General features: G+C 72.2%; 421 protein-coding genes, 1 pseudogene and 1 riboswitch (1 of these 423 only partly in view). Of the genes and pseudogenes, 206 read left to right on the top strand and 216 right to left on the bottom strand.

Annotated features, from left to right (window positions below; all coding sequences use genetic code 11):
• Positions 1 to 310 carry the start of a helix-turn-helix domain-containing protein gene (locus Asera_RS11990; protein ID WP_030445872.1) on the bottom strand. 668 nt of this gene lie to the left of the window's left edge, so the window shows 310 of its 978 coding nt (coding positions 1–310); the start codon lies at positions 308 to 310; its stop codon lies off the left edge, out of view.
• 199 nt (positions 311 to 509) lie between these two features.
• Between Asera_RS11990 and Asera_RS11995 the strand changes: the two genes are divergently transcribed.
• Positions 510 to 4757: a carboxypeptidase regulatory-like domain-containing protein gene (locus Asera_RS11995; RefSeq protein ID WP_051802131.1), complete on the top strand. Its 4248-nt coding sequence runs from the start codon at positions 510 to 512 to the stop codon at positions 4755 to 4757.
• A gap of 326 nt (positions 4758 to 5083) precedes the next feature.
• On the top strand, positions 5084 to 6322 hold the full coding sequence (locus tag Asera_RS12000; RefSeq protein WP_084131284.1) for a CopD family protein: 1239 nt from the start codon (positions 5084 to 5086) through the stop codon (positions 6320 to 6322).
• Here the strand turns inward: Asera_RS12000 and Asera_RS12005 are convergent.
• Both Asera_RS12005 and Asera_RS12010 read right to left on the bottom strand, forming a co-directional pair.
• Entirely contained in the window at positions 6285 to 6716 is a 432-nt protein-coding gene (locus Asera_RS12005) for a VOC family protein (RefSeq protein WP_030445869.1), read from the bottom strand. The genes Asera_RS12000 and Asera_RS12005 overlap by 38 nt on opposite strands.
• Before the next feature lie 48 nt (positions 6717 to 6764).
• The gene (locus Asera_RS12010) at positions 6765 to 7199 is read right to left on the bottom strand and encodes a helix-turn-helix domain-containing protein (protein WP_030445868.1); all 435 of its coding nucleotides are present in this window, start codon (positions 7197 to 7199) and stop codon (positions 6765 to 6767) included.
• 687 nt (positions 7200 to 7886) lie between these two features.
• On the opposite strand from Asera_RS12010, the gene Asera_RS12015 reads away from it, so the two are divergent.
• Together Asera_RS12015 and Asera_RS12020 are read left to right on the top strand one after the other, a co-directional pair.
• Positions 7887 to 9659: an ABC-F family ATP-binding cassette domain-containing protein gene (locus Asera_RS12015; RefSeq protein ID WP_212804569.1), complete on the top strand. Its 1773-nt coding sequence runs from the start codon at positions 7887 to 7889 to the stop codon at positions 9657 to 9659.
• 313 nt (positions 9660 to 9972) lie between these two features.
• The gene (locus Asera_RS12020) at positions 9973 to 11184 is read left to right on the top strand and encodes a cation:proton antiporter domain-containing protein (protein ID WP_030445866.1); all 1212 of its coding nucleotides are present in this window, start codon (positions 9973 to 9975) and stop codon (positions 11182 to 11184) included.
• Between the two features lie 36 nt (positions 11185 to 11220).
• Here the strand turns inward: Asera_RS12020 and Asera_RS12025 are convergent, their stop codons facing one another.
• The 3 genes from Asera_RS12025 to Asera_RS12035 form a co-directional block, all read right to left on the bottom strand.
• Positions 11221 to 11850 (bottom strand): mycothiol-dependent nitroreductase Rv2466c family protein, encoded by a 630-nt coding sequence (locus Asera_RS12025; RefSeq protein ID WP_030445865.1) that lies wholly within the window; start codon positions 11848 to 11850, stop codon positions 11221 to 11223.
• Positions 11851 to 12015: 165 nt separating this feature from the next.
• Complete coding sequence (locus Asera_RS12030) at positions 12016 to 13074, bottom strand: P1 family peptidase (RefSeq protein ID WP_030445864.1); 1059 nt, start codon at positions 13072 to 13074, stop codon at positions 12016 to 12018.
• A gap of 181 nt (positions 13075 to 13255) precedes the next feature.
• Positions 13256 to 14548, bottom strand: a complete 1293-nt coding sequence (locus tag Asera_RS12035) for an alpha/beta hydrolase family protein (protein WP_051802129.1) — start codon at positions 14546 to 14548, stop codon at positions 13256 to 13258.
• A gap of 130 nt (positions 14549 to 14678) precedes the next feature.
• On the opposite strand from Asera_RS12035, the gene Asera_RS12040 reads away from it, so the two are divergent.
• The 8 genes from Asera_RS12040 (at position 14679) to Asera_RS12075 (ending at position 21875) form a co-directional block, all read left to right on the top strand.
• The gene (locus tag Asera_RS12040) at positions 14679 to 15872 is read left to right on the top strand and encodes a sensor histidine kinase (protein WP_169745828.1); all 1194 of its coding nucleotides are present in this window, start codon (positions 14679 to 14681) and stop codon (positions 15870 to 15872) included.
• Positions 15869 to 16516: a response regulator gene (locus Asera_RS12045; protein WP_030445861.1), complete on the top strand. Its 648-nt coding sequence runs from the start codon at positions 15869 to 15871 to the stop codon at positions 16514 to 16516. Before Asera_RS12040 ends, Asera_RS12045 begins: the two co-directional genes overlap by 4 nt.
• 36 nt (positions 16517 to 16552) lie before the next feature.
• Positions 16553 to 17476 (top strand): alpha/beta fold hydrolase, encoded by a 924-nt coding sequence (locus Asera_RS12050; protein WP_051802127.1) that lies wholly within the window; start codon positions 16553 to 16555, stop codon positions 17474 to 17476.
• A gap of 93 nt (positions 17477 to 17569) precedes the next feature.
• Positions 17570 to 18472, top strand: coding sequence for a DUF3152 domain-containing protein (locus tag Asera_RS12055; protein WP_244843845.1), 903 nt, complete (start codon positions 17570 to 17572; stop codon positions 18470 to 18472).
• A 67-nt stretch (positions 18473 to 18539) separates the two neighbouring features.
• On the top strand, positions 18540 to 19766 hold the full coding sequence (gene moeZ, locus Asera_RS12060; protein ID WP_211255542.1) for an adenylyltransferase/sulfurtransferase MoeZ: 1227 nt from the start codon (positions 18540 to 18542) through the stop codon (positions 19764 to 19766).
• A gap of 283 nt (positions 19767 to 20049) precedes the next feature.
• Positions 20050 to 20799: a methyltransferase domain-containing protein gene (locus tag Asera_RS12065; protein ID WP_084131280.1), complete on the top strand. Its 750-nt coding sequence runs from the start codon at positions 20050 to 20052 to the stop codon at positions 20797 to 20799.
• Between the two features lie 150 nt (positions 20800 to 20949).
• The gene (locus Asera_RS12070; protein ID WP_030445856.1) at positions 20950 to 21537 is read left to right on the top strand and encodes a hypothetical protein; all 588 of its coding nucleotides are present in this window, start codon (positions 20950 to 20952) and stop codon (positions 21535 to 21537) included.
• 29 nt (positions 21538 to 21566) lie between these two features.
• Positions 21567 to 21875: an MGMT family protein gene (locus tag Asera_RS12075; RefSeq protein ID WP_030445855.1), complete on the top strand. Its 309-nt coding sequence runs from the start codon at positions 21567 to 21569 to the stop codon at positions 21873 to 21875.
• 89 nt (positions 21876 to 21964) lie between these two features.
• Here the strand turns inward: Asera_RS12075 and Asera_RS12080 are convergent, their stop codons facing one another.
• Genes Asera_RS12080 through Asera_RS12090 form a run of 3 tightly spaced genes read right to left on the bottom strand, consistent with a single transcriptional unit; the run spans position 21965 to position 25272 of the window.
• Positions 21965 to 23380 (bottom strand): ABC transporter substrate-binding protein, encoded by a 1416-nt coding sequence (locus Asera_RS12080; RefSeq protein ID WP_030445854.1) that lies wholly within the window; start codon positions 23378 to 23380, stop codon positions 21965 to 21967.
• A gap of 30 nt (positions 23381 to 23410) precedes the next feature.
• On the bottom strand, positions 23411 to 24298 hold the full coding sequence (locus Asera_RS12085; protein ID WP_051802125.1) for a carbohydrate ABC transporter permease: 888 nt from the start codon (positions 24296 to 24298) through the stop codon (positions 23411 to 23413).
• Complete coding sequence (locus tag Asera_RS12090) at positions 24298 to 25272, bottom strand: carbohydrate ABC transporter permease (protein WP_211255541.1); 975 nt, start codon at positions 25270 to 25272, stop codon at positions 24298 to 24300. The genes Asera_RS12085 and Asera_RS12090 overlap by 1 nt, the downstream gene beginning before the upstream one ends.
• A 309-nt stretch (positions 25273 to 25581) precedes the next feature.
• On the opposite strand from Asera_RS12090, the gene Asera_RS12095 reads away from it, so the two are divergent.
• Together Asera_RS12095 and Asera_RS12100 are read left to right on the top strand one after the other, a co-directional pair.
• Positions 25582 to 26532, top strand: a complete 951-nt coding sequence (locus Asera_RS12095; RefSeq protein WP_030445851.1) for a daunorubicin resistance protein DrrA family ABC transporter ATP-binding protein — start codon at positions 25582 to 25584, stop codon at positions 26530 to 26532.
• A gap of 73 nt (positions 26533 to 26605) precedes the next feature.
• The gene (locus tag Asera_RS12100; protein ID WP_030445850.1) at positions 26606 to 27370 is read left to right on the top strand and encodes an ABC transporter permease; all 765 of its coding nucleotides are present in this window, start codon (positions 26606 to 26608) and stop codon (positions 27368 to 27370) included.
• Positions 27371 to 27454: 84 nt separating this feature from the next.
• Here the strand turns inward: Asera_RS12100 and Asera_RS12105 are convergent, their stop codons facing one another.
• The 3 genes from Asera_RS12105 to Asera_RS33925 form a co-directional block, all read right to left on the bottom strand.
• Positions 27455 to 27709 (bottom strand): Rossmann-fold NAD(P)-binding domain-containing protein, encoded by a 255-nt coding sequence (locus tag Asera_RS12105; protein WP_157034772.1) that lies wholly within the window; start codon positions 27707 to 27709, stop codon positions 27455 to 27457.
• Positions 27710 to 27874: 165 nt separating this feature from the next.
• Positions 27875 to 28567, bottom strand: coding sequence for an SDR family NAD(P)-dependent oxidoreductase (locus tag Asera_RS12110; RefSeq protein WP_280529762.1), 693 nt, complete (start codon positions 28565 to 28567; stop codon positions 27875 to 27877).
• Positions 28465 to 28752, bottom strand: a complete 288-nt coding sequence (locus Asera_RS33925; RefSeq protein WP_211255539.1) for an SDR family NAD(P)-dependent oxidoreductase — start codon at positions 28750 to 28752, stop codon at positions 28465 to 28467. Before Asera_RS33925 ends, Asera_RS12110 begins: the two co-directional genes overlap by 103 nt.
• A gap of 71 nt (positions 28753 to 28823) precedes the next feature.
• Between Asera_RS33925 and Asera_RS12120 the strand changes: the two genes are divergently transcribed.
• Together Asera_RS12120 and Asera_RS12125 are read left to right on the top strand one after the other, a co-directional pair.
• Complete coding sequence (locus tag Asera_RS12120; protein ID WP_030445848.1) at positions 28824 to 29360, top strand: PadR family transcriptional regulator; 537 nt, start codon at positions 28824 to 28826, stop codon at positions 29358 to 29360.
• A 200-nt stretch (positions 29361 to 29560) separates the two neighbouring features.
• A complete protein-coding gene (locus Asera_RS12125; protein WP_030445847.1) occupies positions 29561 to 30658 on the top strand; it encodes a DUF4037 domain-containing protein in 1098 nt (365 codons plus the stop codon).
• 90 nt (positions 30659 to 30748) lie between these two features.
• Here Asera_RS12125 and Asera_RS12130 read toward each other — a convergent pair whose 3' ends face one another.
• From Asera_RS12130 to Asera_RS12145, 4 genes are read right to left on the bottom strand one after another with little or no spacing between them, the layout of a single operon-like run.
• Complete coding sequence (locus Asera_RS12130; RefSeq protein ID WP_030445846.1) at positions 30749 to 30973, bottom strand: hypothetical protein; 225 nt, start codon at positions 30971 to 30973, stop codon at positions 30749 to 30751.
• Positions 30970 to 31197: a hypothetical protein gene (locus Asera_RS12135; RefSeq protein ID WP_030445845.1), complete on the bottom strand. Its 228-nt coding sequence runs from the start codon at positions 31195 to 31197 to the stop codon at positions 30970 to 30972. Before Asera_RS12135 ends, Asera_RS12130 begins: the two co-directional genes overlap by 4 nt.
• Positions 31185 to 31364 carry a hypothetical protein gene (locus Asera_RS12140; RefSeq protein ID WP_030445844.1) on the bottom strand — a complete coding sequence of 60 codons (180 nt, stop codon included), beginning with the start codon at positions 31362 to 31364 and terminating at the stop codon, positions 31185 to 31187. The genes Asera_RS12135 and Asera_RS12140 overlap by 13 nt, the downstream gene beginning before the upstream one ends.
• Positions 31355 to 31588 (bottom strand): hypothetical protein, encoded by a 234-nt coding sequence (locus tag Asera_RS12145; protein ID WP_157034771.1) that lies wholly within the window; start codon positions 31586 to 31588, stop codon positions 31355 to 31357. Before Asera_RS12145 ends, Asera_RS12140 begins: the two co-directional genes overlap by 10 nt.
• Positions 31589 to 31854: 266 nt before the next feature.
• On the opposite strand from Asera_RS12145, the gene Asera_RS12150 reads away from it, so the two are divergent.
• Complete coding sequence (locus Asera_RS12150) at positions 31855 to 32862, top strand: helix-turn-helix domain-containing protein (protein WP_169745827.1); 1008 nt, start codon at positions 31855 to 31857, stop codon at positions 32860 to 32862.
• A 27-nt stretch (positions 32863 to 32889) separates the two neighbouring features.
• A complete protein-coding gene (locus tag Asera_RS12155; RefSeq protein ID WP_084131276.1) occupies positions 32890 to 33084 on the top strand; it encodes a DUF397 domain-containing protein in 195 nt (64 codons plus the stop codon).
• A gap of 66 nt (positions 33085 to 33150) precedes the next feature.
• Here Asera_RS12155 and Asera_RS12160 read toward each other — a convergent pair whose 3' ends face one another.
• The gene (locus Asera_RS12160) at positions 33151 to 33381 is read right to left on the bottom strand and encodes a hypothetical protein (RefSeq protein WP_030445841.1); all 231 of its coding nucleotides are present in this window, start codon (positions 33379 to 33381) and stop codon (positions 33151 to 33153) included.
• 121 nt (positions 33382 to 33502) lie between these two features.
• Here Asera_RS12160 and Asera_RS12165 point away from each other — a divergent pair, with 121 nt between their 5' ends.
• Positions 33503 to 33835, top strand: a complete 333-nt coding sequence (locus Asera_RS12165) for a YnfA family protein (RefSeq protein WP_030445840.1) — start codon at positions 33503 to 33505, stop codon at positions 33833 to 33835.
• A 73-nt stretch (positions 33836 to 33908) separates the two neighbouring features.
• Here Asera_RS12165 and Asera_RS12170 read toward each other — a convergent pair whose 3' ends face one another.
• Entirely contained in the window at positions 33909 to 34691 is a 783-nt protein-coding gene (locus Asera_RS12170) for a class I SAM-dependent methyltransferase (protein ID WP_051802123.1), read from the bottom strand.
• A 354-nt stretch (positions 34692 to 35045) separates the two neighbouring features.
• On the opposite strand from Asera_RS12170, the gene Asera_RS12175 reads away from it, so the two are divergent.
• Positions 35046 to 37061, top strand: a complete 2016-nt coding sequence (locus tag Asera_RS12175) for an NPCBM/NEW2 domain-containing protein (RefSeq protein ID WP_030445838.1) — start codon at positions 35046 to 35048, stop codon at positions 37059 to 37061.
• Positions 37062 to 37128: 67 nt separating this feature from the next.
• Here Asera_RS12175 and galE read toward each other — a convergent pair whose 3' ends face one another.
• On the bottom strand, positions 37129 to 38106 hold the full coding sequence (galE, locus tag Asera_RS12180; protein ID WP_030445837.1) for a UDP-glucose 4-epimerase GalE: 978 nt from the start codon (positions 38104 to 38106) through the stop codon (positions 37129 to 37131).
• 29 nt (positions 38107 to 38135) lie between these two features.
• Complete coding sequence (locus Asera_RS12185; RefSeq protein ID WP_030445836.1) at positions 38136 to 38741, bottom strand: Maf family protein; 606 nt, start codon at positions 38739 to 38741, stop codon at positions 38136 to 38138.
• Between the two features lie 170 nt (positions 38742 to 38911).
• Between Asera_RS12185 and Asera_RS12190 the strand changes: the two genes are divergently transcribed.
• Complete coding sequence (locus Asera_RS12190; protein WP_169745826.1) at positions 38912 to 40108, top strand: DUF2254 family protein; 1197 nt, start codon at positions 38912 to 38914, stop codon at positions 40106 to 40108.
• Positions 40109 to 40313: 205 nt separating this feature from the next.
• Complete coding sequence (locus tag Asera_RS12195; RefSeq protein WP_030445834.1) at positions 40314 to 40994, top strand: hypothetical protein; 681 nt, start codon at positions 40314 to 40316, stop codon at positions 40992 to 40994.
• Positions 40995 to 41116: 122 nt separating this feature from the next.
• On the opposite strand, the gene Asera_RS12200 is transcribed toward Asera_RS12195, so the two are convergent.
• From Asera_RS12200 to Asera_RS12210, 3 genes are all read right to left on the bottom strand, one after another.
• The gene (locus Asera_RS12200) at positions 41117 to 43459 is read right to left on the bottom strand and encodes an arylsulfatase (RefSeq protein ID WP_030445833.1); all 2343 of its coding nucleotides are present in this window, start codon (positions 43457 to 43459) and stop codon (positions 41117 to 41119) included.
• Positions 43460 to 43697: 238 nt separating this feature from the next.
• Entirely contained in the window at positions 43698 to 44372 is a 675-nt protein-coding gene (locus Asera_RS12205; protein ID WP_030445832.1) for a hypothetical protein, read from the bottom strand.
• 12 nt (positions 44373 to 44384) lie between these two features.
• A complete protein-coding gene (locus Asera_RS12210; protein ID WP_051802121.1) occupies positions 44385 to 45659 on the bottom strand; it encodes a hypothetical protein in 1275 nt (424 codons plus the stop codon).
• Positions 45660 to 45948: 289 nt separating this feature from the next.
• Between Asera_RS12210 and Asera_RS12215 the strand changes: the two genes are divergently transcribed.
• The 3 genes from Asera_RS12215 to Asera_RS12225 are packed head-to-tail and all read left to right on the top strand — an operon-like array spanning position 45949 to position 47276.
• Positions 45949 to 46467, top strand: coding sequence for a DUF7144 family membrane protein (locus Asera_RS12215; protein ID WP_157034770.1), 519 nt, complete (start codon positions 45949 to 45951; stop codon positions 46465 to 46467).
• 44 nt (positions 46468 to 46511) lie between these two features.
• Positions 46512 to 46937 carry a DUF6325 family protein gene (locus Asera_RS12220; RefSeq protein ID WP_030445829.1) on the top strand — a complete coding sequence of 142 codons (426 nt, stop codon included), beginning with the start codon at positions 46512 to 46514 and terminating at the stop codon, positions 46935 to 46937.
• A 12-nt stretch (positions 46938 to 46949) separates the two neighbouring features.
• Positions 46950 to 47276 carry an SHOCT domain-containing protein gene (locus Asera_RS12225; RefSeq protein ID WP_030445828.1) on the top strand — a complete coding sequence of 109 codons (327 nt, stop codon included), beginning with the start codon at positions 46950 to 46952 and terminating at the stop codon, positions 47274 to 47276.
• Positions 47277 to 47289: 13 nt separating this feature from the next.
• Here the strand turns inward: Asera_RS12225 and Asera_RS12230 are convergent, their stop codons facing one another.
• The 3 genes from Asera_RS12230 to Asera_RS12240 all read right to left on the bottom strand — a co-directional run bounded on the left by Asera_RS12230 (position 47290) and on the right by Asera_RS12240 (position 50233).
• Entirely contained in the window at positions 47290 to 48258 is a 969-nt protein-coding gene (locus Asera_RS12230) for a magnesium transporter CorA family protein (RefSeq protein ID WP_030445827.1), read from the bottom strand.
• Positions 48259 to 48369: 111 nt separating this feature from the next.
• Entirely contained in the window at positions 48370 to 48561 is a 192-nt protein-coding gene (locus tag Asera_RS12235) for an acyl-CoA carboxylase subunit epsilon (protein ID WP_030445826.1), read from the bottom strand.
• Between the two features lie 43 nt (positions 48562 to 48604).
• Positions 48605 to 50233: an acyl-CoA carboxylase subunit beta gene (locus Asera_RS12240; RefSeq protein WP_425305942.1), complete on the bottom strand. Its 1629-nt coding sequence runs from the start codon at positions 50231 to 50233 to the stop codon at positions 48605 to 48607.
• A gap of 222 nt (positions 50234 to 50455) precedes the next feature.
• Between Asera_RS12240 and rph the strand changes: the two genes are divergently transcribed.
• The 9 genes from rph (at position 50456) to Asera_RS12285 (ending at position 59001) form a co-directional block, all read left to right on the top strand.
• The gene (gene rph, locus Asera_RS12245) at positions 50456 to 53158 is read left to right on the top strand and encodes a rifamycin-inactivating phosphotransferase (RefSeq protein WP_244843846.1); all 2703 of its coding nucleotides are present in this window, start codon (positions 50456 to 50458) and stop codon (positions 53156 to 53158) included.
• A gap of 256 nt (positions 53159 to 53414) precedes the next feature.
• Entirely contained in the window at positions 53415 to 54911 is a 1497-nt protein-coding gene (locus tag Asera_RS12250) for a hypothetical protein (protein WP_030445823.1), read from the top strand.
• Between the two features lie 50 nt (positions 54912 to 54961).
• Entirely contained in the window at positions 54962 to 55846 is an 885-nt protein-coding gene (locus Asera_RS12255) for a biotin--[acetyl-CoA-carboxylase] ligase (RefSeq protein WP_030445822.1), read from the top strand.
• 289 nt (positions 55847 to 56135) lie between these two features.
• Entirely contained in the window at positions 56136 to 56327 is a 192-nt protein-coding gene (locus tag Asera_RS12260; RefSeq protein ID WP_030445821.1) for a hypothetical protein, read from the top strand.
• A gap of 40 nt (positions 56328 to 56367) precedes the next feature.
• Entirely contained in the window at positions 56368 to 56871 is a 504-nt protein-coding gene (locus Asera_RS12265; protein ID WP_030445820.1) for an Asp23/Gls24 family envelope stress response protein, read from the top strand.
• 1 nt (position 56872) lies between these two features.
• The gene (locus tag Asera_RS12270; RefSeq protein WP_030445819.1) at positions 56873 to 57205 is read left to right on the top strand and encodes a hypothetical protein; all 333 of its coding nucleotides are present in this window, start codon (positions 56873 to 56875) and stop codon (positions 57203 to 57205) included.
• Complete coding sequence (locus Asera_RS12275; protein ID WP_051802119.1) at positions 57205 to 57744, top strand: DUF6286 domain-containing protein; 540 nt, start codon at positions 57205 to 57207, stop codon at positions 57742 to 57744. The genes Asera_RS12270 and Asera_RS12275 overlap by 1 nt, the downstream gene beginning before the upstream one ends.
• Positions 57744 to 58430: a hypothetical protein gene (locus Asera_RS12280; protein ID WP_030445817.1), complete on the top strand. Its 687-nt coding sequence runs from the start codon at positions 57744 to 57746 to the stop codon at positions 58428 to 58430. Before Asera_RS12275 ends, Asera_RS12280 begins: the two co-directional genes overlap by 1 nt.
• A 61-nt stretch (positions 58431 to 58491) precedes the next feature.
• A complete protein-coding gene (locus tag Asera_RS12285) occupies positions 58492 to 59001 on the top strand; it encodes a PH domain-containing protein (protein ID WP_051802118.1) in 510 nt (169 codons plus the stop codon).
• Between the two features lie 98 nt (positions 59002 to 59099).
• Here the strand turns inward: Asera_RS12285 and Asera_RS12290 are convergent, their stop codons facing one another.
• The 4 genes from Asera_RS12290 to Asera_RS33050 form a co-directional block, all read right to left on the bottom strand.
• Positions 59100 to 59891: an inositol monophosphatase family protein gene (locus tag Asera_RS12290; protein WP_030445815.1), complete on the bottom strand. Its 792-nt coding sequence runs from the start codon at positions 59889 to 59891 to the stop codon at positions 59100 to 59102.
• A gap of 172 nt (positions 59892 to 60063) precedes the next feature.
• Positions 60064 to 60552, bottom strand: a complete 489-nt coding sequence (locus Asera_RS12295) for a MaoC/PaaZ C-terminal domain-containing protein (RefSeq protein ID WP_157034769.1) — start codon at positions 60550 to 60552, stop codon at positions 60064 to 60066.
• A gap of 40 nt (positions 60553 to 60592) precedes the next feature.
• Positions 60593 to 61159 (bottom strand): GtrA family protein, encoded by a 567-nt coding sequence (locus Asera_RS12300; RefSeq protein ID WP_084131270.1) that lies wholly within the window; start codon positions 61157 to 61159, stop codon positions 60593 to 60595.
• Between the two features lie 158 nt (positions 61160 to 61317).
• Positions 61318 to 64002, bottom strand: a complete 2685-nt coding sequence (locus Asera_RS33050) for a sigma-70 family RNA polymerase sigma factor (protein ID WP_051802117.1) — start codon at positions 64000 to 64002, stop codon at positions 61318 to 61320.
• 275 nt (positions 64003 to 64277) lie between these two features.
• Between Asera_RS33050 and Asera_RS12310 the strand changes: the two genes are divergently transcribed.
• From Asera_RS12310 to purE, 3 genes are all read left to right on the top strand, one after another.
• The gene (locus Asera_RS12310; RefSeq protein WP_157034768.1) at positions 64278 to 65123 is read left to right on the top strand and encodes a recombinase family protein; all 846 of its coding nucleotides are present in this window, start codon (positions 64278 to 64280) and stop codon (positions 65121 to 65123) included.
• Positions 65124 to 65367: 244 nt separating this feature from the next.
• Complete coding sequence (locus Asera_RS12315; protein WP_030445810.1) at positions 65368 to 66543, top strand: 5-(carboxyamino)imidazole ribonucleotide synthase; 1176 nt, start codon at positions 65368 to 65370, stop codon at positions 66541 to 66543.
• A 141-nt stretch (positions 66544 to 66684) separates the two neighbouring features.
• The gene (gene purE, locus Asera_RS12320; RefSeq protein WP_051802144.1) at positions 66685 to 67158 is read left to right on the top strand and encodes a 5-(carboxyamino)imidazole ribonucleotide mutase; all 474 of its coding nucleotides are present in this window, start codon (positions 66685 to 66687) and stop codon (positions 67156 to 67158) included.
• A gap of 41 nt (positions 67159 to 67199) precedes the next feature.
• Here purE and Asera_RS12325 read toward each other — a convergent pair whose 3' ends face one another.
• The 3 genes from Asera_RS12325 to Asera_RS12335 all read right to left on the bottom strand — a co-directional run bounded on the left by Asera_RS12325 (position 67200) and on the right by Asera_RS12335 (position 69923).
• Complete coding sequence (locus tag Asera_RS12325) at positions 67200 to 67985, bottom strand: hypothetical protein (RefSeq protein ID WP_051802115.1); 786 nt, start codon at positions 67983 to 67985, stop codon at positions 67200 to 67202.
• Positions 67986 to 68085: 100 nt separating this feature from the next.
• The gene (locus Asera_RS12330) at positions 68086 to 68454 is read right to left on the bottom strand and encodes a CoA-binding protein (protein WP_244843847.1); all 369 of its coding nucleotides are present in this window, start codon (positions 68452 to 68454) and stop codon (positions 68086 to 68088) included.
• 35 nt (positions 68455 to 68489) lie between these two features.
• Entirely contained in the window at positions 68490 to 69923 is a 1434-nt protein-coding gene (locus tag Asera_RS12335) for a UDP-glucose dehydrogenase family protein (protein WP_030445806.1), read from the bottom strand.
• Between the two features lie 225 nt (positions 69924 to 70148).
• Here Asera_RS12335 and Asera_RS12340 point away from each other — a divergent pair, with 225 nt between their 5' ends.
• The gene (locus tag Asera_RS12340) at positions 70149 to 71318 is read left to right on the top strand and encodes an acyl-CoA dehydrogenase (RefSeq protein WP_030445805.1); all 1170 of its coding nucleotides are present in this window, start codon (positions 70149 to 70151) and stop codon (positions 71316 to 71318) included.
• A 98-nt stretch (positions 71319 to 71416) separates the two neighbouring features.
• Here the strand turns inward: Asera_RS12340 and Asera_RS12345 are convergent, their stop codons facing one another.
• From Asera_RS12345 to Asera_RS12355, 3 genes are all read right to left on the bottom strand, one after another.
• The gene (locus Asera_RS12345; protein WP_030445804.1) at positions 71417 to 71797 is read right to left on the bottom strand and encodes a hypothetical protein; all 381 of its coding nucleotides are present in this window, start codon (positions 71795 to 71797) and stop codon (positions 71417 to 71419) included.
• Positions 71798 to 71852: 55 nt separating this feature from the next.
• Positions 71853 to 72479 carry an MFS transporter gene (locus tag Asera_RS12350; RefSeq protein WP_051802114.1) on the bottom strand — a complete coding sequence of 209 codons (627 nt, stop codon included), beginning with the start codon at positions 72477 to 72479 and terminating at the stop codon, positions 71853 to 71855.
• A gap of 245 nt (positions 72480 to 72724) precedes the next feature.
• On the bottom strand, positions 72725 to 74977 hold the full coding sequence (locus tag Asera_RS12355) for a bifunctional glycosyltransferase/CDP-glycerol:glycerophosphate glycerophosphotransferase (RefSeq protein WP_084131264.1): 2253 nt from the start codon (positions 74975 to 74977) through the stop codon (positions 72725 to 72727).
• 440 nt (positions 74978 to 75417) lie between these two features.
• Here Asera_RS12355 and Asera_RS12360 point away from each other — a divergent pair, with 440 nt between their 5' ends.
• The 3 genes from Asera_RS12360 to Asera_RS12370 all read left to right on the top strand — a co-directional run bounded on the left by Asera_RS12360 (position 75418) and on the right by Asera_RS12370 (position 77554).
• Positions 75418 to 75954 carry a hypothetical protein gene (locus Asera_RS12360; protein WP_051802113.1) on the top strand — a complete coding sequence of 179 codons (537 nt, stop codon included), beginning with the start codon at positions 75418 to 75420 and terminating at the stop codon, positions 75952 to 75954.
• Between the two features lie 146 nt (positions 75955 to 76100).
• Positions 76101 to 76928 (top strand): alpha/beta fold hydrolase, encoded by an 828-nt coding sequence (locus tag Asera_RS12365; RefSeq protein WP_030445800.1) that lies wholly within the window; start codon positions 76101 to 76103, stop codon positions 76926 to 76928.
• A 200-nt stretch (positions 76929 to 77128) separates the two neighbouring features.
• Positions 77129 to 77554 carry a hypothetical protein gene (locus Asera_RS12370; RefSeq protein ID WP_157034767.1) on the top strand — a complete coding sequence of 142 codons (426 nt, stop codon included), beginning with the start codon at positions 77129 to 77131 and terminating at the stop codon, positions 77552 to 77554.
• A 76-nt stretch (positions 77555 to 77630) separates the two neighbouring features.
• On the opposite strand, the gene Asera_RS12375 is transcribed toward Asera_RS12370, so the two are convergent.
• Positions 77631 to 78269 (bottom strand): hypothetical protein, encoded by a 639-nt coding sequence (locus Asera_RS12375; RefSeq protein WP_030445798.1) that lies wholly within the window; start codon positions 78267 to 78269, stop codon positions 77631 to 77633.
• Positions 78270 to 78453: 184 nt separating this feature from the next.
• On the opposite strand from Asera_RS12375, the gene Asera_RS12380 reads away from it, so the two are divergent.
• Positions 78454 to 78957, top strand: a complete 504-nt coding sequence (locus tag Asera_RS12380) for an acyl-CoA thioesterase (protein WP_030445797.1) — start codon at positions 78454 to 78456, stop codon at positions 78955 to 78957.
• 53 nt (positions 78958 to 79010) lie between these two features.
• Positions 79011 to 79115, top strand: a complete 105-nt coding sequence (locus Asera_RS33930; RefSeq protein ID WP_212804570.1) for a GntR family transcriptional regulator — start codon at positions 79011 to 79013, stop codon at positions 79113 to 79115.
• 196 nt (positions 79116 to 79311) lie between these two features.
• Here the strand turns inward: Asera_RS33930 and Asera_RS12390 are convergent, their stop codons facing one another.
• Positions 79312 to 79542, bottom strand: a complete 231-nt coding sequence (locus tag Asera_RS12390; RefSeq protein ID WP_030445796.1) for a GntR family transcriptional regulator — start codon at positions 79540 to 79542, stop codon at positions 79312 to 79314.
• 156 nt (positions 79543 to 79698) lie between these two features.
• Between Asera_RS12390 and Asera_RS12395 the strand changes: the two genes are divergently transcribed.
• A complete protein-coding gene (locus tag Asera_RS12395; RefSeq protein ID WP_157034766.1) occupies positions 79699 to 79947 on the top strand; it encodes a hypothetical protein in 249 nt (82 codons plus the stop codon).
• A gap of 267 nt (positions 79948 to 80214) precedes the next feature.
• Positions 80215 to 82218 carry an acetoacetate--CoA ligase gene (locus tag Asera_RS12400; protein WP_051802111.1) on the top strand — a complete coding sequence of 668 codons (2004 nt, stop codon included), beginning with the start codon at positions 80215 to 80217 and terminating at the stop codon, positions 82216 to 82218.
• A gap of 57 nt (positions 82219 to 82275) precedes the next feature.
• Here the strand turns inward: Asera_RS12400 and Asera_RS12405 are convergent, their stop codons facing one another.
• The 3 genes from Asera_RS12405 to Asera_RS12415 all read right to left on the bottom strand — a co-directional run bounded on the left by Asera_RS12405 (position 82276) and on the right by Asera_RS12415 (position 84629).
• Positions 82276 to 82734 carry a DUF1877 family protein gene (locus tag Asera_RS12405; protein ID WP_157034765.1) on the bottom strand — a complete coding sequence of 153 codons (459 nt, stop codon included), beginning with the start codon at positions 82732 to 82734 and terminating at the stop codon, positions 82276 to 82278.
• 80 nt (positions 82735 to 82814) lie between these two features.
• Complete coding sequence (locus Asera_RS12410) at positions 82815 to 83642, bottom strand: alpha/beta fold hydrolase (protein WP_030445793.1); 828 nt, start codon at positions 83640 to 83642, stop codon at positions 82815 to 82817.
• 360 nt (positions 83643 to 84002) lie between these two features.
• Positions 84003 to 84629, bottom strand: a complete 627-nt coding sequence (locus Asera_RS12415) for a TetR/AcrR family transcriptional regulator (RefSeq protein WP_212804571.1) — start codon at positions 84627 to 84629, stop codon at positions 84003 to 84005.
• Between the two features lie 75 nt (positions 84630 to 84704).
• On the opposite strand from Asera_RS12415, the gene Asera_RS12420 reads away from it, so the two are divergent.
• Entirely contained in the window at positions 84705 to 85331 is a 627-nt protein-coding gene (locus Asera_RS12420; RefSeq protein WP_030445791.1) for an NAD(P)-dependent oxidoreductase, read from the top strand.
• Positions 85332 to 85383: 52 nt separating this feature from the next.
• Here the strand turns inward: Asera_RS12420 and Asera_RS12425 are convergent, their stop codons facing one another.
• A complete protein-coding gene (locus tag Asera_RS12425) occupies positions 85384 to 86124 on the bottom strand; it encodes a TIGR03089 family protein (RefSeq protein ID WP_244843849.1) in 741 nt (246 codons plus the stop codon).
• Positions 86125 to 86397: 273 nt separating this feature from the next.
• On the opposite strand from Asera_RS12425, the gene Asera_RS12430 reads away from it, so the two are divergent.
• The gene (locus tag Asera_RS12430) at positions 86398 to 87546 is read left to right on the top strand and encodes a glycosyltransferase family 4 protein (RefSeq protein WP_030445789.1); all 1149 of its coding nucleotides are present in this window, start codon (positions 86398 to 86400) and stop codon (positions 87544 to 87546) included.
• A 79-nt stretch (positions 87547 to 87625) separates the two neighbouring features.
• Positions 87626 to 88735, top strand: a complete 1110-nt coding sequence (locus Asera_RS12435) for a mannose-1-phosphate guanylyltransferase (RefSeq protein WP_030445788.1) — start codon at positions 87626 to 87628, stop codon at positions 88733 to 88735.
• Between the two features lie 181 nt (positions 88736 to 88916).
• Here the strand turns inward: Asera_RS12435 and Asera_RS12440 are convergent, their stop codons facing one another.
• Positions 88917 to 90386, bottom strand: a complete 1470-nt coding sequence (locus Asera_RS12440; protein WP_030445787.1) for an FAD-dependent oxidoreductase — start codon at positions 90384 to 90386, stop codon at positions 88917 to 88919.
• 69 nt (positions 90387 to 90455) lie between these two features.
• Here Asera_RS12440 and Asera_RS12445 point away from each other — a divergent pair, with 69 nt between their 5' ends.
• Positions 90456 to 91121, top strand: coding sequence for a TetR/AcrR family transcriptional regulator C-terminal domain-containing protein (locus tag Asera_RS12445; RefSeq protein WP_244843850.1), 666 nt, complete (start codon positions 90456 to 90458; stop codon positions 91119 to 91121).
• A gap of 98 nt (positions 91122 to 91219) precedes the next feature.
• On the opposite strand, the gene Asera_RS12450 is transcribed toward Asera_RS12445, so the two are convergent.
• The 3 genes from Asera_RS12450 to cofD form a co-directional block, all read right to left on the bottom strand.
• Entirely contained in the window at positions 91220 to 91750 is a 531-nt protein-coding gene (locus Asera_RS12450; RefSeq protein WP_030445785.1) for an NUDIX hydrolase, read from the bottom strand.
• Positions 91747 to 93003: a coenzyme F420-0:L-glutamate ligase gene (locus tag Asera_RS12455; RefSeq protein ID WP_035296310.1), complete on the bottom strand. Its 1257-nt coding sequence runs from the start codon at positions 93001 to 93003 to the stop codon at positions 91747 to 91749. The genes Asera_RS12450 and Asera_RS12455 overlap by 4 nt, the downstream gene beginning before the upstream one ends.
• Positions 93004 to 93151: 148 nt before the next feature.
• A complete protein-coding gene (cofD, locus tag Asera_RS12460) occupies positions 93152 to 94111 on the bottom strand; it encodes a 2-phospho-L-lactate transferase (protein ID WP_030445783.1) in 960 nt (319 codons plus the stop codon).
• A gap of 223 nt (positions 94112 to 94334) precedes the next feature.
• On the opposite strand from cofD, the gene Asera_RS12465 reads away from it, so the two are divergent.
• Together Asera_RS12465 and Asera_RS12470 are read left to right on the top strand one after the other, a co-directional pair.
• Complete coding sequence (locus Asera_RS12465; RefSeq protein WP_030445782.1) at positions 94335 to 95507, top strand: hypothetical protein; 1173 nt, start codon at positions 94335 to 94337, stop codon at positions 95505 to 95507.
• Between the two features lie 411 nt (positions 95508 to 95918).
• Positions 95919 to 96176 carry a WhiB family transcriptional regulator gene (locus Asera_RS12470; RefSeq protein WP_030445781.1) on the top strand — a complete coding sequence of 86 codons (258 nt, stop codon included), beginning with the start codon at positions 95919 to 95921 and terminating at the stop codon, positions 96174 to 96176.
• Between the two features lie 103 nt (positions 96177 to 96279).
• Here Asera_RS12470 and Asera_RS12475 read toward each other — a convergent pair whose 3' ends face one another.
• On the bottom strand, positions 96280 to 96654 hold the full coding sequence (locus Asera_RS12475) for a metallopeptidase family protein (protein WP_225918244.1): 375 nt from the start codon (positions 96652 to 96654) through the stop codon (positions 96280 to 96282).
• A gap of 225 nt (positions 96655 to 96879) precedes the next feature.
• Between Asera_RS12475 and Asera_RS12480 the strand changes: the two genes are divergently transcribed.
• The 7 genes from Asera_RS12480 to manA all read left to right on the top strand — a co-directional run bounded on the left by Asera_RS12480 (position 96880) and on the right by manA (position 103509).
• A complete protein-coding gene (locus Asera_RS12480; RefSeq protein ID WP_030445779.1) occupies positions 96880 to 97236 on the top strand; it encodes a DUF3499 domain-containing protein in 357 nt (118 codons plus the stop codon).
• 112 nt (positions 97237 to 97348) lie between these two features.
• On the top strand, positions 97349 to 98110 hold the full coding sequence (locus Asera_RS12485; protein WP_051802107.1) for a GNAT family N-acetyltransferase: 762 nt from the start codon (positions 97349 to 97351) through the stop codon (positions 98108 to 98110).
• 114 nt (positions 98111 to 98224) lie between these two features.
• Positions 98225 to 99586: a phosphomannomutase/phosphoglucomutase gene (locus tag Asera_RS12490; RefSeq protein ID WP_030445777.1), complete on the top strand. Its 1362-nt coding sequence runs from the start codon at positions 98225 to 98227 to the stop codon at positions 99584 to 99586.
• Between the two features lie 198 nt (positions 99587 to 99784).
• Entirely contained in the window at positions 99785 to 99991 is a 207-nt protein-coding gene (locus Asera_RS12495) for a Trm112 family protein (RefSeq protein ID WP_030445776.1), read from the top strand.
• Between the two features lie 67 nt (positions 99992 to 100058).
• Positions 100059 to 101267 carry an SIS domain-containing protein gene (locus Asera_RS12500; protein WP_030445775.1) on the top strand — a complete coding sequence of 403 codons (1209 nt, stop codon included), beginning with the start codon at positions 100059 to 100061 and terminating at the stop codon, positions 101265 to 101267.
• 25 nt (positions 101268 to 101292) lie between these two features.
• A complete protein-coding gene (locus tag Asera_RS12505) occupies positions 101293 to 102234 on the top strand; it encodes a cation diffusion facilitator family transporter (protein WP_035296184.1) in 942 nt (313 codons plus the stop codon).
• Positions 102235 to 102342: 108 nt separating this feature from the next.
• The gene (manA, locus tag Asera_RS12510; RefSeq protein ID WP_030445773.1) at positions 102343 to 103509 is read left to right on the top strand and encodes a mannose-6-phosphate isomerase, class I; all 1167 of its coding nucleotides are present in this window, start codon (positions 102343 to 102345) and stop codon (positions 103507 to 103509) included.
• A 16-nt stretch (positions 103510 to 103525) separates the two neighbouring features.
• Here manA and Asera_RS12515 read toward each other — a convergent pair whose 3' ends face one another.
• From Asera_RS12515 to Asera_RS12525, 3 genes are all read right to left on the bottom strand, one after another.
• Entirely contained in the window at positions 103526 to 104107 is a 582-nt protein-coding gene (locus Asera_RS12515) for a dihydrofolate reductase family protein (RefSeq protein ID WP_030445772.1), read from the bottom strand.
• A gap of 64 nt (positions 104108 to 104171) precedes the next feature.
• Complete coding sequence (locus Asera_RS12520) at positions 104172 to 104975, bottom strand: methyltransferase (RefSeq protein WP_035296181.1); 804 nt, start codon at positions 104973 to 104975, stop codon at positions 104172 to 104174.
• A gap of 122 nt (positions 104976 to 105097) precedes the next feature.
• A complete protein-coding gene (locus Asera_RS12525) occupies positions 105098 to 105676 on the bottom strand; it encodes a TetR/AcrR family transcriptional regulator (protein WP_030445770.1) in 579 nt (192 codons plus the stop codon).
• Positions 105677 to 105902: 226 nt separating this feature from the next.
• Here Asera_RS12525 and Asera_RS12530 point away from each other — a divergent pair, with 226 nt between their 5' ends.
• Complete coding sequence (locus Asera_RS12530) at positions 105903 to 107126, top strand: cytochrome P450 (RefSeq protein ID WP_030445769.1); 1224 nt, start codon at positions 105903 to 105905, stop codon at positions 107124 to 107126.
• A gap of 36 nt (positions 107127 to 107162) precedes the next feature.
• Here the strand turns inward: Asera_RS12530 and Asera_RS12535 are convergent, their stop codons facing one another.
• On the bottom strand, positions 107163 to 107564 hold the full coding sequence (locus tag Asera_RS12535) for a nuclear transport factor 2 family protein (RefSeq protein WP_030445768.1): 402 nt from the start codon (positions 107562 to 107564) through the stop codon (positions 107163 to 107165).
• A gap of 146 nt (positions 107565 to 107710) precedes the next feature.
• Between Asera_RS12535 and Asera_RS12540 the strand changes: the two genes are divergently transcribed.
• On the top strand, positions 107711 to 108256 hold the full coding sequence (locus tag Asera_RS12540; protein WP_244843851.1) for a TetR/AcrR family transcriptional regulator: 546 nt from the start codon (positions 107711 to 107713) through the stop codon (positions 108254 to 108256).
• A 174-nt stretch (positions 108257 to 108430) separates the two neighbouring features.
• Here the strand turns inward: Asera_RS12540 and Asera_RS12545 are convergent, their stop codons facing one another.
• From Asera_RS12545 to Asera_RS33585, 4 genes are all read right to left on the bottom strand, one after another.
• On the bottom strand, positions 108431 to 109351 hold the full coding sequence (locus Asera_RS12545; protein ID WP_051802106.1) for an MBL fold metallo-hydrolase: 921 nt from the start codon (positions 109349 to 109351) through the stop codon (positions 108431 to 108433).
• Positions 109352 to 109438: 87 nt separating this feature from the next.
• The gene (locus tag Asera_RS12550; RefSeq protein ID WP_030445765.1) at positions 109439 to 110224 is read right to left on the bottom strand and encodes an ABC transporter permease; all 786 of its coding nucleotides are present in this window, start codon (positions 110222 to 110224) and stop codon (positions 109439 to 109441) included.
• 112 nt (positions 110225 to 110336) lie between these two features.
• On the bottom strand, positions 110337 to 111314 hold the full coding sequence (locus Asera_RS12555) for an ABC transporter ATP-binding protein (RefSeq protein WP_169745825.1): 978 nt from the start codon (positions 111312 to 111314) through the stop codon (positions 110337 to 110339).
• Positions 111315 to 111600: 286 nt separating this feature from the next.
• Positions 111601 to 112485, bottom strand: coding sequence for an RDD family protein (locus Asera_RS33585; RefSeq protein ID WP_051802105.1), 885 nt, complete (start codon positions 112483 to 112485; stop codon positions 111601 to 111603).
• Positions 112486 to 112624: 139 nt separating this feature from the next.
• On the opposite strand from Asera_RS33585, the gene Asera_RS12565 reads away from it, so the two are divergent.
• Entirely contained in the window at positions 112625 to 113620 is a 996-nt protein-coding gene (locus Asera_RS12565; RefSeq protein WP_030445762.1) for a stage II sporulation protein M, read from the top strand.
• Positions 113621 to 113646: 26 nt separating this feature from the next.
• Here Asera_RS12565 and Asera_RS12570 read toward each other — a convergent pair whose 3' ends face one another.
• Positions 113647 to 113952, bottom strand: a complete 306-nt coding sequence (locus Asera_RS12570) for a putative quinol monooxygenase (RefSeq protein WP_030445761.1) — start codon at positions 113950 to 113952, stop codon at positions 113647 to 113649.
• A gap of 79 nt (positions 113953 to 114031) precedes the next feature.
• On the opposite strand from Asera_RS12570, the gene Asera_RS12575 reads away from it, so the two are divergent.
• On the top strand, positions 114032 to 114640 hold the full coding sequence (locus Asera_RS12575) for a TetR/AcrR family transcriptional regulator (protein WP_030445760.1): 609 nt from the start codon (positions 114032 to 114034) through the stop codon (positions 114638 to 114640).
• 50 nt (positions 114641 to 114690) lie between these two features.
• On the opposite strand, the gene Asera_RS12580 is transcribed toward Asera_RS12575, so the two are convergent.
• The 3 genes from Asera_RS12580 to Asera_RS12590 are packed head-to-tail and all read right to left on the bottom strand — an operon-like array spanning position 114691 to position 117691.
• Positions 114691 to 115335 carry a response regulator gene (locus Asera_RS12580; RefSeq protein ID WP_030445759.1) on the bottom strand — a complete coding sequence of 215 codons (645 nt, stop codon included), beginning with the start codon at positions 115333 to 115335 and terminating at the stop codon, positions 114691 to 114693.
• Positions 115326 to 116480 carry a sensor histidine kinase gene (locus Asera_RS12585; RefSeq protein WP_030445758.1) on the bottom strand — a complete coding sequence of 385 codons (1155 nt, stop codon included), beginning with the start codon at positions 116478 to 116480 and terminating at the stop codon, positions 115326 to 115328. The genes Asera_RS12580 and Asera_RS12585 overlap by 10 nt, the downstream gene beginning before the upstream one ends.
• 8 nt (positions 116481 to 116488) lie before the next feature.
• Positions 116489 to 117691, bottom strand: coding sequence for a DedA family protein (locus Asera_RS12590; RefSeq protein ID WP_244843852.1), 1203 nt, complete (start codon positions 117689 to 117691; stop codon positions 116489 to 116491).
• A 278-nt stretch (positions 117692 to 117969) separates the two neighbouring features.
• Between Asera_RS12590 and Asera_RS33590 the strand changes: the two genes are divergently transcribed.
• Positions 117970 to 118722: a DUF2306 domain-containing protein gene (locus Asera_RS33590; RefSeq protein WP_051802104.1), complete on the top strand. Its 753-nt coding sequence runs from the start codon at positions 117970 to 117972 to the stop codon at positions 118720 to 118722.
• 81 nt (positions 118723 to 118803) lie between these two features.
• Here Asera_RS33590 and Asera_RS12600 read toward each other — a convergent pair whose 3' ends face one another.
• Entirely contained in the window at positions 118804 to 119427 is a 624-nt protein-coding gene (locus tag Asera_RS12600) for a VOC family protein (RefSeq protein ID WP_030445755.1), read from the bottom strand.
• 135 nt (positions 119428 to 119562) lie between these two features.
• On the opposite strand from Asera_RS12600, the gene Asera_RS12605 reads away from it, so the two are divergent.
• Entirely contained in the window at positions 119563 to 122400 is a 2838-nt protein-coding gene (locus tag Asera_RS12605; protein ID WP_244843853.1) for an ATP-binding protein, read from the top strand.
• A gap of 85 nt (positions 122401 to 122485) precedes the next feature.
• On the opposite strand, the gene Asera_RS12610 is transcribed toward Asera_RS12605, so the two are convergent.
• From Asera_RS12610 to Asera_RS12620, 3 genes are all read right to left on the bottom strand, one after another.
• Positions 122486 to 122965 (bottom strand): hypothetical protein, encoded by a 480-nt coding sequence (locus Asera_RS12610; RefSeq protein ID WP_051802103.1) that lies wholly within the window; start codon positions 122963 to 122965, stop codon positions 122486 to 122488.
• 9 nt (positions 122966 to 122974) lie between these two features.
• Positions 122975 to 123463: a peroxiredoxin family protein gene (locus Asera_RS12615; protein WP_051802102.1), complete on the bottom strand. Its 489-nt coding sequence runs from the start codon at positions 123461 to 123463 to the stop codon at positions 122975 to 122977.
• Between the two features lie 245 nt (positions 123464 to 123708).
• Entirely contained in the window at positions 123709 to 124272 is a 564-nt protein-coding gene (locus Asera_RS12620; protein ID WP_030445751.1) for an RNA polymerase sigma factor, read from the bottom strand.
• 164 nt (positions 124273 to 124436) lie between these two features.
• Here Asera_RS12620 and Asera_RS12625 point away from each other — a divergent pair, with 164 nt between their 5' ends.
• The gene (locus Asera_RS12625) at positions 124437 to 125333 is read left to right on the top strand and encodes a sigma-70 family RNA polymerase sigma factor (protein WP_030445750.1); all 897 of its coding nucleotides are present in this window, start codon (positions 124437 to 124439) and stop codon (positions 125331 to 125333) included.
• Positions 125334 to 125402: 69 nt separating this feature from the next.
• Here Asera_RS12625 and Asera_RS12630 read toward each other — a convergent pair whose 3' ends face one another.
• Positions 125403 to 126425, bottom strand: coding sequence for a hypothetical protein (locus tag Asera_RS12630; RefSeq protein WP_244843854.1), 1023 nt, complete (start codon positions 126423 to 126425; stop codon positions 125403 to 125405).
• A gap of 235 nt (positions 126426 to 126660) precedes the next feature.
• On the opposite strand from Asera_RS12630, the gene Asera_RS12635 reads away from it, so the two are divergent.
• Positions 126661 to 127131: a carboxymuconolactone decarboxylase family protein gene (locus tag Asera_RS12635; RefSeq protein ID WP_030445748.1), complete on the top strand. Its 471-nt coding sequence runs from the start codon at positions 126661 to 126663 to the stop codon at positions 127129 to 127131.
• Here the strand turns inward: Asera_RS12635 and Asera_RS12640 are convergent.
• On the bottom strand, positions 127107 to 128549 hold the full coding sequence (locus Asera_RS12640) for an MFS transporter (RefSeq protein ID WP_212804572.1): 1443 nt from the start codon (positions 128547 to 128549) through the stop codon (positions 127107 to 127109). The genes Asera_RS12635 and Asera_RS12640 overlap by 25 nt on opposite strands.
• Positions 128550 to 128611: 62 nt before the next feature.
• Positions 128612 to 128995 carry a YybH family protein gene (locus Asera_RS12645; protein WP_035296178.1) on the bottom strand — a complete coding sequence of 128 codons (384 nt, stop codon included), beginning with the start codon at positions 128993 to 128995 and terminating at the stop codon, positions 128612 to 128614.
• Between Asera_RS12645 and Asera_RS12650 the strand changes: the two genes are divergently transcribed.
• Together Asera_RS12650 and Asera_RS12655 are read left to right on the top strand one after the other, a co-directional pair.
• Positions 128994 to 129419: a VOC family protein gene (locus Asera_RS12650; RefSeq protein ID WP_030445745.1), complete on the top strand. Its 426-nt coding sequence runs from the start codon at positions 128994 to 128996 to the stop codon at positions 129417 to 129419. The two genes, Asera_RS12645 and Asera_RS12650, sit on opposite strands and share 2 nt — an antisense overlap.
• A 73-nt stretch (positions 129420 to 129492) precedes the next feature.
• Complete coding sequence (locus Asera_RS12655; protein WP_035296176.1) at positions 129493 to 130365, top strand: alpha/beta fold hydrolase; 873 nt, start codon at positions 129493 to 129495, stop codon at positions 130363 to 130365.
• Between the two features lie 165 nt (positions 130366 to 130530).
• On the opposite strand, the gene Asera_RS12660 is transcribed toward Asera_RS12655, so the two are convergent.
• Positions 130531 to 132831, bottom strand: a complete 2301-nt coding sequence (locus Asera_RS12660; RefSeq protein WP_051802141.1) for a HelD family protein — start codon at positions 132829 to 132831, stop codon at positions 130531 to 130533.
• A 578-nt stretch (positions 132832 to 133409) separates the two neighbouring features.
• Here Asera_RS12660 and Asera_RS12665 point away from each other — a divergent pair.
• Positions 133410 to 133985: a riboflavin biosynthesis intermediates N-glycosidase gene (locus tag Asera_RS12665; protein ID WP_030445742.1), complete on the top strand. Its 576-nt coding sequence runs from the start codon at positions 133410 to 133412 to the stop codon at positions 133983 to 133985.
• Between the two features lie 2 nt (positions 133986 to 133987).
• Here Asera_RS12665 and Asera_RS12670 read toward each other — a convergent pair whose 3' ends face one another.
• Positions 133988 to 134662: a DNA alkylation repair protein gene (locus Asera_RS12670; RefSeq protein WP_030445741.1), complete on the bottom strand. Its 675-nt coding sequence runs from the start codon at positions 134660 to 134662 to the stop codon at positions 133988 to 133990.
• A gap of 118 nt (positions 134663 to 134780) precedes the next feature.
• On the bottom strand, positions 134781 to 135128 hold the full coding sequence (locus Asera_RS12675) for an RNHCP domain-containing protein (protein WP_030445740.1): 348 nt from the start codon (positions 135126 to 135128) through the stop codon (positions 134781 to 134783).
• A 259-nt stretch (positions 135129 to 135387) separates the two neighbouring features.
• Between Asera_RS12675 and Asera_RS12680 the strand changes: the two genes are divergently transcribed.
• The 3 genes from Asera_RS12680 to Asera_RS12690 are packed head-to-tail and all read left to right on the top strand — an operon-like array spanning position 135388 to position 138085.
• Positions 135388 to 136245: a CPBP family intramembrane glutamic endopeptidase gene (locus Asera_RS12680; RefSeq protein ID WP_244843855.1), complete on the top strand. Its 858-nt coding sequence runs from the start codon at positions 135388 to 135390 to the stop codon at positions 136243 to 136245.
• Positions 136242 to 137429, top strand: a complete 1188-nt coding sequence (locus tag Asera_RS12685) for a sensor histidine kinase (protein ID WP_030445738.1) — start codon at positions 136242 to 136244, stop codon at positions 137427 to 137429. Before Asera_RS12680 ends, Asera_RS12685 begins: the two co-directional genes overlap by 4 nt.
• A complete protein-coding gene (locus Asera_RS12690; protein ID WP_030445737.1) occupies positions 137426 to 138085 on the top strand; it encodes a response regulator in 660 nt (219 codons plus the stop codon). Before Asera_RS12685 ends, Asera_RS12690 begins: the two co-directional genes overlap by 4 nt.
• Before the next feature lie 26 nt (positions 138086 to 138111).
• Here Asera_RS12690 and Asera_RS12695 read toward each other — a convergent pair whose 3' ends face one another.
• The 11 genes from Asera_RS12695 to Asera_RS12745 form a co-directional block, all read right to left on the bottom strand.
• The gene (locus Asera_RS12695) at positions 138112 to 139395 is read right to left on the bottom strand and encodes an RNA polymerase sigma factor (protein WP_030445736.1); all 1284 of its coding nucleotides are present in this window, start codon (positions 139393 to 139395) and stop codon (positions 138112 to 138114) included.
• Between the two features lie 11 nt (positions 139396 to 139406).
• Complete coding sequence (locus Asera_RS12700; RefSeq protein ID WP_030445735.1) at positions 139407 to 139826, bottom strand: YciI family protein; 420 nt, start codon at positions 139824 to 139826, stop codon at positions 139407 to 139409.
• A gap of 426 nt (positions 139827 to 140252) precedes the next feature.
• A complete protein-coding gene (locus tag Asera_RS12705; protein WP_030445733.1) occupies positions 140253 to 141581 on the bottom strand; it encodes a lipopolysaccharide biosynthesis protein in 1329 nt (442 codons plus the stop codon).
• A 6-nt stretch (positions 141582 to 141587) separates the two neighbouring features.
• Complete coding sequence (locus Asera_RS12710) at positions 141588 to 142553, bottom strand: DUF1616 domain-containing protein (protein WP_030445732.1); 966 nt, start codon at positions 142551 to 142553, stop codon at positions 141588 to 141590.
• Positions 142550 to 144409 (bottom strand): hypothetical protein, encoded by a 1860-nt coding sequence (locus Asera_RS12715; protein WP_030445731.1) that lies wholly within the window; start codon positions 144407 to 144409, stop codon positions 142550 to 142552. The genes Asera_RS12710 and Asera_RS12715 overlap by 4 nt, the downstream gene beginning before the upstream one ends.
• A complete protein-coding gene (locus Asera_RS12720; protein WP_030445730.1) occupies positions 144406 to 145830 on the bottom strand; it encodes a glycosyltransferase family 2 protein in 1425 nt (474 codons plus the stop codon). Before Asera_RS12720 ends, Asera_RS12715 begins: the two co-directional genes overlap by 4 nt.
• Positions 145827 to 146783: a glycosyltransferase family 2 protein gene (locus Asera_RS12725; RefSeq protein ID WP_035296173.1), complete on the bottom strand. Its 957-nt coding sequence runs from the start codon at positions 146781 to 146783 to the stop codon at positions 145827 to 145829. The genes Asera_RS12720 and Asera_RS12725 overlap by 4 nt, the downstream gene beginning before the upstream one ends.
• Position 146784: 1 nt before the next feature.
• Complete coding sequence (locus Asera_RS12730) at positions 146785 to 147591, bottom strand: glycosyltransferase family 2 protein (RefSeq protein WP_244843856.1); 807 nt, start codon at positions 147589 to 147591, stop codon at positions 146785 to 146787.
• Positions 147592 to 147954: 363 nt separating this feature from the next.
• On the bottom strand, positions 147955 to 149184 hold the full coding sequence (locus Asera_RS12735; RefSeq protein ID WP_030445727.1) for a hypothetical protein: 1230 nt from the start codon (positions 149182 to 149184) through the stop codon (positions 147955 to 147957).
• Positions 149181 to 150176, bottom strand: a complete 996-nt coding sequence (locus Asera_RS12740) for a glycoside hydrolase family 26 protein (protein WP_051802099.1) — start codon at positions 150174 to 150176, stop codon at positions 149181 to 149183. The genes Asera_RS12735 and Asera_RS12740 overlap by 4 nt, the downstream gene beginning before the upstream one ends.
• Positions 150173 to 150982: a polysaccharide deacetylase family protein gene (locus Asera_RS12745; protein WP_169745824.1), complete on the bottom strand. Its 810-nt coding sequence runs from the start codon at positions 150980 to 150982 to the stop codon at positions 150173 to 150175. The genes Asera_RS12740 and Asera_RS12745 overlap by 4 nt, the downstream gene beginning before the upstream one ends.
• Positions 150983 to 151338: 356 nt before the next feature.
• Here Asera_RS12745 and Asera_RS12750 point away from each other — a divergent pair, with 356 nt between their 5' ends.
• From Asera_RS12750 to Asera_RS12770, 5 genes are all read left to right on the top strand, one after another.
• A complete protein-coding gene (locus Asera_RS12750) occupies positions 151339 to 152454 on the top strand; it encodes a HesA/MoeB/ThiF family protein (protein WP_030445724.1) in 1116 nt (371 codons plus the stop codon).
• A 189-nt stretch (positions 152455 to 152643) separates the two neighbouring features.
• Positions 152644 to 153894 (top strand): hypothetical protein, encoded by a 1251-nt coding sequence (locus tag Asera_RS12755; RefSeq protein WP_051802097.1) that lies wholly within the window; start codon positions 152644 to 152646, stop codon positions 153892 to 153894.
• Positions 153891 to 154451: a thioredoxin-like domain-containing protein gene (locus tag Asera_RS12760; protein ID WP_051802096.1), complete on the top strand. Its 561-nt coding sequence runs from the start codon at positions 153891 to 153893 to the stop codon at positions 154449 to 154451. Before Asera_RS12755 ends, Asera_RS12760 begins: the two co-directional genes overlap by 4 nt.
• Positions 154452 to 154581: 130 nt before the next feature.
• Positions 154582 to 155646, top strand: coding sequence for a questin oxidase family protein (locus Asera_RS12765; protein WP_030445720.1), 1065 nt, complete (start codon positions 154582 to 154584; stop codon positions 155644 to 155646).
• A 176-nt stretch (positions 155647 to 155822) separates the two neighbouring features.
• Positions 155823 to 157772 (top strand): aconitate hydratase, encoded by a 1950-nt coding sequence (locus Asera_RS12770; protein ID WP_030445719.1) that lies wholly within the window; start codon positions 155823 to 155825, stop codon positions 157770 to 157772.
• Between the two features lie 76 nt (positions 157773 to 157848).
• Here Asera_RS12770 and Asera_RS12775 read toward each other — a convergent pair whose 3' ends face one another.
• Genes Asera_RS12775 through Asera_RS12785 form a run of 3 tightly spaced genes read right to left on the bottom strand, consistent with a single transcriptional unit; the run spans position 157849 to position 159664 of the window.
• Complete coding sequence (locus Asera_RS12775) at positions 157849 to 158574, bottom strand: alpha/beta fold hydrolase (protein ID WP_035296169.1); 726 nt, start codon at positions 158572 to 158574, stop codon at positions 157849 to 157851.
• Positions 158575 to 158603: 29 nt separating this feature from the next.
• A complete protein-coding gene (locus tag Asera_RS12780; protein WP_030445717.1) occupies positions 158604 to 159350 on the bottom strand; it encodes an SDR family oxidoreductase in 747 nt (248 codons plus the stop codon).
• A gap of 53 nt (positions 159351 to 159403) precedes the next feature.
• The gene (locus Asera_RS12785; RefSeq protein ID WP_030445716.1) at positions 159404 to 159664 is read right to left on the bottom strand and encodes a hypothetical protein; all 261 of its coding nucleotides are present in this window, start codon (positions 159662 to 159664) and stop codon (positions 159404 to 159406) included.
• Between the two features lie 293 nt (positions 159665 to 159957).
• Between Asera_RS12785 and Asera_RS12790 the strand changes: the two genes are divergently transcribed.
• The 5 genes from Asera_RS12790 to Asera_RS12810 all read left to right on the top strand — a co-directional run bounded on the left by Asera_RS12790 (position 159958) and on the right by Asera_RS12810 (position 170942).
• Positions 159958 to 161688 carry an L-aspartate oxidase gene (locus tag Asera_RS12790; protein WP_030445715.1) on the top strand — a complete coding sequence of 577 codons (1731 nt, stop codon included), beginning with the start codon at positions 159958 to 159960 and terminating at the stop codon, positions 161686 to 161688.
• A gap of 215 nt (positions 161689 to 161903) precedes the next feature.
• Positions 161904 to 164411, top strand: a complete 2508-nt coding sequence (locus Asera_RS12795; protein ID WP_030445714.1) for a helix-turn-helix transcriptional regulator — start codon at positions 161904 to 161906, stop codon at positions 164409 to 164411.
• Positions 164408 to 166978, top strand: a complete 2571-nt coding sequence (locus tag Asera_RS12800) for a LuxR C-terminal-related transcriptional regulator (RefSeq protein WP_157034763.1) — start codon at positions 164408 to 164410, stop codon at positions 166976 to 166978. The genes Asera_RS12795 and Asera_RS12800 overlap by 4 nt, the downstream gene beginning before the upstream one ends.
• A gap of 58 nt (positions 166979 to 167036) precedes the next feature.
• Positions 167037 to 169955 (top strand): helix-turn-helix transcriptional regulator, encoded by a 2919-nt coding sequence (locus Asera_RS12805; protein ID WP_084131249.1) that lies wholly within the window; start codon positions 167037 to 167039, stop codon positions 169953 to 169955.
• A 333-nt stretch (positions 169956 to 170288) separates the two neighbouring features.
• The gene (locus Asera_RS12810; protein WP_051802095.1) at positions 170289 to 170942 is read left to right on the top strand and encodes a sigma factor-like helix-turn-helix DNA-binding protein; all 654 of its coding nucleotides are present in this window, start codon (positions 170289 to 170291) and stop codon (positions 170940 to 170942) included.
• A gap of 142 nt (positions 170943 to 171084) precedes the next feature.
• On the opposite strand, the gene Asera_RS12815 is transcribed toward Asera_RS12810, so the two are convergent.
• Positions 171085 to 171453, bottom strand: coding sequence for a VOC family protein (locus tag Asera_RS12815; protein ID WP_030445710.1), 369 nt, complete (start codon positions 171451 to 171453; stop codon positions 171085 to 171087).
• A 61-nt stretch (positions 171454 to 171514) separates the two neighbouring features.
• On the opposite strand from Asera_RS12815, the gene Asera_RS12820 reads away from it, so the two are divergent.
• The 4 genes from Asera_RS12820 (at position 171515) to Asera_RS12835 (ending at position 175203) form a co-directional block, all read left to right on the top strand.
• Positions 171515 to 171964, top strand: coding sequence for a MarR family winged helix-turn-helix transcriptional regulator (locus tag Asera_RS12820; RefSeq protein ID WP_030445709.1), 450 nt, complete (start codon positions 171515 to 171517; stop codon positions 171962 to 171964).
• 164 nt (positions 171965 to 172128) lie between these two features.
• The gene (locus tag Asera_RS12825) at positions 172129 to 172890 is read left to right on the top strand and encodes an ArsR/SmtB family transcription factor (RefSeq protein WP_084131246.1); all 762 of its coding nucleotides are present in this window, start codon (positions 172129 to 172131) and stop codon (positions 172888 to 172890) included.
• Between the two features lie 91 nt (positions 172891 to 172981).
• Positions 172982 to 174232, top strand: a complete 1251-nt coding sequence (locus tag Asera_RS12830; RefSeq protein ID WP_030445707.1) for an MFS transporter — start codon at positions 172982 to 172984, stop codon at positions 174230 to 174232.
• Between the two features lie 50 nt (positions 174233 to 174282).
• The gene (locus tag Asera_RS12835) at positions 174283 to 175203 is read left to right on the top strand and encodes an alpha/beta fold hydrolase (protein WP_051802094.1); all 921 of its coding nucleotides are present in this window, start codon (positions 174283 to 174285) and stop codon (positions 175201 to 175203) included.
• Between the two features lie 21 nt (positions 175204 to 175224).
• Here Asera_RS12835 and Asera_RS12840 read toward each other — a convergent pair whose 3' ends face one another.
• Positions 175225 to 175980 (bottom strand): TetR/AcrR family transcriptional regulator, encoded by a 756-nt coding sequence (locus Asera_RS12840; RefSeq protein ID WP_030445705.1) that lies wholly within the window; start codon positions 175978 to 175980, stop codon positions 175225 to 175227.
• Positions 175981 to 176049: 69 nt separating this feature from the next.
• Here Asera_RS12840 and Asera_RS12845 point away from each other — a divergent pair, with 69 nt between their 5' ends.
• The 3 genes from Asera_RS12845 (at position 176050) to Asera_RS12855 (ending at position 179999) form a co-directional block, all read left to right on the top strand.
• Positions 176050 to 177216 carry a serine hydrolase domain-containing protein gene (locus tag Asera_RS12845; protein ID WP_051802093.1) on the top strand — a complete coding sequence of 389 codons (1167 nt, stop codon included), beginning with the start codon at positions 176050 to 176052 and terminating at the stop codon, positions 177214 to 177216.
• 128 nt (positions 177217 to 177344) lie between these two features.
• Positions 177345 to 178682: an aspartate aminotransferase family protein gene (locus tag Asera_RS12850; RefSeq protein ID WP_030445703.1), complete on the top strand. Its 1338-nt coding sequence runs from the start codon at positions 177345 to 177347 to the stop codon at positions 178680 to 178682.
• A gap of 126 nt (positions 178683 to 178808) precedes the next feature.
• Positions 178809 to 179999 carry a hypothetical protein gene (locus tag Asera_RS12855; RefSeq protein ID WP_035296165.1) on the top strand — a complete coding sequence of 397 codons (1191 nt, stop codon included), beginning with the start codon at positions 178809 to 178811 and terminating at the stop codon, positions 179997 to 179999.
• Between the two features lie 175 nt (positions 180000 to 180174).
• Here Asera_RS12855 and Asera_RS12860 read toward each other — a convergent pair whose 3' ends face one another.
• The gene (locus Asera_RS12860; RefSeq protein ID WP_169745823.1) at positions 180175 to 181377 is read right to left on the bottom strand and encodes an ATP-grasp domain-containing protein; all 1203 of its coding nucleotides are present in this window, start codon (positions 181375 to 181377) and stop codon (positions 180175 to 180177) included.
• A 473-nt stretch (positions 181378 to 181850) separates the two neighbouring features.
• Positions 181851 to 182411, bottom strand: a complete 561-nt coding sequence (locus Asera_RS12865) for a TetR/AcrR family transcriptional regulator (RefSeq protein WP_030445700.1) — start codon at positions 182409 to 182411, stop codon at positions 181851 to 181853.
• Between the two features lie 80 nt (positions 182412 to 182491).
• Between Asera_RS12865 and Asera_RS12870 the strand changes: the two genes are divergently transcribed.
• Positions 182492 to 183460, top strand: a complete 969-nt coding sequence (locus Asera_RS12870; RefSeq protein ID WP_030445699.1) for an NADP-dependent oxidoreductase — start codon at positions 182492 to 182494, stop codon at positions 183458 to 183460.
• 62 nt (positions 183461 to 183522) lie between these two features.
• On the opposite strand, the gene Asera_RS12875 is transcribed toward Asera_RS12870, so the two are convergent.
• The 3 genes from Asera_RS12875 to Asera_RS12885 form a co-directional block, all read right to left on the bottom strand.
• The gene (locus tag Asera_RS12875) at positions 183523 to 189051 is read right to left on the bottom strand and encodes a non-ribosomal peptide synthetase/MFS transporter (protein WP_030445698.1); all 5529 of its coding nucleotides are present in this window, start codon (positions 189049 to 189051) and stop codon (positions 183523 to 183525) included.
• A 73-nt stretch (positions 189052 to 189124) separates the two neighbouring features.
• A complete protein-coding gene (locus tag Asera_RS12880; protein ID WP_051802091.1) occupies positions 189125 to 195481 on the bottom strand; it encodes a non-ribosomal peptide synthetase in 6357 nt (2118 codons plus the stop codon).
• Positions 195468 to 195674 (bottom strand): MbtH family protein, encoded by a 207-nt coding sequence (locus tag Asera_RS12885; protein WP_030445696.1) that lies wholly within the window; start codon positions 195672 to 195674, stop codon positions 195468 to 195470. The genes Asera_RS12880 and Asera_RS12885 overlap by 14 nt, the downstream gene beginning before the upstream one ends.
• Positions 195675 to 196004: 330 nt before the next feature.
• Between Asera_RS12885 and panD the strand changes: the two genes are divergently transcribed.
• The 7 genes from panD to Asera_RS12920 all read left to right on the top strand — a co-directional run bounded on the left by panD (position 196005) and on the right by Asera_RS12920 (position 213876).
• A complete protein-coding gene (gene panD, locus Asera_RS12890; protein ID WP_051802090.1) occupies positions 196005 to 196364 on the top strand; it encodes an aspartate 1-decarboxylase in 360 nt (119 codons plus the stop codon).
• A 61-nt stretch (positions 196365 to 196425) separates the two neighbouring features.
• On the top strand, positions 196426 to 197775 hold the full coding sequence (locus Asera_RS12895; RefSeq protein ID WP_030445694.1) for a DUF6002 family protein: 1350 nt from the start codon (positions 196426 to 196428) through the stop codon (positions 197773 to 197775).
• On the top strand, positions 197772 to 200603 hold the full coding sequence (locus Asera_RS12900) for a non-ribosomal peptide synthetase (protein WP_051802089.1): 2832 nt from the start codon (positions 197772 to 197774) through the stop codon (positions 200601 to 200603). Before Asera_RS12895 ends, Asera_RS12900 begins: the two co-directional genes overlap by 4 nt.
• Positions 200604 to 200663: 60 nt before the next feature.
• Positions 200664 to 202103 carry a beta-ketoacyl [acyl carrier protein] synthase domain-containing protein gene (locus tag Asera_RS12905; protein ID WP_051802088.1) on the top strand — a complete coding sequence of 480 codons (1440 nt, stop codon included), beginning with the start codon at positions 200664 to 200666 and terminating at the stop codon, positions 202101 to 202103.
• On the top strand, positions 202093 to 207429 hold the full coding sequence (locus Asera_RS12910) for a type I polyketide synthase (protein ID WP_030445691.1): 5337 nt from the start codon (positions 202093 to 202095) through the stop codon (positions 207427 to 207429). The genes Asera_RS12905 and Asera_RS12910 overlap by 11 nt, the downstream gene beginning before the upstream one ends.
• Positions 207426 to 210527: a thioesterase domain-containing protein gene (locus Asera_RS12915; RefSeq protein WP_084131237.1), complete on the top strand. Its 3102-nt coding sequence runs from the start codon at positions 207426 to 207428 to the stop codon at positions 210525 to 210527. Before Asera_RS12910 ends, Asera_RS12915 begins: the two co-directional genes overlap by 4 nt.
• Positions 210520 to 213876 (top strand): non-ribosomal peptide synthetase, encoded by a 3357-nt coding sequence (locus Asera_RS12920; RefSeq protein WP_035296162.1) that lies wholly within the window; start codon positions 210520 to 210522, stop codon positions 213874 to 213876. Before Asera_RS12915 ends, Asera_RS12920 begins: the two co-directional genes overlap by 8 nt.
• Positions 213877 to 213970: 94 nt before the next feature.
• Here the strand turns inward: Asera_RS12920 and Asera_RS12925 are convergent, their stop codons facing one another.
• The 3 genes from Asera_RS12925 to Asera_RS12935 all read right to left on the bottom strand — a co-directional run bounded on the left by Asera_RS12925 (position 213971) and on the right by Asera_RS12935 (position 216667).
• Positions 213971 to 215086, bottom strand: a complete 1116-nt coding sequence (locus Asera_RS12925) for a hypothetical protein (RefSeq protein ID WP_051802087.1) — start codon at positions 215084 to 215086, stop codon at positions 213971 to 213973.
• Positions 215087 to 215166: 80 nt separating this feature from the next.
• Positions 215167 to 215943: a class I SAM-dependent methyltransferase gene (locus Asera_RS12930; RefSeq protein ID WP_030445687.1), complete on the bottom strand. Its 777-nt coding sequence runs from the start codon at positions 215941 to 215943 to the stop codon at positions 215167 to 215169.
• 214 nt (positions 215944 to 216157) lie between these two features.
• The gene (locus Asera_RS12935) at positions 216158 to 216667 is read right to left on the bottom strand and encodes a MerR family transcriptional regulator (RefSeq protein ID WP_084131234.1); all 510 of its coding nucleotides are present in this window, start codon (positions 216665 to 216667) and stop codon (positions 216158 to 216160) included.
• A gap of 24 nt (positions 216668 to 216691) precedes the next feature.
• On the opposite strand from Asera_RS12935, the gene Asera_RS12940 reads away from it, so the two are divergent.
• Together Asera_RS12940 and Asera_RS12945 are read left to right on the top strand one after the other, a co-directional pair.
• Entirely contained in the window at positions 216692 to 218122 is a 1431-nt protein-coding gene (locus tag Asera_RS12940; protein WP_084131231.1) for an MFS transporter, read from the top strand.
• A gap of 247 nt (positions 218123 to 218369) precedes the next feature.
• Positions 218370 to 219599 (top strand): acyl-CoA thioesterase/bile acid-CoA:amino acid N-acyltransferase family protein, encoded by a 1230-nt coding sequence (locus Asera_RS12945; RefSeq protein WP_157034762.1) that lies wholly within the window; start codon positions 218370 to 218372, stop codon positions 219597 to 219599.
• A gap of 92 nt (positions 219600 to 219691) precedes the next feature.
• On the opposite strand, the gene Asera_RS12950 is transcribed toward Asera_RS12945, so the two are convergent.
• Positions 219692 to 220990 (bottom strand): MFS transporter, encoded by a 1299-nt coding sequence (locus tag Asera_RS12950; RefSeq protein ID WP_051802085.1) that lies wholly within the window; start codon positions 220988 to 220990, stop codon positions 219692 to 219694.
• Positions 220991 to 221225: 235 nt separating this feature from the next.
• On the opposite strand from Asera_RS12950, the gene Asera_RS12955 reads away from it, so the two are divergent.
• From Asera_RS12955 to Asera_RS12975, 5 genes are all read left to right on the top strand, one after another.
• Positions 221226 to 221930 (top strand): hypothetical protein, encoded by a 705-nt coding sequence (locus tag Asera_RS12955; protein WP_035296158.1) that lies wholly within the window; start codon positions 221226 to 221228, stop codon positions 221928 to 221930.
• A 37-nt stretch (positions 221931 to 221967) separates the two neighbouring features.
• Entirely contained in the window at positions 221968 to 223866 is a 1899-nt protein-coding gene (locus Asera_RS12960) for an MOSC domain-containing protein (RefSeq protein WP_244843858.1), read from the top strand.
• Between the two features lie 138 nt (positions 223867 to 224004).
• Positions 224005 to 225126, top strand: coding sequence for a lactonase family protein (locus Asera_RS12965; RefSeq protein WP_030445680.1), 1122 nt, complete (start codon positions 224005 to 224007; stop codon positions 225124 to 225126).
• Between the two features lie 154 nt (positions 225127 to 225280).
• Positions 225281 to 226054: an SDR family NAD(P)-dependent oxidoreductase gene (locus Asera_RS12970; protein WP_030445679.1), complete on the top strand. Its 774-nt coding sequence runs from the start codon at positions 225281 to 225283 to the stop codon at positions 226052 to 226054.
• A 47-nt stretch (positions 226055 to 226101) separates the two neighbouring features.
• Entirely contained in the window at positions 226102 to 226233 is a 132-nt protein-coding gene (locus Asera_RS12975; protein WP_425305943.1) for a 50S ribosomal protein L36, read from the top strand.
• A 108-nt stretch (positions 226234 to 226341) separates the two neighbouring features.
• On the opposite strand, the gene Asera_RS12980 is transcribed toward Asera_RS12975, so the two are convergent.
• Positions 226342 to 226569 (bottom strand): hypothetical protein, encoded by a 228-nt coding sequence (locus Asera_RS12980; protein WP_035296155.1) that lies wholly within the window; start codon positions 226567 to 226569, stop codon positions 226342 to 226344.
• The gene (locus Asera_RS12985; protein WP_030445677.1) at positions 226566 to 227174 is read right to left on the bottom strand and encodes an RNA polymerase sigma factor; all 609 of its coding nucleotides are present in this window, start codon (positions 227172 to 227174) and stop codon (positions 226566 to 226568) included. The genes Asera_RS12980 and Asera_RS12985 overlap by 4 nt, the downstream gene beginning before the upstream one ends.
• A 330-nt stretch (positions 227175 to 227504) precedes the next feature.
• On the opposite strand from Asera_RS12985, the gene Asera_RS12990 reads away from it, so the two are divergent.
• From Asera_RS12990 to Asera_RS13005, 4 genes are all read left to right on the top strand, one after another.
• The gene (locus Asera_RS12990; protein WP_030445676.1) at positions 227505 to 227981 is read left to right on the top strand and encodes a peroxiredoxin family protein; all 477 of its coding nucleotides are present in this window, start codon (positions 227505 to 227507) and stop codon (positions 227979 to 227981) included.
• A gap of 74 nt (positions 227982 to 228055) precedes the next feature.
• On the top strand, positions 228056 to 230833 hold the full coding sequence (locus Asera_RS12995; RefSeq protein ID WP_084131225.1) for a helix-turn-helix transcriptional regulator: 2778 nt from the start codon (positions 228056 to 228058) through the stop codon (positions 230831 to 230833).
• Positions 230834 to 230969: 136 nt separating this feature from the next.
• Positions 230970 to 231851 (top strand): alpha/beta fold hydrolase, encoded by an 882-nt coding sequence (locus tag Asera_RS13000; protein ID WP_030445674.1) that lies wholly within the window; start codon positions 230970 to 230972, stop codon positions 231849 to 231851.
• Between the two features lie 47 nt (positions 231852 to 231898).
• Complete coding sequence (locus Asera_RS13005) at positions 231899 to 232186, top strand: ScoMcrA-related endonuclease (RefSeq protein WP_030445673.1); 288 nt, start codon at positions 231899 to 231901, stop codon at positions 232184 to 232186.
• Between the two features lie 78 nt (positions 232187 to 232264).
• Here the strand turns inward: Asera_RS13005 and Asera_RS13010 are convergent, their stop codons facing one another.
• The 8 genes from Asera_RS13010 to Asera_RS13045 all read right to left on the bottom strand — a co-directional run bounded on the left by Asera_RS13010 (position 232265) and on the right by Asera_RS13045 (position 237414).
• Positions 232265 to 232684 (bottom strand): DUF5709 domain-containing protein, encoded by a 420-nt coding sequence (locus tag Asera_RS13010; RefSeq protein WP_030445672.1) that lies wholly within the window; start codon positions 232682 to 232684, stop codon positions 232265 to 232267.
• Positions 232685 to 232723: 39 nt separating this feature from the next.
• Positions 232724 to 234196 carry a dihydrolipoyl dehydrogenase family protein gene (locus Asera_RS13015; RefSeq protein ID WP_051802084.1) on the bottom strand — a complete coding sequence of 491 codons (1473 nt, stop codon included), beginning with the start codon at positions 234194 to 234196 and terminating at the stop codon, positions 232724 to 232726.
• A gap of 397 nt (positions 234197 to 234593) precedes the next feature.
• Positions 234594 to 234851 carry a DUF6510 family protein gene (locus Asera_RS13020; protein WP_030445670.1) on the bottom strand — a complete coding sequence of 86 codons (258 nt, stop codon included), beginning with the start codon at positions 234849 to 234851 and terminating at the stop codon, positions 234594 to 234596.
• Positions 234848 to 235594, bottom strand: coding sequence for a ferredoxin reductase (locus Asera_RS13025; protein ID WP_030445669.1), 747 nt, complete (start codon positions 235592 to 235594; stop codon positions 234848 to 234850). The genes Asera_RS13020 and Asera_RS13025 overlap by 4 nt, the downstream gene beginning before the upstream one ends.
• Positions 235564 to 236163, bottom strand: a complete 600-nt coding sequence (locus tag Asera_RS13030) for a sulfite oxidase-like oxidoreductase (RefSeq protein WP_030445668.1) — start codon at positions 236161 to 236163, stop codon at positions 235564 to 235566. Before Asera_RS13030 ends, Asera_RS13025 begins: the two co-directional genes overlap by 31 nt.
• 107 nt (positions 236164 to 236270) lie before the next feature.
• Positions 236271 to 236627: a VOC family protein gene (locus Asera_RS13035; protein WP_030445667.1), complete on the bottom strand. Its 357-nt coding sequence runs from the start codon at positions 236625 to 236627 to the stop codon at positions 236271 to 236273.
• 2 nt (positions 236628 to 236629) lie between these two features.
• Positions 236630 to 237082, bottom strand: coding sequence for an SRPBCC family protein (locus Asera_RS13040; protein ID WP_030445666.1), 453 nt, complete (start codon positions 237080 to 237082; stop codon positions 236630 to 236632).
• 5 nt (positions 237083 to 237087) lie between these two features.
• Positions 237088 to 237414 (bottom strand): ArsR/SmtB family transcription factor, encoded by a 327-nt coding sequence (locus Asera_RS13045; RefSeq protein WP_030445665.1) that lies wholly within the window; start codon positions 237412 to 237414, stop codon positions 237088 to 237090.
• A gap of 98 nt (positions 237415 to 237512) precedes the next feature.
• Between Asera_RS13045 and Asera_RS13050 the strand changes: the two genes are divergently transcribed.
• Both Asera_RS13050 and Asera_RS13055 read left to right on the top strand, forming a co-directional pair.
• Positions 237513 to 238133, top strand: a complete 621-nt coding sequence (locus Asera_RS13050) for a GNAT family N-acetyltransferase (RefSeq protein WP_084131303.1) — start codon at positions 237513 to 237515, stop codon at positions 238131 to 238133.
• Positions 238134 to 238253: 120 nt separating this feature from the next.
• On the top strand, positions 238254 to 239510 hold the full coding sequence (locus tag Asera_RS13055) for a lactate racemase domain-containing protein (RefSeq protein WP_030445663.1): 1257 nt from the start codon (positions 238254 to 238256) through the stop codon (positions 239508 to 239510).
• Positions 239511 to 239650: 140 nt separating this feature from the next.
• Here Asera_RS13055 and Asera_RS13060 read toward each other — a convergent pair whose 3' ends face one another.
• On the bottom strand, positions 239651 to 240820 hold the full coding sequence (locus Asera_RS13060) for a glycoside hydrolase family 76 protein (protein WP_051802083.1): 1170 nt from the start codon (positions 240818 to 240820) through the stop codon (positions 239651 to 239653).
• Between the two features lie 229 nt (positions 240821 to 241049).
• Between Asera_RS13060 and Asera_RS13065 the strand changes: the two genes are divergently transcribed.
• The 7 genes from Asera_RS13065 (at position 241050) to Asera_RS13095 (ending at position 246194) form a co-directional block, all read left to right on the top strand.
• Complete coding sequence (locus tag Asera_RS13065; protein ID WP_030445661.1) at positions 241050 to 242054, top strand: hypothetical protein; 1005 nt, start codon at positions 241050 to 241052, stop codon at positions 242052 to 242054.
• Between the two features lie 265 nt (positions 242055 to 242319).
• On the top strand, positions 242320 to 242610 hold the full coding sequence (locus Asera_RS13070; protein WP_157034760.1) for a hypothetical protein: 291 nt from the start codon (positions 242320 to 242322) through the stop codon (positions 242608 to 242610).
• Positions 242611 to 242705: 95 nt separating this feature from the next.
• Positions 242706 to 243311 carry a winged helix-turn-helix domain-containing protein gene (locus Asera_RS13075; protein ID WP_030445659.1) on the top strand — a complete coding sequence of 202 codons (606 nt, stop codon included), beginning with the start codon at positions 242706 to 242708 and terminating at the stop codon, positions 243309 to 243311.
• On the top strand, positions 243301 to 244005 hold the full coding sequence (locus tag Asera_RS13080; RefSeq protein WP_030445658.1) for an SRPBCC family protein: 705 nt from the start codon (positions 243301 to 243303) through the stop codon (positions 244003 to 244005). The genes Asera_RS13075 and Asera_RS13080 overlap by 11 nt, the downstream gene beginning before the upstream one ends.
• Before the next feature lie 239 nt (positions 244006 to 244244).
• On the top strand, positions 244245 to 244541 hold the full coding sequence (locus Asera_RS13085) for a hypothetical protein (protein ID WP_212804573.1): 297 nt from the start codon (positions 244245 to 244247) through the stop codon (positions 244539 to 244541).
• A gap of 164 nt (positions 244542 to 244705) precedes the next feature.
• Positions 244706 to 245143 (top strand): universal stress protein, encoded by a 438-nt coding sequence (locus Asera_RS13090; RefSeq protein WP_244844175.1) that lies wholly within the window; start codon positions 244706 to 244708, stop codon positions 245141 to 245143.
• 70 nt (positions 245144 to 245213) lie between these two features.
• Positions 245214 to 246194, top strand: a complete 981-nt coding sequence (locus tag Asera_RS13095) for a quinone oxidoreductase family protein (RefSeq protein WP_030445655.1) — start codon at positions 245214 to 245216, stop codon at positions 246192 to 246194.
• Positions 246195 to 246449: 255 nt separating this feature from the next.
• Here Asera_RS13095 and Asera_RS13100 read toward each other — a convergent pair whose 3' ends face one another.
• From Asera_RS13100 to Asera_RS13120, 5 genes are all read right to left on the bottom strand, one after another.
• Positions 246450 to 247133: an alkylmercury lyase family protein gene (locus tag Asera_RS13100; RefSeq protein WP_030445654.1), complete on the bottom strand. Its 684-nt coding sequence runs from the start codon at positions 247131 to 247133 to the stop codon at positions 246450 to 246452.
• Positions 247134 to 247260: 127 nt separating this feature from the next.
• The gene (locus Asera_RS13105; protein WP_244843859.1) at positions 247261 to 248709 is read right to left on the bottom strand and encodes an amino acid permease; all 1449 of its coding nucleotides are present in this window, start codon (positions 248707 to 248709) and stop codon (positions 247261 to 247263) included.
• A 185-nt stretch (positions 248710 to 248894) separates the two neighbouring features.
• Positions 248895 to 249560: an HAD family hydrolase gene (locus Asera_RS13110; RefSeq protein ID WP_030445652.1), complete on the bottom strand. Its 666-nt coding sequence runs from the start codon at positions 249558 to 249560 to the stop codon at positions 248895 to 248897.
• Between the two features lie 99 nt (positions 249561 to 249659).
• On the bottom strand, positions 249660 to 250109 hold the full coding sequence (locus Asera_RS13115) for a GreA/GreB family elongation factor (protein WP_030445651.1): 450 nt from the start codon (positions 250107 to 250109) through the stop codon (positions 249660 to 249662).
• A gap of 235 nt (positions 250110 to 250344) precedes the next feature.
• The gene (locus tag Asera_RS13120) at positions 250345 to 251220 is read right to left on the bottom strand and encodes an NmrA/HSCARG family protein (protein WP_030445650.1); all 876 of its coding nucleotides are present in this window, start codon (positions 251218 to 251220) and stop codon (positions 250345 to 250347) included.
• 115 nt (positions 251221 to 251335) lie between these two features.
• Between Asera_RS13120 and Asera_RS13125 the strand changes: the two genes are divergently transcribed.
• Positions 251336 to 251917 (top strand): TetR/AcrR family transcriptional regulator, encoded by a 582-nt coding sequence (locus Asera_RS13125; protein WP_030445649.1) that lies wholly within the window; start codon positions 251336 to 251338, stop codon positions 251915 to 251917.
• Between the two features lie 40 nt (positions 251918 to 251957).
• On the opposite strand, the gene Asera_RS13130 is transcribed toward Asera_RS13125, so the two are convergent.
• The 6 genes from Asera_RS13130 to Asera_RS13155 all read right to left on the bottom strand — a co-directional run bounded on the left by Asera_RS13130 (position 251958) and on the right by Asera_RS13155 (position 257479).
• The gene (locus Asera_RS13130) at positions 251958 to 253847 is read right to left on the bottom strand and encodes a PQQ-binding-like beta-propeller repeat protein (protein ID WP_030445648.1); all 1890 of its coding nucleotides are present in this window, start codon (positions 253845 to 253847) and stop codon (positions 251958 to 251960) included.
• Between the two features lie 420 nt (positions 253848 to 254267).
• On the bottom strand, positions 254268 to 254744 hold the full coding sequence (locus tag Asera_RS13135; protein WP_051802081.1) for a YkvA family protein: 477 nt from the start codon (positions 254742 to 254744) through the stop codon (positions 254268 to 254270).
• Positions 254734 to 255342, bottom strand: a complete 609-nt coding sequence (locus Asera_RS13140; RefSeq protein ID WP_211255537.1) for a cation efflux transmembrane domain-containing protein — start codon at positions 255340 to 255342, stop codon at positions 254734 to 254736. Before Asera_RS13140 ends, Asera_RS13135 begins: the two co-directional genes overlap by 11 nt.
• A gap of 14 nt (positions 255343 to 255356) precedes the next feature.
• A complete protein-coding gene (locus Asera_RS13145; protein WP_051802079.1) occupies positions 255357 to 255938 on the bottom strand; it encodes a Chromate resistance protein ChrB in 582 nt (193 codons plus the stop codon).
• Between the two features lie 58 nt (positions 255939 to 255996).
• Positions 255997 to 256824: an SDR family NAD(P)-dependent oxidoreductase gene (locus Asera_RS13150; protein WP_030445644.1), complete on the bottom strand. Its 828-nt coding sequence runs from the start codon at positions 256822 to 256824 to the stop codon at positions 255997 to 255999.
• A 292-nt stretch (positions 256825 to 257116) separates the two neighbouring features.
• The gene (locus Asera_RS13155) at positions 257117 to 257479 is read right to left on the bottom strand and encodes a DUF4190 domain-containing protein (protein WP_084131216.1); all 363 of its coding nucleotides are present in this window, start codon (positions 257477 to 257479) and stop codon (positions 257117 to 257119) included.
• Between the two features lie 315 nt (positions 257480 to 257794).
• On the opposite strand from Asera_RS13155, the gene Asera_RS13160 reads away from it, so the two are divergent.
• The gene (locus Asera_RS13160; RefSeq protein WP_030445642.1) at positions 257795 to 260926 is read left to right on the top strand and encodes a discoidin domain-containing protein; all 3132 of its coding nucleotides are present in this window, start codon (positions 257795 to 257797) and stop codon (positions 260924 to 260926) included.
• A gap of 18 nt (positions 260927 to 260944) precedes the next feature.
• Here the strand turns inward: Asera_RS13160 and Asera_RS13165 are convergent, their stop codons facing one another.
• Entirely contained in the window at positions 260945 to 261529 is a 585-nt protein-coding gene (locus Asera_RS13165) for a membrane protein (protein ID WP_030445641.1), read from the bottom strand.
• A 137-nt stretch (positions 261530 to 261666) separates the two neighbouring features.
• Here Asera_RS13165 and Asera_RS13170 point away from each other — a divergent pair, with 137 nt between their 5' ends.
• The 4 genes from Asera_RS13170 (at position 261667) to Asera_RS13185 (ending at position 263406) form a co-directional block, all read left to right on the top strand.
• A complete protein-coding gene (locus Asera_RS13170; RefSeq protein ID WP_030445640.1) occupies positions 261667 to 262245 on the top strand; it encodes a TetR/AcrR family transcriptional regulator in 579 nt (192 codons plus the stop codon).
• A gap of 23 nt (positions 262246 to 262268) precedes the next feature.
• Complete coding sequence (locus Asera_RS13175; protein ID WP_030445639.1) at positions 262269 to 262577, top strand: L-rhamnose mutarotase; 309 nt, start codon at positions 262269 to 262271, stop codon at positions 262575 to 262577.
• Positions 262578 to 262634: 57 nt separating this feature from the next.
• The gene (locus Asera_RS13180; protein WP_030445638.1) at positions 262635 to 262964 is read left to right on the top strand and encodes a nucleoside triphosphate pyrophosphohydrolase family protein; all 330 of its coding nucleotides are present in this window, start codon (positions 262635 to 262637) and stop codon (positions 262962 to 262964) included.
• An 88-nt stretch (positions 262965 to 263052) separates the two neighbouring features.
• Positions 263053 to 263406: a VOC family protein gene (locus tag Asera_RS13185; protein ID WP_030445637.1), complete on the top strand. Its 354-nt coding sequence runs from the start codon at positions 263053 to 263055 to the stop codon at positions 263404 to 263406.
• Between the two features lie 246 nt (positions 263407 to 263652).
• On the opposite strand, the gene Asera_RS13190 is transcribed toward Asera_RS13185, so the two are convergent.
• Genes Asera_RS13190 through Asera_RS13205 form a run of 4 tightly spaced genes read right to left on the bottom strand, consistent with a single transcriptional unit; the run spans position 263653 to position 270594 of the window.
• Complete coding sequence (locus Asera_RS13190; protein ID WP_157034756.1) at positions 263653 to 264984, bottom strand: Wadjet anti-phage system protein JetD domain-containing protein; 1332 nt, start codon at positions 264982 to 264984, stop codon at positions 263653 to 263655.
• Positions 264971 to 268333 carry an ATP-binding protein gene (locus Asera_RS13195; protein WP_084131210.1) on the bottom strand — a complete coding sequence of 1121 codons (3363 nt, stop codon included), beginning with the start codon at positions 268331 to 268333 and terminating at the stop codon, positions 264971 to 264973. Before Asera_RS13195 ends, Asera_RS13190 begins: the two co-directional genes overlap by 14 nt.
• Positions 268326 to 269060 carry a DUF4194 domain-containing protein gene (locus Asera_RS13200; RefSeq protein ID WP_051802076.1) on the bottom strand — a complete coding sequence of 245 codons (735 nt, stop codon included), beginning with the start codon at positions 269058 to 269060 and terminating at the stop codon, positions 268326 to 268328. Before Asera_RS13200 ends, Asera_RS13195 begins: the two co-directional genes overlap by 8 nt.
• On the bottom strand, positions 269053 to 270594 hold the full coding sequence (locus tag Asera_RS13205) for a DUF3375 family protein (protein ID WP_051802075.1): 1542 nt from the start codon (positions 270592 to 270594) through the stop codon (positions 269053 to 269055). The genes Asera_RS13200 and Asera_RS13205 overlap by 8 nt, the downstream gene beginning before the upstream one ends.
• A 299-nt stretch (positions 270595 to 270893) precedes the next feature.
• On the opposite strand from Asera_RS13205, the pseudogene Asera_RS13210 reads away from it, so the two are divergent.
• The 3 genes and pseudogenes from Asera_RS13210 to Asera_RS13215 all read left to right on the top strand — a co-directional run.
• A pseudogene (locus tag Asera_RS13210) lies at positions 270894 to 271205 on the top strand (Hsp20/alpha crystallin family protein); the annotation flags it as partial.
• Positions 271206 to 271326: 121 nt separating this feature from the next.
• Positions 271327 to 271458, top strand: a complete 132-nt coding sequence (locus tag Asera_RS33595; RefSeq protein ID WP_280529727.1) for a hypothetical protein — start codon at positions 271327 to 271329, stop codon at positions 271456 to 271458.
• Positions 271459 to 271491: 33 nt separating this feature from the next.
• Positions 271492 to 271758, top strand: a complete 267-nt coding sequence (locus Asera_RS13215; RefSeq protein WP_030445631.1) for a hypothetical protein — start codon at positions 271492 to 271494, stop codon at positions 271756 to 271758.
• A 23-nt stretch (positions 271759 to 271781) separates the two neighbouring features.
• On the opposite strand, the gene Asera_RS13220 is transcribed toward Asera_RS13215, so the two are convergent.
• Positions 271782 to 272483 (bottom strand): NADPH-dependent F420 reductase, encoded by a 702-nt coding sequence (locus tag Asera_RS13220; RefSeq protein ID WP_051802073.1) that lies wholly within the window; start codon positions 272481 to 272483, stop codon positions 271782 to 271784.
• A gap of 14 nt (positions 272484 to 272497) precedes the next feature.
• On the bottom strand, positions 272498 to 273757 hold the full coding sequence (locus tag Asera_RS13225; protein ID WP_051802072.1) for a styrene monooxygenase/indole monooxygenase family protein: 1260 nt from the start codon (positions 273755 to 273757) through the stop codon (positions 272498 to 272500).
• Positions 273758 to 274292: 535 nt separating this feature from the next.
• Between Asera_RS13225 and Asera_RS13230 the strand changes: the two genes are divergently transcribed.
• The 3 genes from Asera_RS13230 to Asera_RS13240 all read left to right on the top strand — a co-directional run bounded on the left by Asera_RS13230 (position 274293) and on the right by Asera_RS13240 (position 278570).
• Positions 274293 to 276737, top strand: a complete 2445-nt coding sequence (locus tag Asera_RS13230) for an ATP-binding protein (protein ID WP_030445628.1) — start codon at positions 274293 to 274295, stop codon at positions 276735 to 276737.
• A gap of 131 nt (positions 276738 to 276868) precedes the next feature.
• Positions 276869 to 277462 carry a TetR/AcrR family transcriptional regulator gene (locus tag Asera_RS13235; RefSeq protein ID WP_030445627.1) on the top strand — a complete coding sequence of 198 codons (594 nt, stop codon included), beginning with the start codon at positions 276869 to 276871 and terminating at the stop codon, positions 277460 to 277462.
• 217 nt (positions 277463 to 277679) lie between these two features.
• Positions 277680 to 278570 (top strand): SDR family oxidoreductase, encoded by an 891-nt coding sequence (locus Asera_RS13240; RefSeq protein ID WP_051802071.1) that lies wholly within the window; start codon positions 277680 to 277682, stop codon positions 278568 to 278570.
• Positions 278571 to 278600: 30 nt separating this feature from the next.
• Here Asera_RS13240 and Asera_RS13245 read toward each other — a convergent pair whose 3' ends face one another.
• The 8 genes from Asera_RS13245 to Asera_RS13280 form a co-directional block, all read right to left on the bottom strand.
• Positions 278601 to 279326, bottom strand: coding sequence for a hypothetical protein (locus tag Asera_RS13245; protein ID WP_157034753.1), 726 nt, complete (start codon positions 279324 to 279326; stop codon positions 278601 to 278603).
• A gap of 627 nt (positions 279327 to 279953) precedes the next feature.
• Positions 279954 to 280634, bottom strand: a complete 681-nt coding sequence (locus Asera_RS13250; RefSeq protein WP_211255536.1) for an SRPBCC family protein — start codon at positions 280632 to 280634, stop codon at positions 279954 to 279956.
• Complete coding sequence (locus tag Asera_RS13255) at positions 280631 to 281482, bottom strand: FAD binding domain-containing protein (RefSeq protein ID WP_030445623.1); 852 nt, start codon at positions 281480 to 281482, stop codon at positions 280631 to 280633. The genes Asera_RS13250 and Asera_RS13255 overlap by 4 nt, the downstream gene beginning before the upstream one ends.
• Positions 281479 to 283842, bottom strand: coding sequence for a xanthine dehydrogenase family protein molybdopterin-binding subunit (locus Asera_RS13260; RefSeq protein WP_030445622.1), 2364 nt, complete (start codon positions 283840 to 283842; stop codon positions 281479 to 281481). The genes Asera_RS13255 and Asera_RS13260 overlap by 4 nt, the downstream gene beginning before the upstream one ends.
• Complete coding sequence (locus Asera_RS13265; protein ID WP_030445621.1) at positions 283839 to 284312, bottom strand: (2Fe-2S)-binding protein; 474 nt, start codon at positions 284310 to 284312, stop codon at positions 283839 to 283841. Before Asera_RS13265 ends, Asera_RS13260 begins: the two co-directional genes overlap by 4 nt.
• Before the next feature lie 780 nt (positions 284313 to 285092).
• The gene (locus tag Asera_RS13270) at positions 285093 to 286307 is read right to left on the bottom strand and encodes an XdhC family protein (protein WP_030445620.1); all 1215 of its coding nucleotides are present in this window, start codon (positions 286305 to 286307) and stop codon (positions 285093 to 285095) included.
• Positions 286300 to 287409: a vWA domain-containing protein gene (locus Asera_RS13275; protein WP_030445619.1), complete on the bottom strand. Its 1110-nt coding sequence runs from the start codon at positions 287407 to 287409 to the stop codon at positions 286300 to 286302. The genes Asera_RS13270 and Asera_RS13275 overlap by 8 nt, the downstream gene beginning before the upstream one ends.
• A complete protein-coding gene (locus Asera_RS13280) occupies positions 287406 to 288299 on the bottom strand; it encodes an AAA family ATPase (RefSeq protein ID WP_030445618.1) in 894 nt (297 codons plus the stop codon). The genes Asera_RS13275 and Asera_RS13280 overlap by 4 nt, the downstream gene beginning before the upstream one ends.
• 213 nt (positions 288300 to 288512) lie before the next feature.
• Between Asera_RS13280 and Asera_RS13285 the strand changes: the two genes are divergently transcribed.
• Complete coding sequence (locus Asera_RS13285; RefSeq protein ID WP_051802070.1) at positions 288513 to 289118, top strand: hypothetical protein; 606 nt, start codon at positions 288513 to 288515, stop codon at positions 289116 to 289118.
• 12 nt (positions 289119 to 289130) lie between these two features.
• On the opposite strand, the gene Asera_RS13290 is transcribed toward Asera_RS13285, so the two are convergent.
• Entirely contained in the window at positions 289131 to 290615 is a 1485-nt protein-coding gene (locus Asera_RS13290; RefSeq protein ID WP_157034751.1) for a helix-turn-helix domain-containing protein, read from the bottom strand.
• A gap of 104 nt (positions 290616 to 290719) precedes the next feature.
• On the bottom strand, positions 290720 to 291472 hold the full coding sequence (locus Asera_RS13295; protein ID WP_030445615.1) for a sugar isomerase domain-containing protein: 753 nt from the start codon (positions 291470 to 291472) through the stop codon (positions 290720 to 290722).
• Between the two features lie 174 nt (positions 291473 to 291646).
• Between Asera_RS13295 and Asera_RS13300 the strand changes: the two genes are divergently transcribed.
• A complete protein-coding gene (locus Asera_RS13300) occupies positions 291647 to 292678 on the top strand; it encodes an N-acetylglucosamine kinase (RefSeq protein WP_244843861.1) in 1032 nt (343 codons plus the stop codon).
• A gap of 22 nt (positions 292679 to 292700) precedes the next feature.
• Here Asera_RS13300 and Asera_RS13305 read toward each other — a convergent pair whose 3' ends face one another.
• Genes Asera_RS13305 through Asera_RS13330 form a run of 6 tightly spaced genes read right to left on the bottom strand, consistent with a single transcriptional unit; the run spans position 292701 to position 298747 of the window.
• The gene (locus tag Asera_RS13305; RefSeq protein ID WP_030445613.1) at positions 292701 to 293768 is read right to left on the bottom strand and encodes an alpha/beta fold hydrolase; all 1068 of its coding nucleotides are present in this window, start codon (positions 293766 to 293768) and stop codon (positions 292701 to 292703) included.
• Positions 293769 to 293772: 4 nt separating this feature from the next.
• The gene (locus Asera_RS13310; RefSeq protein ID WP_212804574.1) at positions 293773 to 295026 is read right to left on the bottom strand and encodes an esterase/lipase family protein; all 1254 of its coding nucleotides are present in this window, start codon (positions 295024 to 295026) and stop codon (positions 293773 to 293775) included.
• A 46-nt stretch (positions 295027 to 295072) separates the two neighbouring features.
• On the bottom strand, positions 295073 to 295900 hold the full coding sequence (locus tag Asera_RS13315; protein ID WP_051802068.1) for an alpha/beta fold hydrolase: 828 nt from the start codon (positions 295898 to 295900) through the stop codon (positions 295073 to 295075).
• A complete protein-coding gene (locus Asera_RS13320) occupies positions 295897 to 296685 on the bottom strand; it encodes a 3-hydroxybutyrate dehydrogenase (protein WP_084131201.1) in 789 nt (262 codons plus the stop codon). The genes Asera_RS13315 and Asera_RS13320 overlap by 4 nt, the downstream gene beginning before the upstream one ends.
• An 8-nt stretch (positions 296686 to 296693) precedes the next feature.
• A complete protein-coding gene (locus tag Asera_RS13325; protein WP_051802067.1) occupies positions 296694 to 297320 on the bottom strand; it encodes a TetR/AcrR family transcriptional regulator in 627 nt (208 codons plus the stop codon).
• A complete protein-coding gene (locus Asera_RS13330) occupies positions 297317 to 298747 on the bottom strand; it encodes a class I adenylate-forming enzyme family protein (RefSeq protein ID WP_051802066.1) in 1431 nt (476 codons plus the stop codon). The genes Asera_RS13325 and Asera_RS13330 overlap by 4 nt, the downstream gene beginning before the upstream one ends.
• A gap of 144 nt (positions 298748 to 298891) precedes the next feature.
• Between Asera_RS13330 and Asera_RS13335 the strand changes: the two genes are divergently transcribed.
• From Asera_RS13335 to Asera_RS13350, 4 genes are all read left to right on the top strand, one after another.
• On the top strand, positions 298892 to 299377 hold the full coding sequence (locus Asera_RS13335) for a DUF2975 domain-containing protein (RefSeq protein WP_030445607.1): 486 nt from the start codon (positions 298892 to 298894) through the stop codon (positions 299375 to 299377).
• Complete coding sequence (locus Asera_RS13340) at positions 299377 to 299631, top strand: helix-turn-helix domain-containing protein (protein ID WP_030445606.1); 255 nt, start codon at positions 299377 to 299379, stop codon at positions 299629 to 299631. Before Asera_RS13335 ends, Asera_RS13340 begins: the two co-directional genes overlap by 1 nt.
• Positions 299632 to 299734: 103 nt before the next feature.
• Positions 299735 to 300361, top strand: coding sequence for a TetR/AcrR family transcriptional regulator (locus tag Asera_RS13345; RefSeq protein WP_030445605.1), 627 nt, complete (start codon positions 299735 to 299737; stop codon positions 300359 to 300361).
• 218 nt (positions 300362 to 300579) lie between these two features.
• Positions 300580 to 301497, top strand: a complete 918-nt coding sequence (locus Asera_RS13350) for an NADP-dependent oxidoreductase (RefSeq protein WP_030445604.1) — start codon at positions 300580 to 300582, stop codon at positions 301495 to 301497.
• A 24-nt stretch (positions 301498 to 301521) separates the two neighbouring features.
• On the opposite strand, the gene Asera_RS13355 is transcribed toward Asera_RS13350, so the two are convergent.
• A complete protein-coding gene (locus Asera_RS13355) occupies positions 301522 to 302808 on the bottom strand; it encodes an ArsB/NhaD family transporter (protein WP_030445603.1) in 1287 nt (428 codons plus the stop codon).
• Positions 302805 to 303278, bottom strand: coding sequence for a CBS domain-containing protein (locus tag Asera_RS13360; RefSeq protein WP_030445602.1), 474 nt, complete (start codon positions 303276 to 303278; stop codon positions 302805 to 302807). The genes Asera_RS13355 and Asera_RS13360 overlap by 4 nt, the downstream gene beginning before the upstream one ends.
• A 638-nt stretch (positions 303279 to 303916) precedes the next feature.
• Between Asera_RS13360 and Asera_RS13365 the strand changes: the two genes are divergently transcribed.
• The 4 genes from Asera_RS13365 (at position 303917) to Asera_RS13380 (ending at position 308523) form a co-directional block, all read left to right on the top strand.
• Positions 303917 to 304186 (top strand): metal-sensitive transcriptional regulator, encoded by a 270-nt coding sequence (locus Asera_RS13365; RefSeq protein ID WP_030445601.1) that lies wholly within the window; start codon positions 303917 to 303919, stop codon positions 304184 to 304186.
• Between the two features lie 104 nt (positions 304187 to 304290).
• On the top strand, positions 304291 to 305718 hold the full coding sequence (locus Asera_RS13370; RefSeq protein ID WP_051802065.1) for an MBL fold metallo-hydrolase: 1428 nt from the start codon (positions 304291 to 304293) through the stop codon (positions 305716 to 305718).
• A 484-nt stretch (positions 305719 to 306202) separates the two neighbouring features.
• Positions 306203 to 307672 (top strand): NF041680 family putative transposase, encoded by a 1470-nt coding sequence (locus Asera_RS13375; RefSeq protein WP_030450043.1) that lies wholly within the window; start codon positions 306203 to 306205, stop codon positions 307670 to 307672.
• A gap of 23 nt (positions 307673 to 307695) precedes the next feature.
• Positions 307696 to 308523, top strand: coding sequence for a TIGR02452 family protein (locus Asera_RS13380; RefSeq protein ID WP_030449533.1), 828 nt, complete (start codon positions 307696 to 307698; stop codon positions 308521 to 308523).
• A gap of 47 nt (positions 308524 to 308570) precedes the next feature.
• Here Asera_RS13380 and Asera_RS13385 read toward each other — a convergent pair whose 3' ends face one another.
• Positions 308571 to 309356: a helix-turn-helix domain-containing protein gene (locus Asera_RS13385; RefSeq protein ID WP_030449534.1), complete on the bottom strand. Its 786-nt coding sequence runs from the start codon at positions 309354 to 309356 to the stop codon at positions 308571 to 308573.
• 147 nt (positions 309357 to 309503) lie between these two features.
• Between Asera_RS13385 and Asera_RS13390 the strand changes: the two genes are divergently transcribed.
• Both Asera_RS13390 and Asera_RS13395 read left to right on the top strand, forming a co-directional pair.
• A complete protein-coding gene (locus Asera_RS13390) occupies positions 309504 to 310478 on the top strand; it encodes a daunorubicin resistance protein DrrA family ABC transporter ATP-binding protein (protein ID WP_030449535.1) in 975 nt (324 codons plus the stop codon).
• Complete coding sequence (locus tag Asera_RS13395; RefSeq protein ID WP_030449536.1) at positions 310475 to 311305, top strand: ABC transporter permease; 831 nt, start codon at positions 310475 to 310477, stop codon at positions 311303 to 311305. The genes Asera_RS13390 and Asera_RS13395 overlap by 4 nt, the downstream gene beginning before the upstream one ends.
• A 170-nt stretch (positions 311306 to 311475) precedes the next feature.
• On the opposite strand, the gene Asera_RS13400 is transcribed toward Asera_RS13395, so the two are convergent.
• Complete coding sequence (locus Asera_RS13400) at positions 311476 to 312042, bottom strand: DUF5994 family protein (protein ID WP_157035176.1); 567 nt, start codon at positions 312040 to 312042, stop codon at positions 311476 to 311478.
• Positions 312043 to 312343: 301 nt separating this feature from the next.
• Here Asera_RS13400 and Asera_RS13405 point away from each other — a divergent pair, with 301 nt between their 5' ends.
• Positions 312344 to 313276, top strand: coding sequence for an RNA polymerase subunit sigma-70 (locus Asera_RS13405; protein ID WP_030449538.1), 933 nt, complete (start codon positions 312344 to 312346; stop codon positions 313274 to 313276).
• A gap of 74 nt (positions 313277 to 313350) precedes the next feature.
• Positions 313351 to 313911 carry a dihydrofolate reductase family protein gene (locus Asera_RS13410; RefSeq protein ID WP_030449539.1) on the top strand — a complete coding sequence of 187 codons (561 nt, stop codon included), beginning with the start codon at positions 313351 to 313353 and terminating at the stop codon, positions 313909 to 313911.
• Positions 313912 to 313952: 41 nt separating this feature from the next.
• Here Asera_RS13410 and Asera_RS13415 read toward each other — a convergent pair whose 3' ends face one another.
• Together Asera_RS13415 and Asera_RS13420 are read right to left on the bottom strand one after the other, a co-directional pair.
• Positions 313953 to 314792 carry an MOSC domain-containing protein gene (locus tag Asera_RS13415; RefSeq protein ID WP_035298653.1) on the bottom strand — a complete coding sequence of 280 codons (840 nt, stop codon included), beginning with the start codon at positions 314790 to 314792 and terminating at the stop codon, positions 313953 to 313955.
• A gap of 193 nt (positions 314793 to 314985) precedes the next feature.
• Entirely contained in the window at positions 314986 to 315366 is a 381-nt protein-coding gene (locus tag Asera_RS13420; protein WP_030449541.1) for a MerR family transcriptional regulator, read from the bottom strand.
• A 59-nt stretch (positions 315367 to 315425) separates the two neighbouring features.
• On the opposite strand from Asera_RS13420, the gene Asera_RS13425 reads away from it, so the two are divergent.
• Positions 315426 to 316307: an NADP-dependent oxidoreductase gene (locus tag Asera_RS13425; RefSeq protein WP_030449542.1), complete on the top strand. Its 882-nt coding sequence runs from the start codon at positions 315426 to 315428 to the stop codon at positions 316305 to 316307.
• Positions 316308 to 316319: 12 nt separating this feature from the next.
• The gene (locus tag Asera_RS13430) at positions 316320 to 316706 is read left to right on the top strand and encodes a PPOX class F420-dependent oxidoreductase (protein ID WP_051803015.1); all 387 of its coding nucleotides are present in this window, start codon (positions 316320 to 316322) and stop codon (positions 316704 to 316706) included.
• 155 nt (positions 316707 to 316861) lie between these two features.
• Here Asera_RS13430 and Asera_RS13435 read toward each other — a convergent pair whose 3' ends face one another.
• The 6 genes from Asera_RS13435 to Asera_RS13460 all read right to left on the bottom strand — a co-directional run bounded on the left by Asera_RS13435 (position 316862) and on the right by Asera_RS13460 (position 323195).
• Positions 316862 to 317638 (bottom strand): ABC transporter permease subunit, encoded by a 777-nt coding sequence (locus tag Asera_RS13435; RefSeq protein WP_030449544.1) that lies wholly within the window; start codon positions 317636 to 317638, stop codon positions 316862 to 316864.
• On the bottom strand, positions 317635 to 319146 hold the full coding sequence (locus Asera_RS13440) for a DUF1349 domain-containing protein (protein WP_030449545.1): 1512 nt from the start codon (positions 319144 to 319146) through the stop codon (positions 317635 to 317637). The genes Asera_RS13435 and Asera_RS13440 overlap by 4 nt, the downstream gene beginning before the upstream one ends.
• Entirely contained in the window at positions 319143 to 320069 is a 927-nt protein-coding gene (locus Asera_RS13445; RefSeq protein WP_030449546.1) for an ATP-binding cassette domain-containing protein, read from the bottom strand. Before Asera_RS13445 ends, Asera_RS13440 begins: the two co-directional genes overlap by 4 nt.
• Before the next feature lie 216 nt (positions 320070 to 320285).
• Positions 320286 to 320942: a response regulator transcription factor gene (locus Asera_RS13450; protein WP_030449547.1), complete on the bottom strand. Its 657-nt coding sequence runs from the start codon at positions 320940 to 320942 to the stop codon at positions 320286 to 320288.
• Positions 320921 to 322021 carry a hypothetical protein gene (locus Asera_RS13455; protein ID WP_157035177.1) on the bottom strand — a complete coding sequence of 367 codons (1101 nt, stop codon included), beginning with the start codon at positions 322019 to 322021 and terminating at the stop codon, positions 320921 to 320923. The genes Asera_RS13450 and Asera_RS13455 overlap by 22 nt, the downstream gene beginning before the upstream one ends.
• Positions 322014 to 323195 carry a sensor histidine kinase gene (locus Asera_RS13460; RefSeq protein ID WP_211255788.1) on the bottom strand — a complete coding sequence of 394 codons (1182 nt, stop codon included), beginning with the start codon at positions 323193 to 323195 and terminating at the stop codon, positions 322014 to 322016. Before Asera_RS13460 ends, Asera_RS13455 begins: the two co-directional genes overlap by 8 nt.
• Positions 323196 to 323372: 177 nt before the next feature.
• Between Asera_RS13460 and Asera_RS13465 the strand changes: the two genes are divergently transcribed.
• Positions 323373 to 324716, top strand: coding sequence for an FG-GAP-like repeat-containing protein (locus Asera_RS13465; protein WP_211255789.1), 1344 nt, complete (start codon positions 323373 to 323375; stop codon positions 324714 to 324716).
• A gap of 82 nt (positions 324717 to 324798) precedes the next feature.
• On the top strand, positions 324799 to 326082 hold the full coding sequence (locus tag Asera_RS13470; protein ID WP_211255790.1) for an FG-GAP repeat domain-containing protein: 1284 nt from the start codon (positions 324799 to 324801) through the stop codon (positions 326080 to 326082).
• A gap of 265 nt (positions 326083 to 326347) precedes the next feature.
• Here Asera_RS13470 and Asera_RS13475 read toward each other — a convergent pair whose 3' ends face one another.
• From Asera_RS13475 to Asera_RS13485, 3 genes are all read right to left on the bottom strand, one after another.
• Positions 326348 to 326962 (bottom strand): NAD(P)-dependent oxidoreductase, encoded by a 615-nt coding sequence (locus tag Asera_RS13475; protein WP_051803017.1) that lies wholly within the window; start codon positions 326960 to 326962, stop codon positions 326348 to 326350.
• Complete coding sequence (locus Asera_RS13480; protein WP_030449552.1) at positions 326959 to 327405, bottom strand: SgcJ/EcaC family oxidoreductase; 447 nt, start codon at positions 327403 to 327405, stop codon at positions 326959 to 326961. The genes Asera_RS13475 and Asera_RS13480 overlap by 4 nt, the downstream gene beginning before the upstream one ends.
• 97 nt (positions 327406 to 327502) lie before the next feature.
• Positions 327503 to 327982, bottom strand: a complete 480-nt coding sequence (locus Asera_RS13485) for a MarR family winged helix-turn-helix transcriptional regulator (protein WP_244843862.1) — start codon at positions 327980 to 327982, stop codon at positions 327503 to 327505.
• Between the two features lie 252 nt (positions 327983 to 328234).
• Between Asera_RS13485 and Asera_RS13490 the strand changes: the two genes are divergently transcribed.
• On the top strand, positions 328235 to 328417 hold the full coding sequence (locus tag Asera_RS13490; protein WP_030449554.1) for a tautomerase family protein: 183 nt from the start codon (positions 328235 to 328237) through the stop codon (positions 328415 to 328417).
• A gap of 218 nt (positions 328418 to 328635) precedes the next feature.
• On the opposite strand, the gene Asera_RS13495 is transcribed toward Asera_RS13490, so the two are convergent.
• Positions 328636 to 330144, bottom strand: a complete 1509-nt coding sequence (locus tag Asera_RS13495) for a DUF4246 domain-containing protein (protein WP_030449555.1) — start codon at positions 330142 to 330144, stop codon at positions 328636 to 328638.
• A 222-nt stretch (positions 330145 to 330366) separates the two neighbouring features.
• On the opposite strand from Asera_RS13495, the gene Asera_RS13500 reads away from it, so the two are divergent.
• The 3 genes from Asera_RS13500 to Asera_RS13510 all read left to right on the top strand — a co-directional run bounded on the left by Asera_RS13500 (position 330367) and on the right by Asera_RS13510 (position 332809).
• Complete coding sequence (locus Asera_RS13500; RefSeq protein ID WP_030449556.1) at positions 330367 to 330951, top strand: dihydrofolate reductase family protein; 585 nt, start codon at positions 330367 to 330369, stop codon at positions 330949 to 330951.
• Complete coding sequence (locus Asera_RS13505; RefSeq protein ID WP_030449557.1) at positions 330948 to 331355, top strand: VOC family protein; 408 nt, start codon at positions 330948 to 330950, stop codon at positions 331353 to 331355. The genes Asera_RS13500 and Asera_RS13505 overlap by 4 nt, the downstream gene beginning before the upstream one ends.
• Positions 331356 to 331519: 164 nt before the next feature.
• On the top strand, positions 331520 to 332809 hold the full coding sequence (locus Asera_RS13510; protein WP_051803018.1) for a phospholipase D-like domain-containing protein: 1290 nt from the start codon (positions 331520 to 331522) through the stop codon (positions 332807 to 332809).
• 125 nt (positions 332810 to 332934) lie between these two features.
• Here Asera_RS13510 and Asera_RS13515 read toward each other — a convergent pair whose 3' ends face one another.
• The 4 genes from Asera_RS13515 to Asera_RS13530 all read right to left on the bottom strand — a co-directional run bounded on the left by Asera_RS13515 (position 332935) and on the right by Asera_RS13530 (position 338983).
• Positions 332935 to 333948 (bottom strand): C-terminal binding protein, encoded by a 1014-nt coding sequence (locus tag Asera_RS13515; RefSeq protein ID WP_030449559.1) that lies wholly within the window; start codon positions 333946 to 333948, stop codon positions 332935 to 332937.
• Between the two features lie 32 nt (positions 333949 to 333980).
• Positions 333981 to 335720 carry a dihydroxy-acid dehydratase gene (gene ilvD / locus Asera_RS13520; RefSeq protein ID WP_030449560.1) on the bottom strand — a complete coding sequence of 580 codons (1740 nt, stop codon included), beginning with the start codon at positions 335718 to 335720 and terminating at the stop codon, positions 333981 to 333983.
• Positions 335721 to 335792: 72 nt separating this feature from the next.
• The gene (locus Asera_RS13525; protein WP_030449561.1) at positions 335793 to 337151 is read right to left on the bottom strand and encodes a glucose-6-phosphate dehydrogenase; all 1359 of its coding nucleotides are present in this window, start codon (positions 337149 to 337151) and stop codon (positions 335793 to 335795) included.
• Positions 337148 to 338983, bottom strand: a complete 1836-nt coding sequence (locus Asera_RS13530) for a glycoside hydrolase family 15 protein (protein ID WP_030449562.1) — start codon at positions 338981 to 338983, stop codon at positions 337148 to 337150. Before Asera_RS13530 ends, Asera_RS13525 begins: the two co-directional genes overlap by 4 nt.
• A 494-nt stretch (positions 338984 to 339477) precedes the next feature.
• On the opposite strand from Asera_RS13530, the gene Asera_RS13535 reads away from it, so the two are divergent.
• The gene (locus tag Asera_RS13535) at positions 339478 to 340338 is read left to right on the top strand and encodes a universal stress protein (protein WP_030449563.1); all 861 of its coding nucleotides are present in this window, start codon (positions 339478 to 339480) and stop codon (positions 340336 to 340338) included.
• Positions 340339 to 340364: 26 nt separating this feature from the next.
• Here Asera_RS13535 and Asera_RS13540 read toward each other — a convergent pair whose 3' ends face one another.
• On the bottom strand, positions 340365 to 341402 hold the full coding sequence (locus tag Asera_RS13540; RefSeq protein ID WP_030449564.1) for a LacI family DNA-binding transcriptional regulator: 1038 nt from the start codon (positions 341400 to 341402) through the stop codon (positions 340365 to 340367).
• A 187-nt stretch (positions 341403 to 341589) separates the two neighbouring features.
• Here Asera_RS13540 and Asera_RS13545 point away from each other — a divergent pair, with 187 nt between their 5' ends.
• Positions 341590 to 343563 (top strand): outer membrane protein assembly factor BamB family protein, encoded by a 1974-nt coding sequence (locus Asera_RS13545; protein ID WP_084132793.1) that lies wholly within the window; start codon positions 341590 to 341592, stop codon positions 343561 to 343563.
• 206 nt (positions 343564 to 343769) lie between these two features.
• On the opposite strand, the gene Asera_RS13550 is transcribed toward Asera_RS13545, so the two are convergent.
• Complete coding sequence (locus Asera_RS13550) at positions 343770 to 343994, bottom strand: winged helix-turn-helix transcriptional regulator (protein ID WP_342344445.1); 225 nt, start codon at positions 343992 to 343994, stop codon at positions 343770 to 343772.
• 11 nt (positions 343995 to 344005) lie between these two features.
• On the opposite strand from Asera_RS13550, the gene Asera_RS13555 reads away from it, so the two are divergent.
• Positions 344006 to 344467, top strand: a complete 462-nt coding sequence (locus Asera_RS13555) for a zinc-binding dehydrogenase (protein WP_051803021.1) — start codon at positions 344006 to 344008, stop codon at positions 344465 to 344467.
• A 128-nt stretch (positions 344468 to 344595) separates the two neighbouring features.
• On the opposite strand, the gene Asera_RS13560 is transcribed toward Asera_RS13555, so the two are convergent.
• On the bottom strand, positions 344596 to 345015 hold the full coding sequence (locus tag Asera_RS13560; protein WP_030449568.1) for a DUF2000 domain-containing protein: 420 nt from the start codon (positions 345013 to 345015) through the stop codon (positions 344596 to 344598).
• Between the two features lie 120 nt (positions 345016 to 345135).
• On the opposite strand from Asera_RS13560, the gene Asera_RS13565 reads away from it, so the two are divergent.
• Positions 345136 to 345621 (top strand): Lrp/AsnC family transcriptional regulator, encoded by a 486-nt coding sequence (locus Asera_RS13565; protein WP_244843863.1) that lies wholly within the window; start codon positions 345136 to 345138, stop codon positions 345619 to 345621.
• 83 nt (positions 345622 to 345704) lie between these two features.
• On the opposite strand, the gene Asera_RS13570 is transcribed toward Asera_RS13565, so the two are convergent.
• Entirely contained in the window at positions 345705 to 345878 is a 174-nt protein-coding gene (locus tag Asera_RS13570) for a CsbD family protein (RefSeq protein WP_035298658.1), read from the bottom strand.
• A gap of 309 nt (positions 345879 to 346187) precedes the next feature.
• On the opposite strand from Asera_RS13570, the gene Asera_RS13575 reads away from it, so the two are divergent.
• Entirely contained in the window at positions 346188 to 347261 is a 1074-nt protein-coding gene (locus Asera_RS13575) for a hypothetical protein (RefSeq protein WP_030449570.1), read from the top strand.
• Between the two features lie 10 nt (positions 347262 to 347271).
• Here Asera_RS13575 and Asera_RS13580 read toward each other — a convergent pair whose 3' ends face one another.
• Genes Asera_RS13580 through Asera_RS13590 form a run of 3 tightly spaced genes read right to left on the bottom strand, consistent with a single transcriptional unit; the run spans position 347272 to position 349705 of the window.
• The gene (locus Asera_RS13580; RefSeq protein ID WP_212804575.1) at positions 347272 to 348309 is read right to left on the bottom strand and encodes an ABC-2 transporter permease; all 1038 of its coding nucleotides are present in this window, start codon (positions 348307 to 348309) and stop codon (positions 347272 to 347274) included.
• Entirely contained in the window at positions 348306 to 349220 is a 915-nt protein-coding gene (locus Asera_RS13585; protein ID WP_030449572.1) for an ABC transporter ATP-binding protein, read from the bottom strand. Before Asera_RS13585 ends, Asera_RS13580 begins: the two co-directional genes overlap by 4 nt.
• The gene (locus tag Asera_RS13590; RefSeq protein ID WP_051803022.1) at positions 349217 to 349705 is read right to left on the bottom strand and encodes a GntR family transcriptional regulator; all 489 of its coding nucleotides are present in this window, start codon (positions 349703 to 349705) and stop codon (positions 349217 to 349219) included. Before Asera_RS13590 ends, Asera_RS13585 begins: the two co-directional genes overlap by 4 nt.
• Positions 349706 to 349964: 259 nt before the next feature.
• Between Asera_RS13590 and Asera_RS13595 the strand changes: the two genes are divergently transcribed.
• The 4 genes from Asera_RS13595 to Asera_RS13610 all read left to right on the top strand — a co-directional run bounded on the left by Asera_RS13595 (position 349965) and on the right by Asera_RS13610 (position 354124).
• Entirely contained in the window at positions 349965 to 351353 is a 1389-nt protein-coding gene (locus tag Asera_RS13595) for a glycosyltransferase family 39 protein (protein WP_051803023.1), read from the top strand.
• 602 nt (positions 351354 to 351955) lie between these two features.
• The gene (locus tag Asera_RS13600; protein ID WP_211255791.1) at positions 351956 to 353197 is read left to right on the top strand and encodes an HNH endonuclease family protein; all 1242 of its coding nucleotides are present in this window, start codon (positions 351956 to 351958) and stop codon (positions 353195 to 353197) included.
• Between the two features lie 146 nt (positions 353198 to 353343).
• Positions 353344 to 353511 carry a hypothetical protein gene (locus Asera_RS13605; RefSeq protein ID WP_157035179.1) on the top strand — a complete coding sequence of 56 codons (168 nt, stop codon included), beginning with the start codon at positions 353344 to 353346 and terminating at the stop codon, positions 353509 to 353511.
• Positions 353495 to 354124 carry a TetR/AcrR family transcriptional regulator gene (locus Asera_RS13610; protein WP_030449576.1) on the top strand — a complete coding sequence of 210 codons (630 nt, stop codon included), beginning with the start codon at positions 353495 to 353497 and terminating at the stop codon, positions 354122 to 354124. Before Asera_RS13605 ends, Asera_RS13610 begins: the two co-directional genes overlap by 17 nt.
• Before the next feature lie 39 nt (positions 354125 to 354163).
• Here the strand turns inward: Asera_RS13610 and Asera_RS13615 are convergent, their stop codons facing one another.
• The 7 genes from Asera_RS13615 to Asera_RS13645 all read right to left on the bottom strand — a co-directional run bounded on the left by Asera_RS13615 (position 354164) and on the right by Asera_RS13645 (position 359434).
• On the bottom strand, positions 354164 to 354802 hold the full coding sequence (locus tag Asera_RS13615) for a sigma-70 family RNA polymerase sigma factor (RefSeq protein ID WP_157035180.1): 639 nt from the start codon (positions 354800 to 354802) through the stop codon (positions 354164 to 354166).
• Positions 354803 to 355080: 278 nt separating this feature from the next.
• Entirely contained in the window at positions 355081 to 355359 is a 279-nt protein-coding gene (locus tag Asera_RS13620) for a hypothetical protein (RefSeq protein WP_035298660.1), read from the bottom strand.
• Between the two features lie 549 nt (positions 355360 to 355908).
• Positions 355909 to 356280 (bottom strand): GNAT family N-acetyltransferase, encoded by a 372-nt coding sequence (locus Asera_RS13625; protein ID WP_051803025.1) that lies wholly within the window; start codon positions 356278 to 356280, stop codon positions 355909 to 355911.
• 484 nt (positions 356281 to 356764) lie between these two features.
• Positions 356765 to 357049, bottom strand: coding sequence for a DUF6510 family protein (locus Asera_RS13630; RefSeq protein WP_030449579.1), 285 nt, complete (start codon positions 357047 to 357049; stop codon positions 356765 to 356767).
• Positions 357046 to 357792, bottom strand: a complete 747-nt coding sequence (locus Asera_RS13635) for a ferredoxin reductase (RefSeq protein WP_030449580.1) — start codon at positions 357790 to 357792, stop codon at positions 357046 to 357048. Before Asera_RS13635 ends, Asera_RS13630 begins: the two co-directional genes overlap by 4 nt.
• Complete coding sequence (locus Asera_RS13640) at positions 357762 to 358367, bottom strand: sulfite oxidase-like oxidoreductase (RefSeq protein ID WP_030449581.1); 606 nt, start codon at positions 358365 to 358367, stop codon at positions 357762 to 357764. The genes Asera_RS13635 and Asera_RS13640 overlap by 31 nt, the downstream gene beginning before the upstream one ends.
• A gap of 320 nt (positions 358368 to 358687) precedes the next feature.
• Entirely contained in the window at positions 358688 to 359434 is a 747-nt protein-coding gene (locus Asera_RS13645) for a TetR/AcrR family transcriptional regulator (protein WP_084132808.1), read from the bottom strand.
• Between the two features lie 154 nt (positions 359435 to 359588).
• Between Asera_RS13645 and Asera_RS13650 the strand changes: the two genes are divergently transcribed.
• From Asera_RS13650 to Asera_RS13715, 14 genes are all read left to right on the top strand, one after another.
• A complete protein-coding gene (locus Asera_RS13650) occupies positions 359589 to 361094 on the top strand; it encodes an amidase (protein WP_212804579.1) in 1506 nt (501 codons plus the stop codon).
• A gap of 433 nt (positions 361095 to 361527) precedes the next feature.
• The gene (locus Asera_RS13655; protein ID WP_157035181.1) at positions 361528 to 362187 is read left to right on the top strand and encodes a TetR/AcrR family transcriptional regulator; all 660 of its coding nucleotides are present in this window, start codon (positions 361528 to 361530) and stop codon (positions 362185 to 362187) included.
• A gap of 250 nt (positions 362188 to 362437) precedes the next feature.
• A complete protein-coding gene (locus Asera_RS13660) occupies positions 362438 to 363211 on the top strand; it encodes an SDR family NAD(P)-dependent oxidoreductase (RefSeq protein WP_030449585.1) in 774 nt (257 codons plus the stop codon).
• 102 nt (positions 363212 to 363313) lie between these two features.
• Entirely contained in the window at positions 363314 to 363646 is a 333-nt protein-coding gene (trxA, locus tag Asera_RS13665) for a thioredoxin (protein WP_030449586.1), read from the top strand.
• Between the two features lie 51 nt (positions 363647 to 363697).
• A complete protein-coding gene (locus Asera_RS13670) occupies positions 363698 to 364171 on the top strand; it encodes a DUF5709 domain-containing protein (protein ID WP_030449587.1) in 474 nt (157 codons plus the stop codon).
• On the top strand, positions 364168 to 364620 hold the full coding sequence (gene msrB, locus Asera_RS13675; protein WP_030449588.1) for a peptide-methionine (R)-S-oxide reductase MsrB: 453 nt from the start codon (positions 364168 to 364170) through the stop codon (positions 364618 to 364620). The genes Asera_RS13670 and msrB overlap by 4 nt, the downstream gene beginning before the upstream one ends.
• Position 364621: 1 nt before the next feature.
• Positions 364622 to 365161, top strand: coding sequence for a peptide-methionine (S)-S-oxide reductase MsrA (msrA, locus tag Asera_RS13680; RefSeq protein ID WP_030449589.1), 540 nt, complete (start codon positions 364622 to 364624; stop codon positions 365159 to 365161).
• Positions 365162 to 365252: 91 nt separating this feature from the next.
• Positions 365253 to 366974: an aa3-type cytochrome oxidase subunit I gene (gene ctaD, locus Asera_RS13685; protein ID WP_425305944.1), complete on the top strand. Its 1722-nt coding sequence runs from the start codon at positions 365253 to 365255 to the stop codon at positions 366972 to 366974.
• Positions 366975 to 367034: 60 nt separating this feature from the next.
• Positions 367035 to 367634, top strand: a complete 600-nt coding sequence (locus Asera_RS13690) for a sulfite oxidase-like oxidoreductase (protein WP_030449590.1) — start codon at positions 367035 to 367037, stop codon at positions 367632 to 367634.
• 359 nt (positions 367635 to 367993) lie between these two features.
• Complete coding sequence (locus Asera_RS33070; protein WP_244843865.1) at positions 367994 to 368479, top strand: hypothetical protein; 486 nt, start codon at positions 367994 to 367996, stop codon at positions 368477 to 368479.
• Between the two features lie 191 nt (positions 368480 to 368670).
• Positions 368671 to 369252: a Dps family protein gene (locus tag Asera_RS13700; protein ID WP_030449592.1), complete on the top strand. Its 582-nt coding sequence runs from the start codon at positions 368671 to 368673 to the stop codon at positions 369250 to 369252.
• 68 nt (positions 369253 to 369320) lie between these two features.
• A complete protein-coding gene (locus tag Asera_RS13705; RefSeq protein ID WP_030449593.1) occupies positions 369321 to 371213 on the top strand; it encodes a Na+/H+ antiporter NhaA in 1893 nt (630 codons plus the stop codon).
• Positions 371214 to 371274: 61 nt separating this feature from the next.
• Positions 371275 to 371691, top strand: coding sequence for a four-helix bundle copper-binding protein (locus tag Asera_RS13710; protein WP_030449594.1), 417 nt, complete (start codon positions 371275 to 371277; stop codon positions 371689 to 371691).
• Between the two features lie 275 nt (positions 371692 to 371966).
• Positions 371967 to 375104, top strand: coding sequence for a carboxypeptidase regulatory-like domain-containing protein (locus Asera_RS13715; protein ID WP_211255793.1), 3138 nt, complete (start codon positions 371967 to 371969; stop codon positions 375102 to 375104).
• A 5-nt stretch (positions 375105 to 375109) separates the two neighbouring features.
• On the opposite strand, the gene Asera_RS13720 is transcribed toward Asera_RS13715, so the two are convergent.
• Positions 375110 to 376129 (bottom strand): helix-turn-helix transcriptional regulator, encoded by a 1020-nt coding sequence (locus Asera_RS13720; RefSeq protein WP_030449596.1) that lies wholly within the window; start codon positions 376127 to 376129, stop codon positions 375110 to 375112.
• Positions 376130 to 376561: 432 nt separating this feature from the next.
• Here Asera_RS13720 and Asera_RS13725 point away from each other — a divergent pair, with 432 nt between their 5' ends.
• The 3 genes from Asera_RS13725 to Asera_RS13735 all read left to right on the top strand — a co-directional run bounded on the left by Asera_RS13725 (position 376562) and on the right by Asera_RS13735 (position 379079).
• A complete protein-coding gene (locus tag Asera_RS13725) occupies positions 376562 to 376966 on the top strand; it encodes a YybH family protein (protein ID WP_030449597.1) in 405 nt (134 codons plus the stop codon).
• Positions 376967 to 377229: 263 nt separating this feature from the next.
• The gene (locus Asera_RS13730) at positions 377230 to 377700 is read left to right on the top strand and encodes an MOSC domain-containing protein (protein WP_030449598.1); all 471 of its coding nucleotides are present in this window, start codon (positions 377230 to 377232) and stop codon (positions 377698 to 377700) included.
• Positions 377701 to 377879: 179 nt separating this feature from the next.
• Entirely contained in the window at positions 377880 to 379079 is a 1200-nt protein-coding gene (locus tag Asera_RS13735) for a cysteine desulfurase-like protein (protein WP_030449599.1), read from the top strand.
• 204 nt (positions 379080 to 379283) lie between these two features.
• On the opposite strand, the gene Asera_RS13740 is transcribed toward Asera_RS13735, so the two are convergent.
• Positions 379284 to 380147, bottom strand: coding sequence for a LysR family transcriptional regulator (locus Asera_RS13740; protein ID WP_030449600.1), 864 nt, complete (start codon positions 380145 to 380147; stop codon positions 379284 to 379286).
• A 107-nt stretch (positions 380148 to 380254) separates the two neighbouring features.
• Between Asera_RS13740 and Asera_RS13745 the strand changes: the two genes are divergently transcribed.
• On the top strand, positions 380255 to 381259 hold the full coding sequence (locus Asera_RS13745; RefSeq protein WP_030449601.1) for a substrate-binding domain-containing protein: 1005 nt from the start codon (positions 380255 to 380257) through the stop codon (positions 381257 to 381259).
• A 33-nt stretch (positions 381260 to 381292) separates the two neighbouring features.
• On the opposite strand, the gene Asera_RS13750 is transcribed toward Asera_RS13745, so the two are convergent.
• Positions 381293 to 381853, bottom strand: a complete 561-nt coding sequence (locus Asera_RS13750; protein ID WP_211255795.1) for a TetR/AcrR family transcriptional regulator — start codon at positions 381851 to 381853, stop codon at positions 381293 to 381295.
• A gap of 62 nt (positions 381854 to 381915) precedes the next feature.
• Positions 381916 to 383340 (bottom strand): pyridoxal phosphate-dependent decarboxylase family protein, encoded by a 1425-nt coding sequence (locus tag Asera_RS13755; RefSeq protein ID WP_244843867.1) that lies wholly within the window; start codon positions 383338 to 383340, stop codon positions 381916 to 381918.
• 459 nt (positions 383341 to 383799) lie between these two features.
• Here Asera_RS13755 and Asera_RS13760 point away from each other — a divergent pair, with 459 nt between their 5' ends.
• Positions 383800 to 385371 (top strand): FAD-dependent oxidoreductase, encoded by a 1572-nt coding sequence (locus tag Asera_RS13760; protein ID WP_051803029.1) that lies wholly within the window; start codon positions 383800 to 383802, stop codon positions 385369 to 385371.
• On the opposite strand, the gene Asera_RS13765 is transcribed toward Asera_RS13760, so the two are convergent.
• Positions 385343 to 385525 carry a DUF2867 domain-containing protein gene (locus Asera_RS13765; protein WP_030449605.1) on the bottom strand — a complete coding sequence of 61 codons (183 nt, stop codon included), beginning with the start codon at positions 385523 to 385525 and terminating at the stop codon, positions 385343 to 385345. The genes Asera_RS13760 and Asera_RS13765 overlap by 29 nt on opposite strands.
• A 16-nt stretch (positions 385526 to 385541) precedes the next feature.
• The gene (locus tag Asera_RS13770; RefSeq protein WP_051803030.1) at positions 385542 to 386648 is read right to left on the bottom strand and encodes a polyprenyl synthetase family protein; all 1107 of its coding nucleotides are present in this window, start codon (positions 386646 to 386648) and stop codon (positions 385542 to 385544) included.
• Between the two features lie 139 nt (positions 386649 to 386787).
• Here Asera_RS13770 and crtI point away from each other — a divergent pair, with 139 nt between their 5' ends.
• Positions 386788 to 388278, top strand: coding sequence for a phytoene desaturase family protein (gene crtI, locus Asera_RS13775; RefSeq protein WP_035298667.1), 1491 nt, complete (start codon positions 386788 to 386790; stop codon positions 388276 to 388278).
• On the opposite strand, the gene Asera_RS13780 is transcribed toward crtI, so the two are convergent.
• From Asera_RS13780 to Asera_RS13810, 7 genes are read right to left on the bottom strand one after another with little or no spacing between them, the layout of a single operon-like run.
• The gene (locus Asera_RS13780; protein WP_051803031.1) at positions 388259 to 389419 is read right to left on the bottom strand and encodes a cytochrome P450; all 1161 of its coding nucleotides are present in this window, start codon (positions 389417 to 389419) and stop codon (positions 388259 to 388261) included. The genes crtI and Asera_RS13780 overlap by 20 nt on opposite strands.
• A 44-nt stretch (positions 389420 to 389463) precedes the next feature.
• Positions 389464 to 390540: a glycosyltransferase family 2 protein gene (locus Asera_RS13785; protein ID WP_030449609.1), complete on the bottom strand. Its 1077-nt coding sequence runs from the start codon at positions 390538 to 390540 to the stop codon at positions 389464 to 389466.
• Positions 390534 to 391184, bottom strand: a complete 651-nt coding sequence (locus tag Asera_RS13790; protein WP_030449610.1) for a lysophospholipid acyltransferase family protein — start codon at positions 391182 to 391184, stop codon at positions 390534 to 390536. Before Asera_RS13790 ends, Asera_RS13785 begins: the two co-directional genes overlap by 7 nt.
• Complete coding sequence (locus tag Asera_RS13795) at positions 391181 to 391540, bottom strand: lycopene cyclase domain-containing protein (RefSeq protein ID WP_051803032.1); 360 nt, start codon at positions 391538 to 391540, stop codon at positions 391181 to 391183. Before Asera_RS13795 ends, Asera_RS13790 begins: the two co-directional genes overlap by 4 nt.
• Positions 391530 to 391850: a lycopene cyclase domain-containing protein gene (locus Asera_RS13800; RefSeq protein ID WP_030449612.1), complete on the bottom strand. Its 321-nt coding sequence runs from the start codon at positions 391848 to 391850 to the stop codon at positions 391530 to 391532. Before Asera_RS13800 ends, Asera_RS13795 begins: the two co-directional genes overlap by 11 nt.
• Before the next feature lie 40 nt (positions 391851 to 391890).
• The gene (locus tag Asera_RS13805) at positions 391891 to 392463 is read right to left on the bottom strand and encodes a deoxyribodipyrimidine photo-lyase (protein WP_030449613.1); all 573 of its coding nucleotides are present in this window, start codon (positions 392461 to 392463) and stop codon (positions 391891 to 391893) included.
• On the bottom strand, positions 392460 to 393356 hold the full coding sequence (locus tag Asera_RS13810; protein WP_035298669.1) for a phytoene/squalene synthase family protein: 897 nt from the start codon (positions 393354 to 393356) through the stop codon (positions 392460 to 392462). The genes Asera_RS13805 and Asera_RS13810 overlap by 4 nt, the downstream gene beginning before the upstream one ends.
• 169 nt (positions 393357 to 393525) lie before the next feature.
• Here Asera_RS13810 and Asera_RS13815 point away from each other — a divergent pair, with 169 nt between their 5' ends.
• Complete coding sequence (locus Asera_RS13815; protein ID WP_035298672.1) at positions 393526 to 394407, top strand: MerR family transcriptional regulator; 882 nt, start codon at positions 393526 to 393528, stop codon at positions 394405 to 394407.
• 244 nt (positions 394408 to 394651) lie between these two features.
• Here Asera_RS13815 and Asera_RS13820 read toward each other — a convergent pair whose 3' ends face one another.
• From Asera_RS13820 to Asera_RS13830, 3 genes are read right to left on the bottom strand one after another with little or no spacing between them, the layout of a single operon-like run.
• Entirely contained in the window at positions 394652 to 395491 is an 840-nt protein-coding gene (locus tag Asera_RS13820; RefSeq protein ID WP_030449616.1) for a patatin-like phospholipase family protein, read from the bottom strand.
• An 11-nt stretch (positions 395492 to 395502) separates the two neighbouring features.
• Positions 395503 to 396072, bottom strand: coding sequence for an NADPH-dependent FMN reductase (locus tag Asera_RS13825; protein ID WP_030449617.1), 570 nt, complete (start codon positions 396070 to 396072; stop codon positions 395503 to 395505).
• Positions 396069 to 397460, bottom strand: coding sequence for an MFS transporter (locus tag Asera_RS13830; protein WP_030449618.1), 1392 nt, complete (start codon positions 397458 to 397460; stop codon positions 396069 to 396071). Before Asera_RS13830 ends, Asera_RS13825 begins: the two co-directional genes overlap by 4 nt.
• 50 nt (positions 397461 to 397510) lie before the next feature.
• On the opposite strand from Asera_RS13830, the gene Asera_RS13835 reads away from it, so the two are divergent.
• Positions 397511 to 397927: a MerR family transcriptional regulator gene (locus Asera_RS13835; protein WP_035298674.1), complete on the top strand. Its 417-nt coding sequence runs from the start codon at positions 397511 to 397513 to the stop codon at positions 397925 to 397927.
• A gap of 516 nt (positions 397928 to 398443) precedes the next feature.
• Here Asera_RS13835 and Asera_RS13840 read toward each other — a convergent pair.
• From Asera_RS13840 to Asera_RS13850, 3 genes are all read right to left on the bottom strand, one after another.
• A complete protein-coding gene (locus tag Asera_RS13840; protein WP_211255796.1) occupies positions 398444 to 399151 on the bottom strand; it encodes an alpha/beta fold hydrolase in 708 nt (235 codons plus the stop codon).
• 198 nt (positions 399152 to 399349) lie between these two features.
• Positions 399350 to 400315 carry a zinc-binding dehydrogenase gene (locus tag Asera_RS13845; protein ID WP_030449620.1) on the bottom strand — a complete coding sequence of 322 codons (966 nt, stop codon included), beginning with the start codon at positions 400313 to 400315 and terminating at the stop codon, positions 399350 to 399352.
• Entirely contained in the window at positions 400312 to 401745 is a 1434-nt protein-coding gene (locus tag Asera_RS13850; RefSeq protein WP_084132814.1) for a DHA2 family efflux MFS transporter permease subunit, read from the bottom strand. Before Asera_RS13850 ends, Asera_RS13845 begins: the two co-directional genes overlap by 4 nt.
• 52 nt (positions 401746 to 401797) lie before the next feature.
• Between Asera_RS13850 and Asera_RS13855 the strand changes: the two genes are divergently transcribed.
• Positions 401798 to 402292, top strand: coding sequence for a MarR family winged helix-turn-helix transcriptional regulator (locus Asera_RS13855; RefSeq protein WP_211255797.1), 495 nt, complete (start codon positions 401798 to 401800; stop codon positions 402290 to 402292).
• Positions 402293 to 402678: 386 nt separating this feature from the next.
• On the opposite strand, the gene Asera_RS13860 is transcribed toward Asera_RS13855, so the two are convergent.
• Both Asera_RS13860 and Asera_RS13865 read right to left on the bottom strand, forming a co-directional pair.
• Positions 402679 to 403728, bottom strand: coding sequence for a ribonucleotide-diphosphate reductase subunit beta (locus tag Asera_RS13860; RefSeq protein ID WP_030449623.1), 1050 nt, complete (start codon positions 403726 to 403728; stop codon positions 402679 to 402681).
• The gene (locus Asera_RS13865; RefSeq protein WP_030449624.1) at positions 403725 to 406115 is read right to left on the bottom strand and encodes a ribonucleoside-diphosphate reductase subunit alpha; all 2391 of its coding nucleotides are present in this window, start codon (positions 406113 to 406115) and stop codon (positions 403725 to 403727) included. The genes Asera_RS13860 and Asera_RS13865 overlap by 4 nt, the downstream gene beginning before the upstream one ends.
• A gap of 129 nt (positions 406116 to 406244) precedes the next feature.
• Positions 406245 to 406451: riboswitch (cobalamin riboswitch) on the bottom strand.
• A 500-nt stretch (positions 406452 to 406951) separates the two neighbouring features.
• Between Asera_RS13865 and Asera_RS13870 the strand changes: the two genes are divergently transcribed.
• From Asera_RS13870 to Asera_RS13900, 8 genes are all read left to right on the top strand, one after another.
• Positions 406952 to 407935, top strand: a complete 984-nt coding sequence (locus Asera_RS13870) for a carbamate kinase (protein WP_051803033.1) — start codon at positions 406952 to 406954, stop codon at positions 407933 to 407935.
• A 72-nt stretch (positions 407936 to 408007) separates the two neighbouring features.
• On the top strand, positions 408008 to 410752 hold the full coding sequence (locus Asera_RS33075) for a cation-translocating P-type ATPase (RefSeq protein WP_035298676.1): 2745 nt from the start codon (positions 408008 to 408010) through the stop codon (positions 410750 to 410752).
• An 8-nt stretch (positions 410753 to 410760) separates the two neighbouring features.
• Positions 410761 to 413139 carry a glycoside hydrolase family 65 protein gene (locus Asera_RS13875; protein WP_035298679.1) on the top strand — a complete coding sequence of 793 codons (2379 nt, stop codon included), beginning with the start codon at positions 410761 to 410763 and terminating at the stop codon, positions 413137 to 413139.
• Positions 413140 to 413291: 152 nt separating this feature from the next.
• Entirely contained in the window at positions 413292 to 413594 is a 303-nt protein-coding gene (locus tag Asera_RS13880) for a hypothetical protein (protein WP_030449628.1), read from the top strand.
• Positions 413595 to 413747: 153 nt separating this feature from the next.
• Complete coding sequence (locus Asera_RS13885; RefSeq protein ID WP_030449629.1) at positions 413748 to 414776, top strand: alcohol dehydrogenase catalytic domain-containing protein; 1029 nt, start codon at positions 413748 to 413750, stop codon at positions 414774 to 414776.
• A gap of 35 nt (positions 414777 to 414811) precedes the next feature.
• Positions 414812 to 415171, top strand: coding sequence for an STAS domain-containing protein (locus Asera_RS13890; RefSeq protein WP_030449630.1), 360 nt, complete (start codon positions 414812 to 414814; stop codon positions 415169 to 415171).
• 162 nt (positions 415172 to 415333) lie between these two features.
• Complete coding sequence (locus Asera_RS13895; RefSeq protein ID WP_084132826.1) at positions 415334 to 415894, top strand: hypothetical protein; 561 nt, start codon at positions 415334 to 415336, stop codon at positions 415892 to 415894.
• A gap of 114 nt (positions 415895 to 416008) precedes the next feature.
• Positions 416009 to 418663 (top strand): bifunctional acetate--CoA ligase family protein/GNAT family N-acetyltransferase, encoded by a 2655-nt coding sequence (locus Asera_RS13900; RefSeq protein WP_030449632.1) that lies wholly within the window; start codon positions 416009 to 416011, stop codon positions 418661 to 418663.
• A 108-nt stretch (positions 418664 to 418771) separates the two neighbouring features.
• On the opposite strand, the gene Asera_RS13905 is transcribed toward Asera_RS13900, so the two are convergent.
• Both Asera_RS13905 and Asera_RS13910 read right to left on the bottom strand, forming a co-directional pair.
• Entirely contained in the window at positions 418772 to 419776 is a 1005-nt protein-coding gene (locus Asera_RS13905; protein ID WP_157035185.1) for an Acg family FMN-binding oxidoreductase, read from the bottom strand.
• An 84-nt stretch (positions 419777 to 419860) separates the two neighbouring features.
• Complete coding sequence (locus Asera_RS13910; RefSeq protein WP_030449634.1) at positions 419861 to 420127, bottom strand: DUF1876 domain-containing protein; 267 nt, start codon at positions 420125 to 420127, stop codon at positions 419861 to 419863.
• Between the two features lie 333 nt (positions 420128 to 420460).
• Here Asera_RS13910 and Asera_RS13915 point away from each other — a divergent pair, with 333 nt between their 5' ends.
• Positions 420461 to 420718 (top strand): DUF1918 domain-containing protein, encoded by a 258-nt coding sequence (locus Asera_RS13915; protein WP_157035186.1) that lies wholly within the window; start codon positions 420461 to 420463, stop codon positions 420716 to 420718.
• Positions 420719 to 420822: 104 nt separating this feature from the next.
• On the opposite strand, the gene Asera_RS13920 is transcribed toward Asera_RS13915, so the two are convergent.
• Positions 420823 to 422631 carry an MBL fold metallo-hydrolase gene (locus Asera_RS13920; RefSeq protein WP_244843871.1) on the bottom strand — a complete coding sequence of 603 codons (1809 nt, stop codon included), beginning with the start codon at positions 422629 to 422631 and terminating at the stop codon, positions 420823 to 420825.
• A 57-nt stretch (positions 422632 to 422688) separates the two neighbouring features.
• Between Asera_RS13920 and Asera_RS13925 the strand changes: the two genes are divergently transcribed.
• Entirely contained in the window at positions 422689 to 422841 is a 153-nt protein-coding gene (locus tag Asera_RS13925; protein ID WP_211255799.1) for a hypothetical protein, read from the top strand.
• 42 nt (positions 422842 to 422883) lie between these two features.
• Here the strand turns inward: Asera_RS13925 and Asera_RS13930 are convergent, their stop codons facing one another.
• The 9 genes from Asera_RS13930 to Asera_RS13970 all read right to left on the bottom strand — a co-directional run bounded on the left by Asera_RS13930 (position 422884) and on the right by Asera_RS13970 (position 429986).
• Positions 422884 to 423093, bottom strand: coding sequence for a ferredoxin (locus Asera_RS13930; RefSeq protein WP_030449637.1), 210 nt, complete (start codon positions 423091 to 423093; stop codon positions 422884 to 422886).
• A complete protein-coding gene (locus tag Asera_RS13935; RefSeq protein ID WP_051803036.1) occupies positions 423084 to 424337 on the bottom strand; it encodes an NADH-ubiquinone oxidoreductase-F iron-sulfur binding region domain-containing protein in 1254 nt (417 codons plus the stop codon). The genes Asera_RS13930 and Asera_RS13935 overlap by 10 nt, the downstream gene beginning before the upstream one ends.
• 12 nt (positions 424338 to 424349) lie before the next feature.
• A complete protein-coding gene (locus Asera_RS13940; RefSeq protein ID WP_030449639.1) occupies positions 424350 to 424883 on the bottom strand; it encodes a ferric reductase-like transmembrane domain-containing protein in 534 nt (177 codons plus the stop codon).
• Positions 424880 to 425776 carry an FAD:protein FMN transferase gene (locus Asera_RS13945; protein WP_030449640.1) on the bottom strand — a complete coding sequence of 299 codons (897 nt, stop codon included), beginning with the start codon at positions 425774 to 425776 and terminating at the stop codon, positions 424880 to 424882. The genes Asera_RS13940 and Asera_RS13945 overlap by 4 nt, the downstream gene beginning before the upstream one ends.
• Positions 425773 to 426075 (bottom strand): hypothetical protein, encoded by a 303-nt coding sequence (locus tag Asera_RS13950; RefSeq protein ID WP_157035187.1) that lies wholly within the window; start codon positions 426073 to 426075, stop codon positions 425773 to 425775. Before Asera_RS13950 ends, Asera_RS13945 begins: the two co-directional genes overlap by 4 nt.
• A gap of 187 nt (positions 426076 to 426262) precedes the next feature.
• Positions 426263 to 427672 (bottom strand): HAMP domain-containing sensor histidine kinase, encoded by a 1410-nt coding sequence (locus Asera_RS13955; protein ID WP_030449641.1) that lies wholly within the window; start codon positions 427670 to 427672, stop codon positions 426263 to 426265.
• Between the two features lie 44 nt (positions 427673 to 427716).
• Positions 427717 to 428394 carry a response regulator transcription factor gene (locus tag Asera_RS13960; RefSeq protein ID WP_030449642.1) on the bottom strand — a complete coding sequence of 226 codons (678 nt, stop codon included), beginning with the start codon at positions 428392 to 428394 and terminating at the stop codon, positions 427717 to 427719.
• Positions 428395 to 428403: 9 nt separating this feature from the next.
• Positions 428404 to 428922: a DUF2231 domain-containing protein gene (locus Asera_RS13965; RefSeq protein ID WP_030449643.1), complete on the bottom strand. Its 519-nt coding sequence runs from the start codon at positions 428920 to 428922 to the stop codon at positions 428404 to 428406.
• 461 nt (positions 428923 to 429383) lie between these two features.
• Positions 429384 to 429986, bottom strand: a complete 603-nt coding sequence (locus Asera_RS13970) for a TetR/AcrR family transcriptional regulator (RefSeq protein ID WP_030449645.1) — start codon at positions 429984 to 429986, stop codon at positions 429384 to 429386.
• Positions 429987 to 430157: 171 nt separating this feature from the next.
• Between Asera_RS13970 and Asera_RS13975 the strand changes: the two genes are divergently transcribed.
• Entirely contained in the window at positions 430158 to 432068 is a 1911-nt protein-coding gene (locus tag Asera_RS13975) for an MMPL family transporter (RefSeq protein WP_169745923.1), read from the top strand.
• Between the two features lie 2 nt (positions 432069 to 432070).
• On the top strand, positions 432071 to 432274 hold the full coding sequence (locus Asera_RS33935) for an MMPL family transporter (protein ID WP_157035190.1): 204 nt from the start codon (positions 432071 to 432073) through the stop codon (positions 432272 to 432274).
• Positions 432275 to 432373: 99 nt separating this feature from the next.
• Here Asera_RS33935 and Asera_RS13985 read toward each other — a convergent pair whose 3' ends face one another.
• Positions 432374 to 433249, bottom strand: coding sequence for a helix-turn-helix transcriptional regulator (locus Asera_RS13985; protein WP_030449646.1), 876 nt, complete (start codon positions 433247 to 433249; stop codon positions 432374 to 432376).
• Positions 433250 to 433334: 85 nt separating this feature from the next.
• On the opposite strand from Asera_RS13985, the gene Asera_RS13990 reads away from it, so the two are divergent.
• The 7 genes from Asera_RS13990 (at position 433335) to Asera_RS14020 (ending at position 441249) form a co-directional block, all read left to right on the top strand.
• Positions 433335 to 433715: a putative quinol monooxygenase gene (locus Asera_RS13990; protein WP_211255800.1), complete on the top strand. Its 381-nt coding sequence runs from the start codon at positions 433335 to 433337 to the stop codon at positions 433713 to 433715.
• 683 nt (positions 433716 to 434398) lie between these two features.
• The gene (locus Asera_RS13995; RefSeq protein ID WP_030449647.1) at positions 434399 to 435238 is read left to right on the top strand and encodes a hypothetical protein; all 840 of its coding nucleotides are present in this window, start codon (positions 434399 to 434401) and stop codon (positions 435236 to 435238) included.
• A gap of 35 nt (positions 435239 to 435273) precedes the next feature.
• Positions 435274 to 435750, top strand: coding sequence for an RDD family protein (locus tag Asera_RS14000; RefSeq protein WP_169745924.1), 477 nt, complete (start codon positions 435274 to 435276; stop codon positions 435748 to 435750).
• A gap of 30 nt (positions 435751 to 435780) precedes the next feature.
• Complete coding sequence (locus Asera_RS14005; protein WP_030449649.1) at positions 435781 to 437385, top strand: MFS transporter; 1605 nt, start codon at positions 435781 to 435783, stop codon at positions 437383 to 437385.
• A 574-nt stretch (positions 437386 to 437959) separates the two neighbouring features.
• Positions 437960 to 438964, top strand: a complete 1005-nt coding sequence (locus tag Asera_RS14010; RefSeq protein WP_030449650.1) for a S1 family peptidase — start codon at positions 437960 to 437962, stop codon at positions 438962 to 438964.
• A 770-nt stretch (positions 438965 to 439734) separates the two neighbouring features.
• Positions 439735 to 439893 carry a hypothetical protein gene (locus tag Asera_RS14015; RefSeq protein ID WP_157035191.1) on the top strand — a complete coding sequence of 53 codons (159 nt, stop codon included), beginning with the start codon at positions 439735 to 439737 and terminating at the stop codon, positions 439891 to 439893.
• 42 nt (positions 439894 to 439935) lie between these two features.
• Positions 439936 to 441249 carry a hypothetical protein gene (locus Asera_RS14020; protein ID WP_157035192.1) on the top strand — a complete coding sequence of 438 codons (1314 nt, stop codon included), beginning with the start codon at positions 439936 to 439938 and terminating at the stop codon, positions 441247 to 441249.
• A 27-nt stretch (positions 441250 to 441276) separates the two neighbouring features.
• On the opposite strand, the gene Asera_RS14025 is transcribed toward Asera_RS14020, so the two are convergent.
• The gene (locus tag Asera_RS14025) at positions 441277 to 441720 is read right to left on the bottom strand and encodes a hypothetical protein (protein ID WP_030449652.1); all 444 of its coding nucleotides are present in this window, start codon (positions 441718 to 441720) and stop codon (positions 441277 to 441279) included.
• 480 nt (positions 441721 to 442200) lie between these two features.
• Here Asera_RS14025 and Asera_RS14030 point away from each other — a divergent pair, with 480 nt between their 5' ends.
• Positions 442201 to 443061 (top strand): DUF5753 domain-containing protein, encoded by an 861-nt coding sequence (locus tag Asera_RS14030; protein ID WP_030449653.1) that lies wholly within the window; start codon positions 442201 to 442203, stop codon positions 443059 to 443061.
• 11 nt (positions 443062 to 443072) lie between these two features.
• A complete protein-coding gene (locus tag Asera_RS14035; protein ID WP_030449654.1) occupies positions 443073 to 443258 on the top strand; it encodes a DUF397 domain-containing protein in 186 nt (61 codons plus the stop codon).
• 416 nt (positions 443259 to 443674) lie between these two features.
• Here Asera_RS14035 and Asera_RS14045 read toward each other — a convergent pair whose 3' ends face one another.
• The 5 genes from Asera_RS14045 to Asera_RS14065 form a co-directional block, all read right to left on the bottom strand.
• Entirely contained in the window at positions 443675 to 444922 is a 1248-nt protein-coding gene (locus Asera_RS14045; protein WP_030449655.1) for a PIN-like domain-containing protein, read from the bottom strand.
• A 1162-nt stretch (positions 444923 to 446084) separates the two neighbouring features.
• Positions 446085 to 447596 (bottom strand): site-specific DNA-methyltransferase, encoded by a 1512-nt coding sequence (locus Asera_RS14050; RefSeq protein WP_212804583.1) that lies wholly within the window; start codon positions 447594 to 447596, stop codon positions 446085 to 446087.
• Positions 447597 to 447618: 22 nt separating this feature from the next.
• Positions 447619 to 447789 (bottom strand): hypothetical protein, encoded by a 171-nt coding sequence (locus Asera_RS14055; protein WP_211255802.1) that lies wholly within the window; start codon positions 447787 to 447789, stop codon positions 447619 to 447621.
• A gap of 30 nt (positions 447790 to 447819) precedes the next feature.
• Entirely contained in the window at positions 447820 to 448590 is a 771-nt protein-coding gene (locus Asera_RS14060) for an IS5/IS1182 family transposase (RefSeq protein ID WP_030450047.1), read from the bottom strand.
• A 92-nt stretch (positions 448591 to 448682) separates the two neighbouring features.
• Positions 448683 to 451595, bottom strand: a complete 2913-nt coding sequence (locus Asera_RS14065) for a BPTD_3080 family restriction endonuclease (RefSeq protein WP_084132444.1) — start codon at positions 451593 to 451595, stop codon at positions 448683 to 448685.
• Between the two features lie 362 nt (positions 451596 to 451957).
• On the opposite strand from Asera_RS14065, the gene Asera_RS14070 reads away from it, so the two are divergent.
• Entirely contained in the window at positions 451958 to 453763 is a 1806-nt protein-coding gene (locus Asera_RS14070; protein ID WP_244843873.1) for a DUF2075 domain-containing protein, read from the top strand.
• 13 nt (positions 453764 to 453776) lie between these two features.
• Here Asera_RS14070 and Asera_RS14075 read toward each other — a convergent pair whose 3' ends face one another.
• Both Asera_RS14075 and Asera_RS14080 read right to left on the bottom strand, forming a co-directional pair.
• Positions 453777 to 455039 (bottom strand): 7-cyano-7-deazaguanine synthase, encoded by a 1263-nt coding sequence (locus Asera_RS14075; protein ID WP_157035078.1) that lies wholly within the window; start codon positions 455037 to 455039, stop codon positions 453777 to 453779.
• Positions 455036 to 455833, bottom strand: coding sequence for a hypothetical protein (locus Asera_RS14080; RefSeq protein ID WP_157035077.1), 798 nt, complete (start codon positions 455831 to 455833; stop codon positions 455036 to 455038). The genes Asera_RS14075 and Asera_RS14080 overlap by 4 nt, the downstream gene beginning before the upstream one ends.
• Before the next feature lie 318 nt (positions 455834 to 456151).
• Here Asera_RS14080 and Asera_RS14085 point away from each other — a divergent pair, with 318 nt between their 5' ends.
• Positions 456152 to 456670 (top strand): GNAT family N-acetyltransferase, encoded by a 519-nt coding sequence (locus tag Asera_RS14085; protein WP_030448583.1) that lies wholly within the window; start codon positions 456152 to 456154, stop codon positions 456668 to 456670.
• Positions 456671 to 456886: 216 nt separating this feature from the next.
• Here Asera_RS14085 and Asera_RS14090 read toward each other — a convergent pair whose 3' ends face one another.
• Positions 456887 to 458017, bottom strand: coding sequence for a M23 family metallopeptidase (locus tag Asera_RS14090; protein WP_051802759.1), 1131 nt, complete (start codon positions 458015 to 458017; stop codon positions 456887 to 456889).
• Between the last annotated feature and the right edge of the window lie 332 nt (positions 458018 to 458349).

Below are 458349 nucleotides of genomic sequence, written 5' to 3' on the forward strand. Positions count from 1 at the left end.
CGGATCCCCGCTCGGTCCGGAACCGGTCGTCGAGCGTACCGAGATGGTCCTGCAGGCGATGCAGTTCGTCCTCGCGCTTGGCGATCAACACCGAGCCGGCGAGCGACGGCTCCGCCGCGGAGAACCGCGCCGGCCGGCCGGGTAGCCGGGTGACCAGACCGCGCCGGCTCAACCGGGCCAGCGAACGGGCGGTCTGCGCGGCCGAGAACCCGGCCCGCTCCGCCAGCTCGACGACCGTGGACTGGCCGCGCGGGATGAGCGCCTCGTAGATCCTCGCCTCGGTGTTCGGAATGCCTACCGCTTCCCACACGTCGCCTCCCTGGCATGTTTGTGTCAATGTCCAGTAATTGACCCTGTCAGGTGCTTGTCCCTGTTGACACAACTATGACAGCGTCCGTCGCTGACCGGCATTGACGTGCAGGTAGTGCCTGAGGAGTCGATCGATGCGAAGAACACCCCGGTTACGCGGACCCGCCGGTTGGCTGGTCGCGCCCCTCGCCGTACTGACGATGTTGCTCACGCCCGTGATCGCCGAGGCTGCCCCGGCCCCGGTGCACACCGACCCCCCGCCGACCACCGCCACCGCGCACGGCGCGAACGGCGGCCCGCTCGGCGCGGGCACCAACTACCGCACCGCCGGCTGCAACTCGCTGACCGCCGCGGAGCTCGACAGCGCCGAGCCGTACGCCCGATGCTTCGCGCTGGGCCGCGCGGACGCCGACGGGAAGCTCGTCGTGCAGCCGAACGTTCCGCCGACGACGGCGCTGACACCGACCGACCTGCAGCAGGCGTACAACCTGCCGGACGGTGGCGCCGGCATGACCGTGGCGATCGTCGACGCGTACGGCTACGCGACGGCGGAGTCGGACCTTGCGACGTTCCGGGAGTACTACGGGCTGCCCGCGTGCACCACCGCGAACGGCTGCTTCCGCAAGGTCGACCAGCGCGGCGGGAGCGACTTCCCGGCCGAGGACACCGGCTGGTCGATCGAGACCGCGCTGGATCTCGACGCGGTGTCCAGCGTCTGCCCGAAGTGCAACCTGCTGCTGGTGGAGGGCGACACCCCGAACCTCGGTGACCTGGGCGAGGCCGTCGACACGGCCGTGCAGCTCGGCGCCCAGGCGGTGTCGAACTCGTACGGGATCGCGCCGGAGGTGCCGCAGGAGACGCAGTACGACGCCTACTACGACCACCCGGGCGTCGCGATCACCGCGTCCACCGGCGACACCGGCAACCTCGCCGGCTGGCCGGCGACCAGCAGCCACGTCACCGCCGTCGGCGGTACGAAGCTGGTCAAGGACACCGGGAACGCGCGCGGCTGGGCCGAATCGGCCTGGACCGACGGCGGCTCGGGCTGCTCGCCGTACGAGCCGCGGCCGGACTTCCAGCAGGGCATCGAGACGAACTGCCCGGACAACCGGGCGGTCGCCGACATCGCCGCGGACGCCGACCCGTCGACCGGCATCGCCGTCTACAACACGCATCTGAGCGGCTGGGCGCAGTACGGCGGCACCTCGCTGTCCGCGCCGCTGGTCGCCGGGATGTACGCGCTGGCCGGCGCCGCCACACCGAACACCTACCCGGCGAGCTACCCGTACCGGGACGCGCACGCCGCGCAGGACCTCAACGACGTGACCGCCGGGGTCAACGGCGGCTGTGGCAACGTGCTGTGCCAGGCCGGTACCGGCTGGGACGGGCCGACCGGGCTCGGCACGCCGAACGGCGTGGCCGCGCTGACCCAGGGCGAGCACGGCACGATCAGCGGCACCGTCACCGACGACGCCGGTACCGCGCTGGCCGGCGCCACCGTGGCGGCCGCCGCGGCGGACGGCACCGTCTACCACGCCACCAGCGACCAGGCGGGACACTACGACCTCGCCGTCGCCACCGGCAGCTACCACGCCACGGCCAGCAAGTACGGCTACGGCGACCAGACGAGCGACGGGGTGACGGTGGCCGCCGACGCGACGGTGACCGCCGACTTCACGTTGACCAAGAAGCCGACCGACACCGTGTCGGGCACGGTCACCGACGGCTCCGGGCACGGCTGGCCGCTGTACGCGAAGATCACCATCGACGGTTACCCGAACGGCGCCGTCTACACCAACCCCTACACCGGGCGGTACTCGGTCGAGCTGCCGCACGGGGCCAGCTACCGGATGCACGTCAGTTCCGCGGAGCTGCCCGACTACGTCGCGCAGGATCGCACCGTGGACCTGACCGGCGGTACGACCGGCACCGCGTCGCCGAAGAGCACCAGCGCTCTGACCGCGGGCAGCGGCCAGGACGTCACGCTGCCGGTCGACACCGCGCAGTGCACGGCGGTCGGGTACGACTGGGCCACCGCCGGCAGCAGCACCGGGTTCACCGGCTGGGCCGCGGACACCCCGCAGGACGGCTGGACCGTCACCGACGCCGCCGGTACCGGGCAGACGTGGCGGTTCGACAACCCCGGCGGCTGGGCCCCGCCCGCCGGCGACGCCTCGTTCGCCGACATCGACTCGAACTGGTTCGGGGAGGGCGGCAGCCAGGACAGTTCGCTGGTCTCACCGGCCATCGACCTGTCCGGGGCGGCCAACCCGGAGATCGGTTTCGACACCGTCTACATCGCGTTCCCCGACCAGACCGGCACCGTCGACCTGAGTACCGACGACGGCGCCACCTGGTCGACGGTGCAGACGATGTCCGGTGGCATGGGCAACCGGATCGACATCCCGATCCCGCAGGCCGCCGGCAAGTCGAAGGTGCGCGTGCGGTTCCACTTCACCGGGAGCTGGAGCCGCCGGTGGGAGCTGGACAACGTGCTGATCGGCACCCGTGACTGCGCGCCGACGCCCGGCGGCCTGGTCGCCGGCGTCGTGCGGGACGCCAACACCGGCGATCCGCTCGTCGGCGCCACGGTGACCAGCGACGCGGACCCGACCGAGTTCGGGGTCACCGCCGCGACGCCGGACGACCCGGCACTACCGGACGGGTACTACTGGCTGTTCAGCTCGCACACCGGGGACACCGGCTTCACGGTGACCAACGCCCGGTACGCGACGCGGCACGCCTCGGCCGCCCCGGTCGGCAACGCGGTGGTACACCGCAACTTCACGCTCGGCGCCGGCCATCTCACGGTGGACAAGGCGAGCGTGTCGGCCACCGAGGTGCTCGGTGCGACGGCGACCCGGAAGGTGACGTTCGGCAACGACGGGACGGCGCCGCTGCACGTCCGGCTGGCCGAGGAGGACGGCGGGTTCACCGCGATGGGTGCGCCGCACCAGGACACCACGCCGGGCGCGGTGACCCGGACCGTCAAGACCCACGCCAGCCTTGCCGCGCAGCCGGCGGCGAAGGCCCCGAAGTCGGCGACCGTGGACGGGCACCAGGTCACGTTGCGCCAGGGCGCGGCGGCGGCGGACGGCTGGCAGCAGGTGGCCGACTACCCGACCGCGGTGATGGACGACGCCGTCGCCTCCCACGACGGCAAGGTGTACGTGGTCGGCGGTACCACCGGCTCGTACAGCCTGGACTCGGCGAACGTCTACGACCCGACCACGCAGTCGTGGACCGCGCTGGCGGACCTGCCGGAGGCGCTCAACGGTCCGGTCGCCGCGTTCGTCGGCGACACGCTGTACGTGGCGGGGGGCTGGACCGGTGGCTCGAAGGCCAGCACGCACGCCTACGCGTACGACCCGGGCAGCGACACGTGGACCAGGCTGGCCGACATGCCCAGCGGTGCCGCGATGTCCGGGGTGGCGGTGCTCGGTGGCCGGATGTACGTGATCGGCGGCTGCACGACCAGCTCGTGCGCGCCGTCGTCGACCTCGGTGGTCAGCTACGACCCGAGCAGCAACGCGTGGACCGCGGCGCCGGACTACCCGACCCCGGTGGCGTACGGGTCGTGCGGCGCGGCGTCCGCCGAGGTGGTGTGCGCCGGCGGCATCGACGCGTCGGCCGGTACCGCGACGGCCCGGACCTACAGCTACTCGCCGGGTGCGAGCGGCTGGACCCGGCGGGCGGATCTGCCGGGCACGGTGTGGGGTGCCGCGGCCGCGGCAGCGAACGGCGGCGTGCAGGTCGTCGGCGGCATCGTCGACGACAAGGGGGTCAGCAACCAGGCGCTGGAGTACGACCCGCAGCAGGACCGGTGGGTCGACCTGCCGAGCGCGAACAACCCCCAGTACCGCGGCGGCGGTGCGTGCGGCCTCTACCAGGTCGGCGGGTCGGCCGGTTCGTTCGGCAGTACCGCGTTCGTGCAGCAACTGCCCGGCTACGGCAGCTGCAACGGCGACGCGGATCTGGCCTGGTTGGGCGAGGGCAGCGTCTCGTTCGAGGTGCCGGCCGGCGGGTCGGTGACCGTACCGGTGAGCCTGGACTCCTCGGCGGTTGCGCAGCCCGGTGACTACCTCGGGCTGGTCGACGTCGCCACGGACACCCCGTACGCGTCGTCGCCGGTGTCGGTCACGATGCACGTGACGCCGCCGAAGAAGTGGGGCAAGATCGCCGGCACGGTGACCGACGAGAACGGTGCGCCGCTCGCCGGCGCCACCGTCCAGGTGTGCACGATGTACGACCGGGGCACCGGTACCTGCGGGCCGCAGTCGTTCACGCTGGCCACCGACGGTGACGGGCACTACCAGCTGTGGCTGAACAAGGGGTTCGACCCGCTGGAGCTGATCGCCGCGATGGCGGGCCGGCAGCCGAAGATGAAGGTGGCCCGGGTCGGTGCCGGGTCCACCACGACCGCCGACTTCGTGCTACCGAAGATCTGACGGTCGCGTCCACGGCGCGGCAGGGACACCCGGTGCGGTGTCCCTGCCGCGCCGAACGCTGTCTCCACCCGGCCGCGGGTCGGCGCGTCGTCGCACCGGCCGCGGCGCTCACGCTGCCGGCCGCGGCGCCCACGCTGCCGGCCGCGGCGCCCACGCTGCCGGCTGTGTCTCGCCGTCTGCCGGGGCCGAATCTCGCTGACACGGCTCGCGGTGCCGATTCGTTCACCCGGGAGCGCGAACTGTGCGGATCGTTTCAGGACGTTGCGCTTCTAGCTAAGGCATGGCTAACCTAACCGTCGCTGTCGATCGCTATCCGATGGAGTGCCATGCCGACCCTCCTTGCCGCCGTGCCCGCGGCGCCGCCCCTGCCGTCGCCGACCGCGGCGACGGCCATCGCGTGGGCAGCCTGGCTCACCCTGATGGGCTTCCCCGGACTCGTCGCATTCGCCCTGGTGACGGCCGACCCGGCAGCGCGACGGGTGGACGAGGGCACCCGCCACGCGGTCACCACCCGGTTGTCCCGCTGCGCCGTGCTGCTGGCGGTACTGGCCGTCCCGGCCGTCCTCGCCGACCTCGCGCAGGACGCCACGACCGGGTCCCGCTACTCGGCCGCCTGGCACTCGCTGTACGACGGCACCGGCGCCGGCCTGTTGGCCGGGCTGGAGATCACCCTCGTGCTGCTGGGCGCGGTGCTGGTCGCCCCGCTCGCCGTCCGCGCCGCTCCACACCGGTGGCGGCGCGGGCTGCTGGTTGCCGGGCTGGTGGCCGGTGCGGCCGCCCTGGCCACCACGAAGCTGCCGGCCGAGGCAACCGACGACCTGGCGCGAACCTGCTGGAAGACTGCGGTCTGGTTGGTCCACCTGTGGTTCGGCGCGAGCTGGCTCGGCGGGCTGGCCGGGTTGCTGGTACTCGCGGTGCCGGGCGTCATCGCGCCCGGAGACCGCGGCGCCTTCTGGTCCGCGGCGATCCGGCGGTTCTCGGCCGTGGCGATGACCGGCGTCGGCGCGATCGCGCTGTCCGGCCTGTTCCTGTACTGGTCCCACGTCGACGGGCCCAGCCAGCTGCTCAGCACGCTGTACGGCCGAACCCTCGGCGTCAAGATCGTCCTGTTCGGCGCACTGCTGCTGCTGGGCATCGCCAACCAGTTCTGGCTGCATCCGCGGATCGAGGCGGCGCGCGCCGCCGGCGACACGAGGCCGCTGCGGACGCTGCTGCTGCGCCGGTTCCCGGCCGTGGTGGCGGTCGAGTTGGTGTTGATCCTGGCGATCCTGCTCGTCGCTCCGATGTTGCACGGGTCGGCACGGGAGCAGGCCGTCCAGTCGGCCGCCGGCAGCACGACGGTGCACCTGCCCGACAAGCAGGCCGGCCCACTCACCTGGGTACTCGGCTCCGCGGAGACGCTCGCCGTGCTCGCCGTACTGATCGCCGGCTACCGGGTGTCCGGCCGCATCGCCCGCCGGCGCGCCGAGGCGGCCCGCCGCACCGCCCGGCCGGCCGCCGGCCGCGGTGCGCGGGACCGGCCCGTGGTCAGTGGCGGGACTCGTCGTAGTCGAGGATCTGGGTGAGCCGGACGTTGTTGCCGGACGGATCCCGGAACGACGTGTCGATCCCGTACGGCTGCGGGGTGGGCGGGTCGTTGAACGACACGCCGCGCGCCGACAGCTCGTCGTAGGTCGCCTGGCAGTCGTCGGTGGTCAGGAACAGCGTCCCACCGGCACCCTTGGCGACCAGGTCGGCCAGCCGGGCGCTGTCCGCCTCGTCGAGCATCGGCGGTCCCGGTACCGGCATCAGCACGAGCGACACGTCGTCCTGGCCCACCGGCCCGACGGTCAACCAGCGGAACTGCCAGTCCGGCATGGTGACGTCCGACCGCACCTCCCAGCCGAGCTTCTTGGTGTAGAACTCCAGCGCCTCGTCCTGGTCGCGGACCCAGAACTGCACCGAACCGATGGCGATCATCGCGTCCCCCTCGTCGTGGACGGCATCCAGCCGTCGATGGCACCGAGCCTAGGGAGCGGTGGGGTGGTCGTCCTCTCGAAACGTGCGGTTCCGCGGCCGGCCGTACGCCTGGGCCACGCAGCGCGGGATGTGCACGTACCGCAGCGGGCTGGGGAAGCTGGCCCGGTAGCCGAGCGGGGAGCGGCCGTACATTCGGCGAAAACTGGTACTGAACGAGCCGACGCTGCCGGCGCCGACCGCGAAGCAGATGTCGGCCACCGACCGGTCCGTGGTGCGCAGCAGCGCGGCGGCCCGCTCCAGCCGCCGGGTCAGCAGGTACCGGTGCGGCGGCTCGCCGAACGCCCGGGTGAACGCGCGGCTGAAGTGCGCCGGGGACAGGTGTGCCGCGGCGGCCAGGTCGGCCACCGTCAGCGGCTCGAAGTAGCGCGCGTCGGCAAGATCCTTCGCCGCCAGCAGCCGGCGCGTCCCGTGCGGATCACCCACTCCGCCAGTATGACGTCACGTTCGGCGGCGATGATTCGTCCGGGCGGGGGTGGGGTGCGATGAGCGAGGAGACGCGGATCCGGGCCACCTCGACCGGCCGAACGGACGAACCGCGGGCCGGGATCGATAGGTTACGGTGAGCATCTGCATTAATCCGGTGAGCGACCACGGCGCGGGTGTCGGCGTCGCCGCGGGAGGGTGCGGCAGCGCCGGCCGGCGGTCCACCCGCGGCCGGCAGCCACTCCGGTGCCCCGGCGCCGGCGGTACGAGGTGGCGCCTGGAGCCTCGCGGCTGACGCGCAGCGGCGCGGGCGGCGCGAGGCAGGCGGACGGCCCCGGCGTTGCGCCGGGGCCGTTTCCACGTTCGGCCGGCTCGGATCTCGGTGCCGGACGGCCGGCGCGCGGTGAGCTCGGATCTCGGTGGCCGGCGGCGGGGCGCGGTGAGCTCGGATCTCGGTGGCGGGTGGCCGGGACGCTGTTACAGTTGACCGCTGTGTGCCGCGGGCGATCGGAGCCCGGGCCCGACGAGGAGCGCAGACATGGCGGGTGACGACGACATCTCCGGGTGAGCCCCGGGCGTGATCGACCGACGGCAGGTGTGCGCCGCCGCGGTGATCGCGAGTCGTCCACCTTCCCGCCGCACCCGGCACCGCGGTGACCGGATGCCTTGCACCCCAAGGATCTGCGCATGTCCGACGCCTCCGTCGTCTGCACCCAGCTGCACTTCTCCTGGCCCGACGGCACCGTCGTGTTCGACGAGCTGTCCGCCTCGCTCGGCGCCGGCCGTACCGGCCTGGTCGCGCCGAACGGTGCCGGCAAGAGCACCCTGCTGCGGCTGATCGCCGGCGAGCTCAGCCCGTCCGCGGGGACCGTGACCGTCTCCGGCGTACTCGGCTACCTGCCACAGAACCTGCCGCTGCGCTCCGATGCGACGGTCGCGGAGGTACTGGGCGTCGCGCCGGTGCTCGCCGCGCTGGCCGCGGTGGAGTCCGGCGACGCCAGCGAGGAACACTTCACCACGATCGGCAACGACTGGGACGTCGAGGAACGTACCGCCGTCGAGCTGAACCGGCTGGGTCTGGGCGACGTGGCGCTGGACCGGCCGCTGGCCAGCCTGTCCGGCGGGCAGGTCGTGTCGCTCGGCCTGGTCGCGCAGTTGCTGAAGCGCCCGGACGTGCTGCTGCTCGACGAACCGACCAACAACCTGGATACCGGCGCGCGGCACCGGCTGTACGACGTACTGGCGGGGTGGAAGGGCTGCCTGCTCGTGGTCAGCCACGATCGCGCGCTGCTGGACCGGATGGACCGGATCGCGGAGCTGTCCGCCGGCGAGTTCCGTTCGTACGGCGGGAACTTCACCGACTACGAGCAGGCGGTCGCGGCCGAGCAGGAGGCCGCGCAGCGGGCCGTGCGCAGCGCCGCGCAGGAGGTCAAGCGGGAGAAGCGGGAGCTGCAGCAGGCCCGGGAACGGGCCGCCCGCCGGGCCGGGAACGCCAGCCGGCACCGCAAGGACGCCGGGCTGGCCCGGATCGTCGCCGGTGGCCTGCAGCGGCACGCGCAGGAGTCGGCCGGCAAAGCGAACGAGACGCACGCGGCCCGCTTGGGCGAGGCGAAGGCGAAGCTGGACGAGGCGGGCCGCGCGGTGCGCGACGACACCCGGATCGCGCTGGACCTGCCGGACACCGCGGTACCGGCCGGCCGCACCGTGTTCACCGGCGAGCGGCTGCAGCTGCGCCGCGGTGGCCGGAACCTGTTCGCCGCGCCGGGCCTGGACCTGACCGTACGGGGTCCCGAACGGATCGCGCTGACCGGCGCCAACGGTACCGGCAAGACCACGCTGCTGCGGCTGATCGGCGGCGAGCTGACACCGTCGTACGCCGGCGCGAGCCCGGGTCCGTCGGACGCCGGCGCGAGCCCGGGTCCGTCGGACGCCGGCGCGAGCCCGGGTCCGTCGGACGCCGGCGCGAGCCCGGGTCCGTCGGACGCCGGCGCGAGCCCGGAATCCGGCGAACCCGGCGCGCCGCCGGTGGTACGGCGGGCGGACGGGCGGGTGGCGTACCTGTCGCAGCGGCTCGACCTGCTCGACGAGGACGCGTCGGTACTGGACAACCTGGCCCGGTTCGCGCCCGAGCTGGCGCCGGAGAAGCGGATGAACCTGTTGGCGCGCTTCCTGTTCCGGGGCGCTCGGGCGCAGCTGCCGGTCGGTGCGTTGTCCGGCGGTGAGCGGTTGCGCGCGACGCTGGCCTGCGTGCTGTACGCGGAGCCGGCGCCGCACCTGCTGCTGCTCGACGAACCGACCAACAACCTGGATCTGGTCAGCGTGGCCCAGCTGGTCAGCGCGCTGAACGCCTACCGGGGTGCGTTCGTCGTGGTCAGCCACGACGAACGGTTCCTGGCCGAGATCGGCGTGACCCGTCGCCTGCACCTCGCGGCCGGCCACCTCACCGACCGCCCGCGTTGATCAAGGGATCGGTACCCGAACGCCCAGGACGGTCGGTCGCGATCCCTTGATCGCCGCCGGCCTCCCTTGATCGACGCGCGATGCCCTTGATCGACGCGCGATGCCCTTGATCGACGCGCGATGTCCTTGATCGACGCGGGAAGCCGCCGAGGTCGAGGGTGATGCGGGCGCCGCGGCCGTGATGGGTTTCGCACAATCGGGCAAGTCAGGCTTTTGCCGCCTTTAGACTGGCCTGCGACGCCGGGGCCGGTCGATCCTCGTGCCGACGGCGACACGCCCGCGCTGCCGAGTCGTGGTCGAGGAGGGCGAAGGCGTGGCGCTGCTGATCGTGGCCGGCCTCGCGGTGCTGGTGCTGTGGGCGCTGTCCGAGCGCGGGGTGGAACGGTGTCGGCTGACCGGGCCGATCGTCATGGCCGCGGCCGGTGTCGTGGTCGGGCTGCTGGTCGCCACCGATTTCAACAAGCATCTCAACACCGGGCAGGCGGAGAAGCTGGTCGAGCTGATCCTGGCGCTGCTGCTGTTCGTGGATGCCACCGAGGTGCGCGGCGGGCCGTTCGGCGGTGAGGCCCGGGTCGTCTCCCGGTTGCTGTTCGTGGCGATGCCGCTGTCGCTGCTCGCGGCGGTGGTGACCGGCGCGTTGCTGCTGCCGGGGGTCTCCGGGCCGGTACTGGTGGTACTGGCCTGCATCGTGATCCCGACCGACTTCGCACCGGCGTCGCCGATCCTGCGCAATGCCGGGATACCGGCCCGGATCCGGCACATCGTCAACGTGGAGAGCGGGTACAACGACGGGATCGTCTCGCCGATCTTCGTGTTCGCGCTGTCGCTGGCCGGCGAGCGGGCCCACCTGCATGCGTTCGATGCGTTGCTCGACGGGCTGTGGGCGTTCCTGTTCGCGGCCGCCGCCGGGATCGTCGTCGGCGGCGCGGCCGGGATCGTGTTGCGCGCCACCCGACGGGTCGGGTTCGCCTCGGCCCGGTCGGGCCGGCTGGTGATCGTGCTGATCCCGCTCCTGACCTACGTCGTCGCCACCGGGTTGCAGGCGAACGGATTCGTCGCGGCGTTCATCGCCGGCATCGTCTACCGGGTGGTCCGCGGCGGTTCCCGGCACGCCGACCTGGATCCGGCCGAGACCGCGTTCGCCGACGACGTGGGTCAGCTGGTCTCGATGGCGATGTGGTTCGGGTTCGGTGCGGTGGCGGTGCTCGTGTTCGGCAACGGGTTGAAACCGGCGCTGATCCTGTACGGGGTGATCGCGGTCGTCGTGCTGCGACTGGTCCCGGTGCTGGTCTCCCTGTTCCGCAGTTCGCTGGCGTGGCGGGAACGGCTCGTGGTCGGGCTGCTCGGCCCGCGCGGTACCGCGTCGATCGTGTTCGGCTTCCTCGCGTTCAACGAGCTGCCGGCCGGACCGGATCTGCCCCCGCTGTACGCGATGACCGTCGTGGTGCTGCTCAGCATCGCGCTGTACGGCGTGGCCGCGCCGCCGCTCGCGGTGCGCATCATGCGCGCCCGCGGCGGCGGCTGACAGGGCGGCGCCGGGCGGAAGCCGCCCGGCGGCCGATCAGGCGGGCACGATCTCGTTCTCGAACGGGCGCCGGTCGCGGGACCGCTTCAGCTCGAAGAACCCGTCGGTACCCGCGCACAGCAGCACGCCGTCCCACAGCCGGCCGGCGGCCTCGCCCCGCGGTACCGGCGTGACGACCGGGCCGAAGAACGCCACCAGCCCGTCCGGCCCCGGTACGTGGATGGCCGGGGTACCGAGGTCCTCGCCGACCGGTCCCAGCCCGGCCCGGTTCGACTCGACCAGGCCGGCGTCCAGGCCGCTGTCGTCGGCCGCGTCGGCCAGCTCGACCGGCAGCCCAGCCTCGCTCAGCGCGGCGACGTACAGTTCGCGGCCGAGCGGCTCGCGCTTGCGGTGGATGTGCGCACCGAGCGCGGTGTACAGGCCGCGCAGCGACTCGGCGCCGTGCGCGCGTTCGGCGGCGAGGCAGATCCGGGCCGGGCCCCAGCCGGCGTCCAGCCACTCCCGGTACCACGGTTCGACCTCGCGGTCGGCGTTGAGGGCGGACAGGCTGAGGGTGTGGAACAGCACCCGGATGTCCCGGACCTGCTCGACCTCCAGCAGCCAGCGCGACCCGTTCCACGCCCACGGACATTTCGGGTCGAACCACATCTCGACGGTGGTACTCATCGACTGATCTCCTTGCCTGCCAACGTTCGTCGTCTCGACGGTACGGTCGCGGATTGGTTCGGTGACAGGTCCGATCCGCCACTAGTCGAGCGGACCAATCCTCGATGAGGGCGGCACGACGGTCAGCGTCTGGCGCTGGCGGCGGACGGCGGGGCTGGTCCGGGATCAGTGGCGGAGCAGCGGCAGGACGCGGTCGACCGGGAGCGCCTCGATCAGGTGGCCGCGCGCACCGGCGGTAGGCACCCCGGCGAACAGCGAGTCGACCACCGCCTCGGCGGTGGCCTCGGCGACCGCGGTGAACAGCGCGTCGAACACCGGCCCGTCCTCGGCGAGGACGGTCGTCGTTCGGGTCGGCCCGGCCGGCGCGTGCGGCACCCGGTTCGCGGTCGCGAACGCCACCGCGTACTCGCCGCTGCCGTGCTGCATCACGCTGCCGCCGCGGGCCAGCCCGACCGCGGCCCGGCGGGCCAGCCGGCCCAGCTGCCGGGCGTCGGCCGGCGCGTCGGTGGCCAGAACGACGACGCAGGAGCCGGCGCCGCGGGTCCACTCCGGTGCCCGCCGGGCCGGCTCCGGCCGTACCGTGTCGCCGACCGATACGCCGGCGATGGTCAGCTCCGCCGGCCGGCCGTGGTTGGTGAGCACCAGCGCGCCGATCGTGAACCCGGCGGCCAGCCGGGACGCCGTGCCGATGCCGCCCTTCCAACCGAAGCAGACCATCCCGGTACCGGCGCCGACCGGCCCCGCGGTGACCGGGCCGGGCGCCGCCGCGGCGAGCGCGCGGGCCACGTGCTCCGGCCGTACCGACAGGGCGCGGATGTCGTTGAGCCAGCCGTCGTTGCACTCCAGCACCAGCGGGTTGACGGTGCCGGTGCTCACCCCGATCTCGTCGTGTCCGGCCAGCGCGTGCCGTACCAGGGCCTCGTGCGCGGCGCCGACCGCGAGCGTGTTGGTCAGCACGATCGGCGTCTCCAGCACGCCCAGCTCGGCGATCTGGCTCAGCCCGGCCGCCTTGCCGAAGCCGTTGAACACCGCGACGGCGGCCGGGAACTTGTCCCGGAACGCCGAGCCGGGGCCGGGCACCACCGCGGTCACCCCGGTCCGCACCGCGTCGCCGGAGTGCAGCGTCTCGTGGCCCACCAGTACCCCGGGCACGTCGGTGATCGCGTTGTGCGTACCGGTCGGCAGCCCGCCCAGCGCCACCCCGGCCTCCCGCGCCCGGCCCATCCCGTACCCCCGCTCGATGGCGACCGTCGCGGCTCGGCGCCGCGACCGAGCGGAAGTCTAGGGCGTCGTCCCGGCTCTGCCCGGACGAGCCGGTGCCCGTCCCGGCTCTGCCCGGACGAGCCGGTGCCCGTCCCGGCTCCGCCCGGACGAGCCGGTGCCCGTCCGGGCTGGCACCGGTGGATCAGTGGAAGACGATCTCCGGGTCGGCCGGGTCGGGCCGGTCCAGGATCGGTTCGTCGCGGCCACGCAGGTGACGGTCGACGAACGCGGTGACGTACCGGCGGGTCAGCTGCACCGAGCGGGCCCCGCTGACCGCACCGAGCGGCGGCTCGCCGAGCTGGTCGTTGAGCAGCGCCAGGTCGGTGAACGTGAAGTGCTCCGAGCCGCTGATCGTCAGCCACCGGTGCCAGCCGGTCAGGCTTTCGGCCAGCGCGTCCCACTTCGCGTCGTCGCCGGGCAGGTGGTGCGCCGACGACCCGAACAGCAGGAACGGCCGGTCCAGGCCACCCTCGGGTGCCGGTACGTGCGGGGTGCCGTCCAGGTTGATCCCGGCGTCGATGCGGCGGTCGGCGGCCATCGCGACCGAGGCGGTCGCGCCGCCGACCGAGTGGCCGACCGTCGCGATCCGGGACGCGTCGATCCGCGTCGACCAGCGCCACGCCGGGTGCCGGCCGGTCAGCTCGTCCAGTACGAACCGCACGTCGGCGACCCGGCTGCCGACCACGTCGGCACCCGCGGCGCCGCAGGAGCGGCAGGTGTCCAGCTCACCGCCCGGGTAGGTGGTGGCGACCGACTCGTACCGGTGGTCGACGGCGGCCACCAGGTAACCGTGGCTGGCGAGATCCTCGGCGACCGCGGTCAGCGTCGCCGCCGGCTGGGTGTACCCGGGCGACAGCACGACGAGCGGCCGCCGGCCGGGAAGCGGCGGGGCGTCCGCGATGGAGTGCGTGCGTACGGTGCTCAGCGCGTCCGGAGCCACGTCGTCGAGGTGGTCCTCGGCGAGCAGCGCCGCCGACTCGGCCGGGGACAGGTAGGGCGCGGTACTGCCGTGCCGGTGCGCGGTCGGGTACCGCATCGTCACGACCAGCCGCCGCGGCCCGGCCGACGGTACCCACGGATCGGTGCGGTCGGTGTCCACCAGGTCGAGCCGGTCGACCCCGACCGGGTACCGGCCGCTCGGCGCCGGCAGCGCGAGCTGGCTGCCGCCGGTGTCCCGGTGCGCCGGTGCCGCCGCGGTGGCGGTCGGCGCCAGCGCCGCGGCCGGCGCGGCGAGTAGCGCGGCGACCGCCAGCGCGCCGACCGTCCGCCGGGCACCCCGGCGGCGGGCCCGCCCGGTACCGGGGGATCGATCGGCGGCCCGGATGTGTTCGGTTTCGGCGGAGCTGATGGGCTCGGGATCGGGCGATCGGGTGGTCGTGGCGCGGTGGAACGGGCCAGGCCGGTCGGGTCGCGGTCGATGTCGTGGTGTGTTCATGCCGGGATCGTCGATCGGCGGGCCGCCCGGTGTCGTCGGCCGGATGGCGGCGGTGGTGCCACTTTCGTCGTGGCCGGCGGTCGTCGATCGGCTGACGCCGGGTCGTGGCCGGCGTCCGTACGCTGGGGCGATGCAGTACGTGGCGGGGCGGGCGACGGGCGGGGCGATCTTCGAGGCGGCCAGCGGGGCGCTGGTCCGGTGGTCGCCGGTGCTGGTGGGGCTCGGCGTGTTCGCGTTCTCCACCGCCGGGCTCGACCTCGGGCCGATCCCGGCGGACGCCAAGCACGGCTGGCTGCTGGCCGGTTGCGCGATGTGCGGCGCGGTGGCCGGCCTGGCCCGGTGGTGGCTGTGGCCGCTGTTCGTCCTGGCGCCGATCGCGCTGGTCGGTGTCCTGCTGTGGCCGCCGGTGGTGGTCGCCGCGTTCTACGCCGGGTACCGGCTGCGCGGCCGGCGACTGGTGGCGTTCGGTGCCGCTGCGGTGGCCGTCGAGGCGGCCTCGGCGCTGGTCAACCAGCTGATCGGCGGCTACCGGGCGGTGTGGGGGAGCGTGTCGAACACGCTGCTGGAGGTGATCGTGTTCGTGGCGCTGCCGATGGTGCTCGGACTGTGGCTCGTGGCCCGTCGCGGCCTGCTCGACGAGCTGCGCGACCGCGCCGACCGGGCCGAGCGCGAGCAGGCGGCGCGCGCCGAGGCGGCCCGGTCCACCGAGCGGGCGAGGATCGCCCGGGAGATGCACGACGTGGTGGCGCACCGGGTGTCGCTGATGGTGCTGCACGCGGGCGCGATCGAGGTGACCGCGACCGACGGCGAGGTGACCGCCGAAGCGGCGCTGATCCGTACCACCGGGCGGGCGGCGCTGACCGACCTGCGTGCGGTGCTCGGCGTGCTGCGTACCCGTACCGGCGAGTCCGGTACATCGCCGCAGCCCGGGCTGGCCGAGCTGCCGGCCCTGGTCGAGCAGTCCCGCTCCGCCGGGGTGCCGGTGACGCTGCACGTCGAGGCGGCCTCGGCGGGGGCGCCGGGCACCGTGCAGCGCACCGCGTACCGGGTGGTGCAGGAGGCGCTGACCAACGTGCACAAGCACGCCGGCCGGGTGCCGACCGCGGTACGGGTGGCGGTGGCTGCCGGCGCCCTGACCGTCGAGGTCCGCAACGAACCGCCGGGGGAACCGGTCGAACCGGCGGTGTCCGGCCGGCTCGGGCTGGCCGGCCTGCGCGAGCGGGTGGCCCTGCTCGGCGGCGAGTGTCGCGCCGGCGCCGACCCGGATGGCGGCTTCACCGTTTCCGCGGTCCTGCCGGTACCGGCCGGGACGGCGGCGGCATGATCCGGGTGCTGATCGTCGACGACGAGGCGCTGGTGCGTTCCGGGCTGCGGCTGATCCTGTCCGCGGCCGAGGATGTCCTGGTGGTGGCCGAGGCGGCGGACGGCGCGGCGGCGGTGGCCGCGGTCCACCGGCACCGACCGGACGTGGTGCTGATGGACGTCCGGATGCCCGGCACCGACGGGCTGACCGCGGCCGAGCAGCTGCATGCCCTGCCGCACCCGCCGTACGTGGTCATGCTGACCACCTTCGACGAGGACGAGTACGTGCACCGGGCGCTGCGCGCCGGTGCGGTCGGCTTCCTGCTCAAGGACACCCCGCCGACCGAGCTGGCCGGCGCGGTCCGCACCGTCGCGGCGGGCAACGCGATGCTCGCGCCCACCGTCACCCGGCGGCTGCTGGACGCCTTCGACGACCGGTACGCGGGGCGGGCCGCGGCGGCGGGCGCCCGGCTCGACGTGCTCACCGACCGCGAGCGCGAGGTCGCCGACGAGGTGGCAGAGGGGCGGTCGAACGCCGAGATCGCGCGTCGCCTGGGCACCACCGAGGCGACGGTCAAGACGCACGTCAGCCGGATCCTGGCCAAGCTCGGCCTGGACAACCGCGTGCAGGCCGCGATCCTGGTCCGCGACGCCACCCACCGCTGACCCCGCCGCCGGGTGGCGCGGGGATAGGTTGGGGCGGTGCGGGAGGCGGCGATGGTGGCGGCGGAGCTGGTGCCGGACCGGCGGGTGGCCGCGTGGCCGGTGCGCAAGCTGTGGGTGCGCGGGCTGGCCAGCCGGATGCGGGTGATCGGCGAGTCCGGCGACACCCCGATCGCGTACGTGCACGGGCTCGGCGGTTCGGCGCTCGACTGGACCATGCTGGGCGGCCTGCTCGCGCCGCGCCGCGGGTACGCGCTGGATCTGCCCGGGTTCGGCGGCAGCGCGCCGCTGCGCCGGTGCACGCTGCCGGCGCTGGCTGGGCACGTGGCGGCCTGGCTCGCCGGGCTCGACGGCCCGGTGCACCTGGTCGGCAACTCGCTCGGCGGTGCGGTCACGGTGCGGGTCGCCGCCGCGTACCCGGAGCTGGTCCGCAGCCTGACCCTGATCTCGCCCGCGATGCCGTTCCACCGGCCGTGGCAGTCGCAGCTCGGTCCGCTGGTGCCGGCTGCCTGGCTGCCCGGTGCGGCGCAGGCGCTGGCGGTCTCGATGCGCCGGCTCGGCCCGGCCGGCCTGACCCGGCAGTCGTTGGACAACTGCATGGCGCAGCCCGACACGGTCACCGCCGAGCTGCTGGACGCGTTCGTCGCCGAGGCCGGCGAGTGGTTGACCACGCCCTGGCACGCCGACGTGTACCTGCGCACGTTTCGCTCGCTGCTCGTCGACTTCCTGCGCGGCGGTACGGACACGCTCTGGTCGGCCGCCGCCCGCATCACCGCGCCGACGCTGGTGGTGTGGGGCCGCGGCGACCGGTTGGTGCCGGTGCGGCTGGCCGAGCGGCTGGCCGCAACCATCCCCGACGCCCGCCTGCACACCCTCGACGGTGTCGGCCACGTCGCGCAGCTGGAGAGTCCGCGTACGGTGGCGCGTGCCCTGCTCGCCCTCGTCACGACCCCGCCGGGCTGATCGAGCCCCCCAATCCCGTCGATACGGTGAGAAACGTCGCTGCTTCGTGTCGTGGCGCGATCGCACAGGTGGTTCGTGGCACCCTGAGCTGCAATGTCAGCCCCGACGCGGCCACGCCCACGCAGCGGGACGGCAGCCCGGGTCGACGCCCGGCTGCTCGCCCGGCAGCGCATGCTGCGCCGGCGTCGCCGAACGTTCCTGCTGGTGGTGCTGCTGGTCGCGGTGGTCCTGGTGGCCGTCGACCTGGTGCAGGGCGGCACGAAGGATCCGCAGCACAGCGCCGCCGCGGTGGCGAAGTCGCCGACGACGCTGGCCAGCGAGGCCCCGGTACGCCAGCACAGCGCGTCGCCGACGCCGAGCGCGTCGGCGCGTGCCGAGACGGTGCGGTACCCGAAGGACGGGTCGGGGAAGTTCGTCACCGCCCCCGGCACCAGCAAGGTGTATGGGCACGCCGGCACGTTGCTGCGCTTCCAGGTGCAGGTGGAATCCGACATCAAGGGCATCGACGTGTCGGGGTTCGCCGACCGGGTGGTGTCGATCCTGGGTGCGAAGCAGGGGTGGACCGCCGGCGGCGACTGGCGGTTCCAGCGGGTGGGACCCGGTACCTCGACCGACTTCGTGCTGCACCTGGTCACGCCCGGTACCCGGGACGCGATGTGCCACGACGATCCGGACGGCTACACCTCGTGCCGGTACCAGAACGACGTGATGATCAACGTGTCCCGCTGGGTGCACGGCGTGCCCTACTACAAGAGTCTGAGCGACTACCGGGACTACGCGATCAGCCACGAGGTGGGGCACCGGCTGGGCCACGGCCACCAGCTGTGCCCGGGCAAGGGCAGGAAGGCCCCGACGATGCAGCAGCAGACGCTCGGCCTGCACGGCTGCGTACCGAACCCGTGGCCGTATCCGAACGGCAAGCTCTACCAGGGCCCGGAGGGCGACTACTCGCAGTCGGACATCCCGAAGGACCCGGCCAGCTACTACACGGACTGATCCGCCCCGACCGGCCACTGGGACGGGTGGCGGAGGTCATGGGCGACCACCGTGCCGGCGAGCAACAATGTTCGATGAACGTCAACCCGTACCCGAGCCACGGAGGAGACCCGTGTCGCTCCCACCGCTCGTCGAGCCCGCCGCGGAGTTGTCCGTGGACGAGGTCCGGCGCTACTCCCGGCATCTGATCATCCCGGACGTCGCCATGGACGGCCAGAAGCGGCTGAAGAACGCGAAGGTGCTGTGTGTCGGCGCGGGCGGGCTCGGCTCTCCGGCTCTGCTCTACCTGGCGGCGGCCGGCGTCGGCACCCTCGGCGTGATCGACTTCGACACCGTCGACGAGTCGAACCTGCAGCGCCAGATCATCCACGGCGTGTCCGACATCGGCAAGTCGAAGGCGCAGTCGGCGAAGGAGTCGATCGCCGAGATCAACCCGCTGGTCGAAGTCGTGGTGCACGACGAGCAGCTGACCATCGACAACGTGATGGACATCTTCGCCGGCTACGACCTGATCGTGGACGGCACCGACAACTTCGCCACCCGGTACATGGTGAACGACGCCGCGGTGCTGCTCGGCAAGCCGTACGTGTGGGGTTCGATCTACCGGTTCGACGGCCAGGCCAGCGTGTTCTGGGCCGAGCACGGCCCCTGCTACCGCTGCCTGTACCCGGTGCCGCCGCCGCCCGGGATGGTGCCGTCCTGCGCCGAGGGCGGCGTGCTCGGGGTGCTGTGCGCCTCGATCGGTTCGGTCCAGGTCAACGAGGCGATCAAGCTGATCACCGGCATCGGTGACCCGCTGGTCGGCCGGCTGATGGTGTACGACGCGCTGGAGATGTCGTACCGCGACATCAAGGTGCGCAAGGACCCGAACTGCCCGCTGTGCGGCGAGCACCCGACCCAGACGGCGCTGCTGGAGGACTACGAGGACTTCTGCGGCGCGGTGTCCACCGAGGCGGCCGAGGCGGTGCAGGGTTCGACGATCACCGCCACCGAGCTGAAGGAGTGGCAGGACGCCGGCAAGGACTTCCTGCTGGTCGACGTGCGGGAGCCGGCCGAGTTCGAGATCATCCGGATTCCCGGTTCGGTGCTGATCCCGAAGGGCGACATCCTGTCCGGCGAGGCGCTCGCGACGCTGCCGCAGGACAAGCAGATCGTGCTGCACTGCAAGTCGGGGGCGCGCTCGGCCGAGGCGCTCGCCGCGCTGAAGGCGGCCGGCTTCCGGGACGCGGTGCACGTGCAGGGCGGGGTGCTCGCCTGGCAGGCCCAGGTGGACCCGAGCCTGCCGACGTACTGACCGGTTGGCGCATCGCGCGGGGCCCGGATCCGGCTGGATCCGGGCCCCGCGTCGTTCGATGCGGTCATCCCCATCCGATGACGCTGCGCGGGTTGGTCGCGGTCAAAGTCCTGTTCGTCCGGTATGTAATCGCTGTGCGGTTGATTGATGCCGAGTGAGACGCGGTTAAAGTCCAACCAACCGACGATTAACACCGATCCTCGAACCCTGGCGCCGGCCGCGCCGCACACTAGCTTTCGGGGAGGGCGTCACCTGGCGCCGGGGGATCGCTAGGAGCGTTGCGGTGCATGCGTCGCAGTACAACCACATGGCCCAGTCGATGGCGAAGTACCTGCCGAAGGACCGGCATCTGGACGTGCTGGAGCTCGGCTCGGGTACGTCGCCGAAGCAGATCGTGACGCACCGGTCGCTGCTGGAGGGGATCGACTACAGCTATCTCGGGGTGGACGTGCGGCCCGCGCCGAACGTGGACCGGGTGATGCGGCAGCCGTACTCGATCCCGGCCAGGTCGCGGTCGGCGGACGTGGTGGTGTCCGGCTCGGTGTTCGAGCACGTGCCGTTCTTCTGGGCCTCGATCCTGGAGATCGCCCGGGTACTGCGGCCCGGCGGGTTGCTGTTCTTCACGGTGCCCTCGCGCGGCCACAAGCACAGCCCGATCGACTGCTGGCGGATGTACCCGGACGGGATCCGGGCGCTCGCGGCGGCGTCCCGGCTCACCCTGCTCGACGTGCACACCCACTTCCCGCCGCGGACCAGAGAGAACAACCGGCACGACTACGCCCGGATCGACGCCGTGGGCGACTACTGGGGCGACACCGTCGCGGTGTTCCGCAAACCGGTCCGGTACGCGCCGTCGATGCGGCTGGTGCGGCCGGTGGTGCGCTGGTGGGCGAACCGCTCGGCTCGGCCCGGCCCACTTGGCGAGACGCCGGAGCGGCCGGCGTCGCGGTGCCGGATCTTCGCCGGCGGCGAGCAGCCGTGGGAGCAGGCGCTGGCGACGTCCCGGTCGCGGGAACACGTCTCGACGTCGTGACCGCGGGCCGGTCCGATGACGCCCGCGGGCCGCGCCGAGCCACGCCGCTCGGTGGGGGCGCGGGGCGGGCCGCGGGCGGCCCGCGCGGGATCCGGAGGATTCCGTCGGTGGACCTCACACCCGCTTGACACCCGCCGGCATGATCATGTCGTGCCGCCGAACCTGCCGACCGCCTGCCGGGCGTTGACCGCTGCCGACCAGCCCGGATTCGCCACCGCACTGTCCACTGTGTACGAACAGATCGCCGCCGCGACGCCCGCCGACCGGCAGGCCGCGATGGTCCACCTCAGCGGCCGGCTGGAGCTGCTCGACCCCGCCCCGGCGAGCTGGGCGGCCACCGTCGTCGCCCTGCTCACCGAGTACGGTGCCGATCCCGCGGCGGCCGTGCCACCGGTGCTGGGGTGCCTGAAGACCGTCGCCGAGGGCGCCGGCTACTTCGCCGACGCCTGGTACGAGGTGAGCGACGAGCCGCTGCCCGACCCGGCCGGCGTGCCCGACCGGCGGATCCGGCGGCTGCTGGAGCGTGGCCTGGGCGACGCGACCGAGGTGGTGCTGGAGGCCTGGGCGAGCCTGCCGCGCTGGGCCGCCGCCGCGCTCGCGGTGCTGCGCGTGGTGGTGCCGCCGGACGGCCCGGACACCGCGCAGCTGGTGCGCGCGGTGACCGGCGCCGAGCCGTACTGTGCGGATCTCGCCCCGGTTCGCCGGCTGCTCACCGAACCCGCCACCGTCCCGATCTGACCGGCCGCCGCGGGCAGTACCGTCTGGGCATGGAACTGCCGGATCACGCGGACGCGGTGTTGAGCGTCGTCGAGTCGATCCCGCCGGGCCGCGTCATGTCGTACGGGGCGATCGCCGACGTGGTGCGCGCGCAGGGCGGCGTGGCGTCGGCGCGCTCGGTCGGCACGGTGATGGCCCGCTACGGCGGCATGGTGTGCTGGTACCGGGTGGTCAACTCGGTGGGGCGCACGCCGCTGGGGCACGAGCTGCGGGCCCGGGCGCTGCTGGCCGCCGAGGGGGTGCCGTTTCGCGGTGACCGGGTCGACATGCGCGCTGCCGCCTGGTACCCGGAGGACTGACTGTCCACTATGGACAACAAGGTTCGGACCGGCAACGCGACGGCGGCCCGCCGGAACGGATCCGGCGGGCCGCGGTGTCGGTGCGGTGCCTACTTCTTGACCGCGCGGTTGTAGTCGGTGATCGGCTTGGCCAGCGAGTCGGCCGAGGCCTTCATGTTGGCGGCGGCGGTACTCGGGTCGCCGGAGGTGATGGTCTTCTCCAGCCCCTCCTCGGCCGCCTGCCGGGCCTGCGGCATGACGCCGAGCGCGCAGCCGGAGGTGGCGAGGGACGGCTTGGCCGAGTGCAGCTGCTGCACCGCGACGCTGAACTGGGGGTACTGCTTCACCCACGCCTTGTCGGTCGGCTCGTCGAGCGCCTTGCTGTTGACCGGGAAGTAGCCGGTGCCGGTGTGCCACATCGCCTGGATCGCCGGCGACGAGGCGAACTTGACGAACTCCCACGAGGCGCGCTTCTGCGCGTCGGTGTGGCCGATGCCGTCGATCCACAGGCTCGCGCCGCCGATGATGGTGCCGCCGTCGGGCGCGCCGCTGCCGGTCAGCCGTGGGAACGGCGCGGCGGCGACGCTGAACTTGCCCTTGGCGCTGTTGATGAAGTCACGCAGCTCGCCGGTGGACTCCAGCTCCATCGCGACGGTACCGGACTTGAACGCCTGCTGCGCCGCGTCGGTCGTGCGGCCGGTGTTCGAGGCGTACCCCTTCTTGACCATGTTGGTCCACCACTGGGCGAGCTTGACCCCGTCCGGGCCGGCGAAGTTCACCTTGGTGGCGAGGCCCTTGCGGCCGTTGGAGTCGTTGCAGTACTGGTCGCCGTTGGTGGCCATCAGCTGCTCGAGGTACCAGCCGTAGATGGCCGCGTTGAAGCCGACGATGTTCTTCTTCTTGTTCGTCAGCTTCTTCGCGTCCGCCTCGATCTCGTCGAGGTTCTTCGGCGGCTTGTTCGGGTCCAGCCCGGCCTTGGCGAACAGGTCCTTGTTGATGTACAGCAGCGGCATCGAGGAGTTGAACGGCATCGACCACTGCTTGCCGTCGAACTGGTAGTAGCTCGCGATGTTCGGCTCGATCGCGGACGCGTCCCACTTGTCCTTGGCGATGAACTTGTACATCGGCACCGTCTGCTTCGAGTCGATCATGAAGCGCGACCCGATGTCGTACACCTGGATCAGTTCCGGCGTGTTCTTCTGCTGCACCGCCGTCTTGTACTTGGCGATCGCGTCGTCGTACTCGCCGACGAACACCGGCTTGACCACGATCTTGCCCTTGTGCGCGGCGTTGAACTTGGTCACGATCTGCTTCAGCGCGGCGACGTTGGCGCCCTTCATGCTGTGCCAGAACTCCACCGTCACCGGCGACTTGACGTTCTTGAGCGCGTCGGCACCGGGCGCGTCGGTGGAGTTGCTACCGGAGTCGCTGCTGCCGCAGGCGGCCATCGTGGCGGTCAGCGCCAGTGCGGCGGCGCCGACCAGGGCGCGGGCCGCAAGCCCGCGCCGGATCTTGCCTGATCTCATGTGTCGTTACCTCCACGGGGGTTTGGTTGGTCAGCGGACGGCGCCGGCGGTGAGGCCGCGGACGATGTAGCGCTGGCCGAAGATGACGATGAGCAGGGTCGGGATGACCGACAGGGCGGCACCGGCCACGACCAGACCGAGGTCGCCGACCTCGGCGTTGCGCAGCTGGGTGATGCCGATCTGCAGGGTCTGCTGGGAGGCGCTGCGGGTCACCAGCAGCGGCCAGAAGTACTGGTTCCAGGCGGTGAGGAAGATGTACACGCCGGCGGCGGCGATCGAGGGCCGGGCCAGCGGTACCAGGATGCGCCACAGGAACCGCAGGTGGCCGCAGCCGTCCACGGTCGCGGCGTCCCGCAGCTCGCTCGGGAACTGCAGGAACGCCTGGCGCAGCAGGAAGGTGCCGAACATGTTGGCGAGGAACGGCAACACCAGCCCGACCACCACGCCGAAGCTGGAGGTCAGCAGGTGCCAGTCGCCGATGTGCAGGTAGTTCGGGATGATGATCGACTCGGCCGGCACCATCAGGGTGGCCATGAACGCGCCGAACACGTAGCGGCGGCCCCACATCGGCATCAGCGCGAACGCGTACGCGGCGAAGATGCTGGTGATCAGCTGCGCGATCGTGATGATCCCGGCCTGTACCACCGAGTTGAGGTACTGCCGGCCCAGCGGGATCGAGTCGAACACGCCGGTGACGTTGGACCAGTGGAACCCGCTGGGGAAGATCCGCGGCGGGGACGAGGCCAGGTCGCCGCCGGGCATCACGCTGCCGACGAACGCATAGTAGATCGGGAAGATCACCGGGATCAGCGCGAGGATCAGCACCGCGTACACGACGATCTTGCCGGCGCTGATCCGGCGTCGCGGCGTGCGAGCGTCCACAGCCTTGTCCACAGTGGAGGAAGTCGGCTCGGCCATCAGTAGTGCACCTTCCGCTGCAACACCCCGAACTGGATGCCGGTACAGGCCAGCACGATCACCAGCAGCACCATGGCCTGCGCGCTGGCGGTACCGAAGTCGCTGGAGCCGAACGCGAACGCCTTCTTGTAGATGGAGTAGACCAGCGTGGTGGTCGAACCGTCCGGGCCGCCCTTGGTGAGGATGTGGATCTGGCCGAAGCTCTGCAGCGACTGGATCGTGGTGACCACGACGAGGAAGAACAGCTGCGGTGACAGCAGTGGCAGGATGATCCGCCGGACGAGCTTGAGCCCGCTCGCGCCGTCCAGCCGCGCGGCCTCCATCACCTCGGCCGGGATCGAGCCGACCCCGGCGGAGAGCACCAGCACGTTGTAGCCGAGGTTCATCCACACGGTGGTGAGCGCCAGCGCGATCATCGCCACGTGCGGGTCGGTGGTCCAGCCGACCTTGCCGATGCCGAGGAAGCCGAGGATCCCGTTCGCCAGGCCGATCTGGTAGTTGTAGATGACCGAGAAGATCACCGACGCGGTGGCGACGCTGAACGCGAACGGCAGGGCGAACGCGGTCCGCAGTACCCGCACGCCGCGGATCTGCGCCTCCAGCAGCAGCACCACGACCAGCGCGCCGAGTACCCCGGGGATGACCGTCAGCAGGACGAACTCGAGCGTGTTGAGCAGCACCTTGCCGAACTCGGCGGAGGTGAACATGGCCCGGTAGTTGTCCAGCCCGACGAACACCGATGCGCCGCCGAACAGGTCGCTGCCGTGCAGTGACAGGTAGACCGAGTCGCCCAGCGGCCACACCACGAACAGCGCGAACACGATGGTCGACGGCACCAGGAACAGGTACGCCAGGGCGTGGTCGCGGCTGTGCCGGGGCCGGGTAGGGGTCCGGGTCGGTTGATCGGCGCGGGAGGCGTCGGGGGCGGTTCCGCGGTCGGCCGCTTCGGCGGGACCACGGGTCTGTGCGGTCACTCCAGATTCCTCCCGTGCAACGCGGGTGACGGTGCGTGGGCGGTAGGAGCCGTGCCGCACCGTTGCGGATTGATCCAGCGCTCGGATTCTGCCACGCCCGACATGTCGCCGCTGTACGCCTCAGGTTGACCTGTCGGCAGTACCTGCATGAACACCCGGTTGCGCGGAGCCGTTCCGGGTGTGATGTCGGATCTGTGCCCGCCCTGTCAGGGGTTGACGCCAAATTGACTTGACTGACGTCATGAATGCAGTCAATATGGCGTCGTACGGCCGACGCCGGCCGCCGACCACTGGGGGAAACCAGACATGATCATCGAAACCACCGGGCTGCGAAAGAGCTTCCGGTCCCGCAAGGGCACCGTCGAGGCGGTTCGCGGCGTCGACCTGACCGTGGCCGAGGGACAGGTGTTCGGCTTCCTCGGCCCGAACGGTGCCGGCAAGACGACCACCCTGCGGATGCTCGCCACGCTGCTCGCGCCGGACGGTGGCAGCGCCGTCGTCGCCGGCGCCGACCTGCGTCGGGAACCGGGCGAGGTGCGCCGGCGGATCGGCTACGTCGGCCAGAACGGCGGCACCTGGCGCGAGGCCACCGCGCGCGAGGAGCTCGTCCTGCAGGCCCGGCTGTACGGGGTGAGCAAGGCCGACGCGATCCGCCGCGCGGCGCGCTCGATCGAGGCGTTCCAGCTCGATGCGTTCGCCGACCGCAAGACGGTCACCTACTCCGGCGGGCAGAAGCGGCGGGTCGACATCGCGCTCGGCCTGGTGCACGACCCGCGGCTGGTGTTCCTCGACGAGCCGACCACCGGCCTCGACCCGGCCAGCCGCAGCCACGTCTGGGACGAGGTACGCCGGCTGCGCGGCGAGGGCATGACCGTGTTCCTGACCACGCACTACCTCGACGAGGCGGATGCGCTCTGCGACCAGATCGCCATCATGGACGGCGGGCTGATCGTCGCCGAGGGCACCGCCGACGAACTCAAGCAGCAGGTCGAGGGCGACGTCATCACGCTCGGCTTCGGCCCGGACGGTGCCGAGGCCGTCGTCGCCGCCGAAAAGCTGCTCGCGGACGAGCCGTACGCGCGCCGCGCCGAACGCGCCGACACCGAACTGCGCCTGTACGTGGCCGGCGGCGCCACCGCGATGCCCCAGCTGATGCGGGTACTCGACGGCGCCGACATCACCGTCGAGTCGGTCGAGCTGCACCGCCCCAGCCTCGACGACGTCTTCCTGGCCAAGACCGGCCGCTCGCTGCGCGACTGACCCGGGCCGCACCCCGACCGTACGACGCGGTCGCTCCGCGCGACCGAACCCTTTGCCTGCAAGGAGAAACGTGATGCCCTCGCTGGTCCGGGACACCTGGCTGGTGTTCCAACGATCGATGCTGCTGACGCTGCGCAACCCCACCTGGGTCGCCGTCGGCCTGGCCCAGCCGCTGTACTACCTGCTGCTGTTCGCGCCGCTGTTGAAGAACGTGCGCGCGCCCGGGATGGCCGGCGGCGACGCCGCCTTTGCCTTCTTCATCCCCGGCCTGCTCACCCAGCTGGCCCTGTTCGGCACGCTGTTCGTCGGGTTCGGGCTGATCGGTGAGCTGCGCGACGGCGTGATCGAGCGGATGCGGGTCACCCCGGTCAGCCGGTTCGCGCTGCTGCTCGGCCGCGCCCTGCGCGACGTGGTCACCCTGGTGGTACAGGCGATCGTGCTGGTCGTGATCTCGATCCCGTTCGGCCTGTCCGTCCACTTCGGACCACTGCTGCTGGTGCTGTGCCTGATGGTGCTGCTCGCGCTGCTCGGCGCCTCGGTCTCCTACGCGGTTGCACTGATCCTCAAGAGCGAGGACGCGCTGGCCCCGCTGGCCAACGGCGTCGCGATGCCGATCCTGCTGCTGTCCGGCGTGTTCCTGCCGATGGCCGCCGCACCCGGCTGGCTGCAGGGCATCTCGCACGCCAACCCGCTGCGCTACGCGGTGGACGCCGCCCGCGACCTGTTCGCCGGCCACATCACCACCAACGCGGTGTACGAGGCGGCCATCATCCTGCTCGCCCTCACCGTCGCATCGGTGATCTGGGCCGCCCGCCGTTTCGCCCGGACCGTCTCCTGACCCCGCGGTACCGCCACCGTCCGGTCGGCACGAGGGGGCCGACCGGGCGGTGTGGTGCGCTCACGCCCGGCCGCGAGGTGCCGATCACCGACCGTACCGGTCGAACGGGCCGCGCAATGTCTCGGTGACGTACCAGAGACGGTCGGCGAGGCTGCGATCGTACGAGGCGGGTGAGGACCGGGCCGGAGTGAACCGGTTGTAGTAGGCGCCCCGTTCGAGGTGCTCGGCGGTGGCGAGCGAGGCGACGGGTTCGGCCCCCCGGCGGGCCGAGATGGACAGGGCGTGCATCGCGGCGACCTGGATGCGCGGCCAGCGGCGCCCGAGGTCGGTACGGACCATGCCTGGATGCACGGCGACGACCGACAGTTCGGGGTGCCGACGGTGCCGCTCGGCCGACGAGGAGGAGCCGGTGGCCGTCGGCGGCGAGTTGCTTCGCCGCGGCGTGGCCAAGGCCCGAGGTGGCCCCGATGATCGCGATGGTGCGGGCTGGTGTGGTCATCGCGCTCAGCCCAGACCGAAGGCGGTGGTGATGAGCCGCTCGCGCAGGCCGGCTGGCAGGTGCGCCAGTACGCCGAAGAGCGCGACTCCCGATCCCGCCGTGTAACGGCGCTTCGGTCGGGGTGCCGTGACCACCCTGGCGATGGTCTTCGCGACCGCGTCGACGGGGCCGAGCTTCTGCTTCGCGCCTGCCTTGGCGAGGGCGGCCAGCTGGTCGCGATAGAGGGCGACGCGGGCCGGATCGGCAGCGCCGAGCGCCGTTTCGGTGGTGGCGTCGGCCCGCCGGAAGATCGTGGTGTCCGTGCCACCCGGTTCGATCACGACCACCGGGATTCCCCAGGCGGCCAGCTCGGTCCGGAGCGAGTCCGACAGCGAGGCCAGCGCCGCCTTGCTGGCACCGATCGGCGCCATGAACGGGATCGGGACCCGGGCGGTGGGCGCGCTGATGTTGATGATGCGCCCGCCGCCGGCCCGCACCAGCGGTAGGAAGGACTGGATGACGTGGACCGGTCCCAAGGTGTTGATGGTGAACTGCCGGTCCAGGTCCGCCGGTGGCGTCAGCTCCAGCGGCCCCTGCACGATCACCCCCGCGTTGTTCACGATGGCCTGCAACCCGCTGCTGCCCACCGCCTGGGCCACCGTCTTGGCGGCGTTCTCGGTACTGGTCGGGTCGGTGACGTCGATCGAGACGGGCTCGATGCCGGGGTACCGGTCAGGGTGCTCGGCCGCTCGTGGACACCCGCGAAGACCCGGTGGCCGGCTGCGGCCAACCGTTCGGCGGTTGCTGCGCCGATGCCCGTCGCTGCACCGGTGATGAATACGTTCCTTTTAGCCTGTTTCACAACAACTCCAAGTTGTTCATCGAGACATGTTACGATCAACATGTGACTTCAGCCTGGCGCCTCGACCCTGAATTGTCAACAGGAACATGTCGCTGTGAACATTTGGAGGTGTCATGTCGCTGAGGCACGCGCTCATCGGGCTGCTCGCCGAGGGGCCGGCGAGCGGCTGGGACCTCACCCGCCGGTTCGAGGAGCTGCTCGGTACGGTCTGGCCGGCCGGCCACCCGCAGATCTACGGCGAGCTGCGCAAGCTCCAGGACGACGGCTTCATCGAGATCGACTCCGAGGGCCCGCGCCGGCGCAAGACCTACCGCGCGACGCCCGCCGGCGTCGAGGAGGCCCGTCGCTGGCTGATCTCCGTCGAGGTCGATCACACGCTCCGGCTGGAGCCCGTGCTGCGCTCGGTGTTCTTCTGGTTGCTGACCCCGCAGGAGCTGGCCGTCCACCTGGAGAACGAGGCGGCCTACTACCAGGCGCTCGCCCAGCGGTACCGCGACCTCGCCGCCGCCAAGGACCGGGGCGAGTACGGCGACAGTCCGCAGACCAACTCCATCCGCATCGCCGCCGAGGCCGGTATCCGGTTGCACGAAGCACTGGCCGACTGGGCGACCTGGGCCGAGGAGCACCAACCCAGGCAATCCGAAACCTGAGCTCCCGGTCGCCGGGTGGCTGTGGAATGACGAATCGTGCTGATGAGTACGTGTTGGATCTCCGAGGGCAGCCACGATCTGGGTTTGTCGGGCGTCCTGGGGTTTGTCGGGCGTCGCAGTGTCGGCGCAAAGCGCCAACGCCTCTCCGGGCGCGCCGAAACCGGTCGACCCGGGCGATGGGGGTCGGGGAGGGTTGGGGGATGGCGGAGTTCGTGGCGGGGTTGGAGTTGGCTCGGGGGTTCTACCGGGAGGCGGTGCGGCCGATCCTGGACGAGGCGCTGCCGGGGGTGCGGCACAGTGCGGCGCGGCTGGGCGGCGGGTCGGAGGTGCTGGGGTTCGACACGGCGCGGTCGGCGGATCACGAGTGGGGGCCGCGGGTACAGCTGTTCGTGAGCGAACGGGATGTCGCCGAGCACGCGGAGCGGCTGGACGCGGTGTTCGCGACGCGGCTGCCGAAGACGTTCCGCGGCTACCCGACGCACTTCGCGGCAGCCGGGGAGAACGGCATCGGGACGATGCAGGTGACCGACGGGCCGGTACGGCACCGGGTCGAGGTCGCCGATCCGCACGGCTGGTTCGTCGGGCAGCTCGGGTTCGACCCGGCCGAGGGGGTGACCACGGCGGACTGGCTGGCGGCGCCGACGCAGCGGCTCGCGGAGGCGACCGCCGGCGCGGTGTTCCACGACGGGCTCGGGTTGCTCGGACCGGCCCGGGCGCGGCTCGACTGGTACCCGCACGACGTGTGGCTGCACGTACTCGCCTGCCAGTGGCAGCGGATCTCCCAGGAGGAGGCGTTCGTCGGCCGGTGCGGGGAGGTCGGCGACGAGCTGGGGTCGGCGGTCGTCGCGGCCCGGCTGGTGCGCGAACTGATGCGGCTGTGGCTGTTGATGGCGCGACGCTACCCGCCGTACAGCAAGTGGTTGGGTAGCGCGTTCGCCGCCACGCCGCAAGCCGACGGGCTCGCCGCGCAGCTGACGGCGACTCTGGCCGCGACCGACTGGCACACCCGCGAGCGGCACCTCGGTGATGCGTACGAAACCGTTGCGGCGCAGCACAACCGGCTCGGCGTCACCGCCCCGGTCGATCCCGCCACCCGGCCATACCACAACCGCCCGTTCCGGGTGCTGCACGCGGATCGGTTCGTCGCGGCGCTGTCCGACCGGATCACCGATCCGCAGGTACGGGCGCTGCCGCTGGTCGGTGCCGTCGACCAGTTCGTCGACAGCACCGACCTGCTCGGCCGCCCCGCCCTGACCCGCGCCGTCACCCGCGCCGCTGCTGCCGAGCCGACGGACTGACCGACGCTGCGGGCGGATCACCGGCCACACCAAGCCGAGCGACCCGGCCCAGGGCTCGCCGCCGGGGCAACCGGATTCCACAAAGGACAGTCAGCAGCGGCGGCGGACGATGATGCGGTCGAGCCAGACCATGACCCGGCCGGCGTTGCCGTCGCGCCAGGTGCCGACCAGGTAGACCCAACCCGGCGACTCGCACCGCTCGGTCCAGCGCACCGTCAGCACGTCGGTGCCGACTGCGAGCGGCGCGACGGCCGGGCTGATCGGTACCTGGTCGCCGGGCAGCGGCAGCACTCCCGTGGCGTACACGGCGCTCATCCGTTGCCCCACACCGGATCCGGCAGCTCGCGCAGCCGCGCGACGGGGACCAGGAAGCTGCGTTCGACGACCGCGTACCCGTCGAGCAGGTAGCCGTCGAGCCACACGTACCCGTCGATGCCCGGCTCGCGCACGGCGAGCACCCGGTACGGCAGGTCCGGCAGCCACGCCGGCAGGCCGAGCAGGTCGCCGACCCGTGGCCGCCGCTCCATCAGCGCCGCCACGCGGCCACCCGCGCACCGTCGAGCCGTTCGACCAGCCCCGGCGGTACCCAGGTGACGCCGCCGTGGATGTCGATGATCTCGACCAGCCGCTCGTGATGCAGGTACGCCTCGGCCACGGTGACGATGCGGCCGCCGATGAGCGCCAGGTCGCCGGGGATCACGACCATGGGGCACCACCCCGCCCGGAGGCGTGGACCGGCACCCGCTCGCGACGGTGTGCGGCCAGCTGCTGCGCCTGGTGGTACGGGTCGCGCACCGGCGTGGCGGTCCGGCGTGCCTGGTCGATCCGCTCGTCGCGCCGATCGAGCAGGTACGCGAGGACGACGGTGATCGCCACCACGGTGGCGACGAACGCGGTGCCGAGCACGGCCGCGTACGTGATGGCGTTCATCGCCACCACCCGTCCGGATCGACCGGCCGCGCCGCAACCTCGTCGCGCCACGCGTCGATGCGTGACCAGAGCTGTTTCAGCGCATGGACTGTACTTTGTAGTAGCTGCATCGGAATGCCTCCAGCTGACGATGCGGCGGGGGCGCGATGCGGAGCTTGCCGGCCATGCATCGCGCCCTTCCTCGTGACCCACCGGGTACGGCGGTGGGCCGCCTTCTGTCGAGACCAGCACGGGCGTTCCCCGGTGCATCTCACGTTCCGTGCTCGATGGGACACCCCGCGGTCTCCGACAAGAGCATCCTGAACCTATCCCCCGAAATCCGCAAGAGGCGGATATTGATCGGCGAGTCGCGCGAGGCGGTTGCTGATCGGCCGGTTGGGGACGAGACTGCCCACATGGTGCAAAGGAAGAACCCGACCGCGAAGCGTCGAGTGGTTGCTGCGGCGCTCAAGGAGTTCCGAGAGCGGCTCGGCCTGAAGCCCGCCGAAGTAGCAAAGCGTGTCAACCACGACGCCTCGTGGCTGGCCAGGATCGAACGCGCCGAGATCCGCGCGCACCCCGACGCGGTCACGCGGCTGTTGGACCTCTACCAGGTCACGGGCGCGCAGGCGGATGCGGTACTGGACCTTGCTGCGAGCGCCGGTTCTCGCGGTTGGTGGCACGTCTACACGCGAGCAATGCCGGAGTGGTTCGGCAAGTTCATTGGCTTGGAGGGCGCCGCATCGATCATCCGCAACTTCGAGAACGGCGTGATGCCGGGCCTCCTTCAAACCGAGGACTATGCCCGGGCCGTGATGCAGGCGGTTCCGTTGCCCGGTCAGCCTACGGATATAGACCGGTTCGTGAAGCTACGCATGGAACGGCAAGAGTTGCTGACGGCGGAGCAGCCTCCGCAACTGCGCTTCATCCTCGACGAATCCGTGGTGCGCCGGCCGATCGGCGGTCCCGACGTGCTGCGGAACCAGCTGGAACGCATCCTTGACCTGACTGCGGAGCACTTGCACATCAAGGTGATGATCTTGCCCTTCGACGCTGGGGCTCACGCAGGCGTCGATGGCCCGTTCATCCTCCTGGACTTCCCCGCGGCGCCGGCCGGGCTGCCTGACACCTCGGACCCGCGCGTCGTCTACATCGACAACTTGGTGAGCGCACTGTATTTGGAGGAGTCCGATCAAGTCATGCGATACAGCGCGGCATGGGACAGTCTGTGCAACCAGGCGCTCTCCACCAATGACTCGCGGGAGCTGATGCGTAAGCTCGCGGAGGACCTGTAGATCCGCGAGGCAGAAAGGAGGCGCGGGATGTCTCTGCCAGACCTGGCCCGCGCCCACTGGCGCAAGAGTAGCCGATCTGGAAGCAACGGAGCCTGCGTTGAGGTCGCCGGCAACCTGCCCATGATTGTCGCTATCCGAGACAGCAAGGACCCGTGCGGTCCAGTGCTCGTCGTCGGCACGGCAGCCTTCCGGGCATTTGCGGAGTCCGTGAAGTCGCTCTGAGACAGCGAAGCGGCCCTGGTCGTCAGGGCCGCTTCGCTTGCGGCGCAAGGAGAAGCCGTTCGCCGGTCAGCGAGTGGTGGGTGGGTCGCCGGCGGGTGGCCGGGGGATCTCCTGCTGGGCCTCGGCCTCGATGACGAAGCGGAACTCGCGGGCGTTGGGGTGCCAGATCTCCTCGGCGGGACCCATCAGCGCGCCGCCGACGCCGCGCCGCCTCGCCCACCCGGCGAGCCGCATCAGCAGCCAGGCGGCGCCGCCGGCGACCACGGCCAGTACCGCGAATCCGATCAGGTCCACCATCCGTCGAGCCTAACCGGTGGCCCGATCGGAGGCGCCCGGTAGCTTCCGAGCACGCATCAGCGTCCGGGCGGGTAGCGCCCGGGGAGCCGGCCGCTCCGCGGGCTGGCGATACGGTCCAGCCATGACCGTCGCGCGCTCGTTGTTGCTGTTCGTGCTGGCGGCGCTCGCCGAGATCGGCGGCGCCTGGCTGGTGTGGCAGGGCTGGCGGGAACACCGTGGCGTGCTGTGGATCGCCGGCGGGATCATCGCGCTCGGCTGCTACGGGTTCGTCGCCACGTTCCAGCCCGACCCGCATTTCGGCCGCATCCTCGCCGCGTACGGCGGGATCTTCGTCGCGGGCTCGCTCGCCTGGGGCATGGTGGTCGACCGGTTCCGGCCGGACCGGTGGGACCTGATCGGCGCCGGCATCTGCCTCGTCGGCGTCGCGGTCATCATGTACATGCCCCGCCGCTGAGCCGCGCGCCTCCCCGGAGACGCCGGTGCCCGGCCACCGTGGCGGCCGGGCACCGGATGATCGTGGCGGTGGATCACGCCGGGTAGATCTTGCGGGCCAGCCAGCGGCGACCGCGCTTGATGTTGTCGCCGAGCTTGCCCGAGTCGGGAAGCCGCGTGTACTCGACCATCTTCTGCCCGTTCGGGTGGCCCCAGTCGCCGATGTAGCGGAACTTCCAGGCACCGAAGCCGGCCACCCACTGCAGGTCGGAACGGAAGTACCAGAAGACGTTCTGCTCGCTCAGCAGCGGCCGCCCGCCCTTGCGGATCGCGGTGATCTTGTCGAGCCGGGTACCCGGCGGCTGCTCGAAGAACGTCACGTAGAACTTGCCGCCGGGGCGCATCACCCGGGAGACGCGGTTGAGGCACAGCCGCATGTGGTTGAGCGACACGTGGGTGAACACCGACTGGGCGATCGCATAGTCGAACTTGACGCCGAAGTTCGCGTCGAAGCGGTCGTTGGCCCGCAGGTTCTCGGTGGGCAGTTTGGCGCGCTGCTCGTCGGTGAGCTCGACCTCGTACCCGGTCTCGATCAGCGACAGGTTGGCGTCGATGCCGTAGTAGTGGCCGCGCTCCAGCAGATCGACGAAGTGCCGGCCGGCGCGGAACGCGCCGCAGCCCACGTCGAGGAACTTGTGCTGCGGGCGCAGGCCGTGGTCGGTGAGGAACTCGACCTGGTGCTGGCCGTGCCCGTCCCAGTGGCCACCGATGAACTTGCGGTGCACGCCCTGGGCGATCTGCTCCTCGGTGAACTTCCGTCCCGAGTAGTCGGGTGTGATGGCACGGTCGGTTTCGACGCGATGTTCGATCACGGTCATCGTTGGGGTCGGCCCTCCCTGTGGACGGTCCGTCCGGACGCTCGCGCCTTAAGACCGACGTAAGCCTTCGGAGCGGGCCGTGACAACTTGTAGATCTTCTGCCAGATATTCGGTCCACCCTAGGTAACGACGATCTGATGCGCCAGTGATCGCGCGAGTCCGAGTCGGGTGGGCAGGCACAACACGTCCGAGGTCAGCTCCCGGTTGCCGGCCGTTTCGCTCTTGTGCCGTGCGGTTGTGTGTGTTTAAGTGCACATACCCAACGTCGCCGCGGCGATAACCACACATACCCCCACACGCTTGATCGTCGTCAGCGGCAGCGGATCCCAGCACCGGTACGCGAAAGGACGGCTCATGCGAAGACTCCTCGCGTTGGCAGCGGTCGCCGCGCTCGCCATCGGCGGTGCCGCCGTCACCGGCACCGTTTCCCATCCGACCGAGGCGAAAGCCCTGGACAACGGCCTCGCGCTCACCCCACCGATGGGCTTCAACGACTGGAACTCGTTCGGCTGCAACGTCGACGAGCAATTGATCAAACAGACCGCCGACTTCTTCGTCACCAGCGGCCTCAAGGACGCCGGTTACGAGTACGTCAACATCGACGACTGCTGGTCGGAGCGGCAGCGCAGCGCCGATGGCCACATCGTGCCCGACCCGGTGAAGTTCCCCGACGGGATCAAGGGCACCGCCGACTACGTCCACTCCAAGGGGCTCAAGCTCGGCATCTACTCCAGCGCCGGCGACAGGACCTGCGCCGGCTACCCGGCGAGCTTCGGCCACGAGACCACCGACGCCAACGACTTCGCCGCCTGGGGCGTCGACTACCTCAAGTACGACAACTGCGGCAGCCGGGACACCCCGGAGACCGAGGCCGGCTACATCGACCGGTACTCCCGGATGCGCGACGCGCTCGCCGCCACCGGCCGGCCGATGGTCTACTCGCTGTGCGAGTGGGGCAACTTCGACCCGGCCAACTGGGCCGGCGACGTCGGCAACCTGTGGCGCACCACCGGCGACATCAGCGACAACTGGAACAGCCTGAAGAGCATCATCCGCAAGAACATGGACCTGTACGCGGCGGCCAAGCCCGGCGCGTGGAACGACCCGGACATGCTCGAAGTCGGCAACGGCGGGATGACCGACACCGAGTACCGCACCCACTTCGGCCTCTGGTCGATGATGGCCGCGCCGCTGCTGATCGGCAGCGACCTGCGCGAGGCGACCCCGGCGACGATGGACATCCTCGGCAACAAGGAGGTCATCGCGCTCGACCAGGACTCGCTGGGCAAGCAGGCCAAGCCGATCGCCGACGGCAACGGGCACGTGGTGTTCGCCAAGCCGCTGGCCAACGGTGACGTCGCGGTCGCGCTCTACAACGAGTCCGACAGCGCGGCGACCATCTCCACCAGCGCCAGCGCGGCCGGGCTGCCCTTCGCTGCCGCGTACAAGCTGCGCGACGTCTGGCAGCACAGCAACACCGAGAGCGCCGGCACCATCAGCGCCTCGGTGCCCGCGCACGGCACGGCCATCTACCGGGTCTCGGTCGACCACGACTGGGCCTCGTACCCGCCGAACACGTCCGCCGGTGTCGACGCCGGGGCCGTCTACCCCGGTGCCCCGGCCGCGATCGTGACCCCCGGCAAGGCCGCCGCGGTGACCACATCGGTCGCCAACAACGGCCGCGTCGCGGTCACCTCGGTACGGGCCAGCCTGACCGGTCCGGACGGCTGGCAGGTCAAGGCCACCTCGGGTACCTCCGCGGACGCGCTGCCCGGCGGCCGGTCGCTCGACACCACCTGGCAGGTCACGCCGCCAGCCGACGTCGAACCCGGCACGTACGCGCTGAAGCTGCACGGCAGCTACTGGTGGAACGAGCACAAGTACAGCGCGGACGGGACGACCTCGGTCATGATCGGCGTCGCGCCCGCCGCCGGGACGCACTACCTCAGCGACCTGGACTGGCTGTCCGCGAGTAACGACTGGGGTCCGGTCGAACGCGACTCCAGCAACGGCGAGACCGCCGCCGGTGACGGGCACACCATCACCATCAACGGCGCCACCTACGCCAAGGGGCTCGGCACCAACGCGCCCGCGACCATCACGTACTTCCTCGGCGGTACCTGCACGGCGTTGAACACCGACGTCGGCATCGACGACGAGAAGGACGGCAGCGTCGCGAACGCGTCGTTCGAGATCTGGGTGGACGGCACCAAGGTCGCCGACTCGGGTCCGATGACCGCCGCCGACGCGGCAAGGACGCTGACCGCCGACCTGACCGGTGCGCACGTCGTACAGCTGGTCGCGAACAACCAGGGCGACTCCAACTCCGACCACACCGACTGGGCCGGCGCCGCCATCACCTGCTCCTGACCTTCTCCTCGACCGGAACACCCGAGCGCCGGCGGGCTCCCACACCCGCCGGCGCTCGGCCGTCCGCTCAGCGCGACCGGTCCTGCCCGAACGCCCACGCGTCGCCGATGATGTCCCGCAACGCGGGCCGCTGCGGCTGCCAGCCGAGCTCCGCGATCGCCTTCGCCGACGAGGCGACCTGGGCGACGATGTCACCGGGCCGGCGGGCGGACCGGACCACCGGCACCGGGTGCCCGGTCACGTCCCGTACCGCCTGGATCACCTCGAGGTTGGAGTAGCCGGCGCCGTTGCCGAGGTTGTAGATGCGGTGTTCTCCCGGCTGCAGCGCCGCCAACGCGAGCAGGTGCGCGCTGGCCAGGTCGGCCACGTGGATGTAGTCGCGCACGCAGGTCCCGTCGGGCGTGTCGTAGTCGTCGCCGTACAGCGCGAGGGTGTCCCGCTCGCCGGCGGCGACCTGTAGGACGATCGGGATCAGGTGCGACTCCGGGTCGTGCTGCTCGCCGCACGACCTGCCGTCCGGCCGCAGCAACGCACCCGCAGCGTTGAAGTAGCGCAGCGAGGTGGCGGCCAGCCCCCAGGCGGCGCAGTAGCCCGGCAGCATCAGATCGACCGCCGCCTTCGTCGCCGCATAGGGGTTCAGCGGAGCGAGCCCGGCGGTCTCGGTGATCGGATGCTGGTCGGTGTTGCCGTGCACGGTGCCGGTCGAGGAGAAGATCAGCCGGCCGACCCCGTGCCGGTGCATTGCGTCCAGCAGGCGCAGGGTGCCGCCGACGTTGTTCTCCCAGTACCGGTCGGGCTGGGTCACGCTCTCCGCGACCTCGATGAACCCGGCGAAGTGCAGCACCGCGTCGAAGTCGCCGGCACCGAGCACGTCGTCGGCGGCATCCTGCACCCGCCCCTTGACGAAGGTGGTGCCGTCCGGCACCGCAGACTCGTGCCCGGAGGACAGGTCGTCCAGCACGGTGACCTCGTGCCCCGCCTCCACCAGCAGCGTCGTCACGGTCGACCCGATGTAGCCGGCCCCGCCGGTCACCAGCAGCTTCATCCGAACCCCTCGGTCTGTCGTCGCGGACCTCACCGTCGCCACAGGTCGGTGATCGGGATGTCGAGGTCGGCCAGCAGGCTACGCAGCAGCGGCAGGGAGACGCCGACCACGGTGCCGGGATCACCGTCCACACCGGACACGAACGGCCCGCCGCGGCCGTCGATGGTGAACGCGCCGGCCACCTGCAGCGGCTCCCCGGTCGCCACGTACGCCTCGATCTCGGCGTCGGTGACCTCGGCGAACCGTACCGTCGTGGACGCGACCGCGCCGACGGCGGCGTCGTTGCGGGTGTCGACGAGCCAGTGGCCGGTGTGCAGCACGCCGCTGCGGCCGCGCATCCGCCGCCAGCGCGCGATCGCGTCGCCCGGGCCGCTCGGCTTGCCCCACGTCTGGTGCTCGAACTCCAGTACCGAGTCGCAGCCGAGCACCACCGCGCCGGCGGCGGCGTCGCGGCCGGCGACCGCCTCGCACTTGTGCCGGGCCAGGACGCCGGCGAGCGCGGCGGTGTCGGCCGCCCGTACCGCCGACTCGTCCACGCCGCTGACGATCACCTCGGGGTCGAGCCCGGCCGCGCGCAGCGACGCCAGCCGAGCCGGACTCTGCGACGCGAGCACGAACCGCACCTGATCAGCCATGCCGCCTGTCTACCCGATCGGGCGGTGGCAGGCCTGGCCGGGGGTGCACGGATTTCGCGGTTCCGCCCGGTCGATAGGGGAATGCGCCCTAGGATCGGGCGCGAGGTCCCGACCGTCGTTTCGGCCGGAATTTCCACATCGGACACGACGGAACCGCGGAGGCCGACGTCGTGGGATCGTCAGCACCACGGCGGCGGCTCGCGCCGGTACCGCAGGGTCGCGCTCCGTGGGTGCTGCGCCGGCGCCGCCGACGGCTGCGGGCCAGCGCGGTCGGGCTGCCCTACGCGGCGGCCGGGATCGTGCTGGGCGTGCTGCTGCCCACCATCCACGGTGGACCGATGGTGGATGCCGACAAGGTGTCCGGCCTGCTGCAGGCCATGGCCGCCGGTCTGGTCGCGCTGACCGGCCTGGTCTTCTCGCTGCTGTCCACCGTGGTCCGGGCGGTCAGCACCAGCCTGTCGCCGCGGCTGATGCTGTTCCGCGACCATCCGCTGGTCTGGCACGCGCTGGGCCTGTTCGTCGGCGTGCTGCTGTTCGCGGTGACGGCCTCGCTGCAGGTCAGCCACGACCGCCGGATGTCGGTGGTGGTACCGGTCGCGGCCGTCGTGCTCGTCCTCGGCTGCATGGCCGTCGGCGGGCGGTTGCAGCTGCGGGCGCTGTCCGAGGTCCAGTTCGAGGCGGTGCTGCAACGGGTCACCGGGCAGGGTCTGCGGGTGCTCGCCCGGCTGTACCCACACGAGTACCACGCGGCACCCGAGCCGGTGTCTCTGTCGCCGGTGTCGCGCACGGTGGTCTGGCCGAACCGGTACGCGCTGCTGCAACAGGTCGACCTGCCGACGCTGACCGCGATCGCCGTCGAGCACGACTGCACCATCTCGCTCGGCTACCTGCCGGGGATGACGATCCCGTTTCGCGGCACCGCGTTGCGGGTGCACGGCGACGACCCCGGCGTACCGGACGCGGCGCTGCTGGCGGCCCTGGACGTGGGCGTGGACCGCACCTTCGACCAGGATCCGCTGCTCGCCTTCCGGCTGCTCAACGACATCGCGCTGCGGGCGCTGTCGACCGCGATCAACGACCCGTACACGGCGGTACGGGCCGTCGACGGGCTCGCCGACCTGCTGCGCGCGGTCGCCGACCGGGACCTCGACATCGGCACCGTCCGCGCCGACGACGGCCGCCCGCTGGTGGTCGCGCCGCTGCCGGACTGGCCGCGGTTCGTCGCCGCCGCCACCGAGGTCCTGCCGTACCTGGGTGCCGCGCCGATGGTGCGCGACCGGGTACTGCGGATGCTCGACGACACCGCCGCGGCCGCGCCGCCCGACCGCCGCGTCGCGTTGACGACCGCGGCCGGCCCGCTGCGATGAGCCGGCGCGGTCCGCCGCGGGCAGCGCCGGCCCACCCCGGCCGGCGCCCGATGGGGCGCGTCCGCGTCACGTTTCGCGGCCCCACTCGGTGGTTCGTTGGGGGAGCACCAGGTCCGGACGGATCGACGCCGGTCGTTACGTCGGGACAGCCAAGGTGGCCGTGCGGTCGCCGGCCACCATCGACAGGAGCACATGGGGGGATTCGATGAGAGCACGTACGGCGTCGCGCTGGGCGACGGTGGTGTTGGCGGCATCGCTGATCGGTGCCGGACTCGGTGCGCCCGGCGCGGCGCTCGCCGCACCGGGCGACAACGGCGACGTGAAGATCCACAACTCCGGTACCCCGGTCGAGGACCCGAGTGACGAGCCGAAGGTGTGCGTGTTCTACCTGGACGCATTCGGCTTCGACGGGTTGCAGGAGGTCAGCTGGCACATCAACCAGCAGCCGCCGACCGGAACCGCACAGGTCAAGGCAGGCACGATCACGCTCGATGCGAACGGTAACGGCCATACGGCGGACATGACCCTGCCGAACGGGCACTACAAGCTGTTCTGGACCTGGGAGGGCCAGCACGGCGCCGCCAAGCACAAGGTGTTCTGGGTCGAGTGTGCCAGCCCGTCGCCGTCGGTCAGCCCGTCGGATTCGGTGAGCCCGTCAACGCCGGTCAGCCCGTCGAATTCGGTGAGCCCGTCGACGCCGGTGAGCCCGTCCGGTTCGGCGAGCCCGACGTCGGCCGCGCCGGTGTCGCCGCAACCCAGTGGTTCCGGCTCGGCCGGCCCGACGCTGCCGGTCACCGGTACGCCGCTGGGCGTGCTGGCCGCGATCGCCGGGGCCCTGGTGGCCGGTGGTATCGCCCTGCGGATCCGGATGCGGCGCCACCGCTGAGCGCCACCCGCTCGCTTCCCCCGCGGTGACGTCGCGGGGGAAGCTGGGCCGCGGCGCCCAACCGGCTGCAGACGGTCTCGGCCTCGACGGAACCCGTCGAGGCCGAGAACCGTGCCGCCGGGCTACTCGCGGCGGGCGATCGCGACCGCTTCCTTCTCCAGATCGACGTAGGGCTCCCCGGACACGTCGACAACGGCCTGGTGGATGGTGCCGCCGACGAACTCGTACGGCGAGACGCCCGGGTAGTCATCGGTGACCGGCTCGGCCGGGTCGCTGCCGACGTTGAGCCCCTCGCCGACCAGCGAGAAGTTGCCGGGCTGGGTGGTGATCCGGCCCTCGCCGACCTTGCGGTCGTTGACGTAGAGCGTGAGCGTGCCGGTGGCCGGCATCGCCTCGCCCTCGCGTTCGAACACCGCCGCGAGCACCACCTCGCCGGTGGGTAGGTCGGTGTCGGACTCGACGACCTGCAGGTTGCTGCCGACGAAGTTGTACGCGTACTTCAGCCGGCGGTCCTTGACGTAGAGGCTGTGCCCGCCGAACCGGGCACCGTGCGAGAACAACACCCCGTTGGCGTCCGGCGAGTCGACGTCGACCGACACGGCGATCTGGTAGCTGCGGTTGCGGATGTTCACCGCCGCCGACTCGGGTACCTCGGCCGCGTCCGGGTAGTACACGTACCGGGGCCGGGGCGGGGACATCTGCGGCCGGGTCGGGTCGGCGAGAACCTCGACGGCGGTGCGGTCGTCCAGCGGCAGGCCGTGGTACTTGCCGGCCTCGTGGAACCAGATGTTGATCATCTCGCGCAGCTTCGTCGGATGCTCGGCCGCCAGATCGTGCATCTCGGTGGGGTCCTCGTCGGTGTGGTACAGCTCCCAGCGGTCGTGTTCGAAGTTGCGCCAGCCCGACAGCGTCGGGTGCACCGAGACCGCCTTCCACCCGCGGTGCCAGATCGCCCGGGAGCCGAGCATCGAGAAGAACGCCGTCTGCTTGGGCGTCGGCGCGTCGGCGTCCTCGAACGTCGAGCGCAGGCTGACGCCCTCCAGCGGGACCTGCTGGAACCCCTTGACCTGTTCGGGCAGGTCGACGCCGAGGCAGTCGTAGACCGTCGAGACGATGTCGGTGGCATGGCAGTACTGGTTGCGCAGCTCGCCGCGCGCCTTGATGCCGCGCGGCCAGGAGATGATCAGCGGATCGGCCACGCCGCCCTCGAAGTTGTAGCGCTTCCACAGCTTGAACGGCGTGTTGAACGCCCACGCCCAGCCCGACGGGTAGTGGTTGTACGTCGCCGGCGAACCGATCTGGTCGAGGTAGCGCAGGTTCTCGGCCATGTCGTCCGGGATCGAGTTGAAGAACTTGTTCTCGTTCACCGATCCGTTCGGGCCACCCTCGCCGCTGGCGCCGTTGTCGGACACGAACACCACGAGCGTGTTGTCCAACTCGCCGGAGGACTCCAGGAAGTCCAGCAGCCGGCCGATCTCGTGGTCGGTGTGCGACAGGAAACCCGCGTACACCTCGGCCATCCGGCAGAACAGCCGCTGCTCGTCGGCCGACAGGGAGTCCCACGGCCGCACCACGTCCAGCTCCGGCCACTTCGTTCCGTCGACGCTGGTCTCCTCGACGTACGGGTTGATCGGCGTCAGTTCGGCGTCGGCCGGCAGCACGCCGAGCTCCTTCTGCCGCTCCAACACCAGTTCCCGGTACCGCTCGTACCCCATGTCGAACTTGCCCGCGTACTTCTCGATCCATTCGGCCGGTGCGTGGTGCGGAGCGTGCGTGGCGCCGGGACAGAAGTACATGAAGAACGGCTTCTCCGGCGCTATCACCTTGGCGTCCTTGACGAACTCGATCGCCTTGTCGGTGAGGTCGGTCGTGAGGTGGTAGCCCTCCGCCGGCGTCGACGGCTGCGGCACCGGGTGGTTGTCGTACACCAGGTCCGGGTACCACTGGTTGGTCTCGCCGCCGAGGAAGCCGTAGTAGCGCTCGAAACCGCGACCGATCGGCCAGTTCCGCTTCGAGGACGCCAGGTTCATCTCGTCCGACGAGCACAGATGCCACTTGCCGAGCATGTACGTGTTCCAGCCCATCTCGCCGAGCACCTCGGCGACCGTGGCGCATTCGAACGGTATGTGCCCGTTGCCGTTGGGGAAGCCGCTCGTGGCCTCGGCGATGCAGGCCATGCCGTTCGTCGTGTGATTGCGCCCGGTCAGCAGGCTGGACCGGGTCGGTGAGCACAACGCGGTCGTGTGCCAGTTGGTGTAGGTCAGCCCGGAGCGGGCCAACCGGTTGATGTTGGGCGTGTCGATGAGGCCGCCCCACGGCTGCGCTGCCGAGAACCCCACGTCGTCGAGGACGATGTAGAGGACGTTCGGCGCGCCCTTCGGGGCGACCGGTTGGCGGTACGGCTCCCAGTCCGGCTCGGAATCCCGGATGTCGACGTTGATCACACCACTGAACTGCTTGGTCATTCGCCCTCCCCGGGACGAGACTCCGCCGGAACGCGGCTTCGTCGCAGGACTGCTCCGCGCAGATCTCCCGGCGGGCACAGGCGTTGGCGCACAACCGAAGGCCGTCCGTCGCAGTCGTGCCACGTATCCGTCGACTTTAGTGGAGCGAGCGTTCGCGCCGGAGCGGAACTCCGAACCAGCCACCGGTCTCGGCCCGACGCCGACCAGAAGGTCCACTGTGGAGCGCCGGTGCTTCCGGTCAGATCTGGACGGGGAACAGCGCGAGCGTGATGATGCAGCCGACCAGGGCGATCCCGGCCAACGTGGTGAAGAACAGCTGGACGCGCCTCCCGCTGGCCTTGGTGGCCATGCCGGAGAAGAACAGGACGGTGGCGAAGACGACAGCCGTGAGCACGTAGTTGTCCGATCGCTGGTTCGCGGTGCGCGCCCGGGTGGCCAGTTTCTCCGCCCGCTCGACCAGCTGCTGCGAGCGCTGGTCGGCGGCCAGGCGGTACTGCGGCAGGTCGAACGGAGTCGCCGGGGCGTCCGGGTTCACCAGCGGATGCGTGTCGAGCCAGGCCCGCACGGCCGGCTTGAACTCCGGCCGGAAGCGTTCGAACAGGAAGCCGGAGACCGCGTTGGCGTTCGGCGTGTAGCTGCCGTGCGGCCGGACCGACGGATCGGCGACGATCTCCGCGTTCAGCGCGTTGAGCCACGCGGTGAACGACACGACGTCGATGGTGCGTTGCTGGCTGGCGAGCGTCTGCGCCCGGCTCGCCTCGGCCCGGTCCGCGCCGGCCGAGGCGTACGAGTTGGCCTGCACGCCGCTCCACTTGGCGCTCTCGAACCCGGCCCACGCGGTACCGACCGCGGCCAGCGCCATGAACAGCGCCACGACCAGATCGAACCGGGAGTGTCGGGCGTCGTCCGGCATCCGGTCGCCGCCTCACACCGCGTCGGGGGTCGGCACCGGGGCCGGCGCGGCCGGTGCGGTGGCGCGGGCGAGGATCTCCACCACCAGTATCAGCGCAAGCAGGCCGAGGCCGAAGCCGATCGCGCTGTTCACCCCGGCGCCGGTGAACACGAAACCGAGCAGTGCCAGCACGAGGGCGGCGATGTCGATGGCCACGTGGTACCGGCGCAGCACCCGCGGCACCGGTCCGAGTGGCAGGCCGGTACCGGCCAGCGCGGCACCGGTGGCGTCCAGGCCGCGGCCGGTGGCGCGCCGCAGCACGACCGCGGGCCGGGCCGGCCCGGCGAGCCAGCAGACGATCGCGAGCAGCGCGCCGAGCACCGCGATCACCCGGTACGCCTGGTGGGGGCGGCCGAGCACCTGATCGAGGATGTGCTCGACCGCGGTGGGCGAATGCACCTGCGGCGGCAGGTTGTTCAGGTAGTACGCGCGCAGCACCGCCATGGCGGCCAGCAGCAGCAGCGCGCCGACCGCGAGGAACACGCCGACCACGAGCAGCCCGCGGCGGTGCGCCGGGGCCACCGCGACGGCGATCGCGAGCAGTACCAGGCAGACCCACGGCAGCCAGGTCGCCACCGTGTTCAGCAGCGTCACGTAGGTGCGCAGCTTCGGCAGCTGCGCCGAGGAGAACAGCACGAACTCGACGTTCACCGCCGGGATCTTGCTGGCCAGCCCGAACCCCCGCGCCTCCAGCCGTTTCTTGACCGTGGCGATCAGCGCACCCAGGTCGACCGACACGGTGGTGCCCTCGCTCTTGATCGCGGTGGAGCCGTGGCCGGTCAGTACCGCGTCGAGGTTCTTGTGCGCGGCCCGGATGGCCGCGTCCCAGGCCTGGGCGAACGCGTCGCTGTGCACGATCGCGGTGATCTGCCGGGAGACGAACGACTCGGCACCGCTGACGGCCGGGCCGACCAGCGAGTTGACCGCGGGCGGCGCGCCCTGCTCGCGCAACCAGGCCGATGCCTCACGGGCGAGGCGGTCCAGGTCGACCCGCTCGGTCACCTCGGTGGTCAACCGGCGCGCGATCGCGTCCTGCACCGCGGGATCGCGGGCCAGCGGCGACATGGTGGCGACGAACCGGTCGGTGTCGAGCACCTGGTTGCGGGCGAACACCGCGAGCACCGAGACCATCGCGAGCAGCGTGGCGACGGTCATCAGCGCGACCGCGCCGACCCACCGCCCGGCCCGGGTACCGCGGCCCATCGTCCGCGCCGTACCGGTGGTCGCGTGCGGTTGCGCTCCGGCCATGTCCGCCACCCTCCCGACGCCGGGCGGCGACCGGACCCCACAGCCGCCCGAGCAGACTTGAGCGTACGGTTCCGACTTGGTTGCCCAACGTGGTTTCGGGCAATTTGCCACGTGCGGTCGACGCCGCGCCCGCCGCCGGACACGTCCGGCCCCGCGGCGTGAACCAGCGGCCGGAAGGGAACCGACCGAGCCTCGCCGGCGGCCCCTATCGGCTGGCCGCCGGCCGGATATCACCCCTGGCCACGGGTGCAGGACGTACCGTCAGGGCAATCTCGCGGGAGGGGGAATCATGGCTCGCCAGACTGGATTCGCGGCGCTGACCGGTGCGATGTTCGCCGCGACGATGCTGATCATGGTTGGCGTCTTCGAGATCATCGCCGGTATCACCGCGATCTTCCGAAACCAGTTCTTCGTCACGGTCCGTAACTACACGTTCAACCTCGACACGACCGCGTGGGGCTGGATACACCTCGCTCTCGGCGCGCTGCTGGTGATCACCGGCGTGGCGCTGATGTCCGGCCGTACCTGGGCGGCGGTGACCGGACTGGTGCTCGCGGCGCTGTCCGCGATCAACAACTTCTTCTTCCTGCCGTACTACCCGCTCTGGGCGATCGTCGTGATCGCGGTGGACGTGTTCGTCATCTGGTCGCTCGCCACCATGCTCGGCGCGACCTCGGCCGCCCGGGACGGCGAAATGCCACCGGCCGCGACCGGCCGGACGCAGTCGGGTCGCTCCGACGTCAAGACGCCCCGGCCGGCCGGAGCCGAGCAATCGACCCGGCAGGAACCCCCGGTCACCCGCGGCTGACCCCGGCGCCGCACACGCTGCAGCCGGGGGGAAGGAGACCAGCGATGGGCCGTGGCCCGATGGAGTTCGTGGTCGTCGAGTTTCCGACCACCACGATCGATCAACAGCTCGCCAGAGAACTGCGCGAGGTCGTCGCCTCGGGACTGGTCCGGGTCGTCGACGCCATGGTGATCCGCCGCGACGAGGCCGGCACCGTGACGGTGCAGGAGTTCGCCGACCTGGGGCCCGAGACGACCCGGCCGTACGCGGACGTCGTCGGCACCATCGAGGGGCTGATCGCGGACGAGGACGCCGCCGACATCGCCACCCGGGTGCAGCCCGGTACCAGCGCGCTGGTCGTGCTGCTGGAACACCTGTGGCTGTCCGGTCTCGCCGGCGCAATGGCCGCGGCCGGTGGCCGGGTCGTGTTCACCGAACGGATCCCCGCCCCGGTGGTGGACCAGGTCCTCGCCGAGCGCGCCGCGAGCTGAGAAGGGGTCGAGATGTTCATGCGTCCAGGACTGCGCCGCGGGCCCGGCCTGCTCGGTGCGGTCGCCCGTACCGCCGTCGTCGCCGGCACCGCCACCGCGGTGTCACGTGGGGTCAACCGGTCGCTGGACAACCGGGCACAGGATCGTGCCGAGGCCGCGGCCTACGAGCAGGCCGCGGCCCAGCAGCAACAGCCGGCCGCGCAGCCGGCGCAGCAACAGCCGCCGGCGCAGCAGGGTGATCTGATGGCCCAGTTGCAACGGCTCGCCGACCTGAGACAGCAGGGCCTGCTCGACGACCAGGAGTTCGCCGCCGCCAAGGCGAAACTCCTCGCGTCCTGAGCGGCGAGCCGGGTCACAGCCAGTCCTTGTGCTTGAAGGTGGCGTAGAGGGCGACGAAGCTGCCGACGAGGATCGCGCAGCACAGCACGAAACCCCACTCGCGGTCGATGCCCGGGTAGGGCACGTTGATGCCGAAGAAGCCGGTCACCACGGCGGGGACGGCGATCAGCGCGGCCCAGCCGCTGACCCTCTTGCTGATCACCGTCATCCGGCTGTCGTGCAGGGACATGGTGGTCTGAGCGATCGAGGCGGTCAGCTCGCGCAGGCTGTCGGTCCAGTCCGACATCCGCCGCACCCGTTGGTGCACGCTGTGCAGGTACGGCTCCATCGCCACGTCGAAGAGCGGCCGGGCCTCGCCGCCCAGCCCGTCCAGCGCCTCGTCGAACGGGAAGATCGCCCGGCGCAGCGACGCCAGGCAGCGCCGCAGTGCCAGCGACTGCCGCTGTACCTCGTCGGACGTGCTGCGCTCGAAGATCTGGTCGGCCAGATCGTCCAGCGCCTCGTCCAGCGCCCGGACCGCGTCCTCGGTGGTGCGCGACATGACCTCCAGCAGCCCGTACAGCAGGAAGCCCGCGCCGTGGCCCGCGAGTGCCGGCTCCTGGTCCCACTCGTCGCGAAGCTGCGCGGCGGTCAGGATGCCGGGCCGGCGCACGGTGACCACGGCGTTCGGGGTGAGGAAGACCGACACGACCTCGATGCCCAGCCGGCCCAGCTCCGGATCGAACCGGGCCGCCCGGGCGGACAGGAAGTCGTGCGATCCATACCGGGCGAAGGTGTGCGCCGGATGCGCCGACAGCGCGTCGCGGACCGCGACGGAGTGCAGGTCGAGCTGCGCGGCGAGAGCCCGCAGCGCCGGTTCGTCGTCCGGCGTCAGGTCGATCCACACGGTGGTACGCCGGCGGCCGATCAGTCGCGCCGCCTCGTCCACCGGCAGATCGTCGTGCAACACGCGACCGTCGCGGTACACCCGGGTGTGCGTCATGCCGCCAGCGTACGAACCGCCCGCCCGGGGCGCGGCGCTGCGCCGGCGACCAGCCCGCGCCGGCGCCTCGGTACGGGCGAACGCGCGCGATCGCGGGTTCGGGTCGGCGGCTCAGCGCGGGCGGGCGCTCGTGGGCCAGGCGAGCGGGCCGCGCCGGGTCATCCCGAGCCGGGCGGCCGGGTCGCGCCACAGCGGCGGGGGCGCCGGCGCCGCGGCGGGGGCGCCGGCGCGTACCGACGCGATGGCGGTGACGAGCGCGGCGAGTTCCTCGGCGGTCGGCTCACCGCGGACCACCCGCAGCATCGGTTCCTCCACGATGGACACTCCAGATCCGTTGGCGGGCAAGCTACAGCGGGATGTTGCCGTGCTTGCGGGGCGGGTTGGTCGCCCGCTTGCCGCGCAGCATCGCGAGGCCGCGGGAGATCGCCACCCGGGTCCGGGACGGCTGGATCACCGCGTCCACGTAGCCGCGCTCGGCCGCCTCGTACGGGTTGCACAGGGTGTCCTCGTACTCGGTGATCAGCTCGGCGCGTTTGGCGTCCGGGTCGTCGGCCGCCGCCAGCGTGCGCCGGTGCAGGATGTTCACCGCGCCCTGCGCGCCCATCACCGCGATCTGCGCGGTCGGCCAGGCGAAGTTGAGGTCGGCGCCCAGGTGCTTGGACCCCATCACGTCGTACGCCCCGCCGTACGCCTTGCGCGTGATCACGGTGATCAGCGGCACCGTGGCCTCCGCGTACGCGTAGATCAGCTTGGCGCCGCGCCGGATGATGCCGTTCCACTCCTGGTCGGTACCGGGCAGGAAGCCGGGCACGTCGACGAACGTCAGGATCGGCACGTTGAACGCGTCGCAGGTGCGTACGAACCGGGCCGCCTTCTCCGAGGCGCCGATGTCCAGGCAGCCGGCGAACTGCATCGGCTGGTTCGCGACCACGCCGACCGGGTGCCCATCGACCCGGCCGAAGCCGCACACGATGTTCTGCGCGTACAGCTCCTGCACCTCGCAGAACTCGCCGTCGTCGAGCACATGCTCGATCACCGTGTGCATGTCGTACGGCTGGTTGTCGGAGTCCGGGATCAGCGTGTCCAGCTCGGCGTCGGCCTCGGTGGGCTCGTCGACGACGTCGGAATACGCCCGCGTTCCGACCGCCTCCGTGGAGGAGATCGCGTCGACCGGCGGCTCGTCCAGGTTGTTGCCCGGCAGGTACGACAGCAGCTGCTTGACGTAGTCGATCGCGTCCTGCTCGTCCGACGCCAGGTAGTGCGCGTTGCCCGACCTCGTGTTGTGCGTGCGCGCCCCGCCCAGCTCCTCGAACCCGATGTCCTCGCCGGTCACCGTCTTGATCACGTCCGGGCCGGTGATGAACATGTGCGAGGTCGCCTCCACCATCACGGTGAAGTCGGTGATCGCGGGGGAGTAGACGGCGCCGCCCGCGGCGGGTCCCAGGATCAGCGAGATCTGCGGTACCACCCCGGACGCCTGCACGTTGCGCCGGAAGATCTCCGCGAACAGGCCGAGCGCGACCACGCCCTCCTGGATCCGGGCGCCGCCGCCGTCGTTGATGCCGACGACCGGACACCCGGTCTTCATCGCCAGGTCCATCACCTTGCAGATCTTCTCGCCGTACACCTCGCCGAGGGAGCCGCCGAACACGGTGAAGTCCTGGCTGAACACCGCGACCGGGCGGCCGTCGACCGTACCGTAGCCGGTGACGACACCGTCCCCGTACGGCCGGTTCGCGGCGATGCCGAAGTTGACCGAACGGTGCCGCGCCAGCTCGTCCAGTTCGGTGAACGAGCCCGGGTCCAGCAGCATGTCGATCCGCTCCCGGGCGGTCTTCTTGCCCTTCGCGTGCTGCTTCTCCACCGCTCGCGCCGAACCCGCGTGCACCGCCTCCTCGGTACGGCGGGCCAGGTCGGCGAGCTTGCCCGCCGTGGTGTGGATGTCCGGCCCCGGTTCGTTCACGTCTGCACTCACATCTGCGAGCCTAAGCGGGGGACCGGAAGGGCAGTAGAGGGGCCGCTCACAGCAGCGGGGTGAATTGCCCGGGGAAAAAAGGTGGAGCGTCCGAATCCGGTGCGCCCCTCGTCCCACTCTCATTTTATACACGATCGAAGCCGCTCATGAGGAGGCGATTTCTCCGTCATAATCGGCCGCCACGTGCTGCAACACACTGAGGAGCGGGCGGAATTGGCTTACGTGTCGAGCCTTCACGACATCGACCGGACGCACCTGACGGTCGCCGGCGGCAAGGGTGCCAACCTGGGGGAACTGACCCGGATCGACGGGGTACGCGTACCGGACGGATTCTGCGTGACGACCGACGCCTTCGACCGGGTGCTGTCGGCGGACCCGTCGGTCGAGGCCCGCATCAAGCGGTTGGTCGGGCTGGAACCGGACGACCGGGACGGCGTTCGCGCGCTCAGCGCGGAGATCCGGCAAGCGGTGGAACGACTCGGCGTCCCGGCCGAGCTGGCGGGCGCGATCGACGCGCAGCTCGACCGGCTCGGCGCGCGGGGGAGCTATGCCGTACGGTCCAGCGCGACCGCGGAGGACCTGCCGACCGCGTCGTTCGCCGGCCAGCAGGACAGCTACCTCAACGTGCCCGGCCCGGACGTGTGCCGGCACGTCGCCCGGTGCTGGGCGTCGCTGTTCACCGAGCGGGCGGTGACCTACCGGCTACGAAACGGCTTCGGGCACCGTGCGGTACGGATGGCGGTCGTCGTGCAGCGGATGGTCGTCCCGGCGGCGGCCGGGGTGCTGTTCACGGCCGACCCGGTCACCGGCAACCGGAAGGTGACCGCCATCGAGGCCGTCCTCGGGCTCGGTGAGGAGCTGGTGTCCGGTCAGGCGAACGCGGACTCCTACACGGTCCGCGACGGTTCGGTGCTCGACCGGACCGTGGCGGTGAAGCGGCACGCGCTGCACGCCGCCGCGGCCGGCGGCACCGAGCAGCGGCCGGTCGAGCCGAGCCGGCAGCGCAAGCCGGTGCTGACCGACGAGCAGATCCTGCGCCTGGCGGAACTGGGGCGCCGGATCGAAGCGCACTTCGGGCGGCCGCAGGACATCGAATGGTGCCTGACCGACGATCCCGACTCGGCCGGGGGTGACTTCCGGATCGTGCAGAGCCGGCCCATCACCACCCTGTACCCCGTGCCCGCGGTGGCCGACGACGGTGAGTACCACGTCTTCCTGTCCGTCGGCCACCAGCAGATGATGACCGACGCCTGGAAGCCGCTGGGCATCTCGATGTGGCAGCTGACGGCGGCCGGGCCGATGCACGAGGCCGGCGGCCGGCTGTTCGTCGACGCCACGAAGCTGCTCGCGGCGCCGCCCGGTGGCTGGCTGGCGATGGTGAGCCGGAACGACCCGCTGACCGGCGCCGCGCTGCGGACGATCCTGGACCGCGGCGACCTCGCCGCACCGCTCCCCGCCGGGCCGCCGAGCCAGGGCGCGAAGCCCGGCGCCGCACCGCAACCGGCCGTCGAGCCGGGTACCACGGCGCGGCGGGAGGACGGGGCACAGCCCGGGGCCGCGGCCGCGCGGGGCACGGCGGCGCCGGTACCGGCCGGGCCGGAGCCGCTGCCCACCGACCCGGCGATCGTGGCTGAGCTCGTCGCCCGCAGCGAAGAGTCGATCGAGGCGTTGCAGCGCGACATCGGCGCCCAGCGCGGGGCGGCGCTGTTCGACTTCATCCGGGCGGACCTGACGAACGGGCTGAAGCAGACGCTGTTCGGCCCGCGCAGCCATCAGGTGATCATGGCCGGGATGGACGCCGCCTGGTGGCTCAACGACCACCTGGCCGAATGGCTCGGCGTCACGAACGCGGCGGACACGCTCAGCCAGTCGGCACCCCACAACGTGACCGCCGAGATGGGGCTGGCGCTGCTCAACGTCGCCGACGCGGTCCGCGGCCACCCGGAGGTGGTGGCGTTCCTGGAAGAGGTCGAGAACGACGACTTCGTGGCGGAACTGGTGAACCTGCCCGGCGGCCGCGAGGCGCGCAACGAGATCCGCCGTTTCCTCAACTGGTACGGGATGCGCTGCCCCGGCGAAATCGACATCACCCGGCCGCGCTGGATCGAACGGCCCAGCATGCTGCTGGCCGCGATCCTCGGCAACGTCAAGCGTTTCCAGTGGGGCGCCGGCGAGCAACGGTTCGAGCAGGGGGAGCGGGAGGCCAGGGAGTTCGAGCGGGACGTACTGGCGCGGCTGCGCGCGCTGCCGGACGGCGCCGAGAAGGCCGCCGAGACCAAACGGATGATCGACCGGGTGCGCACCTTCGCCGGTTACCGGGAGTACCCCAAGTACGCGATGGTCAGCCGGTACCTGCTGTACAAGCAGGCCATGATGCGCGAGGCCCAGTACCTGGTCGAGGCCGACGTACTGGACGAGGCCACCGACGTCCACTTCCTCACCGTGGCCGAGTTCCAGGACGCCGTCCGCATCCGGTGGGTCGATCCCGAACTGATCCGGCAACGCAAGGCGGACTTCGTCGCGTACCAGGCGCTCACGCCGCCGCGCGTGCTCACCTCCGACGGCGAGGCCGTCACCGGGACCTACCAGCGCGACGACCTGCCGGCCGGCGCGCTCGCCGGGATCGCGGTCTCCACCGGCACCGTCGAGGGGCGGGCCCGGGTGGTGCTCGACATGGCGCAGGCCGACCTCGACCCCGGCGACATCCTCGTCACCACGTTCACCGACCCCAGCTGGGTTCCGGTGTTCGTCGGGAGCGGCGGCCTGGTGACCGAGGTCGGTGGCCTGATGACGCACGGCGCCGTGATCGCCCGCGAGTACGGCCTGCCGGCGGTCGTCGGGGTGCAGAACGCGACCCGCCTGATCCGCGACGGCCAGCGAATCCGGGTCCACGGCACCGACGGCTACGTCGAACTGCTCGACTGACACCGGCGATCCGGGCATGCGTCGGCGGCGACTCGCCCGGCGCGGGCCCGATCGGTGGCGAATCCCGCGCAGGTCGAGTGGCGGCGCGGCTCGCGTGCCGGTCGGGTGCCGGCACGGGTCGCGCGCAGGTCAGTGAGTGCCGGCGGGGGCGGCGCGCGGATCGAGCGGCGGGCGGCGCGGATCGAGCGGCGGATGGCGGCCGGGCGGCTCGAACCAGCTGGGTACGCTGGCCTGATTCGGACCGGAAGGTGGCGAGGTGGCCGGTAAGACGGGTGGCGCACGGCGGCGGTTCGGCTGGGTGATGCTCATCGGCCTGTCCGGAATCGCCGCGGCGTTGCTCGTGATTCACCTGCGGTGGCCGGCCCGGGTCGATGCGATCACGCTGGTGCTGCTGGTTCTCGTCGCGCTGCCCGGGCTCGGCCTGGTGCTCGACTCGGCCGAGCTGCCCGGCGGCGTGAAGGTCCAGTTCCGCCGGCTGGAGCAACGCGTCGAACGCAACGAGCTCACCGCCGAGGCCGCGATCGGTGCCGCCACCGCCCATGCGACCCGGTCGGTCCGCCACCACGCGCCGGGAGCGCCCGCCCCGTTCGCGCCGGTCGCGGTCGACGGGCTCGGCGGCGCGGTCGCGGCCGACGGCACCGCCGGGCTCGCCGGCACCGTCGGACTCGCCGGGGCCGGCGGAGCCGCCGGGGTGCCCGGTCACGCCTTCTGCGTCGGCTGCGGTCGCCGGTTGACCGGCCGGTTCTGCGGCGACTGCGGTACCGACAGCCGCCCGTCGGCGCTCCCGAACGAGTCCGGCGTCCCCGCGGCGTCCGAAGCGACACCGATCGCCGAGCGCCCACGCACCCGGCCGGACATCGGCGACCCGACGACGACCTGGCCATCGCACGGGCCGTGGGGTGCGGCGACCCCGGAACCGCCGTTGCCGTGGGGCTCCGAGACGATCGGGTCGGCGCCCACCAGCGGACCGGCGGCCGACGCCGGCACCGGGGGCCCCCGCCAATCCAGCTGGTACCCGGACCTCGCCGCTGCCGCCGGCGACCAGACGTCGGCCGACGGGAACGACGCCGTCGAAGCCGACGAGGAGGTCGACGACCGTACCGAACTCGTCGAGTCCGGCGAGGGCGAGCCCGGTACCGACGGTGCCGTCCCGGTGTCGCCGTCTCCCGATCCGGTCGACCAGCCGAGACGTCGGGTGCCGCCGGGGCCAGTGACCCCAGGGCCGGCCGCGTCCGGACCGGCGATGCCACGGCCAACGGTGTCCGGGCCGGCCGTGGCGGGGTCGTGGCCGGCGTCGCCGGTCGCCGCCCTCGTCGCCGAGTACGACCGGATCCGCCGTGACCGGCCGAGCGGGCCGCGCCGTACGTCGATGCTGACCGAGCTGTGCGGCCGGCTGATCGTCGAAACCGCAGCCGACCCGTCCTTCGACCCGGCGGCCGCGATGGGGTCGGCGGATCCGGGCTGGCGGCTCGCCGGCTACGCCGCGGTGTACGGCAGGCCGGACGCCGAGCTGCTCGGCCCGGTGATCGCCGCGCTGACGGCCGAGTCGGTGGCATTCAACCGGTACTGGGCGGTTCGGGCGGCCGGCAAGGTGCTCGACCGGTGGGAGCCGTTCTCGCCCGTCCCGCCGCACCTGCTGGGACGGCTGACCGACCTGCGGCGCCGGCTGGACCTCGACAGCGACGAGTGGTTCGAGCTCGACGCGATCCTGGCCGGGCTGCAGCACCCGGCGGTACCGCCGTACGGCAGCTGAGACGGGCGGCTGGCGGGAGCGAGCCGTACGGCGGGTCGTAGCCTGGGCGGATGAGTTCGCCGTACTCGGATCTGGGCCGGCCGCCGCTGTCGGCGGCGTCGCTGGCGCGGGCGCTGGTGCGCCCCGGCGAGCTGTGGACCGAGGTACGGGTGGTCTCCAGCACCGGCTCGACCAACACCGATGTGGCCGCCGCCGCGGCCGACGGTGCCGCCGAGGGGCTGGTCCTGCTCGCCGAGCAGCAGGTCGCCGGGAAGGGCCGGCTGGGGCGTACCTGGATCTCGCCGCCGCGGGCCGGGCTGCACGTCAGCGTGCTGCTGCGGCCCGGCCGTACCGATCCGGACGGCCACCGCCCGGTGCCCCCGGCCCGGTACGGGTGGCTCACCCTGCTCGCCGCGGTCGCGCTGCGCGACGCGGTGCACCGGCTGGCCGAGGTGTCCGCCGCGGTGAAGTGGCCGAACGACCTGCTCGTCGGGCCGGCCGGGGAGCCGGCGACGGGCAAGTGCGCCGGCATCCTGGCCGAGATGGTGCCCGACCCCGACGGCGCCGGCCCCGCGGTGGTGCTCGGCATCGGGCTGAACGTGACGCTGCGCGCGGACGAGCTGCCCCGCGCCGACGCGACGTCGCTCGCCCTCGCCGGCGGTACCTGTGCCGACCGGGATCCGCTGCTGCGGGCGCTGCTGCGCGGCCTGGCCGACTGGTACGGGCGGTACCGGGGGGCCGGCGGTGATCCGGTCGGCAGCGGCCTCGCCGCCGCGTACCGGCGGGTCAGCGGCACGCTCGGCAGCGAGGTACGGGTCGAGCTGCCGGACGGCGGCACGCTGGTCGGCCGGGCCATCGACGTCGACGACGACGGCCGGCTGGTCGTCACCCCGGCGGACGGTCGCCCGGTCCCGCTCGCCGCCGGCGACGTCACCCACGTCCGCCCCGCCTGCTGAGCACCCGCCCCCGGCGAGCTGTCGCCCGCCACGCTGTCGTCCCCGGTGAGCTGTCGCCGGACGGGCTTTCGCCCGGCCCCGGAAGCCTGCGACCGACTCCGAAGGTGTCCGCCGCGTCGCCAGCGCGCGGCGGCCGGCTCCGGGATGCCGCCCCACCCGGACGTGTTGCTGCCCCGCCTGGGGCGCCGCCAATTGCCGCATTCGGCCGCGCTGCCAGTGGTCATGGCTCAGGCTGGAAGCAACCTGTCGTGGCGCGGCCCCGGCAGGGTCGCGGGGGCGAGGAGGAGTGATGTCCCACCGGCAATACGCCTTCCTGGTCGGGTTGTTGATCGCCTGGCTGTGGGCGAGTGTCGGCTTCCTCGTCGCGGTCGGCGGGGTTGCTGCCGGGCTTGTCGGCTACGTGATCGTGCGGGTGCTGGAGGGCGACGTCAGCCTGGGTGACCTGACCGACCGGTTCGGCTCGTCGAAACGACCGCGCTGACGGCAGGCGGGGTCCGGCAGATACGAGGAAGGGGACCGTGATGACGAGCAGTTCGTCTGCCGCGGTGGAGCGGGACGGTACCGAAGGTGCCGGTTCGGGTGGTGCACGCCCTACCGGGCCAGGTGGGCCGCGCAGCCACGCCGCGCTGACAACCGAGCACGGCCAGACCCGCATCGCGGACGCGGTGGTGGGCAAGATCGCCGGCCTGGCCGCGCGGGAGATCCCCGGCGTCTACTCGATGGGCACCGGGTTCGCCCGCCGGATGGGGCAGCTGCGCTCGCTGGTACCGGGCAGTACCGAGACCGACGCCGCGGCGCAGGGCGTGTCCGTGGAGGTCGGCGAGCGGGAGACCGCGGTCGACCTGGACGTGGTCACCTGGTACGGGCAGAGCATCGTCGAGGTGACCGAGGCGGTGCGCAGCAACGTGATCGAACGGGTCGAGGGGATGACCGGGCTGCGGGTGGTCGAGGTGAACATCAACGTCGACGACATCTACGTCGAGGGCCAGGACGACAACGAGCCCAGCCAGTCGCGGGTGCAGTGAGGTGCGCGGTTCGGACCGGGCCGGGCTGGCCCGCGCCGTCGCCGCCGCGGCCGGATCGACGCCGGGGGTGGCCCGGTTGGTCGCCGGCGGGCTGATCCCGGCGGTCACGCACGTGCCCGGTGGGACCGTGACCGGGGTCCGCCTGGGCACCACCGCGGTGTCGGTGCACGTCGCGATCGACCGGTTCCCGCTGGAGCCGGTGATCACCGGAGTGGTGCAGGCGGTCGGCGCGGTACTGTCCGGCGCCCACGACGAGCGTCGGGTCGAGGTCGTCGTCGAGGACGTGGAGGACAGCGCGCTGCGCTCCGGCCCGTTCGCCACCGGGGCGTCGTGATGCGGCTGGTCAACCGGCTGCTGGCGGTGGTGCTGGGCCTGGCCCTGCTGGCCGGCGGCCTGCTGCTCGCCGCCGAGGCGGTACTGGCCGCGGCCGGCCGCCGGCCGTGGCTGGTCCGGTTCGACACCTGGCTGGGCCCGCTGCAACGCGCCACCCTGGGCGACCCGATCGTGCGGAGCATCGCTCTGGCCGTCGCCGCGCTCGGCCTGCTGCTGTTGATCCTGCAGGTACGGCCGTGGGCGCCGCGGCTGCTCGCGATCCGGCGCCGCACCGGGGTGGAACCGGTGCACTGGTCGGTGTACCGACGGTCGGTGGAACGCGAGCTGTGCGCCGCGGTCGACACCGTCGCCGGGGTCACCGAGACCACCGCACGGTTGCGCGGCAAGCGATCCCGGTGGCGGCTGACGGTCAGCCCGCGCGGCCGCGCCGACTCGCGGACGCAGGTACGCGAGGTGGTGGCCGGCCAGCTGGACCGGATCGCCGCACCGCTGCCGGTCAAGCTGCGGGTGTCGATGCGCCGGCCCCGGCGGGTGGCCTGATGGACCGCGGCAACCGGATCCTGTTCACGATCGTCGGCGCGGTCCTGCTGATCGCCGGGCTCGCCGTCGGGTTCGCCGGGTTCGGGTTGATCCCGCCTGTCGACTCGTCGACCCGGCTGCTGCCGGACTCGGTACGGGGCCGCTGGCACGACTGGGGCGTCGGGGCGTGGATCGTCGCGGCGGCGGTCGGCGTGCTGCTCGCCGTGCTGGGCGTGCTGCTGGTCCGCGGGCAGTTCCGTTCCGGGCGGGGCCGACCGATGCCCGACCTGCTGCTCACCGACCCGGCGCTGACACCGCCGAGCCGCGGCGTCCGTCCGGCCAATCCCGTGGCTGCTCCTGCCGAGGATGACGGTGCCGGCGCGGGCGCCGTGGCGGCCGGGGGCGACGACGAACGGGGCACCGGGCCGGGGCGTACCCGGGTACGCACGGCTGCGCTGGTGCACGGGTTCGAGCGGGACCTGGCCCGCCATCCGAAGGTACGAAGGGTCAACGTGCTGCTCGCCGGCGACGCCGGCGCTCCCCGCGTGTACGCCCGGTTGGAGCTGCGCTCCGGTGTCGACGTGTCGCACGTGCAGGCGTACCTGTCCGAGAGCCTGGCCCGGTTCACCGCAACGACCGGACTGGCGCCGACCGACGTCGACGTCGTCGTGCAGCTCACCGACCGCGACCAGCTCCGCGTGCACTGACGGGGTCACGCCGGCGGGGCGGTACTGGCGCGAGTCGACTAGATTGCCGGGGAATCGGTCGATGTTGCAGGAGGTCGTCGTGGGTTTCCCGGAGAGCTTGCTCGTCACCGAGGAGCAGGTGGTGCTGAGCCTGCACCCGCACTGGAAGCGGCTGGTCGGCGCCGTCCTGTTCACGCTGCTGGTGGTGGCCGCGGCGATCGCCGGCCTGGTCTACACGCCGTGGCGGATCGTGCAGTACGTCATCCTCGGCGTCGCGGTGGTGCTGCTGATCGTCTACCCGCTGCGGCGGCTCATCGGCTGGGCCACCACGCACTACGTGTTCACCACGCACCGGATCCTGCTGCGTTCCGGGGTGATCTCCCGGTCCGGCCGGGACATCCCGCTGGACCGGATCAACGACGTGTCGTTCCAGCACAACATCTTCGAGCGGATGCTCGGCTGCGGCACCCTGGTGATCGAGTCGGCCGGTGAGCACGGGCAGATCGTGCTGAAGGACGTCCCGCACGTCGAGCGCACCCACGGCACGCTCTACCAGCTGGTCGAGCAGGACGACGGCCGTCCGGACGCCTGACCCCGGTACCGGTCCCCGGCGTTGATCATGAGGTGGTGGGCGCGAGCAAGCGCTTGCCGTCGATACCGCACCTTGATCAACTTTGCGCGGGACCCTGATCAGCGGGACTGGCGGGCGATCAGGTCGATCAGGGCCGCATGCGTGTCGGCGTCCGTGGCGGCGACCAGACCGCCGATCCCGCTGCCGAGCGGTGCCCCGTCCAGCCCGGTGACCACGCAGCCGGCCGCCCGGCAGACCGCCACCCCGGCGGCGCCGTGCACACCCAGCGCCAGCGGCCCGTCCGTGACGTACGCGGCGCGCCGCCCGGCGGCCACCCAGGTCAGCGGCAGGCTGGTGGACAGCACCCGCGGGCGGAACCGGTCGGTGAAGCCCGGATCGGCGAGCAGCCGGACGGCGCGAAATCGTTCCCCGTTCGGGAACGGCGGGTCCAGGTTGACGTCCACCAGTCCCGACGCGCCGGACGGGACGAGCGGCTCGTCGCCGCCGGCCCGGCGCACTGCGGCCCGGCTGCCGTCGGTCCAGAACACCTCGTCGGCGAACGGGTCGGCCACCGCCGCGACGGTCCGGCCCGCCGCCTGCAACGCGACGTTCACCGCGACGAGCATCGTCCGGGCGGCGTAGTTGAGCGTGCCGCACAACGGATCCACCAGCCAGCGGCGGTCGGCGTCGGCCGGGCCGCTCTCGCCGTACTCCTCACCGAGCACCGCGTCCGCCGGCCGGGCGGATCGCAGTACGGCGAGGATCGCCCGTTCGGCCTCGAGGTCGGCAACCGTCGCGAAGTCACCGCCGCCCTTGTCCTGCCGGGCCAGCGACGTCCCGTACCGCTCGCGGACCACGGCCGCGCCAGCCCGAACCGCCGCCACCGCCAGCTCCGCGTCCCCGATCGCCATCCGCTCACCCTATGCGCGCCGTCGCCCGAGTCGATCAAGGACCTCGCGCCGTCGAGGGGCTTCCGCGCCGTCGATCAAGGACTCGGGCCGTCGATCAAAGCGGACTCGTGCGCGCTGCCCGCGCCGGTGCAGGACTCGTTGCCCACCTGCCGCGTCGATCCCGGACCCGGGGTCAGGTCGGGCGGCGGGCGAACCAGCCGCGGAAGCGCAGCTGCAGCACGGGCACGTCGCCGTCGGCACCGCGGCGGGACAGGGAGCCGGCGAGCTGGACGGTACCCAGGCCGGGGCGGGTCGCCGACGGCGCGCGGTCCAGCACGTGCAGCTCACCGGTGAGCGTGTCGCCGGCGCGTACCGGTGCCTTCCAGCGCAGCTCCTCCAACCCTGGCGAGGCCGCGGCCGCGGCGCGGGACAGTACCCGGTCGACGTAGCCGCGCATGAACAACGAGGCGGTGAACCAGCCGCTCGCGATCAGCCCGCCGTACTCGCTGTCGGCGGCGAGCTTCTCGTCCACGTGGTACCACTGCGGGTCGAAGCGCTGCGCGAACGCCAGCATCTCGGCGCCGTCGACGACGGTCTCGCCGAGGTCGAAGCTGCGGCCCGGAACGAGGTCCTCGTAGAACCACTGCGGCACCTCGCCGGTGCCGGAACGCGGTGCGGCCACTGCTACTCCGAACGGTTGCGACTCGGGCGACGGGCGATCGCTACTCGGGCCGGTCGCCGTGGTCTCCGTCGGCGGGCTCGGGCAGGCCGGTCGTCGGATCGACGACCGGATCCTCCGCGGGCAGGAACACCCACCTGCGGTAGGCGAAGAACCGGAACAGCGTACCGAGCGCCGTACCGACGATCGAACCGGAGATGTTGTTCGCCAGCGTGGTCTGGAACACCGCCGGCCACTGCCCGCCGAGGATGTAGTAGCTGAATCCCAGGCACAGCAGGGAGATCAGCAGCCCGACCGCGTTCATCACGAAGTAGAGGAAGTACTCCCGGGCCAGGTTGGTGTGCGGCCGGTTGCGCCACGTCCAGTACCGGTTGCCGACGAACGCGAGGGTGGCCGCCACGGTCACCGAGATCGTCTTGGAAGTCAGCGGGCCGAGCCCGAGCAGCGACTCGCACACGTTGTAGATGCCGATGTCGACGAAGAAGTTGACCCCGCCGACGATGCCGAACTTGGCGACCTCGTGGATCAGCTGGCGGAAGCGGGCATACAGGCCGCGCAGCCCGCCGGCGCCGGGGGCTGCGGCCGCGCCCTCCGCTCGCGACTCCGCCACGCGGCCGAGAGTACCGACCGGCCCCGGCCGCCCCGCCGCGAGCACGCAAATCGGGCCCGGCCGCCGCGGGGCCGTTCACCCGGCTGGCCGACCGACCAGGAGATATCGCCCTCGATGCCGGGATCGCAGCCGTCGGCGACCACCGCATCCGGCGCCGGTCAGCCGGCGGGGCCGGCGATGGCGAGGGCGCCCACGGAGTACTTGTCCTGGCCGCCGGTGCTGAAGGTCAGCTGGCCGTCGGCGGACACCGACGCGGAGCGGGCGGTGACGTCGGTACCGAGCAGGTTCCAGTTCGGGTCCGCGGCCGACTCCGGTGCGCTGGCGGAGGCGCTGTGGCCGACGTCCGCGACGGTGGTGGAGCCGAACCGCAGGGTGTCGTCGCCGAGCCGGCCGTCCTCGCGCCGGTCGCCGTCCCACAGCGTCGCGCCGAGCCGGGCGGTACCGGCGGTGCCGACGCCGAGCCGCGCGACCAGCGGCGACCCGATCTGCTGGGCGCCGTCGAACACCGCGACGTTGCGGCTCGGCCCGCTCGGCAGGGTGACCACCACCTGCAGGCTCCAGCCGTCGAACACCCCGCCCGTTGCGGTCCCGGTGTACACGTCGTCGGTGGCGAACGCCCAGGTGCCGCCGCCACCGTTGGCGAGCAGCGAGGTGACGTTCGCGCTGTACTGCCGGCCGCCGGGGAGGGCGGTCTGGGCGCCGGTGACGCCGTGCGTGCCGCCGGACGGGTCGATCAGCCGCACGCCGGCCGGCAGCGAGCCCGTGCTGCCGCGGCCGGCCCAGGTCAGCTGCGCGTACGCGACGCGCGCGCCGGCCGGCAGGCTCACCCGGGCGCGGCTGCGGGCGCCGGAACTCGCCGCGTGCGCGCCGCCGTCGCCGTGGTACGGGACGACCGTGCACTGGTCGTTGACCGCGCACGGCTTGCGCTGCCCGAGCGGCAGCGGGATGGGCAGCAGCCCGCCGCTGGTCCCGCGGATCAGCGTGTTGCCGGCGGACACCAGCTGTGCCCGCCCGGTGGCGGCGTACGCGGTGCGCATCTGTTGCGGCGCGACCACCACCGGGAAGCTCTCCGACACCGCCTGCCCGGGTACCGCGACCCGCACCCGGACCGGCTGGAAGCCGGCCACCGAGCCGACGTCGACGTGCGGCCTGAGCGTGCTGCTGGCGCCGGTCGGCAGCAGCGCGTGGGTGCAGGTGATGGTGGCCTGGTGGCCGGTGCAGGTCCAGCCGCTGCCGGCCGCGCCGGAGCTGCCGGCGGTCATCGGGTTCGGCAGCGTGATCGTCACGGTCAGCCGGCCCGCCGCGGACGGGCTGGGCGAGGCGGACGGTGCCGGCGAGGCGCTCGCCGACGGGCTACCGCCCGGGCTGCCGTCGTACCCGCCGGCCGGCAGCTGCGCGGGCGCCACCGGGCCGAGGGCCGGCGCCTCGCTCGGTACCGGCGGGCCGGGTGCCGGATGCGGCGTGGACGGGTCGGTCGGCCGCAGGGCCGGGGCGGCGGGCGGCGGGGCCGTCGGGTCGGCGAACGGGATGAGTCCCTCGCCGTCGCCGCCACCCCCGCCGCCGGCCGGGTTGCTGATGGTGATGGGCAGCGCCGAGTCGGTGTCGCCCACCGACAGCGTGCCGGTGCTCAGCTTCGGCGGCGTCACCCGGTACGGCGGCTGGGCCGGCGCCGGCTGGCGTTTTTTCGGCGGCGCCGGAGCGTGCCCGCCGGTCGGTCCCGCGGTCGGATGCTGCGCCGGCGGCGTGGCGGCCGGGGGCGGCTGGTGTCCGGGCGGCTGCCCGCCGGGCGGGGCACCGGGCGGGGCGGCCGGCTGCGAACCGGCGGCGCGCGGCTGGTGCCGTGGCGGCGGCGCGGACGACGAGGTGAGCAGCAGCCCGACCACCAGGGCGACCGCGACCGCGGCGCCGCCGCCGATCGCGGCGTTGCGCGGGCCGATCTTCGTCCACAGGCCCTTGAACCACAGCAGCACCGCGTGCCAGGTGTGCTGGAACCACACCACCACGCCGGTACCGGCGACCGCGGCGGCCTTGGTGGCGCCGCCCAGCCCGAGGTAGGCCGACCAGGTCGTGCCGGCGATGACCGGTGCGATCAGCTCGCGCAGGCCGGAGTTGATCTCGCCGAGTTCGGTGTAGAGCAGGGTGCACTTGGCGCAGTCGGCGAGGTGCTCGTCGACCTTGTGCCGCTCCCGCCGGGACAGCCCGTCCCGTACCCGGGTGCCGAGCCGTTCGGCCGCCCACCGGCACGCCGCGTCGGTCTCCCCGGCGATGTGCTCCTGCAGGTACATCTGCTTGAGCCGTTCCCGCGCCCGGTAGGCCAGCGCGGAGACCCCGTTGGCGGTCAGCCCGAGCAGCGGCGCCACCTCGGCCGGGCTCTCGCCCTCGATCTCGGTGTGCCACAGCACGGTCTGCCAGCGCTCCGGCAGCCGGCGGAACGCCCGCGCGGCGAGGCTGCGTTCCAGCCCCTCGCTCGCGGTGTCGATGAACGGGACGCCCGTCTCGTACTGCCCGATGTCGTCGGTGACGGTCAACCGCCGGTCCCGGCGCACCTGGTCGTAGAACAGGTTGCGCAGGCTGGTCAGCAGGTAGGCGCGGAACGCCTCGGTCGGGCCGTGTCCGGCCCGCAGCGTCGAGAGCACCTTCGCGAACGCCTCGGCGACCAGGTCGTCGACCGCCGCGGAGTCGCGGACCAGCGTACGGGCGAGGCGCTTCGCGGCGTCGACGTGGCGCAGGTAGAGCAGCCCGAACGCCACCGCGTCGCCGTCTCTGGTCGCCGCGATCAGTTCGGCGTCGCTGCGTTCGACCGAGGCCGCCGCGGTCGACCCCGGATCGGGTGAGGTTGTCATGACCGGCCGTTCTCTGGGGGGGGAGCGGTGCGTTGACCGACAAAACACGCTTACCGGTTCAACGGCCCAGCGCGATCTTGGTGACGGAGCGATCGCGTACCGTCTGCGCCCTTCTGTGACGGCCGTCCCAAAATTGCTGTCGCATTCGCGTCATGAACCGGGCCCGGCGGCGTCACTTCACCGGGGCCGCGCGCGCTGCGGCGGGGGGCTGTCGTCCGGACGGTTGCCAGCAGCGCTTCGCGCGGCCACAGGTGCCGGCCGACGAGGGAGGCGGTGTGGCAGGCAGCCACCGCAGGTTGACCAGCGTGCCCGGGGTGCCGGGCAGTTGGAGTTTCGGACGCAACCTGGAACAGATCCGCCAGACCTGGCGGCGCGAGTCGATCGCGTCCGGCTGGAGCCGGCCGCACGACTGGTGGGTACCGGAGGTCGACGTGCTGGCCGCGGCGCTGAGCCGGGCCAGCACCACGTTCGCGCCGGGCCTGGGGCGCCCTCCGCTCGACGCGGCCGGACGGATCGGCGCGGCGGTACCGGCGTGCGCCGGGCTCGGGCAGGCCCGCGCCGAGGCGGGTGTCGGCCTCGCCGAGGCGCTCGACGACCTGGCCGCGCTGTACCGCACGCTGCCGGTCGGCGCGCCACCGCTGCCGGCGGTACGGGCGTTCGTGGAGTCCTGGGCGGACGTCTGGTTGCGGGTGGTGGCCGACGCCGGCTGCGTCGACCCGCTCACCGAGCTGGCCAGCCGCGGCTACCTGCGGGCCCGGCTCACCGAGCTGTACCGCGCCGCCGAGCAGACCGCCGAGCGGGTACCTGACCGGTACCGGCTGGTGGTCGTGACGCTGGAGGCGGCGGACCAGCCGGAGGGGCGGCCCGGTTGGCGCCTGCTGCTGCGCCGGGTGGCGGTCGCCGAGGCGCTGCGGGAGGCGTTCCCGGGCGGCGAGACGCTCGCCGCCGTCGCGCCGGACCGGGCGGTCGCGATCGTCGACCGGCGGCTGCCCGACCCGGTGAACCGGCTGCGCGAGGTGCTGGCCGGCCGGCCCGGCGTCGCCCCGGCCCGGGTGACCACGGCCGCGCTGCCCGAGCGGGTGGTGGGCCTCGCCGAGTTGCTCGCCGAACTCGGCGAATGACGTTGCCCGCCCAACCCACCCGGAACCGATCCGATCTGGGCAAACGCCGGATGCTCGGGGTGATCGGTCCCAGCGCCGGTGCCGACGTTCGTCGGACCCGGGCGCAGGGCATCGCCCCCCTTGCGGACTGGCGGCAGTCCCCGGCGCGAGCCGTTCCGTACCTCGGGGCGGAGCCGGGGACATACCCGGCAGCGGGCGGAGCCGCCGAGCGGTCGGTACGGCGCGGCCCATAGGCTGGGGCGCGATGGACACGCGCACCAACCTCCCCGTGGTCGGCATGGTCGGGGCCGGGCAGCTCGCCCGGATGACCCACCAGGCCGCGATCCCCCTCGGCCAGTCCCTGCGGATCCTCGCGGCCAACGCCGACGACGGCGCCGCGCTCGTCGCCAGCGACGTCCTGATCGGGTCGCACACCGATTTGGCCGCGCTGCGCGAGCTGGCCGCCGGCGCCGACGTGGTCACGTTCGATCACGAGCACGTGCCGGCCGAGCACATCCGCACCCTGCTCGCCGAGGGGCACAAGGTGTTTCCCGGCCCGGATGCGCTGATCTGCGCGCAGGACAAGCAGGTGATGCGGGAGCGGCTGGGCAAGCTCGGCGCGCCGTGCCCGCGCTGGGCACCGGTCGACACCCCGGCCGATCTCGACGCGTTCGCCGCCGGCAGCTGGCCGGTGGTGCTCAAGGCCGCGCGCGGCGGGTACGACGGCAAGGGCGTCTGGCTGGTCGGCTCGGCCGACGAGGGGCAGCGGCTGGTCACCGAGCTGCGGACCGCCGGTACCCCGCTGATCGTCGAGGAGCGGGTCGCGCTGCGCCGGGAACTGGCCGCGGTGGTGGCCCGCTCACCGTTCGGGCAGGTCGCCGCGTACCCGGTGGTCGAGACGGTGCAGGTGGACGGGATCTGCGTGGAGGTGATCGCGCCAGCGCCGGGGCTGCCCGAGCAGCGCGCGATCGAGGCGCAGCAACTGGCCATCCGGATCGCGAACGAGCTCGACGTGGTCGGCGTGCTCGCGGTCGAGCTGTTCGAGACCGGTGCCGGGGCGGACGAGGCGGGCGGCGGGCTGGTGGTCAACGAGCTCGCGATGCGACCGCACAACTCGGCGCACTGGACCATCGAGGGCGCCCGTACCTCGCAGTTCGAGCAGCACCTGCGGGCGGTGCTGGACTACCCGCTCGGCGCCACCGGGCTGACCGCGCCGTGGGTGGTGATGGCCAACGTGCTCGGCGGCGAGCCGGGCGGGATGGGCATCGACGAGCGGCTGCACCACCTGATGGCGGAGCTGCCCGACGCGAAGGTCCACCTGTACGGCAAGCAGGTACGGCCGGGCCGCAAGATCGGCCACGTCACGGTGCTCGGTGACGACCTGGCGACGGTGCGCGACCGGGCTGCGCGCGCCGCGACCTGGCTGCGCGACGGCAGCTGAGACGATCGGCGGCCCGTCCGCCGATCCCCGATGGGCCGCGCCGGGCCGGCGGTACGGCCGAGACTCCGGCGGCGAGCGTTCGCCGGACCGACGACAGGCGAGGTACTCGTGGCGGAGCAGGCACCGACGGTCGGCGTGATCATGGGCAGCGACTCGGACTGGCCGACGATGCAGGCGGCCGGCGACGCGCTGGCCGAGTTCGACGTCGACTTCGAGGTACGGGTGGTCTCGGCGCACCGCACCCCGGCGCTGATGCTCGACTACGCCCGGCAGGCCGCCGACCGCGGCCTGCGGGTGATCATCGCCGGCGCCGGCGGCGCCGCGCACCTGCCGGGCATGGTCGCCTCGGCGACGTCGCTGCCGGTGATCGGGGTACCGGTGCCGCTCAAGCACCTGGACGGGCTGGACTCGCTGCTGTCGATCGTGCAGATGCCGGCCGGCATCCCGGTCGCGACCGTCTCGGTCGGCGGTGCCCGCAACGCCGGCCTGCTCGCCGTGCGCATGCTGGCGGCGTCCGACGCCGCGCTGCGGGACCGGATCGTGGCGTTCCAGCGTGACCTGGAGCGGATGGTCGCCGACAAGGACGCCATGCTGCAGGAGCGCCTGCGCCCCTGACCGGCGCGGATCACCAGGTGCGGGACGGGGCACGATCCGGGTCAGCCGGTGCGGGAGGGCAGCGCGGCCCGGAACGGCCGGGGGCGCCGCGGTGCCGGCCAGAGTTCGGCGAGGTCGGTCGGCCAGCTCGCGGTCCCGCGCTGGTCGCGCAGGGCCAGCGCGGTCGCGTACAGCTGGACGTCGCGCAGGTCGAGCCCGTGGCCGGCCGCGCGCAGCCGCTCCAGCACCGGTGCGACCTCCTCGGCCCACCAGCCGGCGGCCAGCGCCTCCCGGTCGGCCGGCGCGCAGCCGGCGAGGGTGCGCTCCAGCGCCCAGGACTGCGCGGAGTCGGCCAGCCGCAGCCACTCTGCCGGGCTGTCCAGCCACAGCTGGGTCCGGACCGGCTGCGGCAGCGGGACCCGGCGCAGGAACTCCAGCTCGGCCCGCTTGCTGGCCAGATCGGCCGCGCGCAGGCAGGCCATCCCGTACGCGATGGTGCAGATCCGGCGAATCCGCGCGGCGATCACCAGCCGGCCGAGCTCACGGGCCACCGAGACGCGGTGGTGCCCGTCGGCGACGAAGTACAGCTCGCCGAGCTGGATCAGCTCGACCGGCGGCGGCTCCAGGCCGGTCGACATGGCATCGGCCAGGCTCCGCCAGCGCTGCTGCAGGTGGGCGCTGACCAGCCGGAACTCCTCGTCGAAGTCGCCCGCGCGGTCCACCGTGCCGACCACCTGGGTCAGCGGTACGTCGCCGACGCGGTCGTCCATCACGCCGTCGGCGCCCAGCGCGTCCAGCGCGTCGTCCAGCCGCATCAGCCCGGCCCGGGCCCGCCCAAACACCCGCATGCAACCACCAACTCGGTCACACTGGTGTCCATTCCGGCAGGCCGGGCCGGAGCGGGAAACAGTGACGACCCTCACGAGTGCCCAGCGGCAGCCGCGAACGTCAGCCGCGGGACCATTCGATGGCGGGGCAGGTGTCCATGACGACGGACAGGCCGGCCGCGGCCGCGCGGTCGGCGGCCGCCTCGTCGATCACACCGAGCTGCAGCCAGACCGCCCGGGCGCCGGCGGCGATCGCCTCGTCCACGTGCGCGCCGGCCACCTCGGAACGGCGGAAGATGTCGACCACGTCGATCGGCTCGTCGATCTCGGCGAGCGAGGCGACGCCGGGGCAGCCGAGCACCGACTCGCCGCGCGGGTTCACGGCGATGACGTGCTTGCCGCGGTCGAGCAGCACCTGCGCGATCCGGTACGCGGTGCGGGCCGGGTTGTCGGTGAGCCCGACCACCGCCCAGGTGTTCAGCTCGAGCACCCGGGCGATGGTGGCGCGGTCCTGGTACGGCGAGGTCACAGGATCGGCCGGCCCATTCCGCGGTAGTCCCAGCCGGCCGCGATCCACGACACGTGGTCGAGGCAGTTCATCCCGTCGATGATCCGGCGCGCGCTGGCGAGCTCGCCGATCGCGTTCGGGTCGGCCCGGCGGAACTCGTCCCAGGCGGTGACCACGCAGGTCAGGTCGGCGCCGGTGACGGCCTCGGCGAGCGAGGCGACGTACTCGACGTCGGGCAGCTCGCGGCGGGCGTTCTTGGTCGCCTCGGGGTCGTAGATGACGATGTCCGCGTTGGCCTTGGCCAGCGCCTTGGCCACCGCGAGGCCGGGCGAGTTGCGCACGTCGTCGGTGTTGGGCTTGAAGGCCGCGCCGAGCACCGCGATCCGGACGCCGGCCAGGTCGGGGCCGGCCGGGCCGAGCGGCCGGTCGAGCAGGTCCGCGGCGAGCGCCAGGACGCGGTTGCGGCGGCGCTGGTTGACCAGGTCGACCTCGTGCAGGAACCGCAGCGCCTCGCCGGCGCCGATCTCCTGCGCGCGGGCCTGGAAGGCGCGGATGTCCTTGGGCAGGCAGCCGCCGCCGAAGCCGATCCCGGCGCGGAGGAACTTGTTGCCGATCCGGGAGTCGTACCCGATCGACTTGGCCAGCAGGGTCACGTCGGCGCCGGCCGCCTCGCACACCTCGGCCATCGCGTTGATGAACGAGATCTTGGTGGCGAGGAACGCGTTCGCGGCGACCTTGACCAGCTCGGCGGTGGCGTAGTCGGTGACCACGACCGGTACCTCGCGGTCCTCGGTGGCGGCCAGCTCGAACAGCGCCTTGTGCGACGCGTACAGCATCTGGCGGGCCCAGTCGGACTTGACACCGAACACGACCCGGTTGGGGCGCAGCACGTCCTCGCAGGCGAACCCCTCGCGCAAAAACTCGGGGCTCCAGGCGATCTGCACGTCGACCCCGTCCGGGGCGTGCTTGCAGGCCAGCTCCTCCACCCAGTTCGCGGTACCGACCGGGACGGTCGACTTCCCGACGATCAGGGTGCGGCGGGTCAGGTGCGGCGCGAGCGTGGTGACCACCGACTCCACGTACGACAGGTCGGCGGCCTCGCCGTCGGCCCGCTGCGGCGTGTCGACGCAGATGAAGTGCACGTCACCGAACTCGGCCGCCTCCGCGTACGAGGTGGTGAACTTGAGCCGGCCGCTCTCCAGGTTGTGTTTGAGCAGCTCGTCGAGGCCGGGCTCGTGGATCGGGTTCTCCCCGGCGGACAGCTTGGCGATCTTCGCCTCGTCGATGTCCACGCCGAGCACCTCGTAGCCCAGCTCGGCGAAGCACGCCGCGTAGGTCGAGCCGAGGTAGCCGCAGCCCAGGAACGTCAACCGCGGTCGCGGCGCGCCGGACGGCGGGGTGCTCGTGGCTTGCGGCTGCACGGGTGACGTGCTGGGGTACTGGACGGTCACGTTGTCTCCGCTCCGCGAGGGCGCTCCGACGCCGGGTCATCGTGGCAGATCGTTGCTGATTTTCGGATATATCCTGGCCGTTTCGGCCCGCTTCGCGCTGCCTCGGCGAGGATAGCGCTCCGGGCTCGGAGCTGGCCGACGGCAGATGCTACTCGTCGGTATCCTCACAGGGGTCAATGTGGATGCGGTGGCCTGCGATCGCCTTGGGCCAGTCGGGAGCGAGTCATGAGCCTGAACAATCCGGATTTCGCGGTGTACGAGCTGCCCGAGGAGCACCAGACGATCCGCGAGGCGGTGCGTGCCGTCTGTGACGGCAAGGTCGCTCCGCACGCCGCCGAGGTCGACGAGAAGTCCGTCTTTCCGCAAGAAGCGTACGACGCGCTGCGGGCCAGCGACTTCCACGCACCGCACATTCCCACCGAATACGGAGGGGCCGGCGCTGACGCGCTCGCGACCGCGATCGTGATCGAGGAGGTGGCCCGCGCCTGCGCGTCCTCCTCGCTGATCCCGGCGGTGAACAAACTCGGCACCATGCCGCTGCTGCTGGCCGGCTCGGACGAGCTCAAGCAGAAGTACCTGCCGCCGGTGGCGCGCGGTGACGCGATGTTCTCGTACTGCCTGTCCGAGCCGGAGGCGGGCTCGGACGCGGCGTCGATGAAGACCCGCGCGGTGCGCGACGGCGACTTCTGGGTGCTCAACGGCGCCAAGCGGTGGATCACCAACGCCGGCGTCTCGGAGTACTACACGGTCTTCGCGGTCACCGACCCGGAGAAGCGGTCGAAGGGCATCTCCGCGTTCGTGGTGGAGAAGGGCGACGAGGGCGTCAGCTTCGGTGCGCCGGAGCACAAGCTGGGCATCAAGGGCTCACCGACCCGCGAGGTGTACTTCGACAACGTCCGCATTCCGGCCGACCGGATCATCGGCGTCGAGGGCGAGGGGTTCAAGACCGCCATGCGCACCCTCGACCACACCCGGGTCACGATCGCCGCGCAGGCGCTCGGCATCGCCCAGGGCGCGCTCGACTACGCCGCCGGCTACGTCAAGGAGCGCAAGCAGTTCGGCAAGCCGATCGCGGAGTTCCAGGGCGTCCAGTTCATGCTCGCCGACATGGCGATGAAGCTGGAGGCGGCGCGGCAGATCACCTACGCCGCGGCCGGCAAGTCCGAGCGCGGCGACGCCGACCTGACGTTCTTCGGCGCGGCCGCCAAGTGCTATGCCTCGGACGCCGCGATGGAGATCACCACCGACGCGGTGCAGCTGCTCGGCGGGTACGGCTACACCAAGGACTACCCGCTGGAGCGGATGATGCGCGACGCCAAGATCACCCAGATCTACGAGGGCACCAACCAGGTGCAGCGCGTCGTGATGGCCCGCCAGGTTCTCGCTCGCTCGTAGCCAGACGCGCCTGACCTGCGACGACGGCGGCGGTACCCGATCGGGTACCGCCGCCGTCGTCATGGAGAGGCGCGACCATCTCGGAGCACCGTGCGCCGTCAGCCCTCGGAGCACCACCTCGACCAGAGGAAACCGCCGCCGTACGGGGTTGACTCCGGCTCGTAGCGGAGACAGAAGAGTCCCAGGTGCACCAGGACCAGGCAGATCGCGAGAAGCAGCATCGACACCCGGCCACGCCGGCCGAGGGCGGCGAGCCCGCCCGAGACGGCCGCCAGCACGAGTCCCGCCGCGAACACCGTGACGATCAGCATCGTCGGCCGGTCCGTGACGCAGGTGAAGGAGCGATGCTCGATGACGAACGACTCGGCCTGGTACTGGGCGGCGGCGCGCTGCACCCACACGACCATCGCGACCAGGCTGCCCGCGTCGAGCAGCGCCAGCGGCAGGAGGCGGCGCCACCGGTCCCGGAGCGCGGTCATGACTCGGCTCCCTCCCGGGCATGAACCCGCATCGCCGGCCTGTCCTGCACGACCCTCAGCGGCGGGGCACCGCCGGCCGCTGGGGCGGGCGCCGGGCCAGCCCGACCACGGCGACTACGGCCACCGCCAGTCCGACGATCAGCCCCAGGACCAGCGCGAACAGGAACCCGGTGCGGAAGCCCAGCTGCGTGGTGAACAGCCCGCCCAGCACGACACCGAGCACCGCCGCGAGCACGGCGCCGGCACCGGCGACGACGGCGAGCGCCGTGCGCATGGCCGGCGCGACCCCGACAACCAGCGCGGCGGCGGTACCGACGAGCGCACCGGCAGCGATGCCGGCGAGCACCCGGGACACCGTCAACACGGTGGCGTTCGGGGCGAACGCGGCGACGGCGAGGCCGATCACCAGCAGCGCGGCGGCCGGCACCGCGACAGCGTTCGGTGCCCGCCGGCCGAGCAGGTACCCGAGCGGGAGCAGCAGGACGGCCGCGACCAGGTACGGCAGGACGATCCGGGTCATCCCCTGCGCGCTGACCAGGTGCAGGTCCCGGCTGATGGCCCGCAGCGTGGTTCCGGTCGCCAGCGTGCCGGCGAACACCGCCAGCCACGCCGCCGGTACGACCCCGGCGAGCGCCCACACCGGCCGCGCCGGACCCTGCCCGCCAACGGCCGTCCCGGCCATGCCCGGAGCCGTCGTGACGCCTGTCGGGACGGGGGCGCCCGGTGCGGGCGGGGTGCCCGGATCGCCGGCCGTGCCGGGTGCGGGGGGATTCACGGCACGAGAGTACAAGGCCGGCACAGCCCGGACAAGGCGTCCGGACAAGGCGCCCGGACCGGTCCGGTACGGCCTGTCGCCGTTCACCGGCGGTCAGCTGTCGGAGCCCGGCCCGGGCCGCCTGTCCCCTGCCGGCGGCCCGGGCGGCTCCGTCAGTCGACGGCGGGCGCCGGTACGAGCGGGCGCGGTAGGACGCCCGACAACGGGGCGGCCGGGCCGAACGGGTCGGGGTCCTCGCCGTGGAAGACCTTGCGGACCACCCGCTCGGTCGCGTGCCCGTCGTCGTACGGGCAGAACACGGCGCGGAAGCGGCGCCGGGCGGCGTCCAGCTCGGGCGAGGCGTACGCACCGGTCCGCAGCGCGGTGAGCAGCTCCTCGCTGGTCCGGGCGACCAGGCCGGGCGCTTCGGCCATCAGGTCGAAGTACGCGCCGCGCAGCGTCCGGTAGAGCTCCCAGTCCGGCGCGAAGACGACCACCGGCCGGTCCAGGACGAGGAAGTCGAACATCGCCGACGAGTAGTCGGTGAGCAGCACGTCGGCGATCGGGTACAGGTCCTGGATGTCGCCACGGTCGGAGACGTCGATGACCCGCCCGTCGGCGTCGGTCCCGTCGCCGCCGCGATCGAGGTGGTGGCCGCGGACCAGCAGCCGGGAGTTCGGGCCGAGCGCGTCGGCCAGCTCCCGGTGATCGATCAGCGGATCACCCGGCTTGCGGTACTCCCGGAAAGTCGGCGCGTAGAGCACCACCTTCTCGTCGGCGCCGATGCCGAGCTCGGCGCGCAACCGGGCCGCGGAGTCGGCCGGGGCGGTGGTCAGGACGTCGTTGCGCGGGGAGCCGTACTCCAGCGTGGTGACGCTGATCGGGTAGGCGTGTTCCCAGACGACGCTGCAGTACGGGCTGGACGAGATGGCGTAGTCCCAACGGTCGCACTTGCGCAGCAGCTCGGCGAAGTTGTTCTGCGCCGCCAGGATCGGCGAGTTCTGCGTGTCGATGCCCATCGCCTTCAGCGGAGTGCCGTGGTGGGTCTGGATGTGCACGCTGCCGGGCCGTTTCGGTGTCGACACCGGGAAGTTGACGTTGTTGAACAGGTACCTGGCCCGCGCCAGCACCCGGTAGTAGGCAGCGCTCCCGTTCACCGCGTACTCGACGCCGGGTGGCATGGTCGCGACCGCCTCCGGCTTGACCAGCCAGATCCCGCGGACGTTCGGGGCCAGCTCGCGTGCCTTCTCGTAGATGGCCCGGTTGTGGCAGCCGTAGCCCGCGCCCCAGTAGATCTCGTACACGGCGAGGTTCTCGTCGACCGGAAGCTTGCACTGCACCCGGTAGTAGCGGTACAGCAGCGACCGCTTCAGGCGGTACTTGAGTCGCCCGCCGCGCCGGCGCAGCCCGCGTACCTTGCCGCGGGCCATCCGGAGCGCCCGGAGCGCGAGGCGAGGTCCGCTGAACCTGGCCCAGGATCCCTGCTTGAGCAGCCGGTACCGCACCGGGTGACCCAGCTCCGGCGGCGGCGTCCAGCCGGCCGGCTCGTGCGCCCGGCACAGCCGGGCCGCGCCGGCGAAGAACCGCCGGCGCAGCGAGTTGGCCGGATGGTCGGAGCCCAGCCGCGGGCTCCCGCCGAGCAGGACCAGCAGGTGGTCGACCATCCGGCCGTAAACCACCGGCAGGATCGGTGTCGCACGGTCGCCGAGGGCAGCCAGCCGCTCGAAGGTCAGCTGGTACTGGTCGAGCATGACCAGGTGCTTCTCGCCGTTGGTGCGCAGGATCGAGCCGTGCCGGCGCTGCCGGTAGTAGACAACGACCTGGTCGAGGATCGTGATCCGGTCGGCGGCGCACAGCAGCGGGTAGGTGAACGGCAGGTCCTCGTAGTACCCGGGCGGGAACTCGAGGTTCCACCGCAGCAGGTTCTCCCGGCGCACGATCTTCGTCCAGGCGCAGGGGAACACCTGCAGCAGTTGCGGGAACTCGTCGATCCGGAAGACCTCGGGCGCACCCTGCAGCTGCGCGGCGGCGGAGTTGCGCACGATGCGGTTGTCCCAGTACGCCCGCGCGTAGTCGACGACCAGGACGTCGGGCGCGGTGGCCGCGAGGCGCTCGGCGATCGCGGTCAGTGACTCCGGCGCGATCCAGTCGTCGGAATCGACGAACCAGACGTACTCGCCGGTGGCGAGCTTCAGCCCGGCGTTGCGGGCCGGTCCGAGCCCACCGTTGACCGGCAGGTGCACCGCGGTGACCCGCGGGTCGGCCGCCTCGTACTCATCGATGATCGCGCCGGAGTGGTCCGGGGAGCGATCGTCGACGGCGATCACCTCGATGTCGCGGAACTGTTGGTTCAGCAGCGAGTCCAGGCAGTCACGCAGGTATCCCTGGACCTTGTACACGGGCACGACGATGCTCAGGAGGGGCAAGACATTCACCTTGGGCGTCAGGGACGGTGGGCAGGGGAGAGAGGTGCCACCTACACGCGGTGCCGTGCGCGCCGGTGGCGCCTGTCGCTCGGCCATGATCTATGTCGCACACCGCAACCGATCGGCACACGTGGGAGCGTTGCTGCGCGGTGACGCACCGCAACGGCGCCGCGTGAATCTCTCTTCATCGAAGAAGACGCTCGGGATGCTCGATTCGTTGGGCGGGTGGGAATTGCCACGTCGCGCAACCGGCGGGCGGCCTGGGGCGTCAGCGCCGTCCGCGCCGCGGCTACCGAGGCGGGCGTTGCCGAGGCCGGCGGCGAACGCCACACCGGTCCCGGCGACGACGGCGACCGGGGTGTCGTCGCTCCGTGGTACGGGGGTCGAATGGCTCCGCGGTACGACGCTTGCGACGTCCGTCGACACCTAACGTCCTGGGCATGACGACGTACCCGCCCGCCCCGATCCGTGTCCTGCACTCGGTACCGGCCGCCGCCGGTCGCGGTGCGCTGCTGTTGCCCCGCGGGCTGGTGGCGCTGGCCGCCACCCTCGCCGGACGGCCCGCCACGGCCGCCGGGGTGCTGCGGCCCGGTGCCGTCGAGACCGCGAGAACCGGTGTGGGGCACCGGATCTGGGCGAGCCTGGTCGCGGTGGTGCTCGGTGTGCTCGCGCTGATCCCGGTCGGCGCCGAGGTGCTCTGCGTGGCGCGCGGGCTGTGCTACGGGCTGGTCGATCGCGGCCCGTACGACCACTCCTGGGGCGGGCCGACGCTCGCCGGCGCCTGGGCCGCGCACTTCGCGATCAGCCTGCCGTTCGTGGCGGTCGGCCTGCTCGTCCTCGCCGGGCTCGACGGCCTGCACCGCGGGTTCACCGCCCCGCTGGCCGGCCGGCGTACCCCGGCCTGGGCGCCGCCGGTGGCGCTGGTGGCCTGCGCGGCCGGCGCGGTGCTGTTCACCGCCTGGCTCCGGCAGATCTGACCGGGAGCACCGCAGAGCTGGCCGACGCCCACCGCAGATCCGACCGGGAGCACCGCAGAGCTGGCCGGGCCGCCCACCGCAGATCTGACGGGGCGCATCGCGCGGCAGGTCGACGCCGGGCCGGACGCACTGGCAGGATCCACCGCATGGCTACCTTCCTCGCGGCCGACGGGACGCGGCTCGCCTACCGGATGCTCGGCGACGGTGCCCCGATCGTGTGCGTGCCCGGCGGACCGACCGACTCGGTGTACCTGGGCGACCTCGGCGGCCTCTCCGGGTACCGCCGGGTCATCGTGCCGGACCTGCGCGGCACCGGCGGTTCCGCGATCCCGGCCGACCCCGCCTCGTACCGGTGTGACCGGCTGGTGGACGACCTCGAGGCGCTGCGGGTGCACCTCGGGCTCGACCGCATCGACCTGCTCGGCCACTCCGCCGGCGGCAACATCGCGGTGCAGTACCTGGCCCGGTACCCGGCGCGGGTGCGGCGGCTGGCGCTGGCGTGCCCGAGCCCGCGGGCGGTCGGCATCGACATCACCCCGGCGATGCGGCTCGAACTGGCCCGGCAGCGCGAGGCCGAGCCCTGGTTCCCGGCCGCGTACGCCGCGCTGCGCACCGCGGCCGGGGGCGGCCCCGCGGACCGGGACGCGATCGCGCCGTTCTTCTGGGGCCGCTGGGACGAGGCGGCGCGCCACCATCCGGGCAACCGGCCGCACACCAACCCGGATCTGGTCGAGGGATACCTGGCCGACGGCGCGTTCGACCCGCCGGCCACCCGGGCCGCGCTCGCCGCGTTCGGCGGGCCGGTGCTGGTGCTCGCCGGCGAGCTCGACATGAACAGCCCGCCGGCCCCGATGGCCGAGTACGCCGCGCTGTTCCCGCACGGCACGCTCGCGGTGCAGCCGGGTGCCGGACACTACCCGTGGGTCGACGACGCGACCCGCTTCCTGGCCGTCCTGAACGGTTTCCTGGACTGAGTGGCCTACCGGAACCCGTTGCGTCGCAACGGGTCCGGTGCCGTGCGCGGGCCGACGGTCGTGGTGGTGCGGGTGCCGACCCCCGGCCCGCGCTGGCCCCGCTGTGACCGGTAGCGGTGCCGGCGATCGGTGTTGCGACGCGGGGCGCGCCCGCGTGACGCTCCGGACCGTTGCGGGCGGCCGGGTCCTACCCTGCGGTCATGGATGAGGGAGTCCCGGTACTGGTTCACGCGACGGACCCGTACCGCAGATTGGCCCGTCGGCCGTTGAATTTCTGGCTGTCGGTCGACAGCGGAACGCCGACGGCGCTACCGCTGGGCGGCCCGAGCCGGCTCACGCTGCCGCCCGGACGGCACGAGCTGCGGTTCGCGTACCCGGTCCCCCAGGACGACCAGGACGGCTGCCGGATCCTGGTCGACACGACGGCCGGGTCGCCGGTCTCGGTGTACTACGCGGCCCCGCTCTCCCGCTCCCAGCCGGGGGTGGTCGGCTACCAACCCGACCCGCGGGCGCAGCGCACCGGCAGGGCATTACGGGTGGCCAACCGTGGAGTGCTCATCCTGATGGGGGCGCTGGTGCTGCTGGGCATCGTGGCGGTCCTCGCGTTCCTGCTCCAGCTGGGGTAGTCGTCGGTTCCCCGGGTGGGGGCCGGACAGCGGCCACCGTCGGCCGTGCCGGGCACGGCCGACGGTGGGCGAGCGCTCAGCGCGGCTCCGGTGGACGGCCGATGGACGGGCCGCCCGGCTCCTCGGTACCGGGCTGCACCCGGGTCGGCTGCTCCTCGGCGGCCGGGCGGGTCGTCCCCGCGTCGGTGGTCAGCGAGCCCGGACGGCTGCCGGACAGCGGGAACTGCCGGCCGGTCGCCTCCCCGGTGCCCATTCCGGTCCGACCCGGCGCCACCTGCTCGGTGTGCCCGCCGGCACCGGTGCGGGACGGCCAGCGCTGCCAGCGCCGCACGCTGGCGATCGCGACCAGCATCGCCAGCCCGAGTACCGCGAACAGCCCGCTGCGCGCCGGCCTGGTCCAGATGTCGGTCTGGCCGAGCACGCTGTGCGGCAGCCAGTTGAGGAACCCGGGCCACTGCACGTACAGCGCCTGCAGCACCAGGTAGCCGATGCCGGCGATCAGCGGACCGCTCGGCGAGATCCGGGTCGAGGCGATCAACCCGATCAGCAGGCCGCCGATCGCGAGGAACAGCAGCGGCCACGAGTACGTACCCCAGTTGTGGCTGGAGATGCCGGAAACCGCCGTGGCGCCGAGTTTGGCCTGGGCCCAACCCAGCACGCCCCACGCGACGATCGCGACCACGATCCCGGCGATGAGACTGGTGAGGTGTCGCATGTCTGCCTCCCTCGACAGCGAGCCGAGGCGTCACGACTTGGGGACCGCAACGCGCCAGGCCGTCCACCGAGTCGCTACCTCCCGGGCCGATCAACGCGGCCCGCCGGGTCAGGCGGTGTGGCGGCCGTCCGGCGCCAGGCGGGACGAGAAAACCGGCCCCACGCTCGACCGTACCGTGTCGGGCATGAACCTGCTCGCTGGCAAACCCACGTCGTACTCCCGGGTAACACTCAGTCGGATCATGACCGCCGCCGACGTCAACCTGTACGGAACCGTGCACGGTGGCGTGATCATGAAGTTCGTGGACGACGCGGCCGGCGCCGCCGCGGCCCGGCACTCCGGCGGCAACGCCGTCACCGCGGCCATCGACGAGATCGTCTTCGCGGCACCCGTTCGGGTGGGTGACCTGGTACACGCGCACGCCGCCGTGAACTGGACCGGCAGCTCGTCGCTGGAGGTCGGCGTGCGGGTGGTCGCCGAGCGCTGGGACACCGCCGGTACCGAACCGGTCGAGGTGGCCACCGCCTACCTGGTGTTCGTCGGTATCGACGCGGACGGCAAACCGCGCTCGATCCCGCCGGTACTGCCGGAGACCCCGGACGACGAGCGCCGGCAGCGCGAGGCGGAGATCCGACGAAAGCACCGCCTCGCCCGCCGCGACGCCATAGCCCAGTCCCGCACCGCCTGACCGGGTCGGTCGCTCAGCCGAGTGCGTGAGCATGTGGGTCATAGCCTCGGGGCGTGGTCGACTTCTCTCGACTGACGGCTCGCAGAGCCGTCCAACTGCTCGCCTCGGAGGGGTTGATCACGGTCGTGCAAGGCCGGGGAATTTTTGTGACGGGGTAGCGCACGTCCGCGCGGTTCGCGGCGAACGCACTAGGGTCTGTTTCGGGGCCCCCGGCCGAGCGAGGCGAGTCCCGTTTGTCTGCTCGCAAGGCGGAGGGCAGTTCGTGTGCCGGGCTTGCACACGGGCTGTCCGACAACGCCGCGAGCGGGCAAACGGGGCCGCCGCAGCCGGCACGCGGGACTTGCGAAACAGACCCTAGCCGCGGACGTAGCTGCCGCGGCCGGTGACGGTGTAGACGAGTTCGCGTTCCTGCAGGTCGCGGATCACCCTGCGCGCGGTCATGATGGCGATGCCGTACTCCTGCCGCATGGCGGTCTGCGATGGGATGGCGTCGTCCTTGTGGAACTCCCCGGCCTTGATCCGCCGGGCGATGTCGTCCGCCACCTGCTTCCATACCGGGACCGGCCCACCGTGTCGGATCTCCATACCGCTGAGCATGGCGACGCACACCCGACCTCGTAGATGTATATCAATCTGTAGCGCGATGTAGATCGGTATAGACTTCACGGCTAAGATCGGTTTGGTCCGTTGTGTGCTCGGTCCGCGGCGAAGGCCGTGACCTTGCCCGAAAGTGGGGTCCACATGTCGAAAGCCTCTGAGCCTGTCATCCGGTACCGCACGCCGCGCGCCGGCGACCAGGTCTTCCTCTGCCCGGCAGCGGGAGTGCACGGCCGGGGCAGTTTCTGGGCCATGGTCGTCAGCACGGCGCCGGCCCTCGTCCCGCAAGCGCTGTACGTACGGGTCGTGCCGGTCGACGAGATCGACGGCGCGGCGCGCGTGCAGACGTTCTACGTGCGACTCGCCGGGTTGCTGACCCGGGTCATGTCGTGACCGTCCCGCTCGCCGCCGGTTGGGTCCTGTCGTTGTTCCTCGCCTTCGCCTTCGCCATCGGCCTCGTCGTCGGCCACGGCCAGCGGTGACGGAGGGTTCCTTGGCGGGGTCACCGCAGCCTCGGCGACGAGGTCTCCGACCAACAGCGGCTCTCGGCCCCGCCGGCCGCCGGAGCCATCGCGACCTGGTCAGGAGCCGGGGGTGACGGGGGAGGCGTGGGTGGGCAAGATGGGGGCCGGTCACGACGGGGTGATGCGAGGAGGCGGTATGGGCGGGATCGACCAGGACGCGACCGGCGAGGCGGGCGAGACCGGCACGGTGCTGTGGTCACCGCCGGCGGATGTCGCCGACCGTACCCGCGTCGGTGACTACCTGCGCTGGCTGCGCGAGCACCGCGGGCGCGACTTCGCCGGCTACGCCGAGCTGTACGACTGGTCGGTCACCGATCTGCCCGGCTTCTGGTCCTCGGTCTGGGAGTACTTCGACCTCACGCCCGGCGTGCCGGCCGGCCCGGCGCTGGCCGAGGACCGGATGCCCGGGGCCCGCTGGTTCCCGGAGGCCCGGCTGAACTACGCGCAGCGGGTGCTCGCGATGCCCGGGATGGCCGACGATGATCTCGCGGTGATCGGACGCTCGCAGAGCCGCGGCTCGGTCGAGCTGACCGTCGCGCAGCTGCGCGACCAGGTGGCCCGCGCCCGGGCCGGCCTGCTGCGGCTCGGTGTCGGCAAGGGCGACCGGGTCGCGGCGTACCTGCCGAACGTGCCGGAGACGGTGGTGCTGATGCTGGCCGCCGCGAGCCTGGGCGCGGTGTTCTCCAGCTGCGCGCCGGAGTTCGGTACCCGCAGCGTCTGCGACCGGTGGCAGCAGATCGAGCCGAGCGTGCTGGTCGCGGTCGACGGCTACCGGTACGGCAGCAAGGCGATCGACCGTACCGCCGAGGTCGCGGCGATCCGGGCGGCACTGCCCAGCGTCCGGCACACCGTCGTCCTGTCCTGTCTGGACGGTGTCGCGCCGGTGCCGGAAGCGCTGTCCTGGCAGGAGTTCACCGCCGAGGCCGGGCCACTGGAGTTCGAGCAGGTCGGCTTCGACCACCCGCTCTACGTGCTCTACTCGTCCGGTACCACCGGGCTGCCGAAGCCGATCGTGCACGGCCACGGCGGCATCCTGCTCGAACACGTCAAGTCGCACGCCCTGCACGCCGATCTGGGTCCCGGCGACCGCTTCTTCTGGTTCTCCACCACCGGCTGGATGATGTGGAACTACCTGGTGAGCGCGCCGGCGGTGGGCGCCGCGATCGTGCTGTACGACGGGAATCCCGGGCACCCGGACCTCGGCGCGCTGTGGCGGCTCGCGGCCGAGACCGGGGTGACGTTCTTCGGTACCTCCGCGCCGTTCCTGCTGTCCTGCCGCAAGGCGGAGCTGGTGCCGAAGGAGCTGGCCGACCTGGGCCGGATCCGCGGTGTCGGCTCCACCGGCGCCCCGCTGCCGCCGGAGGGCTTCCGCTGGGTGTACGACAAGGTCGGCGCCGACGTGCTGCTGTCCTCGTTCTCCGGCGGGACCGACGTGTGCACCGGCTTCGTCGGCGGCTCGCCGCTGCTGCCGGTGTACGAGGGAGAGATCTCCGGGCGCTGCCTCGGCTGCGCGGTGGAGTCGTTCGACGCCAACGGAACCCCGCAGCGCGACCGGCTCGGCGAGCTGGTCATCACCCGGCCGATGCCGTCGATGCCGGTCGGGTTCTGGGGCGACACCGACGGCTCCCGCTACCGCGACGCGTACTTCTCGGTGTTCCCCGGTGTCTGGCGGCACGGCGACTGGATCACCATCACCTCGCGCGGCACCTGCCTGATCACCGGGCGCTCCGACGCCACCCTCAACCGCGGCGGGGTACGGCTGGGTACCGCCGAGTTCTACTCGGTCGTCGAGGGGCTGCCGCAGGTCGCGGACTCGGTGGTGGTGCACCTGGAGGACGACGAGGGCGGCGCCGGCGAGCTGCTGCTGTTCGTCGTGCCGGCCGAGGGGGTCGAGCTGGACGACGAGCTGCGCCGCACCATCAACACCGCGCTGCGGTCCAACCTGTCGCCCCGGCACGTACCGGACGCGATCTACCAGGTGCCGGCCGTGCCGCACACGCTGTCGGCGAAGAAGCTGGAGGTGCCGGTCAAGCGGATCCTGACCGGGACGCCGGCCGACTCGGCCGCCGCGAAGGGCGCGCTGGCCAACCCGGAGTCGCTGTCGGCGTTCGAGCAGCTCGCCCGGGAGCGGCAGAGCTGACGCGCCGGCCCGGCACGGATCCGGCGGCCGGTGTCGGCCGGCCGTCGGATCGTGCGGTCAGAACGAGAAGAACATCAGGGCTGGGGCGCGGGCGGCGGACACGGTGGCGAAGAACCCCGTGAGTGCCTGGTAACCCCAGCGCAGCTGTTCGAGGTCGTCGGCTGCCCACAGGTGGCGGCCCGGGTCGATCTCCCGCCTGCTCAGCTCGGCCGGGTCGTAGTGCGCGGCCAGCTGCTCCCAGGTGGTGTCGCGCAACGTCTTCGCCACGTGCTCGACCTCGTCGGGCTCCCAGGCGAACAGCGTGCCGTCGTCGTCGACCGGTTCGCCGCCGGCGCCGAGGATGTCGATGCCGACGCCGGCGCGGCCGAACAGGAACTCCAGTCCCGGCCAGCTTCTGTCCACGTCGGCATCGGGAACGTCGTCGCCCCAGTCCTGCTCCCAGGCCCATTCCGGGTCGTCGCGGGCGGTTGCCAGCTGCTCGGGTGTCACCTGGGTGAACCAGATCGTCACGCTCATCGCGGGATGTCCTCCGGTGGCCGCCGTCGTCGTCCGGCGATGGTGCCACACCGGTACGACGGTGCCACCCACCGTTGCGGTCAGCTCTTGAGGAAGTCGAGCAGGTCGGTGTTGAACTGCTCGCGGGTGCCGGCGACGCTGGCCAACCCGTGCGCGGCGCCCGGGTACACCTTGAGGGTGGCGTTCGGGATGATCGTCGCCGCCTGCTGCGACGCCGGGACGATCGGGACGATCTGATCGTCGTCGCCGTGCACCAGCAGCGTCGGTACGTCGATCCGGCGCAGGTCGGGGGTGAAGTCGGTCTCGGAGAACTGGGCCACGCAGTCGATCGCGCCCTTGATCGTCTGCTGCATCGCCATCCGCCAGAAGTCGTCCCGGTTGCCCTGGGTGACCTTGTTCCCGGGCCGGTTCGCGCCGAAGAACGGCTCGCTGAGGTCCCGCCAGAACTGTGCCCGCCCGTTGCGGAGGCCGTCCCGGATGCCGTCGAAGACCTCCATCGGCGTACCGTCCGGGTTGCCGTCGGTCTTGAGCATCAGCGGCGGTACCGCACCGACCGTGACCATCTTGGCGATCCGGGCGGTGCCGTGCCGCCCGACGTACCGGGCAATCTCGCCGCCGCCCATCGAGTGCGCGACGAGTACCACGTCGTGCAGGTCGAGCTTCTCGATCAGCGCGGCGAGGTCGTCGGCGAACGTGTCGTAGTCGTACCCGTGCCACACCTTCGACGAGCGGCCGTGTCCGCGCCGGTCGTGCGCGATGCCGCGGTACCCGTTCTCCGCCACGCACAGCATCTGGTCTTCCCAGGCGTCCGCGTTGAGCGGCCAGCCGTGGCTGAACACGACGGGTTGCCCGCTGCCCCAGTCCTTGTAGTAGATCTCCGTCCCGTCCGCGACGGTCACGTAGCCCATGACGCCTCCCGTTGATCTTCTGTGCGGAAGGACCGTCCGCGACGCCGTTTCGTGAGTTCCGCGGTGGGTCCTGTGCCGAGGCTCGCAGCATCGGTGCGGCGGGCCGCCCGGAACGGGGAAATCAGCGCCCGGATTGGCCGAGAATCGGACCCGGCATCGGACGGTCGGACGAGCGGCGGGCGGGTCTACGCGGTGTCGCCCGTACCGGCAACGCGCGGACGAACCCGGCGCAGCCGGGCGGCGGTTGCGATGCGGACGGACCCGGCGCAGACGGGCGACTGCCGCAAGGCGCGGACGGAGCCGGCGCAGCCGGGCGGCGGCTGGCGACGCGCGGACGAACCCGGCGAAGCCGGGCGGCGGCTAGGAAGACACGTCGGGGGCCAGGCCGGCGAGCAGGGTGTCGACCAGGGCGGCGGCCCGGTGCTCGGCCTGCGCGGGGTCGAGCTCGCGCTGCGCGAACGTGTCCAGGAACGCGTGCTGCAGGCAGCCGCCGATCAGCAGCCGGGCGGCCGCGGCGCAGTCGGCGTCGGCCCGGATCCGGCCGGCGCGCTGCTCGGCGCGCAGGTACCCGGTGAGGCCGTCGACCGGTTTGTGCGGGCCGGCGCCGCGGCGGTCCAGCTCGGCCCGGTGTGCGGCGAGCAGGGCCGGTTCGGAGAACAGCGACGCGCCGATCGGGTAGCTGTCGTGGTAGAAGGCCTGCATACGGGCGGCGATGGCGACGAGGTTGTCGCGCAACGAGCCGTCCGGTTCGGCGGTGAGCACCCCGCCGAGCCGGGGCAGGCGTTCCTTCAGCACCGCGAGGAACAGGTCGGTCTTGTCGTCGAAGTGCTTGTACAGGGTGGCCTCGGAGTAGCCGGCCGCGCGGGCGATCTGCTTGGTGGTGGCCCGGGCGAGCCCGTCGCGGTGCATCACCTGGGCCGCCGCGTCGAGGATCCGGTCCCGGGTACCGCCACGTGCCGGGGTGCCGCGGTCGGGGATGCTCGGCACGATGCCTCCTTGACGGGTTAGTGGTTGCTCACCATACTAGGTGGGTGAGCACTTACTAACCTGAAGGGCGCGCTAATGCTGATCACCGTCTTCGGCGCAACCGGCCGCATCGGTACCCACGTCGTACGGCAGGCGCTCGAGGCGGGGCACAAGGTCGTCGCCGTGGTCCGGGACCCGGCCCGGCTCGACGTGGCCGCCACCCCGGCGCTGCGGGTGCACACCGCCGAGGTGCTCGAACCGGACCGCATCACCCCGGCGGTGGACGGCTGCGACGCGGTCGTGTCCGCGCTCGGTCCGCGCGGCCGCGGGCCGACCACCGTGTGCTCCGCCGGCACCCGGGCCGAGCTGGCGGCGATGGCCGCCACCGGGGTGCGCCGGCTGGTCGTGGTCAGCGCCAACGGTGCCTACATCGACGACGGGGACAACCTGCTCAACCGGCTCGTGGTCAAGCCGCTGCTCGGCCGGCTGCTGCGGGACGGGTTCACCGACACCCGGCGCTCCGACGACCAGGTACGGGCGAGCGACACGGACTGGACGATCATGCGCCCGCCGCGGCTCACCGACGGGCCACACCGGCCCTACCGCACCGCCCTGGACCGCAACATCGGCATCACCATCGCCCGTACCGATGTGGCCGCCGCGATCCTCGCCGCGCTCGCCGACGACGCGACGATCGGCCACACCCTCGGCGTCGGCTACTGAGCCGCCCAGCCGTGCCGGCCCACACTGCACGGCCATCGTCCACTGTGGACGATCAGGTACGGGTGGTGACCCGTTCGGTGGCGGCGATCGCGTCCAGCCGCTCCGCATCGGCGTTGCGGACCAGGACCACCGAGGCGCCGAGCATCAGCGGCGCGAACAGCCAGGCCACCGGGTCCGGCTCGGCGTCGACCGGTACCAGCAGCCGGCCGCCGGGCAGCAGGCCGGACTCGCCGGCATGCCGCCGGGCCCGGTCCGCGAGCGCGGTCTGGTGCACCGGTTCCGGTTCGTACCAGGCGATCCCGCTCGGATCCGCCGGCGCCGAGGAGTACCGGTCACCGAACGCGCGCACCGCCACCACGTAGTCCTGCGCGCCGTCCGGTACCTCGCGCAACGGCATCGCCATCGGCGCCAGCCCGAGCAGGTACGTCTCGGCCGGGCGTGCGGCACGCGCTTGCTCGGCCCGGTCCACGGTGGCGAACGCGACGTCGACCGGGGTCGGCCCGGTGGCCGCCGCCCCGAACCGGACCGGTACCCCGGCGGTCAGGCAGCCCAGCAGCACCGCGGCGGTCTGCCAGTGCGCCGGCAGCAGCACCGCGGCGCTGTCGTCGGGGCCCAGCGCGGCGCCGTCGACCAGCAGGTTCGCCGTCTTCGCGACCCAGTTGTCCAGCGTCGCCGCGGACAGCTCGGTACGCTCGCCGAGCCGCTCGTCGTAGTACGTGATCAGCGGCGCGTTCTGGTTCGCGCGCAGCGCCGCGGCCAGCGCCGCGGGCACGGTGGACGGATCGCTCGACACGGCCACACCATAGCGTCGGCGAGGTGCCGGCCGGAGGCCGGGCGCGTCGTGCTGCGCCGCCGATGGCCCGCCGAACTGCGGTGCTGCCGCGGTCAGGTGAACGGGCGGTACCGGGGCGGGCCGTCGCCGTGGCGCCCGTCGTTCGCGACGCTTCCGGCGTAGGCTGGCATGCTGGCACCCGGCGCGGCGCGGCCCACCGCGCGGCGGATGCCGGGGAACACGAGATGGCGACTTCGCGTCAGCGAAGCGCGCAGCTGCTGGGGAGTGGTCGGGATGGCCGGAGGCGAACTGCCCCGGGTGCTGTTCGACGCGACGAGCGTGCCGGCCGACCGAGGTGGCGTCGGGCGATACGTGGACGGGCTGTTGCACGCGCTGTCCCGGGTCCAGCACGGCCTGACCGTCGTCTGCCAGCGCACCGACGCCGAGCGGTACTCGCGGCTGCTGCCGCACGCCGACGTCGTGGTCGGCCCGGCCGCGGTGTCGCACCGGCCGGCCCGGCTGGCCTGGGAGCAGACCGGCCTGCCGCTGCTGGCCCAGCAGCACGCCGCGCACGTGATCCACTCGCCGTTCTACACCTGCCCGCTGCGGGCCGCCTGCCCGGTGACGGTGACGGTGCACGACGCGACGTTCTTCACCGAGCCGGACCACTACGAGAAGGCGCGCGGCACGTTCTTCCGGTCCGCCATCAAGACCTCGCTGCGCCGCGCGGCGCGGGTGATCGTGCCGAGCAAGGCGACCCGGGACGAGCTGATCCGGCTGCTGGATGCCGACCCGGCCCGGCTGGACGTCGCCTACCACGGCGTCGACCCGGATGCGTTCCACCCGCCGTCGGCCGACGAGCAGGCCCGGGTGGCGGCGCGGCTCGGCCTGGCCGACACGCCGTACATGGCGTTCCTCGGTGCCAAGGAGCCGCGCAAGAACGTGCCCGAGCTGATCCGCGGCTGGGTGCGCGCGGTGTCGGCCCGGGAGCACCCGCCGGCGCTGGTGCTGGCCGGCGGCAACGGGCACGACGAGGAGATCGACAAGGCGGTCGCCGAGGTGCCGCCGCACCTGCGGCTGCTGCGGCCGGGCTACCTGCGCTACGCCGACCTGCCCGGCTACCTGGGCGGTGCGCTGGTCGCCGCCTACCCCAGCCACGGCGAGGGGTTCGGGCTGCCGGTGCTGGAGGCGATGGCCTGCGGCGCGGCGGTGCTGACCACGCCGCGGTTGTCGCTGCCGGAGGTGGGCGGCGACGCGGTGGCCTACACCGGTGAGTCGGCCGAGGAGATCGGGCACGATCTGGCCGCGCTGCTCGACGACGACGCGCGCCGGGCCGACCTGGGCCGCCGCGGGTACGAGCGGTCCCGGGAGTTCACCTGGGAGCAGAGCGCCGAGGTGCACCTCGCCGCCTGGACCAGGGCCGCCGCCCTGGTGACCGCCTGACTCCGGCGCCGCCGGCCCGACCCGATCACTCCCTGGTGCCGTCCAGGTAGCTTTCAGTTCGGCCGGTTAGTCTGCCGAGATGACCGACGAGGGCGGCTTCTACGCGGTGATACCGGCGGGCGGTAGCGGCACCCGGCTGTGGCCGCTGTCGCGCGCCGGCCGACCCAAGTTCCTGCACCACCTGACCGGCTCGGACCGCACGCTGCTGCAGGCGACGATCGACCGGCTGGTGCCGTTCGCCCCCGCCGAACGCACGTTCGTGGTGACCGGGGTGGCGCACGCGGCCGGGGTGGCGCGGCAGCTGCCGGCGCTGCCGGCGGACAACATCCTGGTCGAGCCGTCGCCGCGCGACTCCTGCGCCGCGATCGGGCTGGCCGCGATGGTCATCGCGCGCCGCGACCCGGACGCGATCATGGGCTCGTTCGCCGCCGACCACCTGGTCCGCTTCACCGAACGGTTCCATTCCTCGGTACGGGAGGCGATCGACACCGCTCGGTCCGGCTACCTGACCACGATCGGCATCACCCCGACCGAGCCCGAGACCGGGTACGGCTACCTGCGCTGCACCGAGACGCTCGACGGCGGGCCGGCGCGGCTGGTCGGCGAGTTCAAGGAGAAGCCTTCGCACGAGGTGGCCGTCGAGTACGTCGAGTCCGGGAAGTACCTCTGGAACGCCGGCATGTTCGTCTGGTCGGTGCGCGCGTTCCTGGCCGAGCTGGCCCGCCAGCAGCCGGATCTGCACGACGGGCTGAGCCGGGTGGTCGCCAGCTGGGACTCGCCGCAGCGGGAGGAGGTGATCGGCGAGATCTGGCCGACGCTGCCGAAGATCTCCGTCGACTACGCGGTGATGGAGGGCGCGGCGCGCGCCGGTCGGGTCGCGACCGTGCCGGGCAGCTTCGGCTGGACCGACGTCGGCGACTTCCACACCCTCGGCGTGGTGCTGCCGATGGACGACGACGGCAACGTCGTGGTCCGGGGCGAGGAGCGCGGCGGTGAGGTACTCGCCATCGACGCGCACGACACGGTGGTGGTGCCGCGGTCCGGCCGGCTCGTCGCCGCCCTCGGCGTGCACGACCTGGTGGTGGTCGACACCAACGACGCGGTGCTGGTCTGCCCGCGCAACCGCGCCCAGGACGTCAAGAAGCTCGTCGACCGCCTCAAGGAACGCGGCGAGCGCGAACTGATCTGAGGGGTGTGCTCGCCCGCGGCGGAGGCTTGAGGACACATCGCCGAGGCGTTCGAGAACCCCGCGTGCCGGCTTCCAGCGCCGACCCGGCTCCGAAACAGGCTAGGGGATCTTCCAGACCTCGCGCGTGTCGCGGCGTGCCAACGGTCCTCGGCCCGACGGCGGACCGAGGACGCGATCTCGCTCAGACCCGGGCCGCGAGCGGGCGGACCCACCTCGACAGAGCGTCCGCCAGGCCGGCGGTGTCCCCGTCGGTGCCGCTCGCCCAGGCGACGTGGCCGTCCGGGCGGACCAGGGCCGCGGCCGGCGCCGGTACCGCGCCGAGCACCGGCAGCTGCCAGGTCGCCGCGGTGCCGTGAGCGGGAACGTGGTCGACCGCGTCGGCCCAGTCTGTCGGTACCGCAACGGGTGTGGCGCCGAGGTCCAGCAGCACCGGCCGGCCCGAGTGCAGCAGCTGGTAGGCGCGGCGGCCGCCGGGCAGGTCGACGTCGGGCAGCCGGCGGCCGACCAGCGGATGCCCGTCGCCCAGCGGGTAGGCCACGTCCAGCGCGGTGATCATCGCGGCCAGCTGCTCGTTGGCCGCGGGCTGCGCGATCAACCCGGCCACGGTGGCCCGCAGCGCCTCGGTCTGGGCGTCGTACCGGCCGAGCGCCACCTGCGCGCGGGTGTTGTCCAGCACCCGGGCACCGATCGGGTGCCGCTCGTCGTGGTACGTGTCGAGCAGCGCCTCGGTGGCGTCGCCGCGCAGGACCGCGGCGAGCTTCCAGCCCAGGTTGACCGCGTCCTGCACGCCGGTGTTGAGGCCCTGCCCGCCCGCCGGGTAGTGGATGTGCGCGGCGTCGCCGGCGAGTAGTACCCGGCCCAGCCGGTACCGGTCGGCCTGCCGGGCGGCGTCGCCGTACCGGGACAGCCAGCGCGGCGAGTGCAGCCCGAAGTCGGTACCGGCGATCTCGGTCAGGGTGGTGCGCAGCTGGTCGAGCGTGACCGGCCCGTCCTGCGCGAGCACGCCGGTCTGGGTGGTCATCACCCGGTACCAGCCGGCCTCGAAGCCGAGCACGCTGTAGTCGCCGCGGTCGGTGCGGTGCTGGAAGACGTTCCCGGCGGGCGGGTCGGCCAGCTCGACGTCGCCGAGCAGCGAGGTCAGCGTGGCGTCGGTACCGGCGTAGCCGATGCCGGCGAGGCGTCGCACCGCGCTGCGGCCGCCGTCGCAGCCGACCAGGTACCGGCCGGTGACGGTGCCGCCGTCGGCGAGCGTGACGGTGACGCCGTCGTGGTCCTGGTGCAGCCCGGTCACCTCCGCGTTGCGCCGGATCGTCACGCCGAGGCTCGCGGCGTGCTCGGCGAGCAGCCGCTCGACGTGTGACTGCAGCAGGGCCAGCAGGTGCGGGTAGCGGGTGGGCAGGTTCTCGAGGCGCAGCCACAGCCCGGAGAAGTGGGCCACCTGCAGCGGCCGACCCTCGGCGAGGAACGGTTCGACCATGCCGCGCTGGTCGAGCACCTCGAGCGTGCGGGCGTGCAGGCCACCGGCCCGGGACTCGGTGGTGGTGGCTCCCGCGCGCTGTTCCAGGATCAGCACGTCGGCGCCGGCGAGGGCGAGTTCGCAGCCGAGCATCAGGCCGGTCGGGCCGGCTCCGGCGATCACCACATCGGCCATGGCAGCTCTCCTTAACGTCGTTAAATTTAACGCTGTTAAGGATGGCTCGAACGCTGTTAAGCTGTCAACGTGTCGAAGGTGCGAACCGGATCACGTCTCCACCGCGAAGCGATCGCCGCCGCCGGGCTGCGGCTGCTCGACGACACCGGGCTGGACGGGCTGACCATGCGTGCCGTCGCCGCGGCGCTCGACGTGCAGGCCCCCGCGCTCTACTGGCACATCCGCAACAAGCAGGAACTGCTCGACGCGATGGCCGAGCGCATCTTCGTCGCCGTCGCCGACGGGGTGCACGCGCCCGCCGCCGGCGACGACTGGATGCGGTGGTCCGCCGACGTGGTCCGGCGCCTACGCCGCGAGCTGCTCCGACACCGCGACGGCGCCCGCGTGCTCGCCGGTACCGACGTGTCCCACCCGGCGGTGCACGGGGTGATCGAGCTGACCCTGCGCACCCTGACCGACGCGGGCTTCGGCGCCCGGCAGGCGGCCCGGGCTTTCCCGACGCTGCTGCACTACACGATCGGCTTCACCATCGAGGAGCAGGCCCGCGCCGGCGAGGCGTACCCGGAGAACCCGTACGAGCCGGAGCGCATGGCACAGACCATCGACCCGGCCCGGTTCCCGCTCACCGCCGCCACCATCGGCGACATGTTCGACCCCGACACCGACGCCGCCTTCGACGAGGGTCTCCAGCTCATCCTCACCGGCATGGCCGCCCTGCTCCCGGCCGACTCCTAGCCGGCGAGGTACGCGGCGACCAGCTGCCGCCAGACGTCGGGATGGGTGTACCAGAAGTCGTGCGGCACCAATGGCACCCGGTGCAACGACGCGCCGGGTCAGCGGAAGGCGGCGAGGGCGGGGGCGATCAGGTGCTCGGTGGCGGAGGCGAGCGGGGTCGGCAGCTCGTCCGGGCGGAACCAGCCGAGCGCGTCGGACTCGGCACTGACCCGCTCGCGCGCGTCCGGCGGCGCGAGCACCGCGTACCGCACGTCGTGGTGGAACGAGTCGCGGCCGGCGCAGCGCACCGGATGGATGTCCAGGTCGATCGGCTCCGGATGCAGCCGCAGCCCGTCGATGCCGGACTCCTCGGTCGCCTCCCGCAGCGCCGCGGCGGCGATCGACGGGTCGCCCGCCTCGACGTGCCCGCCCAGCTGTACCCAGCGGTGGAACCTGCCGTGCAGGCACAGCAGCACCCGGCTCAGGTCGGCCGAGACGACGAGCGCGCTCGCCGTGACGTGCCCCGGGTCGTACCCGCGGGTCAGCGCCACCGGCCCGGCGTCCAGCAGCGCCAGGCTGCGGTCCCGCGGCTCGCCGGCGCGCCAGCCCGACAGCACCCGCACCGCATCGTCGTACAGCTCGGCCATCATCGCTCCAGGTAGGCGTCACTGGGGTCGTCGTCGGCCGGTACGACCGGGTGTGCCGGGAAGCCGGCGGCGATGGCGCCAAGGAACTGCCAGCTCGCTGGTACGTCGAGTGCGGCACCCAGCGCCACCGGATCCGGCGGGTCGATCAGGCCGGGCGTGACCATCACGTGTACCAGGCCCTCGGCGGCCAGCGCGTCGGCGGCGCAGGCGATCCCGTCCATCTGCCGCAGGACCGCGGCGATCATCTCCGGGTCCTCGTCGTCCAGGTCGAACGCGTCCATCGATTCGGTGCGGAACACCACCAGCAGCACCGGCGCGCGCGACACCAGGTCGGTGTCGATCTCGCCCGGCAGCAGCTCGGTCAGTGCTCGGCGCGCGGCCGGTGAGCTGACCCGCACGTACCGCCAGAGGTCCGGTTCGCTGGCCTGGCCCCGCATGACGACGACGGCACGGCGTACCGCGGGGTCCGGGACGGGCTCGTCGGACAGCTCGTCGCCGGCGAGCCGGGCGGCGAGCACGTCGCGCCGGCCGGCGGCCCGGGCCTCCGCGGTGCCCAGCGAGAACATGTCCTCGGCGGACGGTCGTACCAGGGCGGCGGCGCCGGGGCCGTCGTCGGCGGCGACCGGGCCCAGGCCGCGTACCACCGCGACCGGCACGCCGGAGGTCTTGCCCTTGACCAGGTCGGCGGCGGCGGCGAGCTCGTCGATCACCGCCGCCGCGGTCACCGACAGGTCGTTGCCGTACGGGTCGGTCTGCCCCCGGTGGTCGCGCAGCGGCGCGAGCCCGGCGGCGCCGATCGCCACGTCGGTCTGGCCGTTGCGCCAGGTGCGGCCCATCGTGTCGGTGACCACGACCGCGACCCGGATGCCGAGCCGGGCGCCCAGTTCGGCCCGCAACGCGCGGGCGGACGCGTCCGGGTCGACCGGCAGCAGCACCAGCTGCGAGGTGTCCACATTGGATGCATCGACGCCCGCGGCGGCGAGCACCAGCCCGTGCCGGGTCTGCACGATCCGGGTCCGGCCGCGGGTGGCGACCACGCGCACCGTCTCGGCCGTCACCGCCTCCTGCCGGGCGGCCTCCCGGCCTTCGGGGTCCGCCGGCGCCGGCACCAGCCGGCCCTCCGCCTTGCTGACGATCTTGCTGGTGACCACCAGGATGTCGTCGTCCCGCAGGCCCGCACCGAGCTTCGCGATCATCGCGCCCAGGTCGTCGCCGGGGGTGACCTCCCCGATCCCGGCCAGCGGCAGAACCTCGATCCGCGTCGCCGCCCCGGCCCGCTCCGTTCCACCCGAGTTCGCCGCGCCGGTCGGCTCCGTTCCACCCGGGGTCGCCGCGCCGGTCGGCTCCGTTCCACCCGGGGTCGCCGGGCCGGGCCGCGGGCTCGGGCCGGCCGGTGCGGCCGGCTCAGCCACGGGCCAGACCGATCGCGTCGGTGACGATGGCGGCGGTCTCCGCCTCGTCGGTCATCAGCAGCGGGCGGGCCAGCACCCGTACCCCCGGTACCGTCGTCGCGGCGTCGACCGGGTCGACCAGCCAGCCGGACAGCAGCCCGCCGTCGCCGGCCGCGCCGAACATCCGGCCCACCCCGGCGGCGCTGACCTCGACCCCGATCGCGGTCAGGCACTTGTCGGCCATGCCGCGCACCGGCGCGCCGCCGATGATCGGCGCGATCCCGGCGACCGGCGCGGTGCCGGCGACCAGGGCGTCGCGCAGCCCCGGTACCGCCAGGATCGGGCCGATGCTGACCACCGGATTGCTCGGCGCGAGCAGCACCACGTCGGCGGCGGCGAGCGCGTCGAGTACCCCGGCGGCCGGCTTGGCCTGGTCGGCGTCGACGAACACGAACCGCTGCGCCGGCGGCTCGGCGTGGTAGCGCACCCACCACTCCTGGAAGTGCAGTGCGCGCGGTGCGGCCTCGCCGTCGACGGTGGCGACCACGTGGGTCTCCATCCGGTCGTCGGTGGCCGGCAACAGCCGGATGCCGGGCTGCCAGCGGGCGCACAGTGCCTCGGTGACCGCCGACAGCGGGTAGCCGGCGGCGAGCATCCGGGTGCGAACCAGGTGGGTGGCGAGGTCCCGGTCGCCGAGCCCGAACCAGGTCGGCTCGGCACCGTAGGCGGCGAGCTCGTCCCGGACCGCCCAGGTCTCGCCGGCCCGGCCCCAGCCGCGTTCCGGGTCCGCGCCACCGCCCAGCGCGTACATCACGCTGTCCAGGTCGGGGCAGATCCGGACGCCGTGCAGGGTGACGTCGTCGCCGGTGTTGACGATCGCGGTGACCTCGTGGCCGCCGGCCGCGGCGAAGGCACGCACCCCCGCCAGGAACCGGGCGCCACCGATGCCACCCGCGAGTACCACGATGCGCATGCCGACAATCCTCCCGCACGCCCCGGGCGCGGCGCCGAGCCGGTCCGGACCGGCGCAGAAGTGCGCTCCGCGCACATTCCGGTACCGTGCGTGTACTACCAGCGTGGCTCCGCGCTCGCCATGCTGGGTACCGCGTGATACCACGGGGGGCGCGCCGCGGTTAGTCTCGTCGGGACATGGATGCCCACGAAACCACTGCGCTGTGCTACCCGAAGGGGGAGCTGTGACAACCCAGACGGCGGCCGACGAGAAGGACCCGACGGCCAGTCAGTACACGAAACCCATCCGGCTCATCGCCGCGTTCATTCTGCTTGGCGCCACTGCGCTGGTGCTGCTGGCGAACATCATCGAGCTGATCCCGACCGACCAGACGTCGTTCACGGTGCGGGCTGGCAGCGGAGTGACCGGCTTCCTCGGCTGGGCGACGGTGCTGCCGCCGGTGGTGGCGGTGCTGCTGGTCAGCCACTGGCGGCCGATGCTCGCGCAGACGAAGATCGTCGCCCTGATCGCCATGATCGAGTACGGCGTGATGCTGCTGCTCGGCCTGATCGGCACGATCGCCGGTGCGTACCACAACTTCACCAACACCGGGGCCTACGCGGGCATCGGTGACGCGGCCGGTGTGCTGCTGGCGAGCCTCGCGCTGCTCGCCCTCGGTGGTGCCGGCGGGCTGGTGACGTTCCTGGTGTTCCGCGGCCTGGCGGCGCCGAAGCCGGCGGCGCTCGGGCAGTACGGGCAGGCCGGCTACGGCCAGCAGGGCTACCCGCAGCAGGGCTACGGCCAGCAGCAGTACGCCCAGCAGCAGTACGCGCAGCAGCAGGCCCAGGCCGCGCAGTACGGCCAGGCGCAGCAGCAGGCCGCCGACCCGGCGGCGCAGCAGGCGGCCCAGCAGCAGGCCGCCCAGCAGGCGGCCCAGCAGCAGGCGGCGCAGCAGGGTGCCGCCCAGCAGTACGGCCAGCAGGCGTACGGGCAGCAGGCCCAGGCGACCGGCTACGGCCAGCAGGCCGGCTACGGCCAGCAGGCCGGCTACGGCCAGCAGCAGGGCTACGGCCAGCAGCAGTACGGTGCGGCGGCGCCGACCTCGGGTGCGGCCGCGCCGACCTCCGGTGCCGCGGCCCCGACCTCCGGCGCCGGCCAGGCCCAGCAGGCGCAGCACGCCCAGCAGGGCGGGTACGGCTGGCCGAACCAGGCCGGCGGGTCGTCGTCCTGGCCGGCCGGTCAGCAGGGTCAGCAGCCGCCGGCCGCGCAGGGCGCGGCGACCGCCGCGTGGCCGACCACGCCGGCGGCGGGCAACTGGCAGCAGCAGGCCGAGCAGGCCGAGCCGGAGAACCCGGACGAGGGGCAGCGCACCCAGCTGATCACGCCGGAAATGCGGCAGCGCCAGCAGAACCAGTGACGCCCCGGCGGGACGGCTCGATGCCGCCCCGCCGAACCCTCGTGGCCCGGCCGGGATCGGCCGGGCCACGGTCGTTGCCGGGCCGGCGTGGTGTTTGTCGCCGGCCCGCGAAGTCGGTGAATCTCGTCCGGAAACGGCCGCGACTGGGTAGCCTGGTTGCCACTCGTACCCCAGTTCCTGCCGCTCCGCACGAAACGCACGCCGAACGGGCCTATTTATCAGGTTCGGCTTGACGACGCACGCATTACACGCGTGTAATTTTGGTGACGGACATTGGTTGGCCCGGTGCCGTGGTGGGACGCGGCACCGTGTCCAGCGGCAAAGTCCGCGCGCAACAACTGAACGGGGCCTTCCGCGTGGGGGGTGAGCATCGGTGTTCGTGGCCGATGCGCGGAGCTAGGAGGCACGTAGATGGACGGCCGGGAGACGGTGGCCGACCTGATGGAGGACGCACCGGAGTGGCAGGAGCGGGCCTTGTGCGCGCAGACCGATCCGGAGGCGTTCTTCCCGGAAAAGGGGGGGTCGACCCGGGAAGCGAAGCGCATCTGCTCGCGCTGTGAGGTGCAGGCGGAGTGCTTGGAATACGCATTGGGCAAGGACGAGCGGTTCGGCATCTGGGGCGGATTGTCGGAGCGCGAACGGCGAAAGTTGAAGCGCCGGGCCGGCTGAGGCCGACGCCGGCGAGATGCAGAAGGCCCGGTGATGGCGGGGGCGCCACACCGGGCCTTGCCGTATCCGAAACGGTTCGCCCACACTGCAATTCCCGCGCCGATCAGTCCGGGTCGACGTCCTCGGGGTCGAGCCCGAGCAGGTTCGCCACCTGTTCGACGATCACGTCCTTGACCAGATCGGCCAGATCCTCCCGGTCCACCGCGCGCAGCTCCAGGGGCCGGCGGTACAGCACGATGCGGGGCGGGACGCTGCCGGACCCGCCGGCCCGGCCGGGCAGCAACCGGGCGATCGGGACCTCGCCGTCCTCCAGCACGTCGGCGTCGTAGACGTTCAGCGCCGGCGGTACGTCCTCGACGGCGAACTCCACGCCGCTGAGCTCCTGGGTGAACCGGTGGTCGAGCAGCTCGACGGCGTCTCGGACCATCTCGTCGAACAGCTGCGCGCGGGTGCGCGACAGCGGCAGCGAGGCCGGCACCAGCCGTCCGCGCAGGCCACGGCCGCGCCGGTCCCGGTGCGGACCGGCCGGCCGGCTGGTTTGACGTGGTCGCGTGCTCACGCAGCCAGCGTAGTGCGCCGCCCGCGCCCGGCGGCACACCGGCACGACCGGGAAGGGGTGGCCGGCGCGGGTGGGCATTGTCGCTCGGCGTGTCGAGGCCCAACCGGACGAACGACGCAGCGGCGGGCGTTACCGTGATCGGTCGTGAGGTCTCCACGGCGTTGCACCAGAACCGGCTGCCCGAACCCGGCTGTCGCGACGCTGACCTACGTCTACGCGGACTCCACCGCGGTCGTCGGCCCGCTCGCGGCCTTCGCCGAACCCCACTCGTACGACCTGTGCGAGCAGCACGCGTTGCGCCTGACCGCACCGCGCGGCTGGGACCTGGTCCGACACGAGGGCGAGTTCGAGGCGCCGGCGCCCACCACGGACGATCTGGTCGCGCTGGCCGAGGCGGTGCGCGAGGCGGGCCGGCCGGTGCGGCGGGAGGAGCCGGAGCGGGACGACGAGCGCGAGGTGGGCCGGCGGGGCCATCTGCGGGTGATCCCGCCACCGGCCTGAGCGCGCCGTCCCGGCGATGACACCCGCGGCCGGATGGCGATGACACCCGCGGCCGGAATTCCCCGGGCGACAGGCCTGCCCGACTGGGCCGGATTCGTGCCACGCTTGATCGATGAGCGAGCGCCAGCGAGCGAACCCGGAGCAGCGTGCGTCGAGCAGTCAGCGTGCTCCGCTGACGGTCACCGAGGTGCGACGCACCGGTCCGCTCGTCGACGCGGTGTACACGGACATCCTGCAGCCGTCGTTCCCGCCCGCGGAGCTGGTGTCGCTGGCCGCGCTGCGGGACGCGATCACGGCCCGGCGGGCCACCCTGACCGTCGCGCTGGACGCCACCGGTGAACCGTGGGGTGCCGCGGTCGGCGAGTGGTACGAGTCGGCCCGGGTGATGCTGCTCGGCTACCTCGCGGCGCGGCCGGGCAGCCGCGGCCACGGGGTCGGCGGCCGGCTGCTGGAGCAGGCGATCCGGACCTGGTCGGAGCGGTACCGACCGTGCGTGGTGCTCGCCGAGGTGGAGCGGCCGGACCGGCACCGGGCCTCGCTGGCGCACGGCGATCCCACCGGCCGGCTGCGCTTCTACCAGCGGTACGGGGCGAGCGCGCTGGACCTGCCCTACTTCCAGCCGGCGCTGCGGGCCGACGAGGACCGGGAGTACGGGATGCTGCTGATCGCGCTGCACGTCGAGCAGCAGTACCGCCGGGAGGAGCGGGCGATCGACGCAGAGCCGGTGCGCCGGTTCTGGTTGGACCACCTGGGCGCCACCGAGGGCGCCCCGGCCGACTCCGCGGCCCGGCGGATGGCGGCCGCGCTCGCCGCCGAACAGGTGGCGGTGCGCCCGCTCGACCAGTACCGGAACATCGCGGTCGCCGCCGGCTGACCGGCTCGCCACCCCCGCATTCGGGGGTCCTGGTCGCACACCACGTCGTGGCCGGTCCGCCCGGGTCGGTACCCTTCGGGGCATCCGACTCCGGAGGACGGACGGGAGCGTGCGGTGGACCTGACCGAGATCGTCAAGGCGTACGACGTGCGCGGCGTGGTGCCCGACCAGCTCGACGAGCGGGTCGCGCGGGCGGTGGGTGCCGCGTTCGTCCGGGTGACCGGGGCGGACCGGATCGTCGTCGCGCACGACATGCGCAACTCGTCGCCGCTGCTGGTGGCCGCGTTCGCGGAGGGCGCGACCGGCCAGGGCGCCGACGTGGTGAACGCCGGGCTCGGCCCGACCGACATGCTCTACTACGCCTCCGGGTCGCTCGACCTGCCCGGCGCGATGTTCACCGCGAGCCACAACCCGGCCCGGTACAACGGCATCAAGATGTGCCGGGCGGGTGCCCGGCCGATCGGCCAGGAGACCGGCCTGGCCGACATCCGCGACCTGGCGCAGCAGTTCCTGGACGAGGCGCCGGCGCCCGCCGCCACCACCGGGACGGTGACCGAGCGCGACCTGCTGACCGACTACGGGAAGCACCTGCGGTCGCTGGTCGACCTGTCCGGGATCCGCCGGCTGAAGGTCGTGGTGGACGCCGGGAACGGGATGGGCGGCTACAGCGTGCCGACGGTGCTCGGCGACGAGAAGCTGCCGGCGCTGCCGCTGGAGATCGTCCCGATGTACTTCGAGCTGGACGGCTCGTTCCCGAACCACGAGGCGAACCCGTTGGAGCCGGCGAACATCGTCGACCTGCAGGAAAAGGTCGGCGCGGTCAATGCCGACATCGGTCTGGCGTTCGACGGCGACGCGGACCGGTGCTTCGTGGTCGACGAGCGCGGCGAGCCGGTGCCGCCGTCGGCGATCACCGCGCTGGTGGCGACCCGGGAGCTGGCGAAGGTGCCGGGCGCGACGATCATCCACAACCTGATCGTGTCGCACGCGGTACCGGAGATCGTGCGCGAGCACGGCGGCGAACCGGTGCGCACCCGGGTCGGGCACTCGTTCATCAAGGCGGAGATGGCGAAGACCGGCGCGGTGTTCGGCGGCGAGCACTCGGCGCACTACTACTTCAAGGACTTCTGGTTCGCCGACACCGGGATGCTGGCCGCGATGCACGTGCTGGCCGCGCTCGGCGGGCAGGACCGGCCGCTGTCGCAGCTGGTGGCCGAGTTCAGCCGGTACGTGGCGTCCGGCGAGGTGAACTCGACCGTCGACGACCAGGCCGGCCGGGTGGCCGCGGTGAAGGCGCGGTTCGCCGACGCCCAGCTGGACGAGCTGGACGGGCTGACCGTGCAGTTCGACGACGGGTCCTGGTTCAACCTGCGCGCCTCGAACACCGAGCCGTTGCTGCGGCTCAACGTGGAGGCCCGGGACGAGCAGCGGATGGCGCAGCTGCGCGACGAGGTGCTGGCCGTCGTCCGCGGCTGACCTGCGAGAGTCGGCGCCACCGGCGACACGATCAGCCGGCGCCACCGGCGACACGATCAGCCGGCGCCGCCGGCGAGACGAGCCGGCTCGGCCGGCGAGGCGACTTGCCGGCCCGGCCGGCGACGAGGATCTGCCGGCGGCGGCCGGCGAGGACCATGCGCCGGCCGTGGCCGGTGCGAACAACGGGAGGTGAGCGTCATGTCCGAGACCACCCCGGCGGTGCTGGACGATGACCTGCTGTCGATCCTGGCGTGCCCGGACGAGCATCACGCGCCGCTGACCTACGACGCCGCGGCGCAGACGCTGACCTGCACCGAGTGCCACCGGGTCTTCGACGTGGTGGACGGCATTCCGGTGCTGCTGCTGGACGAGGCGCACGGCGGCCCGGCCGAGTCCGAGTCGTGACCGCGCAGCCTGGTCGCACCCCGCGCCGGCGGCCGTCCGCCGCGGCGCGCACGGCGGAGGTGGCGGCATGACCGAGCCCGGTACCGAAGGCGTCAGCGGGCACCGCGACATCGACGAGGCGCTGCTGGACGACCCGGCCCGCATCGACGCCGCGGACCCCGGCTTCATGCTGCGGGCCATCGCGTCCGGCGGGCCGCAGATCCGGGAGGCGATGTCGCTCGCGGCCGAGGCCGACCTGGCGTCGCTGGCCGACGAGGGCCGGCCGCGATCGCTGGTGGTGGCCGGTGCCGGCACCGCGGCGCGGACCGGTGACGTGCTGGCCGCGGTGGCCGGGCCGCGCTGCCCGGTACCGGTGGTCGCGCACCGCAGCGCCGGCGTGCCCGGCTGGGTCGGCGCCGCCGACACCGTACTGGCGGTGTCCGCGTCCGGCCGCAGCCCGGAGGCGCTGGCGGCGGCCGAGGCGGCGGCGCGGCGCGGGGCCCGGCTGGTGGCGATCGGTGCGCCCGGCTCCGAGCTGGCCGCGCTGGCCGAGCGGGCCCGGGCGCCGTTCATCCCGGTACCGCGGCGGGCGCCGGCGCGCGCCAGCCTGTGGGCGCTGACCGTACCGGTGCTGCTGGCCGGGCGGGCGCTGGGGTTGCTGCGGATGGCGGAGGCGGACCTGGCCGAGGCGGCGACCCGGCTGGACGACGACGCCGAGCGCTGCAAGGTCGGCAACGACGCGTTCACCAACCCGGCGAAGGCGCTCGCACTGGACCTGGCCAACTCGCTGCCGGTGGTGTGGGGCTCCACCCCGCTCGCGGCGGTGGCCGCCGGCCGGTTCGCCGAGATGCTGGCCGCGAACGCGCGGTACCCGTCGGTGGCGGACTCGCTGCTGGAGGCCGGTCGCGGCAGCGTCGGGCTGCTGGACGGGGTGTTCGGCGCGCTGGCCGAGTCGCAGCGCGACATCTTCGCCGACGAGCCGGAGGAGGGTGGCACCCGGCTTCGGCTGGTGATCCTGCGCGACGACGGTTTCGAGTCGGGTACCCCGGCGGAGGACAACGACGGGGACGAGCCGCCGGCGGTGGAGAGCCGCCGCGCGGAGGCGGTGCAGTCGATGGCGGAGCGGCGCGGGGTGCGCTGCACGGTGCTGCGGGCCGACGGCGCGTCACCGCTGGAGCGGCTGGCGTCGCTGACCGCGGTGCCCGACTTCGCCTCGGTCTACCTGGCGCTGGCGCACGGGTTCGACCCGATGGCGGTACCGGCGGTGTCGGAGATGAAGGACTTCGTCACGCCATGATTCGTCACCCGATGAGAGGCAGATCGTGAGCTCGTCCGGCGGTACCAAGGCGGTGTTGGCGGCGCTGGGCGCCAACCTGGGCATCGCGGTGGTGAAGTTCCTCGCGTTCCTGCTGACCCAGTCGTCGTCGATGCTGGCCGAGTCGATCCACTCGGTGGCGGACTCGGGCAACCAGGTGTTGCTGCTGATCGGCGGTAAGCGGGCGCGGCGCAACCCGGACCCGGAGCACCCGTTCGGCTACGGCCGGGAGCGCTACATCTACGGGTTCATCGTGGCGATCGTGCTGTTCGCGGTCGGTGGCCTGTTCGCGCTGTACGAGGGCTACCACAAGGTGATCCATCCGGAGGCGATCCACTCCTGGCAGTGGGTGCCGATCGTGGTGCTGGTGGTCAGCATCGCGCTGGAGGGCAACTCCTTCCGTACCGCGCTCAAGGAGTCGGCGACCGAGCGGCGCAAGGTCGGCTTCCTCGGCTACATCCGGCGGGCGAAGAACCCGGAGCTGCCGGTGGTGCTGCTGGAGGACTCGGCGGCGCTGCTGGGCCTGGTCTTCGCGCTGTTCGGGGTCGGGCTGACGCTGCTGACCGGCAACGGCGTGTTCGACGGCATCGGTACCCTCGCGATCGGCGCACTGCTGGTGTGTGTCGCCGCGACGCTGGCGGTGGAGACCAAGAGCCTGCTGCTGGGCGAGTCGGCGACCGTGGCGAACGTGCGGGCGATCGAGACGGCGGTGCTGGACGGGCCGGAGGCCGAGCGCATCATCCACATGCGCACGATGCACCTCGGCCCGGAGGAGTTGCTGGTCGCGGTCAAGGTGGCGGTGCACCACGACGACACGGCGCAGGAGGTGGCCCGCGGCATCGACGCGATCGAGGCGCGGATCCGCGCCGCGGTGCCGATCGCGCACGTCATCTACATCGAGCCGGACCTGTACCGGGCGGCTGCCGCGAAGCAGCAGAAACAGTCCTGACGCCGGCGGCGTCGATACAGGTTCTGACGCCGGCGGCGTCGATACAGGTTCTGACGCCGGCGGCGAGGCGGGCGCGATGCCAACGGTGTCGGTGGAGGGGGAGCGGACATGCGTGCACTGACCGGGCGGATCCAGCCGTACGCGTGGGGGTCGCGGGTCGCGATCGCGGCGATCCAGGGCCGGCCGGTGCCGTCCGAGACGCCGGAGGCGGAGCTCTGGCTCGGTGCGCACCCGGCTGCACCGTCCACAGTAGACGGTGGAGGGACGCTGGCCGACCTGATCGCCGCCGATCCGGCCGCGACGCTCGGGCCGGCACAGCGCTTCGGCCGGCTGCCGTTCCTGCTCAAGCTGCTCGCCGCGGACCAGCCGCTGTCGCTGCAGGTGCACCCGGACGCGGCCCAGGCGCGCGCCGGCTTCGACGCCGAGAACGCCGCCGGCGTACCGCTCTCCGCGCCGGAGCGCAACTACTCCGATCCGTACCACAAGCCGGAGATGATCGTCGCGCTGACCGACTTCGACGCGCTGTGCGGGTTCGCGCCGCCGCAGCGGTCGGCGGACCTGCTCGCCGGGCTGGCCGTACCGGAGCTGGACCCGGTGGTGGCGGCGCTGCGGTCGGAGCGGGCGGCGGACGGGATCCGGGCCGCGGTCGCCGCGTTGCTCGCGGTGCCGGTGCGCACCGTCGAGACGGCGGTCCGTGCCGCCGCCGCGGGCGGCGACCGGGCGCCCGGGTACCGGCTGATGGTGGAGCTGGCGCGCCGGCACCCGGGTGATCCCGGCGTGCTGGTCGCGGTGCTGCTCAACCAGGTGCGGCTGCGGCCGGGGCAGGCGCTGTACGCGCCGGCCGGCTGCCTGCACGCCTACCTCGACGGGGTCGGCGTCGAGCTGATGGCGGCCAGCGACAACGTGTTGCGCGGCGGGCTGACCCCCAAGCACGTCGACGTGCCCGAACTGCAGCGGCTGCTGCGGTACGAACCGGCGCCGCCACCGATCGCCGACCCGGTGCCGGTCGCCGGCGGGCTGGAGAGCTACCCGCAACTGCTGCCCGGGGTGGCGGAGTTCGCGCTGTCGGTGGCGCGGGTCGGCGGCCCGCACCGCCGGGTCGAACTCGCCGCGACCGGGCCGCGGGTGCTGTTCTGCGTGCACGGCCGGGTGATCGCCAACGACGGGGCGGGCGAGCTGTCGCTCGGGCCGGGCGAGGCGGCGTTCGTGCCGGCCGACCGCCGCGCCGTCCGGCTCTCCGGGTACGGCGAACTGTTCCAGGCGACCACCGCCTGACCCGCACGCGGCACCGCTACGCGGCCGTCAACGGCCCGGCCAGCTGGTACCTGGTCAGCACGACACCGGAGGGCGTCGTCTGCGTCTCCGCCAGCTCGAGCGACCGGGCCGGCGTGCCCTCGGCGACGAAGCGCTTCCCGGTACCCAGCACGACCGGGTAGACGATCAGCACGACCTCGTCCGCCAGTCCCTGTTCGAGCAGCGTCGAGGTGAGCGTGGAGCTGCCGCAGAGCACGAGGTCCGGGCCGTCGTCCGCCTTGACCCGGCGAACCCCCTCGGCCACGTCCGGCCCCAACGGCTCGGCCGGGCCCCAGTGCAAGGTCTCCGGGCGGTGCGTCGCGACGAACTTGGTCGCCGCGTTGAGCCGGTCCGCCATCGGATTGGCCGGCACCGTGGGCCAGAACCGTGCCCACAGGTCGTAGGTGCGCCGGCCGAGGAGCAGGTCGAAGCGCTCGCCGTGCATGGCGAGCACGGCGTCCCGGCCCTCGGGTGTCCGGAACGGCACGTTCCAGTTGGGGTAGGGGAAATCGTCGCCGTCGACGGAGTGCTGGACCACCCCGTCCAGCGAGACGTGTTCGATGATCTTGAGCCTTCGCATGCGAGCTCCTCCGGTTCCGGCGTTCGTGTTCGTCCGGCTGGTAGACGCCGGGCCGGAGCGGAACTCATCGATCGCGGTCGCCGGCCGGAGCGGGGGCCGATCCGGCGCGGGCGAGCAGGTGGAAGACGCGGCTGAGCCCCCGGTACGGGTCCCGCCGGCTCGCCGCGAGCTCCACCTCGGCGATGTCGGGCAGCTCGGCGTCGTCGGCGACGAGCGTGAGCCAGTCGCTGAACAGCCAGAGCCCGTACCAGGCGAGCGGGGCGGCGCCGTGGCTGGCGAACAGCGCGGACAAGCCGGCCACGGTGTCGGCGCGGGTGTCGAGCCCCAGCACGCCGCGCTCGCCGCCGGCGTCGAACGCGGCCAACGCATCGCGCCACCGGTGTGCCAGCGCCGGGCGCACCGCCAGGGTGGCGGCGTTGAGGCCGAGCACCGACACGATGCCCTCCGGCGCGACGCAGCCGCACAGCGCCGCGATCATCGGCGCCGGGTCGGGCAGGTACATCAGGACGCCGTGGCAGAGCACCGCGTCGTACCGGTGCGCCCCGGCGAGGTCGACCGCGTCCTCTCCGCGGCCCGCCAGCAGCCGGACCCGGTCTCGTACCGCCGTGGGTTCGGCGTCGAGCCGTCGCTGTGCAGCGGCCAGCATCGCCGCGGACGAGTCGAGCAGGGTGATCCGGTATCCCAGGCGCGCCAAGGGAAACGACTGGTGGCCGGCGCCGCCGCCGACGTCGAGGATGGTGGCCGGCGGCGGCGGCAGGTGGGCCAGCAGGTGCCGGTGCAGCACGTAGGTGCGCACCTTGCCCTTCACCGTCGCGTACGCGCCCTCGACGAAGGGATCCGCCAGGCTTGCCCACACGTCGTCGACCATCCCGCCATCCTCCCGTACCGGCGGCGCGGGGTGTCCGCGAAGCCGGCGCGACACCGGCTCGCGCCGGCGGGGCGGAGGGGTGTCCGCGAAGCCGGCCCGACCCGGAGCCTTGCGGAGGCCAATCAGGCCTCGGGCGTGGCGGCGAGGCCGGCGAGCGTGGCGCGGACCAGCCGGCGCACCGCGGCCGGGCCTCGGCCGCGGGCGGCCTCCAGTGCGTGCAGGCAGAAGCCGGCGAGCTCGTCGGCGTGCGTGTCGTCGGGCAGGTCGCCGGCCGCGGCGGCGTCGGTGATCAGCTCGCGGACGAACTCGTGCAGGCGGCGGTGCGCGTCGGCGACATGGGCCCCACGGTGCAGCAACGCGGCGGCCGGATCGGACGCCGCGTGCCCGGCGCGGCTCGCCTTCGCGTACGCGGTCAGGACGGCCTCGAGGCGCGGGCCGGCGCCTTCGGTGCGGTCGCGCACCCGGACCAGCTCGGCCAGGTGGGCGTCGATGCGCCGTTCGTGCCAGGTGAGGAGGATCGACTCGACGTCCGGGAAGTACTTGTACAGCGTGGCGCGGCCGATGCCGGTGTCCTTGGCGATCTGCGACATCGTGACGCCGCTGAGGCCGTGCTCGGCGATCAGCGCGGCGGTGGCCGCGATCGTCGCCTCGCGCACCGCGTCGCGATGTGCCTCGATCGTCTGGCTCCAGATCTTCGGCATGCCGGTAGCATACACGATGGACAGATTAAAGACAGACTGACTTGACAAGGACACAATGTATTGAAAAACTGAGGGTGGTCAGGGCGGCGCGACGCCGCCGAACGCCGATCCGTCCCGAGGTGCAGCCGTGTCCCAGTCCGAACCACAGACCTCCGCCGGCTCGATCGCGGCCCCGACCGGCGTACGGGAACCGTCGAGCGATGCCGGCGCGACACTTGTCGAGCGGCTGCTCGCGCCCGCCGGCCGGGTCGACCCCTACCCGCTCTACGCCGAGGCGCACCGGCTCGGCCCGGTGACCCGGATCGCCGACACGCTGTACCTGGTCAGCGGGTACCAGGCGGTCGACCAGCTGCTGCGGGACCCGGGCTTCGGCCTGCACCCCGCCGCGACCGGGCCGGGCGCCGACGGGCCGCTCGACCTGCTGAGCCGGTCGATCCTGCGTGCGAACCCGCCGGACCATCCGCGGATGCGGTCGTTGATCGGGAAGGTGTTCACCCGGCGCCGGGTGGCCGCGCTCGCCCCGCGGGTCGAACAGGCGGTCGACGAGCTGCTCGACGAGCTCGCCGCCGAGCGCGGGCCGGTCGACTTCATGGACCGGTTCGCGTTCCGGCTGCCGGTCACGGTGATCTGCGCGCTGCTCGGCGTGCAGACGCGTGACCACGCGCTGCTACGGTCGCTGGCCGCCGACCTGACCGAGGTGCTCGAACTGACCGGGCCGACCACGCCGGCGGCCGAAGCGGCCGCCACGGCCCTGGCCGAACGCTTCGCCGGGCTGATCGCCGCCCGGCGCGCCGAACCGCGGGACGACCTGGTCAGCGCGCTGGTCGCGGTGCGGGACGCCGACGACGGCAGGCTGTCGGACGCCGAGCTGCTCGGCAACCTGATCCTGCTGCTGGTCGCCGGCTTCGAGACGACCACGAGCCTGCTCGGCAGCGGCCTCGCACTGCTGCTCGACCGCCCGGATCTGCTCGCCACCCTGCACGCCGCCACGTCGGTCGTCGCGACCGCGCCCCCGGCCGGCGCCGCCACCGAGGCTGGCGCCGGTGACGCGGCGGTCGCCGGCTTCGTCGAGGAGGTGCTGCGGTACGAGTCGCCCGTGCAGGTGCTGACCCGCACCGCGCTGGTCGACGGGCGATCCGTGGCCGACCTGCCGGTACCGCGGGGTGCCGACCTGATCGCCGTGGTCGGCGCGGCCAACCGGGACCCGGCCCGTTACCGTGACCCGGACCTCTTCGACCCCACGCGGACCGGCGTGCGGCCGCTCAGCTTCGGTGCGGGGGCGCACATCTGCCTGGGCAACAGCCTCGCCCGGCTCGAGGCGACCGTGGCGTTCGCCCGGCTGGTACGCCGGTTTCCCGCGATGCTCGCCGCCGGCGACCCGGTGCGCCGGGACCGGCTGGTGCTGCGCGGCCTGCAGTCCCTGCCGGTCCGCCTCGGCGCGGCGGGCTGACCGTCCGGACGGCGGCGCGACGCCGCCGGCGGAGCCTCAGGGCTGCAGCGGGACGCGGCGGGCGCGCACCGTACGGTGGCTGATCCGCCAGCCGTCCGGGGTGTGCACCACGGTGTCCTCGTAGGTGGCGCTGCCGCAGCTGCGGTCGGTGTGGATCGCGATCGCCTTCGACCACGCGCGCACCCGGCCGTCGTCGAGCTCGGTGAGCACGGTGTTGGTCACGTGGTGGGCGAGCGGGTTGCCCTCGCCGAGCGCGTACCCGGCCTCGATGACGGCGGTGACGCCGTGCAGCACGCCGCCGCCGACGTTGCTGACGTCGTACGCGATGTCGGCGGTGAACAGTTCGCGCAGCCGGTCGAGCTGCCCGCTGTCCGCGAACAGTCCGTGCAGGTTGATCAGGTCGGTGATGGCGACCCGGTCGTCGGTGGTCAGGCTCATCGGTGTTCCTCCTGTGTCGGGACGCCGAGCAGGCACGACGCACCACGCGCATGGTTCGCGCGCTCGCGGATGGCTACACTCCCGGCATCCGGGGAATTCCCCGTTTCAACGTACTGGGGAGCTCCCCACTTGTCCAGGAGGTGCCGGTGGCCGCACGCAGGGTCGACGCCGCCCGCAACGCCGAGCGGCTGCTCGCCGCGGCCCGGGAGCTGTTCGACGAGGCCGGGCCGGACGTACCGCTGGACGAGGTGGCGCGGCGCGCCGGCGTCGGCAACGCCACCCTCTACCGCAACTTCCCGACCCGCGGCGACCTGCTCGTCGCGGTGTACACCGACGAGGTGGCCGAGCTGTGCGCCCGCGGCGATGCCGCGACGGCCGCGAACCCGGCGGACGCGCTGTTCGACTGGCTGGGCGAGTTCGTCGCGCACGTCGCCACCAAGCGCGCGCTGGCGCACGCGGCGACCAGCGGCGAGCACCGCACCGAACGGTTCGAGCAGTGGCATGCGGCGATGCACCGGACCGCGGCCGGGCTGGTCGACCGGGCCCGCCGGGCCGGCGTGGTGCGTCCCGACCTCGACCCGGCGGATCTGCTGGCGCTGGCCAGCGGGATCGCGCTGGCCAGCGGGACCGCCGACTCGGCCGGTCGGCTGCTCGCCCTGATCCGGCACGGCATCGAGGTACCGCCGGAGTGACCAGCGCGGCGCGCTGCCGGGCCGTTCGCGGCGGTCGCGATGTCGTCGGCCCGTCAGCGTGGTGACAGCCGCCGTCACGGTGTCGTCGGGCCGGTCAGTGCGGCGACAGCCGCAGTCTCGGTGTCATCGGCCGGTCAGCGTGGCGACGCCGCCGGCCGCGGTGTCGTCGGTCGATCAGCGCGGCGACAGCCGGCGCAGCGGGCAGCGGGCCGTGGCCGGCAGCGCGACCGGCCGGTGCGCGGTCGGGGTCAGATCCGCGCCGACGTCCAGCGGATCGCGCAGGTGCGCCGGAGCGAGCGGGACGCCGTGCTCGGCCGCGTACCGCAGCAGCCGGCGCCGGCTGTCGACCGCGGCGCCGGGCCCCGTCTCGTACCGGTAGGGCAGCTCCGGCCAGCGCGCCTGGGCGGGATGCACCAGCACGTCGCCGGCCAGTACGGCCCCGTCGGTGAGCACGCTCTGGTGGCCGGGCGTGTGCCCGGGCGTCGGCAGCAGCCGGTACCCGCCGGGCATCGTCGTCTCCCCGTCGACCACCCGCAGCTGGCCGGCCGCCAGCACGGGTGCCACCAGCCGGGCGTACGTGCCGGTCCCGGCGACGTGGTCGAGCTCGGCGCGCTGCACCACGTACTCGGCGCGCGCGAACAGCGGCCCGCCGGCAGCCCCGCTCCCGCCGGTACCGGCATCCCGGTGGTCGCCGACGTCCCCACCGGTGCGGGCGGGGGTGGCGGTCTGGACCGGGGGTGCGGCGGGGGCGATGTTCCAGCCGGCGTGGTCGAGGTGGACGTGGGTGAGGACCACGGTGTCGATCTCGGCCGGGGTCACGCCGGCCTCGGCCAGCAGCGCCGGCAGCCGCCCGGCGGTACCCAGCCAGTCCGCACCCGGTGCGCCGGCCGGCCCGACGCCGGTGTCGACCAGCGTGGCCCGGCCCTCGTCGGTGAGCAGGAAGCAGTGCACGTGCAGTACCCAGCCGGCCGCGGCGGCGTTGCCCGGTGCGCTGCCGGCGGCCCAGTCCCGGTGCCGCCCCGCCCATCCCGGCAGCGCCTCCTCGACCGGCTCGGGAAACATCGCCACCGCGTCGCACAGCATCGTCACGTCCACGGTCCGTTCCTACCGCAGGCGCGGGCGAGCCGGCATCCGCCGGGCGGTTTCCGCCGGACCCGGCGTGCCGCCGGACCCGCGGGCAGGTCAGGTGAGGCGGGTGGTGCGGGTGGCGACCGCGGCCGGCAGTACCGCCCAGAACGCCAGCACCAGGTACGGGCCGGGGCCCGGTGCGGTGCCGGCGGCGAGCGCGTCGGTCAGGCCGTTCGCGAGCGCACCCGAGGGCAGCAGGCCGACCACGTCGGCCAGCCCGGCCGGCAGCGACGAGGCCGGCACCGCGATGCCGCCGGCGAGCAGCAGGATGAACCACACCGCATTGGCCACGGCCAGCACGATCTCGGCCCGTACCGACCCGCCGAGCAGCACGCCGAGCGCGCCGAACGCGAGGGCACCCAGTACCAGCAGGGCGACCGACTCACCGATCCCGGCCAGGTGCGGCGACCAGCCCAGCAGCGCGGCCACCGCGCCGAGCACGATCAGCTGTACGACGATGACCAGCACGCCGGAGAGCACCCGGCCGGCGACGAGCAGCCAGCGCGGCAGGGCGGTCGCGGCGAGCCGCTTGAGCACCCCGTACCGCCGGTCGAAGCCGAGCGAGATCGCCTGGCTGGTGAACCCGGTGGACATGATCGCGAGCGCGATGACCCGCGGGGTGACCCAGTCGACCCGGGGCGTACCGACGTCGATGATGGGCAGTTCGGTCAGTCCGACCAGCAGCGCCAGCGGGATGATCAGGGTCAGCAGCAGCTGCTCGCCGTTGCGCAGCGCGAGCTTGGTCTCGGTCGCGGTCTGTGCCAGCAGCATCCGGCCGAGCCGGCCGCGTCCCGGCGCCGGCGTGAACGTCCCCGCCGCGAACCTTGCCTGCTCGCTCACCGCCGCACCTCCCGCAGCCGGACCGGGGCGGACCGGTGCGGTCGGAACTCCTGCGTACCAACGGATTTCGCGCCCTCCGGTGCCGGAACGCCGGCGCGGCGCCGGTGCTCGTTCATCGCAGCTCCCGGCCGGTGAGGTCGAGGAAGACGTCCTCCAGGCTGCGGCGCGCGACGCGCAGCTCCTGCGCCAGCACGTCGTGCTCGGCGCACCAGGCGGTCACCGCGGATACCTCCGCGGGGCCGATCGGACCGACCAGCTCGTACCGGCCGGGGCTGGGTTCGGTACCGGTGCAGCCGGCGGGTAGCCGGTCGATCAGCTCGGCGATCGGCAGGCCGGCGGTGGCGCGGAAGGTGAGCCGCTGTCGGCCGTCGCGCTCGCTGGTCAGCTCGGCCGGGGTACCGGCGGCGACCGGACTGCCGTGGTCGATGATCACCACCTGGTCGGCGAGCGTCTCCGCCTCGTCCATCAGGTGCGTGGTCAGCAGCACCCCGACGCCGTCGGTGCGCAGCGCGTCGACCAGCTCCCAGACCAGCCGGCGGGCCTGCGGGTCGAGCCCGGCGGTCGGTTCGTCCAGGAACACCAGCTCGGGTCGGCCGACCACGGCGCAGGCCAGCGACAGCCGCTGCTGTTGCCCGCCGGACAGCCGCTTGTACGGGGTGTGCAGCGCGTCGCGCAGCCCGAGCACGTCGAGTAACCAGTCGGGGTCGAGCGGGTGTGCGGCGCAGGCGGCGACGAGCCGCAACATTTCACCGGCCCGTACCCCGGGGTAGGCGCCGCCGCCCTGCGGCATGACGCCGATGCGGGGGCGCAGCGCGGCGCCGTCCCGGTTCGGGTCGAGGCCGAGCACCCGGACCAGGCCGCTGTCGGGGCGCTGGAAGCCCTCGCAGATCTCCACGGTGGTGGTCTTGCCGGCGCCGTTGGGGCCGAGCAGGGCGAGCACCGTACCGCCGGGCATGGTCAGGTCGAGCCCATCGACCGCGACGGTGGTACCGAACCGTTTGACCAGGTTGGACACGGCGAGGGCCGGGCTGTCGGTGGAGTCCGTCCCGGCGTGGACAGTCGCGCCGTGCGGCGTCGCATCCTCGCTCACCGTCGCAGCGTATGCCGGTGCGTACCGGTGGGCGGCGTGGGGGAGTGCCGGCTGCCGGCCGGGTCACTCGCGGCGCCGGTACGGCACGCTCCGGCGACCGGCGCCGGCCGCCGTGGCGTCCGGCTGGCCAGGGTCTGCAATCCGTGCCGCGAGCCGCAACAATTGATGGAAGATCGGCGAACCGCTTGACACCATGATGATTCTCAGTAACGCTACGACTACGGAACGTAAATCGGTGGTTCGGGTGCGGCACGAACCACGGTGAAGGCGCGGGGCGGACGAGGTTTCACGGTACGGGGGGCACTGTGAAGCCACGACCGCCCCGCGCGCCGCTTCCCGCCGCGGCCGGCTCGGCCGCCGGACCCGGCGCCGGCTCGGCCAGGATCCGGGCCGCGATGCCCCGGCGCACCGCCTGCCGGTGCAGCGACCGGCGATGCCGCTCCGCCACCACGGCGGCAAGGTACGCCCAGCCCGGGGTGCCGGGTGGCACCGGCGGCGTCGTCTGCGCCGCCACCTTCGAGGCCAGGGCCAACCCGAGCCTGGTCCGCGCCGGCTCGCCGATCCGCCGGTTGCGGGCGAGATAGTGCCGCACCGTGTTGGCCAGCTGATCGTCCAGCCCGGTCAGGTCCAACCGCCGCGCCCAACCGGTCAGCTGGGGCGGCATCGCCGGCACCCACCCCCACGACTGGGGGCTGCGCTCGTGCACCACCAGCGTGCCGGCGGCCAGATCACCCAACCGCCGGCCGGAACGCTCGCCGACCATCACCCCCAGGCACAGCAACCAGCTCAGCGGCGGTACCAGCAGGCCCGGCCACTCCACCGCGAGCCCCACCAGCGCCCGGGTCAACGCGTGCCGGAACCCGATCGGGCCGCCGTCGATGCGCACCACCCGCAGCCCGAGCGCGAACTTGCCGATCGACCGGCCTCCGGTGAGCGTCTCCACCAGTACCGGCGGGGCCAGGAAGACCAGCACCGTGGCGACGACCACCACGCCGTGCGCGAACGCGCTCGAGCGCGACAGCATCAGCGGCACCGCCACCGTCGCCACCAGCAGGGCGAACGGCACCTGCAGCGACAGGTCGAGCACGAACGCGAGCGTCCGGGACCCGAGCCGGGCCGGTCGCAGCTCGACCGCGACGGCCTCGCCGTCCACCACCGTCCCGTCGCCCATCCGCACATCCTGCGGTATCGCGTCCAGTCCGGACAACCACGCGGCCCGTGGCGTGACCGGCCCGGGCGCCGGTGATCGCGGGGCCGGTGCCGCCGGTCGGCGGGATTCCGGCGTGGCGGCGCGACCGTATGCTGCCGGGGTGGATCTGGACGCCTTCGTCACCGAGCACCGGGACGAGTGGCGCCGGCTGGAGGCGCTGTCCGGCCGGCACCGCCCGGACGCCGGCGAGGCGGACGAGCTGATCGCGCTCTACCAGCGCACCGCCACCCACCTGTCGATGGTGCGCAGCCAGGCGCCCGACCCGGCGCTGGTGGCGCACCTGTCCCGGCTGGTGCTGCGCGCCCGGGCCAGCATCACCGGCGGCCGCTCGTTCCGCCCGAGCGACCTGCTGCGGTTCGTCACCGTCACCTTTCCCGCCGCGGTGTATCGCACCTGGCGCTGGTGGTGCACCGTCGCGGTGTCGTTCCTGGCCGTGTCCGCCGCGCTGACCGCGTGGTTCGTCGCGCATCCGGAGGCGCTGCGGGCGCTGATCGGGGACGGCGGCGCGCGCAGCCTCGCCGACCACGAGTTCGCCGACTACTACCGGGCCGCGCCAGCCCAGGACTTCGCTTTCGAGGTGTGGACCAACAACGCGCTGGTCGCCGGGCTCTGCCTGGCCGGCGGCATCCTGCTGCTCCCGGTCCTGCTGGTACTGGCGCAGAACGCGCTGGTGGTGGCCGTAGACGCCGGCGCGATGCTGGGGCAGGGGCGCGCCGACGTGTTCTTCGGGCTGCTCGCCCCGCACGGGCTGCTGGAGCTGACCGCGGTGTTCGTCGCCGCCGGTACCGGGCTGCGCATCGGCTGGTCCTGGGTGGCGCCCGGGCCGTACCTGACCCGGGCCCAGTCGCTCGCCGGCGCCGCCCGGTCCGGCGTCGTGGTGGCGCTCGGGCTGGTCGGGGTGCTCGCGGTCAGCGGCGCGATCGAGGCGTTCGTGACCCCGTCGCCGCTGCCGACCGCGGTCCGGGTCGGCATCGGCGTGCTCGCGCTGGCCGCGTTCCTGACCTACGTGGTGCACTTCGGCCGCCGCGCCGCCGCCGTCGGCGAAACCGGTGACCTCGCCCCCGATCTCCGCGAGGCCACCGCCCCCGCCTGCTGACAGCGGGTGGGGCGGAGGGACGTCGCTTACTCGTCGGGGAGCTTGGCGGCGAGCACGTCGACGCGATCGACGTAGGGCGCCCCGGCGAACAGTCCTGCGGCCGCAGCGGCGTTCAGCGCCTCGCCGTTGGCGTCCCAGTGCGCCTCGCGGTCGGCCTCGTTGGCGAAGGCGTCGAAGATGGCGAAGGTCGTCGGCCCCAGCCGCAGCGCGAACCAGGCGACCGCCAGGCCCTCCTTCCGCACGTGCTCCACTGCCGATTCCAGCATGGCCTCGACGTCGGGCACCTTGTCCGGCTTGGCCTCGACGCGGACGAGCAATCCGGTGTTGACCATTCGCGCGCTCCTACTTCTGTAATGATCATTCAAGAAGTAACCTAGCAGACATTGCTAGCGATCGCTATAGAATGGGCACATGAAGACGGGCCGACCGCGGTCGTTCGATCGCACCGAGGCGCTCGAGGGTGCCATGGCCGTGTTCTGGGAGCACGGCTACGACGCGACGTCGATCGCCCTCCTCACTCAGGCGCTCGGCATCGGCGCGCCCAGCGTGTACGCGGCCTTCGGCGACAAGCGGTCCTTGTTCCTTGCGGCGCTCGACCGGTACCTCCGCACCTACGGCTCCTTCACCGAACGCGCGTTGGCTGAGGAACCGAAGGCCCGAGACGCCGTCGAACGCCTGCTGCGCGAGGCGGCGGTCGCGTACACCAGGCCCGAACATCCGCGCGGTTGCCTGCTGATCACCGCCGCGACCAACTGCTCCCCACAATCCGCTGACATCGCCGCCCACCTGCGTGACCTCCGCGCCGCGGGCCGCCGCGTGCTCCACGACAAGATCGCCACCGCGACGCGAACGGGCGACATCCCCGCCCGCACCGACCCCCGGGCCCTCGCGGCCTTCTACACCGCCGTACTCCAGGGCATGTCCGCGCAGGCTCGCGACGGCGCCACGAGAACCGACCTGGAACAGATCGCCGAGACAGCCCTCCGCGCCTGGCCAGCAGTGCCTTCCCGACTCCACTGATCCGCAGCCGCAGCCGGCCGACGCTTGCCCGCGCCGGCAGCGTCCGTCGGTCAGGTGTCGAGGTAGTGGAGGATGGCGAGGATGCGGCGGCTGTGGGTGGAGCGCTCGGGCAGGTCGAGCTTGGTAAAGATCGCGTTGACGTGCTTCTCCACCGCACTGCGGGAGACGAACAGCTGGGCGCCGATCGACGCGTTGGTGTGGCCCTGCGCCATCAGGTCCAGCACGCTGCGTTCCCGCTCGGTCAGGCGGGACAGCGGATCGGTGTGGCTGGTGGCGGCGAGCAGCTGGCGGACCACCTCGGGGTCGAAGGCGGTACCGCCGGCGCCGACCCGTACCAGCGCGTCGAGGAACTCGCCGACGTCGACCACCCGGTCCTTGAGCAGGTAGCCGACGCCGGCCGGGTCGCCGGTGAGCAGCCGCGTCGCGTACCGCTTCTCGACGTACTGGGAGAGCACCAGCACCGCGACCTCCGGCCACCGCTGCCGGATGGTCAGCGCGGCGCGCAACCCCTCGTCGGTGTGCGTCGGCGGCATCCGTACGTCCAGCACGGCCACCTGCGGCCGGTCCTCGGCGACCGCGGCGAGCAGCGCGTCCGCGTCGCCGACCGCGGCGACGACCTGGTGGCCCTCCTCGGCCAGCAGCCGGACCAGCCCCTCGCGCAGCAGCGCCGAGTCCTCCGCCAGCGCTATCCGCACGACGGCTCCGCGGCGCAGGCCGGGATCTCGGCGGTGACCAGGGTGGGACCGCCGGGTGGGCTGAACACCGAAAGCCGCCCGTCGACCGCGGCGAGCCGGCGGGCCAGTCCGGACAGGCCGGGCCCGGCCGGGTCGGCGCCGCCGCAGCCGTCGTCGTGCACCTCGATCCGGATCACGCCGGCCGCCTCGGTCAGCCGTACGGTCGCGGCGCGCGCGGTGGCGTGCTTGGCCGCGTTGGTGATCGCCTCGCACACCACGAAGTAGCAGGCCGCCTCGACGCCGGCCGGCGGGCGGGCCCGCAGCCGGTGGTCCAGCCGTACCGGCAGGCCGGCTCGTTCGGCGACCGACTCCAGCGCCGCGGGCAGGCCGGCGGAGTCCAGCGCCGACGGGTACACGCGCCAGGCCACCTCGCGCAGCTCCACCAGCGCCCGGCGGGACTCCTCGTGCGCGGCGCGCAGCAGGTCGGTGGAGCGCTGCGGGTCGGTGGCGCGGCGGGCCCGGCCGAGCAGCATGCCGAGCGCCACCAGGCGCTGCTGCACGCCGTCGTGCAGGTCGCGCTCGATCCGGCGGCGTTCGCCGTCGACCGCGGCGACCACCGCGGCCCGGCTGACCGACAGCTCGTCGATGCGGTGCTCCAGGGCGGCGCGGCCGGGCCGGACGGCCCAGTTCGCCCAGCGCAGGTCCAGCGCGGCGACGGCGATCATCCCCTGCACCGCGAGGAACGCGAGAACCAGCCCGGCCGCCGCGAGGTAGCCCACGATCGGCCAGGACGGGGTGATGCCGTCCAGCGGCCGCCCGGTCAGCCAGCCCGCCACCAGCCGCACGCCGGCGACCAGGCCGGCGCCGAACAGGGTCAGCACGGCGCCGCCGAGCAGCCCGAGTCCCAGCCGTACCAGCAGGTACCCGACGCCGCGGGCGACGTGCGGCGGGTCCGGCCGGGTGGCGGGCCAGCGGGTGGCGCGGGACAGCTCGGCGGCGGTCAGCCGGCGCAGCGCCGCGCCGACCACCCGGCGTGGCGCCGGCCGGCCCAGGGTGACCAGCACGGCCAGCCCGGCCGCGGCCAGCACCAGCGCGTCGAACGGTACGGTCAGCGCGCCCACCAGCAGCGCGGCGACGGCGCGGGCCGGACGGGGCAGGTACCGCACGGCGGCGCCTAGGCTCGGCCGTCGGGCTCGGTGGACCGGGACGAGCCGTACACGGTGCCGCGGAACCGCTTCACCAGCGTCGGCTCCCCGTCTGTCACCGGCCGCCCGTCCGCGGTTCGATCGGACCCCGGGTACGGGTGGGTCTCCGGCGCCGGGCCGGCCGCGTGGCGTGGCGCGGCGGGGTCGGCGGACGCGTGCTGCGGTCCGGAGGCGGCGCCGGCCGGCGGGAATCCCGCCGGCGAGTGCTCGCCGGAGTAGCTGGACCCGGCGTACGCACCGCCGGACCGGTACCCGCCGCTCTGCTCGGGCCGCTGGTAGCCGCCGCTGTCGTCCGGGTGGTTGCCGTCACGGCCGTCCGGGCCGTACCCGGTGCGCCCGGCCGGCGGTTGCCCGGCGCGGCCGTACGGGTCGGGGTGGCCGTACGGCTCGCGGTGGTCGGCAAGGTCGCGGTGGTCGGCGGGGGCGCCGGTGGGCAGGCCGTAACCGGCCGGGCCGGGGTCGTCGTCGACCGCCAGCGCGGCGAAGCCGGGATGGTCGTCGGCCTCGTCGGGGCCGGCGGCGGCGCGCCGCCGGCGCAGCAGCCGGGAGACCACGAAGTACGCGATGGCCAGCACGATCAGCACGATGATCGCCTTGGAGAAGTAGCTGCCGTACTTCTCGACCTTCTCCCAGTTGGCCCCGAGCGAGTATCCAGCGAGCACGAACACGGTGTTCCAGATCGCCGATCCGGCCGCGGACAGCAGCGTGAACTTCAGCAACGGCATGCGTTCCAGCCCGGCCGGCAGCGAGATCAGGCTGCGGAACACCGGGACGAACCGGCCGAAGAACACCGCCTTGGTGCCGTGCTTGCGGAAGAACGCCTCGGTGCGCTCGATCTCGTGCACCTGCACCAGCGGGATCTTCGCCGCCCAGCGCAGCACCCGCTCGCGGCCGAACGCCGCGCCGATGTAGTACATCGCGATCGAGCCGACGATCGAGCCGATGGTGGTCCAGACCAGCGCCGCGTACAGGTTGATGCTGCCGCGGCTCGCGGCGAACCCGGCCAGCGGCAGGATCACCTCGCTCGGCAGCACCGGGATGATGCTGTCCAGCGCGTTCGCCAGGCCCGCACCGGGGCTGCCGGCCACGTCCATGATCTTGGTGGCCCAGTCGGCGACCGTACCGGCGAGGCCGCCGCCGGCACTGCCGTCCGCCAGCAGGATCAGGCTCACGCGCGCATCCCCCTCGTCGCATCGCCGAGTCGGCGTCGGTTCATGCGGACCAACGCTACGGGGCCGAACTGTGCTTCCGCCATGTGGACGCGCTCCCCGTCCACCTGTGGACAACCGCAGTACGCACCGTTCACCGTGCCCTTGCCGTGCTCGGACACGGGGGCTGACCCGACCCCGGACGGGGTGAAGGCGTCAGGTCGGGTTGGGGAGGTGACGCCAGGGTGTTGCGCCGCGATCCGGACGAAAGTGGTAGCGAGCCCAGCGAGGAGGAGACCCCGATGAGTCAGACCCAGGTGCGTCCCGCGCCGACCCCGGCCCGGCGCCGGTCGCGCGGCTGGTGGCTGGTGCCGTTCGCGGCGGTGTGGCTGCTGATCCTGTCGTACATGCTGTCGGCGTACCTGCCGCCCGAGATGCGCACCAGCCGGGTACCGGTCGTCGGCCACCCGGTGCACTACTGGCTGCTGGTGGCGCACATCGGTACCGCCACGATCGCCACGCTGACCGGGTTCGGCCAGTTCTGGCCGTGGCTGCGGCGCACCCATCCGCGGGTGCACCGCTACGTCGGCCGGGCGTACTTCTTCGCCGGGGTGTTCCCGTCGATCGTGCTGGCGGTGCCGGTGGCGCTGCTGAGCTCGTTCGGCTTCGCCAACGTCGCCGGGCTGCTCGCGCTGGACGCGGCCTGGGCGGTCACCGCCGTCGCCGGACTGCGGGCCGCCGTGCAGGGCCGGTACCCGGATCATCGCCGGTGGATGATCCGCAACTTCGCGGTGACGCTCGCCTCGCTGGCGTCCCGCCCGTGGCAGCTGCTGATGTCGGTACTGGTGTTCGGGTTCGCCGACAGCCCGATCTACCACGGCGACACGCTGACGATGATCCACGATGTGGCGAGCTCCAGCGTGTGGCTCGCCCTGGCCGGCAACCTCGTGGTGGTCGAGATCTACCTGGCCCGCCGGTACCCGCACCGGGTGGCCCGGGCCGTGCCGCGGGTGCGCCGGGAGAAGGCGCCGGTGCTGGAGTCGGTGTCGCGCTGAGGTACCACCGGACGGTCGGACGGCGTCGAGGGGTCGCCGCCCGGCCGCCGCGGCCTGCGGGCCGGCGCCGCGGCCCGGCGGTCAGTGCTCGTGGGCCGGGACCAGCGCCGGGGCCCAGGCGAAGGCGTCCGGGTCGGCGAAGGTACCGGCGTCGGCGCCGATGGTGAGCCGGTGCGAGCCGGTGCCGCCGGCGTCGACCCCGAGGTCCTTGGCCGCCGCGCGCCGGGTGTACAGGGCCAGCTTGATCGGCGCGGTGCCGAACTCGACGTACTTGCTGCCGAAGCTCTTGGTCAGCGGCAGGCCACGGCCGAGGTAGTACTTCTTGGTCGCGCCGACGTCGGAGGCGCCGAGCAGCAGCACGATGTCGTCCACCCGGCGGCTGGCCGGGCCGGTGTCCTTCTTGGCCGAGGTGGCGATCTTCCAGATCACGCCGTACGGGTCGCGCAGCACGCCGGCGTAGCCCCAGAAGCCCTTCGCGGCGGGCTTGAGGGCGGTCGCGCCGCCGGCGAGCGCGGTACCCATCAGGCTGTCCACGGTGCTCGGCTGGGCCACCACCAGCGACACCGCGAAGCCGCGGAAGCCGGTCGTGGGTGGTTGCCCCCCGCGTACCCGGATCCGGTCGCCGACGCCGAACGCGGCGGCGTAGTAGGCGTCGGCCGCCGCGGTGTCGGCGACGTCGAAGGTGAGGTGGTGGATCGCGGTCATGACAGCTCTTCTCTGTACGGATCGGGCCGGTCCGGGAGGCGAACCGGGAGTGGTTTCAGCCTCTCGCCGTGGCGGTCGACGCACATCCGTGCTGACCACGGATCCGGCCCGGAGCGGTACGGGAGAATGGCCGGCGTGAGTGCGCCGGTGGAGGTCTCGGCTCGGGAAGCCGAGGTGTTGCAGCTGGTCGGGCGCCATCTCAGCAACGCCGAGATCGGGGCACAGCTGTTCATTTCGGTCCGTACCGTCGAGAGTCACGTTTCCTCGCTGCTGCGCAAGCTGGGCGCCCCGGACAGGCGGGCGCTGGCCCGGCGCGCGGCCGAACCGGCGCGGCCGGCACTGCCTGCGCCGGCGACCTCGTTCGTCGGCCGGGCAACCGAACGGGCCGAGCTCGCCGCGGCACTCGCGGCGCACCGGCTGGTCACCGCGCTCGGCGCCGGCGGCGTCGGCAAGACCCGGCTGGCCCTGGCGGTCGCGGCGGACGTGGCCGGCTCGTACCGGGACGGGGTGTGGTTCGTCGACCTGGCGCCGACCAGCGATCCCCGCATGGTCGCCGCCGCGGTGGCGGGTGCGCTCGGGCTCGGCGAGCAGCCGGGCCGCGGCATGGCCGAGTCGGTGTCGGCCGCACTGGCCGACCGGCAGGCGCTGCTGGTCCTGGACAACTGCGAGCAGGTACGCGACGGGGTGGCCGACTTCGCCGATCGGCTGCTCGCGGCATGCCCGCAGGTCACGGCGCTGGCCACCAGCCGGGCCCGGCTGCTGGTGCCGTTCGAGTACACCTACCCGGTGCCGCCGCTGTCGCTGTCCGGCGACGGTACGTCAGAGGCGGTGGCGCTGTTCGTCGACCGCGCGGCGGCGGGCGGCGCCCGGCCGGAGCCGGCGGTACGGGACGCGGTCGCGGCGATCTGCCGCCGGCTGGACGGGATGGCGCTGGCGATCGAGCTGGCCGCGGCGCGCTGGCCGGCGCTGGGGCCGGACGGCCTGGCCGCCGCGCTGGCCGACCCGCTGCGGACGCTGGCCGGTGGCTCCCGCGCGCACGACCGGCACCGTTCGGTGCGCGCCGCGCTGGACTGGAGCCACGCCCTGCTGGACCCCGATGCGCAGGCGTTGCTGCGCCGGACCTCGGTGTTCGCGGCACCGTTCACCGTCGCCGCGGCGGCCGAGGTGGCCGCGGTCGACGCCGGTAGCGCGGCCGACGCGTTGGCCCGGCTCACCGAGCAGAGCCTGCTGGTGGTGTCCGCAGCGCCGGCCGGCACCCGGTACCGGGCGCTGGAGACGATCCGGCAGTACGGGGCCGAGCGGCTCGCGGCGGCCGGCGAGGAGGCCGACACCCGGGTCCGGCAGCTGCGCTGGTGCCTGGCGGCCGCGGCCGAGCTGGCCGCGGGCGGCGACGACTGGCGGGCCCGGTTCGACGCGGTCGCCGACGACCTGCGTGCGGCGCTGGGCTGGGCGGCCGACCGCTGCGCACCGTCGCCGGACATCGCCCCGCCCGGGACACTCGGTGACACCGCGCCGACGGGCCCGCGCCTGGCGGCGCTGCGGGAGGACGCGTGCCTGCTGGCGAGCCGGCTGGCGGAGCTGGCGTTCACCCGGAACCTGACCGGTGAGTCGCAGGCCCGGTACGAGCAGGCCGCCGGGCTCGCGGCCGACCCGGCACGGGCGGCGCCGATGCTGCGGCGGGCCGCGGCCGTGGCCGGCTGCCGCACCCGCGGCGACGACGCGTACCGCCTGCACCGGGCGGCGGCCGAGGCGGCCCGCGCGGCCGGCGACCTCGCCGGCGTCGCGACCGACCTGGCCACCGCCGCAACCTGCGCGTACCGGTTCTCCACCAAGTTCGAGCGACTGCCGGCCCCGGCCGAGGTACTGGCGCTGCTGGCCGAGGCGCGGCAGCTGGCCGGCGCCGACCCGGCGGCGCGCGCGGCGGTGGCGCTGGCCGAGGCCGGGGTGCTCGCGGACGCCTTCGGGGCGGCGCAGGGCCCGCCGGACAACGCGGTACCCGACACGATCGCCGCGGCCGAGCGGGCGGTGACGCTGGCCCGCCGTACCGGGGACCCGATCGCCGAGTCTGCGGCGCTGGACGCGCTGACGGGGGCGCAGAGCTGGGCCGGCGACACGTTCGGTACCGCCGCCACCGCGCGGCGCCGCATCACGCTGCTGCGGTCGCTGCCGGTGACGCCGGCCAGCGCGCACGAGCTGGTCGACGCGCTGGGCATGGCGGTGGAGACCAGCCTGGGCGTCGGTGACCTTCCCGGCGCGTACCGCTGGGGGCGGCAGCTGGCCGACCATCCGTTGCTGGCCGAGGTCGGCCACCGGGCGACCGCCTGGCTGCTGGTCGCCGACGCGCTGGCCGGCAACGTGGCCGGGATCGGTACCCGCAGCGACCGGTTCCGCGAGGGCTGGCGGCGCGCCGGCAGCCCGGCGACCGCGGTGTTCACCCCGGCGGCGACCGGGGTGGCGGCGATCCACGCGCTGCGCGGCGACGAGGCGGCGCGGCGCGAGTGGGAGGCGATCCGGGACCGGCTCGGTACGCCGCCGGAGCACGCCTACGGCTACGGCGCGGTGTTCGACGCGCTGCGGTTGCTGCACGAGGGCGAGGTGGCGGCCGCGGTCGACCGGACCGCGCCGGAGCCGGACGAGGTGTGGAAGTGGGTCACCTGGATCTGGCTGCACTGGTACGTGGCGCTCCGGGCCGAGGCCGCCGTACTCGCCGGCGATCCCGCCGCGCGCGACCGGGTCGCCGCGGCCCGGACGATCGTGGCCGGCAATCCGGTGGCTACCGCGCTGGTCGAGCGGGCCGCGGCGCTGCTCGACGGCGACCGGGACCGGCTGCTCGCCACCGCTGCGGCGTTCGACGTCGCCGAGTGCGGCTACCAGGTGGCCCGTACGTTCGTGCTGGCCGGCGGCGAGCACGCCGAGCGGGGCGCCCGCATGGTCGCCGAGCTCGGCCTCGCCCCGATGACCCCGCCGCCCTGAGCGCTCGCCCGGGCGCGTCGGTTCGGGACCGCGGCCGCGATGCGCTTCGCCCGTCGCTGGCACCGCGTCGTTTCGGCCGCGCGGGTCAGTCCATCGTCTCGGTGCGGGCGATCTCGGCCAGCGCGGCGCGGAGGTAGCCGGCGAGCGGGTGCGGCGCGCCGGCGGCCAGCCGGGCGATCAGCAGCGGGCCGTGCCCGGCCACCTCGGCCGCGGCCAGCGGCAACGGTTCTCCGTCGGCCTCGTGCACGCCCAGCGCGCCGGCGATCAGCGTCATCGCCACGGTCGGGTCGAACTCCGGGTACCAGCGGGCCGCGCCCGCGCAGTCGGTGAGCACGGCGCGCAGGTCGTCGCCGGTCAACCCGTCCGGGTAGCGCTCCTCCAGCAGCAGCCGCACCGTCTCGCCGGCCACGATGCCGACCTGCTCGGCGTGGTGACCGGCGAGCCGGGCGGTCGCCACCTGGTACCCGTCGGCGTCGGTGTCGCGGGCCGCGGTCACCGCGGCGACGGTCGCCTCGGCGATGCCGCGGGCCGGCTGGGGCAGGTCGTACCACTCGGAGCTGTGCACCCCGCCGTTCTAGCAGACCGCGCCGTCCGTCGCCCCGGTGGCGTCGCCGGTGCGCAGCGCGTCGACCGCGGCGAGGATGCCGGCCCGGTCGTACCCGCCGGTCGGCACCGTGGCGGCGCGCACGTACCGCACCGTGCCGGCCGCGTCCAGCAGTACCGTGCCGGACTGCTGCATGGTGCCGAAGATCCGTCGGCCCAGGCCGACCCGCTGGTGCGGGCGGTCGCCGCGGCCCACCAGCACGGGGAAACCGACGTCGCGCCGGTCCCGCCAGGCCGCTGCCGTGGCGCGGTCCTCGGGTACCACCAGCAGGATGCGAACGCCGGCCAGCTGCGCCGCGTGGGTGGCCAGGTCCCGGACGTGCCGGTTGCACACCGGGCAGGTACTGGACCGCAGGAAGTACAGCAGGACGGGGCGACCGCGATGGTCCGACAGGCGCACGGGGTGACCGGTGGTGTCCTCGAACGTCAGGTCCGGAGCCGGCGATCCGATGGCGAGCATGACGAGTTTCCTTCCTTCGATGGGTGTCCGCCGCGAAACGCGCGGCGGGCCTGGTGCGACGGGTTCCGCCGCGAAACGCGGGCGGCGGGCCCGGTGCGACGGGTTCCGCCGCGAAACGCGGGCGGCGGGCCCGGTGCGACGGGTTCCGCCGCGAAACGCGGTCGCCGCGGAGCACGGGAGGCGGAGCGCGGGACGACGAGGTCCGCGGCGAGACGCGGGCCTGGTACGGCGACGGACCGGTGCGGTCAGCCGCGCCCGGCGCCGAGGCCGGTGTCGCGCAGGTCCCGGCGCAACGCCGCACGCGCCCGGTGCAGCTGGGACTTCATCGCCGCGGTGCTCAGCCCGAGCGACTCGGCGACCGCGCCTCCCGGGTGGCCCAGCACGTCGCGCAGGATCAGTACCCGGCGTTGGGTGTCCGGCAGCGCCCGGATCGCCGCGGCGACCCGCTGGGCGTCGAGCCGGTCCAGCGCCTCCTCCTCGGCCGATCCGGCGGGCGCAGCGGGCCGGTCGGCGGCCTCGGCCGGGATCTCGCGGCGCCACGACCGGGCCCGGCGCAGGCACTCGTTCCGGACGATCCGGAACATCCACGACGTCAGGGCCGCGGTGGCGCGCAGGGTGCCGATCTTGCGGTACAGCACGATCAGTGCTTCCTGCGCCGCGTCCTCGGCGTCCTGGCTGGTGGCGCACAGGTGCGCGGCGAAGCGCCGGACGTGCGGGTGGGCGCCGTGCACCACCGCGGTGAGCGAGTCGAGGTCACCCGCCTGCGCGGCCTCGATCAGCTGCCTTGATGCCCATCCCGGTCCGGCCAACGCCGCCTCCCGTGCACCGTGCGGGCCACCCGGCGGCCCGCGTTCGATCCGTCCGGGACAAGAGCGTCCGGCGGCGGGAAAGGATTCGCGTTCGGCGAATCCGTTACCTTGGCCGGCCGGTACCCGTCATGGTCATGACGGAACGTGTGCAGGAAGGTAGCACCATGACGGGAACGGGGCCGGAGACGCTCGCGGCGGCGTTCGAGCGGCAGCGCGAGCGGCTGGTCGCGGTGGCGTACCGGATGCTCGGGTCGCGGGCCGACGCGGAGGACGCGGTGCAGGAGGCGTGGCTGCGGCTCAACCGGCAGGACGCCGACCGGATCGACAACCTGGCCGGCTGGCTGACCACCGTGGTCGGCCGGATCTGCATCGACCTGCTGCGCGCCCGCACCGCGCACCCCGAGGTGTCGTACGAGCAGCGGCTGTCCGAGTTCGTGGTGACCGAGGACGACGACGAGCAGCCACCGGACGAGGCGGTACTGGCCGAGTCGGTCGGGTTGGCGCTGCTGGTGGTGCTGGACACGCTCGGCCCGGCCGAGCGGCTGGCGTTCGTGCTGCACGACATGTTCGCGATGCCGTTCGACGACATCGGCCGGATCCTCGACCGGTCCGCGGACGCGGCGAAGATGCTGGCCAGCCGGGCCCGCCGCAAGGTGCAGGGCACGCCGCGACCGGCCGATGACCGGCAGCGGCAGCGGGAGGTGGTGGACGCGTTCCTGGCGGCCTCCCGGTCCGGCGACTTCGAGGGGCTGCTGCGGGTACTCGACCCGGACGTGCGGTGGACCGTGCACACCGCCCGCGGTGCGGTGGTGCGGCACGGTGCGGTCGAGGTCGCCGAGCGCGCCCGGCTCGGTGCCACGACCGCGCTGGACGCCCGCCGTGCGCTGGTCAACGGCGAGCCCGGGATCGTGGTGCACAGCCGGGACGGCCGGGTGGTCGGCGTGATGGCCTGCACGGTCGCCGGCGGGAGGATCGTCGAGATCCTCTCCGTCAGCGACCCGGTGCAGCTTGCCGCGGTCGAGCTTCCCGGCCGCCGGGGCCCCGGCCGGCACGACGGGTGACGATCGGCGGGCGCCGCCCGCGGGATCGTCCCGGCCGTGCCGGCCGGTGGCCGGAGGCGGATCGGACGATCAGGGGGCGGTGAACCCGTTGAAGTAGTGCACGCCGTCATGGGCGGTGTCGCTCGACGAGTTCTTGCGATTCGTGCTGAACCAGAGGTGGCTGCCGGCACCGATTCCGACGCTCTCGATCTCGAACAGGGTCGGGTACGCGCTGGAGGTGATCCGGAAGGACAGATCGTCGGCCGAGTAGATGGTGCCGGAGGCGGTGGAGATGTTCCGGTACACCAGCACGATGCTGACGTTCTCGTAGGTCATCGGAAAGTACACGGTGTTGCTGTCGTAGCCGAACCCCTGGTTGACGTACGAGCTGATGTTGTCGATGGTCTTGCCGTTCACCTTCGCGTGCACGACGTCCAGGCTGAACGCGGAGCTGAGCGCGATGGTCCCGCTGGTCGCGCTGCGCGGCAGGGTGCCGCGGTAGAAGGTCCGGCCGCTCTTGAACAGGAAGTTGATGGTGCTCGCGGTCTTGCTGGTGATCTTCACGCCGGACATGGACTTGTTCGCACCGTCGTACTGGAGGGTGTAGCTGCCGACCTTGTAGAAGGTGGTGCTGACGTACTTGAGCTTCACCACGCTGGTGCTGCCGGCCTTCATCGTCACGACGAACATGTAGTAGTTGCCGTCGGTCGAGCTGAGCACGACGTCGTTGGCGTGACCGAGATAGGTCGCGTAGGTGGTGCCGTTGTCTCCGTTCTTCATCAGGGTGGTCGTGCCGTCGCTCATCCTGGTGCGGTAGATGACGGCCTTGTTCTCGTCGCCGTTGATCTTCACCGAGTAGGTGTAGCTGGACCCGACGGCGAACCCTTCGGCCGCGTAGCAGCTGTTCGCGTTCCCGAGCGTCGCCATGGTCGTGTAGGTGTTGAAGTAGCCCGTGCTGGCCGCGGGGCGCACCACCGAGGCGGTGCGGGCGGTCGTCGTGCCGGGGCCGGCCTTGGTGCCCTCGGCCGAGGCGTGCTGGGTGCTGGCGGCGCCGATGGCGACGAGCGCCACGGCTGCCATGACTGTGCCGGCGGTACGTCTGAGCATTCTCATCCGTGAATCCTCCGATCTATCAGCTTTGATAGTGACAATACCGTTTTTCGATGCGAAGAACGACCCTTCACCACCACGGATGGTCGTTCCGGAGCTTCGGGTCGATTTCGCCGCCGGCTGATCTCGGCCGCCGACGGCCGGCGTACCGGCGCCGGCGCCTGGCGGACCGGGAGCGTTACATCTCGGGGCGCTGCTTCGTCGGGTAGGTGAAGCACATCGACACGAGGAGATCACCATGCAGGCTCGGCTCGACATGATGGCCACCGAACTCGGCCCGAAGCTCGTCAAGCACCTGGTCGCGTCGCACCGCGCCATCGCCGCTTCCGGCGTACCGGAGGCGACGCTGAACCTGGTCGACATCCGGGCCAGCCAGCTCAACGGCTGCGCACCCTGCCTGGACATGCACACCAAGGAGGCGATTGCGGCGGGCGAGACCTCCGTACGGCTCAACCTGGTCGCCTGCTGGCGCGAGGCGAGCGTGTTCACCGAGCCGGAGCGGGCCGCGCTGGAGCTTGCCGAGCAGGGCACCCGGCTGGCCGACAGCACCGGCGTCGACGAGGACGTGTGGCGCAACGCGGCCAAGCACTACGACGACGAGCAGCTGACGGGGCTGGTCGCGCAGATCGCGCTGATCAACACGTTCAACCGGCTCAACGTCATCACCCGCCAGGTCGGCGGCAGCTACCAGGCCGGCCAGCTCGGCTGAACCGTACCTGGGGGCCGCGGCAGTGCCGTCCCCCAGGTACGCCCGTCATCGCCCCCGGCGCCAACCCGGGCGGGCGATGCGGCCGGCCGGGCCACCGCGGTCAGCAGTAGCGTCAGCGCGGTCGCGGCGGCGCCGATGCCCACGCAGGTCACGAAGCCGCCGGTGAGGTCGGTCCCGGCACCGAGCAACGGACCGAACGTCGCGACGCCGATCGCGGCGCCCACCTGCCGGGACGTGTTGAAGGCCGCGGACGCCGCGCCGTGCAGGTCGGGCGCCACCGCGGCGATCGACTGCGAGGTCATCGTGGGCACCAGCAGCCCGGCGAAGAACCCGGCAGGGACCAGCGCGACCGCGAGCGACCAGAGCCCGCCGGCGGTACTCGCCCAGGCCACCGCCAGCAGCGTCGCGGTCAGCGCGACCTGACCGAGGACGAGGACGCCGCGGCGGCCCAGGCGCTGCGCGAGCGGCGCGGCGCACAGGCTGCCGATCGAGATGAGGCCGGTGAGCGGCAGGAACAGCAGCCCGGCCCGCAGCGGGTCGAGCCCGCGGCCCTGCTGCAGCAGCAGGGTCAGCGCGAACAGCAGCCCGTAGAAGGTGAAGTTGAACAGGGCGCCCTGCCCGGCGCTGCTGGCGAAGCCGCGATCGGCGTACACACCGGGCGGCAGCAGCGGCGCGCGGACGGTCCGCTCGGCGCGGACGAAGCCGACCAGCCCGGCCAGTGCCAGTACCACCGCGGCGACGACCGCCGGGTTCGACCAGCCCCGGGTCGGCGCCTCGATGAACGCGAACACCAGCCCGCCGATCAGTACGATGGCCGCGAGCATTCCGGCGGTGTCGAAGCGCCGCCGGCCCCGCGGTACGGCGGGCATCGTGCGCAGGCTCCAGAGCACGGCCGGGACGGCGATGACCACGTTGACCGCGAACACCGCGCGCCAGCCGGCCGCCGCGACCAGGAGGCCGCCGAGCAGCGGTCCGGCCGCCATACCGACGCCACCGGCGGCGGTCCAGGCGCCGACGAGCCGGTGCCGGGTCCGCTCGTCCGGGGCGGACGCCGTCGCCAGCACCAGCGCGCTGGGCAGCAGCAGCGCGGCGCCGGCGCCCTGGGCCAGCCGGGCCACGTCCAGCGCGGACATCGAGCCGGCGGCGGCGCAGATCGCGGAGGCCGCGCCGAAGACCAGCAGCCCGGCGACGAACGTGCGCTTGGCCCCGAGTACGTCGGTGACCGCGCCGGCGGCGAGCATCGTCGCGGCGAACGACAGCGTGTACGCGTTGACCGCCCATTCCAGTTCGCTGCGGGAGGCGTGCAGGTGCGCGGCGAGTTGTGGCAGGGCGACGGTCACGATCGTCCCGTCCACGAAGACCATGAACGCCGCGACCAGCGCGAGCAGCACGACACCGCGTCGATGTTCGAATTTCATGGAACTAATCTAGGGCAAGGTTCGATAAAACTCGAACCAAATGCGGCGCGGCGCGCTCGGGCTCAGGCGGGGTGGGCGATGCGGGGATGGTCGATGGCCCAGAGCCAGCTGCCATCGGGTTGGCGCCGGGCGACCTCGGCGGTCACCGAACCGTCGGCCAGTACGGTCGAGGTCAGCGCGAGGTCGTCGCGCAGCAGCGTGGGCGCCGGGCGGCCCGGCTCGAACCGGGGCCGGTCGGCGAGCAGGTCGGCGTAGACGCGGCGAATCGCGTCCCGGCCCACGGTCGTCGCGCCGGCCGGGAAGGCCAGTACCGCGTCCGGTTCGTACAGGGCGGCCAGGCCGTCCGCGTCGCCGGCGTTGGCGCGCTGCAGAAACAGCCGGCCCAGCTCGTCCGGCGTGGTTGCCCCCGGCACGGCGGTCACCTCCTGCTGCGATGATCGGGTCATGTCAGCATCGCACCGGCCCGGGTTCCACCTGGCCATCCCGGTCGACGACCTCGCCGCGGCCCGCCGCTTCTACGGCGAGGTGCTCGGCCCGCAGGGCCGCGACAGCGACCACTGGATCGACTGGGACCTGCACGGCCACCAGCTCGTCACTCACCTGGTACCGGGCGCGACCGGTCCGGCCGGGCGCAGCGAGGTGGACGAGCACCGGGTGCCGGTGCCGCACTTCGGACTGATCCTGCCGGCCGACGAGTTCCACCGGTTGGCGCAGCGGCTGCGGGACGCCCAGGTCGAGTTCGTCATCGAGCCGTACCTGCGGTTTCCCGGTCAGCCGGGGGAGCAGTGGACGATGTTCCTGCACGACCCGGCCGGCAACGCGCTGGAGTTCAAGTCGTTCGCCGACGAGTCGCAGATCTTTGCCCGCTGACAGGTGGCGCACAGCCGTCCGTTCGTGACCTGGGAGAGACCGGGGCCACCTCGGCGGCTGCAAGAATCATCGGATGACCGAATCTTGGCGGCTGCCCGACGGCCGGATTCTCGACGTGGACGTCAGCGGCCCGGCCGGCGGTACCCCGCTGGTCTTCCACCACGGCACCCCTGGCTCGGTGCTGCCGATCCGGGCACTCGCCCGCGCCGTGCACGACCGGGGACTGCGGCTCGTCACGTACTCCCGCGCCGGATACGGCGGGTCGACCCGGCGGCCCGGGCGCACCGTCGCCGATGTCGCCGGTGACGTCGAGGCCATCCTGGACCACCTGGGCGCCGAACGGTGCGTGACGGCCGGCTGGTCCGGCGGCGGTCCGCACGCGCTCGCCACCGGCGCGCTGCTGCCCGGCCGCGTTGCCGGGGTGCTGAGCATCGCGTCGGTCGCGCCGTACGACGCGGAGGGGCTGGACTTCGACGCCGGGGCCGGCGAGCAGAACATCGAGGAGAACGCGGCCGCACTGCGCGGCGAGGCAGTGCTGCGGCCGTACCTGGAGCGCGAGGCCGCCGGGCTCGCCGACGCCGACGTGGCCGGGCTGATCGCCGGGATGTCCACGCTGCTGCCGGCGGTGGACCGCGCCGTGCTCACCGACGAGTACGGCGAGGACATGACCGCCGGATTCCACGAGGCGCTGCGCACCGGCATCGACGGCTGGCTGGACGACGACCTGGCGTTCGTCACCCCGTGGGGCTTCGCGCTGGACTCGATCTCGGTACCGGTGTCGGTGTGGCAGGGCAGCGAGGATCTGATGGTGCCGTACGCGCACGGCGAGTGGCTCGCGGCGCACGTCCCAGGCGTCCGCGCGCATCTCGTGTCCGGCGAGGGGCACCTGTCGATCGGCCTGGGCGCCACCGACGCGATGCTCGACGAGCTGACCGCCATGCTCTGAGGTTCGGCGACAACGGAACCTCGACGCCGGGTCGGTCGCGCGCCGGCCGGTCCACCCCCCGGCGGTCGCGCCCGGGCGGGCCGACCGTCGGCCGGACCGCCCGGGCGCGCCGGGGTGGGCCGCAGGGCTACCGGCAGCGGCGTACCTCCGCGGCAACGGTCGCGGTCAGGACTCCAGGCCGGGCGGCAACTGTCCACTGTGGATGACGCCGAGCCGGTTGGTGGTACGGGTCAGCGCCACGTACAGGTCGGAGTAGCCGCGGCGGGACTCGGCGACGATCTCGTCCGGCGCCACCACCAGCACGGTGTCGAACTCCAACCCCTTCGCCTGGCGGGCGGTCAGCACCGCGACGCCGCGCTCCAGGTCGGCGTCGTCGCCGCTGGCCGCGTCGGGGGCCACCGCGCGCACCGCGGCGGCGACCGCGCCGGCCCGCCCCGCCGGGACGATCACGCCGACCCGGCCGTCGCCCACCGCGGCGACCTCGGTGCGCACCGTGTCCGCCACCTCGGTGGCGATCAGATCGCCGGGTACGCAACGGAACCACGGCTCGTCGCCGGTGTCTCGTACCGCCCGCGGCGGGGTCAGCGTGGGGTCGATGTGGGCCAGCAGCCGAGCCGCCACCGCGAGGATCTCCGCCGGGGTGCGGTAGCTGGTGGCCAGCTCCGCGGTCCGCAGCCGACCGTCCACATAGGGCGCGAACGTGTCCGCCCAGGTGCGGGTGCCCGACTCGTCGGCGGTCTGCGCGACATCACCGACCACGGTCAGCGACCGGGTCGGGCAGCGGCGCATCAGCGCGCGCCAGGCCATCGGCGACAGCTCCTGCGCCTCGTCCACGATCACGTGCCCGAACGTCCACTGCCGGTCGACCGCCGCCCGCTCGGCCGCGGTACGCCGGTCGGCCTCGACCTGCCGCTCGGCGAGCTGCTCGGCGGTCAACGCGTCGGTGACCTCCAGCACCTCGGTCTCCTCGTCCTCGAACTCCTGCGACATCGAGCCCGCGGCGACCTCCAGCACGCCCTCCGCGTACTCGATCCGGCGGCGCCGGGCGCGTTCCTCCCGCTCGCGCCGGGCCCGGTCGTCGACGCCGAGTAGCTCGGCCGCCTCGTCCAGCAGCGGTACGTCGGCGACCGTCCACGGCGCGCCGGGGTCGCGGCGCAGCAGCGCGCGTCGCTCCTCGGGCAGGGCGGGCGCGGCGGCGGCCAGCCGGTCGTCGGAGGCGTACAGGTCGGTGAGCAGTTGCTGCGGCGTCAGCGTCGGCCACAGCTCGTCCAGCGCCGCGGCGAGCCGGGAGTCGGTCGCCAGCTCCCGGCGGATCTCGGCCACGTCGCTCTCGTTGAGCAGCAGCGCCCCCTCGCCGGGGGCGTCGTTGCCGCCGAGCGCCTGGTCGGCGTACGGATCGTCGCCGAGCCGCTCGGCGACCTGCCAGCCGAGCGCGTCGACGATCTCGGCGACGAACACCTCGCGGGCCAGGTTGTGCGGCCGGGTGGTTCGCCGGGCCCGCTCTCGGGCCGCCGCAACGGTTTCCGGCTCCAGTACCACGGTGTCGTGCTGGAAGCCGAAACCCTGGTGGCTGTCGTCGATGCGCACCTCGACCGGCTCGTCCGGTACCCGCTGGCGGTCGGCGACCGCGGTGCGCAGCACCTCGACCATCGAGGTGGCGCCCTTGACCAGCCCGGCCTCCGGTGTCTCCTCCACGGCGGTGGCGATGCCCGGGTACAGCTCGCCGACGGTGCGGGCCAGCACGCCGGTCTCGGCCAGCGCCGGCAGCACGTGCTCGATGTAGCGCAGGAACGTCCGATGTGGACCGACCAGCAGCACGCCCTGCCGGGTCAGCTGCTCGCGGTAGGTGTAGAGCAGGTACGCCGCGCGGTGCAACGCCACTGCGGTCTTGCCGGTACCGGGTCCGCCCTGGACGACGAGCATCCCGGCCAGCGGCGCCCGGATCACCCGGTCCTGCTCGGCCTGGATGGTGTCGACGATGTCGCGCATCCGCCCGGTACGGCTGCGCGACAGCGCGGCGAGCAGCGTCGCCTCGCCGGTCAGCCCCTCGTGCCCGGCGTGCGCGGCGTCGTCGAGGTCGAGCACCTCGTCGGTGACGTCGACGATCCGCCGGCCGCGGGTGTCCAGGTGCCGGCGGCGCCGCACGCCCTCCGGCGCCGCGGCGGTGGCGAGGTAGAACGGCCGGGCGGCCGGCGCGCGCCAGTCGACCAGCAGCGGCTCGTACCCGTTGGCCTCGTCGAAGATGCCGATCCGGCCGACGTAGCGGGGCGGCTCGTCGGCCGTGAAGTCGAGCCGGCCGAAGCACAGCCCCTGCTCGACCGCGCCCAGCATGGCCACCTGGTCGTTGGCGTCGCGGACCACGCTCTCCCGCTCGGCCCGCTCCGACGGCGTGTTCCCGGTCTGCCGCAGCGCCCCGGACAGCCGCCCCTGCGCCTCTCCGCGCAGCTCGTCGAGCCGTCCGTACAGCCGGTCGAGGTGGTCCTGCTCGACCGCGACGACCGTCGCGTCGCCGCCATCGCCCCCCGCCGGGCCCGCGCCGCCATCGACCCCCGCCGGGCCCGTGCCGCCGTCGACGCCCGCCAAGCCCGCGCCGCGGTCGGGGCCCGTGCCCGCGCCGCCGTCCGCGCCCGTGCCCGCGCCGCGGCCGGCGGCTGTGCTCGCGCTACCGTCGGGGGCGGTCACCGCCGCATCCCGGGTGGTGCCCGGTGCCGGTTGCTCTGCCACCGTCGATCGGTCCCTGTCTGCCACGCGCCTGCCACCTTCGCCCCGGGGATCCACTGGCCGGGTCGACGCCGCGGCCGCCACCAGGGCAGCATGCACCGTGAACCCGAGCCGAGGGCCTAAGCTAACGCGTGCAGGCGCGGCCCGCCCATCATCTGCCGACTGCCTCACGATTCCGCCGGACAACCCCGGAACCGGCCGTTCGCCCTGTTAGAATGGCTCGTGACGGCGCGCCCGGTCCTCCGACCGGCCGCCGTTTTTCCGTGCAAACCTCCCGTGCCGCGCCCGTCGTCCGCACGGGGCGGTCCTGGCAGGATGGGGCGGTGCGGAGCGATGGCGCGGGCGCGGTGCGCAGCGTGGCGGAGCTGGTGGCGGCCCTCGATGCCGGGGCGGCGCCGAAGTGGCTGCTGTTCTGGGGGCACCGGCCGGAACGCTCGGGTGAGATCGGCAAGGGCTGCCTGAGCCAGTGGTGGCCGTGTCTGTTCACTGTGGACGGTGTCGGGTACGCCTCGGCCGAGCACTGGATGATGGCCGGCAAGGCGCGGCTGTTCGGCGACGACGAGGCGCTGGCACGGATCCTGGCGGCGCGGACGCCGGCCGAGGCGAAGAAGCTCGGCCGGTCGGTCCGGGACTTCGACCGGCAGGTGTGGGAGTCGCGCCGGTACGGGCTGGTGGTGGACGGGAACGTCGCCAAGTTCGGTCAGGATCCGCGGCTGCGCGAGTTCCTGCTCGGCACCGGGTCGCGGGTGCTGGTCGAAGCCAGCCCGTACGACCGGATCTGGGGGGCCGGGGTCGCGGTCACCGACGAGCGGGCCACCGATCCGGGTCGCTGGCCCGGCGCCAACCTGCTCGGATTCGCCTTGATGCAGGCCCGCGAGCTGCTGGGGACGTACCGCTGAGCTCAGCTGGTCGTGGCTTGGCGGCGGACCTTCTCGGTGATCCAGGTCGGTGCGTACGGGGAGGTGCAGCCGCGCGGGGTCGGGTAGTCCCGGAACACCCCGAGCCGCTCGCCGATGGCGAGGGCGCGGGCCCGGTGGTCGGGGTGTTCGATCCCGATCTGGGCCAGGCAGTGGTTCATCGCCCACTGCAGCCGGTCCGGCGCTTCCGCCAGCTGGCCTGCGATCGTGTCGAGCAGCGCCGCCAGGTCCAACCCGTCGGGGTTGCGCGCGACCCGGGTGGTCGTCAGCGCCCAGCCGGCGCTCGCCACCACCGGGTCGGGGTCGGCCAACCACTGCTGTCGCAGCGCTTCGGCGTGAGGGCTCTTGGCCACCACGGTACCGACCAGCCAGTCGTGCACCTTCGGCGTGCTGGCCGCGCGCAGCATCGCGTCCAGCTCGTCGCGCTGGTACTGCTTGGGTCGGCTGATCTGGATCGCCAGCAGCCGCGCCGAGCTGTCCCCGGTGGCCCACAGCTCGCGGGCCAGCTCGGGCCGGGTCTTGAGCCGCTTCGCGATCGCGCGCAGCGCGGTGAGGTTCACCCCGTGGTCGTCGCCGTGCCGCTGGTTCACCGCGCGGATCTTCGGATCCTCCAGCGCGGCCAGCTCGGCCAGCACCTCCGTCACCGTCGTGTCGGCCACCGCCGCCTCCCTCTCCGCCGGTCGGCATCCAGCCTACGGTGCCGCACGCGGCCGGTTCCGGGCGAACGACCGGTGGTCGGGTGGGGTCCGCGCCGGACGCGCGCGGACCCCGCCCGCGTCAGCCGTCGTCCTGGAGGCGTTGGACCGGGAACGGAGGCATGGTCAGCGGGAGCGCCGCGAGCCGCAGCAACAGCAGCGGGTTGTCGTCGCCGGCGGTACGGTTCAGGCGCAGCCGGCCGCAGCTGAGGCAGCGGTGGACGAGCACCCAACTTCCCTTGCCGCGCACCGTGACCGCGATCGGTTCCATCCCGGCCGAACACGTTGCCTTGCGGTCGCCGGGGGTGTTGCGGTCCAGGTGCCGGGACCACAGGCAGCGGGGACAGTGGTTACGGTGTGTGGTTCCGGGCGCGTCGAGCGAGACGGCCGCGCCACACTGGGTGCACTGGAACGAACGTGCGAATGCCAAGTCGTGAGACCTTTCTCAGCGAGCGTGCAGGGTGGATGGGCATTCGACTCGCCTCCTTCCGGTCTCGACGATGGGCCGCGATCAGCAGACCAACCGTGGGCGGCGCGGTCAAGTCAATAACGGCCGATGCCGGCCGCGCGGTGTCCCCCGTGCGAGCTACGGGGAAGTGTCCGCTCGATGGTGACGATTCCGATCGGTCCGGTCCGTAGCGTTCCGGGCGGTTGCGGCGCAGTGGCCGCACGTCCGGTGAGGAGTCGTCGTGAAAGTGTTCTTCAGGACCGTCCTGCAGCTGGTCGCCATGGCGGTGGTGGCCGCCGCCGGCGGCCAGGCGCTCACCGCGGTGCAGAAGAACCCGTGGCTGGAGCTCGCGGTCGGGGTCGGTACCGCGGTCGCCGCACTGTTCGTCTACAAGGGACTGGTGCGGCTGACCGAGCATCGCCGGGTGGTGGAGGCAGGCGCCAGGGGACTCGTCCCGGGCCTGCTGCTCGGCCTCGGCATCGGCCTCCTGCTGTTCGGCTGCGTTGTCGTGAACATCTGGTTCCTGGGCTACTACCAGGTGCACGGTGTGACGGCGAACGTCGGGATGGTCGGCCTGGTCGGCTACATGGCGGGGGCGGCCGTGACCGAGGAGCTGATGTTTCGTGGTGTTCTGCTGCGGGTCCTGGAACGGGGGACGGGTACCTGGCTCGCGATGCTGATCTCCGGCCTGCTGTTCGGCGCGTACCACCTGGCCAACCCGGACGCGAGCCTGTGGGGGGCGGCCGCGATCGTGGTCGAGGCGGGCGGCATGCTGGCCGCCGCGTACATCGCGACCCGCAAGCTGTGGGTACCGATCGGGCTGCACTTCGGGTGGAACTACGCCGCCGCCGCCATCTTCAGTACCGAGGTCTCCGGCAACGGCGGCAACCAGGGACTGCTGGACGCGACGATGCACGGTCCGGCGCTGGCCACCGGCGGCGATTTCGGCCCCGAGGGCAGCCTGTACTCGATCGTGTTCTGCGTGTTGGCGGCGGTCGTGTTCCTCGTCGTCGCGTGGCGCCGCGGGCGCCTCGTGCCGCGGAAGGCGCGGGCCGCCCGGCTGGCGAGTCTGGACGCCGTTCCTACACTTTCGCAGTGATCGTTCTGCCGCGAATCCCCGGACCGTGGCGACGCATCGGCGCCGCGGTCTGGTACGTGCCGCTCGCGCTCGCGCTGCTCGTCACCTCGCTGGTACCCGGGTTCCACCACTACGGCACCCAGCTCGGCGGCGTGCCGACGCGCCCCTTCGACGCCTGGGCGCTGCTCGCGGTCGCGTTGCAGTGCCTGCCGTTGATCAGCCGGCGCCGGTGGCCGGTGGTGAGCCTGGCGCTGGTGTGCGCGGGGTTCGCGCTCGACCAGCTCCGGGGGTACCACACGGTCGCCGGCACCGCGCTGCCGTTCGCGCTGATCGGGGTCGGTGCGGCGCTGGACCGCTTCCGGCGTACGACGGTGCTGGTCTGCTCGGCGGCCTTCGTGGTGCTCGCGGCGGCGCTGGACCGGGTCGGTGCCGGCGAGACCGTGACCGAGTTCGTGGCGTTCTACCTGGCGTTGGCGCTGTGCTGGGGGATCGGCGCCTGGTGGCGGGCGAGCCGGCTGGCCGAGACCGAGCGGCGCGACCGCATCGCCGCGGCCACCCGGGCCGCGGAGCGCACCCGGATCGCCCGCGAGCTGCACGACGTGGTGACCCACCACGTGACGGCGATGGTCGTCCAGGCGGAAGCCGCGCGATACCTGACCGCGGTGCCGGAACGGCTGGACGAGACGCTCGGCGCGGTCACCGACACCGGCCGGCGCGCGATCACCGACCTGCGGCACCTGCTCGACCTGCTCGAGCCGGAGCACGACGCCGAGGCGCGCACGCCGACTCTCGGCCGGCTGCGTACGCTGGTCGAGCAGACGCGCCAGGCGGGTCAGCCGGTGGAGTTCGACGAGGCGGGTGCGCCGGCCGAGTCGACCGGCAGCGCCGATCTCGTCGCGTACCGGGTGGTGCAGGAGGCGCTGACCAACGCCCTGAAGTACGCGCACGGCAGCCGCACCGCGGTGCGGGTGCACTACGGCGAACGGGAGATCAGCGTGCAGGTCGCCACGCACGGACCAGGTGCCGACCGAACACCGACCGGCCGGCCTTCCGGTGCGCCAGCGGCGTTTCCGGCCGGCGGCGGGCGGGGTCTGGCCGGCCTGCGCGCGCGGGTCGACGTGCTGGGCGGGGAGTTCAGCGCCGGCCCGCAGCCGGGCGGCGGTTTCCTGGTAGGGGCCCGGATCCCGGCCGGGAAGGCGTCGTGACCGCCCCGATCCGGGTGCTGGTCTGCGACGACCAGGTGCTCATCCGCACCGGCCTGGCCACGATCATCGACGCGCAGCCGGACCTGGCCATGGTGGGTGAGTGTGGCGACGGCCGGGCGGTGGTCGATCTCGCCGGCCGGCTGCACCCCGACGTGGTGGTGATGGACGTGCGGATGCCGGTGCTCGACGGCATCGCGGCGACCCGGCTGCTCGCCGGTGCCGGCGTCGAAGCACCGGTGAAGGTGCTGGTGGTGACGACGTTCAACCTGGACGAGTACGTCTACCAGGCGTTGCGGGCCGGGGCGAGCGGGTTCCTGCTCAAGGACGCGCCGCCGGCCCAGCTGCTGCACGGCATCCGTACCGTCGCAAGCGGCGCGGCGCTGCTGGACCCCGAGGTCACCCGCCAGCTCGTCGGCCGGTACGCGGCGCGGATCCGGCCGATGGACGGCGCCGCACCGGATCGCCCGCTGACCCCCCGCGAGCTGGAGGTGCTGCGCCTGATCGCGGACGGGCTGTCCAACTCCGAGATCGCGGCGACGCTACGGATCAGCCAGGAGACGGTCAAGACGTTCGTCTCCCGCATCCTCACCAAGCTCGGCCTGCGCGACCGGGTCCAGGCGGTCGTCTACGCCTACCGCCACGGCCTGGCCACCTGAGCGTCAGAACAACGGCCGGCTGCGGCTCAGTCGAGGGCGCGGAGCTTGCGGGACAGTACGGTGCGGTCCCGGTCGTTGTCGCTGCGTTGCAGCGCGACCCGCAGTGCGGCCCGGGCCTCGTCGGTGCGACCCAGGCGGGTGAGCAGTTCGCCGCGGACGCTGGGCAGCAGGTGCGAGGTGGCAAGGCCGGGATCGGCGGCCAGACCGTCCACAATGGACAGCGCAGCGGCCGGGCCGTCGGCCATGCACACCGCGACCGCACGATTGAGTTCGACCACCGGCGAGGGCGCCAGCCGGCCGAGCGCCTCGTACAGCAGCACGATGCGCGGCCAGTCGGTGGCCCGGACCGACTCGGCGACCGCGTGGCACTCGGCGATCGCCGCCTGCAGCCCGTACGCACCGAGGCCGCGACCACGTCCGGCGCGGGCCAGTGCGGCGCGGCCGCGGCGGATCGCGGCGCGATCCCAGCGGCGCCGGTCCTGCTGCTCCAGCAGCACCGGCTCACCGTCCGGTCCGGTCCGGGCCGGGAACCGCGCCGCGGTCAGTTCCAGCAATGCGAGCAGGCCGGACACCTCCGGTTCGGCCGGCATCAGCCGGGCCAGGATCCGGGCCAGCCGCAGCGCCTCCCCGGCCAGGTCGAACCGGATCGCCGCGCTGCCCGAGCTGGCCGAGGACCCCTCGGTGAAGATCAGGTACACGACGTTGAGCACCGAGCCGAGCCGCTGCGCTCGTTCGGCCGGCGGCGGGACCGCGAACGGTACCCGGGCCGCGCCGAGCGTCCTCTTCGCCCGGGTGATGCGAGCCTGCACGGTGGCGGTGGGTACCAGGCAGGCCCTGGCGATCTCGTCGCTGGTCAGCCCGCCGAGTACGCGCAGGGTCAGCGCCACCCGGGCCTCCCGCGACAGCACCGGGTGACAGGAGACGAACATCAGCGCCAGCGTGTCGTCGTCGATCCGGTCCGGGTCCCACAGGACGTCGTCGGCGTCCCGGGCCGGGTCGGCCGGTACCGGGCCGGACGCGGCGCCGCCCTCGCCCAGGTCGCGGGCGATGGCGGCGTACCTGTCGTCCTGGGTCGCGCGGCGGCGGTACGTGTCGATCGCCCGCCGCCGCCCGACCGTCAGCAGCCAACCCGCCGGGTGGCGCGGCACACCGTCGCGCGGCCAGGACACCAGCGCCTCGGCCAGGGCCTCCTGCGCCAGGTCCTCGGCCAGCGCGAAGTCACCGGTGTAGCGGGCGAGTGCGCCGACGATGCGGGCCGACTCGATTCGCCACACCGCGGCCACCGCCTCCCGACCCGCCGGTTCGGTCATCGGAGCAGCTTTCAGAGCTGGCCGGTGGACTCGCGCCAGGCGCGTTCCCGCTTGATCCACTCGTTGTCCTGCGGGAACTCGTCGATGGTCGGTACCCGGCGGATCTCGGTCTTGAAACCGGGCCCGGTGATCGGCATCCGCTTCGCCCACTCGACCGCCTCCTGGATGGACGCGACGTTGAGCAGGTAGAACCCGCCGAACAACTCCTTGGTCTCCCCGTACGGCCCGTCGGTGACCAGCGGCGGCTCGCTCGAGTGGTCGACCACCACGCCCTCGGCCGCGTCGGCCAGCCCCTCCGCGGCCAGCAGCACCCCGGCCCGGATCAGCTCGTCGTTGAACCGACCGACCGTCTCCAGCATCTCGGCGAAGTCGGCCTCGCGCATCTGCGCGTACGCCGTGTCGTCCGCCCGCATGATGAGCATGTACTTCATGGTGGTTCCTCCGTGTCGTCCGGGCCGCCGTCCGGCCCGTTCATCCGTAGGTCGAACGGCGCCGGGTCCGGATCGACACGTCGCCGGACTTTCTTCAGAAACCTTTCCGTGCCGCGCCCGCCGCCAGAAGCCGCAGGTCAGAAGGGTGTCAGCGAGCTGGTCGGCTCGGTTTGGCGGGGCGGCGCCACCAGCGGACCGGGCGGTAGCGGGGGCACACCTCGGCGCCGCAGACGGCACAGTCGCTGCCGCGCCGGTAGTGCCGGTGCGCGCTGCGCGGATGTCCGCACACGCACGGCCGCTCGCCGCCGGCCGAGCGATCTACGCCGTTCACCGGACGGTCGGCGCCGGTCACCGAGTCGTCGGCCGCTGCGCGGTCGGCGCCGGTCACCGGTCGCTCCGTTCCGGCCGCTGCGCGGTCCGCGCCGGTCACCGGTCGCTCCGTTCCGGCCGCCCGCCGGCGCGGGCGGTTGCCGCCCACAGCACGATCGGCGCGGTGACCAGAGCCTCCAGCGCGAACACGCCGACCAGCCACAGCACCATCGTGGTCAGGCCACCGTGGGCCCCGCCGTACGCGGCGGCGGCGATCTCCAGGCAGCCGGCGAGCACCGCGCCGGCGGTGGCGAGCCGCACCTTGTCGAGCACCCGTACCACGCCGACGACGAGCTGGCGGAACACCGCGAACACGTAGGCGAGGGCGAGGATGCGCAGCGCGCCGGTGGCGACGTCGGCGTACTCGGTGCCGAACAGCGACATGATCGGCCGGGCGGCGACCGCCACCAGCGCGGTGGCCGGCAGGCCGACGCCGAGCGCGACCGCGAGCGCGGTGCGCAGCTTGGCGCGCAGCACCGCACGCTGCCCGGTCGCCACCGCGAACAGGGCGGTCGCGAGGTTGCCGGGCAGCATCACCGCGACGGTGTAGACCATCCAGGCAGTGTAGAAGGCACCGGTCACCCGCACCCCCAACACCGCCGTCACCACCAGCGGCAACGTGACGTGCGGCAGGTACAGGGAAAGGTTGAGCAGGTTGTAGTCGAAGGCGCGGGAGGTGCGGCCGCGCAGCATCGACAGAGCCGGGCGCAGCGACCCGAGCCGGCCGCGGCGGTGCAGCAACGGGGCGAGCAGCAGCAGCGACAGCAGCAGCCCGGCGAGCCAGCTGGCCAGGATCGGGGCACCGGTCGCGGTGACGGGCAGCAGCGCGGCGGCGCCGAGCAGCACCAGTTTGACCACCGCGAAGTACAGGTTGCGCAACATCTGAAACGGCCCGGCGGCGAGGCCGACCAGCCCGTCGTCGACCACCAGCGCCATCGCGGTCAGCACGATGCCGGCCGCGACCAGGACGACCATCGTCGGTCCGGGTAGCGCCGTGCGCAGGCCGGGGATGGCGAACCAGGCGAGGCCGAGGTAGACCAGCGCGCCGACGGTGGCGATGGCGCCGGCGGTGAGGGTGGCGGCGGACAGCAGCGGCCAGCGGTCGCCGGGCAGCCGGGGCAGCTCGCCGATCAGCATCGTGCCGAGCCCGAACATGCCGAGCGTGCCGACCAGCGTCATCGCCGACACGGCCGCCGATGCGGTACCGACCGCCTCCGGGCTGAACAGCCGGGCCGCGACGAACCAGTACAGGAAGCCGGTGGCGGAGGTGATCAGGGTGGACGCGGTCAGCGAGCCGGAGCTGGTGAGCAGGTCGCCGTCCCGGCGGGCCAGGCGGGCCAGCCGCGCCCTGGGGCGGGGCAGGGTCGGGGCTGCGCGGTGGGCCATGGTCGGTCACCCCCCGGCCAGGAACACCGACCGGTCCGGGGTGCCCCGGTCGCCGGTGTAGAGCTGTGCGGTGACCCGTCCGACCGCCGGTACGGTCAGCCGCCAGGTGCGCGACTGCCCGGGCGCGAGCCGCACGCTGCGGTGCGTGTCGTACCCGTCCGCGCCGGTCACCCGGACCGTGTAGGCGGTGGCGGCGGATTCGTTGCAGGACACGGTGATGCGTACCGACCGGTCGAGCGCGACGGCGGAGCCGACGGGCGTGATCGACAGCGCCGTGTAGTGCTGCACCGAGCCGGCCCCGGCCGCCCGCAGCGCCACGGCGCCGGCGCCACCGAGCAGCGCGACCGTCAGTACCGCCGGGAGCACGACGCGCAGCGCCCGCCGCACCGCCGCCCGCGGCTCGTCGTTGCGACGCTGCCACGCCGGATCGCTGCGGGGCGCCGGCCCGCGGGCCTGGCCGCGTCGCACCGCGCGCCGGCCGGTCCGGTCCGCCTCCGCGCCGTCCGGGTCGGGCCGGGGTGACCGCGTGCCGGCCGGGTCGCGGCGGGCTGCTCGTGCTGCGGCGGGATCGCCGAGCACGACGTGCAGGCCGCAGAGGGCGAGCGTGACGACCGTCGCGAGTACCGCCCACACCGGCGCGGTCAGCCGAGCGCCCGCGGCGTAGCAGCCGATTCCGCCAAGGACCGGTACCGCGATGCTCAGCAACGGCACCAGCGCGATCCGCTCCATCGTGGACAGTCGAGGGCGGAGCGGGCCGACGGCGGCGAGGCCGGGCAGGACGAGCACCAGCGCGAGCCCGGCCGGGACCCGCAGCACCGGTACCGGCAGCAGCACGGCGCCGGCGGCGAGTAGCGCAGCGCCCGCCACCCCGATCGGCCACCGCGACCGGCCCGGGTTCGCCCCGCGCAGCGTGCCGAGCACGCCGCGCCGGCGGGCCGCTGGGCTGCGCGCACCGTGGCGCCGGGCGGTCATCGCTGGTCCACCGTGTAGATGCGGACCGCGCCGTCGTCGTACCGGCGGTCGCTGCCCGGCAGCCGGTCGAACTTGGCGACCGCGGTGCGTGGCAGCGGCCGGTCCCGCTGCCCGGCCCGCGGATCGGTCGGGAACAGGCTGCCGGTCGGCGGGGTCTCGGTGCCGAGCCGGCGGTCGACCCACAGCAGCGACACCGCCTGCTGCCGCAGCAGCGCCTCGGTGTCCGGCGTCCAGCGGGGCGTCGTGTACACCCGGTCGATGTAGCCGACCGGATCGAGCCGCCCGTACGCGGCGGCCAGGGTGCAGCCGGTCAGGTCGCAGCCGATTCGGGTACCGGGCGGGTACTGCCGGCCGAGCCACTGTGCCGCGGCGATCGACCGCGCGTCCAGCCCGCTCTCGTAGCCGTCGAGGCGAAACCCGCCGGGCAGCCGCTCGAACCCGGGCGGCCAGCCACCCAGGCGCGCACCGACCAGCAGCAACAGCATCAATGCGGTACCGGCGGCGACCCGCAACCGGTGGCGCGCCGGTGACAGCTCGCCGCGGAGGTCGCTGCTGCCTCGGCCGGCGGCGCCGGCGAGGACCCCGGCGGCCAGCAGCGACAGCGGCAGGTAGGTGAACGTGGTGGCGCGGCCGGCGATCTCCGGTCCCTGCGCGCCGACGAACCGGATCGCGGCGACGGCGAAGAACGCGCCGCCACCCGCCAGCAGCGCCCACCGCCACGGGTCGCGGCACCGGGCCCGTACCGTCGCGCGCAGCGCCACCACCAGCACGGCGAGCAGCGCCAGCAGCCCGGCCGCCTGCACGGCGGCGGCCACCGGGTCGGTGCCGGCCGAACCGCCCGACCGGCCGGACAGCAGGCCGCTCGCCGCGTCGCCGAGCTGCCGCAGCTGCGGGCCGAAGTAGTCGAACACCGACCGCGCCGGCCCGAGCGTCCAGGCAGCCACCAGTGCGGCTCCGGCCGCCGCCAGCAGCAGCGTCTCGTAACGCCGGGACGGGGCGCCGGACCGTGCGGGGGCCCGCCGGCGGCCCAGCAGCGCCTCCAGGGTGCCGAGCAGGGCGAGGATCGCCACCGCCAGGTACCCGGTGACGTGGTGGGTGACCGTCATCGTGGCCAGCGCGACCAGCCCGATCGCCGCGTACGGCAGGGTGTTCGGCGAGCGCAGCCGCCAGCGCCGGCTGGCCCACAGCACCAGCGGCAGGAACGGCAGCGCGATCGTCTGGTACAGGTACATCGAGTCGAAGAACAGGTAGTGCAGGCCGGTCGCGTACAACACGCAGGCGAGCGCCGCGGTGCGGGGCCCGGCGCCGGTACGGCGGGCCAGCGCGAACAGCGCCGCGACGAACGCCAGGTGGCAGGCGCCGGCGACCAGCAGGCCGGCCACGGTGACCGGCAGCCCGGTGAGCCCGGCGACCGCGGCACCGACCTCGGCGATGCCCGGGTAGTGCGCGGCGATCGGCAGCGCCTCGTTCGGCCGGTACAGCGCTCCGGCGTGCAGCAGGTCGGTGGTGCCGGCCCAGTGCTGCAGCTCGTCGGGGAACCGGAACCGGTTTGGGCTGTACATCCACTTCAGCAGGTACTGCATCGTCGCTAGCCCGAGCACCAGGGTGCCGGCCTCGGCGGTACGGATCGTGCGGGCGGCGAGCAGCCGCACGGCGACCGGGGTGAACACCAGCAGCTGCCCGCACCAGTACGCGACGCTGCCGTTGGCACCGGCCCAGCCCTGCGCGTACGAGACCGCGACGAGTGCCACGCCGACCGCGCAGGCGGTCAGCGTCACCGGCGCGCCGCCGAGGGCGGGCGCGCGCGGTACGGCGGGCGCCACCGCGTCGCGGTGCCGGTCGGCGGTCAGCGTCATGTCGCCCCGTCCACCACGTGCGCGGCGCCCGGGGAGCCACCGGTTGCGTCCCGCTGCGCCGGCTCCGGACGCTCCGGGGCCGGCGGCGTGGAGGAGTGGCGGGCGGCGCGACGGCCGCGCAGGTACCAGAGCGGGCCGCGGAGCATGCCGTGCCGGTTGGCGGTGAGCAGGTCGCGGGGGAAGTCCGGGCCGATGCTGGCCATCCGCGGGCTGCCGGCCGCGAACAGGTCGTGCAGCGCCCGCGGCGCCAGCCGGGCCAGGCTGAGCAGGCTCGCCGGGCGCCGGCACACCAGCGCCGTGTACGCGGCGGTCAGGCCCGAGCCGTAGCCGACCAGCTGGCTGCGCAGCCCGGCGAGGTCGTCCCGGTGCCGGTGCCGGACCAGCGCGCCGGGATGGTAGACGACGGTACCGCCGGCGGCGAGCAGCGTCATGAACGCCAGCGTGTCCTCGCCGCCCAGTGCCGGCGCGCCGCCGCCGAGCGCGGGGTCGAACCGGCCGATGCGGGCCACGGCGCCGGGGCGCAGCGTCATGTTGACCCCGCTGCCGACCGGCGGTAGCGGGTAGAGCGGGTGCTGCCGATCGCGGCCGCCCGGGCCGAACACCCACTCGCGGAAGCCGCGGCCCTTGCTCAGGCCGCCGTACTGCTCGAACCACAGCTGTGCGGGGCTGTCGAGCACCAGCGGTACGACGGGGCCGGTGACGGCGTCCGCGGTCGGATGGTCGGCGAACGCGCGGGCGATCTCGGCGAGCCAGTACGGGTCGGGTTGCGCGTCGTCGTCGACGAACGCAACCGTGCTGCCGCGGGTGGCGGCCAGCGCCACGTTGCGGGCGTTCGACGCGCCGGCGCGCGGGGCGACCAGGTAGTCGATCTCGACCGGGTGGCGGGCGCGCGCGGCCTCGACGCAGCGGCGGGTGGCATCGGTGCGTGGTGCGTTGTCGACCACCAGCACCCGGAACCGGGAGTAGCGTTGCGCGGCAACGGCGTCCAGGCACTGGGCCAGCAGCTCGGCGCGGTCCCGGGTGCAGATCGCCACCGTCAGTTCCGGTGCCGCACGCAGCACCTCGGCCCGCCGGCGCAGGTACTCCGGTGTGTCCATGGTGGACGCTGCGGGCGCACCGTCCGGCGCGGCCGGCTGGTCCGCGGCCGAATGGCCGCCGTGGCGGGCCCGCGGGGTGGCCGCGGCGACGGCGTCGGCGATGCGGCCGGGGCCCAGGGCGGCGGTCAGCGCGGCCGCCAGCCGCGCCGGCGCGAGCCCCTCGTCGGGGATCGCGACCGGTACCAGCGCCAGCGGCTCGGTGTGGCGTCGCAGCAGCAGGAAGGCCCGGTCGGCGCGCCGACCGGTCGCATCGCGGGACGGCACGGCGGGCAGCGGGTCGGACAGCTCCACATCCCGTACCACGGCGGGGATCCGCGCCGTCATCGTCGCCCCCCACGGGCTGCGGACGCCCGGCGGCCGCCGGTCAGCTCGACCAGCGCGCCGCAGCCGGCGGCGCCGACACCGGCGAGCATCGCGGCGGCCGGCAGCAGGGCGGCGGCGTTGCCGCGCAGCGGTGCGGTCGCGCCGCGCAGTATCGCCCGCGGTACGGTGCCGAGCAGGTATCCGCGCTCGCTGGAGAGGCTGGCGGGGCCGCGGTTGAGCCGGGCCAGCGCGATCTTCCCGCGGCCTTCCTGGTAGCAGCGGCCGAGGAAGTAGCGCAGCAGCGTCTTGTCCGCGTCGACCGGGTGGCGCACCCGCGCATCCGGTGCGTACCACCAGATCCCGCCGGTGGCGCGGCTGAGTCGCAGGCACAGGTCGGTGTCCTCGGGCCGGGACAGGTTGCCGACCTTGCCGAAGTCGACCCGGAATCCGCCGACGGCGCGGAACGCCTCGGTGCGCACCGCCATGCTCGCCGACCAGACGTTGCGTACCGGGCCGGCGGTGGTCGGCAGCCCGGCATAGGCGCCACCCCACGCCCACAGGAACTCGTCCGGTACCCACCGGGGGCGAGGCCCGGCCCAGACAGGGGTGATGGCGCCCCCGACGCCGCACACCGAAGGGTCGGCGAACGGCGCGGTCAGCGCGGCGAGCCAGCCGGGCTCGGCGGCCGCATCGCCGTCCAGCAGCGCGATCAGCGGCGTGTCGAGCAGCCGGGCACCGCTGTTGCGGTTGCCGGAGACGCCACGCCGGGGGTAGCGGTTGGCGATCACGGTGACGTGCGGGTAGGCATTCTCCAGCCGGGCTCGCAGCGGCTCGTTGTGGTCGACGGCCACGATCAGGCGGGCGGGCGCGGGTCGCTGGGCCAGCACCGATTCGATCGATCGGCGCAGCAGCGGCCACTGCCGGTCGTGGTGGCAGGGCACCACGACGCCGACCTCGGGGTCCACCGTGGACATCTCAGCGCTCGCTCGCGTCACGCTCGCCGGCCGGCGCCTGTGAGGCGAACCTGGCCGCCACCGCGACGGCCACCGCCGCCCGGCGCCGGTGCCGCGGCGACCGGGCCGCCCGTCGGGCCCGCCGGTACTCGGTGGCGATCGTGTTGAGAATGCGCCGTCCGTCGGCGAACACGTGCAGGTTGCTCTCCCCGTGCAGCCGGCGCGCCTCGAGGCTGGACACCTCCTGGATGGACAGTCCGGTGCAGGCGGCGCGGATGTTGAGCAGCGTCTCGATCTCGAAGCCGTCGCCCCAGAGCCGTTTCCCGTCGGCGGTGGTGAGCTGCGGGTCGGGCAGCTCCAGCCGCGGGATCACGTCCCGCCAGAACGCGTTGTAGCCGTAGCACAGGTCGGTGAACCGGGTACCGAACAGGCGGTTGACGATGCCGTTGAGGATCGCGTTGCCCAGCCGGCGAACCGGGGTGATGTCCTCGCTGCCGCCACCCGAGCAGAACCGGGAGCCCTTGGCGTAGTCGGCACCGTCGCGCAGCGCGCCCACGAACGCCGGGATCTCCATCGGGTCGGTCGAGCCGTCCGCGTCGATCATCACCACCACGTCGCCGGAACACTCGGCGAACCCGCACGCCAGCGCGTTTCCCTTGCCGGTACGGGTCTGCCGGACGACCCGGATGTCCGGCCGCAGCGTCCGTGCCACCTCGACGGTGTCGTCGACCGAGCCGCCGTCGACCAGTACCACCTCGGCCAGGCCGGGAGGAAGTCGGGCGAAGACGTACGGCAGGTTCTTCGACTCGTTGAGCGTGGGGATCACCACGCTGACTCGCGGCGCGCCGGACGGTAAAGGACGTCTGCGGCCATTGATGGCAGTAGGCAAAACCATGGTTCCCCCGTGTCGGCGCCGCGCGGCTCCCGATGCACTGCCGCGACGGGTATCGACGTAGCGCAGCCGTTCCGACACCCAGAAGTTATCCCCAGCCTGACCTGCGAGAATCCACCAAATGGCTACCGTTGATCGGCATCTCGCCAGCCGCCGGCACCGACCGGTGGCCGACGGTGGCCCCGACGGAGTGCGGCCGGGACCGCCCGGTTGCCGGTACCCGTCGGTAGTTTGGCGGGCGATGGCTGTGTCGACGGTGGCCGCCCGGCGGCCCGAAGGGGAGTGTGCCCGAGCTGCCGGTCACCGCGACAGCAGATCGACCGCCCGGTCGCAGACCAGTTCCAGCGCCCGCCGCACCTCGGCGCCGGCGAAGCTGGTGGCGTGGAACGAGACGTCCAGGTGCAGCACGCCGGACAGCTCGGCCACCGACACCGTGACGGCGTCCGGCCCGCCCGGCGTCAGAACGGTCTCGTTGCGCCGCTGTGCCGGCGGCGCCGCCCACGGCAGGGGCTCCAACGGTTCGGTCCGGCCGAAGTGCGTGAGGGTGATGGCCGGAGCGCCCGCCCAGCGGTCGGCGGCCCGCGCGGAGTGCGGCGCGAGCATGACGTGCGCCGTACGGGCGGCCATCATCGACAGGGTGCGGCCGGCCGCAAGCTCCGCGCGTACCGCGGTGTCGATGGCGACCGGGGAGTCGAGCGGATCGGGCCGCAGGTACTGGCCGAACGCGAAGTTGCCGCTGACCTCGGTCGTCGCGGGCAGGTAGCGGCGGGCGTCGACCAGGATCGTCACGCCGGGTCCGCGCGGCGGTAACCCGGCGGCGGCGAACGCCCGCAGGATCGCGGCGAACAGCGCCGACGCGGTGCTCACCGCCGGGGCCGCGGCCGAGCGCCAGTCCCGCAGCGCCGGCAGCAGTCGCGCGGACCGTACCGAGACGTGGCTCGGTTCGGGCCGCCAGCCGGCCGGGAGCTGCCGCTCCGGCACCGGCGGCCGCACCAGCCGCAGCGCCGCGGGTACCGAGCGGGGATGGCGGCCGAAGTGACCGAGCAGCGCCCGTGCCAGCGGGGCGCCCAGCGGCGGGGTCGCCGGGTCGGGGTCGCAGCCGGTCGCGCTCGACGCGAGCGCACCGAGCAGGGTGTTGAAGCCGCGCCCGTCGGCGAGGCAGTGGTTGACCGCGGCGGCCAGGTAGTCGCCGCAGACCGCGAGCCGCAGCGGTGCCTCGTCGACATCGGCGGCCCGTACCGCGGCGAGCGCCTGCCCGGCCGGATCGCCGGCCGGTGTCGGGGTCGAAACGAGCGCGGCCACCTGCGCGGGGACCCCGACCCCGGTACGCGGCACCCAGCGCCGGCCGTCGACCAGCCGACACAGCGGCGGCCAGCGCGGGTCGTCGGCCTGCCGGCGGATCAGCGCGGTGCGCAGGTCGGCCGCGCACAGCCCGTGCAGCGGGCCGATCAGCCGCACCATCCGTACCGAGGTCCAGGCCCGGTCGCGGTAGGCCACCCGGCGGCCGACGCCGGCCTGATGCGCGCTCATCCCTGGAACCTCGGATCGGCACCCATCGCCTTGACGGCGGCGAGCAGCTGCGGGGTGGCGTCGATGCGCCAGCTCAGCGCCGTGCTCTGGGAGGTGTCGGTGTCGAACCAGATCACCGCCCGGGTGCGGGGATGTCGGGCCACCCACCGGCGCAGCTGCCCGACCCAGTGCGCGGCGAACTTCCCGTCCGCGCGCACGCCGGTCTCGGCGAGCATGAACGGCTTGTCCGTGCCGAGGTTGTACACCCGGTCGAACAGCTGGGCCGGCGACTTGGTGCCGTAGCTGTAGCCCGACACCGCGATCCAGTCCACGTACCGGTCGCCGGGGTAGTAGCGCCGCACGTCGTTCCAGCGGGCGTCCGGGTTGGAGTTGCGGTTCGGCCCCCACACCCACTGCACGTTCGTCGCGCCCTGCTTCGCGAAGATCGCGTGCAGGTGCCGCCAGGCGGCGACGAACCCGGCCGGGTTCTTGCCGTTGGCCGCGCCGCCCCAGACGAACCAGTCGCCGTTCATCTCCCACCCCCAGCGCAGCAGCACAGGCTTGCCGTACCGCTTGAGCCGGTCGGCCTGCTCGGCGATCCAGGTGTCCTGCGACCCGTCCAGGATCTGCCGGTAGTAGGTGCCGCGCCACGACGCCATCAGCAGCTGGCCGGGGTCCGGCGCGGGCGAGCCGACCAGCAGCGAGTCCTTCCAGGCGAAGAACTCCTGGTCGATCCGGTACGAGCGGCCCAGCTGCCGGCGCCGCAACGCCTCCGCCTGCTCGTGCGTGTGCCCGGACAGATCCAGGTACGCGCCGAACATGACCCGCTGCGGCGCCGGCCGGCTGGGGGTCGCCGACGGCGACGGTCGCGCCGACACCGACGACCGGCCGGCCGGGCTCGGTGGGTCGGCGCCGCCGCCACCGGACCCACCGGTACCGCAACCGGACAGCACGACCACGGTCGTCAGCAGTGCGGCGAGCATCGCGCGGCACCGCCGGGTACGGCCGGTCATGTCAGTACCCGGCCGGAGATCCGGAAGACCTGGCGCCGGACCAGCCGCCAGGCCGGCTGGCCCAGCGCCCGCAGCCGGGCCGCCCAGGCCGGGCCGCCGGTCTCCACCAGCTCGACCACCTGCTCCCCGGTCTGCTCCGGCGTGGGCAGCAGCCGGGACACGGCGAAGCGGTCCGCGCCGATGGTGTGCAGCGCGCGCCCGACGATGCAGGCGTTGTCGTAGCCGTGCCGCGCGACCGCGGCGCGCACCGCGGCGTCCTGGTACCCGTGCGGGTAGCAGAACGACCGGATGCGCCGCCCGTACCGTTCGGTCAACCGCTCGCGGGCGATCCGTAGCTCCTCGTCGACCTGGCCGCGCGGCAGGACGTCCAGCGGGCGGTGGGTGAGGCCGTGGCAGCCGATCTCGACGCCGGCCGCGGCCACCTCGTCCAGCTCCGGCCAGTCCAGCAGCCGGCCGAACAGCCCGGCCCGGTCGCCCAGCCAGTCGGCCTCGTCGCCGAGCTGTCCGACCACCGGGTACAGCGTCGCGCCGGCGCCGACGGCCAGCAGGATCGGCAGCGCGTCGAGGAAGTCCGCGTACCCGTCGTCGAAGGTCACCGCGACCACCGGGTCGGTGAACCCGCCGGACACCAGGTCGAGCGCGTCGCTGAGCCCGACCAGCCGGTACCCGGCCGAGGCCAGCGCGGCGAGGTGTTCACGCAGCCGCCGCTGCGGCACGGCCAGCTCGGCGAGCGGCCCCGCCGGGACCGTCGACACCGAGTGGTACATCAGCACCGGCAGTGTGGCCGGGCCAGGCGGGTCTGCCACGATGCCTCTTCTCGTCGTGGTGCCGGGCGCGAACCCGACCCGAGTATCGGCACCGGCCGGGCCCGCAGACATCCACCACTCAGCCGGTACCCTCCGCCGCTCGGGCGCGCCGGGCCGCCCGAACCGCCCCGCCGCGGCGCCGACCGGCTCGCGCCGGGGCACTCCGCAGTACCGTTTCCGGCCGCGCAGCTCCCACCGCGGTGGACGGGCGGGAATGTGCGCGAACTGTGGAGTGCCGAGGCGTCAGCTGATACGGTCATGCGCGACGAAAGTTCGTGACGGGTCAGGGAGCGCTCAATCGACGTTCCAGCCGATGTTTCGGCCGCGTTGTGAGCGCGCGATCACCTGGAGGTGGTATGCGGCCCCGACTCAAGTCCGTCGCCTGGGAACGCGACGGTGCCCGGCTGCGGTTGGTGCACGACGTACGCGACCGGTTGCTCGTCGAGGACCCCGACGGTGCGGTCGAGCGGCTGCTGGAGCTGCTCCGGGCCGGCGGCCGAACCGTCGCCGAGCTGGCGGAGCAGTTGGCGATGCCGGTGGACGACGTCGTCGCGGCCGTCGCGGCGCTCGACGAGTACCGGTTGCTGGAGGATGGCGAGCGGCTCGGCGGGTTCGGCGCGGCCGACAGCGAGCGCTACTTCAGCAACCTGGGCTTCTTCGAGACGTTCGCGTCGCTGTCGTGCAGCCGGGAGGACTTCCAGCGCCGGCTGCGCGCCGCACACGTTCTCGTGCTGGGCACCGGCGGGCTCAACTCCAACACGGTGCCGCACCTGTGCGGGCTGGGCGTCGGACGGCTGACCCTGCTGGACCGCGACACCGTCGACGCCCGCAACTTCGCCCGTCAGTACCTGTACCGGTGGGGCCAGCGCGGCGACCGCAAGGTGGCGCGGGCCGGCGAGTGGGTGCGCGAGTTCGACCCGGCGATCGAGGTGGACACGATCGACGCGGCCGTGGACTCGGCGGCGGCGCTGGCCGCGCTGCTCGACGAGTACGCGCCGGACGTGGTGATGTCCGGGATCGACAGCCCGGCCGACGTGGACGACTGGGTGAACGCGGAGTGCGTGCGTGCCGGTGTGCCCTACGTGCGGGGCGGCATGTGGGTCAGCCAGGGCGTCGTGTGGTCGGTGGATCCCGGCCGCAGCGCCTGCCGCCGGTGCGGCGTGCACGAGCCCGACGACGGTGACGCGGCCGGCGAGGCGGCCGCCATCCGGTTGCACGCCACGAAGCCGCGCGTCAACCGCGGCATCGGACCGGTGGCCGGGCTGCTCGGTTCGCTGGCCGCGTTCGAGGTGTTGCGCTACCTCACCGGCTTCGAACCACCCGCGTACGCCGGCAGCCCCATCTCGGTGGACTTCGCGGCCGGTTGCCGGACCGATCAGGTCGAGTGGGCGCGCGATCCCGCGTGCCCGGTGTGCGGATCGATCGACGCGTCCGTTGCGACGGCCGGCGACGCCGGCCTGGGCCGGCCGTGAGCCGTCCCTCGGTGGCCGCCGGCCCGGCGCCACCGAGCGGAGCCGTCGGAAGGAGGTGAACGCCATGAAGATCGAGATCAAGAAGATCGAGAACACCCGCCTGACCGGTTGTCAGATCGCGGGCAAGCTGTGCGACTCCTGAGGTGACCACGGTTCGGCCGGCCGGTACGACATGTCTGGAGGTGTCTCGTGACCACCGTTGGTGCCGATCTGGCTGCGGCGACGGCGCCGCTGGTGGTGGCGCGCGACGGCGCGGAGTGCGTACTGGGCCGGCCGGATCTGGGGCTGTTCGTCACGGTGCCGGAGCCGGGCGCGGTGTTCGTGGAGGCGCTCCAGTCGGGTGCCTCGCTGGCCGAGGCGACCGACGCCGCGACCGCGGCCGCCGGCGAACCGGTCGACGGTGCGGACTTCGTGGCAACGCTGACCGCCGCCGGTCTGCTCGACCCGGTCGCGACGCAGCCGGACGCGGATCCGGACGGGGAGGCTTCGCCGATCCGGGGTCGGCGGCAGCGGCCGATCCGGTGGATCGAAGGGGTCGACCCGGCGGTCGCCCGCCGGTTCTTCGGCCGGCCGGCCTGGATCGGGTACGGGTCGGCGGCGGCGATCGCGGTCGTGCTGCTGGTGGCGCGGCCGGAGTTGCGGCCCAGCTTCGAGAGCGTGTGGTTCCTGTCCGATCCGCTGCTGTCGCTGCTGGCGTTGCTGCCGTTGAGCCTGCTGTTCAATGCGCTGCACGAGATGTGGCACTGGCTGGCCGGCCGGGCTCTCGGCATCCCGGCGATCTTCCGGTTCAGCTACCGCGGCGTGTACGTGGTGTTCGAGACCGATCTGAGCCAGATCGTCACCGTACCGCGGCGCCGCAGGTACGGCCCGTTCCTGGCCGGGATGGCGGTCGACAGCACCGTGCTGGCGGTCGTGTTGCTCGTCCGGTTGGCATACCTGCGGCAGCTCGTCGAGCTGCCGCCGCTGCTCGACCGGGTGCTGGCCGCCCTGGTGCTCAACCAGGTCATCTCGCTCGTGTGGCAGTTCGGCGCGGTGTTCCTCCGGTCCGACATGTACGCCGTGCTGGCGAACGCCTTGCGCTGCACCAACCTGTACCGGGTGACCTGGCTGACCACCAAGAACCGGCTCTGGCGGTTGTCCGACGACGACCGGGCCGAGCTCGCCGCGGCGAGCTCGCGGGACCGGACCGTGGCGCGCTGGTTCGGCGTGGTGTACCTGGTCGGGATCGGCGCCATGTGCTGGCTGTTCCTCACGTTCAACCTGCCGATCGTGCTGTCCATGCTGGTGTACGTCGGTGGCAACCTCGTCGTGCCGTCGGCGCATTCGGTGCCGTTCTGGGAGTCCGCCGCCGTCTCCCTCTACTTCCTCGTCGTGTACGGCACTCCGGGGCTGCTGGCACTGCGCGAACGGCGACTGCGCAGGAAGGGTCTGCTGCTGTGAGCCGCTTTCTCTGGCGGGCCGCCGCCGTCGGGGCGATCGTCGCCGCGGTCGTCGCGCTGCTGGTCGGCCCGTACCGGGCACAGCTGGTGGCCACGGCCGCCGGTTCCCGCGCCCCGAGTCGCGCGGCACCGTGCCTGCCCGGTACGGGGGTGGCCATCATGGACAGCCCGCACATCTCGGTGGCGAGGGCGGCGTCCGTTCGGTACAACTCCGATCCGCCGACCTCCGGTCCGCACTTCCCGTTCGTGGCCGCGGTCGGCATCTACACCGCACCGTTGCCCGACGGGTTGACCGTGCACGCCCTCGAGCACGGCCACGTCGTCATCCACTACCCGCCCGCCACGGCGCCGGCGACCGTACGGCTGCTGCGCGACGTGCAGCGGCGCTTCCCCGCCGACACCCTGCTGGTGCCCCGCCCCGGCCTGCGCTCCATCACGCTGACCGCCTGGGGCCGCATCGACCGGCTCCCGCGCTACGACGAGGCGCGCATCGTCCGGTTCGTCACCGCCCTGCGCGGGCGCTACGACCATCACTGGACGCGCCCCGACGGCTGCTGAGCCGCGACGCCACGCCCCCTGGCCGGTCCGCCGGCCCAGCCGGATTGGTCCGGTTGGTTTTGCCCGTGATGGCCCTGTGCGAGCCGCCGTGGGTGGACGAGCCTGGGCAGCGAGGCGGAGGGAGCTGGCGGTGAACAGCGGAGCGCTGGACGACGCGTACGAGCGGCTGCATCGGATGGGCCCGGAGTACGAGGGGGACAGGGACCACAACAACGGGCTGACCAACCACGGCCCGATGGCGGCCGAGGTGCTGGCCCGGCGCGGGTACGGCGACCGGATCGGGCGCTGGGTCGACGGGTACCTGCCCCGGTTGGTGGAGCTGCCCGACACCCGGCAGCCGATCGCCGAGGCGAACTGGACCGCCGCGCTCGGCGACGGCAGCCGCGTCGCCGACTGGGTCGACCACTTCCGGCGGGAGCTGGCCGACCGGCCATGGCGAGAGGTACTGGTCGAGTGGTGGCCGCGGCTGCTGCCGGGGATCGTTGCCGGCTCCACCCACGGGCTGATCCGGGTCGGTCACGCGGTGCGGGCGTTGCAGGACGGCGCGACCGGCCCGGCCGGTCTGGACGAGTTCGGCCACGGGCTGGCGTTCTGGGCGGCGCGGTCCCGGCCGGTCCCGGCGGCACACCGGCCGGCCGGGCACCTCGAACCCGACCAGGCGCTCGCCGGCATCCCGCACCTGGCCGACCAGAGCGGGCTGATCGTGCAGCGGCTCGGCCGGCTCGCCGAACTGCCCGGGTGGCCGGCCGCGCAGGCGGCGCTGCGTGCCCCGGCGGCACCCGCGGAGGTACCGGAGCTGCTGGAGCGGCTCGTCGACGCCGCGGTGCTGCGCTACCTCGAGCGCGGCCACGGCAGCCCGGTGCTGCTGGTGCACACCGCCACCGCGCCGAACGCGGTACTGCACACGCTGCCGCTGCTGCCCGACGAGCTGTGGGCGCCGAGCCTCGCCGCCGTGTGGTCCGCGTCGGCCGCGATCGTCTCCGCGTACGAACCGGCCCAGCCGCTGGCGCGCGCCGAGCTGCCGGCGGCACCGCGCGGCGACGACCCGGCCACCGCGATCGTCGAGCGGGCCACCGACCACGGGGACGAGCACGTCATGAAGTTCACCGACACGGCGGTGGAGGCGTACGAGCGCACCGGTGACCCGGACACGCTCGCCGCCGCCCGGCACATCGTCGAGCTGACCTGCCGCTGAATCGGTCGCCGGTTCGTCCCGGTTCCGGGTTTCGGCCCGCCCGGGCCGGGTAGCCGGTACCGGGAGCGGGCATTCCGTGCCGGAGCCGGAGCCGGGGCCGGGGGGCCGGGTGTCCGGCCGGTACCGGCCGGACGGCCGTGCCGAGCGCCGAGCCGGGTACGGCGGTGGGAGGCGGCATGAGCGGGACCGTGGCGGAGAAGTTGATCGCCGACCATCTGGTCGACGGCGAGGCGACACCGGGCACCGAGATCGGCATCCGGGTCGACCAGACGCTGACCCAGGACGCCACCGGCACCCTGGTGATGCAGGAGCTGGCGGCGCTGGGCCTGGACCGGGCCCGCACCGAGCGCAGCGTCCAGTACGTGGACCACAACCTGCTGCAGGCCGACGAGCGCAACGCCGAGGACCACGAGTTCCTGCGCACCGCGGCGCAGCGGTTCGGCCTGTGGTACTCCCGGCCCGGCAACGGTGTCTCGCACCCGACGCACATGCAGCGCTTCGGGGTACCCGGCAAGACACTCGCCGGCTCGGACTCGCACACCTGCGCGGCCGGCTCGCTCGGCATGCTCGCCATCGGTGTCGGCGGACTGGACGTGGCGCGAGCGATCGCCGGTGAACCGCTGTACCTGCGGATGCCGCGGATCTGGGGTGTCGAGCTGACCGGCGAGCTGCCGCCGTGGGTGTCGGCCAAGGACGTGATCCTGGAACTGCTGCGACGGCACGGCGTCGCCGGCGGCGTGCACCGGATCATCGAGTACCACGGGCCGGGGCTGGCCGGGCTGACCGCGATGGACCGGCACGTGCTGGCGAACATGGGCGCCGAACTGGGCGCCACCACCACGGTGTTCCCGGCCGACGACGCGGTCCGGGCGTTCCTGCGCGCCGAGGACCGGGCGGACGACTTCACCCCGATCGCCGCCGACCCCGATGCCCGGTACGACATCGACGAGCGCATCGATCTGTCCACTGTGGAGCCGCTGGTGGCGCGACCGTCCTCGCCCGGCGACGTGGTACCGGTGCGGGAGGTCGCCGGTACCCCGGTGGGGCAGGTGGTGCTGGGCTCGTCGGCGAACCCGGGCCTGCGTGACTACGCGGTGGCCGGCGCGATCGTGGCCGGGCGGCGCATCGCCGACACCGTCTCGTTCGACGTCAACCCGACCTCGCGGGAGATCCTGGTCGACCTGACCCGGATGGGGGTGGTCGCCCGGCTGATCCAGGCCGGCGCGCGGTTGCACCAGACCGGCTGCCTCGGCTGCATCGGGATGGGCCAGGCGCCGGCGGCCGGAACCAACTCGCTGCGTACCTTCCCGCGCAACTTCCCGGGGCGCTCCGGCACCCCCGACGACCGGGTCTGGCTCTGCTCACCGGAAACCGCCGCCGCGTCGGCGCTGACCGGTACCATCACCGACCCGCGCGAGCTGGCCGACCGGCTCGGGCTGGCGTACCCGGAGCTGACCCCGCCGGAGCACGCCAGCGTCGACACCGGGATGGTGGTGGCGCCGCCGCCCCGGGCGGAGGCGCTGGCGATCGAGCCGGTGCGCGGGCCGAACATCTCCGAGCTGCCCGAGCTGGATCCGTTGCCGGACACCATCGAGGCGCCGGTACTGCTGGTACTCGGCGACGACGTGTCCACCGACGAGGTGTCGCCGGCCGGCGCCGCGGCCCTGCCGTACCGGTCGAACATCCCGAAGCTGGCCGACTTCACCTTCACCCGGCTCGACCCGGACTACCCGCGCCGCGCCCGCGAGACCGGTACGCACGTCGTGGTGGCCGGTGCGAACTACGGGCAGGGATCGTCCCGCGAGCACGCCGCGATCACCCCGCGGTACCTGGGCATGCGGGTGGTCCTGGCCGGATCGTACGCGCGGATTCACGCGCAGAACCTGGCCAACTTCGGGGTGCTGGCGCTGGAGTTCGCCGAGCCGGGCGACGCCGCCGGGATCCGGGTCGGTACCACCCTGCGGCTGACCGGGTTGCGTGCCGCGCTGAGTGCCGGCGACACGCTGACGGTGCACGACCTCGACGCCGGCCGCGACATCCCGGTCCGGCACCGGCTGTCCCCGCGGCAGGTCCGGATGGTTCTCGCGGGCGGGCTGATTCCGTTGCTGCGCAACGAATCTGGGTAATCCCCCTCACCAGGAGGGGGAGAACGGCCGCCGCCTCTACGCTTCCCCGCGGGCGGCGACCGTTGCCCGGGGGATGTCAGCCGCCGTTCGACACCGCGGCGAGTGCCTCGACGATCGTCTCGGTCACCGCGCTCGCGGCCCCGACGCTGATGGCGTGCGAGGCGCCGGCGACCTCGCGGGTGCCCTTCGACCCGGCGCGTTCGGCGAAGAACCGCAGGAGCGCCGGCGGGATGTTCCGGTCCTGGTCGCCGAAGACGAACCAGGACGGCACCTGGCGCCACGCGGGCGTCTCGGTGGGCAGCGGTTCGGTCAGCGCGGCCTGGGTGACCGGCCGCTGGGTCACCGCCATCAGCTCCGCCTCGTCCGCCGAGGCGTCGGCCACGAACTGGTGGTGGAACTTCTCCGGCTGGATCCGGAACTCGGTGCCACCGCCCGGTACCGGAGAGGGTACGAGCGCGTCGCCGAGCGTGCTGCCCGGGAACTTCATGGACAGGTCGAGGGCGTTCTCGCCGTGATCCGGGGTGAACGCGGAGGCGTAGACGAGCCCGGTCACCTGCTCGTTGTTGGAGCCTGCCTCGGTGATCACCATGCCGCCGTACGAGTGGGCGACGAGCAGGACGGGGCGGCCCAGCCCGGTGACGACGTCTCGTACGTAGGCCGCGTCGTCGGTGACGGTGCGCAGCGGGTTGGCCGCCGCGACGACGTCCACCGACCGTGCGTGCAACTGGGCGATGACCGGGTTCCAGCTCGCCGACTCGGCGAACGCGCCGTGCACCAACACGACGGTGGGTTGGTCTGACATGACGTTCTCCTTGCTGGTACGGAGTTTCCTTACTTCTGTTGTGCGGCCCACTGGGTGTAGGTGATGCCACCCAGCTCGGCGTCGCTGCCCGGAACCAGGGTCCGATCGGTGACCTGCACGCCGAAGTACGGTGCCTTCTCGTCGGCGACGACCGGGCGCGGATCGCCCTTGTCGGCCAGCGCGGTACGCACCATCTCGTCCAGCCGGAACTGCTCCGGCCCGGCGATCTCGCGCACCGCGTTCAGCGGCGCACCCATCGCGACGCGGGCCACGCCCGCGGCGACGTCGTCGGCGGCCATCGGCTGGAACCGCACCGGAGGCAGGTGGATCTCCCCGTCGACGGTACTGAAGTCCGAGATGGAGCGCACGAACTCGAAGAACTGGGTGGCGTGCACGATCGAGTACGGCTGGCCGGACCCGGCGATCATGTCCTCCTGCGCCTGCTTCGCGCGGAAGTAGCCGGAGTCCTGCAACTGGTCGGTGCCCACCACCGACAGCGCGACGTAGTGCTTGACGTTCGCCTTCTGCGACTGCTCCAGCAGGTTCGTGGTGGCGGTCCGGAAGAACTCCATCGCCGGGTCGTCGTCGAACGACGGCGAGTTCGACACGTCCACGACGACGTCGGCTCCGTCCAGCGCCTCGGCGAGACCCTCGCCGGTCAGGGTGTTGACTCCGGTCTTCGGCGCGGCGGCGATCGCCTCGTGGCCGTGCTCGCGCAGCTTGTCGACCACCTTCGAGCCGATCAGCCCGGTACCACCGATCACAACGACCTTCACGATGTTTCCTCTTCTCCGTGGTTGCCCCGTCGCCGTCGAGCGACGGCTCCTCGTCAGGGGAGACAGTGCGGCGGCACGCTTTGTGACACCGCTCGGGCACCGGCCGTCGCCACGTTGCCGTCGACGGCCTGCACCGCACCGAGCAGGTTGCGCAGCCCGATCTCCTCGCGCTGTGCCTCGAACTGCTCGTACATCGATTGCGCGGTCGGCGCGGTCGGCATCCACCGCTGGCTGTACCGGGTCGAGGCCAGCTCGGCCCGGATCGTGCGTTCGAGCTCGTGCCGGGCGACGTCGCGGTTGGTCGATCCGGTCATGATTCCCCCATTACGGTCGAGATTCCGGCCCAGCGGGCCACCGTGGACGGAACGCCGTTCGGTGGCGTCCGGGGCGGCCGTACCCCAAGGACCGGGCCGGTGGGGGTGGCGTGACACCGCGGACCGGACCCGGCGGCGGTGTCACATCGGCGCGGGCTGCGCTGTCTTGCACAGGAAGGGGTCGGCGATCCAGCGGCGCCCGCGCCGAGCCGCCGACCTCGTCCGAACCGGGTGCAAGGAGAACAGATGTACGGCAGCGAGATCTGGACGGCACGCTCCGCGGGGCGGACACGATGAGGCCCGCCGAGCAGCGCCTCGCCACCTCGGTACTGGTGATCGGTACCGGCGGGTCCGGGTTGCGCGCGGCGATCCAGCTGGCCGAGCGCGGCACCGATGTCCTGCTGGTAGGCAAACGTCCCAGTTCCGACGCGCACACCACGCTCGCCGCCGGCGGCATCAACGCCGCCCTCGGCACGATGGATCCGGCCGACTCATGGCAGCAGCATGCCGCGGACACGCTGAAGGAGGGCTACTTTCTCGGAGATCCGTACACGGTCCGGATCGTCACCGAGAATGCCCCCGCCGGCATCGCGGATCTGGAGCGCTGGGGCATGCCGTTCGCCCGCGAGGAGGACGGGCGGATCTCGCAGCGGTTCTTCGGTGCGCACACCTACCGGCGGACCGCGTTCGCCGGCGACTACACCGGCCTGGAGATCCAGCGGACCCTCGTCGGCCGGGTCCGCGAGCTGAAGGTGCCGATCATCGACACCCTGTACGTCACGCGCCTGCTGACCCGCGACGGCGTCGTGTTCGGCGCCTACGGCTTCGACACCACCGACGGCACCCGGTACCTGATCCATGCCGACGCGGTGATCCTCGCCGCCGGCGGGCACACCCGGATCTGGCGGCGCACCTCGTCCCGGCGCGACGAGAACACCGGCGACTCGTTCCGGCTGGCGCGTACCGCCGGGGCCCGCATCCGCGACCCCGAGCTGGTCCAGTTCCACCCGTCCGGGCTGATCGAGCCGGAGAACGCGGCCGGCACGCTCGTGTCGGAGGCGGCCCGGGGCGAGGGTGGCGTGCTGCGCAACGGGCTGGGCGAGCGGTTCATGCAGCGCTACGACCCGGACCGGCTGGAGCTGTCCACCCGGGACCGGGTCGCGCTGGCCGAGTACACCGAGATCAAGGCCGGCCGCGGCACCGCGCACGGCGGAGTCTGGCTGGACGTGTCGCACCTGCCCCGGCAGACGATCCTGCGCCGGCTGCCCCGCGTCTACCAGACGCTGCTGGAGTTGCAGATGCTCGACATCACCACCACGCCGATCGAGATCGCGCCGACCGCGCACTACTCGATGGGTGGGGTGTGGGTGCGTCCCGAGGACCACGGCACCGGCGTCCCCGGCCTGTACGCGATCGGCGAGGCGGCCAGCGGCCTGCATGGCGCCAACCGGCTCGGCGGCAACTCGCTGATCGAGCTGCTGGTGTACGGGCGGATCGTCGGCGACGCGGCGGCCGCGTACTCGGCGGGCCTGGACGCGCAGCCGCGTTCGGCCGCCGCCGTCGCCGCGGCCCGCGACGAGGTGGACCAGCTGCTGGCGGCGGACGGGCCGGAAACGGTACGGGCGCTGCAGCGGGCGGTGCGCGACACGATGACCGAACACGCCGGAGTTGTCCGGGACGAGGCCGGGCTCAAGGCCGGACTCGAACGGCTCGACGACATCGAGGCGGCCGAGGCACAGGTCGGCGTGCATCCCGACCTGGCCGGCTTCCAGGATCTGGCCCACGCCTTCGACCTGCGCGCGTCGTTGATCGCGGCGCGGGCGACGGTGGAGGCGGCGATCGAACGGCGGGAGACCCGCGGTTGTCACAACCGGTCGGACTTTCCGGAATTGGACGAGTCGCTGCGGGTCAACCTGGTGTGGGACGGGCCCGGGCGGATCGTGCGCGAACCCATCGCCGAGGTGCCGGGCGAGATCGCGGCGTTCGTCCGGGAGGTTTCCAGCACCGGCAAGCTGGTCGAGTAGCGGTTCGCGCCATCTGTGAGCTCCCTCACGGTTCGCCATCGTCCGCCGGTGGAGCGGGGCGTCCCCCGCCCCGTGAAGGGCTCGCGCGGCGGAGAATGGTCCGTCCAGCGGACCGATCGGAGCGCCGGCCACGGGCATGATGGGAGCGTTCGGATCCGGAGCTGAGAGGTGGCGCGCCGCGGGGTCGATGCACGGCGCGCCGGGGGGACGGCACGATGGCGCCGCCGCGGGGCGACTCCGTCACGGAGCTGCTCGGCCAGCTGGCGGCCGGCCGTGGCGCGGTGGTGGCCTTGCCGCGCGACACCGACCTGTGCGCGCTTCCGCACGCCGGCGCCGTCCCGCTCGAGATCGGCGACGAGCCGCGGCTGCGGTCCTTCGCGCTGGGTCCGCTGATCGGCGCGCTGCACGCCGCCGGCCTCGCCCCGGACGTACCGCTCATCGCGGCCGAGGGGGCGCCGCCGCGCGTCGTCCACGAGGTACTGCGCACCGTCCGCCGGCACCTCGCCGCCTTGCCGGCGTTGCTACTGGTACGCGATCGAGCCGCGCTGGATCCGGTGTCCCGGCGGTGGCTGGCCGAGGCGACCCGGGCCGGCGACGACATCCCGGTCGGCTGGGTCGTCGCCGATGCCGGTACCGGCGCGGCGGCGCCGGACGCCGACCCCGCCAGCCCCGGCGCGGCGGCGCCGGACGCCGACCCCGCCAGCCCCGGCACGGCGGCGCCGGACGCCGACCCCGCCAGCACCGAAGCCGCCCCGCTCGATGAGGGGGAGCGGGTGGTCGGGTGGCTGCTCGCGATGTCGGACGCGGCGCTGACGGTGCCGGAACTGGTCGAGCTGAGCGGCACCACCACCGACTCCTGCCGCCGGACGCTACGGTCACTGCGGCGCCGCGGCCTCGTCGTCGAGTTCGACGGCCACCACCTGTGCTGCGATCCGGCCGCCCGAACCCGGGTGTGCGCCGAGCTGCCGCAGGCGCTGTGGCAGGCGCTGGAGCGCAGCGTGCTGGCGGTCACCCGGCGCCGGGTCGGCGCGGCCGTGCTGGCCGAACGGGTACTCGCGGTGTCCCGGCCGGAGGATCCGTTCGCCGTCGAGATCCTGACCGAGGCGATGGATGCGCTCGCGGACGCGGATCCGGAGGCGGCCGCCGACTACGGCACCGCCGCGGTCCGCGCGTTGACCGAGCCGGACGAGCGGCTCACCGCGATCGCGTGGCGGTTGCTGCCGCTGCTGTGGCAGACCGCGCGGGTCGACGAGGCCCGCCGGCTGGCCCGACGGGTGTTCACCGAGCGCGGCCAGGCCGAGACCGAAGCGCAGGTACTGCTGTGGTTGGCCCGGTTCGAGAGCGCCCCGCAGCGGGCGATGGAGCTGGCCACCTCGGCGCTCGCGATCCCGGCCGTACCGGCGTCGATCCGGGCCGGACTGCACAGCGTGCAGCTGCGCTGCCTGGTCACGCTCGGCCGCTTCGGCGAGGTGGACGGGTTGCTGCCGGAGGCGCTGGCGGATGCGACCGCCGGCGCCGACCAGCCGGCGCTGTCCCGGCTGCAGACCTGCGACGCGATCCGGCACTTCAACCGCGGCGACTACCGGCGGGCGCTCGATCTGGCCGAACTCTCCGAACAGACGTGGCGGGAATCGGGCGCACCCATCGCGGAGCGGATGCCCGAAATGACCTGGACGCCGCACCTGACCAGCGTGCTCGGCGACCCTGCCGCCGGCCTGCGGCGGATCGAGGAGCTGCTGGCCGAGCTGGCCCCCGTCAGCCGGCCCATCGCCAACCGGTACCTGTACGGCGAGCGGGCCTTCGTGCTGCTGATCCTGGGCCGGTTGGCCGAGGCGAAGCAGACGGCGGTGCTCGCCACCGACCTGGCGCAGCGGCTGTGGGGTGCCCGCGACGGCATCGACGACCGCCTGCAGGCGGTCGCCTTCTCGGTGCGGCTCAAGGTGGCGCTGCACCAGGGCGACCCGGCCGATCTCGCCGAGTTCGGCGAGATCCTGGACCGGTCGGTGGTCGAGCCGGGTACCGAGGCGGCGCAGCGACGGGCCTGGTGGAGTTTCCTGCTCGACGACGCACAGGGCCGGACGACGCCGGAGCGACGGCGGGTGGACCCGGCGAGCCTGCCGCCGCTGACGTGCCTGGACCCCGCCGACGAGGTACTGCTCGGCCGGGCGCTGCTGCGGCACGGGTGGCGCGACGAGGCGGCCGGGCTGGTCGACCGGGCCCAGGCGCGGGTTGCGGTCAGCGGGGCGCACCCGCTCGCGGTGACGGTGGCCGCGCACCTGCGCGGCCTGCAGCGCGCGGACCCCGCCGAGCTGGGACGCGCCCGGGACGGCTGGCACGCGCTCGGCCGACCGCTGTCGGAGGCGGCAGCGTTGTCGGACACCGGCGCGATCCGCATCGACTCGGGTGACCTGTCCGGCCTGCCGCTGATGCAGCAGGCACACTCGACGGTGACCGAGCTGGGTGCCGACCGGGACGCCTGGCGGATCCGCTGGTTCCTGCACGTACGCGGGCACAGCGTGGTGCCCGAGCCGCCGGGGGCGCCGGCCCTGACGCCGTCCGAGCGGCGGGTGGTGGATCGCGCGGCGCGCGGCGGCGCGGTACGGGTGATCGCGGCGGATCTGAAGCTGTCCCCGCACACCGTCACCACCCATCTCCGGCACGTCTACCTCAAGCTGGGCATCCGGTCGCGCACCGAGCTGGAGGAATGGGTGCGGGCCCGATGACGGCCGGACCGCGCCGCGCCGCCCTGCTGTGCTCCGGCCGGGAGACCGCGCTGGCGGAGCTGGAGCGCGCGTTGCGCCGGTTGCGCCGCGGTCGGGGTGGACGGCTGACGCTGGTCGGGCCGCCCGGCTCCGGTCGCACCGAGCTGCTGGCCGTCGCCGGCGAGCTGGCTGCGGCCGCCGGCATCCTGAGCGTCGACGTGCACGAGGGGCGGCCGCTGTCGCTGTACCGGTTGGGCGGGCGCGAGCGGCCGGACCGGCAGCGCAGCGCGGTGCTGCTGTGCGTCGACGACGTGGAGCGATGCGACGGTGGTACCCGCCGGGTCGCCGAGTTCGCGGCGCCGTCGCTTCGGGACACCGCGGTGTTGTGGCTGGTCACCACGGTGCCGGCGGGCCACGTACGGTCCACCGGGCAGTACGCGGAGGTGGGCGAGCTGTCCCGCGCGGACGCCGACGAGCTCGCGCTGCGCTCGTCCGGTCGTACCGTGATCGACGCCGCGCTGCGCGCCGCGCTCGACGCGGCCCCGCGGTACCCGCTGCACGTGGTGCAGACCGCCCGCCGCGCGGTGCCCTGGCCGGCGGGGCTGGTGGCCGGGCTGGCCGGTGCCGACCGCCGGATGCTCGCTGCCGCCGCGGCCCTGGGGCCACGGTTCTCCCCGGACGATCTGGCCGAGGTGGTGGACCGGCCCGTGGGTACGTTGCTGGTGTCGCTGCTCGCGTCGATCGAGGCGGGCCTGCTGCGCGCCGACGGCGACGAGCTGGCCTTCAGCCACCGGTTGGTGCAGGACCTGGTCGCCGGTGCGGTACCGGAGGGCGAGCTCGCCGTGCGCGCGGTGCGGTTGCTGGCCCGGCAGGGCGCGGCGGACAAGCTGGTCGCAGCGCTGCGCGGGCAGCGACCGCCGGAGCTGGACCCGGCCACGCTGCGCGAGGTGGCCGAGGTGTCGGCCCGGCGTGATCCGTCGACGGCGGCGGTGCTGTCCCGGCTCGAACACCGGGCGCTGGCCGATCGGCACCCGGCCGACGTGCCGGCCACCCAGGAGGCCGCCGCCCGCATCGCCACCTACGCGGTCCAGTCCGGCGACCCGGTGGTCGGGCGCGCCGTGTCGGAACGGCTGGACACCGAGCGGTCGGCCACGCTGGGGTTTGCGGTGGCGGAGGTGCTGTTGCCGTCGCATCCCGCGGGTGCGCTGCGTGTCGCGCAGCGTGCCGCGGACGCCGCCGGAGCCGACGTCGACGAGCTGCACCGGGTTCGGCTCGCCGCGGTCCGGCTCGCCGGCCGGGCGTATGCCGACGACTGCGAGCCGGCCGAGCTCGCGGCGACGGAACGGCGCGCGGCGCGGCTCGGTGACCCTCGGTCGCTGGCGCTGATCGGCCTGGCGCGCACCCTGGACACCAGCGCCGGCGGCGACCTCGTCGAGGCGCTGCGGCACGCGTCGATGGCCGGCGAGGCGGCCGACCGCGGGCACGGACCGCAGTGGTGGATCGCCGGGATCTTCCGGGCGAAGCTGCTGACCGATCTCGGCCGGCTCGGCGAGGCCGAGCAGTTGCTGGACGCGTTGGCCGACCGGGCCGAGCGGACCAGCCAGATCGGCGCCCTGCCGAACCTGCTGATGGGCCGGGCGACCTGCGATGTCGAGGCGGGCCGGCTCGCCGCGGCCGAGGTCGGGCTGATCGCCGCGCGGCAGCTCGCGCACGCGATCGGCCGACCCAGCCTGGTCGAGACGAACGTGGTGAACATGCTGGTGCGGGTCGCCTACCTGCGGGGCGACACGACGCGGCTGACCGAGTACCGCGAGGTGCTGGAACGCCAGCTCGCGGTCGACCCGGCCCGCAGCACCAGCGCCGCCATCGGCCTGCTGTTCGCGGTCGAGGTGACCTCGGCGGTCGAGATCGCCGAATGGGCCCGGTTGTCCGAACGGCTGGACGGCCCCCGCCGGTACGCGATCGCGCGCGGGGTCACCGACGACCTGATGCGGCTGCGGATCCTGCTGCGGCACGGGCTGCGGGCGCACGCCGTCCGGCTGACGGGGCTGATCGACCGGCTCGCGTCGATCACCGACGCGCCGCTGCCGAACGCCGCCGCCGGGCACGCGGACGGTGTGGTCCACCGGCGAGTGGCCGCGCTGCGCGCCGCGCGGGAGGCGTACCAGGAACTCGGCCGGCCGATGCTCGCCGCCCAGGCGTTGGAGGATCTGGCGGACGTGTCGGGCGATCCGCAGGAACAGGCCGATGCGCTGCGGGACGCCCGGGCGGTGTGGTACGAGTGCGGCGCGCACCGCGAGACCGCCCGAGTGGACAAGCTGCTGCGTGCCTCGGGCCTGCGGGCGGCGGCGACGGCGGCACCGGAGCTCGGGCTGGGGTTGACGGTCAGCGAGGAACGCGTGGTCCGCGAGGTCGTCGCCGGACGCAGCAACCGGGCGGTGGCGGAGGCACTGTTCCTGTCGCCACACACCGTCGCGGTCCATCTGCGCCGGATCTACGGCAAAACCGGCGTACGGAACCGGCGCGAGCTGACGGAGTTGATCCGGCGCCGGGCCGGGGCCCGGTCCGGTCCGGCCGATCGGGAATGAGTACTACCGTTCGCGCCGAGGTGATGTGCACCGGCGGCTGACCTCCTAGCGTTGCGGCATGGACACGATCCTCCCCGGTCCGCTCCGATCGGTGCTCGGCGGCGACGACGCGCCGCGTGCCGTGGGCCGGGACAACCCGGCCGGTGCCGGGTCGGCGGCCGGGGGCGGCCCGACCCGGCCCGGTCCGAGCGGCACGGGGGACCGGCCGGTTTACGACGCCGGGAACGCGTCGTCTGGCGCGGTGTTGCACGGTCGGCGGGACGAGTGTGCGGTGCTGGACGCGGTGGTGGCCGATGTCCGGGACGGTCGCAGCCGGGTGCTGGTGCTGACCGGCGAGGCGGGGATCGGCAAGACGTCGTTGCTGGAGCATCTCGCGGGTCGGGCCACCGGGTGCCGGCTGGCGCGCGCGACGGGCGTCGAGTCGGAGATGGAGTTCGCCTTCGCCGGTCTGCACCAGTTGTGCGCGCCGTTCCTCGGCCGCCTGGACCGGCTGCCGGCGCCGCAGCGGGAGGCGCTGAGTACCGCGTTCGGCCTGCTCGACGGGGCGGTACCGGACCGTTTCCTGGTCAGTCTGGCGGTGTTGAACCTGCTGTCCGACGCTGCCGAGGATCAGCCGTTGATCTGCCTGGTCGACGACGCGCAGTGGTTGGATCAGGCGTCGTTGCGGGCGCTGACGTTCGTGGCCCGCCGGCTGCTGGCGGAGCCGATCGCGGTGGTGTTCGCGACCCGCACGGTCGCCGCCGATCCGGTACTGCCGCTGCTGCCGTCGCTGCTGGTGACGGGGTTGGCCGAGCACGACGCCCGGGCGATGCTGCTCGGTGTGCTGCACGGGCCGCTGGAAGCGGCGGTGCTCGACGAGATCCTGGCCGAGGCGCGCGGCAACCCGCTGGCGCTGGTGGAGTTGCCCCGCGGGCGTACCGGCGCCGAGCTGGCGTTCGGGTTCGGTCGGCCCGGCAGCATGCCGGTCGCGGGCCGGGTGGAGCAGGGGTTCCTGCACCAGCTGGAGCCGCTGCCGGCGGCCACCCGGCGGCTGCTGCTGGTCGCGGCGGTGGAGCCGGTGGGTGATGTCACGTTGCTGTGGCGAGCGGCCGAGTTGCTGGATGTCGGGCCACCCGCGGCGACACCGGCGGAGTCGGCCGGATTGATCGAGATCGGTGCCCGGGTCAGGTTCCGCCACCCGCTGCTGCGCTCCGCGGTCTGCCGGGCCGCGGACATCCGGGACCTGCGTCGGGTGCACGACGCGCTGGCCCGGGCCGGTACCGATCCGGACCGGACGGCGTGGCACCGGGCGCAGGCCTGCGCGGTGCCCGACGAGGAGGTGGCCGCCGAGCTGGCCCGATCGGCCGAACGGGCCCGGGCGCGCGGCGGGCTCGCCGCGGCGGGCGCGTTCCTGCAGCGGGCCGCCGAGCTGACCCCGTCCGCGCAGCTGCGGGCCGAGCGGCTGCTGGCCGCGGCGGCGGCCAAGCTGGAGGGCGGCCAGTTCGAGTCGGTGACCGACCTGCTTGCCGCGTGTGCGGCGGAGCCGGGCGACGAGCTGCGCAGCGCCCGGATCGACCTGCTGCGGGCGCGATTCGCGTTCGCCTTCCGCCGGACGAGCCGCGCCGTACCGCTGCTGCGTTCCGCCGCGGATCGGATGGTGCCGCTGGACGCCGAGATGGCCTGCAACACCTACCTCGACGCGTTCAACGCCGCGATCTTCTCCGGCCGGCTCAGCGGCGGAGCCAACGTGGCGGACGTGGCGGACGCGGTGCGGAAGGCGCCGCGCGACCTGACCCGGCAGCCCGACCTGCTGCTGGAGAGCATGGCGACACTGTTCACCGACGGGTACTCGGCGGCCGTGCCGCTGGTGCGGCGCGCGCTGGCCGGATTCCGTACCGCCGGCGGGGACGGGGCGGGGGAGTCGCGCTGGCTGTTCCTGGCCGCCAGCCTCGCGGCGGACACCTGGGACGACGAGAGCTGGGACGTGGTGTCCGAGCGCCAGGTACGGATCGCCCGCGACGGCGGCGCGCTGACCGAACTGCCGCTGGCGATCAACTCGCGCATCGTGCTGTTGCTGTTCGCCGGCGAACTGGCCACCGCGGAGCACCTGGTGGCGGAGGCGCAGGCGGTGGGGGAAGCGATCGGTGCGGACATCGCGCCGTACGGCGCGTTCGCGCTGGCGGCGTGGCGGGGCCGCGCGGACGAACTGCGTGGCCTGGCCGACGCGGCGATCGACGGGATGCTCTTCCGGGGCGAGGGTATCGGGGTCGGCCAGGCGAGGTGGGCGAGCGCGTTGCTGTTCAACGGGCTCGGCCGGTACGACGAGGCGGTGGTCGCGGCGCGCGAGGCCAGCGAGCACCTGTACGAGCTCGGCGTGTCGAAGTGGGGGTTGGTGGAGTTGGTCGAGGCGGCCGTGCGATCCGGTGAGACCGACCTCGCCCGGCAGGCGCTGACGACGCTGGAGCAGGTCTGCCAGGCGTCCGGCACGCGGTGGGCGCGGGGACTGGCGGCGCGCTCGCGCGCGATGTTGAGCGACGGGTCGGTCGCCGACGAGCTCTACCGGGAGGCGATCGGGCATCTGCGGCGTACCCGGCTGCCGTTGGAGCTGGCTCGGGCGCGCCTGTTGTACGGGGAGTGGCTGCGCCGGGAGGGCCGCCGGGTCGATGCGCGGGAGCAGTTGCGGGCGGCGTACGAGCGGTTCGCGTCGGCCGGTGCGCAGGGGTTCGCGGAGCGGGCTCGGCGTGAGTTGCTGGTGACCGGTGAGTCGGCCCGGCGGCGGGGTTCGGATGGTTCCGAGGAGTTGACGGCGCAGGAGTTGCAGATCGCCCGGCTTGCCGCGGAGCGGCGGACGAACCCGGAGATCGGGGCGTACCTGTACATCAGTCCTCGTACCGTGGAATGGCATCTGGGGAAGATCTTCACCAAGCTGGGTATCGGCTCACGCCGGGAGCTGGCGTCCGCGCTGCCGGACCTCGGTACCGACTCGGCCTCCGCCTGAACGTCCCCGCCGGCCCTCGCGACCCGGGGGCTGCTCGAGCCGGCCCGCTTCCGGCCGCGCCTGCCCTCGTGGCCCGGTGACCGCACGGATCCTGCCCCGGTTCGCCCGAGTTGGTTCGGTGGCGCGTCTCTGTCGGATCATCCGTTCGGGCCATCGAGCCTGACCGTTCGGTCCTCCCGGGTTCGGTGACACCCGACCCGGTGACCCCCGGGCCCCGGGGGCGCCCGGGACTTCGACGGGCGCGACCGGGATGGGCTGCGGCGGATGCTTTCGGTACCGCCGGGGTCGCAGGGGGGTCGACCCCGGCGGTACCGCACCGAGGGGGTGAGTTCGATGTTGGTGGCCGATCCGGATCTCGTGGGGCACAACGGTTCGCCGCATCCGGCCGGTGGCGTCGTCGACGCGGACTTCGAGCGCGTCCGGTACCGGCTGTTCGGCATCGCGTACCAGGTGCTCGGCCGCGCGGCGGAGGCCGAGGACATCGTCCAGGACACCTGGGTGAAGTGGCACGGCGCCGATCAGGCCCAGGTACGCGATCGGGTGGCGTTCCTGGTCACGATCACGACCCGGCTGTCGCTGAACGCGGCCACCTCGGCCCGGGCGCGGCGGGAGTTCTGCGTCGGTGCGGCCCTGCCCGAGCCGGTTGCGGTCTACGGGGACCCGGTGCTGGTGGCCGAGCGGGGCGCCGCGCTGGACGCGGCGGTACGGCTGCTGCTGGAACGGCTGTCCCCGGCTGAACGCGCCGCGTACGTGCTGCGGGAGGCGTTCGGCTACCGGTTCCGGGAGATCGCCGCGGCGCTGTCCATCACCGAGGCGAACGCCCGGCAGGTGGCGAACCGGGCGCGGCGGCACCTGATCGCCGGCCGGCGCCGGCCGGTTCGTCCGGCCGAGCACGCCGGGCTGCTGGCGGCCTTCACCGCCGCGGCCCGTACCGGGGAGATGGCTGGACTGCTCGCGGTGCTCGCCCCGGTGTCCGCCGCGGCGTGACCCGGTGGTGCGCGCGGTGCTCGCCGCGGCGTGACCCGGTGGCGCGCGGCCCTCGCCCCGGTGTGACACGGCACGGTGCGCGGTGCTCGCCCCGGCCGCCGCGGCCTGATCCGGCACGGCGCGCGGTGGCGTGGGATCGGTCTCAGGCGCGGTCGTGCAGGGTGACGTGGTAGCCGTCGGGGTCGGCGAAGGTGAACGTCCGGCCGAACGGACCGTCGAGGGGTGCGGAAACGATCGGGTGCCCGTCGGCCACCAGCGCGTCGTGGATGGCCTGGACGTCGGTGGCGTGCAGCCAGATCGCGGCACCGATGCCGGGCCGCGCGGCGGAGTCGAGATCGGTGCCGGGGACGACGTCGCGGAGCGCGAACGCGATCGGCTTCGTGTCGAAGACGACGGCGTGCGCGGGCCCGGCGGGGGAGCGGACGAGGCCGAGGTAGCGCTCGTAGAACGCCTGCGAGGCGTGCAGGTCGCGCGCCTGGAGCGAGATGAAATCGGGGCCGGTGGCGGGCATGGCATGCTCCTCGTCTTGTGTCAGTCTTTTGACATGGGAAAGCCTATGTCAGAATGCTGACATGAGTCAAGACGGTGCCGGCATCGACCTGAACAGCTCGCTGGGCTACCTGCTGAAGGAGGCGTCGAGCGCGCTGCGGGTGGCCATGGAGGAGGTGCTGCGGCCGCTCGGCATGAGCGTGACCCACTACTCCTGCCTCGAACTGCTGGCGCAACGGCCCGGCCTGTCCAACTCCGAGCTCGCGCGGGGCGCGTTCGTGACCCGGCAGTCGATGAACGTGCTGCTGCAGGCGCTGGAACGAGACGGCTACGTGACCAGGCCCGCGACGCCACCGGTCGGGAAGGCCCTGCCCGCCCGGCTCACCCCGCGGGGTCGCCGAAGCCTGGAGAAGGCCAGCGCGGCGGTCCGGTCGGTCGAGGTCAGGATGCTTGCCGGGCTGACCGAGACCGAACGCTCGGACGCGCTCCGGATCCTGCGAAGCATGGTCCGGTCGCTGCGCGCCGGCGGGTAGCTCGGTTCCCGGTACGCGCCTCGTCGCATCGGGACCGGGGGTCGGGCTGGAGCGGGCTGCGATCGGCCGCGAGATCGGCGGTCCTGGTACGCCGCTGGGCACAAACCGGTTGACAGCGCGGCTTTGAGAGAACATTATCGATACAGTTCTCTCAAAGGAGCGACATGGCGAACCGGCTCGGCGATGTCGAACTCGACGCGCGCGGGATGCGGGCACTGGCGCACCCGGTGCGCCTGGCCATCCTGCGCACCCTGCGCGAGCGCGGCCCGTCCACCGCGACCCGGCTGGCGCCGTCGGTCGGTGCCAGCCCCTCGGTGACCAGCTGGCACCTGCGGCACCTGGCCGAACACGGCCTGGTCGAGGACGCGCCGCACGGCGGCGGCGGCCGCAGCCGGTGGTGGCGGGCGGTCGGCCGCGGCTTCCGGTTCCAGGCCGACCCCGCCGACCCGGAGGCGGCGAGCCGGCTGTTCGACGCGCTGGAGGCCGCCGAGGGAGACCTCGTCGGGCAGTGGCGCGAGCAGGTACGCCACCGTCTGGACGCCGACTGGATGTCGGCCGCCACCCGGCGCAACACCGGCCTGCTGGCCACCGCCGAGGAGCTGCGCGCGCTCGACGACGCGATCGAACAGCTGCTGCTGCCGCTGGCCCGGCGCGACCCCGCGGAGGCTCCGCCCGACGCGCGCAAGACCCGGCTGCTGCTGTACCTGCTGCCCTCGGCCGCCGCCGCAGACGCGGGTGCCGACGCGGGTGCCAGCGCACCCGCCGACGCGGCCACCGCCGAGGACAACGCGGATGCCGCCGACGCCGACGCAACTGCCGCCGACGCAACTGCCGCTGACAACGACGCAACTGCCGCCGACGCCGACGCCGACGCCGACGCCGACGCGGGTGCCGACCCAGCCGCCGACGCCGGCGGCGCGCGGTGACCGCGCCCGGCCAGGCCGGGGCCCGCGGCCCGGCCCGCGGCGCCGGGAGCGGCGGCGCCCGGTGCGGCGCGGACGGGCGCGGGGGAGCGGCGTGAGTACCGCCGGGGTCGACGCGGGGCCGATCCGCCGCAACGGGCGATTCCTGCGCTACTGGACCGGGCACGCCACGTCGATGTTCGGCGACCAGATCTCGGCACTGGCGATGCCGTACCTGGCGGCGACGACGCTGCACGCCGGCTCCGCGCAGCTCGGCGTGCTGACCGCGGTGCTGTGGGCGCCGCAGCTGCTGTCGCTGCTGGTGGGCACCGGGGTGGACCGGCTGCGCCGGGTGCGCCGCCCGCTGATCGTGGCGAACGTGGCGCAGTGCCTGACCATCGCCGCGGTCCCGGTCGCCGCGGCGTTCGGACTGCTGTCGATGCCGCTGCTGTACGGGGTGGGCCTGGCGCTGGGTGCCGGCACGGTCCTGTACGGCACCTCGTACCAGCGGTTCTTCGTCCGGGTGGTCCCGCGCGCCCAGTACGTCGGCGCCAACTCGCTGCTGTCCACCACGAGCTCGGCCGCGAACATCGCCGGGCCGGCGCTCGGCGGTGCGCTGATCAAGCTGCTGACCGCGCCGCTGGCGATGCTCGCCGACGCGGTGACGTTCCTGGTCTCGGCGGTCGCGATCCGTACCGTGCCGGTCGAGGATGCCGGCGCCGGTGCCGCGGACCCCGAGCCGTACCTGCGGCGGCTTCGCGCCGGCGTGCGCTACCTGCGGCACCACCCGTACCTGCGGGCCAGCCTCGGCTGCTCGACCACGATGAACTTCGCCGCGTTCGTGGTGCTGTCGCTGCTGGTGCTGTACGCGACGCGTGGGCTGCACCTGGGCGCCGGCCGGATCGGTGGCGCGCTCGCCGTCGGCGCGGTCGGCGGCCTGCTCGGTGCGATGGTCTCGGGCCGGATCGCGGTGCTGCTGGGCACCGGTCGCACCATCGCGCTGGGCGCGGTGCTCTACTGCCTGCCGTTCGCCGCCCTGGCCCTGGCCCGCCCCGGCCTGCCCGGTCTGCTGGTACTGGCCGGCGTCGAGGCGGTGTCGAGCTTCGGCGTGATGCTGTTCGACGTCAACAACAACGCGGTGCGCACCACCGTCACCCGCGACGACATGCGAGCCCGGGTCGCCGGCGCGTACTCGACCGTCAACTACGGCATCCGGCCGATCGGTGCGCTGGTCGGCGGTGCCGCCGCGGCGCGGCTCGGCCTGGTACCGGTGCTGGTCGCCGCCGGAGCGCTCGGCGCACTGTCGGTGCTGTGGCTGCTCGCCAGCCCGTTCGTGCGGCTGCGCTCGCTGGCCGACCTGGAGTGATCGCCGGCCGCGGGGTCCCGGATCGGCCGGCGATCGGGTAGACCAGTGGCATGGTCGTTCCCGCCGAGGTCGTCGCACCGGTCCGGATCGAGGTACGCGAGGGGCACCGGCTCGCCGTGCGGCGCCGCGGCGAGGGCGGGGTACCGCTGCTGCTGGTGCACGGGTTCCCCTGCACCAGCCGGATCTGGTCACACAACCTGCTTCCGCTGGCGGCCGCCGGGTTCGACGTGGTGGCGCCGGATCTGCGCGGCTACGGCGACTCGGACTTCGCGCCGGACGGCTGGTACGACTTCGCCGCGTTCGACGCCGACCTCACGGCCCTGTTCGACCGGCTCGGCTGGCAGACCGCGGTGGTCGCCGGGCACGACCTGGGCGCGATGATCGCCATCGACCTCGCCAACCGGTACCCCGAGCGGGTCGACCGGCTGGTCATCCTGGACGACTCGATGCCGGACCTGCCGGAGGCGTACGCCGCGGCCGGGATCCCGCCGAGCCCGCCGAAGCCGGCCGTGTTCGACTACCAGCGCCGGCAGGGACACCATGCGGACGAGCTCGTCGCCGAGCTGAACACGCCGGAGCGTCGCCGGCGCTACGTCGGGGAGTTCTACGGGCATCGGCTGTGGTGCCCGCCGGACGCGTTCGACGGGGCGGACCTGGCGTTCCTGAGCGAGCCGTACGGGGACGCGGCCCGGCTGCGCGCGTCGTTCGCCGACTACGAGGTGATGGCGGGCACCCGGCCGGTGTCCGCGCCGGAGCTGATCGACCGGCCGGTACGGCAGCGGGCCCTGGTGCTGATCGGCGCGGACCAGGTGACCCGGGGCGAGCATGCCGAACAGCGGTGCGCGATCGCGTTCCCCGAGGCGGTCGGGCCGTTCTGGGTCAACGGGGCCGGGCACTTCCTGCCGTGGGAGCGCCCCGAGCTGGTCAACCGGTCCATCCGCTCGTTCTGCGGCGACCTGCTGCGCCACTGAACCGCGCCCCGGCGGCCGGCGTCACCGCTCCGTGGCGGCGAAGAAGCCGCGGACCATGGCGACCAGGGCGTCGACGTCGGCGGGCGACATCGGTTCGCCGGTCATGCCGAGCCGGTGCAGCAGGGTGCCGACCACGGTGTCGATGAGGAACAGGACGCGGTGTTCGGGCTCGCCGAGCGCCTCCTGCAGCGCCTGCCGGTACGGGTCCTGGAAGCGGGTGGCCAGGATCTCGCGCAGGGCGGGGTCGCTGACCGCGTCGCTGAACACGCCGGCGAACGCATCGCCGACGCCCGCCGCGCCGATCTTGCCGGCGATCCAGCGGATACCGGACTCGATCAGTCTGCCCCGCTCGGCTTCACCGGGCGGCGTGCCTGGGCCGGCGGCGCCGGGCGGTGTGCCTGGGCCGGCGGTGTCGGGCGGTGTGTCTGGGCCGGCGGCGCCGGGCGGTGTGCCTGGGTCGGCGGTGTCGAGCGGTGCACCTGGGCTGGCGTCGAGCGGCGTACCCGAGTCGGCGGCCCTCGACCGGGCGCCCGAGCCTGTGGTGTTCAGGGGCATCGGGCCGAACGCGTCGAGCAGGCAGTCGACGATCAGCGCGCCCTTGGTCGGCCAGCGGCGGTAGACGGTGGTCTTCGCGATGCCGGCGGCGGCGGCGATGCGCTCGACGGTGGCGCGGGCGTAGCCGACCTCGTGCACGGTGCGCAGCGTCGCGGCGTACACGGACTGGTGGACGCCGGCGCGGGGCCGGCCGGGTGATCGACGGGCTGTGGTCGGCGTCATGGGTGCACAGTACCTCGAATTGCGCTACCTTGGGTATCGAAACAAAAGGTAGCGAAATTAGGGGGAGACATGATCGAGCCGCGGAGCGGTCCCGGTGCGGGCGCAGCGTCCACGGGCGTCGCGCTGCAGGCCGCTCTGGACGACGTGCACCGCGCCGGCATGCCCGGCGTGTTCGCCGAGGTACGCGACGGCGACCAGGTGTGGCGCGGCGCCACCGGGGTCGCCGACCTCGACACCGGCCGCCCGGCCGGCCCCGAGCTGCGCCACCGGGTCGGCAGCATCACCAAGACCTTCACCGCCGCGGCGGTGCTCCAGCAGGTCGAGCAGGGGCAGATCGGCCTGGACACCCCGATCGGCCACTACCTGCCGCGGCTGGTCCCCGGCTCCCGCGGCGAGGCGATCACGGTGCGGATGCTGCTCGGCCACACCAGCGGCCTGCGCGACTACCTGCCCTCGGCGTACCCGTCGCTGCGGGGCTTCCCGACGATCGGCGAGACGACCCCGGCCAGCCTGGACGAGCACCGGTTCACCCGGTTCGACCCGGTCGAGCTGATCGGGATGGGTGTCGCGGCGCCGCCGGTGGGTGCCCCGGACGGCGCGCCCGGCGTGTACTCCAACACCAACTACCTGCTGCTGTGCCAGCTGCTCGGGCACGTCACCGGCAGCAGCGCCGAGCGGTACATCACCGAGCAGGTCATCGAGCGTGCCGGGCTGCGCGACACCGTACTGCCGACCGGGAGCGAGATCGACGGGCCGCACTCGAGGCTCTACGAGTCCTGGTTCGGCATGATCGACCCGCCCCGCGACTACAGCGTGTTCGACATGTCCTGGGTCGGGCCGGCCGCGTCGCTGATCTCCACGATGGCCGACCTGAACCGGTTCTTCGGGCTGCTGCTCGCCGGCGAGATCGTCGCTCCGTCCTCGCTGGCGCAGATGCAGCGCACCGGCCCGGTGATCTCCTTCGAGGGCACGACGATCCAGTACGGGCTGGGCCTGCACCGCGTCGAGCTGCCCGGCCACGGCACGTTCTGGGGTCACGACGGTTCGGTCTGGGGCGGCGGCGCGATCTCGCTGCACCGCGCCGACGGCGGCCGGCAGCTGTCGATCGGGATCAACCTGATGCGCCCCAACGGGCTCGACGAGCACGGCCGCCCCCGGCACCATCCGCTCGACGACGCGCTGCCCGCCCTGTACCACCTGGCGATGGCCGGTGTCCCGGCCCCGACGGCGGCCTGATCCGCCGGCCGAGATGCCTTGCGGGTCCGGCGATTGCCCCGTTTCGGGCCGGCCCGGACGCACGGGGCTGCCCCGCGGTGGCCAACGCCGCTACCGTGTGGGCACCGTCGGGCATTCGGGGAGGGCGCATGGTGGACCGGACCAGCCGCGAGATCGATCGCCGACACGTGTTCTACCCGTGGGCCGCGCAGGCGCGCATCGAGCCGGTCGTGGTGACCGGCGGTGCCGGCGCCCGGTTCACCGACGACACCGGCACCAGCTACCTGGACTTCGCCTCGCAGCTGGTGCACGCCAACCTCGGGCTGCAGCATCCGCGGCTGGTGGCCGCGGTGCACCGGCAGGCCGACCGGCTGTGCACGGTGTCGCCCAACCACGCCACCGACGTCAAGGCCGAGGCGGCGCGGCTGATCGCCGCGCACGCGCCGGGCGATCTGGACACCGTCTTCTTCACCACCGGCGGCGCCGAGGCGGTGGAGAACGCGATCCGGCTGGCCCGGCTGCACAGCGGGCGGCACAAGATCCTCGCCGCGTACCGCTCGTACCACGGGGCGACGGCCGGCGCGGTCACCGCCACCGGCGAGCCGCGGCGCTGGGCCAGCGAGCCCGGCATCCCCGGCGTGGTGCACTTCTTCGGCCCGTACCTCTACCGCTCGGCGTTCCACGCCGCTACCGAGGCGCAGGAGCGGGACCGGGCGCTGGAGCACCTGGAGCAGGTGATCTGCTTCGAGGGGCCCGACCAGGTGGCCGCCATCCTGCTGGAGCCGGTGGTCGGCACCAACGGCGTGCTGGTCCCGCCGGACGGCTACCTGGCCGGCGTCCGGGAACTGTGCGACCGGTACGGGATCCTGCTGATCGCCGACGAGGTGATGGTCGGGTTCGGCCGGGTCGGCGAGTGGTTCGCGGTCGACGCCTGGAACGTCGTGCCCGACCTGCTGACCTTCGCCAAGGGCGTCAACTCCGGGTACGTACCGCTCGGCGGGGTGCTGCTGTCACCGGCGATCGCGGGCAGCTTCGCCGACCACGCGTACCCGGGCGGCCTGACGTACTCCGGGCATCCGCTGGCGTGTGCGGTGGCCGCCGAGTCGGTCCGGGTCTTCGAGGACGACGACATCCCCGCCAGGGCCCGGCAGCTGGGCGAGACCGTCGTGGCGCCGGCGCTGGCGAAGATCGCCGCGGCCCACCCGTCGGTCGGCGAGGTGCGCGGGCGCGGGCTGTTCTGGGCGATCGAGCTGGTCACCGACCGGGACAGCCGGCGGATGCTGGTGCCGTACAACGCGTCCGGCCCGGCCGCGGAGCCGATGGTGCGGGTGCTCGCGGCCTGCAAGCGGCGCGGGGTGTGGCCGTTCACCCACTTCAACCGGGTGCAGCTGGCGCCGCCGCTGATCATCGACGAGTCCGACCTGGCCGAGGGGCTGGCCGCGGTCGACGAGGCGCTGGCGGTGGCCGACGAGTATGTGACCGGGTGACTCCGCCGCGCCCGAGGGGAAGCGACCCGCTCGCTCGCGGCGAGAGAAGGCCGGATGACCGACCCTCGGTCCGGCGGGAGAAGGCCCGATGACCGACGACGTGCCTGCCGCTGAGGAGGAGACCGGGTGACTGACACGTTGCTGGTTCTCGGTACCGGTTCGCTGGCGGGTCAGGTGTGCGGTTCGATCGCCGTGCTCGCACCGGAACCGCTGCGGCTGGTGCTGGTCGGCCGCGACCCGGGCCGGGCCGCCCGGCTCGGCTACCTGACCGCCACCCGCGCGCGGCTCGCCGGTCGTCCGGTGACCGTGCAGGTCGAGGTCGCCGACGCCACCGACCGGGCGGCGCTGGACCGGCTGGTCACCCGGTACCGGCCGGTCGGCGTCGCCTCGATCACCTCGCCGCAGTCGCCGTGGGAGCCGCAGCGCGCCCGGTCGGCCTGGACGGATCTGCTGGCGGACGCCGGGTTCGCGGTCACCCTGCCGTTCCAGGCGGTGATCGCCGCGCGCGTCGCCGAGGTACTCGCCGAGCGCGGCGGCTGGCTGATCAACGCGAGCCTGCCCGATGCGGTGAACCCGCTGCTCGCCGCGCGCGGTCCGGCGCCGTTGTGCGGCGTCGGCAACGTCGGCATCCTCGCCGCCTCGCTCGCCGCGACCCTGCCGGCCGGCGCGCCGCTGCGCGTGGTCGGGCACCACTGGCACCTGCACCGGCCGGACGACCCGACCGCCGAGGCGCGGGCATTCGTTGGTACCGAGGAGATCCCGGACGTCTCGGCCCGGCTCGCCGGTCAGCGCGGCACCCCACGGGAGACGCTCAACCAGGTCACCGGACTCGCCTCGGCCCGGGTACTGCTGGGCCTGCTCGGCACCGGCCCGGCGGCCGACAGCGTGCCCGACCGGCCGGGGCTGCCCGGTGGTGCTGCGGCGAGCGTGCCCGGACCGCTGGGGTCGCCGGGTAGGGATGCGGCGGGTGTGCCCGGCCCGACGGGGTTGCCGGGTGGTGACGCGGCGAGCGTGCCCGGACCGCTGGGGCTGCCGGGCGGCTATCCGGTACGGCTGGGGCGCGGCAGTGTCGCCCTCGACCTGCCGCCCGCGCTGGACCGGGCCACCGCCGTCGCCCTCAACGAGGACTGGAGCCGCCGCGACGGCGTCTGGGTCGACGGCTCCCGGGTGGTGTACGGCCAGCGCATCGCCGCCGCGCTGGCCGAGCACGCCCAGGACCTCGGTGCCGGCTTCCCGGCCGCCGCCCTCGACGACGCGTACACCGCCCTGTCTACTCTCCGCAGCACCCTCCGCGCCCGACCGCCACGCGACGGCTGAGCCGCCCCCGTACGGCCGGTCTGGTGCCCAGCCGGGCTGACCGGCCCGCCGTCTCGCGCTCGGTCGACCTGTCGCGGGCAGCCGGCACGAAGCGCCTAGCGAGAACGCCCGCGTACAGCCGTGCAGGCCCGGCCGGGAGCGCCCGGTTCGGCGCCGGACGCTCCCGGCCGGGGCGCTACGGCTCGACGACGAGGTGGATGGTGTCGGCGAGTTCGCGGTAGGTCTGGGACAGTTCGGCGCGGGTCTCCAGCCCGGCGACCAGGAAGTTGATCGGGAACGTCTCGTAGCTGTGGTCGAGGTGTTCGCCGATGGCGGTGGCGACCACGGTGCTGATCACGTCCGGATGGTCGCGCGCCTCGTCCAGGCCCTCGATCGCCACCAGCCGGCCGGACTCGGCACCGAACACGGTCAGCGTCGCGAGCGGCGGCGGCAGCGTCGGCGCCGCCCGCTGCGGCCGCGGCCCACCGGTGGCGAGCGCGATCAGCTCGGCGCGCGGATCGACGCCGGTCGCCACCGCGGTCAGCGGGCCGATCAGCTGGCCGCCACCGCGGCCGGCATTGACCTCGACGACGGTCGGACCGAGCCGTGGATCGTCGTACAGCTCGACGTGTGCCAGCGTGCGGTCGAGCCCGAGCGCCCGCGCCGCGGCCGCCGCGGTGCCGGCCAGCGCGGTGACCCGGTCGGCGGTCAGGTCCAGTGGTGGCCAACAGAAGCCGCACTCGAAGTGGTCCCCGTCGACCAGGAACTTGTCCAGCACCAGCACCGGCTCCGGCTCGCCGTCGCGCAGCACCAGCTCGACGCTGTACTCCCGGCCGGTCAGCATCGACTCGACCAGGAACACCCGGGTCGGGTCCAGCCGCGTCTCGGTGTCCGGGTCGACCAGCTTCCGGTCGTACATGCCACCCAGCGCGCCGGGTGACGCCGCGGCAAGCTCCCGGTACGCGGTGGCCAGGCCGGCGACGTCCGACACCCGGCGCACCAGGTTGCTGCCGCTGCCGTTGACCGGCTTCACCACCGCCGGCAACCCGACCCGTTCGGCCACCGCGGCCGCCGCCTCGGCGGAGTCGAGCAGCGCGAACCGCGGGCCGGCGAGGCCCGCGGCGGCCAGCGCGCGCCGTGCCGCGTACTTGTGTCGCGCCCGGGCCAGCGCGTCGGGCGGCGCGGCCGGCAGGCCGAGCAGCGCGGCCGCGGCCGCCGCCGCGACGATGGTGCCGTCGTGTACCGACAGGACGGCCGCCGGGACACCGCCGCACAGCGCGGTCGCGGCGTCGGCCAGCGCCTGCGGATCGGTCGGATCGTCGATCTGGCACAACTTCTCCAGCTGCGGCCGCAGCCGCGCCACCACATCGGGCGCCGCGGCCCGCCCCAGTACCGCCATCGGTGCCCATCCCGCGTCGCGTACCGCCTCGGGCAACATCGAGATTCCGGGACCGTGACTGGAAACCAACACCACACCTCGCGTCTGCGAGGACGAGAACCCCTCCACAGGGCAGCCTCCGATCGCTCCTTCGAGCACACGTGTCGGACCGCGCCGTTCGTCGCGTCGTTCGCTGGTCCAGATCCGCTGCGCCACACGGCATCGCCAGCGTCCAGGCGTGCGTCGTCTCGCGGTGGTACACCCGCTCGCCGTCCCGGGAGGGTGTGACCCGCTTTCACGCTAGGGGCTGCGTCGTGGGAGAAATCCCGGAAGACGAGCCTTCCCCACGCGGTCCCATGCGTCACCGAGCCCGCGACGGCACGATGCGCCGTGCTCGTCGACGACGGTTCGACGCGCCGTGCTCGTCAACGGGTGCGGACGCCGACCCGGCAAGCCGACGACGCACCGACCCGGTTGGCGTGGGTTGGTGGGCCTCAGCTCCCGCCGAGGGCACGGACCTCGTCGGCCGCGCGGGCGATCAGGCCGGCCAGGTCGTGCTCGGGCTCGTCGGCCCAGGAACGGCTGGCGCGCTCGAAGACCGCCATGCCGACCTGTGCGGTCAGCCGCGCGGTCGGGCGAGCGATCCCGCGCTCGGCGAGGGCGTCGGTCAGTGCGTCGACGAGGCCCGCCGTCTTGGCGTGGGCGCGTTCCTGCAGGGCGGGGGTCACGGCGATCACCTCCGCCCGCTGCCGGGCCACGGCGCGGTTGGCCACGATCAGTGGCACGGCGGCCGCGAAGGCCCGGACGACGACCTGCAGCGGGGCCAGGCCGTCCGGTGCGGCGGCGATGGCGTCGACGAGGATGGCGCGCAGCTCGGCCTCGCCGTCGAAGAGCACCTCGCGCTTGTCGGCGAAGTGGCGAAAGTAGGTGCGCTCGGTCACGTCGGCCCGTGCGGCGATCTGCGCGGTGGTGGTCTCGTCGTAGCCGCGCTCGCGGTACAGCTCGAGGGCCGCCGCGCGCAGCCGGGCGCGCGCCGGCGATCCGTCTCTGGGCATGGTCACATCGTACGTAGAGTCGGTCACTGACATTATGGTAGCGTCAGTGACTGACACTACGTACCTCGCGAGGAGCCCCCATGAGTCCCGTCCCCGCCACCGCACTGCGCTTTCACGAGTACGGCGAACCCGCCGACGTCCTGCGCCAGGACGGCGTCGAGGTCGCCGACCCCGCGCCCGGGCGCGTCCGGGTCCGCGTCGCCGCGGTCGGGCTGAACCCGGCCGACTGGGAACTCTGCCGCGGATTCCGGGCCGGAAACCTGCCGCGCGGCATCGGCTACGACGTCGCCGGGGTGATCGATGCGGTGGGCGCCGGCGTCGACGACGTCGCGCTCGGCGACCTCGTCTTCGGTACGGCGGACTTCCTCGGGCAGCCCAGCGCCGGCGCCGCCGACGTCGCGATCCTGACCAGCTGGTACCAGGTGCCCGACGGGCTCGATCCGGCCCGGGCCGCCGTGCTGCCGATGGCCCTCCAGAGCGCGGTCTGGACCCTCGACGCGATGCAGGTCGAGCCCGGGACCACCCTGCTCGTCCACGGCGCGGGTGCGATGGTCGGGTTCGCCGCGGTCCAGATCGCCCTGCGCCGCGGTGCCCGGGTCGTCGCCACCGCCGGACCCGCCTTCACCCCGGCGCTCACCGCGATGGGTGCTCAGGTCACGCCGTACGGCAGCGGCATGGTCGACCGGGTGCGCGAGCTTGCCGGCGGCCCGGTCGACCTGGTGTTCGATGCCCCGCCACCGAACCCCGGCTCCATCGCCGAGCTCATCGCCATCGCCGGGGATCCGCGCCGCGTCATGACCATCAGCAACCACGACGAGGCGCGGCGGCTGGGTGCGCTGGTGAACCTCGACCAGATCACCGCGCCGGCTCCCGCCGCCACGTTCCTGCCCCGGTACGCCGCGCTCGCGGCCGACGGGGAGTTCACCCTCCCGATCGCGCGGACCTTCCCGCTGGCCGAGTGGCGCGCCGCGGTCGAGCTCAGCATGTCCGGCCGCCCGCACGGCAAGGTCGTGCTGCTACCCGGCGCCGGCGTACCCGACGGTTCCTGACCACGACCCGCCGCACGCAGGGATCGGCGGGCCGGCCCGGCGGAGGCCGAGCGACGGGTGCCTCACGCGGCCGCCCGGGCCGAAGGAGCGGCCACCGTGTCGCGCTCCTGGGCGCCGACCAGGTCGTCAGGCACCGCATCGGGTACCAGCTCGTCGAACCGGGCCAACCGCCGCACCACCATCGCGCCGCCTGCGAGCAACGCCATCGCCACCCCGGCCAGCAGGTACACCAGGGCGATGCCGCGGCCCGGCCCGGTGCCGAGCAGCAGGCCGGCCGAACCGGCGAGCGCGCCGTGCCTGGTCATCAGCGGCTCGACCAGCCGTACCGCGAGGGGCACCAGCAGGCCGAACCCGATCGGCAGCGTGGACCAGGCGACGAGCTGGTTGATGGCGAAGACCCGGCCATGGAACCGCTGCGGCACCTTGACCTGGATGATGGTCAGGTAGATGCCGTTGACCACGGTGAGGCTCAGCGCGAGCCCGGCGACGCCGGCGCCGATCAGCCAGGCGGACGGCCGCAGCGCGGTGACCACGCAGCTCGCCGCGAGCAGCAGCATGGCGACCTGCACGCCGCGCATCCGGCGGTTCGACGGGCCGCCCCAGGCGGTCATCAGCAGCGCGCCGAGCATGCCGCCGATCGCGCTGGCGAACGAGACGCGCCCGACGGTACCGATGTCGCCGACCGTCAGCACCAGCGGCGAGATGAGCATCATCGGTGCCGCCAGGAACAGGTTGAACAGCGCGAACATCGCCAGCATGGCGCGGAAGCCGCGGTGGTGCCAGACGTAGGTGAAGCCGTGCGCGATGTCGCGGACCAGCGTCTCGCGGCGCCGCCAGCCGAGCGTGGCCGGGAACCGGACGACCAGCACGACGCCGATCGCGGCGAGGTAGCTGACCACGTCGATGGCGAGGATGCCGCCCAGGTGGATCGCGGCGAGCAGCCCGGCGGCGACCAGCGGTACCAGCAGCTGCGCCACGCCGGTGGCCAGCTGGGTGATGCCGGTGGCGTGCCCGAGGTACGCCTTGGGCACCAGTTGCGGCAGCGCCGCGGAGAACGCGAGCCGCTGGAAGGTCGCGGCGACCGACAACAGGGACAGCAACGGGTACAGCGCCCACAGGTGCAGGTGACCGCTCCACACCAGGATGCCGAGGGCCAGCTGGATGGCCATCGCGGTGCCGTCGCCGGCGAGCATCACCACCCGGCGGTTGACCCGGTCGACGATGGCGCCGGCCAGCGGCGACACCAGCAGACCCGGTACCAGGCCGAGCACGCCGAGCAGGCCGAGCTTGGACAGCGACCCGGTCGCCAGGTACACGAAGATCGGGATGGCCCAGCTGGTCAGCGACGACCCGAGCAGCGAGACGAGTTGGCCGGCCGCGACGGCGACGAACCGGCGCAGGTCGGGCTTGACGGCCCGGCGCGCCGGTGGGGTGTCGGCGCGGCTGGCGACCCCTTCCAGGTACCAGCCGTCGGCGGGGCCGCGGGCCGGCTGGGCGAGCGGTGCGGTGGCGCCGGCCTCGATCGCGGGGTGCACCCGGGTGAGGATCTCGGCGAGCTCGGTGGCGCGGTACTTGAGGAAGAAGTGCCCGGCCTGGTCGAGCACGACCGCGGCGGTGGTGTCGGTGAGGAACTGCCATTCGGTGTAGCGCTCGGCGAAGAACTCGGTGGCCGGATCCTGGTCGCCGACCACGGCGACGACCGGAGCGCCGAGGGAGGCGAGCTCGCCGTCGGTGTCCAGCAGGCCGGTGAAGTACTCCTCGGCGCTGCGCGAGTCGTGCCGCATGTTGCGGATGATGCGGCGGGCCTGGTCCGGGTCGAGGTCGTCCATGCTGACGCCCATCGACTTGAGCCAGTTCTCGTGGTTGCGGTCGGCGGACAGCCGGTCCATCGCGGCGACGCGCGACAGCGTGCGCAGCACCCCGCGCGGTTGCGCGAACGGGAAGATCGCGCCGATGTACACGGCGGTCAGCGGCCGGCGAACGGCGTGCAGCGCCCGGGCCAGCGCGACGGTGAGCGCGCCGCCGACGCCGCAGTGCCCGTACAGCACCAGCGGTCCGGTGATGCGTTCCCGGATCTCGGTGACGCACGCGTCGACCAGCTCGTCGAACGGCATCGAGTCCTGGTCCAGGCCGACGTCGTGGCCGGGGATCGCGAGCGCGTACAGGGCGTGCCCGGCGGGCAGTGCGTCGGCGAGCGGCTGGTACACGATGGCGCTGCCGCCGCCGTACGGGACGCACACGTAGGTGATGGTGACGGGCCCGGCCGGGGTCAGTTCGTGCAGGAGCTGGTTCGACCGGTCGGTGTCGCCGTCGAGCAGCGCGGCGAGCGCCCGGATCGTCTTGTGTTTGAACACGTCCAGCACGCCGACGCGGGGCCGGTCCGGCAGCGCGGTCCGCAGCCGGGCGACGACCTGGGTGGCGAGCAGGGAGTGGCCGCCGACGTCGAAGAAGTCGTCCTCGACGCCGATCGTCTCGACACCGAGCACCGCGGCCCACACGTCGTGCACGGCCCGCTCGGTGTCGGTGGCCGGCGGGCCGGACGCGGCACCGGGGCTGGAGGCGGCAGGTGCGGGCAGCGCGGCCCGGTCGAGCTTGCCGTTGGCGGTGACCGGCAGCGCCGGGACGGCAACCAGTGTCGCCGGCACCATGTAGTCGGGCAGCATCGCGCCCAGCGCGGTACGCAGCTGCGCCGGGTCGGCGTCGCCGACGAGGTAGCCGACCAGCCGCTGGTCGCCGGGCCGGTCCTCGCGCACCACCACCGCGGCGTCGCGCACCCCGGGAGCGTCACGCAGCACGGCGGCGATCTCGCCGAGTTCGATCCGCAGCCCGCGCAGCTTCACCTGGTCGTCGAGCCGGCCGAGGAACTCGATCGCGCCGTCCGCGGTGCGCACGCCGAGGTCGCCGGTGCGGTAGAGCCGGGAGCCGGGCGCGCCGTACGGGTCGGGCACGAACCGCTCCGCGGTCAGCCGTGGCCGGTCGAGGTAGCCGAGCGCCGGCGCGGCGCCGCCGAGGTACAGCTCGCCGGGCAGGCCGGCCGGGCAGGGTGCGCCGGTCGGGTCGAGCACGTGCACGGTGACGTTGTCGATCGGGGTACCGAGGGGGACCCGGGAGCGTCCGGCGAGCGACTCGGTGGTGCAGTCGGCGGCGAGCACGTCGATCGCGGCCTCGGTCGGGCCGTACAGGTTGGAAAGCGCGGTGTCGGGGTACCGGGCGAGGAAGCCGCGTGCCGCCGCGACGGGCAGTTCCTCGCCGCTGCACACCACCCGGCGCAGCGAGGTCGGGCCGGCCGCGGCGTCGTCGGCGAGGTAGGCGGCGAGCATCGACGGGACGAAGTGCGCGACGCTGACCCGGTGCCGGTCGATCGCGGTACGCAGGTAGGCCGGGTCCTTGTGGCCGTCGGGCGCGGCGAGCACCAGCCGGGCGCCGGTGCGCAGCGGCCAGAAGAACTCCCAGACCGACACGTCGAAGCTGGCCGGGGTCTTCTGCAGCACGGCGTCGTCGGGCCCGATCGGGTACGCGCGCTGCATCCAGTCGAGGCGGTTGACCACCGCGCGGTGCGCGTTGAGCACGCCCTTCGGCCTGCCGGTGGAGCCGGACGTGTAGATCAGGTACGCCGGGGTGCTCGGGTCACCGGTCCACTCCGGGTTCGTGGCCGGCTGGTCGGCCCAGGCTTCCGGATCGTCGACGAGCAGTAGCGGCATCGCGCCATCCGCTGACACCGAGCCGGGCCCGTCCTTCGTTCCGGCCGCACCGGCGCCGCCGGGCGCGCGCGTCGGCTCCGAGTCGCGCGCGGCGAGGTTGGCGTGCCCGCGGCGGCAGAGCAGGGTGCCGGCGCCGGAGTCGGCGAGCAGGTAGCGCAGCCGCTCGCGCGGATGGCCAGGGTCCAGCGGCAGGTAGGCGGCGCCGGACTTGAGCACGGCGAGCAGGGCGACCGCCAGCTCGATCGAGCGTTCCACGCACACCGCGACCACGTCGCCAGGCCCGATGCCGGTGGCGCGCAACCGATGCGCCAGCCGGTTGGCCTGCTCGTTGCACTGCCGGTAGGTCAGCGTGACGGTGTCGGTGACCAGCGCAGACGCGTCCGGGCGGGCGGCGGCCTGCGCCTCGATCGCGGCGTGCAGTGGCTCGGCCGGGATCGGTGCGGTGGCGCCGGTCGCGGCGGGCAGCTCGGCCTGCGGGTCGGCGAGAGCCAACCGGGAGACGGGGGTGTCCGGTGCGGCGAGGGCGGCCGCGAGCAGGGTCGGCAGCCTCTCGGCGAAGCCGGCGATGCGGTCGGCGTCGAACAGGTCGGTGTTGTACACGAACAGGCAGTCCAGCCCCGACTCCGCCTCGAAGACGTACAACTCCAGGTCGAACCGGGTGGACTCGGGTTCCATGGTGAACCAGCCGACGTCCAGGCCGTGCCCCTCGGCCTCGGCGGCGGAGCCGGCGCGGGCGTAGTTCTGCATCGCCAGCGTCACCGAGAACACCGGTGGCCGGCTGACGTCGCGCGGCACGTTGAGCTCGGTGACGATGTGCTCGAACGGCGTGTCCTGATGCTCGTACGCGTTGAGCGCGGTGCCGCGCACCTGCGCCACCAGGTCGGTGAACGTCGGGTCGTCGGCCAGCCGCATCCGCATCGCCAGCACGTTGGTGAACATCCCGACCAGGCCCTCGATTTCCGGCCTGGTCCGGCCGGCGATCGGGGAGCCGATCGCGAAGTCGTCCTGCCGGGCGTACCGGCCGAGCAGCGCGGCGTAGCCGGCCAGCAGCGTCATGTACAGCGTCGCGCCGTGGCCGCGGGCGAACTCGCGGATCGCGTCGGTGAGCGGCGCATCGACGTGGAACCGGTGGGTGTCGCCGGCGAAGGTCTGCTCGGCCGGTCGGGGCCGGTCGGTCGGCAGCTCCAGCGGCGGCACGGTGGCAAGCTCGCGCCGCCAGTAGTCCAGGTCGCGGCGGGCCGGTGCGCTGCCCTGCGTCGCGCGCTGCCAGGCGGCGAAGTCGCGGTACCGCACCGCCGGTTCGGCCAGCGGCTCGCCGGCGCGGTACGCCCGGAGCAGGTCGGTGACCAGCACGTCGGTCGACCAGCCGTCGATCGCGATGTGGTGCACGTCGAGCACCAGCAGGTGGTCGTCGGTGGCGATGCGGACCAGGCAGGCACGGATCGGCGGCTCGGTGGTCAGGTCGAACGGGAACGCCAGCTCGGTGCGTACCGCGGTCTCCACCGCGCGTTCGTCGCCGTCCACCGCAATCGTCGGCAGCGGTACCGGTTTCGGCGGGTCGACGACGATGCGGGGCCGGCCGTCGTCGGTGGCGGGAAAGCGCATCCGCAGCGTCTCGTGCCGCCGGCACACCTCGGTCAGCGCCGCCGCCATCGCCTCGGCGTCCACCGGGCCGCGCAGCCGCAGCACCACCGGGACGGTGTAGGCGGTACTGCCGGGCACCAGCTGGTCCATGAACCACAGCCGTTCCTGCGCGTACGACAGGATCGGCTCGGCATTGTCGGCGCAGCGCTCGATCGTGCCGGGCGTCTCGGCGTGCGCGGTACGGGCCCGGCGCAGCCGGTCAGCGAGCAGCGCCCGCTTGGCGTCGGGGAGCTTGGCGGTGGTCATCGGCGCTCCTCCCTGCTCGTCGGCCAGCGACCCCACCGGCCGGATCCCCGCCGCCGCAACGGATCCGACGGCATCATCGTGGTCCGGTCAGCTCGGCGTCGGCGTGCTCGTCGATGTCGTCGAGCAGCAGCCGTTCCAGCTCGGCCGCGAACCCGCGCACGGTCGGATGGCCGAACAGGGTACGGATCGGGATCGGCAGCTCGACCGCGGCGCTGAGCCGGGCCACCGCGCGGGTGGCGAGCAGCGAGTGGCCGCCGAGGTCGAAGAAGTTGTCGGTGGCGGCGAGCGAACCGCGACCGAGCGTCTCCGCCCACACCTGCGCGACCAACTCCTCGGCGTCGCCATCCGGCGCCACCGCGTCTCCGGTGTCCGGCGCGTCCGGCGCGGGCAGCGCGGCGCGGTCGAGCTTCCCGTTGGCGGTCAACGGAAGCCGGTCGAGCGGGACGATCGCGGCCGGCAGCAGGTGGGCGGGCAGCACGGTGGCCAGGTCGGCCCGCAGCGCCGTCGCGTCGGCGGTACCGACGACGTAGCCGACCAGGTAGGGCTGGTCGCTCGGGTCGCGGTGCACCAGCACCGCGGCTTGCGTGACACCCGGGCGGGCCGCCAGCGCCGCCTCGACCTCGCCCGGCTCGACCCGGTGGCCGCGCACCTTGACCTGCTCGTCGAACCGGCCGAGGAACTCCAGCTGCCCGTCGGCGCGCCAGCGGACCCGGTCGCCGGTGCGATACCAGCGCTCGCCGTTCGGCGCCGGTACGAAGGCAGCGGCGGTCGCCGCGGGCCGGCCGAGGTAGCCGCGGGCGATGCCGGCGCCGCCGAGGTACAGCTCGCCGGCGACACCGGTCGGGACGCGCCGGCCGGCCGGGTCGAGCACGGCGACCCGGGTGTCGCCGACCGGCCGGCCGATCGGCAGCCGGTGCGACAGCTCGACGCGGGTCAGGTCGGCCGCGGTGGCGATGATCGTCGCCTCGGTCGGCCCGTACGTGTTGAGCACCCGCACGTGCTCACCCACCCGCCGCCGCCAGGCCGCGAGCGCCTCGGTAGCGACCTGGTCGCCGCCGAGGATCAGCAGCCGCAGCCCGGCCGGCCAGTCGACCAGGTCCGTACCGACCAGCTCGTGCCAGTACGAGGTGGGCAGGTCCAGCACCGTCGCGGTGGCGCCGTCCCCACCGCGCAGGTAGTCGGGCAGCTCGGTGGCGGCCCCGTCGGGCACCAGGGTGGTGGCGCCGCACGACAGGGCCGGCCACAGCTCCTCGGCGTGCGTGTCGAAGCTGGTCGAGGCGAACTGGACGACGCGGTCGTCGCCGGTGATCTCGTAGTGCTCGGCCATCCAGGCGACCCGGGCGGCGAGCGCCCGGTGCGGCACCCCGACCGCCTTGGGCGCGCCGGTGGAGCCGGAGGTGTAGCAGACGTAGGCGAGCTCGTCCGGCCCGCTGCCGGCCGGAAGTGGCCCGGCACCCGCCTCGTCCGGCCGGACGACGGTGAGCTCGGGCCAGGTGTCGGTGGTGCCGATCACGTGCCGCACCCCGCTGTCGGCGACCATGTACGCCAGCCGGGCGGCGGGGTAGTGCGGGTCCAGTGCGAGGTAGCCGGCACCGGCCCGCCAGCAGGCGAGCATCCCGGCGATCGCGTCCGGCCCCGGCGGCAGGTGCACGCCGACCACCGCGCCGGGACGCACTCCGGCGTCGACGAGCCGGGCCGCCAGCCGGTCCGCCTGACCGAACAGCTCGGCGTAGCGCACGTCGCGACCGGCGTACCGGATGGCGATCCGTTCCGCGGCGACGGCCGCGACCCGCGCCGGCACCAGCTCGTACGGCGCCAGGGCCGGCCCCTGTTCGGCCGCGCGGAGCCGTTCCCGCTCGTCGCCGGTCAGAAGGTCTACTGTGGACAGTGCGGCGTCCGGTGCGGTGGCCACGGCACGCAGCAGCACCTCGAACCGGGCGGCGAGCCGGTCGATGGTGGCCCGGTCGAACAGCTCGGCGGCGAAGGTGAACCGGGTGTGCAGCCCGCCGCCCGCCTCCCGCCACGCCTCCAGGGTCAGGTCGCAGGTGGCCGGATGGTCGCCCTCGTCGTACGAGGTGGCGGACAGCCCGGCGAACTCGGCCCGCGAGGTGCCCTGGTTCTGGAACGTGAACACCGCCTGGAACACCGGGGTGCGGCTGGTGTCGCGCGGCAGCTTGAGCTCCGCGGTCAGCGTCTCGAACGGCACGTGCTGGTGCTGGTAGGCGGCGAGCGTGGTGGCCCGGGTGCGGTGCAGCACCTCGATGAAGGACGGGTCGCCCGACAATGCACCGCGCAGCACCAGGGTGTTGGTGAAGTAGCCGATCAGCGGTTCGAACTCCAGCCGGTCCCGGCCGGCGATCGGCGCGCCGACCAGCACGTCGTCCTGGCCGGCGTGCCGGCCGAGCAGCACCTGGTAGGCGGCCAGCAGCAGCATGAACATGGTGCTCTGCTCGGCCGCGGCCAGCGCGGCGAGCCGGTCGGTCAGCTGCGGGTCGAGGTCGCGCACCACCCGGCCGCCGGCCGAGCCGCGCACGGCCGGCCGGGGCCGGTCGGTCGGCAGCTCCAGGGTCGGCGGATCGGCCAGCGAATCGCGCCAGTGCGCCAGCGACGCCTCGGCGTCGGGCCCGGTCAGTACCGCCTGCTGCCAGGCGACGTGGTCGCCGTAGTGATGCGGCAACGCCGGCAGCGCGCGGCCGGAGTAGGCGGCGGCCAGCTCGTCCAGCAGTACCGTCATCGACCAGCCGTCGGCGACGATGTGGTGCAGCACCATGCACAGCACGTGCTCGTCGGCGGCGACCGCGATCAGCGTGGGCCGCAGCAACGGCCCGGCGGTCAGGTCGAACGGGCGCCGCAGCCGGTCGGCCACCGCAGCCGCGGCGGCGCCGCCGGGGTCGGCCTGGTCGCGGCAGTCCAGGTGCTCCCAGCCGACCGCCGCCGGCGCCGCCACCACCTGCCGGCCCTGCCCGTCGTGGTCGACGAACCGGGTGCGCAGCGAGGCGTGCCGGGCCACCACGGTGTCCAGCGCGCGACGCAGCGCGTCGCGGTCGAGCGGGCCGTGCAGCCGCCGCACGATCGGCACGTTGTACGCCGGGTCGGCCGGGTCGAGCTGGTGCAGGAACCACAGCCGCTGCTGACCGGCCGACAGCGGCAGCTCACCGAGCTCGTCGGTGTGCGGCACCGCGATCGTGCCGGCGCCGGCGCGGGCGGCGGCCACCGCGCGGGCCAGTCCGGCAACGGTCGGCTCGGCGAACATCGCGCCGAGCGTCACCTCGACGCTGAGCACGGCGCGGATACGGGCCAGGATCGCGGCGGCCCGCAGCGAGTGGCCGCCCAGCGCGAAGAAGTCGTCGTCGGGGCCGATCGCGGCCACCCCGAGTACCTGGGACCAGATGCCGGCGACCGCCTCCTCGTCGGTGCTGCGGTAGCGCGCGTCGCCGGTACCGGCCGGGCCGGTCGGGGTGGGCAGCGCGGCCCGGTCGAGCTTGCCGCTGGGCGAGACCGGCAACCGGTCGACGGTGCTGAGCACGGCCGGCACCGCGGCCTCGGGCAGCGTCGCGCGCAGCGTGGCCCGGTCCGGCGGGGTACCGACCACCCAGCCGACCAGGATCTGCTCGCCGGTCGCGTCCCGGCGCAGATCGGCGGCCGCGGCCCGCACCCCGGGCGCGGCCCGCAACGCCGCCTCCACCTCGCCGAGCTCGATCCGCTGGCCGCGGATCTTGACCTGGCCGTCGCGGCGGCCGCGGAACTCCAGCACGCCGCCGTCCGGACGCCACCGACCCAGATCGCCGGTGCGGTAGAGCCGGGAGCCGGGCGGCCCGTACGGGTCGGGCACGAAGCTGGCCGCGGTCGCGGCCGGGCGGTGCAGGTAGCCGATCGCCGGCGCGACGCCACCGAGGCAGATCTCGCCCACCGTGCCCGGAGGTACCGGCCGGAGCTGCTCGTCGAGCACGTACACCGCGACGTTGTCGATCGGCGTGCCGAGCGGGACCGCGGCCAGGTCGGCGAGCGCGTCGGGTGCGCAGTGCCAGGCGGTGACGTCCACCGCGGCCTCGGTCGGGCCGTACAGGTTGTGCAGCGCGGCGGGCAGCATCGCCACGCAGCGCCGGGCCAGCGCCACCGGCAGCTCCTCGCCGCTGGTGACGATGCGCCGCAGGGTGTGGCCCGGCCGGACCGTCGGCACCCTCTCGCCGGCGCCGACCGGTAATCCGCCGGGGGCGGCACGGGCCGGCAATCCGCCTGGGGCGGTGAGGGCCGGCGGTGCTTCCGGGCCGGCGTCCGCCGAGAGTGCGTCGAGGAACGGGCCGAGCATCGACGGGACGAAGTGCGCGGTGGTCACCCCGGCGCGGTCGACCAGTTCGGACAGGTAGGCCGGATCGCGGTGCCCACCGGGCCGGGCGAACACCACCCGCGCCCCGGTCAGCAGCGGCCAGAACAGCTCCCACACCGACACGTCGAAGCTGATCGGCGTCTTCTGCAGGACGGCGTCGTCCGCGCCGATGGCGAACCGGCGCTGCATCCAGCAAAGCCGGTTGACGATGGCGCGATGGCTGGTCAGCACCCCCTTGGGCCGGCCGGTCGAGCCGGAGGTGTAGATCAGGTACGCGGCGTCGCCCGGGTCCCGGCCCGATCCGGCATTTGTCGCGCCCACATCGGCGTGCGATCCGACGCCGGTGTCTCCCGCATCGGCCTGCGATCCGGCGCCGGCGCCGGGATGCGCGGGGTCGCCCCCGGCGATCGGATCGTCCAGGCAGCGGATCCTGGCGTCGGTGGCCGGCAGCCCGTCGAGCCGGGCACGGTCGGCCAGCAGCACCGGCGCGGCGGCGTCGTCGAGCATCAACCGGACCCGGTCGGCCGGATAGCCCGGGTCCACGGGCAGGTAGTGGCCACCGGCGCGCAGCACCGCGAGCAGCGCGACCAGCAGGTTCGGTCCGCGGTCGGCGCAGACCGCGACCGGGACGCCCGGCCCGACGCCGGCCTCGGTGAGCTCGGCGGCGAGCGCGCCGGCCCGCTGCCACAGCAGCTCGTAGCTCAGCTCACCGCTCTCGGCGACCACGGCGGTCGCCTCGGGACTGCGCCGTACCTGCGCGCCGATCAGCTCGTCGAGAGTGGCCTCGGGGTAGGGCACCGGCACCGGGGCGGCGGTGGCCGCGGCGAGCTCCTCGTCGGTGAGCAACGGCAGCGCGCCGATGCGCTGCTGCGGCGCGGCCAGTCCGGCGGCGAGCAGCCGCTGGTACCGGTCGGCGAACGCGGCGATGGTGGCGGCGTCGAACAGGTCGGTGCGGTACTCGATCCGGCCGGTCGAGGTGGCGAGCTCCAGCAGCAGGTCGTCGCGGGCGGTGCCGTAGCTGGCGTCCAGGCCGGAGTGCGGCAGGTGGTTGAACGACAGCTGGTACAGCGGGCGCACCGCCGGGTCGCGGTCCAGCCCGAGCCGGTCGACCAGCAGCTGTACCGGCACGTCGGCGTGCTCGTGCGCGCCGAGCACGGCCTCACGCACCCGGCCGACCAGTTCGGCGAAGCTGGGGTCGCCGCCGGTGTCGACGCGGATCACCACGGGGTTGACGAACATTCCGATCAGCGGGGCGAGTTCGGGCCGGTCCCGGCCGTCGACGGGCAGCCCGACGACGATGTCGGTGCGGCCGGAAAGCCGGGCCAGAAGCGCGATGTAGCCGGCCAGCAGCACCATCGCCTCGGTCGCCGACAGCGCCCGGGCGGTGTCGGCGAGCCGCCCGGTGACGCCGGCGGTCAACGCGAACCGGTGCTCGGCGCCGACGAACGAGGCGTGTTGCGGTCGGGGCCGGTCGGTGGGCAGCTCGTGCACGGCGGGAAGGCCGGCGAGCCGGTCGAGCCAGTAGCCGACCGGGCCCGAGTCGCCGGTGACCTGCTCACGCTGCCACGCCGCCCAGTCCGCGTACTGGATGGCCAGCTCCGGCAGCACCGGCGGGCGGCCGGCCGTGGCCGCGACGAGCAGCTCGGTGAGGTCGGTGCGCAGGATGGCGAGCGAGCCGGCGTCGAACACGGCGTGGTGCACGACCAGCAGCAGCAGCCGGCCGCGCTCGCCGCGGTCGAGCACGGTGGCGTGCCACAGCGGTGCGGTGTCGATCGGCATCGGGCGGGCGACCAGGCTGCGGACCGCGTCGGTGAAGGCGTCCTCGTCCGGGCCGATGGACAGCGTCGGGCAGTCGACCGGCACGCTCGGCGCGATCTCCTGTACCAGGCCGTCGGTGGTCAGCCGGAGCGCGGTGCGCAGCGGCTCGTGCCGGTCGGCCAGCCCGCGCAGCGCCGTGACGATGGCGGCGGTACCCGCGTCGGCGGGCAGCGGCAGCGGCGCGATCACGTGGTACACCGGGGATTCCGGGTCGAGCTGGTTGGCCAGCCAGACCCGCTCCTGCGCGTACGACGCCGCCGTGACGAACGGGTCAGCCACGGTCACCGGCCTGCTCGGTCGCCGCCCGCAGGCTGGCCGGCCGCAGGTCGGTCCAGACCTTCTCGATGTGGTCCAGGCAGTCGTCCAGCGATCCGGTGACACCCGACCGGTGCCATCCGGACGGCGGCTCGCGGTCGGTCGGCCAGGTTGAGTACTGACCTTGGTCGTTGTGCACCACGCTGTGCAACTTGTTGGTCATGCCAACTCCTCCAGTCGTGTCGTCGGAGTACGTCAGTCCAACCGCACCGCTACCGGGCATGCAGACGATAGCCGACCGGCGCAAGGCCAAAACGGCCTAAATCCGTTATGTTCCAGGGGTTTGCGCCTGATCTGCTGACAGGGGTTGCCACTGTCTCAGACCGTACTTACGATCGCCGCAGGTCACCGCGAGACCCACGATGACCGATACCGAGGTCATCGCGACCTCTTCCTAGCGACTCGGTCCGACCGACGGGTGCCGCATCATTCCGGCGATACGGATGCCGGTCTGCGCTGCGCCATCACCTTTCGACGGGGAGTGAACTGGCGCATGTTCCGGACGATGCTGCGAGCCAAGATCCATCGAGCCACCGTCACCCGGGCCGACCTGCACTACGTCGGATCGATCACCGTGGACGCCGAGCTGATGGAGGCGGCCGACCTGGCGCCGAACGAGCTGGTGCACGTCGTGGACATCAACAACGGTGCGCGGCTGGAAACCTACGTGATCGAGGGCGCCGCCGGCTCCGGCGAGATCGGCATGAACGGCGCCGCGGCCCGGCTCATCCAGCCCGGCGACCTGATCATCATCATCGCCTACGGCATCGTCGCCGACGGCGAGAAGGTCGAGCCGCGCATCGTGCATGTGAACGCCGCCAACCGGATCGTCGACCCGGTGCCGAGCGCCTGAGGCTCGTCGTTTCCGCTCCGCCGTACGATCCACCGGCCTGCATGCACGGGAGACGCCAACGATGTCGCACCCGCCGACCGCGAACCTGATCCTCGACTACTACGACCGGCTGCCCGAGGTGGTGGCCGCCCGGGTGCACGACCCGTCGCCGGTCACCGACCCGGTTGCGTTCTCGCCCGGATTCCGGTTCCCGGAACTCGACGACGGGCTGCGCGAGTTCTTCTCGGTGGCGACCGCGTGTTGGTGGCAGCTGGGCGAGCACGACTCGCACCGGTTGCAGCTGCTGGATCTGACCCGCGCCCCCGGCACCCGCACGACCAAGACGCTGGCCTCGTTGCTGATCGTGGCGCGGGCCGTGGAGTTCATCCGGCAGACCGGCGAGCCGGTGCTGATCTTCACGCCGACCTCAGCGAACAAGGGCACCGCGCTGCGCGACGCGGTGCAGCGGGCGATCCGCTGCGGCCTGGTCACTCCGGATCAGCTGCGGGTCGCGATCGTGGCACCGGCCAGCTGCCTGCCCAAGCTGCGCGGCGGCCTGTCCACCGGCGACGTCGCGCTGGATCCGCGCCGTCACCCGATCTTCCTGTACGACGGGGAGAGTCCGGAGGGCGTCAAGGCGCTGGCGCGCGAGTTCGCCGACCGGTACGCGGGCAAGATCGGCGCACATCTGTGGTTTTCCCTGGAACTTCGTAACTATCTGGTCGCGGACGCGGCGCGGGCGTTCTTCGAGCACGACGTGGCGCCCACCGTCGGTGCCGCGCCACGCTGGCACGCCCACGCGGTGTCCAGCGCGTTCGGGCTGCTCGGCTACAACCTGGGCCGCGACGTGCTGGAGGAGCGCGGCATGGCCGAAGCGGCGCAACGGCCCGGGTTCCTGCTGGTACAGCATCTCGACACTCCGGACATGGTGCTCAGCCTGCGCCGCGGCGGGTTCGACCGCAGCCTGCTGCCCACCTACCGCTACGGCGGCGGGCTGTACCGGCAGGAGGCCGATCCGCACTTCCCGGCCGCCACGTTCGATCCGGACGAGGTGCTGGACCCGACGTTCTACTCGCACGCGCCGGCCACCTCGCCGGCGATGAACGAGCTGATCGCCCGGTACGGCGGCGACGGCGTCGTCGTCTCGCTGTACGAGTGCCTGCAGCGTTACCCGCAGATCCGCGAGCTGCTGGCCGCGACCGACCGGCCGGTGCCCGCCGACCCCCGCCGGTTGCGGGAGTTCTCCCTCGTGATGGCGCTGACCGGCGTGCTGAACGCGGTGCAGCGCAGGCTCGTGCCGGACGGGACCGACCTCGTCGTACACGCCTCCGGCAGCTACACCGTCGACGACTATCCACCACTCGCCGCGGCCGACACGGTGCCGGTGCGCAGCGTGGCCGACATCGCCAAGGTCCTGCTGGGCACCTCGTGACCACGATCGGCTCCCGCTACCCGTCGGCGCCGCCGGATGCGTTGCGGCGCACCGCAACCGTCGACGTCGACCGGGTGGCAGCCCGACTGCCGGCGTGGCGCGAGGCGCATCCCGGGTGGCGGATCGCCTGGAGCGAGGCGCATCCCGGGTGGCCGGCCGGTCCCGGCGCGAAGCGGCTCACCGTCGAGGTCGACGCCGGATTCGACCACCGGTTGCTCGCCGCGGCCTGGGCCGACCTCCTCGGCCGGCCACACCGGCCCCCGATCCCGACCGGGCCCGATCCGGTGGCGCCCGCGGCCCGGCCCGACTGGGTGCCGGCGGAGCTGGCGCCGGGGCGGGTCGTCGAGGCACGGTACGGCGTCGACGGCTGGTGCGCCGTGCCGGTCGACGACCCGGGCTCGCCGCGGCAGGTGCACTCCGCGCTGCGCGCGGTGCTGACGCGCTACACCGGTACCGTCGGGTTCCCGATCGCCCGGGCGGTCGCCGGTGCGGCCGGTCTGCGGCTGGTGCTGACCGGCGCCGAGGACGACGAGCCCGCCGCCGAGCCGACCCCGGTGCCCGACGGCATGCCGTACCGGCAGGCGCCCGCCGCGGCCTCGATCTGGCTGGTGGCCGGCGACGCGGTGCTGCCGGAGTTCTCCGACGACGTGGCCGAGCTGGTCCTGGCCAACGGCTGGTATCCCTGCGATCTGGTCGTGGTGGTGGCCGGGAACCGGATCTGGCTCGGCCACGACCGGCAGGTGGTCGACGACGAGCTCGCCGAGTGCCTGGCCGCCGACCTCGCCGCCACGCTGCGAACCGGCGGGTTGCCGGACCGGATGACGATCGAGTGCCCGCAACCACCCGAACTCGGTGCCCGGCACCGGCCCTCGACCGCGTGGCGCCCGGCGCGGCGCACCGGCACCGTGCTCGGCCGGTTCGCTGAGCTGGCCGCGACGCAGCCCGATCGGCCCGCCGTGCTGGCCGACGACGGCAGCCTCAGCTACGCCGAGCTGGCCGCCGCGGCCGGCGGCGTCGCGCGCGCGATCGGCGCCGAATCCCCGGCGGGTGGCCGGGTCGCGGTCCTGCTCGGGCACGGCACCGGTGTCGTAGCGGCGATTCTCGGCACGCTCGCCGCGGGCGCCGCCTACGTGCCGGCCGACCCGTCGTACCCGCCGGCTCGGCTGGCGCACCTGCTGCGCGACTCCGGCGTGCACACCGTCCTGGTCGATTCGCGTACCCGCCGGCTCGCCGCGGAACTGGGCGCGCCGCGCGTGGTCGACGTGTCCGCGGTGCCTGCCGCGCCGTTGCCCGTGCCGGACACCGACCTGGACGCCGAGGCGTACGTGCTGTACACGTCCGGGTCGACCGGGCTGCCCAAGGGCGTCGTGCAGAGCCACCGCAACGTGCTGTTCGCTGCCGGCAACCATATCGACAACGCCCGCATCGATCCGGACGACCGGGTCGCGGTGCTCAGCTCGTTCAGCTTCGACATGGCGATCACCGACCTGTTCTCGGCGCTGCTGTCCGGCTCGGCTGCGGTGCCGGTGGACATCCGCACCCACGGGCTGCTGCACCTGGTGGAAGCGTTGCGGGACCGCAAGGTCAGCATCTACCACTCGACGCCGACGGTGTACCGGCACCTGGTCGCGGCGCTGGAGGGCGGGCGGCTGCCGGCGATCCGGGTGGTACTGCTGGGCGGCGAGGTGGTGCACGCCGCCGACGCGGAAGCCTACTGGCGGCACTTCGCGCCGGACGGCGTGTTCGTCAACGGGTACGGCGCGACCGAGATCAGCTTCATCGCGCAGGATCACCTGACCGCGCCGCCCACCGGCGGAGTCGTACCGGTCGGGCATCCGCTGCCCGGCATCGACGTGACGCTGTGCACGCCGGAGGGCGCGCCGGCCGCGCTGGTCGGCGAGATCGTGGTACATAGCCGGCACCTCGCGCTCGGGTACGTCGGGCGGCCGTTCCCCGCCGTCGGCGAGGCGCGCACCTACCGCACCGGCGACCTGGCTCGGCGGCTGCCCGACGGCCGCCTGGTGCACCTGGGCCGGGTCGACCGCCAGGTGAAGATCCGTGGCTACCGGGTCGAACTGGGCGAGATCGAGGCGGTACTGGCCGGGCTGCCCGGCGTCCGCCAGGCCGTCGCCGTGGCCCGCGACCGGACCGCCGCCGGTGCCCTGCCGCCGGAGCGGGAGCTGATCTGCTACGCCGCCGGGGCGACCGGGCTCGATGCGGGCGGGTTGCTGGCGCGGCTGTCGGAACGGCTGCCGCACTACCTGGTGCCGCGGGCGGTGGTGGTGCTCGACCAGCTGCCGACCACCCCGACCGGCAAGGTGGACGTCGCCGCGTTGCCCGCGGCGCCGGTCGTCACCGCGACCGCTGCGCTGCCGGACGATCCGCTGGTGCGCGCCGTGGCCGCCGCGTGGTGCGCGGAGCTGGGGGTGCCGTCGGTGCGCCTCGATCGCAACTTCTTCGACCTGGGCGGCCATTCGCTGGCGCTGGCCGGAGTGCAACGCCGCCTGGAACGCGACCTGTCGGTGCGGCTGCCGCTGCTCGACCTGTTCGAGTATCCGACGGTCACCGCACTCGCCGCCCGGATCGCCACGGCTCGCCGTGACATCGCTGGGGCGTCCACAGTGGACGAGACCGCGGCTGGCGCCGACCGGTCTGCGGTGGACCCGGCGGCTGCCGACAGGGCTGCAGTGGACGGAAGCGCGGCTGCTGCCGAGAGGTCCACGGTGGGCGGCGACCCGGCCCGGCGGGGTGGGGTGGCCACGAGCGTCGGCGGGGATCGGCTCGCGGCGCGGATGGCCCGACGGGCGGCCCGGCGGAGCGCCCGATGAGCGGCGCGAGTCACGGCCTGCGCGGTGCCGCGCCGGGCATCGGGCCACGGGGGACCGCCGATGAGTGACGACGGAATCGCGATCGTCGGCATGGCGGCCCGGCTGCCCGGCGCCGCCGACGTCGCGGCGTACTGGGACAACCTGTGTGCCGGCATCGACACGACGCGCCGGTACTCCGCCGACGAGCTGCGCGCCGCCGGGGTCGGCGACGAGCTGCTGGACGATCCGCGGTACGTGCGGGCCGGCGGCTACCTGCCCGGCATCGAGGACTTCGACGCCGAGTTCTTCGGCTACACCCCGGCCGAGGCGGCGCAGATCGACCCGCAGCACCGGCTGTTCCTCGAGGTGGCCTGGCACGCGCTGCAGGACGCCGGCGAGCAGCCGGGCCGGCTCGACGCGCCGGTCGGGGTGTTCACCGGCACCTCGGTCAACCGGTACTTCCTGCGCCACCTGTACCGGCCGGAGCTGCTGGGCGCGGCGGACGAGCCGATGCCGCCCGGCCACGCGCCGGACTACCTGCCGCTGCGCACCGCGTACAAGCTGGGGTTGACCGGCCCGGCCGTGGCGACGCAGGCGGCGTGCGCCTCCTCGCTGGTCGCGGTCTGCCTGGCGGCGCAGAGCCTGCTCGACTTCCGGTGCGATCTGGCGATCGCCGGCGGATCGTCGGTGGCGGCGACCACGCCGTCGGGCTACCTGGCCGGCGCCGGGCTGTCGCCGGACGGCACGATCCGCGCGTTCGACGCCAAGGCGCAGGGCACCCGGTACGCCAGCGGCGCCGCCGGCGTGGTCCTCAAGCGCTGCGAGGACGTCACCGACGACCGGGTGTACGCGGTGCTGCGCGGCTGGGCGGTCAGCAACGACGGCGCGCGCCGCGGCGGCTTCGCGGTACCGGGGGTGGCCGGGCTGGCCGACGCGGTCGCCGAGGCGCTCGCCACCGCGGACCTGTCGCCGGCGGACATCGGGTACGTCGAGACGCACGGCAGCGGCACCCCGCTGGGCGATGCGATCGAGGTGCGCGCGCTGGGCTCGGTGTTCGCCGGCGCGGCGCAGCCGTGCCTGCTCGGGTCGGTCAAGCCGAGTATCGGCAACCTGGACGCGGCCGCCGGCGTGGCCGGGCTGATCAAGGCGGCGCTGGCGGTACGCGACGGGGTGGTGCCGGCGAGCCTGCACTTCGACGCGCCGCACCCGGACGTCGACCTGGCCGCCGGCCGGTTCGAGATCGCCGCCGACACCCGGGAGTGGCCGACGCCCGGCCCGCGGTACGCCGGGGTCAGCGCGATCGGGCTGGGCGGCACCACCGCACACGTGGTACTCGGCGAGCCGGCACCGGCCGACACGCCGCGCCGCGCGCCGCTGCCGCCCCAGCAGTTCCACCGCCGGCGGCACTGGATCGAACCGGTGCAACGGCGGCGGGACCGAACCGGCGACGGGATCGACACGCAACGGGATCGAGCGGCAACGGGGACCGAGCCGAGATCGGAGGTCGACGATGACCGATGACGATGTCGAACGCATCGCGCTGGTGGGGTTGGCCTGCCGGGTGCCGGGCGCCCGGGACGCCGGCCAGTTCTGGTCGAACCTGGTCGACGGCGTCGAGTCGATCCGGTTCTCCACCCGGGACGAGCAGCTCAAGCTGGGGTTGCCGGTCGAGATGGTGGACCACCCCGACTTCGTCGCCGCCGCACCGGTGATCGACGACATCGAGTACTTCGATCCCGGTCTGTTCGGGATGAGCCGGCGCGAGGCGGACGTCGCCGACCCGCAGCACCGCCTGTTCCTGGAGCTGTCGCACACCGCGCTACAGGACGCCGGGTACGACCCGGCGCGCTACGACGGCCTGGTCGGTGTCTACGCCGGTACCGGCGCCACCGACTACCTGTGGAAGAACGTGCGGGCCAACCCGAAGCTGGCGGATGCGGCCGGCAACCTCGCGGTCAACATCGGCAACAACCCCGACTACGTCGCCACGCTGGTGTCGTACAAGCTGAACCTGCGCGGGCCGAGCTTCACCCTGCACACCGCCTGCTCCACCTCGATGGTGGCGATCCACCTGGCCTGCGAGGCGCTGCGCAACGGCGAGTGCGACATGGCGCTGGCCGGCGGGGTGTGCATCGAGCTGCCGCACGGCGGCGGCTACATCGCCCAGGACGGCGGGATCACCGCGCCGGACGGGCACTGCCGGCCGTTCGACGCCCGCGGCGCCGGCACCCTGTGGGGCAGCGGCGGCGGCGTGATCGTGCTCAAGCGGCTGTCCGACGCGCTGGCCGACGGCGACGACGTGCGCGCGGTGATCCTGGGCAACGCGATCAACAACGACGGCGCGGCCAAGGTCGGCTTCTCCGCGCCCAGCGTCGAGGGGCAGACCGACGTGGTCGCGCAGGCGCTGGCGATGGCCGACATCGACCCGCACTCGGTGTCCTATGTGGAGGCACACGGCACCGCGACCGCCCTCGGCGACCCGATCGAGGTGGCGGCGCTGTCCGCCGCCTACGGCGCGCAGGCCGACGACGCCGGCTGGTGCGCGCTGGGCTCGGTCAAGTCGAACATCGGCCACCTGTCCCAGGGCGCCGGTGTCGCCGCGGTGATCAAGACCGTACTCGCGTTGCAGCACAAGCTGATCCCGGCGAGCATCAACTACGAGACGCCGAACCCGGCGATCGACTTCGCGACCAGCCCGTTCTACGTCAACGCGGTGCTGTCCGGCTGGCAGACCGACGGCGGGCCGCGCCGCGCCGGGGTCAGCTCGTTCGGCATCGGCGGTACCAACGCGCACGTGGTGCTGGAGGAGGCGCCGGCGCCGGCCACCCCGGTGGTACCGGGACCGGTGGAGCGGGTCGAGCTGATCCAGCTGTCGGCCCGGTCGCAGGCGGCGCTGGCGACCGTGGTCGACCAGCTGTCCAGCCGGCTGGCCGAGGCGCCGGAGACGTCGCTGGCCGACGTCGCGCACACGTTGCGGGTGGGCCGCGAACCGCACCCGTACCGCACCGTCGTGGTGGCCGAGGACGCCGCCGGCGCGGTGCGGGCGCTGGGCGATCGCAAGCGGCACAACGACCGCGTCGGGAAGGTCGCGCCACAGGTGGCGTTCCTGTTCTCCGGGCAGGGCGCGCAGTATGCCGGGATGGCGGCGCAACTGCGGGCCGCCGAGCCGGTGTTCGCCGCCGCGGTGGCCGAGTGCGCCGCGGTACTGGGTGCCGATCCGCTCGCCGCCGACGCCGAGACGCTGCAGCAGACGCGGCACGCGCAACCCGCGCTGTTCACGGTCGAGTACGCGCTGGCGCGGCTCTGGGAGTCCTGGGGCGTGACGCCGGCCGCGATGATCGGCCACTCCATCGGCGAGTACGTGGCGGCCACCCTGGCCGGCGTGTTCGCGCCGGCCGACGCGCTGCGGCTGGTCGCCGCCCGGGGCCGGCTGATGCAGTCGGTACCGCCGGGCTCGATGCTCGCCGTGCAGCTGGCCGCGGACGAGGTCGCCGCGGCGCTGCCGCCCGGGCTGGACGTCGCCGCGGTGAACGGTCCGCGCACCTGCGTGGTGTCCGGGCCGAACGAGCTGATCGACGCCTACGCCGAATCGCTCACCGAGCGCGGTATCGGCCGCCGGCGGCTGCGTACCTCGCACGCTTTCCACTCCGCCTCGATGGATCCGGTGCTGGGGGAGTTCACCGAGCTGGTGGCCGCGGTGGAGCGGCACGCGCCGCAGCGACCGTACCTGTCGAACCGCACCGGCGACTGGATCACCGCCGAGCAGGCCACCGACCCGGCGTACTGGGCGGCGCACCTGCGCGATCCGGTCCGGTTCGGTGACTGCGTCGCGCGGCTGCGCGCCGACGGCGACTGGCTCGCGGTCGAGTGCGGCCCGGGCAGCCAGCTGGTCGGGCTCGCCCGGATGCAGACCCCGCGCGAGGCCCGGCTGCCGGTGCCGAGCCTGCCCGGCCCGGACGGTCGGCAGGGCGACCTCGCCACCCTCTACGCGGCGGCCGGCCGGCTCTGGGCCGCCGGCATCGAGCTGCCCGGGTTCGGCCGGCCGGGGCGGCGGATCCCGCTGCCCACCTACCCGTACGAGCGCAGCTACCACTGGGTCGACCCGGCTCCGTCGGCGGCACCGGCACCCGCCCCGGCGCCGGTGGATCGCGGCATGGCGCAGTGGTGCAGCGTTCCGGTGTGGCGGCAGCTGCCGCCCGCGGTCGACCCGCCGGCCGCGCCGCGCTACCTGCTGCTGGCGGCCGGCGAGCCCGGCGAGGCGCTCGCCGCCGCGCTCGGCCCGGACACCGTCCGGGCGCCGGCATTGGGTCCGGCCGACCGCGCCGGGTACTCGGCGTTGCTCGCCGAGCTGGCGGCCGGTTCCGGTGTGCCGCAACGAATCGTGCACGCCTGGACGTTGGCCCCCGGCGCCGGGGTGGACGCCGCGGTGCACAGTATCGTCGCGCTCGGCCAGGCGCTCGCCGAGGCGGCACTGCCCGGCCCGGTGCACCTGGACGTGGTCACCGCCGGTACCCGGGCGGTGCTGGGCGACGACGTGACCGATCCGGTCGCGGCCGGTGCCGCGGCGGCCGCCTGGTCGCTGCCGACCGAGCTGCCCGGCGTTGTCACCGTCCGGCACGTCGACGCGGCGCACCCGTCGGAGGTGGCCGCGATCGCCGCCGAGCTGCGGGTACCGCCGTCCGGCGAGTACGCGCAGACCGTGGCGCTGCGCCGCGGCCGGCGCTGGGCGCCCGAGTTCGAGCCGGTACCGCTGCCGGCCGGTGTCGGCGAGCTGCCCGACCGCGGTGTGTACCTGATCACCGGTGGTACCGGCGGGATCGGCGGCACCGTCGCGGAGGATCTGGCCCGCCGTTGCCGGGCCCGGATCGTGCTGCTGGCCCGTACCCCGTTGCCGCCGCGCGAGCAGTGGCCGGCGCGCTCCGGCGGTACCGACCGGGCCGGCCGCACCCTCGCCGCGATCGCGCGGATCGAGGCCGCCGGCGGCCAGGTGCTGCCGGTCGCCGCCGACGTCACCGACGCCGCCGCGCTGCGGGCGGTGCGCGAGCGGATCCTCGCCGAGTACGGCCGGCTGGACGGCATCGTGCACGCGGCCGGCGTCCCCGGCGGCGGGCTGATCGCGATGAAGACCCGCGAAGCGGTCGAGGCGGTGCTGGCCCCCAAGATCGCCGGCACCCGCGCGCTGGCGGAGGTGTTCGGTGCCGACGACCTGGGCTTCGTGGCGCTGTGCGGGTCGGTGACCGGCGTGGTCGGTGGGCTCGGCCAGGTCGACTACGCCGCCGCCAACGCCTACCTGGACGCGGTGGCACATCACGGCGGAGGCTTCGGCTGCCCGGTGCTCAGCGTCGACTGGGGCGCCTGGAGCGAGGTCGGCATGGCCGTGGAGACCGCGCGCCCGGCCGCCCTCGGAGGTCCCACCGCCGGCTCGCCCGCCGCCGGCGGGTCGGCTGGGGAACCGGGCGGTTCGGCGAGGGCGGTGGCGCACCCGGTGCTGACCGAACGGGTCGACGACGGCGCGACCCGGGTGGTGCGCGGACGGTTCGGGCCCGGCAGCCACTGGGTACTCGGCGAGCACCGTATCGCCGGAGTGCCGGTGCTGCCCGGCACCGGGCACCTGGAGCTGGCCCGGGCGGCGTTCGCCGCGGCGGTACCGCCGCCCGACGCGCGCGCGGTGGTGGAGCTGCGCGACGTGGCGTTCGTCGCGCCGCTGTCGGTACCGGACGGTACCGACACGGCGGTGCAGGTGCGGCTGCGTCCCGGCGACGGCGGGTACGACGTGGCGATCGCCACCGGCGACACCACGCACGTACGCGGGACCGCCGCCTGGGTGCACGCCGACGCGCCGGCGCCGGTCGCGGTGGCGCAGCTGCGCGAGCGGCTGGGCGCCCGTACCGAGGTGACGAGCCACCGGTCCCGGTCCGGGCTGGTCGAGTTCGGTGGCCGCTGGCGGAACCTGCGGGCCGCCCACCGCGGTCCCGGCGAGGTGCTGGCCCAGCTGGTCGCGCCGGCCGAGGTGGCGGCGGAGCTCGCTGACTGGCCGTTGCACCCGGCGCTGCTGGACGAGGCGACCAGCCTGCTCGACGTCGAGGGCGGGTCGTTCCTGCCGCTCGGGTACGGGCGGATCACCGTGCACGCGCCGCTGCCCGCGCAGCTGTGGGCGTACCTGGTCGGGCAGCCGGGCGACGAAATCACCACCGCCGACATCCGGCTGGTCGACGACGACGGCCGGGTCCTGGTCGACATCGCCGACTTCATGCTGCGCCGGGTCGACCCGGCCGCCATGGCCACCGCCGTCCGCGCCACCCCGGCCGCAGCGCCCGCCGACCGCCCGCCGGCAGCCTCCGCCACCAGCCCGACCACAGGCGCCGCCGGCCCCGGCTCGGCGGGCGGCATCTCGCCGGCCGAGGGGGCCGAGGTGTTGTCGCGGCTGCTCGCCGGCGGGCTAGGACCGCAGGTCGCGGTGTCGGTACGGCCGATGGACGAGCAGTTCGTGGCGGCCGCGGCGACCATCGAGACGCTCACCGGGCCGGTCGACGACGACGCCGGGGCGCTCGATGAGGGGGCGGCACCCGGTACCGCGCTGGAGGCGCAGCTGGCGGCGATCTGGGCCGACGTGCTCGGCGTGCCGGTGGTCGGCCGCGACGACGACTTCTTCGACCTGGGCGGCAATTCGTTGGTCGCGGTGCAGCTGATCGGCAAGGTACGCACCGCGACCGGGGTGAAGCTGCCGATGCGCAGCCTGTTCGAGACGACGACCGTCGCCGGCATGGCCGAGCTGGTCGAGCAGCGCCGCGACAGCGCCGCCGCGGCACCCGCCCCGGCGATCCCGCGCCTGGCCCGGCCCCGATGACCGGCACCGGCGGCGCGGTGGACGGCTGGTTCCCGCGGCCGGTGCGCCGCGCCGGCGCCACCTGGCAGCTGTACTGCCTGCCCTACGCTGGCGCCAGCGCGAGCGCGTTCCGCCGCTGGCCGGCCGCGTTCGGCGCCGAGGTGGAGGTCGTGCCGGTCAAGCTGCCCGGCCGGGAGGGTCGTTACGCGGAGCCGCTGACGCTGGATCCGGTCGCGATGGCGGACGCGATCGTGGCCGACGCCGGCCCGCGATTCGCCCTGTACGGCCATTCGCTCGGCGCCCGGCTCGGCTACGAGGTGACCCGGGTACTGGTCGAGCGCGGCGACCGGTTGCCGGAGCGGCTGTTCGTGGCGGCCGGCCGGCCGCCGGACGAGCGCGGCGACGGGCCGCTGGACAACATCGCCGGGCTGCCCCGCGACCAGCTCGTGGCCCGGGTCGTCGCGGCCGGCGGGATGCCCGCCGAGCTGCTCGACGCGCCGGACCTGATCGACCTGCTGCTGCCGGTGCTGCGGGCCGACCTGGCCTGGCTGGAGGCGTACCGGTACGAGCCGCGGCCGCCGCTGCCGGTCCGGGTGACCACGTTCGCCGGTGAATCCGACGTGGCCGTACCGCCGGGGCAGCTGGCCGGCTGGCAGCGGCACACCGATGCGGGGCTTCGGGCCCACCGGGTGCCCGGCGGTCACTTCTTCCTGCACGACACGCTCGACCGGCTCGCCGCGCTGATCCGCGCCGACCTGCACACCGCACGCACCGGCGGGATGCCGTCCCACGCCGCACCGCGGCGGCCGGCGGGGCACCGGGTGCCGCTGGGGGAGACCGGGTGGTCGGTGTGGCGGGACGCGCTGCTGCGCGGTACCGGGTTCCCGGCGGCCGGACTGGACCGGTTCGCCGCACCGGACCTGGCCGCGACCGCCGACCCGCTGATCAAGCTCGACCCGCAGCGGGCGGTCACCGACGCCGGTTTCGTTGCCGCGTACCAGCAAGCGGTCGAACGAGGCTCGCAGGTGGCGGCCGAGCTGGCCGCGGATCCGTTGCTGCGCGAGGCGGTCGGCTGGCAGAACCGCAACGCGCTGACCGGGCTGGACCACCTGCTGCCCGGCCGCGGCACCGGCCGCCCGTCGAAGCGGCGCGAGCGGGAGACCGCGCTGATCCGCTACTGGCAGCGGTACTGCGGGAAGAACGACACGATCGGCTTCTTCGGCCCGACCTGCTGGGTCACCGTCGACCCCGAGCTGCCCGAGGTTGCCGTGGTCGAGCCGGGCAGCGGGCTGACCCGCCGCCGCCGGGTGCACTACGAGACCTGGGCGCTCGACGCGTACGCGCAGCGGCTGGCCGACGATCCGGCCACCCGGCGCTGGCTGCCGGTGGTTGTCTCGCCGGAGATCCACTGGGACGGGCGGCTCGCGTACCGGCCGGCGCAACCGCCGGTGCCGCTGTCCGCGGCGGCCGCGGCGGTGCTGTCGGCGGCCGACGGCCGCCCCGCCGTCGAGGTCGTGGCCGAGCTGTCGACCGCGCCGGAGTCGGCCCTGCGCCGGGACGAGGACGGGTACCTGCTGCTCGACGGGCTGGTGCGGCAGGGGCTGCTGCGCTGGGGTGCCGACCTGCCGCTGCACCCGGACGCCGAATCCGTGCTGCGGCTACGCATCGCGGCGATCGGTGCCGAGCCGGAGCGTTCCGCCGCGCAGCGCGGGCTGGACCGGCTCGACGCGGCCCGCGACGCGGTGGCCGCCGCGGCCGGCGACCCGGACGCGCTGCGCGACGCGCTCGGCGCGCTGGCCGAGACGTTCGAGGCGGTGACCGGTCAGCCGGCGCAGCGCCGGGCCGGCCAGACCTACGCCGGCCGCGCGCTGTGCTACGAGGACACCGACCGCGACCTGAGCGTGGTGTTCGGCCGGCCGCTGCAAGACGAGCTGGCCGGGCCGCTGGACATCCTGCTGCGGGCGGCACGCTGGCTGACCGTGGCGCTGGCCGACGCGTACGGGCAGGCGCTGCACGAGCTGTACCGGGAGCTGGCCGCCGAGCCGGGCCCGGTGCGGCTGTCGGATCTGTGGTACCTGGCGCAGGGGCCGCTGTGGGGCGGCGGGGACCGCCCGGTCGACGCGGTCGCGGCGCAGTTCGCGGCGCGCTGGGCCGGCCTGTTCGGCGCCACCGGCGACGGTCCGGTGCAGCGCAGCGCGGCGGAGCTGGCGCCCGCGGTCGCAGCGGCGTTCCCGGCCGAGGCGCCGGGCTGGTCGGCCGGCTTCGTACACAGCCCGGACCTGCAGATCTGCGCGACCGACGTGGCCGCGTTGCGGCGCGGCGACTACCGGGTCGTGCTGGGCGAGATGCACGTCGCCTGGCCGACCTTCGACTGCGCGGTGTTCACCGAGTGGCACCGGGACGCCGACGCGCTGCGCACCGCGCTCGCCGCCGATCTCGGGCCGGGCCGGGTGCGGCTGCTGTACCCGCCGGACTGGCCGCGGCACACCGGCCGGGTCGCGCACAGCCTCGCCGACGCCGACGACGTGCACCTGGGCGTCGCGCCGGGCCCGGTCGCCGGCATCGGCGGGCACGTGCCGGCCAGCGGCATGCTGGTCGAGGAGCGGGACGGCGCGCTGGTCGCCACCGACCCGGCCGGCCGGCAGCGGCCGCTGGTGGAGGTGTTCTCGGCGCTGCTGGCGATGCACGCGGTGGACGGATTCAAACTGCTCGCACCGGCCGAGCACACCGCCCGGCTGTCCATCGACCGGCTGGTGGTCAGCCGGGAGACCTGGCGTACCACGGTGGATCGCAGCGGCCTCGCCGCCGCCCGCGGCGACGCCGCGCGCTACCTCGCGGTACGGCGCTGGCGCGCCGAGCTGGGTCTGCCGGAACGCGTGTACGTCAAGGTCGACACCGAGATCAAGCCGTTCTTCGTCGACCTGACCAGCCCGCAGTACGCGGTGGCGCTGTGCAACGCGGCGCGCGGGGCACGCACCCGGGCCGGCCGGGACGTACCGGTGACCGTCACCGAGATGCTGCCCACCCCCGACGAGTGCTGGGTGCCCGACGCGGCCGGCCAGCGCTACTTCAGCGAGCTGCGGCTGCAGATCACCGACGCGGAGGCGATCGATGGCTGACGAGAGTCTGTTCGCGCTGGTCCTGGCGCAGGCGCGGGCCACCCCCGACGCCATCGCGGTACGGCAGTGGGACCGGGCCGAGAGCTACGCGTCGCTGCTCGGCCGCGCCGGCGCGCTCGCGGCGACGCTGCCGACCGCCGGTACCGGGCTGATCGGGGTGTGCACCGAGCGCGGCGTCGAGATGGTCGTCGCGGTACTCGGGGCGCTGGGTTCCGGTGCCGGCTACCTGCCGCTGGACCCGGCACATCCGCGCGATCGGTTGCGGCACTTGGTCACCGAGTCGCAGGTGGACGCGATCGTGGTCGACGCCGCCGGCCGGGCCGCGCTGGGCCGGGTCGACGTACCGCTGGTGGAGATCCCGGCCGCGCCGCTGCCGCTGGCGGACGTACCGGCGGGGCCGCCCGGGCGCGACCGGCTCGCGTACCTCGCCTACACCTCCGGCTCCACCGGTACCCCGAAGGGCGTGCTGGTCAGCCAGCGCAGCGTGCTGGAGTTCGTCGACGCGTGCCGGGCGCTGACCGGCGCGACCGCCGCCGACCGGCTGCTCGGCCTCACCTCGCTGAGCTGGGACGCCTCGGTGATGGACCTGTTCCTGACGCTGACCACCGGCGCCACCGTCGCGCTGGTCGGCCACCGGGACCGGATCGACCCCGCACGGCTGGTCGGCTTCGCCGCAGCGCACGAGGTCACCTGGTGCGTGTGCACCCCGCCGGTACTGGCGCTGCTCGACCCGGTGGCGCTGCCGACGCTGCGCACGATCGTGGTCGGCGGCGAGGCGCTACCGCCGCGGCTGGTGCGACGCTGGCGGGACCGGCACCTGTTCAACGTGTACGGGCCGACGGAAACCACGGTGTTCGTGCTCGCCGCCGACCTGCACGGGGCGCCCGACGGGGAACCGCCGATCGGGGCACCGGTCGGTGCGCACGCCGCGTACCTGGTGGACGAGGCGCTGCAACCGGTCCCCGACGGCGAGATCGGCGAGCTGCTCATCGGCGGGCCCGGCGTGGCGTACGGCTACCTGAACGCGCCGCGGCTGACCGCCACCCGGTTCGTCCCGGACGCGCTGTCCGGCCGGCCCGGCGAGCGGCTGTACCGCACCGGCGACCTGGCCCGGCGCCGCCCGGACGGCCAGCTGGAGTTCCTCGGCCGCCGCGACGGCCAGGTCAAGATCCGCGGCCAGCGCGTCGAGACCGGCGAGATCGAGGCGGTACTGCAGGCGCACCCGGACGTGACCCAGGCCGCGGTGCTCGCCCTGCCCGGCCCGATCGGCCCCGAACTGGTCGCCTACCTCGCCCCCGCCACCGCGCCGGCCGACGGCGAACTCGTCGCGCACGCCGCCCGGCGGCTGACCGACGCCATGGTGCCCCGCCGGTACGTGCGACTCGACGCGCTGCCGTTCACCGTGGTCGGCAAGGTCGACCGGGACGCGCTCGCGGCGCTGACCACGATCGACCCGGCGGCGACACCGGCCGATCCGGTCGCCGCCGCCTGGGCCCGGGTGCTGGGCGGCAGCCCCGGCCCCGACGACGACTTCTTCGCCCACGGCGGCCACTCGCTCGCCGCCATGCGGCTGGTCGCCGAGCTGCGCGAGCTGTTCGCCCGCGACGTCACCGTCGAGGACGTGTTCGCCGGCCGCACCCCGGCCGGGATCGCCGCCCGCGTGGCCGCGGCCGGCCCGCTGACCGGGCCGGAGCCGACCACCGGGAACCCGCCCACGCTCTCGCCGTCGCAGCGCCGGCTGTGGTTCGTCGACCAGCTCGCCCCCGACTCCGCCGCCTACAACATCGCGTTCGCCGAACGCATCCGCGGCCCGCTGGACGTACCGGTGCTGGCCGCCGCGCTGCGCCGGGTCGCCGATCGGCACGACGTGCTGCGCTGGCGCATCGAGCAGCACGACGGCGTACCGCGACCGGTCTGCGACCCCAGCGGCGAGGTCCCGCTGCCGGTCACCGACGTCACCGAGGCCGAGCTGGACGACGTGCTGCGCGACCGCGCCGGTACCGTCGTCGACCTCGCCGCCGGCCCGGCCTGGCGCGCCGAACTGCTGCGGTTGGGGCCGACCGAGCACGTCCTCTGCCTCGTGTTGCACCACGCCGTCGCCGACGGCTGGTCCCAGTCGGTGCTGTACCGGGAGATCGCCGCCGGGTACGCCGGCACCGAAGCACCCCCGCTGCTGGCCAGGTACGCCGACTACGCGGCCTGGCGCGCCGACCGCGACGCCGAACGCGGCCAGGCCGACCTGGCCTGGTGGACCGAACACCTGGCCGGCGCGCCGACCGTGCTCGACCTGCCCCGCGACCGGCCCCGCCCACCGGTACAGACCTACGCCGGCGCGGTGCTCGCCGCGCCGCTGCCGGCCGCGGCCGACGCCGACGTACGGGCCGCCGCCGCGCGCCACGGCGCCACCCCGTCGGTGGTGGTACTCGCCGCCATCGGGGTGGCGCTCGCCCGGCTGACCGGCCGCGCCGACCACGTGGTCGGCGCCGTCGTCGCCGACCGCCGCCGCACCGCGTTCACCGACCTGGTCGGGTTCTTCGTCGACATCGTGCCGCTGCGGCTGCGCAGCGACACCGGCGCCAGCTTCGCCGACAACATCCGGTACTGCCTGGGCGAGGTGCTCGCCGCCGAGGCGCACCCGGGCGCCCCGCTGGAGGAGATCGTCGCCGCGCTCGGGGTGGCGCGCGATCCGTCCCGCGCCCCGCTGGTCCAGGTGCTGTTCAACGTGTTCAACTTCGCCGAGCCGCGGCTGGAGCTGCCCGGCCTGGACGTCACCCGGGTCCCGCTACCGGTGCCCGGCTCGCCGTTCGACCTCACCCTGTACCTGACCGAACGCGACGGCCGGTTCGTGCTGGAGGCCGCCTACAACACCGACCTGTACCGGCCGGAGCGGATGCGGGCGCTGCTCGACGGCCTGGTGCAGCTGATCGGCACGCTGGCCGCGGCGCCGGAGGCGGCCACCGCCGACGCGGGACCGCGGTTCGACACCACCGGCGTCACCGACGCGCCCGCGGCCGCCCCGGCCCGTACCGGCGGGTCGGCGGCACCGGCCACCGACACCGAACGGCTCGTCGCCGAGGTGTGGCAGGCACTGCTGGGCCGGACCGAGCTGGGCGCCACCGACAACTTCTTCGAACTCGGCGCGACGTCGCTCGCGATGGTCGAGGCCAGCAGCCGGATCGCCGCCCGCATCGGCCGGCCGGTACCGGTGGTGGATCTGTTCCGGTTCCCCAACATCCGGGCGCTCGCCGAACACCTGGACGGCTCCGCCGACACCGCGGCGCTCAGCCGCGCCCGGCAGCGCTCCGCCCTGCGCCGCCGCAACATCGCCCGCCGCCCCAACCCCCGCTGATGGGGCCGGGGCGGCGGCGGTGGTCGTGCCGTCCCGCGGCGTAGATCGCCGCGGCCGGCGACGCAGGGTGGTGTCGTTGCCCGGGTCGGACCCCCTAACCGGTGAACTGCGCGAGGTGCGTGAGTGGGGTGAGGGCCGCGACGGCCGCGTCGATCCGGGCTGCGGGGTAGGGCGTGGTGCGGCTGGTGCCGAACAGGTCCCAGTAGAAGTCGTTGACCGCGACCGTGACCGCCGCGTTCCGCCCGATCAGCGCCGCGATCCCCGGCGGCGCGCCGACCACCCGGGTACTGGCGGCGCAGCGGCGCAGGTAGTCGTTGCGCGCGGGCGTCCCGTCGTCGGCGAACATCGGCACCCCGCACACGTGCACGACCAGCCAGTTGATCAGCTGGCCCAGCGCGTGGGCGACGTCGTGGTTGCGGTGGGCCGCCACGAAGTGCGCCTCGGCCGCGGACAGGGTGAAGCCGGGCGAGGTCGCCAAACCCAGATCCACCAGGTAGAGCCGCTCGCCGTCGGTGCGGACGTTGCCGAAGTGCGCGTCGAAGTGCAGCAGCCCGGCATCGTTGAGGAAGCCGAGGTCGAGGCGCAGCCGCCGCTCCACCATGGCGGCGGCCGCGGCGATCGCCGCCGGCCCGGCCGCGAGCCGGTCGAGCAGCCAGTCGGTCAGGCCGTCCGGGACGTACTCCAGGAACAGCACGATGCTCGCCGATGCCGTGGCGGCCGCCTCGATCCGTTCGCGCACCGCCGGGGAGCCGTGCAGGAACTCGACCGCGCCGTCGACGTCGGCGAGTTCGTCGGTCAGCGGCGGGCTGCCGGGCAGCATCCGCCAGTGGTACAGCAGGGGGAACGCCTCGGTGCGCCGCGCGCGCACCCAGTCGGTGGTCATCGTGTTCGCGGCCACCTCCCGCCACACCCCGAACCCCGGGTGCCCGCCGACGCCGTACTGGCAGTACGTCGGCAGGTCGAACAGGTTCGCCGTGGAGCAGAGGTGCTCCGGGCGGCGTTCCCGGTCGCTGAGCGGGACCCGCTTGACGAACACCGGCGTGCCGTCGACCTCCAGCAGCGCCGAGGTACCGCCGATGCCGTGCGCCAGCGGCCGTGCCCCGTCCACCAGCCGTACCAACTCCTCGTCGGTCCGCGCCGAGAGCGTCTCGGTGACCGCGCCGTACCGCGCGATCCGGGCATCGAACCGGAGCGCCGCTGGCTTCGTCACGAGGTGGCTCCGATCGGTACGGGCGGGCGTGGTCCGGCGGCCCCGCGAAGCCGGGCCGCGTCGTGGTTCGGTGGCGAGGTTCAGGGCAGGGCGCGGATCAACACCAGGGAGCCGTGCAGTTCGCTCTGGTGCCGGAGCCGACCGTACCGGTCGTCCCAGGCGCCGGAGTCCAGCGCGGCGCGCAGCCGGTCGGTGTACCGCTCGGCCAGCGCGGGCTCGACGAAGCTCCAGGCCGAACAGGACTGCCGGGCGGCGGGGTCGAGCAGCATCTCCGGCCGCGCGTAGTACGCCTCGTTGAAGCCGTCGACGCAGTCGGCCGGGATCGGTACGGTCCGCACGTCGGCCCGGCCGCCCAGCACGGCGACGATGTCGTCGATCGCCGGGTAGCGGCGCGCCTCGGTGTCGAGCACGGCCGGCGCGTACTCGTACAGCCAGAAGCCGCGCACCCGGTCCGGGTCGCAGGTCAGTACCGCGACCGGCCCGCGGGCGACCCGGCGCATCTCGCGCAGCCCGGCCGCCAGATCGGGCCACTGGTGCACGCTGAAGGTGGTCATCGCGGCGTCGAACGCGTCGTCGTCGAACGGCAACCGCTCGGCCACGCCGTCGACCGCCTCGGCCAGGTGCGCCGGGCGCTGCGCGCGCATCGACGCGGACGGTTCGACCGGGGTGATGGTGAAGCGCGGCGACTCGTACGAGCCGGCGCCGGCGCCGACGTTGACCACGGTGCGGGCGCCCTCCAGCGCCTGCTCGATCAGCGCGGTGATCCGCGGCTCCGGCCGGCGGTAACGCGCGTACGCCACGCCGATGGCACCGTAGTCGGCGTCCCCGGCGCTCCCGTCGCTCGTGTGTGCTCTCATCGCGGACTCCTCCCCGCCGCAGCCGTCCTGTCATCCTCACGCCCACCGGGCCCACGTCGGCCCGTACCGTGTCGACGATCACGGCGCCCCGGGCCGGCCGCACCGATCACTGCCCCGCGCCGGTCGTCCGCACCGTCGGCACGATCGCCGTGCCGCGCCGGGCGGTTCGAGCATCGCCCGGCGTCGGCTGGTTCGCGCGGGTCGGTCGTGCTGCTCAGGCGGTGTTGGTGGGGGCCCAGAGCCGGTCGGCGTCGCCGGCGGCGAGGCTGCCGCGGTAGACGTCGATCTTGTGGTCGATGAGCGTCAGGTTCTCCTGGATCTCGGCGAGCCGGGCGCGCACCTCGGCGCGGTGCGCCTCCAGCAGGGCGAGGCGCTCGGCCTCGTTGCCGGGGCCGGCGGCGACGAGCTCCGCGTAGCGCCGGATGCCCCGGATCGGCATGCCGGTGGCGCGCAGCTTGGTGCAGATGACGACCCACTTGAGGTCGAGTTCGTGGTACCGCCGGCGACCGCCACTGGTGCGATCGACCGCGCTGATGACCAGCCCGGCCCGCTCGTAGTAGCGCAGCGTGTGCACGCTCACGCCGGTGCGGCGGGCCGCCTCGGCGATGGTCACCCCCTCGGCCGGCAGCGGATCCTGCGCCGCCTTCCGCCGGGGCGGATGCTGCTCGTCCCGGGGCGCCGGGTGGCGTGGTCGGGTCGTCGACTGCGGCTTGACTTCGAGCACGCTCTAAATCCTAGCGTCGACGGCATGGTCTCCTCCGTGGCGTCATCACCGGCCGCCTCCGCGACGTTGAGCCGGCGGCGCAAGTACCTGGTGCTCACCATCTGCTGCATCAGCATGATCGTCGTGGTCATGGACATCTCCGTGGTCAACGTTGCACTCCCGGCGATCGGGCACGATCTGCACGCCGCCGAGTCCGGACTGCAGTGGACCGTGGACGCGTACACGCTGGTGCTGGCGGGGTTTCTGGTGCTGGCCGGATCGACCGCGGACCGGATCGGCCGGCGGCGGGTGTTCCAGGCCGGGCTCGCGGTCTTCGGCCTCGGGTCGCTGCTGTGCGGGCTGGCGCCGGGGGTCGGCTGGCTCGTCGCCGCGCGGGTGGTGCAGGCGGTCGGCGGCACCATGCTCAACCCGGTGGCCCTGGCGATCGTGGCGAACACGTTCACCGGTGCGGCCGAGCGCGCGCGGGCGATCGGCGTGTTCGGGTCCGTCTCGGGGCTGGGACTCGCCCTGGGGCCGATCCTCGGCGGCGGGCTGGTGGACGCGTTCGGCTGGCGTGCGGTCTTCTGGATCAACGTGCCGGTGGTGGCCGCCGCCGTCGTGGCCGCCGCCCGGTACCTGCCCGAGTCGCGCGCGGAGCGGGCCCGCCGGTTCGATCCGGTCGGGCAGCTGCTGATGGTGGTGCTGCTGGGCGGTGTGGTGACCGCGATCATCGAGTCGGGGCCGCGCGGCTGGGGCTCGCCGGTGATCGTCGGGCTGCTGGTGGCCGCGGCGCTCGCGGTGGCCGGCATCGTCTGGTACGAGCCGCGCCGGGCCGATCCGTTGCTGGAGCTGCGGCTGTTTCGCAGCGTGCCGTTCAGCTCGGCGATCGTACTGGCGGTGTTCGCGCTGTGCGGCTTCGGCGCGTTCCTGTTCGTGACCACGCAGTACCTGCAGGACGTGCGCGGGCTGCCGCCGGTCGCCGCGGGGCTGTGCCTGCTGCCGGTCGGGGTACCGGTGCTGGTGATCTCGCCGCTGACCGGCCGGCTCGTCGCCCGGTCCGGGCCGGTACCGCCGCTGCTGGTGGCCGGTACCGCACTGGCGCTGGGCGGGAGCGCGTCGCTGTGGCTGCGGCCGGGCACGCCGCTGTGTGCGGTGCTGGCGACGTACCTGCTGTTCGGGGTGTTCCTGGGCACGGTGAACCCGCCGATCAGCAACGCGGCGATCGCCGGCATGCCGCGGTCGATGGCCGGGCTGGCCGGCTCGCTCGCCTCCACCGGCCGGCAGACCGGTACCACGCTGGGGGTCGCGGTGTCCGGCGCGATCGTCGGCCCGGCGCTGGCCGCCGGCGGTACGACCTTCACCGCTGCGGCGCACCGGGTGTGGTGGATCGTCGTCGCGCTCGGCGTCGGCATCGTCGCGCTCGCCCTGCTCGGCGCCCGTACCGGCCGGCGCCCGTCGCGGCCCCGAACGACCTGACCGGACCCCGCGCGACGCGGCCCGACCGCCAGCGTCCTGTTGCGGCCCGAGCACGAGCGTCCGTCCCGTTGCGGTGCGGCCCGATCGGCCCGTCGTGGTGCGGACCGGCGGCGGGCGGCCACCGGGTCGTCGTGAGCGGCCCGAGCGTGAGCGGCTCGACCGGGCCGGACGTCCGTCGTTGCGTCGGCCGGTGCTGCCTGTCGGTACGGGACTGCGCCGTCAAGATCACCCGTGGTTTGATGCGAACGTGCGCAGAGTTGCGGTAGTGCTGTCGGCGTTGGCGTTCGTCGGTGCCGCGCTGGGCGGCTGTGGCCAGGACGAGCGCGCGACGATCTCGATCGACCATCCCGACTCACTGTCCGATCGGCCGGTGCACGTGCGCATCGGCGGCCTGCCGGCCGGCCACACCGTCTCGGTCCAGCTGCGGCTGGTGAACAAGCGGACGTTGGCGTCGACCGCGGCATACCGGGTGCCGTCGGGTGGTGTGGTCGATCTGCGCACCGCCAAACCGGTGGGCGGCACGCCGTACCACGGGGCCGATCCGATGGGGCTGTTCTGGACCCTGCGGGCGAAGACCGACGCGCCGTGGCACCTGACCTGGACGCTGCGGTACACGCTGACCGTGCGCGACGGCGGCACGGTTGTCGGCCGGCGCACGCTGACCCGGCGCAGCACCGTCTCCGGGCTGCACAGCCGGAAGCTGCGGCCGGACACCGACGGCGTGTACGGCACGATGTTCGAGCCGCCGGCCGGCTCGCCGAAACGTCCCGGGGTGCTGGTGTTCGGCGGCTCCGAAGGCGGCGAGTTCCTGGACGGGGTGGCCAGAATGCTTGCGGTGCACGGCTTTCCGTCGCTGAGCCTGGCCTACTTCGGCGAGCCGGGCCTGCCGTCGAGCCTGACCCGGGTGCCGCTGGAGTACTTCGCGAAGGCCATGACCGTGCTGTCCCACCAGCCCGGCGTCGACCCGAGACACCTGGCCGTACTGGGCGGTTCCCGCGGCGGCGAGGCCGCACTGCTGGTCGGTTCGTACTTTCCGGCTCAGGTGCACGCGGTGATCGCGTTGACCCCGGCGAACGTCGCTGTCGGCGCCCCGCCGTCGGGTCACGACCCGGCCTGGACCTATCGCGGCAAGGCGATCCCGTACACCCGGCAGTTCAACGAGCCGGCGCCCACCGACGTGCCGAAGGCGGTGATCCCGGTCGAGCGCATCGCCGGACCGGTGCTGCTCACCTGTGGTGGCCGGGACGCGGTGTGGGCGTCGTGCCCGTACGCGCGCGCCGCCGACGCGCGGCTGTCCGCGCACCACGACCGGTACCCGCACCGGGTGCTCGCCTATCCGGGTGCAGGGCACCGGTCGAACGCGTTGCTGCCCTACGTGCCGGTCCGCAACGACCCGACCGCGCAGGCCGACGAGGCGGCGAAGCGGTCCGAATGGCCCGCCACGCTCGCGTTCCTGAAGCAGTTGCGGTCGGCGTGAGCTGGCCGCGTCAGCCGACCGTCCGAGCCGCGGTGCCGGCGGTGCCGGCGGGGCCGGCCGCGTCCGCCGCGTCCGCCGCGCCCGCCGCGCGGTCACTCTGCCGGTGGGGGCGCCTCGTCGTGCCGCGCACGCAGGAGTGGCGAGAAGGCGACGATGAGCGCGGCGACCACGAAGATCGCGGCGCCGATGCCCATGGTCAGGCGGTAGCCGAGGAACGTGGCGACCAGTCCGGCCAGCAGGGCGCCGAAGAAGAAGACGGTGCGGTTGACGGTGCGGATCGTCGAGTTCATCCGGCCCTGGATCGCATCGGGCGCGACGGACTGCCGGTACCCGGTGTCGTTCGCGTCTTCGATGCCCATGGCGAGGCAGTAGACGAACTGCGCCGCGGCAACCAGCGCCAGCAGCGCGACGCCACGACTGGCGGCGCTCACGGGCACCACCGCGAGCGCGAGCCATGGCGCGACGACCAGGGCTCGGCCGAGGAAGATCGCGCGCCCCGCACCGAGCCGCGCGCCGACGCGCGGCGCGATGAGTGCCCCGAGAAACCCGCCGACTCCGCCGAACGCCAGCGCGAGCCCGTACCCCCAGGGTTGAAGCTTCAGCTGCCGGAGGACGAACACCGCGAACATGGTCATCACGATGCTGTTGCCGAGAAACCAGGTGTGCACCGAGAGCGCCAGCGGACGCAGCGTCGGGTGACGGTACGTGTAGCGCATGCCCTCCGCGATGTCGTGACCGACATGGCGGCCGGGTTCGCGACGGCCCGGCTTCGGCTCGTCGACCCTGATGCGGGCCTGGAGCACCGCCGAGGCCGCGGTGAAGATCGCGTCGAACACGAAAAGCAGGGGCGCGCCGAGGACGTTCAGCAGCGCGCCGCCGAGCGCCGGCCCCGCGGTGTCGGCCACCGTCTGGCTCTGTCCGAGGCGCGCGTTGGCCATGACGAGGGATTCGCGGGGCACGATCCGCGGGACGAGCGGCTGCGTGGCCGAGTCGGCGAACAGGATCAGCACGCCGAGCACGAGAGCGACGATCGCGACCGACCAGAAATGCAGCGTGTCGGTGAACATCAGGACCGGAATCGCGGCAAGAGCGATCGCCCGCCCGATGCTGGTGACGACGAGCGTGCGCTGCCGGCGCCAGCGGTCCATGAGCGCACCGACGATCAGCCCGAGGAACAGGTAGGGCAGCACGCCGAGCGCGCTCAGGATGCTGATCTGTACGGGCGTCGCGTGCAGCACCGAAACGACCAGAACGTTGAGCGCGACACCGGAAACGGCGCCCCCGAGCGCGCGGATGCTGCTCGCGGTCCAGAGGTAGCCGAACGCCGGCTGGCGGAGCACCTCGCGCGGGCGGGCTGCGACGCCGGCCGCCGACTCCGCGCCCTCGTCCACCCGACCAGCCTAGTTGGCGCGGTTCGCGCGGTCGACGGCGCAGGCCGGCCACCGCTCGCGTGCTGGCGAGACCGCGCACCCACCGGCCGGGCGAGCCGGGCCGCCCGGCGCTCGGGTGTCGACTCGGCAGGCGTCCGATGTCGGTGGGGGATGCGAAGCTGTGCCGCACCATCGTGCACGGTGATCTTTTGGAGGGCCGATGTCTTTTGGAGGGTCGATGTCTGTTGGCGGGCCGATGTCTGCTGGACGCTCAGGGGCCGACCCGTCGGGTGGGTTCGATTCCGCTTGGTGCGCCACCGACCTCGGTGCGTACCGGCCCTGCCGCTACACCTACCAGCACTATCCCTACGACAGTCTGCCGCCGCTGAACTCGGCCGAGTTCACGGGCACGTTCCGATGGCTCGGCGGTCTGCGCGAGCCCGTCGCCAAGCGGGTCAGGGCGCTCGACCGGACGGCGGCGAAGCTCGCGGCGGACGGCCTGGAGTTGCCGGCCGACTTCGTCGCCTTCCAGACCGACTCGGCCCTGTACCTGTCGCTCGACGAGGTCTCGGTGACCGGCTGCTGGACCGACATCTCGGCGCCGCTGCCCAGCCCGGTCGAGCCCGGCGCCTTCCTGCTGCGGTTCCTGCGGGACCAGCAGGACTGCGTCATCTGGTACCTCTACCTGCGGCCCTCGGGTGAGACGTTCGTGGTGTACTCCGGTCTGGACTACGAGTACGAGTACCAGCAGTGGCGCGACGGTGCGGAGACGGCGATCGAGCTCGACGATCCGGAGAAGCAGCGGAGCGCGATCACCTGGTGCGCGCCGTCGTTCGAGGAGTTCGCCTACCGGTTCTGGGTCGAGAACCGCCTCTGGCGAGCCCTGCACGACGACGACCTGGCCGGACTCGAACCCTGGGTGCGTGACTACCTGAGCCACTACCTCCCGACGCCGGCGTAGGGCCGACACGCGCCGGACCCGCTGTCCGGAAGGCACGGTGTCCCTTTCGACACCGCTGCGCGTTATCGACTCGATCGCCGGCGATGGTGTCGCCTGGACCGCCGAACTGGCCGCGGGCGGGCACGCCGCGGCCCGTGCCGTGCTTGCCTGGGACGAGCCGCGGTCGAGGGCGGCCCCGGTACACCGGGAGGGTGAGATGGCCACGTTGTTGTCGGTCAACGTCGGAATGCCGCGCGACGTGACCTGGCAGGGTCGCACCGTGCACACCGGGATCGTGAAGAACCCGGTGGACGGGCCGCGGCTGGTCCGGCGGCTCAACGTCGACGGCGACGGGCAGGGCGATCTCGCCGGGCACGGTGGCGAGATCCGCGCCGTCCTGGTCTACCAGCGCGAGTCGTACCAGCACTGGCGCCGGGAACTGGGCCGCGACGACCTCGGCTACGGCCGGTTCGGGGAGAACTTCACCGTCGACGGGCTTCCCGACGACCAGGTGCACATCGGCGACCGGTACCGGATCGGCGGGGCCGAGTTCGAGGTCACCCAGCCTCGGGTCACCTGCTTCCGGGTCGGCATGCGGCTGGGCGTACCGGAGATGCCGTCGCTACTGGTGTCCCATCACCGGCCCGGCTTCTACCTGCGGGTGCTCACCGAGGGGTACGTGCGGGCCGGAGACGAGATCGTGCGCACCCACGTCGGCGAGCACGAGATGACCGTCGCCGCCATCGATGCACTGCTCTACCTGCCGGACCGGGACGAGGAGGCGTTGCGCCGGGCGGTCGAGATTCCGGCGCTGAGCCCCGGCTGGCGGCAGTCGTTCCGCGACCTGATCGATGCGCCGGGCGCCGCGCCACCGGTCGGCGTGGAACCCGCCGGTTGGCCCGGATTCCGGCCGATGCGCATCACCCGGATCGTGCCCGAGAGCGCCAGCATCACCTCGCTTCACCTGGGTGCCCTCGACGACGCCGGTCCGCTGCCCCGGCCGCGCCCCGGTCAGTACCTGACGGTGCGGGTGCCGGGCGTGAGCGATCCGGCGCCGGTGCGCAGCTACTCGCTGTCGGCGGCGCCGTCCTCGCGCGACTACCGGATCAGCGTCAAGCGCGAGCCGCACGGCGCCGTCAGCGGGTACCTGCACGGCCGGCTGCGGGTGGGTGACACTCTCGACGTGGCCGCGCCGCGCGGTGAGTTCGTCCTCGACGCGAGCCCCGGTGGTGGGGCGGTGCTGCTGCTGTCCGCCGGTGTCGGCGTCACCCCGGTGCTGGCGATGCTGCACGCGCTTACCGCGGCCCGCGACGAGCGGGAGATCTGGTGGCTGCACACCGCGCGGTCGGCCGCCGACCACGCGTTCGCGGCCGAGGCGCACCGGCTGCTCGCCGCACTGCCGCACGGTCACGAGCGGATCTACTACACCGCACCGGATCCGTCCGCCGCACCGGTGGTACCGGTGATGCCGGGCCGGATCGACCGGTCCGCGCTGGCCGCCCTCGACCTGCCCGCCGGTACCGCCGTCTACCTGTGCGGGCCGGAGGGGTTCATGGCCGCCATGCGCACGGCGCTGGCCGACCTGGGCGTCGCCGACGCCGACATCCACGCCGAGCTGTTCGGCGCGCTGGCGCCGATCAATCCCGGGGTCGTCGGCGCCGCCACCGTGCCGCCGCATCCGCCGGCCGGCGCGCCCGGTACCGCGCCGCAGGTCACCTTCGCCCGCAGTGGGCTGAGCGTGCCGTGGCGAGACGACTTCCGTACCGTGCTGGAGTTCGCCGAGGCGTGCGACGTGCCGACCCGGTGGTCGTGCCGGACCGGGGTGTGTCACACCTGTCAGACCACGGTGCTGTCCGGCGCGGTGCGCTACCGGCCCGATCCGCTGGAGCCGCCGGACGCGGGCACCGCGTTGCTGTGCTGCTCGACCCCGGACAGCGATCTGGTGCTCGATCTGTGATCCGGTGGGCCGGGGCGGCCGCCGCCCCGGCCGATGCGATCCGACGTGCCAATTCCCACAGTTTCCCGGATTCGGTAAGTGCTGCCGTGCCGGTGGCCACCAACGAACGACGTACCGGAAACCGTGTGAGGAGACAACGTGAAGGTCAGAAAGTCCCTGGTGGCGGGGGCGGCGGTCGCTGCCGCGGCGGTGAGCCTGGGTACCGCGGGCGCCGCGCAGGCACATCCGCAGCATCGCAGCGACGCCGACGCGGCGGTGTTCGTACAGACCGACAACCCGGACGGGAACAGCGTCGTCGCGTACCACCGGTCCGCCGACGGCACCCTGCAGCACGCGCACACGTACGCCACCGGCGGGCGCGGCGGCGTGCTGGCGGGATCCCAGGTCGACCACCTTGCCTCGCAGGGCGCGCTGGCCAGGTCGGGCAGCACGCTGTTCGCGGTCAACGCGGGCAGCAACACCCTCAGCGTCTTCGGCGTGCGTGGCGACCAGCTGCGGCGTACCCAGGTGGTCGGCACCGGCGGCTCCTTCCCGGTCAGCGTGGCGGTGCACGGCTCGATGGTGTACGTGCTGAACGCGCGGGACGGCGGCTCGATCCAGGGCTTCCTGCGGCTCGGTGACCACCTGGTACGGGTACCGGGCTGGCACCGCGGGCTCGGCCTCGACCCCGACCAGACCCCGGAGTTCACCAGCACACCGGGACAGGTGGCGTTCACGCCGGACGGTACCAAACTGGTCGTGACGACCAAGGCCAACGGCAACGCGATCAAGGTGTTCCCGGTTTCCCTGCTCGGGTTGGGCCGGGCGGTGACGACCTCCGACGCGGGCAACGTCCCGTTCGCCGTGACGTTCGACTCCGCCGGCCGGCTGTTGGTGGCCGAGGCGGGTCCGAACGCGATCGCCACGTTCACCGTTGGGCACAACGGTTCCCTGCACCTGAGTTCCCGTACCGCGACCGGCCAGCAGGCGACCTGCTGGATCGCCCGGTCGGGCAGCTCGGTCTACGCGTCGAACGCGGGCAGCGCGACCGTGTCGCAGTTCCGTTCCGAGCAGGGCGTGCTCACCTCGGCCGGGACCGTGGGTACCGACCCGGGCACCGTCGATGCCAGTGCCAGTTCCGACGGCCGGTTCGTCTACGTCCAGACCGGGAAGACCGGCACGGTGGACGAGTTCCGGGTCGGCAGTACCGGCACGCTGACCTCGATCGGATCGGTGACCGTGCCCGGCGCGGCCGGCGGCGAGGGCATCGTCGCCTCCTGACCGCGGTACCGGCATCGGTCGGTGGGGCCGTGCGCATCGCCGGCCGGCCCCACCGACCGACCGCACCCGGCGGCCGCGCGCCGCGTACTCCCGTGTGCCGGACGGGGATTCGGCGGCGCCGGTAAGAACCGGCCCGGCGCCGACACCCACCTTCATGGACACTTCTGAGCTGGATCTGACCGGCCGGCTGGCGGTCGTCACCGGCGCCGGCCGGGGGATCGGGCGCGCGGTCGCGGTGGAGTTGGCCCGCGCCGGCGCCCGATTGGCGCTGGTGGCGCGAAGCGCGGACCAACTGGCCGAGGTCCGCGACGAGCTGGCCGCGGCCGGAGCGGTCGCCGAGGCCTACTCGGCGGACCTGGCCGACATCGCGACGGTGGCCGAGCTGGGGGCCCGCATCGAGCGCGACCTCGGACCGGCGGGCGTGTTGATCAACAATGCGGGTGTGGTCGGACCGATCGGCCCGACCGATCGCCTGTCCGTGGCCGATGTCGAGCAGTCGTTCCGGGTGAATGCGATCGCGCCGATGCTGTTGACGGCCGCGTTCCTCGAATCGATGCGGAAAGCGGGCTGGGGCCGGATCGTGAACGTGTCCACCGGTGTGGTCGCACATCCGACCGCGTTGGCGCGCGGCAACACCTACGTGGCGGCCAAGAGCGCGTTGGAGGCCCACAGCCTCAACCTGGCGGCCGAACTCGCCGGCACCGGAGTCACGGTCAGCGTGTACCGGCCCGGCCGGGTGGACACCGCCATGCAGGGTTGGATCCGGGATCAGGATCCGGACACGGTCGGTGGCGGCCTGGTCGAGCGGTTCGCCGAGTGGCACCGGTCGGGCGAGCTGATCACGCCGGCCCACTCGGCGCGGGCGCTCGTCTCTCGACTCGGCGATACCGAGACCGGCCGGATCCTCGACGTCGCGGACGCCGCCTGAGCCGGGGAATTCCACCGGCCGGGGCGGCGTTGCGGGGAGCGGAGGGGGTGTCGAACGTGAAGGTACGCAACTCGGTTCGGGCGCTCAAGGCGAAGGACGGTTCCTACCTGGTACGTCGGCGTGGCCGCATCTTCGTGATGAACAAGCGCAACCACCGGGTGAAGGCCCGGCAGGGCTGACCGAACATGGTCGAGGGGCCGTCCGGCTACTGCTGGGCGGCCCTCGACGTGTCTGCGTCCGGCGAGGTGGGGAGGCCGCGCCGGCGCGGTCAGGACACGGCGACCCGGTCAGGCGAGGGCGAGCAGTCCGGCCAGGTCGTCGGCGCACGGGTGACAGTCGCGCAGATGGATCGCCACGCCGGGGAAGCGCACGGCGGGGTCGAGGCCGGCGAGGATCTCCTCGGCGTACAGGTCGAGCACCTCGCGGGTCGGGCCGCAGCCGGCGTCGCCGTCGTGCGTCGTCAGGAAGGCCAGTAGCGCCTGACGCCCGTCGGGTGTCGGATCGGGCTGCGTCATCGCGCACCATCCTCACTGAGATGGCCGTTCGCGACCAGGTAGGCCCGGATCTTTCGCCGTGCGTCGAAGACCGCCTTGTAGACGGCGTTGCGGTTCGAGCCGATCTCGTGCACGTAGGCGTCCAGCGGCATGCCGTCGACCACGATCGCCACGAACGCGTCGCGTTGCCGGCTGGTCAGTTCCTTCGCCACGGCGGCACGCACCGCGGCCAGCAGGTCGGCCGACTGGGCGGCCTGCTCCGGGGAGAAGCCGAACCGGTCCGGCAGCCGTTCCCACTGCTCGGTCTCCAGTGGCTGCGCGGCGCGGGCCCAGAAGTGCCGGGAGATCTTGGCCCCGACCTCGAACACGACGAACTTGTACACCCAGGTGGTGAAGCGGCTCTCGCCGCGGAACTCGGGCAGCTTGCGCAGGATCGACACGAGCGCGTCGTCAGCCGCCTGATGGGCGATGTCGTCCAACTCCGGCCCGGCCACCCGTAGCAGCCCGGCCCGGCGGCCGGCCTCGGCCCGTGCCGCGCGCAACAGCAGAGCGTGCAGCCGAACCTGGGCAGCGGTGCGCGACGCGCCCTGCAACTCGATGAGCCAGGTTCGGGTCTGCTCGTCCACCGCAGGTCGGGACGGCCTCGACGCCGCTGGGGATACCACGCACCGAATATAGGCACGGCCGGTCGGCCCGCGGCCATGGTCGGTGGCAGCCGTTGCCGGTCGGTAAGAGCTCCGCACCCCGCCGGGTGCCCACGGCCGGTCCGACCACCCGCGGGCTACCGGTCGGTAGGTGTTGCCGGTGGAAAAACGCCGCCCGGCGGTAAGACCGGCCCCGGCGGCGCCACTCACCACTGTGGCCAGCGTCGGCCGGCAGGGGAGGACAGGCTCCTGCGCAACGGTCCGGCGTTGGCCACAGCCATGTTCCCGGCCGCTACGTTGCGAAGGATCCCGATGGCCCTGCTGAACCCTGGTGACAAGTTCCCCGAGCTGACCGTGCAGCTGCCGGACGGCCGCAGCCTGACGCTGCCCGACGAGACCGTGGGCCACTACGGTGTGGTGCTGATCTACCGCGGCTCGTGGTGCCCCTACTGCAACGCCCAGCTCGCGTCGTTCCAGCGCGCGAAGGAGAAGCTGGCGGCCGTCGACACCCGGGTGGTCGCGCTGTCGGTGGACGACGAGGCGACGACCGCCGAACTGGTCGCCAAGCACCGTCTGGAGTTCCCGGTCGGGTACGGTGCCGACGCCGCCGAGGTGGCCGCGGTCACCGGGGCGTTCGTCAACCCCGACCCGGTCTACCTGCAGTCGACCGGGTTCGTCCTGGACCGCGACGGCAAGGTCGTGGTGTCGGTGTACTCCAGCGGTGCGATCGGCCGGCTGGTGCCGGCCGACGTGATCGGGCTCGTCGAGTACCTGGCCGCCCATGCCTGAGGGCACCGGCGGTGCGGGACCGGCATGAAGCGGCTTCGGCACCGACGAGTGCAGGCGTAGCTTGTGAGCACGACATGTTTCGCGGCATCGACCCGACCGGCGGCCGCACGCCGGTGCGGAGGGGTCACGTGCTGATTGACCGACGTACAGAGGCCGAAACGCTCGACCGCCTGCTCACCGATGTGCGGGCGGGGGAGAGCAGGGCCCTGATGCTGCGCGGTGAGTCCGGCATCGGCAAGACCGAACTGCTCGGTTACCTGCGGGACAGGTCCGGTGGCTGTGAGATCGTGTCGGCCGCTGGTGTCGAGGCCGAGGCCGGGTTCGCGTTCGCCGGTCTACACCAGGTGTGTGCGCCGATGCTGAGCGGCCTGCGCCGGATTCCCGAGCCGCAGCGGGCGGCGCTCAACACGGCGTTCGGGTTGGACATCGGCCACCCGCCGGACCCGTTCATGGTGGGCATGGCGGCGCTGAGCCTGTTCGCCGAGACCGCCCGGGAACGGCCACTGCTGTGCCTGATCGACGACGCGCAGTGGCTGGACCGGGCGTCGGCGCAGGTACTGGGGTTCGCCGCGCGGCGGCTGCAGGCCGAATCGGTGGCTCTGGTGTTCGCGGTTCGGGACGACGGTGGCCGTACCGCGGCGCCGGAGCTGGCCGGCCTGCCCGAGCTGCTGGTAACCGGGCTGCCGGAGGTGGAGGCGCGGGCGCTGCTGGCGTTGGCGCACCCCGGCCCGGCCGACCCGGGTGTGCTGAACCGGATCATCGCGGAGAGCCAGGGCAACCCGTTGGCCCTGCTGGAGCTGCCCCGCGGATTCACTCCGGCGGAGTTGGCCGGCGGGTTCGGGTTGCTGGCATCGGTGCCGCTGCCGCGGCGGATCGAAGAGAGTTTCCGGCGTCAGATCGCGACCCTGACACCGACGGCGCGGCAGATCCTGTTGACCGCCGCGGCCGAACCGGTGGGCGACCCGGTCCTGGTGTGGCGCGCGCTGGGCCGGTTGGGTGTGGATGTGGACATCGATCCCGCGGCCCGGGCGGCGACCGAAGAGTTCGTGACGTTCGGTGCCCGGGTGACGTTCCGGCATCCGCTGTTGCGCTCGGCGGTGTACCGGGCCGCGGGCCCGGAGGATCGTCGCCGGGTTCAGCGGGCGCTGGCGGAGGTCACCGACGCGAGCACCGATCCGGATCGGCGGGCCTGGCATCGTGCCCAGGCCACGGTCGGCGAGGACGAGGAGGTCGCCGCGGAACTGGTGCGCTGCGCGGCGCGGGCGCAGGCCCGCGGCGGCCCGGCGGCCGCGGCGGCGTTCCTGGAACGCGCGTCGGACCTGACCCCGAACCCGCCCCGGCGCGCGCAGCGGCTGCTCGCCGCTGCCGAGGCGCAGTATCAGACCGGGATGCCGGAGCCGTCGGTGCGGCTGCTCGCCCGGGCCGAGGCCGGCCCGCTGGACGAGGTGGAACGTGCGCACGCGAACCTGCTGCGGGCCAGGATCGCGTTCACCGTCGATCGCGGCGTGGCCGCGCCGGGGCTGCTGTTGCAGGCCGCGATTCGGTTGCAGGCGCTGGATCCGGGGTTGGCGCGGGAGACCTACCTGGAGGCGATGCAGGCGGGCTGGTTCGTCGGCGGCGACGGGCGGGGGCCGACGCTGCGCGAGCTTGCGGCAGAGGCACTGGAGGCCCGGGCGACACAGGATCCGGCCGACGTGTGCGACCTGTTGCTGACCGGTCTCGCGGTGCGCTACCGGGACGGTTTCGGGGCCGGTACTCCACTGCTGCGGGAGGCGTTGTCGCAGCTGACGGCCGGGCCGGTCGACCAGGCGGGACTGCGCTGGCTGTGGTTCGCCGGTACCTGCGCGATGGACGGGTGGCAGCACGCGGCGGCCGATACGATCACCGAGGCTTTCGTGGCACGGGCGCGGCGGTCGGGCACCTTGACCGCGCTGCCGTTGGCGTTGGCGCAGCGCATGGTGGTGCAGGTGTTCGCCGGTGACCTGGCTGCCGCGGACGGGCTGGTGCACGAGTTCGACGCGGTGCGCGCCAGCACCGGCCTGGACGAGCCGTCGTACGCCAGCCAACTGGTCGCCGCCTGGCGCGGTGCGGAGGACACCACCGCGGAGCTGGTGGCGGCCACCACCAAGGAGGCGCTGCAGCGCGGTGAGGGGCTCGGTGTTGCGGCCGGCGGGTGGGCGCTGGCGGTGCTCTACAACAGCCTCGGCCGCTACGACGAGGCGCTGGCGGCGGTACTGCCGGCGGCCGAGTCGGACGCCGATCTGGGCCTGGTGACCTGGTGCTCGCTGGTCGAGCTGATCACCGCGGCAGCCCGGCTGGGCCATGTCGAGATCGCCGGCGACGCGCTGGCGCGGTTACGGACGATGACGCGGGCGGCGGGTACCGACTGGGCGCTCGGGTTGGAGGCACGCTGCCAGGCGCTGCTGGACCCCGACGCCGAGCCGCACTTCCGCGAAGCGCTGGACCGGTTGGCGCGTACCCCGATCCGCAGCGAGCTGGCTCGTACCCGGCTGCACTACGGGGAGTGGCTGCGCCGGCAGAACCGGCGCAGTGACGCGCGCCGGCAGCTGCGCAGCGCGTACGAGATGTTCGGGGAGATGGGCATGGCGCTCTTCGCGGCACGGGCGGCCCGGGAACTCGGCAGCACCGGCGAAACGGTACGCAGACGCAGTGACGGGAACGTCGCGGACCTGACGCCGCAGGAGGTGCAGATCGTCCGCCTGGTCCGCACCGGACTGTCCAATGTGGAGATCGCGACTCGGTTGTTCATCAGCCCGCGCACGGTCGAGTGGCACCTGAGCAAGACGTTCGCGAAGCTCGGCGTCACCTCCCGCCGGCAGCTGCGCCGCTGACCGCGCAAGCCGGGTGTAGCGGGCAGACCCGGGCACCGGCCGGTGCCCGGCACGGGCGCGAGCCGGCGGCGGTGGCCACACGCTGTGGGGGTGCGCCGGGCCACGGCGTCACGGTCGACCAGCAGGGGTGAGAGCCATGTCAGCCGTCCACCATCGGTACGCGACCATCGACGGGCACCGATTGTTCTACCGGGAGGCCGGCGACGCGACGGCGCCGACGATCGTGCTGTTGCACGGGTTCCCGACCAGTTCGTTCATGTTCCGCAACCTGATCCCTGCGCTGGCCGACCGGTACCACGTGATCGCGCCGGACCATCTCGGGTTCGGTCTGTCGGACGCACCGCCGGCCGACGACTTCGACTACACCTTCGATGCGTTGACCGACCTGACGATCGGACTGCTGACGCAGCTGGGGGTGCTGCGCTGTGCCCTCTACGTGCACGACTACGGTGCGCCGATCGGGTGGCGCATCGCGCTGCGGCACCCGGATGCGATCACCGCCATCGTCAGCCAGAACGGCAACGGTTACGACGCCGGCTTCGTCGAGGAATTCTGGCGCACGGTGTGGAACTACCAGCGGGACCGCACACCCGACACCGAGGCCGCGATCCGGCAGGCCCTGACGCTGGATGTCACCCGCTGGCAGTACCTGACCGGGGTACCGGACGAGAGCCTGGTCAGCCCGGACACCTGGCACCACGACTTCGCGTTGCTCAGCCGGCCAGGAAACGACGAGATCCAGCTGGCACTGTTTCGCGACTACGCGACCAACGCCCCGATGTACCCGCGGCTCCACGACTACCTGCGTACCAGTGCGGTGCCGGTGTTGGCGGTGTGGGGCCGCGGCGACCAGATCTTCGGCCCGGCCGGAGCGGAAGCGTTCGCGGACGACGCGGTCGAGCCGGAGATCCGGCTGCTGGAGGGCGGCCACTTCCTGCTGGAGAGCGCCGGCGACGAGGTGGCGGCGCTGATCCGCGACTTCCTGTCCCGCCGCCTGCCGCAGGCGGCAGCGGCCTGAGCGCACGGTCGGCGCGCCGCCGCGCCGACCCGTGGGAGGAGAGAGCGATGACACGATCGATCGCGTGGGACCGGGTGTCGCCCGCCGACGTCGAACGGGCGATGCGGGAGTACGACAAGCTCGGTCCCGAACGGTTCTTCGCCGCGCACGGCTTCGCCCCGACCACCACGTACACGCTGGTGCGGGGCGGCCGGTCGTACCCGCCGAAGGCGATGCTCGGGGTCGCCTACGAGTTCGCGACCGGGGAGCGGCTCGCCTCGGGTGACTTCGAGGGCGGCAAGGCCGGTGCGGTCACGGTGCTCGGCCGGCTCGGCTTCACCGTCGAGCACGTCTGATCCGAGCGCACCGTCGAGCACGGCTGATCCGCCCGGATGCTGACATCCGGGCGGATCAGGGTTGCCGGCCAGGAGCGGTCAGGCGCGGTCGCCGTCGGGGACGATGTGCACCGCGGCTTCCTCGGCGGAGGCGGCGCGGCCGTCGATCCCGACATCGCGGGCGACGAAGTCCTCGCCGGGATCCGAGTCGTCCAGGTCGACGAACACGAGCCGGCCCGACCGCTCGGCGCCCACCTGGTCGTCGATCGGTTCACCGTCGGTGTCGGTACTGTCGCCGATCCCGTCGCCGTCGCCCAGCGCGGAGACGTCCGGTACCTCGCGGGAAAGCCGGCGCGACAGCGACTCGTGGCCGCCGATCTCGCGGTCGGTGATTCCCCAGGCCGGCCGGTCCGGCGGCGAGTAGCCCTCGTCGGGATCGACGCCGACCTCCTCGTCGTCCAGGCTCTCCTCGGCCGCCAGCAGACTCTCGTCCCACGAACCGTCATCCGAACCGCTCACCGGTCAGGTCCTTTCTCGTTACGGGGCAACACGAACGGGTCAGCCGCGGTACGCCTCCAGCAGCCGCAGCCAGACCTCGCTGATGGTGGGGAAGCACGGTACCGCGTGCCACAGCCGGCCGATCGGGACCTGGCCGGCGACCGCGATCGTGGCCGAGTGCAGCAGCTCCGCGACGCCCGGGCCGACGAACGTGGCCCCCAGCAGCGTCTCGGTGTCCAGGTCGACCACCATCCGGGCCCGCCCCTGGTACCCGTCGGCGTACAGCAACGCGCCGACCACCTGTTGACCGAGGTCGACGTCGACGGCCCGCACCCGGTGTCCGGCGCGCTGCGCCTGCGCTGCGGACAGACCCACCGCGCCGACCTCCGGGTCGGTGAACACGGCCTGCGGTACCGCGGCGGTGTCGGCGGTCGCCGCGTGCGCGCCCCACGGTGCGTCGTCCAGCGACCGGCCGGCGGCCTGGGCGGCGATCGCGGCGCCGGCGATGCGCGACTGGTACTTGCCCTGGTGGGTCAGCAGCGCGCGGTGGTTCAGGTCGCCCACCGCGTACAGCCAGCCGCCGGCGACGCCGCGCACCCGGCAGCTGTCGTCGACGTCCGGCCACGACCCGGCGGTCAGGCCGACCGTGTGCAGTCCGATGTCGCCGGTGTTGGGTTTGCGGCCGGTGGCCAGCAGCACCTCGTCGGCCTCGAACTCGCTGCCGTCGTCGAGCACCAACCGGACCGGCCCCGTACCGCCGGGCCGGCTCAGTTCGGTGACCGTGACGCCCAGCCGCACCTCGACGCCGGACTCCTTGAAGCCCTGCCCGACCAGTTCGCCCACGAACGGTTCCATCCGGGGCAGCAGCCCGGACTCGCGTACCACGAGGGTGACCGTGGAGCCCAGCCCGTTCCAGGCGGTGGCCATCTCGACGCCGACGGGGCCGCCGCCGACCACCGCGAGCCGGCCCGGCACGGTACTGCTGTCGGTGCCCTGCCGGTTGGTCCACGGCCGCGCCTCGGCGATGCCGGGCAGGTCGGGCAGCGCGGGGGAGCTGCCGGTCGCGAGCACCACCGCGTGCCGGGCGGACAGCCGCACGATCCGGTCGTCGGGGGTGGCCACCGAGACCCGGCGCGGCCCGTCGAGACGGCCGTGCCCGCGCACCAGCACGGCGCCCTGGCCGCTGGTGACCCAGTCGGCCTGCCCGCTGTCGTCCCAGTCGGTGACGTACCGGTCCCGGCGGCCGAAGACACCGGCCGGGGCGACCTGGCCGGTGACCGCCTCCCGGGCGCCGTCGACCCGCTGCGCGTCGGACACCGCGAGCACCGGGCGCAGCAGCGCCTTGCTCGGTACGCACCCCCAGTAGGAGCATTCGCCGCCGACCAGCTCGCGCTCCACCACCGCCACGCTCAGTCCGGCCGCCCGGGCCCGCTCGGTCAGTACCTGCCCGACCGGGCCGGCGCCCAGCACGATCACGTCGTAGGTGTCCTGCGCCGGGCCGTTCTTCGTGTCTGTCGTTGCCGTCTCGGTCATGTCCGTTCCTCTTCCCCGCCTGCGCGATGGTCAGAGTCGTACTGTCGTCCGATCGCCGCCGGACCGAACCCGTGGTGACCACCGGTTCCGCCCCAGGGATCGCCCGGCCGGCCCGGTGGCGGCCGGTCAGCCGGCCCAGCGGTCGGACAGGAACGCGAGGGCAAGATCGTGGACAGCGGTGTGACGAGGCGGAGGTAGCCGGTTCCGATCCGTGGCAGGCGCAGGCCACCGCCGCGGCAAGTCGGCGTCGGTGCCGTCGCCGGCCGTGCTGGGTGAGGTGCTCCAGCCGCGGGCGAACACCTCTGCGCCTCCGGCAGGTCATCGCGCATCACGTAGCGGCCCGAGCGGCGCCGGGCCGTCGAGCCCGCCGGGCCGGCCGGTGGGTTGCAGGTCGGCGTCAGCCGGCGGGTTGCAGGTCGGCGAAGCCGAGGGCATCGACGCAGGTGACGCCGCGCACCTCGGCCAGCACCAGCAGTACCGCATCGCAGCCCGGGCACCGCGCGACGGTGCCCGGCCCGGCCAGGTACACCGCGAGGGCGCCGAGCCGGTTGCTGTCCCCGCAGTGCCCGCACACGCCGGTGGCGGTGGTCATCTCCCTACCGAACACCTCCTGCAGGGCGCCGGCGATCGCGTTGCCGTCCAGTCGGTCGGTCATGAGGTCCCCCCGAAGCGTTCGGTGCGGATCCGGCCGGGGTCGTGACCCAGCCCGACCAGCGCGTTCGCCGTCGCTTCCACGAACCCGGTCGGTCCGCAGACGTACACCGCCGGATGCTCCTCCGGCGGCCAGCTCACCTGGCGCAGCAGCGCGGTGTCGACCCGGCCGGTGTAGCCGTGCCAGCCGGCGGGCTGCGCGCGGGTCAGCGTGATGCTCACGTCGATGCCGTCCCGGGCGGCGAGGCGCAGCAGCTCTTCGCGGTAGATGACCTGGTCGAAGGTGCGCGCGGAGTACAGCAGCCGGATCGGTGCGGCGCTCATCGCGGCGCCGTGCTCGCGCAGCATGGCGCGAAACGGCACGATGCCGGACCCGCCGGCGACCAGCAGCGCCGGCACGGCGTCGGTGGGCCGCCAGACGAAGTACCCGCCGACCGGGCCGCGCAGCTCGATCCGGTCACCGGCCCGCAGCTCGTCGACCAGGTACGGGGAGACCTCCCCGTCGTCGAGCCGTTCCACCGTCAGCACCAGTTGTTCGTCGCTGGGTGCCGAGGCGATCGAGTAGCTGCGCTGCGCCTGGTACCCGTCGTCGGCGGTCAGCCGCACGTCGACGTGCTGGCCGGCCAGGTGGCCGGGCCAGTCGGGTGCGTCGAGGACGATGCTGTGCGTCTGGTCGGTCTCGGCGGTCACCTCCAGTACCGTCGCGAACCGCCAGCTCAGTCGCCCGAGTACCGCTGTTCTTTCCATGGGTCTCCGTAGTTGTGGTAACCGTAGTTCTCCCAGAACCCGGGCTGGTCGTCGTCGCGCAGCTCGATGCCGCGGACCCACTTGGCGCTCTTCCAGAAGTACAGGTGCGGCACGAGCAGCCGGGCCGGCCCGCCGTGCTCGGGCGTGAGCGGCTCACCCTCGTACTCGTAGGCGATCATCGCCTGGCCACCGGTCAGGTCGGCCAGCGGCAGGTTCGTGGTGTACCCGCCGTCGGAGAACGCCAGCGCGTAGTCGGCGCTGGTGTCGATGTCGGCCAGCAACGTGTCGAGCGAGACTCCGCGCCACTGCGTGTCGAGCTTCGACCACTTCGTCACGCAGTGGATGTCGGTGGTGATGGTCGTGGCCGGCAGTGCCCGCAGTTCGTAGAAGCTCCAGACGACCGGTTCGTCGACCGCGCCTCGGATGGTGAAGGTCCAGTCCGCCGCGAGCCGGCGTGGCGTCGGCCCGGCCGACAGCACCGGGAAGTCACGCGTCACGTACTGGCCCGGCGGTACCCGGGCCGGGTCGACCTCGGCCCTTCTCCGGCCGTGAAACCCACGGGTGACCATGCTCCACACCCCTCACCTCGACGACGCCCGAGCGGTCGGTACCAGTGTGTCCCAGCACGGCGCCGCGGGGACCCGTGTTTCCCCCGGGTCCACGCCCGGGTGCGCGGTCAGTACACCTCGCGGAAGTTGCCGACCAGCTGGATCGAGTTGCCATCGGGGTCGGGCAGCGGGCAGAGCCGGACGCCCTTGTTGGCCTCGATGATCTCGCCCGGGTCCAGGCCCAGCTCGCGCAGCTCGCGGACGCCCTCGTCGAGGTCGGACACGGCGAGGTTGAGCAGGTCGTACCCGGCGCGCCGGGCGTCCTCGGTGACCTGCACCCAGCCGCCCGGGACGACCTGCCACTCGATCAGGTTCGGCATCGGGTCGTTGTCCGGTTCGCGGCCGAACAGCCTGGAGTACCAGGCCCGGGCGGTGCCGATGTCGCGCACCGCGACGACGGCCAGTACGTGCTCCACGTGCGCCATGATCAGTTCTCCTTCGTCTCGTCGGCGGCGAGCTCCGCGGCCAGGGTGTCGAGTTGCTGCGCGGTGCCCTGCTCGCGCCACTGCGGCTGCTCCTGGCCGGGCAGGTACATGCCGTGCTCGGTCAGGACCACCCGGGTGCCGGCGCCGTCGGGGTGGAACTCGACGCTGGTGACCGACACCGTGGACAGCTGGTCGCCGGTGTGCATGGTCGAGGTGGTGAGAATGCGTTCGTCGGGGGCGATGTCGGCGTAGCGGGCCGTGTAGGTCAGCGGGCGCCCCTCGCCGTCGTGGCCCTGGACGGTCTCCAGACCGCCGACCGTGAAGTCCTGGGAGTGTTCGGCGCCCTGGGCCATCCAGCGCTTCCGGGCTGCCGGCGTCGCCCAGGCGGCGAACACCCGCGCGACGGGCGCCGGGAAGTGCCGTTCGAGGGTGAACGTCGAGTGCGTCACGTCCATGATCATCATTCCTTCAGGTACTCGTCGAGTCGGTCGAGTTGCCGTTCCCCGTGGGTGCGTTGGTCGCCGAGCCACCGTTCGGCGGTGCGCAGTGCGGTCGGTTCGAGCCGGCAGCTGCGCACCCGGCCGGCCTTCTCGGTCACGATCACGCCCGCCCGCTCCAGCACCTGCAGGTGCTGCATCACCGCGGGCAACGACATCGCCAGCGGCTCGGCCAGCGCCGTGACCGTCGCCGGGCCCCGTACCAGCCGTTCGACGATGGCGCGGCGGGTCGGGTCGGCGAGGGCCTGGAAGACGCGGCCGATCGGATCGGCACCGAATTGGTTAGGCACATGCTTAACTATTGCGGCCGGCCGGCAGAAAGTCAAGTAGTCGCTTAACTGTTTACCGCCGAGCCGGTCGCTGGCGGTCGGTTGGCAGGATGGCCGGCATGGTGACCGAGCAGCACGTCGTACGGCAGGTACGGCGAGGCGAGGTGGACGCCGCGGCGGCCACCCTGGCCCGGGCGTTCGACGAGGACCCGGTGATGCGGTGGATGTTCGGCGACGCGGCGACGCTGCGGGCCGGCCTGCCGCGGATGTTCGGCACCATGATCCGCCGGTTCCACCTGCACCACCACGCCACCGAGCTGGTCGCCGGCGCCGGCGGGCCGCTCGGCGTGGCGACCTGGGATCCGCCCGGCCGGTGGCGCACGCCGTGGTGGCGGACGGTCTGGGCGGTGCCGTCGCTGCTGCGCGCCATGCAGGGTCGGGTCGAGGCCGGGCAGGCGGTGATCAGCGCGATCGACGCCGTGCACCCCGACGAACCGCACTGGTACCTGGCGTACCTGGGCACCGAGCCGACCGCGCAGCGGGAGGGCATCGGCGGCCGGCTGCTGCGCTCCCGGCTCGCGGTGTGCGACGCCGAGGCGATGCCGGCGTACCTGGAGTCGAGCAACGAGGCGAACGTGCCCTACTACCGCTCGTTCGGGTTCGAGGTCACCCGCGAGATCGTGGTGCCCGACGGCGGCCCGACCCGGTGGGCGATGTGGCGCCCACCGGCCGCCGCCTAGCGCCCCGGAAAGGCGGCTGGATCGGTCGCCACGCGGCGGTACCGCGGTGAGCGGTCGCACCGGCCGGGCGGTGGGCGGCCCGGGCCTGGGTACCGTGGTGCCGGGACGACCGGAGGTGCGATGACGGCCGAGGCGATCGGTGGGCCGGCGCAGACGCTGGCGCCGGAACGGGTCGACGCGTTCGTGCGCGAGGTGCTCGGCGCCGACGACTACACCGGCCGCTCGGTGTGCGTGCTGGTACCCGACGCCACCCGCAGCTGCCCGCTGCCGCTGCTGCTCGACGCGGTGCACGGCGCGCTGGCCGGCCGGGTCGCCCGGCTCACCGTGCTGGTCGCGCTCGGTACCCACGCCGGTCTCGCCGAGCCGGACCTCGCCGCGCTGGTGGGGGCGAAGCCCGGCGGCATCGGCGACCGGTACCCGGGAATGACGGTGCGCAACCACGAGTGGTGGGATCCGGCCCAGCTGACCACCGTCGGGCGGCTTTCCGCCGACACCGTCGCGCGGTTGTCCGGCGACCGGCTGCGTACCGGTGTCGAGGTCACCGTGAACCGCGCCGCGGTCGAGCACGACACGCTGCTGGTGGTCGGGCCCGTGTTCCCGCACGAGGTGGTCGGCTTCTCCGGTGGCAACAAGTACCTGTTCCCCGGCATCGCCGGGCCGCAGGTGATCGACCTGTCGCACTGGCTCGGTGCGCTGATCGGCAGCGCCGAGATCATCGGTACCCGGGGGACCACGCCGGTGCGCGCGGTCATCGACGCGGCCGCCGCGCTGGTACCGGCGCGCCGGCGGGCGCTGTGCGTGGTGGTCGAGTCCGGCACCAACGCGCTGCACTCGGTCGCCTACGGCGGTACCGAGGACGCCTGGGCCAGCGCCGCCGAGGTCGCGGCGCGCTCGCACGTGCGCTACCTGGATGCGCCGGTGCCACGGGTGCTGTCGGTGATCTCGACGCGCTACGACGAGCTGTGGACCGCCGCGAAGGGCATGTACAAGGTGGAACCGGTCGTCGCCGACGGCGGCGAGGTGGTGCTGTACGCGCCGCACGTGCGCACCGTCAGCCACACCCACGACGCCGAGATCCGCGCGATCGGCTACCACTGCCGCGAGTTCTTCACCGCCCAGTGGGACCGGTACCGCGACCATCCGTGGGGGGTGCTGGCGCACTCGACGCACCTGCGCGGCGCCGGCAGCTACGACCCGGTGCGCGGCGAGCGCTGCCGGGTGACCGTCACGCTGGCCACCGGCATCGACGAGGCCACCACCCGCTCACTCGGCCTGAACCACCGGGATCCCGCCGGCATCGATCCGGCCGCCTGGTCGGCCGATCCCGGCACGTTGGTGGTCCCCGACGCCGGCGAGATCCTCTACCGCCTGCGCTGAGGCGCCCGCGCAGGCGGTAGCGGCGTCTCGGCGGGGAGCCCGGCCGGCGCGCACCGTTGGCGGCGGATTCAGGCCGCCACCAACGGTCGTACGCGGAGGGCGCCTGGCCGAGTGGCGCCGCAGCGCCAGGGCGCTGCGCGTCAGGCGCGGCCGAGCAGTGCGAACAGCTGGACCGCGGCGGACTGGTTGAGGGTGCCGACCGGCTGCGCCGGATCCGGTGCGCCGCCGTTGGATGCCTGGAACCGGAACAGCCCGGTGGCCGGGTCCCGGTTGTCTCGCCACAGCCGCCGGGCGTAACTGTCCAAAGTGGATCGATAGGCGGGCAGCACCGGGAGCACGTCGCGGAACAGGAAGGCGTTGAACACCGCGGGCTGGGCGTACAGCCGGTCGCCGGTGGTCCAGTACGCCATCGCGCCGTGCGCGTCGCTCAGCGCCAGGGACCGCCAGTGCCGGTCGCCGGTCGCCTGGTACAGCGTGTTCGCGGTGCCGATCATCGCGCCGGAGTTGTAGGTCCACAGCGTGTCGTCGTAGCTGCCGTCGTCGGCGATGTCGTTGCGGTACAGGCCAGGCGAGCTCATCAGGCAGGCTCGGTTCCACCGGTAGGCGCGGGTTGCCCAGTGCAGGTAGGTCTCGTCCCGGGTGATCGCGTACAGGTTCGCGGCCAGCTCGGCGAACAGTCCGGTCACGTTGGCCGCGCGGATGGTGTTCCAGCTCGCCTCCACCCAGTGCATGCCGCCGGGGCAGGTCCGGGTCGGGTCGGTGTCCCAGCCGCGCAGGTCGGTGCGGAACGCCTGCTTCGCGCCGGCGAGCGCCTCGGCACCGCCGCCACCGCGGTAGGCGTCGACGAACGACAGGCCGACCACGGCGTTGTCGTCGTAGAACAGGTCGCCGTCGCCGCCCAGCGGCGCCGGCAGGTAGGAGTCGTACCCGGGCCGCGCCGGGTCGGTGCTGGCGTAGTGGCCGATGGCGGCGAACCGGTCGGCGACGTCGTCGGCGTAGCGCCGGTGGTTGCCGGGCAGTGCGCGCACCTCCAGCGTCGCCTGGGTGGCCTCGCGGAACTCCCACAGGTACGAGTACGGGTTGCCGCCGGCCGCCGCGGGCGTGCTCTCGGCGTACAGCCGGTGGCCGTCGTCGCCCAGGTAGAGGTGGTCCTGCAGGGCCCGGTAGCTGGCCTCGGCCCGCGCCGCCCACAACTGCCGGTCGGAGCGTCCGGTGCTGGCCGCCGCCGGGGTGGCAAGGGCGGCCGCGGCCAGTACCGCCAGCACCGCCACCAGCCATCGCTGGAATCTGCCGGATCGAGCCGCCTGCATGGTTGCGCCCCTTTCGTCGGCGATCGCAGCGACGTTAACGCTAACGTTGTCTCTGACACAAGGGGGCGGTAGGTATCGGCGTTATCGATATCTCGGATCCACGCCTCCCGGAGGCCACCGCGCCGGTCGGGCCGATGGAGCGGACCCACCGGGCTCGTGGCCGCCCCGGCGTGTGTCGACGGTCGGGACGCGGTGCACGGATGGATCGGACGACGAGCATGATGGGCGGATGAGTTCTTCGGTGCCCTCGGCCGAGCAACGGTTGTTCGACGCCGCGATGCGGTGGCCCAACAGCGGCGGTACCGCGGACGCGCACCAGCACCTGATCGACGCGGCAACGCAGGCCCTGCTCGACGGGCTGGACTCACCCGGGCTGCGGATGCTCGCCGGCGCTTCCACCCGGGACCGGTCCGACGAACTCTCCGGGCTGCTGGACACCAGCCTGACCGAGCTGTCGATCCCCCAGCCGGGGACGATGGAGCCGTGGCAGCGGATCGAGTCCGGCGGCCGGATCTACTCGCGGCTGCCGACCGACACGATCCGGTTCGCGGTGGCGCCGGTGCACGAGTCCGTCGGTGGGCACGAGGTGCGGGTGTACGTCAACGAGGTGGAACTGACCTCGCTCGGCGCCGGCCTGGGCATGGACCCGTTCGACCTGCTGGCCCCGACGAACCGGCTGGTGGCGACGGCGCAGCCGCAGCGGGTGCCGATCGCCCGCTGCGAGTGTGGCGTGTACGGCTGCGACGCGACCGATGTGCTGCTGGCGCGTGACGGCGATGCCGTGCACTGGGAGTGGCGTGGCCACGCGCCGCTCGACCACGGCGTCAGCTTTCTCGCCGCCGGGTACGACGCGGAGGTCGCAAGGATCGGGGCGGACCGGTCCTGGGAGACGGCGCACGACACCACCGCTCGGCTGGTACTGGCCGCGGTGGACGACAAGGCGCTCGCCCGGTACGGGCTCCGGTACAGCTGGGCCGCTCCGGACCGCCGGGACGACCGGCGGTTCGTGGTGTCGCTGTGGCTGGATGCCGACGGGCCGGATGGCCACGCGTTCCAGGTCTTCCTGCGGATCGGGCGGGGCGGCCGGACACCCGAGGAGGTCGCCGCGGACGTCGCGCGCATCGTGCGGCGACCACCGGAGCGATGGCCGGCCACCTACCACTGCACCGCACCGGGTGTCGAGGCTGCGCCGACGATCGCCGGCGCCTCGTGGCGGCGCGAGCGCCTCGGCTGAGCGGGCAGCGCACCCCGGCCGGCTCCGCCGACCGCGGTCAGCTGCTCGCCGAGCCCATCCGGGGGAGACGGCCGGGTTGGGCCGCTTCGTCGAACCGGCCGGGATCGACCGGTCGGGTGCCTATAGTCGAAGCCGGGCGACCGGACGAAGCCCGACTGCAGCTGCCGCTTGCCCTGGTGTCGAACGGATCGGACAGCCACTCGTGGCAAGGCGGGAGCGCGACGTGCAGCAGCCACCGAACCTACAGATCGAGATCCTAGACCGGTTGGCGATCGACGACCTGATCGGGAAGGTCCACAGCGCTGCGGCGCAACCCGGCGCGGCAGACCGGGTACGAGGATGGCGGTCCGAGCACGGCACCGAGCACGCCACCCCGCTGGCCCGCTCGTTCGTGGTGATCGGGCCCACGCTGATGTTCCTGCATCCGTGCCCGGACGGGGTCGTCCTGCCGTTCGCCGCCTATCCGGACGGCAGCACCAAGGTGTACACCGACGCCGAACACGCCGGGGAGAGCTTCTATCGCGACGCGGAGCCGGGCGCGAACCCGCCGGCGTGAGGGGCGAGCTCCGCCGAACCGGAGCCGCCGCGTGCCGTCCACCGACAAAGGCTCTCTCCTTGACAACTTAAGTTGTCGGTGAGACGGTGGCAGGCATGTTGGATGTCGGGGTGATCGACGAGCCCGCCGCCGCCGCGGCGACGCTGGACCCGGTGCGTGCCCGGCTGCTGCACGAGCTGGCGAGCCCGGCCTCCGCGTCGACGCTGGCGGCGCGGCTCGGGCTGAGCAGGCAGAAGGTCAACTACCACCTGCGCGGGCTGGAGCGGCACGGCCTGGTCGAACTGGTCGAGGAACGCCGCAAGGGCAACATGACCGAGCGGGTGCTGCGGGCGACCGCGCAGGCATACGTGATATCCCCGGCCGCCGCGGGCCCGGTGGCGCCGGATCCGGCCCGCGCGCCCGATCGGCTGTCCGCGCAGTGGCTGCTCGCGGTGGCCGCCCGGCTGGTCCAGGACCTCGGCGCGCTGATCACCGCGGGTGCCCGCTCCGGCCGGCGGGTCGCCACGTTCACCATCGACGGGGAGATCCGGTTCGCCAGTGCGACGGAGCGCGCCGAGTTCGCCGCCGAGCTGTCCGACGCGGTCGCCGGGCTGGTCGCGAAGTACCACGACGAGCACGCCCGCCGGGGCCGTCCGCACCGGATCGTGGTGGCGCTGCACCCGGCCATCCGACACACCGAGGAGGGACGACATGGGGCGTGAATTCGAGCTGCGCAAACAGGTCGAGCTGGCGGCCACGCCGGAGGAGGTGTGGCAGGCGATCTCGACGACGGAGGGCCTGACCGCGTGGTTCATGCCGATGGACATCGACCAGGGCGCGGATGGCGTCGAGGCGGATCCGCCGCGCCGGTTGCTCGTCCGTACACCGGCCGCCGAGGACGGCAGCACGCAGGCGTTCGAGTACCTGATCGAGGCGCGGGACGGTGGCAGCTGCGTGCTCCGGTTCGTCCACAGTGGAATCATCGGTGACGACTGGGACGACGAGACGTACGAGGAGATGATGGGCAGCGGCTGGGACATGTACCTGGACACGCTCGCCCAGTACCTCCGGTACTTCCACGGCCGGCCGGCGTCCTATGTGGAGGCGATGGCGTCGGCCACCGGTCGCTGGGACCGGCTGCTGCGCGTGCTCGGCGAGCCGAAGCTCGGTGCCACGGTGCGGATCGAGCTGCCGGAGGGGTCCCTCGTCAGCGGCGAGGTGGACTACCGCAGCGAGCACTTCGTGGGGCTGCGCACCGCGGACGCGCTCATCCGGTTCCACGACCGGTCGCCGATCGGCATGCCGGTCGCTGTCAGCGAACACCGGTACGGCACCCCGGAGCCGCCGGAGCGCACGCAGACCTGGCTGTCCTGGCTCGCCACCACCCTCGACGTACCCGAATCCCGCCCGGTCTGAACATCGACCGGTGACCGCGCCTGGACCCGTGCCCGTACCGCCCTGCCGGTACGGGCACGACCCGGTTGTGCCGGGCGCAGGACGGTTGCGCCGGTGCCCGGTCGGGTAGGGAGGGGACGTACCCGTCCGCGCGGCGGCGAAGGTGGTGGGAAGCGTTGGCCGGGAACGAGAATCCGCCCACGGGACGCTGCGCGCCGCCGGCCCGGGATCGGCCGGACACCAGGCCGTCGGCGCGATCGATGCGGGATGCGGTCGCCGCGTGGGACGAGCCACCGCCGGTACTGCGGCGCAGCGCCACGCTCGCACCGAGCCCGCGGCTAGCCCACGAGGCTCGGTCGGTGGTCGAGTCCGGTGCCCGCGACTGGACGCTGCCGCGATCGGTCGGCATGCGGGCGGCGTTGTCGGCCGGTGAGATGGTCAGCGGCGCGGTCGAGTCGGGTGCGGTCGAGCTGCGGCTGCTCGTCGAGCGCCGGCCGAACCGGCTCGCGGTCACCGTGCTGGCGCGCGGGACCGCGGCTCGGCACTCGGCGTGTTGACCGAGGTCACCCTCGACGCGTTCGCCGATTCGTGGTCCACGGAACCGACCCGCGACGGCAGGTGTACCAGCGCGACGTTCGTCGTGGACTGACGCCGGCCGGCGACGGGCCCTTACGGAGTGGCGAATCCGGTCGAACCGGCCGGCGGAGAGGAGCAGTGGGTGATGTACCGAAACCTCGTGGTGGCACTCGGCGGTGCGGACGACTCGTCCCGGGTACTGGCGCACGCGACCGGCTTGGCGAAGGCCGCCGGCGCGCGGGTACGGGTCCTGCACGTCCGCGCGGTCGACTGCGTCGAGCCGTCCACGTTGGGGATGGCGCCGTCGGCGCCGACCCTGGTCCGCGAGGAGCAGGGGGTGGCGCGGGAGCTGGTGGACCGCGCGGTCGCGGAGCTGGTCGGCGCCGGCGTCGACGCGTACGGCGACGTCGTCGAGGCGATGCGGGCCGAGGTGGCGGTGACCGTGTCGGCGGCGGCCGCGTCGGGCAACGCCGACCTGATCGTGGTGGGTGCGCACCAGGGCGGGCTGCTCGCGGCGTTGATGGGGAGCACGGGCGAGCGCGTCGCGCGGCTGTCCCCCATCCCGGTGCTGCTGGTTCCCTGACTCTTTCGATGCTTGTCGAACAATGTTGTAGTGTGGCGTCGACCTGCAGCGAACGTCAAGGGGTGGAGACATGCGTGCGTTGGTGATCAGCGAACCGTCCGACGGGCCGGACACCAGCCGGGTGGGCGAGCTGCCCGACCCGGAGCCGGGGCCGGGCGAGGTCACCATCGACGTCGAGTACGCCGGGATCAACTTCGTCGACGTGATGCTGCGCCGTGGCGACCAGCCGTACGCGGACAGCTTCCCGGCGTACCCGGGCGACGAGGTCGCCGGCACCATCCGGGCCGTCGGCGCGGGCGTCACCGGACTCGCCGCCGGTACCCGGGTCGCCGCGTTCATGACCGCGGGCGGGCTGGCCAGCATCGCGCGGGCTCGCGCCGAGCTGACCGTGCCGGTACCCGAGGGAGTGCCGGCACCGGCTGCGGCGGCGACGCCGGCCGTGCTGGCCACCGCGTACCTGCTGCTGGCCGAGGCGGCGCGGTTCCGCGGCGGCGACCGGGTGCTGGTGCACTCCGCCAGCGGCGGTGTCGGCAGCGCCGTGGCGCAGCTGGTACCGGTGCTCGGCGGCGGCCGACTGCTCGGCACCGTCGGCCGCGCCGGCAAGGTGGCGAGCGCGCTGGACGCCGGCTACGACGCCGCGTTCGCCCGCGACGCCGGCTACCCCGACCGGGTACGGGCGGCGGCCGGTGGCGGCGTCGACGTGGTCCTCGACGCGCTCGGTGCCGGGGAGCTCGACAACGACCTCGCGCTCACCGCACCCGGCGGCCGGATCGTACTGTTCGGCAACGCCTCCGGCGGCGCTCCCGCCGCGCTTCCGAACATCCCCCGGTTGATGGGCGGCAACGTCTCGGTCGGTGGCTTCTCCATCTCCGGCCTGTCTCGTACCGCGCCGGATCGGGTCGCCGCCGCGATGAGCCGCTGCTTCGAGCTGCTCGCCGCCGGGCGGGTCGGACTGCCGGTCACCGAGGTCGACGGGCTCGCCGCGGTACCGGCGGTGCACCAACTGCTCGCCGAGGGGCGGGGCCAGGGCAAGTACGTGGTCCGGGTCTGAGCCGCAACGCGTCGAAGGGATGGCGCGGCTCACGTTCTTCTCACCGATCTCGCCGACCTGCCGGCGGTGCGCACGGCCCGCGACGAGTTCCTCGCCGGCGGACCGCTGCCCACCAGCTCGCTGGTTCAGGTCGTGGCCTGGTCCTGCCCGGCGCCTGGATAGAGATCGACGCCCTCGTCGTGGTCGACGACGGCGCCACCGGCTAGCAAGCTGGTCAGGGAAGACCGACGACGGCGCCGCCGGTGAGTGAACTGGTCAGGGAAGACGCCAGAACTCCCCGGTCAACCCGCGGGACTCGAGGAGGGCCTGGTTGTGGCCCCGGCTGTGCGGCGCGTAGTCGCCGTCGAGTCGATCGCCGTACCACGGCTGAGCGAGGGACCACACGGTCGTGGCGCCCACGATCTGCCCGTCGGTCTCGCCCCGGCGGGTGGACCACGAACCGGCGTGCTGCGGGTTGCAGAACAAGCGAATCCGGGTACAGGTGGCGACGACGTCGTCCCACCACCGGGCGGCGGGCTTCGGGAACCAGACGGCCATCGCACCGGTGCTCGGCGCCGTCTCCGGGCCGGCCTCGATCGACAGCGCGCCGCCGCACTCCGGGCACGCGGTGTCGATGCGGACCTCGAGTTCGAGTGCCGCGCCGATCCCGAACGAGTCCCAGGCGCAGCCGCCCCACCACCGGCGGTCGTCCCGGCCGTCGACCGGCGTGACCACGAAGGCCATCGGGGCGGTCGAGAAGGGGTGTGCCATCCGCACCGCATCGCCGTCCGGCGCGAGAACCAGCGCATGCAGCTCGGCGAGCTCGCGCAGGTTCGTCAACACGGCCTCGGGCGGCAGCCCGGCACGGCGCGCCAACTCGGCCACCGACGGCGCCCGCCCCTCGTTGGCGAAGGTGGCGTAGACGAGCTGGCGCAGCTGCCAGATGTCGGCGGTGGCCATGCGGTCTTCCTCTCGCTCGGGTGTCGGCCGGTCGGGTGGACGGCGCCCCTCGGCACGATAACCCGGTGCGGAAGTCGGCCTGCCGGACCGCGTCCGGCCCGGTGGCCGGTCGTCGGCGCGGATCAGCTCAGGCGCGCAGCCGCGCGTGGCGGCGCCCGTAGCCGACGTAGATGGCCAGCCCGACGACCAGCCACACCAGGAAGCGCAGCCAGGTGGCCACGGACAGGTTGAGCATCAGGTACAGGCAGGCCAGCGCCGAGACGATCGGCAGCACCGGGCTCAGCGGTACCCGGAACGCCCGGGGCAGCTCCGGGCGGCGCCGGCGCAGGACCGGTACCGCGATCGACACCAGCAGGAAGGCGAACAGCGCGCCGACGCTGACCAGGTCGGCCAGCGCGGTCAGCGGGAGGAGTCCGCCGATGACCATGATGAGCACGGTGGCGATGATCGTCACCCGTACCGGTGTGCCGAACCTCGGGTGCAGCCTGGCGATGGGGGAGGGCAGCAGCCCGTCGCGGCCCATCGCGAAGCCGACCCGGCCGATGCCCACCAGCTCGACCAGGATCACCGAGGTCAACCCGCACACCGCGGCGATCGAGACGAGGACGCCGGCCCAGCGCGCACCGACGCTGTCGAACGCCGAGGAGATCGGCGAGCCGGCGTCGATGTGGCGGTAGTCGACCATGCCGGCGAGGACCAGCGAGACGCCGACGTACAGCACGGTCGCGGCGACCAGGGTGCCGAGCAGCCCCCATGCCATGTCCTTCGCCGGCCGCTTCGCCTCCTCGCTGAGGTTCGCCACCGCCTCGAACCCGGTGTAGGCGAAGAAGACCACGGCCGCGGCGGTCAGGACGCCGGCGAAGCCGAACGCCGACGGCGCCGCGCCGGACAGCACCTGGACCAGGGGCTGCCCGGCGCCGGTGGCGACCTCCGACGCCGGGGCGGACGGCGGAACGAACGGTGTCAGGTTGCCGCCCCGTACGAAGAACGCGCCGGCGACCACGACGAACAGGCAGATGGCCACCTTCACCACCACCAGCGTGTTGGTGACCCGCGCCGACTCCTTGATGCCCACCGCCGCGACGACCCCCAACGCTGCCGTGATCGCCATCGACCCCAGGTTGACCACCGACCGTTCACCGAACAGTTCGGTCGGCAGCCCGAACAGGTTCTGCAGGTAACCCGACCAGCCTCGGGACACCACCGACGCGCCGAGGATGAACTCCAGGATCAGGTCCCAGCCGATGATCCAGGCCACCAGCTCGCCGATCGTGGCGTACGCGTAGGTGTAGGCGCTGCCGGCGGTCGGGACGCTGGAGGCCAGCTCGGCGTAGCACATCGCGGCGAGCAGGGCGACCACCCCGGCAATGACGAACGACAGCACGACGCCCGGTCCGGCGTGCTGCTTGGCCTCCACGCCGGTCAGGGTGAAGATGCCGGTACCGATCACGATGCCGACGCCGAAGCCGATCAGGTCGAGGCGGCCGAGTCGCTTGCGCAGCCGCCCCGTCGGCGCGTCGCCGCTGTCCTGCGACAGGACAGCCTCGAGCGGCTTCTTCCGCAGGATCTCGGTCACGTCGCCGCCTCGTCGGCACTGCGGCGAGACGGCGGATCGGGTGGCGCAGATCGAGCGATCATGTGCTCGCTGTACCCCGACCCGCCGTGAACATGCCTTCCCTGCGCTGCGACCCATCGCGCGAGGCGCATACCTCAGCCGGGTCGGACGTGCCGGTACGCGCGTGCAGGGCGCCGCCGCGGGCGTCAGGCGAGCGGGGTGTCGTCCAGGGCCGCGGCAAGGTCGGCCGGGGTGTCGTAGAGCGCCATGGCGCCGGCGTTGCGCAGCTCGTCGTCGCCGAAGCCGCCCGACCGGACCACGATGGCCGGCATCCCTGCCTTGTGCGCAGCCTGCACGTCCCAGACCGAGTCGCCCACCATCACGCTCGGCGCATCGCGCGGGGCGCCGATCTTGGCCAGCGCCATGTGCAGCAGGTCCGGCGCGGGTTTGGATGCTTCGACGTCGGCGGCGGAGGTCCAGTCATCGACGAGTTCGCGTGCGTCCAGCTTGTCGAGAAATGTCGTCACATGGTGCTGCTGGCCGGAGCTGGCCAGGACGAGCCGGTGGCCACGGTGCCGGATGGCCTGGAGCAGCTCCCGGGAGCCGGGCAGCGGCTCCATCTCATCCAGCATGGCATCGACCTGTTCAGCTTGACGTTGTCGTACCTGATCGCCGACGTTGCGCTCCAGCTCCTCGCCGCCCAGAGCGGTGGGTACGTGGTCCCCACCCATACCGATGAGCCGATGCAGCTGCCACACGGGGTAGATCTCGTGCACCGACCGCAGCGCCCGGTACCAGGCGAGCGCGTGCTGGTAGTTGGAGTCGATGAGTGTCCCGTCGATGTCGACGACGGCGATGATGGACTCGGTCATGCGTACCAGCTACCCGCGACGGCGGGTGCCACGCGTCGCACCCTCGGGCACCGTTCGGCTGACGGCGTGTTCCGTACCCACATGAGGCTGGCGCGGCGGTCAGGGCAGGTGCAGCTCGAGAAGTTCGGCGCGCAGCTCGCCGGCCGGGGTGGACCACGTCACGGTGTCGCCGACGCTGCGGCCGAGCAGAGCCTGGGCGAGTGGGCTGTCGCGAGTGATCGCCGTGCCGGTGGCGCTGGTGGCCGGTACCGGGGCGAGGTGGACTCGTTCGGTGTCGCCGTCGGCGAATCGCAGCACCAGCCTGGTACCGAAGGGCAGGGTCCCGGCCTCGCCGGGGTCGGCGCGCGTGGCGTCGACGAGGAGCCGCTCCAACTGCGCGATGCGCAGATCGAGCCGGCGCAGCTCGTTGACGCGTTCCACGCCCTCGGCCTGATCGGCGGCATCGCCGCACAACCGATCGGTGAGCGTGTCGGCCACCTGCTGACGCTGCCGGTGTGCGGTGGCGAGTTCCTCGCGCAGGTGCTGCAGCGTGCTTGCCTCGGTGGTCACCGGTGACCCTCCCTTGCGGGGCGCACGTCTGATCGGTCGGCAAGCCGCGAGCCCCATACGGCCATCCAGAAACTCTGCCACGCAGAACGCGGCAGGTCTCGCGATTCGCCTATTGGTCCACGACCCGGCCGCCACGGCGAGCGGGCCGGCCTGTGCGTGTTCCGTCGCGGACGCGGGGGCCGTGCCTGACCCGCGAGAGTGTACGCACGCGGGCCAGGGCAGCGGGCCGGGGTGATCAGGATCGAGCGTCCAGCAGCGCCCGGATCAGCTCTGCTCCCTTGTGGTCGAGCCAGTTCCGGAAACTCATCAGTCCGGGGTGCAGGGAACGCAGGTCGTCGATGTCGATGTCGGGGACGCGGCCGTCGCCGCTGTTGAGCATCTCGTAGCCGCGGGCGAATCGTTCGTTGATGCGGCGCAGTTCCTCGATCGGTCGCTGGATGTACGGGACGTCGCGCCCGAGCGCGGCGCTGATCTGGGCGGCGACCTCGGGCGGTGTCAGTGCGTCACCGACCAGCTCCAGTGTCCGGCCGCGGTGGTCGTCCGGGCTCCGGAACGCGAGTGCCGCAAAGGTGCCGATGTCGTCGAGCGCGATGAACTGCTGGCGCACGTGCGGGGCGGCGGCGGTGCGTAGGGCGCCGTCTCGTACACCGACCGTCGCGGCCTGCGTGATCAGGTTCTCCATGAACGAGCTCGGCCGCAGTACCGTTGCCGACACGCCTGCCGCGGCGATGTACTGCTCGATCTCCCATTTGGTGGGCTGGCCGCCGCGGTCGGCGCCGAGTCCGGAGCTGTAGACGAGGTGCCGGACGCCGTGCTTCACGGCGGCATCCGTGATGGCCTTACCGGCCTGGACCTCGTCCTGGTCGGGGGCCAGTGGCCCCGGATGCACGCTGAAGATGCCGTAGACGCCCTCGGTGCAGCGGTCGATGGCGGCGGGATCCGCCAGCGAGCCCGCGACCACCTCGGCACCGGCGGCCGCCAGCGTTCGAGCCCTGGTGCTGTCCGGATGGCGGGTCAAGGCTCGCACCTGCCATCCGTCCGCGAGCAGGCGGTCCGCGACCGCTCCGCCTTGCTGCCCGGTCGCGCCGGTAACGAAAACAACCTGGTCCACGTGTGTCCTCCGTGGTGGGTGCGGCCCCGCACGCTGCAAGCGGAGAGGACTCTCCGCCTAGCTCGAATATACGGAGAGATCTCTCCGGTTGCAATATCGGGACTACGATCGAGCGGTGAGCGACCACGCCGCACCCACCACCAGGCCGCTGCGCGCCGATGCCCGGCGCAACCGCGATCAGGTCCTGGCCGTCGCCCGGGAGATGCTGTCGACCGGAGGCTCGTCGGTGTCGTTCGACGAGATCGCGCGCCGCGCCGGGGTGGGCGTCGGCACCGTGTACCGGCACTTCCCCACCCGCGCCGCTCTGTTCGAGGCGGTCGTGCTCGGCCGCATCGAGAAGTTCGTCGAGCGCGCCCGCACGCTGTCGGCGGACAGTGCCGTACCGGGCGACGCCTTCCGCGACTACTTCGCCTACCTGGTCGGCGACATCGCGCTCAACCAGGCGCTCTGCGAGGCGCTCGATGGTGATCCCGGCACGGCGCTGTCGGTACCCGATCAGCTGCGGTCCGACTTCGTCGAGTGGTTCGACCGCCTGCTCTGCCAGGCGAAGGAGGCCGCGGAAGTGCGGGCCGATGTCGATATCGCCGACGTACTGGACCTGCTCATCGGCGCCGCGGTAGCCGAGCGCCGCGCCCGACTGCGCGCCGCTCCGAACCGATCGATCGCCGTGGTGCTCGACGGCCTTCGGCCGCGCTGACGGACCGACGCCCGCCTCGCGGAGGGCAGCGGCCTCGCCGTCAGCGCAGGCCGACCACGCGGCTCACCCCGCCGGCGGCAAGGTGTTCCCGGGACACCACGACCCAGGCCCCCGGTGCGGCGGTCAACGACGACCGGGGAAGGTCGGAGCTTTCCTGGTACGGCCCGCCGAGGTCCACCGGGATCTGGTGTCGCCGGCCGGACGGCAGGTCCTGTACCTGCACGACCTCGGTGCCCCGCGCCCCGTTGGCATCGCTCGCGCTGAGACAACCCACGGCGCCGGCGGCGAAGGTCCACCCGTCGTCGGCGTAGAACCCTGTCGCGCCGGGGGCAGCCGCGCTGAAGATCGTCCTGTCGTCGAAGGAGCACGGTGCCTTCGGCACCGGCCACGCCCCGCCGTCGGCGTCGTGTACGACGATCCCGCGGTCACCGTCGCTGCGCACCCACCGGGTGCCGGACAGCGCGTGCCTGCGGTACGAGCGGCTCCGGCCGGTGCGCGGATCGAACGCCACGGTGAGGCTCTTGCGGCCCAGGCTGATCTCGGCGCCGTACCACGAGCCGTCCGCCGCGGCCTCAGCGTCGATGCCGTACACCTCAGGCGAGTGTCCCGGAAGCGGCACCCGCCGCTGCCACAACGGCGTTGCGCTCGTACCGTAGGCGACGAAGTGCACGAAGCGCACCGCGTCGCTGGCGTGGCGGTAACACATGATCGGGAAGATCACCGCGGCCCTGGTCTGCCGCCACACGTTCCTGACGTAGTCGAGTCGACAGTCCTCCGCCGGCCGGTAGCGCCACAGGTGGTGGCCGTCGCGCAGCGACCAGGCGTCGACCGTCGGCCGGCCCTCGGCGCCGGGGGACGAGGACAGCCACAGATCGTCGGTCATCGGGATCTGTCCGAACTCCTTCGCACCCCCGTTTATGTAGCGGACGCGTCCGGTGGTGGCGTCGAGGGCCACCAGCTGGCTCCGATCTGGCCCCCAGTGCAGTAGGGCGCTCCTGCCGCCCGGACTGACCGACAGGTGCTCGACGCTCGCGCCGGGGCGCCGGTACGTCCAGCGGATCCGTCCGGTCAGCCCGTCGACGGCGACGACGCCGTCCTCGAGCAACACCAGCACACCGGGCCCGGCCGGTACGACGTCGACCACCTCGCTCGGCATCGCCCGCGACCACGCCACCCGCGACACCGTGGCCGGTACGGCCGGGGTACCGGCAACGGGCGCCACGGTGGCGACCAGGCCGTAACCGGGCGCGCCGACCGCGCCGACCGTGGCCGCCACGACGACGACCACCGCGGCAGCCGTCGTGGCGAGCAGCGCACGCCGGACGCCGACGGTACCGCGACGACGGCCGGTGACGAGGACCACCAGCGCCCCAACCAGTACAGCCAGTGCACCCACCCCGGCCGTCACGGTCCTGGGTCCAAGGAACCCGGTGGACAGCTCGACGCGTACCGCCGCCACCGCCCACCCGGTCGTCACGATCGCCCAGGCCACCAGCAGGGGGCTGGCCACGCGGAAGCTGCTCCGCTCGACCCACACCCATCGCCGGTACCAGGCGGTCAGCGCCCAGACGACCAGCACGCCGCCCAGCGCCACGGTCAGTACTCGCAGCGAATGGTCGCTGAGCCAGTGGTGGTGGCGAGCGGGCCAGTGCATGTATGCCCGGACTCCGTGGGCAAGACCGCGCGGGACCAGCCATCCGGCGGCGAACACCGTCGCGATGCCGGCTCCGATCAGCCCACCGCCCAGTGCCACCGGCCACCGCCAGACCGCCGGCGCAGCCGACTCTGTCGTGCCGGGGTCCTCGGGCGTCGACGAAGGAGGCGAGTAGGCCGCGAGCCGTGCGGCGAAACCGTGGTCGATGTCCGCGCCGGCGGACCGCTCGTCGTCGGCTGCCGCATCCGTACCGTCGGGCTCGTCGCGCGCCGCCACCCTGCCACCCTTCCTGTCGACCGGGTGCGGCGCGCCGAGCATCGAGGCGCGGCACCCCGGGGAGTCCCGGCCGAGCCTAGGTGCGAAACGATCGACCGTGCCACGCAATACGCGCCGCGACGATCTCCGGCCGACCGTCAGCGGAAACCGGAGTTCCGGGCGCCTCGTGGTCCCCGGCCGGCCGTTTTCCCTGCGTACCAGGCATGCCAGGGAGCAGCGACGGGCCGGCGACCGGCGGGTCGCTGGGCACACCCGCACCGCGGCCTCGCACGCTGGGCCGATCCGCACCGGCCGATGGAAGACCTGGCGCTGTGGCGGTCGCCGTTCACACGGCTGCTGCGCGAGTGCTGATCCTGACCACCGTCGGCCACGACGAGTACGTGTCCGGGGCGCTGCGTGCCGGCGCCTCGGGCTTCCTGCTCACGGACACCCCCGCGGTCGACCTGCTCGGCGGCCGCCGCCTCGTCGTGGCCGGGGGAGTCGTTGGGCGGGCCCGGTGCGGGTGAGGCGGTGGACGGCGGCGAGGCCGTCGGGGGTGCCGGGCCAGTGCCGGGCGATCGCGTCGGGCCCGGCCCGGCGGATGGTGGAGCGCAGCACGATCGCGACCACGATGGCGTCGTCGGCGTAACCCAGCACGGGAACGAAGTCCGGGATCAGGTCGATGGGCAGGGCGAGGTAGCCCAGCAACAACCACAACCGGACCCGCACCCCGCGGGGCAGGGACGGGTCGCGGGCGAGCCGGGTCACCAGCCGCAGCAGGTCGGGCAGGATGCGCATCATCTCGCCGAGCAGCCCACCTGCCGGGCGGGCGACGGCGAGAAACGCGACCAGGATCAGCCACAGCACGACCAGCCCGCCGACCGCGCCGGCCGCGGCGACCAGTACGTCAGTCCACATCGACGCCGCCGTGCTCGACTCGGGTGTCGCGCCAGATCGTGCGCACCTCGCGGGTGGCGTAGCCGGCCAGTACGTAGCCGGCGAGCGGATCGGCCCACCACCAGCCGGCGGCCGCGTTGAGGACCAGCCCGGCCAGTACCGCGATCGCCAGGATCGCGTCGACCAGGGTGACCCGGCCCTCGGTGGCCAGCACCGGGTTCCCCAGCGCCGCACCGGTACGGGCCTTGCCGGTGGCCAGTGCGAACATCACCGCGGCGGTGAGGGCGGTCCATCCGATCCCGGCCGGCGAGTGGCCCGGCCGCGCACCCTCGACCAGCACGACCGTGGACTGCACGGCCAGGTAGGCCGCCAGCGCGGTGAACGCCACGCCGATCAGCCGCAGCCCGCGCCGCTGTCGCGTCGCGCCGGCGCCGGACAGCTCCCACACCACCACGACCGAGGCGCCGACCTCGATCAGCGAGTCGAGCCCGAATCCCGCCAGCGCAACCGATCGAGCGCGGGTCGCGGCGAAGGCCACGATCACGATACCGACGGCGTTCCAGCCGAGCGTGAGGTACTCCAGGGCGAAGCCGCGGCGCACCAGGCGTCGGTGCGACACGCCCCCCACTGGGCTCACCTGCCTCGGTCGGGCCGCGCGGGTCCGACCGAGGGCGGATGGTCGGCGCCGGCGGAACGTTCGGTGAACTCCTGCATCCGTTGTGCGGCCCGATCGACCGCCCGCTCCGCCGCCGCGCGCCCGCCCGCCCCGTACCGGTCACGGGCGCCGACGGTGGCGAGCCAGCGGCGCAGCTTGGCCAGGTCCGCCTCGTTCTCCTCCACCTCGGCGAAGGTGAACTTGCCCCGCGCCGATTCGGTGGCAAGCTCGGTGACCAGCGCTTCGGCGCGCTCGACGACCTCGGCGTACTCGGCGTCGCGGTCCGCGTTCGCCCGCGCCACCAGCGCCCGATGCGCCGGGATGCTCATCGCGTCGATCGGGTAGAGGTCGAAGCTGCCCCCGGCCTCGGTCACTCCGGCGGCGAGCGCGGACAGTGCGGCGTCATCGGCGGCGCCGGCCGGGAGCAGGCAGGTCGACGCGCCGACGTACACCGCGCCCAGCCGGTGCAGCCGGCGCCAGGTCGACACGCGTGCCGTCGACGGCTGCGCGGGCGCCCGGTAACCGATCAACAGCCACGCTCGGCTCTCGTCCGCACTCACGAGGCTATGGTGCAACAAGTGTTGCATCAATGCAACACTTGTTGCATCCCGCCGCTGGTCAGGGTGCGGAGACCAGCTCGGCGGTGCGATCCCACAGGGCGCGGGCGAGCTCCGGGTCGGCGGCCTGGCGGTTGACCGGACCCGCCGGCCGGCTCTTCTCGTAGTACCCGCCGGACTGCCAGGTCTCGCCCGGCGTGCCGCCGGCGAGGAAGCTCAGCCGGGCACCGCCCTGCTCCGCGCTGACCAGGAACAGCTTCATCACCGGCAACCGGTAGGAGAAGCGCACCAGCGCGGAGCCGGTGGAACCGAAGTTGCTCGACACCGCACCGGGATGGAACGCGGCCGCGAACAGCCCCTGCTCGTGGTAGCGGCGATGCAGTTCGTTGGTGAACAGGATGTTGGCCAGCTTGGTGTCGCTGTAGGCGCCGGTCGCGCTGCGCTTGCGCAGGGTGCCGAGCTCGTCGACGTCGATCCGGCCGCCCTTGGCCATCGCGCTGGACGTCTGGATCACCGCGGCGTTCGAGGCGATCAGCCGCTCCAGCAGCAGGCTGGTGAGCAGGAACGGCGAGAGGTGGTTGATCTGCAGGGTCTGGTCGAAGCCGTCGGCGGTGGTCTGCTGGCTGAAAATGCCGCCGGCGTTGTTGGCCAGCACGTCGATCCGCGGGTACGCGTCGAGCAACTCCCGCGCGAGCGCCCGCACCTGGTCGAACTGCACGAAGTCCGCCAGGTGGTACGGGCGGCCCAACTCCTCGGCGAGTCGCTTGGTCTTGTCCGGTGAGCGGCCGACGAGCACCACGTCGTCGCCGCGTTCGGTGAGTTGTCGGGCCGCGGCGGCGCCGATCCCGTCGCTGGCCCCGGTGATGACGATGGTCCGCTGCTCGGCCATGAGCCCTCTTCCTCACTACCAGAAGGTCGAACGTGAGAGGAACGTGGCGGCGGATCCGGTCCGCTGCGTCTGGTGTCCATAATGGACCCGCGCGCAAGCCCGTATCGGCGAACCGTGCTACTTCGGACTTCTCGCCTGGCCGGGCGGAGCCGTTCGGTCGAGCCGGCTGGTTCGGTGGAGCCGGCTGGTTCGGTGGAGCCGGCTGGTTCGGTGGAGCCGGCAGGTTCGGTGGAGCCGGCAGGTTCGGTGGAGCGGGCCGGGCGAGGAGTTGCCTCCCCGCCCGGCGATGGGCTCAGGTCTGGTTCTGCAGCTGCTTCGCCAGGTTCATGCTGACGCCGGACACCAGCAGGATGATCTGGACGACGAAGTACACCGCACCGATGATGCCGAGGATCAGGCCGACGGTGCCCAGGGTCTTGTTGGTCGCCTGCCCGTTGTCGGCCTTCTTGCGGCCCAGCACGCCGAGAATGATGGCGGGCACGCCGCCCCAGATGCCGGCGTAGAAGCAGCAGAGGACGATCGACACGATGCCGGCGACCAGCGAGATGATGTTCAACGCGTTGCCGCTGGTGTCGGCCGGCTGGCCGCCCATGCCGGGCGGTGGCGGCGGCATGCCGGGGCCACCGGGGCCCTGCCCGTACGGGGGTTGCGACATTCCTCCGTCGTAGGGGTCGCCCGGGCCACCCGGCCCGGTCGGCGGGATCGTAGTCACGCTCGCGTTTCTCCTCCGTCAGCCACGGCGTCCTGGTCGACGCCGTGTGTTGGCCTGCGGGTCAGCCATACCCACACGGTCGGGAAAGACTACATCCGCAGGGCGTTGTCCCTCATCATCGACGGTGCTCGCAAACCCCGTGGTCCGCGCCCGGCGACGAGGTGGGCCGCGGTCGGTTGTCGAGTGGTGACCGGTGCGTGGCGCAGCGCAGCGACAGGAGGGGTCGACCGCGCGTACCGGATGTGTGAGGATCCGGTCATGACAACGTTGCCAGTGCAGACCGGCCTGAGCCGCCGCGGGCTCCTGCGGGCGGCCGGCACGGCCGGTGCGCTCGCCGTCGCATTGCCTTACGTTGCACCGGATCGCGCCGCGGCCACGACCGCCAGCGCGCGGCAACGGCTCGCCGCCGACGAGGTCGCGCGCACCTACCATCGGGTACTGCTCCGGCACACTCGGTGGGCCGAGACGCAGTGGGACGGGAGCGCCGGGCACTACCTGGCGAAGGACTTCTCGTTCGCGGTCGTGCTCGGCAATGCGGTGTTGCTGACTCGTGATGGTTACGACGCGGACCTCGCCGGCGTCGACTCCGAGACCTTGCGGCAACACACGGTTGCGACGCTGTCGCACTTCGCTGCGTCGAACCGGCTCCTCGGCGGTACCGAGTGGGGCAGGACGCTGTTCTTCGACACCACCTTCCAGCTCTACTTCCAGCTGGCCGGGCGGCTGCTGTGGGACGAGCTCGACGCGCAGACCCGGGCCAACCTCGACCTCATCGCCCGGCGGCAGGCCGACTACACCGTCTCGCTGGGCAGCGGCGACGACCCGCTGTCCGGATCGTGGACACCGCACGGGTTGTCCGGCGGCTGGGTCGGCGACACCAAGCTGGAGGAGATGGGCGTCTACGCGCAGTCGATCGCGCCCGCGCTGGCCTGGGCGCCGGACGCGGCAGGCGCGGCGGACTGGCGCGACTGGTACGCGCGGTGGAGCCGCAACGAGACCGGCCACCCGGCGGCCGACCACGCCAACCCCACGGTGGTCGACGGTGCGCGGGTGTCGAGCAACACCGCGCACAACCTGTACGACACGTTCCTGGTGGAGAACCACGGCTCGTTCGGGCCGCACTACCAGTGCGAGCTGTGGCGCACCTCCGGCCGCAACGGCATCCACTTCATCGCCGCCGGCCAACCGATGCCGGCCGTACTGGCCGAGCAGCCGAACGGGGACCGGTTGTGGCGCAGCATTCTCGCGGTGATGAGCGACGCGGGTGAGCCGCTGATGCCGATGGTCGCCGACCGGGAACACCTGTACGGCCGGGACGTCATCCCGATCGCGTTCCTGGCGCAGGTGCTGGGCGACCGGCGGGCGGCGTGGGCCGAGCAGGCGCTCGCCGCCCGGCTCGACGCCTACCAGGACTATCCGCCGCAGTACCGGATCACGAAGTTCTCCGGTGAACCGAAGTACGAGCCGGAGGCGCGCGCCGAGGTGGCGATCAGCTACCTGCTGCACGAGTGGCGGGCTCGGGAGGGCGCACCGGTGGCGCCGTTGTCGGCGGCCGAGGTGTTCGCCGACGCGTCCGGCGTCATCGACTTCGGTACCGGGCCGGGCCTGGTGGCACACCAGTCGCCGGCGGCGTGGGCGGGCGCGGTCAGCAAGCCCGGCTTCGCCAAGTTCGCCTGGCAGCCGGGCCACGACGACTGGCTGTTCGTCCTCAGCGGTACGACCCCGATGTTCCTGCCTGCCACCGGCGCCACGGTGCGCAACCGCACCGTCGCCACCTACCTCCGGGCCCGGAACGGGTTCGACGCCAGCGCGGTGGTGCTCGGCTTCGACGCCGGCCGGGCCGGGTTCGCCTCGCTGCCCGGCGGTTCGGTGGTGTACGCGTCCAGCGGTGTCGCCGCTGGCGAGGGGCACCTGGAGGTCCACAACCTCACCATGCCGGGCGTGCCCGGTCTCGACGGTGACCGTACCTACACCGCCGCCGAGGGCGGTGTGACCGTGCCGGCGAACGACGACTCGTCCGGTGCGGCCCGGGTCGACACCGTCACGTTCGACCGGACGAGTGCGCGCTGGGTACGGATGCTCGGTGTCACCCCGGATCCCCGCTACGGCTACTCCATCATCGAGCTCGCCGTGCGGGACGGCGCCGGCGCGAACCTGGCGCAGGGCAAGGCGACGAGCGCGTCGTCGGCGGACACCGGGCACGCCGCCGGGTACGCCACCGATGGCGACGACACGACCCGCTGGGCGGTGTCCCGGGCCGACCGGCCGCGGGCCGACAGCTGGCTCGCGGTCGACCTGGGCGGGGTGGCCGAATTCGACCGGGTGAGGATCGACTGGGAGGCAGCGGCCGGCCGCGCCTACCGCATCCAGGCGTCCGCCGACGGCGAGAGCTGGACCGACGTGGCGAGCTACCCGCACCCCGACCTGTCCAGCAGCGGCGGCTGGCTGAACGTCGACGGCCGCGCCGGGCTCGTCGTCCGCGGCACCGACCACCCGATCACTGTGCAGGGCAACGTGATCACGCTCGCCGACGGCCCGGCCGCGCCGCTGCTGGTGGAGGGCCGTCCCGGGCTGGACGACGCCGCCACCCGGAAGGCGGCCGCCGACCCGGCGCCGTCCACCGACACCGACGGGCTGGCGTCGAGCCTCGCCGAGGGGTACCTCAGCGTGTTCAACCTGACCGGTGCCCGCCTGGCCGGGACCGTGACGATTCCGGCGCGGGACACCGCGGTACCGGTGTTCGCCGGGACGCAGACCACGACCGCGGCCGGCACCGCGTACCAGGTCGAGCTCGCGGCCGGCAGCGCCGCGGTACTCGCGCCGTGGTTCACCGTCGAGCCGCTCGGCGGGCGCCGGCTGCCGGCGGGGCTGGTCGTCGAGGTGGCCGACGCGCACCGGCTGCGGCTGCACGGGCCGTCGGGTCCGGTACGGGTGCGCAGCCGCAGCGGTGCCGACCGGGTCGTCGTGGTCGGCGCGCACCGCACCGACGTGGTGTTCGGCTCGGTCCCGGCGTACCCGATCGCCGATCTGGCGTTGGGCCGCGTGACGTTCCCGACCAGCCCGCTGCCGGACGGCATGACCGATCCGGCCGCCGCCGTGGACGGCAGCGACGCGACGGCGTGGACGCCCGGCCGTGCCGGTCGGATGGTGGTCGACCTGGGCGGCGCCGAGTCGCTGGGCGCGATCGAGCTGCACTGGATGCCCGGTCGTCCGCCGGCCGCCACCGTGTCGACCAGCACCGACGGCCTGTCGTACGAGCAGGTTGCCCGGCTGCGCGCCGGCCAGCGCCGGGCCGAGCTGTCCGGTACGGCCCGCTACGTGGCCGTCTCGGTGCCGGGCTGGCGGCACGGCGACGCGCACCTCCGCCAGCTCGTGCTCCGGCCGCACTGACCGTCCACCGGAGGTGCGTCACTTCCGCAAGGTGGCGCGGCGGTGCAGGCGGATCGCCGAGACGAGGAAGAAGATCCCGCCCAGGGTGGCGTACCCGGCGATGTTGGTCAGCGACGAGGCCTTCCCGCCGGCCTGCAGGACGAAGCTTGCGCCGGCGACGACGGAGATCGCGCCGCTGAGGATCATCGCCCACTGGCCACCGAGCCGACGGCGCAGGATCGCGACGACCAGTTGCACGATGCCCGCGGTGATCGCCCAGGCGCCCCACACCGTCAGCACGCTCGGTATGCCCGAGGTGGCCGCGGCGGCCAGGCCGAGGAAGGTGAGGAAGCTCAGCGCCATGTTGAGATACAGCGGGGTGCGCGGCCGGCTGGTACCGGAGGTGCGGAAGTCGATCACCGCGGCGGCGGCGTCGAACAGTGGGTAGATCACCAGCAGGCCGATGCTGGCCGGGTTGAGCGTGGAGGCGACGAGCACGACCAGCCCGGCCCAGACGATCGCGAACCCGAACCGCACATAGTAGAGGTTTCGCAACCCTGTGCTACCGCTGGCGACGTCGATCTGTGCGCCGGTGTCGATGGACGTGTCGATCGATGTGGGCATGGTTCCCCCTCGGTGGGTGATTCGCTCTGCAAGACAGAACGATCGGTCTCCCTAGCGTGCAGCTACTCGGCGACGATGTCAAGACCGACCGTTCTATCTGCTAGGCTCGACCCGGCGCTTCGGGAAGGGGCAGGCACATGTCGCAGGCACGGGACCGGCTGCTGCGAACGGCGACCGAGCTGTTCTACGCCGAGGGCATCCACGCCGTCGGCGTCGACCGCGTCATCGCCGTCGCGCAGGTCACCCGCGCCACGCTGTACCGGCACTTTGCGAGCAAGGACGACCTCGTCGTCGCGTACCTGACCGCCGCCGACGAGGCGATCCGCGCGCGCACCGCCGCCGCTCGGGCGAAGGACGCCCCGCCGGAGGACATCGTGCGCGAGATCGGGCAGCACATCGCCGACGACATCCAGGGCCAGGGCTTCCGCGGCTGCGCGTTTCTCAACGCGGCCGCCGAGTACCCCGATCCGGCCCATCCGGTGCACCAGGCGGTCCTGAAGCACCGGCAGTGGTTCCTGGACACGGTCACCGAGCTGCTCGCCGCCACCGGCGAGACCGACCCGGACGCCGCCGCCCGGCACTTCGTGATGCTGCGCGACGGAGCCATGGCCGCCGGCTGCCTCACCGACCCGAAACCGATCGGCGAGACGTTCCTGCTCGGCGTCGAAGGGCTGCTTCACTCCCGCAACGGCCGGCGTCCGCCGGCGAAGCGCTAGAACGTCGTCGACGGAGGTGTGGGATGGCGCGGGCTGCGTTCGTGCTGACGATCCGGCCGGACAAGGTCGAGCAGTACCTGGCGGCGCACCGGGAGGTGTGGCCGGAGATGCGGGCCGCGCTGCGCGAAGCGGGGTTCCGCAACTACTCGATCCACCTGTCCGGACGGCAGGCGTTCGGCTACTTCGAGGCCGACGACCCGGCGGCGGCGTTGGCGGCGATGGCCGAGACCGAGGTCAACGCCCGCTGGCAGGACCGGATGGCCGAGCTTCTGGAGCAGCGGGTCGACGACGACGGCCCCGGCCTGCTCCCCGAGATCTTCCGCCTCGACTGACCCGCGCGAGCCAACTGATTCGCGGATGGCAGGGACGCTGGACCATACTGGGCGGCCATGGACCTGGACGACTACCAGCGGGGCGCCCTGCATACCGCGGCTCCCCGTGACAAGAAGAACGAGCTGCTGCACCTGGTGCTCGGGTTGGTCGGGGAGTCGGGGGAGGTCGCGGAGAAGTTCAAGAAGTGGGTCCGCGACGCCGACAGCGACGAGTCGCGAATCGACCGGGCCGACATCGCCAAGGAACTCGGCGACGTGCTCTGGTACGTGGCGGTGCTCGCCGACTACCTCGACCTGTCGCTGGACGACATCGCCGCGGGCAACCTGGCGAAGCTCGCCAGCCGGCAACGCCGCGGTGTCCTCGGCGGTACCGGCGACAACCGCTGACCCCGAGGCAGGAACACGGCAGCACCCGGCCGGCGCCACGACAGCAGTTGCGCCGCGATCCGGCAGTACGACAGGAGAAAGGGCGGACATGGCGAACCGTTGGATCGGCGTCACGGTCGACTGTCTCGACGTGCAGCGGGTGGCGCGCTTCTGGAGCGTGCTGCTCGACCGGCCTGAGGGGCCGTCCATGCCCGGCTGGGTGTACCTGGGACACGTCGACGACGCGCAGCCTCGGCTGGTCTTCCAGCCCGTCACCGAGCCGAAGCAGGGCAAGGTACGGCTGCATCTCGACGTGCTGGTCGACGACATCGACGCGGGGATCGCGCAGGTCGTCTCGCTCGGCGGCCGGTTCACCGGCGAGCGCCACGACTACGACGAGGGTGTCGTCGTCGTGATGGCCGACCCGGAGGGCAACGAGTTCTGCCTGTCCCAGTTCTACTGAGCCGCGGGTGCGGTGCGACGCCCGGTGCTCCCCGGAACGCCCGCGCGTCCGCCGGACCGCGCCGCCGCGGTTTCGTGGCGGTACGGATGTGGGTACCCGCCTGGCATGAGCTATTCACGCACTACTTCGCGTCCGGCTCATTACAAGGGCCGGCATCGCCGGCACCCGGGCGGACTGGGTGCCCGGTTGCGACAGTCGGCCGATGGGCTGCGGCGCTAGTCAGCGGCGACGGCGCGCGGCGATCGATCACGGCCGTGCGGCAGCGGGTTCGGACGGGGATGCCATCGCCTCGACCAGGGCCCGGTAGGCATCGGGCCAGAGGATTCGTTCCTGTTCCAGCAGCAGCCCGGTGCCGGTGGCGGCGGCATGCTCGGCGAGGTGGCGGTACAGAGCCATCTCGTCCGGGGTGAGGTGCGGCAGGCTCGAGCGGGTCGTGCCGGCACCGTCCACGGCGAGGTGCCGGTAGCGGTCCAGCGTCGCCCGATCGGTGAGAATGGTGCGGGCGTCGATGCCGTGGCCGCGCAGATCGTCGACGAAGTGCAGCCCGGGCAGATCGAGGTCGCCCCAGTAGATGACCCGGCGGGCGGTGCGGACCCAGCCGATGCGGGCGTAGGCGGCGACGCTGAACCCCTGTCCGTGCAGGATGACCGCGCCGGGGTGGTCGGTCGTGACGGCGTAGCCGGTCTCCTTGGCCTCCAGGATGACGACGGTGTCCGGTGTCTGCTCCCAGCGGTTGAGGTCGTCGGTACTGGCGGCCAAGTGGCGCATCCCGCCGATCTGGTGCCGGAGCTCGGGATCGAGGACCGCGACCTGGATGAGCTCTGGGGGCACGCGCAGGCCGAGCCGTCGGTACAGCCGGAGCCGCGCCGTGGCGCCCGCGCCGGTGTCGTCGGCGGTCGCGCCGGCATCGCCGGTACCGGCGTCGGACCCGGGCCCGGGATTCGGCCCGGCGTCAGGCCCGGGCCCGGAGGCGGGCCCGGTGTCGGGGTCGGCAGCGGTGCTGGCGTCCGGATCGTCACCGAGCAGCGCGAGAACCAGCGGTGCATGGCGTTGCAGCCACTTGGTGTCGATGCCCTCGATGGGTAGCTGGCGCAGCAGCATGCCCGACGACGGGTTGGCCCGCAGCCAGCTTGCGGTGGTGACGAGCCGCCGGTGGTCGGCGTCGGCCAGTTCGGTGATGCGGCGGACGAGGGGGCCGAGCCGCGCGTCGGGGAAGTGGCGGGTCAACTCGGCGAGCCGTGCGCCGCAGCGTTGCCACACCGTCGCCGTGCCCGGATCGGCCGCGGCGACGTCGTACGCCCGGGCCAGGACGAGGGTCTTCGGCATCGGGTGCACGCCGGTCCGGAAGTCGCGGTTGGCCCAGGTCACGGTGCCTGGCCCGGGGTAGTCACGCCAGCTGTCGGCCCAGGCGTGGCAGGCGACCGGGTCCGCTCGCCGTTGCGCGGTACCGGGCTCCTGCAGCGAGATGTGCAGCGGCCAGCTCCCGCGCCGCTGCGCCCAGCTCGGGTAGTCGCGGCGGAAGCGCGCGGCCAGCAGCGTCCGTACCTGTTGCGGGGTACGCATGTCAGGCGGTGGCACGGGCGTCGTCGTGATGTTCGGCCCGGGTGATCAGCTCGCCGAAGGTGGCGGTGGCGGCGTCGGACTGGGCGCCGTGCGGCAACAGCCGCTTGTCGACCAGGATGGCCTGCCCGATGAACGGTTCGAGGATGCCGGCCATCCGGATCGGTGCGGCGATCACCAGCTGGAAGCCGAAGTCGTCGAACGCGGCGAGCGCCTGCCGGGAGAACTCCTCGTCGGACTTGCTGAACGCCTCGTCGAGCATCAGCGGCGCGAACACGGGCAGCCCGTCGCCGTCCGGGTCGGCAAGGTTGTAGCTCAGCGCGGCGGCCAGGCAGAACGCGACGAGCTTCTCCTGCTCGCCGCCGGAGTTGGACGAGGTGTTGCGGTACGTGTAGTGGATCTCGCCGTCCCCGTCGACCTCCTGGCCGTAAAAGCTGTAGCTGGTGCGCACGTCCAGTACGTTGCGCCGCCAGGCGCGGGCTTCGGCGGTGTCGGCGGTGAACTGCCCCATCAGCTTCTGCACCCGCTGGAACTGGGCGAGCAGCTTGGTCGCGTTGCCGCGGGCGGCCGGCGCCTGGCTCAGCAGCGTGTCGACCATGGTGCGGAACTCGCGCACGTCGGCGGATCGAGCGGCCTTGTAGGCGATCTGCAGGTACCGGCCGGTGTTGAACTCGACCCGGCGCAGCCCGTTGTTGACCATGTCGACGCGGCGCCGGATGTCGTCGGTGGCGTTCTCGATGGCCCGTTGCAGCACGCTGATCGACGGCACCATGTCCTCGCTGATCATCTGCTGGAACCGGTCCATCGCCTGGGGTAGCCGGCGTTGCCTGATGTCGGCGTGCAGTGCGGCGAAGTCCGCGCCGGCGGCGTCGACATCGCCGCTGGTGTCCGGGGCCGAGTCGGGCCACTGCTCGCAGAACCGGTCGATCGCGCTCTTCACTCTGGTACGGGCGTGCATGCGCTCGGCGTTGGCCGCCTCCCGCCGGCTCTGCAGCTCGCGGCGCAACGCGGTCCTGGCCGGGTTGACGTTTCCCGGGTCGACGTCGACCTCGGTCGCGGCGAGCGCCTCGTCGAGGTAGCCGCGGGCGCTGTCGTCGATCTCGTGCGGCCGGTCGGCTTCGGCGTCGAGGATCTCGACCAGCGCCTGCTGGCGGGCGTTGTGCCCGGACAGCTGGTTCTTCAGGGTGGCGCGCTGGTCCACCAGGTCCTCCCACTGCTGCCTGGCCTCGTCGCGGCGCTTCTCCAGCAGCTGCAGGTTGGCGTTGTTGGCACGCACCTCGGCCAGCCGGTCGGCCAGCTCATCGGCCCGCTGCCCGGCGCTCCAGTGGTCGAGCTGGTCCCAGTCGGTGTGCTCGGCCAGCTGGGCACCGCAGCGGCCGATGCGGTCCAGCGCCGCCCACCGCCCGTCCAGCTGGTCGGCTTCGGCCTGCGCGGCGCGGCGGCGCTCGTCGAGGGCGGCCAGCTCGTCCTCGATCGCGGCGATCTTGGCGGCCGTGTTGGCGCCCAGGATGTACGAGGAGCGGCTGGTCAGCTCGGGCCGGTCGTCCTTGCGGAAGACGTTGCCGGGCTGCTTGACGGTGCCGTGCACGGTGACCGCGATCGGGTGCGGTTCCAGCTCCCGGGCCGACTCGACGCACACGTGCTGGAACCGCTTGGCGAGCTGGGCCGCCAGCCACCTGCCGCTGGGGTGGTCGGCGTCGACGGTCAGCTTGCCGGCGAGCGTTTCGGCGGCCGGTTGTGGCGCCGCGGCGGTGACGGGGCTGACGATGCTGTACTCGACGACGCCGCGCATGTCGTGCTCGTCGACGAACCGCATCACCGCCTGCTGGTGGCGGGCCGGCACCAGCAGGCGCAGCCCGAAGCCGCGCAGCACCTTCTCGGCCGCCGGCCGCCACCGTTCCTCGCCGTCGGCGACGTCGATCAGCTCCGCGGCGAACGCCAGGTCGTCGGCGGGAATCTGCGCCCCGTGCGCGATCAGCTCGCGGCGCTCGCGCTGCCGGGGCGGGATGAGCGACCGCGCCGAGCGCAGCCCCGCCAGTTCGGCCTCCTTGCCCTGGTGCCGGTCGCGGGCGGTCGCGGCCGCGGCGAACACCGCGTGCCGCCGGCCGGCGAGCTGGGTACGTTCGCGGGCGGCGGTGGACACCAGGCTGCCCAGCCGGGTGTGGAACTCGTCGAACTCCTGCCGGTTGGTCGGTGCCGGCTGCTCCACCTGCTCGACCAGGCCGGTGAAGCTCTGGTACGCGCGCCGCCGGGCCTGCGCTTCGCCCTGCGCGGCGCGCAGCTGGGTCTGCAGCTCGCTGAGGATCGATCCGTCGCGGCGCAGCTGCGCCTCCAGCGACTGGTAGCGCTCGGACGCCTGCTCGACCTCGGTGTTCGCCTCGGACAGCTCGGTGTCGAGCCGTTCGATCGTGTCGTCGATCTCGTCCAGCGCGGCCCGCGCGGCCTGCAGCTGGACGGCCCGCAGGTAGTGGTCGAGCGGGGCGCCGAGCAGCTCGTCGGCCATCGTCTGGCGTTGTTCGGACTGCTGGTAGCGCTGCCACGCGTCGGGCAGGTCGTGCAGCGCCCTCTCCTGGGCGTGCGCGCGCCGGGCCGTCTCGTACGCGTCGTTGAGCGGGGTGAAGGTGTCGAGCATGTCGGTGGCGGCGGCGAACGTCGCCGGTTCGTCGAGCATGTTCTCCCGGATGAACAGGTTCAGGTCGCCGACGTTCTTCATCGCCTTCGCCTTGCCCAACAGCGACAGCGCCATGCTGGAGTTGGCCAGCCCGATGCGACGGGACAGCTCGCGGGAGAACCTGACCGGCCCGTCGCAGTGCGTGCAGGCGAACGTGGCGCGCAGCCAGCGGGTGTCGAAGCCGCGGTCGGCCCAGCCGGTCAGCGCGGTGAGTTCGAAGTCCCCTTCGTACAGGTGGAACAGCGACTTGAGCGACGCGTTGTCGGTCTCGGCGCCGGTGAACCACTTGACCACCACCGCGGTGGTGACCGCGCCAAGCCCGTCGTCGTAGGTGGCCGCCACCGCCGACCACGTCGCCTTGCCGCCCCGCAGGTACCGGGTGCGGGCCTGGGCGTTGGCGTCGTTGGTCTCCGACCAGGCGCCACGCACGTAGTCGGCGACGCTGCGGGTGGCCTGCTTGGCGCCCCGTGCGCTCAGATCGGCCGAGGCGTTGAACCGCTGGTCGTGGGTGGGCAGCAGCACCAGCGAGTGCGCGTCCATCAGCGACGACTTGCCGGAACCGGACGGGCCGGTGAACAGCACGCCGCGCTCGTCGATCGGGAAGTCCTTGTAGCCGGTGAAGGTCGCCCAGTTGATCACCTGCAGCCGGGTCAGCCGCACCTGACCGAGGTGGATGGTCCGAGCCCGGTCACTCATCGTCGTCCTCCTCGCCGGCCGTGCCGATGTCGCCGCGGGCGATCGCGGTGTAGGTGTCGGTCAGCGCCTCGACCCGGTCGGCGGTCAGGATCGCGGTGATCACCGGCAGGATGAGGTAGCGATCGGTGCCGCGGATCGGTTGGATGATCGACGCGTCGTCCAGCGACTTGATCGCGGTGCGGATCTTCTTGTCGAACGCGGCCGCGTCGGTGTCGGTGGCCCGCTTGTAGGCGAACATGTGGTCGATCATGTCGCTGGTGGACACCACCGGGTCGTCCGGCGCCACCAGGTACTGCTGGTAGAGGTGCAGCGCGAGCGCGCTCGCCGCGAGGCTCAACGTGCGGGTGCGCAGGATGGTACGGCTGTGCGGGCTCGGGTCGTCGGCCTGCCGGGTGAACGCGTACCGGTGTTCCCGGTTGACCTCCAGCAGCAGTCCCAGTTCCGACAGCCAGCTGCGCAGCACCTGCTCGTACTGCAGCACGATGGCCCAGTGCTTCTTCGCTTTGTCGGTCAGGTGCGGCGCGGCGACCAGCTCCTGCAGCGTCCAGCAGACCTCGGGCGGCAGCGCGCTGGTGTCGCCGTCGAAGCGCGGTTCGTGCTCGCGTTCCAGGTGCGTACCGACGGGTGCAACGGCCGGTTCGGCGTCGAACACCTCGGTCGGATCCAGCGGCGTCGGGGGCGCTTCGGCGAACAGCGCCGGGTCGAAGACCTCGGAGTCCTCAGGCATGGGCTGGCACCTCCGTGAGCAGGCTGCCCTGGCCGGGCCGCGGGCGCGGCGGGCCGCTGCGCCCGGCCGGGTCGGGAAGCTCGTCACCGAACAGCAGGTAGGGCAGCGTGATCGGGCGCAGCCCCTGCGCGGTGTGCGCCACCACGGTGACCCGGGTCTGCAGATCGGCCTTGCCGAACCGGGCGGCGAGCGACCACAGGCCGATGACGTCGCCGGTCCGCGGCTGCGCCAGCAGCTCCAACACGTCCGGCAGCGTCGCGATGCCGTGGTGCGCCTCGATCGCCGCGTTCACCGCCTGGTGCAGCGCCGCCCAGTCGATCGACTCCGCGCCGATCAGGGTCGCCGGGTCGATGGCGAACCCGGCGTCGTCGACCAGCGGATCGGGGCGCTCCGGCGGCCCCTCGTGCAGTCGCAACCGGCCGACCGAGCTGGTGTCCACCCCGCTCGTGGGTACGGTGAAGCCGATGTCGCGACCGCCGTGGGTCACCGCGAACGCCCCGGCCGCCGCCGTCTGCGCCTCCACCACCCGGGTGCGCATGCTGCGGTAGTGCGCGATGTCGCCGCCGCGGACGAACGTACTGATGCGCCGGAACGCCATCGCGCGGGCCTGCTCGACCTCGCGCACCCGCTGCCACATCGCGTCGATGAACCCGTCCAGCGCCTCTGTCACCTCCGCCGGCAGCCCGTCGACGCGCTGCAGCACGTCGGCGATGTCGGTCTCCAGCCGGGAGCGCTGCGAGGGCGTCCCGATCAGCGTCGCGAACGCCCGGAACGCCTGCCCCTCGGGGGATTCGGCGATCACGTCGTGGCCCTCGAACATCCGGTGCAACGACTCGGCGAACTCCTCCGCGTCGTCCGACAGGCTCTGCCGGATCAGCGCCATCGTGTTGGCCTGCATGCGTTCGCCGTACCGGGCGATGTCGGCCGGGATCCGCTCCACCAGGTGCATCAACGCCGAGATCCGTTCCACCAGCTCGGCATGCGCCATCGCCGGCGCGACCCCGCGGTCCAGCTCGGCTCGCTTGGCCCGCAGCGCGCCGATCTGCTCGTCGATCTCCGCCCGGCGCGCCTCGAGGTCGGGGTTGGCCTCCGTCGCGATCTGGTGCACGCCGGCCATCACCATCGCCAGCGCCGACTCGGTCGCGGTGGAGGTGTGCCGGCGCAGGTTGCGCATCTGCCGCACCGCCTGCGCCGCCCCGGCGGTCAGCTGGTACCGCTCGGAGCGCGACTCGGGGTCGACGGTGCGGTGCGCCCAGCCCTTCTTCGTCCACCGGGTCAACAGCACGTCGGCGTCGGCGAACGCCGACCCGGGCCCCTCGCCGGACATCGGCGCCGACCGGGCCAGCCGCGGCAGGTCGCGGTCGATCGCCGCCGCCAGTGCCGCCCCGTCCACCACCTGACCGTCGCCCAGATGCGCCGCCATCAACGCCAGGTGCAGCAACGCGTCGCCCGAGCGCAGCAGTGACATCGTCACGTCCGCCTCGGCGTTGCTGCTGAACTCGTGCAGCAGCTGCTCGGCACTCCTGCCAGCCACGATTCCACCCGCCCCCATACAACAACGCCCCGAACGATACGACCCCCCGGCGACACTCCTGCCGGGCCACCGGGCGGCCGCCGTCGGCGGCGGTATCGGGCCGGCCTGCCAGTCGCGTGGAGGCCCGGCCCGCCGGTCGCGTGGAGGTCTGGACCGCCGGTCGCGCGGAGGTCTGGACCGCCGGTCGCGCCGGACGCATCCCTGCCGCGACTTGACGGCCCTGCGCGCCGGGCTAAAATTGGTCTTGCCACTACAAGTTATGCCCCTCGGCTGGATCAGAATAGTCCGACGACGCCTACCAGGTGCGGCTCGACCTGCCCGGGATCGACGAGGAATCGCTGGAAGTCACGGCCGAGAACAACACGCTCACGGTGCGGGCACGGCGAGACGTGGACGCACCGAAGGGCGCGGAGTTCGTGATGCGCGAGCGTCCGGTCGGCACGTTCAACCGGCAGATGGTGCTGGGTGACGGGCTCGACCTGGAGAGGGTGTCGGCGCAGTACCGCGACGGCGTGCTGACCGCGTCGATTCCGGTCGCCGAGCACGCCCGGCCGCGCCGGATCCCGATCACCCGCTCCGGCAGTGACCGGAAGGTGATCGAGGCGGGCTGACCGGTGCGCGCGCCCGCCCCGTCGCCGGGGTGGGCGCCGCGCGCTCCGTGCGGGAGGTGATGCCACGATCTGATCGCTGTCAGAACGGATCTCTCGGATCCTGGTCGACAAGGGCCTGTCGATGGACGCCGCGTGCCGCATCGTGACCCTGCAGGTCGAGCTGGCGCACGCCCGGGCCGAGATCGCGGAGCTGCGCCAGCAGCTCACCGCCGCCACCGACCGCCGGCCACCGACCGAGGGCCCGAACCGGTGATCGGGCCGACCAGCCAGGGGAGATGGGTGATCGATGAGTCGACGCGTCTACTACGACGAAGACGGGCAGCCCTACTACGAACTGATCTGTGACGCCTGCCGCCGCCGGTACCGGTGCGGCGACGACAGTTGCTACGACTGGCGCCTGCTGGGCGAGGCCGCCGAGTACGACGGCTGGAACGCCGTGGCGTCAGCCGCGACCGGGCCACATCACTGCCCGGACTGCATCCGCACCGGTGCGTCGATCACCGGTGCCACCGCGCGACGATCGAACGCGCCCCGCCCGGCTGCCGTCCACTGAACGCCCGCGACCGCCTGATGCGCTTACCGCGCCTGGTCCGTCGGCGGGTGATCGGTGCGGACCCGGTCGGCGTGCGGTAGCGACGCGGTGATCAGTGCGGGCGCCCGGCTCTCGGCGTCGCGGGCGCCGCGAAGCCGGCCCGCCTGGTACGGCTGGAGCGCGCCGAGGTGCCGGATCAACGCGCACGCCGCCTCGAGGGCGTACGGGTGGTCGCTGTAGACCGGGACGGCTCCGGTCAGCGTGGCGTTGGCCGGGTTGATCAGGCTCGCGGACGAGACGTGGTGCAGCGCGGCGGCCACCAGCGTGTCGGGCAGCACCGCGGCGGCCTCCTCGGCCGCGCTGCCGGCCGGCACGCTGATCAGGTCGATGCCCGCCGCGGTGCGGCGGATCGGGTTGGTGCAGTCGATCAGGGTGGCGCCGGCCAGCTCGCCTCGCAGCGTTCCCAGGGTGTCGGCGTGGGCGGGGTAGGGCAGCGTGGCGATCACCAGCGCTGCGGACGCGGCCTGCGCGTTGCGGGCGCCGCGGACGGTGCCGGTGACCCGGGGCATGGCCATCAGCCGTGCGGCCCACTCGCGGGCGCGTTCCTCCCGGCGGGAGCCGAGCAGCACGGTACGGCCCGCAAGCGCGAGGCGGTAGGCCAGCCCGCGGCCCTGCCGTCCGGTACCGCCGATGATGCCGATGGGCGGTACCGGGTTGCCGGGCTGCGGGCTGGCGTCGGATGACACGATCGGGCCGCCGGTTACGAGGTGGCGGCCTGGTGCCGTGCGACGACCTCGCCGAGGTAGCGCTCGGCCGCCTCGGGGGTCATGAACCAGTCGTTGAGGTCGTCGGGGTCGGTGAACCCGCGGCCGATGCGGTCGGCGACCTCGGGGAACTGGGTTGCCGCGCCGAGGATCTGCGCGACGTGCGGCGCCGGCGGGTGCGGCAGCATCAGCTCGTTGGTCCAGCGGGTCGGTGTCTCGCCGACCTCGGTCCAGAACCGGTCGGCGTTGGTGCGCATCCAGCCGGCGCCGAACGGCCCCTCGCCGTGGTCGCGGATGGCCTGCTCCCAGAACGCGGCCGCGCGGGCGGCGATGTTGGACCCCTGGGCGGTGATCGGGTCGTTGGCCAGCACCACGTCGGCCAGGCCGAGTACGGCGCGGCCGGACGGCAGGATCCCGACGGGGTTGCGCACCGTGGGGGTGAAGGCGCCGACGAGGTTGGCGTGAGGGTCGGTGGGCGTGATCTCGGTGCAGCGCTCGGCCAGCCACGGCGTGTGCCGGCGCAGCACGTCCTGCAGGACCCGCAGGTGCGCCTCCGGGGACAGTCCGGCGTCGAACACGTCCATCGGGCCGCCGGGGATGGCCTCGACGAAGATGATGTCGCAGGTACCGGTGGTGGTCAGGGCGGGGATGACGATGATCTCGCCGGCCCCGGGTACGACGTTGAAGTGCCCGCCGACCACGTCGACGTCCGGGTCGGGCCGCATGCCGCGCACGTAGCAGACGGCCAGCTTCCGTTGCGGCGTGGTGTACGGGGAGCGTTCCGGGATGCGGGTGAACAGCTCGGCGAGCTCACCGCGGCCGGCCGCGACCACGACCAGGTCGTAGCTCCCGGAGTCCAGGTAACCCTCGAGATCGTCGACGGTGGCGGTCCGGGTCCGTACGTGCCGGTCCATCTCGTCGAGCAGTCGCGCCATCTTGACCCGCTGGTCGACCGATCGGGCCGGCGCCGGCAGCCGACCGACCAGATCCAGCCGGGGAGTCTGTGGGGTCGGCGCGAGCGTCATGTGCAGCGCCTCGATCGCGGGCGTCTGGTCGTCCCAGAGGGCCAGGCCGCGGTCGCGCTCGATGGCGAGGGCGGGTTCGAACATCACCTGGGTGGAGGTGGGCCGCCGGGTGCGTACCTGGTCGGCGGTCAGCGCGGAGATCACGGTGACCTCGTGGTCGCCGGTGCGCAGCAGCCCGGCGGCGAGCGTCAGCCCGCACTGGCCGGCACCGACGATGGCGATCTTGGGCATGAGGGGGCTCTTTCCCGATCGAAGGACGGTGGCGACGAACCTATCGCCGAGGCCGGTATGTCCCGTAGGCCGGTCGGCGACGGCGAGGGGTGCCGAGGTGGTCCGGCGGTGAGTGGGGCGTCGCGGCGCGGGCCGGGGGCGAACACCACGGCCGAAGGCGGACTGCCCGGGATCGTTGGTCGCCAGCCGGCGCGCGGAGGTGCGCATCGGCTGGCGACCAGCGGTACGGATCGCTCGCAGGGAAGCCGATGCACTGCACGACGGCGCGGCTGGCCGCGTGCCTCACCTCAAACCCCCGGTACGTCTGCGAGTCGACCTGCCCGATCACTCGGGCGATTTGAGTCTCTCTCGACCTTTGCACCTGCTGCATCCGTACATGTACGCCCGAATGGCAACACCGTACCGCCAGATACGTGGTTTCGGGATGGCGCAGTACCGTATTTCTCGGCGTACGGCATCCGGTTTGTCCTCGAACAGTCGTTACTTTCGCCGTATTGTGAGCCCGAGAGTTGCACAACGGAACGGATGGTTGTCGGTGTCGGAGAACGACCGCTCCGCGCGGTTGCCGTTGGACTACGGTCCGCTGGTCGGCCGGGTCGCCGAGCAGCAGCGCGTCGTGACCCTGCTGGAACGCAACCCGCTGGTCACCCTCACCGGGACCGGTGGCGTCGGCAAGACGCGGCTGGCGGTGCGGATCGCCAACTCCATGGCCGGTTCGATGCCCGGCGGAGCCTGCGTGGTGGAGTTGGCCGGTCTGCCGCCGCTGGGCAACACGACGGTGCAGCAGATCTACGCCGCCATCGGGCGGGCCACCGGCAGCTTCAACCAGCAGTCCGGGCTCGACGTGCTCGTGGACTACCTCAACGAGCACCGCAGCCTGCTGGTGCTGGACAACTGCGAACACGTCGCGGCGCCGGTACGTACGGCGGTCACGGCCTTGCTGGCCGGGGTCCCCGGTCTGCGGATCCTCGCCACCAGCCGCCAACCCCTGCACCTGCACGAGGCCGGCGAGCAGGTCGTCGACCTGGCCCCGCTGTCGACCACCGACGCGATCGAGGCGTTCCTGGCGTACGCCAGCGCCGGCGGAGCGCGCCTGGCCGCCGCCGGCACCCGGGCGGCGACCGATCCGCAGGCCCGGGTGCAACTCCGGCAGATCACCACCCTGGTGGAGGCGCTGGACCGGCTGCCCCTGGCACTGCGGTTGGCCAGCGCCTGGCTGGCCACCACCAGCCTGGCGGAGCTCATCCACGCGGTGACCGCCGATCGCTGGCACACCGTCGTCGACCTGCGTCCGGAGGCCGAACCGGACGGGCGGCACAGCGCGCTGCGCCGCGTCGACGACTGGTCCTGGAGCCTGTGTACGCCGGCCGAACAGCAGGTGTGGCAATGGATCTCGGTGTTTCGAAACCCGGCCACCCAGCACGAGCTGGTGGCCGTGTGCGCCGGTACCGGGCTGGATCGCCCGGCGATCGCGCGGGCCGTCGCGGGGCTGCGCGACAAGCGGATCCTCAGCGCCGGGGCCGGCCGGAACGGGGCACCGCGGCTCTTCCTGCTGGAGACCGAACGCCAGTACGGGGCCGAGAAGCTCGCCGCCGCCGGGCTGCTGCCGGCCGCGCGCGCCGCGCACAGCGGCTACTACGCGTCGCTGACGACCGCGGCGGTGGCCGACTGGATGGGGCCGGAGGAGGTCGAGGTGCTGCACGGCGTGCACGCCCAGCTCGACCACATCGCGAACGCGGTCGACTATCGCATCGCCGGCGGTGAGCTGGTGGGCGCCTGCACGATCGTGTGCGACCTGACCCGGAGCCGGAGCCCGTTCCTGTGCGGCGGGCTCTCGGACGTCCGCGACATCGCCGACCGGGTCATCCGGGCGTTCCACCACCCGACGCCAGCGGGTGGCCGAGCGTCTGGCGAACCCGTGTCTGGTGGCCCCGCGTCTGGTGGCCCCGCGTCCGGCGGCCCCGCGGTCGGTGGGCCGCAGGAGGCGGTGCTGCTGGCCGCCACGATGGCCACCGACGGCTGGGTCACGGTGACCCAGGGCTTTCCCGACCGGGCGTTCGAGCTGATCGCCGCCAGCCACGAGCTGCACGAGCAGTGGCAGCTGGAGCCCACCCCGCCGCTGCTGTTCGCCGAGGGGGGAGCGCTCGCCCTCGCCTACGGTGACCCGGCCGCGGTGCCGTTGCTCGATGCCGCCCGTACCGCCTTCGATGCTCCCGAGACCGCGGGCGATCACCAGATGGCGACCATGATGTGGGCCATGGCGCAGGGGTTCGACGCCGCTCCGGGCGCCGAGGCGGCCGCGGCGGAGTACCTGCGCGTCGCGCAACGCTCGCGGGCGCCCTGGAACGTGTCCTGGGCGCACTGGGTCGGCGCGCTGGCGGCGCTGGGCCACGAGCACCTGGCGGACGCCCGCGACCGGTGCCGGCAGGCCCTGTTGCTGCAGGACGGCATCGGCGACCTGTGGGGGCTGACCTGGTCGCTGCTGCTCGCCGCGGCGATCGTGACCGAATCGCTCGACCCGGACCGGCCCGACCAGCGCCAGGCGCGGCGCGCGGCCTGGCTTGCGGCCGCGGCCGAGGAGCGGCGCCGCCTCATCGGTGTGCGCATCGCCGGACTCAGGCCGCTGGCGCGGCTGCACGAGCGCGTCATGACGCGTGCCGGTGAGGTCCTCGATCCCCGCACCCTGGAGCGGCAGCTCGACGATGGTCGCCGCCGGCACCACCACGCGGTCGAGTACGCGCTCGACGACCGGCGGCCGGCCCGACAGCACCCCACCGGCACGCTGACCCGCCGGCAGCAGGAGGTGGCCCGGTTGATGGTCGGCGGCCTGACCTACGCGCAGATCGCGGACGCATTGCACCTGAGCGAGCGCACCGTGGAGGGTTACGCGGCCGATCTGCTGCACCGGCTCGGCCTCGACAAGCGCACCAAGCTCACCCAGGGCGTCCTCGACGAGGCGCGCACGAGGAGCAGCGGCTGACTCGGCTGGTGCCCCGCCCGGTGGGTCGATCGCCGGCGCGGCACCGGTTCCGCGGGTGTCCCCCGCGGGAGGGCGCTCGGCCGGACCGGCGCCGGCTTGGCAGGACGGGGCGAGTGCGCTAATTTGGTCGAGTGACCAATTTAGTCGATCGACCAACTTCGACTCGTGGTCGTCGGCGCCGCGACCAGCTGATCGAGGCGGGCTTCACGTTGCTGGCCGAAGGCGGCTGGCCCGCGGTGACCACGCGGGCGGTGGCCGAGCGCGCCGGTACCAACGTCGGGTTGATCCACTACCACTTCGGCGGCCTGCCCGGCCTGCACGAGGCCATCGCCCGCCGGGCCGGCGACGAGATCGTCGGCTCGGTCGTCGACGCTCTGGTGGCGGCGCCGGACCCGTCCGCGGCGCTGGACACGGTCCGCGCGCTGGTGCCGGCCACGACCGGCGACGGCCCGCGGATGCGACTGGCGGTGGAGGTCATGGCCGGCGCGCTGCGCGACCCGGTGCTGGGCGAGGTGCTGCGGCAGGAGCTGCGCCGGGCCCGCGAGCGGATCGGCGCCCGGCTCGCCGAGCTTCGGCCCTCCTGGTCCGACGAGCGACGGGCCGGCGCCGCCACCGTGATCGTCGCGCTGGTGGACGGGCTGCTGCTGCACCGCCTGCTGGACACCACGCTGCCCGTCGACGAGGCGCTGACCGCACTCGGCGACCTGCTCGGGGTCCGGCCGTGAGACTGCCCGCATCCGGCGCCGGGGTTGCCGGCTCGGCGGCGCCTGCCCGGTCGGCCACGTGCCCGGTCGAGTGCGTCTCGGCCGCACACCGGCATCGACGTGTCCGATGGCGGTTACGCCATCGCCGTTCGTCGACAGGCTGCCACTCGCGTGCCGCGCTTCGGAGCTGTCCGCAGCATCCTGCCCGTCGGTCCCCGCACGCGAAGGAGAGGCAGTCGTGAAGGTGTTCGTCGCCGGTTCGACCGGCTATCTGGGCTCCCACCTCGTCCGGGAGCTGAAGAACCGCGGGCACCACGTCCGGGCACTGGCCCGCGATCCCGCGAGGCTGGCGCCGATCCGGGACGCGGTCGACGAGGTGTTCACCGCCGACGCCACCGATCCGGACGCACTCACCGGCTGCTGCGAGGGCATCGACGCGATCGTCAGTACCGTGGGGCTGGTCGGCAAGGGCGGCGGGAAGACCTGCTGGGACGTCGACTACGGGGCCAACCGCAACCTGCTGAACGAGGCGGTACGGGCCGGCACGGGCAAGTTCGTCTACTGCTCGGTGGTGCGCGCGCCCGCCCTGGAGAAGCTGCAACTGGTCCGGGCCAAGCGCGCGTTCGAGCAGCGGCTGAGTGACTCCGGGATGGCTCACACGATCCTGTTCCCGAACGGCTTCTTCGCCGACTTCGACGAGTATCTCGGCATGGCCCGCAAGGGCCGGATCTTCGTTTTCGGCAGCGGTGGGTTCCGGATCAATCCCATCGACGGTGCCGATGTCGCCGCAGCGGCCGCCGATGCGCTCACCGCCGACGCTGACGAGGTGGAGCTGGGCGGCCCCGACGTGCTCACCCACGAACAGATCGCCCGGGAGGCCTTCGATGCGCTGGGTACCAATCCGCGCATCACCCGGATCCCGGCGTGGCTGGTGGCTTCCAGCCTGGCCGTACTGCGCCGGGTGACGCCGTTGCGGGTGCACGGCACCGTCGAGTTCCCCCTTACGGTGCTCTCCCACGACGTGCTCTCCCCGCCCGCCGGGAAGCGGCACCTCGACGACTACTTCCACCAGGCGGCAACACCGACCGGCACCGAGGCGGGGGAGGGCGGGCGGGCCGGCGTCGCCTGATCGGAGGGGAGCGGCGCCGGTTCGGGTCTGTCACCGCTGCGGTCGTTGCCGCTGGGCGGTGAACAGGTCCGGGCGGTAGGCCCTGATCCAGTCGCCGATCCGGCCGGTTCGCCACTCCTCGTCGAACACCGGCAGCACGATCGCCTTCATCCGGCGACGTGTCACGGGATCCACCTCGCGGCAGCTGTCGTTCTGCTGCAACTGCCCGCGTACCACCTTGGGGATGGACTGGGTGACCGTGGTGGTGCTGGCGACGCCGACCAGCGCCGGCAGCCACCCGCCTCGGGCGGCCAGCGCGGGCAGCAGGGCCAGCAGACCGCCGACCGCCGCCCCGCGACCGACCGGGCCACCGCCGATGCCCTGCGGTGCGCCCGCCTCCCGCGTCACGACCAGATGCGCGGCGCCCAGGTGCCGGATCTGGTCCCAGGCCAGCTGCACCCGGATGTACCGGTTCGCCAGGGTGGCGCCGGCCGGCGACAGCTCCAGTTTCGTGGTCCCCCAGGTCTCGTCGAACTGGTGCTTCTTCGAGGTGACCATCACGGCAGCGAGGATGAGCGCCAGCACCAGCGACACGACGAACGCCAGGGCGCCGATTCCGGTACAGCCCAGCAGCAGGCCCACCATCAGCGTCACCACGACGAGCTCGGTCACCAGCATCGGCACGAACCGCCGGAAGAACACGCCGAACGACAGCCTGCTGTCGAACGTTTCCGTCGAGGAGAAACCGTCCACCGGTGTGGTCATACCAAGTCCCATCGTCTGGATCGTCGTGGCGTCGCGTGCCGGCCCGGGGGCGGAACGCGGGGTAGCGCCGGCCGATGCGACGCCGTCGGTGGCGCCGGCGCAGAACCGGGCGGCGGTGACGCTGCCAGGGGAGGCTCCCACGGCCGGCTGGCGTCCGGCTGGCAGGAGCGGGTGCGACCCGGGCCCGGGTCGGCGGCCACCGGTGAAGGAAATCCTGGCCCCGCCGCTGGCTCGGCGGATCCGTCCGCGCCCGGTTCTGCCGGTATTCTGCCGGTGCGAGGCTGCCGGGTCGGCCACGGCGGGCGCCGGGGCCATTGCCGGCGAGCACCGGATCAGGCGAGGTCGCGGTGTGACGAGACTGTGAGGTCCCGTGCCGTGCGGGCCGCGATCGTGATGGTCACGCACGACGAGGGTGCCCTCGACGCGCTGCGGCGATCGGGTGCTGTTCCTACCGGACGCGGACGAGGATCTGTGGAAGGTGGAGTGCCCGGCCGCGTGCTCGCCGAGCAACGCGTCGGCGGCCCACCCGGGTGCTCTCGCACCCGGCGAGCGCGGTCGGTGAAGCCCGCCCACCCCGGCCGGTACGACGGTGGGCGCGGTGCCGGTCCGGTGCGGGTGGCGGCCGGACCGGCACCGGCGTCAGCGGGCGCGGCGGCGCAGCCGGGCGATGGCGGTGGCGACGAGCGCGCCGGCCACGAACGCCAGCGCGTACCCGGCGGCGCGCCGCGCCAGTGCCTGCGCCCCGGTGACCTCGAGCAGGTCGATCGGCGTCGCCTCCTCCGGGACCGCCGTCGTCTCGGGCGACGGCGGCGTCACCGCAGCGGGCGTCGTACCAGGCGATTCGGTCTCCGCCGGCTCCTCCGGCGGTGCCGACGGCCGCAACTGGTTGCCCAGGCAGTCCGCGAACTGGTCGAGCAGCCGGGTGCTCACGTCGCCCAGCATGCCCCGGCCGAACTGCGCCGGCCGGCCGGTGACCGTCAGATCGGTGGTCACGTCGACCCGGGTATCGTCGCCGTCGGCCGCCAGGGTCGCGGTGATGGTGGCGGTGGCCGTGCCCGGCCCGCGGGTCTCCCGGCCGGACGCCTCCACCACCACCCGGTGCGCCTCCTCGTCCCGCTCCCGGATGTGGCCGGTTCCCTTGTAGGTCAAGGAGATCGGGCCCAGCTTGACCTTGACCGTACCGGTGAAGTCGTCACCGTCGAAGCCGGTCAGGGTGGCGCCCGGCAGGCAGGGCGCGATCGCGGGCAGGTCGAGCAGCCGGGTCCACGCCTGCTCGACCGGGGCCGGTACGGTGAACCTGTTGGTCAGCTCCATGGTCATGCTCCGGCAGCGGCGGTCAGGGCCCGGCGGGTCAGCACGCGGGCCAGGTGGGCGCGGTAGTCGGCGCCGCCGTTCACGTCGTCCGGCGGTGCGGTGCCCTCGTCGGCATGGCCGGCGGCGGCGGTGATCGCGCCGGTGTCCCCGTCGGTACCGGTCAGGGCCTGCTCGACGGCGCTCGCCCGCACCGGCCGGCTGGCCATGCTGGTCAGCGCGACCCGGGTGTCGGTGACACCACCGTCGGAGCGTCGTACCAGCGCGGCCACGGCGACGACCGCCCACGCCTGCGCCATCCGGCTGAACTTCTCGTACCGGTAGCCCCAACCCGCGGTGTCGCGGACGCGGACCTCGGCGAGGATCTCGTCCGGCGCGAGCGCGGTGGTCAGGTAGTCGACGAAGAAGTCGGCGGCGGCGATCTCGCGGCGACCGTTCGGCCCGACCGCGACCATCGTGGCGTCCAGCGCGCAGGCCACCGCGGGCAGGTCGCCCGCCGGGTCGGCGTGCGAGAGCGAACCGCCGAACGTACCGAGGTGACGCACCTGCCGGTCGCCGACGGTCGCGGTGGCCGCGGCGATCAGCGGCGCGTGCTCGGCGACCCGCCGGTCGTGCAGGATCTCGGCGTGCGTGGTCATCGCACCGATGACCAGTTCGCCGTCGCCGATCCGGACGCCGTGCAGCGACTCGATGTCGCGCAGGTCGACCAGGGTGCTCGGGGCGGCGAGGCGCAGCCGCAGCACCGGCAGCAGGCTCTGCCCGCCGGCGAGCACCTTGGCGTCCGGGTCGGCGGCCAGCACCGCCACCGCGTCCTTCACTGTGGACGGTCGGGTGTACTCGAACGCGACCGGGATCATGCCGCACCTCCCTGCGCCTCGTGCAGCGCTCGCCAGACGTTCTCCGGCGTGCACGGCATCGGTACGTCGGCCACCCCGAACGGTCGCAGCGCATCCACCACCGCGTTCACCACCGCCGGGGTGGAGGCGATCGTGCCGGCCTCGCCGACCCCCTTGACGCCCAGCGGGTTGTTCGTCGACGGTGTCTCGGTGCGGTCGAGGGTGAACGAGGGCAGGTCGGCCGCGGTCGGCGGCGTGTAGTCGACCATCGTGCCGGTGGTCAGGTTGCCGTCGGCGTCGTACCGGGCGCCCTCGTGCAGCGCCTGCGCGATGCCCTGTGCCAGCCCGCCGTGTACCTGGCCCTCGACGATCATCGGGTTCACCACCTTGCCGACGTCGTCGACCGCCACGTAGCTGCGGATCGTGACCCGGCCGGTCTCGGTGTCCACCTCGGTCGCGCACAGGTGGGTGCCGTGCGGGAAGGAGAAGTCGTCGGGTTCCAGGACGAAGTCTGCCGACAGGGTCGGTTCGAATCCGTCCGGCATCGAGTGCGCGGCGAACGCGGCGAACGCGACCTCCTGGATCGACTTGGTCGCGCCGGGCGTACCGCGGACCGCGAAGGTGCCGCCGGAGAACTCCAGATCGTCCTCCGAGACCTCCAGCAGGTGCGCGGCGAGCGTCTTCGCCTTGCCCAGCACCCGTTGCGCGGCCCGCCAGACCGCGACCCCGCCCACCGCGAGCGACCGCGACCCGTACGTGTCGAGCCCGGCCGGCGCCGCCGCCGTGTCGCCGTGGATCACCTCGATGTCGTCGAACGGTACGCCCAGGGTGTCGGCGACCAGCTGGCTGAACGTGGTGACGTGCCCCTGCCCGTGCGGGCTGGTGCCGATCACCGCCTCGACCTTGCCGGTCGGCAGCACCCGTACCGTGGCCGCCTCCCAGCCGCCGCCGGCGTAGCCGCGCTCGCCGAGCCAGCGGGACGGGGCGAGCCCGCACATCTCGGTGTAGGTGGAGACGCCGATGCCCAGCTGTACCGGGTCGTGCGCCTCGCGCCGGCGGGCCTGCTCGGCGCGCAGCCCGTCGTAGTCGAACAGCTCGGTGGCCCGCGCCGTCGCCGCCTCGTAGTTACCCGAGTCGTAGGTCAGCCCGGCGATCTGGGCGTACGGGAACTCCTCGTGCCGGATCCAGTTGCGCCGCCGCATCTCCAGCGGGTCGACGTGCAGCTCGGCGGCCAGCTCGTCGAGCATCCGCTCGATCGCGAACGTCGCCTCGGGCCGTCCGGCGCCCCGGTACGCGTCGGTGGGCGTCTTGTCGGTGAACACGCCCACGCAGCCGAACTCGTACGCGTCCATCTTGTAGATGCCCGGGAACATCGCCCGGCCCAGCAACGGGATCGCCGGCGTCAGCAGCTGCAGGTACGCGCCCATGTCGGCGAGCAGGTTGACCCGCAGGCCGCGGATCCGGCCGTCGGCGTCGGCGGCGAGCTCCAGATCCTGGATCTGGTCGCGGCCGTGCACGGTCGCCTGGAACGCCTCGCTGCGCGTCTCGGTCCACTTCACCGGCCGGCCGAGCTTGCGGGCCAACGTCAACGCCAGTAGCTCCTCGGCGTAGATGTCGAGCTTCGAGCCGAACCCGCCGCCGACGTCGGGCGCGATCACCCGGATCCGCGACTCCGGTACGCCGCTGAGCATCGCCAGGAACAGCCGGACGAAGTGCGGGATCTGCGTCGACGACCAGACCGTGTACTCGCCGGCCGCCGGCACCGGCGCGACCAGCACCGACCGCGGCTCCATCGCGCAGGCCACCAGCCGCTGCTGCACGAACCTGCGCGTGATACGTACCGGGGCGTTCGCGAACGCCGCGTCCACGTCGCCGAAGGTGTCGGAGTAGCGGAAGCACACGTTGGTGCCGGCCTCGGTGTGTACCAGCGGCGAGCTGTCGGCGATCGCCTGCTCCATGTCGAGCACCACCGGCAGCGGGTCGTAGTCGACCTCGATGGCGTCGAGCGCGTCGACCGCGTGCGCCCGGGTGTCGGCGACCACCACCGCGATCGCGTCCCCGGCGTAGCGGGCCTCGTCGACGGCCAGCGGCTTGTGCTCGGGCGCCACCCAGTCCGGGGTGACCTGCCACGCGGACGGCAGCCCGGCCAGTTCGTCGGCCAGGTCCGCGCCGCTGTAGGCGGCGACGACACCGGGCTCGTTGCGGGCCGCGGCGACGTTCACCCGCACCCGGGCGTGCGCCATCGGGCTGCGCAGCAGCGCCGCGTGTACGGTGCCGGGCAGCTGGATGTTGTCGGTCCAGGTGGTCTGGCCGGTGATCAGGTGCGCGTCCTCCTTGCGCCGCCGGGCCGCGCCGACCTCCTGCTCCTGAGTTGCGGTCATGACGTGGCACCTCGCAGTTCGGCCGCGGCATCGCGGACCGCGGTCACGATGTTCTGGTACCCGGTGCACCGGCAGAGGTTGCCCTCCAGCCCCTCGCGTACCTGCTGCTCGCTCGGGTCGGCCACCTCGTCGAGCAGGTCGACGGCGGCCATGATCATGCCCGGCGTGCAGTACCCGCACTGCAGGGCGTGATGCTCGTGGAATGCCTTCTGCAGCGGGTGCAGCTCGCCGTTGGCGAGCCCCTGGATCGTGGTCACCTCGGCGCCGTCGGCCTGCACGGCGAGCAGGGCGCAGCTCTTCACCGCCCGACCGTCGACCAGCACGGTGCACGCGCCGCAGTTGCTCGTGTCGCAGCCGACCGGGGTACCGGTACGGCCTCGCTGCTCGCGCAGGTACTGCACCAGCAGCGTTCTCGGTTCGACCTCGTCGACGGCTTCGGTGCCGTCGACGCTCACGCTGATCCGGGTCATCGGCCCTCCCGACTTCGGGTCAGCTCCGGTCGCCGTCCGCCGGAGCCGGCCGGCCTCCACCCCGCACCGCGCCGGTCGGGGCTACCTCCAGACGGTACGTACACAGTTGATCGCGTAGCGCCCGATCGCGCAAGGTCGGCCCGACCGGCGGTCGCATACCAACGGGCGATGTTTCTTGTGGGGCATCAGAGAGGGCGGCTGCTACCTGAGTCGCGCGCCCAGAGGCACGTTCCGACGAGCAGCTGACCTAGCGTGCTGAGCATGGGAGGGCAGCCGCCAGGCCGCCTTGCTGCTCCAGTGACCGATGAGCTGAACAGCCAGCCGTTGAGCAACCGCCAGCGCCACCCAGGCGAGTGCCCTTGGTGGCTTCGGCTGCTTCCTTGGCCGGTGGTGTGGGAAGTGATCCTCGTGGACAAAGTTGACGACTGCTTTGTCAAGCGCCCAAGGATGACGCCGAGCGCGTCGCAGGCGCCATCGATCAGCTGGCAGAACACGGCCCGATGCTAGGGAGACCGACTGCGGACACGATAACAGGATCCAAGCTACCGAACCTGAACTCGGCACCGTTGAGGCATATATTCGGGCGCTCGGTGGGCGCGTGAAGGTGCTTGCAGAGTTCCCAGCTGGCGAGCTGGTGACGCTTGACTAGCAGCTTCTTCCAGTTGGGTGCCACTGACGGGCGGGCTATTCAGACCGGCCTTTTGGTTTGCGCCGGTTCGCAGCCGAGCATGCCATCCGAGTCAGTGGGCAGAGTCGTCGCAACCGGCTGATCCGGCTTTGTCAGTGGTGGATGCGGCCGGTGGTGGCGGAGAGGGGGGAGCCGGTGCCGCGCCAGCGGCGGGAGACGATCTCCGCGGCGACGCTGACCGCGGTCTCCTCCGGCGTACGGGCGCCGATGTCCAGGCCGATCGGCGAGGCGAGCCGGGCCAGCTCGGCCTCGGTCAGGCCCGCCTCGCGCAGCCGGGCGAGCCGGTCGTCGTGCGTGCGCCGGGACCCCATCGCGCCGACGTAGGCCAGCGGCAGCCGCAATGCCTCGGTGAGTACGGGGACGTCGAACTTCGGGTCGTGGGTCAGCACGCACACCACCGTTCGGCCGTCCAGCCGGCCGGCCGCCGACTCGGCGGCCAGGTACCGGTGCGGCCACTCCACCACGACCTCGTCCGCCTCCGGGAACCGGGCGCGGGTGGCGAACACGGGCCGGGCGTCGCAGACCGTCACCCGGTATCCGAGGAAGGAGCCGGCGCGCGCCACGGCCGCGGCGAAGTCGATCGCCCCGAAAACGATCATCCGGGGGCGGGGTGCGTGGCTGGCCACGAACACGGTCAGATCGTCGCCGCGCCGCTGCCCGTCGTGCCCGTAGCCCAGCGTCCCGGTTCGCCCGGCGGCCAGCAACCCGCGGGCATCGTCGGTCACCGCGTCGTCCAGCCGGGCCGAGCCGAACGTGCCGAGCGCGCCCGGTCGGGGTGAGTCACCCGATCCGGCCGGGCGGTCGGACGGTGGGGTGCCGTCGGGCCAGACGACCAGGCGGCGGCCGACCAGGCCGGCAGCCACCGCGGTGGCTGCGCCGGGGGCGTCGTCCGGCAACGCGGCGCCGGCACAGCGGTCCGCGACGACGGTGGCGACCGCGACCGGTCGGCCGTCGGCGATCGCGGCAATCACCTCCGGCAGCGCCGGGAACGCGGCCTGATCGACCCGTTCGACGTACACGTCGAGAATGCCGCCGCAGGTCAGACCGACGGCGAACGCGTCGTCATCGGAGACACCGTACCGGCGCAGCACCGCGCGGCCGGTGTCGCGCACCTCGCCGGCCACCTCGTACAGGTCGCCCTCGACGCAGCCGCCGGACACCGAGCCGGTGACCGTACCGTCCGCGGCGACGAGCATCGCCGCACCGGGCTGGCGCGGCGCGCTGTGCCAGGTCGCCACCACCGTGGCCAGCCCGGCCGGCTCATCGGCCGCCCAGCGTTCGTGCAGCGCGGCGAGCACGTCATCCATTGCCGATCACCCCGACCAGCTCGGTCAGCGCGGCCAGGCTGTGCCCGGCCACGAACGCGTCCAGGTGCGGCAGCGCCGCCACCATCCCCCCGGTCAGCGGCTGGTACCCGACCCGGCCGGCGTGCGGGTTGACCCACACCACCCGGTAGGCAAGCCGGGAAAGCCGCGCCAACTGCTCGCCGAGCAGCGCCGGGTCGCCGCGCTCCCACCCGTCGCTGGCCAGTACCACCACCGCCTGGCGGGCGGTGCCGCGCTGGCCCCACCGGTCGAGGAACGCGCGCAGCGTCTCGCCCAGCCGGGTACCGCCGCGCCAGTCCGGGATCGCCCGGCCGGCGTGGGTGAGCGCCACGTCCGGATCGCGGGCCCGCAGCGCCGTGGTGACGCGGGTCAGCCGGGTGCCGAGGGTGAACACCTCGGTACGGGTCGGCCGGCGGCGCACCGCGGCGTGCGCGAACCGCAGCAGGGCATCCGCGTACGGCGCCATCGAGCCGGACACGTCGATCAGCAGCACCAGCCGGCGCGAGCGCACCCGGCGGGCACGGCGGGCCAGCCGCAGCGGTTCGCCACCGGTGCGCAGCATCTCACGCACCGTGCCGGCCGGGTCCAGCTCGCCCCGCGACGCCGGTCGGTACCGCCGGGACGGGCGCGGCGCGGTCGCCGGCGCCAGCAGCGCGATCAGCCGGCGTACCTCGGCGCGCTCGGTGTCGGTCAGGGTGGACACGTCGCGGTGCCGCAGCGTCTCCGTCGCGCTGGCCGACGCCCGTACGGTCAGGGTGGCGGTGGGTTCGGCGCCGGTGCCCGCGTCGTCCCCGCCGAAGCCCACGGACGGGCGGCGGGGTGGTCCGGTGCGGGTGCGGGCCGGCCGCGGCCTCGGCGTGCCGCCGAAGTAGGTGGCGAACGCGGCGTCGTAGCGGGGCAGGTCGTCCGGCTCGGCGCACAGCGTCAGCCGTCCCGCCCAGTACAGCGCGGCCGGGTCGGTCGGGCCGAGCGCGTCGACGGCCGCCAGCATCGCCTGGGTGCGCTGTGCCTCCGCCGGCACCCCGGCGGCCCGCGCCGCGCGGGCGAACCCGACCAGCACCGCCGTCCCGTCCGCGCGGCTCACGGCTCGGCTCCGGGGTCGAGGATCGCGGCGGCGCGCACCCGCTCGGTGTCCTCGCGGTACTTGAGCACCGCGCCGAGCGTCGCGGCCGCCAGCTCCGCGGTCAGTTCGGTCGCGCCGAGCGTGTCGAGGGCGGCGGCCCAGTCGATCGCCTCCGCCACGCCGGGCGGCTTGAGCAGCTCCAGCGCCCGCATCCGGGCCGTCGCGGCGGCCACCTGCTCGGCCAGCCGGGCGCTGATCCCCGGCAGCCGGGACCGGACGATCGCGATCTCCCGGTCGAGGCCGGGGTGGTCGAGCCAGTGGTACAGGCAGCGCCGCTTCAGCGCGTCGTGCACCTCGCGGGTGCGGTTGGAGGTCAGCACCGTGACCGGCGGATACTCGGCCACGATGCGGCCCAGCTCGGGCACCGTGACCGCGGCGTCGGCGAGCACCTCCAGCAGGTAGGCCTCGAACTCGTCGTCGGCGCGGTCGATCTCGTCGACCAGCAGCACGCACGGGCTGGTGGTCAGCGCCGCGAGCAGCGGGCGGGCCAGCAGGAACCGCCGGTCGTACAGCTCGGCTTCCAGCGTTGCCGGGTCGGCGTCCAGGCCGGCCGCCCGCACCGCCTGCAGGTGCAGCAGCTGCCGGGGGAAGTCCCAGTCGTACAGCGCCTGCGCGGCCGAGAGCCCCTCGTAGCACTGCAGCCGGATGGGGGTCGCGCCGGTCGCCTCGGCAAGGGCCGTCGCGAACGAGGTCTTGCCGACCCCGGCGTCGCCCTCCAGGAACACCGGCCGGCCGAGCCGGATCGCCAGGTACCCGGCGGTGGCGAGCCCGTCGTCGGCCAGGTAACCGGTGCGGGCCAGCGCCGCCGCGAGCGCGGCGGGCGACTGCGGCACCGGAAACGCCGACCCCATCACCCCACTATGCGCGTCCCGGCCGCGCGGCGCCCACCGTTCACGATCCGTTCCGTACCCGATCGTCCCCGGGCGCCGCGCCCGACCGGTGCGCGCGGCCCGGACGCGCAGCGGATGCGGACCTCGCTGGGCGAGAGCGCACTGGTGATGCCGGGTGGCCCGCAGCAGGATCCTGCTGCAAGGTCCGACAATCCCTTCACTTCGGGAGTCCCCGTGTTGTACGCCATCGCCTTTTCACCCTGGATCCTCTACGCGGTGATCCCCGCGGTGTGGTGGCAGTGGTCGATGCTCGCCGCACTGGCGATCTCGGTGGCGATCTTCGTCTCGGCGGTGGCCCGACGCCGGCCGGTCGCCGCGATGATCATCGAGATCGGATCGATGGTGTTCTTCGCCGCCGGGACGATCCTCGCGCTCGGCGATCCCGACACGGCCCTGCATCCGTACCTACCGGCGATCTCGGCGCTGTGGGTCGGGCTCATCGCCTGGTTCTCGCTGCTCGTCCGCAACCCGTTCACCCTGGGCATCGCCAAGCTGAACCAGCCGCCGGAGGTCTGGCGCCAGCCGCTGTTCGTCCGTACCAACGTGATCATCACGGCGGTGTGGGCGATCTGTTTCACGGTCGGTGCCGTGCTGCTCGCGGCCTGCGCCGCCGGTGGTGCCGGCCGTGGGCTGGTCATCGTCGTCCAGGTCGCCCACTTCATCGTACCGATGGTGTTCACGTTCCACTACGTCGCGGTGATCAGGAAGCGGGTCGCCCGGATGCGGGCCGCGGCACCGACGCCGCCGGTGTACTCCGGGCAGTACACCGGTTCCCGGTGAGGCGTCTCCTGCTCACGCGTCGTCGACGCCGAACGCATCGTCGGGGCCGAACGCATCGTCGGCGTCGAGCGCGTTGTCGAGGCCGAGCGCCAGGCACAGGTCGTACCGGGCGGACGGCGAGTCGAGCAGCGAGCGTTGGATGAGCTGCTCGACCCGGCCCAGCCGCTTGCGTACCCCGGAGGTCGAGACGCCGAGAGCCGTTGCGGTCGCACCGATCTGCGCCTGGTTGTCCAGCCAGGTACGCACGGTGTCGACCAGCCGGGGATCGGCGCCGCACAGCGGTGCGCGTTGCCGCGCGGCCCAGTGACGTACCTCGGGGCGGGTCAGCAGCTCTTCCAACGGTGCGTCGGAGCCACCGCCCGGCGCGCCGACCACCTGCAGCGCGAGCTGCAGCCGCGCCTGGGTCGCCACCTCGGCCAGCTCGACGCCCAGCAGCGATTCGATCAGCCGTAGCCGTGCGGCCAGCGTGTTGCGGTGCACCTTCAACTGGCGGGTGGCGAGGCCGTGAAAGATCAGCCAGGAGGCCAGGGTGTGCACCAGCTCGCCGGCGTCGGGATCCTGCGGCCGCGCCGGTTGGTACGACCGCAGCGGGGCGAGCGCTCGTGCCGCCCAGCCGGAGCCCAGCTCGGCGAGCAGGGCGGACAGCTCGCCGTGCCCGCGGAAGGTGGCGTGGCGTTCGGGTCGGTGCCGGGCGACCGAGAGCGCGTGAAACGCGTGGGTGTACCCGGTGACGCAGTCGCGAAGCGCCAGCTCCTCGCTGCTGCCCAGGTGGAACGCGGTCTCCTGGACGGCTCGGGCCCGCAACGAGCTGGTCAGCGCGTCGGCGTCGGCATGCGCGATGACCACGACGTGGCGACGGTGGACCGGGCAGCGCACCACCCAGGCCCAGCGCTTGGCGGTCTCCCGGCACCAGCTCAGCGTCTCGGTCACCCGCGGGTCCGCGGACTCCACGATGTGGATGCGCACCCGGTCCGGCAGGTCCGGCCCCAGCACGGCCGCGGCGTGCCGTGCCTCCGCGATGTGGCCGGCCTGCAGCTGGTGCAGCACGACCTCCCGGTTGCGGGCCTCGACGCGATCGAGCTGCGCCGCCCGCGTTTGCAGCTGCCGTTCCCGCCAGGCGAGGCCGAGCGGGACGCTCGCATCGGCCAGCAGCGCCCGCTCGTCCGGCGAGAAGTCGCGCCCGGTGTGGCGGCGAACGACCAGCACCGGGCGCGGCGCCGGGCCGGTGACCGCGATCAGGACGACCGGACGCCCGTCGAGGTCGGCGGCGATCGCGCCGGCCCTGCCGGCACCCACCGCGCGCACGTCGGCGGTGAGCGCTGCCGGTACGGGCCGGTCGGCCGGCACGGTCGTCCCGGGCGGCGCGACCAGTACCGCGACGCCGTCCAACCGCCGGCCGACCCGGTCGAGGATCCGCTCGATACCGTCGAGGGCCTCGACATCGCGCGTCATGGCCCGCAACTCGCCGGCAACGTCCACCGTGGGATCCGTCCGCACCGCTGTACTCCTCATCCGCGCCGAGGACTCCGGAGTCTATTACCGTGCCGCACCGTGATCATCACGCCAGACGCCGAGGTGCAGCAGGTCGGTGCGCTGGTGGTTCAGGCGGTGCGGCGGATCCGGCCGGCGTAGCGCTCCTCCAGCGCCCGGTTGTGCTCGTCGCCGCCGGGCACGTTCGCCGACAGGTAGATCGGCGGCTGCTCGCCGGCGTCGAGCAGGCGGCGCACCACCTCGGTGGTGATCATCTGGGCCAGCATCGCCGCGGTCAGCGACGACACGGCGCCGACCGCGCCGCCGGCAGGCAGCGGGAGTACCGCGTCGCCGAACGGGGCGCCGTTGTCGAGCACCACGTCGGCCACGTCCGACAGCCGCTGCCCGGACGGGTGCCGCGGCTCGGCCTTGGCCGTGTGGTCCAGCGAGGTGATCGCGATCAGCTTGTGCCCGTACTGCTTGACGGTGCGGGCGAGCTCGACGGTGGAGCCGTTGATACCCGAGCTGGAGGCGATCACGAACACGTCGCTGGGCTGGATGTTCGCCAGCTCCAAGACCCGATGGGCGATGGTCGGGTCACGCTCCAGCAGTGGGTCGGAGAGCACCTCCGGCGGCTGGCCGCCGAACACGACCACGTCGCGCAGCGCGAGCTTGTTGGTCGGCACCAGCCCACCGGCCCGGCCGGCGATCTCCATCGCCAGCGCCTCGGAGTGGCCGCTGCCGAACGCCTGGATCACCCCGCCGTCGCGCAGGCTCGCCACGATCAGGTCCGCCGCCCGGGCCACGCCCTCGGCCTGGCTGTCGATCACCCGGTCCAACACCTCGCGGGCGGCAGCCGCGTAGACCGCACCATCCACCGTCATTCGGTCCTCATCCCTTGCTCTCCCTCGCCCGCCGGCACCGGGCCGACGTGTGCTCTCACTCGCCCGCCGTAGCGGCCGGCCTTCCCGGCACACAACGCGCATCGGTGACGACCAGGGCGCGAATGTGCCGTACTTCGATCAACTCCCGTCAGCCACCACACGTATCATGCACGATTGTCGTACCCGCTCGACCCGGGAGCACCGATGCGGCTGGCCCTCGGCCTGGACATGGGCGGCACCGCGACCCGCGCGGTGCTCGCCGCCGAGACCGGCGCCGTGCTCGGCACCGGCTCGGCCGGACCCGGCAACCCGTTCGCGCACCCACCCGAGCAGGCGGCCGGCGCGTTGCGCGAGGCCGCGCGCGCGGCGCTGGGCGACCTCGACCCCGCCGCGGTGGGTCTGGGCGTGCTGGGCGTTGCCGGTGGCAACGTGCTCACCGTTCCCGCCGCCGGGGACACGTTCCGCCGCGCCTGGCACGAGCTGGGCCTGCGCTGCCCGATGCGGGTCGTCGGCGACGTCGACGTCGCCTACGCCGCGGGCACCGCGGAGCCCGACGGCACGATCCTGATCGCCGGCACCGGTACCTCGGCCGGCCGCATCGCCGGTCACCGGCTGGCCCGCGCGTTCGGCGGGTACGGCTGGCTGCTCGGCGACGAGGGCGCCGGGTTCTGGCTCGGCCGGGAGGCGGTCCGGGCGCGGCTGCTGGTCACCGACGGCCTGCAGGCACCCGGCATGCTCACCGATCTGGTCGCCGCCGAGCTGCCGCTCGACCCGGCCAATCCCGGCAGCGACACCGAACGTACCGTCACCGCGATCGACCACGCCCACCCGCTCCGGCTCGCCCGGCTGGCGTCGCTGGTCAGTACCGCCGCCGAGGCCGGCGACCCGGTCGCCCGGGACATCGTGGCGCGCGCCGGCCGGCACCTGTTCGCGCTGGCCACCGCGGCGTACGGGGGCGGCCCGCTGGTGCTGTCCGGCAGCGTGATCGGTCCGGCCACGCCGGTCGGCGCCGAGCTGCGCCGGCTGCTCGCCGGGTGGTCGCCGGCGCCGGACCAGCCGGCGCCGCGGGTGCTGACCGCCGGCAGCGGTGCGGCCGGTGCCGCCTGGCTCGCCGCGGCCGCGCTGCCCGATATCACCGACCCGGTCGCCCTGCACCGTTCGATCGTCGGTACGCCTGACGCGCCGCCCGCCGAACCGTCGCGGTGAGTCCCGGTGCGGCGGGAGGACGCTACCGACCGGCGCCCGTACCGTCCGCCGATGCCTGGAGGTGGGGGAGCAGGGCGGCGCGGAAGGCGTCGGGTTGGTCCAGGTGCGGCCCGTGCCCGGCGTCGGGGATCACGACCTCCCGGTAGTTGCCGTACGTGTCGAGCACGGCGCGGGTCTGCGCCACCATCGGCTGCGGCGGGGCGACCTCGGCTCCGGGCCAGCCGGGGATCGCACCGAGCTGGCCGAGGTAGGCGAGATCGTGCAGCGAGGTGTCCGAGACGATCACGTCGTCGGCGCCGCGCAGCCAGAGGATCGGCGGTTTGGGCTGTACGGACGACAGGTCGTCGATGCGGAAGTGCTGGGGCGCCATGGTGTTCAGCACGCCGCGGCGGCCCGGCCGGATCCCGGGCCAGGTCACGGTCGTGGCGGCGTCGCCCGGGTAGTGGTCGTCGCCGGTGCGGGTGGACAGCATCGACTCGACCAGCATGTCCAGGTGCGGCGGCACGAACGGCGGCTTCACGTACTGGGCGAGCAGCACCTCGCGCGGCGACAGCGGCGAGTCCGACCCGGTGTCGTTCTCGGCGAGGCGCCGGACGAACTCCGGGTTCGCCGCGCCGGCGCCGGAACCCGCCCCGTCCGGGTCGAGCAGCTCGCCGTGGCTGCCGCGGGTGCCGCCGAACCCGTACGGGGAGACGGGGTCGACCAGGGTCAGCGATGCGATCCGGTCCGGCGCGTCGAGCAGGTGACGCAGCACCACGCCGCCGCCCATGCTCCAGCCGACCAGGTGGACCGGTACCAGTTCGAGCGTGTCGATCAGCGCGGCGAGGTCGTCGGCGTAGTCGGACAGGCCGCGGGTGGCGTCGACCGGCGCGGGTTCGGTGTCGCCGAACCCGCGCAGATCCATGGCCAGTGGCCGCAGGCCGGTCGGCAGCGCGAGCATCGTGTCCTGCCAGAACAGGCTGGATGAGACGTTGCCGTGGACGAACAGCACCGGGGCGCCGTCGCTACGCGACTCGACGCTCAGGACGTTGATGCGCAGGCGTTTGGTCTCGACGCGGTCGGCGACGATGCCGGGCAGTAGCGTGGTCATGGGTTCAGCTCTCCTCTGCGAGCCAGTGGGCGACCTGGGACTCGACCGCCGGGTACCAGCCGAGTTCGAGATGGTTGGCGCCGGCGACCAGCGCGGTGCCCACCACCGTCGGGATGCCCGCGGTGGCCAGGGCGCTGCTCTCGAACACCACCCCGTCGCTGGGCCCGCGGTCCTCGTTGAAGATGCCCACCACGCTCGGCGACCCGCCGGCGAGCAGGTAGGTGGACACCGAGGCCGGTACGCCGGCCTGCTGGATGCGGGCGATCAGCGAGCCGGCGTCGATCGCCGCCTGGATGCCGGGTCCCTTGGTGTAGAAGCCCTGCCCGCCGTAGTAGGTGGTGTACCAGTCCTGCTGCGTCTGGTCGATGCCGTAGGTCTGGTCGAAGCGGGCCAGCATCTGCCGCTGGCCCGGATAGCAGTCGTAGCCGCCGGTCGGCACGAACGAGAACTCCGGATGGTAGGCGTAGAGGCCGTAGCAGGTCATGTAGGTGTGCGGGGCCGGCGAGTTGATGCTGCCGCCGCACTCGGGCCAGATCGACAGGTCGTGCGCCCAGCCGTGCGCGAACGGGTAGTCGTACCCGGCGTTCGGGCCGCCCAGGGTGATCAGCTTGCGCACGTCACCCGCGTACGGCCGGCCCCAGCTCGGCCCCACCGACGAGACGTACATCCGGGCCGACATCTCACCCTTGCTCCAACCCACCAGATCCACTGTGGACACACCCAGCTTGGCCTTGATGACCGCGATCGCGTCACCGACCTGCTGAGCCTGCATCAGGTTGTCGCCCTCCTTGTGCGCGAACCCGATGGCGAAGACGCGGTACCCGGCGTTCGACAGGTACTGCATCATCCCGGTGCCCGGGCAGCTGAGGGCCCCGCACCCGAACCCGCCCGACTCGCCGGGGTTGGCCCACGCGCGGTCCGGGTTGTCGTTGGCGCCGTGCACCAGCAGTACCGGTACCGGCTCGGGGTTGGTGGTGGCGCCGGGTGCGGCGTAGAGCAGGAACCGGCCGGAGAAGGGTTGCTTCACCCCGCCGAAGAACGTGACGCGCTGCCCGTCCTGGTCGCCGCGGCCGTCGGGCGGGTAGTCCTCCTGGGTGAAGCCGGGTGTGGTGTCCAGGTAGCGTTCCACGGTGTCCCACCCGTTCGCGACGCTGGTGTAGCGCTGCTCCATGGTCAGGTAGGACGGGATCGTGGCGGCGTGTGCCGCGGTCGGTACCAGCAGCGCGCCGATGAGCGCGGCAACCACGACTGTCCACAAGCGACGCATTGCACCTCCCGGTTCCGGGAGCCGACGTGGGGTGTCGTCAGCTCCGCAGCGAGTCGGCCACCGCGGCGGCGCCGCGCTCGCCGAGCAGGATCGTGTAGTGGTTCGTGCCGTCGACGGTGCGCACGGTGAGCCGGTCGGCCAGCGCCGCCGGATCGGGGTAGAGGGCCGGCAGCGCGCCGAGCATTCCGTACTCGGCACGCAACATCAGGGGACGGTGCCGCAGCCGGCGCCAGGCGTCGGCGAGCGCCCGCCCGGTGAAGGTGTCGATCGAGTCGGCGCGCACCGCCTCGGGCGAGACCTTGCTGTGCATCCGCGGTGGCTGCCCGGCCAGGTCGTAGTCCAGGTACGACTCGATGTTGGTGGTCCATTCGGTGAACGCCGGGTGCCAGCGCCAGAAGTCGCGATGCTCGGCCACGTCGGCGAAGCTCATCGCGAGCCGGGCGGCGGCCGGCCCGATGACCGCGGCGACGCGCTCGTCGGCGGTGTTGCCGGGGGGCATCGGCAGCGGCGGGCCGCCGTCGACCAGCAGCAGCCGGTCGACCCGTACGGGATGGCGGTCGGCGAGTACCAGCGCCACGAACCCGCCCATCGAGTGACCGACGACGGTGGCGCTGGGTACGTCGAGCGCGTCGAGCACGGCGACGGCGTCGGCGGCGTGCGCGGCCATCCCGTACGGGCCCGGTAGCTGCGAGTCGCCCCGGCCGCGCAGGTCGGGCGCGACCAGCCGCATCCCGGCCGGCAACCGGTCGGCGACCGACTGCCAGGCCAGGTGGTTGGCCGTGATCCCGTGCAGCGCAAGGATGGTGCGCGGACCGTCGCCCCAGACGCCCACCGTCAGCTCTCCGCCGGCCACCGGGACCCTCATCGCGCGCTCCAGCCGCCGTCGACCACCAGCGAGCTGCCGTTGACGAACGAGGCGTCGGGCGAGCACAGGTAGCTGACCGCCGCGGCGACCTCGGCCGGCTCGATCAGCCGCTTGATCGCCGGTTCGGTGAGCATGATGCGCTCCACCACCTCCGTTTCCGGGATCTGGTGGGTGGCCGCCTGCGCGGCGATCTGCCCCTCCACCAGCGGGGTGCGCACGTAGGCGGGGCATACCGTGTTCGAGGTGACGCCGCGGGGCCCGCCCTCCAGCGCCACGGTCTTGGACAGCCCCTCGGTGGCGTGCTTGGCCGCGACGTAGGCGCTCTTGTACGCCGAGGCACGCATCCCGTGCACCGACGAGATGTGCACCACCCGGCCCCAACCGCGCTCGTACATGCCCGGCAGTACCGCCCGCAGCAGCAGGAACGGCGCCTCGACCATCAGCGTGAGGATCTGGTGGAAGCGTTCCGGCGGGAACTGCTCGATCGGTGACACGTGCTGGATACCGGCGTTGTTGACCAGGATGTCGGCGTTCAGCTCCATCGTGGACAGTGCGGCGGTGTCGGTCAGATCGACCACCAGGCCGCGCCCGCCGAGCTGGTCCGCCGCCTCGACCACCCGCTCGTCGCGGTCGAGCAACACCACCGACGCGCCGTCTTCGGCCAGTCGCCGGGCGCACGCCGCGCCGATTCCGGAGGCGGCGCCGGTCACCACCGCGGTGCGCCCCGCCAGGTTCGTCTCGTGTCCCACCGTCTGCGCTCCCATCGTGTCGCCGTTGCCAGCCATCGAGCCGGTCAGTGCGCTCCCGGCGGGTCCGGCACGCCGAGGATCCGGGCGATGATCTCGCCGGTACCGGCGAGCACCGTGTCCGGCACCGCCTCGTGCCGGTGCCACAGCACCCAGCGCATGCCGACCATCTCGCCGAGTCCCATCAGCGACCACGCCATCAGTTCCGGGTCGCCGCGCGGGATCTCGCCGGTGTCGATCGCCGCGGCCAGCCGCGAGGAGTACCCGGAGACGATCCGGTCGTAGTGGCGGCGCAGCTGCTCGGGGGCGACGAACTCGGCCTGGCGCATGATCCGGTAGAGGCCGGGATGCTCGCCGACGAAGTCGAAGTACGCGGCGAAGCCGGCCCGCTCGGCGTCGAGGCGGGCGCGGTGCGCGCCGGCGGCCTGTGCCATCGCCCGCCGTACCCGGCGGTTGAGGTCGTCGACCAGTTCCGCGAACAGCTCGTGCTTGCCCGGGAAGTAGATGTAGAAGGTGCCCTGCGCCACGCCGGCGGTCTCGGTGATCTTGACGATCGACGCGTCGTGGTAGCCGTACTCGACGAAGACGGCCTCGGCCGCGTCGAGGAGGCGCTGCCGGGTGCGGGCGCCCTTGGCGCCGAGCCGCCGGCTCCGGTCGGCCGTGGTCTCGGTCATCGTCGGTCTCCCCTTGCCTGCTCTCGCAACAGATCGCGGCACACCTTGCCGATGCCGGTACGCGGCAGCTCGGGCACGAGCAGCACCCGGGCCGGCACCTTGAACCCGGCCAGCCGTTGCCGGCACCAGTCGCGAACCGACTCCGGGTCGGCCGTCGCCGCCACCACGAAGGCGACACCCACCGCGCCCCACTGCCGGTCCGGCACGCTCACCACCGCCGCGTCGGTGACGGCGGGATGGGCCAGCAGTACCCGCTCCACCTCGGCGGGATGCACGTTCTCGCCGCCGGAGACGTACCGGTCGTCGAGCCGGCCGGCGATGCGGTACCAGCCGCGCCGGTCGCGCTCGGCCAGATCGCCGGTGTGCAGCCAGCCCCGGTGGCGCGGGCCGCGCCAGTAGCCGGCGAAGGTCCCGGCGCCGCGCACCAGCAACTCGCCGCGGCCGGGCCCGTCCGCCACGCCGGCCAGCGCGACCTCGACGCCCGGGTAGGGCACGCCGGCGAACCCGGCGGAGGAGGCGACCTCGTCCGGCGGCACGCACAGCACGTTCGGGCCGGCCTCGGTCAACCCGTAGCCCTGGCACAGCGGTACGCCCAGCTCCCACCAGGACCGCGCCAGCTCGGCGGGCAGGGCGCCGCCGCCGCAGATGGCCAGCCGCAGCGAGGACAGCTCGGCGTGGTCGGCGACGGCGAGCATCATCCGGTACATCGCCGGTACCGCCATGGTGACGCTGACCCGGTGCGCGGCGATCAGCCGCAGCGCCCGGGCCGGGTCGAAGTCGGGTTCGAGCACCAGCGTGGCGCCGCGGGCCAGCGCCAGCAGCGGCAGCACCGTCCAGCCGCCCACGTGGTACTGCGGCAGCACCTGCAGCACGACGTCGTCGGTGGTCAGCCGGGCCACGCCGTCCAGCGCCTCGTCGGTGGCGATACACATCCGGCTGCTCAGCGGCACCCCGCGCGGCCGGCCGCTGCTTCCGGACGTGTAGCACAGCAGCACCGGCGCGTCCGGATCCGGCGCGGTGTCGAGGGGTCCCGCGGCGGCCGGGGTGGACAGCGGCGCGACGGGCACCCGATGGGCGGCATGAGCGACGGCGTCGGCGGCCGCCTCCCGGTGCGCCGGGTCGGTGAGCAGCAGCGCTGGCGTCGCGTCGTCGAGCAGCGCGGCGAGTTCGCCGGGACGCAGCCGGTACGGCAGCGGGGCGAGCAGCAGGCCGGTGCGGGCGCACCCGTACAGCAGGGCGATCTGCTCGATCCCGGCCTGGCACAGGGTCGCGACGCGCTCGCCGGGGGCGAGCCGCTCGCGCAGGTGGGCGGCCCACGCATCGGCCCGCGCGTCCAGCTCCCGGTACCCCACGACCTGGTCGCCGCAGACCACGGCGGTGCCGCCGAGGTCCGCCCGGCGGCGCAGCTGGGTACCGAGGTCGGTCACGGGCGCTCCTTGGGCAAAAAATGAATCGACTGTCATATTGGCCGCGGCGCGCTGCCGCGTCAAGCACGGCCGGATGCGCGACGGGCTTGCCACTGCTATCGATATTCGATAGATTCCCATCGTGAATCGATGGAAGGAGCGGTCGTGGGCAGGCTGACGGTGGGCGCGCTTCGCGCCGTGCTCGCGGTGGTGTTCACCGGCACGGTCCTCGTTCAGGCGCTGATGGTGTGGGCGCTGTGCACCGACCCGGAGCGCGGGTCGCTCCCCCTGACCCCGCTGCGGCTGATCACGATCGTCGGGCTGGTGACGGTCCAGGTCGTACTGGTCTGCATCTGGCGGCTGGTGGCGATGGTGCGCCGCGGCACGGTGTTCTCGCCCGCCGCCTTCCGGTACGTGAACGTCGTGATCGGCGCCATCGTGGCCGCCGCGCTCGTGTGGTTCGCCGTCACCATCCTCAACGCGCCCGGCCAGCGGGCCGACCCGGGCGTCACCGTGATCATGGGTGGCATCGGCCTGGCCATCCTCGGCGTCGCCCTGCTGGTGCTCCTGCTGCGGATGCTGCTGGCGCAGGCCGTCGCCCGAGACGTCGAAGCGGCCCAGCTCCAGGCCGAGCTGGACGAGGTGATCTGATGCCGATCGTGGTCGACATCGACGTGCTGCTGGCCAAGCGGAAGATGTCCGTGGGCGAGCTCGCCGAGCGCGTCGGGATCACCCCCGCCAACCTGGCGGTGCTCAAGAACGGCCGGGCCAAGGCGGTCCGGTTCGCCACGCTCGCCGCGCTCTGCGAGGTGCTCGACTGCCAGCCGGGTGACCTGCTGCGCTGGGAACCCGAGAAGTCCGACACCGACGACCGGATGTCCGAGGCCCGGCCCCGTACCCGCTGATGGCCCGCGACTCTGGTGGCGTGGCCTCGAAGCCGGTCGACCGGCAGGGTCGCTCGCCGGTTCGTTCGAGCGGGGGCGAGGGGCCGGCCAGTACCATGGGGGCGTGGCGACCACCGACGCGCAGGATGGCCGGCGCCTGACGGCGCGGGGCGCCCGGACGCGGGCCAAGATCGTCACCGCGGCGGCCGACCTGATGTACGTCCAGGGGGTCGGCGCCACCACGCTCGACGACGTGCTGGCGGCCAGCGGGGTCAGCAAGTCGCAGCTGTACCACCACTTCGAGGGCAAGGACGCGCTCGTGCGGGCGGTGGTCGACCTCGTCGGGGAGCGCGTCCTCGAGCGTGAGCGCGACGCCCTCGGTCGGGTCTCGACGATCCGCGGTCTGCGGCGCTGGCGGGACTCGCTGGTGCGCAACAACGCGCTGCGGCACGGCGCGTACGGGTGTGCGCTCGGCGCGCTGGCCGCGGCGATCGCCGATCAGGACGATCTGGCCCGCAAGGCGCTGTCCACCCTGTTCGTCGAGTGGCAGGCGCTGCTGACCGACGTGCTGCACCGGCTGCGCGACGGCGGTGAGCTGCCGCCTTCGGCGCCGGTGGAGCGGCTCGCGACCGGCCTGATGGGAGCCCTGCAGGGCGGGTACCTGCTGGCCCAGACGGCCCACGACGTGACGCCGATGGCGACCTCGCTCGACATGGCACTGGCGCACCTGGAAAGCCTGTCGGCCGGGTGAGCCTCGCGCGTTGTCGCCCTACCCCGCGGGCGGATCTAACTGGACTATAAAGTCCAGTAGTATGAGTACACTGCCCAGCTGAAGAAGGAAAATCGACAGCATTGGACTTTAGGGTCCAAGTTAGCGCAGGGGTGTGCGGGGCGCCGCGCTGCGGTGCCCCGAGGCAGAGGCAAGCCGGCCTCGCCACGCGGGCGAGGCCCTGGTACAGGGGGTGCCGGATGAAGGCGATCGTGGTGACCGACGAGGCCGCGGGGACGGCCGGGATGACGCTGACGGAGCGGCCCGAGCCGTCCCCGGCGATCAACGACGTGGTCGTGCAGGTGCACGCGTCGGGATTCGTCCCGACCGAGTTGGAGTGGCCGTCGACCTGGGTCGATCGCGCCGGCCGTGACCGCACCCCGTCGGTACCCGGGCACGAGCTGGCCGGCGTGGTCACCTCCCTGGGGTACGGCACGACCGGGCTGTCGGTGGGGCAGCGGGTGTTCGGCCTCGCGGACTGGCACCGCGACGGGACGCTGGCGCAGTACGTGGCGATGGAGTCGCGCAACCTCGCCGGGCTGCCGGGCGACGTCGACTTCACGGAAGCGGCGAGCCTGCCGATCTCGGGGCTGACCGCCTGGCAGGGACTGTTCGACCACGGCCGGCTGCGCGCCGGCCAGCGGGTCCTCGCGCACGGGGCGGCCGGGGCGGTCGGCACCATGGTGACCCAGCTGGCCCGCGAGTTCGGCGCGTACGTCATCGGTACCGGACGCGCCGCCGACCGGCAGAAGGTACTCGAGTTCGGCGCGCACGAGTTCGTCGATCTCGGCGGCGAGGGCCTGGACGAGGTCGGCGAGGTCGACCTGGTGTTCGACGTCATCGGCGGCGACGTCCAGAAGCGGTCCGCGCGGCTGATCGGGCCCGGCGGAACGCTGGTGTCGGTCGTCGGGCCGGTGGAGGCACGGCCGGCCAATGGCCTGGCCATCGACTTCGTGGTCGAGGCCGACCGCGCGCAACTTGGCGAGATCGTCCAGCGGGTGCGGGACGGGCGCCTGCGCACCAACATCGGCACCGTGACGACCCTCGACAACGCCGTGTCCACGTTCAACTCGACCGATCGGCACAAGGGGAAGATGATCGTCGACATTCGTCCGTGAGACCGCCCGCCTCGGCGATCCCGGTCAGAGGTAATAGCGGAGCAGCAGGTAGGCGGTGCTGAGGGCGATGGTGACCGCGGTGGTGATCAGGCCGTACTTGGTGAACTGCCAGAAGCTGATGGGGTGCCCGTTGCGCCGGGCGACCCCGAGCAGCACCACGTTGGCGCTGGCGCCGATCGCGGTGGCGTTGCCGCCGAGGTCGGCGCCGAGGGTCAGCGCCCACCACAGCGGTTGCGCCGCCGCCCCACCGGCGTCGACCAGGTCCTGGGTGAGGGGCGCGAGCGTGGCCACGTAAGGGATGTTGTCGATCACCCCGGACAGAACGGCGGAGCCGATCAGCAGGCCGGCCGCGCCGGCCGCCCAGTGCCCGTCGATCGCGCCGGCCGCCGCGCCGCCGAGCGCCTTGATCACGCCGAGGTTCACCAGCGCGCCGACCATGACGAACAGCCCGGCGAAGAACAGCAGGGTTTCCCACTCCACGTCGGCGAAGATCTTGGCCGGTTCCATCCGGGTAACCAGCACCAGCAGCCCGGCGCCGATCAGCGCGACCATGGCGGGCGACAGGCCGGTGACCCGGCTGGTGAGGAATCCGGCCAGGATCGCGGCAAGAACCGACAGGGAGATGACGAGCAACCGCCGGTCGCGGATGGTTTCCCGCTGCCTCAGCGCCATCACCTGCGTGGCGCGCTGCGGGTCGTAGTGCAGCTGGCGGCGGAACATCAGCCAGGCCAGCCCGATCAGCGCCACCATCAGGATCGCGACGATCGGACCCAGCGCGACCAGGAAGTCGGTGAACCCGAGGTCGGCCCGGCTGCCCACGATCAGGTTCGGTGGGTCACCGATGAGCGTGGCGGTGCCGCCGATGTTGCTCGCCAGTACCTCGGTGATCAGGTACGGCACCGGGGTCACCGCCAACCGCTGGCACACCAGCAGCGTGACCGGTGCGATCAGCAGCACCGTGGTGACGTTGTCCAGGAAGGCCGAGGCGACGGCGGTGATGACCGCGAACATCGTCAGGATCGCGAACGGGCGGCCGCGGGCGAGCTTCGCCGACCAGACGGCGAGGTACTCGAACATGCCGGACTGCCGGGCGATACCGACGACCATCATCATGCCCAGCAACAGGAACAGCACGTTCCAGTCGATGCCGGTGTCGGCGGAGAAGAACACGTCGTCGCCGCCGGTGGCGCCGATCAGCACCATCAGCGCGGCGCCGGTGAGGGTGACGGTGGCGCGAGGCACCTTCTCGGTGGCGATCAGCACGTAGGCGGCCGCGAACACCACGATGGCCGCGACGAGCTGCCAGCTCACGCCGGGCCCGCCCGGCCGTCACGGGCGGCGACCAGCGCGTCGAGCACCGCCGGCAGCAACACGAACCGCGGGGTTCCGTCGCCGCTCAGCCGTACCAGCTGCGCCTTGTTCGCCACCATGCGGCACGCGGTCTCCAGCACGGTCGCGTCCGGGTCGATCTCGACGACCCCGCGCACGCCCAGGTCGCCGGCGTCGATCGCGGCGCCGACGGTGCGGGCGTCGGCCTCGGCGAACAGCTCCTCGAGGCTGGAGTCGTCCAGCAGCCCGGCGAGCGACAGGTCCGCCAGGGCGTACCCGGGCAGTACCAGGCGGGTGAGGTCCACCGGGGAGGCGATCGCCTCGACCCGTCCGTCCTCGCCGACGATCACCACGGCCAGCAGGTCGTGCTCGGCGATCAGCCGGAACGTGTCGGAGATGCTGCTGGAGCGCGGCAGCAGCGGCAGCTCGACGGCCAGCTCGACGGCGTGCATGGGCACCTTCTTCCGGGCAGCGGAACACCATCGCCGACCAGACTTCCCGGCACACCGAGCCTGACTCTAGCGAAGCCGCGGGACAGCTGCGCGGGCGTACCGGCGAAGCCTGGTCCCCGCGGCGGCCGGGCCGGTGGCCTCTTCGGCGGCCGAGCGGGGGCTTGGCCGCGCTCGAGCCACCCGCGGACGACGGGTTCCCCCACGGTGGGAGCTGGCCCGACCGAGCCCGGACGTACCCCCGGGGGTATAAGCTGGGGTCGGCCACCAATACCCCCGGGGGTATCGGTGACACGAGACCAACGAGCTGTGGAGGCAGTCTGATGTGTCGAGCGGTGGAGTGTCGTCGGTGCGGCAAGACGACGTGGGCCGGCTGCGGTCAGCACGTCGACCAGGTGATGCGGACGGTGCCGCCGGACCAGTGGTGTGCCGGTCACGACGACGAAGCACCCGCAGCGCCCGCGCCGCGCCGGCTGTGGAACCGGCTGCGCCGCCGCTGACGATCGTGGGGTGCCTGCCGGCGGGTTCGTCCTGGCCGGTTGGCCGTACCCGGTCCGACAAGGTGGCGGCGGGTCCACGGTGAGGCGCTTCACGCGATGAACGGATACCCCCGGGGGTATGTTGGCGGAGGAGGTGGCGAGATGGAGATGGATGCCGGCGCGATGGCGGAGGCTGTGACACGGTTGAAACGGGCGCACGGTCAGCTCGGCGGGGTGATCGCCATGATCGAGAACGGCGACGACTGCGAGCGCGTGCTGACCCAGCTGGCGGCGGTGTCTCGTGCCGTGGGGCGGGCCGGGTTCAAGATCGTCGCTACGGGGATGCGGCAGTGCCAGGTCGCGCGAGACAGCGGCGAGGAGGCGCCGATGAGTGAAGAGCAGCTGGAGAAGTTGTTCCTCGCGCTGTCCTGACTCCGCGCTGTCCTGACCCCGCGCTGTCCTGATCGAGAGCGATTTCCCCCGGTGTGGCCCTCGGCCCCACCCGTACCCCTGGGGGTGTGTGGAAGGAGTCGGAAATGGTGCAGGAGACGCCCGTGGGCGAATCGGCCGGCGTCGCCGTCGAGGTGGTGGAGACCTCCTCGCTGGGCGACCGGAGCTACCTCGCGCACGACGGGCAGGTGGCGCTGGTGGTGGACCCCCAGCGCGACATCGACCGGCTCGTGGCGCTCGCCGGTCGGCTCGGCGTACGGATCACCCATGTCGCCGAGACCCACCTGCACAACGACTACGTGTCCGGCGGCCTGGCACTGGCCCACCTCACCGGCGCGGTCTACCTGGTGGCCGGCGCCGACGAGGTCGCCTTCGCCCGTACGCCGGTCGCCGACGGCGACGAGGTGACGCTCTCGCCACGGCTGCGGCTGTCCGTGGTCGCCACACCGGGGCACACCTTCCACCACGTGTCGTACGTCGTGTCCGGGCCGAGCGGCCCGCTCGGCGTGTTCACCGGCGGCTCGCTGCTGTTCGGTACCACCGGTCGCACTGACCTGCTCGGCGCCCAGCATGCCGAGGCGCTTGCCCGCCGGCAGTACGAGTCGGTGCGGCGGCTGGCCGATCTGCTGCCCGACGGCGCGCAGATCTGGCCCACGCACGGCTTCGGCAGCTTCTGCTCCGCCAGCCAGTCCGACGCCGCGGCCTCGACCATCGGCCGGGAACGCACCGCCAACCCGGCGCTGCGGCTGCGCTCCGACGAGTTCGTCGTCACCACGCTGGCCGGGCTCGATGCCTTCCCCGCGTACTACGCGCACATGGGGGTGCGCAACGCCGCCGGCGCCGACCAGATCGATCTGACCCCGGTCCGTCGCGCCGATCCCGGCGAGTTGCGCCGCCGGATCGACGCCGGCGAGTGGATCGTCGACCTGCGCTCCCGGACGGCATTCATGCGCCGGCACCTGACCGGCACCCTCAGCTTCGGTCTCGACGGACCGATGTCGACCTGGCTGGGCTGGCTGCTGCCCGCAGGCCGACCGCTCACCCTGCTCGGGGAGTCGAGCGAGCAGGTGGCCGCCGCGCAACGCGAACTGGCCCGCATCGGCATCGACCGGCCGGCTGCCGCGGCCACCGGTACGCCCGAGCAGTGGGCGGCCGGCGACGCCGGGCGGCTCGGCGCGCTGCCGGTCGCCACCTTCGCCGATCTCGCCGCCGCCCGCGCCGGCCGGGCGCCCGACGGGCTGCCGGCGGCCGATGTCGTCCTCGACGTACGGCTCGGCAACGAGTGGCGCTCCGAGCACATCGACGGCGCGGTTCACGTACCGTTGCCGGAGCTTGCGGATCGACTGGCGGAGTTGCCCTCCGGGGCGATCTGGGTGCACTGCGGTTCCGGATACCGCGCGGCCACCGCGGTGGGGCTACTCGCCCGGGCCGGCCGCCAGGTGGTGCACGTCGATGACGCCTACCCGCACGCCGCCGCTGCGAGTCTCGCCGTCGTGCCGCCGCGCGATACCTGAGCGCCGCGGCGCGCCTGACCACACCGGCCGGCACGGTGGGCATCCATGCGTGCTGCTGCGGTCGGATCGGCCGACACCGCAACCGACAACGCGACCTGGGCTGCCGGCGTGACGGCCGGGAGCGGCGCGTGGCCGAGGCTTCGTCGCGAGTCGCCCGGTCGGTGTCGCCGGCGATAACCGTTGGGCGGCTTGGGCGACACGCTCTAGGGTCTGTTTCGGAGCCCCCGGCCGAGCGAGGCGAGTCCCGTTTGTCTGCTCGCAAGGCGGAGGGCAGTTCGTGTGCCGGGCTTGCCCACGGGCTGTCCGACAACGCCGCGAGCGGGCAAACGGGGCCGCCGCAGCCGGCACGCGGGACTTGCGAAACAGACCCTAGCTTGAGTTTTAACCTTGGTGGGCGGTGTGGGGCACCCTGGTTGATCATGGAAGCAGCCCTTGGTTGATCATTCCTCTTGCGACAGTAGGAAGATCAACAGCAAGGGCTGCGGTGATCAGTGTGCCTCAACCATATCGTCGGGTCGTCGGCGGGCAGTTGAGCCGGTTCCGGCGGGACTTTTATGCGTGTTTGACGTCCCGGGCCGATGGCCTGTTCGAGGCGTGTGACGCCTTGTTGTGTGTCGATGGGCCGGTGCGGTCGTTGCCGGAGTTGTCGCTGGCCGGAGTCCACCGCCGTGGTCACGGTGGTCTGTATGGCGCGCTGGCGGCTGGCCGTATCGACTCCGATCGGTTGCGGCAAGCGATGTTGGGGTGCACGTTGCCGCGGGCGGGTGATGGGCGGATCGTGCTGGCGGTGGACGTGACGTGTTGGTTGCGGCCCGAGGCACATACCAGTCCCGGCCGGATGATGTGTCATACCTACGGTCGTGGCAAGGATCAGCACATCGGGGTGCCGGGCTGGCCGTGGTCGGTGGTGGTGGCGTTGGAGACCGGACGGTCGTCATGGACCGCGCCGTTGGACGCGGTCCGGTTGGCTCCGGGTGAGGACGCGGCGGCCGTGACCGCTTACCAGCTACGGCGGGTCGTGACCGGCCTGATCGAGGCAGGGCATTGGGATGCCGGTGATCCGGAGATCCTGATCGTGGCCGACGCCGGCTACGACGGTCCCCGCCTGTCGTTCGTGCTGGCCGATCTGCCGGTGCGGGTGCTGGTGCGGATGCGTTCCGACCGGGTCCTACGCCGAGCGGCTCTGTCTGATCGTCGGCATACGGTGGGCCGGCCGTGCCGGCACGGCAGCGAGTTCGTGTTCGGCCAGACGGCAACCTGGGGCGAGCCCGATGTCCAGATCTCCACCGACACCAGGCATTACGGGCCGGCGCGTATCCGTGCTTGGGACCGTCTGCATCCGCGGTTGACGCACCGCACCGCCTGGGCCGCGCATACCGGCGATCTGCCGGTGCTGGAAGGCACCGTCATCCGCCTCGACGTCGAGAGGCTGCCCTCGGGCGCGATCCCGAAACCGGTGTGGCTGTGGCATTCGGCCACCGACCTGGACCCTGGGCAGGTCGACCTGGCATGGCAGGCGTTCCTGCGCCGCTTCGACATCGAGCACACCTTCCGCATGCTCAAACAGACCCTGGGCTGGACCTGCCCGAAACTACGCGACCCGGCCGCGGCCGAACGCTGGACATGGCTGGTGCTGGCCGCCTACACCCAACTACGCCTCGCACGAAACGTCGCGGCGGACCTGCGTCGGCCGTGGGAGAAACCCCTCCCGCCACAGCGGGTGACCCCGGCACGCCTCCGGCGAGGGTTTCGATACCTGCACCCGCGGCTGCCTCCTCTAGCGGCTGCGCCGAAACTCTGCCGGCCCGGGCCAGGACGCCCAGCCGGGCACCCCAACCAACGGCCAGCCGCCCGCCATGACGTGCACACGGCGTCCAGACCGGACCGACCCAAACCGCATCGCCACAAACCTAAGAAGCCGTCGGCCACGCCACGACCCCGACGAACAGGTTAAAACTCAAGCTAGCATCGGTGCGCGTGAGTGGCAGGCTGCGCGCCGTCGCGGCGGCGAACGAGCAGATCGTCGCCGACGGCCGGTACACGACCGATGCCGGTACGACGGTGGACGTGCGGCCGGCGCTGGCCGCGGCGATGGCGGGCACCGTGAGCCATCCGCCCGACGAGACGATCGCACCACCGCGACCGGCACCCGGTCATCCGGTGTCGTTCGAGGTGACCGGGGAGGGCAGCTTGCAGGCCGCCGGCCGGCTGCATCGCGGCGGCACCACGGCGATCGCCGTGTTGAACTTCGCCTCGGCCCGCAACCCGGGCGGCGGCTACCTCGGCGGCGCCAAGGCCCAGGAAGAGGACCTGTGCCGGCACGCCCTGCTGTATCCCTGCCTGCTGGCGGCACCGGACTACTACGCCGCACACCGTGCCTCGTCCGACCTGCGCTACAGCGACCGGGTCATCTGGTCGCCGGAGGTACCGGTGGTTCGTGGCGACGACGGCCGGCTGCTGGAAAGGCCGTACCCGGTGTCGTTCCTGACCTCGCCGGCGCCCAACGCCGGAGAGCTGCTGCGCCGGGATCCCGCTGCCGGACAGGAGATCCCGCAGATCCTGCGGCGGCGCGCGGCCCGGGTACTGGCGGTGGCCGCGCACCACGGCGCCCGCCAGCTGGTACTCGGTGCCTGGGGCTGCGGCGTGTTCCGCAACGATCCGAACCAGGTCGCCGACGCGTTCCACGCCGCGCTGACCGGCGCCTTCGCGGGTGCGTTCGAACGCGTGGTCTTCGCGATCTGGGACCGGTCCGCCGACTCCGCCAACCGGGCCGCGTTCGCCGCTCGCTTCGGGCCCGCGGCATAGCAGCCTCGCGTACGGATCGCCGCTGCTTCACCAGGAGCTCATTGGTTTCACCAGGAGCGCAGCAACGTGGCGCTCTGCTCGTCGGCGGGGAAGAACGTCTCGATCGCGATCTCGTCGAGGGTGACGTCGCGCGCGGCGCCGAAGACGGTCAGGGCGTGATGCAGCGAGAGGTCACCCTGGTCGGTAGCCAGTACGACCGGGGTGACGAGGTCGTTGCGGGCGATGGTGCCGGCGTCGGTCTGGTACGGCGTCGACGGCGCCGGGTAGGACTGGAGCTCGTCGAGCAGTTCGGCCAGGCCCTCGGCGCCGGTGCGGTCCAGCTGCCGGCGCACCCGCCGGAGCGTGTCGGCCCGCCACTGGGCATAGTTGCGTACCTGCTTGGCCAATCCGTCGGGATGCAGCATCGCGCGCAGCACGTTGACCGGTTGCTGCGGCAGCGCGGGGGCGAGCCGGTCGAGCAGCCGTTGCATCGGCTGGTTGGCGGCCAGCAGATCCCAGCGCACGTTGATCGCCATGGCCGGATTCGGCTCGTGGCCGCGCAGCACGGCCTCGATGGCGGTACGGGCGATGCCGAGGTCGGCAAGCGGTCGTTCGGCGTACGGCGGTGCGTATCCGGCGGCGAGGTAGAAGCTGTTGCGTTCCCGCAGCGGCACGTCGAACTCGTCGCAGAGCCGTTCGATCATGTCGCGGCTGGGATTCGCGCGCCCGGTCTCGATGAAGCTCAGGTGCCGGGCCGACAGGCCGGCCGCCGTCGAGACGTCCAGTTGCGACCGGCGCCGGTGCTCGCGCCATCGGCGAACCAGCTGCCCGACCGGTTGCGGCGTGACTGTCATGGCACCAGGTTGCCGTGCGGGTCGGGCTCCGGACAACTACCTCGCAGGTAATCGACACGACGCAGCCGTTGGTGATCCTCTGGATCCCGTTCGCCGTGTGATGACTGCCGTCTGGCGTCAGCGGTACGGACCAGTGAAGGGATCGTCGTGGATCACGTGTTCGAAGCCGAGGGCCTGGTGAAGCGATTCGGCCGAACGACCGCCCTGGCCGGGATCGACCTTGCCGCCGCACCGGGCTCGGTGCTCGGCGTGCTGGGCCCCAACGGTGCGGGCAAGACCACCGCGGTACGCATCCTGGCGACGTTGCTGCAGCCCGACGAGGGGCGGGCGAGCGTCGCCGGGCACGACGTCGTACGCGACGCGCCGCGGGTGCGCGAGCTGATCGGCCTGACCGGGCAGTACGCGTCGGTGGACGAGGACCTCACCGCGCTGGAGAACCTCGTACTCATCGGTCAGCTGCTCAACCTGCGTCGGCGCGAAGCCCGGTCCCGGGCCCGGCAGCTGCTGGACCGGTACGGGCTCGGCGAGGTCGCGGGCCGGAAGGTGGCGACGTTCTCCGGCGGGATGCGGCGCCGGCTCGACCTGGCCGCCAGCATGATCGGCAACCCGGCCGTGGTGTACCTCGACGAGCCGACCACCGGCCTGGATCCCGGCAAGCGCGGTGACGTGTGGCGCATGATCCGGGCCATGACCCGCGACGGCGGGGCGGTCCTGCTCACCACCCAGTACCTGGAGGAGGCCGATGCGCTGGCCGACGACATCGTGGTCATCGATCACGGGCGGGTGATCGCGCACGGTACCGCCGCGCAGCTGAAGGCTCTGGTCGGCGGGCACACGATCGAGGTGCGTCCCACCGACCCGGCCCGCCTGGGAGAGGTGATCACCATCCTCGGTGCGGTCGCCGGCCACCCGGCCGAGACACCGCGGCGTGACGTGGCGACCGTGCAGGTCGGTGGCGAGGCGGCCCTCGACGAAACGGTACGTCGGTTGCAGACCGCGGGCATCGGTGTGGCCGAGTTGGCGATGCGGCTGCCGAGCCTGGACGAGGTGTTCCTCGCGCTCACTGGCCACAGCACCGAACAGCAGGACGAATCCGGTACCGGCAAGGAGGATGCGGCGTGAACGACACGGCGACCCCCACGACGACGGCGCCCGCGGGCGTGGGTGTGCGGACGTTTCCGGCCCGGCGGGGCGCGCTGCTGTTCCACAGCCTGGCGCTCGCGCGACGCAATCTTGCCAAGGTCAGGCGAAACCCCGTCAGCATCGGGGATGCGGTCCTCGCGCCGGTGCTCTTCCTGGTGGTGTTCGTCTACCTGTTCGGCGGCGCCGTCGGTGGCTCCACGCACGCGTACCTGCAGCGCACGCTGCCGGCGATCCTCGTACTGGCGGCGATCATGGCGGGGATGATCGCCACCGGCGTCAACCTGTCCATCGACATCAAGAAGGGGATCTTCGATCGCTTCCGGAGCCTGCCCATCGGTCGGTCGGCGCCGCTGATCGGCTCCGTGCTGGCGGATGTCGTGCGCTACCTGGTGACTGTCGCGACGGTGTTCGTGGTGGGGTTCCTGATGGGCTTCCGGGTCCAGACCAGCCCGCTGGCGGCGCTGGCGGCGGCCGGTGTCACCATCGCGTTCGGCATGGCGCTCAGCTGGGTGTGGGTGCTGCTGGCGATGGTCATCAGGGAGACGACGCTGGTGCAGACGATCGTGTCGCTGAGCATCTTCCCCCTCGCCTTCGGCACCGACATGGTGGCACCCGTCGACACCCTGCCCGGCTGGCTCCAGGCCTGGGCACGGATCAACCCGATCGAACACACCATGGCGGCCTCCCGCGGCCTGCTCATCGGTGGTGACACCGCCGTACCGGCCGTCGAATCGCTGCTGTGGTCGATCGGCCTCGTCGCCGTGTTCGCCCCGCTGGCGGTCGTCGCCTACCGCCGTCGCACCTGAGACCCGGCGCCCATCGTCTCGGTGCCGAACCGGTTCCGCCGGTGCACGTTTCGACCCGGTGCGGCTGGGTAGCCTGGGGCCGCCTCGGCGGTCCAACACGTGGCTGTCGGGGCCACATCCGCCGGCCGAACGGATCTGTCCGGTGGCCGCGCCGCGTGGCGCCGGCGTGGTCAGTCTCGCTGGCGGTCGATGGCCATCCTGCCCGTCGCGCCCGCCGCCAACGCCGCGGCGGCCGTGTCGTCCGGGGCATCCGTCGGGACGACCAACAGCCTGATGCGGTCACCATCGAGGAAGTTGACGGTCAACAGCTGGCCATCGAGCATGCCGAGCAGCCGCATCCGCACCCACACGCCATCGATGCGGATCCGCATCGGGGATCGGTCCCAACCGGAGCGGCCGGCAGAGACCCAGCTTGCCCCGCCGAGGCCGGAGGCCCTGCGCAGCCCGGCGAGCAACGGAGGCAGCTCGACCCCGAGATCCCGGGAGTACGGCCACCACGCGCCGTCGATGGAGCCGCCGGACGGCCGATCGGCCAGCGCCAGCCGAAGCTCCGGACCATGGCCGTCGATCGGCTCGGGCTGGCGCCTCGAGTCACTGAACATGGCAACAATCCCCCTCTCGCGCCGACGCCGCAGGTCGACGGCGCCGTCCCGCACATCGCGTCGGATCGGGCTCACCGGTTGCGGCGCGACGTCGCCGACGCGCCGGCAATGGAGAAGGGAATAGTCACGCGACACGGCATATCGCCGCGACCACGACGATCGGTTCTCATCGTCCCCGGTGCCGGTTCGACCAAGCGTGCCACCGGGGTCTGGGACGACTTCTCGAACAGTACTCCTGGCACCACCGCGGGTGTCAGGCGTCGAATGTGCGTTCTTCCCGCTCGGCGAGCCGGATTCGGGCGCGGCGGCGGGGATGGCGTGCGCCGCGCGGGTGGAGCGGCGGCTCAACGAGCTCCCGGCGCCACGGCGTCGGTCAACTACGCGACCCGGAGTGCGGCTGTCGGGGAGCCACTGGGCGGGTGCGGATACTGGAGCGATGGACGCGGAGGACCTGGAGGGGTTCCTGAGCGAACGTCGCCGTGACCTGTGGGCGTTCTGCTACCAGATGCTCGGTTCACCGTTCGATGCCGACGATGCGGTGCAGGACGTCGGTGAGCGGGCGTGGCGGGCCCGGGACGGTTTCGACCCGGCCCGGGGGACGCCCGCCGGCTGGGTGTTCCGCATCGCGCGCAACGTCTGCGTGGACCGGCTGCGCGGTGCCGCCCGGCGTACGTTGCCGCGCGATCTGGGCAGCCCCGACCTGGAGGTGGGTGCCCCGCTGGTACCGCGGTTCGATGTGCCGTGGCTGCAGCCGGCACCCTCGAGCTGGCTGGGCGACGACGACACGGCCGATGCGGTGGTCCGCGGAAGCGAGGTACGGCTCGCGGTGACCGCCCTGCTGCAGACCATGCCCGCACAACAGCGGGCCGCCTTCGTACTGCGCGAGGTTCTGGGCTACCCGGCCGCGGACGCCGCCGCGGCGCTCGATCTGTCGGTACCCGCGGTGAACTCCGCGCTGCAACGCGCCCGGGCCCGGCTCGCGCAGTCGGGACTCGACGGCCAGCCGAGCCCGCGGCCGGTCGAGCGGTCGCGGGTCGAGCAGTACGCGCAGGCCCTGGCGGCGGGGGATGCCGCGGCGCTGGAGAAGCTGGTGGCCGCCGATGTGGTCCTGGAGATGCCGCCGGTGCCGCAGTGGTCGCGGGGCCGGGAGCCGTACCGGGCGTTCATGGAGCACCTGTTCGGCTGGCGCGGCCGCCGATGGGAGACGCGGCCGGTGTCGGCCAACCATCAGCCCGGGCTGCTCGCGTACCTGGTCGGCGACGAGGGCCCGCGTCCGCACACCGTCCAGCTGTTCACGGCCGGGCCGAACGGGCTGCTCGACCACGTGCTGGTCTACCAGGATCCACGCCTGTTCGGCCTTTTCGAGTAGCAGCGATGAGTTCGGGACCGCCCGCTCGTAGGTAGCGGTGACCACACCACACACCTACGACAGGAGACCCGATCATGGGGCGACTGATCATCGTTTCGTTCACCACCCTCGACGGAGTGGTGGAGGACCCCGACGGCAGCGACGGCACCCCGTACGGGGGTTGGGCGATGCGCCACGGCCCGCAGGGCGTGGCCGGCGACAAGTTCCGCCTCGGCCCCATCCTCGACCGGGGCACGCTGCTGTTCGGCCGACGGACCTGGGACCTCTTCCGTACCCTGTGGCCGACCCGGGACGACGCCTTCTCCCGCGCGATGAACGCCGCCACCAAGGCCGTGGTCACCCACCGGCCGGTGGACGAGGCGCAGTGGCAGAACTCGCGCGCGGTCGACCAGCCCCTCACCGAGTGGGTCGCGACGACGCGGCCCGCCGGGGACATCGTGGTCATCGGCAGCCAGTCGGTGGTGGCCGAGCTGGCCGGCAACGACCTCGTCGACGAGTACCGGTTGCTGCAGTTTCCGACGGTCCTGGGCGCCGGGCGGCGGCTGTTCCCCGCAGCGCGGCAGCTCCGGCTCACCAGCGCCGAGCAGGTCGGCCCGGCGACGTTGACCGTCCTGGTGCCCGAGGGGCGCGACTGACGCGTGGCCGGCGGCCCGACCCGTCCGGGCCGCCCGGCGGGTCACTGCATCGTGACCGGGTCGCCGACGCGGACCGGGCCTGCGGTCAGCACTTTCAGGTAGACGCCGACACAGGTCAGCGAGCCCAGCGTCAGGACCGGGATCCGGTGCTCGCGGGCGACCGCCCGCATCAGCGTCGGATCCGCCGGCAACTCGCCATGCGCCAGCGTGGGCACCACGCACCGCGGCGTGGGCACGATGGCCTCCAGCACCGTCTCGCCGATCCGGATCCGCCGGCCGGGCCACTCGTCTTCGGGGAAACCCTCGACCGATCCGGTGTCGATGACCAGATTGGGCCGGAACCGCCGCGGGTCGAAGTCGGGCCCCGGCGCTCGCCCGCGCAGGGTCTGCAACGTCGAGGTGGTCACGGCGTGCAGGGCGCCGAAGTCGAGGAAGCTGCCGGCCGCGATCCCCACCGAGGTGACCCGCGTGCCGGTCGCGTCGAGCACCGAATCGGCCAGCGCCGACTGGGGCGCGCCACCGTCGTAGTCCGGCACCGCCCGCTCGAGCCGAGCCTGTCGTGGCGGCTGGTCCGACATCCGGGCGGGCCGGCCCAGCAGTTCCGACAAGCGCTGGTCCAGCTCGGCCGCTCCGGCCACGTGGGCGCTCCCGTCCGGGAGCACGACGTCGACCCGGGAGTCCCCGCCCTGGCTCGCGCGGCAGGCCAGCAGCGGCCCCCACTTCCGCGGATGCTTGGCGCTGCCGACGGCACCCGAGCCGTCGAGTACGGCGAAGGCCCGGTCACCGGCCAGCCCGCCGGAACCGACCGTACCGGCGGGCAGGTCCTCGCCCAGCATCGACTTCACCGGGTACCGGCGGATCCGCGTCACCGTGCCGATCATCGCTTCTCCCGTCGTGGCGTACGCGTCGATCATGCCCGCCGCCCGCAGGCAGCGACCCGGCGGGCAGACCGCCGGGTCCCTGCCGCGGGTCGCGGTCAGCAGTACTGCCGCGGGTCGCGGTCAGCAGTACTGGCGCGGCCGGTTGCGAACCACCAGCGAGGTGGTGCCGTACGCGCGCTGGGCGTCCAGCCGATCACCTCGGCGATTCGCCCGCGGCGGCGACCGGGGGCTTGCCGTTGATGATGGCTTCCAACAGCTCGCGGGACAGTTGCAGTTCCTCGATCGCGGCGCTGATTCGCCGATGCTCGCCGGCGAGGTCGGCGCGCATCTGTGGGCAGGTCGGCGCCAGGAAACCGCCATCACTGGTGATGCACGGCAACACGCTCGCAATGACACCGGTGGACAGCCCGGCGGTCAGCAGCGACCGGATGCGGCGCACCGTCTCCACGTCGGAGTCGGCGTAGCTCCGGTAGCCGCTGGGCAGGCGGCTCGGCTGCAGCAGGCCCTGCTCCTCGTAGTACCGCAACAGCCGCTCGTTGACTCCGGTACGGCGGGACAGCTCGCCGATGCGCATGTGGCCTCCGTCGCAGAAGGTTGACCTTGACATCAATGTGAGACTTTACCGTGCCTCTCATGCGAGCCGTACAGATCGACCGCCATGGCGGTATCGACGTCCTTACGTTGCGCGAGGTGCCGGTCCCAGTCCCGGCCGCCGGCGAGGTCCTCGTCCGCACGATCGCCAGCAGCATCAACCCGGTGGATTGGAAGACCCGCGCCTGGGACCGCGGCCCGGGCTTCCCGATGACTCTGGGCTGGGATCTGGCCGGCGTGGTCGCAGACAGCACCGTGTCGCAGTTCACCCCCGGCGACCGGGTCATCGCGATGTCCGGGCAGCTCGCGACGGGCCTGGGCACCTGGGCGGATCTCCTCGCCGTGCCCGCGCACATCCTGACCGCGGCGCCGACCCGGCTCTGCCTGGTCGAGGCCGCCGCGCTGCCGCTCGCCGGGCTCACCGCGAGTCAGGCGCTCCAGGCCCTCGAACCAGTGGCCGGAGAGCGGATTCTGGTGACCGGCGCGGTCGGCGGGGTCGGCTCGCTGGCCGTGCAGCTGGCCCGCCGGTCGGGCGCCCGGGTGGACGGGCTGGTCTCCCGGCTCGCGCACGTGCCGGCCGCCCGTGAGCTCGGCGCTGAGCTGGTCACCGATCGGGTGGCGGACCTGCCGGCCGCAGCGTACGACGCCGTCTTCGACACGGCGAGCGTGCACCCGGGGCCGGCGTTGATGCCCGGCGGTCGGTACCTCTCGATCACCGATGACCCGCTGCCGGCAGACATCCGGAGCGCCGCCAAGATCCAGGTACGCGAGGACGTCCGCGGACTCGCCGGCCTGGTCTCCATGGTCGACGCCAACGAGCTGCGCGTACGCGTCGGCGCCTATCACCGCGTCGACGACGTGCGCCGGGCGCACGCGGTGTTCGAGGCCGGCGGCCTTGTCGGCAAGGTCGTCCTGACGTTCTGAGGAGGCACGCCCATGTCGGAGTCGGAAGAGGACGTACGGGAACTGCTGGCCGGAGCTCGACACGCCGTGGTCGGCGTCAACCGCGCCAGCAGGCCGCCGCAGCTGTCCGTCGTGTGGTTCGTCTGGGACGGCCAGAGCTTCCGGTTCAGCACCACCCGCTCGCGGGCGAAGTACCTGAACCTCAAGCGCGACCCGGCCATCTCGCTGCTCATCGACGACTTCGAGAAGAAGTTCTACGTCGTCGCGTACGGCCGGGCACAGCTCATCGAAGACAACCATGACGCGCTGGCCCAGCCCCTGATCGAGAAGTACATGCCGGAACGGTCGACCGATCCGCAATGGACGCCGGACCGGGTGATCGTCGAACTGCGGCCTGACCGCCTCCTGACCGGCCGGTAGCTGCCCTCGTGCAGGCCATCCTGGTACTCCAACCATCGAAGCCGGACCTCAGCCACGATGAAAAGAGCGTGAGGAAACGGAAATCTTTCGACCGGATGTTCCCCAGGGCTGAGCTTGCCACCCTGCAGGATGGTGACGGTGCTGCGTGGCCGGTGTCAGGGGTCGCGGCGGTGGAACAGCAGGATGCCCAGGGCGAGGGCGACCCCGGCCCAGGCGGCGAGCACACCCAGCCCGGCCCATGGGCCGAGGGGGTACTGGGACAGGTGCCGGGTCGCCTGGATGGTGAGGCCGGCGTTGGTGGGGGTCAGCCGCCACAGCGCCTGCTGCCAGTCCGGGTCGGTCACCAGCAACGGTGCGATCTGCAGGACGTAGACGACGCCGCCGACGACGCCGACGCTCGCGGCCGGGTCGCGTACGGCGGTCGCGACGCCGAGGCTGAACAGCGCGATCAGCACCAGGTACAGCACCGAGCCGGCTGCGGCGCGCAGCGTCGCCGCGTCGGTCAGCGACAGCGCCGGGTACCCGTGTGCCGGGGTGAATCCGTTGCCAGGCAACAGCAGCCGCGCGACCAGCACGGCGCCGAGCACGCCGACGGTACCGGCGGCCGCGGTCAGGGCGGCCAGCACGACCGCCTTGGCGGCGAGTACCCGGCCGCGCCGTGGCACGGCCGCGAGCGTGACGGCCACCGTACCGGTCGAGTGCTCGCCGGTGACGGCGGTGATGGCGAGCAGCGCGACGACCGCCTGCCCGGCGAGGACGCCGGACAGGGCCAGCTTCGGTGCGTCGTAGCCGCAGCCGGTGGAGTTGCAGGACACGGTCGCGGCGGCCGCGGCGCTGACCGCGGTGGTCAGCGCCACCACGGCCAGCAGCAGCCAGCTGGTACCGGGCAGGGTGCGCAGCTTCGTGTACTCGGCGCGCAGCGCGTACCTCATGCGTCCCTCCGTCGCAGCGCGACGACGGCGAGCACCAGCGCCAGCACGGCCCACCCGGCGGTGACGGCGAGCCCGGCCCAGGGCGACAGCGGGTAGTAGCCGCTCTGCGGCACCAGATGCGCGGTCACCTGCGGGTAGGTGGGGATGCTCTGCTGGATGGCGAATCCCGCAGCCGGGGTGAGCCGCAGCAGCCACCGCGCGACGTCGTCGGGAAACACCGAGGTGGTGGCGAGGATGCGCGGTACCAGCACGAGCGCGACGCCGGCGGCGATCGCACCGCTGCTGCGCCGCAACAGAGCCGCGAGCGCCAGGACCAGCACCGCGATCAGCGCGAGGAGCATCCCGGTACCGACGACGACGCGCAGGTCGGTGAGCAGGCTGACGGGCAGCACCGTGTTGCCGTTGTCGCGCAGCACGTGCGTACCGATCGGCAGCGTCGCGGCGGTGGCGGCGAGCCCGGCAGCGAACGTCGCTCCGGCGATCACGACCGCCTTGGCGGCAAGCACCCGGCCCGGGCGCGGATCGGTGGCCAGGGTGGTGCGGATCAGCCCGGTGCGGTACTCGGCGGCGACGAACCCGGCCGCGACCACAATCATGATCAACAGCGCGACCAGCAGCCCGCTGAGAGTCTTCTCGACGGCCATCCCGTCGACCCGCGGTGCGATGTCACCGACCCCGGTCACCGTGTACCTCCCGGCCGAGGCGCGGGCGGCGCCCGGGTGGTGCACCGAGCCGTCCGGGTCGATCGTGGCGCCGACGTCGGTACGCCGCCAGCCGCCGGCAGCCGCCCCTTCCAGGGCGACGTGGTCGAAGCGCGCGGTCGTCGAGGAGTACCGGATCGTCTCGATCGAGCCGCCGAGGTCGGCGCGGGCCACGTGCAGCGCGCCGGGCGAGGCGGCGAACAGCCCGATCTGGACGCGCGCGGGCAACCCGTGCAGCGACGTGGACCCGACCGAGATCCACCGGTGGCCGTCGGGGGACTCGTACCCGGTGATGCGCCGGCCGGTGCGCACCAGCCGCAGCCAGCGGGGCGAGCCGGGGCCGATCCGGCTCGCGCTGCCGGCCACGTCGTGGGTGAAGTCGTACTGCAGCCGCACGCCGTGCGTGCCGGTGGCCATGACCGCCGCGTACGAGGCGCCCGGTCGGGTCCCGTCCTTGATCATGACGCCGGCCTTGGCCCAGGGCACCAGGCCGGTGTCGACCCGCCGCACGCCGGGTACGGCGTCGGGCAGTCGCCGCTGCCCGCTCATCGAGGTCAGCCGTACCGTGATGCTGCCGTCGCCGTCCAGCGAACGGTGCACGAAGTAGAAGTGGTCGTCGACGGCCGCACCGTCCGGGCCGGTCGTCGGGGGCGGGCAGACGGTGGTCGCGCCGCCGCAGGAGGAGTGGTTACCGGCGGCCGTGAACACGCCGAGCCCGATCGTGGCCAGTACCGCCAGCAGCAGGGCGATGGGCCAGCCCGGTACGGTGCGCATCTTGGTCCACTCGGCGCGGATCAGGTGCCTCATCGCGCCACCTGCCTGGCGTGGAACTCGACCGCGTCGCCGGTCAGGCCCAGGTACGCCTCCTCCAGGCTCGCCTGGTACGCGGCGACCTCGGCGAAAGCGACTCCGCCTGCGGTCAGCAGCGCGACCACGCGTTCGGCCGGCTGCCCGGTGACGACGAGGGTGTCCGGGCCGGAGACGGTCGCGGTGGCGCCGGCGCGCACCAACTCGGTCCGGGCCGCCTCGAGCGCGCGGCTGCGGACCACGACCCGTCCGCGGGCGGCCGCGGCGAGCAGGTCGGGGACGCCCGCGTCGGCGATGATCCGGCCGCGGCCGATGACGACCAGGTGGTCGGCGGTGTCCTGCAGCTCGCTCATCAGGTGGCTGGACACGAGTACTGCGCGGCCCTCGGCGGCGAGCGAGCGCAGCAGTCCCCGGATCCAGATGATGCCCTCGGGATCCAGGCCGTTGACCGGCTCGTCGAGCATCAGCATCGGCGGATCACCGAGCAGCGCCGCGGCGATGCCGAGCCGCTGCCGCATGCCCAGGGAGAAGCCGCCGGCCCGGCGCCGCGCCACCGCACTCAGTCCCACCTGGCTCAGCACCGCGTCCACCCGGCTGCGGCCGAGGCCCTGCGAGTGGGCCAGCCACAGCAGGTGGTTGCGCGCCGACCGGCTGGGTTGCACGGCATTGGCGTCCAGCAGCGCGCCGACCTGGCGCAGCGGTGTCCGCAGCTGCCGGTACGGGCGGCCACCGACCAGCGCGGTGCCGGCATCGGCGGCGTCGAGGCCCAGCACGATGCGCATCGTGGTGCTCTTGCCGGCGCCGTTGGGGCCGACGAAACCGGTGACCGTGCCCGGCGCCACGGTGAACGACACGTCGTCCAGCGCGACCGTCGGGCCGTACCGTTTGCGCAGTCCGTTGACTTCGATCGTGGCAGTGGCCATGGCGTGTCCCGTCGGTGGAGGTGGTGAACCCCGTCGAGGGTTCACCACCCGCCGTGACACGGTCCGAACCGACGCTGTTATGCCCCTGTCATGCCGGGCGTTCGCACCGGCTTCGCCATGCTGGCACCGCCGCCCGCCGCCCGCCGCCCGCCGCCCGCCGCCCGCCGCCCGCCGCCCGCCGGCGGAAGGCTGTCCGAAAACGCCGCCGGGCAACGGTCACAGGTCGTCGAGTTGGACCAGACCGTCCTGGATCGCCCGGGCGACCAGCGCGGCCTTGGTGGGGGCCTGCCGGCCGCGCATCGCGTACTTGACCCGGATGTGCTCGAGGTGGGTGTTCACGGTGCTGGGGGAGATGCCCAGGCGCTGCGCGACGAACTCCTTCGACTCCGACTGGAACCACTCGACGAGCACCTCGGTCTCCCGGGCCGACAGCGCGGGCCGGTTGCCGGAGCGGTCGCCGGCCAGCGCCCCGGCCAGCGATGGCGGGGTGTAGGCGCGGCCGGCGGCGGCAGCCGCGGTGGCGTCGATGAGGTGCTGGGATCCTTCGACCTTCGTCAGGTAGCTCAACGCGCCCAACTCGAGACACTGCAAGGCGATCGCATCGTCGGCGCGCATCGAGTACACGACGACCCGGCGGCCGGCCTGGGTGAGCCGGCGCAGTTCACCCATGGCGGGGGCGGGGCGGCCGAGGTGGAGGTCGAGGATGACGACGTCGGCGGTGGCGCCGTCGCCGAGCCACGCGACGCGAACGTCGTCGCCGGCGGCGACCACCCGGATCGGCGGGCTGCCCGTCGCCAACCAGTGCGTCACCCCGTCGCGTACCGCGGGGTGGTCGTCGACGATGACCGCGGTCAGCTGCTCGCCCTGCGCCACCTGGCCTCCATTCGCCCGTCCTGACCGTAGCTGCCGCACTCGACCTCGACGTGCATCGAGCCGGGTGGGGCCGTGCCGGCAGCGCCGGCGTCGGTCACCACGGCGACCCGGACCTCCTCGGTGGTGCGCAGCACGCTCACCCTGGCACGGTTGCGGGCCACCGACAACGCCGCCACCACCGGCCCGGTCAGCTCGTGCCGTACTGCGGTCGGTACGGCCACCGCGGTGCCGCTGACGGCCAGCGACACCACGACGCCGCGTCGCTCGGCGATGTCGATGCAGGCGGTGATCTCGTGTACCAGCGGGTCCGGCGACTCGTCGTTCTCGGCGAACAGCCTGCGCAGCTGGGTGGCGGCCAGCGCGCAGCGGCGCCGGGTCTCGGACTCGCGCGGGTCCGCCAGCCCGTCTGCCAGCTCCGCCAGCAGCGGCAGCGTCAGGCCCAGCTGGCCGGCGAAGTCGTTGCGCTGCCCGCGTTCCCACTGCTCGGCCAGCAGCAGCTGGGTCTGCATCCGGTCGCGGTCGGCGATCGCCGCGCTCGTGCGCCGGGTACTGCGCGCCAGCGCCCGGGCGATCACCACGACCGACAGCTGAACGGTGGCGCTGCCGAGTACGACGATGCCGACCGCACCGATCTCGACGCGATCCGGTTGGCCGGCAGCCAGGAACAGTCCGACACTCAGCGCCAGGTGCGTGCCCAGCGCCGCGAGGAGCAGCGGAACGCGGTCGAGCAGCAGCAACAGCAGGTACCACTCGACCAGGCCGAAGGACCAGTCCGCCGCGCCGAAGTGCTCGCCGGCGGTGAGCGCGCTGGTCGCGCAGTACCCGGCGGCCAGCGTCACGGCGGTCCCGGCCGCGGTGACCGCGCCGGGCAACGGGCGGCGGCGCAGCACCCAGCCGCCGCCGGCCGCGGTGACGCAGGCCAGGGCGACGAACGCGGCGACCGCGAGCCAGTGGTACCGGTAGCGCTGCTCCAGCACCGGCCGCAGCGACAACCCGACCAGCAGGACCGCGGTGACGAACCACAACGCGACCCGCATCGTCGCGTGCACGTTGCCGCCTGCGGCCGGATCGTCATCCACCGGGCCACACCAGCCGGATGGTGGTCCCGTTGCCGGGCGCCGAGATCACGGTCGCGTCGCCGCCGACGGCGCGCATCCGCTCGACGATCGAACCGCGGATTCCCCGGCAGGATCGGGGCACCTCGTCGGGGGCGAACCCCGCGCCCGCATCCCGCACCGTCACCGCCACCAGGTCTTGCTCGGTGCGTACGGTGAGGGTGGCGGCGTCGACGTGCGCGTGCCGTTCGACGTTCGCCAGGCCCTCGCGCACCGCGCGCAGCAGGGCGAGCGCCACCGACGCGGGCACCAGCGCCTCGCCCTGCCGCCGCAGCTCGATCGCCAGCCGGCTGCGGGCCACCACGGCGTGCAGCGACGCGGCGAGATCCACCGCGCTGTCGCTGCCGGCGGGCGTGCCCGCCGCACCGGTGAGTATCGCCAGATCGTGCCGCGCGTACCGGGCGACCTGCGCCGGATCGCTGTCGCCGCGCACCGCGATCTGGAGGAAGGTCGACGACGCGGTGTCGTGCAGCAGCGCAAGGTACTCGCGTTGCCGCTGGTGCCGGGCTCGCGCCAGCGCCTCGGCACGGGCCAGCGCCGAGCGGTGTTCCCGTACCTCGTCGGTGCGCCGGCTCGAGCGCAACAGCAGCAGGAACCCCAGGCGTGCCAGTACGCACTCGAACAGCAGCCGCGGCACGAGCGAGCCGGCGTCGCCGGTGCCGAGTACGGCCAGATCGACGGCGAGCAGACCCGCCGTCACCGGCGCGGCGACGGGTGCCGGCCACTCCCACTGCAGCGTGATCGCCGTGGTGGTCAGCACGTTGAGCGCCCAGGGGTTCGGTGGCGCGCCACTGCACTGCAGCATCACGCACACCGCCACGACCCGGGCGACGGCGAACGCGAGCGCGAGCGGCGCCGCCCGGCCGGAGAACCCGACCCAGCAGTCGACCGCGGAGCCCACCAGCACCAGCCCGAACACCGCGAGCCCCGCGGGCAACGCCTGGCTTGGCATCGTGAGCAGGCCGAACGCGCTGATCAGGGCCACACCCACGCCGCGTACCGGTCCGGCGAGCCGGCGCGCCGCGGCGAGGAACGCCGTCTCGACGGTGCGGTAGCGCACGTCGCTCGTCCCGCCAGTCGCCGTATCCCGGCGCCGGCCGGCGCCGGCGGCGCGCCAGCTGGCCGGCAGCGTGGGCATCCGATCACCGCTCCTTCGGGCCCGGCGGCGCGCTGCGCCGGCGCGATCCGCGAACGCATCGAGGGCGGAGAACTTTACCGCCGGCGGTTCAGGGGAACTCGTGGATCGAAACCCGCCCGGGTGCCGGAGCCTCGTCGTGGATCGTCGGTCGAACGCCCGATGCCGGGCTGGCACGGAGTGTCTACATTCTGGGCACACTTCGCGGTCGGCGCCGACCCGTACTCCACCACGAGAGGAGACGACGTGCGAGACACGCACCGGAGGGCCTGGCCGCTCCGGATCGCCGCGCTGGTAGTGGCGGCAGCAGCGGCACTGGTCGTGCCGGCCGCCGCGGCGGCCGCCCCGGCCGAACCGTCGACCATCTCGCCGCACGTCGGCGCGTGGGGCGGGTACTCCAACGGGCAGATCCCCGCGTCGGCGATGACCTACCTGGGTCGCAGCGCCGACGGGACCAACCTGTACCTGCGGCGCGACGCGGCGATCTCCATGAGCCGGATGCAGTCCGCGTACCACGCGCAGACCGGCGGCACGCTCGCGATCAACGAGGGCTACCGCGATCTCGCCACCCAGTGGTACTACTGGAACCTCTACCAGTCGGGGCAGGGCAACGTCGCCGCCTATCCCGGCACCTCCAATCACGGCTGGGCGCTCGCGGTCGACCTCGCCCTGGCCGGCAACCAGTTCTCGTGGCTGCAGAGCCACGCCGCCGCCTACGGCTGGAGTTGGGCGACCGGGCAGGCGGCCGGCGAGCCGTGGCACTGGGAGTACGTGCGTACCGGGCCGTGGTCGCAGGAACCGATCGGCGACTGGAGCGGCGACGGCTACGCCGACGTCCTTGCGGTGTGGGACAACGGCGAGCTGCACTACTACCCGAACAACGGGCTGAAACTGAGCGGCAGCAGCCTGCTCGGCCACGGGTGGGGCTCGTTCCGGTTCGTCACCGCCGCGGACTGGAGCGGCGACGGCGCCGCCGACGTGCTCGGTGTCAACGCCGCCGGTGACCTGCTCTACTACCCGCACAACGGCAACGGGCTCAGTTCCCCGGTCCAGATCGGCCATGGGTGGTCGTCGTTCCAGCACGTGCTGGCCGCGGACTGGAGCGGCGACGGGCACGCCGACGTGTTGGGCGTCAACGCCGCTGGTGACCTGCTGTACTACCCGCACAACGGAAGCGGGCTGGGATCGCCGGTGCAGATCGGGCACGGGTGGTCGTCGTTTCGTCAGGTGATGGCGGCCGACTGGAGCGGCGACGGGCACGCGGACGTGCTCGGTGTCAACGCCGCCGGCGACCTGCTGTACTACCCGCACAACGGCAACGGGCTCAGCTCTCCGGTGCAGATCGGGCACGGGTTCCAGACCTTCACCTCCGTCTTCGCTGCGGACTTCAGCGGGGACGGGCACGCCGACGTCCTCGCCGTCGACGCGGCGGGCAACCTCTGGTACTACCCGCACAGCGGCAACGGTTTCGGTGCTCGGGTGCAGCTCGGTCACGGATTCGGCACCTGCACGTTCGTTCTCTGACTCCGGCGGACGAGCGCGCTGCGAACGGCGCCGGCCCCGTTGTTCGACGGGGTCGGCCTGGGCACGAGGAAAGGAGAACCGTATGTTCCGCACCGGATCTGGAGGCTGGCGAAGATGGGCCCGGCGCAGCGGCCTGGGACTGGCCGCGGCCGCGGTGGTGGCGCTGTCGAGCACGGCGGCGTCGGCTACCCCGGCCGGCACGAGCACCCGCCTGCCGAGCTACGTCGTGGTCCCGCAGAACTGCGACTACATCCCGCCGAACCCCGACCTGGCGGTCGCCAAGACCGTCTATCGGGTCGGTCGCCAGCTCGGCGCCAGCAGCAAGGTCATGCTCGCCGGGTTCGAGGCCGGCCTGGTCGAGTCGAACATGAACAACCTGCCGTGCGGCGACCGCGACTCGCTCGGCGTGTTCCAGCAGCGGCCCTCCCAGGGCTGGGGCACCGCCGCACAGATCATGAACGTCGCGTACGCCTCGAACTCGTTCTTCACCCGTGCCATCAACGTCGCGGCCGCCTATCCGGGGCTGTCGGCCGGCCAGGTGGCCCAGAAGGTGCAGGTCTCGGCCTATCCGGATCGCTACGACCAGGCGCAGAGCGCGGCCGGCGCGCTGATCGCCCGGGTGAAGCGGGCGCTGAGCGACCACGTCTCGGACTTCAGCGGTGACGGCTACGCCGACGTCCTTGCGGTGTGGGACAACGGCGAGCTGCACTACTACCCGAACAACGGGCTGAAGCTGAGCGGCAACACCAAGATCGGCCCCGGGTGGGGAAGCTTCCGGTTCGTGACCGCCGCGGACTGGAGCGGCGACGGCTCCGCCGACGTGCTCGGTGTCAACGCGGCCGGTGACCTGCTGTACTACGCACACAACGGAAACGGGCTCAGCTCCCCGGTCAAGATCGGGCATGGTTGGTCGTCGTTCCAGCAGGTGATGGCCGCCGACTGGAGCGGTGACGGGCACGCCGACGTGCTCGGTGTCAACGCCGCGGGTGACCTGCTCTACTACCCGCACAACGGAAACGGGCTCAGCTCCCCGGTCAAGATCGGGCATGGTTGGTCGACGTTTCGTCAGGTGACCGCCGCCGACTGGAGCGGTGACGGCCACGCCGACATCCTCGGCGTCGACTCGGCTGGGAAGCTCTGGTACTACCCGCACAACGGCAACGGGCTCAGCTCTCGCGTCGAGATCGGGCACGGGTTCCAGACCTTCACCTCCGTCTTCGCCGCGGACTTCAGCGGGGACGGGCACGCCGACGTACTCGCCGTCGATGCCTCGGGTTACCTGTGGTACTACCCGCACAGTGGCAACGGTTTCGGTACCCGGGTGCAGCTCGGTCACGGCTTCGGCACCTGCACGTTCGTCCTCTGATCCCCGTGGGCGCACCGGCGCCGCCCCGACCTCCGGCCGTCTTCATCGACGGTCAGATCCCCTCAGGTCGGCTGCGGTCCCCGGTGCGCCCGCGGTCAGCCGGCCCGCATGCTGATGGCGCTGTCGGCCCACCCAGGTGCGTCGATGTCGCCGACAACACCGTCGGCTCGCCCGGGTGCGTTCCGGATCCGGCGGCAGACACCGGGCACGCCGGGCGGAGCAACGCACGAATCCACCGCCGCGCCGAGCGGACGTCGTGCTGCGCTCACCTGCCGGCGATGTTGATGGCGCTGCGGGCGTACGTGCCGGTTTCGACGGTGTCGACCAGGGTGGCGGCGGCGTCGGCGCGGGTGATCGAGCGCGGCCGGTCGAGCAGGTCGCGGGAGATCTGGACGTTGCCGCGGGCGGGCTTGTCGAGCAGGCGGTTGAGCCGCACGACCGTCCAGTCGAGGTCGGTGGCGGCCAGCACGCGTTCCATCCGGGCGGTGTCGGCGTAGGCGTCGGCGAGCATCCTCCGCAGGATCGCCACGGGCACCCGCGGCCGGTCCGACACGATGGGGTAGGCGCTGGTGAAGGCGACCCGGCGTACCCCCGTGTCGGCCATCGCCGCGGTGACGACGCGGGCCACCTCGGCGGTGTGGTGCGGGCCCTTGCGGGTGGCGGCGGCGACCACGGCGATGACCGCGTCGGCGCCGGCGAGCGCGGAGCGAACCGCCTGGGGGTCGCGCCCGTCGCCGGCCACGACCGACTCCGGGCTGAGGGTGTCCGGCATCGTGTCGGGCCGGCGGGTGAACGCGGTGACGAGGTGGCCGCGGCGGATGGCGTCGGCGACGACCAGGCGACCGGTGCGCCCGGTGGAGCCGAGAACGGTGATCCTCACTTGCCGCTCCGGGTCATCAGCCGGCCGAACAGCGTGCGCGACCAGGGCCGGTACCGGGTGTTCTGGAACGCGGTGACCTGCCAGGTGTCGTCGTGGCGGACCAGCACGTAGGTGACCGACGACAGGCGTTTCGCGGAGGGGCGGGTGCGGCGGCGCTGCCAGGACATGATGATGCCGCCGAGCGCGCAGGCGACGGCGACGTCGGGGGCGACAAGCCGGATGTCGGGCGTGGGCATGGTCATCCGCGAGTTGCGCATGATCCCGGCGAACAGCGCGCGGTGGCCGTCGGCGATGGCCCGGCGGCCGGTCATCCGGGTGCCGTCGAACGCCGTGTAGTCCGCGTCGTCGGTGAACAGTGCCGCGTACGCGTCCGGGTCGCCGGCCGCCCAGGCGTCGGCGACCCGCGACAGGGTGCGCTGCACGTCGGTGAGCGTGTCGATCATGATCCCTCCCCATTTGGTTTAGCTCTCTAAATAATTTAGCACACTAAACCAACTGGCCGAGGGTCGTCCCCGGAAGGGAGTACGCCGCGAGCGACGGTCAGCCGTCGCCGGTAAGCCGGGTCGTCTGGTCCCGCAGGATCTGCGTGACGCCGGCGAGGAAGTCGCCGATCGCCTCCAACTGCTCCGGGGTGTACCTGCGGGTCAGGTCCTCGACGGCCTCGCTCAGCGGCGCGAACGCCGGCCGCAGCTCCCGCTCGAGCCGTTCCGCGTCGGCCAGCACGAGCGTCTTCCTCCGGTCGGCGGCATCCGCCACCCGCCGCGCGTACCCGGCGCGGGCGAGCCGGTCGACCAGCCCGGTCACCGCCCCCGGCGTCAGCCCCAGGCCCCGCGCCAGCTCGCCGGAGGTGACCGGTCCGCGGCGGGTGAGCAGGTCCAGCGCCTTGTTCTCGGTCGCGGTCAGCCCCCGGCGGGCCGCCACCGCCTCGTGGAACATCACCACCGCCGTGCTCAGCTCCCGCCCGAGCAGCTCACCGATGTCCGGCGTACCGCCCTCGGCTCCTCGCGCTGCGCCCGCCACCCGACCACGCTCCCTCGTACCGCCGCAACGATCCGCGGCCATGCTCCGCCCAGTATGCGAGCCCCGCGGGCCCGGCTGCTCAGGACCCGGCCGCACTGACCTGCGGGTTTCGTGGGACGCGGCGGCCCGACATTGATCACCGGTCGTGATCGCAACCATCGCAGGCTGGGCCTTGGTGCGCGCATCGGGTTCTGGTGGACTTCTCGTCGGCACCGGGAACCGGTGCCGACGAGAAGATTCGAGGAGTTCGGCATGCCCAACGTGATCGTCCAGCAGCTGCCCAAGTCGCCGGAGGCCACTCGCGACCTCGTGCGCCGCATCACCGAGGCGTTCGTCGACGCGTGCCAGACGCCGGCCGAGGCCGTGCACGTCTGGATCGAGGAGTTCCCGGCCGACCGGTATGCCGCGGGCGGCAAGCTCCTCTCCGACAAGTAGTCGGCGCGGGTGGCTTCGCCCACCGCCGGGACGGCCGGCACGACGCCACCCGGCCGCCACGACGCAACCGGCCCCGGCCGGCACCGCTCGGTACGGGCCCGCGGCCCCGCGACGCTACCCCCCCGGCCGGCACCGATCGGTACGGAGAGGAAACGCTTTCCGTTGGTACGCCACGGAGACGCCTCTTCTCGGCGCGGTGTCCCGCCGCGGGCGGCGGCTCAGTGCTCGCACAGGGAGAACTGGCGTTCGTAGAGCTGCTCGTTGTGCTCGTCGACGAAGAACTTGCGTTCCCGCATGAGTTGCTCACGGTAGCCCTTGGCCTGTTCCAGCGTCATGGTCGAGCTGTCCGACCATGGCTGCTGCGGCGGCACGTCGGAGGTCGACACGATCGGCGCGGACGGGTCGATCAGGAAGAACACGAGAATCTTGCGGTGCCCGGGGCGGGTGGGGTCGACGAGGCGAAACGAGCCGACCCGGTGCTGCAGGACGTTCGGGAACGCCAGGCAGCGCCCCGCCGGGGTGACTGCCGAGCCCAGCAGCTGGTTCAGCGCGTCCTCGTCTTCCAGGCCGTAGACCTCCCGCAGGCCGCCGTCGTCGTTCTGCTCGTACTCCGGGTCGTCCACGGCGGCCCGGAAACTCAGCCGGCTCTCGGTGATGTTCTCGCTGTCCCAGTAGTAGATGCCGGTCGAGACGATCCGCTCGTTCAGCATGCCCTCCACATGCCAGGAGCCGCCGGGGTACTCGGGCTTGTCGGGGGTGAGATGGATGGTGGCGAGTTTGACGATGACCTGGAGACGGCGGCCGCGCAGATCGACCCGGGCGGACGGGTCGGGGATCTCGGGGGCGGTGAACACCGGTGCGTCCGGGACGACGGGGCGACGGTTCTCCCACCAGTCGTCCTGGGCCACGTGCCATGCGTCCACGGCCTGCTTGTAGGCCTCGTCGTCGCTGAAGGCGGACCGGTCCGGGCATTCCGGCTCCGAGTCGTACCACTCGTACGGATCGGCCTCGATCCGCAGCGGCCGCGGATGACGCAGGTCGGTGAGCACGTTCTCCAGCAGCGGCCGCATCCGCGCGAACAACTCCGGCAGTACCGCGGCGAGGTCGCGATGCCGCTCCGGGTGGACGTTGTTGACGTACGAGCGGAAGCTGACCTCGCCGTCCGGGCTGACCTCGACGTCGGTGGGCAGCCACTGGAACTGCTCGGAGAACTCGTACCGCGAGTAGTGGTCGGTCGGGTTCTGCCACGCCCGCTCGGGCGCGCCACTCACCCCCTTCACCAGGCAGAACAGCGAGGGGTGCACCAGGTCGAGCACCTGGCCGCCGGATCCGGGATGCCAGTCCTGCTCCGCTTCGGGTACCTGTTCCAGCACCCGGACCGCCGCGCGCAGCCGAGCGGTCAGCTCGGCGTCGATCAGGGTGTCGGACTGCCAGACGCCGTCGACGGCGGACACCTCGGCGCCGGTGCCCGCATCGCGCAGCGCGGCGTAGTGCGCGAGCTCGGCAAGGACGTAGTGCACCTGCGCCTCGGTCATGCCCTGGTCGATCGCCTCCCGCGTCCACCGGGCGGCGATCTCGGGGTCGTGCATCTTGTCGTACCACCCGGGCTTTTCCCGGATGTGCGCGCTGCACTGCAGCATCTGCAGCTCGCGCAGTGTGCGGGGCGTGGCGAACGCTGCGGAGCGGGACGCGTGAAAGGGCAGCGGGAAAGCGGACAGGCCGGTCAACTGCGGTTCCTCCCGGTGGGTTCCGTGGCGGCGGGAAGCCTACGGCAACCCACCGACAGCGCGGCGCCGCGGCGGGCGAGAACGGCTGCCTCCAGCCGATCGGCCGCGGGCGCGAGGGAGCGATGAGTCCTGGTGCTGGTTCGAGTCTTCACTGCGTACCCCTCGCCTCGACGCGACGAGAGGCGGAGGATCCCGGGGTATGGAGTGGAGAGGGAGGCCGGGATGAGCGGTCCGATTCGGTTGTACATGTCGATGTCGTTGGACGGCTACATCGCCGGCCCCGACGATCGGCCCGGCCAGGAGCTCGGGCGCGACGGTGGTCGCCTGTTCGACTGGCTCGACGACCGGAACTCCGATGGCCCGAGCGGCCAGGTGTACCGCGAGGCGCTGGCGACCGGCGCGGTGATCTCCGGCCGGCGGACCTTCGAACTCGCCGGCCGCTGGCAGGGCGACCATCACGGGGGTGTGCCGATCCTCGTCCTGACGCACCAGGTGGATGACGGGGACGTGCCGCCCGGCCACGCTCGGTTCGTCACCGGCGTCGACGACTGCGCGGCTCAGGCTCGCGCGGCCGCCGGGGATCGGCCGGTGCTGGTCCATGGGGCGAGCGCGGCGCAGTCGTTGCTGCGGGCCGGACACCTCGACGAGATGGAGATCCACCTGGTTCAGGTGCTGCTCGGGGGTGGCCGCCGGCTGTTCGACCATCGTGGTGGCGGGCACATCGAACTCGACCTCCTCCGGCGCCTCGACGATCGAGATGTCACGCACCTGCGCTACCGGGTGCGCCGGCCGGGGGAGACGGCATGAGAACGCTGTTCGTCAGCTACCGCGTCAGCGATCTGGACCGCTCGCTCGCCTTCTACGGTGCCCTCGGCTACGCCGAGCTGGGCCGGGTCGACCTCGGCGACGGCAGCCGGCTGGTCATCCTCAAATTCCCGGACGAGGCGTCGGCCTCGCTCGAAGTGGTGCACCGTGCCGGTGCCGGACCGGTCGAGGTGGGCAGCGGTTTCGACCACCTGGCGATCGAGGTGGACACGCTGGCCGACACGCTGGAGCGGCTGACCGGGGCCGGGCTGGAGCCGGGCCCGATCGAGTATCCGGGTGGCCCGGACGGTCCGAAGACCTCGTGGCTCACCGATCCGGACGGGTACCGGATCGAGCTGGTGGAGTGGCCGCCGAACAGCCCCGACGGCCTCACCGCCGAGTTCTGAGCTCGCCGCGGGAGCCGGGGGCCACCACGGCGTGGCGGGAGTCGATCGTCTTCATCGTACCGAGCTGTTCCCTTTGGTGAAGTATGTCTTCATAATGAACCTGTGCGCGCTAAAGAACTTTCGTAGCGGAGATTCGCAACCGCTGCCGCGGCAGGGGAGGGCACATGCCTCGTCGATCGTTCGGTGTCGCCCTGGCGGTCACCGCGTTGGTTGCCCTGCCGGCGGGCACCATCCCGTCGAGCGCCGCCTCGGCCGCCACCCCGGAGCCGGTGATCGGGCACGCGGTGTTCAACGACCCGGCCGGCTCGGCCACCGCGCAGGACGCCGTGTTCACCCAGCTGGCCGGGCTGATCGAACGGGTACCGGCGGGCCAGGACATCGAGCTGACCACCTACGGCTTCGACGTCGTGGACGGTGCCGGCGCACCGGATCTCGCCGCCGACCTGGTCGCGGCCTACCAGCGGGGCGTGCACGTCCGCGTCATCGTCGACCACGCCTCGGCGGCCAACGCCCCGGTCGACACCCTGCGCGCCGCGCTGGGCAGCGACGACACGGCCCCGTCGTACCTGGTCGACTGCAAGGACCAGTTCCCCGAGGGACCCGACCGCGGCTGCATCGGCACCCGCCAGTACCTGTGGCCGGGCACCAGCACGCCCACCCACGCCTACAACCACAACAAGTTCGCGCTGTTCTCGCAGGTGACGCTGTCGTCGGGCACGGTGTCCGACGTGGTCTACCAGGCGTCGGCCAACATCGGCACCTGGGACTCCCAGAACGCCTACAACAACGCCTTCACCTACACCGACCCGCGCACCTACGACTACTACCACCAGTACTTCGACGATTTGCGCGACTACCGGCACAGCAGCACCGGCGACAACGACTACTACCGCGACTCCGGTACCGGCACCAGGTACCGGGTGTTCTTCTTCCCGCGCCACGAGCCGGCCGGTGCCAGCTTCACCGACTCGTCCAGCGACACCGTCTACAACATCCTGCGGTCGGTGGCCTGCACGCACACCAACCCGGACGGGTCGAAGCACCAGACGCTGGTCCGCGTCGCCAACTGGGCGCTGGACCGCACCGACGTCGCGCAGCAACTCAACACGCTGGCGCAGGCCGGCTGCTGGGTGGACGTGGTCTACAGCAACGTGAGTACCGGCGCCCACGCCGCCCTGAACGCGGCCAAGAACCTTCAGGTCACCCAGTGCGACTACACCACCGGCGGGCGGCGCATCCGGGTGCATTCGAAGTACCTGCTGATCAACGGCGGCATCACCGGCGACCCCGGCGCGCACCTGTGGACCGGCAGCCCCAACCTCGCCTGGGGTGAGCTGCGCCAGGCCGACGAGGCGATGCTGCGCGTCCTCGACCAGGACGACCACGACGAGTACCTCGCCGACTTCTGGCACGTGCGCGACACCTGCCGAGCCAACGGCGGCATCGTCAAGTAGCCCGCCCGGCCGCGTGCGGCCGAGGTCCGCACGACGTCCGCGGGCGTGCAGCCGGGGCCCACACGGTGTCCGTGGGCCGGCGGTATCGGCCCGCAGGCCGGCGGTACCGGCCCGCGGCCCGCTGGTCAGCGCCGATCGGTGGCGGCGAGCTCGTCGGCGTTGACCGGTGACAGCGGTGCCTGGCCGGTGAGTACCCGAACCACCTCGTGCGCGGCGAACTCGCGGACGGTGCGCATCGCCTCCTCGGAGTAGTACGCGGCGTGCGGCGTGACGATCACGTTGTCCAGGCCGAACAGCGGGTTGCTCGGCGTCCAGTCCCGCTGCTTGCTGGGCTCCTCCTCGAGGTCGTCGAGGCCCGCCCCGGCGATCCAACCCTCGCTCAGCGCCCGGTACAGGGCGTCGTCGCGCACGATCGGGCCGCGCGCGGTGTTGACGAGGATCAGCGTCGACTTCATCCGGCGCAGCTCCGCCTCGCCGATCAGGTGGTGGGTCTGGTCGGTGAGGGGCGCCTGCACCACCAGGTAGTCCGCCTGGTCGAGCAGCTCGTCGAACGACACCGGGGTCGCGCCGTGCGCGGTCACCTCCTCGGCCGACAGGTACGGGTCGTGCGCCACGACACCCATCCCGAACGCACGCGCCCGAACCGCGATCGCCTGTGCGATCGCACCGAACGACAGCAGCCCGAGCAGCCGGCCCTGCATCCGGTGGATCGGCTCGCCCGACTGCCAGCGCCAGACCCCGGCCCGGGTGGCCCGGTCGTACGTGGCGACCCGTCGGGTGGCGGCGAGCAGCAGCGCCATGGCGTGGTCGGCGACCTCGTCCCGGCACCAGTCGTTCGGCACGTTGGTGACCAGGATCCCGTGCCGGGTGGCCGCATCCACGTCGACGATGTCCACGCCGGTGCCGTACCGGGCGATCACCCGGCCGCGGGTGAACGCGGCGATGGCGCGGGGGCCGACCGTGGCGTACTGGGCGAAGAGCGCGTCGGCGTCCCGGGCGACGGCGATCACGTCGTCCTCGGTCTTGCAGTCGGCGGCGACCAGCCGGAAGCCGGCGCGTTCGATGATGGCGCGTTCGATGTCCACCTCACCGAAGTCGTGGTCGGCCACCACGACGGTGAGCGGTTCCTGCTCGGTCATGCTCGGTCACCTTCCGCGCTCGGTGGGCTGGCTCAGGTCATCGCCGCGCCGTCGCGGCTGCTGCCGGCCACGCGCGAGTACAGCGAGAGGATGCCTTTCTCGTGTCGCGGCGCCGGCGGCCGCCAGATGGCCCGCCGTTCGGCGAGGACGGCGTCGATCTGTTCGGCCGGGCGGCGCTCCCGGTCGACGCCGACGATCGCCAGCCGCCGTTCCGGGATGTCGATCTCGACGAGGTCGCCGTCCTGTATCAGCGCGATGGCGCCGCCCTCGATCGCCTCCGGGGCGACGTGCCCGACGCACGGGCCCTTCATGGCGCCGGAGTAGCGCCCGTCGGTGACGATCGCGGTGGTGGTGTTCAGCGCCGGGTCGGCGGACAGGATCGTGGCGGCGTAGTACATCTCCGGCATGCCGTTGGCGCGCGGCCCCTCGTACCGGATGACCAGCACGTCGCCGGGCGAGATCTGGCGCTGCAGCAGCGCGTGCACCGCCTCGTCCTCGAAGTCGAAGACCCGGGCCGGACCGACGTGCGTGTGCATCTGCTTCGGTACCGAGAACGTCTTGATCATCGCGCCGTCCGGCGCCAGGTTGCCGTACAGGATGGCGAGCCCGCCGTCGTTGGCGAACGGATCGGACCGCGGCCGGATGATCTCGTCCCGGTCGATCTGGTAGTTGTTCAGGTAGCCCAGCCGCTCGCGGAAGAAGTACGGGTCGCGCTCGATCTCGTCCAGGTTCTCGCCGAGCGTCTTGCCGGTGACGGTCAGGCAGTCCAGGTGCAGCATCTCGCGCAGCTCCAGCATCACCGCGGGAACCCCGCCGGCGTACCAGAAGTACTCGACGGGATAGCGGCCGGTGGTCTTGACGTTGGCGAGCACCGGTACCCGGCGGTGGATCCGGTCGAAGTCGTCGACGGTGAGGTCGATGCCGGCCTCCCGGGCGATCACCGGCAGGTGCAGCAGCGCGTTGGTGGAGCCGCCGATCGCCGCGTGCAGCACGACCGCGTTCTCGAACGCCTCCCGGGTCAGGATCTCCCGCGGGGTCAGGTTGCGCCGGATCAGGTCGACCAGCTGCTTGCCGGTGGCGCGGGCGTAGCGCAGCAGCTTGGTCAGCGGCGCCGGCACCAGCGCCGAGCCGGGCAGCGCCAGCCCGAGCGCCTCGGCGAGCACCTGCCCGGTACTGGCGCTGCCCATGAACTGGCAGGCACCGCAGGTGGGGCAGGCGCCGCGCTGGGCGCTGTGCAGGTCCTCGCGCGCCAGCTCGCCACGTTCCACCGCGGCACCCATGTCCCACATCTGGTTGGAGGTCACGTAGTCGGGCGCGTTCAGCTGGGTACCGCCGGGCAGGTGGATGGCGGGCAGGTTGCACCGGGCGATCGCGAGCAGGTGCGCCGGTACCGACTTGTCGTTGCCGGAAACCAGCACCATCCCGTCGTGCGGGTGACCGAGCGCGTGGATCTCCACCATCGCGGCCATGATGTCGCGGGAGATCAGCGAGTAGCTCATCCCGCTGGTGGCCTGCACGACCCCGTCGCAGATGTCGCTGACGGTGAACACGCCGGGCTTGCCGCCCGCCTCGTACACCCCGTTGCTGACCTCCTCGACCAGCTCCCGGAAGTGGAACGTGCCCGGGTGGCCCATCCCGTAGGCGCTGTCCACCAGCACCTGCGGCTTGCCGAGGTCCTCCTCGGTCCAGTTCATGCCCAGCCGCAGCGCGTCGCCCTGGTGGTTGAGCAGCCGCAGCCGTTGGCTGCGCAGCTGGGGGCGGTCCTCGTCCATCGCCTCGAAGCCTCTCTTCCGTCGCCGGACCGCGCCCGCCGGCCGGCGAAGATCGCCGGATCGGCCGTACGGTCAGGAAGCCGGCCCGTCGGAGCCGGCCGGGTACTCGTACAGCGGCACATTGTCCGCCGACCATGCCGCGAGGATCGGCTCCACCACGCGCCAGGACTCCTCGGCCTCGTCGCCGCGGATCGACAGGACCGGATCGCCGGTGAGCACGTCGAGCAGCACCCGCCCGTACGGCGGCAGGTCGGGCGGCGGCATCCGGGCGGCCAGCCGTACCGGGGCGAAGGTACGGGCCGCCGATCCGGTACCGGTGAGATCCAGCGTCATGTCCTCCGGCGCCAGGCCGAAACGCAGCAGGTTCGGCCCCACCCGGCCGTCGTGGCCGAACGGCAGGTGCGGTACCGGCCGGAAGCGCACGGCGACCTCCATCCGGTCGGCGCCCAGCGCCTTGCCGGTGCGCAGCCGAAACGTCGTGCCCGACCACCGCCAGCTGTCCAGCTCCAGCTCGATCTGCGCGAACGTCTCGGTCCGGCGGTCCGGTTCGACGCCGTCCTCGTCGACGTAGGCGGGCACGTCGCGGTCGCCGATTCGGCCGGCCACATACCGGCCGCGGCGGGTACGGCGCGCGACGTCGGCCGCGGTGAACGGCCGGATCGTGCGCAGCACGTCCACCTTGCGGTCGCGCAGGTCGCGCTCGCCGAGGCTGATCGGCGGCTCCATCGCTACCAGGCACAGCAGCTGGAGCAGGTGGTTCTGCACCATGTCCTTGAGCGCGCCGGCCCGGTCGTAGTAGCCGGCCCGGCCCGCCAGCGTGAGCCGCTCGTCCCAGACGATGTCCACCTCGGCGATGTGGGTGCTGTTCCACAGCGGCTCGAACACCCGGTTGGCGAGCCGGGCACCGAGGATGTTCTCCACAGTGGACATCGCGAGGAAGTGGTCCACCCGGAACACCGCCTCCTCGGGCAGCACGTCGGCGAGCAGCCGGTTGAGTTCCACCGCGTCGGCCAGGTGCTCGCCGAACGGCTTCTCCAGGACGATCCGGCTGTCCGGCGGCAGGCCGGCCCGGCTCAGCGCGGTCACCGCGGTGGCGAACAGCCCCGGCGGCAGGGCCAGGTAGGCGGCGACCGGGCCGCCGCCGGCCACCAGGGCGGCGACGCTGTCGGCGTCGGTGACGTCGCAGCGGCGGAAGTCGGCCGCCGCCACGACCGCCTGCCGCGCCTCGACCGGCGTGGCGCCGCCGTACCGGTCCAGTTGCGCGGCGGCCCACTCGCGGAACTGCTCGGTGCTCGTCTCGCTGCGATCGGCGCAGGTGAGGCGGAACCGGTCGCCCAGGTGCCCGGCCGCGCGCAGCGCCGCGAGCCCGGGCAGCAGGTACCGGGCGTTGAGGTCGCCGGTGCCGCCGAAGACGACGAGGCGGTCGATCATCCGCCGGCCGCCTTGCGATGCCGGGCCCGCGCCAGGTTCACCCCGCTGGCGATGACGCCGATGTGGCTGAACGCCTGCGGGAAGTTGCCCATGAACTCACCGGTCGTCGGGTGGATCTGCTCGGACAGCAGGCCCAGCGGGCTCGCCCGCTCGCACAGCGAGGCGTACAGCTGCTCCGCCTCCTCGAGGCGGCCCTGGCCGACCAGGTTGTCCACCAGCCAGAAGCTGCACAGCAGGAACGCGCCCTCGTCGCCGGGGATCCCGTCGGTGGACTGCTCGTGCAGGTAGCGGTAGAGCAGCCCGCCGCCGGCCGACAGCCGCTCGGCGATCGTGGCGGTGGTGGCCACCATCCGCGGGTGGTCGGCCGGCAGCACCAGCCGCAGCGGCAGCGCGAGCAGGCTCGCATCCAGGCCGCCGGTGCCGTCCAGATGCTCGCGAAAGGTACCGGCCCCCTCGTCCCACGACTGGTCCAGGATCGTCTGGCGAAGCTTGTCCGCGGCCGCCCGCCAGCCCGCCACCGGACCCGGCAGGCCGAGCCGTTCCCCGATGGTCGCGGCCCGGTCGAGCGCGACCTGACACATCGCCGCCGAGTAGGTGAACACCCGCCCCTCGCTGCGCACCTCCCAGATGCCCTGGTCGGGGTGGCGCCACGCCTCGCTCGCGAGGTCGGCGAGGCCGGCCAGCCCGCCCCACAGCGCCGGCTCCAGGTCGCCGCCGGCCCGCATCCACTGGTCCGCGCAGTCCAGTACCTCGCCGTACACGTCGTGCTGGCGCTGGTCGGCGGCGCCGTTGCCCCACCGTACCGGGGCGGAGCGGCGGTAGCCCTCCAGCTGGGCGTCCTCGACCTCGTCGGGCACCGGCTCGCCGGACAGCGCATACATGATGCGCGGCACCCGGCTCTGCTCGAACGCATCCAGCACCCAGCCGAGGAACGCGTCGGCCTCGTCGGCGAAACCGATGCGGCGCAACGCGAACACGGCGAACGACGCGTCCCGGATCCACACGTACCGGTAGTCCCAGTTGCGCACGCCGCCGATCGGCGCGGGCAGCGAGGAGGTGGGCGCGGCGACCAGCGAGCCGTTCACCCAGTCGTCGCACAGCTTCAGGGTGATCGCGGCGCGGCGCACCGTCGGCTCCTGCGGCCCGTCGTAGTGGAACCGGCGCATCCAGCGCCGCCACGCCTCGGCCGTGTCGCGCAGCATCGTCTCGGCGTCGAACCGGTGGTGGCGGTGGTACCGGCGCCAGGACAGCACCAGATCGAGCCGGTCGCCCTGATGCAGGTCGTAGGCGGCGGTCAGGCCGTCCAGCGGCCGGCTGGACCGCAGGTGCAGGCGCAGCTCCGGGCGCCCCGGTACGCCCAGTTCCAGGCCACTGAACAGGGTCCGGACGTGGGCGCCGCCGCGGGGCCGCACATCGAGGCGAAGACGTACCTCGCCGTCGGTGACGACCGCGGAGCGCACCAGCTCGGCGCGCTGGGCCGGCGCGTCGTCGCTGAGATCCGCGCCCGGACGCAGCGCCAGCGCGTCGGTGACACGCACCCGCCCGGTGTCGGTGAGCATCTCGGTGACCAGCACCGCCGTGTCGGGCTCGTACCACTGCCGGGCCCGGCGGATGCCTTCCGGCGCAACGGTGAAGTGCCCACCGCGGGCGTGATCGAGCAGTCCGCAGAACAGCGGGTCGGAGCCGAAGCTCGGCAGGCACAGCCAGGGGATCGACCCGTCCAGCCCGACCAGTGCGGCGCTCGCGCCGTCGCCGATCAGGCCGAGGTCCTCCAGCGGCAGGTATCCGTCGCGTCGCCGGATCGTGCGAAAGTCCGGATCGGGATCAAGCATCGCTCGCCTCCACGCCGCGATCGCCTGGCTGCACCACGATGAACATCCGGTCGGTGCCCGGGGAGTCGGCTCCTTCCCGACAGGAAGCCTAGACCGGACGTTTGCCGCCCCGTGGCGATACGTGCAGACCACTGGCGGCCGCCCCGCCGCCGGAGCCGTACCGTCGACGCGGGCCGGATCACGGGCGGTGTCCCCGCCGCCGGAGCCGTACCGTCGATGCGGGCCCACGCGGGCCGGTTCGGGTCGACGCGGGTCGACGCGGGCGCGAGGCGGATCGCTCTCGCGCCGTCACGCACGTTCGGCTGAGCCCGGTTGCGTACCCGCCACGGCGATCGTCCGGTTCGCCACCGGCGCCGGACGGCGAGCAGATCACCGACATCCGGAAAGATTTCGGATCTCCCGCGGCGTGCGCCGGCACGGGCGACCATCTGGGAGGGGCCGGGCACCGCCCGAGCCGGGGCGCGCTGGCGGCGCTGGACATCGGGGTGATCGCGATGACGGATCCGATCCTGGTCGGCCTGGACGGCTCGCCGCCGAGCCGGCGAGCCGTTCGGTGGGCGGCGGCGGAGGCCGCGCTGCGGGGCTCGCCGCTGCGGATCCTGACCGCGTTCGTCTCGCCGATCCAGCTGTACTCGGTGATTCCCCGCAGCCAGCTACCCGATCTCGCCGTCCTGCAGCACGACGCCCGGGATCGGCTGACCGAGCAGGCCGATGCGGTGCGGGCCGAGTTCCCCGACGTTTCGGTGCACGCCGACCTCGTCGAGCAGGAGCCGGCGAAGGCGCTGGTCGAGGGCAGTGCCGAGGCGAGCCTGACGGTCGTCGGGCAGCGCGGCCGCGGCGCGCTGGCCGGGATGCTGCTCGGATCGGTCAGCGACCGGGTGGCCACCTACGCCAGCGGCACCGTCGTGGTGGTCCCGGACGAACCGGCCGCCGGCGGCCCGGTAGTGGTGGGCACGGACGGCTCCGCGGCGTCGCAGCGGGCCGTGGCGGTGGCGTTCGAGGAGGCGGACCGGCGCCGTACCGAGCTCGTCGCGGTACGCGCCTGGCTGGCGTCGGGGCTCGACGGCCCCAACCGGGTCGCACTGGTCCTCGACGTCGACGAGATGGCCGAGCAGGAACGGCGCCTGCTGGAGGAGTCCCTGGCCGAGGGGCGCTCGAAGCATCCGGACGTGCCGGTACGCCCGGTGCTCGGGTACGGGTCGCCGGTTGCCCAGCTGGGTGAGCAGGCCGAGGGGGCGCGGCTGCTGGTGGTGGGCTCGCGCGGGCGCGGCGGATTCACCGGGATGCTGCTGGGCTCGACCAGCCGCTCGCTGCTGTACCGGGCGCGCTGCCCGGTCGCCGTCGTCCGTCCCTGACCCGAGGCCGGATCGAACGCCGTTGCTCACTCGACGGCGAGAACGCTCTCCCGGGTGCCGCGCCGGGCCGAGGACTCCCGGACGATCAGCTGCGTCGGGGTGATCAGCGGCTCGTCGGGCAGGGCGGCACCGCCGATCAGGTCGATGAGAAGGCGCACCGCCGCCTGGCCCATGGCGTACATCGGTTGCCGTACGGTCGTCAGCGGCGGCACGGCCAGCGCCGCGGCCGGGATGTCGTCGAAGCCCACGACCGCGATGTCGTCGGGTACCCGCACGCCGGTCTCGCGCAGCCTTCGCAGCACGGCGAGCGCGACCACGTCGCCGACCGCGAGTACCGCGTCGAGCCGGGGTTCACGGGCCAGCAGTTCGCCGGCCGCGTCGTAGGACTGGCGATCGCTCATGTCGGTGCGCAGGACCAGATCGTCGCGCAGCTCGATGCCATGCTCGGTCAGCGCGCGCCGCCAGCCGCGATCGCGTTCGGCGCAGAACGTGTACTGCGGTGGGCCGGTGATCACACCGATCCGGCGCGCGCCGGTCTCGGCGAGATGCCGGGCCACGTCGTAGCCGCCGCGCTCGTTGGTGGTGGCCACCGACGGGAAGCGCGGGCGGCGGACCCGGTCGTCGATCATCACGATCGGGAAGCCGCGCCGCTGGTGCAGCTCGGTCAGCTCGGTCAGCCCGCCGGGTGGCTCGATCGCCACGATGCCGTCGATCGCGTTGCCCTCCACCTGATGCAGGAACGAGGTCAGCGACCTCTCGCCGCGCGACAGGGTGTGCAGCACGAGCGTGAAGTCCCGGGCCTCGGCCTCGGCCGCGACACCGCCCAGCACCTGGAGCATCCACGGCCACGCCAACGAGGAGACCAGCAGTCCGACGGTGCGTTGACTGCCCCGGGCCAGCCGCACGGCGCTGGCGCTCGGGACGAAGCCGAGGCTGCGGGCCGCGGCGCGGACCCGTTCGACGGCGCCCGCACCGACGTCCGGATGGTCGTTGAGCGCTCGCGATGCGGTCGCCTTCGACACCCCGGCCGCCGCGGCGACCTGAGCGATCGTCACCCGGGCCATCGATCCTCCGCGAGGTCTCCGGAACCGGTTCCGGAACCGGTTCCAACGAAACCTAGTCGCACCCCTCCGGGGTTGTCAACGGCGCGCCGAAGGACCGGACCCACCGGTCGAGGTCGGCCATTGACGGCACACCCACCCGTAATTACGGTTGCGCCGAAACCTGCCGCCCAGCGAGACGGAGTGCATCATGCGTGGTCTACTACGAAGAGCAGTCGGCATCATCGCGGCAACCGCCGCCGTACTGTCCATCGGAGCAATTCCGGCCCGGGCCGATACGGGTGGGGCCACGGTCACGGCGCTGGGCGAGCCACTGCACAACCTCGCCGTGTACGGAGCCGTCTTCGGCTCGGGCCCAGACGGCCACGACTACGGCTACCTGGTCACCCGCGGAAACCCGGGTGCGCTCAACGTCGTCGACACCGCTACCGGCAGGTTGACGGCCAGCTTCGAACTGCCCGGCGCGGCCGGCTCCTGGGGCGGCGCGGTCGTCGACGACGGCACCGCGTACATCGCGGCCGACGCCAAGCTGTTCCGGTACCGGCCGGGCGCGGACCACGTCGAGGACCTCGGCGTACCGCTGCCGGGCGAGACGACCGCCTGGCGTGCGGCGACCGACGGGCGCCGGGTCTTCGTCGGCACCTATCCCGGCGGGAAGCTCTACTCCTACGACCATGTCACCGGCCGGCTGCGCGACTACGGTCAGGTGGCGGCGGGCGAGCAGTACGTGCGCAGCGTCGCGGTGGCGCGCGGGAAGGTCTACGCCGGTCTCGGCACGACCGCGAAACTGGTCCAGGTCGACATCGAAACCGGTGCGCGGCAAGAGATCCCGCTGCCCGAGCAGTACCGCTCGGAGACCTTCGTCTACGACCTCAACGTCGCGCGCGGGCACCTTGTCGCCCGGCTGGCCAACAGCAACCGGATGCTCGTCTACGACCTCGGCACCGGCCGGTGGGTGGCCGACCTCGGTACCGGCAAGGGTGTCGACGCCTCACCGGCCGACTCGGCCGGCAACGTCTACTACGTGGCGAGCGACGGCCGGCTGACCTCCTACAACCTGCGCACCGGTGCGGTACGCGCGACCGGACTGGCCGGCATGGGCACCGCTCGCGGCTTCGGCTGGACCCACCTGGGTACGAGCGAGTTCCCCGGCCGGACGCTCGTCACCGCCGACATCAGCGCACACCTGACGTACTACAACCCGGCCACCGGCGCGTCGAAGGTGGTGTCCACGGAGGTACAGGGGCGGCCGGCGCAGCTGCAGACCCTGCACACCGGCCCGGACGGCACGATCTATGCCAGCGCCTACCCCAGCGGCGGGCTGACCGGCTACGACCCGGCCACCGGAACGTTCCAGGAGAACCCGGTGATCGGCCAGGTCGAAGGGTTCGGCACCTGGCGCGGCAAGATCTACGCCGGCGTGTACCCCGGCGCCCACCTGTACGAGCTCGACCCGTCGTCGCCGGTCGTCAAGGGCAGCAATCCCCGCGAGTTCACCGCGCTGACCTCCGAGCACCAGGACCGGCCGTTCGCCATCACCGGCGCGGGCGACCGGCTCGCCGTCGGCACGATCCCCGAGTACGGGCAGCTCGGCGGCGCCCTCGCCCTGGTCGATCCGGCCACCGGCACCAAGAACGTGTACCGCAACGTGGTGCCGGACCAGAGCGTGTCCGCGCTCGCCTACACCGGCGGCCTGATCTACGGCGGCACCAGCGTCTGGGGCGGCCTCGGTTCGACCCCGACGCAGACCGAGGCGAAACTGTTCGTCTTCGATCCCGCCACCGGTACCAAGGTCTGGGAGGGGGTGCCGCTTCCGGGCGAGAAGGCGATCACCAATCTCGTCGTCGGGCCGGACGGGCACCTGTGGGGCGGCACCTCGGGCACGCTGTTCGAGTTCGACCCGGCCAGCCATGCGGTGCTGCGCACCATCGAGATCGTGCCGTTCGACTGGAACGTGGACCACGTCTGGCGCAGCGTGCACCTTGCCTTCGCGCCGGACGGATCGCTGTGCGGCAACTTCCGCGCCACGATCGCCTGCGTCGACACCACCACCGGATCGGTGCAGACCCTGGTCACCGACGCCGACGACGTGTGGACGATGGGTTCCGACGGCACCATCTACTTCGGACGGGGCAGCGAGCTGTACCGGCTCGACCGGTCCTGAGCCTGCGCCCCTTTCCTCGACGGCGCAGCGGATCCGCGGCGTCGCCGGCTCCCCCCACCCGTGGCCGGAAGTTCCCACTGGGTGGGGGAGTCGGCGGCTGGCGTCGCCAGGTGGCGAGACCGGGTTGCGCGGGCGGATGCGTTGCGGCGCAGGCGGATTCTGGGATTGTCAGCCGCCCGGCCGCCCGGCCACCCAGCCGCCAGCCGTTACGCGGACAGACCCGCCTCGACCGCGTCGAGGATCGCCGTACCGTTGTGCTCGGCCCAGCTGGTGAGCAGTTCGATCGCGGGGATGAGCGTGGTGCCGAGCGCGGTGAGCCGGTACTCGACCCGTGGGGGTACCTCGGCGTAGGCACGGCGGTCGACCAGGCCGTGGCCGGCGAGCCGGCGCAGCGTCTGGGTCAGCATCTTGCGGGAGATCCCGCCGATGATGGGTGGGGCACGTGGCGATCCAGCTGGCCAAGTGGCGCGGCGCGCACGTGATCACCACGGTCAGCGCCGACAAGCGGGAGTTCGTCGCCGAGCTGGGTGCCGACGAGACCATCGACTACCGGCAGCGCGACTTCACCGAAGCCGCCAAGGATGTTGACGTGGTGCTCGACACGGTGGGCGGCGACTACGGGGAACGGTCCCTGCGGGTGCTTCGTTCCGGCGGGCTTCTGGTGACCGCGGTCGATCGCACCAACCGCGAGCTGGCTGCCAAGGCTCGGGCCGCCGGTACGCGCTTCGCCGGTGTCGCCGTGGACCCCGACCCGGTGGCGCTGCAGCACCTGGCCGACCTCGCCGAACAGGGAAAGCTGCGGGTCCACGTGCAGCGAACCTTCCCCCTGGACCAGGCGGTCGCGGCGCACGAGCTGCTCGACGGCGGCCACGTACAGGGCAAGCTCGCAATCGTGCTCGGTTAGTCCCCGGGCGCCCGATCAGCCCAGGCGGCGCCACCGGACGGCGCTCGACGACCGGCAGCGAGTCGAACCGACTCGTCGCCCGCGGCGCTGCCGGGCGCGGGGCGGAGCCGGTCCGGGCCGGGCCGGTGTCAGCGGAACAGGGGGAGTGCGCCGACGAGCTTGTCGATCTGCTTGCGAGGGCCGTACAGGCCGATGCCGACGCTGGCCAGATCGGCGGTCGCGGTGGCGGTCATCTTCTCGGCGTACTCGTCGTAGGTGCGGCAGCTCTGGGCCAGCGCGCTGAAGTTGACGAGGAACGTCTCGTCCTGGGCTGCCGCCGCCTGCACGATGGTGCGTACCCGGTCGCTCGGCGCGGTCAGGATCGGCAGCGGGATGTGGATGATGCCGGCGTGCACGACGCCGTCGGCATCCTTCACGTCCGCCCCGATGAGCCCCTCCACGCGGTGTCCCAGGGTCGCGGCGAGCACGCTCGCCGCATTGACCGCGAGCCCGGTCGGCAGCTCGTCGCTGACCACGATCGCGCACTTGTCTCCGAGCCGTCCTGCCACGTGTCTCTCCTCCGTCGCCGTCAACGACGCCCAACGTAGCAAGGCCTGCGGAAGTTTCGACTAGAATCCGTGTCGGATTTGGCCTGGTGGTAGAAACTTCGAATCATTCACGGAGGACCGGTGCCTGGGACGGGGTTGGACGAACTGGATACGGCCTTGCTGACGCTCCTGCAGCAGGACGGCCGGCTCAGCAACAAGGAACTGGCGGCCCGCCTGCACGTGGCACAGTCCACCTGCCTGGAACGCATCCGCCGGCTGAGCAGGCGCGGCATCCTGCGCGGCCAGCATGCCGAGGTGGACCTGGGAAAGCTCGGCCGCGGCACCCAGGCCATGGTCGCCGTGCAGCTGCGCCCGCCGGACCGCGCGGTGATCGAGTCGTTCCAGGCGTTCGTGGCGAGCCTGCCCGAGGTGCTGTCGTACTTCGTCATGGCCGGCAACGACGACTTCCTGCTGCACGTCGCGGTCGCCGACAACGAGCAGCTCAGCGCGTTCATCCTGGACCGGCTCACCCAACGGCGCGAGATCGTGCACGTGCGCACCTCGGTGATCTTCAGCCACGTCCGCCGCCCGGTCGTCCTTCCCTTGCCGGTCGGCCGCGATGCGTGAACCGAGGTACGCACCGGGCCGGCCGCCGCACGCTGGTGGCATGCTGCGGCCGGCCCGTGCCCGGTCGGTTGGCGCGACCCGCGTCAGTCGCGGAAGGCGTCCTTGATCTTCTCGCCCGCCTGCTTGATGTCGCCCTTGGCCTTCTTGCCCTTGCCCTCGGCCTGCCACTGCTCGTTGTCGGTGGCGTCGCCGAGCTTCTCCTTCGCCTTACCGGCCATCTCGTCCTTCTTGTTGGCCATCTTGTCGTCGCTGGCCATGAGAAACCCCCCACATGGTCTCGTGTCCTCGGGCGCTGTGGCCCCACCAATCAGGTTCCCCGTGCGCGGCTCGCCAAACCCGGCACCGCACGCGGGAACGGAGCACCGTTGATCTGGCCCGGGCCGGTCGCGAGGTGACAGGGGCGAAACATCCGGACGGCGCCAGCCTGCTGGCTGCTCAGGGACTCGGATCAGCCCACGGACTTCCACCCGGTCCGACTCCTCTCGATCACGACCGGAAAGAAAGGGGCGTGGCTGGTCTCGCCAGTCGCGGGGGCAAAGCGTCATGCTTCTAAGGTCCGGTCGAGGGTGGCTCAACGTGAGCTCGACACCGAACCCCGCCAGGAGGCGACCGTGGTCACCGAGCCCCTCGACATCCCCGACCCGCCCGCAGACCCCGACGAGCTTGCGCCGACCGCGCCGTGGCCGTCGTGGACCAGCCGCGACCGGTACCACGCGGCGCTGGCCCACGCTCTGCGCGCCGGGGTCACCGAGGACGACCTCGACGATCTGTGGGTCGACATCCGTACCCCCTACACCCGATCGCTGTTGGCGATCCTCGCCAACCAGACGCTCGTCATGGCGCTGATGCTCGGCCTCGGAACACTGATCGGGCAGCTGATCCAGCACCCGCAGGCGCGTACCCCTTCTGCCCTTGACCCCGGCGCGGCGCGCCTGATCGTCGGCGCGGTGCTCGCGGCCGTGGTTGCGGCGTTGGTGCGGTGGATCAACAGCATCGTCGAGAACCGGCTGCGTGCCCGGCGCGGGTATCCGCCACGGGTCCGCGGATCCCGGCCGCCGTGGAAGGTTCTGCGGCTGGCCGTCTGGTTCTCCCTGGTACACGCCGCGCAGATCGCTGCCGCAGCCCGCGACGGGGTCCGGCTGACCGAGCCGACGCTCAGGGCGGTACGGCGGCTGCGGAACGCGGCGGATGCTGTCGACGCCGACCTCGCCCGCAGCCTGCGGCTCCCGTCTCCGCGGCGGCAGGAGGAACACACTGCGGCAGCGTTGGCCCGCCACCTTCGCGACCTGGCCGACCGGATGCTCGGATCGGATCTCGAACGGGCGGCTGGGGTCGCCGACGGTCTCGCCGCGCTCTTACCGTTGGTTGGCAGCGAGGTCGCCTGGTTGGGGTTCGCCCACGACGGCAGCGCAGAGCCCGGCCTGCCGGGCTGGCGTCGGCACCGACGGGCGATCGAGCTCGGCGCCGCCGGCGTGCTGCTCACCGCGACGGTCGTCCTGTCGCTGACTCACCTGCCGGCCGCCTCGATCGTGTGCGCGGTGCTGTCCGCCGCGGTCGCCGGCGGTCGGCCCGCCGTCGAGTCGATCGCGCAGACCTGGGCGCGCCCGCCGGAGACACCGTCCGACGGCGCCGCCACCTGATGCGATGCCGCTACCGGATCGTGAGCCTGCCGAGCCACCGCAGGGTGAGAAGTCCGAGCGCGACGGCGAGCACTGTCAGGCCGGCACCTTCGATGGTCTGGAACATCCAGAGGCGGCTTGCGGGCTGGTAGGTCTGCCAGATGCTGGCATGGTGCGCGGTGAGCCAGCGCTCGATCTGGTGCGGCGTCATGTTTGCCATGCGGGGAAAGATCGGGTTGGTGTCCTCGTCGAGGCGGGTACCGTGCCCGTCGACGATCCAGCGATGCAGCACCAGGTTGCCGCGCTGTGGACTGCTCTCGGGCACCGACACCGCGGAGGTGACCGGGAACAGGGCCAGCACCCGGGGCCGTACCAGCCAGGGAACGAGGATCGCCGGGATCGCGTAGGCGATCCCGGTGGCGGCCATCGCCGCGACGGTGCGGCGTAGCACCGCTCCGCTGAGGACACCGAGGCCGAACCCGAACAGGCTCCAGCCGGCCAGGCTACCGGCGCCCAGGTCGAAGGCCGGCGCGGTCCACCGTCCGCCGGGCACGTCCACGAAGTCGAACAGCTGGTACCACCAGGAGAACACCGCTCCGAGAGCGACGGTGGCGGCACAGACGACCGCCGCGAGAAGCACCATCTTGGCGGCAACCAACCGATGGCGGCCGACGCCCTGCGTCCACGCGAACCGGACCGTGCCGGTTTCGAACTCGCGCGCGAGCAACGGCGCGCCGACGAACATGCCGATCAGCGGTGGCACGAGATGCAGCCCGTACACCACGAAGTCGGCGAGGGAGGCAGGTGGCCGGCCCGCGAACACCGACAGCTGGCTGCCGCAGCGACCGCCGTGGCCCGCGTTGCCGATGAGGTCTCGGCAGCGGTCCAGCCCCATCGCATGCCAGGTGACGCGCATGCTCCGCCCGGTGAGTACCAGTACGCACGCGGCGGTGGCCAGCACGATGACCAGCGCGATCAGCATCGCCCGGTGTTGTCGCCAGGCCACCCAGATCAGCCGACGCCACGGCGCCGATCCGGTGGCCGGTCGCCCTGTCATCGCAGCGCTCACGCCGGTACCTCCCGGCTCTCGGTGGCACCCGACGGCCCGGGAAGTGCCGTGGCGTCTGGATGCCGCAGGTAGGCCAGCACCAGCTCCTCCACGCCGACCGGCTCGGCGCGGAATCCCGCTTCGGCCGCCGGCCGTGGGTCGCCGCCGCAGCGGGCCAGCAGCCGAGTCTGCTGATCCGCGCGCTGGGCGGAGATGATCGGCAGCTCGGCGGGTAGCAGGTCGACGTGGTCGGTGGGGCCGACGAGCATCCGGTGCCCGGCCACCAGGGTGTCGGTCTCCCCGGCTACCTGCACATGCCCCTCGGAGAGCACGACCAGGTAGTCGGCCACCCGGTCCAGCTCGGCGAGCACGTGCGAGGAGAACACCACGGAGATGCCGTCGGTGGCCACCGCCTCCAGTACCGCGGCCAGGAACTCGTGGCGGGCCAACGGATCCAGCCGGGCCAGCGGTTCGTCGAGGATCAACAGCTCGGGCCGGCGGGCGAGCGCCACGGTGACCGCGATCTGCGCCTGCTTGCCGCTGGACAGGGCGCCGAGCTTTGCCGAAGGGGGTATCGCCAGCTCCGCGACGCGCCGCCGCGCCCACTGGTGGTCCCAGCGATGGTTGAGGTGGGCCGCCAGTCGCAGCGTGTCGGCCACCGACAGCTGCCGGTACAACGGTGCGTCCTGGGCGACGAACGCCACCCGGGACAGGGCCGGGATCGACCCCGGCGCGACTCCACCCAGTACCGACAATCGGCCGGCGCTTGGCACCCGCAGGCCCACCACCAGCTCCAGCAACGTGGTCTTGCCGGATCCGTTGGGGCCGACCAGAGCCACCACGTGACCGGCCGGGATGGCCAGCGTGCAGTCGCGCAGGGCCCAGATCCGGCGGTACCGCCGGCCCAGGCCGGCACACTCGATGATGTTCATGCCACCACGCCGCCCCGCCCCCGACGCCGCGGACGAGCAGCCGTCGGTTGGGCGTAGAACTCCCGTGTCGCGGTGGCGAACAGCGCGTTCGTGGTCTGCTCGTCCAGGCCGACGGACTGCGTCGAACGCAGCCACGCCACCAGTTGCTGCCGGAGCCGGTCGAGTTCGGCCAGGCCGACCGCGCCGGGCGTGCCGTCCACGAACGTACCCAGCCCCGGCCGTCCGGACGCGATCCCCAGATGCTCCAACTCCTTGTACGCCTTGAGCACCGTGTTCGGGTTGATCGCCAGGTCGGCCACCACGTCCTTGACCCGTGGAAGCTGATCGCCCCGCCGCAGATAGCCCAGCCGCAGCGCCTGCTGCACCTGCTGCACCACCTGCAGATACGGAGGGACGCCGCTGGCCGGGTCGAGGCGGAACCGGATCGCCGCCCGGCTCGCCTCGGCGCCGTGCTCCGGATCACCGCGATCTTTATCTATTCCCATGGTTATATAGTACTGCCCGGCTGGGCCCCGCTTCCAGACGACCGAGAAGATTGGGGCAACCTTGCCCACTCCGTTGAGGCGCCACATCCACCGCGACCGTCGATTACCCTCGTTCGGCCCGCCGCTTCCCCGCCCGCCGTGGCGACGAGTACCGGCCGGCACGCCGGACATCGGCGAGGCCGCAGCCGGATACCCGCGGCAGCACGCCAACCCCGACCGGGCGGGCCGCGCGTCTCGACCGGTCCGGTGGCTCGTCGCAGTGCCGGCATCGGCTCTGTCGCTGACGGTGAGCTGTCTGTCCATCGGACGGCCCGCGCTGTCGACCGACGAACTCGCGACCTGGAGCGCCGTCTCGCGCACCCTGCCCCAACTGGTGCACCTACTGACCCACGTGGATGCGGTCCTCGGCCTCTACTACCTCGCCCTGCACGCCTGGTGCCAGCTGTTCGGCTACAGCGAAGTGGCGCTGCGAACGCCCAGCGCGCTCGCGGTCGCCGCCACGGCCGGCACGACGACGATGCTCGGCGCGAGACTGGCCGACACTCGCACCGGCGTACTGGCCGGGCTGCTGCTGGCCGTGCTGCCCGCGGCCACGCAGGTCGCCCAGACCGCGCGTGTCTACGGAGTCGTCATGTTGCTGGGCTGCGTCTCGCTGCACCTGCTGCTGTGCGTCACCGGGCCCCGGCGCGCCCGACGAACGACACGGCTGGCGTACGCCCTGTCGGTGATACTGCTCGGCTGCCTGCATCTGGTCGCCTGCGCCGCGATCCTGCCAGTACACCTCTACCTGCTCATCCGGCACGCCCGCCGGTTGCGCTCCAGCATCCTTCGAACGGCGGGCCCACTGGCCGTCGCGATCCTCGCGCTGATGCCGCTGGTCCACGTCGGTTATCTCCAGCGCCATCAGCTCGACTGGGTCGACACCATCGGCTTCACCGGCTTCGTCGACACCGCCAGCCGGGAACTCGTCGGCTCGCCGAGCCTGGTCCTGCTGCTGGGGGTACTGGTCGGCTGCGGCGTCGCCGTCGCGGGCCGGTCCCGCCGAGTGCTTGCGGTGTGGGCGCTGGCCCCGATCACCCTGCTGCTGGCCACGGCAATCTGGGTTCCCCGGTACGCGGTGCTGGTGGTGCCCGCCTGGACGATCCTGGCCGGCCGGTGCGCAGCGGAGCTGCTGCGCGCACCGATCCCGTTGGCCGTGCTGTTGGCGTCGGTGACCGTGGCGGGCATACCCCGAGACGAGTCGATCCGACGCCCCGACGGCCACGGGTTCGACACGCGGGCTGCCGCCGTGCTGATCGCCGACCACTGGCGGCCCGGCGACGGGCTGATCTACCGGGCCGACAGCTGGACCACGCCGCTGATGATGTGCTACTACCAACCAGGCCGTGCCTTCAGTACGCCGCTGGCATACGCGGACGCCGCACGGGTGGGGTGGTACACCGGTACGCCACGCCCGCCCACCTACCGGAACCTCGGCGGCGCCACCCGGCTGTGGTACGTGCGGCGAGGAGACCATGCGGCGCACCCGTTCGACGCCACCGGCGACTCCGTCGCACCCGCTACCGAACTCGCCCGCCACTACCGGGTCGAACGCAGTTGGCTGCTTCCGCAGACGCTGACCGTCCTGCTACTGACGCCAAAGCCCTGAGCGGTCCGGCACCTGTCTCCTCGCGAGGAGGGCGCCGCGTCGGTCCGGTCCGTGATGGTCGTGGCGCCTACGGCGGCCGGATCAGTCAACGGGAGACGGTGGCCGGCACGGGGACAGGGCCATGGCAAGCATGATGAGCAGCGCGGGCCCGCCGAAACGGCTCGGTGCGGCCACTGCACGCTCGACCGTGCCGACCGACGGCGCCGGTGAAACGGCAACACCAGCATCATGCGGTCGGTCACGGCCGGCCGCTGTTCTATGTCGGTTTATCGACGCGAGAGCGACTCGGTATCGGTCCGGGACGTTTGAGGACACTCTGGCCGGTTGCTGTGCTGGCCAGGGAAGGATTCTCCGAGGCGAAGTGCCGTCCTCGACGACTACTCAGCCGGGCCAACTGTCCTCACGGCACCGCGCGCCGGGACATGTGGATGATCGCCTTACGGCCGCGGGTACTCGGACCGCTTTCACTGAACGAACGCTCGTGATTACTGACCGCTAATCCGATGGTAGCGGCGGGTCCGCAGCTCGCATGATGGCGTCGCTGCCATTCGCGTCCCGCGTCTGGCTGCACGCTCTACTCGCCAGCACAGTAGGTGAGTGCCGTGACGGTTCCCATAGGCCCGCAGTTGCCGCCGCCCAGGCGACATCCGACCCTGCGTCGAATCCTGATCACCACGGGATCGGTGCTGGGCGGTCTGTTCGTCGTGTTCTGCACGCTGGGCATCCTGGGGGCCACCGGTGTTCTGCCCGCACCCGACCCGAGCAGCAGCCCCACGCCGGCCAACACCCGTGCGGTGGGCCACGCGCCGGAGCCCACGGAGGCGCCCAGCCACGATCCGACGACGTCGCCGGCGAGTCCCCGGCACCACCCGACCACCCCGGCGGCTCCCCGTCCGACGACCAGTGCGCCGCCCACGGCAGCGCCCGGCACGACGGCTCCCGGTACCGCACCACCGGCCGCGGCGCCGCCGGGGAAGCCGGCGAGCGGTACGTCGGCCTCCGCCGCGCTCGCCGCGCTCGCGAAGCTGCCGGTCGAGCCCGCCGCATCGATGGCGGGCTACAGCCGGGACATGTTCGGGCACGGCTGGATCGACACCGACCACAACGGCTGCGACACCCGCAACGACATCCTGCGCCGCGACCTGGCCAACCTCGTCGTGCGGGCCGGTACGCACGGCTGCGTCGTGATGTCCGGCGCGCTTCGCGACCAGTACACCGGCACCGTCATCAGCTTTCACCGCGGCGAAGGCACGTCCGACGCGGTCGAGATCGACCACGTGGTCGCGCTCGCGGACGCGTGGCGTACCGGCGCGCAAGGCATGTCGCCGAGCCAGCGGGAGCAGTTGGCCAACGATCCGATCGAACTGCTCGCGGTCAGCGGGTCGGCGAACGAGTCCAAGGGCGACCAGGACGCCTCGCAGTGGCTGCCGCCCCACCGCTCGTTCGACTGCGCGTACGTCGCGGACCAGATCACCGTCAAGGCCCGCTACGGCCTCTGGGTGACCCGCGCCGAACACGACGCGATGGCCTCCACGCTGCGCCAGTGCGGCGGTGTCGGGTCCCAGCCCCGTACCACCGCGGCCGCGCCGCCGTCACCGCGCCCCGCCAGGACCCAGGCGCCGCCCGCGACCCACGCGCCGCCCGCGACCCACGCGCCGCCCGCGACCCACGCACCGCCTACGACACAGGCGCCACCGCCGGCCGATGACGGCGGCGGGCAGACGGTCGTGCACCCCGGCGCGTTCTGCTCCCCGAAAGGAGCCGTCGGTGTCACCGACCGCGGCACCCCGATGCGCTGCACCAGCAAGAACGGCGACCAACCCCGCTGGCGCTCCGCCAGTTGAAACAGCACCGATGTGAACGGCAGGTGCGGACACGGGCCGAACTCGTCGAGGCGTGGTGGGGTCCCTGCGCCCGCGCGACGAGCGCGTCCGTGCCAGCCACACGACCGACGCTGTCCGTTCGCAGTGAGCGCGAGAGGAGTACCGGCGTGAACGTCGCAACTCAGAAGTTCATGTTCTACAGCCAATGGGCACACAACCCAGGCTCGGTGATCGCGAAACCGCCGATGCCCACCTACGAAGAGCTGCTCTCAGGCTGCGACCGAGCGCCGCGCGCAGCCTGGTCGGTAACATGGACCGATGACGACGACCGCTGACCCCCAGGATGGTCGGCGCCTGACTGTGCGCGGTGCGAGGACTCGGGCAAGGATCGTCGCCGCGGCAGCCGACCTGATGTACGGCCAGGGGGTCGGGGGCACCACGCTCGACGACGTTCTTGCGGCCAGTGGAGTCAGCAAGTCGCAGTTGTACCACCACTTCGAGGGCAAGGACGCGCTCGTGCGTGCCGTGGTCGACCTCGTCGGTGAGCGCGTCATCGAGCGTGAACGCGCCGCACTTGGCCATCTCTCGACGCTTCGGGGCCTGCGCCGGTGGCGGGATGCGCTGGTGCAGAACAACGCTCTGCGGCATGGAGCCTACGGTTGCGCGCTGGGGGCGCTGGCTACTGAGGTCTCCGATCATGATGATCTCGCCCGCAAGGCCCTGTCCGACTTGTTCAGCGAGTGGCAGACACTCCTGGCCGGCGTGTTGCGCCGGCTTCAGGACGGCGGTGAGCTCCCGGCCGAGGCGTCGGTCGAGCGGCTTGCGACCGGACTGATGGGTGCTCTCCAGGGCGGGTACCTGTTGGCACAGACAGCGCATGATGTGACGCCGATGGCGACATCGATCGATATGGCACTTGCGCACATCGAAAGCCTGTCTGGCCCCTGATCGACCGCCAGCCGCGAAACACCAAGCATCCGGCGTCGGTCAAGCAGATCGAGCCTCGGACGGCCTGGTGAGATGACCGCTGGCGACCAGCGCCGCACGAAGCTTCTGCCGGGCGTCGAAGAGCACCTTGTAGAGCGCGTTGTGCGTCGAGCCCAACTCGTCGGCGAGGACGTCCATCGGCATGCCGTTGACGACCGTGGCAACGAAAACGACACGCTGACGTTCGGACAGGCTCTCCTCGACCGCTGCGGAGACTGCGGCAGCGAACTCCCTGGCTTGCGCCTGGTCGTCCGGGCCGGCCGCGAACCGTGAGGCGAGCGCTGACCAGTCCTCCTGCTCGTAGGGGACCTCGTGGCGACGCCAGAAGTGACGGTTCATCTTGGTCGCCACATTGAAGATGACGAACTTGCTTGCCCAGGTGGTGAACTTGGCCTCGCCCCGGAACCTGTCCAGGCGCTCGCTGATGGCCATCATCGCGTCGGCAGCCGCCTGGTGCGCGATGTCCTCCAGCTCGGGACCGTCGAGTGCCAACGTCGGGGCACGCCTGCGCGCCTCCGACTTCGCGACCCGGAGCAACAACGGATACAACTCCCGACACGCGGCTTCTCGGGCCGGGCCGACACGTGCAAGATCACGTACCCACCGACGGCTCTCTTGATCGATCTCCGGGTAGTTCACTGCCGCCTCTTTCGCCAGGCATCACAATCTGTGAACGCGCTGGTCAGGTGGTCCCCCGACGCTCAGCGCACCCACCGTAGACTGGACTATATAGTCCATGCAAGCGAGTGTAAGACGGAGAGTTGGACCTTCGGATTGGACTGTAGAGACCATTATGGACCGGTGCGGCGCCACGCGCCCCGATGGTGGCACTGCAGGTCTCGGTTCGTCCGTGTGGAGCATGGCCCGGCCGCCGCTACCTGTCTTGGCGACGTGGCTCGTGAGCCACGGTGTGTGACTCACGAGGTGCTTGGTCCGGAGGGCGGTTCGTCGGTGATGGCCGCGAGCAGCCCCTCCAGATTCTCGGAGCACGGCCCACAGGCCAGCAGGTGAGCGCGTAGGCCGGGGAACCGCTCGCTCGGATGGTGCCCAGAAGCAAGCAGTTCCGCGTAGACGTCGAGCATCTCCATCGTCTCGTCGCAGCCGGCGTCGCGCGGGTCGGTCCGCAGAAATGCATCTAGGCGAGCCCACGGATCACTCGGCGGGTCAGGCGGTTCGTGCTGCGTGCTGCTACCCACGTCTTCTCCTTGATTCGTCCCGGGGAGTTGGGCCCGGACCATCCGACGCGCGGCCGGCTGGCGCTCTCGGCTGACACCAGAGACCAGTTGGCGAGCCGTCGACCCTCAATGATGTGGTTCGCAACACCCCGACGTGTCGTGCGGTGCTGGCCACGTCGTCGGGTCGCTCTCCACTCGGGTTTGTCCGGCCGGATCGAGGTGCGGCCAGCGCGGGCACGAACGCCTGGTGGAAACAGGTTTCAGCGCAAGGGCCCGAACTGGACCAAGGTGCCGGAGCCGCCGACAACGGCGCCGCCGGCGCGGACGGCAAGTTCGAGCATGACTGCGATCGGGATGGTCGAACCTACTGCGGTGAACACCGACACCGGGGAGACGACCGCGACGAGAAGGTGAGCCGGCCGTGCTGCCGCGGCTGACCCGGCTCACCGGCGCCGCATCGCGACCGAGCCGCGCCCTTCTGCGATCCTTCGGCTCCCGCGGTTCGGCGGCACTACAGCACAACGGATCTGCTCCCGGCTCTCTCTGCCGGGCTGCTGAACGGGTGTCCGGCTAGCGCGGCCTGGTCACCCCGGGGTGTTGGGCGTCGATCAGGTCGGCGTACCGAGGGTTGTCGTCGACGAAGCTGCGAACGATCGGGCACATGACGGTGACCGTCTTGCCCCGCGTACGAATGTCATCGAGTGCGCGTCGGACCAGCTCCGTGCCGACACCCCGGTGGCGGAACTCGGGAAACACCGAAGTTGCCAGTAGCACCAGTCGGTCGGGGCCGGCGACGGTGTAGGGCAGCCCGGCAATCTCTCGGTCGCCGACGAAGGCGCCGTAGACGCCGGCTTGTTCGTCGTTGATCACGGTGAGGTCCAGCGGCTCGGCACGCGAGGTGTCGATTCCCTTGTTCGTGGTGGATTTGGTGGGGTCGGTCATCGTGGGCGTCCCTTCGTGGCCAGCCATCGGGCAGTTCACGGTCGTGGCAGGTGTGACTGGATCAACGGCATCTCGCCGAGCGAGGGCTCAGGAAGGTTGTCGACCTGCCTTCATGCGCATGTCCTCCTGTCGCGGTGCAGGCAGACGCGGCATACCTGCGCTCCTACTTGGTGCCGCCGGTCGTCGGCGTCTTACCTGGTGCCGCACGAAATCCGGACGAGTGGGCGCAGCAACATCTCGCGCATCCGACGCACTCGGAGGCGAGGAGGGGGCCGTCGAGGGCATCACCGACCACATGGTCGATCTCTGCTAAGCGTGTGACCGAATCACGGTGACAAGCTGGACCTACGCGGCGAGATCCAGGTGCTCGCGCGCGGTCGACGCGGCGCGGCGCGGCGAGCAGCGTCGAGGGTTTGGGTCCGGTGCCCGCCATGGCCGGATCGGTTCGTGGTTCGGCCGGGCGCCCGTCGTGCGAGTGGCTCGATTACGCGAGCCCATCGCGATCGGGGGCCGGCAGGCTCATCAGGCGAACCCCGGACATCTCGAGTCGCAGGCCGAACTGGTCGGACGCGACGCGCAGGACGACACGCGCGCAGGTCGGGCACCGGACGACGAGGGCAGGCGCATCCGGGTAGACGTCGTACTCCGCCAGGATCGCGGCACTGCCACAGTGCGCGCAGTCGATCGTCGCGGCGGTGACGTCGGGTTGGAAGAAGTCGGCGAGTGGGCCGCCCAGCACGTTGCCGTCCAGGCGATCTTGCGCGTTCATGTGCGGTCTCCTGTTCCACCATATCGTTCCGTCTTGACCGAACTGCTCGGGTAGCCGAGCGCGAGCAGCCCTGTTGCCACGGTTTCGACAAACGGCGTCGAGCCGCAGACGAAGATGGCCGGGTGCCGTTCCGTACCGACGAGGTGGCGTTCGAGCTTCGAGCGGTCCAGCCGACCGGTCGGGCCGACCCATCCGGGTGGCGCCGTGCGGGTGTAGGTGACCGTGACGTCGAGGCCCGGTCGCGGTGCCAGTTCGGGGCAACCGATGTGTTCGTGTTCGCTACGAACCGAATAGAGCAGGCTCAGCGGCGTGGTGCTGTGGGTGGACTGGTGGTGCGCGATCATCGCGAGGAACGGCACGACGCCCGAGCCCCCGGCGATGAGTTGAACCGGCTCGGTCCGGTGCTCGGGCCAGACGAAGTAGCCGCCGATCGGGCCACGCAGTTCGAGTTGATCACCGGGCTGCAGAACCTCGGTCAGGTACGGTGACACCTCGCCGTCGTCGAGTCGTTCGACGATGAGGTCCACCCCGGAATGGCTGGGCGCCGAGGCGATGGAGTAGCTGCGTTGTGCCGTGTACCCGTCCTCCGCCGTCAGCCGCACGTCGACATGCTGGCCGGGACGGTGGCCAGGCCAGCCGGTGAGCGCCAGATGGATCCGGCGGACTCGGTGCGTTTCGCGGGAGATGGCCTCGACCGTGGCGAGTTGCCAGCTCAGTCGCCGGCGTAGCGCTGTTGCTGCCATGGGTCTCCGTAGTTGTGGTAGCCGAAGTTCTCCCAGAAGCCGGGCTCGTCGACGAGGTTGAGCGAAAGCCCTCGGATCCACTTCGCGGACTTCCAGAAGTACAGGTGAGGCACCAGCAGGCGAGCGGGCCCGCCATGCTCGGGGCTGAGCGGTTCCCCGTTGTAGGTGTCGACGATCCATGCCCTGCCGTCGGTGAGGTCCTCCAACGGCAGGTTCGTGGTGTATCCGCCGTCGCTGAAGGCCACCACGTACTCGGCGGCGGTGTCCACGCCGTCGAGCAACGTGTCGATCGAAACCCCTTCCCAGCGGGTGTCGAACTTCGACCAGCTGGTCACGCAGTGGATGTCGACGGTGATCGACTCCCGGGGAAGCTCGCGAAACTCCTCCCAGGTCCATCGCTGGACCTCGTCGACCTGGCCCTGGACGGTGAAGTCCCAGCCCTCGGTACCGAGGCGTGGCACCCCACCGGCGGTCAGGACCGGGAAGTAGTCCCCGGCGTCATGCTGACCCGGTGGCAGCTGATGAGCCGACCTCGGTGCGGCCCGACCGGCGAACCCCCGAGAGACGTGCGGCATCTGGCTCCTTCCCTGTGACCGAGATGGAAGACGGCCGATCGCTACGGCGAACGCCGGCCACCGAGCAGACAGGTAACGCGGGCGCCCGCCCTCACGTGCAGGTCGCGGACCGACCCCAACGAGCCGAGCCTAACAGGTTATTGGGATCTCTGACCCAATTTTACGTGACCGGCATCGCCTCCTTCACCCCGCGAACCGCGTCGTGGTCAGGCAGGTGCCCCGCGTGCCTGGGCCGCTGTCGTGCCGGAGAGCCGACCTGGCCGGGAAGCGCATCGTGGTCGGTACCCCCCCGTACCCGAGCGTGTCGACCAGCCGCGGAGTCAGGAGGGTTGGGCGGCCGGCCACGTCGACCGCTGCAGCGATCGGCCCTGTGCCGCGCCGGGCCGCAGGCGTCGCGGGCTTGGTAGAGCGACGTCCTCGGGGGCGAACGAGTGCACGTACGCCAGCGCGGCGTTGAGCGCGTCGCGCAGCGGTTTCACGTCGCGCTTGATCTGGCTGAGCAGCGAGCCACCCTGATGCGCGGCCAGCAGGACGGAGGTGAGCGTGTCGGGTCGGGCGTCTGCCCGGAGCTCGCCGCGGCGACGCATGGCGGTCAGCCCGGCCCGGATGACACCGGCCCACTGGTCGTACCCGCTGGCCAGGTCGGACCGCATCGTCGAATCGGACTCGGCCAACTCGCCCGCCAGTGAACCGAACGAACATCCACCGATCAGGTCCTGGTCCAGGACCTTCTCGACGTTGAGGTCGGCCCACAGCCGCAGCGACTCGAACGTGTCCAGCCGGCCGAGCCGTGGCTGGGTGGCCAAGCCCACCACGACGTCGCGCTGGTACTCGATCACCGCCCGCACCAGGCTGCGCTTGTCGCGGAAGTAGTGGGCCATCTGCGACCCGCTGACCCTTGCCTCCCGCCGAACGTCATCGATGCTGGTGCTCGCCACGCCGCGTTGGAAGATCAGTTCAGCGGCGGCCGCCACGATCCGAGCCCGAGTCGCCTGCCCCTTGCGAGTCAGTGGACTCCCGGCCGTCGACTCCGGTTCGCCGGCGGCGGCAGCGAAGGACGAAGACATGTCGGTGACCTACCAGGTGGGTGAGACGATGGCTCGGTCGGGCGTACCCGCATGATAGCGAGAACCGGGCAGCTGTTCGGTGACAGGATCGCGTCACCGGAGTTGCTGCTGCGTCCACGGTCGCGTCGCAGCGAGACACGGCTATGCTGCAACCGTGTCCGACCAGCCGGAAGGCGCAGCGCGAAGCGCCGGGACCTTCGGCGCCAACGACGATCTGTGCCTGCTCTCGATGCGGCAGCAGTCGGCACTGATCCGGTCCCGAGAGATCTCGGCCACCGAGCTGATCACGGCACATCTGCACCGCATCGCGGCGGTTGACCCCGCGGTCCACGCGGTCGTTTCGGTCGACGAGGAACGTGCCCTGGCCGAGGCCGCCGCCGCGGACGCCGCGCTGGCCCGGGGTGAGCCGTGCGGCCCGCTGCACGGGCTGCCGGCCGCGGTGAAGGACGTGCACGACGTCGCTGGGCTGCGTACCACCTACGGGTCCGCGCTGTATGCGAGCAACGTGGCCGAGCACGATGACCCCGTCGTCGCTCGAATCCGCGCGGCCGGTGCGATCGTGCTCGGCAAGACCAACGTGTCCGAATTTGGCTTCGGAGCCCACACGCGAAACGCGCTGTTCGAGTCGACCAGCAACCCCTACGCTCCGGCGCGAGCGGCGGGCGGCTCGTGCGGTGGAACGGCGGCGGCACTCGCGACGGGCATGGCGACGGTGTGTGAAGGCTCCGACCTTGCGGGTTCGCTGCGCAACCCGGCGTCGTTCTGCAACGTGGTCGGGCTCAGGCCCGCGGCCGGCCGCGTACCCAACGCCCGGTCCGGCTTCGGCTGGCAGCCACTGTCCGTTACGGGGCCGATGGGGCGAACCGTCGACGACGTCGGCCTGCTGCTGTCGATCATGGCAGGTCCGCACCCGGCAATGCCGCTGGCCCTGGACGCCGACCCGGCCAAGTTCGCGCGGATCGACCCGGCGGACCTGACCGGGGTGCGGGTCGCGCTCGCACCTGATCTGGCCGGCACGGTTGCCGTCGACCGCCAGGTGCGCGCCGTCGTGGCGAGCCAGGCGAGCATCCTGGCCGAGCTCGGATGCATCGTCGAGGACGCCTGCATCGACTTCGACGGCGCCGACGAGGCGTTTCGGACGCTCCGTTCCTGGACCCTGGCGTACCTGCTCGACGACACCATCAGGCGCCATCGCGAGTCTCTTCCGCCCAGCCTCGTCCAGAACATAGAGGAAGGCCAGTGGCTGTCGGGTCGTGACATCGCCTCGGCCCTGGAGACACAGGCGCGCCTGCATGAGCGCGCCGCTGTGTTTTTCGACCGCTACGACCTGCTCGTCACCGCGGCGGCGGCGACGCCGCCGTTCCCCATCGAGCAGGAGTTCCCGCCTACGATCGATGGGGCAGCGCAGACCAGCCACCTGGACTGGCTGCGCATCGCGTACGCCATCAGCATGACCGGCTGCCCGGCGCTGGCGTTGCCGGCGGGGTTCACGCCGACCGGTCTACCCGTCGGGGTACAACTGGTCGGGCCCCACCGTGAGGAACGACGCCTGCTGGCCATCGGCAGAGCCTTCGAACGCGCGAACGCGGCAGGCCGGCGGCGTCCGGACCTCGCGGGTCTCGCGCGGCGAGGCCTGTCGCTGATCGTCAACCCGGATTGACTGGGACGAGTATCACCGTCGATCGCATCGATCGGGGTCGTGCCGCGCGGACGCCACCGCAGGACCAGCGTGCCGGGGTGGTCGTGGATTCGCAGGCGGAATGGGGTGTAGCACCCATTATTGATAGTGGGTCATGCGTCCCATTACATTGGAGGAGCGCTCGAATGCGACCGGCGTGCACGGTCATGATGTGGCCCCGGCGTTGCACGATGCGGGGTCGTGAGAGGAGTGACATGCAGCCGCCACGGCTGTCGGGCCTTCGAACCATGCGGGCTCGCCGTGTCAGGCGACGAAGCCACGTTGCACAGACAGGAGCCGCGTACCGAACCAGCACATCTTCTACCCTGAATCCGCCGCGATGCGGTCGCCTGTACCGCGCTGCTGGCTGGACTGGCGGTGGCCGCCGAGCGATAACCAGCGAGTGTGGTGACGCGTGGGCGAGGCGGTCGTGAACACGAATCTGCCCGAGGTAGGCGCCTTCGACGCAGCGACATCGTCTCGCGCGGTCCGCGCCCACATCGTTGCCGTTGCGGCCGGACTGATGTTCGACCGTGGCGTGGCCCGGGTTGGACTCGACCGGGTTCGCCGCGCGGCCGGGGCCAGTGAGGCCGAGATGGTGGAACACTTCCCGACCAAACGAGCGCTCGTGCGCGCGGTGATCGCCTGGCAGTCGGATCGGGTCATCGAGTTCAACACGCAGGCGGGCACTGTCGCCCTGGACTCCTTCGAGGCGCTGCGCGCGTGGGCGGACCGGCACGTCGACATGCAGCGGGCACTCGACTTCGTCATCGGTTTCCGCCTGGGCGGACTCGCGGGTCAGCTCGGAGTGTGCGACACGGAGACACGCGCCGAGCTGGCGTCCGGGTTCGATCGGTGGTGGAGCGTGGTGCGCTCCGGCCTGGCGGCCATGCAGTCGCGAGGCGTACTCGTTCCGGACGCGCCCGTCGAGTCCTTGGCGACCGCGCTGATCGCCGCTCACCAGGGTGGTGCCCTGCTCGCCCAGGTCAAACGGGACGTCGCGCCGCTGCATCATGCCCTGCACGGGGTGCTCGACTTCATCGAGTCCTTTGCCGCCGAACCGATGGCCCCGTGAGGCGCATCAGCACGCAACGCGGACACTGGCCCACGAATCGACGGCCGCTTTGCCCGATCCAACCGACGATCCTCCGCCCGAGATGCCAGCAGCCAGGCACCAGCGCAGCGCGCGAGACACTCGCGGAGTACGTCGGCGCAACGCCACGTAAGGCCGGCCCGCTTCGGCGCCACTAGACAAGGACAGAGGGAACAGCACTCCACCGGGACATCCAGTCCCGCAGCGTGCCGCGACAGCAGAGGAGTCACACATGCCAGGGCGGTTCGAGGGACACAAGTTGGTGGCTGTCGGTGGCAGCAGCGGCATGGGGAAGGAGACCGCGATCGACGTCGTCGCCGGGGGCGGCAGCGCCGTGATCGTCGGACGCGACCGCACGCTCGTCGACGACACCGTCAAGGAGCTGAACAACAAGGGCACCGCGTACGGCATCGTGGCCGATCTCGCCGACCGTGCCCAGGTCGACGAGGTGCGATCACAGCTCGCCGCCGATCACGCCGACGCGACGCTGATGGTCAATGCTGCCGGGTTCTTCATCCCGAAGCCGTTCCTCGACTACGACGGTGACTTCTACGACTCCTACGCCGAGCTGACTCGGGCGATCTTCTTCCTGACCCAGACCGTGGCACGGAGTATGATCGAGCGCGCTGCCGGTGGGGCGATCGTCAACATCGGCAGCATGTGGGCGCACCAGGCGATCGGTGTCACTCCGTCGTCCGGTTACTCGGTGGCCAAGGCCGGCGTGCACGCCCTCACCAAGAACCTCGCGCTCGAACTGGCGCCCCATCACATCAGGGTCAATGCGGTGGCGCCCGCGGTGGTCAGGACCCGGCTGTACGAGGGATTCATCCCCAAGGACAAGATCGACGAGACGCTCGCCGGGTTCGACGGCTTTCATCCCCTCGGCCGGGTGGGCACGGCACGAGACATCGCCTCGACCGTGAGCTTCCTGCTCTCGGCCGAAGCAGACTGGGTCACCGGCGCGGTGTGGGACGTCGACGGCGGCGTGATGGCCGGCCGCAACTGATCGGCCCGCGTCGCGCCACACCGGGTCGCGCCCGACCGATGATCGGGACGATGCCCATGACCGACCACCGAGGATCGACCACTGATGACGTGGAGGTGGCAGATGCCAGCGCAACAGATCACGAAGGTCACCGACGGCACGTTCGCTGACGACGTACTGGGTTCCGAGGTTCCCATCCTCGTCGACTTCTGGGCCGACTGGTGCCAGCCGTGCCAGCTGGTCGCGCCGGTGCTGGAGCAGCTGGCTGTCGAGCAGGCCGGCACGATGCGAATCGGCAAGCTCAACATCGACGAGAACCCCGAGACGACGGCACGCTACAAGGTCATGTCCATTCCGTTCATGGCGTTGTTCAAGGACGGCGCGATGGTCGCCGCGGTGGTCGGCGCGCAGCCAAAGGAGTCGATCTGGGAGCAGATCGGCAAGTACGTGGTCTGAGCCGCGGCGTCACCACCGCGGCGCGGCGCACTGGTCCGGGAGGGACTTCGCATGACATCGGCCATGGAGCCAACCGCCGAATCTGATGGCGACGCGAGCCTGCTGCGCCCGCAGGAAGGGCTCGACGACGAGGAGACGGAGTACGACCCGGAGACGGGTTATTCGCCGAACGAGCGACCCTGGGAGATCGACCGGTGGGGACTGACGGCCGCCGAAGCGGCGCGCGGAGAGGACCTCGCACATCGACTCGCCCGCGAGCTGCCCGACCGGGTGAACGACGTGGCCGGCGACGGCATCGGTGACGCCGTCGACACCGATGGCGAGCCGATCGACGACCAGGTCGGTGACCTCCGGGCCGGCCGCCTGGTCGGCGCGGAACTGGACCCGGCTGACGCCGGCTCCGACCAGTGGGCATTGGACACCGGGATCGACGGCGGCGCCGCATCGGCCGAAGAGGCGGCGATCCACATCGTGCCCGAGCGCGAAGATGACGAGGACGACGAAGACCAGGAGGGCCTACGGTGACGACTTATCGCAAGGATCCGGAAGCGGTTGCTCGCCTGACAGCGCAACAGCGTCGGGTCGCGCTGGAGGGCGGGACGGAACCGGCGTTCCAGAACGAGTACTGGGACAACAAGGAGCCGGGCATCTACGTCGACGTGGTGTCCGGCGAGCCGTTGTTCGCATCGACGGACAAGTACGACAGCCGCACGGGCTGGCCGAGCTTCACGAAGCCGCTCGAGGCTGAGAACGTGGTCACCAAGCGCGACAGCAGCCTCGGCATGGTCCGTACCGAAGTGCGCTCCGCCCATGGCGACAGCCATCTCGGGCACCTGTTCGACGACGGGCCCGCGGCGGCCGGCGGGCAGCGGTACTGCATGAACTCTGCGTCGCTACGGTTCATCCCCGCCGCCGAACTGGAGGCGAAGGGGTACGGCTCCTACCGACACCTGTTCGAGAAGGAAGATGCATGACATGAGCAGCGACACCGGAGACCTGCAGAAGGCGATCCTGGCAGGTGGCTGCTTCTGGGGGATGCAGGAGCTGATCCGCAAGCAGCCCGGCATCGTCACCACGCGCGTCGGGTACACCGGCGGTGACGTGCCCAATGCCACGTATCGCCACCATGGCAGCCACGCCGAAGCGATCGAGATCGTTTTCGACCCCGCGGTCGTCACGTACCGTCAGATCCTCGAGTTCTTCTTCCAGATCCACGATCCCACCACGAAGAACCGCCAGGGCAACGACGTCGGGACGTCCTACCGTTCGGCGATCTTCTACCTCGACGACGAGCAGAAGGACGTTGCCGAGCGCACGATAGCGGACGTCGAGTCGTCAGGAATCTGGCCAGGCAAGGTCGTCACCGAGGTGACCAAGGCGGGGCCGTTCTGGGAGGCCGAACCCGAGCACCAGGACTACCTGCAGACCTTCCCGTCCGGGTACACCTGCCACTTCGTGCGGCCCGAGTGGCGGCTGCCGTCCTCGGGGTCCGGCTCGACTGCCGAGGCTTCCTAGCCGAAAGACCATGGCCGGACGGGACGCGCTGAAGCGCATCCCGCGCTGGACGGGCATCACGCTGCCCGGGTCACGATCCAGGAGGAGCCTCGTGACTACCACCGCCAAGAACCCCGTTCCTGTGCCGCGGCCGATCGTGACTCGGCCGTGGCCGGTACACGAGGCCCCGCGCGGCTCGTGGCTGGCACGCACGATCCGGACCACCGATGCGAAGCAGATCGGGATCATGTACATGGTCACCGCTTTCGTGTTCTTCGCCGTCGGCGGCTTCCTGGCGCTGTTGATGCGCGCCGAGCTGGCCCGGCCGGGCATGCAGTTCCTGTCGCCCGAGCAGTACAACCAGCTGTTCACCATGCACGGCACGATCATGCTGCTGATGTTCGCGACCCCGATCGTGTTCGCGTTCGCCAACTACATCGTGCCGCTGCAGATCGGCGCGCCCGACGTGGCGTTCCCGCGCCTCAACGCGTTCGCCTACTGGCTGTACCTGCTGGGCAGCACGCTGGTGGTCGCGGGGTTTGCGACCCCGGGCGGCGCCGCCGACTTCGGCTGGACCGCCTACCAGCCGCTCGCCGGCGTGGCGAACTCGCCGGGCGCCGGTGCCACCCTGTGGTTCGTCGGCCTGATCATCTCCGGCCTGGGTACCATCCTCGGCGCGGTCAACATGGTCACCACGATCGTGACGCTGCGCGCGCCGGGCATGACGTTGTTCCGGATGCCGATGTTCACCTGGACCATCCTGGTCACCAGCATGCTGGTACTCATGGTGTTCCCCACGCTGGCCGCCGCCCTGTCGGCAGCGGTCGCCGACCGGAAGATCGGTGCTCACGTCTTCGACGCCAGCACGGGCGGGCCGATGCTGTGGGAGCACCTGTTCTGGTTCTTCGGCCATCCGGAGGTCTACATCATCGCCCTGCCCTTCTTCGGGATCATCTCCGAGGTGATCCCGGTGTTCAGCCGCAAGCCGCTGTTCGGCTACAAGGGCATGATCGGGGCCACCGTCGCGATCGCGGCGCTGTCGATGACCGTGTGGGCACACCACCTGTTCGCCACCGGGCAGGTACTGCTGCCGTTCTTCTCGTTCATGTCGTTCCTGATCGCCATCCCCACCGGGATGAAGTTCTTCAACTGGATCGGCACCATGTGGCGGGGCCAGCTCACGTTCGAGACTCCGATGATGTTCGCCCTGGGTTTTCTGATCACGTTCCTGCTCGGTGGACTGTCGGGGGTGCTGCTCGCCTCGCCCGCCGTCGACTTCCACGTCACCGACACGTACTTCGTGGTGGCGCACTTCCACTACGTGCTGTTCGGCACGATCGTGTTCGCCGTCTACGCCGGGGTCTACTTCTGGTTCCCGAAGATGACCGGCCGGATGATGGACGACAGACTCGGCAAGCTGCACTTCTGGCTGACCTTCATCGGTTTCCACACCACTTTCCTGGTGCAGCACTGGCTCGGCGCCGAGGGCATGCCCCGCCGCTACGCCGACTACCAGGCCGCCGACGGCTTCACCGCACTCAACATGGTGTCGACCATCGGCGCGTTCATCCTTGGGCTGTCGATGCTGCCGTTCGCGTGGAACGTGTACAAGTCGTACAAGAGCGGCCCGGTCGTCGAGGTCGACGACCCGTGGGGCTACGGCAACTCGCTCGAGTGGGCCACCAGCTGCCCGCCGCCGCTGCGCAACTTCGACCGGATGGTACGCATCCGCAGCGAACGCCCGGCCTTCGACCTGAAATATCCCGAGCTCGTCGAACCCGTCGGTCGCCCGCCGACACCTGCCTCGGTCTCGGGCTCGGAGGACACGAGATGAGCTCCGCCGTTGCAGCCCACCCGATCCGCGTAGCGTCGTTCCAGTGAGAGGGGGGCACAGGTGCCCATCTTCAACCGTGGGTTTCGGCCACGGCGTCACGACAGTGCGGTGACGCTGCCGCCCGGGCAGCACCTGACCGATGACTTCCCTGTACTGACGGCGGGGCCAACTCCGAGAGTGCCCACCGACACGTGGCAGTTCGTCATCACCGACGCCGACCGGCGGCGACATGTCTGGTCGTGGGACGAGTTCATGGACCTGCCCCGCCAGCAGTTCACCGCAGACCTGCACTGCGTCACCAAGTGGTCGAAGCTTGCCAGTCGTTGGGAAGGCGTCTCGCTGGACACGTTGTTCGACGCGATCCCCGCGGTTTCCGACCATGCGTTGGTGCACACGTACGACGCCTACACGACCAACCTGCCGCTGGCCGATCTGTTGGGGGCGAAGGCGTGGATCGCTTTCCGCTACGACGGCCAGGACCTCGGCGCCCGGCATGGCGGGCCGGCGCGGTTGCTCGTACCGCATCTCTACCTGTGGAAGTCGGCCAAGTGGGTTCGCGGCATCCACCTGCTCGACCATGACGAGCCCGGGTTCTGGGAGATGCGCGGCTACCACAACTACGGCGACCCGTGGCGCGAGCAGCGCTACGCCGGCGATTGACCCTCGCCGTCTCGTTCCTCAACGTGGCGCGCCGATCCGTTGACGAGGTAAGACGCCGCGCTGGGCTGTCACCAGACTAGGGCAGGGACGCACCACGGGCTGTTCGGTCCTCTGACCGATCGATCGGCGTCAGCGGTCACGGACTCCTGCCGCGATCCACGTACTGGTCGGACGACGAAGGATCAAGTGCCATGAGGGAGAACTTCGAAGGCCGCAACGTGGTGGTCGTTGGTGGCAGCAGCGGAATCGGCGCAAGACCGCGGAGGACGTGATCGTCGGGGCGGCAGCGCGGTGATCATCGGCCGTCCCGGGCAGAAACTGGACGATGCCCTTGCGGTCCTGTCGCGTCCGGGTGACGCGTGGCCGATCACTGCCGCGACGATCACCTTCCTCTTGTCGCTCGTCTCGAGCTGGACGACTGGCGCGATCCTCGACATAGCTGGCGGCGCCACGGCCGGCCGCAACTGATCCTGAAGGTTGACCAGGTTTCCCAGGACCGATGGCAGGAGAGTTCGATGAACCGTTTTCATTCCGGTAAGGACGTCGTGGACGGCCAGCTGGTGAGCGCGGCGGAGATGACCGCCGCGCTGACCGCTGCGGAGTTCGTGTTCGACGACGGCGCCACACAGACGTTCACCCCCGCGGGCCGAACGACCTACGTCGAGAACGGCGGTTCGTCGGCCGGTGACTGGTCGGTGGTGGGTGATGGAACCTTCGAGTCGTTCTGGCCGCCGACATACCGGGCGGAGTATGCGGTTCGGTGGATCGTCGAGGACGGGACGCCAGTGGGGGTCAGCTTCACCGACACCCGCAGCGGCGCGCGCTATGACGGCCGGTACCGATGAGGGGAGGCGGCGAGGTGGAGGGTGCTGATCGCCGGCGGAGGCAACGCAACTCGCTGACGACGCCATCGTCGTCACCGGCGACCAGAGCCTCGTAATAAATGGGCGCGACGGGGTCACTAACACCACGACAACAGTGCCCGTTCGCGCGATCGCCGGACGGGGACGGGTCCCCACGACCAGAGAGGACACCGATGAGTTCGGTGCACGACGAGGTGGTCACCTCGAGCCAGCCATGGCTGCACGAGCACGGTACGGAGATTCAGGAGTTCGGGACCGTGCGGCTGTTCCCGTTGGGCTTGTCGCGAGACACGCGAATGTACTCCTGTCAGCGGCTCAACCGGGTGCTCGCCGACGCGCAGATGCTGCACGCGCTCTACAAGAAGCATCACTGGCTCATGCGCGGACCGACGTTCTACCAGCTGCATCTGTTGCTGGACAAGCATGCCGGTGAGCAGCTGGCGCTGATCGACACCGTCGCCGAGCGGGTGCAGACGCTCGGCGGAGTGGCGGTCGGTGACCCGCGGCACGCCGCCGAGATCACTCAGGTGCCTCGCCCGCCGGATGGCGTCGAGAAGGTCCCGGCGATGCTGTCCCGGCTGTTGGAGGCGCACGAGATCATCCTGAACGACGCGCACGATGCCGCGAAGCGTACCGCCGAGCTCGGTGACGACGGCACCAACGACGTGCTCGTGTCGAACGTGATCCGCACCGGTGAGCTGCAGGCGTGGTTCCTTGCCGAGCACCTGGTGGACACCCCGCTCGTGCACACCTGAACACCTACGGTCGCCCAGCGAAGCCCGAACCGCGGGTCCGCCGGCACCGTCGACGTCAACGAGGTGTGATGACCGCATCGGCTACCCGCCCCCGACGGACGCGATGGTCCAGACAGCTCACCCCGCCGCTGCGCGCGTTCCTGCACACCGAGTCGGTGAGCGCCGGAATCCTCGTCGCGGCGATCGTCGCCGCGCTGGCGTGGGCGAACCTGGGCAACGCGTCCTACGAGGCGGTCTGGCACACCGAGCTGTCGGTCCGGTTCGGCAACGTCGGTGAGGCGCTGGATTTGCGGACGTGGTTGAACAGCGGCCTGATGACGCTGTTCTTCCTCGTGGTGGGTCTCGAAGCTCGACGCGAGGCCGACCTGGGCGAGTTACGTGATCGGCGCCGGTTCCTGCTGCCACTGGTGGCCGGCGTGTCCGGGATGGCGCTGCCGGTAGCGATCTACCTGGCCGCCAACGCTGGACGCGCCGGCGCGCACGGCTGGGGCGTGGCGATGTCCACCGACACCGCGCTGGCGCTGGGGCTGTTCGCGGTCGTGGGCCGCGGGCTGCCGAGCCAGCTACGCGCGTTCCTGCTCACGGTGTTCGTCGTCGACGACCTTGTCGCGCTGGTGGTGATCGTCGCCGCGTACAGCCAAGGCATCAGCGTGCTGCCGCTGCTCGTGGCGGCGGCGGCATTCGCGGCCTTCATCGGTCTGCTGCTGCTTCGGATCGACCTGCCGGTGCTGTACGTGCTGCTTGGCGCCGCAATGTGGGCCGCGCTGTTGAGAAGTGGTGTCGACCCGGTGGTCAGTGGCTTGGGGATCGGCCTGCTGGCCTGGGCGTACCCGCCGACGCGTCGGGACCTTGAACGGGCCACGGGAGTGTTCCGGCTGTTCCGGGAGCAGCCCATGGCGGAACTAGCCAGGACGGTCAGCACGAGCGTGGCCGCCACCCTGTCGCCCAACGACCGACTACAACGCGTTTTCCATCCACTGGCCAGCTGCGTCATCGTGCCGCTGTTCGTTCTCGCGAACGCCGGTATCCAGCTGCACGGCAACGTGCTCGCCCACGCCTTCACCGCACCGGTGACGCTCGGCATCCTCATCGGCTACGTGGTGGGTAAGCCGGTCGGCGTCGCCGGGGCCACCTGGCTGATCTCCTGGCTCACCGGAGGTCGAATCCGACCGGCGGTCGGCTGGGCGGCGATCCTGGGCAGCGGAACGATCGCCGGTGTCGGATTCACCGTGTCGCTGCTGATCGCCACGCTGGCGTTCAGCGGCACGCTGCTCGTCGAGGCGAAGCTCGGCGTGCTGTCCGCCACCGTCGTGTCCTCGCTGCTGACCTGGACCGTGTTCCGCATCGTGGGGTTGCTACCGCGAGAACGCAGAACCGCCGCGCTGCTCGGCGACGCCGGCCACATCGCGGACCTCGCGGTCCACGTGGACGTCAACCGGGATCACGTCCGCGGATCACCGGACGCGGTCGTCACCGTCGTCGAGTACGGCGACTTCGAGTGCCCGTACTGTGGGCAGGCGGAGCCGGCCATGCGCGAAGCCTTGCAACGCACCGATGTCCGGTTCGTGTGGCGGCATTTGCCGCTGTCCGACGTGCACCCGCATGCGCAGCTCGCCGCCGAGGCCGCCGAGGCGGCCGCGGCACAGGGCGCCTTCTGGCCGATGCACGACCTGCTGTTGGCTCGGCGCGACCGGCTGCGGATGACCGACCTGCTCGACTACGCCGACGAGCTCGGCCTGGACCGAGCGAGGTTCGCCGATGACCTGAACCACCATGTGCACTGGGCGCGCATTGCCCAGGACATCGAGTCCGCCGATCTCAGCGGGGTCGCCGGTACGCCGACCTTCTTCGTCGACGGCCAGCGCCACTACGGCGTCTACGACCCGGGGGAGCTTGTCGAGGCGATCAGGTCCGCCCACGAACGCGCGGTGATGATGGCATCGCAAACATCCGCAGGCTGAATGGCCCTACCGTACTGGTTACTTGGCCCAGTTCCATCCAACAGAACGGACAGGTTTCGTCATGACACTGGTTGTCGGAAAGATGATCGCCGCCCACCCGGGCCCCGGGGCCGACTTCGACAGTGCGCTGGCCACGTGCATCGAGGAGTGCCTCGCCTGCTTCCAGGCCTGCACCTCGTGCGCCGATGCCTGCACGGCGGAGGCCGACATCGCCTCGATGGTCAAGTGCATCCGGACCGACCTCGACTGTGCCGATACGTGCGCCGCGTGCGCGGCCGTCCTGTCGCGTCGTACGGACACCGACCTGACCGTCACTCGAACCCTGGTGGAAGCCTGCCTTGCCTCGTGCGTCGCCTGCGCCGTGGAGTGCGAGCGACACGCCGCCCACCACGAGCACTGCCGAATCTGCGCCGAGGTGTGCCGGCGATGCGAGCAGGCGTGCCGGCAGCTTCTGGCGGCACTTCCGAAGGTCGGATAGCGGTGGCGCCCACTCGACATGTCGCACGCCCGCCACCGGCTCGATCTTGCCCGGCGGCGGGCGGTGCGGTGGTCTTTAGCGCGGCGGAACCATTCGCCGCTGGCGGCTGATCCCCGATCCGCCAGCAAGCCCCCGGAACAGGAGGGTTTCCGATGCCCAGGAGAACAAGACACCGGCGGCGCGCCGGCCTTGCGGTGGCCGCGCTGGCACTGGCGCTGGCCTGGCCGGCGGCCGCAGGCGCCGCACCGGCAACGCCACCGTCGGTGGGTCCGCCGGTGGCGACTGCGAAGCAGGTCAAGATTGGCAAGCCCGCGGCGAAGCAGCTCTGCGGCAAGCCCGGCAAGGGCCAGGCGGCGTGCCTGTCGCAGCGACGTACCGACGTTTCCGGCGTCCACGGCCTGCTGCTGAGCACCGGAGCGGCGCCGGTGGGGTACGGCCCGACGGACCTGCGCAGCGCCTACCAGATCCCGGCCGACGGTGGTGCCGGTCAGACGATCGCCATCGTCGATGCCTATGACGACCCCACTGCCGAGTCCGACCTTGCGCTCTACCGCCAGCAGTTCGCCCTGCCCCCGTGCACGACGGACAACGGCTGCTTCCGCAAGGTCGACCAGCGCGGTGGTGCCGACTTCCCCGCCGCGGATCCCGGCTGGGCCGGAGAGATCTCGCTGGATCTGGACATGGTCTCGGCGATCGCACCGGCGGCGAAGATCGTGCTGGTGGAGGCCGACGACGCCTACTACGATTCGCTCGGCTCCGCGGTCGACACGGCGGTGGCGTTGGGCGCCAAGTACGTGTCGAACTCGTACGGCGGGAGCGAGTCGCCGGCCGAGACGAGCGAGGACGCGCTGTACTACCAGCATCCCGGTGTGGCGGTCGTCGCCAGCAGCGGAGACGCTTTCTACGGCGTGCAGTACCCGGCGGCGTCGCCGTACGTGACGGCGGTGGGCGGGACCTCCCTGACCCGAGACTCCAGCCAGCGCGGCTGGTCCGAGTCGGTCTGGTCCAACACCGGTGGCCCCGGTTCGGGATGCTCACGCTACGAGGACAAGCCCTCGTTCCAGACCGACACCGGTTGCGCGCAGCGCACCGTGGCCGATGTGTCCGCAGTCTCCGACCCACGAACCGGCGTCGCGGTGTACCAGACCTACGGCGGGCAGGGCTGGGGCGTCTACGGCGGAACCAGCGCCGCCGCGCCGATCATCGCCGGCGTGTACGCCGATGCCGCGTCGCCGGCCCCGGGCAGCTATCCCAACTCGTACCCGTACCAGGATCCGTCGGCCCTCAACGACGTCACCGAAGGCAGCAACGGCAGCTGTACCCCCAGCTACCTGTGTACGGCGGGGCCCGGTTACGACGGCCCCACCGGTCTCGGCACGCCCCGAGGGATTGCCGCGTTCCGGTCCGGCCCGCACGGCGTCATCACCGGTACCGTCACCGACGCGCACGGCAGCCGGGCGATCGCCGGCGCCACCGTCCAGGTCGGGGACGACACGGTCACCACCGACGGCGACGGCAGCTACGCGCTGTCCGTACCGCCGGGCAACTACGACCTCACCGTCGCCGCTTACGGCTACGCGAAGCGCACGATCAGCGGCATCGCCGTCACCGACGGTGGCACCGTCCGCGAGAAGGTACGGCTGCGCAAGCTGCCCACCGCGCGGCTGACCGGCACCGTCACCGACGGATCCGGGCACGGCTACCCGCTCGCCGCACAGGTCACGGTGGACGGCGTGCCGGGCGGGCCCGCCGCCACCGACCCGTCCACCGGCGGGTTCGCCCTCGACCTGCCTGCCGGCAAGAGCTACCAGCTGCACGTCACCGCGGACTATCCCGGCTACCAGCCGGCCAGCGCCGAGATCGCGGTGGGCGACGCCGACCGTACGACCCGGTTCACCCTCGACGTCGACACCGCATCGTGCACCGCCCCTGGATATGCGAAAGCCGACGGCACCTGCGCGCCGGTCCGCGGTGGATTGCTCGTTGGCACGGTCACCGACGCCAACACCGGCGCCGGCGTGCCGGGAGCGACGGTCACCGGACCGGACGGCGCCGCCGGTACATCGACCGGAAGCACCGGCAGCTACTGGCTGTTCGCCGCCCCGGGCACGCATCAGGCGTTCACGGCAGGCCGAACCCGGTACGCCGCGCAGTCGACGACGGTGACGATCACCGCCGACCGGGTCACCCGCGCCGGCTTCACGCTGAAGGCCGGCCGGTTGCAGGTCACGCCGGGTTCGATCAGCCGGAACGTCCAGGCCGGCAAGCAGGCTACGGCCGCCGTCACGGTGCAGAACACCGGTAGCCGGCCGGCCACGTTCCGGTTCGGCGAGCGCGACGGTCAACAGCCTGCGACACAATGGAAGTCGATCCCCGATTTCCCCACCCCGATCGAGGACAACACCGCCGGCTACCACGCCGGCACCGTCTACTCGGTGTTCGGATGGAACGGCCACAGCCAGACCGCGGACATGTACTCCTACACCCCGGGCGACGATGGCTGGACGCAACGGGCCAGTGCCTCGGCGCCGCGGGAAGGTGCGGCCGGTGCGTTCATCGACGGCAAGTTCATCGTCACCGGCGGCTGGGACGTCCGCGACCAGGATGATCCGGTCACCGAGATCTACGACCCGGCGACCGACCGGTGGACGACCGGAGCGCCCAACCCCAAGCCGTACGCGAACGCTGGGCACGCCGTGCTCGACGGCAAGCTCTACCTGGTCGGCGGCTGCGTACTGACCTGCGCGGTCACCGACGTACAGGTCTACGACCCGGCGAGCGACACCTGGGCGTCCGCGGCTCCCTACCCGGAGCAGGTGGCCTACCAGGCGTGCGGCGCGATCGACGGCGACCTGTACTGCGCCGGCGGCACCACCTCGCGCGCCCAGCTCCAGCACGCCTACGTGTACGACCCGGGCAGCAACAGCTGGTCGCGCATCGCCGACCTGCCGATCCCGTTGTCCGGATCGGGCTACACCGCCGCGAACGGCCGGCTGCTGATCTCCGGCGGCATCACCGCCGGCGCCTCGTCCACGACCGGGCAGGGCTTCGCCTACGATCCGTCCACGGATACCTGGACGGGACTGGCGACGGCGCTTGCGCCGGGCAACCGCGGTGGATCGACGCTCGGGTTCTACCGCATCGGCGGCCAGCCGGCCCTCGGCCAGGGGCCGTCCGCCACCGTGCAGGTGCTGCCCGGCTACGACCAGGGCGATGACGCGGACGTCGGCTGGCTGACCGAAGGTCGCGATCACGTGACCCTGGCGCCGGGCGAGAAGATACGCGTCGCCGTGCGGCTCACCGCGAAACAGCCGGCGGTGTCGCAGCCCGGTGACTTCTCGGCACTGTTGCTGATCCGGTCGGACACGCCGTACCCCAGCACTCCGGTCAGGGTGTCGATGCAGGTGAAGTAGCTGGCTCAGCCGGGTTCGCCCGATCGCTCGGGCGGGCCCGGCGGCATCAGCCAGCCACGCAGCGTCGCCTGCCACACCAGCTGCAGCCGGGTGCGTACGCCGGTGAACTCGGAAAGATCACGCACCCGACGCTGCACCGTCCGCATCGAGGTGCCGAGCTGGGTGGCGATCGCCTGGTCGGTCAACCCGGCCACCAGCAGGTTCAGCAGCTGCCGGTCCGCTGGCGAGGGGGCGGCGGCGGTCCGGTACGCCTGTACCGACCCGTCGCCGGCCACCGACAGCGGGGTGGCCGTCGCCCAGATCCGCTGAAACAGCGCGGCAAGCGCATCCAGCAGCCCGCTGGAGTGCACCACGATCGCCGACGCCTCCGCGCGCGCGGGCACCTCCAGCGGAACGATCGCCACCTCCCGGTCGACCATCACCATCTTGACCGGTACCCCGATCGCCGCCCGGGCGTCCTCGCCGCGTCGCAGGCTCGATGCGATCTCGTACGGGTCGCCCGGCACGTCGAGCAGCGCCAGATCGTAGACGGTCCGGTACTCGACGCCGGAGTCCAGCGCCGCCTGGCTCGCCGCCGTGTCGCTCGGCGGCACCGCCTGGATCGGCTCCCGCAGCAGCCCCAGCACTTCTCGCTCGGCGCCCAGCTGCAGTTGCGCGAAGCGGTGCGCCACCGCGTCTCGTCCGTACACGACCTCGATCAGCTCGTCCGCGCCACGGCTGGCGTGGTGGCTGCGGTGCTCCTCACCCAGTCGGCTGATGATGCTCTCCACCGTCTCCAGCTGCGAACGACGCTGCGCCAGCTCCGGCGCGAACGCCAGCTCCGGCCGCACCGCGCGAAACCGGTCCTGTGTGGACACCACGCGGGTCACCAGCCCTTTGCGCTCCATTGCATGCAGCTGCGTGACGACGTCTGCCGCCGGGATCCTGAGCTGGTCGGCGAGCTCGGCCGGATCGGCCGCGGCCGTGCGGAGCAACAGGCGATACATCGCGCCCTCGTCGGGGGCCATACCGACCAACTCATACATCACTCCGGTCATGCTGCCCTAATCCAGCCGCGCCGTGAAGCCGTCGGCTCTGCTCGGCTCATGGCACCCAGCGGGCAGCCGAGCTGGCTGGATGCTCTATAGCTACCGCAGGTCGCCGTCCGGCCGGTAGTGGCGCAGCCGGTCATGCGGCGCGGCCGCGTTCGCGGAGTCGTCGACACCGCGCGGCCGTGACGGCCATGCCGTCATGGCGACCTTGCGAGTCTGGCACTCTGAACCGCCCCGGACATGACGAGTCGAGGCTCTGAGAGATGTGGGGCTACCACCACTACGGCGGCTCGGGGCGGGAACCGCGCCACGCGGGCGACCGACGGAGCCGTTGCATGTCAAGGGGTAAGACGCCGCGGCGTCGCGACACAGACATGGCGACGCGGACGGCCATCGCGTTGCCACCAAGCTGAACGGGAGAACCCGATGTCTTACAGCCACCCGCTGCCCACGGAAGCCGCCGCCATGGTCGCACCACTACTGGAACGTTTCAACGCGGGCGACGTTGACGCCGTGATGGCCCTGTACGAACCGGAGGCCGTGGCCATCGCCCCGGACGGACGAACCGTCACCGACCACACAGAGATCGCCGCCGACCTCGAACGCGTCATGAGTCTCGGTATTCCGATGAAGGCCACCGCACGCCACGTGTTCGTCGGCGACGACATTGCTCAGATGGTGCTCGACTGGTCCATCGACGGGACGGGACCCGACGGTGAACCGGTGCACCTCGGCGGTTCCGCGAGCGACATCCTCCGCCGCGGCACCGACGGAATCTGGCGCTACATCATCGACAACAACCTCGGCACCGCGGTACGACAGTCCGCCTGAAACCCGGACACTGATCATCTACGGTGGACAAACAGGGTGCAACCTCCTGCGGGCTGCTGCTGCGGATCAGGTGTCGCCGCCGACGACGCCGTCGGCGTTCGAGGGTGCGTCGGTTGTCGGCCCAGGCACAACCGCTCACCTCCGCCCAGTGACACCGAAACTCGGCGTCGCACCTCGTGGCTCGACAGTCGAGAGCAGCGTGGCGTGCGCCGTCTCGGGTCACCGGTAGGGATGGCGACGGGTACAGCCTGTAAGACTGAGCCATGCCTGAGATCGTCCAGTTGCTCGCGTCGCCCGTCCACCGCTACGAGGGTCGGCCGAGCGATGGCCCGGCGACGGCCCCGGAGCACGAGATCGTCGACGAGGTCGAGATCCGGGCCGGTCTCGGCATCGTCGGTGACCGCTACTTCGCCCGCCCCGCACACCGGGATGCCGCCGTCACGATCATGGCCGCGGAGGTACTGCCCGACGGAGTGGACCTGTCCCAGACGCGGCGCAACATCCTGGTCCGCGGGATCGACGTGGACGACATGATCGGGCGCACCCTGACGATCGACTCCGGGTTCGGCCCGGTGGCCTTCGCGGTGCGCCGCCCGGCCAACCCCTGTGCATGGATGGACGTCACCATCGGACCCGGCACGCGCAAGGCGCTGCGCCGCCACGGCGGAGTCCGTACGAGCCCGCTGACCGACGGGCGACTGCGGGTCGGTCCGGTCACGTTCACGGTGCACTGACGGCGCGCCCGGAACGGCCGTGCCCTACGCGGTGGGGTAGTGGTCGATGTCAAGCCCAGCCACCGACGTAGCTCTCACCCGGGGCGGGTAGGAAGGGTACGGGTGTCGACGCCAGAATCGGCAGAACGGCGGCGTCGCCGCCGACCCACGACCACGTACCTTGCCCGAAAGCCGAGGCCATGACGATCGACCTGACCGCTCTCCGCGCCCACTTCCCGTCCCTCGACACCGGCCTCGCCTTCTTCGACGGCCCCGGTGGTACCCAGACTCCGCGTGTCGTCGCCGACGCCATCGCCGCGACGCTGGCGGGCCCCCTGTCCAACCGCGGTACCGTCAGCCCGTCCGAGCGCAACGCCGGACGCGCGGTGACCGACTTCCGGGCCGCGTATGCCGACCTGCTGAACGTGCCCGCGCACAGCGTCGTCCACGGGCGCAGCGCCACGCAACTCACGTACGACTTCTCCCGGCATCTGGCCAAGGGCTGGAGCGCGGGCGACGAGATCGTCGTCAGCCGCCTGGATCACGACAGCAACGTCCGGCCTTGGATCCAGGCGGCGCAGCGCGCCGGGGTGACGGTCCGCTGGATCGAGATCGACGCCGGGACCATGGATCTCGACCTCGAGTCGTACGAGCGGGCCCTGTCTCCCCGCACCCGGCTCGTCGCACTCACCGCCGCGTCGAACGTGCTGGGCACGAAGCCGCCGGTGCGCCGGATCGCCGACCGGGCGCACGAGGCCGGTGCCCTGGTGTACGTAGACGGGGTCCACTACGCCGCGCACGAGCTGGTGGATGTGCCCGCGCTCGGCGCCGACCTGTTCGTGTGCTCGCCGTACAAGTTCCTCGGGCCGCACTGCGGGGTACTCGCCGGGACGCCCGAGCTGCTCGACTCGCTGCACCCGGACAAGCTGCTGCCGTCCTCCGACGCGGTACCGGAACGCTTCGAGTTCGGCACGCTGCCCTACGAGATCCTGGCGGGCGCCACCGCTGCCGTGGACTTTCTCGCCACCCTCGACCCCGGTACCGGGGTCACCCGCCGGGAGCGGCTCGCGCACTCGCTGGCCGCCCTGCACGAGCACGAGCAGGCGCTGCGTACCAGGCTGGAGGAAGGGCTGCGCGGGCTCGATGACGCCGTCACGCTGTACTCGACGGCGGCGGACCGGACCCCGACGCTGCTGATGTCCTTCGCGGGGCGCGACGCACGTGCGGCCCAGCTACACCTGGCGGCCCGGGATGTGCTGGCCCCCGCCGGGTCGTTCTACGCGTACGAGCCGTTCACCGCGCTGAAGCTGCCGGACCCGGCCCTGCGAGCGGGCCTGGCCCCGTACAACACCGCCGAGGACGTGGACAGGCTCCTCGACGGGCTGTCGTCCTTCCTCTGACGCGTGTTCACGCTGCGCGGCGCCGGCGTTCGCGGTCGGGCCTCGCATGATCGTCGGCTGCGCGGGGCAGACACTGATCGACGACAGGAACGCTTCGGACGAGGCATGGAGCAATACCTGCCGCAGGGCTCCCGGTCCTCGTTGGGGGCCGGCTGGTCTGCCGGCTTCGAGGCTGGCCCATGCGGCGGTCTGCTTTGGGCCGGGTCAGGTGTCCTTGCGGTGGTAGGCCTCGGCTGCGATTCGCACGAACGAGCTGACCAGTGGGGAGGGACTGGTGGCCGGCCAGGCGAGGACGAGCCTGCTCGGTGGCCGGTCGGTCACCGGGATGGTGACAAGCCCGGCGGGTGTCAGCTGATCCAGTGGGGCGAGCGCCGACATGCCGTTCCACAGAACCGCCTGCAGGCACTCCTGAATGGTGCGTACCGGCGGCTCGTGCTCGCCGGGAGTCGCTGGGGTCCAGTAGGCGCTCCACACCCGGTCGGTGTCCGGAGGCAGCCGCACCCATCGTCGATCGGGCAGGTCGGCCAACCGCACCGCCTGCTGCCCGGCTAGCGGGTCGTCGTCACGGACGACGAGCCCGACCGGTTCGGCGTGCAGGACGTGGCTGCGCAGCCCGGTGTCGTCGAACGGCGACCGCGTGAGCGCGACATCGGCCAGCCCGCTTCGTAGCCCGGCACTGGGGTCTCGCAGGTCGGCTTCGTGAACGCGCACCGACACGGTCGGGTGGACTTGCCGGAAGGCCGGGACGATCCGGCCGCCCACGAGTTCGGCGGTGTCGGCCAGCGACCCGACGGTCAGTGTGGCGCGTCCGGAGATCGAGCGCACCCGTGCCACGAGCTGGTCGGCGTGCTCCAGCAGTACTCGGGCGCCGTCATAGAGGATCCGCCCGGCCTCGGTCGGCTCCACACCACCGGGAGTGCGGTCCAACAGGGTCGTGCCAAACTCGGCCTCGAGCCGGTGCATGGCGCGGCTCAGCGGCGGTTGGGTCATGCGCAGCCGTGCGGCGGCGCGCCCGAGGTGGCGTTCCTCGGCGACGGCGACGAAGTACCGCAGCCCGCGCAGCTCCATCGCCTCACGGTACCGATCGGGTATCGCGCCAACCGCGTCGGTGTTGGCCGAGCACGAGTGCCCGCCGCGAGGATCGGAACCGCAACCAGCGACGGAGGGAGTCCGACGTGAACGAGCTGGAGCTGCGTATCGGGAGCTTCCGGTACGACCACACCGAGGCGCTGTTCGACGGGTCGGTGACGGTGGAGGGCGTGCGCCGCACGACGATGTCGACCGCCCCGATCATGATCGAGGTCTTCGAGGGGATTCTGCGCGGTCAGGCCGTGGACGTGTCGGAGTTGGGGCTGACGTTCTTCCTGCGGGCGCTGGACCAGGGCGTACCGTTGGTGGCCATCCCGGCGTTTCCCGCCCGGGTTTTCCGACACTCGTCGGTGTTCGTCAACACCCGGAGCGGGATCAACGGCCCGGCCGATCTCGTCGGCAAGACGATCGGCGAGTTCGGCGTCTACGGCCAGGACTCCGGCGTCTGGATCAAGGGCATTCTCGCCGACGAGTACGGATTCCGACCCGAACGCAACCGCTGGGTGATCGGCGGGCTCGAAACGCCGCTACCGCAAGGGTTCGAGTTCACCACGCATCCGCACCCGGGCAACGTCGGGATCGGTTTCGCGCCACCGGATCGCACCCTCGCCGACATGCTCGACCGCGGCGAGATCGACGCGCTGTTCACCTCGAACGTCCCGCAGCCGTTCCTGGACGGCTCACCCAACGTCACCCGGCTGTTCCCGGACTACGAACCGGTCGAGCGCGACTACTACCGCCGGACCGGGAACTTCCCGATGAGCCACGTGGTCGTGGCCAGACGCGAACTGCTGGAGACCCACCCCGGGCTCGCGCGGGCGATCTACACCGCGTTCCACGACGCCAAGGAAGCCGGCGCCGAGCGCTACCGCAAGTTCCGCCGCCTCTACCAGTCACCGGTGATGCTGCCCTGGGCGAACGCGCTGATGGAGGAGAACGACCGGCTGTTCGGCGAGGACTGGTGGCCCTACGGCGTGTCCGCGAACTGGACCGCGCTGGACACCTTCCTGCGCTACCACCACGAGCAGGGCCTCTCGGCTCGCCGCTGGACGGTCGAGGACATCGTCGCCGGCGACCTGCTCGACACCTGAGCCCACTTCCGCCGACCACTCGCCCTTTGCGGTTCACGGGTGGGTGAGCAGGTTCAGGAAGCTGTCGAGTTGTGCGGTGAGGGTGTGGGCGGTTTCCAGGTGGGGCATGAGCGTGGCGGTGATCTGTGCCCCGAGCAAAGCGGTGATCAGGTGGCCGACTATGTCGTGGTCGGGGATCGGGGTGCGTACCTGTCCGGCGTCGCGGGCTTCGGTGAGGTGGTGTTGGAGTTGGGTGCGGAATTCGCGGATGGCGTGCTCGTGCCGCGCGGCGAGGTGGGCAGTGGTGAGGCCCTTGTGCCAGAACGGCACGAGGATGCGGGCCTCATCGCGGGTGGTGTCGTTTAGCGGCAGGATCTCGCGACAGTAGGCGCGCAGGGCCGCGAGGCCGTGCTTCCCGATGGTGGCGGCGGCCATTCGGCGGCCTGTCTGGGCGTAGACGTGGTCGAACGCGGCGGCGAGCAGGTCGTCCTTGGTTGAGAAGTACGGCTTGAGCGCGCCGTTGGCGTAGCCGGCCTCGGCGGCGATGACCGCCATGGTGGCCGAGTCCCATCCGGTACGCGCTATGGTGCGGCACGCGGCCGCGATGATCTCCACCCGGCGTTGGTCGTGGTCGACAACCCTTGGCACGGCTGCTCTCCTTGCAATGCGTCCTGTTGCTACCGCTGGCCGTCGGCGATCAGGTCGAGGACCTGCTGGTGCAGCGACGGAACGTGCTGCTCGATTTCGGGTTTCATCAGCACGCTGCGCAGGATACGACCACGTGGTACGTCGGCGACCACCTGATGTCCGCGTGTGGCCAGGGCTGCGGCGTCGACGGTGAAGGTGGCGAGGTACAGCGACTGCGCAGCGGGCAGCTGCATGCCCCGGGCCATGAGGTCGCTGCTGGCACGGTCGATCTCCGACAGCCGGTCGCGCGTGGGGTAGTAGGTGAGGATGTCCAGCTGCGGCCGCTGGTACAGGCTCAGGTGGTCGCTGGCCGCTATGCGGTGCGCCCAGGCCAGCGCGGCGCGTCGGCCGGGACGCAGTACCGCGCCCAGCCCGTCGGAAGTCGGCGGCAGCAGCCGCAGCGTCAACCACAGCGCGGCGGCTGCCGCGCCGCCGCGTGAGCACTCCAGCGATATCTCACCCAGGTGCAGCTCGTCAGAGGTGAAGTAGGTGTACGGCGAGTCGTGCAGGTAGTGCCGCGCCACACCGGGGTCTGCGAACAGCACCGCGCCGCAGCCATAGGGCTGCAGGCCGTGCTTGTGCGGGTCGATGACCACCGAGTCGCATTCGGCGATGGCAGCGAACGGGGCAGCGGCCACACCATCCGGGCTGTCGTCGGCGATCAGGCGGAAGAATCCGCCGTAGGCGGCGTCGACGTGTACCCGTGCGCCGTAGGTCCGGCACAGCGTGACGATGTCGTGGACCGCATCGACCGCGCCCAGCCCGGTGGTGCCCGCGGTGGCCACCACCGTACCCACGGTGCCTGTGCGCAGCAGGTCCGCCAGGGCCTGGAGGTCCATCGTGCCGTCCGCGACGGTGGGCACCGCGTGGCCGTCCACTCCCAACAAGTGGCACATTCGGGCGTGGGTGTAGTGGGCATCGGCGCTGTAGGCCACGACCTTGCCGGGGTGGGTCTGCCGGGCGACGAACAGTGCCTCGAGGTTGGCGATGGTGCCGCTGCTGGTCAGATGTCCCAGGTGGGCACCGAAGCCGAACATCTCCGCCAGCTGGGACACCACCTCCTTCTCCATCCGCGCCGTCGCCGGGCCGCCGTCCAGGGCATGGTTGTTCGGATTGATCAGCATCGCGGTGACGTAGCCGATCACCGCTGCCGGGTGGGGCGGCTTCAGCATCTGCCCGATGTAGCGGGGATGGAAGAACGGATAGTTCTCCCGCAAGCGAACCCGCAGCTGCTCGGTGGCCTGCTCCAACGCCGTCAGTTCGACGTCCATCGACGGGTGTGGGCTGAACTCGCCGTACTCCTGCATCCAACCGGCCATGTCCGCGACCGCGGCGCGCAGTTGCTCGCCCAACTCCGCCGCGCCGGCCGGGCCGCTGTGTAGCAGCCGAGATGCGGTATGCGATGACGTCGCCACGTGATTGCTCCCTGCCGATTCGCGCTCACGGCCGCCGTGCCATGTCTCGGTGGATCGAGCGACCGTTTTTCTATAACTGTAGAAAATAAGTCGTGATCACTGTGGTGTCAATGTTTGCCACCCGGTGCACCCGAGTCGCCCCGCGAGGGGCCGTACCCGCAGCCGGCTACCGCGGTAATCCGCCTCGCTGCGCCGGTCACCGCGGGTCGCGAGCTGCCAGCGACGAACGCGACGACGGTCCGATCACGCCGACCGCTGCTGCGGCGCCCACTTCGCGCAGCTCGCCGCGACCGCCGCGCAACCGACCGGCCGGCCGGTGGTGCTCTCGGTTCTCGCGCTCATGGTTTCTCCCTCCGAATGAGAGGGGCCATCTCCTGACTAGGAGGGACCGACGCGAAAATCGATGCACGTCCAGCGTAAGCTATCAGGCCAGTCAGTACGCCGATCGGAGGAGACTGCGTGCCGCAGTCGTGCAGTTCCGCCGCACTCGCCGGCTTCTCCCGTGCCGTCGGGCGCGTGTTCGGCGTGCATCGTCGACTGCAGATTCACCCGTCCGGATCGCGCCGTCGAGGCGGCCCGGTCGGATCGGTATTGGTGATCGGCGGCGGCATAGCGGGTATGTCGGCCGGCGTGGTGCTGGCCGAACACGGATTCCCGGTCACCGTCTGGGAGAAGGCGCCGCAGCTCGGTGGCCGCCTCAGCGCCGTCCCGTACGTCCTACAGGACGGGACCACACAGCTGGTCGATCATGGGTTCCACGGATTCTTCCGACAGTATTACAACTGGCGCGCCGTCCTGTCGCGCATCGACCTGGCCGGTGATCTGCTGCGGCCGTTGGGCAGCTATCCGGTGGTGTCTGCTCGCTGGCCCGACGAGCAGTTCGACGCGTTGCCGCCCACGCCGCCGGTCAGTATCGCCGCGCTGGTGGCCCGCTCGCCGAGCCTGCGCCTGGGCGAGCTGCGCCATGCCAACCAGGATCTGGCCCGCGAACTGCTGACCTACAGCAGCTCCGGTACCCCGCGGCGCCTGGATCAGCTGAGCGCACAGGAGTTCCTCACCGAGCTTCGGCTGCCGGATCGCTCTCGCGCCATGCTGTTCAACGTGTTCGCCCACTCGTTTTTCAACGACGCCGAGAGCATGTCGGCCGCCGATTTGGTGGAGCAGTTCCACTTCTACTTCCTGGCCAACCCCGAGGGGTTGGGCATGGACGCTCCGCACGCCGACTACCAGACCGCGATCTGGGCTCCGCTGCAGCAGTACGCGCAACGCCACCAGGTCGAGTTCGGCCTGGGGCGCCCGGTTACCCGTCTCGAGCCCACCGATGCCCTCAGGTGGCGCGTGCACTCCGGCGACGACAGCACCGAGGTCGACCGTGTCGTACTGGCCACCGATGCCCGTTCGGCCGGCGCGATTCTCGCCGCGTCCCCGCAGGTCACCGAGCGCGACCCGCGGCTGCGCGCAGCGGCCACCGATCCGTTCGTCGGCCCTCCGTACGCGGTCGCCCGGTACTGGCTGTCCGGTGACGTCGACGCCCTTCGCGCTCAGTTCACCAGCATCGGAGACGCCCGGGAGCTGGACTCGGTGACGCTGTACCACCGGTTCGAGCCACACGCTCGAGACTGGCACGAACGCACCGGTGGTGCGGTGCTGGAACTGCACGCCTATGCCTGCACCCGCGACGCCGACGCCGAGCAGGTCGCCGACAAGATGCTGGCCGAGCTCACCGAACTGTGGCCGGAGGTGGCCGCCTTGTCGGTGGTGGACCGCCGTTGTCAGAAAGGCAATGACGCCGCCGGTTTCCCCGTGGGACGCTGGTGGGAGCGGCCGGGCACCAGGACCGCACTGGCCGGTCTGGAACTGGCCGGCGACTGGGTCAGGCTGCCGGTGCCGGCGGCGCTGATGGAGCGCGCCGCGCTGACCGGGATCCGGGCCGCCAACCAGATCCTCACCTCCTACGGCCACCCGGTGGAGCCGATCTGGTCGGTGCCTACTCGTGGGCTGCTCAGCTCTCGCGTTCGGCTGCGCCGGTGATGTTGGCGGCCATGCCACCGAACACCACGTCGTGGAACGGGCTGATCAGCTTCCAGTAGGCGCGCCCGGCGAAGCCGTGGGGGCGAATGCCGACTCGATCGTCGGACTCCAGGACCAGGGTGTCGACGCCGGCGTCGTGACGTGCACTGATCATCGGCCCCGATCGTTGTCTAGACGGTGCGCTGGGCCGCGCTGGTGGCGAGCCGGTGCAGTCCGTCGCGGACCTCGTCTGCAAGGGGCTGCCCGTCGAGCAGCTCCTCGGCGTGCCGAAGGTTGGTGTCGATCTGTCGTTCGACCAGGTTTCGGGCGCCGCAGGCGTCCAGAATCCGGGTCAGTATCTCGATGTCGGCGGCGGTGAGATCGGGACGGCCGACCAGGTCAAGCATCCGCAGCTGGTCGGGCGTGGCCGTTGCCTGAGCATGGGCAAGCAGCAGTGTCGGCTTACCCTCACGCAGATCGTCACCGACCGGCTTGCCGATCCGCGCATCGTCGCCGAACACGCCCAGCAGATCGTCGCGCAGCTGGAACGCCTCGCCGACCAGGTCCGCGTAGCGCACCAGCCGCGGCGGCAGGTCATGACCGGCTGTCGCCGCTCCCAATGCCATGGGCCCGGTGACCGTGTAGTGGCCGGACTTGAGCCCGGCGACCGTACGTGCTGTGTCGATGGAACGATCGCTGCGCGCGGCGCCGTTGAGATCCAGGAACTGGCCAGCGGTCAGGGTGGTGATCAGCTGGTTCCACACCGGCCGGGTCGCGACCGGGAGCTCGGCGGCGAGCCGGCAGGCAAGCCCGAATGCGAGGTCGCCGGTGAGCATCGCGGTGGCCCCGCCGTAGCGCCTCGGGTTGCCGGCCCAGCCCTGCTGCCGGTGTATGTCGGTCAACACGCGCTGCAGTGCGGGCCGTCCGCGCCGCATCGATGAGGCGTCCATCAGGTCATCGTGGATCAGCGCGAAGGCGTGCAGCATCTCCAATGCCGCTGCTGCCCGCACGACCAGGTCGTCGGTGCCTTCGCGGGACACGGCCGCATGACCCCAGAAGCAGAAGCGGGGCCGTAGCCCCTTGCCGCCACCGGCGAATTCCTGCAACGCATCCACCGGGTCCGACCAGGGTGCGTCGTTTTCCTTCCATCGCAGATGCTCGTCGGTCAACAGCTCGGCGACGGCGGGCATCACCTGCTGGGCGACGAAGGTCTGGTCGGCGCCGGGCGACAGATCGCCATCCAGGCCTGCCGGTTCGGCGAGTTCGGTTGGGTGCGCACTCTGCGCGTGAGGCGACATCTCGGTTCACCTTGGAGTTCGGCATGTACGGACTGCTCGTCACCGCTGAGACTCCTCGGGCAACGGCTGGAAAATATCGGTGCACAAATCGACGCACACCACGATCGTACGCTACGGTGATCGCCGACGCAGGCTCCTGATGGAGGTGTTCGCCGTGCGTACGGTGATCGGAGCAACCGATCGGGTCGTGATCGTCGGGGCCGGTCTGGGCGGATTGGCCTGCGCCATCCGATTGGCCGCCGCTGGCCGTCAGGTCACCGTGCTGGAGCGCGAAGAGGTTCCCGGCGGCCGAGCTGGCCGGCTCACCGACGGCGAGTTCGGCTTCGACACCGGTCCCACGGTGCTGACGATGCCGGATCTTCTCGACGACACGCTCGCCACCGTCGGGGAGAACCGTGCCGACTGGCTGGATCTGGTCCGGCTGGACCCCAGCTACCGGGCGCACTTTCCGGACGGATCGACCCTCGACATTCGCTCGACCACGGCCGGCACGGCAGCCGAGATCGCCCGCGTGTGCGGGCCGAAGGAAGCAGACAGCTTCCTGCACTTCGCCGACTACGCCCGCGGCATGTACGAGATCGAATGGAACTCGTTCATCGACCGCAACTTCGACTCGCCGATGGATCTGCTCGGCCGCGATCTTGCCCGGCTGGTCGCCGCAGGCGGGTTTCGCCGGCTGGGACCGAAGATCGCCAGCTTCTTCCACGACCCGCGCACCCGCCGGATCTTCTCGTTCCAGTCCTTGTACGCCGGGGTCGCGCCGGATCGGGCACTGGCCCTGTACAGCGTGATCAGCTACCTGGACACGGTGGCCGGCGTCTGGTTCCCCCGTGGCGGCATCCACGCCGTACCCGTCGCGCTTGCCCGGGTGGCGGCCAAACACGGCGTCGACATCCGCTACGGCCGCACGGTCACCGAGGTGGAGCTCGACGGGTCGCGGGCGCGATCTGTGCACACTGCCGACGGCGAGCGCATCGCCGCCGACGTCGTGGTCCTCAACCCCGACCTTCCGGTCGTCTACCGGGATCTGCTGCACCGGCCGCTGCGTCGAGCGTTGCGCTACTCGCCGTCGTGCGTGGTGCTGCACGTGGGCGCGACCGCCGGCTACGGCCGGATCGCGCACCACAACATCCACTTCGGTACGGCCTGGCGGCGCACCTTCCGGCAGATCATCGATGCCGGCCGGCTGATGAGCGACCCGTCCATCCTGGTGTGCAACCCGACCGCGACCGATTCGAGCCTCGCTCCATCGGGCGCGCACACCTACTATGTGCTCGCCCCGGTACCGAACCTGACCGCCGGCATCGACTGGGCGAGCATCGGCGAGCACTACGCCGACGAGCTGCTGCGGACCCTGGAGCAGCGTGGCTACCGCGGGCTGAACTCGGCGATCACGGTACGGCACCTGGTCACGCCGGCCGACTGGGCGCGGGCCGGGATGGCCGCGGGCACCCCGTTCGCTGCCGCGCACCTGTTCAGCCAGACCGGCCCGCTGCGGCCGGGCAACCTCGCCCCCGGACTGGACAACGTCGTGTTCGTGGGATCCGGCACCCAGCCCGGCGTCGGCGTGCCGATGGTACTGCTCAGCGCACGGCTGGCCGCCGAACGCATCACCGGAGACCAACGCTGATCGGGCCGGCCGCGCCACGGGGCCGTGGCAGCCGCACAGGATCGACCTCGATGAGCAGCTGGCTGCCGGGCCGCAAGGTCAGCCCGGGGCGCGGCGTCGGATCGCCGGCGCCTTGTCGAAACACCGGGGTACACAGCGGTGCCAACGCACTGCGCAGCATCAGCCGGGCCAGGTGTGCGCCCAGGCACGTGCGTGGCCCTGCCGCGAACGGCAGGTACGACCAGCTCGGGCGGCCGTCGGTGAAGCGGGCCGGGCGAAACGTGGTCGGGTCGGGCCACAGCGACGGGTCACGATGGGTCAGGTACGGGGAGTACAGCACCATGGTGCTGGCCGGGACGGCCACCCCGGCGCAGTCGGTGTCGTGGGCGGCGATGCGGCTGCCGATCCAGCCCGCGGGATACAGCCGCAGCACCTCGTCGATCAGCGGATCCACCTCGCCGGCCGATCGACGCTCCGCCTCGCCGGTCAGGTGCCATGCCGCCCAGGCCAACGTGTGCGCGGTGGTGTCGTACCCGGCCGCCAACGCGGTACGAAGCTGCTCGACCGCGTCGTTGGCGCCGGCCAGATGCTCGGCGACGCAGCCGGGCGGTGGCTCGGCGAGTACCGCTGCGATCGCCGCGTCGATGCGGGCGAAGAGACGCGGCCGGGGCAGCATCGGCGCCGGCAGCCGACGATCCAACGGGGCGAGGAACCGCGCCAGCAGCCGGTCGGACAGCGCGGAGCCGAACAGCGCCGCGTTGAGCATGTGGCGCACCATCGTCGACGCCCACGAAGCAGCCTGGACGGTCTCGCGCGGCCGGTGCTGTACCGCCAACTCCGCCAGTTGGTCGGACAGTGTCGCCACGGACCGCGCGCTGAAGCGACGGTTGAGTTGGCGACGGCGCGGCTGGTGGTCCGGCACGTCGGTGTGCACGATCCCGGCGGCCAGGTACGGTGTCATCCCGCTGAGGCTGCCGACGCTGCGGAACGTGTCCAGGTCGCCGAGCACGGCCCGATTCCACTCCGGCTGGTAGCCGACCAGCACTCGGCGCCACAGCTGCAGCTGGAACACCGGGCCGGTGGCGGCGCCGGCCGACAGCAGCCGCAACGGGTGCGCCGTCCAGTCCCACAGATGGCCCAGCAGCGGCACGGCGGGCGGCATGGGGAGAGTCGTGGCAGGAGGCACGGCAGGGGGCATGTCGGCACTCACGGGTAGTCGCGTCCCTTCCACCGCACCCGCCGCCGCATCGCGGCGAGTACCGCGGGTACCACCGCGGGCGCGACGATGGGCACCAGCGCGACCTCGGCGTACTGGCGGCGGCCGGTCTTGGCGTTGACCAGCGCACGCTCGACCAGGCCGGCGAGTGCCGCGGCCCGCCACGCCGGGCCGGATGACCAGCGCAGCCACGGTAGCGTGTAGGCCACCGCGTGCCCGGCCAGGTTCGCCACCAGCAGTGCGCGGCTGCCGAAGTGTGCGCCGCGCAGGCTCTTGGCGAAGCCGGCGACCGCCTCGCCATAGCCCCGGTACAGCCGCGCCTGCACCACGTCGCCGCCCAACGCAAGCCCCAACCGCAGCCCGAGGCGTCGGACCCGCCGTGCCAGCGCGAGATCTTCGACCAGTTCGCCGGCCACCGAGGCGTGCCCGCCGATCCGGTCGTAGCCGGCCCGGTCGAAGGCCATCAGCTGGCCGTTCGCGCAGGCCGCCGCCGAGACCGGCAGCCGCAGCAGCGGATAGGGCAGAAACGACAGCAGTACCTCGTCGATCAATGGCACGGTCAGCCGCTCGCCGAGGCTTTCGGTGCGTTGGCGCGGAAACACCGACAGCACCGATGTCCGTTGTCGATGCATTTCGCCGACGACAGCGGCGACCGCGCCCGGCGCGAGGTGGACGTCCGCGTCGCAGAACACCAGCCGGTCGCCGCGTGCCGCGTCGGCGAGCTGCTGGCACGCCCAGTTCTTCCCGACCCAACCGGCCGGCGCCGGGCGGCCGGCGACCAGCCGCAGCCGCGGGTCGCCGGAAGCGGTGGTGGTAACGACATCGCTCGTGTTGTCACGGGATCCGTCGTCGAGCACCAGGATTTCCTCGACCGGCTGGGCCAGCAGGCCGGGCAGCGTCTCGGGCAGCCGCGCCGCCTCGTCGCGTGCGGGGACCAGCAGCGAGACGCCCGCGGTCCCGGCGCGTCGGGCCGGGGACAGCACCGGGAAGGCCACCGTGTTGACGGCCAGCCCGGTGAGCTTGACGATGTGGAAGGCCAGCGCCCCGCCGGCCAACGGGCTCACCACGGCAGCCTCCGCCGTGCCGCGTCGACCCGGTGGTCCCAGCTGCGCCGGCCTGCAAGGGCGCACCGGAACCCCGGCAGCGCCGTACGCGGGTCGTGCTCGGCGAGCGCGGCATCCAGGCTCGACAACTCGAGGCGCAGGGCCGTCGACAGCGCCCCGGTCACGGCGTGCACGTCACCATCGAGCGCCACCTCGGACAGGCTCACGTAGGCAGCCGGCCACTGTTCGCCCCGCAGTGCGATCCGTGTCGCGGCCACCAGCAACCGCGCCGGCGCATGCAGCGCGTACCAACCGGCGCCGCGGGCCAACGGCGCGGGCGGCCCGGGAGCCACCAACCGGCCCTCGGGGTAGATCACCAGAACCCGCCCGGCGCGCAGGGCAGCCGTACCGCGTGGCAGCTCGTCGGTGCCGAACCCGCCGACGTGGCGCGCGAACCGGTAGCGGGTGAGGCTCGCCTGATCCATCAACACCACCATCTGCCGGCCGGCCCGGCGCAACAGGCCGGCCGCGACGAACGGATCCCACCAGCTGTGGTGATTGGCAGCCCACACCACCGGACCGGGCGGCAGCGTCCCGCGCACCCACACCGCGCCGAGCCCTCGGCGCAGGACCCGATCCATGGTGGCGCGCAGTACGGCATCGATCATCGGTGCGCCCCCGCGGTGGTGACCTCGCGCTTCGTGTCGGCCGTATCGGTGGGGGAGCGCCGGCGCAGCCGGACCCAGATCGACAGGGTGCACACGACCAGCGCGAACCCGAACCCGAAGTCCTCGATCGGGATGTCCCACGGGAACCGGATCCCGCAGGTGGCGCCGGGCCGGTACGACACGATCGGGTCCGACAGCCGGGTCAGGGCGCCGTCGACCGGGATCTGGAAGGCCATCGTGATCGCCACCGTCAGCCAGAACCGGCCCTGACCCAACAGCCCGGTCCGCAGCAGCACACTCAGGCCCAGCGCAACCAGCGGCGCCACGATCGCGCCGATGGTGTACTCACCGATCACGACGGCCGCGCCTCCTTCCGAGCACCTCGAAGGTCAGCAGCGCGCACACCGGTACGACCAGGAAGAACAGCCATTCCTCCACCGGCATGCCCAGCAGCCGCACCCCGAGGGTCTGCCGGATGCTGTACCACCAGTCTCCGCGGTGGTAGCCGAACAGGTCCCACGCGCCGAACGCGACGACGACCGGCGCCAGGGTGGCCAACAGCAGCCGCGGCCGCCGGTAGACCCGCGCTCCGAGTACGAACTCCAACGGCAGCGTCGCCGCCACACACAGTGCCAGCACCGCCAGGTACTGCCAGCCAGCCATCATGTCGCCACCCGGGTTCGCCGTCGTGGTGCGCCGTTCGTGGTCATCGGTGCACACCGCCCTGTCCGCCGTCGACGAGTTGGTCGAAGAAGTGCCGAGCCCCGACGCCCCAGTGCAGACCGAGCTGCTTGGGCAGGAACGACGCGACCACAAGCCGGACCCGGTTGGGCAGGAACCCCCTCGGCTGCGAGCTGACGCATCCCGGCGTCAACGCCGCGGGCGGGACCACCGTCACGTCGACGAACTCCACACTGATGCGCTGCTGGCTGGTCGCGGCCCGGATGCGATCGGCGCGGCGCCACGCGTACCGGCTGACGTCTCGGGCCGGCACGATCGTGCCGGCGTGCACCTGCTCGGCCAGGCGCATCAACTCGGTCACCGGATCGCCATGACGCAGGAGTAGATCACCGCCCACGTCGCGCAGGCTCTGCCGCGGGTCGGCCGGGCTCTCGTGCAGGACGCGTCGGCGGTTGGCGGTCGCGAACCCCAACCCCTCGTGCACCACGAACAGCAGGACGACCCGGCGCGCCAGCCGGCACGCCCGCTCCAGCGCCGGGTTGTCGTGCACCCGCAGATCCCGGGTGAACGACACGATCGCCGTCGAGTGGTCGCTCATGCCGAGTGCACCAGTTGCTGCATCACCGCCGCCAGCCGGCGCCGGCGCGGGACCACGGCGCGCCGAGACAACACGTCGTAGCCGTTTCGTTCGATCTCGACCATGATCGCGCCGTAGACCGTCGAGGCCAGTCGGATGCAGCGCCGCGACACCGGCGGCAGCATCTCGATGCCCGGTTCGGCGGCCCGGTAGTGTTGCCGGGCGCGGTCGATCTCGAACGCGACCAGCTCGCGCACCGCGGCGTTGGCCGAGGCGGCGGCCAGGTCTGTGCGCGAGACCCCGAACTGGTCCAGGTCCTCCTGCGGCAGGTACACCCGGTCGCGCTGCAGGTCTTCGGCGACATCACGAATGAAGTTGGTCAGTTGGAAACCCATTCCCAGCTGACGCGCCGGCTCGCGCGCTGCCGCCAGCCGCTCGGCCGCCGGTCGACTGGGCCGGTCGTCGGCCAGCAGGATCGGCAGCATCATCGTGCCGATGGCCGCCGCCGAGCCCTCCATGTAGGTAAGCAGAGCCGGGTAGTCGCGGTACTGCCGCTCGGTGAGGTCCATCCGCATGCTGGTCAGAAACGCATCGAAGTCGACCCGCGGGAGATCGAACACCGCGATGGTGTGTAGCACGGCCGGCAGGATCGGATCCGCCCCGACCTCCTCGCCCTCCAGACCGGCCCGAAACCGCGCCGACCAGGCGTCCAGGCGCCTGGCGCGATGCCGTGCCTCGCCGTCGCCGCCCGTGTCGAGCTGATCGACGATGTCGTCGGTATAGCGGGTGAAGCCGTACAACGCATGCACGTGCCGCCGCTTCCAGGCCGGCAGCAGCCGTGTCGCCAGGTAGTAGCTGCGGCCGTATCGCCGGTGCAACGCGCGGCAGTTCTCGTACGAGGCCAACAAAGACACGACAAACCACCCCGAGACGTCGATATATCGACGCGTAAAACGATGCAGCTAACATCCTAGGTTACGGTGTTGTCGTTCGGGCGACCATTCGGGGAGGCAAGCGGTGTCCGCAAGCGCCGATGCGACCGGCCGGCCACTTCGACCCCACCCAGCGCTTGGACGCCCGGCAATGGACGACGACCAGCGGAGCCTTAGCGCCGGCGAGGTCGCTCGCGAGCTCGGCGTCGCCGTCACCACGATCCGGACCTGGGACCGCCGGTACGGGCTGGGCCCGGCACAGCGCGAAGCCGGCAAGCATCGCCGCTACGACACCACCGACCTCGCGCGCCTGCGGCTGATGCGACAGCTCACCGTTGACGGTGTGGCACCCGCCGAAGCGGCTCGCCTTGCTCGCCGCCTTCCGACGTCGCTGGCCGCCACGCAAGCCGTGGCCCAACAACTCGCCGGGAAGGAGGCCGGGGCAGCCGTGCGTGGACTGTGCCGCGCCGCGCTGGCCCTCGACGTGGTCCAGACGGACAGGCTACTGTCGGATGCAGTTGGTCGCTGCGGCGTCGTGGTCACATGGACGACGATCATTGCCCCGGCCCTGATCGAGCTCGGACGGCGACACGCCCAAGCCGGCCGCTACATCGAGGCCGAACACCTGCTGTCCAACACCGTCTCGCGAGCCCTCGCCCGCGTCCCCCGAAACGACGCGCTGCCCGCCGTGCTGCTTGCCTGCGGCCCGCAGGAACAACACACCCTGGCCCTGGAGGCAACCGCCGCGGCGCTGGCCGAGACTGGGCGCGGCAGCCGCATGCTGGGCGCCCGCGTCCCCGCCCAGTCCCTGTCAACCGCCATCAGCAAGACCGGCCCGCACGCGGTCGTGCTCTGGTCCCACCAGCTGCAGCGCGACGACCTGCTACAGCTGGCGGCCGCGATGACCGCCCGGCCGCGCCCGCTGATCATCGCCACCTGCGGACCCGGCTGGCAGACCCGACCACCCCAGGACGGCGTGATCGCCCCGGCCAGCTTCGTCGAACTGTTGCACGTGTTGCAACTGGTTGCCTGACGGCCAGGAGCGCGGCGTGGCGTCGCCTCTCCGACCACGACGGCGGACGGACGCAACACCGGGTTTCGGGTAGGGGAGAAGATGTCGCACGACTGATCGACCGTACGTCCTGATCGCCGGCACCTCAGCGGGCATCGGCTAGCCACGGCGCAGTCTGGCCGGCGCGCCGTCACGACCATGCCCGGCGGTCTTCGCCGCCGAGGACATCGGCGTCACCCGATCGGGGCCGGGACAACCAAGGGCTTCACCCGCCGGTACCGAGGTGGCGGAGTCGCTCTGCGGCGTCGATGGACTGGCGCTTGCCGGCACGGTAGGCATCCGCCCAGACGGCCCTGTCGTACGGGTCGGTACCGAAGGCGGTGATGGCTGCGGCATCGGGGCGCAGCGTGACGACGGTGGTAGCGCGGGTCGCGGTGAGTTCCTGCCGAAGCTGTTCGGGCGGGAACAGGTGGGCGAGGGGTTCGACCACGACCAGAGTGTCGGCGTCGGTGGCGAGGTCGGCGTTGGTCGCCGATCGCAGTCCGCCGTCCAGGTAGTAACGGCCGCCGATCGGGATCGGCGGCGAGACGCCGGGGAATGCGGTGCTGGCGGCGACCGCCTGAGGTAGTGGTATGTCGCTGTCACGGTCCCAGACCACCGGTTCTCCCGTGTCGGCGTCGACGGCGGTGACGCGCAGCCGTTCCGGAAAGCGGGTGGTACCGAGCAGGCCGCGCATCGAATCGATCCGGGCGTATGGGCCCGCGACGTCCGTCGTGCGGGCGAGTTGACCGACCCGACGACGAGCCACCGCCGCGTCCTGGCCAGGTTCGGAGAGCACGGCGAACACCTCGGCCAGCACCGCGGGGTCCGGTACGTGCGGGTGACCGGTTGTCGGTGGCAGGGCGGCGAGGCGCTCGGGCCGCTCACCGGTCGCCAGGAGGGCGCCGATGATCGCACCGGCGGACGTACCGACGAAAACGTCCGAGTCGGCGAGATCGATGCCGCTGTCAGGTAGGCCGGCGGCGAGGCCCGCCATCCAGGCGGTGCCGACAACGCCGCCGGCTCCGAGCACGAGTGCCCGACGGGTGGTGCCCTGCGGATACATGTGTGATCCCTTCACGTGGCCGGGTACGGGGTGCGGCGGCGGGCATGGTGGAGGGCGTCAGCCCACCACAGCAACTGGTGGGTCATCCGGCGGAGGGCATCGTCCGCGGCCGCGTCGGGGTATGCGGTGCTCGTGTCGGCGGCCGGGCCCCACGGGTTGTGCAGGCTGACGGTCTCGCGGATGGTGACGGCGTGCAGTTCGGCGAAGACGAGCCGGAGCGCCTCGACCGCTCGCAGGCCGCCGGCCAGCCCGCCGTAGCTGACGAATGCCACAGGCTTTGCGAACCACTGGGCGCGCAGCGTGTCGATCGCGGCCTTCAGCGGCCCAGGGTAGCTGTGGTTGTACTCGGGCGTGACCACCACGATCGCCTCCGCCGCGTCGATGCGCGCAGCGAACGCAGTGACGTCGGGATGTTCGATCATCGTCGCCGGCACGCTCACGCCGGCCAGATCGATCATGTCGGCGTCCACGCCCCACGCGGCAAGTCGCTTGGCGACCCAGGCCCCCACGTACGTACCGAATCGTCCTTCGCGGACGCTGCCGACGATGACTGCGACGCGCAGGTCGGCGGTGGTGTTCATGCTGGGTAACCCCTTCGGGAGGAGGTGGATTCGGTGCGGCGGAGCCAGATGGCCGCTGCGGCGGCAAACAGACAGATGCCGACGAGCACGAGGAACGCGGCATGGAATCGCGCGGCGGCCAGGACGAGCACCACAGCCGAGCCCCCGGCGGCGCCGCCCAGGCGCATGGTGATGTTGGCGAGGGCGGCCGCGTCTCCCAGCTCCTGTGCGGACACCGACGCGTACATCGCCGTCATCGCTGGCATCATCGCCAGCCCGAGCCCGACACCGCGCACGACGAGCATGGCCTGCACGGCGACCATCGGCGTTCCGGCGCCCATCCACGGCAGTGGCGCGGTGCAGGCCAGCACGATCAGTGCGCCGACCGAGGCGACGGCGCCGCCACCGTAACGATCGGTGAGCCGGCCGGCAACGAGCATGATCAGTGTCGTACCCGCGCCCATCGGCGCCAGTAGCAGCCCGGTCGAGAGCGCGCCCCGACCAAGCTGGAGCTGCAACCACAGCGGTACCAGCAGAACCGCGGCGAACATGCTGGCGCCGCCACTGAGCACGGTTGCCAGGCCCGCCGCCGTCACCGGCCGGACGACAAGGCGTATCCGCAGGACCGGATGCGGAAGGCGGGCCGAGCGTCGGATGAACAGTGCGGTGGCGCCGGCCCCGATCGCCGCAAGAACGGCCGGCGTTGCCCGACCGCCCGGCGCGGCGAGAGCGGTGAGAGCATACAGCAGCAGCGGCAGCCCCACCGACACCAACACCGCGCCCTGCCAGTCCATCGGTGGTGGCGTGCCGTGGGCACCGCGCGGCACCAAACGCAGGCCGAGCCCGACCGCGGCGAGACCGATCGGTACGTTGAGCCAGAACAGGGCCGGCCATGATGTCCAGGCCAGCAACAGGCCACCGACGCTTGGCCCGACGATCGGCGCGAGCCCCACGACCAGACCCAGTGTGCCCATCATCCGGCCAAGCCGCGCCGGGCCAACTACTTCGCCGATGAGCGTCTGCCCCGCGACGACGAGGATGCCGGCGGTCACGCCTTGCAGCGCCCGTACCGCAATCAGGGCAGGGGCGGTCGGGGCCAGTGCGCACAGCGTCGACGTGACGACGAAGCCGCTGAGCGCCCACAGCCACAGCCGCCCGGCGCCAAGTCGCTGTGCCAGCCATGGCGTGAACGGCAGCCCCGCCGACAACCCGAGAAGGTACGCGGTGGCCACCCATTGGATCTCGGCCAGCCCGACGCCGAGGCTGTCCTGCATGTGCTGCAGGCCGACCGCGACGATCGAACCGTCCATGTTGGCCAGGAACCCACCCAGCGCCATGACCGACGCCGCAGCCCACGTTGCCCGGGTGATGGGGGTCGGCACTGCGGTCGCTTCGCGTAGCTCGCTCACGCCCGGTACGGTAGGAGTTAAACAAATGTTGAAGTCAAGGGAGTGCGTCGATGACCACGGCCACCCTCGCTCGCAACGGCGGACAGGCGACCCTGACCGTCAGCGAGCTCGCACACCGCACCGGCGTCGCGCCGTCGGCCATCCGGTTCTACGAGAAGCACCGGCTGGTCGTCAGCGAACGCACGGCCGGCAACCAACGCCGCTTCTACGAGGCCGAGGAGTGCATCGTCAAGATCATCCGAGTGGCGCAGCGGGTCGGGCTGTCCATTGCGGAGATCCGCGAGCTCATGGCAGACCTGCCCGAGCGCCGCCGGATCACCATCGACGACTGGTGCGTGCTGCGCCGCGCCCTCGAAAGCGAGGTACGAGCGCGACTTCAGGCCCTGCACGCAGCGCTTGACGACCTTACCTCCGACCAGAGGCTCTGCGAGATCCCACCAGCCACAACCCACAGGGGTCAACACTGACCGACACGGGATTCGCGCCGCCGGCACCCGCCGGCCATCGCCATGGCAGTGGCGGAGGCGGTGATCGGCTGCCGCAAGTCGGGACGCGCCCCGATGAGCCGGCACACCGAGACTGCGGCGTTCGACTATCGCAGTGATCCGACTGTGCGGGTGCCATTGGATGCGCACACCGACGGGTGAGCCCGCGGACCCCGGTCACGGACGGAAGCAGGATCCTGCAGCGCGGCAACTCGTACCGCAACGGGCCCGATGAGTCGACGCCGCGTCTACCGGCGCCGACCGTGCGGGCCGGGCTCGCGCGGGGCTTCATGCTGGCCCGTCTATCACGCGATCCAGGTGAATGCGTCGCGCTTTGATCTGCTCGCCTGACGAACGCGACACGAGACCCGACTGGGCGGCCCCAGACCCGACCCGGCGACCACTACTGCGTTGCCCGGGGTGTGGTGAGAAAGTCCAGGACCAGTGGGCTGGCATGGGAACGGCACTCCTCGAAGTAGGCATGCCGGGCCCGATCGATCAGGTGAGCCCGGCGTCCGGAATGCGGTCGGCGAGCAGTGCCGCATTGGCGACCGGGCAGAGCAGGTCCGCGGTGCCGTGCAGGATCGCGGTCGGCGCGGTGATGTCCGGCAGGAGGTCCCATGCGTCGTGGAGGTGGCTGGCCATCAGATGACGGTGGCGAGCGTAGGTGGGCATGTCGGGGTCGCCGAGAGTGTCATACGGTCCCGGATGAGCCGCGCGCCACTCAGGGGTGTACATCAACTCCATCAGAGTTTGTCGAGCGGCGCGGGCGTCGGCCTGTGCCAGGGCTTTGCGGACATCGATGCCGCGTTCGACGCCGTGTGAGCCGCCGGGCGACGTGCAACCGAGTACCAACGCGGCCACCCGGTGCGGGTGCCGAGCCGCGAGCTGCTGCGCGACGCGGCCTCCCATGGAGGTTCCGTACACGTCGGCCCGATCGATGCTGAGAGCGTCGAGGACCGCGATCACGTCCCGGGCGAAGAGTTCGGTGCTGTAGGCCTCATCGGGTTTGTCACTCGCGCCGGTGCCGCGGTAGTCCATCGTGACGGTACTGCGGGCGGTGTGAAAGTCGGCTCGAACGCTGTCCCACCAATGGTGGTTGTTCGCCTGTCCCGACAACAGGACCAGCGGCGCGCCCCTGCCCTGGACCTGGTAGGCGATGCGGACTCCGTCCGGCGTCGTCGCGTGCATCGTCGACTCTTTCACTCGCTCAGTGTCCCCCTTGGACAGGCATCGTGCGCGTGCGGTCAAGGGCAGCCGCGTTCGCGACGAAGCCAACACGTCTCCGCCATCACGCGAGCAGCCGACCTCCCATCAACATCCGGCCCCCTTCTGCGAGAGGCCGCGCAGAACCTGTGGCTGCATGGTCCGGACTGGGACGCACGGGGCGCTCTCGTCGTTGTCTCATGGCAGGAGAAGCGTCTTTCCGGTGATGGTGCGGGACCCGATCGCCGCGTGGGCTTGGGCGGCGTCCTGGAGAGGGAAGGTCCTCCCGATGGTTGGACGAATGGTTCCCTGAGCGGCGAGGTCGAGGGCACGTTCGGTGAACGAGAACAGTTCATCGGGTGTGGTGCCGATCGCGGCGAGGGGGATCACCGTGATGTTCTTGGCGGCGGCTGTGGTCGGGTCGATCGTGCCCCAGCTCCCGCCCGCGGCGCCGTGCTGGACGTAGCGCCCGCCGGGGCGGATGAGCGTGAGCAGTGCAGGGGTGGTCTGGGCGCCGACACCGTCGAAGACGACACTCATCCCGTCCGGTACCGCGGAACGCAGGCGAGTGGTCCAGTCGTGATCGCGGTAGTTCACGGTGATGTCGGCGCCGAGGGTGCGGGCGTGGTCGAGCTTGTCGCTGCTCCCGGCGAGGGCTGAAACGATCGCACCGGACGCCTTCGCGAGCTGGACGAGGATGCTGCCCACGCCGCCCGCTGCGGCGGTGATGACGACGGTCTGGCCGGGTCTGATGCCGGCGGCGTGGTGCAGACCGACGGCGGTGCGGCCGTCAGCGAGCAGAGCGGTCGCGTCGGGGAGGCCGAGCGGTTCGGGGACGCGGTGCAGGTCGGCGGTGCGGGCCAGCGCGAGGCTGGCGTAGCCGCCGGTGCCTCCGGTGGCGGTGACGACGCGCGCGCCGATCCACGCCGGGTCCACGCCCGGCCCCACGAGATCGATGGAGCCGCCGACACCGTTTCCGGGGACGACTGGGAACGTCGCGGGCGGGGCGACGGGGCTACCGGCGCGGATCAGCGTGTCGATGAAGGTGGTCGCGACGACCTCGACGGCGACCCGTACTTGTCCGGGGCCGGGCTCGGGGTCGGGCAGTACGATCGGGTGCAGTACGTCGGGAGCGCCGGGATGGTCGGCGATCACGGCTCTCATGTCGTGGTCCTCGTTTCTGGATGTCGGTCGTCTGTTGCGGGTGGTCCGGCGGGCAGGAACGGCATGATGACGAGGGCGACGCCGAGAAAGCCCAGCGTCCAGGCGAAGGTGCGCTCGAACGCTGCATCGATCCCGCTGCTGCTTCCAAGGCCGTCGAGGGTGGCGAGGTACCGGTTGAGGATGAGTGCGACGACGACGGTGCCGAACGAGGCGCCCACGCGCTGGACGACAGTGAGCAGGCTGGTGGCCCGCGGGATCGAGGCGGGTTCGACATCGCGGTAGCTGGTCGCGGAGACGGCTACACCGATGCCTCCGAGCCCGGCCCCGAGAGCGACGAGTGCTGCCGACAACACGGTCAGCGATGCGCCGTCGGCGAAGACGAACGTCCCGAGCCCGCTTCCTGCCAGCACGGTGCCGGTGAGCGCAACGATCCGTGGGCCGGCCAGGTCGGCGTAGCGCCCGGCAACCCACAGTCCGGCCATGAGCCCGAGGCCCTGCGGTGCCAGCAGCCAGCCGACCTCGGCCACCGGAAGGCCGCGGGCCTGCTGGTAGAACAGCGGCATGAGCAACATCGGCCCGTACAGGCACGCTCCGGAGAGGAACATCATCATGGTCGCGACCGAGAACGACGGATAGCGGAACAGTCGCAGATCGAGAAGCGCCCGGTCGCCACGGCGTACGGCATGCAGCACGAATCCGACCTGCAGCACGGCACCGCCGGCCAGCAGCACGATCGGAACGGCCAACAGGTCACCGATGAGGGACAGGCCGGCCAGGATCGCCACCGTCGCGGGGACCATCAGTAGCGCGCCGATCCCGTCCAGTGCGCCGGGCCGCTGCACAGGCGCCGGGTGCAGGTGGCGAAAGGCCAGTGCGAGGGCGAGCAGGCACAGTGGCGCGTTCACCAGGAAGATCCACCGCCAACCGAGCGAGCCCAGGATGATCCCACCCAACACGGGACCGAGGATCGGGGCGAGCTGGCCGGGAATGCCGATCAGCCCCATGACTCTGCCCATCCGGCGGGGACCAGCGGCACGGGCGAGCATCGCCTGCACCAGCGGCAGGATGAGCCCGCCGCCGAGACCCTGCACGACTCGGAAGGCGATCAGGCTCTCGATCGACCACGCCAGTCCGCACAGCATCGAGCCGGCCAGAAACAGCAACAGCGTCGCCAGCCATACCCGTCGGGCGCCCCATCGGTCGGTCAGCCAGCCCATCATCGGGATCGCCGCGGCCATCGCGAGCAGATACGCGGTCGTGGCCCACTGAGCTGCCCGCACCGTCGTGTCGAACGCCTTGGTCAGATCGGCGATCGCGACGGCAACGATCGTCGTGTCCAGCAGCGCGACCGACGCGCCGACCAGCAGCACCCCCATCAGACGCAGGAGGGCACGGTCGATCCGGCCCACGTTCGAACTGATTGCTGGCATGCCAACATTATACCAATCTTGCTGGCATGCCAACAGTCGCTATCCTGTCACCATGGCAAGCCCGACAGACGACCCCGCAGCGGATGGAGCGCCGCTCCGGCACGTCGGTACCAGCATCGAGGGCGCCCCGGTCGGGTCGCTGCTGTTGCAGGTCGTCCGTGCCCACGCACGAGTGGGCACCGAACTACTGAACGAAGCGGGCGTGGCGTCTCCGCACGAGATCGTGCTGCTCTACCTCGACGCACACGGCCCGGTCCCGCAGACCGAACTGGTCCACTACATGGGCCGCGACCGCTCCACCGTCACCGCGACCCTTCAAGCGATGGAACGCGCCGGCCTCGTCACCCGCACCCCGTCGACAACGGACAAGCGCGCCATGATCGTCCGACTTGCCAAGAAGGGACGCGACGCCGTTCCTCGCGCCCAGGCCGCATGGCACGAACTGGAACGACGCACCACTCGTACTCTCACTCCGTCGCAGCAAGCGGACCTGATGACGGCGCTCGCCGCGATACGCGACGCACTCAACGAGGCGCCTGCCAACTAGGGTCTGTTTCGGGGTCCCGCGTGCCGGCTGCGGCGGCCCCGTTTGCCCGCTCGCGGCGTTGTCGCACAGCCCGTGTGCAAGCCCGGCACACGAACTGCCCTCCGCCTTGCGAGCAGACAAACGGAACTCGCCTCGCTCGGCCGGGGACTCCGAAACAGACCCTAGGTCGGTGCGATCGGAGCGTGGAGCGGCGGTAGTCCCGTTGCCGAGCGGCGTCCCGAACAGCGCCTTGGCCGTAGGCGCGCCTTCGCCGTGGCTCGCTTGCTGGGTGCCACCGTGGCGGTACTGGCCCGCCGCAGGCGACGGCACCGATCGGCCCGACACCTCGCGAGCAGGTGAGCAGTTGCTGCTGTCCCGGGAGCCCGGAACAGCAGCAACGCGGACGATCAGAAGTCGTCGTCGAAGCTCACCGACCCGGCAACTGCCACCTGGTAGGCCGAGACCCGCCGCTCGAAGAAGTTCGACAGCTCCTGAACGTCCTGCAGTTCCATGAACGCGAACGGGTTGCGGCTGCCGTACATCGGCTCGATGCCGAGCATGGCCAGCCGCCGGTCGGCGACGTGCTGGAGGTACTCGCGCATGTGCGTCAGCGACATCCCGGACACGCCTTGTTCCAGCAGGTCGGCCGCGAACTGGACCTCGCACTCCACGGCCTCGGCGAGCATGTCCTTGACCTGCTGCTGCATCTGGGCGTCGAACAGGTCGGGCTCCTCGGCCCGGACGGTGTCGACCACGTCGAAGGCGAACGCCATGTGCATCGACTCGTCGCGGAACACCCAGTTGGTGCCCGAAGCGAGGCCGTGCAGAAGGCCGCGGGAGCGCAGGAAGTACACGTAGGCGAAGGCGCCGTAGAAGAACAGGCCCTCGATGCAGGCGGCGAAGCAGATCACGTTGAGCAGGAACGCGCGCCGGTCCTCGCGGGTCCTGAGTTCCCGCAGCTGGAAGATGGAGTCGATCCACCGGAAACAGAACTCCGCCTTGCGGGCGATCGACGGGATGTTCTCCACCGCCGCGAACGCCTCGAACCGTTCCTTCTCGTCCGGTACGTAGGTGTCCAGCAGGTTCAGATAGAACTGAACGTGCACGGCCTCCTCGTACAGCTGCCGCGACAGGTAGAGCCGACCCTCCGGCGAGTTGACGTGCTGGTAGAGGTTGAGCACCAGGTTGTTGGCCACGATCGTGTCGCCGGTGGCGAAGAAGGCGACCAGCCGCGACACCAGATGCTGCTCGGCGGGAGAAAGTTTGGCCAGGTCGGCGAGGTCGGAGTGCAGGTCGACCTCCTCGACCGTCCAGGTGTTCTTGATCGCGTCCTTGAACCGGTCGAAGAAGCGCGGGTAGCGCATCGGCCGCAGGGTCAGGTCCATGCCAGGGTCGAGCAGCAGGTGCCGTTCCCCGGTGCTGGCACGGGTGCTGGTGGTCTCGGGGTTCGTCGTCATTGGCACGCCTCGCAGCTCTCGGGGTTTTCCAGGGAACAGGCCAGCGCCTCGGCGTCGCTGACCGGGCCGGCACCGCTTGTCGCGGGCGCGACCGCGACGGTCGCCTGCTGGATGCGCGTCGCCGGACGCGAGCGCAGGTAGTAGGTCGTCTTGAGCCCGGACTTCCAGGCGTGCAGGTACATCGAGGACAGCTTGCCGATGGTCGGCGAGCTCAGGAACAGGTTCAGCGACTGGGACTGGTCGATGTACGGAGCGCGGGCGGCCGCCACGTCTATCAGTGCCCGCTGCGGCAGCTCCCACGCGGTACGAAACAGCGTGCGCAGTTCGGCGGGCAGGTCGGTGACCGACTGCACCGAGCCCTCGGCGCGCTTGATCTGCTCGCGGACCGGCGCCGTCCACAGCCCGAGCTTCTTCAACTCCTGTACCAGATGGGTGTTGATCTGGAGGAACTCGCCGGACATCGTCTCGCGCTTGAACAGGTTGGACACCTGCGGCTCGATGCACTCGTAGCAGCCGGCGATCGAGGCGATCGTGGCGGTCGGCGCGATCGCCACCAGCAGCGAGTTGCGCAGGCCGTGTGCGGCAATGGATGCCCGTACCACGCTCCACCGGTCGGTCTGGCTCGGCTCGCAACCCCACAGGTCGGGACACAGGGTTCCGCCGGCCGCGCGCGTCTCGGCGTAGCAGGGGTGCGGGCCGAACCGTTCGGCGAGCCCGGCCGAGGTCTCCAGCGCCGTCAGCAGGACCTCCTCCTGTACCCGGGTCGACAGCTCCCGCGCCTGCGGCGAGTCGAACGGCAGGCGCAGGGTGAAGAACGCGTCCTGCAGGCCCATCAGGCCCAGCCCGACCGGACGCCAGCGCGGGTTGGAGGCCGCCGCCTGCTCGGCGGGGTAGTAGTTGATGTCGATGACCCGGTCGAGGAACAGCACCGCGGTGCGCACCGTGGCGCGCAGCTTGTCCCAGTCCAATCCGTCGGCGTCGACGTGCGCGCCCAGGTTGATCGACCCCAGGTTGCACACGGCGGTCTCGGCGTCGTTGTTGACTTCGAGGATCTCGGTGCACAGGTTGGACAGGTGGATCGTGTTGCCCGGTCTGCCGGTCTGGTTGCCCAGCCGGTTTGCAGTGTCCTTGAACGTCATCCAGCCGTTGCCGGTCTGCGCCAGGGTGCGCATCATCCGGCCGTACAGGTCCCGGGCCCGGACGGTGCGAACCGCCTTCTTCTCCGCCGCCCGGTACGCGGTGTCGAACGCCTCGCCGTACAGGTCGGGCAGCTCCGGCGCATCCGATGGGTCGATCAGTGACCAGTCCTCGTCGGCCTCGACCCGGCGCATGAACTCGTCGGGGATCCAGTTGGCGAGGTTCAGGTTGTGCGTACGGCGCGAGTCCTCGCCGGTGTTGTCCCGCAACTGCAGGAACTCCTCGATGTCGGGATGCCACGGCTCCAGGTAGACACACGCCGCCCCCTTGCGCCGGCCACCCTGGTTGACCGCGGCCACACCGGCGTCGAGGGTCTTGAGAAACGGCACGATCCCGTTCGACCTGCCGTTGGTACCGCGAATCAGCGCGCCGCGGCCACGAACGCGCGACCACGAGATCCCGATTCCGCCGGAGAACTTCGACAGCCGCGCGACCTGGTGGTACCGCTCGTAGATCGAGTCGAGCTCGTCGCGCGGTGAGTCGACCAGAAAGCACGACGACATCTGCGCGTGCCGGGTCCCGGAGTTGAACAGCGTCGGCGAACTCGGCAGGTACGACAGGCTCGACATCAGCCGGTAGAAGGCGATCGCCTCGTCCGGCGTCTGGGACAGACCACATGCGACCCGAAGCAGCCAGTACTGCGGGGTCTCCACGGTCAGCCGGGAGTCCGGATGCCGCAACAGATAGCGATCCGTGACGGTACGCAGTCCGAAGTACTCGAAGCGCCGGTCGCCGTCGGGGTCCACCGCGTCGTCGAGCCTGCGGGCGTTGCGTGCCACGAACTCGGCGGTGTCGTCGCCGATCAGCCCCAAACCGTGCGCGTACCGGATCGACTGGCTGAAGCTCGCGACGCCCTGCCCGCGCACCTCCTTGTCCACGAAGGTGGCCAGCAACCGGGCCGCGAGCCGGGAGTACTGAGGTTCCTCACCGATCAACTCGGCTGCGGTCTGGATGGACAGCCGATCCAGCTCCTCGGTGGTGACGCCGTCGTAGAGCCCGCTGATGGTCTTGGTCGCCACCCTGAGCGGATCGACCTCGTCGAGGTCGGACACCCAACGTTCCACCGCAGTGACGATCTTGTTGACGTCCACCGGTTCGGCGACCCCGTCGCGCTTGCGTACCCGCATCACGTGTCGTCGCTGCTCCGACGCCCGGTGATCTGACGCAGACTGCTCCTGCAGCACCGTCATGCTCCCTCGTCCCACGCCTGAAGGTCGTCGGTGCGCGGGCAGGGACGCCGCCGGTCAGCCGCCGCGAAGCTGCGGACGATCCGGCTGATGGCGTCGGCCGTCCCGCGCGGCCTTCGACCGCCGCACGCGGCGCGTGCGGCGCCGCTGGCAGGTCTTCGGACTCGTGGGCGTCGTGCTGTCCTACTGGCCGTCGCTTCCCAGACCGTGCGGTCCAGTGCTGTATGACGGCGGTCGTTCCCACTCACCGCTGCGGGGCAGTCCCGGATTTGCACCGGGTTCCCTCTTGCCTCGACTGCCGCGCGACGCGACAGCCGAACCAGCTGCAGGAGCCACTATATATGGCGGCGCGATCGGGCGTGCACACCAGATGCTGTGTCGGCGTGTCTCGTGCGGTAGCCATGGTGCGCCTCTGCATGGCGGCTGGTCCGAGTCCGTGTGCCGGGCCCACACCATCGAGCGGTGGCCGCGAGTGCGAAGGAACGTCCATGGGCGCAGATCTTCTGATAGGCGAAAATCGAGGACAAGGCAGGTCGACCGATGCGTTACTGGGATTGGTCGGTCAACGATGCGGCGCGGTGGGACCTTGCACCGCTTGGCGGTGCCGCTCATCGGTGAGCGCTCTTTCGGGGCCTTCGGCCTGTGCCATCTGCGTCCATCGACTCTGCCACGTGTCTAGCGTTGTGGCCAGGATTGCAGGCGATGGCCGCCGTGCCAGGGCACCGCCGTGGGAGGCCGTCATGGAGGGACCCGCTCAAGTCCACGTACCTACCGATGCACTGCCTGCCTCGCACACCATCGAAGCCGTTCTCGTGGCCACCGCGGAAGGCAGGTGAGCGATGTTGATCGTGATCGCGCTGGGCGGCAACGCTTTGCTGCAGCGGCACGACAAGACCGATGCTCGCACTCAGCACTCCCGCGCCCGGCAGGCCGTTCGCGCCGTAGCGCCGCTGGCCGCCGAAAATCAGCTGGTCATCACGCACGGCAACGGGCCCCAGGTGGGGCTGCTCGCCGCCGAATCCACGCGGGACGCCACGCTCGGAAGCGCCTACCCCCTCGACGTTCTGGGTGCCGCATCCGAGGGGATGATCGGGCACTGGCTCAGTCTGGAGTTGCGCAATGCGCTGCCCACGGTCCCGGTGGCGGCGCTGCTGACGCAGACGCTGGTTGACGAGCACGACCCCGCCTTTCGCGATCCGACCAAGTTCATCGGGGTCGGCTACGAGCCGCATGTCGCGCAGGCGATCGCCGCCCAGCGCGGATGGACGATGCGGCAGGACGGCAACTCGTGGCGGCGGGTGGTACCCAGCCCCGAACCACGAGACGTCCTCGACATCGACGTACTCGAGTTGCTGTTGGCTCACGGCACGATCCCCATCTGTGCCGGTGGCGGGGGAGTGCCCGTGATCCGCGCCGCGGATGGACAGTTGGTCGGAATCGACGCCGTGATCGACAAGGACCTCACCGCGTCGCTGATCGCGACCAGGCTGCAGGCCGATGCGCTGCTGATGCTCACCGATGTCACCCAGGTCGAACAACACTGGGGCACGCCGCTGGCCCGTCCGCTACATCGGGTCACGAGCAGCCAGCTGCGGCAGATGAACTTCGCGGCCGGATCGATGGGCCCCAAGATCGAGGCCGCCTGCCGGTTCGTCGACCAGCACGCCGCGACCGGCGGTACCGCGATCGCCGGGATCGGGCAGCTCACCGACGCGGCGGACATCCTGACCGGCCAGGCCGGCACGCTCATCACCAGTGATGCCGATCCGGCCGGTGCCGCGGAGCTGCCCGTTCAGGCTGCCGAACATCTCCGCCTCCGATGAGGTGATCACGGTTGCGTAGCCGTTGCCTGCGATGGCTTCGAGTGCGCGCCAGATCGGGATCGAGGAACAGCAGTGCCGTCAGTCGAACTCTCGCCGCAGCAGGAGGCCGATCCACGCGAGGCGGTCACGCTGCTGCAGCGCGACCTTCGTAGCTCGCCTGCGGGATTGAGCGGCCGTGAGGCCGCACGTCGACTGGTCCAGTACGGTCCCAACGAGTTGCCGCGAACCCGATCGATGCACTGGCTGGCCGACTTGGCTGGACAGTTCAGCCATCCCCTGGCGCTGCTGCTCTGGCTCGCGGCGGCTCTGGCCGCCCTCGAGGGTACGGTCGTGCTGGCTGTGGCGATCGTGGCCGTCATCATGCTCAACGCGCTCCTGGCCTTCGCGCAGCAACACCGCGCCGAACAGGCAGTGGCCGCACTGGCCGGATACCTGCCCGAGCAGGCCACCGTGCTACGCGACGGCCGGGACAGCGTCATACCCAGCAGCCAGCTGGTGCCGGGAGACGTGGTGCTGATCGCCGAGGGCGAACGAATTTCCGCCGACGCCCGACTACTCGACGGATCCATCGAAGTCGACCTGTCGGAGCTGACCGGCGAATCCTTGCCGGTGACGCGATCCGCGCAGCTGGTCGACACCACCGGACCGATACTGCAGGCACGCGACCTCGTGTTCTCCGGATCGACCTGCACCCAGGGCGCCGCACGCGCCATGGTGTTCGCCACCGGACCACACACCGAACTCGGCCGCATCGCGGCCCTGACCCGCCGCACACGTCGCGACGTCAGCCCGCTGGAGCATCAGGTCAAGCGCGTGGCATGGCTGATCGGCGCCATTGCTGTCGGCATTGGGCTGCTGTTTCTTCCCATCGGGACCTTCGCCGCCGGCATGCCGCTGTCGGACGCAGCGAACTTCGCCATCGGACTGTTGGTCGCCAACGTCCCGGAAGGGTTGTTGCCGACCATCACGCTGGCGCTTGCCGTCGGCGTGCGGGAACTGGCCCGGATGGGTGCGGTGGTCAAGCAGCTGTCCGCGGTCGAGACCCTCGGCTCCACCTCGGTGATCTGCACCGACAAGACAGGGACACTGACCCGCAACGTGCTGACACCGGTGTCGTTGTGGACCCTGCACGGCGAAACCGATTTTGGCAACCGAGCCGCGGCCACCACCGCGCTGGATGCGGCGGTGGGCGCCTGCCTGTGGCGCTGCAGCACCGCGAGTATCGACCCGGACGATGTCGGGCGTGGCGATCCAACCGAGGTCGCGCTGCTCACCGCGACGCGCCGCCTCGGGGTGGCGATCGGAACCGACCGTGAGAGCAGCCGGCGAGCGTTGTACGCCTTCGACCCGGCTCTACGGATGATGTCCACGGTCGACGCCACGGACGGTGAGCTGTGGCTCCACACCAAAGGCGCCCCGGAGGAGATCATCGAGCGCTGCGTGAGCATCTTGGATGCCGACTGCGCCGAACATCCGCTGGATCCGGCTCTGCGACGCGCGGCCGCCGCCGCCAGCGAAGGGTACGCCAGCAGCGGCCACCGGGTCATCGCCGCGGCCCGGCATCGTCTCGACCACGATCCCGGAGATCGCGCGCAGCTCGAACAGCGACTGTGCCTGCTGGGGGTCGTCGCCATGATCGACCCGCCCAGGCCCGAAGCGGCCGGCGCCGTCGAAGCCTGCCGATCGGCCGGTATCCACATCATCATGATCACCGGCGATCATCCCGGCACCGCCCGTACGATCGCCACCCAGGTGGGGATTGCCGACGAGGACACCCCGGTCATGACCGGCGAGCAGCTGGACACGATGCCGGAGGCAGAACTCGACCGGCTGGTGTCCGGAAACCGGAATCTGGTCTTCGCCCGGACCTCGCCCGAGGCCAAGCTCCGTATTGCCGACGCAGTCCGTGCCACCGGTCACGTGGTGGCCATGACCGGCGACGGGGTCAACGACGCACCAGCGCTGCGGCACAGCGACATCGGCGTCGCGATGGGGCGCTCCGGTACCGATGTGGCCCGCGAGGCGGCCGTCATGGTGCTCACCGACGACAACTTCGCCACCATCGTGGCCGCGGTGTCGGCGGGCCGCCGCGTCTACGCCAACGTGCGCAAGTTCATCCTGTACATCTTCGCGCACGCCATCCCCGAGATCGTTCCCTTCCTGATCTTCGCCCTGTCCGGCGGCGCGGTCCCGCTGCCGTTGACCGTGCTGCAGATCCTCGTCATCGACCTGGGAACCGAGACCCTGCCGGCGCTCGCGCTGGGCCGTGAGCCCGCCGAACCCGGAGTCATGAACCAACCGCCACGCCGGAAACACAGCGGCATCATCACCGGCCGCCTGCTCGCCCGCGCCTGGGGCCTGCTCGGGACCAGCTCGGCGATCCTGGTCACCGCAGGGTTCTTCGCCGTGCTGCTGCACGCCGGCTGGCGGCCCGGCGCCGACGTCACGGCCGCATCACCGCTGCACGAGGTGTACCTGCAGGCGACCACCATGAGCTTCCTCGGCATCGTCGCCTGCCAGATCGGCACCGCGTTTGCCGCCCGTACCGACCGGGTCTCGCTGCGCACCGTCGGTCTGTTCAGCAACCGGCTGCTGCTGTGGGGCATCGGATTCGAACTGCTGGTCGCGGCCGCGGTCTGCCTGATCCCCGGCCTCGACACGGTCTTCGGCACCTCGCTACCGCCGGCATGGGCGCTGGGGCTGCTACCGATCCTCCCCATCACCGTGTGGGGAGTCGACGAAACCTACCGGGCCGCGCAACGGCGCTCCGCCACACGGGCGGCGCAGCATCGACCGGCCAGACACCACCCGAGGTGAGGTCACTGATGTCGGACGCCTGGACGTTGAGCTACGACAGCTTCCAGCCCGCCGAGGAGCGTCGACGTGAGGCGCTGTGCACCTTGGGGAACGGCTACCTCGCGACGCGTGGCTCAGCTCCTGAGCCCGGTTCCGGCGGGTACCGGGGAACCTACCTTGCCGGCTGCTACGACCGGCTCACCAGCACGGTGGCTGGATCGCGGTCAGACGACGAGAGCATGGTCAATGTGACCGACTGGCTGCCCTGGACGTACTCGGTGGATGGTGGCGCCTGGTTCGATCTCGGTGACGTGATCGTCCTGTCCTACCGGCAGGAGCTGGATCTGCGGCACGGCGTGTTGACCCGACAGGTGCGTTACCGCGACAGCGCGGATCGAACATCACGGCTCGTGCAACGCCGGTTCGTGGACATGGCCGACCCGCACCGGGCCGCGTCGTCGATCACGCTGTACGCGGAGGACTGGTCCGGATCGGTGCGGCTGCGCAGTGGCTTGGACGCATCGGTGACCAACTCCGGTGTCGACCGCTACGCGCAACTGGCCGATCAGCATCTGCGGGTGCTGTCGCTCGATGCCGACGACGCAGGCATCCTCGTTGCCGACACGGCCACCGTCCAGTCGCAGGTGCGCGTCGTCGCGGCCGCGGCGCACGTGCTCCTCAACAGTTCCAGGGCAGCATGGCGCAGCGTGCCCGACGGGGGCCGGCTCTGGTCCCAGATCGACATCGACGTCGTCGCCGGCACATCGCTGACGGTGGACAAGACCGTCGCCTACTACACGTCCCGGGACCATGCGATCTCCGAGCCGCGAGAGGCGGCCGTCGCGGCAGTCCAGGACGCCGCCGCGTTCGACACGATGTTGGAGGCACATGTCCTTGCATGGCGGCAGCTGTGGGACGGCGTCCGACTCCGGTTCGGTGGCCCGCTCGACCGGCTACGGGCGATCAGGCTGCACACCTTCCACCTGCTGCAGACCATGTCGCCGCACACCGCGGATCTGGACGTCGGGGTCCCGGCCCGCGGACTGTCGGGCGAGGCCTACCGCGGGCACGTGTTCTGGGACGAGCTGTTCGTCCTCCCGACGCTGACCGCATGGCTACCGCAGGTGGCGCGCGGTGCCCTGACCTACCGGTACCGGCGGCTTGCGCAAGCTCGCCGCGCTGCCCGCACCGCTGGGCACGCGGGTGCGATGTTTCCCTGGCAGTCGGGCAGCGACGGCCGTGAGGAAAGCCCCGCCACGCACCTGAACCCGCGGTCAGGGCGATGGATGCCTGACCACAGTCGCCTCGCCCACCACGTCGGGCTCGCGGTGGCGTTCAACGTGTGGCAGTACCACCGGGCGACCGGGGACCGCGAGTTTCTCCACGGCCCAGGCGCCGAGATCATCGTGGAGGTGGCACGGTTCTTCGCGAGCCTGGCCCGCTACGACCGCTCCCAGGATCGCTACGTGATCCGTGGAGTCATCGGACCCGACGAGTTTCACACCCGGTACCCGGACAGCGATCGGCCGGGTATCGACGACAACACCTATACCAACGTCATGACCGCCTGGGTGCTGCGCCAGGCCGGCGAGGTGTTGAGCGAGCTGCCGGAGGCCCAGCGCAGCGAGCTGTCCGAGCGGCTGGGACTGGACCCACACGAGCACTCACGGTGGGAACACGTCATGCGCCGACTCGCAGTGCCGCTGCTGGACAACGGAATGCTCGCCCAGTTCGAGGGATACCAGCGACTGGACGAGCTGGACTGGGACCATTACCGAGCCCGTTACGGCAACATCCAACGGCTGGATCGCATCCTGGAAGCCGAAGGACACGACATCAACTGCTACCGGGCCTCCAAACAGGCCGACGTGCTCATGCTCCTGCACCTGCTGCCTGCCCGGGAGCTGGCCGAGATCCTCACCCAACTGGCCTGCCCCTTCGACATCGCGGAGATTCCCCACCTGATCGACTACTACCTCGCCCGGACCTCCCATGGATCGACGCTCAGTTCCCTGGTACACGCGTGGGTGCTGGCACGGGCGCACCGGCGCCAGGCCGAGTACCACCTCGACCAGGTTCTGTCGGCCGACATCGCCGACATCCAGGGCGGGACGACCGCCGAAGGCATCCATCTGGGTGCGATGGCCGGCAGCGCGGATCTGGTTCGGCGGTGTTTCGCCGGTATCGAGGTCCACGACGACGCCCTGCTCATCGAGCCGCGCTGGCCGGCCGAGTTGGGCACCTTGGAGCTGCATCAGCGCTACCAGGGGCACTCCTTGTCGGTGTTGATCCGGCACGACCACCTGACCATCAGCTCCCGACCCGGACGGCAGCCCCCGATCGTGGTCCAGCACAACGGCATCGATCATCTGCTGGCTGCCGCCGGCACCGTGCGCATCACGCTGTGAGAACACACGGCGCGCCTGTGCTGCCGCAATGGCCTCGCCTTGTCCTGACCGGCCAGATGCCCTGTGCCAAGCTCCGCGAAGGTCCCAGGCTGGGCTGGTCGTTCGGCACTGCCCGCTGCCACCCGGGCAGCCGACGATCTTCCAGGGAGGCCATGATGCTGTCGAAGGCTCACGAAACTCAGCGGCTACATCGAATCCGGCACCAGGTGGTACCGGCGGTGGACGACGTATTACGTGGATACGGGATGAAACTCCCGCGCCGGATCGACCTCGAGGAACGCTCGAGAGGCGTCCGGGTGTGCATCGTCTGCACAGGCCGGGTGCCGCAGTACGTCGTCGATCGGTTGAGGTTCGCGGTGTTCGGCGCACTGGCCCAGGCACAGGTGCCGCCGGCCGACCTGGTCACGGTCGTTGTCGAAGATCACGCACGCCGTCTGGGCCAGCCGAGGCGTTGACCCGTCACGCAGTCGGCCGAGTTGATCCCGGCCGCGGGTCGAACGTCCCCCCGGCACGGGTGGGAACGGCACTGTCGCGCACCCAACGGATGTAGGCATCCTCAACTCGTATACGTGCAGCGAAAGGGGCGGCGTCATGCCCGGGGGGACGTCATGAAAGCGTTGGTGTACCAAGGAAACGGGGAAAAGCTGTGGACGTCGGTGCCGGACCCGGTCATCGAGGACGACCGTGACGTCGTGATGCAGGTGGACGCCGTGACGATCTGCGGTACCGATCTGCACATCCTCAGCGGAGATGTCCCGGAGGTCAAACCAGGCCGGGTGCTCGGGCACGAGGCGGTCGGGACCGTCGTCGCGGCCGGCAGGGCGTCTGGGCGAGCCGAGGGCGACCGGATCCTCGCGTCGTGCATCTCCGGCTGCGGCCGGTGCGCCGCCTGCCGGTTCGGTCGGTACGGCCAGTGCCGCAACGGTGGCGGCTGGGTCCTGGGGCATCTCATCGACGGTGTGCAGGCCGAGTTCGCCCGCATCCCGTTCGCCGACCTGTCCACGTACGTGCTGCCCGACACGGTCTCGGATCAGACAGCGGTGCTGTTCGCCGACATCGTTCCCACCGCCTACGAGGTGGGCGTGCGCAACGGGCAGGTCGAGCCCGGGTCCGTGGTCGCGGTGGTCGGCGCGGGGCCGATCGGCTGGTCGGCCATGCTGTGCGCGCAGCTGTACTCGCCGGCACACATCGTCGCCATCGACCCGGCGCCGGCTCGACGTCAGGCGGCGCTCCGAGTCGCCGACACGGTCGTCGACCCCGATCACGCCGAGGCCACCGTTCGCCGGTTCGGTGACGGGCTCGGCGCCGACGTGGTGATCGAGGCGGTCGGCCGGCCGGAGACGTTCGAGCTGTGCACGCGGCTGGTCCGGCCAGGCGGCCGAGTCGCCAACGTCGGGGTGCACGGTGAGCCCGCGTCACTGCACCTGGAGGACCTGTGGATCCGGGACGTGACGATCACCACCGGGCTGGTGGACGGATGGTCGACGCGGAAGCTGCTGGACATGCACGCCGAGGGCCTGCTGGATCCCTCGGACCTGCTGACTCATCGGTTCACCCTCGCGAACATGATCGACGCGTACGACGTGTTCGCCGCCCCGGCCGGCAGCGGCGCTGTCAAGGTGGTGCTCGGCAGGTGACGACGGGATTTGCGAGTAGGCGTTCGTTGCCGCCGGTGCGGTGCTGGTCGACCCCGGTCGGCCGACTCGTCGACTGGGACAGCACGCTTGGTGGCGCGACGGCCGAGCGCGGCGGGCAGCTGGTGGACCTGTGGCCGGACCGCCCGGGCGAGGTTCTCGTGGTGGATCTGTCCGGGCTGCACCTGATGGCGACCGCGGCTGTCGAAGACCTGCTTCGCGCCGTGGTGGTCCTGGCGGACCGGGGCTTCGACGTTCGGCTCTGCAACCCGCAACCGCTGGTGGGGATGGCGCTGTTTCTGATGGGCGTGCCGGCCGGTGTTGGTCTCTACGACGATGTGCCGGCCGCGGCGGCCGGGCACGCGGGCGGTCGTGTCGAGGATCGTGGGTACCTGTAGCCGCGCGACCTCACCGCCGGCGCCTCGTACTTTGCTGGTGCCCGGACGACCGGGGTGCCCGGCTGTTGCGGGCCGATCTTCCCGCGGGTACCTGCCGGGTGGCACTGCCGGGTGCGATCGCGACGTCTGATGCTGAACGGGGAACAACGGGAGGAGTACGTGATGGCTACTGCAGCACACGGGCAGCCGCACTCGGTGAGTACGACGCGGCGCGGCGCGGTCCAGGCGGTGAGCGCGGCGACCGCCGGCAGGTACGTGCTGGCGGGGTTGCGCCTGGGTATGGCCTGGATCTTCTTGTGGGCGTTTGTCGACAAGTTGTTCGGTCTGGGCTACGGCACTCCGTCCAACGGGGCCTGGGTCAACGGCGGCTCTCCGACGAAGGGGTTCCTGTCGTCGAGCGCGACCGGCCCGTTCGCGGGCTTCTACCGCGACATTGCCGGGGCCGGCTGGGCCGACTGGTTGTTCATGCTGGGTCTGGCGGGTATCGGGCTGGTGCTGTTGACCGGTATCGGGATGCGGATCGGCACGATCGCCGGCGCGGTGTTGATGATGATGATGTGGAGCGTGGTGTTGCCGCCGGCCGACAACCTGTTCCTCGACGATCACGTCATCTTCGCCGGGCTGCTGGTGGTGTTCCTGTTGCTGCGCTCGGGTGACACGCTGGGGCTGGGCCGCTGGTGGTCGAACACGGCGCTGGTGCGCCGGATGCCGTGGCTGCGCTGAACCGCGCTACGGCGGGTGTCGGGATCTCACCGGTCCTCGGCCGGTGAGGCTCCGACGTGCAGGCAGCCGGCCCACAGCGTGGGCTGGTAGACACCGCGCTGCGGGAGGCAAGCAATGACCGAGGCGGCCGTCGATGTTCTGGACGCAACGGGCCACGTCGTTCGCCTGCGCCGCTGCCATCCCGGCGACGCCGACCAGATCCGCACGCTGCTGAGCGCGCTGTCGCCGCGAAGCCGGTACCTGCGGTTCTTCAGTTCCGGGACCAGCATCGTGGAACCCGAACTCGCCCGCCTGACCCGCCCACCGGGCCCTGACCATGCCGCGGTCGTGGCGCAACTCGGTGCCGACATCGTGGGTATCGGTTCCTACGAACGCCTCGGCGGTGCGGATTCCGCGGAACTGGCCGTGCTGGTCGCGGAGCGCTGGCACGGACGAGGGATCGGCACCCTGCTGGTGGAACAGCTGGCCGCGATCGCCCGCCGCCACGCCATCTCGACACTCACCGGAGACGTGCTGGCCGTCAACACATCGATGCTGGCGGTCTCCGAGGGCCTGTCGGCCCGCCGAACCCCGGCCGTGGCCGGTGTCGTCGGCATCCGGATCGCCACCCTGCCCGGGGAAGGCGCTCTCGCGGCACTGGACGCCCGGGATCGGAGCGCCGAGCATCGCTCGCTGCGGCCGGCGCTGGCGCCCAGGTCGGTGGCCGTCGTCGGTGCCGGCCGGGCACCCGGAGGGGTCGGCCACGAGGTACTGGTCTCCATCCTCGAAGGCGACTTCCCCGGGCCGGTCTACCCCGTCAATCCACACGCGGACAGGGTGTGCGGTCTGACGTGCTACGCCTCGCTGGAACAACTCCCGGAGCCACCTGAGCTCGCGGTGATCGCGGTCCCGGTACCGGCCTGCGCCGCGGTGCTGCGCGACGCCGCCCGCCGCGGCGTACGGGCCGTGGTGGTGCTCGCCGAAGACCCCGACGGCGACGGTCGGGCCCAGCGGCAGCAGGAACTGGTTCGGATCGCGCGGGACGCCAGCATGCGCATGATCGGGCCGAACTGCATCGGCGTGCTCAACACAGACCCGACCGTACGGTTGGACGCCACGTTCGCGCCGCATCGGCCGACGCCCGGGGGCCTCGCGGTCGCGTCACAGTCCGGTGCGGTCGGTGTGGCCGTGCTCGACGGCGCCACCCGAGCCGGCGTCGGGATCTCCACGTTCGTCTCGTTGGGCAACAAGGCCGACGTTTCCGGCAACGACCTGCTCGCGTACTGGTACGACGACGACTCCACCCGCGCGGTGGCGCTCTACCTGGAGTCGTTCGGCAACCCGGGCCGGTTCGCCCGGCTGGCCCGCCAGCTCGGCCGGCGCAAGCCGGTCCTGGCGGTCAAGAGCGGCCGCAGCAGCAGCGGCCGCCGGGCCGGCGCGTCGCACAGCGCGGCCGCAGCCACTCCTGATGCCATCGTCGATGCACTGTTCGCCCAGGCCGGGGTGGTGCGTACGGCCGATCCGGACGAGCTGCTGGACGCGGCGCGGATGCTGATCGACCAACCGCTGCCGGCCGGTGACCAGGTTGGCGTGATCGGCAATGCCGGCGGTCTTAACATCCTGGCCGCCGACGCCGCCGAAGCGGCAGGGCTGGCCGTACCTCAGCTGCCCGGCTCGCTGGTGTCGAGACTGACCGGTCGTGGTCAACGTAACCCGGTCGATCTCGGCGCCGGCTGCACGCCGGACACCATGGCCGATGCGGTCAGCCGGCTGGCCACCAGTGGCGCGGTCGACGCCCTCGTGATCACCGTGATCGCCATTCGCACCGCGGACACCAGCGCACTGCTGCACGCGGTCGGGCACGGCCTGGCCACAGTCCCCGCAGTACCGGCCGCCGTGGTGGTGGTCGGCGTGCAGGACCCGCCGTCGCAGCTTGGTGCGCGCCGCAACCCCGTGTATCCGTCCGTGGAACGAGCGGTTCGTGCGCTCGGGCATTCGGCCCGGTACGCACGGTGGCGACGCACCGCTCCCGGTTCTCCGGTGACACCACCGGGCCTACGCCCGGATCTCGCCCGGGCGCGCGTACAGCAGCACCTCGGCACCGCAGGGCCGGGCTGGGTGCCGGCTCAGACCGCGATCTCGGTACTGGCCGACTACGGCGTCAGTGTGCCGGGCCACGTGGTTCCCGCCAGTGAGGCGACCCGTGCCGCGGGCCAGATCGGCTACCCGGTGGCGGTCAAACCTGCTACCGGCGAGCTGGTCCACAAGTCCGAGGCAGGCGTGGTGCGGTTGGGGCTGTCCACCGACGCCGCCGTGCGTGCGGCGGCCGCCGAGATCGCCGCGGTGACCGAGCAACCAGCCGCAGATCTGCTGGTACAGCCCATGGTCAGCCCGGACGTGGAACTGCTTGCCGGAATTCGACACGATCCGCTGTTCGGGCCCGTGGTCCTGCTGGGAGCCGGCGGAACCCTCACCGAGCTCGTCGACGACCGCATCGTGCACCTGCTGCCACTCACCGATCTGGACGCCGCGTCGATGTGGCGCGCGCTGCGGATCGCGCCAGCCTTGACCGGCCAACGCGGCCAGTCACCCGTTGACACCACCGCCATCGAACAACTGCTGTTGCGGTTGGCGCGACTGGCCGCGGATGTGCCCGAGATCGCCGAACTGGACCTCAATCCCGTGATCGCCGGGCCCGATGGCCTCACCGCGGTCGATGTCCACCTGCGTCTGGCGCACCCGGCGGAAGCCCCCGATCCCTACAACCGCACCTTGCGACCCATTCGCTGAGCAGCGACGCGTGTCGACAACCTTCGATCTGAATCGAGGACCGTGGGCTGCCGCACCACCGAGCCAGCAACGGGAGGAACGCCCGCCCGGCAACACCGGAGGCGGCTGTCAGGTCTCGATCGCATCAGTTGCTGCGCGCCGCGGGGAGCGTGGAAGCTTCCCGCCTGCTGGGCTCAGTCGCAGTGTGAGTACCGGATGACCCACGTGGCACAGCAGTTCGGCCAGCTGGGCTCGCGTCGCGGGAACCTCCACCGCGCTGCTCATCGGATTCACCGACACATCCCGTTGCGCTGCCTCGATGAGAAGCGAGGACAACGCCTCGCCTGCCGTCAGCCATGCGCGGCGGTCATCGCCGTCGGTGAACAAGATCGCGTAGCTCGCCGATCGGTCACTGCCGTCGCCTGGTTCCAGGTGCGCCTCGCGGTCGGGGAGGAACGTGCGTTGCGGTATACGGCGCGACACTGCCGGAACCACCTGCTCGGGAGTGATCCCATCGCGGTCGATGGCATCGCGATGGGTCCATCGGTCGAGGTCGTCGCGAAGCTCCGGATCGGCGAACTCGATCTGCTCGGCCTGCGCCGTCGCCGCTGCCAGCACCGGCAGCTGCTCGTCACGTACCACGTGCAGGTGTACGCCGTGAGCCTCGACCGCGCCGCGCAACGCGTTCAGGTGGAAGGTAGCCAGTGGGGTGTCCCGGGCGCTCGGGCGACGGTCGGTGCGCCGCGACAGGATCGCGTGCAACGCACGGATGTCGTCCGGGGTCGGCTCTCGAACCGGCCCAGCGGTAAGTCGGGCCAACAGATCAGGGCGATCGGGGTCGGGCCAACGCTGGGTGTCAGGTCGGTGGCCGATGGCAGCCAGCGCGCACGCAGCATGTTGCAACGCGACGCCGCAGCTGACGATCAGCAGGCGGCCTTCCGGGTCGATGTGGGTCATCTGACGGGTTCGATCGGCCCACAGCCACACGCTGCCGGAGCGAAGGTGCCATCGCCACGGTTGTGTGTTGAAGATCGATGGGGCACGCAGGGCGATGCTCACAGCCCGCCACAACGTGCCCGACGGCGTACGCTGCGGACCCGTCCCCGCACTCTCGGGGAACTCGGCTGTGGCCATGACCCCTCTCCTCCGAATCCTCGAGTGCTTCCCTTCAGCCCCGTATCGCGTTGCGCGTCAGGGGAACTCGAGGTTTTGGTGGGCTCAGTGGGTGAGCCGAACCTCCTCGGCGGTGACCGCCGAGATGTCGCGTGAGGAGGTCACCAGCAGCCGGTGGCCCAGGTCGGTGAGAGCGCGCGCGACGGCGAGTTCATCGCCAATCTCGGGAATGTCCTCGTCGGCTGGGTTGACCCGAGCGCGTCCCCGCCCGATGATCGGCTGTCCTTCATGGGTGTGCAGTCTCGCCTCCGCGTAACTGCGGCCATCGTCGTCGTCCACGAAGATCTCTACACTCCATCGCTTCTGATGCATGACGACACTCCTTCCTTTTCTGACAAGCACACCTCCCATGGGATGACGAGACCAGGGCCAAGTAGACCGCTGCCACCGTGCCGATCAGCACGAACGAATGGTTGACGACTTCGAGACGGCTCGGATGGGCATCACCGGTGCAGCGAACACGACCCGTCGTGCGGCCGGCCGACTCGATCTGCGCGGCCTGCGGCTCGCCGACCCAGAGCCCTGCAAGCAGATCCGGCTCGCGATCGTCGGGAACGGGTCCGTGGTGGGCACATCGGTCTGGTCTCGCCGGTCCGACGGCCCTGGCGGCGCAGCCGCCGCTCGCTGCCACGACCGGACAGTGTCATGACCACCCTGACCGCGCACACCGGGGACCGTCTGCTGCTCGCACGACACGATCAGGCCTATCGGGTGGCCGTCGTGCTGAGTGTCGAGCATCCCGACGGCAGCCCGCCCTACCGGGTTCGGTGGCTCGACGACGGGAAAGAAGGTCTGGTCTTCCCGGGCGAAGGCGCTCGCGTCGAACCAGCCTGCCGGCCTGCCGCGGGCACAACGCCCCGGCCTGAGCGCAACTGCGCCCCTCTCCAGGACGTGTCGTCATGACGGCAACAGCGCGGCAGAGCGCCGCCATGGTGATCTGTCGCCATCGTGCGGGGGCGAATCCCACCTCGACAGCCGCGTCGAGTCGAGGATCGGTCTGGGACCGCCTACGGTCTGGCCTGCGGCCGAGTGAGTTGGCCGGACAGGTTTCCCGGATGGTCGGTATCGATCTCGTTCGCCCGGCCGGGGTCGTGGCCGGGGCGAATGGTGACGCGTTCGTCTTCGCGGGGCACGACGGTGCACCAGTCCAGCTGCTGCCGGATGCGGTGGGCGAGGGTGGCTGAGGCGTCCGGCTCGCCGTGGACCACGAAGCAGGTGGCGGGTGCGGCCGGGGCCAGCGAGAGCCAGGTCAGGACGGCGTCGGCGTCGGCATGTGCGGAGAACTCGCCGAGCCCGACGACCTGGGCCCGCACCGGCACGTACTGCCCGTACGCTTTGATGGCGGTGGCGCCGGCGAGCAGGTTGGCGCCGCGGGTGCCCGGCACCTGATATCCGGGCAGCAGCACCAGGTTGCGCGGGTCGGGCAGTTGCGCCAGCAGGTGGTGTACGACGCGACCGCCGGTGGCCATCCCCGCGGCGGACAGGATGATGCACGGCTGTCTCGGATGGTTGAGCCGGGCCGACTCCTCGACGGTTCGGGCCAGGTGCAGCTCCCCTGGGTCGAACGGGTCGGTGGCCGCGTTCAGGATCGCCGGTCGTAGTTCGGGCGAGCGGTCGCGGGCCGCCTGTCGATAGACCTCCAGGGCCGCCAGCGCCATCGGACTGTCGACATGGACCGGGACGGGAGGCAGCATCCCGGCTGAGATCATCTCGGCCAGCCGCACGAGCAGGATCTCGGTGCGGTCGATGGCGAAGCACGGGATGAGCACGCTGCCGCCGCGTTGCAGCGCCGAGTTGATCAGGGCAGCCTCGGCGGCGAGGTCCGACAGCGGGTGGCGCCGGTTGCCGTAGGTGGATTCGATCACGATCTGATCGGCGGCTGGCGGCGGGCCGGGTGGGCGCAGCAGCGGATGGTCGGTGCGGCCGAGATCGCCGCTGAACAGCACGGTGCCGTCGGAGCCGGTGTCGATGGCGACGCAGGCTGAGCCGAGGATGTGCCCGGCTCGGTGTAGCGTGGCGGTCATCTCGCCGCCGATCGACACGGGCGTACCGAACGGGGTCGGCCGCAGCAACTCCAGGCTGCGGGCTGCGTCGGTGTGGGTGTACAGCGGCAGCGGCGGGTCGTGCCGGGAGTAGCGGTGCCGCACCGCGTAGCGGGCGTCTTCTTCCTGCAGGTGCGCGGCGTCGGTGAGCACGATGCGCGCAAGCTGTGCGGTGTGTGGCGAGCAGTACACCGGGCCCCGGTAGCCCTCCCGGGCAATCCGAGGCAGCAGGCCGATGTGATCAAGGTGCGCGTGCGTGATCACGACCGCGTCGATGCTGGTCGGATCGACGGGAAACGGGCGCCAGTTTCGGCGCCGCAGCGCCGCATCACCCTGGTACATACCGCAGTCGACCAGAATCCGCTGTCGACCGGACTCGATCAGAAACCGACTCCCGGTGACCGTTCCCGCCGCGCCGAGAAAACGTAGCGTGCTCACCGCCAACACCTCCTCATACAGGCGCCCCGCCGCCCATCCGGCGGGCGTCGCCACCTCGCATCCCATCGAATCAGGCCGGCAAGGCCGATTGGGGAGAAAGCCCGATCGACCCAGTTCTATCGGCCCTTTCGCCAAGCGCCCTGACGGCGGATTCTGTCCGCATCCGCAGGGACCGCATCCGAACGATCGCCCGGTAAGGTGGAGAACATGCCTGCGTTGCGAGTGCGTCGGCAGCGGCGAATCGGCGCCGTGCTGGCCGGACTGGTCGTGTTGACGCTGACCTCCTGCGCGGGGGCAGCCGGGCCCAACAACGTAGCCGGGACGGCGACCAGTCACACTGCCGGATTCTGGGCAGGTTTGTGGCATGGCCTGATACTTCCCATCACGTTCGTCGTGTCACTGTTCACCGACAGCGTGAGCATCTACGACGTGCACAACAACGGGGGCTGGTACAACTTCGGGTTCGTACTGGGAATCTTCATTCCGGTCGCGATCTTCCGGCCACGCTGGCGCTCGACCAAACGTCGTTCGGCCCGCTCGCACTGATACCGGATCGGTGACGGCGCGACGGATGAACGCAGTGCACGCTCACCGAGTGACCAGGTGCAGGGCGAGGGTTGGGCAGGCGCGTACCGCGGCTCGCGCAGCGGCCAGCAAAGGCTGCGGCACCGGGCGGGACGGCATGATCGGATAGCCCCACTCGTCCAGGGTGACGAATCCGGCGAGCAGCTCGGCGCACAGTCCGTGTGCCTGGCAGGCGATCGGGTCGACCTGCAGAGTGGTGTTCTTCAGCGCCATGACTGCTGCCCCGAGGTCGGTTGCGGTATCGGCAGGATCGGTGGATGGTGCCGGCAGCTCCGCCCGGCACGGTGCGCCCGGATGTCGGCGGCGAAGACTCGCAGCAACGAACGGACCAACCGCACGGCACCAGTGGGATGGGCACAGGCGCCACGTCCGGAAACCTGGCCAAGGCGCCGGGTGAGTCGATCGCCGAGGTCAGCATCGATGCGCCCGTCCGCGAGGTGCCGCAGATCATCAGCCACCGATGGCAGGCCGAACGTGCACGGCCCGCACTGACCGGCCGACTCGGCAGCGAGGAACGCGACGACGCGGGCGGTCTCGGCAATGGCGCACGCCCACGCCGGCAGCACCATCAGTGCGCCGGCACCGATCGTGGTTGCATCCGGCCCGGCCGGATCATGGCTCAGCGGCAGACTCGGATCACCAACCCAGGTGCCGCCGTACCCGCCGACCAAGGTCGCCGCGACCGGCGTGGTCGCCCCGCCGGCGGCGGCGATCGTGGCCGACAGCGGAGCGCCCAGCTCGATCTCGTACACGCCGGGCCGGGCAACATACCCACCGATGGTCACCAACGCCGTGCCGGGATCGGTGCGGGTGCCGACCGACCGGTACCAGCCCGCCCCGTATCGGGCGATCAGGGCAAGGTGTGCCAGGGTCTCGGCGTTGTCGATCAGTGTCGGCCGGCCGCGCACGCCGCGCTGTTCGGGGCGCGGTGGCCGGGCCGTCGGAAGCGCCTCACCGTCGGTCAGGAACCTGGCCAGCGCCGACGCTTCGCTGGCCACGTACCGATGGGGAAGCTCCGCCAACCGCCAGTCGATGCCGTCGCCGGCGCGCTCGGCCAGGGCCCGGCTCAGGTGCCTGGTGGCCGGATCGCCGCGATGCAGGCAGACCACCGCGGTGTCCGCCCCGAGCGCCCGGGCGGCGAGAGCCGCGCCGTCGAGCACGAGATGCGGCGCGCACCGCAGCAGGGTTGCGTCCTTGTGACTGGCCGGCTCGGACTCGCACGCGTTGACAACGACGTAGGGCCGGCGTCGCCCCGACGCGACGGCGGTGAGCTTACGCGCGGTGGGGAAGCCCGCGCCGCCGCGACCGCGCAGCCCGGCGGTCTCGGTGAGGGCGATCAACTCCCGTGCATCGTGAATCGTCGGCATCGGGCCGTACCGGTTGAGATGGCCCGCCAAGTCGGGCGTGCCGCCGATCAGCAGCCTCGCGGCGCGGGCGATGGGTGTCGTAGCGGTCATCGACGCCTCCGGTCACGGCATCCGGCGATACGGTGCGAGCACGACGCGGGTGATGGCGAGCGCGGCGACCGCGGTCAGGCACCCGATCGTCAGGCCCAACACCCAGCCACCGCCTGAGTCGGTACCGGTACCCCAGGCGTGGATGACGGCGAACGGCCAGCACACGTACCCCAGCCAGTGCAGCGTGCGCCACCATCGGTACCGGATCCGGGTGCGCAGCAGACTGGTCACGATCAGCGCGAGCAGCAGGTCGAACGCGACCGCGCCCAGGCCGAGCCACACCGGCCGATACACCGAACCGAACGGCACCACCGCATCCCACCAACCGATGCCGGCGTACGTGTCGACAACGCTGCTGGCCACGTGCACCACGACAAACGCCACCGCCAGCAGCGACAGGTTCCGGTGCAGCCCGCCGAGCACGAACCGCGGCCATCCTTGCGACGCGGCGCGTAGTGGCCCCAGCAGACCCAGCAGCACGGTGGCAGTCAACAACAGCAACGCCACCACGCCGGTGCCACGTGCGGCATACCAGAGGCTGATCATGCCGGCCACCCGGCGACGGTGACGGCTTGGCCACGCAGATCCACCAGCCGCGCTGGCAGCGCCTGCCGGGCCAACCAGTCCACGGCATCCGCGCCGCGGACCATGGCAGCCGTACTGGCCGCATTGGCGTCAAAGCAGCTGGCTGCGGCGACGGTCACGGTGCGCCAACTGGGCCGGGTGGAGTAGCCGGTACGTGGGTCGACGATGTGATGCACCAGCATCCCGGCTCGACGCCAGGTCCGCCGTTGCACCCCGGAACTGGCGATCCCTCCACCGGTGATGGTGACGACCGGATCGTCCGGCGCCGGTTGCTCGTGATCGTCGCTGACGCCGATCCGCCAGCCGCCGACCGGCGCGCTGCCGGCCACCGACACGTCACCACCGACCGCCACGAGGGTGCCGGTACGACAGCGGTTCGCGCCGCGCCGCGCAGCCCAGTCCGCGGCGAGCGCCTTTGCCGTGGCACCAAGATCCAGTTGCACACCGGGTGGCACCCGCAACAGCTGCTTCGCCGGCCTCCAGCCGATGCGCCTCCAGCCAGGGGCTGGGCGTACCGGCCGTACCGGCGCCGCCGGCGGCATCGCAGCCAGGTCCCGGTCGTAGCCGAGATCGCGCAGCGACACGGTCGGATCGACCAGCCCGTCGGTGGCCGCGGCTACCCGGAGCGCCGCATCGATCAGGGCGGCCAGAACCGCACTCACCGGCCGCCATCCGCCGTCGGTCTCGGCCCGCCGCAGCTCCGAATCGTCCCGGAATCGACTTGCCGCCTGATCCACCGCCGACAGCACCGCCCGGGTGGTCCGCGCGACGGTGAGCACGGCGGCGGGGTCGACCGCGGCGACCACCACCGTGCCACCCCACATCCGGAACCGTGTGGTAGCAGTGCCGATCACGACGCACCCGTGTGGGCGGTTGGCGGCGAGCCGTTCGACGACGATGTCGGCGCCTGTGCCGGCGGTGCCAACCGCCCGTCATCGTGCCGGTCCGACGAACCGTCTTCCGAGTGAGGCTGCGACTCGTCATCGGACGAATGGGCGTCCTTCGTCACGTGCGTCGCGGTCTGGCCGGTCCCGGCGGCGAAGACTCCGGCAAGACCCGCAGCCGCGACGGCCGCACCGGACGCAATGCCAACAGTCACCCGCGACAACCGCCGGCGTCCCCGCCACAGCCGAACCTTCGGGTCGACGCTCATGACCCGCACCTCCACCTTGCTCTACTACTCAGAGTCGGTCGGGCCACCCGGAACAACCTGTTGCTGGTCCAGGAGTTGGCTGAGAGCCCGGCCGTTGATCCGTCTCGCGCGCCGTCTGCTGCGGCGGGTCCCACCGTGACAGCGGTTTATGAAGCGACGATGAGAGCCGATTCACGAGCGGCCGTGACTACGCCGCATTTCCCGACCGACGCGGCAACCAGACGACGAAGCGGGCGCCGCTGGGGTGCACCTGCTCGACCCGGACGGTACCGGCGTGCAGCGCGACCGCCTGCGCGACGATCGCCAGGCCGAGCCCGGAGCCGGGCACCGAGCGGGCGGTGGGTGCCCGGTGGAACCGTTCGAAGATGTGCGGGAGGTCCGCCTCGGCCACGCCTGGCCCCCGGTCGGCGACCGACAGCTCGGCGCCCGGTGTGCCGTCGGTGCCTGCGGCGGCGCGCAGCCGTACCGTGACCGGCGCGCCCGGCGGGCTCCACTTGACGGCGTTGTCGAGCAGGTTCGCCACCATCCGGGTCAGCGAGGTCGCCCGGCCCGGTACCGACACGTGCTCGTAGTCGGCGTCGACGGGTGTCCCGGCAGGCAGCCGCTGCACGGCGAGGTCGACCAGCTCGGCCAGATCGACCGGCTCGACCAGCTCCGCGCCGTGATCGTCGCGCGCAAGGTCGACCAGCTCGCCGACCAGCCGGGTCAGTTCGGCGGTCTGCGTGTCCAGATCGGCCAGCAGCCGGCCGCGGTCGGCGTCGGACAGCTGCCGGTCGCGTTGCCGGTCGGCACGAATCAGCAGCTGGATATTGGTGCGCAGGCTGGTCAGCGGGGTACGAAGCTCGTGCCCGGCGTCCTCGACCAGCAGCCGCTGTGCCGCCCGGGAGGCGCGCAGCGCGGCCAGCATGGTGTTGAACGCGGTAGCCAGGCGGCCGACCTCGTCGCGGCCGGACACGTCGAGACCGGCGTCGACGCTGGTGTCGAGGTCGGTGGTCGCGGTGACGTGCTCGACGGCCGCGGTGAGCCGGTCCACCGGCCGCAGCCCGGCCCGGGCCACCAACGCGCCGACGGCCGCCGCGGCAGCCACCCCGACCACCCCGACGACGAGGATCGCCAGCCCGACTCCGGCCATCGTCTCGTGGGCGCCGTGCAGCGACACCGCGACCTGCACGGCACCACCGCCGGCCGCCCGCCGGGTCAGCATCCGGTAGTCCTCGCCGCGCACCGGTACCTGCTCGAACGCCTCCTGCCCGTGCCCGGTGGCGATCTGGCGCGCCCGACCGGTCACCGGCAGCCCGGTCGCGCCCACCGGCCGCCCGGCACCGTCCAGCACCTGTACCCGCGGGCTGAGGTCGTGATCGTGATCGGGGTCGCCGTGACCGTCGTCGCTGCCCACGACGGTGCGGTGTGCCCACTCGTCCGGCGAGGCTGCGACGGTCTCGGCGTCGCGTCGCAGCGTCTGGTCAACGGACGCGCGGACCTGGTGACCGACCGCGACGAACGCGACCGCCGAGACGCCGACGACCGCCACCGCGACCGCCAGCGCCGCGATCGACGTCAGCCGGGCCCGCAAGGTCAGGCCGCGCCACCGCCGCATCGCGCCCAGCCGTACCCCTGGCCGGCGGGCGGGCCCGGGGCGGTTCACAGCGGTGTTTCCCTCAGTACGTAACCGATGCCGCGCGCCGTGTGCAGCAGCCGCGGCTCGCCGCCGGCCTCCAGCTTGCGCCGCAGGTACCCGACGTACACGTCGAGGCTGTTGGAGGTGGGCGACACGTCACCACCCCAGATCGCCTGCACCACTGTCGAGCGGTACAGCACCTGCCGCGGGTGGCGGAGGAACATCTCCAGGATGGTGAACTCCGTGCGGGTCAGCCGGACCAGTCGCGTGCCGCGGCGCACCTCCCGGGTACCGGTGTCCAGCCGCAGGTCGCCGTAGCCGAGGACCTCCGGCGCGGCGGGCGTGGTGCGGCGCAGCAGCGCCCGGATCCGGGCCAGCAGTTCGGGCAGCGCGAACGGCTTCGCCACATAGTCGTCGGCGCCCGCGTCGAGCCCGGCCACCCGGTCCCGCACCGCATCGGCGGCGGTCAGCATCAGCACCGGTACCGGGTTGCCCGCGGCGCGCAGGGCCCGGCACGTGTCGAGGCCGTCCATTCCGGGCATCCGCACATCGAGCACGAGCAGCTCGACGTCGTGGCCGGCGAACAGCCGCAACGCCGCGGCGCCGTCGATCGCGGTGGCCACCGCGTACCCCTCGAACCGCAGCGCCCTGGCCAGCGCGTCGCGGACCGCTGGCTCGTCGTCGGCCACCCCGATGACCACGCTGAAAGCCTAGTCGTCGTCGTGCCGGTGCGGCGCCGCCTGCTGTGCGAACCGGCTTTGCCAGGCGGCGCGTGCACCGGAGTCGCCGATACGGTAGGTCTGCGTCACGCTGCCGGCGGCCAGTACGACGGTGAGCACGATCAGCACGACCCGCAGCACCGTGCCACCACCGGTGTTCACGCTGCCGTCGGCGAGCGGTGAGGCGGGGATCCGGTGCACGAGCCAGATCGCCGCGCACACGAGGAACAGCCCGCCGACCCAGGGCAGCAGGCCGTCGCCGAGCCGAGTGTGCGCCCGCAGCGCGGCGGTTGGCGGCACCCGGCGCTCGAGCCACTCGCCGGCCTGGGTGGTCAGCGGTACCGCCATCAGGGTGACCAGCGCCAGGATCGGCAGCAGCACGCCGACCCGCCGCCGGAGTGTGGGCCACGCCGCACACAGCACCGCGGCCAGCGCCACCAGCGGCACCAGCACCACGACTATGTGGATGAGCAGCACGTGGGCCGGCAGCCCGGCGATCTCCCCGAACACAACATCTCCCTACGACTCGCGGCAGCTGGCCCGGGCATCCTCGCTGGCCATCATGAAAACCCGATGAGAGGCCGCCACGAAGCACGAGGAGCTGTGGATGCCAGCCCGGCGCCGACGGTCGAGCGCCTGGTTCTGCAGCGTTGGCTGCGTTGGCTGCGCCGGGCACGCCGGCTGCGCCGGGCACGCCGGCTGCGCCGGGCACGCCGGCTGCGCCGGGCACGCCGGCTGCGCCGGGCACGCCGGCTGCGCCGGGCACGCCTTGCTTGCGCGCTCGGCATCGCGGTGATCAACGCGCTGCCAACATCGCCGGTGTCGCGGTGCCGCGAATGTTTGGTGAAGGACGCGACCGGCAGCTTCACCGTCGCGCTCTGGGCTGCCGCCGTCGCACTGCTGATCGCTTCGCTGGCGCCCGTCCGCCCCGGCCGCCCGTCCGCCGGGTGGCGGTTGATCGCTGGGATCGTTCAGTCGAGCAGTGGCTGGAGGTAGCCGACGAGTACCGCTTCGAGTTCGGTGATCATGGCCGGGCGCTCGGCCTCGGTGGCGGCGAGCACGAGCGGGAGCATGGCCGTGAACAGCTGTACGGCGACGCGGGCGTGCCGGTGGCGCTCGGCCGCTGGCGCGTCGGCACAGCGCGCGGCGAACAGGGCGTCGAGGCGAGCGAGCAGGGCGTCGTGCAGGGGCTGTTTGGCGCTCGCGTGCGGGGTTCCGGTGTCGGCAAGCAGTGTCTGGAAGCTCGGGTTGGCCAGATTGAACTCGACGATCGGCCGGGCGAGCTGGCGTACGAGCTGGGGGACCGGCAGTGTGCTCGCCTCGTCGGTGAACGCGGCGGCGTGTGCCGCCCGCAGCGCGGCGATGTGACGTTCGGACAGCGCCTCGGCGATCGCCTGCTTGTTGGCGAAGAACTGGTACAGCGAGCCGGGTGAGATGCCGGCGCGGGCGGCGATCGCGTTGGTGCTGGCCCGCTCGTAGCCGGCTTCGGTGAAGACCTCGGCGGCGGCGTCCAGGATCGACGCGGCCCGCCGCTCACCCCGGGCCTGACGTTTGCGCGGCGTCGTGTCTGGCATGGGCACCCCTTGAAAACGCGAGCACTTGCTCGTATATTCGCTCTAACGCGAGTGATGACTCGTGTTCGAGTGTAGGCCGGGGGGTCGTCATGCAACTCAGGTGGTTGGCAGCGCTCGGCCGGGGGGGTCGCGCACCATCGTCGTGCCGTACTCGCCGCGACGATCGTCCTGGTGCTCGGGCTCGGGGTCGCCGCGGCCGGCGCGTTGAGCACGTTCTCGCTGACGCGCTTCGAGCTGTCCGGGTCAGAATCGTTGCGCGCCAAGCAGATCCTGACACGGCAGTTCGACACCGGCAGCGCCGACGTGGTACTGATGGTGACCGCGAAGCACGGCACCGTCGACGACGCCGCAGTCGCCGCCCGCGGCCGCACGCTCACCCGCCGGCTCGCCGCCCACCCCGGCATCGCCGCCGCCTGGTCGTACTGGACGCGTGCGCGTACGCCAACCCTGCGCGGTACCGACGGTGCCCACGCGCTCGTACTGGCCCGGATGACCGGCGACGTCAACCAACGCCGGTCGGTCACGCTGCCCGCGATCGAGCGGGACCTGGTAGGCGCCGACGATGTGGTCGAGGTCGGGCTCGGCGGCGGCGAACAGGTGTTCCGGCAGGTGGCCGACCAGGCGCGGCGTGACTTCCTGCGAGCCGAGCTGATCATCCTGCCGCTGCTGTTCCTGCTGCTGCTCGCGGTACAGCGCCGGGTGCTCGCCGCGCTGCTGCCGATGGCGGTGGGCGTGATCGCCACTCTCGGCACGCTCGCGGCGTTGCGCGGGCTCGCCGCGTTCACCGAGATCTCCACGTTCGCCGCCAACCTCGCCCTGGTACTTGGGCTCGGCCTCGGCGTCGACTACGGGTTGCTGATGATCAATCGGTTCCGCATCGAGCTGGCGGCCGACCCGGACGGCGCCGTTGGCCGCACCGTGCGTACCGCGGGGCGCACGGTCCTGTTCTCCGGCGTCACGGTGGCGGCGTCGCTGTCGATGTTGCTGCTGTTTCCGTTCCCGTTCCTGCGTTCGTTCGACTACGCGGGGATCGCGGTACTGGCGTTCAGCGTGCTGGCCGCGCTCGTCGTCCTGCCCGCGCTGCTCGCCGTCGCCGGCCCGCGGGTGCTGCGCCGGCGGGTGCCGAGCGACGGGCAGCCCGGCATCGGACTCTGGCGGCGGTTCGCCGAACGGGTCTGGCACCGGCCGATCGCGTACGGCGGCGTGGTGCTCGTGGTGCTGCTCGCGATCGCCGCGCCCACGCTCGGCCTGCGCTTCGGTGACCCCGACGACCGGGTGCTGCCTGCCGGTACCAGCTCGCGGTCGGTCTCCGACCAGATCCGCGCCGGGTTCGCGACCGAGGAGACCGACGTGGTACAGGTCGTCGCGCCGCACACCACCGCCGGCATCGGCGCCTACGCTGGGCGGCTGTCCGAGGTGCCCGGCGTCTACCGGGTCGAGACGGTCACCGGATCCTACGATTCGGGTCGGCGAACCGGCGCCGGCGGCCACGGGTTCGTGGCCGGTGGCGGAACCTATCTCGCGGTGTTCGTGGCAGAACAGCGGCTGCTGCGCGATCCCGACGCGGTGATCGGGGCGATCCGTGCGGTGCCGGCGCCGGGGCCGGTGCTCGTCGGCGGGTACCCGGCCGAGCTGACGGACTTCCGGGCCGGGCTCACCGAGCGGATGCCACTGGTGCTGGGGCTGGGACTGCTTGCCACCGCAGTGATCCTGTTCGCGATGACGCGCAGCATCCTGTTGCCGCTCAAGGCAAGCCTGCTCAACGCGCTCAGTCTCGCGGTCATGTTCGGCGTACTCGTCTGGGTGTTCCAGCAGGGGCACCTGTCCGGCGCGCTCGGGTTCACCGCCACCGGGACACTCGATACGACGATCCCGATCCTGATGTTCTGCGTCGTGTACGGGCTGTCCATGGACTACGAGGTGTTCCTGCTCGACCGCATCATCGAGGAGTACCGGCGAAGCGGGGACACCAGACAGGCGGTCGTCACCGGGATCGGTGCGACGGGACCTCTGGTCACTGCCGCGGCCCTGCTGCTGGCGGCGTCGTTCGCGGTGTACGCCTCGTCCGGCGTGGTGTACTGAAGATGCTCGGAATCGGCGCCGCGGTCGCCATCGTGCTTGACGCGACCGCGATTCGCGGGATCCTGATGCCGGCCCTGATGCGGCTCGCCGGCCGCGCCAACTGGTGGTCACCCCGCCGCCGACGTCCTCGGACACCAGATCCGGCGCCCACCACCGGCCAGCACCAGCACCTGTCCTCCTCGGCCGAACCGACTACTGCCGGCTGATCGCAGACCCGTGTCCCTCCTGCGATCGCGTCCACCGTCCCCGCGCGGAGACCGTTGTCAGCCGGTTGCGGTGGTGCGCTCACGCCGGCGCCGCTCAGCTCACAGAGTGTTCCGCGCCGGAAGATCGGCGGTACCGGAAACCGCTGGTGCGGCGAGGCTGGCCAGCAGAAGCAGGGTGGTGGCGGCTTCGGATCCGGGCGGCGCGCTGTAGATCATCATGGTCATGTCGGGATCGTCGGGTGCCCGCATGGCGACGTAGTCCAGGGCGAGCTCGCCGAGCTGGGGATGGTTGAACCGCTTGCGGCCGCGGGTCTTGCCGCGCACGTTGTGGTCTGCCCACAGGCGGCGGAACTCCGCGCTCCCCAAGGAGAGTTCCCCGACCAGGGAGGCCAGCCGAGGGTCGTCCGGGTGGCGACCGGCATCCAGACGAAGGTTGGAGACGGTGTCGCGGGCCTTGCTCTCCCAGTCGGGGTACAGATCCTTGGCCGCGTCGTCGAGGAAGACCAGGCGGGCCATGTTCCGCTCGGCTGCCGGCAGCGCGGGGAACTCGGCAATCAGGGCCCGGGCCAGGTCGTTCCAGGCGAGGATGTCCAGACGCCGGCCGATGATGTAGGCGGGAACGGTGGTGAGGGCCTGCAGGGCCTGACGCATCTCGGGGCCCACCTGCTGCGGGCGGCTGGGGCGCCTGCGGGTACGGGTGGGTTGGGCGAGGTTGTGCAGGTGGGCGCGCTCGTCACCGTCGAGTCGCAGGGCGGTGGCGACCGCGTCCAGGATGTCGGGGGAGGCGTTGCGGGCCCGGCCCTGTTCCAGGCGGGTGTAGTAGTCGACGCTCACGCCGGCCAGCAGGGCCAGTTCCTCGCGACGCAGGCCGGGCACGCGCCGCTGGCCGCCGAAGTTGCCCACGCCGACCTCCTCGGGGCGCAGCCGGGCGCGCCGGGACTTGAGGAACTCGCTGAGCTGCTGGGCACGATCCATGCTCCCAGTGTCGGTGATGGCCGTGCCGCCCTGCCTGGTCCTGCCAGACCCAGGCAGGGCGACCCCGGGTTGCGCGGAGCTCTGGGTGCTCGGCAGCCGGGCGCCCAGGATGGAGTTCGTTCGCCGGCGAACAACGCCACCCATCGCACCGGATCAGGAGCCGTCCCATGTCGAACACCCTCACGATCATCGCCCGCTTCACGCCAAGCCGGGCCAGGAGCAGCGGCTGCGCGACGCGCTGGAGGCGATGATCGCGCCGTCGGTGGCCGAGGAGGGCTGCCTCGGCTACCAGCCGTACGCCGACCCGAACCGCGCCGACCGCATGGTCATCGTCGAGGAGTGGGTCAGCGCAGCGGCCCTGGACCACCACTTCTCGCTGCCGCACTTCACGCACGTCGCCCAGGTCCTGGGCGAGATCCTCGCCGAGCCGTTCACCCTGCGCCGCCTGACCGACGTCCCCGCCTGAGACCCAGCACCAGACGACCGCACCCGCCGTGGCCGTGCTCTCGCGAACGGCAGAGGACACGGCCCGGTGGGCCGGATAACGACGGCTCGACGCGGTTCTGCAGCCGCCTGCCGCACCGGGCCGCCGCGGGCCGGCATCCCGGGTCAAACCCGACGTCCAGCGCGTTCGCGACCGTCCGTGGGCGGCCGCGATGAATGACACCAGGCCGGGCGAACTGCGCGGTGGACACCAGCCCTCGGGATGCGGCGACCGCATCCGGTACGCGCTGCCCGCGGTGCCACACCGCGCGCGGCGGCGAGTGGTCGGTCCCCGTGCCGTACGGGCTGTCGGGCGCGACGACCGGTCCGGCAAGTCCCTCCGTTCAGCCCTGCTCGCGACACGGTGGGCCGCATACTCTGAGCTAGGGGACCTACCACATCGCGTCGTCACGCTGGCCGATGTCGCCGTGAACCGTGGGGTATCGGCGAGACGATGCCCGAGCGCGGGATGGCCGGCACCGTGCGAGGGCGCGCCGGCGGCGCGAGGGCCTCCCGCCACGCCGCGGGGCGGCGCGACGGTGTCCTGCCACGGCGGGCCGGCCAGCGGCGATGTCGTGCGGCCGTTCCGCAGCGGCAGGCGGGTCGGTGGTAGGGGGCGCGGGCGCGTGGCCATGGCGCGCCGGCACCACGTCCGTGGGGAGCCACATGATGCAGACCACCGACACAGGCACCGACGGCCCGCCCGAACGGCCGCCGGCCGCATCGGCCGCCGAGCCAGGCACCGACGGCCCGCCCGAACGGCCGCCGGCCGCATCGACCGCCGAGCCACGCACCGAGAGCCCACCCGAAACGCCGGCCACCGACACTGCCCCCGATACGGGCGAGGAACGCTCACCCGCCCGGCTCGCGGTGGGGCTCGTCCTGTTCGCCGCCGACCGGCTCAGAATCCGCGATGCGGTGCCGGCCCCGGCGCGTACCGCGCTGACCACGTCGCTCGGTCTGGCGGGCGAGGCCGCCGGCGCCGTACGACACCGGCGGCGAGAAGCGATGCGCACCGTACGGGCGGTCGCGGGCACCGTCGACCGGCTGGCGAACCGGTTCGCCGACGACCACCAGACGCTGACCGCACCGGCCCGCCGCGGCACGACCGCGGTACGCGACCGCCTCGACCGGGCCCGCCGGGCCGGCGATGCGGCCGTCGACGCCGGCCGTGCCGATGCCGAGAAGTACGTGGCGGGCCGCATCGAGGACACGCTCACCTGGGCCGGTCGTCGAGTCCTGCCACCGATGCTGGACATGGCCGTGCCGCAACTGATCGACGACATCGTCCCGCGCATCCTCGAGGGCGTGCTGCCGCACATCCGCAACCGGCTGGTACCGGCCATCATCGACGATCTCGCCGACGACCCCGCCGTACGCGATCTCGTCCGGGAGCAGAGCCGCGGCCTGGCCGCCGCCGCGGCGGCACAGATCCAGGACGCGACCGGGACGGCGGACGATCGCATCGAGACCGGCCTGCGGCGGCTGTTCGGCGGGCACCGGTGACCGCACCGGCCGATCGCCACGATTTCGCCGGCCTGGTGACGCGGCTGACCGGGCTGGTCACCGACGCCGTCCTGCTGACCCTCGCCAGCCTCACCATCGGCAGCCTTCCGCCGGCCGTCTGGCAGCAACTGGTCGGGGGCGAACCGCGCTGGCTCGACCTGCTGTCCGCAGCGGTCGCCGCGGTGTGCCCGTGGGCGTACTTCGCCGCGTGCTGGACGCTGACCGGCACCACGATCGGCGGGCTGCTCGTCGGTGCCCGCACCTGCCGACCGGACGGCCGCCCCCTCGGGCCGGTCCGCGCCGCGGTGCGCGCGTTCGTCGGCCTCGCGGTGGCGCCGCTCTGGCTCGTCGGCATGCTGGGAGTGCTCACCGACCGGCGCCGGCGGGCCTGGCACGACCGGCTGTTCGGCACCGTCGTGCGCCGCACCAGCGTCGGCCTGTCGCCGACCGGTCGCGGGCGCAGCCGACCACCAGTACGCCGGACCGGCCCGGCCGGCCGCATCGCGCGCTGACCGCAGGTACCAGCGGGAAAGGCGACGAGGATGACAGCGACGGTACGCGCCGGCACAGCGTCGAGGCTGGTGCTGCTCACGCTGGCCTCGGCGCAGTTCCTGATGACCCTCGACAGTTCGGTGATGAACGTGTCGATCGCGACCGTCGCCGCGGACCTGAACACCACCGTGACCGGCATCCAGACCGCGATCACGCTGTACACGCTGGTGATGGCGTCGCTGATGATCACCGGCGCGAAGGCGGGCGAGATCCTCGGTCGACGTCGCGCGTTCGAGGTCGGCTGCGTGGTGTACGCGCTGGGATCGTTCACCACCGCCATCGCACCGAACCTGCCCGTACTGCTGCTCGGATGGTCGTTTTTGGAAGGCATCGGCGCCGCACTGATCATGCCGGCGATCGTCGCGCTGGTCGCATCGAACTTCGACCAGTCCCAACGACCCCGTGCCTACGGGCTGGTCGCCGCCGCCGGCGCGATCGCGGTCGCCGCCGGCCCGCTGATCGGCGGGCTGCTCACCACGTACGCCTCCTGGCGGTGGGTGTTCGCCGGCGAAGTCGTCATCGTCGTGGCGATCCTGCTGCTCGCACGGCGACTGACCGACGCCCGGCCCGAGCGCACCGCGCACCTGGACCTGGTGGGTACCGGCCTGTCCACGCTCGGGCTCGCCCTGGTCGTGCTGGGCATCCTGCGCGCCGGCGCCTGGGGCTTCGTGAACCCCAAACCGGGCGCACCGTCCTGGCTCGGACTGTCTCCCGTCCTCTGGCTGGTACTCGCCGGTGGCTGCGTGCTGCTCGCCTTCCTCGCGTGGGAACGCCACCGGCAGCGCGGGCACGCCGACGTACTCGTCGATCCCGCGCTGTTGCGCATCCGGCACCTGCGTGGTGGGCTCGTGTCGTTCTTCTTCCAGTACCTGTTGCAGGCCGGTCTGTTCTTCGCGATACCGCTGTTCCTGTCCGTCGCGCTCGGACTGTCGGCGGTCGCCACCGGGGTACGGCTGCTGCCGCTGTCGATCGCGCTGCTCGCCACCGCGGTCGGAGTACCGAAGCTGTTCCCGAACGTGTCGCCCCGCCGCGTGGTTCGCCTCGGCTTCCTCGCACTCTTCGCGGGCGTCGTGGCGCTCCTTGCGTCCCTGGACGCCGGTGTCGGCCCCGAGGTGGTCACCTGGCCGCTGATCCTCGCCGGAATCGGGGTGGGCGCGCTGGCCTCCCAGCTCGGCAGCGTCACCGTGTCGTCGGTCGGCGACGAGAAGAGTACCGAGGTCGGCGGCCTGCAGAACACCGTGACGAACCTCGGCGCGTCCATCGGTACCGCACTCGCCGGCGCCGTCCTGATCGCCGCACTCAGCTCGTCGTTCTTCGGCGGTATCGCGGCCAACCCGGCCGTACCGGAGAACCTGTCGTCGCGCGCGCAGGTCGAACTCGCCGGCGGCGTACCGTTCCTGTCCGACCGGGACCTGTCCGCGGCGCTGGACAAGGCGGGCGTCACCGAGCCGACCAAGTCCGCGATCGTCGAGGAGAACGAGGCCGCCCGGCTGGCCGGGTTGCGTTCGGCTCTGGCCGTACTGGCCGGCGCCGCCCTCGTCGCTCTGCTGGTCACCCGCGGCATCCCACGCCGTCAGCCAGGCACCGAGCCCTGACAGCTGTCCGGCCCGGGATGCCGGCAGCACGAACCTGAACGACAGCGCTCCCGAGGCCGGGCGGGTTGAGCTGCTGTCCGTCGTCGCCCAGCCCGCCGGGGCCCAACAGCGGGTCAGGTGCCAGCGGTCGACTCGACGTTTCGTTCGAAAGGCAGCGCGACCAGCGCCATCCTGCCCATATCGCACCGAATTGTCCGAGCCCGCGCGAAGGCGCGCCGCGAGCCCGTCTGCTGGCCGCGCCCGGGGCGACCACGCGGCCGATCGCGACGCCGTTGCCGTGCCGCTGCCTGAACCGGCCCGGTTGCGTACCCGGTGCGCTTGCGGCTGAGAAGCGGTAGCTGGAGCGGCAGCGCGCCCCGTCGGCTCGCTGTGTGGTGCACCGCTCGCCCGGGTGAGCCTTCAGCTCATCCGGACGAGCGGTTGGTGTTGGCCACCACGGTGGGGCGCGCAGCCGGGCGACGGGCCGGCGCTGCGGAGGTGGCGGGATCCTGCCAGATCGCGTCTGGGGCATTTGCGAGTGTCTATACTTTTGTCCGTTTGCTCCGTCTGATCCCCTCTAGTAAAGGAGCTCTCCATGCACCGCAGACTCGCCGGGCTCGCGATCCTCGGCGTCGGCGTACTTGCCGCCGCCGGCATCGGCAGCACCCCAGCGCAGGCCGCCCCTCCGCTGTCCGCCGCCGTCCAGGCCGCCGCCGTGCCCCAGGCCAACACCGTCGCGCAGCGCCTCGGCAGCCAGAACGCGGGCGTCTACCTGGACCGGAACGGTCATGCAGTGGTCACCGTGACCTCTGCCGCCGCCGCCCGCACCGTACGCGCGGCCGGGCTGCGCAGCCGCGTCGTGCACTACAGCGCGGCGTCGCTGACGAGTACGAAGAACCGCCTCGACCGGCTCGCCGGGGTACCCGACACCGCCTGGGGCATCGACACGGCACACAACCAGGTGGTCGTCACGATCTCCGACGCGGCACCGAAAGCCGGTGCCGCGCGCGTGCTGGCCGCCGCCCAACGCTACGGCAGCGAGGTACGCGTCGAGCACACCACCGGCCACTTCAGCACGTACGTACGCGGCGGCGACGCCATCCAGAACAGTCAGGCGCGCTGCTCCGATGGATTCAACGTACGGCGCAACGGTCAGCTGATGGTCCTGACCGCCGGGCACTGCACCAACCTGGGCGGCACCTGGTCCCCGATGGGCGGACAGGTCGTCGCGAGCAACTCGCCCGGTGGGGACGAGGGACTGATCACCAACCCCAGCGGCAACGGCCCCAGCCAGATCAACACCGGCCAGACGATCAGCCGCATCGGCCAGCCGACCCAGGGTGAGCAGGTCACCAAGAGCGGCTCGACCACCGGCGTGACCGGAGGGACCATCGAAGCCGTCGAACAGACCGTCAACTTCGACGTCGGCGTGATCTACCACCTGTTCGCCACCGACGTGTACTCCGACCACGGTGACAGCGGTGGCCCCGGCTACGACGGGTCGACCGGCCTCGGCACGTTGACCGGCGGCGACACCCAGACCACGTTCTTCTACCCGGCCTGGCGCGAGTTCAACGACTACGGCCTCACCCTGCCGTAACCATTCCCACGAGTGCCTCCCGGCGCCTGCCGCCGGGAGGCACTCGCATGCTTCCGCGTGATGGCAACAGGTGAGGTCAGCGGCAGGAACCCGGCCGCGGAGACGCTTCCCCGTCGGGCGACGCGATGCGTCCTCTGTCGCCGCGTGATGCACGCAGGCCGCGCGGTTGCTCGCATCGGCACCCACAACCTCCCTCCGGTACTACCCCGTCACCAGAAACGGGGGGATCCGGACTTCTCCGCCGTGGCCGGCTGGCCATAGTGGTTGAGTTGCTGGTCACACTGATCACGCACCGCGCTGGCGCCGTCACGGGTGTCCGGGGAAGGCGGAGGGCCGCCGATCGGGGCGTTGGACGATGTCGGCGTACTGGACGGTAATACGAACGGCCACTCGTCCTTCGCAGTGAGTTGATCTTCGACGACGACTTCGTTCCCGCAGGTCATCCCTCGTCATGCATACGCACGGTTATCACTCGACCTATGCGCGAGAGCGGTGTCGCCGCCCCGCCCCCGACCGCGACACCGTCCGGTACGCGCGTCCTGCTTTGCCTGTGGACATGGGGATCCAGGGTTGTCGGGGCACGCCCGACAAGGCTTGACCGGGCCCGTCAGCGGGGTCGGGTCGGTTGATGGGGCTTGCCCGTCAGTGGCCACAGACGGTGAGATAGGTCCCCCGGCATTCCGCCGGGATGCAGACGCCCCGCGCCGGCTTCCCGGCAAGAGAGCGGCACGGGGCGTCCGCAAAGATCCACAGAAAGGATCGCGCACATCATGACTGATCAGGTGCTCCTCGCACTACCCCCGGCCGGCTGGGTCGGCTGCCTGCTTGTCGCTGGCGCGCTGGCGATCTGGTCACGCGACAGCCGTCGCCGCCGTCGGGCATGGCGACTGCTGCGGATGCTGACCCGTACGCCGCGCAACGCCAGCTGAGCAACGGACGGTTCGGGAAGCCGACGCCGCTGGGACGGCAGCGTGCTCGGTTCCACGGCCGCATGTCACATCGATTCGTGGTGCTCGACGCCTCCGGGGGCGGCGACGGCGAGCACCACGCCCACCGGATCCATGGGGGCCGTCATGACAACGCAGAAACTCGGGGGTCGCAGGCTCCTCGACGAGCAGGCGCTTCGCAACAAGGGTTGCACCGCGGAGGGGATCGCGATGATCCTCGAACTGCGGCACATGCTGACCGGCCGGTTCGGCGAGCAGAACACGTTCATCACCTGGGCCAGGTCGTTGGGCAAGGACGGCGCGAACGCGCGGGCGTTCGCGCAGCGGATGTCGGAGAAGCTTTCGAGCCGGCCGCGAAAGACCGGGCCGGCCTGGGACATCGTGGTGGACGTGGTCGCCGCCGTGGTCGACCCGATCGAACAGGCCGCCGAACAGCGCCGGCTCGCGCTGATGTGGGCGGCGGCGAACAACCAGTGGCCCAACGGGGTGTCGCCGGCGGAGATGCTGGTCGACGAGGGAGCGGAGGTTCATGATCGAGCCGAGCAGGAGGTCGAGCGCCGCCGCGAGCTGACGCAGTTGACGACCAAGCTTGCCCACGCGCAGAGGGAAGCACTGGCGCACTCGCGGATGGCAAGTGAGCTCGCTCGGGCGTTGGCCCGGATAGCGGGCCACGACGAGGACACCCGCAGCCGCAACAGGGACCTGGAACTGAGCCTGGCCAGTGCGCACCGGGATCTCCTGCGACTGCGGGAGGAGTACGCATGGCTGGCTGCGTTGGTGACGGCCGATCCGCAGCGAGCCGCGGCGTCGGTCACCTGGATCGCGCCCCAGCCGGCGACCGCCCCCGCGGTGGATCGGCTGGTGGCGGCGTACCTGCATGCCTGCGCGACGCTGGCCGGGATCGAGCCGCAACAGGTACTGGAGTCCGCCCGGACTGCCGGTGTCGAGCTGGATAGGGCTGGCTTCGCGGATCTGGTGGAGCGCGGTGAGATCGGCGACTGGCAGGTCGTCCAGGCGGTGACGCGCCTGGTCGGCGGAGCCCCCGAACGGCTCTGCGTGCCGTACGCGACGCAGCGCCAGCAGACCGTGGAGCGGATGTCGCGGATCCGGCCCGGACAGTACCACGGTCGGCACCGGAAGCCGGTGCCGCGCAAGCGCCGTCGCCGCATGACGCTGTGGTCCCGTGCCATGTCGACCGCAGCCGCCCTGACCCTTGCCCTGGCCGTCCTCACCGGTGTGGCAGAACCGGTGATGCGCGGCGCCGGACAACGCCGGCCCCAGCCATCGTCGATCGACGTAGCCGGCGCTCCGCCGGTTCGGCGGTCGCTGCCGGCATGAGGTCCGTTCGTGACGCGCGGACGCCGATCAATCCGGCCGGTACGGGCGGATCGCGGTGGCGGGGACGCGGAGAGTGCGCTCGACCAGCGGGTCGGCGTCGAGGTACCAGCCGGTCAGGTGCAGGTGGTGGGCGGGCAGCGGCGCCACGCCGATGACCCGGAACGGGGCCGGCTCCTGGCCAACCTCGGCGATCAGGACGACGTCGCCGAGATCGGGTACCCCCCCGCTGCCGTGGCGGTCGACGGGCGGAAGCGGCAGGCTGCGCCGGTGCGGGCCGCGGGCCAGGTCCTCGGCCTCGCGGGCGAAGGTGTAGGCACGGCACGGCCACAACACGCGGCACTGCCGGCACATCGGCGAGGTGCCGCGCCGGCGCGCCGTGTCGTTCGGCCAGTGCCGCGCCAGCACCGCCTGCGCGGCCCGCCACAGCAACACATCGGTGACTTCCCGCGGAACCGCGTCGTCGGCGCTCATCGGCGACCGTCTCGATCCAGCGGTACGAGCGTGAGACCGCCACGTGGGTCCCGAGTCAACGCCCGCGCGATCGCCTGCCGCCGGCGGCGCGCCACACGCAGCGCCGCGACGTACGGATCGGTGGGCCGATCCTTGCCGCGCCCGGGGAACAGGACACACAGCCGGGCGCGGATACGATGAAGCAGCCTCACGGAGACCTCCAGGTTGTGAGTGGGGCAAGGGGACACGGCGCCTGGTTTCGCGGCCCGCGCCGTGTCCCCGTCTTCTCTTCTGTTGTCGGTGCCGCCGCGTGGGCCGGCACCGTTCAACGATCACGATCCGTCGTCGGTCGACGCGACGTCCGTCACGGTCGCTCATTAGACACCCTGCTTCGTGCAGGTGCAAGAAGTCTGACGGAAACGTGTTGCGTCGTCATCCCTTCACAAAGACGAGCGATTGGTCTACGTTGCTCCTACACGGACAGCACACACGGAGGTACTCATGGCGATCGGGGAGAGCCCCACTGCCAAGCGGCGCCGGCTCGGCCTGCTGCTGCGCAAGTTCCGCACCGAGGCGAAGATCAGCGCCGAGGTCGTCTCCCAGCACATGGACCGCAACGACGCCTGGGTGTCACGCGTCGAGAGAGGCAGGACCGGTCTGCGTCGCCTCGACCTGGAGCGGCTACTCGACCTGTACGGCGTCGACGGCAGCGTCCAGGCCGAGCTCGCCGACCTGGCCAAAGCCGGCCGCGAACGCGGCTGGTGGTCGAACTACAGCGGCGTGCTGTCCCGCCAGTACTCGTCCTACATCGGCTTCGAGGCAGAAGCTTCCCGGCTGCTCACGTACGACAGCTTGGTGGTCACCGGACTGCTGCAGACCGAGGCGTACGCACGCAAGGTGCTACAGGTCGGCGCGCCGGAGGAAGATCGGGCCGTGATCGAACGCAAGGTCGAGGTCCGGCTGAACCGCCAGCAGCGCCTCACCTCAGAGAACCCGCTGCGCCTCTGGCTCATCTTCGATGAGGCCGTGCTCCATCGCGTGATTGGCGGGGACCTCCGCGCGCACGTCGGTCAGTTGGACCATCTCGTCAAGATGGCGGAGCTGCACAACGTGCGGCTGCAGGTCATGCCGTTCCGGGAGGCCGGCCATCCAGGCATGCTGTCCTCGTTCACGATCATGGAGTTCCCGAACGACCCGACGATGGCCTACATCGAGGGCCTGACCGGCGATCTTTACGAGGATGCGCCGGAGAGCGAGCGGTATAGGGTGGTCTTCGACAACCTGCGAGCCTCCGCACTCGGCGAGCCCTCGTCGATCTCCTTGATCAAGGAGGTGGCTGCCGACCTGCGGCGCGACACCTAGGAGACACCGTAATGCCCCTCGACGGCACGTGGCGTAAGAGCACCCGCAGCAGCACCAACGGCGCGTGCGTCGAGGTCCGCCTCTGGCACGGCACCGTCCAGATCCGCGACACCAAACTCGGCGCTGCCTCCCCGATCCTCACGGTGAGCCCGACCACCTGGTCGGGCTTCACCACTGAGATCACCACCGATCGCTGATCTGCGACCCAGGAGAGCCGCCATGGCCAACCTCGGTGCGACCGTCTGGCGCAAGTCGATGCGTTCTGAATTTTGTAGTCGCGCCTGCGCACGCAGGGTTGCCTGGATGGAGCTGACTACGGGTTCGCTGGTGACGCTCACGCCCCCGGCCAACCCGTTCGGTTGATCCACTTCGACAGGCACTGCCGTGACACGCCTGCCTCGGCGGCCACATGCGCGATCGGACGAGTGCGGCAGCGTCGGATCAGACGCAGCCTGCCGGCCGGGGTCAACGGGGCATTACGGGTGGGACATGACGGGTCTCTTCGACGGTCAGGGCGTGTTGTCAGCGCTTCACATCCTGACCGCCAGGAGACCCGTAGCCGCCAGCGGCCCAGCCACCTACCCGGCGTCAACAACCTCACGAACCACAACAGCTACCCGTCATCATCGGAGAGGATCTCCACCACGTCGAGGGGGATCTCGAACCGTACGGCGGTAACCCCGGTGTCGTATTGTGGGGTCAAGACCGGTTCAACCGGGCCATCAAGGAAACCCTCATCCTGCAATGCATGGGTGACCCTTGTGGTTGGCTTCGTGAATCCGCGCAGCATGCGCTCCTTGTCGTAGCCGCATACCTGGTAGATCTCATCACGGGTGATGACCCCGCCACGATCCGCAGCAAAGCGGATAACGTCCGCCTGCTCTCTGCCCTCCGTGTCAAGCCGGCGAAGTAGCTCAACCACGGCTCGCCGGTTCCATCGGGATCGACGAATCTCGGTCTCGGCGCGTGCGACGTCGGTCGCCGCCTCCGGCGACACCGTGACCGCCAACGCCGCGGCATGCTCTATTAGTTGTACCGGGCGGAGCATGTACAGGCGGTTGCCGGAGATCTGCGCGAACTCGGTCACGAGCTCCACCCTCGGGCCCATAAGCAACGACCGGTGCCGCCACCACCAATCTTCCTTCTCGTCGCCCGTAATGATGACGAGCGGCAGATGCCGGCGTTCGGCTTCCCTCTTGGATTGCAGCCACACCAGATAGTCGCCGCTCGCGCCGTCCGGGCCGCCATCCTGGAGTTTTTCTGCGTCGCGGTACCCCGGCGGGATGCGCTCCTTCGCACGTCGCGCGCCCTCCGCTAGCGCCGCGTCGTGTTCGGTTGGATCGAGCGGCGGGCCAACGTTCGCCGTCAGCAAGGCCCGGAGAGTCTCCAGAACCGAGTCGGAGTCTGGGCGGTGGGTGATGGCGCCGGCGCCGCTCGTCTCCTCCTCGACGATCTCGCTCGCCCTCGCCAGACCGCTTGCGAGCACGTCGTGGACCTGGCGCTTGACTTCTTCGGACACCGCGGTCTGCTTGGCCCATGAGTCGACGGCATCGAGCAGCGAACGCCTACTCTTGTCCAGCGCCGAGTGGACCTGCTTGGTCGCCTCGTTGCGCTGGTCGATGGTGGCGCAGCGATTCCGCCAGAACTCCTTGGCCGCTTGGTGGCTCACCCACACCCGATCACCTGCGGCGCTGAGCACCTCGACGAGGGCGTCACGGGCCTTGGGGCTGTACCTGTAGAAGTTGAGCAGGACGTTGGCGTCCAAGCTGAGCAGACCGGTCGTCAACGCTTCGACGACGTCCCGGTCCGTCTGGGGGATGTGACCATCGAAGCCATGATCCAGCGCCCGCGGCTCGGACATCACTGGACCTCGAAGACCTTCATGACCTCGTCGCCGTAGTCGTTGATGACCTTGACGGCGATCTTGCCGGTCGTGGGTTTGGCGAACGGACGCGACGTGGTGGCGTTGAGACTGGCCCAGGCGTCAGGGTCGATGTCTGCCTTCAGCGCGGTCTTGAGGCGGCGGTAAGGATCGTTGTCGCCGGTGAAGTAGCAGTCCCGAACGAAAAACGACTCCTCGTTGTAGTTGGTGTCGATCATCCACAGGGCGATGTGACCGGTGTCGTTGCTGCGTACCTCGCCGGTCGTCGGGTCGTAGACATCGACGCCCCGGAGGTCGACAACGACCCGATCGTCATCGGTCGTGGCGACCTCGATGTCGGGCTCACCGAAGACAGTGAACAGGTTGCCGGCGCCGGTCTTCTTGAGCGCCTCACCCATCAGCAGGTCGACGTTCATCCGGACCATGAGCACCGGGACGCGGCCGAGCTTGCGGACACTCGCGACGTTGGCGAAGCCCTCATCGGTGGTCTCGACGGTGATGCCATCGTCCTCGGTGACACCCGTGACCTGTGGGTCGTAGGCGAAGCCCAGGATCGCCAGCAGGTCGATCGCGCCGTCCCTGTTCGCCTCGCGGGCGGCGTTCTTGATGAACGACGCGCTGACCGTGCCGTACTGCGGGCCGATCGCGACACCGATCCGGCTGGGCGCCTCGTCCTCCTCGTCGGTCGCACGCTCGCCGACTGCCTGGATGTACTGCCCGGCATACGTCTCGAACGAGGCGAACCTGATCCGTTCCTTGCGTCGCCCGTTCTGGATGCCGGCCGCTGTCAGGTTGTCCAGTATCGACTGCTCGAAGCTCGGCGCGTCCGCATCCTTGGCCGCCTCGGTCTCCCCGCGCGTCTCCTGCTCGCCGCCGAAGGCCAGCGACCGGTGCGGGCTGAGGCTCTCCACCGTGAACGGCCCGGCGACCCGAACCTTCTTTTTGTCCTCGTACGGCCGGTCGTACAGCGTCTCGAAATCGGCGTGCCGCTTGATTGCCGCATCGATCTGCTCCCGCGACATCCCCTCCCTGATATCGGGATTGTTCGCGATCGACTTCAACGTGATGTGCTGCACCCGCTCATAAACAAACCCCAGCCGGATGTCGTTACCGGACGGCTTGCGTGGCAGGGCTTGCGCGCTCAGCGACTGTTCCTTCGCCTGCCCCTCAGTCGAATCCGCCAGCAGATACCACGGGTACTTCGCCCCATCACCCGCTGCCGAGCCAACGCCAACGCCACCCGCGACGTGTCGATTGTGATCCACCGTCGTCCCCACTGCTCTGCCACATAGGCCGTCGTGCCAGAACCGCAGGTTGGATCGAGGACGAGATCTCCGGGGTCAGTGCACATGAGCATGCACCGCTCGATAATCCTGGCGTTGGTTTGGACGACGTACATCTTTGGGTCGCTGAAGCCCGAGGTAATCGTGTCATCCCAGAAGTTGTTGATCGGGAAGGCTGGAAAATCGTCGAGATACCGTACGTAAGTCAACGTATTCCCGATTCCGAGCAATCGGCGAGCATGAGCCAGTTTTTGAGCGCCAGACCTGTTCGTCTTCCAGCCACCTTTTGAAGGTGTGTAAGTCATCTCATCGAGGTCAATAGGAAAAACAGTGGTCTGACCGGTACGTGTCGTTTGGGACGTAAATTGATCTGGTCGGAAAATTCGATATTTAGGGTCGCCTGACATTAGTTCTTTGGCGGTTCCGCGACGACGCGATCCATTCGACAGCTCAACCCACGTGTATTGCCCACCGCCAGCCTCGCCGATGCTTTTGGCGCGATAGAGCTGACGATATTTGACGAGTTCGGGATCCCGACAGTACCAAACGATAAAGTCATTGGTAGACGCAAGCACGTTCGTCCCGCCGGCAAAACTGCCAGCTCCGCTGGTGGTCTTAAAGCTAATCAGGGAGCAGAAGTACTCGCTGCCGAAGACTTCGTCCATAAGTGAACGTACAAGGTGGACATTGTCGTCGCCGATTTGGACGAAGCAGCTTCCGGTTTCGGTGAGGAGTTCGCGGGCGGCGAGGAGGCGGTCACGGAGGTAGCTGAGGTACGAGTGAATGCCGAGTTCCCAGGTGTCGCGGAAGGCGCGGATCTGTTCGGCCTCGCGGGCGGCGTCCTCCAGTTTGCCGTCCTTGACGTCGCGCTTGTCGACGCGGACCTGCCAGTTCGACCCGAACTTGATGCCGTAGGGCGGGTCGAGGTAGACCATCTGTACCTTGCCGCGGAGCTGTTCGCGTTCGGCCAGCGAGCCCATGACCTGGAGGGAGTCGCCGAGGATCATCCGGTTGGACCAGTTGGCCGGGTGCCGATAGAAGTCGACAGAGTCCAGCGGGTCGAGGCCGTCGAACATCTCAAACAGCGCCAGTTCCGGCTCATCCTCGGGTTTGGCGGCGGTGCTGCGCAGGTTCTCGATCAGTACGCGAGGGTCGATCTTTTCCTGGATGTAGATCGGCGGCGCATCAGCGACCAGGTCCGGATCGGTCGGCTCGTCGGGGTACTTGCCGCGCCAGACGAGCTGTGGGTCGAGGCTCTCGTCGCGGGCGAACCGAACCTTGCGCACCTCCTCGATCTCGGGCGCGACGAAGTCCTGTGCGTCGGCGGTGGGAATGTTGGTTCGCTTATCGGGATGCTGGATTGCGTCCACGGGCGTCGGTCCGGGTTTCCGCTTAGGCGCCACGTGCGCTCCTGAAGATCTCGAGCAGGTCGGGTTCGCCGATGATCGGCGCGTCGGCGTACAGATTCCGGATGGCCTCGGTCACGCCACGCTTGAAGTCGAGCGGGTTGGTCAGCTCGACATAGCCCCAACGGCCAAAGCCACGCGAATTGTTGACCGCCACGCACCAGGAGTTGCGTGCAGTGAGCCTTTTTCATCCTGCTGCGAGTTCGTGGTCTTGAAGGACGTGGATGGCTTTGGCGAGTCGGCCGGCGCGGTGGGGGCTGGAGCGTAGCTTGCGCAGGATGCGCCAGGTTTTGAGCTGGGCGTTGGCGCGTTCGCCGGGGCCACGCAGCCTCGCGTGCGCCCGGTTGGCAGCTTTCTGAGACTCGGGTTTACCCTTGCCCTTGTACGGAGTGATCACCGGCTCGCCGATCCCGTGATAGCCCTTGTCGCCCAGGGCGATCAGCCCGGCCTGGCGTAGCGCGGCGAGAATGTTCCAGATGCGGGCGGCGGCGGTGTCGTGCACGCTGCCGGGCAACGCACCCGACACCCACAGGATGGCCCCGTCGGGTGCCGAGATCACCTGCAGGTTCATCCCGTGCATCCGGTGCTTGCCGGAGTAGAACGGCCGGTCGGCGGCCACCCGATCGATCGGGACCAGGGTTCCGTCGATGATCACGTAGGCCATGCCGGCCCGCCTCGCGGTCTTCAGCGCCGCCTGCAGCTTCGGTGCCCGGTCGGCCAGCAGCTCCACCGTCTCGTTGACGTAGCGCCAGCAGGTGGCTGTGGACACCTCGAAACCCGCCCCGACCTGCGTGAACGGTTCACCTTTGCGCAGATACACCAGCACCAGCAGCGCCTGTTGCCCCGCATCCAGCGCCCGCCACCGCGAGCCGAGTTGCCGACGATGGCGGCGGATGAGTCCAGACACGAAGGTCAGGGTCTGAGATGACAACGGCAGCGCGGCACGGTAAAACAACATGAAGAAGCCCTTGCTGACGACAGCAGATCTTGGTCGATCGCCGTCATAGCAAGGGCTTCGCTACATCCCCGACCGCGACACGCCCCTCTCGGTCACGAACCCGTCTCGATCCCCAGCGGCCCAACACATCCCCACCACGATGAAAAGGGCTCAGTGTCCGCCTTCGCCCGCGTCGGACCGGGGCTCTTCTGGCTGCCAGAGACCTCGATGATCAGCGTCCGGTCGAAGTCCTCACCGTCCGCCCGCACAAGCCGGACCAAGAAGTCAGGCACGTAGCTGTGCGATCGGCCCTGATGTACGTATGGGATGGTGAAGCCGAGATGGTCGTTCTTGACGAACGCGGCCACCTGGTCGTCGTGCTCCAGCATCAGCGCGAGGAGCTGCTCCCAAGTATTGCCACCCTTGCCGTCCAGAGTGACGTGTGAGACCTCAGACCGGTCGACCGCGATCACTGGCTTGCGGGTCATGAAGTCGACTTCAGCGGTCGATCCGGTGGTCTTGAACCGGTTAATCATCGGCCGGAGCCGCTTCCGCCGGTTGCCGGCAAGCCGGACGATCGCTCCCCAGATCTGCTCGACCGCCCGCTCCCGCGCTTCGGTGTTGGTCATCAGATGGCCGATGCTGTACCCGGGGGCGTACACGACCTTCGCGTCGATCCACTGCCAGCACAACTGCGCCAGCTTCGGGAACAGCCACGGCCGCTTGTCGTCGACGGTGTTGAACTGCTTCTCGAGGATTCGCCTGGCTAGCTCATACGCAACCTGCTGCGGCCGGTACAGGGTCGGATCACCCTCTTCCCTTTCGCTCTCCCCGACCGGGCCGCCCACTTCCACCCAGCGGGGCACCGTGCTCGGCCCGATCTCGAAGACAGGCGCCGAGTCCAGGTCGAGGATGATGTCCTCGTCCGGCAACTCGACCCGGTACCCCGTCAGGTTCGGAAACCTGATCCGCAGATGCTCGCGGCCCTCCAGCGCGGCGACCTGCTGCACTGGGCGCGGCGGCAGTGGATCCTTGACCGGCCGGTCGGAGGAGATGAACTGGAACGGGATGCCGTAGACGTTGGCGTACTCAGGTTCGAACCGACCGTCGTCGTTGACTGTGTAGTTGCGCCGTCGTAGCCCACGGCCGACGACCTGTTCGCACAGCAGCTGGCTGCGGAACGCCCGGACGCCCAGGATGTGTGTGACGGTGTTCGTGTCCCAGCCCTCGGTGAGCATCGAGACGCTCACCACGCAGCGCACGTGTTCACCCAGCCGGCCACGCTTGCCGACGGTGTTCATGACCTCGCGCAGCAACTCCTCGTCGGTGATCTTCTCCACGTCGGCGCCGGGGTTTCGCTGCCGGTACTCCGCCTTGAACGCGGCGATCTCTGCGCCGGCAGCCGCCTTGAAGTCGGGCTTCATCCCCTCACCGGACTCCAATTGCGCCGAGTCGATCAGGATGGTGCGCGGCCGGGCGAGGGGCCGGCCATCCACGACGTTGCTGAGCAACTCCAGGTTGCCACGCCGGAAAACGGTCCCCTGCGCGGCCTCGACCTCGTTGCCGGCGATCCAGTCGTACACGAGCTTGCTGACCACGGTGTTGGGGCAGACCATGATGAACACGGGCGGGGGCTCGCCGGATCCGGCGAGCGTCTTCTCCCAGTTGTCGAATGCCTTGGCGTAGCTCCGGTAGAGGCTGCGCAGCGCACCTTCCAACTCGGCCTCGGGGATCCAGTCGGTGACCTTCTCCTTGGTCGCGCGCTTGGGCAGCTTGTCGCCGACGAAGTCCCATAGACGCAGGTAGGTGACCAGCGGGTGGTCGGCATCGTCGTCGACCGGGGTGCGCGGCACTTTGACAATGCCGGACTCGATCGCGTCCATCAGGGAGAAGTCGCTGACAGTCCACGGGAAGATCAGGCCTTCGTGGTAGCCGGAGCCGGCCAGGTAGTACGGCGTGGCGGACAGGTCGACGACCTGCTTGATGCCGGCGTACTTCGCGATGGCCTGCAGGCCCTTGAACCAGACGCGAGCCTCATGGTTGGCTTCCGCGACATCCTTGCCGATCTTCTCGCCTGCCGGCAACGGCTTGTCCTGGTAGCAGTGGTGCGCCTCGTCGTTGAGCACCATGATCTGCTGTTTGCCGCCGCCCACGTCGCGCAGGACCCGGCTGACCATTGCCTGCGGCGTCTCCCTGAATGCATCCTCGCTGCGGTTCCCCTTGAGCAGAAGCCGCGTGTTCCTTGCCACGCCGCGGATCTCTTTGGCGTCCTTGAGACCGAAGGCGTGGTAATTCGTGATCACGATGCGTGCCTTGGCCAGGCCGCCCTTCAGATCGGTGGGTACCAGATCGCGCAGTTCGTAGTAGTTGTCCACATCCTCGGGCAGTAGCACCCGCAGTCGGTCCCGGATCGTGATCCCTGGCGTGACGATGAGGAACCGGTCGGTGAACCGGGCATCACGCGGGGCGTGCTGCTTGTTCAGCGTCTGCCAGGCGATCAGCATCGCCATCACGACGGTCTTGCCGGAGCCGGTGGCCATCTTCAGCGCCGCCCGGGGGAGGCCGGCGTTGTACTCAGCGTTCTCCGGCTCCAGGCGCTTGCGCCAGTCTGTATATGTCCCGCGGCGCCCGGCCACTTCGGTCAGGAAGATGATCGTCTCGGCGGCCTCACGCTGGCAGAACAACACCCGGTTCTCCCGGGCCGGCGCAGCCCAGTGCCTCAGCAGGTTGCGTGTGATCGGGGTGACCCCGTCGTAGTCGCCGCCCCTCCGCCATCGATCAACGTCGCGGCGGATGGCGTTGATGACGTCGTTGCGCTCGCGCCGTTCTCCGGGTTGGTCGAGATCGATGGCGAGTTGCTCGCCCGCGCTCCGGCCCTTCTTGGCGACCGCGATCGGAATGAACGACTCGCTGGGCCGCCGGCCGTCGAGGATCTCGCCGGTCGGACCGTTTGGTCCGATGACGTAATGCCGTGCCGGCGGCTCATATGGCGAATTGAGGATCGGGTTGTCGAGGGTTTCCGTCATATGCCGCGCTCCACGCCTGCTCGCACAGGCGGGAGTGTAGTCAGTCAGACGCCGCAGCGCGATATTGGCATCGACGTTGCGTGGACACGTGTGCTGCTGCAGGTCACTGTGGTGGGCGACACATTGCTCTTGACGCCTGGTCGGTAGTAGGGGGCCTGCGTTACGCGGGCACGGACGGGGCTGGAGCTCCGCCGATTCTGTCGGGTGTGTCGATACAGTGACTCGCGTCAGAGCGGAACGACGGGCTTCCGAGGCTGGATATGCCCCCACCGCACGAGTGATTCGTGCTGCCCGGGGGTTGTTCGTTGTCGGCGTTCACCTGCTCCGTTGCGGATGTTGTCGAGCTGGCCAGGCAGGGCACCTTGGGCGATCGGATCGCCGAGTTCGTCCGGTACAACACCTGGCAGAGCGCGTCCAGGTCGGAGCAGCGCTCCTGGGAGCGCAGCCTCCCCGTTCTGGCGAACGACCTGGTCGCGGCCGGGCTCTCCAACGTCGAGATGCTGATCGAGTACCAGTTGCCCCTGACCAGCCGGCGCGCCGACGTGGTGCTCGCCGGCGTCCACCCGCGGACCGGCGAGGACACCTACGTCATCGTCGAGTTGAAGCAGTGGTCGTCGGCCGAGCTGTGGGAGGACGACCCCAGCCTCGTCCTGGTCCAGGACATGCCCGGCGGCCCGAAACTGCACCCGTCGTTGCAGGTGCGCGGGTACTGCGAGTACACGGCCGACTATCTGACCCAGCTGGCCGAACACAACAACCGGCTGTGTGGCGTCGCGTACCTGCACAACGCGATGGACGCCGACGTGTTCGACCTGTTCGACCACGTGCAGGACGATTGGAGCCGGTTGTTCACCCGGCAGCGACGCGACGAGTTCATGAGCTTCCTCAAGTCAAGGCTGTCGCCGGAGCCCGGCGCTGCCGCCGGCAAACGGTTGCTGGCCAGCGACGTGCGGCCCAGCAAGAACCTGATGCGCATCGCCGCGAAAGAGGTGCGGGAGCGGGAGCAGTTCGTACTGCTCGATGAGCAGCAGGTCGCCTACCAGATGGTGCTGCACGCGGTGAACAAGGCCCGCAGGTCTGACCACAAGACTGCCGTCGTGGTGACCGGCGGTCCAGGCTCGGGCAAGAGCGCCATCGCCCTGTCGGTCCTCGGCGACCTGTACCGGCAGGAGCGGGCCGCCGTGCACGCGACCGGCTCGAAGTCGTTCACCCGCACCCTGCGCAAGCAGGCAGGCAAGGGGTCCACCCGGGTCCAGAACCTGTTCAAGTACTTCAACAACTTCATCGATGCCGAGGCCAACGACCTCGACGTACTGGTCTGCGACGAGGCGCACCGCATCCGCCGCCAGTCGGTGAACCGGTACACGCCCAAGGCGGTTCGGGAGCGCAGCGGCGCGCAGATCGACGAGCTGCTGTCCGCGGCGCGGGTACCGGTCTTCCTGCTCGACGAGCACCAGGTCGTACGTCCCGGCGAGACCGGCACCGTCGACATCATCCACTGGCACGCCGAGCGGCGCGGCATCGATGTCGAGCTGGTCAGCCTGCACGACCAGTTCCGTTGCGGCGGCAGCGAGGCCTACGAACAGTGGGTCCTGGATCTGCTCGGCTTCGACGGCCGTACGCCACAGGCGTGGCAGGGCGACGACCGGTTCGAACTCGAGGTGGTCGAGACGCCGACCCAGCTGGAAGAACGACTCCGGGCCAAGGGAACCGAGATCGCCCGCATGTCGGCCGGCTTCTGCTGGCCGTGGAGCGCGCCACGCGACGACGGCACTCTCGTCGAGGACGTGGTGATCGAAGACTGGGCCCGGCCGTGGAACGCCAAGAGCGACCGAACCATCGGTGACGCACCCGAGTCGTCCCTGTGGGCCACCGACCCGCGCGGCTTCGGCCAGGTCGGTTGCGTCTACACCGCCCAGGGCTTCGAGTACGACTGGTCCGGTGTGATCCTCGGCCCCGACCTGGTGTCCCGCAGCGGCAAACTCGTCACCCGCCGCGAGTACAACAAGGATCCCGACCTGCGGAAGAAATCCGTCGTCGACAGTGAGTTCGACCGCCTGGTACGCAACATCTACAAGGTCCTGCTCACCCGAGGCATGCGCGGCACCACGCTGTACTCCACCGACCCGGAGACCCGCGCCTTCCTCGCCGACCTGATCCGCCGCTGAACATTGCCGTCTCTCAGGCGGCACCGTCGAGGTACAGCTCGTGGTCGGAGCGGAGCGACCGGAACAGCTGCGCGAGTTCCTGCCGGCCGCGAGCGACCGTCTCGTACGCGCCACCCAAGTCGGTCGTCGACGGCAGCGGTGTGTCTGCGAGCAGGTCGACGGGCGTGAATCGGCCACAGAGCCACCGCCTCAACGCGAGTACATCGCCGCCGGAACCGTAGTCGTTCTGGTAGTCGGAGCGGTCGTTGCCAATCGATGCCAGGAGTGCCGAACGCCGTACCAGGCACGGAAAGCAACGCCCGCAGTGGCCACTGGTCGACCTGCGTCGCTGGATCGGAGGGTGGCCGCAACTGATGGTCAAGAACAGTGTCTCCGCGTCGGCTCCGGCCTCCAGTGCTGCCTGGCACACCTCGCCCTTCGTCATCTGCTCGAATGGATTGACCACCGTCAAGGGCATCTCGAGCTCTGTCAGGAGCCTATTGAACAGGTAGAGCGTTCGCGGATGTACCGACCGGGTTGAGCACGACGCTGCTCGTGCCTCGGTCAGTGGCGGATTCAGAGCGAGCTGCCCGTTTTCCGGGACGACGATGCGAGATGCCTGGTACGCCGACGCGGCGCGTACCGCCGTACCGATGAAGAGGAACCCTCTGCTGCGGAAGGTCATGTCCTTGGGGTTGAAGACAGCTACGGGCACCGGGCGGAAGTGGCCGCTCGCCCGAAGGCGGCGGAAGACCTCACTCACTCGACCTTTTACCTTCGAGTGCGCGTAGCCGATGTAGGCCGTCTTGGTGTGCCGGCTCACCGATCGAGCGGCGTAGCTTGCCGAGTCCAATCCACCGGAGAACAGGGCGATCTCATCTGCTTGTTGGCTGCCGAACACGGGTAGCGGGAGCATGTCGTCGCTGGTGTAGGCGCGACTACTAGGCCTGGTCGTGATGGACCAGCGATCGCCGGTGAGTAAGGACAGTAGCTCTTCCAAGGTGTTCAACGCGGTGAGTGTCCAACGGTCGTACTCCACGATGGGAACCTGAAGCTCGATGTCGCGTGTCCATCGGTCGGCGGTTGACCGGCGATCCGACATCCGGTCGGCGAGGTAAGCGGCGCGGGCGACCAGGAACATGTCGTCGCCCCAGCGCTCGGTGTCACGCCCCGCAGAGGCTGTCATGCCTCCGACGGTCGCGACGGTGGCACGAAGTTGGTTCAGGGGAAGCCGGTCCCAACCAGACCGGGCTTTCTCACCCTCAGGTGAGTTGTCGATGTCGTACCGGAAGCTCATGCGGCCTCCAAGGCTTGTTCGTCGAGATCGAGGATCTGCGAGACCGCTCGGACGACCATCGAACGCGCCGTACCGGCGATGCTGTCCCTGCGTGGGCCAGGCTGCTGGCGTTCTTCCTCGCACGGATTGGGCACCAATCCGACCAGCTTCTTCGCTGCTGCGTCGGCGATCAGCCCGGTGGGGTCGAGGTACAGGACCGGTAGGGCGATCTTGAGGTGCTCGGCGACGACAGCGCGGAGGAACGCACGTACGGCATCGGCGAAGAACAGCTGGAAGATCGAACAGAACAGCTCACGAGGCATGCGGTAGCCTCCGTCGCCACTCCGAACAGCCGCTCGAAGCGGAGCGTTGTCCTTGATCGCGGTTTCGACGGTGCTCCGTACGCCGCGTCGTACCGCGTACTCGGGCACGGTTCCAGGGGACACGTCGCCGAGGAACGCGGAGATGAACTGGAGCTCACGCTCGTCCGGTGATGCACCGACAACTCCGATGCCGACAAGCCCGTCGAGCTGTAAGCGCTCCAATGTGTCGATGAGTGCACGGGCCTGGACGGTGATGGGCTCTACCAGCAACGCCCGGCTCGGGTGGGCGCGGAGGGCAGCCGCAAGGCCGGCCGCAATGTCGTCCTGACGGTCGTTCAAGAGTTGTCGCGCGCCCTCGGGGCCTCCCGGTCCGCGGAGAACGTTGTCGAGGCGCTTGCCAAGGTCTGTCAGGCGTCGTCGGGTGCGTTGCCATTCCCGGTTGTGCGCACCGGTGCCTCCCACGGGTCCCGGGTAGCTTGTCGATGTGCCCATCCGGCCTCCCTTGGCATGCGGAAGGTAACCAACCAGGATCGGACGGTAGGGCGTTGCGGTGTATCGATCAAGATCGATAGATAAGTTTGCGGTTACCGGACAGAAGCTCGACGTGACCGAGCTCGCTGTGGTAGGCGTACGGCCGACGCGGTCGACTCGGGAACCACGGCTGCTGATCTGGCGGGTGCCTGGTGGCCGAGACCCGTGGGCGAGCGTGAGCCGCCGCCACGATGATGGGATGACCTCTCATTACGCCAGTCGACGAGTCGCGCAACTGGGTCGGTGTCGAAAATGGGCCGGGACGCTGGGGGCATCGGGGTGAGCGGTATCGAGGCGCGGGTCATTGGTGCGAAGCGGCTGGAGTTGGTGCCGGTGCAGGTCTCGTACGCCGAGGAGATGGCTCGGGTGTTGGGTGATCCGGCGCTGCACACCTACATCGGTGGGGCGCCGGAGAGCGTGGAGCAGCTGCGTTCGCGCTACGAACGGTGGTGTGCGGGCTCGCCCGACCCGATGGTCACCTGGCTCAACTGGGTCATCCGGCTACGCAGCGACGGCCGCCTGGCCGGTACGGTGCAGGCGACGATCGGTCCTGACGGCGACGATGTGGTCGCCGAGGTTGCCTGGGTGGTCGGTACCCCATGGCAGGGCCAGGGCATCGCGACCGAGGCCGCGGGGGCGCTCGTGGAGTGGCTCGCGGAGCAGCCGGTGCACGAGATCGTCGCCCACATCCACCCCGACCATGCCGCGTCTGCCGCCGTGGCCGCCGCGGCGGGACTGACGCCCACCGACCGCTGGCAGGACGGCGAGCGCCGGTGGCGGCGAAGCATCGGGCGCTGACGGAGACGAGTCGCCGGCACAGCTCCGGTTGCCGCCGCACCGCCGCTGGCTCCGGCCTCTGCGGGCCGTCACCTGGCTCCGCGTCTGCGGGCCGTCACCGGCACCGGCCCTCGGCGTGTCGCCTCGGCTCGGCTCAGAGTGGCGCCACGGTCCAGGGTTACGTCCTGCCCGGCGCGACGGCCAGTGCGTGCCGAGCAGGACGTGAGTCGCCGAGGTTCAGCCGTGGCCGGCGGCGCGGAGGACGTGGACGCCGTGGGCCTTCAGGTAGGGGAGCGGGTTGAAGGGCACGCCGTGCCGGCGCATCTCGAAGTGCAGGTGCGGGCCGTGCGAGTCGCCGGTGTTGCCGGACAGGGCGATCACCTGGCCGGCGCGTACCCACTGTCCATCGTGGACCAAAACCTTGGAGTTGTGGCCGTAGACGGTGGCGACGCCCTGCCCGTTCTCGATGCCGACGGCGCGGCCGTACCCGCCGTAGGTGCCGGCGATGCTGACGCGGCCGGCGTGCGCGGCGTGTACCGGGGTGCGCATGGGTACCGCGAGGTCGACGCCGGCGTGCAGCACGCCCCACCGAGTGCCGAACCGGGAGCTGACCCAGAAGCGCTTGGCGTGCACCGGCAACCGCCACGAGCTGCCGCGGTCGACGTACGGCTTGGCGGCGGGCCTGCGCGCCTTCCGCTGCTTCTCGGGCTTGTGCGCGTCGTGCTGCTTCGCCGGTTGGCGGGCGCCCTGTTGCGGCTTCGCCGGCTTCGCCGGTTCACGGCTCGGCGTACCGCTGTCGCCCGGCACCGGCCGGTCCTGTCCGCGGCTGGCGGCGGTGTGTTGCCGCGCGTTCGAGTGCTGCGCCGTGGTCTCGGCCGCCTGCGCGGCGGGGGCGCCGTCGCCGGTGTGTACCGCGACCGCGGTGGTTGCGCTCGCGGCGATGACCACGCCGCCCAGCAGCGCGGCGACGCCGATCCGCAGCGCCCGCGGCCGTCGGGCCAGCGCCACGGTGCGGCCGCCGATCTCCCGCCACCAGCGCGGGTCCGACACGCGGGCCGCGGCGGTACGGGCGTGGCGCCGCCACGGCGTCGTGCGCAGCGTGGTCCAGGCGGTACGGGCGTGCTGGCGCCAGGGCATCGTGCGCAGCGTGGTCCAGGCCGTACGGGCGTGCTGGCGCCACGGCGTGGTGCGCAGCGTGGTCCAGAAGGTGAGCAGCGCCGCAGCGGCGCGGCGGCGCATCGTCCGCAGGGTGGCCGCGAACGAGCGGATGGCGGTACCGGCGCGCCGGCGCCACGGGGTGGTGCGCAGCGACAGGAACCAACGTAGGGCCGAGTCGAGGGCACGCAACAGCAACGACAGGGGGTTCATGGGGGAGTCCTTGCGTCGGCGGCCTGGCGACGGGGAAGGGGATTCGCCGCACCGCTGTCGGGGGGATGCACTTGTCCGGGCCTCGGCTCAGGATCCGAGCCTGGGGCTCCATGTCGCGGGCGGCCGTGGTGACCACCCGACGGCAGCGCCCACCGTAGACGCAGTGTGACCGGAGGTGTGCGCTGTACGCGGCAATTGGAACGCCTGCGCGGTACGCGTGGATTGCTTTGCCCGGGTGGCTCCCGATTCATGGTGTGGGTGCTGCGTCACATCGTGACGGTCACCTCAGGCAACACCATGATCACTCCGGCGCAACGTGGCTGTGCGGCAGC

The sequence above is a fragment of the Actinocatenispora sera genome (assembly GCF_018324685.1).
Classification (GTDB): Bacteria; Actinomycetota; Actinomycetes; order Mycobacteriales; family Micromonosporaceae; genus Actinocatenispora; species Actinocatenispora sera.

Coding starts and splice junctions, on each gene's coding strand:
- Asera_RS11995 (WP_051802131.1), top strand. CDS start 510: ATGTTGCTCACGCCCGTGATCGCCGAGGCTGCCCCGGCCCCGGTGCAC.
- Asera_RS12000 (WP_084131284.1), top strand. CDS start 5,084: ATGCCGACCCTCCTTGCCGCCGTGCCCGCGGCGCCGCCCCTGCCGTCG.
- Asera_RS12005 (WP_030445869.1), bottom strand. CDS start 6,716: ATGATCGCCATCGGTTCGGTGCAGTTCTGGGTCCGCGACCAGGACGAG.
- Asera_RS12015 (WP_212804569.1), top strand. CDS start 7,887: ATGTCCGACGCCTCCGTCGTCTGCACCCAGCTGCACTTCTCCTGGCCC.
- Asera_RS12025 (WP_030445865.1), bottom strand. CDS start 11,850: ATGAGTACCACCGTCGAGATGTGGTTCGACCCGAAATGTCCGTGGGCG.
- Asera_RS12030 (WP_030445864.1), bottom strand. CDS start 13,074: ATGGGCCGGGCGCGGGAGGCCGGGGTGGCGCTGGGCGGGCTGCCGACC.
- Asera_RS12035 (WP_051802129.1), bottom strand. CDS start 14,548: ATGAACACACCACGACATCGACCGCGACCCGACCGGCCTGGCCCGTTC.
- Asera_RS12040 (WP_169745828.1), top strand. CDS start 14,679: ATGCAGTACGTGGCGGGGCGGGCGACGGGCGGGGCGATCTTCGAGGCG.
- Asera_RS12045 (WP_030445861.1), top strand. CDS start 15,869: ATGATCCGGGTGCTGATCGTCGACGACGAGGCGCTGGTGCGTTCCGGG.
- Asera_RS12055 (WP_244843845.1), top strand. CDS start 17,570: ATGTCAGCCCCGACGCGGCCACGCCCACGCAGCGGGACGGCAGCCCGG.
- moeZ (WP_211255542.1), top strand. CDS start 18,540: ATGTTCGATGAACGTCAACCCGTACCCGAGCCACGGAGGAGACCCGTG.
- Asera_RS12075 (WP_030445855.1), top strand. CDS start 21,567: ATGGAACTGCCGGATCACGCGGACGCGGTGTTGAGCGTCGTCGAGTCG.
- Asera_RS12080 (WP_030445854.1), bottom strand. CDS start 23,380: ATGAGATCAGGCAAGATCCGGCGCGGGCTTGCGGCCCGCGCCCTGGTC.
- Asera_RS12085 (WP_051802125.1), bottom strand. CDS start 24,298: ATGGCCGAGCCGACTTCCTCCACTGTGGACAAGGCTGTGGACGCTCGC.
- Asera_RS12100 (WP_030445850.1), top strand. CDS start 26,606: ATGCCCTCGCTGGTCCGGGACACCTGGCTGGTGTTCCAACGATCGATG.
- Asera_RS12105 (WP_157034772.1), bottom strand. CDS start 27,709: ATGGTCCGTACCGACCTCGGGCGCCGCTGGCCGCGCATCCAGGTCGCC.
- Asera_RS33925 (WP_211255539.1), bottom strand. CDS start 28,752: ATGTTGATCGTAACATGTCTCGATGAACAACTTGGAGTTGTTGTGAAA.
- Asera_RS12120 (WP_030445848.1), top strand. CDS start 28,824: ATGTCGCTGAGGCACGCGCTCATCGGGCTGCTCGCCGAGGGGCCGGCG.
- Asera_RS12125 (WP_030445847.1), top strand. CDS start 29,561: ATGGCGGAGTTCGTGGCGGGGTTGGAGTTGGCTCGGGGGTTCTACCGG.
- Asera_RS12130 (WP_030445846.1), bottom strand. CDS start 30,973: ATGAGCGCCGTGTACGCCACGGGAGTGCTGCCGCTGCCCGGCGACCAG.
- Asera_RS12140 (WP_030445844.1), bottom strand. CDS start 31,364: ATGGTCGTGATCCCCGGCGACCTGGCGCTCATCGGCGGCCGCATCGTC.
- Asera_RS12145 (WP_157034771.1), bottom strand. CDS start 31,588: ATGAACGCCATCACGTACGCGGCCGTGCTCGGCACCGCGTTCGTCGCC.
- Asera_RS12150 (WP_169745827.1), top strand. CDS start 31,855: ATGGGACACCCCGCGGTCTCCGACAAGAGCATCCTGAACCTATCCCCC.
- Asera_RS12155 (WP_084131276.1), top strand. CDS start 32,890: ATGTCTCTGCCAGACCTGGCCCGCGCCCACTGGCGCAAGAGTAGCCGA.
- Asera_RS12160 (WP_030445841.1), bottom strand. CDS start 33,381: ATGGTGGACCTGATCGGATTCGCGGTACTGGCCGTGGTCGCCGGCGGC.
- Asera_RS12165 (WP_030445840.1), top strand. CDS start 33,503: ATGACCGTCGCGCGCTCGTTGTTGCTGTTCGTGCTGGCGGCGCTCGCC.
- Asera_RS12170 (WP_051802123.1), bottom strand. CDS start 34,691: ATGACCGTGATCGAACATCGCGTCGAAACCGACCGTGCCATCACACCC.
- Asera_RS12175 (WP_030445838.1), top strand. CDS start 35,046: ATGCGAAGACTCCTCGCGTTGGCAGCGGTCGCCGCGCTCGCCATCGGC.
- galE (WP_030445837.1), bottom strand. CDS start 38,106: ATGAAGCTGCTGGTGACCGGCGGGGCCGGCTACATCGGGTCGACCGTG.
- Asera_RS12185 (WP_030445836.1), bottom strand. CDS start 38,741: ATGGCTGATCAGGTGCGGTTCGTGCTCGCGTCGCAGAGTCCGGCTCGG.
- Asera_RS12195 (WP_030445834.1), top strand. CDS start 40,314: ATGAGAGCACGTACGGCGTCGCGCTGGGCGACGGTGGTGTTGGCGGCA.
- Asera_RS12200 (WP_030445833.1), bottom strand. CDS start 43,459: ATGACCAAGCAGTTCAGTGGTGTGATCAACGTCGACATCCGGGATTCC.
- Asera_RS12205 (WP_030445832.1), bottom strand. CDS start 44,372: ATGCCGGACGACGCCCGACACTCCCGGTTCGATCTGGTCGTGGCGCTG.
- Asera_RS12210 (WP_051802121.1), bottom strand. CDS start 45,659: ATGGCCGGAGCGCAACCGCACGCGACCACCGGTACGGCGCGGACGATG.
- Asera_RS12215 (WP_157034770.1), top strand. CDS start 45,949: ATGGCTCGCCAGACTGGATTCGCGGCGCTGACCGGTGCGATGTTCGCC.
- Asera_RS12220 (WP_030445829.1), top strand. CDS start 46,512: ATGGGCCGTGGCCCGATGGAGTTCGTGGTCGTCGAGTTTCCGACCACC.
- Asera_RS12225 (WP_030445828.1), top strand. CDS start 46,950: ATGTTCATGCGTCCAGGACTGCGCCGCGGGCCCGGCCTGCTCGGTGCG.
- Asera_RS12230 (WP_030445827.1), bottom strand. CDS start 48,258: ATGACGCACACCCGGGTGTACCGCGACGGTCGCGTGTTGCACGACGAT.
- Asera_RS12235 (WP_030445826.1), bottom strand. CDS start 48,561: ATGCTGCGGGTGGTCCGCGGTGAGCCGACCGCCGAGGAACTCGCCGCG.
- Asera_RS12255 (WP_030445822.1), top strand. CDS start 54,962: ATGAGTTCGCCGTACTCGGATCTGGGCCGGCCGCCGCTGTCGGCGGCG.
- Asera_RS12260 (WP_030445821.1), top strand. CDS start 56,136: ATGTCCCACCGGCAATACGCCTTCCTGGTCGGGTTGTTGATCGCCTGG.
- Asera_RS12265 (WP_030445820.1), top strand. CDS start 56,368: ATGACGAGCAGTTCGTCTGCCGCGGTGGAGCGGGACGGTACCGAAGGT.
- Asera_RS12275 (WP_051802119.1), top strand. CDS start 57,205: ATGCGGCTGGTCAACCGGCTGCTGGCGGTGGTGCTGGGCCTGGCCCTG.
- Asera_RS12280 (WP_030445817.1), top strand. CDS start 57,744: ATGGACCGCGGCAACCGGATCCTGTTCACGATCGTCGGCGCGGTCCTG.
- Asera_RS12285 (WP_051802118.1), top strand. CDS start 58,492: ATGTTGCAGGAGGTCGTCGTGGGTTTCCCGGAGAGCTTGCTCGTCACC.
- Asera_RS12290 (WP_030445815.1), bottom strand. CDS start 59,891: ATGGCGATCGGGGACGCGGAGCTGGCGGTGGCGGCGGTTCGGGCTGGC.
- Asera_RS33050 (WP_051802117.1), bottom strand. CDS start 64,002: ATGACAACCTCACCCGATCCGGGGTCGACCGCGGCGGCCTCGGTCGAA.
- Asera_RS12315 (WP_030445810.1), top strand. CDS start 65,368: ATGGACACGCGCACCAACCTCCCCGTGGTCGGCATGGTCGGGGCCGGG.
- purE (WP_051802144.1), top strand. CDS start 66,685: ATGGGCAGCGACTCGGACTGGCCGACGATGCAGGCGGCCGGCGACGCG.
- Asera_RS12325 (WP_051802115.1), bottom strand. CDS start 67,985: ATGCGGGTGTTTGGGCGGGCCCGGGCCGGGCTGATGCGGCTGGACGAC.
- Asera_RS12340 (WP_030445805.1), top strand. CDS start 70,149: ATGAGCCTGAACAATCCGGATTTCGCGGTGTACGAGCTGCCCGAGGAG.
- Asera_RS12345 (WP_030445804.1), bottom strand. CDS start 71,797: ATGACCGCGCTCCGGGACCGGTGGCGCCGCCTCCTGCCGCTGGCGCTG.
- Asera_RS12350 (WP_051802114.1), bottom strand. CDS start 72,479: ATGGCCGGGACGGCCGTTGGCGGGCAGGGTCCGGCGCGGCCGGTGTGG.
- Asera_RS12360 (WP_051802113.1), top strand. CDS start 75,418: ATGACGACGTACCCGCCCGCCCCGATCCGTGTCCTGCACTCGGTACCG.
- Asera_RS12365 (WP_030445800.1), top strand. CDS start 76,101: ATGGCTACCTTCCTCGCGGCCGACGGGACGCGGCTCGCCTACCGGATG.
- Asera_RS12370 (WP_157034767.1), top strand. CDS start 77,129: ATGGATGAGGGAGTCCCGGTACTGGTTCACGCGACGGACCCGTACCGC.
- Asera_RS12375 (WP_030445798.1), bottom strand. CDS start 78,269: ATGCGACACCTCACCAGTCTCATCGCCGGGATCGTGGTCGCGATCGTC.
- Asera_RS12380 (WP_030445797.1), top strand. CDS start 78,454: ATGAACCTGCTCGCTGGCAAACCCACGTCGTACTCCCGGGTAACACTC.
- Asera_RS12390 (WP_030445796.1), bottom strand. CDS start 79,542: ATGGAGATCCGACACGGTGGGCCGGTCCCGGTATGGAAGCAGGTGGCG.
- Asera_RS12395 (WP_157034766.1), top strand. CDS start 79,699: ATGTCGAAAGCCTCTGAGCCTGTCATCCGGTACCGCACGCCGCGCGCC.
- Asera_RS12400 (WP_051802111.1), top strand. CDS start 80,215: ATGGGCGGGATCGACCAGGACGCGACCGGCGAGGCGGGCGAGACCGGC.
- Asera_RS12405 (WP_157034765.1), bottom strand. CDS start 82,734: ATGAGCGTGACGATCTGGTTCACCCAGGTGACACCCGAGCAGCTGGCA.
- Asera_RS12410 (WP_030445793.1), bottom strand. CDS start 83,642: ATGGGCTACGTGACCGTCGCGGACGGGACGGAGATCTACTACAAGGAC.
- Asera_RS12420 (WP_030445791.1), top strand. CDS start 84,705: ATGCTGATCACCGTCTTCGGCGCAACCGGCCGCATCGGTACCCACGTC.
- Asera_RS12430 (WP_030445789.1), top strand. CDS start 86,398: ATGGCCGGAGGCGAACTGCCCCGGGTGCTGTTCGACGCGACGAGCGTG.
- Asera_RS12435 (WP_030445788.1), top strand. CDS start 87,626: ATGACCGACGAGGGCGGCTTCTACGCGGTGATACCGGCGGGCGGTAGC.
- Asera_RS12440 (WP_030445787.1), bottom strand. CDS start 90,386: ATGGCCGATGTGGTGATCGCCGGAGCCGGCCCGACCGGCCTGATGCTC.
- Asera_RS12450 (WP_030445785.1), bottom strand. CDS start 91,750: ATGATGGCCGAGCTGTACGACGATGCGGTGCGGGTGCTGTCGGGCTGG.
- cofD (WP_030445783.1), bottom strand. CDS start 94,111: ATGCGCATCGTGGTACTCGCGGGTGGCATCGGTGGCGCCCGGTTCCTG.
- Asera_RS12470 (WP_030445781.1), top strand. CDS start 95,919: ATGGACGGCCGGGAGACGGTGGCCGACCTGATGGAGGACGCACCGGAG.
- Asera_RS12485 (WP_051802107.1), top strand. CDS start 97,349: ATGAGCGAGCGCCAGCGAGCGAACCCGGAGCAGCGTGCGTCGAGCAGT.
- Asera_RS12495 (WP_030445776.1), top strand. CDS start 99,785: ATGTCCGAGACCACCCCGGCGGTGCTGGACGATGACCTGCTGTCGATC.
- Asera_RS12500 (WP_030445775.1), top strand. CDS start 100,059: ATGACCGAGCCCGGTACCGAAGGCGTCAGCGGGCACCGCGACATCGAC.
- manA (WP_030445773.1), top strand. CDS start 102,343: ATGCGTGCACTGACCGGGCGGATCCAGCCGTACGCGTGGGGGTCGCGG.
- Asera_RS12515 (WP_030445772.1), bottom strand. CDS start 104,107: ATGCGAAGGCTCAAGATCATCGAACACGTCTCGCTGGACGGGGTGGTC.
- Asera_RS12520 (WP_035296181.1), bottom strand. CDS start 104,975: ATGGTCGACGACGTGTGGGCAAGCCTGGCGGATCCCTTCGTCGAGGGC.
- Asera_RS12525 (WP_030445770.1), bottom strand. CDS start 105,676: ATGCCGAAGATCTGGAGCCAGACGATCGAGGCACATCGCGACGCGGTG.
- Asera_RS12535 (WP_030445768.1), bottom strand. CDS start 107,564: ATGAGCCTGACCACCGACGACCGGGTCGCCATCACCGACCTGATCAAC.
- Asera_RS33585 (WP_051802105.1), bottom strand. CDS start 112,485: ATGGGCGACGGGACGGTGGTGGACGGCGAGGCCGTCGCGGTCGAGCTG.
- Asera_RS12570 (WP_030445761.1), bottom strand. CDS start 113,952: ATGGTCAACACCGGATTGCTCGTCCGCGTCGAGGCCAAGCCGGACAAG.
- Asera_RS12575 (WP_030445760.1), top strand. CDS start 114,032: ATGAAGACGGGCCGACCGCGGTCGTTCGATCGCACCGAGGCGCTCGAG.
- Asera_RS33590 (WP_051802104.1), top strand. CDS start 117,970: ATGAGTCAGACCCAGGTGCGTCCCGCGCCGACCCCGGCCCGGCGCCGG.
- Asera_RS12600 (WP_030445755.1), bottom strand. CDS start 119,427: ATGACCGCGATCCACCACCTCACCTTCGACGTCGCCGACACCGCGGCG.
- Asera_RS12615 (WP_051802102.1), bottom strand. CDS start 123,463: ATGCTCGCCATCGGATCGCCGGCTCCGGACCTGACGTTCGAGGACACC.
- Asera_RS12625 (WP_030445750.1), top strand. CDS start 124,437: ATGACGGGAACGGGGCCGGAGACGCTCGCGGCGGCGTTCGAGCGGCAG.
- Asera_RS12630 (WP_244843854.1), bottom strand. CDS start 126,425: ATGAGAATGCTCAGACGTACCGCCGGCACAGTCATGGCAGCCGTGGCG.
- Asera_RS12635 (WP_030445748.1), top strand. CDS start 126,661: ATGCAGGCTCGGCTCGACATGATGGCCACCGAACTCGGCCCGAAGCTC.
- Asera_RS12640 (WP_212804572.1), bottom strand. CDS start 128,549: ATGAAATTCGAACATCGACGCGGTGTCGTGCTGCTCGCGCTGGTCGCG.
- Asera_RS12650 (WP_030445745.1), top strand. CDS start 128,994: ATGTCAGCATCGCACCGGCCCGGGTTCCACCTGGCCATCCCGGTCGAC.
- Asera_RS12645 (WP_035296178.1), bottom strand. CDS start 128,995: ATGACCCGATCATCGCAGCAGGAGGTGACCGCCGTGCCGGGGGCAACC.
- Asera_RS12655 (WP_035296176.1), top strand. CDS start 129,493: ATGACCGAATCTTGGCGGCTGCCCGACGGCCGGATTCTCGACGTGGAC.
- Asera_RS12695 (WP_030445736.1), bottom strand. CDS start 139,395: ATGACCGAACCGGCGGGTCGGGAGGCGGTGGCCGCGGTGTGGCGAATC.
- Asera_RS12700 (WP_030445735.1), bottom strand. CDS start 139,826: ATGAAGTACATGCTCATCATGCGGGCGGACGACACGGCGTACGCGCAG.
- Asera_RS12705 (WP_030445733.1), bottom strand. CDS start 141,581: ATGGCCCACCGCGCAGCCCCGACCCTGCCCCGCCCCAGGGCGCGGCTG.
- Asera_RS12710 (WP_030445732.1), bottom strand. CDS start 142,553: ATGACCGCCCGGCGCCACGGTGCGCGCAGCCCAGCGGCCCGCCGGCGC.
- Asera_RS12715 (WP_030445731.1), bottom strand. CDS start 144,409: ATGACGCTGACCGCCGACCGGCACCGCGACGCGGTGGCGCCCGCCGTA.
- Asera_RS12720 (WP_030445730.1), bottom strand. CDS start 145,830: ATGACGGCGCGGATCCCCGCCGTGGTACGGGATGTGGAGCTGTCCGAC.
- Asera_RS12725 (WP_035296173.1), bottom strand. CDS start 146,783: ATGTCCACGGTGGACCCCGAGGTCGGCGTCGTGGTGCCCTGCCACCAC.
- Asera_RS12735 (WP_030445727.1), bottom strand. CDS start 149,184: ATGAGCGCGCATCAGGCCGGCGTCGGCCGCCGGGTGGCCTACCGCGAC.
- Asera_RS12740 (WP_051802099.1), bottom strand. CDS start 150,176: ATGACCGGCCGTACCCGGCGGTGCCGCGCGATGCTCGCCGCACTGCTG.
- Asera_RS12750 (WP_030445724.1), top strand. CDS start 151,339: ATGCGGCCCCGACTCAAGTCCGTCGCCTGGGAACGCGACGGTGCCCGG.
- Asera_RS12770 (WP_030445719.1), top strand. CDS start 155,823: ATGAGCGGGACCGTGGCGGAGAAGTTGATCGCCGACCATCTGGTCGAC.
- Asera_RS12775 (WP_035296169.1), bottom strand. CDS start 158,574: ATGTCAGACCAACCCACCGTCGTGTTGGTGCACGGCGCGTTCGCCGAG.
- Asera_RS12785 (WP_030445716.1), bottom strand. CDS start 159,664: ATGACCGGATCGACCAACCGCGACGTCGCCCGGCACGAGCTCGAACGC.
- Asera_RS12790 (WP_030445715.1), top strand. CDS start 159,958: ATGAGGCCCGCCGAGCAGCGCCTCGCCACCTCGGTACTGGTGATCGGT.
- Asera_RS12795 (WP_030445714.1), top strand. CDS start 161,904: ATGGCGCCGCCGCGGGGCGACTCCGTCACGGAGCTGCTCGGCCAGCTG.
- Asera_RS12800 (WP_157034763.1), top strand. CDS start 164,408: ATGACGGCCGGACCGCGCCGCGCCGCCCTGCTGTGCTCCGGCCGGGAG.
- Asera_RS12805 (WP_084131249.1), top strand. CDS start 167,037: ATGGACACGATCCTCCCCGGTCCGCTCCGATCGGTGCTCGGCGGCGAC.
- Asera_RS12810 (WP_051802095.1), top strand. CDS start 170,289: ATGTTGGTGGCCGATCCGGATCTCGTGGGGCACAACGGTTCGCCGCAT.
- Asera_RS12815 (WP_030445710.1), bottom strand. CDS start 171,453: ATGCCCGCCACCGGCCCCGATTTCATCTCGCTCCAGGCGCGCGACCTG.
- Asera_RS12820 (WP_030445709.1), top strand. CDS start 171,515: ATGAGTCAAGACGGTGCCGGCATCGACCTGAACAGCTCGCTGGGCTAC.
- Asera_RS12825 (WP_084131246.1), top strand. CDS start 172,129: ATGGCGAACCGGCTCGGCGATGTCGAACTCGACGCGCGCGGGATGCGG.
- Asera_RS12835 (WP_051802094.1), top strand. CDS start 174,283: ATGGTCGTTCCCGCCGAGGTCGTCGCACCGGTCCGGATCGAGGTACGC.
- Asera_RS12840 (WP_030445705.1), bottom strand. CDS start 175,980: ATGACGCCGACCACAGCCCGTCGATCACCCGGCCGGCCCCGCGCCGGC.
- Asera_RS12845 (WP_051802093.1), top strand. CDS start 176,050: ATGATCGAGCCGCGGAGCGGTCCCGGTGCGGGCGCAGCGTCCACGGGC.
- Asera_RS12850 (WP_030445703.1), top strand. CDS start 177,345: ATGGTGGACCGGACCAGCCGCGAGATCGATCGCCGACACGTGTTCTAC.
- Asera_RS12860 (WP_169745823.1), bottom strand. CDS start 181,377: ATGGCGGTACTGGGGCGGGCCGCGGCGCCCGATGTGGTGGCGCGGCTG.
- Asera_RS12865 (WP_030445700.1), bottom strand. CDS start 182,411: ATGCCCAGAGACGGATCGCCGGCGCGCGCCCGGCTGCGCGCGGCGGCC.
- Asera_RS12870 (WP_030445699.1), top strand. CDS start 182,492: ATGAGTCCCGTCCCCGCCACCGCACTGCGCTTTCACGAGTACGGCGAA.
- Asera_RS12875 (WP_030445698.1), bottom strand. CDS start 189,051: ATGACCACCGCCAAGCTCCCCGACGCCAAGCGGGCGCTGCTCGCTGAC.
- Asera_RS12885 (WP_030445696.1), bottom strand. CDS start 195,674: ATGACCAACAAGTTGCACAGCGTGGTGCACAACGACCAAGGTCAGTAC.
- panD (WP_051802090.1), top strand. CDS start 196,005: ATGTTCCGGACGATGCTGCGAGCCAAGATCCATCGAGCCACCGTCACC.
- Asera_RS12895 (WP_030445694.1), top strand. CDS start 196,426: ATGTCGCACCCGCCGACCGCGAACCTGATCCTCGACTACTACGACCGG.
- Asera_RS12905 (WP_051802088.1), top strand. CDS start 200,664: ATGAGTGACGACGGAATCGCGATCGTCGGCATGGCGGCCCGGCTGCCC.
- Asera_RS12910 (WP_030445691.1), top strand. CDS start 202,093: ATGACCGATGACGATGTCGAACGCATCGCGCTGGTGGGGTTGGCCTGC.
- Asera_RS12915 (WP_084131237.1), top strand. CDS start 207,426: ATGACCGGCACCGGCGGCGCGGTGGACGGCTGGTTCCCGCGGCCGGTG.
- Asera_RS12920 (WP_035296162.1), top strand. CDS start 210,520: ATGGCTGACGAGAGTCTGTTCGCGCTGGTCCTGGCGCAGGCGCGGGCC.
- Asera_RS12930 (WP_030445687.1), bottom strand. CDS start 215,943: ATGAGAGCACACACGAGCGACGGGAGCGCCGGGGACGCCGACTACGGT.
- Asera_RS12940 (WP_084131231.1), top strand. CDS start 216,692: ATGGTCTCCTCCGTGGCGTCATCACCGGCCGCCTCCGCGACGTTGAGC.
- Asera_RS12955 (WP_035296158.1), top strand. CDS start 221,226: ATGTCTGCTGGACGCTCAGGGGCCGACCCGTCGGGTGGGTTCGATTCC.
- Asera_RS12970 (WP_030445679.1), top strand. CDS start 225,281: ATGGACACTTCTGAGCTGGATCTGACCGGCCGGCTGGCGGTCGTCACC.
- Asera_RS12980 (WP_035296155.1), bottom strand. CDS start 226,569: ATGACGCAGCCCGATCCGACACCCGACGGGCGTCAGGCGCTACTGGCC.
- Asera_RS12990 (WP_030445676.1), top strand. CDS start 227,505: ATGGCCCTGCTGAACCCTGGTGACAAGTTCCCCGAGCTGACCGTGCAG.
- Asera_RS12995 (WP_084131225.1), top strand. CDS start 228,056: ATGTTTCGCGGCATCGACCCGACCGGCGGCCGCACGCCGGTGCGGAGG.
- Asera_RS13000 (WP_030445674.1), top strand. CDS start 230,970: ATGTCAGCCGTCCACCATCGGTACGCGACCATCGACGGGCACCGATTG.
- Asera_RS13005 (WP_030445673.1), top strand. CDS start 231,899: ATGACACGATCGATCGCGTGGGACCGGGTGTCGCCCGCCGACGTCGAA.
- Asera_RS13015 (WP_051802084.1), bottom strand. CDS start 234,196: ATGACCGAGACGGCAACGACAGACACGAAGAACGGCCCGGCGCAGGAC.
- Asera_RS13020 (WP_030445670.1), bottom strand. CDS start 234,851: ATGACCGACCGACTGGACGGCAACGCGATCGCCGGCGCCCTGCAGGAG.
- Asera_RS13025 (WP_030445669.1), bottom strand. CDS start 235,594: ATGGAAAGAACAGCGGTACTCGGGCGACTGAGCTGGCGGTTCGCGACG.
- Asera_RS13030 (WP_030445668.1), bottom strand. CDS start 236,163: ATGGTCACCCGTGGGTTTCACGGCCGGAGAAGGGCCGAGGTCGACCCG.
- Asera_RS13035 (WP_030445667.1), bottom strand. CDS start 236,627: ATGGCGCACGTGGAGCACGTACTGGCCGTCGTCGCGGTGCGCGACATC.
- Asera_RS13040 (WP_030445666.1), bottom strand. CDS start 237,082: ATGGACGTGACGCACTCGACGTTCACCCTCGAACGGCACTTCCCGGCG.
- Asera_RS13050 (WP_084131303.1), top strand. CDS start 237,513: ATGGTGACCGAGCAGCACGTCGTACGGCAGGTACGGCGAGGCGAGGTG.
- Asera_RS13055 (WP_030445663.1), top strand. CDS start 238,254: ATGACGGCCGAGGCGATCGGTGGGCCGGCGCAGACGCTGGCGCCGGAA.
- Asera_RS13060 (WP_051802083.1), bottom strand. CDS start 240,820: ATGCAGGCGGCTCGATCCGGCAGATTCCAGCGATGGCTGGTGGCGGTG.
- Asera_RS13065 (WP_030445661.1), top strand. CDS start 241,050: ATGAGTTCTTCGGTGCCCTCGGCCGAGCAACGGTTGTTCGACGCCGCG.
- Asera_RS13075 (WP_030445659.1), top strand. CDS start 242,706: ATGTTGGATGTCGGGGTGATCGACGAGCCCGCCGCCGCCGCGGCGACG.
- Asera_RS13080 (WP_030445658.1), top strand. CDS start 243,301: ATGGGGCGTGAATTCGAGCTGCGCAAACAGGTCGAGCTGGCGGCCACG.
- Asera_RS13085 (WP_212804573.1), top strand. CDS start 244,245: ATGCGGGATGCGGTCGCCGCGTGGGACGAGCCACCGCCGGTACTGCGG.
- Asera_RS13090 (WP_244844175.1), top strand. CDS start 244,706: ATGTACCGAAACCTCGTGGTGGCACTCGGCGGTGCGGACGACTCGTCC.
- Asera_RS13095 (WP_030445655.1), top strand. CDS start 245,214: ATGCGTGCGTTGGTGATCAGCGAACCGTCCGACGGGCCGGACACCAGC.
- Asera_RS13100 (WP_030445654.1), bottom strand. CDS start 247,133: ATGGCCACCGCCGACATCTGGCAGCTGCGCCAGCTCGTCTACGCCACC.
- Asera_RS13110 (WP_030445652.1), bottom strand. CDS start 249,560: ATGACCGAGTCCATCATCGCCGTCGTCGACATCGACGGGACACTCATC.
- Asera_RS13135 (WP_051802081.1), bottom strand. CDS start 254,744: ATGTGGACTGACGTACTGGTCGCCGCGGCCGGCGCGGTCGGCGGGCTG.
- Asera_RS13150 (WP_030445644.1), bottom strand. CDS start 256,824: ATGGCCGAGCAGCGGACCATCGTCATCACCGGGGCCAGCGACGGGATC.
- Asera_RS13155 (WP_084131216.1), bottom strand. CDS start 257,479: ATGTCGCAACCCCCGTACGGGCAGGGCCCCGGTGGCCCCGGCATGCCG.
- Asera_RS13160 (WP_030445642.1), top strand. CDS start 257,795: ATGACAACGTTGCCAGTGCAGACCGGCCTGAGCCGCCGCGGGCTCCTG.
- Asera_RS13165 (WP_030445641.1), bottom strand. CDS start 261,529: ATGCCCACATCGATCGACACGTCCATCGACACCGGCGCACAGATCGAC.
- Asera_RS13170 (WP_030445640.1), top strand. CDS start 261,667: ATGTCGCAGGCACGGGACCGGCTGCTGCGAACGGCGACCGAGCTGTTC.
- Asera_RS13175 (WP_030445639.1), top strand. CDS start 262,269: ATGGCGCGGGCTGCGTTCGTGCTGACGATCCGGCCGGACAAGGTCGAG.
- Asera_RS13180 (WP_030445638.1), top strand. CDS start 262,635: ATGGACCTGGACGACTACCAGCGGGGCGCCCTGCATACCGCGGCTCCC.
- Asera_RS13185 (WP_030445637.1), top strand. CDS start 263,053: ATGGCGAACCGTTGGATCGGCGTCACGGTCGACTGTCTCGACGTGCAG.
- Asera_RS13195 (WP_084131210.1), bottom strand. CDS start 268,333: ATGAGTGACCGGGCTCGGACCATCCACCTCGGTCAGGTGCGGCTGACC.
- Asera_RS13200 (WP_051802076.1), bottom strand. CDS start 269,060: ATGCCTGAGGACTCCGAGGTCTTCGACCCGGCGCTGTTCGCCGAAGCG.
- Asera_RS33595 (WP_280529727.1), top strand. CDS start 271,327: ATGGACGCCGCGTGCCGCATCGTGACCCTGCAGGTCGAGCTGGCGCAC.
- Asera_RS13215 (WP_030445631.1), top strand. CDS start 271,492: ATGAGTCGACGCGTCTACTACGACGAAGACGGGCAGCCCTACTACGAA.
- Asera_RS13225 (WP_051802072.1), bottom strand. CDS start 273,757: ATGCCCAAGATCGCCATCGTCGGTGCCGGCCAGTGCGGGCTGACGCTC.
- Asera_RS13245 (WP_157034753.1), bottom strand. CDS start 279,326: ATGGGACTTGGTATGACCACACCGGTGGACGGTTTCTCCTCGACGGAA.
- Asera_RS13250 (WP_211255536.1), bottom strand. CDS start 280,634: ATGACCATGGAGCTGACCAACAGGTTCACCGTACCGGCCCCGGTCGAG.
- Asera_RS13255 (WP_030445623.1), bottom strand. CDS start 281,482: ATGATCCCGGTCGCGTTCGAGTACACCCGACCGTCCACAGTGAAGGAC.
- Asera_RS13260 (WP_030445622.1), bottom strand. CDS start 283,842: ATGACCGCAACTCAGGAGCAGGAGGTCGGCGCGGCCCGGCGGCGCAAG.
- Asera_RS13265 (WP_030445621.1), bottom strand. CDS start 284,312: ATGACCCGGATCAGCGTGAGCGTCGACGGCACCGAAGCCGTCGACGAG.
- Asera_RS13270 (WP_030445620.1), bottom strand. CDS start 286,307: ATGGATGACGTGCTCGCCGCGCTGCACGAACGCTGGGCGGCCGATGAG.
- Asera_RS13280 (WP_030445618.1), bottom strand. CDS start 288,299: ATGGGGTCGGCGTTTCCGGTGCCGCAGTCGCCCGCCGCGCTCGCGGCG.
- Asera_RS13295 (WP_030445615.1), bottom strand. CDS start 291,472: ATGACGGTGGATGGTGCGGTCTACGCGGCTGCCGCCCGCGAGGTGTTG.
- Asera_RS13305 (WP_030445613.1), bottom strand. CDS start 293,768: ATGACCACGCTACTGCCCGGCATCGTCGCCGACCGCGTCGAGACCAAA.
- Asera_RS13315 (WP_051802068.1), bottom strand. CDS start 295,900: ATGAGGGTCCCGGTGGCCGGCGGAGAGCTGACGGTGGGCGTCTGGGGC.
- Asera_RS13320 (WP_084131201.1), bottom strand. CDS start 296,685: ATGGCTGGCAACGGCGACACGATGGGAGCGCAGACGGTGGGACACGAG.
- Asera_RS13325 (WP_051802067.1), bottom strand. CDS start 297,320: ATGACCGAGACCACGGCCGACCGGAGCCGGCGGCTCGGCGCCAAGGGC.
- Asera_RS13340 (WP_030445606.1), top strand. CDS start 299,377: ATGCCGATCGTGGTCGACATCGACGTGCTGCTGGCCAAGCGGAAGATG.
- Asera_RS13350 (WP_030445604.1), top strand. CDS start 300,580: ATGAAGGCGATCGTGGTGACCGACGAGGCCGCGGGGACGGCCGGGATG.
- Asera_RS13360 (WP_030445602.1), bottom strand. CDS start 303,278: ATGCACGCCGTCGAGCTGGCCGTCGAGCTGCCGCTGCTGCCGCGCTCC.
- Asera_RS13365 (WP_030445601.1), top strand. CDS start 303,917: ATGGAGATGGATGCCGGCGCGATGGCGGAGGCTGTGACACGGTTGAAA.
- Asera_RS13370 (WP_051802065.1), top strand. CDS start 304,291: ATGGTGCAGGAGACGCCCGTGGGCGAATCGGCCGGCGTCGCCGTCGAG.
- Asera_RS13385 (WP_030449534.1), bottom strand. CDS start 309,356: ATGACAGTCACGCCGCAACCGGTCGGGCAGCTGGTTCGCCGATGGCGC.
- Asera_RS13405 (WP_030449538.1), top strand. CDS start 312,344: ATGGACGCGGAGGACCTGGAGGGGTTCCTGAGCGAACGTCGCCGTGAC.
- Asera_RS13410 (WP_030449539.1), top strand. CDS start 313,351: ATGGGGCGACTGATCATCGTTTCGTTCACCACCCTCGACGGAGTGGTG.
- Asera_RS13415 (WP_035298653.1), bottom strand. CDS start 314,792: ATGATCGGCACGGTGACGCGGATCCGCCGGTACCCGGTGAAGTCGATG.
- Asera_RS13420 (WP_030449541.1), bottom strand. CDS start 315,366: ATGCGCATCGGCGAGCTGTCCCGCCGTACCGGAGTCAACGAGCGGCTG.
- Asera_RS13425 (WP_030449542.1), top strand. CDS start 315,426: ATGCGAGCCGTACAGATCGACCGCCATGGCGGTATCGACGTCCTTACG.
- Asera_RS13430 (WP_051803015.1), top strand. CDS start 316,320: ATGTCGGAGTCGGAAGAGGACGTACGGGAACTGCTGGCCGGAGCTCGA.
- Asera_RS13435 (WP_030449544.1), bottom strand. CDS start 317,638: ATGAGGTACGCGCTGCGCGCCGAGTACACGAAGCTGCGCACCCTGCCC.
- Asera_RS13440 (WP_030449545.1), bottom strand. CDS start 319,146: ATGAGGCACCTGATCCGCGCCGAGTGGACCAAGATGCGCACCGTACCG.
- Asera_RS13445 (WP_030449546.1), bottom strand. CDS start 320,069: ATGGCCACTGCCACGATCGAAGTCAACGGACTGCGCAAACGGTACGGC.
- Asera_RS13460 (WP_211255788.1), bottom strand. CDS start 323,195: ATGCCCACGCTGCCGGCCAGCTGGCGCGCCGCCGGCGCCGGCCGGCGC.
- Asera_RS13470 (WP_211255790.1), top strand. CDS start 324,799: ATGTTCCGCACCGGATCTGGAGGCTGGCGAAGATGGGCCCGGCGCAGC.
- Asera_RS13480 (WP_030449552.1), bottom strand. CDS start 327,405: ATGATCGACACGCTCACCGACGTGCAGCGCACCCTGTCGCGGGTCGCC.
- Asera_RS13490 (WP_030449554.1), top strand. CDS start 328,235: ATGCCCAACGTGATCGTCCAGCAGCTGCCCAAGTCGCCGGAGGCCACT.
- Asera_RS13500 (WP_030449556.1), top strand. CDS start 330,367: ATGAGCGGTCCGATTCGGTTGTACATGTCGATGTCGTTGGACGGCTAC.
- Asera_RS13505 (WP_030449557.1), top strand. CDS start 330,948: ATGAGAACGCTGTTCGTCAGCTACCGCGTCAGCGATCTGGACCGCTCG.
- Asera_RS13510 (WP_051803018.1), top strand. CDS start 331,520: ATGCCTCGTCGATCGTTCGGTGTCGCCCTGGCGGTCACCGCGTTGGTT.
- Asera_RS13515 (WP_030449559.1), bottom strand. CDS start 333,948: ATGACCGAGCAGGAACCGCTCACCGTCGTGGTGGCCGACCACGACTTC.
- ilvD (WP_030449560.1), bottom strand. CDS start 335,720: ATGGACGAGGACCGCCCCCAGCTGCGCAGCCAACGGCTGCGGCTGCTC.
- Asera_RS13525 (WP_030449561.1), bottom strand. CDS start 337,151: ATGATCGACCGCCTCGTCGTCTTCGGCGGCACCGGCGACCTCAACGCC.
- Asera_RS13530 (WP_030449562.1), bottom strand. CDS start 338,983: ATGCTTGATCCCGATCCGGACTTTCGCACGATCCGGCGACGCGACGGA.
- Asera_RS13535 (WP_030449563.1), top strand. CDS start 339,478: ATGACGGATCCGATCCTGGTCGGCCTGGACGGCTCGCCGCCGAGCCGG.
- Asera_RS13540 (WP_030449564.1), bottom strand. CDS start 341,402: ATGGCCCGGGTGACGATCGCTCAGGTCGCCGCGGCGGCCGGGGTGTCG.
- Asera_RS13545 (WP_084132793.1), top strand. CDS start 341,590: ATGCGTGGTCTACTACGAAGAGCAGTCGGCATCATCGCGGCAACCGCC.
- Asera_RS13570 (WP_035298658.1), bottom strand. CDS start 345,878: ATGGCCAGCGACGACAAGATGGCCAACAAGAAGGACGAGATGGCCGGT.
- Asera_RS13585 (WP_030449572.1), bottom strand. CDS start 349,220: ATGAACATCATCGAGTGTGCCGGCCTGGGCCGGCGGTACCGCCGGATC.
- Asera_RS13590 (WP_051803022.1), bottom strand. CDS start 349,705: ATGGGAATAGATAAAGATCGCGGTGATCCGGAGCACGGCGCCGAGGCG.
- Asera_RS13610 (WP_030449576.1), top strand. CDS start 353,495: ATGACGACGACCGCTGACCCCCAGGATGGTCGGCGCCTGACTGTGCGC.
- Asera_RS13625 (WP_051803025.1), bottom strand. CDS start 356,280: ATGACCGACCCCACCAAATCCACCACGAACAAGGGAATCGACACCTCG.
- Asera_RS13630 (WP_030449579.1), bottom strand. CDS start 357,049: ATGAACGCGCAAGATCGCCTGGACGGCAACGTGCTGGGCGGCCCACTC.
- Asera_RS13635 (WP_030449580.1), bottom strand. CDS start 357,792: ATGGCAGCAACAGCGCTACGCCGGCGACTGAGCTGGCAACTCGCCACG.
- Asera_RS13640 (WP_030449581.1), bottom strand. CDS start 358,367: ATGCCGCACGTCTCTCGGGGGTTCGCCGGTCGGGCCGCACCGAGGTCG.
- Asera_RS13645 (WP_084132808.1), bottom strand. CDS start 359,434: ATGTCTTCGTCCTTCGCTGCCGCCGCCGGCGAACCGGAGTCGACGGCC.
- Asera_RS13660 (WP_030449585.1), top strand. CDS start 362,438: ATGCCAGGGCGGTTCGAGGGACACAAGTTGGTGGCTGTCGGTGGCAGC.
- trxA (WP_030449586.1), top strand. CDS start 363,314: ATGCCAGCGCAACAGATCACGAAGGTCACCGACGGCACGTTCGCTGAC.
- Asera_RS13670 (WP_030449587.1), top strand. CDS start 363,698: ATGACATCGGCCATGGAGCCAACCGCCGAATCTGATGGCGACGCGAGC.
- msrA (WP_030449589.1), top strand. CDS start 364,622: ATGAGCAGCGACACCGGAGACCTGCAGAAGGCGATCCTGGCAGGTGGC.
- Asera_RS13700 (WP_030449592.1), top strand. CDS start 368,671: ATGAGTTCGGTGCACGACGAGGTGGTCACCTCGAGCCAGCCATGGCTG.
- Asera_RS13705 (WP_030449593.1), top strand. CDS start 369,321: ATGACCGCATCGGCTACCCGCCCCCGACGGACGCGATGGTCCAGACAG.
- Asera_RS13710 (WP_030449594.1), top strand. CDS start 371,275: ATGACACTGGTTGTCGGAAAGATGATCGCCGCCCACCCGGGCCCCGGG.
- Asera_RS13720 (WP_030449596.1), bottom strand. CDS start 376,129: ATGTATGAGTTGGTCGGTATGGCCCCCGACGAGGGCGCGATGTATCGC.
- Asera_RS13725 (WP_030449597.1), top strand. CDS start 376,562: ATGTCTTACAGCCACCCGCTGCCCACGGAAGCCGCCGCCATGGTCGCA.
- Asera_RS13730 (WP_030449598.1), top strand. CDS start 377,230: ATGCCTGAGATCGTCCAGTTGCTCGCGTCGCCCGTCCACCGCTACGAG.
- Asera_RS13735 (WP_030449599.1), top strand. CDS start 377,880: ATGACGATCGACCTGACCGCTCTCCGCGCCCACTTCCCGTCCCTCGAC.
- Asera_RS13740 (WP_030449600.1), bottom strand. CDS start 380,147: ATGGAGCTGCGCGGGCTGCGGTACTTCGTCGCCGTCGCCGAGGAACGC.
- Asera_RS13765 (WP_030449605.1), bottom strand. CDS start 385,525: ATGATCAGTGCACGTCACGACGCCGGCGTCGACACCCTGGTCCTGGAG.
- Asera_RS13770 (WP_051803030.1), bottom strand. CDS start 386,648: ATGTCGCCTCACGCGCAGAGTGCGCACCCAACCGAACTCGCCGAACCG.
- crtI (WP_035298667.1), top strand. CDS start 386,788: ATGGAGGTGTTCGCCGTGCGTACGGTGATCGGAGCAACCGATCGGGTC.
- Asera_RS13780 (WP_051803031.1), bottom strand. CDS start 389,419: ATGCCGCCCGCCGTGCCGCTGCTGGGCCATCTGTGGGACTGGACGGCG.
- Asera_RS13790 (WP_030449610.1), bottom strand. CDS start 391,184: ATGATCGATGCCGTACTGCGCGCCACCATGGATCGGGTCCTGCGCCGA.
- Asera_RS13800 (WP_030449612.1), bottom strand. CDS start 391,850: ATGATGGCTGGCTGGCAGTACCTGGCGGTGCTGGCACTGTGTGTGGCG.
- Asera_RS13805 (WP_030449613.1), bottom strand. CDS start 392,463: ATGAGCGACCACTCGACGGCGATCGTGTCGTTCACCCGGGATCTGCGG.
- Asera_RS13815 (WP_035298672.1), top strand. CDS start 393,526: ATGGACGACGACCAGCGGAGCCTTAGCGCCGGCGAGGTCGCTCGCGAG.
- Asera_RS13820 (WP_030449616.1), bottom strand. CDS start 395,491: ATGTATCCGCAGGGCACCACCCGTCGGGCACTCGTGCTCGGAGCCGGC.
- Asera_RS13825 (WP_030449617.1), bottom strand. CDS start 396,072: ATGAACACCACCGCCGACCTGCGCGTCGCAGTCATCGTCGGCAGCGTC.
- Asera_RS13835 (WP_035298674.1), top strand. CDS start 397,511: ATGACCACGGCCACCCTCGCTCGCAACGGCGGACAGGCGACCCTGACC.
- Asera_RS13845 (WP_030449620.1), bottom strand. CDS start 400,315: ATGAGAGCCGTGATCGCCGACCATCCCGGCGCTCCCGACGTACTGCAC.
- Asera_RS13850 (WP_084132814.1), bottom strand. CDS start 401,745: ATGCCAGCAATCAGTTCGAACGTGGGCCGGATCGACCGTGCCCTCCTG.
- Asera_RS13855 (WP_211255797.1), top strand. CDS start 401,798: ATGGCAAGCCCGACAGACGACCCCGCAGCGGATGGAGCGCCGCTCCGG.
- Asera_RS13860 (WP_030449623.1), bottom strand. CDS start 403,728: ATGACGACGAACCCCGAGACCACCAGCACCCGTGCCAGCACCGGGGAA.
- Asera_RS13865 (WP_030449624.1), bottom strand. CDS start 406,115: ATGACGGTGCTGCAGGAGCAGTCTGCGTCAGATCACCGGGCGTCGGAG.
- Asera_RS13870 (WP_051803033.1), top strand. CDS start 406,952: ATGTTGATCGTGATCGCGCTGGGCGGCAACGCTTTGCTGCAGCGGCAC.
- Asera_RS13875 (WP_035298679.1), top strand. CDS start 410,761: ATGTCGGACGCCTGGACGTTGAGCTACGACAGCTTCCAGCCCGCCGAG.
- Asera_RS13880 (WP_030449628.1), top strand. CDS start 413,292: ATGATGCTGTCGAAGGCTCACGAAACTCAGCGGCTACATCGAATCCGG.
- Asera_RS13885 (WP_030449629.1), top strand. CDS start 413,748: ATGAAAGCGTTGGTGTACCAAGGAAACGGGGAAAAGCTGTGGACGTCG.
- Asera_RS13895 (WP_084132826.1), top strand. CDS start 415,334: ATGGCTACTGCAGCACACGGGCAGCCGCACTCGGTGAGTACGACGCGG.
- Asera_RS13900 (WP_030449632.1), top strand. CDS start 416,009: ATGACCGAGGCGGCCGTCGATGTTCTGGACGCAACGGGCCACGTCGTT.
- Asera_RS13905 (WP_157035185.1), bottom strand. CDS start 419,776: ATGGCCACAGCCGAGTTCCCCGAGAGTGCGGGGACGGGTCCGCAGCGT.
- Asera_RS13910 (WP_030449634.1), bottom strand. CDS start 420,127: ATGCATCAGAAGCGATGGAGTGTAGAGATCTTCGTGGACGACGACGAT.
- Asera_RS13915 (WP_157035186.1), top strand. CDS start 420,461: ATGACCACCCTGACCGCGCACACCGGGGACCGTCTGCTGCTCGCACGA.
- Asera_RS13930 (WP_030449637.1), bottom strand. CDS start 423,093: ATGGCGCTGAAGAACACCACTCTGCAGGTCGACCCGATCGCCTGCCAG.
- Asera_RS13935 (WP_051803036.1), bottom strand. CDS start 424,337: ATGACCGCTACGACACCCATCGCCCGCGCCGCGAGGCTGCTGATCGGC.
- Asera_RS13940 (WP_030449639.1), bottom strand. CDS start 424,883: ATGATCAGCCTCTGGTATGCCGCACGTGGCACCGGCGTGGTGGCGTTG.
- Asera_RS13950 (WP_157035187.1), bottom strand. CDS start 426,075: ATGAGCGTCGACCCGAAGGTTCGGCTGTGGCGGGGACGCCGGCGGTTG.
- Asera_RS13955 (WP_030449641.1), bottom strand. CDS start 427,672: ATGCGGCGGTGGCGCGGCCTGACCTTGCGGGCCCGGCTGACGTCGATC.
- Asera_RS13970 (WP_030449645.1), bottom strand. CDS start 429,986: ATGCCAGACACGACGCCGCGCAAACGTCAGGCCCGGGGTGAGCGGCGG.
- Asera_RS33935 (WP_157035190.1), top strand. CDS start 432,071: ATGCTCGGAATCGGCGCCGCGGTCGCCATCGTGCTTGACGCGACCGCG.
- Asera_RS13985 (WP_030449646.1), bottom strand. CDS start 433,249: ATGGATCGTGCCCAGCAGCTCAGCGAGTTCCTCAAGTCCCGGCGCGCC.
- Asera_RS13995 (WP_030449647.1), top strand. CDS start 434,399: ATGATGCAGACCACCGACACAGGCACCGACGGCCCGCCCGAACGGCCG.
- Asera_RS14005 (WP_030449649.1), top strand. CDS start 435,781: ATGACAGCGACGGTACGCGCCGGCACAGCGTCGAGGCTGGTGCTGCTC.
- Asera_RS14010 (WP_030449650.1), top strand. CDS start 437,960: ATGCACCGCAGACTCGCCGGGCTCGCGATCCTCGGCGTCGGCGTACTT.
- Asera_RS14015 (WP_157035191.1), top strand. CDS start 439,735: ATGACTGATCAGGTGCTCCTCGCACTACCCCCGGCCGGCTGGGTCGGC.
- Asera_RS14025 (WP_030449652.1), bottom strand. CDS start 441,720: ATGAGCGCCGACGACGCGGTTCCGCGGGAAGTCACCGATGTGTTGCTG.
- Asera_RS14030 (WP_030449653.1), top strand. CDS start 442,201: ATGGCGATCGGGGAGAGCCCCACTGCCAAGCGGCGCCGGCTCGGCCTG.
- Asera_RS14035 (WP_030449654.1), top strand. CDS start 443,073: ATGCCCCTCGACGGCACGTGGCGTAAGAGCACCCGCAGCAGCACCAAC.
- Asera_RS14045 (WP_030449655.1), bottom strand. CDS start 444,922: ATGTCCGAGCCGCGGGCGCTGGATCATGGCTTCGATGGTCACATCCCC.
- Asera_RS14060 (WP_030450047.1), bottom strand. CDS start 448,590: ATGTTGTTTTACCGTGCCGCGCTGCCGTTGTCATCTCAGACCCTGACC.
- Asera_RS14065 (WP_084132444.1), bottom strand. CDS start 451,595: ATGACGGAAACCCTCGACAACCCGATCCTCAATTCGCCATATGAGCCG.
- Asera_RS14075 (WP_157035078.1), bottom strand. CDS start 455,039: ATGAGCTTCCGGTACGACATCGACAACTCACCTGAGGGTGAGAAAGCC.
- Asera_RS14080 (WP_157035077.1), bottom strand. CDS start 455,833: ATGGGCACATCGACAAGCTACCCGGGACCCGTGGGAGGCACCGGTGCG.
- Asera_RS14090 (WP_051802759.1), bottom strand. CDS start 458,017: ATGAACCCCCTGTCGTTGCTGTTGCGTGCCCTCGACTCGGCCCTACGT.